The sequence below is a fragment of the Stenotrophomonas sp. 99219_Sma genome, from assembly GCF_056480785.1.
Genome location: NZ_CM151117.1, coordinates 3039895 through 3495162 on the forward strand (window position 1 = coordinate 3039895; position 455268 = coordinate 3495162).

Annotated in this window: 401 protein-coding genes, 10 tRNA genes, 4 pseudogenes and 2 riboswitches (1 of these 417 only partly in view); of the genes and pseudogenes, 186 read left to right on the forward strand and 229 right to left on the reverse strand. The window is 66.7% G+C overall.

The features are described 5' to 3' along the window. The first annotated feature begins 5 nt into the window (after window positions 1-5). The gene (locus tag ACZK13_RS13975; protein WP_478481832.1) at window positions 6-2174 is read left to right on the forward strand and encodes a M3 family metallopeptidase; all 2169 of its coding nucleotides are present in this window, start codon (window positions 6-8) and stop codon (window positions 2172-2174) included. A gap of 199 nt (window positions 2175-2373) precedes the next feature. Here the strand turns inward: ACZK13_RS13975 and ACZK13_RS13980 are convergent, their stop codons facing one another. From ACZK13_RS13980 to ACZK13_RS13995, 4 genes are all read right to left on the reverse strand, one after another. Then, complete coding sequence (locus ACZK13_RS13980) at window positions 2374-3135, reverse strand: hypothetical protein (protein ID WP_478481834.1); 762 nt, start codon at window positions 3133-3135, stop codon at window positions 2374-2376. A gap of 161 nt (window positions 3136-3296) precedes the next feature. After that, window positions 3297-4412: a cyclopropane fatty acyl phospholipid synthase gene (cfa, locus tag ACZK13_RS13985; protein WP_478481836.1), complete on the reverse strand. Its 1116-nt coding sequence runs from the start codon at window positions 4410-4412 to the stop codon at window positions 3297-3299. A gap of 19 nt (window positions 4413-4431) precedes the next feature. Continuing rightward, entirely contained in the window at window positions 4432-5313 is an 882-nt protein-coding gene (locus tag ACZK13_RS13990; RefSeq protein ID WP_329893509.1) for a DUF3298 and DUF4163 domain-containing protein, read from the reverse strand. A 37-nt stretch (window positions 5314-5350) separates the two neighbouring features. Beyond that, a complete protein-coding gene (locus tag ACZK13_RS13995) occupies window positions 5351-5653 on the reverse strand; it encodes a GNAT family N-acetyltransferase (RefSeq protein WP_006455911.1) in 303 nt (100 codons plus the stop codon). A 209-nt stretch (window positions 5654-5862) separates the two neighbouring features. On the opposite strand from ACZK13_RS13995, the gene ACZK13_RS14000 reads away from it, so the two are divergent. Next, complete coding sequence (locus tag ACZK13_RS14000) at window positions 5863-6024, forward strand: hypothetical protein (RefSeq protein ID WP_165929939.1); 162 nt, start codon at window positions 5863-5865, stop codon at window positions 6022-6024. A 43-nt stretch (window positions 6025-6067) separates the two neighbouring features. Here the strand turns inward: ACZK13_RS14000 and ACZK13_RS14005 are convergent, their stop codons facing one another. Both ACZK13_RS14005 and ACZK13_RS14010 read right to left on the reverse strand, forming a co-directional pair. Further along, complete coding sequence (locus ACZK13_RS14005; protein WP_032129656.1) at window positions 6068-6694, reverse strand: rhomboid family intramembrane serine protease; 627 nt, start codon at window positions 6692-6694, stop codon at window positions 6068-6070. Between the two features lie 7 nt (window positions 6695-6701). After that, the gene (locus tag ACZK13_RS14010; protein WP_032129657.1) at window positions 6702-8267 is read right to left on the reverse strand and encodes a POT-type proton-dependent oligopeptide transporter; all 1566 of its coding nucleotides are present in this window, start codon (window positions 8265-8267) and stop codon (window positions 6702-6704) included. 163 nt (window positions 8268-8430) lie between these two features. Here ACZK13_RS14010 and ACZK13_RS14015 point away from each other — a divergent pair, with 163 nt between their 5' ends. Then, complete coding sequence (locus ACZK13_RS14015) at window positions 8431-9267, forward strand: endonuclease/exonuclease/phosphatase family protein (RefSeq protein ID WP_253143581.1); 837 nt, start codon at window positions 8431-8433, stop codon at window positions 9265-9267. A gap of 132 nt (window positions 9268-9399) precedes the next feature. On the opposite strand, the gene ACZK13_RS14020 is transcribed toward ACZK13_RS14015, so the two are convergent. Further along, window positions 9400-10011, reverse strand: a complete 612-nt coding sequence (locus ACZK13_RS14020) for a superoxide dismutase (protein WP_005410310.1) — start codon at window positions 10009-10011, stop codon at window positions 9400-9402. 219 nt (window positions 10012-10230) lie between these two features. On the opposite strand from ACZK13_RS14020, the gene ACZK13_RS14025 reads away from it, so the two are divergent. Together ACZK13_RS14025 and ACZK13_RS14030 are read left to right on the forward strand one after the other, a co-directional pair. Then, window positions 10231-10689 carry a guanyl-specific ribonuclease gene (locus ACZK13_RS14025; RefSeq protein WP_049398780.1) on the forward strand — a complete coding sequence of 153 codons (459 nt, stop codon included), beginning with the start codon at window positions 10231-10233 and terminating at the stop codon, window positions 10687-10689. Then, window positions 10689-11102 (forward strand): barstar family protein, encoded by a 414-nt coding sequence (locus tag ACZK13_RS14030; RefSeq protein WP_032129660.1) that lies wholly within the window; start codon window positions 10689-10691, stop codon window positions 11100-11102. The genes ACZK13_RS14025 and ACZK13_RS14030 overlap by 1 nt, the downstream gene beginning before the upstream one ends. 625 nt (window positions 11103-11727) lie before the next feature. On the opposite strand, the gene ACZK13_RS14035 is transcribed toward ACZK13_RS14030, so the two are convergent. Beyond that, entirely contained in the window at window positions 11728-13494 is a 1767-nt protein-coding gene (locus ACZK13_RS14035) for a hypothetical protein (RefSeq protein ID WP_253143582.1), read from the reverse strand. A 10-nt stretch (window positions 13495-13504) separates the two neighbouring features. Then, window positions 13505-14104, reverse strand: a complete 600-nt coding sequence (locus ACZK13_RS14040) for an NfuA family Fe-S biogenesis protein (RefSeq protein WP_125895477.1) — start codon at window positions 14102-14104, stop codon at window positions 13505-13507. Between the two features lie 90 nt (window positions 14105-14194). Between ACZK13_RS14040 and ACZK13_RS14045 the strand changes: the two genes are divergently transcribed. The 3 genes from ACZK13_RS14045 to zupT all read left to right on the forward strand — a co-directional run bounded on the left by ACZK13_RS14045 (window position 14195) and on the right by zupT (window position 15866). After that, window positions 14195-14545, forward strand: a complete 351-nt coding sequence (locus ACZK13_RS14045) for a 4a-hydroxytetrahydrobiopterin dehydratase (RefSeq protein ID WP_100440645.1) — start codon at window positions 14195-14197, stop codon at window positions 14543-14545. Next, window positions 14542-14958 (forward strand): energy transducer TonB, encoded by a 417-nt coding sequence (locus ACZK13_RS14050; RefSeq protein ID WP_032129663.1) that lies wholly within the window; start codon window positions 14542-14544, stop codon window positions 14956-14958. The genes ACZK13_RS14045 and ACZK13_RS14050 overlap by 4 nt, the downstream gene beginning before the upstream one ends. A gap of 98 nt (window positions 14959-15056) precedes the next feature. Next, entirely contained in the window at window positions 15057-15866 is an 810-nt protein-coding gene (gene zupT / locus ACZK13_RS14055) for a zinc transporter ZupT (RefSeq protein ID WP_049399991.1), read from the forward strand. Between the two features lie 126 nt (window positions 15867-15992). Here the strand turns inward: zupT and ACZK13_RS14060 are convergent, their stop codons facing one another. Beyond that, entirely contained in the window at window positions 15993-16967 is a 975-nt protein-coding gene (locus tag ACZK13_RS14060) for an RluA family pseudouridine synthase (RefSeq protein WP_253143583.1), read from the reverse strand. Window positions 16968-17374: 407 nt separating this feature from the next. Between ACZK13_RS14060 and rne the strand changes: the two genes are divergently transcribed. Beyond that, window positions 17375-20656, forward strand: coding sequence for a ribonuclease E (rne, locus tag ACZK13_RS14065; protein WP_253143584.1), 3282 nt, complete (start codon window positions 17375-17377; stop codon window positions 20654-20656). Window positions 20657-21028: 372 nt separating this feature from the next. Here rne and ACZK13_RS14070 read toward each other — a convergent pair whose 3' ends face one another. The 10 genes from ACZK13_RS14070 to ACZK13_RS14115 form a co-directional block, all read right to left on the reverse strand. Next, on the reverse strand, window positions 21029-21916 hold the full coding sequence (locus ACZK13_RS14070; RefSeq protein WP_253143585.1) for an endonuclease/exonuclease/phosphatase family protein: 888 nt from the start codon (window positions 21914-21916) through the stop codon (window positions 21029-21031). A gap of 2 nt (window positions 21917-21918) precedes the next feature. Continuing rightward, window positions 21919-25086 (reverse strand): discoidin domain-containing protein, encoded by a 3168-nt coding sequence (locus ACZK13_RS14075; RefSeq protein ID WP_125894423.1) that lies wholly within the window; start codon window positions 25084-25086, stop codon window positions 21919-21921. Then, window positions 25083-25919, reverse strand: a complete 837-nt coding sequence (locus tag ACZK13_RS14080) for a carbohydrate ABC transporter permease (protein ID WP_006378064.1) — start codon at window positions 25917-25919, stop codon at window positions 25083-25085. The genes ACZK13_RS14075 and ACZK13_RS14080 overlap by 4 nt, the downstream gene beginning before the upstream one ends. After that, window positions 25916-26797, reverse strand: coding sequence for a carbohydrate ABC transporter permease (locus ACZK13_RS14085; RefSeq protein ID WP_032129770.1), 882 nt, complete (start codon window positions 26795-26797; stop codon window positions 25916-25918). The genes ACZK13_RS14080 and ACZK13_RS14085 overlap by 4 nt, the downstream gene beginning before the upstream one ends. Beyond that, entirely contained in the window at window positions 26794-28134 is a 1341-nt protein-coding gene (locus ACZK13_RS14090; RefSeq protein WP_032129771.1) for a sugar ABC transporter substrate-binding protein, read from the reverse strand. Before ACZK13_RS14090 ends, ACZK13_RS14085 begins: the two co-directional genes overlap by 4 nt. Window positions 28135-28138: 4 nt before the next feature. Further along, window positions 28139-29743 (reverse strand): glucoamylase family protein, encoded by a 1605-nt coding sequence (locus ACZK13_RS14095; protein ID WP_253143586.1) that lies wholly within the window; start codon window positions 29741-29743, stop codon window positions 28139-28141. Window positions 29744-29994: 251 nt separating this feature from the next. Next, entirely contained in the window at window positions 29995-33081 is a 3087-nt protein-coding gene (locus ACZK13_RS14100) for a TonB-dependent receptor (protein ID WP_049401101.1), read from the reverse strand. A gap of 76 nt (window positions 33082-33157) precedes the next feature. Continuing rightward, window positions 33158-34195: a LacI family DNA-binding transcriptional regulator gene (locus ACZK13_RS14105; RefSeq protein WP_032129774.1), complete on the reverse strand. Its 1038-nt coding sequence runs from the start codon at window positions 34193-34195 to the stop codon at window positions 33158-33160. Between the two features lie 149 nt (window positions 34196-34344). Then, window positions 34345-34620, reverse strand: a complete 276-nt coding sequence (locus tag ACZK13_RS14110; protein WP_434060509.1) for a BolA family protein — start codon at window positions 34618-34620, stop codon at window positions 34345-34347. Beyond that, entirely contained in the window at window positions 34617-34916 is a 300-nt protein-coding gene (locus tag ACZK13_RS14115; protein WP_032129789.1) for a YciI family protein, read from the reverse strand. The genes ACZK13_RS14110 and ACZK13_RS14115 overlap by 4 nt, the downstream gene beginning before the upstream one ends. A gap of 375 nt (window positions 34917-35291) precedes the next feature. On the opposite strand from ACZK13_RS14115, the gene ACZK13_RS14120 reads away from it, so the two are divergent. The 3 genes from ACZK13_RS14120 to ACZK13_RS14130 are packed head-to-tail and all read left to right on the forward strand — an operon-like array spanning window position 35292 to window position 38728. Then, window positions 35292-36197 (forward strand): segregation and condensation protein A, encoded by a 906-nt coding sequence (locus tag ACZK13_RS14120; protein WP_006456456.1) that lies wholly within the window; start codon window positions 35292-35294, stop codon window positions 36195-36197. Between the two features lie 13 nt (window positions 36198-36210). Then, window positions 36211-37086: an SMC-Scp complex subunit ScpB gene (gene scpB, locus ACZK13_RS14125; RefSeq protein WP_125894427.1), complete on the forward strand. Its 876-nt coding sequence runs from the start codon at window positions 36211-36213 to the stop codon at window positions 37084-37086. Then, window positions 37079-38728: a pseudouridine synthase gene (locus ACZK13_RS14130; RefSeq protein WP_253143587.1), complete on the forward strand. Its 1650-nt coding sequence runs from the start codon at window positions 37079-37081 to the stop codon at window positions 38726-38728. The genes scpB and ACZK13_RS14130 overlap by 8 nt, the downstream gene beginning before the upstream one ends. A gap of 116 nt (window positions 38729-38844) precedes the next feature. Here ACZK13_RS14130 and ACZK13_RS14135 read toward each other — a convergent pair whose 3' ends face one another. After that, entirely contained in the window at window positions 38845-39633 is a 789-nt protein-coding gene (locus tag ACZK13_RS14135) for an AraC family transcriptional regulator (RefSeq protein ID WP_253143588.1), read from the reverse strand. Window positions 39634-39723: 90 nt separating this feature from the next. Here ACZK13_RS14135 and ACZK13_RS14140 point away from each other — a divergent pair, with 90 nt between their 5' ends. Both ACZK13_RS14140 and ACZK13_RS14145 read left to right on the forward strand, forming a co-directional pair. After that, a complete protein-coding gene (locus ACZK13_RS14140) occupies window positions 39724-40851 on the forward strand; it encodes an MFS transporter (protein ID WP_478481840.1) in 1128 nt (375 codons plus the stop codon). Window positions 40852-40946: 95 nt separating this feature from the next. Then, complete coding sequence (locus ACZK13_RS14145; RefSeq protein WP_049401115.1) at window positions 40947-41240, forward strand: hypothetical protein; 294 nt, start codon at window positions 40947-40949, stop codon at window positions 41238-41240. Here the strand turns inward: ACZK13_RS14145 and ACZK13_RS14150 are convergent. The 3 genes from ACZK13_RS14150 to ACZK13_RS14160 all read right to left on the reverse strand — a co-directional run bounded on the left by ACZK13_RS14150 (window position 41227) and on the right by ACZK13_RS14160 (window position 43734). Further along, window positions 41227-41661, reverse strand: coding sequence for a hypothetical protein (locus tag ACZK13_RS14150; protein WP_253143590.1), 435 nt, complete (start codon window positions 41659-41661; stop codon window positions 41227-41229). The genes ACZK13_RS14145 and ACZK13_RS14150 overlap by 14 nt on opposite strands. A 103-nt stretch (window positions 41662-41764) precedes the next feature. After that, window positions 41765-42571: an amidohydrolase gene (locus tag ACZK13_RS14155; RefSeq protein WP_253143591.1), complete on the reverse strand. Its 807-nt coding sequence runs from the start codon at window positions 42569-42571 to the stop codon at window positions 41765-41767. A gap of 14 nt (window positions 42572-42585) precedes the next feature. Continuing rightward, a complete protein-coding gene (locus tag ACZK13_RS14160; protein WP_032129783.1) occupies window positions 42586-43734 on the reverse strand; it encodes a pyridoxal phosphate-dependent aminotransferase in 1149 nt (382 codons plus the stop codon). Here ACZK13_RS14160 and ccmA point away from each other — a divergent pair. From ccmA to ACZK13_RS14215, 11 genes are all read left to right on the forward strand, one after another. Then, on the forward strand, window positions 43724-44551 hold the full coding sequence (gene ccmA, locus ACZK13_RS14165; RefSeq protein ID WP_478482526.1) for a heme ABC exporter ATP-binding protein CcmA: 828 nt from the start codon (window positions 43724-43726) through the stop codon (window positions 44549-44551). The two genes, ACZK13_RS14160 and ccmA, sit on opposite strands and share 11 nt — an antisense overlap. Beyond that, a complete protein-coding gene (gene ccmB, locus ACZK13_RS14170; RefSeq protein WP_478481841.1) occupies window positions 44548-45243 on the forward strand; it encodes a heme exporter protein CcmB in 696 nt (231 codons plus the stop codon). Before ccmA ends, ccmB begins: the two co-directional genes overlap by 4 nt. Window positions 45244-45286: 43 nt before the next feature. Further along, window positions 45287-46057, forward strand: a complete 771-nt coding sequence (gene ccmC / locus ACZK13_RS14175; protein ID WP_006378253.1) for a heme ABC transporter permease CcmC — start codon at window positions 45287-45289, stop codon at window positions 46055-46057. Continuing rightward, window positions 46054-46242 (forward strand): heme exporter protein CcmD, encoded by a 189-nt coding sequence (locus ACZK13_RS14180; protein WP_032129786.1) that lies wholly within the window; start codon window positions 46054-46056, stop codon window positions 46240-46242. The genes ccmC and ACZK13_RS14180 overlap by 4 nt, the downstream gene beginning before the upstream one ends. Next, window positions 46239-46700 carry a cytochrome c maturation protein CcmE gene (gene ccmE / locus ACZK13_RS14185; protein ID WP_032129787.1) on the forward strand — a complete coding sequence of 154 codons (462 nt, stop codon included), beginning with the start codon at window positions 46239-46241 and terminating at the stop codon, window positions 46698-46700. Before ACZK13_RS14180 ends, ccmE begins: the two co-directional genes overlap by 4 nt. Next, window positions 46701-48620: a heme lyase CcmF/NrfE family subunit gene (locus ACZK13_RS14190; RefSeq protein WP_253143593.1), complete on the forward strand. Its 1920-nt coding sequence runs from the start codon at window positions 46701-46703 to the stop codon at window positions 48618-48620. A gap of 8 nt (window positions 48621-48628) precedes the next feature. Continuing rightward, entirely contained in the window at window positions 48629-49246 is a 618-nt protein-coding gene (locus ACZK13_RS14195; protein ID WP_125894442.1) for a DsbE family thiol:disulfide interchange protein, read from the forward strand. Window positions 49247-49250: 4 nt separating this feature from the next. Next, a complete protein-coding gene (locus ACZK13_RS14200) occupies window positions 49251-49700 on the forward strand; it encodes a cytochrome c-type biogenesis protein (RefSeq protein WP_253143594.1) in 450 nt (149 codons plus the stop codon). Next, complete coding sequence (locus ACZK13_RS14205) at window positions 49694-50683, forward strand: tetratricopeptide repeat protein (RefSeq protein WP_253143595.1); 990 nt, start codon at window positions 49694-49696, stop codon at window positions 50681-50683. The genes ACZK13_RS14200 and ACZK13_RS14205 overlap by 7 nt, the downstream gene beginning before the upstream one ends. Window positions 50684-50821: 138 nt before the next feature. Then, a complete protein-coding gene (gene metX / locus ACZK13_RS14210; protein WP_125894446.1) occupies window positions 50822-51934 on the forward strand; it encodes a homoserine O-acetyltransferase MetX in 1113 nt (370 codons plus the stop codon). Next, window positions 51935-52279: a DUF1294 domain-containing protein gene (locus ACZK13_RS14215; RefSeq protein WP_253143596.1), complete on the forward strand. Its 345-nt coding sequence runs from the start codon at window positions 51935-51937 to the stop codon at window positions 52277-52279. It begins immediately after the preceding gene. 91 nt (window positions 52280-52370) lie between these two features. On the opposite strand, the gene cydC is transcribed toward ACZK13_RS14215, so the two are convergent. Both cydC and cydD read right to left on the reverse strand, forming a co-directional pair. Then, complete coding sequence (gene cydC / locus ACZK13_RS14220) at window positions 52371-54044, reverse strand: thiol reductant ABC exporter subunit CydC (protein WP_253143597.1); 1674 nt, start codon at window positions 54042-54044, stop codon at window positions 52371-52373. Next, window positions 54041-55786, reverse strand: coding sequence for a thiol reductant ABC exporter subunit CydD (gene cydD / locus ACZK13_RS14225; protein WP_253143598.1), 1746 nt, complete (start codon window positions 55784-55786; stop codon window positions 54041-54043). Before cydD ends, cydC begins: the two co-directional genes overlap by 4 nt. Window positions 55787-56014: 228 nt before the next feature. Between cydD and ACZK13_RS14230 the strand changes: the two genes are divergently transcribed. From ACZK13_RS14230 to pgaD, 10 genes are all read left to right on the forward strand, one after another. Next, entirely contained in the window at window positions 56015-57598 is a 1584-nt protein-coding gene (locus ACZK13_RS14230) for a cytochrome ubiquinol oxidase subunit I (RefSeq protein ID WP_032129413.1), read from the forward strand. A 15-nt stretch (window positions 57599-57613) separates the two neighbouring features. Then, window positions 57614-58768 carry a cytochrome d ubiquinol oxidase subunit II gene (cydB, locus tag ACZK13_RS14235; RefSeq protein ID WP_125894452.1) on the forward strand — a complete coding sequence of 385 codons (1155 nt, stop codon included), beginning with the start codon at window positions 57614-57616 and terminating at the stop codon, window positions 58766-58768. Between the two features lie 54 nt (window positions 58769-58822). Continuing rightward, window positions 58823-58936, forward strand: coding sequence for a cytochrome bd-I oxidase subunit CydX (gene cydX / locus ACZK13_RS14240; RefSeq protein WP_032129411.1), 114 nt, complete (start codon window positions 58823-58825; stop codon window positions 58934-58936). Window positions 58937-58992: 56 nt separating this feature from the next. Further along, window positions 58993-59069, forward strand: a tRNA-Pro gene (locus tag ACZK13_RS14245). A 140-nt stretch (window positions 59070-59209) separates the two neighbouring features. After that, window positions 59210-59286, forward strand: a tRNA-Pro gene (locus ACZK13_RS14250). A gap of 223 nt (window positions 59287-59509) precedes the next feature. Further along, window positions 59510-60715 (forward strand): CynX/NimT family MFS transporter, encoded by a 1206-nt coding sequence (locus tag ACZK13_RS14255; protein WP_032129410.1) that lies wholly within the window; start codon window positions 59510-59512, stop codon window positions 60713-60715. Between the two features lie 343 nt (window positions 60716-61058). After that, complete coding sequence (gene pgaA, locus ACZK13_RS14260) at window positions 61059-63086, forward strand: poly-beta-1,6 N-acetyl-D-glucosamine export porin PgaA (RefSeq protein WP_125894456.1); 2028 nt, start codon at window positions 61059-61061, stop codon at window positions 63084-63086. 1 nt (window position 63087) lies between these two features. Further along, a complete protein-coding gene (gene pgaB, locus ACZK13_RS14265) occupies window positions 63088-64974 on the forward strand; it encodes a poly-beta-1,6-N-acetyl-D-glucosamine N-deacetylase PgaB (protein ID WP_032129408.1) in 1887 nt (628 codons plus the stop codon). A 1-nt stretch (window position 64975) separates the two neighbouring features. Beyond that, entirely contained in the window at window positions 64976-66232 is a 1257-nt protein-coding gene (pgaC, locus tag ACZK13_RS14270) for a poly-beta-1,6-N-acetyl-D-glucosamine synthase (protein ID WP_010486660.1), read from the forward strand. Next, window positions 66229-66699, forward strand: coding sequence for a poly-beta-1,6-N-acetyl-D-glucosamine biosynthesis protein PgaD (gene pgaD, locus ACZK13_RS14275; RefSeq protein WP_032129407.1), 471 nt, complete (start codon window positions 66229-66231; stop codon window positions 66697-66699). Before pgaC ends, pgaD begins: the two co-directional genes overlap by 4 nt. 107 nt (window positions 66700-66806) lie before the next feature. Here pgaD and ACZK13_RS14280 read toward each other — a convergent pair whose 3' ends face one another. The 11 genes from ACZK13_RS14280 to ACZK13_RS14330 all read right to left on the reverse strand — a co-directional run bounded on the left by ACZK13_RS14280 (window position 66807) and on the right by ACZK13_RS14330 (window position 78224). Further along, on the reverse strand, window positions 66807-68078 hold the full coding sequence (locus tag ACZK13_RS14280) for a glutamate-5-semialdehyde dehydrogenase (RefSeq protein WP_253143599.1): 1272 nt from the start codon (window positions 68076-68078) through the stop codon (window positions 66807-66809). Beyond that, on the reverse strand, window positions 68075-69232 hold the full coding sequence (gene proB / locus ACZK13_RS14285) for a glutamate 5-kinase (RefSeq protein ID WP_099480726.1): 1158 nt from the start codon (window positions 69230-69232) through the stop codon (window positions 68075-68077). Before proB ends, ACZK13_RS14280 begins: the two co-directional genes overlap by 4 nt. A gap of 11 nt (window positions 69233-69243) precedes the next feature. After that, on the reverse strand, window positions 69244-69507 hold the full coding sequence (locus ACZK13_RS14290; RefSeq protein ID WP_024958392.1) for a YciI family protein: 264 nt from the start codon (window positions 69505-69507) through the stop codon (window positions 69244-69246). Beyond that, window positions 69507-70802 (reverse strand): argininosuccinate lyase, encoded by a 1296-nt coding sequence (gene argH / locus ACZK13_RS14295; RefSeq protein ID WP_253143600.1) that lies wholly within the window; start codon window positions 70800-70802, stop codon window positions 69507-69509. The genes ACZK13_RS14290 and argH overlap by 1 nt, the downstream gene beginning before the upstream one ends. A gap of 20 nt (window positions 70803-70822) precedes the next feature. Next, window positions 70823-71776: an N-acetyl-gamma-glutamyl-phosphate reductase gene (gene argC, locus ACZK13_RS14300; RefSeq protein ID WP_253143601.1), complete on the reverse strand. Its 954-nt coding sequence runs from the start codon at window positions 71774-71776 to the stop codon at window positions 70823-70825. After that, window positions 71773-72375 (reverse strand): GNAT family N-acetyltransferase, encoded by a 603-nt coding sequence (locus ACZK13_RS14305; RefSeq protein ID WP_049401159.1) that lies wholly within the window; start codon window positions 72373-72375, stop codon window positions 71773-71775. The genes argC and ACZK13_RS14305 overlap by 4 nt, the downstream gene beginning before the upstream one ends. 3 nt (window positions 72376-72378) lie before the next feature. After that, complete coding sequence (locus ACZK13_RS14310) at window positions 72379-73707, reverse strand: acetylglutamate kinase (RefSeq protein WP_253143602.1); 1329 nt, start codon at window positions 73705-73707, stop codon at window positions 72379-72381. A 75-nt stretch (window positions 73708-73782) separates the two neighbouring features. After that, a complete protein-coding gene (locus ACZK13_RS14315) occupies window positions 73783-74871 on the reverse strand; it encodes an acetylornithine deacetylase (RefSeq protein ID WP_253143603.1) in 1089 nt (362 codons plus the stop codon). 137 nt (window positions 74872-75008) lie between these two features. After that, on the reverse strand, window positions 75009-76205 hold the full coding sequence (locus tag ACZK13_RS14320) for an argininosuccinate synthase (protein ID WP_125894472.1): 1197 nt from the start codon (window positions 76203-76205) through the stop codon (window positions 75009-75011). Window positions 76206-76324: 119 nt separating this feature from the next. After that, the gene (locus ACZK13_RS14325) at window positions 76325-77335 is read right to left on the reverse strand and encodes an N-acetylornithine carbamoyltransferase (RefSeq protein ID WP_032129398.1); all 1011 of its coding nucleotides are present in this window, start codon (window positions 77333-77335) and stop codon (window positions 76325-76327) included. Between the two features lie 319 nt (window positions 77336-77654). Then, complete coding sequence (locus ACZK13_RS14330; RefSeq protein WP_032129397.1) at window positions 77655-78224, reverse strand: glycine zipper 2TM domain-containing protein; 570 nt, start codon at window positions 78222-78224, stop codon at window positions 77655-77657. Between the two features lie 188 nt (window positions 78225-78412). Here ACZK13_RS14330 and cysS point away from each other — a divergent pair, with 188 nt between their 5' ends. Genes cysS through ACZK13_RS14345 form a run of 3 tightly spaced genes read left to right on the forward strand, consistent with a single transcriptional unit; the run spans window position 78413 to window position 81539 of the window. Next, the gene (gene cysS, locus ACZK13_RS14335) at window positions 78413-79789 is read left to right on the forward strand and encodes a cysteine--tRNA ligase (RefSeq protein WP_032129396.1); all 1377 of its coding nucleotides are present in this window, start codon (window positions 78413-78415) and stop codon (window positions 79787-79789) included. Window positions 79790-79842: 53 nt separating this feature from the next. Further along, complete coding sequence (locus tag ACZK13_RS14340) at window positions 79843-80295, forward strand: SufE family protein (RefSeq protein WP_253143604.1); 453 nt, start codon at window positions 79843-79845, stop codon at window positions 80293-80295. Continuing rightward, window positions 80292-81539, forward strand: a complete 1248-nt coding sequence (locus ACZK13_RS14345; protein WP_032129395.1) for an MFS transporter — start codon at window positions 80292-80294, stop codon at window positions 81537-81539. The genes ACZK13_RS14340 and ACZK13_RS14345 overlap by 4 nt, the downstream gene beginning before the upstream one ends. Before the next feature lie 508 nt (window positions 81540-82047). Here the strand turns inward: ACZK13_RS14345 and dksA are convergent. Then, window positions 82048-83277, reverse strand: a complete 1230-nt coding sequence (gene dksA, locus ACZK13_RS14350; RefSeq protein WP_478444865.1) for an RNA polymerase-binding protein DksA — start codon at window positions 83275-83277, stop codon at window positions 82048-82050. A 272-nt stretch (window positions 83278-83549) separates the two neighbouring features. On the opposite strand from dksA, the gene yidD reads away from it, so the two are divergent. The 4 genes from yidD (at window position 83550) to ACZK13_RS14370 (ending at window position 87633) form a co-directional block, all read left to right on the forward strand. Beyond that, entirely contained in the window at window positions 83550-83804 is a 255-nt protein-coding gene (gene yidD, locus ACZK13_RS14355; protein WP_014037867.1) for a membrane protein insertion efficiency factor YidD, read from the forward strand. 1 nt (window position 83805) lies between these two features. Further along, window positions 83806-85152, forward strand: a complete 1347-nt coding sequence (locus ACZK13_RS14360) for a dihydroorotase (protein ID WP_010486624.1) — start codon at window positions 83806-83808, stop codon at window positions 85150-85152. Continuing rightward, a complete protein-coding gene (locus ACZK13_RS14365; protein WP_180866268.1) occupies window positions 85152-86000 on the forward strand; it encodes a M23 family metallopeptidase in 849 nt (282 codons plus the stop codon). The genes ACZK13_RS14360 and ACZK13_RS14365 overlap by 1 nt, the downstream gene beginning before the upstream one ends. A 112-nt stretch (window positions 86001-86112) precedes the next feature. Beyond that, window positions 86113-87633 carry a hypothetical protein gene (locus ACZK13_RS14370; protein ID WP_253143605.1) on the forward strand — a complete coding sequence of 507 codons (1521 nt, stop codon included), beginning with the start codon at window positions 86113-86115 and terminating at the stop codon, window positions 87631-87633. Between the two features lie 99 nt (window positions 87634-87732). Here the strand turns inward: ACZK13_RS14370 and ACZK13_RS14375 are convergent, their stop codons facing one another. The 5 genes from ACZK13_RS14375 to efp form a co-directional block, all read right to left on the reverse strand. Beyond that, window positions 87733-88437: a squalene/phytoene synthase family protein gene (locus ACZK13_RS14375; protein WP_253143606.1), complete on the reverse strand. Its 705-nt coding sequence runs from the start codon at window positions 88435-88437 to the stop codon at window positions 87733-87735. Window positions 88438-88448: 11 nt separating this feature from the next. Beyond that, the gene (locus ACZK13_RS14380; RefSeq protein WP_125895510.1) at window positions 88449-89144 is read right to left on the reverse strand and encodes a phosphoglycolate phosphatase; all 696 of its coding nucleotides are present in this window, start codon (window positions 89142-89144) and stop codon (window positions 88449-88451) included. Beyond that, the gene (gene ubiG / locus ACZK13_RS14385; RefSeq protein WP_049401248.1) at window positions 89141-89857 is read right to left on the reverse strand and encodes a bifunctional 2-polyprenyl-6-hydroxyphenol methylase/3-demethylubiquinol 3-O-methyltransferase UbiG; all 717 of its coding nucleotides are present in this window, start codon (window positions 89855-89857) and stop codon (window positions 89141-89143) included. Before ubiG ends, ACZK13_RS14380 begins: the two co-directional genes overlap by 4 nt. 25 nt (window positions 89858-89882) lie before the next feature. Then, window positions 89883-91226 (reverse strand): TRZ/ATZ family hydrolase, encoded by a 1344-nt coding sequence (locus tag ACZK13_RS14390; protein WP_478481845.1) that lies wholly within the window; start codon window positions 91224-91226, stop codon window positions 89883-89885. Between the two features lie 200 nt (window positions 91227-91426). Further along, window positions 91427-91993, reverse strand: a complete 567-nt coding sequence (gene efp / locus ACZK13_RS14395) for an elongation factor P (protein ID WP_005410381.1) — start codon at window positions 91991-91993, stop codon at window positions 91427-91429. Between the two features lie 120 nt (window positions 91994-92113). On the opposite strand from efp, the gene epmB reads away from it, so the two are divergent. Then, on the forward strand, window positions 92114-93130 hold the full coding sequence (gene epmB, locus ACZK13_RS14400; RefSeq protein WP_172711787.1) for an EF-P beta-lysylation protein EpmB: 1017 nt from the start codon (window positions 92114-92116) through the stop codon (window positions 93128-93130). A gap of 65 nt (window positions 93131-93195) precedes the next feature. Here epmB and ACZK13_RS14405 read toward each other — a convergent pair whose 3' ends face one another. The 3 genes from ACZK13_RS14405 to ACZK13_RS14415 all read right to left on the reverse strand — a co-directional run bounded on the left by ACZK13_RS14405 (window position 93196) and on the right by ACZK13_RS14415 (window position 97068). Further along, window positions 93196-95322: a putative bifunctional diguanylate cyclase/phosphodiesterase gene (locus ACZK13_RS14405; RefSeq protein ID WP_478481847.1), complete on the reverse strand. Its 2127-nt coding sequence runs from the start codon at window positions 95320-95322 to the stop codon at window positions 93196-93198. Next, a complete protein-coding gene (locus ACZK13_RS14410) occupies window positions 95319-96221 on the reverse strand; it encodes a phosphate/phosphite/phosphonate ABC transporter substrate-binding protein (RefSeq protein ID WP_032952775.1) in 903 nt (300 codons plus the stop codon). The genes ACZK13_RS14405 and ACZK13_RS14410 overlap by 4 nt, the downstream gene beginning before the upstream one ends. Before the next feature lie 76 nt (window positions 96222-96297). Next, window positions 96298-97068: an RNA methyltransferase gene (locus ACZK13_RS14415; protein WP_049423915.1), complete on the reverse strand. Its 771-nt coding sequence runs from the start codon at window positions 97066-97068 to the stop codon at window positions 96298-96300. A gap of 120 nt (window positions 97069-97188) precedes the next feature. Between ACZK13_RS14415 and ACZK13_RS14420 the strand changes: the two genes are divergently transcribed. Next, the gene (locus ACZK13_RS14420) at window positions 97189-98016 is read left to right on the forward strand and encodes an inositol monophosphatase family protein (RefSeq protein ID WP_049401244.1); all 828 of its coding nucleotides are present in this window, start codon (window positions 97189-97191) and stop codon (window positions 98014-98016) included. Between the two features lie 690 nt (window positions 98017-98706). Here ACZK13_RS14420 and htpX read toward each other — a convergent pair. Next, a complete protein-coding gene (gene htpX / locus ACZK13_RS14425) occupies window positions 98707-99573 on the reverse strand; it encodes a protease HtpX (RefSeq protein ID WP_049457138.1) in 867 nt (288 codons plus the stop codon). Window positions 99574-99666: 93 nt separating this feature from the next. Between htpX and gluQRS the strand changes: the two genes are divergently transcribed. From gluQRS to phaR, 3 genes are all read left to right on the forward strand, one after another. Beyond that, window positions 99667-100587, forward strand: a complete 921-nt coding sequence (gluQRS, locus tag ACZK13_RS14430; protein ID WP_478481849.1) for a tRNA glutamyl-Q(34) synthetase GluQRS — start codon at window positions 99667-99669, stop codon at window positions 100585-100587. Window positions 100588-100604: 17 nt separating this feature from the next. Continuing rightward, window positions 100605-101345: an acetoacetyl-CoA reductase gene (gene phbB, locus ACZK13_RS14435; RefSeq protein WP_049423910.1), complete on the forward strand. Its 741-nt coding sequence runs from the start codon at window positions 100605-100607 to the stop codon at window positions 101343-101345. Window positions 101346-101528: 183 nt separating this feature from the next. Beyond that, window positions 101529-102068 carry a polyhydroxyalkanoate synthesis repressor PhaR gene (phaR, locus tag ACZK13_RS14440; protein ID WP_032130258.1) on the forward strand — a complete coding sequence of 180 codons (540 nt, stop codon included), beginning with the start codon at window positions 101529-101531 and terminating at the stop codon, window positions 102066-102068. Between the two features lie 74 nt (window positions 102069-102142). On the opposite strand, the gene ACZK13_RS14445 is transcribed toward phaR, so the two are convergent. From ACZK13_RS14445 to ACZK13_RS14470, 6 genes are all read right to left on the reverse strand, one after another. Beyond that, the gene (locus tag ACZK13_RS14445) at window positions 102143-103096 is read right to left on the reverse strand and encodes a TraB/GumN family protein (RefSeq protein ID WP_285301632.1); all 954 of its coding nucleotides are present in this window, start codon (window positions 103094-103096) and stop codon (window positions 102143-102145) included. Window position 103097: 1 nt separating this feature from the next. After that, window positions 103098-104030 carry a DUF1684 domain-containing protein gene (locus tag ACZK13_RS14450; protein ID WP_293797719.1) on the reverse strand — a complete coding sequence of 311 codons (933 nt, stop codon included), beginning with the start codon at window positions 104028-104030 and terminating at the stop codon, window positions 103098-103100. An 11-nt stretch (window positions 104031-104041) separates the two neighbouring features. Then, entirely contained in the window at window positions 104042-105949 is a 1908-nt protein-coding gene (mutL, locus tag ACZK13_RS14455) for a DNA mismatch repair endonuclease MutL (protein WP_478481851.1), read from the reverse strand. Between the two features lie 121 nt (window positions 105950-106070). Then, the gene (locus ACZK13_RS14460) at window positions 106071-107633 is read right to left on the reverse strand and encodes an N-acetylmuramoyl-L-alanine amidase (RefSeq protein WP_478481853.1); all 1563 of its coding nucleotides are present in this window, start codon (window positions 107631-107633) and stop codon (window positions 106071-106073) included. A gap of 82 nt (window positions 107634-107715) precedes the next feature. Further along, a complete protein-coding gene (gene tsaE, locus ACZK13_RS14465) occupies window positions 107716-108198 on the reverse strand; it encodes a tRNA (adenosine(37)-N6)-threonylcarbamoyltransferase complex ATPase subunit type 1 TsaE (protein ID WP_049401237.1) in 483 nt (160 codons plus the stop codon). Continuing rightward, window positions 108195-109679, reverse strand: coding sequence for an NAD(P)H-hydrate dehydratase (locus ACZK13_RS14470; protein WP_253143612.1), 1485 nt, complete (start codon window positions 109677-109679; stop codon window positions 108195-108197). Before ACZK13_RS14470 ends, tsaE begins: the two co-directional genes overlap by 4 nt. 23 nt (window positions 109680-109702) lie before the next feature. Here ACZK13_RS14470 and queG point away from each other — a divergent pair, with 23 nt between their 5' ends. Together queG and xseA are read left to right on the forward strand one after the other, a co-directional pair. Next, window positions 109703-110773, forward strand: a complete 1071-nt coding sequence (queG, locus tag ACZK13_RS14475) for a tRNA epoxyqueuosine(34) reductase QueG (RefSeq protein ID WP_253143613.1) — start codon at window positions 109703-109705, stop codon at window positions 110771-110773. A 45-nt stretch (window positions 110774-110818) separates the two neighbouring features. Next, window positions 110819-112150: an exodeoxyribonuclease VII large subunit gene (xseA, locus tag ACZK13_RS14480; protein ID WP_478481855.1), complete on the forward strand. Its 1332-nt coding sequence runs from the start codon at window positions 110819-110821 to the stop codon at window positions 112148-112150. 530 nt (window positions 112151-112680) lie between these two features. On the opposite strand, the gene ACZK13_RS14485 is transcribed toward xseA, so the two are convergent. Beyond that, window positions 112681-113577 (reverse strand): M48 family metallopeptidase, encoded by an 897-nt coding sequence (locus ACZK13_RS14485; RefSeq protein WP_106468687.1) that lies wholly within the window; start codon window positions 113575-113577, stop codon window positions 112681-112683. An 89-nt stretch (window positions 113578-113666) separates the two neighbouring features. Next, window positions 113667-115553, reverse strand: a complete 1887-nt coding sequence (locus tag ACZK13_RS14490) for an SUMF1/EgtB/PvdO family nonheme iron enzyme (protein ID WP_478481856.1) — start codon at window positions 115551-115553, stop codon at window positions 113667-113669. 84 nt (window positions 115554-115637) lie between these two features. Here ACZK13_RS14490 and rnd point away from each other — a divergent pair, with 84 nt between their 5' ends. Continuing rightward, the gene (gene rnd, locus ACZK13_RS14495; protein WP_032130292.1) at window positions 115638-116717 is read left to right on the forward strand and encodes a ribonuclease D; all 1080 of its coding nucleotides are present in this window, start codon (window positions 115638-115640) and stop codon (window positions 116715-116717) included. A 90-nt stretch (window positions 116718-116807) separates the two neighbouring features. Continuing rightward, a complete protein-coding gene (locus ACZK13_RS14500) occupies window positions 116808-117881 on the forward strand; it encodes a hypothetical protein (protein ID WP_032130293.1) in 1074 nt (357 codons plus the stop codon). Window positions 117882-117955: 74 nt separating this feature from the next. On the opposite strand, the gene ACZK13_RS14505 is transcribed toward ACZK13_RS14500, so the two are convergent. Continuing rightward, window positions 117956-120286 carry a TonB-dependent receptor gene (locus ACZK13_RS14505; RefSeq protein ID WP_032130294.1) on the reverse strand — a complete coding sequence of 777 codons (2331 nt, stop codon included), beginning with the start codon at window positions 120284-120286 and terminating at the stop codon, window positions 117956-117958. Between the two features lie 180 nt (window positions 120287-120466). Further along, a complete protein-coding gene (locus ACZK13_RS14510) occupies window positions 120467-121048 on the reverse strand; it encodes a TetR/AcrR family transcriptional regulator (protein ID WP_049461862.1) in 582 nt (193 codons plus the stop codon). A gap of 101 nt (window positions 121049-121149) precedes the next feature. Between ACZK13_RS14510 and ACZK13_RS14515 the strand changes: the two genes are divergently transcribed. The 4 genes from ACZK13_RS14515 (at window position 121150) to ACZK13_RS14530 (ending at window position 124213) form a co-directional block, all read left to right on the forward strand. Further along, entirely contained in the window at window positions 121150-122205 is a 1056-nt protein-coding gene (locus ACZK13_RS14515; RefSeq protein ID WP_125894296.1) for a sugar phosphate isomerase/epimerase family protein, read from the forward strand. A gap of 21 nt (window positions 122206-122226) precedes the next feature. Then, on the forward strand, window positions 122227-123120 hold the full coding sequence (locus ACZK13_RS14520; RefSeq protein ID WP_478444874.1) for an alpha/beta fold hydrolase: 894 nt from the start codon (window positions 122227-122229) through the stop codon (window positions 123118-123120). Continuing rightward, window positions 123110-124042: an alpha/beta hydrolase gene (locus ACZK13_RS14525; RefSeq protein ID WP_478444875.1), complete on the forward strand. Its 933-nt coding sequence runs from the start codon at window positions 123110-123112 to the stop codon at window positions 124040-124042. Before ACZK13_RS14520 ends, ACZK13_RS14525 begins: the two co-directional genes overlap by 11 nt. A gap of 95 nt (window positions 124043-124137) precedes the next feature. Continuing rightward, window positions 124138-124213 (forward strand) — tRNA-Ala (locus ACZK13_RS14530). A gap of 62 nt (window positions 124214-124275) precedes the next feature. Here the strand turns inward: ACZK13_RS14530 and ACZK13_RS14535 are convergent. Then, window positions 124276-124446 carry a hypothetical protein gene (locus ACZK13_RS14535; RefSeq protein WP_478481858.1) on the reverse strand — a complete coding sequence of 57 codons (171 nt, stop codon included), beginning with the start codon at window positions 124444-124446 and terminating at the stop codon, window positions 124276-124278. A 161-nt stretch (window positions 124447-124607) separates the two neighbouring features. On the opposite strand from ACZK13_RS14535, the gene ACZK13_RS14540 reads away from it, so the two are divergent. After that, window positions 124608-125093 (forward strand): hypothetical protein, encoded by a 486-nt coding sequence (locus ACZK13_RS14540; RefSeq protein ID WP_197585214.1) that lies wholly within the window; start codon window positions 124608-124610, stop codon window positions 125091-125093. A 6-nt stretch (window positions 125094-125099) separates the two neighbouring features. Here the strand turns inward: ACZK13_RS14540 and ACZK13_RS14545 are convergent, their stop codons facing one another. Continuing rightward, window positions 125100-125861, reverse strand: coding sequence for an SDR family oxidoreductase (locus ACZK13_RS14545; protein WP_032130300.1), 762 nt, complete (start codon window positions 125859-125861; stop codon window positions 125100-125102). Between the two features lie 132 nt (window positions 125862-125993). Here ACZK13_RS14545 and ACZK13_RS14550 point away from each other — a divergent pair, with 132 nt between their 5' ends. Then, on the forward strand, window positions 125994-126836 hold the full coding sequence (locus ACZK13_RS14550) for a bifunctional transcriptional activator/DNA repair enzyme AdaA (RefSeq protein ID WP_032130301.1): 843 nt from the start codon (window positions 125994-125996) through the stop codon (window positions 126834-126836). Window positions 126837-126981: 145 nt separating this feature from the next. On the opposite strand, the gene ACZK13_RS14555 is transcribed toward ACZK13_RS14550, so the two are convergent. Then, window positions 126982-128007 (reverse strand): NADP-dependent oxidoreductase, encoded by a 1026-nt coding sequence (locus tag ACZK13_RS14555; protein WP_197615933.1) that lies wholly within the window; start codon window positions 128005-128007, stop codon window positions 126982-126984. Between the two features lie 334 nt (window positions 128008-128341). Between ACZK13_RS14555 and ACZK13_RS14560 the strand changes: the two genes are divergently transcribed. From ACZK13_RS14560 to dxs, 7 genes are all read left to right on the forward strand, one after another. Next, window positions 128342-128417: transfer RNA gene (locus ACZK13_RS14560), tRNA-Phe, on the forward strand. 73 nt (window positions 128418-128490) lie between these two features. Further along, window positions 128491-128566: transfer RNA gene (locus tag ACZK13_RS14565), tRNA-Phe, on the forward strand. A 142-nt stretch (window positions 128567-128708) separates the two neighbouring features. Then, window positions 128709-129260, forward strand: a complete 552-nt coding sequence (locus ACZK13_RS14570; RefSeq protein WP_032130303.1) for a lipocalin family protein — start codon at window positions 128709-128711, stop codon at window positions 129258-129260. Between the two features lie 162 nt (window positions 129261-129422). Further along, on the forward strand, window positions 129423-129899 hold the full coding sequence (locus ACZK13_RS14575) for an LEA/WHy family protein (protein WP_032130304.1): 477 nt from the start codon (window positions 129423-129425) through the stop codon (window positions 129897-129899). A gap of 65 nt (window positions 129900-129964) precedes the next feature. Then, window positions 129965-131755 (forward strand): acyl-CoA dehydrogenase C-terminal domain-containing protein, encoded by a 1791-nt coding sequence (locus ACZK13_RS14580; protein ID WP_478481859.1) that lies wholly within the window; start codon window positions 129965-129967, stop codon window positions 131753-131755. Window positions 131756-132262: 507 nt separating this feature from the next. Further along, a complete protein-coding gene (locus ACZK13_RS14585) occupies window positions 132263-132928 on the forward strand; it encodes an HNH endonuclease (RefSeq protein WP_019336875.1) in 666 nt (221 codons plus the stop codon). Between the two features lie 105 nt (window positions 132929-133033). Then, window positions 133034-134941 carry a 1-deoxy-D-xylulose-5-phosphate synthase gene (gene dxs, locus ACZK13_RS14590; protein WP_253144729.1) on the forward strand — a complete coding sequence of 636 codons (1908 nt, stop codon included), beginning with the start codon at window positions 133034-133036 and terminating at the stop codon, window positions 134939-134941. A gap of 152 nt (window positions 134942-135093) precedes the next feature. Here the strand turns inward: dxs and ACZK13_RS14595 are convergent, their stop codons facing one another. The 3 genes from ACZK13_RS14595 to ACZK13_RS14605 all read right to left on the reverse strand — a co-directional run bounded on the left by ACZK13_RS14595 (window position 135094) and on the right by ACZK13_RS14605 (window position 136367). Then, window positions 135094-135297, reverse strand: coding sequence for a hypothetical protein (locus tag ACZK13_RS14595; protein ID WP_005417823.1), 204 nt, complete (start codon window positions 135295-135297; stop codon window positions 135094-135096). Between the two features lie 167 nt (window positions 135298-135464). Beyond that, window positions 135465-136028, reverse strand: coding sequence for a DUF3011 domain-containing protein (locus tag ACZK13_RS14600; protein WP_049401711.1), 564 nt, complete (start codon window positions 136026-136028; stop codon window positions 135465-135467). A 132-nt stretch (window positions 136029-136160) separates the two neighbouring features. After that, the gene (locus ACZK13_RS14605) at window positions 136161-136367 is read right to left on the reverse strand and encodes a hypothetical protein (RefSeq protein WP_049423877.1); all 207 of its coding nucleotides are present in this window, start codon (window positions 136365-136367) and stop codon (window positions 136161-136163) included. A 404-nt stretch (window positions 136368-136771) separates the two neighbouring features. Here ACZK13_RS14605 and ACZK13_RS14610 point away from each other — a divergent pair, with 404 nt between their 5' ends. From ACZK13_RS14610 to ACZK13_RS14625, 4 genes are all read left to right on the forward strand, one after another. Beyond that, window positions 136772-137056 (forward strand): hypothetical protein, encoded by a 285-nt coding sequence (locus ACZK13_RS14610; RefSeq protein ID WP_253144734.1) that lies wholly within the window; start codon window positions 136772-136774, stop codon window positions 137054-137056. A gap of 12 nt (window positions 137057-137068) precedes the next feature. After that, entirely contained in the window at window positions 137069-137302 is a 234-nt protein-coding gene (locus tag ACZK13_RS14615) for a DUF1653 domain-containing protein (protein WP_032128669.1), read from the forward strand. An 86-nt stretch (window positions 137303-137388) separates the two neighbouring features. Further along, window positions 137389-137961: a TetR/AcrR family transcriptional regulator gene (locus tag ACZK13_RS14620; RefSeq protein ID WP_049401207.1), complete on the forward strand. Its 573-nt coding sequence runs from the start codon at window positions 137389-137391 to the stop codon at window positions 137959-137961. A gap of 13 nt (window positions 137962-137974) precedes the next feature. Next, window positions 137975-138307, forward strand: a complete 333-nt coding sequence (locus ACZK13_RS14625) for an SMR family transporter (RefSeq protein WP_005410423.1) — start codon at window positions 137975-137977, stop codon at window positions 138305-138307. A gap of 22 nt (window positions 138308-138329) precedes the next feature. On the opposite strand, the gene ACZK13_RS14630 is transcribed toward ACZK13_RS14625, so the two are convergent. The 5 genes from ACZK13_RS14630 to ACZK13_RS14650 form a co-directional block, all read right to left on the reverse strand. Next, the gene (locus ACZK13_RS14630) at window positions 138330-138503 is read right to left on the reverse strand and encodes a DUF1328 domain-containing protein (protein ID WP_006380555.1); all 174 of its coding nucleotides are present in this window, start codon (window positions 138501-138503) and stop codon (window positions 138330-138332) included. 94 nt (window positions 138504-138597) lie between these two features. Then, the gene (locus tag ACZK13_RS14635; protein WP_032128667.1) at window positions 138598-139239 is read right to left on the reverse strand and encodes a LysE family translocator; all 642 of its coding nucleotides are present in this window, start codon (window positions 139237-139239) and stop codon (window positions 138598-138600) included. A gap of 98 nt (window positions 139240-139337) precedes the next feature. After that, window positions 139338-139946 (reverse strand): ATP-dependent Clp protease proteolytic subunit, encoded by a 609-nt coding sequence (locus ACZK13_RS14640; protein WP_032128666.1) that lies wholly within the window; start codon window positions 139944-139946, stop codon window positions 139338-139340. A gap of 37 nt (window positions 139947-139983) precedes the next feature. Beyond that, window positions 139984-140334, reverse strand: a complete 351-nt coding sequence (locus tag ACZK13_RS14645) for an SRPBCC family protein (protein WP_253144737.1) — start codon at window positions 140332-140334, stop codon at window positions 139984-139986. Continuing rightward, window positions 140334-140645: an ArsR/SmtB family transcription factor gene (locus tag ACZK13_RS14650; RefSeq protein WP_042358872.1), complete on the reverse strand. Its 312-nt coding sequence runs from the start codon at window positions 140643-140645 to the stop codon at window positions 140334-140336. Before ACZK13_RS14650 ends, ACZK13_RS14645 begins: the two co-directional genes overlap by 1 nt. A gap of 86 nt (window positions 140646-140731) precedes the next feature. Between ACZK13_RS14650 and ACZK13_RS14655 the strand changes: the two genes are divergently transcribed. Beyond that, window positions 140732-141424, forward strand: a complete 693-nt coding sequence (locus ACZK13_RS14655; RefSeq protein WP_134951707.1) for an aspartate/glutamate racemase family protein — start codon at window positions 140732-140734, stop codon at window positions 141422-141424. A 24-nt stretch (window positions 141425-141448) separates the two neighbouring features. Here the strand turns inward: ACZK13_RS14655 and ACZK13_RS14660 are convergent, their stop codons facing one another. Continuing rightward, complete coding sequence (locus ACZK13_RS14660) at window positions 141449-141844, reverse strand: hypothetical protein (protein ID WP_012511691.1); 396 nt, start codon at window positions 141842-141844, stop codon at window positions 141449-141451. A 240-nt stretch (window positions 141845-142084) separates the two neighbouring features. On the opposite strand from ACZK13_RS14660, the gene ACZK13_RS14665 reads away from it, so the two are divergent. Further along, on the forward strand, window positions 142085-142594 hold the full coding sequence (locus ACZK13_RS14665; protein WP_125894326.1) for a DUF3011 domain-containing protein: 510 nt from the start codon (window positions 142085-142087) through the stop codon (window positions 142592-142594). Between the two features lie 85 nt (window positions 142595-142679). Next, window positions 142680-143117, forward strand: coding sequence for a GNAT family N-acetyltransferase (locus ACZK13_RS14670; protein WP_125894328.1), 438 nt, complete (start codon window positions 142680-142682; stop codon window positions 143115-143117). On the opposite strand, the gene ACZK13_RS14675 is transcribed toward ACZK13_RS14670, so the two are convergent. The 11 genes from ACZK13_RS14675 to thrS form a co-directional block, all read right to left on the reverse strand. Next, window positions 143096-143437, reverse strand: coding sequence for a low molecular weight protein tyrosine phosphatase family protein (locus ACZK13_RS14675; protein ID WP_197615939.1), 342 nt, complete (start codon window positions 143435-143437; stop codon window positions 143096-143098). The two genes, ACZK13_RS14670 and ACZK13_RS14675, sit on opposite strands and share 22 nt — an antisense overlap. Then, entirely contained in the window at window positions 143434-143634 is a 201-nt protein-coding gene (locus tag ACZK13_RS14680) for a hypothetical protein (protein WP_014037933.1), read from the reverse strand. The genes ACZK13_RS14675 and ACZK13_RS14680 overlap by 4 nt, the downstream gene beginning before the upstream one ends. Before the next feature lie 117 nt (window positions 143635-143751). Further along, window positions 143752-143828: transfer RNA gene (locus tag ACZK13_RS14685), tRNA-Pro, on the reverse strand. A 68-nt stretch (window positions 143829-143896) separates the two neighbouring features. Further along, window positions 143897-144253 (reverse strand): MerR family transcriptional regulator, encoded by a 357-nt coding sequence (locus ACZK13_RS14690; protein ID WP_005410431.1) that lies wholly within the window; start codon window positions 144251-144253, stop codon window positions 143897-143899. Beyond that, complete coding sequence (locus ACZK13_RS14695) at window positions 144234-144533, reverse strand: integration host factor subunit alpha (RefSeq protein WP_005410432.1); 300 nt, start codon at window positions 144531-144533, stop codon at window positions 144234-144236. The genes ACZK13_RS14690 and ACZK13_RS14695 overlap by 20 nt, the downstream gene beginning before the upstream one ends. A gap of 27 nt (window positions 144534-144560) precedes the next feature. Beyond that, window positions 144561-146942, reverse strand: coding sequence for a phenylalanine--tRNA ligase subunit beta (gene pheT, locus ACZK13_RS14700; protein ID WP_478481861.1), 2382 nt, complete (start codon window positions 146940-146942; stop codon window positions 144561-144563). A 121-nt stretch (window positions 146943-147063) separates the two neighbouring features. Then, window positions 147064-148059 (reverse strand): phenylalanine--tRNA ligase subunit alpha, encoded by a 996-nt coding sequence (locus tag ACZK13_RS14705; protein WP_005417865.1) that lies wholly within the window; start codon window positions 148057-148059, stop codon window positions 147064-147066. A 193-nt stretch (window positions 148060-148252) separates the two neighbouring features. Beyond that, window positions 148253-148612: a 50S ribosomal protein L20 gene (gene rplT, locus ACZK13_RS14710; RefSeq protein ID WP_005410435.1), complete on the reverse strand. Its 360-nt coding sequence runs from the start codon at window positions 148610-148612 to the stop codon at window positions 148253-148255. 11 nt (window positions 148613-148623) lie between these two features. Beyond that, window positions 148624-148821, reverse strand: coding sequence for a 50S ribosomal protein L35 (rpmI, locus tag ACZK13_RS14715; RefSeq protein ID WP_005410436.1), 198 nt, complete (start codon window positions 148819-148821; stop codon window positions 148624-148626). A 269-nt stretch (window positions 148822-149090) separates the two neighbouring features. Next, a complete protein-coding gene (gene infC, locus ACZK13_RS14720; protein WP_005410437.1) occupies window positions 149091-149633 on the reverse strand; it encodes a translation initiation factor IF-3 in 543 nt (180 codons plus the stop codon). Between the two features lie 48 nt (window positions 149634-149681). Next, a complete protein-coding gene (thrS, locus tag ACZK13_RS14725) occupies window positions 149682-151583 on the reverse strand; it encodes a threonine--tRNA ligase (RefSeq protein ID WP_049401217.1) in 1902 nt (633 codons plus the stop codon). Window positions 151584-152012: 429 nt separating this feature from the next. On the opposite strand from thrS, the gene ACZK13_RS14730 reads away from it, so the two are divergent. From ACZK13_RS14730 to ACZK13_RS14740, 3 genes are read left to right on the forward strand one after another with little or no spacing between them, the layout of a single operon-like run. Then, window positions 152013-152309, forward strand: a complete 297-nt coding sequence (locus tag ACZK13_RS14730) for a hypothetical protein (protein WP_005410439.1) — start codon at window positions 152013-152015, stop codon at window positions 152307-152309. Then, window positions 152309-152572, forward strand: a complete 264-nt coding sequence (locus ACZK13_RS14735; RefSeq protein ID WP_197615948.1) for a hypothetical protein — start codon at window positions 152309-152311, stop codon at window positions 152570-152572. Before ACZK13_RS14730 ends, ACZK13_RS14735 begins: the two co-directional genes overlap by 1 nt. A 10-nt stretch (window positions 152573-152582) precedes the next feature. Next, a complete protein-coding gene (locus tag ACZK13_RS14740) occupies window positions 152583-154142 on the forward strand; it encodes a PepSY-associated TM helix domain-containing protein (RefSeq protein WP_478481863.1) in 1560 nt (519 codons plus the stop codon). 129 nt (window positions 154143-154271) lie between these two features. Here the strand turns inward: ACZK13_RS14740 and ACZK13_RS14745 are convergent, their stop codons facing one another. Together ACZK13_RS14745 and ACZK13_RS14750 are read right to left on the reverse strand one after the other, a co-directional pair. After that, window positions 154272-154664 carry a VOC family protein gene (locus ACZK13_RS14745; protein WP_049423851.1) on the reverse strand — a complete coding sequence of 131 codons (393 nt, stop codon included), beginning with the start codon at window positions 154662-154664 and terminating at the stop codon, window positions 154272-154274. A gap of 90 nt (window positions 154665-154754) precedes the next feature. Next, entirely contained in the window at window positions 154755-155945 is a 1191-nt protein-coding gene (locus ACZK13_RS14750; protein WP_478481865.1) for a glycoside hydrolase family 18 protein, read from the reverse strand. Window positions 155946-156167: 222 nt separating this feature from the next. Here ACZK13_RS14750 and ACZK13_RS14755 point away from each other — a divergent pair, with 222 nt between their 5' ends. Next, complete coding sequence (locus tag ACZK13_RS14755; protein ID WP_478481867.1) at window positions 156168-157154, forward strand: tetratricopeptide repeat protein; 987 nt, start codon at window positions 156168-156170, stop codon at window positions 157152-157154. Window positions 157155-157288: 134 nt separating this feature from the next. Here ACZK13_RS14755 and pnp read toward each other — a convergent pair whose 3' ends face one another. The 27 genes from pnp to ACZK13_RS14890 all read right to left on the reverse strand — a co-directional run bounded on the left by pnp (window position 157289) and on the right by ACZK13_RS14890 (window position 185163). Then, window positions 157289-159397 (reverse strand): polyribonucleotide nucleotidyltransferase, encoded by a 2109-nt coding sequence (gene pnp, locus ACZK13_RS14760; protein ID WP_032128652.1) that lies wholly within the window; start codon window positions 159395-159397, stop codon window positions 157289-157291. Window positions 159398-159548: 151 nt separating this feature from the next. Then, window positions 159549-159809 (reverse strand): 30S ribosomal protein S15, encoded by a 261-nt coding sequence (gene rpsO / locus ACZK13_RS14765; RefSeq protein WP_005410445.1) that lies wholly within the window; start codon window positions 159807-159809, stop codon window positions 159549-159551. Between the two features lie 173 nt (window positions 159810-159982). After that, window positions 159983-160891, reverse strand: coding sequence for a tRNA pseudouridine(55) synthase TruB (gene truB, locus ACZK13_RS14770; RefSeq protein WP_125894340.1), 909 nt, complete (start codon window positions 160889-160891; stop codon window positions 159983-159985). Between the two features lie 107 nt (window positions 160892-160998). Next, entirely contained in the window at window positions 160999-161382 is a 384-nt protein-coding gene (rbfA, locus tag ACZK13_RS14775) for a 30S ribosome-binding factor RbfA (RefSeq protein WP_005410447.1), read from the reverse strand. Window positions 161383-161540: 158 nt separating this feature from the next. Next, window positions 161541-164186, reverse strand: a complete 2646-nt coding sequence (gene infB, locus ACZK13_RS14780) for a translation initiation factor IF-2 (RefSeq protein ID WP_032128650.1) — start codon at window positions 164184-164186, stop codon at window positions 161541-161543. A gap of 92 nt (window positions 164187-164278) precedes the next feature. Then, the gene (nusA, locus tag ACZK13_RS14785) at window positions 164279-165790 is read right to left on the reverse strand and encodes a transcription termination factor NusA (RefSeq protein WP_005410449.1); all 1512 of its coding nucleotides are present in this window, start codon (window positions 165788-165790) and stop codon (window positions 164279-164281) included. A gap of 4 nt (window positions 165791-165794) precedes the next feature. Next, on the reverse strand, window positions 165795-166385 hold the full coding sequence (rimP, locus tag ACZK13_RS14790) for a ribosome maturation factor RimP (RefSeq protein WP_032128649.1): 591 nt from the start codon (window positions 166383-166385) through the stop codon (window positions 165795-165797). A 366-nt stretch (window positions 166386-166751) separates the two neighbouring features. Then, a tRNA-Met gene (locus ACZK13_RS14795) sits at window positions 166752-166828 on the reverse strand. A gap of 84 nt (window positions 166829-166912) precedes the next feature. Continuing rightward, window positions 166913-166989: transfer RNA gene (locus ACZK13_RS14800), tRNA-Met, on the reverse strand. A gap of 127 nt (window positions 166990-167116) precedes the next feature. Beyond that, window positions 167117-168577: an NADH-quinone oxidoreductase subunit NuoN gene (gene nuoN / locus ACZK13_RS14805; RefSeq protein WP_125894343.1), complete on the reverse strand. Its 1461-nt coding sequence runs from the start codon at window positions 168575-168577 to the stop codon at window positions 167117-167119. A gap of 15 nt (window positions 168578-168592) precedes the next feature. Continuing rightward, window positions 168593-170101: an NADH-quinone oxidoreductase subunit M gene (locus ACZK13_RS14810; protein WP_032128647.1), complete on the reverse strand. Its 1509-nt coding sequence runs from the start codon at window positions 170099-170101 to the stop codon at window positions 168593-168595. 23 nt (window positions 170102-170124) lie between these two features. Beyond that, window positions 170125-172302 (reverse strand): NADH-quinone oxidoreductase subunit L, encoded by a 2178-nt coding sequence (nuoL, locus tag ACZK13_RS14815; protein ID WP_285302339.1) that lies wholly within the window; start codon window positions 172300-172302, stop codon window positions 170125-170127. Between the two features lie 7 nt (window positions 172303-172309). Continuing rightward, window positions 172310-172615: an NADH-quinone oxidoreductase subunit NuoK gene (gene nuoK, locus ACZK13_RS14820; protein WP_005417921.1), complete on the reverse strand. Its 306-nt coding sequence runs from the start codon at window positions 172613-172615 to the stop codon at window positions 172310-172312. Beyond that, entirely contained in the window at window positions 172612-173268 is a 657-nt protein-coding gene (locus tag ACZK13_RS14825) for an NADH-quinone oxidoreductase subunit J (protein WP_478481869.1), read from the reverse strand. Before ACZK13_RS14825 ends, nuoK begins: the two co-directional genes overlap by 4 nt. A gap of 9 nt (window positions 173269-173277) precedes the next feature. Next, complete coding sequence (nuoI, locus tag ACZK13_RS14830) at window positions 173278-173766, reverse strand: NADH-quinone oxidoreductase subunit NuoI (protein WP_006381128.1); 489 nt, start codon at window positions 173764-173766, stop codon at window positions 173278-173280. 3 nt (window positions 173767-173769) lie between these two features. Continuing rightward, on the reverse strand, window positions 173770-174864 hold the full coding sequence (gene nuoH / locus ACZK13_RS14835) for an NADH-quinone oxidoreductase subunit NuoH (RefSeq protein WP_006381129.1): 1095 nt from the start codon (window positions 174862-174864) through the stop codon (window positions 173770-173772). Next, complete coding sequence (nuoG, locus tag ACZK13_RS14840) at window positions 174861-177095, reverse strand: NADH-quinone oxidoreductase subunit NuoG (protein WP_006381130.1); 2235 nt, start codon at window positions 177093-177095, stop codon at window positions 174861-174863. Before nuoG ends, nuoH begins: the two co-directional genes overlap by 4 nt. Then, window positions 177092-178432, reverse strand: a complete 1341-nt coding sequence (gene nuoF / locus ACZK13_RS14845) for an NADH-quinone oxidoreductase subunit NuoF (protein ID WP_006381131.1) — start codon at window positions 178430-178432, stop codon at window positions 177092-177094. The genes nuoG and nuoF overlap by 4 nt, the downstream gene beginning before the upstream one ends. A gap of 4 nt (window positions 178433-178436) precedes the next feature. Next, entirely contained in the window at window positions 178437-178964 is a 528-nt protein-coding gene (nuoE, locus tag ACZK13_RS14850) for an NADH-quinone oxidoreductase subunit NuoE (protein ID WP_006381132.1), read from the reverse strand. Window positions 178965-179061: 97 nt separating this feature from the next. Then, window positions 179062-180369 carry an NADH-quinone oxidoreductase subunit D gene (locus ACZK13_RS14855; protein ID WP_006458796.1) on the reverse strand — a complete coding sequence of 436 codons (1308 nt, stop codon included), beginning with the start codon at window positions 180367-180369 and terminating at the stop codon, window positions 179062-179064. Beyond that, on the reverse strand, window positions 180366-181115 hold the full coding sequence (locus tag ACZK13_RS14860) for an NADH-quinone oxidoreductase subunit C (RefSeq protein ID WP_005410462.1): 750 nt from the start codon (window positions 181113-181115) through the stop codon (window positions 180366-180368). Before ACZK13_RS14860 ends, ACZK13_RS14855 begins: the two co-directional genes overlap by 4 nt. A 33-nt stretch (window positions 181116-181148) precedes the next feature. Beyond that, window positions 181149-181703 carry a NuoB/complex I 20 kDa subunit family protein gene (locus tag ACZK13_RS14865; RefSeq protein WP_005410463.1) on the reverse strand — a complete coding sequence of 185 codons (555 nt, stop codon included), beginning with the start codon at window positions 181701-181703 and terminating at the stop codon, window positions 181149-181151. Next, window positions 181694-182050, reverse strand: coding sequence for an NADH-quinone oxidoreductase subunit A (locus ACZK13_RS14870; RefSeq protein ID WP_008265012.1), 357 nt, complete (start codon window positions 182048-182050; stop codon window positions 181694-181696). The genes ACZK13_RS14865 and ACZK13_RS14870 overlap by 10 nt, the downstream gene beginning before the upstream one ends. A 111-nt stretch (window positions 182051-182161) precedes the next feature. Beyond that, window positions 182162-182246, reverse strand: a tRNA-Leu gene (locus ACZK13_RS14875). A gap of 51 nt (window positions 182247-182297) precedes the next feature. Further along, window positions 182298-182735, reverse strand: a complete 438-nt coding sequence (gene secG, locus ACZK13_RS14880; RefSeq protein WP_010486424.1) for a preprotein translocase subunit SecG — start codon at window positions 182733-182735, stop codon at window positions 182298-182300. A 31-nt stretch (window positions 182736-182766) separates the two neighbouring features. Then, window positions 182767-183522, reverse strand: coding sequence for a triose-phosphate isomerase (tpiA, locus tag ACZK13_RS14885; RefSeq protein ID WP_032128643.1), 756 nt, complete (start codon window positions 183520-183522; stop codon window positions 182767-182769). A 705-nt stretch (window positions 183523-184227) separates the two neighbouring features. Further along, entirely contained in the window at window positions 184228-185163 is a 936-nt protein-coding gene (locus ACZK13_RS14890) for an isopenicillin N synthase family dioxygenase (RefSeq protein ID WP_032128257.1), read from the reverse strand. Between the two features lie 195 nt (window positions 185164-185358). Here ACZK13_RS14890 and ACZK13_RS14895 point away from each other — a divergent pair. The 3 genes and pseudogenes from ACZK13_RS14895 (at window position 185359) to ACZK13_RS14905 (ending at window position 189260) form a co-directional block, all read left to right on the forward strand. Then, a pseudogene (locus ACZK13_RS14895) lies at window positions 185359-187244 on the forward strand (DUF3413 domain-containing protein). Between the two features lie 20 nt (window positions 187245-187264). Further along, complete coding sequence (locus ACZK13_RS14900) at window positions 187265-188410, forward strand: glycosyltransferase family 4 protein (protein ID WP_032128255.1); 1146 nt, start codon at window positions 187265-187267, stop codon at window positions 188408-188410. Beyond that, a complete protein-coding gene (locus tag ACZK13_RS14905; RefSeq protein ID WP_125895660.1) occupies window positions 188403-189260 on the forward strand; it encodes a polysaccharide deacetylase family protein in 858 nt (285 codons plus the stop codon). Before ACZK13_RS14900 ends, ACZK13_RS14905 begins: the two co-directional genes overlap by 8 nt. Window positions 189261-189341: 81 nt before the next feature. Here the strand turns inward: ACZK13_RS14905 and glmM are convergent, their stop codons facing one another. From glmM to trpB, 5 genes are all read right to left on the reverse strand, one after another. Beyond that, window positions 189342-190703, reverse strand: a complete 1362-nt coding sequence (gene glmM / locus ACZK13_RS14910; RefSeq protein ID WP_010483073.1) for a phosphoglucosamine mutase — start codon at window positions 190701-190703, stop codon at window positions 189342-189344. After that, window positions 190703-191578 (reverse strand): acetyl-CoA carboxylase, carboxyltransferase subunit beta, encoded by an 876-nt coding sequence (gene accD, locus ACZK13_RS14915; RefSeq protein ID WP_005410473.1) that lies wholly within the window; start codon window positions 191576-191578, stop codon window positions 190703-190705. Before accD ends, glmM begins: the two co-directional genes overlap by 1 nt. A 261-nt stretch (window positions 191579-191839) precedes the next feature. Further along, on the reverse strand, window positions 191840-192649 hold the full coding sequence (gene trpA, locus ACZK13_RS14920) for a tryptophan synthase subunit alpha (RefSeq protein WP_253144868.1): 810 nt from the start codon (window positions 192647-192649) through the stop codon (window positions 191840-191842). A 1-nt stretch (window position 192650) separates the two neighbouring features. Next, a complete protein-coding gene (locus tag ACZK13_RS14925; protein ID WP_032128251.1) occupies window positions 192651-193328 on the reverse strand; it encodes a hypothetical protein in 678 nt (225 codons plus the stop codon). After that, window positions 193325-194542 carry a tryptophan synthase subunit beta gene (gene trpB / locus ACZK13_RS14930; protein WP_014647880.1) on the reverse strand — a complete coding sequence of 406 codons (1218 nt, stop codon included), beginning with the start codon at window positions 194540-194542 and terminating at the stop codon, window positions 193325-193327. The genes ACZK13_RS14925 and trpB overlap by 4 nt, the downstream gene beginning before the upstream one ends. Before the next feature lie 97 nt (window positions 194543-194639). Here trpB and ACZK13_RS14935 point away from each other — a divergent pair, with 97 nt between their 5' ends. Continuing rightward, window positions 194640-195527, forward strand: coding sequence for a LysR family transcriptional regulator (locus ACZK13_RS14935; RefSeq protein ID WP_032128249.1), 888 nt, complete (start codon window positions 194640-194642; stop codon window positions 195525-195527). Between the two features lie 48 nt (window positions 195528-195575). Here the strand turns inward: ACZK13_RS14935 and ACZK13_RS14940 are convergent, their stop codons facing one another. From ACZK13_RS14940 to prmB, 10 genes and pseudogenes are all read right to left on the reverse strand, one after another. After that, window positions 195576-197432 (reverse strand): C40 family peptidase, encoded by a 1857-nt coding sequence (locus tag ACZK13_RS14940; protein ID WP_197617185.1) that lies wholly within the window; start codon window positions 197430-197432, stop codon window positions 195576-195578. A 48-nt stretch (window positions 197433-197480) separates the two neighbouring features. Next, the gene (locus tag ACZK13_RS14945; RefSeq protein WP_180836626.1) at window positions 197481-198170 is read right to left on the reverse strand and encodes a hypothetical protein; all 690 of its coding nucleotides are present in this window, start codon (window positions 198168-198170) and stop codon (window positions 197481-197483) included. A gap of 253 nt (window positions 198171-198423) precedes the next feature. After that, a complete protein-coding gene (locus ACZK13_RS14950) occupies window positions 198424-199080 on the reverse strand; it encodes a phosphoribosylanthranilate isomerase (protein WP_019660598.1) in 657 nt (218 codons plus the stop codon). Beyond that, window positions 199077-199848, reverse strand: a pseudogene (gene truA / locus ACZK13_RS14955) (tRNA pseudouridine(38-40) synthase TruA). The gene ACZK13_RS14950 and the pseudogene truA overlap by 4 nt, the downstream one beginning before the upstream one ends. Window positions 199849-199880: 32 nt before the next feature. Next, on the reverse strand, window positions 199881-200243 hold the full coding sequence (locus ACZK13_RS14960) for a VOC family protein (RefSeq protein WP_032128247.1): 363 nt from the start codon (window positions 200241-200243) through the stop codon (window positions 199881-199883). Between the two features lie 26 nt (window positions 200244-200269). Further along, complete coding sequence (locus tag ACZK13_RS14965; protein WP_197617183.1) at window positions 200270-202324, reverse strand: FimV/HubP family polar landmark protein; 2055 nt, start codon at window positions 202322-202324, stop codon at window positions 200270-200272. Between the two features lie 148 nt (window positions 202325-202472). Next, complete coding sequence (locus ACZK13_RS14970) at window positions 202473-203501, reverse strand: aspartate-semialdehyde dehydrogenase (protein ID WP_012511725.1); 1029 nt, start codon at window positions 203499-203501, stop codon at window positions 202473-202475. A gap of 93 nt (window positions 203502-203594) precedes the next feature. Next, window positions 203595-204632: a 2-hydroxyacid dehydrogenase gene (locus tag ACZK13_RS14975; protein WP_125895652.1), complete on the reverse strand. Its 1038-nt coding sequence runs from the start codon at window positions 204630-204632 to the stop codon at window positions 203595-203597. After that, window positions 204625-205728 (reverse strand): chorismate synthase, encoded by a 1104-nt coding sequence (gene aroC / locus ACZK13_RS14980; RefSeq protein WP_010483045.1) that lies wholly within the window; start codon window positions 205726-205728, stop codon window positions 204625-204627. The genes ACZK13_RS14975 and aroC overlap by 8 nt, the downstream gene beginning before the upstream one ends. After that, a complete protein-coding gene (gene prmB, locus ACZK13_RS14985) occupies window positions 205725-206654 on the reverse strand; it encodes a 50S ribosomal protein L3 N(5)-glutamine methyltransferase (RefSeq protein WP_032128243.1) in 930 nt (309 codons plus the stop codon). The genes aroC and prmB overlap by 4 nt, the downstream gene beginning before the upstream one ends. A gap of 122 nt (window positions 206655-206776) precedes the next feature. Between prmB and ACZK13_RS14990 the strand changes: the two genes are divergently transcribed. Further along, entirely contained in the window at window positions 206777-207427 is a 651-nt protein-coding gene (locus ACZK13_RS14990) for an SCO family protein (protein WP_006381470.1), read from the forward strand. Further along, entirely contained in the window at window positions 207424-208266 is an 843-nt protein-coding gene (gene asd, locus ACZK13_RS14995) for an archaetidylserine decarboxylase (RefSeq protein WP_197615841.1), read from the forward strand. The genes ACZK13_RS14990 and asd overlap by 4 nt, the downstream gene beginning before the upstream one ends. Before the next feature lie 112 nt (window positions 208267-208378). Here the strand turns inward: asd and ACZK13_RS15000 are convergent, their stop codons facing one another. After that, the gene (locus ACZK13_RS15000) at window positions 208379-208726 is read right to left on the reverse strand and encodes a ribonuclease E inhibitor RraB (protein WP_032128242.1); all 348 of its coding nucleotides are present in this window, start codon (window positions 208724-208726) and stop codon (window positions 208379-208381) included. 24 nt (window positions 208727-208750) lie between these two features. Next, the gene (locus ACZK13_RS15005) at window positions 208751-210355 is read right to left on the reverse strand and encodes a transglycosylase SLT domain-containing protein (protein WP_071228772.1); all 1605 of its coding nucleotides are present in this window, start codon (window positions 210353-210355) and stop codon (window positions 208751-208753) included. Between the two features lie 122 nt (window positions 210356-210477). Here ACZK13_RS15005 and ACZK13_RS15010 point away from each other — a divergent pair, with 122 nt between their 5' ends. Then, window positions 210478-211983, forward strand: a complete 1506-nt coding sequence (locus ACZK13_RS15010; RefSeq protein WP_478481871.1) for a helicase HerA-like domain-containing protein — start codon at window positions 210478-210480, stop codon at window positions 211981-211983. 78 nt (window positions 211984-212061) lie between these two features. Then, window positions 212062-212568, forward strand: coding sequence for a transcription elongation factor GreB (gene greB / locus ACZK13_RS15015; protein WP_032128239.1), 507 nt, complete (start codon window positions 212062-212064; stop codon window positions 212566-212568). Window positions 212569-212726: 158 nt separating this feature from the next. Here the strand turns inward: greB and ACZK13_RS15020 are convergent, their stop codons facing one another. Together ACZK13_RS15020 and rimO are read right to left on the reverse strand one after the other, a co-directional pair. Beyond that, the gene (locus ACZK13_RS15020; protein ID WP_478481872.1) at window positions 212727-213563 is read right to left on the reverse strand and encodes a DUF3025 domain-containing protein; all 837 of its coding nucleotides are present in this window, start codon (window positions 213561-213563) and stop codon (window positions 212727-212729) included. Beyond that, entirely contained in the window at window positions 213560-214921 is a 1362-nt protein-coding gene (rimO, locus tag ACZK13_RS15025) for a 30S ribosomal protein S12 methylthiotransferase RimO (RefSeq protein ID WP_049398716.1), read from the reverse strand. The genes ACZK13_RS15020 and rimO overlap by 4 nt, the downstream gene beginning before the upstream one ends. A 203-nt stretch (window positions 214922-215124) precedes the next feature. Between rimO and ACZK13_RS15030 the strand changes: the two genes are divergently transcribed. Genes ACZK13_RS15030 through ACZK13_RS15040 form a run of 3 tightly spaced genes read left to right on the forward strand, consistent with a single transcriptional unit; the run spans window position 215125 to window position 216398 of the window. Next, complete coding sequence (locus ACZK13_RS15030) at window positions 215125-215796, forward strand: dienelactone hydrolase family protein (protein ID WP_125895846.1); 672 nt, start codon at window positions 215125-215127, stop codon at window positions 215794-215796. Further along, window positions 215793-216215, forward strand: a complete 423-nt coding sequence (locus ACZK13_RS15035) for an HIT domain-containing protein (protein WP_049398714.1) — start codon at window positions 215793-215795, stop codon at window positions 216213-216215. The genes ACZK13_RS15030 and ACZK13_RS15035 overlap by 4 nt, the downstream gene beginning before the upstream one ends. 15 nt (window positions 216216-216230) lie before the next feature. Next, window positions 216231-216398, forward strand: coding sequence for a LiaI-LiaF-like domain-containing protein (locus ACZK13_RS15040; protein WP_005418011.1), 168 nt, complete (start codon window positions 216231-216233; stop codon window positions 216396-216398). A 96-nt stretch (window positions 216399-216494) separates the two neighbouring features. On the opposite strand, the gene dcd is transcribed toward ACZK13_RS15040, so the two are convergent. Together dcd and apbC are read right to left on the reverse strand one after the other, a co-directional pair. Further along, window positions 216495-217067, reverse strand: a complete 573-nt coding sequence (gene dcd, locus ACZK13_RS15045; RefSeq protein WP_010483020.1) for a dCTP deaminase — start codon at window positions 217065-217067, stop codon at window positions 216495-216497. Window positions 217068-217144: 77 nt separating this feature from the next. After that, window positions 217145-217999, reverse strand: coding sequence for an iron-sulfur cluster carrier protein ApbC (gene apbC, locus ACZK13_RS15050; RefSeq protein WP_026347084.1), 855 nt, complete (start codon window positions 217997-217999; stop codon window positions 217145-217147). 214 nt (window positions 218000-218213) lie between these two features. Between apbC and ACZK13_RS15055 the strand changes: the two genes are divergently transcribed. From ACZK13_RS15055 to ACZK13_RS15090, 8 genes are all read left to right on the forward strand, one after another. After that, window positions 218214-221003 carry a TonB-dependent receptor plug domain-containing protein gene (locus tag ACZK13_RS15055; protein ID WP_049460707.1) on the forward strand — a complete coding sequence of 930 codons (2790 nt, stop codon included), beginning with the start codon at window positions 218214-218216 and terminating at the stop codon, window positions 221001-221003. Window positions 221004-221345: 342 nt separating this feature from the next. Continuing rightward, on the forward strand, window positions 221346-224153 hold the full coding sequence (locus tag ACZK13_RS15060; RefSeq protein WP_049460709.1) for a TonB-dependent receptor domain-containing protein: 2808 nt from the start codon (window positions 221346-221348) through the stop codon (window positions 224151-224153). Window positions 224154-224322: 169 nt separating this feature from the next. Beyond that, window positions 224323-226350 (forward strand): alpha/beta hydrolase family protein, encoded by a 2028-nt coding sequence (locus ACZK13_RS15065; RefSeq protein ID WP_049398711.1) that lies wholly within the window; start codon window positions 224323-224325, stop codon window positions 226348-226350. 186 nt (window positions 226351-226536) lie between these two features. Next, entirely contained in the window at window positions 226537-229389 is a 2853-nt protein-coding gene (locus ACZK13_RS15070) for a TonB-dependent receptor domain-containing protein (RefSeq protein ID WP_125893993.1), read from the forward strand. A gap of 190 nt (window positions 229390-229579) precedes the next feature. Beyond that, the gene (locus ACZK13_RS15075) at window positions 229580-231682 is read left to right on the forward strand and encodes a M13 family metallopeptidase (protein WP_049398732.1); all 2103 of its coding nucleotides are present in this window, start codon (window positions 229580-229582) and stop codon (window positions 231680-231682) included. Between the two features lie 308 nt (window positions 231683-231990). Beyond that, the gene (locus ACZK13_RS15080; RefSeq protein WP_049460715.1) at window positions 231991-233997 is read left to right on the forward strand and encodes a M13 family metallopeptidase; all 2007 of its coding nucleotides are present in this window, start codon (window positions 231991-231993) and stop codon (window positions 233995-233997) included. 126 nt (window positions 233998-234123) lie between these two features. Continuing rightward, window positions 234124-234618 carry a VOC family protein gene (locus ACZK13_RS15085; RefSeq protein WP_093999806.1) on the forward strand — a complete coding sequence of 165 codons (495 nt, stop codon included), beginning with the start codon at window positions 234124-234126 and terminating at the stop codon, window positions 234616-234618. 77 nt (window positions 234619-234695) lie between these two features. Further along, a complete protein-coding gene (locus ACZK13_RS15090; RefSeq protein ID WP_478481874.1) occupies window positions 234696-236279 on the forward strand; it encodes a phytoene desaturase family protein in 1584 nt (527 codons plus the stop codon). A gap of 140 nt (window positions 236280-236419) precedes the next feature. Here the strand turns inward: ACZK13_RS15090 and ACZK13_RS15095 are convergent, their stop codons facing one another. From ACZK13_RS15095 to ACZK13_RS15125, 7 genes are all read right to left on the reverse strand, one after another. Continuing rightward, entirely contained in the window at window positions 236420-237094 is a 675-nt protein-coding gene (locus ACZK13_RS15095) for a rhomboid family intramembrane serine protease (RefSeq protein WP_032128229.1), read from the reverse strand. 93 nt (window positions 237095-237187) lie between these two features. Continuing rightward, the gene (locus ACZK13_RS15100; protein ID WP_428993065.1) at window positions 237188-237616 is read right to left on the reverse strand and encodes an MGMT family protein; all 429 of its coding nucleotides are present in this window, start codon (window positions 237614-237616) and stop codon (window positions 237188-237190) included. Then, window positions 237523-238443, reverse strand: coding sequence for a DMT family transporter (locus ACZK13_RS15105; RefSeq protein ID WP_180836616.1), 921 nt, complete (start codon window positions 238441-238443; stop codon window positions 237523-237525). The genes ACZK13_RS15100 and ACZK13_RS15105 overlap by 94 nt, the downstream gene beginning before the upstream one ends. Before the next feature lie 188 nt (window positions 238444-238631). Beyond that, entirely contained in the window at window positions 238632-239990 is a 1359-nt protein-coding gene (gene gorA, locus ACZK13_RS15110; RefSeq protein WP_253144900.1) for a glutathione-disulfide reductase, read from the reverse strand. Beyond that, window positions 239987-241237 carry an NAD(P)/FAD-dependent oxidoreductase gene (locus ACZK13_RS15115; RefSeq protein ID WP_253144904.1) on the reverse strand — a complete coding sequence of 417 codons (1251 nt, stop codon included), beginning with the start codon at window positions 241235-241237 and terminating at the stop codon, window positions 239987-239989. Before ACZK13_RS15115 ends, gorA begins: the two co-directional genes overlap by 4 nt. Before the next feature lie 3 nt (window positions 241238-241240). After that, on the reverse strand, window positions 241241-242485 hold the full coding sequence (locus ACZK13_RS15120; protein WP_125893980.1) for a DUF418 domain-containing protein: 1245 nt from the start codon (window positions 242483-242485) through the stop codon (window positions 241241-241243). A gap of 99 nt (window positions 242486-242584) precedes the next feature. Next, window positions 242585-243067: an FKBP-type peptidyl-prolyl cis-trans isomerase gene (locus ACZK13_RS15125; protein ID WP_049398704.1), complete on the reverse strand. Its 483-nt coding sequence runs from the start codon at window positions 243065-243067 to the stop codon at window positions 242585-242587. A gap of 111 nt (window positions 243068-243178) precedes the next feature. Here ACZK13_RS15125 and ACZK13_RS15130 point away from each other — a divergent pair, with 111 nt between their 5' ends. Both ACZK13_RS15130 and ACZK13_RS15135 read left to right on the forward strand, forming a co-directional pair. After that, a complete protein-coding gene (locus ACZK13_RS15130; protein WP_110714359.1) occupies window positions 243179-243718 on the forward strand; it encodes a C40 family peptidase in 540 nt (179 codons plus the stop codon). A gap of 131 nt (window positions 243719-243849) precedes the next feature. Then, window positions 243850-244623, forward strand: a complete 774-nt coding sequence (locus ACZK13_RS15135; protein WP_005414115.1) for a C40 family peptidase — start codon at window positions 243850-243852, stop codon at window positions 244621-244623. A 261-nt stretch (window positions 244624-244884) separates the two neighbouring features. Here ACZK13_RS15135 and ACZK13_RS15140 read toward each other — a convergent pair whose 3' ends face one another. Next, a complete protein-coding gene (locus tag ACZK13_RS15140; RefSeq protein WP_006381938.1) occupies window positions 244885-246219 on the reverse strand; it encodes a dicarboxylate/amino acid:cation symporter in 1335 nt (444 codons plus the stop codon). A gap of 154 nt (window positions 246220-246373) precedes the next feature. On the opposite strand from ACZK13_RS15140, the gene ACZK13_RS15145 reads away from it, so the two are divergent. The 5 genes from ACZK13_RS15145 (at window position 246374) to ACZK13_RS15165 (ending at window position 251790) form a co-directional block, all read left to right on the forward strand. After that, window positions 246374-248080 carry an alkaline phosphatase gene (locus ACZK13_RS15145; RefSeq protein WP_197615832.1) on the forward strand — a complete coding sequence of 569 codons (1707 nt, stop codon included), beginning with the start codon at window positions 246374-246376 and terminating at the stop codon, window positions 248078-248080. Further along, complete coding sequence (locus ACZK13_RS15150) at window positions 248077-248622, forward strand: WG repeat-containing protein (protein WP_032128996.1); 546 nt, start codon at window positions 248077-248079, stop codon at window positions 248620-248622. The genes ACZK13_RS15145 and ACZK13_RS15150 overlap by 4 nt, the downstream gene beginning before the upstream one ends. A gap of 716 nt (window positions 248623-249338) precedes the next feature. Continuing rightward, window positions 249339-250625 carry a tRNA lysidine(34) synthetase TilS gene (tilS, locus tag ACZK13_RS15155; RefSeq protein ID WP_185749954.1) on the forward strand — a complete coding sequence of 429 codons (1287 nt, stop codon included), beginning with the start codon at window positions 249339-249341 and terminating at the stop codon, window positions 250623-250625. 36 nt (window positions 250626-250661) lie between these two features. After that, window positions 250662-250922 carry an exodeoxyribonuclease VII small subunit gene (locus ACZK13_RS15160; protein WP_005410522.1) on the forward strand — a complete coding sequence of 87 codons (261 nt, stop codon included), beginning with the start codon at window positions 250662-250664 and terminating at the stop codon, window positions 250920-250922. After that, window positions 250912-251790, forward strand: coding sequence for a polyprenyl synthetase family protein (locus tag ACZK13_RS15165; RefSeq protein ID WP_121504580.1), 879 nt, complete (start codon window positions 250912-250914; stop codon window positions 251788-251790). The genes ACZK13_RS15160 and ACZK13_RS15165 overlap by 11 nt, the downstream gene beginning before the upstream one ends. Before the next feature lie 85 nt (window positions 251791-251875). On the opposite strand, the gene ACZK13_RS15170 is transcribed toward ACZK13_RS15165, so the two are convergent. After that, window positions 251876-252247 carry a DUF4870 domain-containing protein gene (locus ACZK13_RS15170; RefSeq protein WP_010482972.1) on the reverse strand — a complete coding sequence of 124 codons (372 nt, stop codon included), beginning with the start codon at window positions 252245-252247 and terminating at the stop codon, window positions 251876-251878. An 87-nt stretch (window positions 252248-252334) separates the two neighbouring features. Then, window positions 252335-253702, reverse strand: a complete 1368-nt coding sequence (gene pmbA / locus ACZK13_RS15175) for a metalloprotease PmbA (RefSeq protein WP_125893976.1) — start codon at window positions 253700-253702, stop codon at window positions 252335-252337. Between the two features lie 68 nt (window positions 253703-253770). On the opposite strand from pmbA, the gene yjgA reads away from it, so the two are divergent. Then, a complete protein-coding gene (gene yjgA, locus ACZK13_RS15180; protein WP_049398682.1) occupies window positions 253771-254358 on the forward strand; it encodes a ribosome biogenesis factor YjgA in 588 nt (195 codons plus the stop codon). A gap of 41 nt (window positions 254359-254399) precedes the next feature. Here yjgA and tldD read toward each other — a convergent pair whose 3' ends face one another. Genes tldD through ACZK13_RS15200 form a run of 4 tightly spaced genes read right to left on the reverse strand, consistent with a single transcriptional unit; the run spans window position 254400 to window position 261879 of the window. Beyond that, window positions 254400-255845: a metalloprotease TldD gene (tldD, locus tag ACZK13_RS15185; protein ID WP_049398683.1), complete on the reverse strand. Its 1446-nt coding sequence runs from the start codon at window positions 255843-255845 to the stop codon at window positions 254400-254402. A 60-nt stretch (window positions 255846-255905) separates the two neighbouring features. Then, complete coding sequence (locus ACZK13_RS15190) at window positions 255906-259760, reverse strand: YhdP family protein (protein WP_125893974.1); 3855 nt, start codon at window positions 259758-259760, stop codon at window positions 255906-255908. A gap of 30 nt (window positions 259761-259790) precedes the next feature. After that, entirely contained in the window at window positions 259791-261278 is a 1488-nt protein-coding gene (rng, locus tag ACZK13_RS15195) for a ribonuclease G (RefSeq protein WP_010482960.1), read from the reverse strand. After that, window positions 261271-261879, reverse strand: a complete 609-nt coding sequence (locus ACZK13_RS15200) for a Maf family nucleotide pyrophosphatase (protein ID WP_032128990.1) — start codon at window positions 261877-261879, stop codon at window positions 261271-261273. The genes rng and ACZK13_RS15200 overlap by 8 nt, the downstream gene beginning before the upstream one ends. 131 nt (window positions 261880-262010) lie before the next feature. On the opposite strand from ACZK13_RS15200, the gene ACZK13_RS15205 reads away from it, so the two are divergent. The 4 genes from ACZK13_RS15205 (at window position 262011) to ACZK13_RS15220 (ending at window position 268204) form a co-directional block, all read left to right on the forward strand. Further along, entirely contained in the window at window positions 262011-262748 is a 738-nt protein-coding gene (locus tag ACZK13_RS15205) for an SIMPL domain-containing protein (RefSeq protein ID WP_006382138.1), read from the forward strand. A gap of 216 nt (window positions 262749-262964) precedes the next feature. After that, window positions 262965-263615, forward strand: a complete 651-nt coding sequence (locus ACZK13_RS15210; protein WP_253145410.1) for an energy transducer TonB — start codon at window positions 262965-262967, stop codon at window positions 263613-263615. A gap of 191 nt (window positions 263616-263806) precedes the next feature. Further along, window positions 263807-266644: a TonB-dependent receptor gene (locus ACZK13_RS15215; protein ID WP_019338628.1), complete on the forward strand. Its 2838-nt coding sequence runs from the start codon at window positions 263807-263809 to the stop codon at window positions 266642-266644. A gap of 138 nt (window positions 266645-266782) precedes the next feature. Then, window positions 266783-268204, forward strand: a complete 1422-nt coding sequence (locus ACZK13_RS15220; RefSeq protein WP_180836607.1) for a basic amino acid/polyamine antiporter — start codon at window positions 266783-266785, stop codon at window positions 268202-268204. Window positions 268205-268337: 133 nt separating this feature from the next. Here ACZK13_RS15220 and ACZK13_RS15225 read toward each other — a convergent pair. The 8 genes from ACZK13_RS15225 to ACZK13_RS15260 form a co-directional block, all read right to left on the reverse strand. Beyond that, window positions 268338-268414, reverse strand: a tRNA-Asn gene (locus ACZK13_RS15225). A gap of 22 nt (window positions 268415-268436) precedes the next feature. Further along, a complete protein-coding gene (rlmH, locus tag ACZK13_RS15230) occupies window positions 268437-268907 on the reverse strand; it encodes a 23S rRNA (pseudouridine(1915)-N(3))-methyltransferase RlmH (RefSeq protein ID WP_005418108.1) in 471 nt (156 codons plus the stop codon). 64 nt (window positions 268908-268971) lie between these two features. After that, window positions 268972-269382 (reverse strand): ribosome silencing factor, encoded by a 411-nt coding sequence (rsfS, locus tag ACZK13_RS15235; protein ID WP_005418109.1) that lies wholly within the window; start codon window positions 269380-269382, stop codon window positions 268972-268974. Window positions 269383-269440: 58 nt separating this feature from the next. Beyond that, the gene (nadD, locus tag ACZK13_RS15240) at window positions 269441-270106 is read right to left on the reverse strand and encodes a nicotinate-nucleotide adenylyltransferase (RefSeq protein ID WP_180836606.1); all 666 of its coding nucleotides are present in this window, start codon (window positions 270104-270106) and stop codon (window positions 269441-269443) included. A gap of 3 nt (window positions 270107-270109) precedes the next feature. Then, on the reverse strand, window positions 270110-271147 hold the full coding sequence (holA, locus tag ACZK13_RS15245) for a DNA polymerase III subunit delta (RefSeq protein ID WP_032128985.1): 1038 nt from the start codon (window positions 271145-271147) through the stop codon (window positions 270110-270112). A 9-nt stretch (window positions 271148-271156) separates the two neighbouring features. Next, on the reverse strand, window positions 271157-271741 hold the full coding sequence (locus ACZK13_RS15250) for an LPS-assembly lipoprotein LptE (protein WP_032128984.1): 585 nt from the start codon (window positions 271739-271741) through the stop codon (window positions 271157-271159). Between the two features lie 136 nt (window positions 271742-271877). Then, entirely contained in the window at window positions 271878-274520 is a 2643-nt protein-coding gene (gene leuS, locus ACZK13_RS15255; RefSeq protein ID WP_121504589.1) for a leucine--tRNA ligase, read from the reverse strand. A gap of 105 nt (window positions 274521-274625) precedes the next feature. Next, window positions 274626-275228, reverse strand: coding sequence for a DUF998 domain-containing protein (locus ACZK13_RS15260; protein WP_164080896.1), 603 nt, complete (start codon window positions 275226-275228; stop codon window positions 274626-274628). A 125-nt stretch (window positions 275229-275353) separates the two neighbouring features. Here ACZK13_RS15260 and trxA point away from each other — a divergent pair, with 125 nt between their 5' ends. The 4 genes from trxA to ACZK13_RS15280 all read left to right on the forward strand — a co-directional run bounded on the left by trxA (window position 275354) and on the right by ACZK13_RS15280 (window position 280169). After that, complete coding sequence (trxA, locus tag ACZK13_RS15265; RefSeq protein WP_164080895.1) at window positions 275354-276211, forward strand: thioredoxin; 858 nt, start codon at window positions 275354-275356, stop codon at window positions 276209-276211. 107 nt (window positions 276212-276318) lie between these two features. Continuing rightward, window positions 276319-278019: a FecR family protein gene (locus ACZK13_RS15270; RefSeq protein WP_263010154.1), complete on the forward strand. Its 1701-nt coding sequence runs from the start codon at window positions 276319-276321 to the stop codon at window positions 278017-278019. After that, on the forward strand, window positions 278016-279641 hold the full coding sequence (locus ACZK13_RS15275) for a CHASE2 domain-containing protein (RefSeq protein WP_253145406.1): 1626 nt from the start codon (window positions 278016-278018) through the stop codon (window positions 279639-279641). The genes ACZK13_RS15270 and ACZK13_RS15275 overlap by 4 nt, the downstream gene beginning before the upstream one ends. A gap of 75 nt (window positions 279642-279716) precedes the next feature. Further along, window positions 279717-280169: a DUF4442 domain-containing protein gene (locus ACZK13_RS15280; RefSeq protein WP_032128978.1), complete on the forward strand. Its 453-nt coding sequence runs from the start codon at window positions 279717-279719 to the stop codon at window positions 280167-280169. Between the two features lie 7 nt (window positions 280170-280176). Here ACZK13_RS15280 and ACZK13_RS15285 read toward each other — a convergent pair whose 3' ends face one another. Beyond that, window positions 280177-281493, reverse strand: coding sequence for a hypothetical protein (locus tag ACZK13_RS15285; protein WP_253145405.1), 1317 nt, complete (start codon window positions 281491-281493; stop codon window positions 280177-280179). A gap of 76 nt (window positions 281494-281569) precedes the next feature. On the opposite strand from ACZK13_RS15285, the gene ACZK13_RS15290 reads away from it, so the two are divergent. The 9 genes from ACZK13_RS15290 to rnfB all read left to right on the forward strand — a co-directional run bounded on the left by ACZK13_RS15290 (window position 281570) and on the right by rnfB (window position 290632). After that, window positions 281570-282265, forward strand: coding sequence for a DUF502 domain-containing protein (locus ACZK13_RS15290; RefSeq protein WP_005414135.1), 696 nt, complete (start codon window positions 281570-281572; stop codon window positions 282263-282265). Then, window positions 282262-283047, forward strand: a complete 786-nt coding sequence (locus tag ACZK13_RS15295) for a queuosine precursor transporter (RefSeq protein ID WP_049437362.1) — start codon at window positions 282262-282264, stop codon at window positions 283045-283047. The genes ACZK13_RS15290 and ACZK13_RS15295 overlap by 4 nt, the downstream gene beginning before the upstream one ends. Before the next feature lie 94 nt (window positions 283048-283141). Continuing rightward, a complete protein-coding gene (locus ACZK13_RS15300) occupies window positions 283142-285082 on the forward strand; it encodes a DUF885 domain-containing protein (RefSeq protein ID WP_071228705.1) in 1941 nt (646 codons plus the stop codon). Between the two features lie 16 nt (window positions 285083-285098). After that, complete coding sequence (locus ACZK13_RS15305) at window positions 285099-286169, forward strand: serine hydrolase domain-containing protein (protein WP_125893962.1); 1071 nt, start codon at window positions 285099-285101, stop codon at window positions 286167-286169. Continuing rightward, on the forward strand, window positions 286166-286570 hold the full coding sequence (gene gloA2 / locus ACZK13_RS15310) for an SMU1112c/YaeR family gloxylase I-like metalloprotein (protein WP_125893960.1): 405 nt from the start codon (window positions 286166-286168) through the stop codon (window positions 286568-286570). Before ACZK13_RS15305 ends, gloA2 begins: the two co-directional genes overlap by 4 nt. A 322-nt stretch (window positions 286571-286892) precedes the next feature. Beyond that, the gene (locus ACZK13_RS15315; RefSeq protein ID WP_032130402.1) at window positions 286893-287336 is read left to right on the forward strand and encodes a DUF2147 domain-containing protein; all 444 of its coding nucleotides are present in this window, start codon (window positions 286893-286895) and stop codon (window positions 287334-287336) included. 102 nt (window positions 287337-287438) lie between these two features. Further along, entirely contained in the window at window positions 287439-289526 is a 2088-nt protein-coding gene (gene metG / locus ACZK13_RS15320; RefSeq protein ID WP_478481877.1) for a methionine--tRNA ligase, read from the forward strand. 76 nt (window positions 289527-289602) lie between these two features. Next, entirely contained in the window at window positions 289603-290193 is a 591-nt protein-coding gene (locus ACZK13_RS15325; protein WP_253145394.1) for an HAD family hydrolase, read from the forward strand. Between the two features lie 25 nt (window positions 290194-290218). After that, the gene (gene rnfB / locus ACZK13_RS15330; protein WP_080291848.1) at window positions 290219-290632 is read left to right on the forward strand and encodes an Rnf electron transport complex subunit RnfB; all 414 of its coding nucleotides are present in this window, start codon (window positions 290219-290221) and stop codon (window positions 290630-290632) included. Between the two features lie 151 nt (window positions 290633-290783). Here the strand turns inward: rnfB and ACZK13_RS15335 are convergent, their stop codons facing one another. Then, the gene (locus tag ACZK13_RS15335; RefSeq protein WP_180836601.1) at window positions 290784-291131 is read right to left on the reverse strand and encodes a RidA family protein; all 348 of its coding nucleotides are present in this window, start codon (window positions 291129-291131) and stop codon (window positions 290784-290786) included. A gap of 192 nt (window positions 291132-291323) precedes the next feature. On the opposite strand from ACZK13_RS15335, the gene mprF reads away from it, so the two are divergent. Further along, a complete protein-coding gene (gene mprF, locus ACZK13_RS15340) occupies window positions 291324-293888 on the forward strand; it encodes a bifunctional lysylphosphatidylglycerol flippase/synthetase MprF (RefSeq protein WP_253145392.1) in 2565 nt (854 codons plus the stop codon). Between the two features lie 921 nt (window positions 293889-294809). Here the strand turns inward: mprF and ACZK13_RS15345 are convergent. The 4 genes from ACZK13_RS15345 to ACZK13_RS15360 form a co-directional block, all read right to left on the reverse strand. After that, window positions 294810-296156 carry a virulence factor family protein gene (locus tag ACZK13_RS15345; protein ID WP_275943022.1) on the reverse strand — a complete coding sequence of 449 codons (1347 nt, stop codon included), beginning with the start codon at window positions 296154-296156 and terminating at the stop codon, window positions 294810-294812. Between the two features lie 78 nt (window positions 296157-296234). After that, complete coding sequence (locus ACZK13_RS15350; protein ID WP_032130397.1) at window positions 296235-296852, reverse strand: DUF998 domain-containing protein; 618 nt, start codon at window positions 296850-296852, stop codon at window positions 296235-296237. Next, window positions 296849-297022, reverse strand: a complete 174-nt coding sequence (locus ACZK13_RS15355) for an oxidoreductase-like domain-containing protein (RefSeq protein WP_049398321.1) — start codon at window positions 297020-297022, stop codon at window positions 296849-296851. The genes ACZK13_RS15350 and ACZK13_RS15355 overlap by 4 nt, the downstream gene beginning before the upstream one ends. 50 nt (window positions 297023-297072) lie before the next feature. Further along, window positions 297073-297675 (reverse strand): HD domain-containing protein, encoded by a 603-nt coding sequence (locus tag ACZK13_RS15360; protein ID WP_180838495.1) that lies wholly within the window; start codon window positions 297673-297675, stop codon window positions 297073-297075. 228 nt (window positions 297676-297903) lie between these two features. On the opposite strand from ACZK13_RS15360, the gene ACZK13_RS15365 reads away from it, so the two are divergent. Continuing rightward, entirely contained in the window at window positions 297904-299058 is a 1155-nt protein-coding gene (locus ACZK13_RS15365; protein WP_032129363.1) for a tetratricopeptide repeat protein, read from the forward strand. Between the two features lie 6 nt (window positions 299059-299064). Here the strand turns inward: ACZK13_RS15365 and ACZK13_RS15370 are convergent, their stop codons facing one another. Next, complete coding sequence (locus ACZK13_RS15370; RefSeq protein WP_010482882.1) at window positions 299065-299400, reverse strand: zinc ribbon domain-containing protein YjdM; 336 nt, start codon at window positions 299398-299400, stop codon at window positions 299065-299067. Window positions 299401-299592: 192 nt separating this feature from the next. Between ACZK13_RS15370 and ACZK13_RS15375 the strand changes: the two genes are divergently transcribed. From ACZK13_RS15375 to ACZK13_RS15385, 3 genes are all read left to right on the forward strand, one after another. After that, complete coding sequence (locus tag ACZK13_RS15375) at window positions 299593-300954, forward strand: Hsp70 family protein (protein ID WP_032129362.1); 1362 nt, start codon at window positions 299593-299595, stop codon at window positions 300952-300954. Window positions 300955-301225: 271 nt separating this feature from the next. After that, complete coding sequence (locus ACZK13_RS15380; protein ID WP_005410565.1) at window positions 301226-301477, forward strand: YkgJ family cysteine cluster protein; 252 nt, start codon at window positions 301226-301228, stop codon at window positions 301475-301477. 11 nt (window positions 301478-301488) lie between these two features. Next, the gene (locus ACZK13_RS15385; protein WP_005410566.1) at window positions 301489-301671 is read left to right on the forward strand and encodes a hypothetical protein; all 183 of its coding nucleotides are present in this window, start codon (window positions 301489-301491) and stop codon (window positions 301669-301671) included. Between the two features lie 49 nt (window positions 301672-301720). On the opposite strand, the gene ACZK13_RS15390 is transcribed toward ACZK13_RS15385, so the two are convergent. Genes ACZK13_RS15390 through ACZK13_RS15400 form a run of 3 tightly spaced genes read right to left on the reverse strand, consistent with a single transcriptional unit; the run spans window position 301721 to window position 303721 of the window. Next, window positions 301721-302602 (reverse strand): DUF4097 family beta strand repeat-containing protein, encoded by an 882-nt coding sequence (locus ACZK13_RS15390; RefSeq protein ID WP_253146053.1) that lies wholly within the window; start codon window positions 302600-302602, stop codon window positions 301721-301723. Between the two features lie 10 nt (window positions 302603-302612). Continuing rightward, the gene (locus tag ACZK13_RS15395; RefSeq protein WP_049463331.1) at window positions 302613-303146 is read right to left on the reverse strand and encodes a hypothetical protein; all 534 of its coding nucleotides are present in this window, start codon (window positions 303144-303146) and stop codon (window positions 302613-302615) included. Further along, window positions 303143-303721, reverse strand: a complete 579-nt coding sequence (locus tag ACZK13_RS15400) for an RNA polymerase sigma factor (protein WP_032129359.1) — start codon at window positions 303719-303721, stop codon at window positions 303143-303145. Before ACZK13_RS15400 ends, ACZK13_RS15395 begins: the two co-directional genes overlap by 4 nt. A gap of 126 nt (window positions 303722-303847) precedes the next feature. On the opposite strand from ACZK13_RS15400, the gene ACZK13_RS15405 reads away from it, so the two are divergent. Both ACZK13_RS15405 and ACZK13_RS15410 read left to right on the forward strand, forming a co-directional pair. Further along, complete coding sequence (locus ACZK13_RS15405; RefSeq protein WP_049398314.1) at window positions 303848-304027, forward strand: hypothetical protein; 180 nt, start codon at window positions 303848-303850, stop codon at window positions 304025-304027. 35 nt (window positions 304028-304062) lie between these two features. After that, window positions 304063-304656: a mechanosensitive ion channel family protein gene (locus tag ACZK13_RS15410; protein WP_080291803.1), complete on the forward strand. Its 594-nt coding sequence runs from the start codon at window positions 304063-304065 to the stop codon at window positions 304654-304656. Between the two features lie 707 nt (window positions 304657-305363). Here the strand turns inward: ACZK13_RS15410 and ACZK13_RS15415 are convergent. Together ACZK13_RS15415 and ACZK13_RS15420 are read right to left on the reverse strand one after the other, a co-directional pair. After that, complete coding sequence (locus ACZK13_RS15415) at window positions 305364-305630, reverse strand: DksA/TraR family C4-type zinc finger protein (protein WP_032129365.1); 267 nt, start codon at window positions 305628-305630, stop codon at window positions 305364-305366. A 160-nt stretch (window positions 305631-305790) separates the two neighbouring features. Beyond that, entirely contained in the window at window positions 305791-306348 is a 558-nt protein-coding gene (locus ACZK13_RS15420; protein ID WP_253145025.1) for a DUF2058 domain-containing protein, read from the reverse strand. A 63-nt stretch (window positions 306349-306411) separates the two neighbouring features. Between ACZK13_RS15420 and ACZK13_RS15425 the strand changes: the two genes are divergently transcribed. The 3 genes from ACZK13_RS15425 (at window position 306412) to ACZK13_RS15435 (ending at window position 309317) form a co-directional block, all read left to right on the forward strand. After that, window positions 306412-306912, forward strand: a complete 501-nt coding sequence (locus ACZK13_RS15425; RefSeq protein ID WP_005414217.1) for a M48 metallopeptidase family protein — start codon at window positions 306412-306414, stop codon at window positions 306910-306912. A gap of 47 nt (window positions 306913-306959) precedes the next feature. Further along, window positions 306960-307658: an RNA pseudouridine synthase gene (locus ACZK13_RS15430; protein ID WP_032129355.1), complete on the forward strand. Its 699-nt coding sequence runs from the start codon at window positions 306960-306962 to the stop codon at window positions 307656-307658. 93 nt (window positions 307659-307751) lie between these two features. Next, a complete protein-coding gene (locus ACZK13_RS15435; protein WP_125895920.1) occupies window positions 307752-309317 on the forward strand; it encodes a phospholipase D family protein in 1566 nt (521 codons plus the stop codon). Between the two features lie 3 nt (window positions 309318-309320). On the opposite strand, the gene ACZK13_RS15440 is transcribed toward ACZK13_RS15435, so the two are convergent. Then, a complete protein-coding gene (locus ACZK13_RS15440) occupies window positions 309321-310397 on the reverse strand; it encodes an HDOD domain-containing protein (protein WP_032129353.1) in 1077 nt (358 codons plus the stop codon). A 278-nt stretch (window positions 310398-310675) separates the two neighbouring features. Here ACZK13_RS15440 and ACZK13_RS15445 point away from each other — a divergent pair, with 278 nt between their 5' ends. Beyond that, window positions 310676-311773 carry a Glu/Leu/Phe/Val dehydrogenase dimerization domain-containing protein gene (locus ACZK13_RS15445; protein WP_125895918.1) on the forward strand — a complete coding sequence of 366 codons (1098 nt, stop codon included), beginning with the start codon at window positions 310676-310678 and terminating at the stop codon, window positions 311771-311773. A 44-nt stretch (window positions 311774-311817) separates the two neighbouring features. Here the strand turns inward: ACZK13_RS15445 and ACZK13_RS15450 are convergent, their stop codons facing one another. Then, a complete protein-coding gene (locus tag ACZK13_RS15450; protein WP_253145023.1) occupies window positions 311818-314658 on the reverse strand; it encodes a S8 family serine peptidase in 2841 nt (946 codons plus the stop codon). 183 nt (window positions 314659-314841) lie between these two features. Here ACZK13_RS15450 and ACZK13_RS15455 point away from each other — a divergent pair, with 183 nt between their 5' ends. The 3 genes from ACZK13_RS15455 to ACZK13_RS15465 all read left to right on the forward strand — a co-directional run bounded on the left by ACZK13_RS15455 (window position 314842) and on the right by ACZK13_RS15465 (window position 317048). Further along, the gene (locus ACZK13_RS15455) at window positions 314842-316017 is read left to right on the forward strand and encodes a thiolase family protein (RefSeq protein WP_010482849.1); all 1176 of its coding nucleotides are present in this window, start codon (window positions 314842-314844) and stop codon (window positions 316015-316017) included. Window positions 316018-316141: 124 nt separating this feature from the next. Then, window positions 316142-316483: a hypothetical protein gene (locus ACZK13_RS15460; protein WP_004153024.1), complete on the forward strand. Its 342-nt coding sequence runs from the start codon at window positions 316142-316144 to the stop codon at window positions 316481-316483. Between the two features lie 154 nt (window positions 316484-316637). Beyond that, window positions 316638-317048: a hypothetical protein gene (locus ACZK13_RS15465; protein ID WP_014647982.1), complete on the forward strand. Its 411-nt coding sequence runs from the start codon at window positions 316638-316640 to the stop codon at window positions 317046-317048. A 308-nt stretch (window positions 317049-317356) separates the two neighbouring features. Here ACZK13_RS15465 and ACZK13_RS15470 read toward each other — a convergent pair whose 3' ends face one another. Beyond that, entirely contained in the window at window positions 317357-318994 is a 1638-nt protein-coding gene (locus ACZK13_RS15470; RefSeq protein ID WP_049398306.1) for an acyl-CoA dehydrogenase family protein, read from the reverse strand. A gap of 113 nt (window positions 318995-319107) precedes the next feature. Between ACZK13_RS15470 and ACZK13_RS15475 the strand changes: the two genes are divergently transcribed. The 4 genes from ACZK13_RS15475 to pdeM are packed head-to-tail and all read left to right on the forward strand — an operon-like array spanning window position 319108 to window position 324797. After that, window positions 319108-320106 carry a ligase-associated DNA damage response exonuclease gene (locus ACZK13_RS15475; RefSeq protein ID WP_253145021.1) on the forward strand — a complete coding sequence of 333 codons (999 nt, stop codon included), beginning with the start codon at window positions 319108-319110 and terminating at the stop codon, window positions 320104-320106. Further along, window positions 320103-321710 (forward strand): ATP-dependent DNA ligase, encoded by a 1608-nt coding sequence (locus ACZK13_RS15480; protein ID WP_253145020.1) that lies wholly within the window; start codon window positions 320103-320105, stop codon window positions 321708-321710. Before ACZK13_RS15475 ends, ACZK13_RS15480 begins: the two co-directional genes overlap by 4 nt. After that, window positions 321707-324166 (forward strand): ligase-associated DNA damage response DEXH box helicase, encoded by a 2460-nt coding sequence (locus tag ACZK13_RS15485; protein WP_253145018.1) that lies wholly within the window; start codon window positions 321707-321709, stop codon window positions 324164-324166. Before ACZK13_RS15480 ends, ACZK13_RS15485 begins: the two co-directional genes overlap by 4 nt. Next, the gene (gene pdeM, locus ACZK13_RS15490; protein ID WP_032129346.1) at window positions 324156-324797 is read left to right on the forward strand and encodes a ligase-associated DNA damage response endonuclease PdeM; all 642 of its coding nucleotides are present in this window, start codon (window positions 324156-324158) and stop codon (window positions 324795-324797) included. The genes ACZK13_RS15485 and pdeM overlap by 11 nt, the downstream gene beginning before the upstream one ends. A gap of 1 nt (window position 324798) precedes the next feature. Here pdeM and ACZK13_RS15495 read toward each other — a convergent pair whose 3' ends face one another. The 9 genes from ACZK13_RS15495 to rlmD all read right to left on the reverse strand — a co-directional run bounded on the left by ACZK13_RS15495 (window position 324799) and on the right by rlmD (window position 332132). After that, window positions 324799-325068, reverse strand: coding sequence for a hypothetical protein (locus ACZK13_RS15495; RefSeq protein WP_032129345.1), 270 nt, complete (start codon window positions 325066-325068; stop codon window positions 324799-324801). 180 nt (window positions 325069-325248) lie between these two features. After that, window positions 325249-326517 (reverse strand): FAD-dependent oxidoreductase, encoded by a 1269-nt coding sequence (locus tag ACZK13_RS15500; protein ID WP_125895833.1) that lies wholly within the window; start codon window positions 326515-326517, stop codon window positions 325249-325251. A gap of 102 nt (window positions 326518-326619) precedes the next feature. Then, window positions 326620-326826 carry a cold-shock protein gene (locus tag ACZK13_RS15505; RefSeq protein ID WP_005410590.1) on the reverse strand — a complete coding sequence of 69 codons (207 nt, stop codon included), beginning with the start codon at window positions 326824-326826 and terminating at the stop codon, window positions 326620-326622. Between the two features lie 88 nt (window positions 326827-326914). Then, on the reverse strand, window positions 326915-327661 hold the full coding sequence (locus ACZK13_RS15510; RefSeq protein ID WP_010482830.1) for an S-methyl-5'-thioinosine phosphorylase: 747 nt from the start codon (window positions 327659-327661) through the stop codon (window positions 326915-326917). An 82-nt stretch (window positions 327662-327743) separates the two neighbouring features. Beyond that, window positions 327744-328298, reverse strand: coding sequence for a hypoxanthine-guanine phosphoribosyltransferase (locus ACZK13_RS15515; RefSeq protein ID WP_005410592.1), 555 nt, complete (start codon window positions 328296-328298; stop codon window positions 327744-327746). Then, window positions 328298-329305, reverse strand: coding sequence for a beta-N-acetylhexosaminidase (gene nagZ, locus ACZK13_RS15520; RefSeq protein WP_032129343.1), 1008 nt, complete (start codon window positions 329303-329305; stop codon window positions 328298-328300). The genes ACZK13_RS15515 and nagZ overlap by 1 nt, the downstream gene beginning before the upstream one ends. A 163-nt stretch (window positions 329306-329468) precedes the next feature. After that, a complete protein-coding gene (locus tag ACZK13_RS15525) occupies window positions 329469-330164 on the reverse strand; it encodes a DsbA family oxidoreductase (protein ID WP_121504611.1) in 696 nt (231 codons plus the stop codon). 114 nt (window positions 330165-330278) lie between these two features. Further along, a complete protein-coding gene (locus ACZK13_RS15530; RefSeq protein ID WP_197616010.1) occupies window positions 330279-330764 on the reverse strand; it encodes a CYTH domain-containing protein in 486 nt (161 codons plus the stop codon). Between the two features lie 33 nt (window positions 330765-330797). Further along, the gene (rlmD, locus tag ACZK13_RS15535; protein ID WP_125895832.1) at window positions 330798-332132 is read right to left on the reverse strand and encodes a 23S rRNA (uracil(1939)-C(5))-methyltransferase RlmD; all 1335 of its coding nucleotides are present in this window, start codon (window positions 332130-332132) and stop codon (window positions 330798-330800) included. Window positions 332133-332259: 127 nt separating this feature from the next. On the opposite strand from rlmD, the gene ACZK13_RS15540 reads away from it, so the two are divergent. Next, window positions 332260-332988 carry a response regulator gene (locus ACZK13_RS15540; RefSeq protein ID WP_032129364.1) on the forward strand — a complete coding sequence of 243 codons (729 nt, stop codon included), beginning with the start codon at window positions 332260-332262 and terminating at the stop codon, window positions 332986-332988. A gap of 636 nt (window positions 332989-333624) precedes the next feature. Here ACZK13_RS15540 and recO read toward each other — a convergent pair. The 9 genes from recO to rpoE form a co-directional block, all read right to left on the reverse strand. Then, window positions 333625-334344 (reverse strand): DNA repair protein RecO, encoded by a 720-nt coding sequence (gene recO, locus ACZK13_RS15545; protein ID WP_032129846.1) that lies wholly within the window; start codon window positions 334342-334344, stop codon window positions 333625-333627. Between the two features lie 18 nt (window positions 334345-334362). Continuing rightward, window positions 334363-335259 carry a GTPase Era gene (gene era / locus ACZK13_RS15550; protein ID WP_006382863.1) on the reverse strand — a complete coding sequence of 299 codons (897 nt, stop codon included), beginning with the start codon at window positions 335257-335259 and terminating at the stop codon, window positions 334363-334365. Beyond that, complete coding sequence (gene rnc / locus ACZK13_RS15555; protein WP_012511808.1) at window positions 335256-335936, reverse strand: ribonuclease III; 681 nt, start codon at window positions 335934-335936, stop codon at window positions 335256-335258. The genes era and rnc overlap by 4 nt, the downstream gene beginning before the upstream one ends. Then, window positions 335926-336309, reverse strand: coding sequence for a DUF4845 domain-containing protein (locus ACZK13_RS15560; protein ID WP_010482821.1), 384 nt, complete (start codon window positions 336307-336309; stop codon window positions 335926-335928). The genes rnc and ACZK13_RS15560 overlap by 11 nt, the downstream gene beginning before the upstream one ends. 52 nt (window positions 336310-336361) lie before the next feature. Then, window positions 336362-337156 (reverse strand): signal peptidase I, encoded by a 795-nt coding sequence (lepB, locus tag ACZK13_RS15565; protein WP_032129848.1) that lies wholly within the window; start codon window positions 337154-337156, stop codon window positions 336362-336364. A 54-nt stretch (window positions 337157-337210) separates the two neighbouring features. Continuing rightward, a complete protein-coding gene (lepA, locus tag ACZK13_RS15570) occupies window positions 337211-339004 on the reverse strand; it encodes a translation elongation factor 4 (RefSeq protein ID WP_032129849.1) in 1794 nt (597 codons plus the stop codon). 179 nt (window positions 339005-339183) lie between these two features. Then, entirely contained in the window at window positions 339184-340719 is a 1536-nt protein-coding gene (locus ACZK13_RS15575; protein ID WP_032129850.1) for a DegQ family serine endoprotease, read from the reverse strand. 74 nt (window positions 340720-340793) lie between these two features. Next, complete coding sequence (locus ACZK13_RS15580) at window positions 340794-341684, reverse strand: sigma-E factor negative regulatory protein (RefSeq protein WP_125895916.1); 891 nt, start codon at window positions 341682-341684, stop codon at window positions 340794-340796. Then, window positions 341681-342301: an RNA polymerase sigma factor RpoE gene (gene rpoE, locus ACZK13_RS15585; protein WP_478481879.1), complete on the reverse strand. Its 621-nt coding sequence runs from the start codon at window positions 342299-342301 to the stop codon at window positions 341681-341683. The genes ACZK13_RS15580 and rpoE overlap by 4 nt, the downstream gene beginning before the upstream one ends. A gap of 235 nt (window positions 342302-342536) precedes the next feature. Here rpoE and ACZK13_RS15590 point away from each other — a divergent pair, with 235 nt between their 5' ends. The 4 genes from ACZK13_RS15590 to ACZK13_RS15605 all read left to right on the forward strand — a co-directional run bounded on the left by ACZK13_RS15590 (window position 342537) and on the right by ACZK13_RS15605 (window position 347754). Beyond that, the gene (locus ACZK13_RS15590; RefSeq protein ID WP_049401338.1) at window positions 342537-344600 is read left to right on the forward strand and encodes a 3-hydroxyacyl-CoA dehydrogenase NAD-binding domain-containing protein; all 2064 of its coding nucleotides are present in this window, start codon (window positions 342537-342539) and stop codon (window positions 344598-344600) included. Between the two features lie 794 nt (window positions 344601-345394). Further along, the gene (locus ACZK13_RS15595; RefSeq protein WP_478481881.1) at window positions 345395-346258 is read left to right on the forward strand and encodes a pirin family protein; all 864 of its coding nucleotides are present in this window, start codon (window positions 345395-345397) and stop codon (window positions 346256-346258) included. Window positions 346259-346379: 121 nt separating this feature from the next. After that, window positions 346380-347099, forward strand: a complete 720-nt coding sequence (gene aqpZ, locus ACZK13_RS15600) for an aquaporin Z (protein WP_032129854.1) — start codon at window positions 346380-346382, stop codon at window positions 347097-347099. A 196-nt stretch (window positions 347100-347295) separates the two neighbouring features. Then, a complete protein-coding gene (locus ACZK13_RS15605) occupies window positions 347296-347754 on the forward strand; it encodes a hypothetical protein (protein ID WP_032129855.1) in 459 nt (152 codons plus the stop codon). Between the two features lie 83 nt (window positions 347755-347837). Here ACZK13_RS15605 and ACZK13_RS15610 read toward each other — a convergent pair whose 3' ends face one another. Continuing rightward, on the reverse strand, window positions 347838-348689 hold the full coding sequence (locus tag ACZK13_RS15610) for a pirin family protein (RefSeq protein WP_125895857.1): 852 nt from the start codon (window positions 348687-348689) through the stop codon (window positions 347838-347840). Window positions 348690-348904: 215 nt separating this feature from the next. On the opposite strand from ACZK13_RS15610, the gene ACZK13_RS15615 reads away from it, so the two are divergent. Both ACZK13_RS15615 and ACZK13_RS15620 read left to right on the forward strand, forming a co-directional pair. After that, window positions 348905-350986: a carbon starvation CstA family protein gene (locus ACZK13_RS15615; protein ID WP_049401342.1), complete on the forward strand. Its 2082-nt coding sequence runs from the start codon at window positions 348905-348907 to the stop codon at window positions 350984-350986. Continuing rightward, window positions 350986-351210 (forward strand): YbdD/YjiX family protein, encoded by a 225-nt coding sequence (locus ACZK13_RS15620; RefSeq protein WP_005410613.1) that lies wholly within the window; start codon window positions 350986-350988, stop codon window positions 351208-351210. Before ACZK13_RS15615 ends, ACZK13_RS15620 begins: the two co-directional genes overlap by 1 nt. Window positions 351211-351414: 204 nt before the next feature. Here ACZK13_RS15620 and ACZK13_RS15625 read toward each other — a convergent pair whose 3' ends face one another. Beyond that, complete coding sequence (locus ACZK13_RS15625) at window positions 351415-352665, reverse strand: DUF819 family protein (protein ID WP_125895856.1); 1251 nt, start codon at window positions 352663-352665, stop codon at window positions 351415-351417. Window positions 352666-352798: 133 nt separating this feature from the next. On the opposite strand from ACZK13_RS15625, the gene ACZK13_RS15630 reads away from it, so the two are divergent. Continuing rightward, window positions 352799-353188: a VOC family protein gene (locus ACZK13_RS15630; RefSeq protein ID WP_032129859.1), complete on the forward strand. Its 390-nt coding sequence runs from the start codon at window positions 352799-352801 to the stop codon at window positions 353186-353188. Between the two features lie 215 nt (window positions 353189-353403). On the opposite strand, the gene ACZK13_RS15635 is transcribed toward ACZK13_RS15630, so the two are convergent. Beyond that, window positions 353404-354690 carry a sensor histidine kinase gene (locus tag ACZK13_RS15635; protein ID WP_049461542.1) on the reverse strand — a complete coding sequence of 429 codons (1287 nt, stop codon included), beginning with the start codon at window positions 354688-354690 and terminating at the stop codon, window positions 353404-353406. Next, window positions 354677-355390, reverse strand: coding sequence for a response regulator transcription factor (locus ACZK13_RS15640; RefSeq protein ID WP_032129861.1), 714 nt, complete (start codon window positions 355388-355390; stop codon window positions 354677-354679). The genes ACZK13_RS15635 and ACZK13_RS15640 overlap by 14 nt, the downstream gene beginning before the upstream one ends. A 130-nt stretch (window positions 355391-355520) precedes the next feature. On the opposite strand from ACZK13_RS15640, the gene ACZK13_RS15645 reads away from it, so the two are divergent. From ACZK13_RS15645 to ACZK13_RS15655, 3 genes are all read left to right on the forward strand, one after another. Further along, the gene (locus tag ACZK13_RS15645; protein ID WP_049461541.1) at window positions 355521-357224 is read left to right on the forward strand and encodes an ArnT family glycosyltransferase; all 1704 of its coding nucleotides are present in this window, start codon (window positions 355521-355523) and stop codon (window positions 357222-357224) included. Window positions 357225-357335: 111 nt separating this feature from the next. After that, complete coding sequence (locus ACZK13_RS15650; protein WP_071229549.1) at window positions 357336-358103, forward strand: phosphatase PAP2 family protein; 768 nt, start codon at window positions 357336-357338, stop codon at window positions 358101-358103. Continuing rightward, complete coding sequence (locus ACZK13_RS15655) at window positions 358100-359749, forward strand: phosphoethanolamine transferase (RefSeq protein WP_478481883.1); 1650 nt, start codon at window positions 358100-358102, stop codon at window positions 359747-359749. Before ACZK13_RS15650 ends, ACZK13_RS15655 begins: the two co-directional genes overlap by 4 nt. A 267-nt stretch (window positions 359750-360016) precedes the next feature. Here ACZK13_RS15655 and ACZK13_RS15660 read toward each other — a convergent pair whose 3' ends face one another. Further along, complete coding sequence (locus ACZK13_RS15660) at window positions 360017-360931, reverse strand: IS110 family RNA-guided transposase (protein WP_478481885.1); 915 nt, start codon at window positions 360929-360931, stop codon at window positions 360017-360019. A 690-nt stretch (window positions 360932-361621) separates the two neighbouring features. Here ACZK13_RS15660 and ACZK13_RS15665 point away from each other — a divergent pair. Beyond that, window positions 361622-363586, forward strand: coding sequence for a M2 family metallopeptidase (locus ACZK13_RS15665; RefSeq protein WP_478481886.1), 1965 nt, complete (start codon window positions 361622-361624; stop codon window positions 363584-363586). Between the two features lie 295 nt (window positions 363587-363881). Here the strand turns inward: ACZK13_RS15665 and ACZK13_RS15670 are convergent, their stop codons facing one another. The 3 genes from ACZK13_RS15670 to ACZK13_RS15680 all read right to left on the reverse strand — a co-directional run bounded on the left by ACZK13_RS15670 (window position 363882) and on the right by ACZK13_RS15680 (window position 366623). Continuing rightward, the gene (locus ACZK13_RS15670) at window positions 363882-364274 is read right to left on the reverse strand and encodes a hypothetical protein (RefSeq protein ID WP_008265644.1); all 393 of its coding nucleotides are present in this window, start codon (window positions 364272-364274) and stop codon (window positions 363882-363884) included. Window positions 364275-364357: 83 nt separating this feature from the next. Then, window positions 364358-365254, reverse strand: a complete 897-nt coding sequence (locus ACZK13_RS15675; RefSeq protein WP_253145124.1) for a siderophore-interacting protein — start codon at window positions 365252-365254, stop codon at window positions 364358-364360. Between the two features lie 142 nt (window positions 365255-365396). After that, entirely contained in the window at window positions 365397-366623 is a 1227-nt protein-coding gene (locus ACZK13_RS15680) for a multidrug effflux MFS transporter (protein ID WP_126928402.1), read from the reverse strand. Window positions 366624-366922: 299 nt separating this feature from the next. Continuing rightward, window positions 366923-367025: riboswitch (glycine riboswitch) on the forward strand. A 62-nt stretch (window positions 367026-367087) separates the two neighbouring features. Between ACZK13_RS15680 and gcvP the strand changes: the two genes are divergently transcribed. After that, the gene (gcvP, locus tag ACZK13_RS15685) at window positions 367088-369955 is read left to right on the forward strand and encodes an aminomethyl-transferring glycine dehydrogenase (RefSeq protein WP_253145126.1); all 2868 of its coding nucleotides are present in this window, start codon (window positions 367088-367090) and stop codon (window positions 369953-369955) included. A gap of 92 nt (window positions 369956-370047) precedes the next feature. Here the strand turns inward: gcvP and ACZK13_RS15690 are convergent, their stop codons facing one another. The 3 genes from ACZK13_RS15690 to ACZK13_RS15700 all read right to left on the reverse strand — a co-directional run bounded on the left by ACZK13_RS15690 (window position 370048) and on the right by ACZK13_RS15700 (window position 372733). Further along, window positions 370048-370458, reverse strand: coding sequence for a VOC family protein (locus ACZK13_RS15690; protein WP_478481890.1), 411 nt, complete (start codon window positions 370456-370458; stop codon window positions 370048-370050). Window positions 370459-370561: 103 nt separating this feature from the next. Continuing rightward, window positions 370562-371929 carry an amino acid permease gene (locus ACZK13_RS15695; protein ID WP_253145128.1) on the reverse strand — a complete coding sequence of 456 codons (1368 nt, stop codon included), beginning with the start codon at window positions 371927-371929 and terminating at the stop codon, window positions 370562-370564. 81 nt (window positions 371930-372010) lie between these two features. Further along, window positions 372011-372733 (reverse strand): AraC family transcriptional regulator, encoded by a 723-nt coding sequence (locus ACZK13_RS15700; protein ID WP_032127825.1) that lies wholly within the window; start codon window positions 372731-372733, stop codon window positions 372011-372013. A gap of 173 nt (window positions 372734-372906) precedes the next feature. On the opposite strand from ACZK13_RS15700, the pseudogene ACZK13_RS15705 reads away from it, so the two are divergent. Continuing rightward, window positions 372907-374940: pseudogene (locus ACZK13_RS15705) on the forward strand (catalase); the annotation flags it as partial. Between the two features lie 22 nt (window positions 374941-374962). Next, window positions 374963-375448, forward strand: coding sequence for a hypothetical protein (locus tag ACZK13_RS15710; RefSeq protein WP_253145132.1), 486 nt, complete (start codon window positions 374963-374965; stop codon window positions 375446-375448). A gap of 9 nt (window positions 375449-375457) precedes the next feature. On the opposite strand, the gene ACZK13_RS15715 is transcribed toward ACZK13_RS15710, so the two are convergent. Further along, entirely contained in the window at window positions 375458-376198 is a 741-nt protein-coding gene (locus ACZK13_RS15715; protein ID WP_317618065.1) for an alpha/beta fold hydrolase, read from the reverse strand. A 167-nt stretch (window positions 376199-376365) separates the two neighbouring features. On the opposite strand from ACZK13_RS15715, the gene ACZK13_RS15720 reads away from it, so the two are divergent. Both ACZK13_RS15720 and ACZK13_RS15725 read left to right on the forward strand, forming a co-directional pair. Continuing rightward, window positions 376366-376878: a hypothetical protein gene (locus tag ACZK13_RS15720; RefSeq protein ID WP_253145144.1), complete on the forward strand. Its 513-nt coding sequence runs from the start codon at window positions 376366-376368 to the stop codon at window positions 376876-376878. A gap of 14 nt (window positions 376879-376892) precedes the next feature. Then, on the forward strand, window positions 376893-377183 hold the full coding sequence (locus ACZK13_RS15725; RefSeq protein WP_253145146.1) for a hypothetical protein: 291 nt from the start codon (window positions 376893-376895) through the stop codon (window positions 377181-377183). 86 nt (window positions 377184-377269) lie between these two features. Here the strand turns inward: ACZK13_RS15725 and ACZK13_RS15730 are convergent, their stop codons facing one another. Next, window positions 377270-379396, reverse strand: coding sequence for a methyl-accepting chemotaxis protein (locus ACZK13_RS15730; RefSeq protein ID WP_253145148.1), 2127 nt, complete (start codon window positions 379394-379396; stop codon window positions 377270-377272). A 235-nt stretch (window positions 379397-379631) separates the two neighbouring features. On the opposite strand from ACZK13_RS15730, the gene ACZK13_RS15735 reads away from it, so the two are divergent. Further along, window positions 379632-380594, forward strand: a complete 963-nt coding sequence (locus ACZK13_RS15735; RefSeq protein WP_253145150.1) for a L,D-transpeptidase family protein — start codon at window positions 379632-379634, stop codon at window positions 380592-380594. A gap of 4 nt (window positions 380595-380598) precedes the next feature. Continuing rightward, window positions 380599-381279 (forward strand): M23 family metallopeptidase, encoded by a 681-nt coding sequence (locus tag ACZK13_RS15740; protein WP_125895318.1) that lies wholly within the window; start codon window positions 380599-380601, stop codon window positions 381277-381279. Here the strand turns inward: ACZK13_RS15740 and ACZK13_RS15745 are convergent. The 5 genes from ACZK13_RS15745 to hflK form a co-directional block, all read right to left on the reverse strand. Beyond that, window positions 381209-381871, reverse strand: coding sequence for a hypothetical protein (locus ACZK13_RS15745; protein ID WP_125895319.1), 663 nt, complete (start codon window positions 381869-381871; stop codon window positions 381209-381211). The two genes, ACZK13_RS15740 and ACZK13_RS15745, sit on opposite strands and share 71 nt — an antisense overlap. Before the next feature lie 117 nt (window positions 381872-381988). After that, window positions 381989-383281 (reverse strand): adenylosuccinate synthase, encoded by a 1293-nt coding sequence (locus ACZK13_RS15750; protein WP_014038120.1) that lies wholly within the window; start codon window positions 383279-383281, stop codon window positions 381989-381991. A gap of 541 nt (window positions 383282-383822) precedes the next feature. Further along, on the reverse strand, window positions 383823-384008 hold the full coding sequence (locus ACZK13_RS15755; RefSeq protein WP_005410640.1) for a DUF2065 domain-containing protein: 186 nt from the start codon (window positions 384006-384008) through the stop codon (window positions 383823-383825). Between the two features lie 67 nt (window positions 384009-384075). Then, complete coding sequence (gene hflC / locus ACZK13_RS15760) at window positions 384076-384939, reverse strand: protease modulator HflC (RefSeq protein WP_010482785.1); 864 nt, start codon at window positions 384937-384939, stop codon at window positions 384076-384078. After that, on the reverse strand, window positions 384936-386069 hold the full coding sequence (gene hflK / locus ACZK13_RS15765; protein ID WP_049401370.1) for an FtsH protease activity modulator HflK: 1134 nt from the start codon (window positions 386067-386069) through the stop codon (window positions 384936-384938). The genes hflC and hflK overlap by 4 nt, the downstream gene beginning before the upstream one ends. Window positions 386070-386222: 153 nt before the next feature. Between hflK and ACZK13_RS15770 the strand changes: the two genes are divergently transcribed. Both ACZK13_RS15770 and pilH read left to right on the forward strand, forming a co-directional pair. Further along, window positions 386223-387218 (forward strand): YhdH/YhfP family quinone oxidoreductase, encoded by a 996-nt coding sequence (locus tag ACZK13_RS15770; protein ID WP_478481894.1) that lies wholly within the window; start codon window positions 386223-386225, stop codon window positions 387216-387218. Between the two features lie 88 nt (window positions 387219-387306). Continuing rightward, window positions 387307-387678: a twitching motility response regulator PilH gene (gene pilH / locus ACZK13_RS15775; protein ID WP_005410644.1), complete on the forward strand. Its 372-nt coding sequence runs from the start codon at window positions 387307-387309 to the stop codon at window positions 387676-387678. An 88-nt stretch (window positions 387679-387766) separates the two neighbouring features. Here the strand turns inward: pilH and ACZK13_RS15780 are convergent, their stop codons facing one another. Then, window positions 387767-388660, reverse strand: coding sequence for a DnaJ C-terminal domain-containing protein (locus ACZK13_RS15780; RefSeq protein ID WP_180838652.1), 894 nt, complete (start codon window positions 388658-388660; stop codon window positions 387767-387769). Window positions 388661-388921: 261 nt separating this feature from the next. Between ACZK13_RS15780 and ACZK13_RS15785 the strand changes: the two genes are divergently transcribed. Together ACZK13_RS15785 and ACZK13_RS15790 are read left to right on the forward strand one after the other, a co-directional pair. Then, window positions 388922-389404, forward strand: a complete 483-nt coding sequence (locus ACZK13_RS15785; protein WP_032127816.1) for a peroxiredoxin — start codon at window positions 388922-388924, stop codon at window positions 389402-389404. A 29-nt stretch (window positions 389405-389433) separates the two neighbouring features. Further along, window positions 389434-390009: a ferritin-like domain-containing protein gene (locus ACZK13_RS15790; protein ID WP_049421227.1), complete on the forward strand. Its 576-nt coding sequence runs from the start codon at window positions 389434-389436 to the stop codon at window positions 390007-390009. A 129-nt stretch (window positions 390010-390138) separates the two neighbouring features. Here ACZK13_RS15790 and pbpC read toward each other — a convergent pair whose 3' ends face one another. From pbpC to prpB, 9 genes are all read right to left on the reverse strand, one after another. Next, entirely contained in the window at window positions 390139-392520 is a 2382-nt protein-coding gene (pbpC, locus tag ACZK13_RS15795; protein WP_478481896.1) for a penicillin-binding protein 1C, read from the reverse strand. A gap of 64 nt (window positions 392521-392584) precedes the next feature. After that, the gene (locus ACZK13_RS15800; protein ID WP_478481897.1) at window positions 392585-397492 is read right to left on the reverse strand and encodes an alpha-2-macroglobulin family protein; all 4908 of its coding nucleotides are present in this window, start codon (window positions 397490-397492) and stop codon (window positions 392585-392587) included. A gap of 227 nt (window positions 397493-397719) precedes the next feature. After that, window positions 397720-399180: a bifunctional 2-methylcitrate dehydratase/aconitate hydratase gene (locus ACZK13_RS15805; RefSeq protein ID WP_478481898.1), complete on the reverse strand. Its 1461-nt coding sequence runs from the start codon at window positions 399178-399180 to the stop codon at window positions 397720-397722. A 124-nt stretch (window positions 399181-399304) separates the two neighbouring features. Next, window positions 399305-400483 carry a 2-methylaconitate cis-trans isomerase PrpF gene (prpF, locus tag ACZK13_RS15810; protein ID WP_253145166.1) on the reverse strand — a complete coding sequence of 393 codons (1179 nt, stop codon included), beginning with the start codon at window positions 400481-400483 and terminating at the stop codon, window positions 399305-399307. 23 nt (window positions 400484-400506) lie between these two features. Continuing rightward, window positions 400507-400833: a type II toxin-antitoxin system RelE/ParE family toxin gene (locus ACZK13_RS15815; RefSeq protein WP_006384132.1), complete on the reverse strand. Its 327-nt coding sequence runs from the start codon at window positions 400831-400833 to the stop codon at window positions 400507-400509. After that, on the reverse strand, window positions 400820-401077 hold the full coding sequence (locus ACZK13_RS15820; RefSeq protein WP_006384133.1) for a type II toxin-antitoxin system ParD family antitoxin: 258 nt from the start codon (window positions 401075-401077) through the stop codon (window positions 400820-400822). Before ACZK13_RS15820 ends, ACZK13_RS15815 begins: the two co-directional genes overlap by 14 nt. 100 nt (window positions 401078-401177) lie before the next feature. Further along, complete coding sequence (gene acnD / locus ACZK13_RS15825) at window positions 401178-403796, reverse strand: Fe/S-dependent 2-methylisocitrate dehydratase AcnD (protein WP_478450925.1); 2619 nt, start codon at window positions 403794-403796, stop codon at window positions 401178-401180. A 97-nt stretch (window positions 403797-403893) separates the two neighbouring features. Continuing rightward, window positions 403894-405051, reverse strand: coding sequence for a bifunctional 2-methylcitrate synthase/citrate synthase (prpC, locus tag ACZK13_RS15830; protein WP_014038133.1), 1158 nt, complete (start codon window positions 405049-405051; stop codon window positions 403894-403896). 36 nt (window positions 405052-405087) lie between these two features. Next, a complete protein-coding gene (gene prpB, locus ACZK13_RS15835) occupies window positions 405088-405981 on the reverse strand; it encodes a methylisocitrate lyase (protein WP_049401429.1) in 894 nt (297 codons plus the stop codon). 153 nt (window positions 405982-406134) lie between these two features. On the opposite strand from prpB, the gene prpR reads away from it, so the two are divergent. After that, window positions 406135-407718: a propionate catabolism operon regulatory protein PrpR gene (gene prpR / locus ACZK13_RS15840; protein WP_346486825.1), complete on the forward strand. Its 1584-nt coding sequence runs from the start codon at window positions 406135-406137 to the stop codon at window positions 407716-407718. A gap of 136 nt (window positions 407719-407854) precedes the next feature. Here the strand turns inward: prpR and ACZK13_RS15845 are convergent, their stop codons facing one another. The 3 genes from ACZK13_RS15845 to pdxH form a co-directional block, all read right to left on the reverse strand. Beyond that, complete coding sequence (locus tag ACZK13_RS15845) at window positions 407855-408316, reverse strand: DoxX family protein (RefSeq protein ID WP_197616310.1); 462 nt, start codon at window positions 408314-408316, stop codon at window positions 407855-407857. Window positions 408317-408477: 161 nt separating this feature from the next. After that, window positions 408478-408837 (reverse strand): YqfO family protein, encoded by a 360-nt coding sequence (locus tag ACZK13_RS15850; protein WP_478481900.1) that lies wholly within the window; start codon window positions 408835-408837, stop codon window positions 408478-408480. 9 nt (window positions 408838-408846) lie between these two features. Then, a complete protein-coding gene (gene pdxH, locus ACZK13_RS15855) occupies window positions 408847-409446 on the reverse strand; it encodes a pyridoxamine 5'-phosphate oxidase (protein ID WP_032127805.1) in 600 nt (199 codons plus the stop codon). A gap of 40 nt (window positions 409447-409486) precedes the next feature. Between pdxH and ACZK13_RS15860 the strand changes: the two genes are divergently transcribed. Further along, window positions 409487-410314 (forward strand): kinase, encoded by an 828-nt coding sequence (locus ACZK13_RS15860; protein WP_253145175.1) that lies wholly within the window; start codon window positions 409487-409489, stop codon window positions 410312-410314. A gap of 6 nt (window positions 410315-410320) precedes the next feature. On the opposite strand, the gene ACZK13_RS15865 is transcribed toward ACZK13_RS15860, so the two are convergent. Beyond that, window positions 410321-410524, reverse strand: a complete 204-nt coding sequence (locus tag ACZK13_RS15865) for a dodecin family protein (protein WP_005410663.1) — start codon at window positions 410522-410524, stop codon at window positions 410321-410323. Between the two features lie 98 nt (window positions 410525-410622). Here ACZK13_RS15865 and ACZK13_RS15870 point away from each other — a divergent pair, with 98 nt between their 5' ends. The 6 genes and pseudogenes from ACZK13_RS15870 to ACZK13_RS15895 all read left to right on the forward strand — a co-directional run bounded on the left by ACZK13_RS15870 (window position 410623) and on the right by ACZK13_RS15895 (window position 416719). Next, on the forward strand, window positions 410623-411165 hold the full coding sequence (locus ACZK13_RS15870; protein WP_032127802.1) for a shikimate kinase: 543 nt from the start codon (window positions 410623-410625) through the stop codon (window positions 411163-411165). Next, a pseudogene (gene aroB / locus ACZK13_RS15875) lies at window positions 411162-412276 on the forward strand (3-dehydroquinate synthase). Before ACZK13_RS15870 ends, aroB begins: the two are co-directional and overlap by 4 nt. 67 nt (window positions 412277-412343) lie before the next feature. Beyond that, a complete protein-coding gene (locus tag ACZK13_RS15880) occupies window positions 412344-412583 on the forward strand; it encodes a WGR domain-containing protein (protein WP_032127800.1) in 240 nt (79 codons plus the stop codon). Window positions 412584-412609: 26 nt separating this feature from the next. Beyond that, window positions 412610-413692: a uroporphyrinogen decarboxylase gene (hemE, locus tag ACZK13_RS15885; protein ID WP_032127799.1), complete on the forward strand. Its 1083-nt coding sequence runs from the start codon at window positions 412610-412612 to the stop codon at window positions 413690-413692. A 92-nt stretch (window positions 413693-413784) separates the two neighbouring features. Continuing rightward, the gene (gene mdtD, locus ACZK13_RS15890; RefSeq protein ID WP_010482759.1) at window positions 413785-415194 is read left to right on the forward strand and encodes a multidrug transporter subunit MdtD; all 1410 of its coding nucleotides are present in this window, start codon (window positions 413785-413787) and stop codon (window positions 415192-415194) included. 173 nt (window positions 415195-415367) lie between these two features. Further along, window positions 415368-416719, forward strand: a protein-coding gene (locus tag ACZK13_RS15895) for an IS3-like element ISStma2 family transposase (RefSeq protein ID WP_478481902.1) whose coding sequence is annotated in 2 segments (ribosomal slippage) — window positions 415368-415815 and window positions 415815-416719 — 1353 coding nt in all. Because the reading frame shifts where the segments join, the coding sequence is not laid out codon by codon here. Window positions 416720-417216: 497 nt separating this feature from the next. Here the strand turns inward: ACZK13_RS15895 and ACZK13_RS15900 are convergent. Together ACZK13_RS15900 and ACZK13_RS15905 are read right to left on the reverse strand one after the other, a co-directional pair. Then, entirely contained in the window at window positions 417217-420744 is a 3528-nt protein-coding gene (locus ACZK13_RS15900) for a hybrid sensor histidine kinase/response regulator (protein WP_253145974.1), read from the reverse strand. A gap of 96 nt (window positions 420745-420840) precedes the next feature. Next, complete coding sequence (locus tag ACZK13_RS15905; RefSeq protein WP_197617342.1) at window positions 420841-424386, reverse strand: hybrid sensor histidine kinase/response regulator; 3546 nt, start codon at window positions 424384-424386, stop codon at window positions 420841-420843. Between the two features lie 166 nt (window positions 424387-424552). Between ACZK13_RS15905 and ACZK13_RS15910 the strand changes: the two genes are divergently transcribed. The 3 genes from ACZK13_RS15910 to ACZK13_RS15920 are packed head-to-tail and all read left to right on the forward strand — an operon-like array spanning window position 424553 to window position 426344. Beyond that, entirely contained in the window at window positions 424553-425185 is a 633-nt protein-coding gene (locus ACZK13_RS15910) for a YceI family protein (RefSeq protein ID WP_032127796.1), read from the forward strand. 10 nt (window positions 425186-425195) lie between these two features. Beyond that, window positions 425196-425768 (forward strand): cytochrome b, encoded by a 573-nt coding sequence (locus ACZK13_RS15915; RefSeq protein ID WP_005410672.1) that lies wholly within the window; start codon window positions 425196-425198, stop codon window positions 425766-425768. A 3-nt stretch (window positions 425769-425771) separates the two neighbouring features. After that, complete coding sequence (locus ACZK13_RS15920; protein ID WP_010482754.1) at window positions 425772-426344, forward strand: YceI family protein; 573 nt, start codon at window positions 425772-425774, stop codon at window positions 426342-426344. Window positions 426345-426443: 99 nt separating this feature from the next. Here the strand turns inward: ACZK13_RS15920 and ACZK13_RS15925 are convergent, their stop codons facing one another. Next, the gene (locus ACZK13_RS15925) at window positions 426444-426674 is read right to left on the reverse strand and encodes a glutaredoxin family protein (RefSeq protein ID WP_149909241.1); all 231 of its coding nucleotides are present in this window, start codon (window positions 426672-426674) and stop codon (window positions 426444-426446) included. 100 nt (window positions 426675-426774) lie between these two features. On the opposite strand from ACZK13_RS15925, the gene ACZK13_RS15930 reads away from it, so the two are divergent. Both ACZK13_RS15930 and ACZK13_RS15935 read left to right on the forward strand, forming a co-directional pair. After that, window positions 426775-428157 (forward strand): L-serine ammonia-lyase, encoded by a 1383-nt coding sequence (locus ACZK13_RS15930; protein ID WP_024956918.1) that lies wholly within the window; start codon window positions 426775-426777, stop codon window positions 428155-428157. 122 nt (window positions 428158-428279) lie between these two features. Further along, a complete protein-coding gene (locus tag ACZK13_RS15935) occupies window positions 428280-429275 on the forward strand; it encodes an alpha/beta fold hydrolase (protein ID WP_253145964.1) in 996 nt (331 codons plus the stop codon). Window positions 429276-429323: 48 nt separating this feature from the next. Here the strand turns inward: ACZK13_RS15935 and ACZK13_RS15940 are convergent, their stop codons facing one another. From ACZK13_RS15940 to metX (ACZK13_RS15950), 3 genes are read right to left on the reverse strand one after another with little or no spacing between them, the layout of a single operon-like run. Further along, entirely contained in the window at window positions 429324-430391 is a 1068-nt protein-coding gene (locus ACZK13_RS15940) for a homoserine dehydrogenase family protein (protein ID WP_049420952.1), read from the reverse strand. Then, window positions 430388-431623 carry an O-succinylhomoserine (thiol)-lyase gene (locus ACZK13_RS15945; protein WP_049401406.1) on the reverse strand — a complete coding sequence of 412 codons (1236 nt, stop codon included), beginning with the start codon at window positions 431621-431623 and terminating at the stop codon, window positions 430388-430390. The genes ACZK13_RS15940 and ACZK13_RS15945 overlap by 4 nt, the downstream gene beginning before the upstream one ends. Further along, window positions 431620-432651, reverse strand: coding sequence for a homoserine O-succinyltransferase MetX (gene metX, locus ACZK13_RS15950; RefSeq protein WP_049401407.1), 1032 nt, complete (start codon window positions 432649-432651; stop codon window positions 431620-431622). Before metX (ACZK13_RS15950) ends, ACZK13_RS15945 begins: the two co-directional genes overlap by 4 nt. A gap of 77 nt (window positions 432652-432728) precedes the next feature. After that, window positions 432729-432847, reverse strand: a riboswitch (SAM riboswitch). Between the two features lie 149 nt (window positions 432848-432996). Between metX (ACZK13_RS15950) and ACZK13_RS15955 the strand changes: the two genes are divergently transcribed. The 5 genes from ACZK13_RS15955 (at window position 432997) to ACZK13_RS15975 (ending at window position 439960) form a co-directional block, all read left to right on the forward strand. Further along, complete coding sequence (locus tag ACZK13_RS15955) at window positions 432997-433881, forward strand: M23 family metallopeptidase (RefSeq protein ID WP_253145962.1); 885 nt, start codon at window positions 432997-432999, stop codon at window positions 433879-433881. A gap of 66 nt (window positions 433882-433947) precedes the next feature. Then, window positions 433948-435552, forward strand: a complete 1605-nt coding sequence (locus tag ACZK13_RS15960) for a peptide chain release factor 3 (protein WP_014038155.1) — start codon at window positions 433948-433950, stop codon at window positions 435550-435552. 214 nt (window positions 435553-435766) lie between these two features. Continuing rightward, window positions 435767-436405 (forward strand): PAQR family membrane homeostasis protein TrhA, encoded by a 639-nt coding sequence (gene trhA, locus ACZK13_RS15965; RefSeq protein WP_005410682.1) that lies wholly within the window; start codon window positions 435767-435769, stop codon window positions 436403-436405. Between the two features lie 83 nt (window positions 436406-436488). Continuing rightward, a complete protein-coding gene (locus tag ACZK13_RS15970) occupies window positions 436489-438462 on the forward strand; it encodes an AsmA family protein (protein WP_478481905.1) in 1974 nt (657 codons plus the stop codon). A 583-nt stretch (window positions 438463-439045) separates the two neighbouring features. Next, a complete protein-coding gene (locus tag ACZK13_RS15975; RefSeq protein ID WP_478481906.1) occupies window positions 439046-439960 on the forward strand; it encodes an IS110 family RNA-guided transposase in 915 nt (304 codons plus the stop codon). A 233-nt stretch (window positions 439961-440193) separates the two neighbouring features. Here ACZK13_RS15975 and ACZK13_RS15980 read toward each other — a convergent pair whose 3' ends face one another. Genes ACZK13_RS15980 through mtgA form a run of 3 tightly spaced genes read right to left on the reverse strand, consistent with a single transcriptional unit; the run spans window position 440194 to window position 442411 of the window. Then, entirely contained in the window at window positions 440194-440625 is a 432-nt protein-coding gene (locus ACZK13_RS15980) for a CBS domain-containing protein (RefSeq protein WP_019336409.1), read from the reverse strand. Further along, the gene (locus ACZK13_RS15985) at window positions 440585-441604 is read right to left on the reverse strand and encodes a glycosyltransferase family 2 protein (RefSeq protein WP_032130071.1); all 1020 of its coding nucleotides are present in this window, start codon (window positions 441602-441604) and stop codon (window positions 440585-440587) included. The genes ACZK13_RS15980 and ACZK13_RS15985 overlap by 41 nt, the downstream gene beginning before the upstream one ends. Window positions 441605-441661: 57 nt before the next feature. Further along, window positions 441662-442411 (reverse strand): monofunctional biosynthetic peptidoglycan transglycosylase, encoded by a 750-nt coding sequence (gene mtgA / locus ACZK13_RS15990; protein WP_032130069.1) that lies wholly within the window; start codon window positions 442409-442411, stop codon window positions 441662-441664. 77 nt (window positions 442412-442488) lie between these two features. On the opposite strand from mtgA, the gene hslO reads away from it, so the two are divergent. The 3 genes from hslO (at window position 442489) to ACZK13_RS16005 (ending at window position 447482) form a co-directional block, all read left to right on the forward strand. Further along, window positions 442489-443382 carry an Hsp33 family molecular chaperone HslO gene (hslO, locus tag ACZK13_RS15995; protein ID WP_478481908.1) on the forward strand — a complete coding sequence of 298 codons (894 nt, stop codon included), beginning with the start codon at window positions 442489-442491 and terminating at the stop codon, window positions 443380-443382. A 116-nt stretch (window positions 443383-443498) separates the two neighbouring features. Next, window positions 443499-444347: an XOO1806 family protein gene (locus tag ACZK13_RS16000; RefSeq protein WP_049420960.1), complete on the forward strand. Its 849-nt coding sequence runs from the start codon at window positions 443499-443501 to the stop codon at window positions 444345-444347. A gap of 381 nt (window positions 444348-444728) precedes the next feature. After that, entirely contained in the window at window positions 444729-447482 is a 2754-nt protein-coding gene (locus ACZK13_RS16005) for a TonB-dependent receptor plug domain-containing protein (RefSeq protein ID WP_049401415.1), read from the forward strand. 135 nt (window positions 447483-447617) lie between these two features. Here the strand turns inward: ACZK13_RS16005 and ACZK13_RS16010 are convergent, their stop codons facing one another. Beyond that, on the reverse strand, window positions 447618-448220 hold the full coding sequence (locus ACZK13_RS16010; RefSeq protein WP_006464233.1) for a TetR/AcrR family transcriptional regulator: 603 nt from the start codon (window positions 448218-448220) through the stop codon (window positions 447618-447620). 141 nt (window positions 448221-448361) lie between these two features. Between ACZK13_RS16010 and ACZK13_RS16015 the strand changes: the two genes are divergently transcribed. The 4 genes from ACZK13_RS16015 to ACZK13_RS16030 all read left to right on the forward strand — a co-directional run bounded on the left by ACZK13_RS16015 (window position 448362) and on the right by ACZK13_RS16030 (window position 452722). Next, window positions 448362-449282: an alpha/beta fold hydrolase gene (locus ACZK13_RS16015; protein WP_478481909.1), complete on the forward strand. Its 921-nt coding sequence runs from the start codon at window positions 448362-448364 to the stop codon at window positions 449280-449282. Next, on the forward strand, window positions 449279-451756 hold the full coding sequence (locus ACZK13_RS16020) for an acyl-CoA dehydrogenase (RefSeq protein ID WP_032130064.1): 2478 nt from the start codon (window positions 449279-449281) through the stop codon (window positions 451754-451756). The genes ACZK13_RS16015 and ACZK13_RS16020 overlap by 4 nt, the downstream gene beginning before the upstream one ends. A 75-nt stretch (window positions 451757-451831) precedes the next feature. After that, the gene (locus ACZK13_RS16025; RefSeq protein ID WP_032130063.1) at window positions 451832-452311 is read left to right on the forward strand and encodes a hotdog fold domain-containing protein; all 480 of its coding nucleotides are present in this window, start codon (window positions 451832-451834) and stop codon (window positions 452309-452311) included. Between the two features lie 6 nt (window positions 452312-452317). After that, window positions 452318-452722 (forward strand): hypothetical protein, encoded by a 405-nt coding sequence (locus ACZK13_RS16030; protein ID WP_125895572.1) that lies wholly within the window; start codon window positions 452318-452320, stop codon window positions 452720-452722. A gap of 29 nt (window positions 452723-452751) precedes the next feature. On the opposite strand, the gene ACZK13_RS16035 is transcribed toward ACZK13_RS16030, so the two are convergent. Both ACZK13_RS16035 and ACZK13_RS16040 read right to left on the reverse strand, forming a co-directional pair. Beyond that, window positions 452752-453099 carry a DUF1304 domain-containing protein gene (locus ACZK13_RS16035; RefSeq protein WP_346486913.1) on the reverse strand — a complete coding sequence of 116 codons (348 nt, stop codon included), beginning with the start codon at window positions 453097-453099 and terminating at the stop codon, window positions 452752-452754. A 30-nt stretch (window positions 453100-453129) separates the two neighbouring features. Continuing rightward, a complete protein-coding gene (locus ACZK13_RS16040) occupies window positions 453130-454458 on the reverse strand; it encodes an NTP/NDP exchange transporter (RefSeq protein ID WP_293797914.1) in 1329 nt (442 codons plus the stop codon). Window positions 454459-454744: 286 nt separating this feature from the next. Here ACZK13_RS16040 and ACZK13_RS16045 point away from each other — a divergent pair, with 286 nt between their 5' ends. After that, window positions 454745-455268, forward strand: the 5' end (the start) of a protein-coding gene (locus ACZK13_RS16045; protein WP_032130059.1) for a serine hydrolase domain-containing protein. It continues 874 nt past the right edge of the window; 524 of the gene's 1398 nt are visible here — the first part of the coding sequence; its start codon is at window positions 454745-454747; the stop codon falls past the right edge of the window.

Consider the following 455268-nt stretch of genomic DNA (forward strand, 5'->3'; position numbering starts at 1 on the left):
CTACCTTGACCACTCGCCTTGCCCTTGCCGTGGCCATGTCCCTCGGCCTTGCCCTGCCCGCCTTCTCGGCCGGCGCCGCCACCCCGGCTGCCAGTACCAATGCCCAGCAGGCCAACCCGTTCTTCGCCGAAAGCCCGCTGCCGCTGCATTTCCCGCAGTTCGACAAGATCAAGGACAGCGACTTCGCCCCGGCCTTCGACGCCGGCATGGCGCAGCAGCTGAAGGAAGTGGAGGCGATCGCCAACAACAAGGCCAAGCCGACCTTCGACAACACCATCATCGCCCTGGAAAAGAGCGGTGACATCCTCGACCGTGCGACCACCGTGTTCTTCAGCCTGGTAGGCGCCGATACCAACGACACCCGCAAGAAGCTGCAGGCCGACTACTCGGCGAAGTTCGCCGCGCACAGCGATGCGATCGCGCTGAACGGCAAGCTGTTCGCCCGCATCCAGGCGCTGTACGACACCCGCAGCCAGCTGGGCCTGGACGCCGAAGGCGTGCGCCTGGTCGAGAAGTACTACGACAACTACGTGCGCGCCGGCGCCAAGCTGTCCGAGGCTGACAAGGCCACGCTGAAGGAGATGAACGCCGAGCTGGCCAACCTGGGCACCAAGTTCAGCCAGAACGTGCAGTCGGAAGTGAACGCTTCGGCGATCACCGTCGACGACGTCAAGGAGCTGGACGGCCTGTCCAAGGAGCAGATCGCTGCCGCCGCCGAAGCCGCCAAGGCCCGTGGCCTGGAAGGCAAGTACGTGATCACCCTGCTCAACACCACCGGCCAGCCGCCGCTGACCAACCTGGCCAACCGCGCCCTGCGCCAGAAGATCTACGAAGCCTCGACCACCCGCGGCAGCCGCGGCGGTGAGTTCGACAACACCGCGCTGGTCTCGCGCATCATGCAGCTGCGTGCCGACAAGGCCAAGCTGATGGGCTTCCCGAACTTCGCCGCCTACAACCTGACCAACCAGACCGCCAAGACCCCGGAAGCGGTCAACGCAATGCTCGGCAAGCTGGCTCCGGCCGCCGTGGCCAACGCCAAGCGCGAAGCCGCCGATCTGCAGGCGATGATCGACAAGGAACAGAAGGCCGCGCGCAAGCCGACCTTCCAGCTGGAACCGTGGGACTGGGCCTTCTACAGCGAGAAGGTGCGCCAGGCCAAGTACAACTTCGACGAGTCGCAGCTGAAGCCGTACTTCGAGATGAAGAACGTGCTGGAGAACGGCGTGTTCTACGCCGCCGGCCAGGAATTCGGCCTGACCTTCAAGCAGCGCACCGACCTGCCGGTCTACCACGATGACGTCACCGTCTACGACGTGTTCGACGCTGACGGCAGCCAGCTGGCGATCTTCATCTTCGACCCGTATGCACGCGCCTCCAAGCGCGGCGGTGCGTGGATGAACTCCTACGTCTCGCAGTCCAAGCTGACCGGCTTCAAGCCGGTGGTCGCCAACCACCTGAACATCCCGAAGCCGCCGGCCGGCCAGCCGACCCTGCTGACCTGGGACGAGGTGAACACCACCTTCCACGAGTTCGGCCACGCCCTGCACGGCATGTTCTCCAACGTGAAGTACCCGTACTTCTCGGGCACCTCGGTGCCGCGTGACTTCGTCGAGTTCCCCTCGCAGGTCAACGAAATGTGGTCGGACAACCCGGTCATCCTGGAGAACTACGCCAAGCACTACCAGAATGGTTCGGCGATGCCGCAGGCACTGCTGGACAAGGTGCTGGCAGCGGCCAAGTTCAACCAGGGCTTCGCCACCACCGAGTACCTGGGCGCGGCCATGCTTGATCAGCGCTGGCACCAGATCGGCGCCGACCAGGTGCCGGCCGCCAAGGACGTGATGGCCTTCGAGCGCGCCGCGCTGGAGAAGGACGGCATCTACTACGCGCCGGTTCCGCCGCGCTACAAGACCCCGTACTTCAGCCACATCATGGGCGGCTACTCGGCCGGCTACTACGCCTACATCTGGTCGGAAGTGCTCGACGCCAACACCCAGAAGTGGTTCAAGGACAACGGCGGCCTGAGCCGCAAGAACGGCGACCACTTCCGCGCCACCCTGCTGTCCAAGGGCGGCAGCGTGGATGCCATGCAGCTGTTCCGCGATTTCGCCGGCCACGAGCCGCAGATCGAACCGCTGCTGGAAAAGCGTGGCCTGACCGGCGCCGGCAACTGATCGCCCGCGCGGTAGCCTGAAACGAAAACCGCCCGGAAGACCGGGCGGTTTTTTGTTGGCGCCATCCACGCATGGCGTGGATCTACTGGAGTGCGTCATGTGTGGATCGATGATGCCGGGGTTCGTGGCGCGAATGGATCGTACCGACCAACGATCGGCACCCACCAGTAGATCCACGCCATGCGTGGATGCTCTCCGGTCACCGCCGAAACAGTCGCTCCCACCACCGCCCTTTCGGCGTACCGGGCGTGGCAGCGGCAGTCGATGCGATATCCGGGTGCGCTGCCACGAACTCCGCCAGCTGTGCCGCCGCGGCCTCCGCATACAGCATCGCGCCATCCGGCGCGCAGTTCAGCAGATTGCTCAAGCTGGTCGATGCATTGAGATCCATCGGGTTCGGCTCGACCACCTCGCTGGCCTCCAGCAGTCCACAGCCCTTGGCGATGGCATCATCGACAACACGCCAGAAAACGACCAGGCGTCCATCGGAGAACAGCTCCTCCAGGCGCGCAGCCAGTGCGCTGTCCACTGCATGATCAGCGCGTAACTGCTTCAGCCGGGCATGCGTGATGAACACGCCACCACCATAGTTTTCACGTAGATGGTTGCCGGCGGCAGCATCCGCCCACTGCAACGGCACCAGTTGCCGCCAGTCCGCGAAATAGCGGGCGACCACCGGATCGTCGATGAAAAACGAAAGGGCGCTCCCGCGGAGATAGTGATACTGCCGAAGGTGGCCGGCCACGATCGCCAGGTACAAAGCGTGCCCCTTCTCGAAAGGCATTTCTGCGCTGATCGAGCGAGCCTCCTCGATGCGCTCCTGCAGCTGCTCCATGTAGAACGGCTCGATCTGGAACCGCTGCTGCAGCTCGGCGACCAGCGCGCCATCCTCAAGCGCACGGAAATAAATGTCACGGATCTCGGATTCCGCAATCGGATGATAGGTGATGTCCCAACCCATGCTGCGATGCCTTCAGTGAAGCGGTGATGCCGCTGGTCGACAAGTTTAGCGCCCACGTCACCCCAGCCAGGCACAGCGCCGACAACGCTCGCGCATGACGTCAAGCGATGTCGCGTCTTCCACGATCCGCACCATCGGTCGCGCAGGGCAGAAGTGCAGCCTCAACGTGGCGCCACGTACCCACCCGGCACGCCTTCCGGCGACAGCACCAGCTGCCACAGCTGCGCGTGCCGGCAACGGAAGGTGGCCATCGACCCGGCCAGGTAGAAGCGCCACATGCGCCGGAAGTGCTCGTCGTAGCGCGCATCCAGCCGCGGCCACGCCGCTTCCACGTTGCGCCGCCAGGCCTGCAGGGTCAGGTCGTAATCGGTGCCGAAGTTGTGCCAGTCCTCCAGCACGAAGCAGCCCTCGAACGCCTTGGTGATCTGCACCGCCGATGGCAGCATCGAGTTGGGAAAGATGTAGCGCGCGATCCACGGGTCGGTACGATGCCGCGAGATGTTGGTGCCGATGCTGTGCAGCAGCAGCAGGCCGCGCGGTGACAGGCAACGCCTGGCCACCTCGAAGAAGCTGGCGTAGTTCTTGTCGCCGACGTGCTCGAACATGCCGATCGAGAAGATCGCATCGAACGGCTCGTGCAGTTCGCGGTAGTCCTGCAGGCGGATCTCGATCGGCAGGCCGGCGCACAGTTCGCGGGCGAACTCGGCCTGCTCCTGCGAAATGGTCACGCCGACGCCACTGACACCGTAGCGCTCGGCGGCGAACTTCAGGGCTTCGCCCCAGCCACAGCCGATGTCCAGCACACGCTGCCCCGGGCGCAGGCCCAGCTTGTGGCAGACCAGGTCAAGCTTGGCTTCCTGCGCGGCGTCGAGATCGCCGGCATTGCGCCAGTAGCCACAGCTATAGACCAGGCGCTGGCCCAGCATGGCCTGGTAGAGATCATTGCCGAGGTCGTAGTGGCGGCGGCCCACCTCGTAGCTGCCCTGTCCCACCTGCAGGTTGAACAGGCGCGCCTTCAGTGCATCGGCCACTTCGCGCCAACCGTGCACCCGTTCGTCCAGGTGCGCCTGCATCAGGTGGACAAGGAATTCATCCAGGACGTTGGCATCCCACCAACCGTCCATGTAGCTCTCGCCGAGGCCAAGCGAGCCGTGCGCCATGACCCGCGCGAAGAAGCGCGGGTCATGAACCTGGATATCCTGTGGCTGGGTACCGCCGATGCGGACCCCGGCTTCCTGCAGCAGGCCGGCGACCCGCTCCTGCAACCCTGTATCCACGCCACCTCCTCGACTGCGGTCAACCGCGTGCGAACAGCTCCACGTAGTCCTTGGCCACGTGCGGCAACAGCACCGCCGCCGGTACATCGGCGGTCTGGGTGCCGTCCGAGTATGGACCCACCTGGTACGGCGGGAAAACAAAGCGCAGCGCGGTGATCTGCCCCTTGTCGTCGGTCAGCGGCTGGAACTGGCTGAAATTGTCGGCCTGCGGGCCGGTGCCGTCGGCAATCATGCGCGATGCGTTGCGCAGCGATTCCTGCAGCTGGGCCGGATCCATGTCCTCACCGCTGAGGCGGGTGGCCACGCGTTCACGCAGCTGGTCGGCGACGAAATCGCTGATCGCCTTCCAGCCCTTGGCATCGGCCACCAGCTTTTCGGCGCTGAGCATCTGCTGATGCTGCGGCAGCCACACGAATCGGGCCACCAGCGGTTCGCCATGGGCGCCACCGGTGTAGCGGCTGCCATCGGCACTGACCACCACCAGCTGCGGGGTTTCCAGCAGCTTCTCGAAGCTCAGCGACAGCTCGTAGGGCATGCTCGGCTTGTCATTGCCCAGCCCGTCCAGCGCCTGTTGCAGGTCACTGCGCGCACTCGTCGCATAGCTCTGCAGCGCGCGGGCCAGGCCCGGGTAGCGGTCGATGCCGGCCGGGTAGCTGATACCCACCACTTCGCGTTCGTTGTTCTCGATCACGTCGCGCAGGTCCAGCGGCGCTTCCGTGACCGGCGTTTCGCCTGCGGCGGTGGCTTCGGCGGCGGGCGCCGCGTCGGTCGCCGGTGCCGGCTCGCTTTCACGCTGGCAACCGGCCAGCAACAGCACGCCCACCACGCCGGCCAGCACGCTGCCGTGCAATGGCCGGTTGTTTCCAATCTTCATCGGGATCCCCTGTTCATGTTTGTACATCATCGCCTGCCATGGCTGAAGCGTGGCCCGCTGGCATTCAGCCAACGAGCAGGTCGTGGTACTCCTCATGCCGCTGCAGGAAGGCCTCGGCGTAGGAACACGCCGGCACCACCTTGTACTTCTGCTCACGGGCAAAACGCAGCGCCACACGGGTCAGCTCACCGGCGATGCCTCGGCCGGCAATCGGCTCGGGCACCTCGGTATGCGTGATGACCATGCGCCTGCGTTTGATCTGGTAGTCCAGCACCGCCAGCTGTCCGCGCACACGGGCGGTGAAGCGATGGTTGGCCAGGTCGTGTTCGACCTCGTAGGCCAGACCGGGGGGCGTGACCGAAGCCATGGAACTGTCTCCTGCGGCGACTGCGTGGATGGTGCGCAGCCGGGCGCCATGATCGCGTGAAGCCTGAACAGGGGCAAGTCCGTTCCATTCACGTCAGTTTGCGACCCTCAAGCTGGAGCGCTGGCGGCCGCTATCGCCTGTGGAGGGGTACGGCCAGGCTGGCACGGCCCTTGCGACCGTTGATCATGCGCACCACCGCGGAGGCTCCGATGCACCCCAGCGATTCCCATTCAGATACCGACCGCGCCCTGCTGGAGGGCCTGCTGCAACTGGCCGTGGAGGGGCAGACCCAGGACCAGGATTTCCAGCGCATCGGCGAAGAAGTGTTCGCCCGCCTGCTGGATACCTACGGTCAGCAGCCCACGCTCTGAAACAGCGGGGGCGGATCGCTGCCGATCCGCCCCGCTCCCGTCTTCAACCGCCGCCGAGGCGGAAGGTCGGGTTGGAGAGTTCGCGCAGGAAGTGCGTGAAGATGCTCGGCTGCATGGCCAGCATGAAGATCACGCCGAACGCCGCGCCCGCCAGGTGCGCGCTGTGGTTGATGCGGTCACCGCCGCGCTTGTCCATCCAGATGCTGTAGCCGACGTAGAACGCGGCGTAGACGATGGCCGGCGCCGGGATGAAGAACACCAGGATGATCGACCACGGCTTGATCAGGATGAAGGCGAACAGCACCGCCGACACCGCACCGGACGCACCCAGGCTGAGATAGTTCGGGTTCTTCTGGTTCTTCAGGTAGCTGGGCAGGATCGAGACCAGCAGCGCACCGATGTAGAACGCCGGGTAGGTCAGGTAGCTGCCGGTCAGCTGCACCATCACGCTCTCGATGAATCCCCCGAAGAAGAACAGGGTGATCATGTTGAAGATCAGGTGCGACCAGTCGGCGTGGATGAAGCCATAGGTCACCAGCCGGTCGTACTGGCGGTGACGGTCGACGGCTGGCGGCCACAGGATCAGGCGGTCGGCCAGCTTGCGGTTGTTGAACGCCATCCACGACAGGATGGCGGTAATGGCGATCAACAGCAGATTGACGGGGGTCATGTCAGGCTCAGGCGCTACGGTAGTTGTCGACCATACGATAGCGTTTCGCGTACCAACCGAAGGCCAACGCCGCGACGAAGGCGAAACCGGCGAAGAAGAACATCAGGAACGCCGCTTCACTCAGGCCCGTACTGGCGATCTTGTGGGTCACCGCATCGTTGCGCACCGCCGCGTTGGACAGCAGCACCCACAGGTTGCCGATGGTGGTGGTCAGGTTCCAGAAGCTCATCACCACGCCCTTCATCGCCTGCGGCGCCTGGCTGTAGGCGAACTCCAGGCCGGTGGCCGAGACCAGCACCTCACCGAAGGTCAGCAGCGCATACGGCAGCATCTGCCAGAAGATCGACATGGCGTTGCCCCCGTCCATCACCACCTGGATGCCGCCGACCACGATCCAGGCCAGACCGCTGAAGGCGATGCCGGCGGTCATGCGGCGCAGCGCGGTCGGCTCGAAGCCGAAGCGGCGCAGGGCCGGGTACAGCACCAGGTTGTTGAACGGAATCAGGATCATCACCAGCAGCGGGTTCAGTGCCTGCATCTGCGAGGCGGTGAACCAGCTCGGCATCTGCATCTGCTGGCCCTGCAGGACCCAGGTCGAGGCCTTCTGGTCGAACAGCGAGAAGAACGGCGTGGTCAGCGCGAAGATCACCAGCACCCGCAGCACCGAGCGCACGCCTTCGACGGCTTCGGCCGGATGCTGGCCACGGGCGCGATCGAGCTGCAGCCAGGTGCCACCACCGATACCGGCCAGGATCGATACCAGCGCCAGGCACAGGCAGATCACGATGCCCAGCGAGCCAACCAGGCCGAACGAGGCCACTGCCAGCACCAGGCCGAGCACGGCGATCACCAGGCCCGGACGGCCCTGGCCGGCCACGCGCGTGGTCAGTGCGGTACGCACCACGTTGGCGAACGAATGCGGATCCTTCGGCGGCAGCGGCACCAGCACGTAGCGCTTGCGGCCCAGCCAGAACACGAAGGTGGCGATGAACATCAGGATGCCCGGGATGCCGAACGCCCACTGCGGGCCCCAGTTCTTCAGCACCAGCGGGATCAGCAGCGAGGCGAACAGCGAGCCGAAGTTGATGATCCAGTAGAAGGCGTCGAAGACGATCTTGGCCAGGTGCTTGTTGCTCTGGTCGAACTGGTCGCCCATGAACGAGGCCACCAGCGGCTTGATGCCACCGGCACCGAGCGCGATCAGGCCCAGGCCGAGGAAGAAGCCCTCGCGGCTGTTCTCGAACAGCGCCAGGCACAGGTGGCCGGCACAGTAGACCAGGCTGAACCAGAGAATGGTGTGGTACTTGCCGAAGAACCTGTCGGCCAGCCAGCCTCCGAGCAGCGGGAAGAAATACACGCCGATCATGAAGCTGTGCATGATGTCCTTGGCTTCACCGGCACGGCCTTCCGCAGTGATTTCCTGCAGCAGCAGCGAGGTGATCAGGAACTGCACCAGGATGTTGCGCATCCCGTAGAAACTGAACCGCTCGCAGGCCTCATTGCCGATGATGTACGGGATCTGGCGCGGCATCTTTCCCTGGCCGGCGATGGGGGCAACTGCGTCGTGGCTCATCCTGTAAGGCAATCCTGCAAAGCGAAAGGCGCAAGATTACCGGAAGCAGGGCTTGCGAAGCACGCTGCAGGGCTGCATGACAACGGTGCCAATCCATGGCAGGCAGCGACACTCCGTGCCGGAAGTCACGGCACCTGCACGACAAAAGCGTAAACTTATCGTTATGCGCCCCCTCGCCCCCGCCCGTCCCCTGCTCAGTTGCCTGGTGCTGCTGATGGCGTTGCAGGCACAGGCGCGGCCGCAGGCAACGGCCACCGCCGCCAGCGAGAGCGAGCCCCGGCAACTCACCGTGGCCGCGCTGGAACTGCCCAGCCGCGATGACGCGCAATGGAAGTTGCGCCGTGAGCAGGTCGCACAGTTGCTGACCGACCTGCAGCCGGACGTGATCTCGGTGCAGCAGGTGCTGCAGCAGCAGGGCCGCAATCCGGCCTGCTGGCTGGCCAGCCGGCTGCGCTACAGCTGCGACTTCGTTACCGCCGATCCGCCCAGCCAGCCGTTGCGGCATGGCAACGCGATGCTGACCCGGCTGCCGGTCAGCGAGGATGGCGTGACCCTGCTGCACCCACCCGGCACCTTCAGCGCCGCCGGCATGATGCGGCTGAAGCTGGGCGAGGCACTGGTCAACATCTATGTGGCACGGCTGCGCCCGGACCCGGACGAGGCCACCGCCCGCCAGCATCAGACCAGCGACCTGATGACCTGGATCGGCGCCACCGCCGAGGGCATGCCCAGCCTGATCGCCGGCGATTTCTCCGCCAACACAGTGGAACTGGTGCGCAGCACGCCCGGCTTCCAGCCGGCCCGGCGCAATCCCGGCGGCCGCGCCGAGGCGCCTGCGGCCAGTGGCGGTGGCAGCAGTGGCCATGGCCTGGATGTGCTGTTCCAGGTCAAGCACTTCGGCGGCATCCGCCAGCAGCCGATCCTGCTGCCAGCCGACGGCGACCTGCCCGGCCTGCGCCTGGGCGTGATGGCCACCCTGCGGCTGCAGGGCGCGGAATAGGTAGTGCCGGCCGCTGGCCGGCTCCTCGGGTACCACACGATTGCCGGCCAGCGGCCGGCACTACCGAATGACTCCTGCAACAGAAAAGGCCGGGGTCTCCCCCGGCCTTCTCAGTTCATCCCGTTACCGCGATCAGGCGATCGCTTCCTGGTAACGGCGCTCGACTTCGTTCCAGTCGATGACGTTGAAGAACGCGCCGATGTATTCCGGACGACGGTTCTGGTACTTCAGGTAGTACGCGTGTTCCCACACGTCCAGGCCGAGGATGGGGGTGTTGCCTTCCATCAGCGGGCTGTCCTGGTTGCCGGTGCTCTCGACCACGACCTTCTTGTCCGGGGTCACGCTCAGCCACGCCCAGCCGCTGCCGAAACGGGTCAGCGCCGCCTTGGTGAAGGCGTCCTTGAACTTGTCGAAGCCGCCCAGGTCCTTGTCGATGGCCTTGGCCACGTCGCCCACCGGGTTGCCGCCAGCATTCGGAGCCATCACGGTCCAGAACAGCGAGTGGTTGGCATGGCCGCCACCGTTGTTGCGCACCGGACCCTGCAGGTTCTCCGGCAGCGACTTGAGCTTCTTCACCAGTTCTTCGACCGGCAGGTCAGCGTACTCGGTGCCTTCCAGCGCCGCGTTGACGTTGTTGATGTAGGTCTGGTGATGCTTGGTGTGATGGATTTCCATCGTCGCCGCATCGATATGCGGTTCCAGCGCGTCGTAGGCGTAGGACAGCTTGGGCAGGGTATAGGCCATGATGCATCTCCTGATTGCGAGGGCACCCGACGGTGTCGGGCGTTGCGCGGTGAATGATGGGGACAGACCGCCAGATTACCAAGGGGGATGTAAAGGAAATTGCGTCCTGCCAGTGAGCATGACGGCAATTGTTACGCAGCAGTGACGCGACGGCGTCCTCATGCACCGTGCAGCGCACAGGCGCTACAGTGCCCGCACCACCCTCGCCCGCCCCTGCCCATGCGCAACCCCCGGCTGCTGATCACCGCCATCGCCCTGCTGCTGCTCGGCCTGGTCGCCAACCATTTCATGCAGCGCCCGCCGGCGCCGCAGTTCGCGCCGGACCTGCAGGGTGCGCCTGCCGCGCGCGCGCCGGCCACGGCCACGCCCGCAACCGGCAACGACAGCGGCCTGCCCGCATTCCTGCCCGCCGAAGCCCGGCAGACCATCGCCCTGATCCAGCGTGGCGGCCCGTTCCCGCACCGCCAGGACGGCAGCACCTTCGGCAACCGCGAGCAGCAGCTGCCGCAGCGCCCGCGCGGCTACTACCGCGAATACACCGTCGACACCCCCGGTGCGCGCACCCGTGGCGCTCGCCGCATCGTCACCGGCGGCGATCCGCCGGAGGCGTGGTACTACACCGACGACCACTACGAATCGTTCCGCAGCTTCACCGTACCGGCCCAGGGAGCGCAGTGATGAGCCACGATGATTTCGGCCTCGGCCTGCATGACATCAACAATGCCGGCGTTTACGCCATCGACAGCGACGACATCGGCGCACTGGCCGCGGCGATGCGCGATGCCGGGCTGAAGGTGATCCGCATCGACCTGGAAGGCGTGGCCGACAAGCGCACCCTGCTGGCCCGGCTGGCCGCGCAACTGGATTTCCCTGCCGGCTTCGGCGGCAACTGGGATGCGCTGTCGGACAACCTGCGCGACCTGCAGTGGCTGCCGGCCAACGGCTACGCACTGTTCCTGGCCGACGTGGACACGTTGCGCGCCTCCACGCAGAAGGACTTTGACACGTTGCTGGACGTGATGGACGAAGCCAGCCGCGACTGGGTTGGCCGCGACGTGCCGTTCTGGGTGTTCCTGTCGCAGAGCGCGTAAGCGCAATGCCGTGGTAGATGCCGACCTTGGTCGGCGCTTCTGTGCCAACCAAGGTTGGCACCTACCAAAGCGCGGGCCGGCCAGCAGGTTGGCGGAGACGTGCCGTTCTGGGTGTTTCTGTCGCAGAGCGCGTGAGGTCACCACCCAGGTAGAGGCCGACCTTGGTCGGCGCTTCTGTGCCAACTAAGGTTGGCACCTACCAAAGTGCGAGCCGGCCAGCAGGTTGGCGGAGACGTGCCGTTCTGGATGTTTCTGTCGCAGAGCGCGTGAGGTCACCACCCAGGTAGAGGCCGACCTTGGTCGGCGCACGTGCATCCGGTAGATGCCGACCTTGGTCGGCGCTTCTGTGCCAACCAAGGTTGGCACCTACCAAAGCGCGGGCCGGCCAGCAGGTTGGCGGAGACGTGCCGTTCTGGGTGTTTCTGTCGCAGAGCGCGTGAGGTCATCGCCCAGGTAGAGGCCGACCTTGGTCGGCGCTTCTGTGCCAACCAAGGTTGGCACCTACCAAAGCGCGCCAGCATGGCCGTCACATCCCGCGATGGGTCCATCGAAAAGTCCCCTTGTTGTTCAAGGGGGCGCGCCAACGGCGCCGGGATAAGGAAACATGCGTGGACAACGGGAGCCGTTAGCGGCTCCCGTTATCTTCCTGCAGCTCTTTCTTGAACGGGATGTCCGGCGGCGGTCGTGCCACCGCTGGCTGGTCCTGCATGTTCGGATTGGTCAGGCCACAGCCACCACCGGCCTGCAGGATCGAGATCACGCAGGAGATCTTCGTGCTGGTACCCGGCAATGGAATCTCCATCGCCTTGACGCCCTTGCGCACCCATTCGGCCAGCAGCGATTCCTGCGGCACCCAGTACTTGTCGAACGAAGTGGGCGTGTAGTCGTACGGCGGTCGCTTCAACCAGGTGCCCGATTGCGCGATGCGTTCCTTGCTCCAGCCGTCGTTGGCGCCACCTGGCGCACCGCGCTCGGCACGCCCCTCGCCTTCCTGGCCCGGCACGCGGACGCTGCCATCGGCATTGAACAGGCCACTGCCCTTGCCGCTGGTACTGGCCTGGCGGGCGCCCTTGTCGGCGCCGTCCTGGTTGCGGCTCGATGCCCCCCAGTCATCGCCCTTGGCGGGCGTGGCCCAGTTGCCCGGATTGGGGGCCGGGCGCGCTCCAGCCTGGGCCGGGGTCGTGCTGGATGCAGCAGGCCGCGCAGCGCTGCTGCTCGCCTGCGTCGCGCTGCCATTGGCTGCCGGCGCGGGCGTTGCCGCGGGTGCATTGCCACTGGAAGACGAAGGGGCTGCCGCCGGTGCCGAGGCTACTTCGCGCTCGCGCACCTGTACGTCACGACCCGCCGGCGCATGCACTGCCGGTTCACGACCGGCGACGGTCGCCATCCGCACCTGCGGATCGACCACCGCCTGCACTTCACGCTCGCGCACCTGTACGTCCCGCTGCGGCACGCGCACCTGCACATCGGCCGTGCGCAGTGGCTGCGACACCGCCGGTGCATCGACCGTACTGACTTCGCGCTCCTGCACCGGGATGTCACGCAGCTGCGGCGTCCGCACCGCGATCTGCGGCGCACGCATCACGGTTGGGGTTGGCGGCGCCTGCACCGGCTGCACGCTGCGCTCGCGCACCGTGGGTGTGGTGTCACGCGGCACGATGCTGACCTCGGTGCGCGGCACGCTGACCGGCGGCACCACGAAATCCGTGCTGGCCTGCGCCACTTCGGTGGCCTGCACCGGCGACGGTGGCGGGGCCGCAAGCGGGGCCGGCTCGGCTTCGGCCGGCGGCGACGGCACGCTGGCTGCCGGTGCTGGAGCCGGTGCAGGCGCAGGCGCCGACGCGGCCGCAGGTCGCGGCTCAGGTGCAGTCGCGGCCCCTGCTGCCTGGCCGGCGGCAACCTGGCCGGCCGGTGCAGCCGCAGCCGCCTCGGCACCCGGCTGATCGCCTCCGCCCTCCTGGGAGGCGCGGCCGACGAATTCCACCTGCACACGCTCGCCTTCGGCGCCCTCTGCTTCCGGTGCCGTGGTGCGGATCACCGCAACCCACAGCAGCAGCATGAAGAACAGCAGGTGCAGCAGCGCGCTGGCCAACGCCGAGGTCCAGCGCATCCAGCGCTGATCGCGCGGCGCAGCATCCCAGTCCTGCCAGAACAACCGGCGCAGCGCCTGCCACGGCGACAGCCGGGGTGATTGGCCCGGCGCTCCAGGCAGCGGGCGCGGCAGCAATACCGCAATCACTTCGCGGGCGTGGAACGGCCGCGGCAGCGGGCCCAGCGAGCGCAGCCACAGCGCCCAGCCATAGGGCAGGCGCGTGGACTTCTCGAGGACGGCGCGTGGCTGCTGGCGGGCCAGCAGCAGTTCGATGAGTTGCTCGGCCCGGGTCAGAGGCACGCGTCAGCGGTCAGGCGACGTTGCCGCGCGGGATATACGGCGCGTGGCCGCTGTCATGGTCGGTCGCGTCGCGCACGGCGGTCACGCCCGGCACACGGCCCATCAGGGTCTTCTCGATGCCCTGCTTGAGCGTCACGTCGGCCATGCCACAGCCCTGGCAGCCACCACCGAAGCGAAGCAGCACCACGCCGTCGGACGAGACTTCCTGCACGGCCACCTTGCCACCATGCGAGGCCAGCTGCGGATTGACTTCGTTTTCCACCACCCAGTGCACGCGCTCGACCAGCGAAGCGGCATCGCCGGGGGCCTCACCCTTGATGCGCGGCGCCTTGATGGTCAACTGCTGGGTACCGGCGGTGCCGGCGACGATGTCGATCTCGGCGCCATCGAGCCAGCCGACACTGCTCGCATCGACGTAGAGGGTGAAGCCATCGCAGTCCACCGCCCACTCGTCACCGAGCAGGTCGGTCGGTTCGGCGAATTCCAGCCTGGCATCGGCGCGCGGCGTACCAGGGTCGACGGCACTCAGGCGCACGCCCATGCCGGGCACGCCCTCGCGTTCGATCAACTTGCGGAAATGGGTCTGGGCAGTGTCGGAGATCTGGATCATCAGGCTATTCTAGCCAAGTAAGCGTCAGCCGCTCATTCGATTTATACACCGTCCGGCGCATTGTTCAGTCAACACGAGGTGGAGATTCCCATGGCCGACCTGATTCCACTGGCCCAGGCCCGTTGCGTGCCGCGCAAAGGCAGCGACCACAAGCTCGGCGAAGCCCGCCTGGCCGAACTGCTGCCGCAGATTCCCGGCTGGGAGCTGAGCGAGGGCGGGCAGGCCCTGTTGCGCACTTTCCGCTTCAAGGATTACTACGCCACCATGGCCTTCGTGAACGCGCTGGCCTGGATTGCCCACCGCGAGGACCACCATCCGGACCTGGGCGTGCACTACGACCGCGCGGTCGTGCGCTTCTCCACCCACGATGTGGGCGGCCTGAGCGAGAACGACTTCATCTGTGCGGCGAAGACTTCGGCCCTGACGGAGCAACTGCCATGAACGTACGTTTGCTGAGCCTGTCCCTGATCGCTGCGACCGGCCTGGCCGGCTGTGGCGCGTCCGAACCAGCGGCACCACCACCGCCGCCGCCCACCGAAGTGGCTGCGGTGAAGACACCGCCGCCGCAGTACCCGCTTGAGCTGGCCTGCATGGGTGTGGGCGGCACCAGCACCTTCAAGGTGACCATCGGCACCGATGGCAAGCCGAGCGAAGTGGCTCTGCTGACCGGCGCCGGCAACCCCCAGCTGGACGAGCTGGCCAGGACCGCCGTGCAGGGCTGGCAGTTCAATGCCGCCACCCGCAACGGCCAGCCGGTGCCGGCCACGATCCAGGTGCCGGTGAGCTTCAACCCGCCGCAGCCGAAGCCGGACCAGTGCTTCGCCATCGAAGAACGCCTGCGCCGCGGCGGCTGATCGCGCGCGCCCCGACGAGGCCAGCCGACGCCCGCCTCGCCCTCCCCGCCCCGGGTTCATCCGGGGCGGTTGTCTGTTGACCAGGACCGCGTCGGTACATGCTGCAGATTCCCCCCGAAAATGTCTGGATCGCACTGGCGGTCACCCTCGCGGCCGGCCTGGCCACCGCCATCGGCAGCCTGCTGGTGCTGTTCTCGCGCCGCCCCAACCCGCGCCTGCTGGCCTTCGGCCTGGCCTTCGCCGGCGGTGCGATGGTCTATGTGTCGCTGTCGGAGATCCTCAACAAGTCCATTGCCTCGTTCGCACTGGCCTATGGCGAGCGCACCGGCTTCACCTACGGCACTCTGGCCTTCCTGCTGGGCGTGATCGTGATCGTGCTGATCGACCACTTCATCCCCAACCCGCATGACAGCCTGGACAAGCAGGACCCGGCGTTCCGCGAGAACAGCCGCGAGTATCTGAAGCGCGTCGCCCTGCTGACCTCGATCGCGATCACCGCGCACAACTTCCCGGAAGGGTTGGCAACCTTCTTCGCGACGCTGGAAAGCCCGTCGGTGGGCATGCCACTGGCCTTCGCCATCGCCATCCACAACATCCCCGAGGGCATTGCGATTGCAGTGCCGGTGTACTTCGCCACCCAGAACAAGCTGTATGCATTCAGCGCCAGCCTGCTGTCAGGCTTGGCCGAACCGGTAGGCGCGGCGCTGGGCTACTGGCTGCTGTCCGGGTCGCTGTCGCACGCCACCTTCGGCTGGGTGTTCGGGCTGATCGCCGGCGTGATGGTGTTCCTGGCACTGGACGAGCTGCTGCCGGCGGCCAAGCGCTATGCCAAGGGCCACGAAACGGTGTACGGGCTGGTGGCGGGCATGGGCACGCTGGCGATCAGCCTGGTGCTGTTCAAGTGGTGAGGGGTTTGCGACCCGCCCTGTAGAGTCGAGCCATGCTCGACTGCTCTTCGGCCGGGGCGCGCGAAAAGCCAGTCGAGCATGGCTCGACTCTACAACGGGAGCGCCGGGCACGGCCCGGCGCCAGCTTCAGCGCAGCCGGTCCAGCGTCTCGACCAGCTCATCGGCCAGCGGCGCGTTCAGCACGTACGGGCTCTTGCCGTCGTCCAGCGCGAACTCCAGCGAGGCCGCGTGCAGGAACAGACGCTTCAGCCCGATCTGCTCACGAAGCCGCTTGTTGACCGCAGGATCGCCGTATTTGTCGTCTCCAGCCACCGGATGCCCCAGATGCTGGGCATGCACGCGGATCTGGTGGGTACGGCCGGTCTCGATGCGGACTTCGCAGTAGGAATGACCACCGCGACGCTCCAGCACACGGAAGTGGCTGATCGATTCCTTGCCGATCGCATTGACCTGCACATGGCGCTCGCCGCCCTGGCGCAGGCCCACGTGCAGCGGCGCATCGACCGTCATCACGCCGTCCGGCATGCGCCCGGCCAGCAGGGTCAGGTAGCGCTTGCGGATGCCGGCGCCGTGATCTTCACGCAGCAGCGCCTGCAGTTCGCTCAGCGCGGAGCGCTTCTTGGCCACGATCAGCAGGCCCGAGGTGTCTCGATCCAACCGGTGGACCAGCTCGAGGGTCTGGCCCGGGCGCAGGGCCCGCAGGGTCTCGATGGCACCGAAACTGATGCCGCTGCCGCCATGGCTGGCCACGCCAGTGGGCTTGTTCAGGGCCAGCAGGCGGGCATCCTCGAAGACGATGGCCTGCTCCAGGCGGCGCATGAACGCCTCCGGCGGACCGGCCTTGTCTCCCTCTTCGGTGAGACGGACCGGCGGCACACGCACCTCATCACCCGCCGCGAGCTTGCGTTCGGCCTTGGCGCGGCCACCATTCACCCGTACCTGGCCGCTGCGCACCAGCTTGTAGACCAGGCTGCGCGGGGCACCCTTCAGCTGGCCGAGCAGGAAGTTGTCCAGGCGCTGGCCGGCACGGTCGGCGGGAACGGTGATCATGCGCACGGAAGGCTTGTCGCCAGCGGGTTTGGTGGGGTCTTGGGCAGTCATCAGGCTGTTTATTCTGTTACACTCGGGGGGCGAGATAAGGGATTGATTTCGTTGGAAGTTACTCAGGGCCAGAAGCCCAGCTTCCGACGAATCCGGCACAGTGCGCGACCACCGCCCGCGGGGCGGCCATGTTAGCGGCTCACCGGCCTTCCCGGCCATCGCCGGATGCCTGACACGCAACCGTGCTGAACATGTCCCGCGTGGCGCTCCAGCCTGGCTGACAGCTGCCTGCGGCCTGTAACACCCCAAAACCCATAAGAGTGAAGCGCTCCCGCGGCCTGCCGTGGTGTCGTAGCGCTGGAAACCCAAGCCGCCCTCCCCGCGCTTGCGCGAATGGGCGGCGAACCGTGTCCAGAGGCGAAACCCCATGGCGTTCCGCGCGGTAGCCGCTTGCGAGGAACGCAACAATGAAGCGAATGCTGATCAACGCCACGCAGGCTGAAGAGCTGCGTGTTGCCATCGTGGATGGCCAGTCGTTGTATGACATCGACATCGAGCAGCCGTCGAAGGAACAGAAGAAGTCCAACATCTACAAGGGCCGGATCTTCCGCATCGAGCCCTCGCTGGAAGCGGCCTTCGTTGAATACGGTGGCGGCCGCCATGGCTTCCTGCCGCTGAAGGAAATCTCCCGCGATTACTTCCAGGCCGGTGTCGACCACAACAAGGCCGGCATCCGCGAACTGCTGAAGGAAGGCCAGGAGATCGTTGTCCAGGTCGACAAGGAAGAGCGTGGCAACAAGGGCGCCGCCCTGACCACGTTCATCTCGCTGGCCGGCCGCTACATGGTGCTGATGCCGAACTCGCCCAGCGCCGGCGGTGTCTCCCGTCGCATCGAGGGCGAAGACCGGGCCGCTCTGAAGGACGCCCTGGACAAGCTGAACATCCCCGACGACATGGGCGTGATCATCCGCACCGCCGGCGTCGGCCGCGATGCCGAAGAGCTGCAGTGGGATCTGGACTACCTGCTCAACGTCTGGCGCGCGATCGCCGAAGCGGCCCTGAGCAAGCCGGCCCCCTTCCTGATCTACCAGGAATCGCGCCTGATCGTGCGCGCCCTGCGTGACTACCTGCGCGCCGACATCGGCGAGATCCTGGTGGACACCGAGGAGATGTACGAGCACGCCCGCGAGTTCATGCAGCAGGTGATGCCGCAGACCCTGCGCAAGCTCAAGCATTACAAGGACGACATCCCGCTGTTCAACCGCTTCCAGATCGAGTCGCAGATCGAAGGTGCCTACGAGCGCAACGTGCGCCTGCCGTCGGGCGGCTCGATCGTGGTCGACCAGACCGAAGCGCTGACCGCCGTCGACGTGAACTCCTCGCGCGCCACCAAGGGCAGCGACATCGAGGACACCGCCTTCCAGACCAACCTGGAAGCGGCCGAGGAAGTGGCCCGCCAGCTGCGCCTGCGTGACCTGGGCGGCCTGGTGGTGATCGATTTCATCGACATGGCCTCCAACAAGCACCAGCGTGAGGTCGAGAACCGCCTGGCCAACGCGCTGAAGTACGACCGTGCGCGCGTGCAGGTCGGCCGCATCTCGCGCTTCGGCCTGTTGGAAATGAGCCGCCAGCGCCTGCGCCCGAGCCTGGGCGAATCGAGCCAGATCGTCTGCCCGCGTTGCGACGGCCACGGCCGCATGCGCAGCGTCGAGTCGCTGTCGCTGTCGATCATCCGCGTCGCCGAAGAGCATGCGATGAAGGAGAACACCGGGCAGGTGCTGGTGCAGGCCCCGGTGGAGATCGCCAACTACCTGTTGAACGAAAAGCGCAGCGCCCTGCGTGAGATCGAGCAGCGCCACGAGGCGCCGATCGTGATCGTCGCCGACGAGCAGCTGCACACCCCGCACTACACCGTCACCCGCCTGCGTGAGAACGAGCTGGGTGAAGAGAGCAACAAGCCCAGCTACCAGCGCGGCACCCCGCGCAAGCTGCCGGTGCACGCGCTGACCAAGGGTCAGCTGAACATCCCGCCGCCGGCGGTGACCCAGGTCAAGCACACCTCCCCCGCTCCGGTGCGCGAGGAAGTGGAGCCGGCCGCAGCGGCACCGGCCCCGGTCGTGGCAGCGCCGGTTGCAGCGGCCCCGAGCGGCGGCGTGATCGGTTGGCTCAAGCGCGTGTTCGGTGGCGAACCGGCGCCGGCACCGGCACCGGCGGCTCCGGTCGCCCGCCAGCAGCAGGACGGCGGCCGCAAGGACCGCAACAAGGATCGCAACAAGGACCGCAAGGACCGTCGCGACGACAACCGTGGCAACGGCGGCAACGGCAACGCGCAGCAGCAGAAGGACGGCGGCAACCGAAAGGAGCGCGGTGAGCAGCGCAGCAAGGACGGCCGCAACGGTAACAACGGCAATGCCCAGCAGCAGCCGCAGCAGGGCAAGCAGAAGGAGCCGCAGCAGAAGGACGGCCAGCAGCCGCAGCAGCAGAACAAGCCGCGCAACGAGCAGCAGGGCCAGAACCCGCAGCAGCCGAAGCTGAAGCAGCCGAAGCAGCCGCGCCCGCAGCAGGACGGTGACAAGCCGGCCGAGAAGCCGCAGCGCAACGCCGCCGAAGCACCGGCCGAAGCCGTGACCGCGGCTGCAGCCGTGGCCGCCACGGCGGTCGTCGCCAATGCGGTGACCGCGCAGGAAGCGACCGCGCCGGTTGCTCCGGTGGCCGCCGCTCCGGCGGAAGCCGCAGCACCGGTCGACACGACTGCCAACACCGCCAGCGAGGCCGAGGTGGTTGCGATTGCCGGTGAAGAGGCTGCAACCGACGCCAATGGCGAGCAGACCGGCGAAGGCGCGACCCGCCGTCGTCGCGGCCGTCGCGGTGGCCGTCGCCGTCGTCGCGGTGGCGCCGAGAATGCCGCCGGCAGCGACGCCTTGGGCGATGACCAGGATGATGGTGACGACGGTGATGACGCCGACGGCGCCGAGCCGAGCGTCGACAGCACTGCCGGCACTGCGCCGGTCGCTGCTGCGCAGCCGGCCCGTTCGCAGCCGGAGTTCGACTTCGATGACGAAGCCGAACCGGCCGCTGCCGATGCCGCGAAACCGGTCCGTGCTGCCGCCGCTATTGCCGCCGCACCGGTTGCCGTGGTGAGCAGCGCTGTGGTCGAAGCCGCCGCCCCGGTCGTGGCTGAAGTGCAGGCCCCGGTCGAAGCTGCTGCGAAGACCGAAGCGGTGTCCTCGCCGGTGCAGACCAGCATGCTCGATGCCATCGACGCCGCGACCCCGGCCCAGCCGGTAGCCGCTGCCGCGCCGGTGACCGAAGCAAAGCCGGTCGCGGTTGAAGCCGCCCCGGTGGTTGAAGCCGCTCCGGTGATCGAAGCGAAGCCGGCGGCGGTCGAGGCTGCGCCGGTGGTTGAAGCCAAGCCGGTGGCCGTTGAGGCCGCACCGGTGGTTGAAGCCAAGCCGGTGGCCGTTGAGGCCGCGCCGGTGGTTGAAGCCAAGCCGGTGGCCGTTGAGGCCACCCCGGTGGTTGAAGCCACGCCGGTCGTCGAGCCCGTCGTGGCCGCCGAACAGCCGGTCGCTCCGGTGGCGGTGGAAGCCGCGCCGATCGAGGCCGCTGCCCCGGTCGCCGAAGCGGTGGTGACGCCGTCGATCGACCCGGTCGCCGATGGCCATGCCGACGCTGCGGCCCAGGCAGCAGAAGCCAAGACCGATGAAGAAGACGAAGAGGCCGCCAAGCGCACGCCGCCGGCGAACTGATCGCTCCTTGATCGCGTGAAACGAAACGGCGGGGATCAATGATCCCCGCCGTTTTTGTGTGTGCGTTTGGCGCTGGCTTCGCTTTGGTAGAAGCCAACCTTGGTTGGCGCCGTTGATTGAGTGCACGTGGACACGCACGCGCCAACCGAGGTTGGCACCTACCAGGGCACACCCCGCACACGGTCACTGCTTTGGTGGAGGCCAACCAGCGCACAACCCGCGCACGGTCACTGCTTTGGTGGAGGCCAACCAGCGCACAACCCGCGCACGGTCACTGCTTTGGTAGAGGCCAACCTTGGTTGGCGCCGTTGATTCAGTGCACGCGGACACGTTCGTGCCAACCAAGGTTGGCACCTGCCGGAGCCTGCTCCGTCAGGGCTTCGGTGCGAACTGCAGGCGGGTCCACACGCCGTAGTGGTCCGAGGCCCAGCGTCCGCTGTCATCGGGCTGGTCGAACAGCAGCTTCGCCTCACGCGCGACCATCTCGTCCTGCTGGAAGAAGATGTGGTCGATCCGCGAAGGCGCCTGGTAATAGTGGCGGTTGAGCGTACTGACCCCGGACAGGTCGGTGTTGACGTGCACGCTGCCGTAGCTGTCGCCGTAGTGGCTGCGCAGCTCGCTCAGGTCGCCGGCATCCACCAGCGCATTGAAGTCGCCCGCGATCACCACCGGCGCACCGGCCGACGTCGTGGTGATGAAGCGCAGCAGGTCCTCGACCTGGGTGCGACGGATGCGCTGCCCACTCTCATCGCTGCGCTCGTTCAGATGCGTGGCGTAGACGTTCACCGGCGTGCCGTCGACGTCGACGCGCAGGTGAGCCACGGTGCGGTAGTCGTCCAACGGCAGCAGCAGATGATCCCCCTGGGCGAGGATCGGCCGCCGGGTCAGCAGTGCATTGCCGTAGCGCTTGGGTGCCCCGACCGGATCGGTGGACACGAACACGTACTTGTAGCCGAGTTGGCTGGCCAGCCATTGCGCCTGGTTTCGCACGTTGCGGCGCTGGATCACCTCCTGCAGGGCAACCGCATCCGGCTGCAGGCGCTTGAGCTCGGCCAGGATGGTGCGGCGCCGGCTCGGCCAGTCTTCGCGGTCATGATGCAGGTTGAAGGTGACCATGCTCATGCCCGCTGCGCTGGCAACATCGGGCGCCGCGTTCGCGGCAGCCGGCTCGGCCGCCATCACCGCGCCCGGCACTGCCAATGCAATTGCCAGCCCCAGGGCACGCACCGACGTGCGCACCCCTGCCCCCTGTTGCTTCATCGTTACTGCCCCTTGCGTTCGGCTCGGCGCACTGCGCTCGGTACGTCGATCTCAACCCGCGCCGGCAGCTGGTGCACGTGCAGTTCCTTGTTGACCCACTCGGCTGCTTCGCCGTTGATACTCGCCTCGCCCGGATCACCGGCGTATGGCCACGGCAACACCACGCCTCCCACCGGTGGCACCAGGCCCGGCTGCACCTCCAGCACCAGCTGCTTGTCGCTGCGCTGCAGGCGGTAGTTGAGCTGGCCCTGCGGCGTGCGCAGGCCTTGCACGGCGATGCCCTCGCCCTGCAACCACGCGGTCGGTACGCCGGCGGCCAGCACCAGTGACTCGTCCATGTCGCGGTTGTAGGCGAACATATCCAAGGCCGAGCGCACGAAGTCCGAGGCCACCCAGGCATGCGGCAGGTCACCGACGAAGAACGGCCTGCGCGGCGTGCGCGAAACCACTTCGGCCCACTGGTTCCAGGCCTGCGGTGCGCGGTCCTTGAAGAAGAACTCGGTGGCCTGCCAAGCGCGATCGCGCCAGCCCAGGCGCACGAACGCGGCCACGTTGCGCCACTCGTATGGGGTGTAGTCCTTCCACTCGCGCTTGCCGTCGCGACGGGCAACGAACTCGTTCCAGTAGCGTTCGAAGGTCGCCTCCAGCGCCTGCTGCGGCAACCTGCCCTGTTCGCCGCCCGGGGCCAGTGCGATGGTCGTCGACGTCGCGTCGAAGTCACCCAGCTCGGCCGAGCCCGGCAGGTAGTCGATGTTGTGCTGCTGCATCGCCGACAGCAGCGAGGCCTGCAGGTCATCACGGAACTGGTCACGCGATTCGGCGATCTGCATCGCCTCGACCTTGCCCAGCTGGGTCGCCAGCAGGGCCGCGTCCTTGTAGCCGCGCAGTGCCCAGAAGTTGTCCCAGTACGAGTGCATCGGCTTGGCCGAATAGCCTTCGTGGCTGATCGAGGCCGGCATCATGCCGTAGAAGGCCGGGTTGCGTGCCCGGTTCTCCTCGGTGCGCTCGCTGGCGCGCAGCTGCTCCATGTAGCCGTAGGCGCCCTGCACATGCGGCCACATCAGCTCGGTGAAAGTGCTGTCGCCGGTGTAGCGCCCGTACTCGGCGATGCTGTAGATCAACTCGCCATGGCTGTCGTTCTCCGGCACCGGGTCGCTGCCGCGGGCATCGACGCAGCACGGCACCTTGCCGTTCTCGAACTGGTAGGGGGCATACCAGTTGATGTAGTCACGCACGGCGTCGCTGCGGCCCATGCGCAGCAGGCCCTCGGAAATCATCGCGCCATCGCGGATCCAGCTGCGCGCATACGAACGCGTGCCCGGCTGCAGGCGTGGGCCGACGCGCGAGATCAGCATGTGCGCGACCGCGGTGCGCAGGGTGTCGACCAGCGCCTGGCCCGCAGCCGGCACCTGCAGCGAGACCACGCCCAGCTTCTTGCGCCACTGCTCGGCCACCTGCGCCTGCGCCTTGGCGACGTCCAGCGCCTGCGGTGCCCAGCCACCAGTCTGTGGCAGCACCACCGCCACTTCACGGCTCTGGCCGGGCTCCAGCTTGATCGTGTACATCAGCGCACCCGACGCCATGCCGGTGCTGTCCTTCACCGCTGTGGTCGCCGGGTACGTGCCGCTTTCCAGATGCATCGCATCAAGCTTGCCGTCGAACGTACTGGCAAAGCGCGCGTCCGGCACCTGCAGCGGGTAGATGCGCGGCTCACCGTTGACGCGCACCAGCTGCTCACCCACGTCCAGTGCATCGATGCGGCTGAAACCACCGACGGTGTTGAGGAACTGGGTGGGCGGGTTGACCTGCCACGGGCGGATCGCCAGCGCCAGGGTGTACTCGTGCGCGACCTTGTCCGGATTGCTCAGGCGGTAGCGGCCGATCAGCTGCGCGCGCTCCGGCGTACCCTGCACGAAGCTGGTCACTGCCAGGCCGACCTTCTCATGCACCCAGTCGACGTTGGCGATCGGCAGGTAGTGATCCTGCAGCGACTGGGTGATGGCCACCTTCGACCAGTCCAGCAGCTTGCCATCGAGGCGGATGAACGGCTCGATGCTGAAGCTGCCCTTGGCCGGCTCCAGTGCGCCATCCTCGCTGATCAATGCCTGTTCCTGGCCACCATCAAGGCCGAGCAGGGTCCAGTACGGCTGCTCGCCCACATAGGCACGAGGCAGCGAGCCGCGTGGCAGGTCGGCAGCGACCGAGGACAGGAATGCGTTCGGGGTGGAGGCAAAGGCCAGCGGCTTGAGCGCGATGTCGCGGATGCCGTAGCGCCAGTTCGGGCCGTCCTGCAGATCGAAGCGCACGTAGCGCGCATCGGTGTCCGGCAGCGCAAGCCAGTCGCGGCCACCGGCACCACTGGTGACTTCGCGCACGGTGCGCCAGTCGCGGCCATCCTCGGAGGTGCGCACGGTGTAGCGGCGGGCTTCCAGGTTCGGCAGCCAGTCGATCACCGCACCACCGATCTCGCGGCTCTTGTGCAGGTCCAGGCTGATGGTCTGCTGCTTGACGCCACCGCTGATCCAGAACGTATCGCTCTTGCCGTCGATCATGCGGTCCTGCAGCGCGGTGGCGGTATCGGCGATCACCGACGGCACCAGCGCCGAGTCATCCTGGACTGGCAGGCCCTGCAGGGTCAGCTTGTCGAAGCACACCGTGCCGCGGCCGCCGACCTTGCTGTAGATCGTGAACTCGACCGCAGCGCTGCGTGCCATCTCCTTCTCGGGAGACGGCCCCCACGCCTTGTCGATCTGGCGACGGCGATACTCGACCGGCGTCCACGCCTTGGGGAAACTGTAGCCGGGACGATTGACCCACCAGACGTTGTCGCCGCTGGCATCGATCAGCTTGAACTGCAGGTCGTTGCCCGGTGAATCACCGCGCAGCTGGAAACCGAAACGGTAATTGACCGGGTAGTCGATGTTCAGCGCGCGGCGGATGCCGACGTAACCGGAGACATCGTGGAAGTCATAGTCCAGGCACAGCGCGCGGCCACCACCGGCGCCGCTGACCGGCCGCAGCGAACCGCTGACCTGGTCGGACAGCACCAGCTTCCAGGCTGCGATGTCGTCGAAGTCGTCCAGCACCTTCGGTGCCGGCAGCGCCGGTGGTGCGGCGATCGCCAGGGAGGTCCACAACAGGCCCAGTCCAACGGCGATCGCTCGCTTCATCCTTTGACGCTCCCCAGCAACAGACCTTGGATGTAGTACCGCTGCAGCACCAGGAACAGCGCCAGCACCGGAACCACGGTGACCACCGCGCCGGCCATCATCATTTCCACGTCCATGATGTGCTCGCGCGAGAGGGTGGCCAGCGCCACCGGCAAAGTGTAGTGCTCCTGGTCGGTCAACACGATCAACGGCCACATGAAATCGTTCCATGCACCCATGAAGGTGAAGATCGCCAGGGTCACCAGCACCGGCTTGAGCATCGGCAGCACGATCTGGAAGAAGATCCGCAGCTCCCCTGCCCCGTCGATGCGGGCCGCTTCCAGCAGTTCGTCCGGAATGGAACGCGCGTACTGGCGCACCAGGAAGATGCCGAACACGCTGGCCAGCGCCGGCACGATCACGCCGCCGAAGCTGTTGACCAGACCGAGCTGCTTCATCAGCAGGAACAGCGGCAGCATCGCCACCTGGGCCGGAATCACCAGCGCCGCCATCAGCACCTGGAACAGGCGCTCGCGGCCGACGAAGTTGAGCTTGGCGAAGGCATAGCCGGCCATGGTGTTGAGCAGCAGCGAACCCAGGGTGATGCCGACCGACACCAGCAGGCTGTTGGCGAAGTTGCCGCCCATGCCGGTGCGCGCGAACAACTCATGGTAGTTGCGCGTGGTGATGCTGGACGGCAGCAGCGGCGGCGGGAAATGGGTCGCCTCGCCCTGTGGCATGAACGAAACCGAGAGCATCCACAGCAGCGGTGCCAGGCTGACCAGGGCCAGCACCAGCAACGCACCATTGATCAACCACGGGTACCAGCGCGACTGGCCGATTTCACGACTCATACCAACTGCCTCTTGCGGCCGAAACGCAGCATCACGGTGGTCACCGCCAGGATGATCAGGAACAGCAGGAACGCCACCGCGGAGGCGCGTCCCAGGTTCCACCACTTGAAGCCTTCCTCGAACATGAAATACAGCACGCTGACGGTGCTCTGCAGTGGGTCGCCGCGGGTCATCACGTAGGGTTCGGCGAACAGCTGGAAGTAGCCGGACACGGTGATCACGCCGACCACCAGCAGCACCGGGCCGAGCATCGGCAGGGTGATGTGCAGGAACTGCTTCCAGCGCGAGGCACCGTCGATGCGGGCGGCCTCGTACAGGTCATGCGGGATGGCCTGCAGGCCGGCCAGGAAGATCACCATGTTGTAGCCGAAGTTCTTCCACACTGCGAACAGCATGATGGTCGGCATCGCCCAGTTGGGATCACCCAGCCAGTCGATCGGGCTGATGCCCAGGTGGCCCAGGCCGTAGTTCACCAGGCCGTAGCTGGTATGGAACAGGTAGCGCCAGATCACCGCCACCGCCACCAGTGTGGTCACCACCGGCGCGAACAGCGCGGTGCGGAACAGCGCCTTGAAACGCGCGGCGGGCGCATTCAGCAGCATCGCTGCGCCCAGCGACACACCGATCGACAAGGGCACGCCGATCAACACGAAGTAGGTGGTGTTCCACAGCGACTTCCAGAACATCGGCGTCTGCAGCAGATCGATGTAGTTGCCGAGGCCGACGAAGCGCAGGTTGCTGCTGTCGGCCAAGGCATACAGGTCGAAATCGGTCACGCTCAGCGCCAGCGCCGAGGCGACCGGCAGGCCGAAGAACATGCCCAGCACGATCAGCGAGGGACCAGCGAAAACCCAGCCGGCAAGCGAGGTACGTTTCATTGCGCGCTCCCGGCGGCCACGGCACTGCTCGATTGCGGCGACGGCACGCGCTGCTGCAGACGTTGTTGTTCATGCATCCAGCGGCGCTTGGCCAACACCTTGTCCACGCGCTGGTCCAGCTCTTCCACGGCCTTGTCCTGCGCCAGGCCACCACGCACCACCTTCTCGGTGACGATGCGCATTTCCTGCACGATGCGCTCCCACTCAAGCACCTTCGGCGTCGGCTTGACCCGCTCCAGCTGGTCACGGAACGCAGCGGCCAGCGGATCGTTGGCCAGCGACGGCGCGTTCCAGGTACTGCGGCGCGGCGGCAGGTCGCCGATGATCGAATGGAAGCGCGCCTGGATTTCGGGTCGCGACAGGAACTCGATCAGCTTCCACGACGCCTCCTTCTGCTGCGACTTGCGGAAGATCACCAGGCTGGTACCACCGGCAATACCGGCGCCCGGGCCGTCCGGACCCGGCAGCGCGGCCGTACCCCACTGCCCTTCAAGTTCCTTCGGCTGCAGCTTCTTGAACTCGCGGATGTTCCAGGGGCCGGAAATGTAGAACACGTTGAAGCCACGGAAGAACTCATCCCAGACGTTGGAAATCTGCGTCTCGGACATCTTCGGCGCCCAGCCCTGCTCGAACATGTTGGCGTAGAAGGCCAGCGTGCGACGGAAGCCCGGGCTGGCGAAATTGCCGCGGGTGTCGTCGTCGCGCAGCAGCGGATCGGGCTGCTGCAGCGCCAGTGACAGCTGCTGCTCGAACTCGTTGATCGGCATCAGCACCGCATAGCGGTTCGGGCCCTGCATGCGCTTGATCGCCGCCATCTGCTCATCCCACTCCTGCCAGGTGCGCGGCGGGTGGTCGTAGCCGGCCTTGGCCAGCAGGTCCTTGCGGTAGTAGATCAGGCGGGTGTCGACGTACCACGGCACGCCTACCAGTTCGCCGTGGATCACATTGGTATCCCAGATGCCCTGGAAATAGTCCTTCGGGTCGACCACGGACGAACGCTGCACGAACGGCTGCAGCGGCGTCAGCGCGTCCAGTTCGGCGAACTCCGGCACCCAGGTGTTGCCCAGCTGGCACACGTCCGGCAGGCCGTCCGCGGCGAACGCGGTCAGCAGCTTCTCGTGCGCGGCGGTCCACGGAATGTTCTGCACATCCACCTTGATGCCCGGATTCTCGGCCTCGAATTCATGGATCAGCTCGCTGACCACCTCCGCCTCGCGTCCCATCGCCCAGAAGCGCACGGTGGTGGTGCCCGGTTCGGTACGGGCGCAGCCGGCCACGGCCAACACGGCCAGGGCAGGCAGCGCCCAGCGGCGCAGGCGGTCGATCCAGTTCGGCATCGGGTTACTTGCCCTGGCCTGTATTGCGGTTGGCATTGTTCTTCTGTTCCTGCGCGGCAGCCGCGCGTGATTCGGCGATACCCACCGCGCGTGCCGCCGCGGCCTTTTCGTCTTTCTGCAGTTCCAGCGGCTGGAACGAACCTTCCGGTGCCAGCCAGCCACCGCTGAACCCGGCCCGTTCCAGGCCCTTGCGGATGTACGGGTTCTTCTTCATCACTTCCCAGACGAAGTCATCGCGGTAGTTGGCGATCATGGTCAGGATCGGGCCCTGGTCGATGGCGATGTAATCGCTGGCGACCCAGCCGCGATCCGGCACCAGGCGGCCGGTCTTGATCGGGATGTCGTAGTTGAAGCTGGGGTTGAACGAATCCAGGAAACCGTAGCTGGAATAGATGTAGTCGCCGTAGCGCTTGTGCATTTCCAGCGTGGCCGGGATCACCTGCTCGGGCGCGAACACCACCGAGGCGATCGCGGCGGTGGGGGCAATGGTGCCGTCATCGAAGTTCTCGCGCAGGCCGGCGCCGCGCGAGGAGTAGTGGCGGAACTGGCGCTGCTCGCCGCGGTACTCCTGGGTGGTGTTCTGCGGGCCGTCGCTGGCGGTCAGGCCCCATACGTTCTCGCCATAGTCCTTCCACTGCATCGGGTTGGCGATGGCGTACTCGCGCTGGGCCAGCGCAGCCGAGCGGCTGTTGAGGAAGTAGGTGCTGCCGCGCTCGCGCATGTACGCGTCCTGGATATCGCGGAAGTCGATCCAGACATGGCTGTACTGGTGGCCGAACAGCGGGCCGAAGGACAGGTATTCCTGGCCCTGGTAGACGCCCCAGTCGTTGTCGTAGGTGCGCGTCCACACCGTCCACGCATCCGGGCTGACCGGGTGCGTCGGCGACCCCAGGGAGAGGATGTAGACCATCATCGCCTCGTTGTAGCCCATCCAGTCGTGGTCGATGAAGCCGCTCTCCGGGAACCAGCCCATCGAGATCAGCGGCGCACGCTGCTGCAGCCACGGCCAGTCGACCTTCTTGTACAACGTGTCGGCGATCTGGCGGATCTCCTTCTCGCGCGGATCGTCACCGTCGTAGTACGACTGCGCGAACAGCACGCCCATCATCAGCAGCGCGGTATCCACCGAGGACAGTTCAACCCAGCTGTCGTAGCGACGCCCTTCCTGCATGTCCAGGAAGTGGTAGTAGAAACCCTTGTAGCCGGCCTTGCCGGTGCGCTGCGGGCCCATCGGCACGTCGCGGAAGAACTTCAGCGTGGTCAGGGTGCGGTCGATCGCCTGGTTGCGGCTGACCCAGCCGTTCTCGATGCCGATCGGATAGGCGGTCAGCGCGAAGCCGACCGAGGCGATGCTGGCGAACGGCCGCGACGGATAGCGGTCCGGGGTCAGGCCGTTGATCTCGTTGGTGGTATCCCAGAAGAACTGGAAGGTACGGCGCTCGATGTCATCGAACAACGGCGGCAGCACCGGCTTCATCGGCCGCGGCGGTGCGTCGGCCTCGATCAAGATCACCGGCGGCCGCGGCTTGGCAGGTTCCTGCTGGGCCGGCTGGCAGGCGGCCACGGCCAGGCTCAACGCTGCGGCGGACAACAGATGGCGTGCCTGCATGGCGCGATTTCTCCGGTGGTCTGATCGATGGGAAAGCATACCGTCCAATGATCTGAAATCGTTTACAAGATGCGTTCTGAAAAAACCACGAAAAACGTGGTTTGACACCGCGATCATTGCCCATGCCGCTGCCGCCTGGCCGGCAGCGGCATGGGCAATGGACCGGCACGGGGCCGGCCATTGCCTTTTTTCTTCCTGCCGATGCCGCCGGCGGAGCGGCGGCATCGGGGTATTGCTTCAGGCGGATCCGCTTAGAAGCGGAAGCCCACTTCGGCCTTCACCTGACGCGGGGTACCGATCACATCGCCGGTCTCGTTGTAGCTCACCAGCAGCTTGCCATCGCTCTTCACGTAGTTCAGGTTCGAGAAGTTGTCGAAGTTGAGCACGTTGATGATGTCGATACGCGCATACAGCTCGGTATCGCCGGCCAGCTTGAAGGTCTTGGTCGCCTGCAGGTCCAGCGAGCGGTAGCCGAAGATCTTGCCACCGAGCAGGAAGCGGCCATTGCCACCCGGAGTACCCGCGGCCGGAGTCGGCAGGCAGTTGGCAGTGCCAGCCTGCGCGATGCAGGACCAGTCATTGCCCGGGGTAGGCGTGGCCAGGGTCAGCTTGCCACCAAAGGTGATGCCCCAGAAGCCGTCATACGAGCCGGTGACCACCAGGCGATGGCGCGGCGCGCCGTTGGACTTGATGGTCGGGTACTCACCGATGGTGCCGCGATCGAACGAGTAATGCTCGTTGATGTTTCGGTTGTGACGCGCGTTGGTCCAGGTATAGGCGATCGAGGTGCCCCAACCGCTTTCCTTGCTGTACGGCTTCTGCGCCGACAGCAGCACCTGGGTGGAACGGGTCTTGATGCCCTGCTGGCCGATGATCAGGCTGCCGAAGCCCGGAATGTTGCAGTTCCACGGCTGGCCGTAGGTCGGCTCCTTGGCACCACACAGCATCTGGTTATCGAAGAAGTTGCCGTTGTTGAAGCGGTTGCCCAGGGTGAAGGCGAACCCATCATAGGTCAGCGTGCGAGAAATCGTCGCGTCGGTCAGCCACTCACCGAACTGGTTGCTCATGCCCAGGCTGAACTGGTCGGCGTACGGCACCTTCATGTTGTTGTTCAGCAGATCGACTTCCATGCCTTCATTGCTGGTGGAACCCAGCAGTGCCTGCACGTTCTCGATGCCGTTCATCAGGTTCGGGTTCCAGTCAAAGCACGGAGTCTGGCCGTACATGCAGTTGCCGGTGGCCGGGTTGCGGAAGTAAACGGTCGGCTGCGGCAGTGCCAGCTTGGTGGTTTCCAGTGCCAGGTTGTCGAACAGGTCGCGGTCATAGGAACGGCCGGCGCCACCATGGAACACGTGCCGTTCGTCGGCATTGACGTCATACGAGAAGCCCAGGCGCGGCTGCCAGGCGTTCTTGAAGTTCTTGCGGTTGTGGCCGGTGCTGATGTAGTCGTTGACGTTCAGCCCGCTGAGCGCCAGCGTCTGCGCATAGGTCTGGGACACGCCCGCCGGCGCGTTCGGATCCTGCGAGAACAGCGCCTTCACTACCTCCGGCGGGGTCACGAAATCGGTGTAGACCGGGTTCTTTTCGTAGTCCCAGCGCAGGCCGATGTTCAGCTGCAGGTGATCGTTGACCTGCCAGTCATCCTGGATGAACAGGCCAATCTGCTTGACCTTGGCACGCACCTCGGACTGCACGCCGGTGACGCCGGTGCTGGCCTTGGTGAACTGCGCCTTATACGGCGTGCTCGAGGGGAACGCCGGGTTGTCGATGGTGTAGGAGAACTGAGGGTTGATCTGCGCCGCGTCGGAAGCGTACAGGTCGATCTGCTTGTACTTGGCGCCCATCTTGATGGTGTGGTCACCCGCCCACTGCAGGCCGTCCAGGGTCAGGTTGTCCTCGATCGCCCAGCCCTTCTGGCCCTTCACCTGCGAGGCGAAGGCATCAGCCGCGCCAACCTGGACGAGTGTCTTCTCCTGCGGGCGGTTGGCGTCCGAGTCGCCGAAATCCGGTGCGGTGTAGATGATGCCGTTGCCCATGGTCAACGGCAGCGGATTGTTGAAGGCCTCCTCGTGGGTCACCATCAACTCGTTGTAGAAACGCTCACCGCTGTGGTTCCAGCGCAGCGCATAACGGCGGTCGGTGTTGTCCACGACCTTGCCGTGTACCTTCGCGGTCTGGCCACTGAACTGCTGCTGGGTTTCGTCGCGGTCCTGGAAGGTCAGTTCGATGCGATCGTTGTCAGTCGGCTCGAAGTCGATCTTGGCGAAGATCAGGTCCTGCTGGAACGGCTGGCTGGCCGGGCCGAGACCTGCGAGACCATCGGCGGGCAGATTGGCGGCCGACGGAGTGACGGCACCGTCCGGCGCGATGGTCACCGGCAGATCGAAGCGCTTGGCTTCGTAGGTGACGAAGAAATGGGCCTTGTCCTTGATGATCGGGCCACCCAGCGCGAAGCCGTATTCCTTCTCGGCCGAGTCTTCCTTGCTCTTGCCCGGCTGGCGTTCGGCCGGGGTCATCGCACGCATGCTTTCGTTGGTATAACGGTAGAAGGTCTCACCCTTGAACTCGTTGGTACCCGACTTGGTCGCAGCCGTGATCGCGGCGCTGGACACCTGGCCGTACTCGGCCTTGTAGTTGCCGGTGATGACCTTGTACTCACCGATGGCCAGCTGCGGGAACGGGTTGCCCGCACTGCCGGACTGGCCGGAGATGCCGCCACCCTTCACGTAGCTCTTCTGGCCCACACCATCGATATAGACGTTGGTGCCGTCGGAGTTGGTGGCACCGCCACGCAGCGAGGTGTTGCCCTTGGCATCGCGGGTGAAGATCATGCCCGGCACCGCGTCGGCGAACTCCAGGAAGTTGCGCGAGACCTGCGGCGTGGTCTGGATCTGCTGCAGGCTGACGGTCTTGCCGACTTCGGACGTGCGCACTTCCTGCAGCAGGGTCGGTGCGACAACGTTGACGGTGTCCAGGTTGGTGGCCGCGGTCGAACCCGGGGTGCTGCTGGCGGCACCGGCGAAGTTCAGGGTAGCAGTCGAGGCCACAGTGACGGTGACCTTCTGCGACTGGCCGTTGGCGACCACGTCATAGGTGCCCGGGTCCAGGCCCATCAGCGAGTAGCTGCCATCGGCACGGACGGTGCCGCGACGGACGGTGCCTGTGGCCAGGTTGGTGGCGGTCACTTCGGCGCCGGCCTGGGCGCCGGAAACCTGGCCGCGCAGGCTGGCATTGGCCGACTGCGCCATGACGTTCGGAGCGGCGGCCAGCATCAGGCAGCTGACCAGTGCGGTGCTCAGCAGCCGGCGCGCCGGCGTGCGGAAGGTGGTGTGCATCATCAACTCAATCTCCGGGTGGCGGTAACCGCTCGCGCGGTCCCTGCGATCAATCAAAAAAGAAGGAACGCCTCTGGCTTCAATGGCCCGATGGCGGAGTGGTGGAATCGCGAACTATCAAGCGGGGAACCAGGGTCTGCTTGTCCCCTGTCCCGTCCGTGGAGGTGCCGTCCATCAACTGCAGCAGGCGCGTCATGGCCCGGTCGCCGAGCTCGGCGATGCTGACCTGCATGGTGGTCAGCGACGGGTGGACGAAACGCGCCAGTGGAATGTCATCGAAACCCGCCAGGGCGACATCGGTCGGAACACGGACACCGGCCTGCGTGAATGCATACAGGCATCCCAGGGCCATCATGTCGTTGGCGGCGAACACGGCATCAGGCAGCGCTCCGGCTGCCAGCAACTCCTGACCGGCGCGATGGCCGGAAGCTTCGTCGAAATCACCGGGCAGCTCGATGCCCTCGGCGCCACCGCCAAAAGCCGCCAGCGCGTCACGGAAGCCGCGCAGGCGCTCGCGCGCGTCGAAGTTGAGATCCGGGCCAGAAATGAAAGCGATGCGACGGTGGCCGGCGTCAAGCAGATGGCGGGTCATCGCCATCGCACCGGCATGGTCGTCGATGCTCAGCACCGGGTGGTCCTGCCCGGGCAGATAGGTGTTGATCAACACCGTCGGCAACGACTGCGGCAGGTTGTCGGTCAGGAAACCGGGGCTCTCGGCATAGGGCGAGAGCACCAGCAGGCCGTCGACGCGGCCGCGCATGGCGCGCAGGGCCGCGCCCTGCTGCTCCTGGTCACCGTGGTAGCTGGACACCAGCAGGTGCTGGCGACGGCTACGGGCGACATTGTCGATGCCACGCATCAGTTCGGAGAAGAATTCGCCGTACAGGTCAGGCAGTACCACGCCCACCGTATTGGTGCGGCGGCTGCTCAGGCTGCGGGCGGCGGCGTGCGGGGTGTAACGCAGCCGTGCGGCCACCTCCAGCACAAGCTGGCGGACCGGTTCGGCGACATTTTCATGCCCGTTGAGCGCGCGGGAAACCGTGGCCACGGAGACCCGGGCTTCGCGAGCGACGTCTTTGATTGTGATAGCTGCCTTGTTCACGAAGCCGCCCTCCACGGCTTGGACCTACCAGCATTGGCGCGGAATGTAAGCGTTTCCATCTGGGCTTGTAAACAGTCCGTTAGGCGAATGTCCCGAAATGGACATGGAAATCTGTCTGCAGCGAGCCCCCGCAGGGACCCGCCAGGACAGCGTGGGACAAGGGCTCAGCCCTGTTCTGACGGGGTCTGCGCGCGGATGGACAACGCGTGGATATCGGTCTCCATCATCGTCCCCAGCGCGGCGTACACCGCGCGATGCCGGGCCAGCGGGCCCAGTCCGGCGAAGCGTTCACTGACCACATGTACGTTGAAATGGCCGCGGCCATCGCGCGCACCGGCATGGCCGGCGTGGCGATGGCTGTCGTCCTCGATCTCGAGCACGCTCGGCGCCAGCGCATGCTGCAGCGCATCACGCATTCGCGAGATCCGTTCCGCGTTCACGGCAACACCTTCCGGAACGGTCGCACCTGCACGCGGGTGTAGACGCCGGCGGCCACGTACGGGTCGGCGTCGGCCCAGGCCTGGGCCTGCAGCAGCGACTCGAACTGCGCGATCACCACCGAGCCGCTGAAACCGGCCGGGCCGGGGTCTTCACTGTCCACCGCCGGGCAGGGGCCGGCCAGCAGCAGGCGTCCCTCGTCGCGCAGCGCGTGCAACCGCGCCAGGTGTTCCGGCCGCGCCTGCAGCCGCTGCGCCAGCACATCCTGGCCGTCATACCCTTCGATCACATACCACACCGGCATTTCCTCGCTTGCGTTGTCGGGTCCGCAGATTCTAGCCAATGCGGCCCCTGCCCCGGCCCGGCTGGACACTGGCGCAACAAAGGCTTACCCTAGACTCCATTGCACGTGGCTGGATGCAGCAGCCCGTCGGTTTTTGCGGCCAACGCAGCCCCCGACGACCGTCCCGCTGCTTCAAACCGGACCACCTGGCCGGGCCACGTAGACGACCTCCCCGTAGTTCCGTCGCTGCCGTTTCCTGCGGCGCGTCCTGCTGTTTGATATGTGTGGAATCGCGCCGATCCCGGCGTGTCTGGTGCCCTGGGGCTCCGTGGCGTTGGCCCGGCGAACCCGGTGCCGCGACTGGTCCGTTGCAATCCTGATGTCCATTAGATGACTTCCGAACTCGCGCTCGACGCGAACCCGCCAACCCGGCCGCCCGCCCCCCAGCAGCAGGAAATGCCGCTGGCCGTGGTGCATGGGCAACCGGTCCTGCAGATTCCGCAGGACCTGTACATTCCGCCGGACGCGCTGGAAGTCATCCTGGATGCCTTCGAAGGCCCGCTGGACCTGCTGCTGTACCTGATCCGCCGCCAGAACCTGGATGTCCTGGACATTCCCGTCGCCGAGATCACCCGGCAGTATGTGGAATACATCACCGTGATGCGCGAGCTGCGCTTCGAGCTGGCCGCCGAGTACCTGGTGATGGCCGCGATCCTGGCCGAGGTGAAGTCGCGCATGCTGCTGCCGCGCCCGGTCAGCGAGGAAGGCGATGAGGCCGACCCGCGCGCCGAGCTGGTGCGCCGGCTGCAGGAATACGAACGTTTCAAGCAGGCCGCCGAGGACATCGACGCCCTGCCCCGCCAGGACCGCGACACCAGCCTGGCCCATGCCTTCATGCCCGAACGCGCTACGGTGAAACTGCCGCCGCCGGTGGACCTGAAGGAGATGCTGCTGGCGCTGCACGACGTGCTCAAGCGCGCCGAGCTGTTCAGCGGCCACGCCATCAAGCGTGAGGCACTGAGCGTGCGGCAACGCATGGGCGAAGTGCTGGGACGCCTGGAAGATGGCAAGTTCTATCGTTTTGAAGGCTTGTTCACGGCCGAAGAAGGCAAGCTGGGCGTGCTGGTCACGTTCCTGGCGGTGCTGGAACTGGCCAAGGAACAGCTGCTGGACATCGTCCAGGAAGAACCGCTGGCGCCGATCTACGTGAAATCGCTGGCCGCCGGCAACACCAACGCCCCGCTGCAGTTCAGCAGCGAGTTCGACGACAACGACGCCGCCAATGCAGACGAGTGAGCGCTGACTGCCGATGGATCAATTGCTGATCAACCGCATTGTCGAAGGTGCGCTGCTGGCCTCCAGCCAGCCGCTCACCCTGGCCCAGCTGAAGGACCTGTTCCCGGAAGAGGAACCGGCACCGCCGGGCAGCATCGAACGCGCACTGGAACGCCTGCGCGAAGCCTGCGAAGGCCGCGGCGTGGAACTGGTCGAGGTCGCCTCCGGCTTCCGCTACCAGGTCACCGGCGAAGTGCATGGCTGGATCAGCCGGCTGTGGACCGAACGCAAGACCCGTTACACCCGCGCCACCCTGGAAACCCTGGCGCTGATCGCCTACCGGCAGCCGATCACCCGCGGCGAGATCGAGCAGGTGCGCGGCGTGGCGGTCAGCAGCAACATCATCCAGGCGCTGGAAGAACGCGAGTGGATCCGCGTGGTCGGCCACCGCGACGTACCCGGCAAGCCGGCGCTGTTCGGCACCACCAAGGGCTTTCTGGATTATTTCGGCCTGAAGCGATTGGATGAGCTGCCGCCACTGTCGGAACTGAAGGACCTGGGCGAGCTGGAACCCCAGCTGTCCCTGGACCGCGATGCACCGGCAACGGCAAGCGCCGACGGTCCTGACATCTCGGCCGGCGACGAAGGCGCTGCCGCGAACGATGATGCCGGCCTGGCCGGCAGTGACACCCCCGATTCCGCCGACGCAGCCCCTGCGCCGGCTTCCGATGAGCAAGCACCTTCGCCCCTCGATGATGGGCACCCCGATTCCGCGCCGGGCGAGCGCGCGGTGCCAGTGAACGAACGCGAAGACAACGCCGTCGCGATGACGACCGTGGCTGTTGACCAAGCCGATTCCGAACCAGAGGCCGACCCCGAAACCGTCGGCCGGAGCAAAACTGATGAGTGACACCCCTCGCAAGCTGTCGTTGAACAAGCTCTCGCTCAAGCGCGAAGCCACCTCCGAACAGTTCAAGTTGGAAGAACGCCTGCACAAGGTGCTGGCACAGGCCGGCCTTGGCTCGCGCCGCGCGCTGGAACAGCGCATTGCCGAAGGCCTGGTCAAGGTCAACGGTGAAGTCGCGCAGACCGGCATGTCGGTCAAGAGCGGCGACAAGATCGAACTGGATGGCCGTGGCTTCGTCGCCACCGCCCTGGCCGAGCCGTCGCGCGTGCTGGTCTACAACAAGCCGGAAGGCGAAGTGACCACCCGCGATGATCCGGAAGGCCGCCCGACCGTGTTCGAATCGCTGCCGCCGCTGAAGGGCGCGCGCTGGATCGCGATCGGCCGCCTCGACATCAACACCACCGGCCTGCTGCTGGCCACCACCGACGGTGAACTGGCCAACGCCATGATGCACCCGTCGTTCGAGGTCGAGCGCGAATACGTGGTGCGCGTGCGCGCGCCGGAAGGCGAGGAAAAGGTCTCCGACGCCATCGTCGACCGCCTCACCCGTGGCGTCGCGCTGGAAGACGGTCCGGCCAAGTTCGACGAGATCGAACGCATCGGCGGCACCGACTCGCACGACTGGTTCCGCGTCGTGGTGAAGGAAGGCCGCAACCGCGAAGTGCGTCGCCTGTGGGAGTCGCAGGGCTGCCAGGTCAGCCGCCTGAAGCGCACCCGCTACGGCAAGGTGAGCCTGCCGCGCGAACTGGCCCGTGGCCATTCAGTGGAACTGGGCACCGCGCAGGTTGAAGCCCTGCGCGCGCAGCTGAAGCTGGAAGAAGGCGCACCGTCGGCACTGACCCTGCAGCCGGTGATCGGCCAGCGCCGCGCCGCCAAGACCACCGTGCGCGTGCGCGAAGGTGGCCGCGGCAACGCCTACGTCAACGGCCACAACACCGCCGACGAAGGTCGCGAGCTGCGTCGCTTCGACAACGTGCGCGAAGACCGCGGCCGTGGTCGCGGCGGCAAGGGCGGCGGCTTCAAGGGCGGCCTGACGGTCAGCGGCGAAGCGGCGGCCAAGCAGTCGCAGAAGCCGTTCAAGCAGCGTGCCCAGAAGAACGATCGTTCGCTGCCGGAAGGCAACCCGGCCGCGTTCCGCACCTGGTACGTGCCGGATGGCGTGAGCACCGGCCCGAGCGGCCATCGCAATGCCGGTCCGGGCGCACGTGGCCCGGGTGCCCGTGGTCCGGGCGCAGGCGGCCAGGGCCGTCCGTACGGCAAGCCGAAGGGTCCGGGTGCTGGCGCCGGTGGCGGCCAGGGCCGTGGCGGCTTCGGCGGTGAAGGCCGTGGCGGCGCAGGCGGCCAAGGTCGTCCGGCCGGCGCGGGCAACCGCTCGCAGGGCCAGGGCAACAAGCACCCGTACGGCCATCCGGGCAATGCCCCGAGCTTCCCGTCCGACCACGCCACCCCGGGCTTCACCCCGTATGGCAGCCCGAAGCCGGCGCAGGGCGCCCGTCCGGGCGGTCGCGGTCCGGGCGGTGGCAACAACCGTGGCCCGGGCGGTAACCGTGGTCCCGGTGGTCCGGGTGGCAACCGAGGCCCGGGCGGCCCCGGCGGCAACCGCGGTCCGGGCGGCCCGCGCCGCAGCGGCCCGCGCGGCGGCTGATCAGCGATCCGACTGAAATGAAAAACCCCAGCTCCGGCCGGGGTTTTTCTTTAAAAAGGGGACGGAGGGGATTAAGTCGTTTTTGCCACGGCGTGTGTCGAAGGGGCGAAAGCGACTTAATCCCCTCCGTCCCCTTTTGCGTGGCGCTGGAACGCGGCGGGTGTGGTGCCGGTCATGCTGCGGAAGAAGGCGATGAACGGGCTCTCGGCGGAGAAGCCGGTGTCCTGCGCCACATGCGCGACGCGATGGCCGAGCAGCAGCAGCTCCATGGCCCGCATCAGGCGCCATTGCTGGCGCCAGGCCTGGTAGCTCATGCCGGTATCACGCTGCATCAACCGGCCGACGGTACGCGCGCTCAGGCCCGTGCGCGCAGCCAGCTCCCCCAGTTCGGGCGGCAACTGTTCGGCCAGCGGCAGGCAACGTGCGATCCGCGGATCACTCGGCAGAGGCAGGTCCATCGGCGCCACCGGTGCAGCGGCGATTTCCAGCACGCACAACGCCAGTTGATGGTGTGCGCGCGGCGACTGCCAGTCATGGTCGAACGGTGCCTGCGCGATCGGCTCCAGCAAGGCCTGCAGCAGCGGGCCCACGCCGATGATGGCCGGCTGGCGGGGCAGTTGGGCCGACAGGGTGGCATCGAAGTACAACGAACGGTAGTCGACCGCCTGGCGCATCTGCGCGCGATGGCGCAGCCCACCCGGAATCCACGCTGCGCGCGCGGGCGGCAGCAGGCTGATGCGATCACCGTAGGTCAGGCGCGTACAGCCCTGCCGGGTGTACAGCAGCTGCGCGCGCGCATGCTGGTGCCAACCCGAGTCGTGATCGGCCAATGAGGCCGCGATACCCAGCACCGGAGCGCCCCAGGCATCGGCGTCGAAGTGCGCATCCGGCTGCAACCAGGCCATGTCTGATTTCATGCATTCGATGACAGGATAGACAGAGTGCGCCATTGCGGACGCAACCACAATGCGCGGCCCTGTTTCTGGAGCGCCCGCATGTCGCGCCGCCTGTTGCTGCTCACCATTGCACTGCTGATGTTTCCGCAGTTGGCACAGACCCTGTACAGCCCGGCCCTGGCCGATCTGGCCGAACGCTTCGCCCTGCCGCCGAGTGCCGCCAGCCAGGCCATGAGCCTGTACCTGTTCGGCTTCGCTGCAGGCGTGCTGCTGTGGGGGCGCCTGGCCGATCGTATCGGTCGTCGCCCCGCCCTTCTCTGTGGCCTCGGCGTCTTCGCAGTGGCTGCACTGGGCGGGCTGATGGCTGGCAGCTTCGGCCAGGTGCTGCTGGCCCAGGCGTTGGCCGCAGTCGGCGCCGCCGCCGCTTCGGTGGTCACCCAGACCGTGCTGCGCGACCATCTGCAGGGGCCGGCATTGGCGCAGGCATTCTCCTGGATCGGCATGGCCCTCGCCCTGAGCCCGGCCATCGGTCTTGCACTGGGCACGCTGCTGGTCACCGCCAATGGCTATCTCGGCGTACAGTCCGGCCTGCTGCTGATAGCTGCCCTGCTGGCAGTCGCATGCCTGGCTGGCCTGCGCGAAAGCCGCCCTGCACAGATCCCGCACACGCTCATGCTGCCGCTGCTGCGGGAACTGCTGCGCGATCGCTGGATCTGGTCACACGCGTTGCTGGTGATGGCCTTCAACGTGGCGATGTACAGCTGGTATGCACTCGGCCCCTTCGTGTTTGCGCGCCTGCACTGGCCAGCCACCTGGTTCGGCGCCAGCGGCGCGGTGCTGGCATTGGGCTCGGCACTGGGCGCGTGGGGCAATGGCCGCCTGCTGCGTGCAGGCGTTGCCGCAACCACGCGCATCCGCATCGCCGCAGGCCTGGTTCTGACGGGAGGCCTGCTGGCCGCGCTGCTGCATGATCACCCTGCCCTGGTCGCGGCGATGGTGCCGGTGGTGACGGGCTTCGGCCTTGCCATTCCCAATGTGCTCGGCCAGGCCCTGCGCGGCTATCCGCATTGTCTCGGCAGCGCAGGCGCGCTCTTCGGCCTGCTCTACTACCTGTTGATCGGTGCGGCAATGGCGCTGGTCGGTGCAGTGCAGCTGCTGGCACCGACCCTCATCGTGTGTGGCCTGCTGGCCTTGTGGCTGCAGCGGCGGCGTCCCGCTGCAGCCTAGGAATTGCTGCAAAAGCAGCGCACTGTGCGCGGCTTCCGGGAACGGCTTTGATTCCCTGGCTATCGTGCGCGCTCTCCCACACCAGGCAGATGCCCATGATCACCATTACCGCCGAACAGGCCCGCGCCAACGCCGATGCCGCCAAGCGCCCGATCGAACTGTTCTACCGCGACCTCGACAACGCCATCCAGATCGGCTCGGAGAATGGCCGCCGCTATCTCGTGTTCGGCTTCAGCCAGGTGATGGCCAGCGAGCAGCTCGTCGAAGACGTGACCGCACAACTGCTCAAGAATGGTTTCGGTGTCGAACGGTTGTTGAGCGATTCCGAACAGCACTACATCCGCATCAGCTGGGGATCTGCCGAGCCGTCGCGCCTCAGCGCCGGCTGAGGGTGAACGCGGTGCCGTCCACGCCCAGGTCCCAGCCCTTGCCGGTACCGGACAGGGCCAGCGAGATGTCGCCCTTGGTCATCACCTGCGCGTTGCTGGACTTCACCGCACCGGCGTGCGCACCCACCGAGGCGTAAGTACCCAGTAGTTCGTTGACGCTGACCGCGCCGGTGAAGCTGCCACGCCCGTTGGTGATCTTCGACTTGCCCACGGTCAGGCCGCCGCCCTTCATCTGGATGCGCACCGGCATGCTGGCGCCGTTGCTGCAGGTGACCGTGCCATTGCCGGAGGCGGTCTTGTAGATCAGCGACCAGCCGGACAGGTTGTAGCGCAGCTGGCAATCGAGGTTGCCGGCGGCGTGCGCGGCCGGGGCCAGCGATGCGGCGGACAGGGCCAGCAGCAGGGCGAAGGGCGTGTTCATGGCAGGACTTCCAGTTCGGTCGGACTGGCGGCGAATCTAGCAGCGCGCGCGTGCACGTTGAATGCAGGCGCGCGTGCTGGTGCGGCGGCGTTCAGGCCATCGCTCAGGCCTGCTCGTCCAGGTGGAAGGCATCGGCATCAAGCATCGCCGGGAAGCGCGCACGGTGTGCGGCCAGCGCCTCGGCCGAGATGGTGGTGGTGACCACCTGTTCGCGCTCGCGGATTTCCACCTGTGGCTGGCCGAGGAAGTCGATCACCGCGCTGTCACCGGCGTAATGCAGCTGGTTGCCATCGACGCCGACACGGTTCACCGCGGCAACGAAGCACAGATTCTCGATCGCACGTGCACGCAGCAGTGTCTTCCACGCATAGGCACGTGCCGACGGCCAGTTGGCGACGAAGATCTGCAGGTCGAAATCCAGCTGCTGTGGACGTTCAACGTTGTAACGGTTGCGGCAGAACACCGGGAAACGCAGGTCGTAGCAGACCTGCGGATTGATCCGCCAGCCCTTCCATTCCACGCTCAGGCGCTCGCGACCGGCCGCATAGCGCTCGTGCTCGCCGCCATAGCGGAACAAGTGGCGCTTGTCGTAGTACTGCAGCTCGCCGTCGGGCGTGGCGAACAGCAGGCGGTTGTAGACGCCCTCGCCCTCGCGCAGCTGCACGCTGCCGATGACCGCCGCGTTCAAGGCCTTGGCCTGCTCGCGCACCCAGGCCACGGTCGGGCCGTCCATGCCTTCGGCCTGGGCGATGGCGTCGTTGGAGAAGCCACTGGTGAAGGTCTCCGGCAGGACCACCAGATCGGTGGTGCCGGCCAGCGGTGCCAGCAGCGCGCCGTAGTACTCACGGTTGCCCGCCGGGTCATGCCAGCGGGTGTCGCCCTGGACGAGGGAAATGCGCAGGTCCTGCATGTTCACGCCTCCGCTCAGAGCAGGCGCAGGCGTTCGATCGCCGCGTCCATCGTTGCTTCATTCTTGGCGAAGCACAGGCGCACCAGGCGCTGGCCGGCCGGCGGGTTCTCGTAGAACGGCGACAGCGGAATGGCAGTGACGCCCTTCTCGATGGTCAGCCACTTCACGAACTCATGGTCCGGCAGGTCGCTGATGGCCGAGTAGTCGACCAGCTGGAAGTAACCGCCCGGCACCGGCAGCGCCTTCAGCCGGGTGCTGGCCAGCTGTTCGCGGAAGCGATCGCGCTTGGCCTGGTAGAACGCACCCAGCTCCAGGTGGTGTTCGGGCTCATCGCGGATCATCGCGGCGAAGCCGTACTGCGCCGGGCCGAAGCTGGTGAAGGTGTTGTACTGGTGCACCTTGCGGAACTCGGCGGTCAGCGCCGGCGGGGCGATCGCATAGCCGATCTTCCAGCCAGTGCAGTGGTAGGTCTTGCCGAAACTGGAGATGACGAACGCGCGCTCGCGCAGTTCCGGGTAGCGCAGCGCCGACTCGTGGCGGCGACCGTCGTAGATGATGTGTTCGTACACCTCATCGGAGATCAGGTAGATCTGCGTGCCGCGCAGCAGCTCGGCCAGCGCCTGCATGTCCTGCGCCGACAGCATCGCACCGGACGGATTGTGCGGGGTGTTGACGATCAGCATGCGGGTACGCGGGGTGATCGCCGCACGCACGCGGTCCCAGTCGACCGCGAACGTCTGCGGATCCAGCGACACGTGCACGGCCTTGGCGCCAGCCAGATCGATCGCCGGTTCATAGCAGTCATACGCCGGGTCGAGCACGATCACTTCCTCGCCCGCACGCACCACGGCATGGATGGCGTTGAAGATGGCCTCGGTGCCGCCGCTGGTGACGGTGATTTCGCTGTCCGCGTCGACCTGCGCGCCGTAGCAGTCCAACGCCTTCTGCGCGATGGCCTGGCGCAGCGGCGCCACACCCGTCATCGGCGGGTACTGGTTCAGCCCGGCGGCCATCGCCCTGGCGGTTTCATCGATCAGGCGCTGCGGTGCGGAAAAGTCCGGGAACCCCTGACCGAGGTTGACTGCGCCGTGTTCGGCGGCGAGCTGGGACATCACGGTGAAGATCGTGGTACCGACCTTGGGCAGCTTGGTGGTGGGTTGCATCGGCCTGGGGATATGGGGAGACAGACCCCTGAGTTTACGCAATCCCTGCTTCGGTAGTGCCGGCCGCTGGCCGGCAACCCCAGGCAATCTGCGACGCTGGGTCGCACCTGCCGGCCAGCGGCCGGTACTACCCTGTGAATTCACCGCTACAATTGCCGCCGCACTCCGGCATGAAGACCTTTGCCCCTTGAACACCCCTGCATTGCTGGCCGCCAGCGGCCTGAGCTTTTCCCGCAATGACGAGCCGGTGTTCGGCCCGCTGGACTTCCATGTGGACGCCGGCGAAGCCCTGCTGGTTCAGGGCGGCAATGGCGCCGGCAAGACCACCCTGCTGCGCGTGCTGGCGGGCCTGGCCCGGCCTGGTGCCGGGCAGGTGCGGATCGATGGCAGGCCGGCCGGCAATGCCGAGCGCGCGCGTTACGTCGCCTACCTCAGCCACCTGCCCGCATTGAAGCCCGATCTGGACACGCTGGAGAACCTGCATTTCCTGTGCGGCCTGCACGGCCGTCGCGCACGGCAGATGCCGGGCAACGCGCTGGCCATCGTCGGCCTGGCCGGTTATGAGGACACTCTCGTTCGGCATCTGTCCGCCGGACAGAAGCGGCGGCTGGCACTGGCACGCATCTGGCTGTCACCGGCGCCGTTGTGGCTGCTCGACGAACCCTATGCCAACCTCGACCTGGAGGGCATCACCCTGGTCAACCGGATGATTTCCGCGCATCTGCGTGCCGGCGGCGCTGCACTGGTCACCACCCACGGCGCCTATGCTGCACCACCGGTGCGTACCCGCCAGCTCGACCTAGGCGGTACCGCATGATCGCGCCAGGCACCGAACCGGGCCTGTGGCAGACCGCAGCGGCCCTGCTCAAGCGCGACCTGCGCCTGCTCTGGCGCCGCCGCGGCGATGCGCTGCAGCCGCTGCTGTTCGCGGTACTGGTGGTGGTGCTGTTCGCGCTCGCCCAGGGCCGCGAACCGCAACTACTGGCCGTCACCGCCGGCGCGGTGCTGTGGCTGGCCGTGCTGCTGGCCGGCCAGCTGTCACTGGATTCACTGTTCCGCTCCGATGCCGAAGACGGCTCGCTGGAGCAATGGCTGCTGGCGCCGGTGCCGCTGGCCTGGCTGGTGCTGGTGCGCGTGCTGCTGCACTGGGCCACCACTGCGCTGCCGCTGATCGTGGTCAGCCCGTTGCTGGCCGAAATGCTGCATCTGCCGCATGACCAGCTGCCGATGTTGCTGGCATCGTTGCTGCTGGGAACACCGTTGCTGAGCCTGATCGGTGGCGTGGTCGCTGCACTGACCGTAGGCATCCGGCGCTCTGGTATTCTCGTGGCGTTGCTGTCGTTGCCGCTGTACGTGCCGGTGCTGGTGTTCGGTGCAGGCAGCCTGGCAGCGGCGGGACGCGGACAGGATCCGGTCGGTGCGCTGCTGATGCTGGGCGCCGGCCTGCTGGTCGCGCTGGTGCTGGCGCCGTTGGCCACCGCCGCTGCAATACGTATTTCTCTGAGTTGACCGAGCTGAGAGCCAATCCACCCCTGCTGGATAGCCGCCACGCATGAATCCGATTGTCCGCTGGTTCCACCAACTCGGTTCGCCCCCCACGTTCGACCGATTCGCTGCCCGCTGGTCGCGGGTGTTCTACCTCGCGGCGGTGCCGGTGCTGCTGGTCGGCATGTGGCAGGCGCTGCTGGTGGTGCCGCCGGAAGCCAAGCAGCTGGACAGCTTCCGCATCCTCTACATCCACGTGCCCAGCGCCTGGATGAGCCTGTTCGTGTTCGCGCTGATGGCGCTGTATGCCGCCATCGCGCTGATCTGGCGGATCAAGGTCTGCGAGATCCTGGCCATGGCCTGCGCACCGATGGGTGCCGGTTTCACCCTGATCACCCTGCTCACCGGCAGCATCTGGGGCAAGGGTACCTGGGGCACCTGGTGGGACTGGGACCCGCGCATGACCAGTGAGCTGGTGCTGCTGTTCCTGTACCTGGGCGTGATCGGCCTGTATCACGCCATCGAAGACCGCCGCAGCGCCGCACGCGCAGCCGGCCTGCTGGCCATCGTCGGCGTCAGCCTGCTGCCGGTGATCCGCTATTCGGTGGACTGGTGGGGCGGCCTGCACCAGCGCCAGTCGATCAACGTGTTCGGTGAATCGGCGATCAGCAGCGCGATGATCGCGCCGCTGTGGTGGATGGTGATCGGCACCAAGTTCTGGTTCGCCGGTTCGGTGCTGGCCAAGGCCCGTGCCGACAATCTCGACCGCGAGGCCGGCAAGGCCTGGGTCGGCGGCCGCGTCGATGCCGCACGTCCGGCCGGGGAGGCCCAGCCATGACCCACCTGCCCTATGTGATCGGCGCCTACGCCGTGTTCGTGCTGGTACTCGGCGCCGATGCCATCGGTTCGTGGCTGCGCCTGCGCGTGGCACGCCGGTTGGCGCTGGCACGCCAGCAGCGGCAGCAGACCCGCGCCGTCAAACAGGACGCTGCGGCGCCGCTGTCGACGGAGCTGGAACGATGACGCCGGTACAACGTCGCCGCCTGGTCTGGGTACTGCTGGCCCTGCTCGCCTCCGGGCTGGCCACCGCGCTGGTGGCGATGGCGCTGGAACGCAACATCGCCTACCTGTACACGCCTTCGGAAGTGCTGCGCGGCGATGTCGATGCGCAGTCGCGGTTCCGCCTGGGCGGCATGGTGGTGAAGGGCTCCTTCAACCGCCCGGTCGGTTCGCTGGAAGCACGTTTTGAAGTGACCGACGGCGATGCCCAGCTGGCGGTGACCACGTCGCGGATCCTGCCGGACATGTTCGCCGAAGGCACGGCGGTGGTTGCCAGCGGCCGCCTGCAGGACGATGTGTTCGTCGCCGACGAGGTGCTGGCCAAGCACGATGAGAAGTACGTGCCGAAGGAAGTGGCCGACAAGATGGGCGACGCACATCGCAAGCACGACGTGCCGGTGACGGCACCCGAGGTGCGCTGAGTGCTGCCCGAACTGGGTCAGATCCTGCTGCTGTGCGCGTTGCTGGCCTCGCTGCTGCAGGCCGGCCTGCCGCTGGTCGGCGCGCAGCGCAACAACAACGCGTGGATGGCGGTGGCACGACCTGCCGCGTTCGCGCAGCTGCTGCTGGTCGCCGGCGCGTTCGCCGTGCTGACCGCTGCGTTCGTGCAGCAGGACTTCTCGGTGCGCTACGTGGCCGAGAACTCCAATTCGCTGCTGCCGATGATCTACCGCTACTCGGCGGTGTGGGGCGCGCACGAGGGCTCACTGCTGATGTGGGCACTGGTGCTGGCGCTGTGGACCGGCGTGGTGGCGCTGTTCTCGCGGCACCTGCCGGCACCGGTGCAGGCGCGTGTACTGGCGGTGATGGGCATCGTCAGCGTCGGATTCCTCGCCTTCCTGATCTTCACCTCCAACCCGTTCCTGCGCCTGAATCCGGCCCCGCTGGAAGGCCGTGATCTCAACCCGCTGCTGCAGGACCCCGGGCTGATCATCCACCCACCGATGCTCTACATCGGGTATGTCGGCTTCGCGGTGCCGTTCGCATTCGCCGTGGCCGCGCTGCTGGAAGGTCGTGTCGACGCACGCTGGCTGCGCTGGACGCGGCCGTGGACCAACGTCGCCTGGGGCTTCCTGACCCTGGGCATCGCGCTGGGCAGCTGGTGGGCCTATTACGAGCTGGGCTGGGGCGGCTGGTGGTTCTGGGACCCGGTGGAAAATGCCAGCTTCATGCCGTGGCTGGTCGGTGCGGCACTGATCCATTCGCAGGCGGTCACTGAGAAGCGCGGCACCTTCGGCAGCTGGACCCTGCTGCTGGCGATCGCGGCCTTCGCGCTGTCGCTGCTCGGCACCTTCCTGGTGCGCTCCGGTGTGCTGACCAGCGTGCATTCGTTCGCTGCAGATCCGTCGCGCGGCCTGTTCATCCTGGTGTTCCTGTCGGTGCTGGTCGGCGGCAGCCTGCTGCTGTACGCGCTGCGTGCCAGCCAGCTCAGCGTGGACGCCGACGATCCGCGCCGTGGCTTCACCGCCACCTCGCGCGAGACCCTGCTGCTGGCCAACAACCTGCTGCTGGCCACCGCCTGCGCGATGGTGCTGCTCGGCACACTGTATCCGTTGCTGGCCGATGCACTGTCGCTGGGCAAGATCTCGGTCGGCCCGCCCTACTTCGGCAGCCTGTTCCTGCTGCTGATGGCACCGATGATCCTGCTGCTGCCGTTCGGCCCGCTGGTGAAGTGGCAACGCGACCAGCCCTCGCGCGCGTTCGCGCTGCTGGCACCCTGGCTGGGGCTGGCGGTGCTGCTGGGTGCGCTGGCCTGGTGGCAGGCGCCGCAGAACGGCTGGAAGGCCGGTCTCGGTGTCGCTGCCGCGGTCTGGGTCGGCTTCGGTACCGCACGTTTCGTCTGGCAGCGACTGCGCGGCAATGGCCGCTTCACCGCCGAAATGCTCGGCATGATCGTCGCCCATGCCGGCATCGCCGTGTTCCTGGCCGGTGCGCTGCTGGTGGAAGCCCTGAACGTACAGCGTGAAGTGGCGCTGGCACCGGGCCAGCAGGTGGTGGTCGGCCGCCACGAAGTACGCTTCGAGGGCGTGGACCATCGCGAAGGACCGAACTTCATCGCCGACCGCGGCCACCTGCGCGTGTTCCGCAACGGCCGCGAGCTGGCCCTGCTGCATCCGGAAAAGCGCCAGTACGCCAGCGGCGGCCAGGTGATGACCGAGGCCGGCATCGATGCACGCCTCGATGGTGATGTCTACGTGGCGTTGGGCGAGCCGCTGGGCAACAATGCATGGGCGGTCCGGGTGCACATCAAGCCGTTCGTGCGCTGGATCTGGCTGGGCGCGCTGTTGATGGCCCTAGGCGGATTCATCACCGCCGCCGACCGCCGCTTCCTTCGTCCGTAGGAGTTTCCATGTCCGAGTCCCCCGCCCCGCGCCCCTCCCGCCCGCTGCCGCCGGTAGCCATCGTGATCGGCGTGCTGTTCTTCTTCGGCCTGCTCGGGCTGATGATCTACGGGGTGATGAAATCGGGCGATCCGCAGCGCGACGTGCTGCCATCGGCGCTGATCGACAAGCCGGCGCCGGCGTTCGCGCTGCCGGTGCTGCACGACCCGGAAATGATCGTGCACAGCGACGAACTGCGCGGCGCGCCTTACCTGTTTAACGTGTGGGGCAGCTGGTGCGCGGCCTGCCGCGAGGAACACCCGGTGCTGACCCGTTTCGCCGAGAGCAAGCGCGTGCGCGTGATCGGCTACAACTGGAAGGATGAACCGACCGATGCCCTGCATTGGCTGGAACAGCTGGGCAACCCGTTCATGGTCGTGCTCAGCGACGTGGAAGGCCGCACCGCGATCGACTGGGGCGTGACCGCCGCACCGGAGACCTTCCTGGTCGATGGCAGCGGCGTCGTGCGCTGGAAGTACAGCGGTGCGATGACCCAGCGCGTGGTCGACGAGAAGCTGATCCCGGCACTGGAGAAGATCGAGAAGGCCCAGGGCAATGCCGGCAGCACGCTGCACACGGCGCCCTGAGCCCATGCGCTGGCTGCTGGCATTGCTGCTTCTGATGCTGCCGCTGGCCGTGCTGGCCCAGCAGCCGCTGCACGATCCACAGCCCCTGCAGTTCCGCGATGGCGCCGAAGAACGTCGCTTCCACGACCTGGCCTCGCAGCTGCGCTGCGTGCAGTGCCAGAACCAGTCGCTGGCCGATTCCAACGCGCAGATCGCCCAGGACCTGCGTCGCGAGGTGCTGCAGCTGATGCAGCAGGGCCACGACGACGCGCAGATCAAGCAGTTCCTGGTCGCCCGCTACGGTGAGTTCGTGCTCTATCAACCGCCTCTGCAGCCGGGCACTTGGCTGCTGTGGGGCGGTCCGCTGCTGGTGCTTGGCGCCGGCGCGCTGGTGGTACTGGGCATCGTCCGCCGCCGTGGCCGCACGGTTGCTGCCGCCCCCGCCAGCAAGACCGATGAAGGAGACGGATGGTGAGCCATTGGCTGCCGATGCTGGCTGGACTAGTGGCCGCACTGATGGCGGCGCTGGTGCTGTGGCCGCTGCGCCACCACGGTCGCCGCGGTTTCGTGGTGGGCGTGCTCGCGCTGGGCGTGGCCGGTGCCTGCCTGTATCTGCTGGTTGGTGATCCGCGTGCCGCACAGGTACAACCGACCCCGTCGGTAGCCACCCTGCGCGATGGCGTGCAGGCCCTGCAGGATGCACTGAAGCGAGACCCGCAGCGAGCCGATGGCTGGACGCTGCTGGGCCGGTCGCAGGCCGAACTGGGCAACGCCGCAGCCGCAGCGGATGCCTTCGCACGTGCTGCCGCTCTCGCCCCGGAAGACCCCGGCGTGCTGGTGGAAGCGGCGCAGGCACGTGCGCAGGCCGATGCCGGCAAGCAGTTCGATGACACCGCGATGGCCTGGTTGCAGCAGGCTCGTGCGCTGGCGCCCGATGCAGAGCGCGCCAGCTGGCTGCTGGGCATCGCCCTGCGCCAGCGCGGAAAGAATGCCGAGGCTGCCGACATCTGGAGCGGCCTGCTGCCACGGCTTGAGCCCGGCGCCGCGCAGGCGCTGCAGGCGCAGATCGCCATCGCCCGTGAGGCCGCCGGCCAGGCGCCCGATGCTGCCGCTGCGGCGCCACCGGCGCTGCTGCAGGTGCGCGTGCAACTGCCTGCGCTGAACAACGCCGAGTGGCCCGCCAGCACCCAGGTATTCGTGCTGGCCCGCGCCGTGGGTGGACCGCCGATGCCGGTGGCCGCACGCAAGCTGCCTCTGGCCGGTTTCCCGGCCACGGTCGGGCTGGGCGACGCAGACAGCCCGATGCCGACCGCACCGTTGTCCGCGCATCGCGAAGTGGAAGTGCTGGCACGCATCTCGCGCAGCGGCAGTGCCAACCGCAGCGAGGACGATCTGCAGAGCGTGCCGGTAAAGGTGAGCCTGCCGCATGAAGGCGTGGTGGAGCTGCGGTTCCCGTAGTGCCGGCCGCTGGCCGGCAACCACGCGGGCGCATCCAGATTCATGAGGTTGCCGGCCAGCGGCCGGCACTACCGGATGCATCGCCGATGGAAACCAGCGTGTCGCCAGCTCCACATGCGGCCCCGCTAGAATGGCTGCATGACCGAATTCATCCCGCCCGGCACCCGCTTCCACGCCCTGCCCTCGCCGTTCCCGTTCAAGCGCGGTGGCGCCCTGCATGGCGCACGCGTGGCCTACGAAACCTGGGGAACGCTGGCCGCCGACGCCAGCAACGCGATCCTGATCGTGACCGGCCTGTCGCCGGATGCACACGCCGCTGCCAATGACGCCAACCCCGCAGTGGGCTGGTGGGAAGGCATGGTCGGCCCCGGCAAGCCGATCGATACCGACCGCTGGTTCGTGGTATGCGTGAATTCGCTGGGCAGCTGCAAGGGCTCGACCGGTCCCGCCTCGCTCAACCCGGCCACGGGCCAACCGTATCGCCTCGACTTCCCCGAGCTGTCGATCGAAGACGGCGCACGCGCCGCCATCGAAGTCGTGCGTGCCCTGGGCATCGAACAGCTGGCCTGCGTGGTCGGCAATTCAATGGGCGGCATGACCGCACTCGCGGTACTGATGCTGCACCCGGGCATTGCGCGCAGCCACGTCAACATTTCCGGCAGTGCGCAGGCACTGCCGTTCTCGATCGCGATCCGTTCGCTGCAGCGCGAGGCGATCCGCCTTGATCCACGCTGGAATGGCGGCCACTACGACGATGCCGAGTATCCCGAGTCCGGCATGCGCATGGCGCGCAAGCTGGGCGTGATCACCTACCGTTCGGCACTGGAATGGGATGGGCGCTTCGGCCGCGTGCGGCTGGATTCGGACCAGGCCGACGACGATCCGTTCGGCCTCGAATTCCAGGTGGAAAGCTATCTGGAAGGCCATGCACGGCGCTTCGTGCGCTTCTTCGATCCGAACTGCTATCTGTACCTGAGCCGTTCGATGGACTGGTTCGACCTGGCTGAGTATGCCGACGGCGACGTGCTGGCCGGGCTGGCGAAGATCCGGGTGGAGAAGGCGCTGGCGATCGGCGCCAACACCGACATCCTGTTCCCGGTGCAGCAGCAGCAACAGGTCGCCGACGGCCTGCGCGCCGGCGGTGCCGATGCGCGCTTCATCGGTCTGGAGTCGCCGCAGGGCCATGACGCCTTCCTCGTCGATTTCGAGCGTTTCGGCCCGGCCGTGCGCGGCTTCCTCGACGCGCTGTAAGTGGCATGGCGGCGTAACCTCGCGCTGGCCGCATTCGGTGCGTTGATCGCACTGACGGTCAGCGGCGTGCTGCCGCTGTGGCTGGGCGGTTGGTGCCTGCTCTCCAGCGCAGTGTCGTTCGGCCTGTACGGCCACGACAAGCGCGCGGCGCAGCGAAAGCAGTGGCGGATTCCCGAGCGCACACTGCAGTTGCTGGCTTTTGCCGGCGGTTGGCCGGGCGCGCTGCTGGGCCAGGCGCTGTTCCGCCACAAGCATCGCAAAGCCGGATTCCAGTGGGTGTTCTGGCTGTGCGTGCTGGCCAACGTGGCCTCGATCGCGGTGATGCTGCGCGAGTTCTCGCGGTAACCCTTCGAATGGGTAGTGCCGGCCGCTGGCCGGCAATTCCGTATCCGTATCAAGCGCCATGAGGTTGCCGGCCAGCGGCCGGCACTACCATTCACGCTTCGCGCACCACTCCCCCATCACGCAACCGGTACTGCGCATCCACCACGCCGTCGGGCAGGTCGTCGTGGGTGATCATCAGCAGGCTGCGCCCGTCCAGCAACCCGGAGAGGTCCTGCAGCAACGCACGTGCGGTATCCACGTCCAGGCCTTCGGTCGGTTCGTCCAGCAGCAGGATCGGCGCATTGCGCAGCAGCGCGCGCGCCAGCGCCAGGCGTCGTGCCTGGCCGGCCGACATCGTCGCGCCGTTCTCGCCCACCCAGGTCTGCAGGCCACCGTTGCGCTCGGCCCACTCACCCAGGCGCACGCGACGCAGCACCGCCCACAACGCTGCGTCACTGGCATCGGGATCACCCAATCGCAGGTTCTCGGCCACGCTGCCGGCAAACACCGGCGCGTTCTGCGGCAGCCACGCCAGTTGCCGGTGCCAGTCGGCCTGGGCGAAATCACGCAGGTCGCGGCCCCCGTAGGTCAACCGTCCCTGTTGCGGATCCCATAGCCGCAGCAGCAGGCTCGACAGGGTGGTCTTGCCACTGCCGCTGTCGCCGCGAATCGCGATCCGCTCGCCCGGCGCCAGTGTCAGCTGCAGGCCGGACAACACCGGCCGCGCCGCACCGGGCCACTGGAAGTGCACGTCATCCCAATGCACGCGCGCGGCCTGCGGCACCGCCTGCGGCGCCTGCGGGTCCTCCACCGTCGGCGGTTGCTCGACGATGGCCTGCAGGCGATCGGCGGCGATGCGCCCGGACTGCAGCGACTGCCAGGCCAGGCCCATGCCGGCCCACAGTTCGATCAGTGCCACGGTGAGGAACACCAGACCCGCCGCCATTTCCGGCGCGATGCGCTGCTGTTCGGCCGCATGCAGGGCCAACGCCAGCATCGCCACCAGGCCCAGCCCGGCGACCAGGCCATGCAGGGTCGAGGCCGCGATCAGGCGCCAGCGCCGACGACGATCCCGCGAAGCCAGCTGTTTTGCCGCCACGCGCACCTTCAACTGCCACGCTGCATCGGCATGCAACGCGGCCAGATCACCCGCGCCCTCCAGTCCTTCGAAGGCTGCGGTACGCAGGGCAGCACGATGCGCGGCACGGTCGGCCTCCTCATCGTCGCGACCACGCACGCCCAGCCACGGCACACCGAAGGCGATCAGCAACGCCAGCACCGCCAGCAGTACCGCCGCAGACGGCAGGATCACCGCGGCCGAGGCGATCGCCACCAGTGACAGCGCACCCAGCGCCACCAGTGGCCCGATCGCACGCACCAGCAGGCCATCCACCTCATTGATGTCACCCAGCAGGCGTGCCAGCAGTTCGCCGGTGCGCGTGGCCCCCAGCCGCGCCGGTGCCAGTGGCAGCGCGCGGCGGAAGAACCACACGCGCAGATCGCGGGCGATGCGCAGCGTGGCATCGTGGCCGACCAGCTTCTCGAAGTAGCGTGACACGATGCGCGCCATGGTCAGGCCGCGGATGCCGGCCGACGGCGAAAAGAAGTTGAAGCCCTGCGCCAGCCCGGCCGCACCGGCCAGCGCAGCGGCGGTCAGGAAGCCACCGGACAGGCCCAGCAGGGCGGTGCCGGCCAGCATCGTGATCCACAGCAGCAGCACGGTCAGCAGCAGGCGCGGGCGATGGCGCAGGAACACCGCGCGCAGCGAATCAGGCGAACGGCTCATGCGCGCACCGCCTGTGCCGGCTCGACCAGGCGGCCTTCCGGCAACAGCAGGCAGCGGTCGGCCCAGGCGATCACCGCAGGGCTGTGGGTGGCGACCACCACGCTGCGGCCGCGTGCATAGGCGGCCAGGCTGCGCAGCAACGCCGCTTCGGTATCGGCATCGAGGAACGCGGTGGGTTCATCAAGCAGCAGCACCTGCGGGTCGCGCAGCAGCAGGCGGGCCAGGCCGATGCGGCGTGCTTCACCACCGGACAGGCCGAAACCACGCTCGCCGATCACGGTATCCAGCCCCTGCGGCAGGCGTTGCGCGAACTGCAGTACCTGCGAGGCCTCGGCGACCGCGCGCAGGCGCGCATCGCTGGCACCGGGATCAGCCAGCCGCAGGTTGTCGGCGATGCTGCCGTGGAACAGGTACGGCCGCTGGCTGGCGTACGCCACCTGCACGCCGGGCCGCAGCTGCAGCTTGCCGGCACGCGGCGGCAACCACCCCGCCAGCGCTTCCAGCAACGTGCTCTTGCCGGACCCGCTGGGACCGACCAGGGCCAGGCGCTGGCCCGGTTCCAGCAGCACGTCCAGATCCTGCAGCACATCATGCGGCGCACCCAGCGGGCGCAGCACCAGACCCTGCGCCTGCAGCGGCGGCAAGGCAGCCTCGGCCGGTTCCACCGCCAACGGTGCAACCTCGCTTTCGATCAAGCCCTGCTCCCCGGGCAGCGACTGCAGCAGGCGCTCTACTTCGGCGGCAGCGGCCAGCGCGTTGGCGCGGTCGTGGTAGTGCGCGGCCAGCCGCCGCAGCGGCGCGTAGAACTCCGGCGCCAGCAGCAGGCAGAACAGGCCGGCGCCCAGCGTCGGCACCGCTGCATGCAGCGACATCAGGCCCAGATAGCTCAGGCCGAGGTACAGCGCGACCATCGCCACGCTCACCGAGGCGAAGAATTCCAGCACCGTGGACGACAGGAAGGCGATCCGCAGCACCTTCATCGTGCGCACGCGCACGCCTTCAGCGGCGGCCGCGATGCCGTCCAGTTCGGCCTCGCCGCGGCCATACAGGCGCAGCAGGCCCAGACCCTTGATGCGGTCGGCGAAGTGGCCGCTCATCCGCGCAAGCTCGCCCAGCTGCGCACGGCCGGCGGCTTCAGCGCCCCAGCCCACCAGCATCATGAAGAACGGCACCAGCGGTGCGGTGAACAGCAGGATCAGCGCCACCACCCAATCCACCCAGGCCACAGCGGACAGGATCAGCAGCGGCACCACCACCACTTCGGTGCGCACCGGCAGGAAGCCGCTGTAATAGCTCTCGATCGCATCACCGTGATGCAGCATCAGTTCGCCCAGCTCGCCGGTGCGGCGCTGGCGCAGCCACAGCGGCCCATGCCCAAGCAAGCGCGCGAACACACGCTCGCGCAGCGCCAACCGCGCGGCATCGGCCACATCACCGGCAGCCGCCTGGGTGGCGCTGCCCAGCAGCGTGCGCAGCACCAGGATCACCGCCAGCCCAGCGAGCACCGGCAGGCCCGACGCCAGCGGTGCGCGTTCCACCAGCACCTGCTGCACCAGCCAGGCGATGGCAGCGGCCTGGCCGATCAGCAGCGCGCCGGACAGGCTGATGCACAGCGCCGCCAGCCGCTGGCGACCTCGAGCGGAGCGCGCAAGATCGGCCAGCCAGGCGGTGCGGGCACGCCGCTGGCGGGTCGTTTCGGCTTCCGGGGAAAGGCCGTCAGGGGTCGTTTCGGCAGCGCTCAAGGGGTCTTCACGGGTAACAGGGGAGACACGGCATTGTAGGCGCAGGCAACAGCCTCCCCCTGCGGCCGGCGGTCGCAGTCTTCATCGGGTTGGCATACGATCCTCCTGAATACCCATTCATACATTGATCTGGATCAAGGCTGTTTGAAGTAGTCGGTCACATCATTCACCCCGTAGACCACCCTTCCCGCCACCTGCAACGGCACTATCCAACGAGGTAGCCAGGCCATGATTGATCAGACAGTCGTAGAACTGTCGCGGCTGCAATTCGCTCTGACCGCGATGTACCACTTCCTATTCGTACCGCTCACGCTTGGCCTGTCCTTCATGGTGGCCATCATGGAGAGCGTGTACGTGATGACCCGCAAGCAGGTCTGGCGGCAGATGACCCTGTTCTGGGGCACCCTGTTCGGCATCAACTTCGCCATCGGCGTGGCCACCGGCCTGGTGATGGAGTTCCAGTTCGGCATGAACTGGTCGTACTACAGCCACTACGTGGGCGACATCTTCGGTGCGCCGCTGGCCATCGAAGGCCTGATGGCGTTCTTCCTGGAAGCGACCTTCATCGGCCTGTTCTTCTTCGGCTGGAAGCGCCTGAGCCCGGTCAAGCACCTCACTGTGACCTGGCTGATGGCGCTGGGCACCAACCTGTCGGCGGTGTGGATCCTGATCGCCAACGGCTGGATGCAGAACCCGACCGGTGCGGTGTTCAACCCGGAAACGATGCGCATGGAAGTGGTCGACTTCGCTGCGGTTCTGCTGAACCCGGTGGCCCAGGCCAAGTTCGTGCACACCGTCAGTGCCGGCTACGTGACCGGTGCGATCTTCGTGATGTCGATCAGCGCCCTGTACCTGCTGCGCAACAAGCATCGGGACATGGCCCGCCGTTCGTTCGCGGTGGCCGCAGCCTTCGGCCTGCTGTCCTCGCTGTCGGTGGTGGTGCTGGGTGACGAGAGTGGTTACGCCGCCAGCGAACACCAGAAGATGAAGCTGGCCGCGATCGAAGCAATGTGGGAAACCGAGCGTGCACCGGCCGACTTCACCGCCTTCGGCATTCCCAACCAGGACACCCACCAGAACGACTACGCGGTGAAGATCCCGTACCTGATGGGCCTGATCGCCACCCGTTCGCTGGACCAGCCGATCCCGGGCATCCTGGAACTGGTGGAGCGTGCCGAGCACCGCATCCGCGGCGGCCAGATCGCCTATGGCGCACTGGAACGCGTGAAGAAGAACCGGAACGACCTCGAAGCACGCGAGATGTTCGATCGCCACTGGCAGGATCTCGGCCACGGCCTGCTGCTGAAGCGCTACCGCGAAGACATCCTCAACGCGACGCCGGAGGAAATCTCCAAGGCCGCGATGGATACCGTCCCGCGCGTGGCCCCGCTGTTCTGGACCTTCCGCATCATGGCGGGCCTGGGCTTCTACCTGATCGCCTTCTTCGCACTGGCGTTCTACTTCTCGTGCCGCAACAACTTCCAGGACAAGCGCTGGTTCCTGAAGCTGGCCGTGTGGTCGCTGCCGGCACCGTGGATCGCGATCGAGTGCGGTTGGTTCGTCGCCGAGTACGGCCGCCAGCCGTGGGCGGTGGATGGTGTGCTGCCCACCTTCTACGCGGCATCGGGCCTGGCACTGCATGAAATCCTGACCACGCTGGCGGTGTTCACCAGCTTGTACACGGTGCTGCTGATCATCGAGATCAAGCTGATGCTGAAGGCGGTCCGCAAGGGTCCGGACGACATCCTGCCCTCGCTGCAGGCCGATATCCGCCCCGCTTCCCCCAATGCAGTCGCCCCCGGCCAGGCCTGAGGCAGGAGAATCCAGATGGAATTCATTGCACTTGATTACACCACGCTCCGCGTGATCTGGTGGCTGCTGCTCGGCATCCTGCTGATCGGCTGGGCCGTGATGGATGGTTTCGATCTTGGTGTCGGCACACTGCTGCCGTTCGTGGCCAAGACCGATGAAGAACGCCGGCTGGTGATCAACACCGTCGGCCCGGTGTGGGAAGGCAACCAGGTCTGGCTGGTGCTGGGTGGTGGCGCGATCTTCGCCGCATGGCCGCCGCTGTATGCGGTCAGCTTCTCCGGCTTCTACCTGGCGGTGTTTGCGATGCTGTTCGGGCTGATCCTGCGCCCGGTCGGCTTCAAGTACCGCAGCAAGCTGCCGTCCAAGCGCTGGCGCGACAACTGGGACCGCGTGCTGTTCATCGGCGGCCTGCTGCCGGGCCTGATTGCCGGCGTCGCCGTGGGCAACGTGCTGCTGGGTGTGCCGTTCCACTTCGATGACACCCTGCGCGTGACCTACACCGGTTCGTTCTTCGGCCTGCTCACCCCGTTCGCGCTCATCGCCGGCCTGATCAGCGTGGCCATGCTGGTTTCGCATGGTGCGGCCATGCTGGTGATCAAGACCGACGGCCCGGTGGCCGAACGTGCCGCACGTTATGGCAGCGTCGCCGCCATCGTCAGCTTTGTGCTGTTCGCCGTGGCCGGTGCCTGGGTGGCCTTCGGCCTGCCGGGTTACCAGATCACCTCGCAGGTGGTCACCGATGGCCCGACCAATCCGCTGCTGAAGACCGCCGAACTGGGCACGGTCGCCGGTGGCTGGCTGCGCAACTACAGCTCCATGCCGGCGACGCTGGTGTTCCCGGTGCTGGGCCTGCTGGGCGCACTGGCCAGCGCGGTACTGCTGCGCGCACGTCGTGGTGGCCTGGCCTTCATCGCCTCGGGCGCCTCGATCGCCGGCATCATCCTGACCGTCGGCTTTGCGATCTTCCCGTTCCTGCTGCCGTCCTCCAGCCAGCCCACCTCCAGCCTGACTGTCTGGGACAGCTCGTCCAGCCATCTGACGCTGTGGGTCATGCTGCTGGCCACGGCCATCTTCCTGCCGATCATCATCGCTTACACCACCTGGGTGTACCGCGTACTGAAGGGCAAGACGACGGTCGAGGAAATGGGCGACAACCCCAACGCTTACTGATTGCCGGTGTGCCGGCCCACGGTCGGCACATCCCTTGAACATAGGAGATTGACCATGTGGTATTTCGCCTGGATTCTCGGTGCCGGACTGGCCTCGGTCGTGGCCATCCTCAACGGGATGTGGTTCGAAGCGCGCGAAAGCGCCCGCACCGACAACGACGTGCATTGAAACTGTAAAAAAGGGTTGCCGACAGGGCCTTCACACGGTATCTTAGGCGGCTCCTTCGGGGTGTAGCTCAGTCTGGTAGAGCGCTACGTTCGGGACGTAGAGGTCGCAGGTTCGAATCCTGTCTCCCCGACCACTCAAGTGGTCGCATTGAAGCCTGGTGAAGTCGTCCAGGCTTTTTTGTTCCCTGAAGTGGCACTGCTTCGGCAGTGTGAAGAAAACAGCATTCACCCCTTGCCGCCATCGGGGTGAATCGCTAGAATAGGCGGCTCCCTTCGGGGTGTAGCTCAGTCTGGTAGAGCGCTACGTTCGGGACGTAGAGGTCGCAGGTTCGAATCCTGTCTCCCCGACCACTTCGGTGGTCACCAAGAAGCCTGGAAGACATCACTGTCCTCCGGGTTTTTTTGTATCAAGCGCCAGGCCGCCCGCGTGACGGGACCTTGCCGCGCAGCGCACGTACAATGGCCGCGCTGCCGGCCCTCCTGCAGCCCCCCCCCCCCACCTGCCGCTTCGGCGTAGACCGATGCCGGCGCTGCATGCCGTTGCTGCGGCGTGCGACACCTGCAAGGACCACCGATGAGTTCCTCCCCTTCCGATTCGCCGTCGCTGCTGCACGGTCGTGTCCTCGCGTTTGCCGCGATCCTGCTGGCAGCGGTCAACCTGCGCACTGCGGTCACCTCGATCACCCCGCTGCTGGACGTGCTCGGCCAGCAGTTCGGCTTCGGCACCACCATGACCGGCGTGCTGGGCATGCTGCCGACCGCCTCGTTCGCGCTGTTCGGCGTGGCCACGCCGGCATTGGCGCGGCGCCTGGGCCTGGAACGCACCACGCTGCTGGCGATGGTGATGGCGATGGCCGGCCTGCTGCTGCGTTCCAGCGCCGGCAACGTCGGCACGCTGCTGCTCGGTTCGGTGGTTGCACTGGCCGGCATGGGCATCGGCAACGTGGTGGTGCCGCCGCTGGTGAAGCGCTATTTCGCCAACAAGGTTGGCACCATGAGCACGCTGTACATCAGCGTGCTGCAGCTGGGCACGATGCTGCCGGCGCTGCTGGCAGTGCCGGTGGCGAATGCTGCGGGCTGGCGCGTATCGCTGGGCATGTGGGCGCTGCTGGCGCTGGCCGCCGCCCTGCCGTGGCTGCTGCTGGCCAGGCGCGCACCGAAGCCGCAGGCGGACGCCACCGATCCCACCGCACAGCCGCACGGCAAGGTCTGGCGCACGTCGCTGGGCTGGAGCATGACGCTCATGTTCGGCATGACCTCGCTGATGACCTATTCGATGTTCACCTGGCTGCCACGCATCGTGGTCGAGGCCGGTGGCACGCCCGCGTTCGGCGGCGTGATGGTCGCCGTGTTCTCGGCACTGGGCCTGCTGCCGTCGCTGGTCATTCCGTCGATGGCGGTGCGCCTGCAGAACCCGTTCCCGCTGGTGCTGATCGGTTTCTTCTCGTTCGTGATCGCCTTCACCGGCCTGCTTGTGGCCCCGATGAAAGCGCCGCTGCTGTGGGCCTGCCTGCTCGGCGTCGGTCCGTCCACCTTCCCGCTGGCGCTGACCTTGATCAACCTGCGCACCCGCACCCCCACCGGCTCGGCCGCGCTGTCCGGGTTCATGCAGGGCGTGGGCTACAGCTTCAGCTGCCTGGGGCCGTTCCTGGTCGGCTGGCTGCACACCGTCAGCGACGGCTGGACGATCCCATTCAGCTTCCTGTTCGGCTGCGCCACCCTGATGCTGTGCGCCTCCTGGGTGGCCTGCAAGCCGCGCAAGCTGGAAGACCTCTGGTAAGCCACGTGGGGCCTCGCAACCGGCCCCACCTACCGCTCGTCAGCCCGTCTGCGCATTTTGACGCCGGGCTGACAATTCCGGGCGGATAGTGCCCACGAATGCCCATCCTTGCCGCGTGCCGGCATCGGGCATGGGGGCGGCAGCGCCGCCCAGGCCACCACTCGGTGTGCGGGGGACTCTCGTTTCAGACAAGACATTGCAGGTCGCTGTCCTGGTTTCGCCCATCCCTGCTGGATGGGAGTTCGCGAGGGGAGTGACGCAGGCCACGGCCATCCCAAAATCTGGCATGTGATGTGCGTCACATTTTTCAGGTTGTCTGGTTCGGAAGCCAAGGGGGTCCCCAATGGTTGTCCACCGCCGGCTGGCGCTCTGCGTCGGCCTTGCCTGTACCGCCCTGGCCTGGGCCAGCAGCGCTGCCCCGCCTGACCGCGAGGCGGCCCTGGCCGAGATCGGCCGCTACCGCGACCAGGCCCGTTGGCTGGATGCGCTCGGCGCGATCGAGCGCGCCAGCCAGCAGCAGCCCAACGACGACCTGCTGTTCAAGCTGCGCGTCCTGACCCTGGGCGACATCGGCAATGCCTGGCGCGCCTGGGAGCTGTACCAGCAGCGCCCGCAACTGTTCGACGCTGCTCAGAAGCAACGCATCGAAGGCGACTACCTGGCCAAGCTGGTGGTCTGGAGCCTGGCCTACAGCAGCAGCGAAGACAGCCGGCTGGAAGAAGCCGAATCGACCCTGGCGCGCATGCAGCGCTATCTGGGCAGCGAAGGCACCCCACCTGTGCAGGCGCCATTGCGCATCCGCATGGACCGGCTGATCCTGCTCAACCGGCTGGGCCGCCATGCGCAGGTGCGAGAAGAAGCCCGCGCACTGCAGGCTGAAGGCCATGCCCTGCCCGACTATGTTCTGCCTGCGGTCGGCGATTCGCTGATGGGCACGCTGCATCCGGAAGAAGCCATTCCGGTGCTGCAGGCGGCCGTCGCAGGTGATCCGACGCGCGACGCCTCGCATTCGGAACTGGCTTACGCCTACCTGGAAAGCGAGCAGCAGGAAAAGGCCGTCGACCTGCTGCAGGCGTGGCGCGACAAGGAACCTGCCTGGCGCTGGAGCAACGGCAAGTCGCCGTATCCAAACTGGTCGCGCTACGAAGCCGACCTCAACCTGGCGATGGTGCGCGCCTACAGCGGTGACCTGCCCACCGCGCAGCGCGATCTGGAATCGATGGTCGACATCGCACCGGGCAACGGCGGCCTGCAGAGCGCGCTGGGCAGCGTGTACATGATGCGCGGCTGGCCACGCAGGGCGCTGCAACGGCAACAGATGGCGCATGCGCTGGACCCGCGCGACATCGAGCCACGGCTGGGCATGCAGGAAGCCTACGTCGCCCTGCAGCGCGATGACCTGGCGCGACCGCTGCACGACGATCTGGTCGCGCGCTACCCCACCCAGCCCGCCGTCGAACGCATGGACCAGGCCTGGCGCGCGCACCGCGGTTGGCAGCTGAAGGCATGGACCGACATCGGACGCAGTTCCGGCGGTGGTGGCACCTCGCCACTGGGCAACGACGACCGCCGCTATGGCATGGAAGTCCAGACACCCGTACTCGACGATCGCTGGCGGCTGTTCGCCTTCGCCGACCGGCGCTCGGTCGATTTCCAGGACCAGCGCATCGACCCGCTGTGGCTGGGCGCGGGCGTACGCTACCGATTCGGCCGTCTGGATGCGGAAGCTGCAGTGCTGCGCGCCAACGACCACATCGGTGATACCGGCCTGCGCGTCGGCGCGGGCTGGCAGTTCAACGACCACTGGTATGCCGGACTGACCGCCGCACGCAATGATCCGGATGCATCAATGCAGGCGCGCGTGGCCGGCATCACTGCCGACAGCGTCAGCGCGCAGGTCGACTACCGGCGCAGCGAACGCACGCACTGGATGTTCGGCGCCAGCCGCTTCCGCTACGACGATGGCAACCATCGCGAACTGTTCAGCACCAGCGTCGAGCAGCGGCTGCTGACACGCCCACGGTGGCTGATCGATGGCCTGGGCAGTGCATACACCAGTCGCGGCAGCCGCGATGATGCTCCCTACTTCAACCCGAAGCGTGATCGCATGGTCGAGATCGGCCTGCGCATCGACCAGCAGCTGTGGCGCCACTACGAACGCCACTTCCGCCACCGGCTGACCGTCTCGCTGGGCGATTACTGGCAGGACGGCTTCGGCAGTGCACTGGTGCCGTCGGTGTCATACATGCACGAGTGGCAGCTGGGCCAGGGCCGCGTGTTCGAGTATGGCGTGCGCTGGTCGCGGCCGGTCTACGACGGCCATCGCGAACGCCATATCGGCTTCGAAGCCGCACTGCGCTGGGGAGACTGACATGACCCGCATCCTGCGCCTGATCGTGCTCCTGCTGCTGTCGGCTGCGCCGCCGGCCTTCGCGCAGCAGGCCCTGCATCTCGATGCGATCGACAACGGCCTGCTGATCCTCAGCTACCACGACATCCGCGATCAGGTCGCAGCCAAGGGGGATGCCGATACCTATGCGGTGAGCACGCAGAACTTCGCCGCCCATCTGGACTGGCTGGGGGCACACGGTTACCACCCGGTGTCGCTGTCGCAGGTGATCGACGCCTCCCGGGGACGCGCCACGCTGCCACCGAAACCGGTACTGCTGACCTTCGATGACGGCCTGCGCAGCGTCTACGACAAGGCCTTCCCGTTGCTGCAGGCTTACCGCTATCCGGCGCTGGTGGCGGTGATCACCGACTACGTGGACATGGCACCTGGCCGCACCATCGACTATGGCTACCGGCCGTTCGGCCGCGACGACTTCATCACCTGGGCACAGCTGAAGCAGATGCACGACAGCGGCCTGATCGAAGTGGCCAGCCATACCGACGACCTGCACCACGGGGTGCTCGCCAACCCACAGGGGAACTCCACCCCGGCTGTCGTGACCCGCGTTTACAACCCCGCCACGCGCAGCTATGAGAGCGAGGCGCAGTACGCGCAACGCCTGCGCGCCGATCTCTCGCGTAGCGTGCAGCGCATCGAGCAGCATCTGGGCGTGCGCCCGCGCGCCATCGTATGGCCATACGCGGCCTACAACCAGTTGAGCAACGACATCGCCGAGCAGCTGGGCATGCCGGTGTCCTTCGATCTGGAGGGCCGCAGCACGCCGGTGGCCAGCGACCTGCATGGCCTGGCGCGCTTCCTGGTCAGCGACAACCCGACCGTGGAAGGGCTGGCCTACGAGCTGCGCCGCGACGTCGCGCTCGATGGCATCCGTGCCCTGCAGATCGACCTGGATGATGTCTACGACCCCGAGCCCGCACAGCAGGCGCGCAATCTGGATGCACTGATCGAGCGGGTCAAGCGCATCGCACCGACGCACGTCTACCTGCAGGCGTTCGCCGACCCGGACGGCAACAACACCGCCGATGCACTGTACTTCCCCAACCGCCACATGCCGATGCGCGCGGACCTGTTCAGTCGCGTCGCCTGGCAGCTGAAATCGCGTGCGGGGGTGAAGGTCTACGCATGGCTGCCGGTACTCGGCTTCGAGCTGCCCGACCCGGTGCAGCGCAAGGCGCTGGCGATCCGCAACGGCGATGCCGATGGCATGTACCGGCTGGACTTCACCAATCCCCAGGCGCGCCAGGTCATGCTCGACCTCTACGAGGATCTGGCGGTCAACTCCTACTTCGAGGGCCTGCTGTTCCATGACGATGGGTACCTGCGCGATACCGAGCTGCCCACGCTGGCGGCCGGCGATGGGGGCAGCGCACGCACGCAGGCGTTGATCGACTTCACCCTGGCGCTGCGCAACAGCGCGCAGCGCTGGCGGCCGAAGCTGGCCACGGTGCGCAACCTGTACGCGGAGCCGGTGCTGCGCCCGCAGAGCGAAGCCTGGTTCGCGCAGCGCCTGGACCTGTTCAACAAGGCCTACGACCAGACCGCACTGATGGCGATGCCGTGGATGGAAGGCAGCAAGCATCCGGAACGCTGGCTCGACCAGCTGCTGGCCGCGGTGCGTGCACATGACCCACAGCTGCAGCACACCCTGTTCGAACTGCAGACCGTCGATTGGCGCAGCGGGCAACCGATTCCTGCCGAGCGCCTGCGCGCGCAGATCCGCCAGCTGCAGGCGCAGGGCGTGCACCACTTCGCCTGGTACCCGGACGACTTCATCGCCGACCAGCCCTCCACCCGCGATGCCCGCGCGGCAATGTCCGCCGGCAACTTCCCGTACCCGGAGAAGTGACATGGACATGCATCCGTTGCTGCAGGTCCTGTTCCAGTTCGCCTTCTACTACCCGATGGTGATGGCATTCTTCTGGATGTCGGGCGGCCTGTATTACTACTTCCGGCGCGAACGCCATTCGCGCCCACGCAACGACCCGCCGCTGATGGTCGATCCACCGTTCGCGAGCCTGCTGATTCCCTGCCACAACGAGTCGGCAAACCTCGACGACACACTCGGCGCGGCGCTGGCCCAGCGCTACCCGGCCGACTATGAGGTGATCGCCATCGACGACGGCAGCAGCGACGACACGGGTGCGCGGCTGGACGCCCTGGCGGCAAAGCACCCACGGCTGCGCGTGCTGCACCTGGACCGCAACCTCGGCAAGGCCAATGCGCTGCGCATGGGGGCGCTCGCCGCACGCTCGGAATACCTGGTGTGCATCGACGGCGACGCGATGCTGGAAGAACACGCGCTGCACTGGATGATCTGGCACCTGGTGAGCGGCAACCGGGTCGGCGCGGTCACCGGCAACCCGCGCATCCGCAACCGCTCCACCCTGCTCGGACGCCTGCAGGTGGCCGAGTTCTCCTCGATCATCGGCATGATCAAGCGCGCGCAGCGGGTGTACGGGCGCATCTTCACCATCTCCGGCGTGATCGCCGGCTTCCGCCGCACCGCGCTGCACCAGGTCGGCTGGTGGTCCGATGACATGGTGACCGAAGACATCGACATCAGCTGGCGCCTGCAGCGCGCGCACTGGGACATCCGCTACGAACCCAACGCACTATGCTTCATCCTGATGCCGGAAACCCTGAAGGGGCTGTGGCGGCAGCGGCTGCGCTGGGCCCAGGGCGGCGTGGAGGTGATGCTGCGCCACGCCCGCTCGCTGCTGCACTGGAAGGAGCGGCGCATGTGGGGCGTACTGCTGGAGTACGTGCTCAGCGTGATCTGGGCTTACACCATGTTGTTCATCGTGGTGCTGTGGGCGCTGGGCAAGTTCATCGAACTGCCCCCGCAACTGCATATCGCCAGCCTGCTGCCGGAGTGGCATGGCGTGATCCTGGCCCTGGTCTGCCTGCTGCAGTTCGCCAGCAGCCTGATCATCGACCGTCGTTACGAAACACAGATTGGACGCAACTACTTCTGGGTCATCTGGTACCCGATGGCGTACTGGTTGATCAGCCTTTCCACCACCCTGGTGGCGTTGCCGAAAACCCTGCTGCGCCGTCGCAGCAAGCGCGCCACCTGGACCAGTCCCGATCGAGGGATCCGATGAACGCACAACGCCCGTCCAACCGCTTCGACTCGCGGATGATCCGCAAGCCGCATCGCCAACCACGCTTCCAGCGCACCGCCTGGGGCTTCGTCACCCTCGCGTTCTGGGGGTTCTACTTCTACCTGTGGGCGCCACTGGTCACCCTGGTGTCGTGGCTGGTCGGCGGCCAGCTGGCCTGGCAGCAGCTGTACGAACGGCAAAGCCAGTTCGACCCCTATGTGCTGGTGGCGTTGCCGCTGATGCTGCTGTGCGCCAGCGTACTGCTGATCGGCTGGGCCGAGTACAACCGCGCGCGCTTCCGCGGCCACGACCGGCGCCTGCCGCGGCCGCTGGCCAGCCTCAACGAAGTGGCCGCCGACCTGGGGGCCAGCACCGGCCTGGCCGAACGCCTGCTGGGCTGCAAGGCCGCCACGCTGCACATGGACGACCACGCGCGGCCGATCGGCATCCGCCGCGAGGTTGTGTAGCCCTGCTGCACGGTAGATGCCGACCTTGGTCGGCGTTCTCTCTGGTGGGTGCCGACCTTGGTCGGCACCGGGGTCTAACGCGAAGAGCATCCGCGCATCGCGTGGATCTACTTGCGCGTCTGCCCTTCACCGCGCACGACAAATCGTTCGACGGTGAGTGCTTCCAGGCCCATTGGGCCGTACGCATGCAGGCGCGTGGTGGAAATGCCGATCTCGCTGCCCAGGCCCAGCTGGCCACCGTCGGAGAAGCGAGACGAGGCATTGACCATCACTATCGCCGAGCGCAGCGCAGTGACGAAGCGCTCGGCATGGCCGGCGTCTTCGGTGGCGATCACTTCGGTATGGTCGGAGGTATAGGCACGGATGTGCGCGATGGCCGCCTCGAGGTCATCAACCACGCGCACGGCCAGCACCAGGTCGAGGAACTCGGCAGCGTAGTCGTCTTCGCTGGCGGCGGTGCTGCTCGGCAGCAGCGGCTGCGCGTTCGTGTCGGCGCGCAGCTCCACGCCACGCTCACCGAGCGCCTGCGCCACGCGCGGCAGGAAGGCTTCGGCCACATCACGATGCACCAGCAGGGTCTCCAGCGAGTTGCAGGCCGACGGACGGCTGCACTTGCCGTCCACCAGAAGGTCGATGGCTTTGCCGAGGTCGGCGCTGGCATCCACGAACAGGTGGCAGACACCCTTGTAGTGCTTGATCACCGGCACCCGCGCATGCTCGGCAACGAAGCGGATCAGGCCTTCGCCGCCGCGCGGAATCGCCAGATCGATCAGTTCATGCAGCTGCAGCAGCTCCAGCATTGCTTCGCGGCGCAGGTCGGTCAGCACGGTCACTGCCGCCGCCGGTACGCCATTGGCCTGCAGGGCGCCGGCCAGCGCCTGGGCGATGGCGGTGTTGGAGTGGACCGCTTCGGAACCACCGCGCAGGATCACGCCATTGCCGGCCTTCAGGCACAGCGCGGCCGCTTCGGCGGTCACGTTCGGGCGCGCCTCGTAGATCATCGCGATCACGCCCAGCGGCACGCGCACCTTCTGCACGCGGATGCCGTTTGGACGCACATCGTCGCGGGTGATCTGGCCGACGGGATCGGGCAGCGCGGCGACCTCACGCACGGCTTCGGCCATCGCGAACAGGCGTGCCGGGTCCAGCGCCAAGCGGTCGAGCATGGCACTGCCAATGCCTTTCTCGCGCGCAGCGGCAAGGTCGCGCGCATTACCGGCCAGGATCAGCCCGGCACTCACTTCCAGCGCTTGGGCCATTGCCAGCAGCAGCGTGCGGCGCGCCGCACTGTCGAGGCCGGCAACGATCTGGGCCGCGTCACGGCAGGCACGCGCCTGCGCTTCGATTTCGCTCATCGGGGAGTCCTTCAAACCGGTCATGGCAGCACCAGATCGTCGCGATGGACGACACTGCCACCGTAGTTGTAGCCCAGCACGGCCTCGATGTCGCGCGAATGGCGGCCAGCGATCCGGCGCACATCATCGGCCGCGTACTGGCTGACGCCGCGCGCCACGCAGACGCGGCCCTGTGGCGCGTTCCAGCACACCTGCACCATGTCGCCACGGCGGAACATGCCCTCCGCGCCGGTGATGCCGCCGGGCAGCAGCGAGGCGCCCTTCTCGCGCATCGCCTGCGCCGCGCCGGCATCGATCACGATCGCACCCTCGACCAGCGGCGCGTGCCGCAGCCAGTGCTTGCGGGCCGCCTCACGGCTGCGCGCGGCGTGGATACGGGTACCGAACAGGCGGTCCTGGGCCAGCGCGCGTACCACGTCACCGCTGCGGCCATTGAACAGATAGGTCTCGATGCCGAGACGACCCGCCTTCGCTGCCGCTTCCAGCTTGGTCCGCATGCCGCCGGTACCGGCGCGCGAGCCGGCGCCGCCGGCCATCGCCAGCACCTCGTCACTCAGTTCCGGCACGTCGTGCAGCGGCCGCGCGTCGGCCACGGTGCGCGGGTCGGCGCTGTACAGGCCATCGATATCGGTGGCGATGAACAGCGCATCGGCATCGACCAGCGCCGCCACCGTCGCCGCCAGGTTGTCGTTGTCGCCAAGCTTGAGCTCGTCCACCGACACGGTGTCGTTCTCGTTGACCACCGGCAATGCTCCCAGCCGCAGCAGTTCGTTGAGCGTGGCGCGGGCGTTGAGGTAGCGGCGGCGGTTGCGCAGGTCGTCATGGGTCAGCAGCACCTGCGCCACCGGGCGCTCGAAGAAGCGCTGCCAGAGCCCGATCAGCTGGGCCTGGCCGAGCGCAGCCAGCGCCTGCCGCGCCGCCATCGCCGCGCCAGGTTCATCGGCCCGCGGCAGGATCGCGCGCCCGGCAGCGACAGCGCCGGAAGACACGATCACCACTTCGCGCCCGGCCAGGACATTGGCCGAGACGAACTGGGCCAGGCCCAGCGCGTGGCGTGGTGACAGGCCGCCGCCATCGGCTGCCAGCAGGCTGCTGCCGACTTTCAGCACCGCACGCCGCCACGGCGGCAGCGCCTGTTGCGGAAACGGCGAAGCGGCGTTGGCGGCGTGCAGGGTCATCAGTCAGTCTCTCAGCGGGTGTTCCATTCGTGCACGGTCAGCTCGGAGGCCTGCATCGTCACCAGCGGATCGGTGGCGACGATGGCCTGCGCCTGCGCCAGGCTGTCCACGTTGCACAGCACATAGGCGCCACCACTGCCGTCGGCGAAACCACCAGTCAGCTGCAGCTTGCCCTGCGCCTGCAACGCATCGAGGAAATCGCGGTGCGGCTGCACCGCTGCATCGTTGAAGTCCGGCCGGCGCATCGCCATCACCAGGTAGACAGTGCCCGTCATCAGGACAGCGCCTGCCAGCGCGCGCGCAGTTCGTCCAGGCGCAGGTGGGCGGCCGAACCCGGCGATACGCGTGCGGCCAGGCTGCCTTCCGGGGTACGCCCCTGCCCTGCACTGTCGGCACCGGCCGCAGCGGCCTTGTAGGCCTCACGGAACGGCACGCCGGCCACGGCCGCTTCCACCGCCACGTCGGTGGCATACATGCCCGAATCGATGGCCGCACGCAGCTTGTCGTCACGCCATTCCAGGTTGGCCAGCAGCGCCGGCAGCAGCTCCAGCGCGGCCAGGCCACGGCCGAAGCCGTGGAAGATGGCACCCTTGGACGACTGCAGGTCGCGGTGGTAGCCCGAGGGCAGCGACAGCAGCTGCTCGATCTCGGTGCGCGCGGCGGCGACGCTGGCGTGGGTCGCACGCATCAGCTCGATCACGTCCGGGTTGCGCTTGTTGGGCATGATCGAACTGCCGGTGGTGTACTGCGCCGGCAGCGCGACGAAGCCGAACTCGGCGCTGGTGAACAGCGACAGGTCCCAGGCGATGCGGCGCAGGTCCAGCGTGGCACCACCGAGCGCTTCCAGCGCGGCCAGCTCGAACTTGCCGCGCGACAGCTGTGCGTAGATCGGCGAGATCTGCATGCGCGCGAAACCGAGCGCGGCCGTGGTGTGCTCGCGGTCCAGCGGCAGGTTCACGCCGTAGCCGGCAGCCGTGCCGAGCGGATTGGCATCGACCAGCGCATGGGTGTCACGCGCGCGGATGGCATTGTCGATGAAGGCCTCGGCCCAGCCCGCCCACCACATGCCGGCCGAGGACACTACGGCGCGCTGGATGTGGGTGTAGCCGGGAATCGGCAGGTCCTTCTCGGCCTGTGCGCGGTCCAGCGCGACCTTGGCCACTTCGGCACTTAGCTGTGCCACGCGCTGCAGCTTCTCCTTCAGCCACAGGCGGGTGGCGACCAGGATCTGGTCGTTGCGGCTGCGGCCGGTGTGGATCTTGCGGCCGGCATCGCCGAGGCGTTCGGTCAGGCGCGCTTCGATCGCCGAGTGACCATCTTCGTACTGCGTGTCCAGCACGAAGCGGCCTTCGCGGAAGTCCTGCGCCAGCACGTCGAGCTCGCGCAGCAGGCCGGCCAGTTCATCGGCGCTGAGGATGCCGATGTGCTGCAGGCCCTGTGCATGCGCGGCGCTGGCGGCGATGTCGTGCAGGAAGAATTCGCGATCGAGGATCACGTCATCGCCGGCGAGGAAGGCCTGGATCTGGGCGTCGACGGCGACGCCGGGCTTCTGCCAAAGAAGGTCTGCCATGGGGGCTCCGGAATACGTGTTCAGTGCGGGATCGACGTCAGTTCGTCGATGCCCAGCGCGAGGTTGAGGTTCTGCATGGCCTGGGTGGCCGCGCCCTTGAGCAGGTTGTCCAGGGTCGCCACCACCACCACCCGCTTGCCACCCGGGGCCAGCGTGAAGCCACCGACCTGGGCACCGTGGCGGCCGGCAATGCGGCTGACCCACGGCGCGTCATCCACTACCTCGATCAGCGGTTCGCCCGCATAGGCCTGCTGGAAGCGCTCGACGATCTGTTCGCGGGTCTGCACGCGGTTCAGCCACAGGTTGGCGGTGAGCGTGATGCCACGGAAATGCGGCGCGACATGCGGCATGAATTCAACCGCCACGCCCAGCTGGACCGACACTTCACGCTCGTGCACGTGGTTGGTCAGCGCATACGGCATCAGGTTGTCGGCGAGCAGTTCGACGTTGTTCTTGTCCGACGGCGTGGTGCCGGCGCCGGAATAGCCGGACACACCGAAGCACTGCGGCGGGCCGGCCAGCAGGTCCAGCAGCGGATGCACCGCCAGCTGCATCGCCGTGGCATAGCAGCCCGGGTTGCTGATGTGCTTCTGGCCGTTGTAGCGGCCTCGGGTCAGCTCCGGCAGGCCGTAGTACCAGCTGTTGTCGAAGCGGTAGTCGGCCGACAGGTCGACGATGACGGTGTCCGGCTTCGCCGCTTCCAGTGCGGCCACGAACGGTGCGGCCAGGCCGTTGGGCAGGGCCAGGATCACCGCGTCCACGCCCTTGGCGGCCACCGCGTCGGCGTCCAGATTCTCGTACTGCAGCTCGCCCTGGAACTCCGGATGGTGGTCGGACAGGCGCTGCCCCGCGCGTTCGCGCGAGGACACGAAAGCCAGCTTCAGCCGCGGGTGTGCGGCCACCAGCTTGATCAGCTCGGCGCCGGTATGGCCACGGGCGCCGACGATGCCCAGGGTGAAAGTCGAATCGTTCATGCGTGGCTGTCCAGGCGGTACTGCAGGTGGCGCTTCACGCCCTGCCATTCCGTATCGATGATGGAGAAGATGACGGTGTCGCGCGGCGTGCCGTCGGCGTGCCGCTTGTGGTTGCGCAGCACGCCGTCCTGCTTGGCACCGAGGCGGGCGATGGCGGTACGCGAGGTGAAGTTGAACCAGCTGGTTTCCAGCACCAGGCTGATGCAGCCCATGGTTTCGAAGGCGTGCTGCAGCAGCAACAGCTTGGTTTCGGTGTTGACGCCGGTACGCTGCACGCGCGGTGCATACCAGGTGTAGCCCAGGCTGAGCTTGGGCACGCCGGCATCCAGGTCGTAGAAGCGGGTGGTACCCACGATGTCACCCGCCGCATCGAGGATCACGAACGGCAGCACCTTGCCTTCCGCCTGCGCCTGCAGCGCGGCCTGCACATAGTGCTCGACCCGCTCCGGCGAAGGCACCTGGGTGTACCAGAGCTGGTCCAGGCCGCTGCCCTCCACGGCGGCGCGCAGGCCAGGCACATGCTCGGGCTGCAACGGCTGCAGTGTCACGTGCTGGCCGCGCAAGGTGGGAATCGTAGTCCAGTGATCGGAATGGTCCATCATTCAGTCCTTCAGGCTTGGGGCGCGCTGGGCGCAGTGGTCGACATAGGTGCTGATCCGGTCGATGCCATCGGCGCCGTACCAGAACACCTTCCAATGGCCCTGCTTGTAGCAGCCATCGGATTCAGCATAGTAGAAGTGATTGATCGGGTTGCCATTGCGCGAACGCCAGAACAGCTGCGGCGTTTCATCCCGCATCACGTTCCACACCGCACGGCCGAGGCCTTCGCCCTGTGCATCGTCGAGCACGGCGAACTTGTCCAGGTACACGCCCTCGGCTTCGTCGGTGAGGATGACCGCGGTGCGGTAGTTCTCGCTGACGTAGGCGCGCAGCAGCTTGGTCTTCTGGAAATAGTCCGGCACCAGGGTGCGGCCGAAGCTGGATTCAATCAGGCCCTTCAGGCGCGGCAAGTCCAGCTCGTCCCACGCGGTGGCGCGCAGCACCTTCTCGCCCTTGCGCACCAGCGTACCCGAGCCCTTGTGGGTGAACAGTTCCTTGGCCAGGTCGGCCGGACGCGTGATGGACACCGACGATTCCAGCGGCAGGCGGTCGAGCAGGTCCTTGATCTGTTCGATCTTCACCTTCATGCCGCCGTGGATCCACGGCTGCGCGATCAGGTGGTCGTACTCGGTGGACAGGTTGATCGAATCGATCACGCTGCCCTGCTCGTCCAGCAGGCCGCCGGTGCCGGTCAGGAAAATGATCTTGTACGGCTGCAGCTCCTGCACCAGCTCGTTGGCGGCGAAGTCGGCGTTGACGTTGAGGATCTGGCCACCCGCGGTTTCGCCCAGGCTGGTGATGACCGGGATCGAGCCGGCGCGCAGGCTGGCCTCGATCGGCGCCAGGTTGACCTTCTTCACCTCGCCGACCAGGCCGTAGGTGTCCACGTCCAGGTACTCCGCTTCGAACACGCCGCCGGTGATCGAAGTAGCACGCGCGCCGTTCTGCTGCAGCGCCTCCACCAGGCGCAGGTTGGACTGCTGGAACACCCGGCGCACGATCGCCAGCGCCTCCGGCGAGGTCACGCGCAGGCCGTTGACAGTCTGCTTCTCGATGCCGGCGGCCGACAGCTCGGCATCCAGCTGCGGGCCGGCGCCGTGCAGCACGATCGGGGTCAGGCCGACTTCCTGCAGGAACGACAGCGAAGAGGTCAGCGCGTCGAGATCGTCGCGCAGCACCGCGCCGCCGACCTTGACCACGGCAAAGCGCTTGGCGTCCAGCTGCGAGAAGCGCTTGAGGTACTGGCTGATCTCCTTCGCGCTGGCCATGCTGGAAAGCAGGCGCACGATGGTCTGGCGGGTCTGGCGGTGGGGCTGGAGGGCAGGAGACATTTCGGTTTCGTCACAGGCGGCGGTCGCCGCGTTGCAGTTCCACCCGGCCAGGGCCGGGCGGCGTTGTGGGGTCGATCAGGCGCCGGCGGCGATGATGCGGTGCACGGCGTCGGTGTAGCGCTGCAGCTGCTCCAGCGTCACGAACTCATCGGCGGTGTGGGCCTGGGCGATGTCACCCGGGCCGAACACCAGCGTGGTGTAGCCGCCGGCCGAGAACAGCGAGGCTTCGGTCCAGAAGTCCACCGCGTTGCCGATCGGCAGTTCCAGCGCATCGGCCACGTCGCGTGCCAGCAGACGGCGGTTCTCGGCCTCGGCGATGTCACCGGCCGGCAGGCTGGGGCCACGGAAGGTTTCGGTGAACAGTGCCGCTTCCGGTTCGGCAAAGCCGGCGAAGGTCGCCAGCAGGCCATCGATGTCCATCGACGGCAGCGGACGGAACCCGAACCGCACTTCGGCGGCCGGCGCGATCATGTTGGCCTTGATGCCACCTTCGACGCGACCGATGTTGAAGCGCAGGCCGGTCAGCCCGCCGAAGCGCGCCGAGGCCAGCGATTCCACATGGTCCAATGCGCAGTTGCCCCAGCGCATGGCCTGGTGCAGCGCGCTGGCGGCCGCATCCTGCTTGCCCGACGCGTGCCCGGCGCGGCCGGCGAACTGCATCAGCACCGAACTGATGCCACGGTGCGCCAGCACCGCTTCGCTCATGGTCGGCTCCGCCACCAGCACCGCTTCATATGGCAGGCCACGGGCCAGGAACGCGGCGATGCAGCGCGGATCGTTGGCTTCTTCGTCGCTGGAGAACAGGAACGCGGCATCGCCATCACTGGCGTTGGCCGCGGCCACCAGTGCAGCGGCGGCACCCTTGATGTCACACACGCCCAGGCCGATCACACGATCTTCCAGACGCCGCATCACGTGCGGGTCGGCACTCCAGTGCGGCGAATCCGGCACGGTATCCAGATGCACGTTGAACAGGTACTTCGGCGTACCACGCACGGCGTACAGGCTGACCGCACCGGCACCGTGGTCGATCACCTCGACGTTGAAGCCGGGCAGGTTCGCGCGCAGGTAATCGAAGATGCCACCGGTGGTGATCGCACGCGGCGGGTTGCGGGTGTCGAAGGACACCAGGGCCTGCAGGTGATCGAGCGTCTGTTCAAGCATGAATCAACAATCCTGTGGAATTCCGCCGGGCATGGCCCAGCGCTACCGGAGCGCATCTGGAGGAGAGCCCCCTTCTTGTTGAAGGGGGCGCGCCAACGGCGCAGGGTTAAGGTGAAATGCGCGGGCTCGTGCTCAAGTCAACCACGGTTGACTTGAGCAAAGAGCGTCGAGCTCATGCCGAACAGCTTGATGAAGCCCTCGGCCTCCTCCACGCCCCAGTCGGCCGACTGCGCGTAGGTGGCGCCCTTGGTGTTGAGCAGGTGCGGCGACTTCACCGCCACTGCATCGACGCGGCCGCCGCGGGTTTCCAGCACCACTTCGCCGTTGACCTTGGCCTGCGAGGACTTCAGGAAGGCCTCGATGTCGGTCTTCAGCGGGTCGTGGTAGAAGCCTTCGTAGACCAGCTCCACCCACTTGCGCGCCACGTCCGGCTTGAAGCGGTTCTGCTGCTTGGTCAGCACGGCATCTTCCAGCGCGCGGTGCGCGGCCAGCAGCGACACCAGGCCCGGGGCCTCGAACACGATGCGACCCTTCAGGCCGATCACGGTGTCGCCGGTGTAGACACCGCGGCCAACGCCGTACGGGGCGAACAGCTTGTTGAGCTGGGCCAGGATCTGGTCGCCCGGCAACGCCTTGCCGTTCAGTTCGACGGCTTCGCCCTCGACGAACTTCAGGGTCACGTTCAGCGCCTGCTCCGGCCACTCGCTGCGCGGTGCGCACCAGCCACGGGCGCCCTCGCCCGGCGCTTCCCAACGGTCGATCTCGCCGCCGGACATGGTCAGGCCCAGCAGGTTCTCGTTGATGGTGTAGGCCTGCTGCTTGGCGCGCACGCCGAAGCCGCGCTCTTCCAGGTACTTCTGCTCGTAGGCGCGGGTCTGGGTGTGTTCCTTCTGGATCTCGCGGATCGGCGCGATGATCTGGTAGTCACCCAGGGCCTTCACCGCCAGGTCGAAGCGGACCTGATCGTTGCCCATGCCAGTGCAGCCGTGGGCGATGATGTTGGTGCCCAGTTCGGCGGCACGCTTCAGCGCGGCATCGACGATCAGGTAGCGGTCCGAGACCAGCAGCGGGTACTGGCCCTGGTAGCCCTCACCGGCCCACACGAACGGCTTGACGAAGCCTTCCCAGATGGCCGGGCCACCGTTGACGGTGACGTGGCTGGTCACGCCCAGCTCGGCGGCGCGCTTCTCGATGAAATCACGCTCTTCATCATCCACGCCGCCGGTATCGGCGAACACGGTGTGCACGTTGTAGCCGCGCTCCTGCAGGTACGGCACGCAGAAGCTGGTATCCAGGCCGCCGGAGAAGGCGAGAACGACGTCTTTGTTGCTCATGGGGATCAGGTCCACTTGGGGGATGGGAATTCGGTAGAGCCGACCGCTGGTCGGCTGAAATGTTGGATGCGCCGCTGCGGGAGCAGCCGACCAACGGTCGGCTCTACCCCTTGCTTGATTCAGCGCCCGGCAACCGCGGCCATGATCGCCTTCTGCACGTGCAGGCGGTTTTCGGCTTCGTTGATGGCGATGCACTGCGGCGAATCCATCACCGCGTCGGTGGCCTTCACGTTGCGGCGCAGCGGCAGGCAGTGGCTGAACACACCGTTGTTGGTCAGCGCCATCTTCCGCTCGTCCACGATGAAGTGCTTGAACTGGTCGCGGATCGGCTTTTCCGGTTCCCAGTTGCCGAAGAACGGCAGCGCGCCCCAGCTCTTGGCGTAGACCACGTCGGCACCGGCGTAGGCGCTGTCGATGTCATGGCTGATCTTCAGCGAGCCGCCGCTCTCGGCCACGTTCTGCTCGGCCCAGCCCATGTAGCGGTCGTCGAGGATGTAGTCGGCGGTCGGGCACAGCAGGGTCACGTCCATGCCCATGCGGGTGGCGATGGTCAGCGCCGAATTGGCGACTGCGGTGTTCAGCGGCTTGGGGTGGTAGGTCCAGGTCAGCACGTACTTCTTGCCGCGCAGGTCCTGGGTGCCGAAGTGCTCCTGCAGGGCCATGATGTGGGCCAGCTCCTGGCACGGGTGGGTGATGGTCTCCATGTTGATGACCGGCACCGGCGAGTACTTGGCGAAGCTGTTGAGGACGATGTCCTGGCGGTCGTAGGCCCAGTCGATGAACTTGGGGAACGCACGCACGGCGATGATGTCGCAGTAACGGCCCAGCACCTTGGCCACTTCAGCGATGTGCTCTTCGGTATCGCCGTCCATCACCGTGCCGAGGTTGAACTCGATCGGCCACGCATCCTTGCCCGGCTGCAGCACCACCGCGTGGGCACCCAGCTGGAACGCACCCAGTTCAAAGCTGGTGCGGGTGCGCATGGACGGATTGAAGAACACCAGCGCGATCGACTTGCCCTTGAGCTGGTCGCCGAGCTTGTTGCGCTTGAACAGCGCGGCCTGGGTCAGCAGCGCGTCGAGCTCGCTGCGGCTCCAGTCCTGGGTGTTCAGGAAGTGCTTGGGGGACATCATCTTTCCTTGCGTGGCGGCGCCGGGTTCGACGCGGTGGAAGGGAAAACAGGAAGCAAAGGTGGAACGAAAAGGTTGCAGTTGCAGCTTTCATGACGCGGAAACGAAAAAACCCAGCCGGCGGGCTGGGGTTTTTTTCGGACGAACAGCAAAAAGCTCCGGTTACCCAGCGAGGATGTGGGGTTCCGGTCGACGCGCACGCGAGGTCATGCCCGACGCCTGTCGGGCTGCGCTGCTGTCGTGCTGGAAGTCGGTGAGCTTCATGGTCATCCATCTTTGCATGCGGCCGGGGCCGACGCAAGGGGCCGGGGTCGCAGAATCAGGGATTGCCGGCGGCGCCCTGCTCGGGGCCGACCCAGGGGGTGATCGACACCCGGATCTTGAGCCGGTTGCCGGGATCTTCCGGCAGCCGCGAGCGGTACTTGGTGCCCTTGTAGACGTAGTCCACGTCGTAGGCGATGGGCCGGCGGAATTCACGTCCCACCGGCACGATGCGACAGTCGCGGGTCAGCATCGGACCATTGTTGGCCGGTGCCGGCGCCGGGGCCGGTGACTCGGCGGCGGTGTCCTCGGAGACCTCTTCATCGCTGCGCTTGAACATCGAGCGTACCGAGTCCCAGAAGCGGCTGATCCGGCCCTTGTCCTCGACCGGCTCCTCACCAGTGACATTGACCGGCGCCAGGGTCCGGGTCGAGACCGGCTCGCAGTGTTCTTCGGTACGGGTCGCGCGCAGGGTCTGGAACACGGGTTCGACGTTCAGTACCTGCGCGTAGTCGAACTTCACGTTCTCCACGATCACCACCCGGTTGCGGGGCTCGGCCTCCTGCGCCTGCGCCACGGCGGCCAGCGCCGACAGGCAGGCCAGGGTCAGCAACGCGGTGGATTTCATTGGCGAAGGGAGCAAGGACACGGCAATAGTGTAGGCAGTGGCGAGCGCAAGGGGCTGAACATTACCCGTCCACGCTGCTCCTGCCCACCCCACCCTGGTTGGACCCGGCGTCCACCGGTGGCAGGCGGTGCCCCCAAAGGGGGCCGACACGTTCTAAAATCACAGGCTTGTCCCCCAGCCACAGCCCCATGACCCTGCGCCTGCACAACAACCTGACTCGCCAGCTCGAACCGTTCACCCCGCTCGACCCGGCCTGTCCGACCCTGTATGTGTGCGGCCCGACGGTCTACAACTACGTGCACATCGGCAACGCCCGTGGCCCAGTGGTTTTCGGAGTGCTGGCCGATCTGCTGCGGCGCCGTTTCGGTGGCCTGCGCTACGCGCGCAACATCACCGACGTGGACGACAAGATCAACAACGCCGCGCGTGAGCAGGGCGTGCCGATCAGCACCATCACCGACAGGTTCGCCGCCGCCTACCGTGAAGACATGGCCGCGCTGGGCGTGGTGCCGCCGGACATCGAGCCCGAAGTAACCGCGCACATTCCGCAGATCATCACCATGATCGAGCAGCTGATCGCCAACGGGCATGCCTACGCCGCCGAAGGCCACGTGCTGTTCGCGGTGGCCAGCTTCGAAGGCTATGGCAAGCTCTCGCGCCGCGACCCGGAAGAGATGCTGGCCGGCGCCCGCGTCGACGTGGCCCCGTACAAGCGCGACCCGGGCGATTTCGTGCTGTGGAAGCCGTCCAGCGACGACCTCCCTGGCTGGGAGTCTCCCTGGGGCCGTGGCCGCCCGGGCTGGCATATCGAATGCTCGGCGATGGCCGCCGCCCACCTGGGCGAGACCATCGACATCCATGCCGGCGGCGTCGACCTGCAGTTCCCGCACCACGAGAACGAGCTTGCGCAGAGCGAATGCGCCCACGGCGGCAAGATCTTCGCCCGCTTCTGGCTGCACAACGGCATGCTCAACTTCGGCGGCGCCAAGATGAGCAAGTCGCTGGGCAACATCGAACGCGTGCACGATCTGGTCCGCCAGCACCCGCCGGAAGCGCTGCGCCTGGCCCTGCTGTCGGCCCACTACCGGCAGCCGCTGGACTGGTCCGATGGCCTCATCGAGCAGTCGGTGCGCACCCTGGACCGCCTGTACGGCACGCTGCGCGAGCTGGCGTCGGTCGAGGCGGTCGTGGCGATCCCGGCCACGGTCGAGGCGACTCTTGATGACGACCTGAACACCCCGCAGGCACTGGCCGAAGTGGCCCGCATCGCCGCCGATGCACGCCGGGCCACCGACCCTGCCGAACAGGCGCGCCTGAAGGGCGAACTGCTCGGTGCCGGCCTGGCCCTGGGCCTGCTGCAGGCCGATCCAGCGCAGTGGTTCGGCACCGCGGCCAGCGATGATGGCGAAGATGCCCGCATCCAGGGCCTGATCGACGAGCGTGCCGCCGCCAAGCAGGCACGCGACTTCGCCCGTTCCGACGCCATCCGCGACCAGCTGGCCGCCGAAGGCATCGTGCTGGAAGACACCCCGCAGGGCGTGCGCTGGTCGCGCAAGCGCGGCTGACCCACCCTGCCCCGTGGCCGGTCCGCCGGCCACGCTCCACTGTAGAGACTGTTGTGACCGACTCTCCGTTCCCGCTTGAATCCACCGCCGCCGAGGCCCAGACCGCCATCGCCGAGGAATTCGGCTTCTTCGGCGACTGGTCCGAGCGCTACCAGTATCTGATCGACCTCGGCCGTAAGCTGCCCGCCTTCCCGGACGAATGGAAGACCGAAGAGCACCGCCTGCTCGGCTGCCAGTCGATGGTCTGGATCGTGCCGGAAGGCAATGCGCAGTCGCTGCGCTTCCACGCCATCAGTGATTCGGCCATCGTTTCCGGCCTGATCTTCCTGGCCCTGCGCGTGTACTCCGGGCGCTCGGCGCAGGAGATCCTGGCCACCGAACCGAGCTACATCCAGGACATCGGCCTGGCCCGCCACCTCTCGCCCACCCGCAGCAACGGCGTGGCGGCGATGCTGGCCTTCATCCGCGAGACCGCGCAGGCCCAGCTGCAGCGCGACCCGTCGTGAGCGAACCCGCCACGGCCGAAGACACCGCGCTGGGGCTGCTGTCCCGGCCCGGTTTCGCCAAGCTGCTGGCCTACCGCATCTTCGCGATGCTGTCCTACCAGGTGGTCGCGGTCACCGTCGGCTGGCACATCTACGAAGTCACCCGCAATCCGTTCTCGCTGGGCCTGGTTGGCCTGGCCGAGGTGCTGCCGTTCTTCTGCGTCGCACCGTTCGCCGGTTATCTGGTCGACCACCTGCCGCGCCGCCGGCTCGGCATGGTCGCCTGCTCCGGGTTGATCGCCACCGCGCTGGTGTTGACCGGCGTGGCCAAGGGCTGGCTGCCGTTCGAAGGCGTGTGGCCGATCTATGCGGCCATTGCGCTGACCGGCATGGTCCGCGCCTTCCTGTCGCCAATCTACAACGCACTGTTCGCCCGCGTGCTGGCCCGTGACCAGTTCGCACGTGGCGCTGGCCTCGGCGCCGTGGTGTTCCAGGCCGGCATGGTGGCCGGTCCGGCATTGGGCGGCGTGCTGGTCGGCTTCGGCGGCAAGGGCCTGTCCTACGCGGTGGCCACGGGCTTCGCGCTGGTGGCGATGGCCTGCCTGGCCACGCTGAAGGTGGAAGAACCGGTGCATACCGGCCCGGCCGCCCCGATCTTCAAGAGCATCGCTGAAGGCGCGCGCTTCGTGGTCGGCAACCGGATCATGGTCGGGGCGATGGCACTGGACATGTTCTCGGTGCTGCTGGGCGGCGTGGTGGCGATGCTGCCGGCGTTCCTGCACGAGATCCTGCACCACGGCCCGGAAGGCCTGGGCATCCTGCGCGCAATGCCGGCGCTGGGCTCGGTCTGCGTTGGCCTGTGGCTGGCGCGCCACCCGCTGCACCGCAATGCCGGCCGCGTGCTGCTGTTCGCGGTGGCCGGCTTCGGCCTGTGCGTGATCAGCTTCGGGCTGTCGCAGCACTTCTGGCTGTCCGCGCTGATCCTGCTGTTCTATGGGGCCTTCGACGGCGTCTCGGTGGTGATCCGCTCGACCATCCTGCAGCTGGCCACGCCGGAAGAGATGCGCGGACGGGTGTCGTCGATCAACGGCATCTTCATCAGTTCGTCCAACGAACTGGGCGCGTTCTATGCCGGCACGATGGCAAAGCTGCTCGGCCTGGTGCCAGCGGTGGTGCTGGGCGGGTTCGCGGTGCTGAGCGTGGCCGGGATCACGGCGTGGAAGAACCCGACGTTGCGGAAGCTGAATCTTCGCGACCTGCAATAGAGCGGATTTCCGCGCGCCCACGCGCCGGTAGCGCCGGGCCATGCCCGGCGGGCTCTTTCCGTGACCGCGGTGGGGTGTCACTTTTCTTTTCGCGCGAAAAGAAAAGTAACCAAAAGAAGCGCGCCGCCATCCGCGAGCCGGCGCTGCGCACCGGTGCCCTGTGCTCCTCGGTGAATCAGGGGACGGCGCCGAACTCGCTGCGCTCAAACAGCGGCGCCTCTTCGCCCCTGATTCCCCTGCGGTGCTCGGCTCGCTACAAGGCGGACCCAACAGCCGCGAGCGCACGCATGACCGCCCTTGGTGGAGCCAAGCCATGCTTGGCTGCTTTTGCTTTTGCTCTTCTTTGCCCGCGCCTTCGACCCGAGCCGGGCATGGGCTAGGCTTTACAGCGACCGCGCACACAGGCTCCCTCCTATACCCGGAAGGCGCCGTTCTAAACAGCCAATCACACCCAACAAAAAACCCGGCCGAGGCCGGGTTTTTCGCATGACCAGACAACGATCAGGAATCAGTCGCCCTGCTGCTTCTGCAGGTGCTCCCAGCGCTCCTGGGCGTCGATGGTGCGTTCGGCGGTCAGGCGCGCTTCCAGGCGCTCCAGGCCGATTTCTTCGCCGGTGTCGACGCAGTAACCATAGTCGCCCGCTTCCAGGCGCTTCAGGGTGCTGTCGATCTTGCCGATCAGCTTGCGGTAGCGGTCACGGGTACGCAGTTCCAGCGAGTTCTCGGTCTCGCGGGTCGCGCGCTCGGCTTCGTCGCCGATGTCACGCACTTCCTCGCGCAGGTTCTCGATTGTCTGCTTGGACTCTTCCACCAGGTCCGCGCGCCAGTTCTGCAGGCGCTGACGGAAGTATTCCTGCTGCAGCGGGCTCATGTATTCCTCTTCCGAGGACGGCTTGTAGCCAGCCGGCAGGATCGGGCGGCCGGTGGCCTCGTCGGTCTTGTACTCGACCACCTTGTACTTGCTGCGCGGGGCCGGTGCCGCCGAGCGGGCGGCGACGGCCACGGCAACCTTGCCGACAGGGCGCGACACGGTCTTCGGGGCGGAATCGGATTTCACGGCGGTTTTGGCAGGCGATTTCGAAACGGGCACGGGATTCTTGGATTGCGGGGCCTTCGAAGCAGCAGGAGCGGCGGCCGGGGCCGGCTTGGGGGCCGGTTGGGCTGCTGCCACTGCCACGGTCTTGGCCGGGACAGGCTTGGCCGGAGCCGGCTTGGGGGCAGGCTTCGGTGCGGACTTCACTACGGGGGCCGGGGTCGGCTTTGCGGCCGGCGCGGCAACATTCTTGGTGACTTTCTTTACAGCGGCAGGCGTGGCCACCGGTTTAGCCGCAGCAACCTTCTTCGCTGCAGGTTTGGCGACCGGCTTGGCCGCAGCCTTCTTCACCACCGCCTTCGGCGCCGGCTTGGCTGCTGCCTTCTTCGCCACCGCCTTGGCGGCGGCCTTCTTCACCGGCGCGGCCTTGCTGGCGGCTTTCTTCACCACCGGCGCCTTCTTGCTGGCAGCGGCAGGCTTGGCCTTGGCGGGCGCAGCAGCCTTCTTCGCCACCGGCTTGGTTGCCTTGACCGGCGTTTTCTTTGCGGTGGCCTTCCTGGCCGCCGGTTGCGAGGACGCTGCCTTGGTCGCCGGCTTGCTGGCCGGTTTCCTGGCAACGGGCTTTGCCGCCAACTTCTTCACAACAGGCTTGGCGGTTTTCTTGGCGGCCGTTGCGGCCTTCTTTGCAGTTTTTTTAGCAGCCACGAAACGCTCTTCCTTGGATTCCCCGGGGCCCGGGAAAGCGGGCCTTTATAGCCTACCCGACCCGCAGCAGCAACCTCGACCCCCTGCTCCATTCAGTCCTGGAGTCAAGGCGCCCTTGGAGGCAGTCCGACGAACACGGACCGCCTTGCGCGGTACGGAACCTGGCCAGCACCCGAAGGCGCTGGTACCGGTCGCAGGCCATCGGCGACATGCGACCAACGGCCCATCCTGCACAAATGCGGCCTTCATGCCAACTGGCATAAGATGACTGGGTGATCTCGCGCCTGCTCATTGCCCTGCTGCGCTTCTACAAGCGCTTCATCAGCCCCCTGCTGGGGCCACGCTGCCGTTTCGTGCCGAGCTGTTCTGAATACGCGATGGACGCCATCTCGCGGCACGGCCCGCTGCGCGGAAGCTGGCTGGCTGCGCGCCGGCTGGGCCGTTGCCACCCGTTCCATCCAGGCGGCTTCGACCCCGTGCCCGAGTCTCCCAACGCCCCCTCTTGCCGTTGCACAGGAAAACACTGACATGTCCTCCACCCTCATCACCAACGCCCGCATGGTCAACGAAGGCCGCACCTTCGACGGCGACCTGCGCATCGAGAACGGCCGCATCGCGCAGATCGGCAACGGGCTGGCGCCGCGCGACGGCGAGCAGGTGGTGGACGCAGCCGGACGCTGGTTGCTTCCGGGCATGATCGACGACCAGGTGCACTTCCGCGAACCGGGCCTGACCCACAAGGGGGACATCGCCAGCGAATCGGCGGCTGCGGTGGCCGGTGGCCTGACCAGCTTCATGGACATGCCCAACACCAATCCGCCGACGCTGGATTCGACCATCCTGGAAGCCAAATACGAGCTCGCGCGCGGCCGCGCCTGGGCCAACTACGGCTTCTACCACGGCGCCAGCAATGACAACCTGGATGCCATCCGTGCGCTGGACCCGAAGAAGGCCCCGGGCGTGAAGGTGTTCATGGGCGCCTCCACCGGCAACATGCTGGTGGACAATCCGGAAACACTGGACGCGATCTTCCGCGAATGCCCGACGCCGATCATCACGCACTGCGAAGACACGCCGATGATCGACGCCAACCTGAAGGCCTTCCAGGAGAAATACGGCGACGCGCTGACCCCGGACATGCATCCGGACATCCGCTCGCGCGAGGCCTGCATCAAGTCGACCCGCCTGGCGATGTCGCTGGCGCGCAAGCACGGCACCCGCCTGCATGTGCTGCACATCTCCACCGCCGATGAGCTGGCGCTGTTCGAGAAGGGCCCGCTGATCCGCGCCGACGGCAGCCGCAAGCAGATCACCGCCGAAACCTGCGTGCACTTCCTGCACTTCGCGCGTCCGGACTATGCGACCAAGGGCAACCTGATCAAGTGCAACCCGGCCATCAAGGAAGTGTCCGACCGCGAGGCGATCACCGCCGCGCTGGCCGATGACGTGCTGGACGTGCTGGCCACCGACCACGCGCCGCACACCTGGGAAGAGAAGCAGAAGCCCTACGCACAGGCGCCGTCGGGCCTGCCGCTGGTGCAGTACGCGCTGGTGGCCGCGCTGGAACGCGTGCACGAAGGCAAGCTGACCCGCGAGCAGGTGGTGCAGAAGTTCGCGCATGCGCCGGCACAGCTGTTCGACGTGGAAGAACGTGGCTTCCTGCGCGAGGGTTACTTCGCCGACCTGGTGCTGGTCGAGGACGTGCCGTTCACGGTCAAGCGCGAGGACGTGCTGTCCAAGTGCGGCTGGTCGCCGTTTGAAGGCACGACCTTCCGCTCGCGCGTGGCCTCCACCTGGGTCAATGGCCAACTGGTGTGGGACGGCAGCAAACTGGTGGGCGAGCCGGCCGGCCAGCGCATGACCTACGACCGCTGATGCGCTCCGCACTTCTGATCGGGGCGCTGCTGGTGGCCGCGCCCCTGTTCACCGCACCGTCGGCGCAGGCACAGGACGGCATCGGCAGCCTGATCGACAGCCGCGTGGTGTTCCCGGCCAGCGCATCGCAGGGCGCACTGGTGATCGGCAAGGTACCCGCCGGCAGCCGCGTGCAGTACGCCGGCCGCCAACTGCGGGTGAGCGGCTATGGCAGCGTGGTGTTCGGCATCGGCCGCGACGAGAAGGGTCCGCTGCGCGTGCAGGTGCAACGCCCTGATGGTGGCAGCGAGACCGCGACCATTGCGGTGACCCCGCGCGACTGGCCCACCGAGCGGGTCAACGGCGTGCCGCCGAAGACGGTCAACCCGCCGCCGGCGATTGCCGAGCGGATCAAGCGCGAACAGGCACAGGTGACCGCCGCGCGTGCCCGCGATGACGATCGCACCGACTTCACCCAGACCTTCATCTGGCCGGTGCAGGGCCGCATCAGCGGCCGCTTCGGCAACGCACGCGTGTACAACGGACAGCCCGGCGCAGGTCATTCCGGCATGGACATCGCGGTACCGACCGGCACGCCGGTGAAGGCGCCGGCGGCCGGCATCGTCACCTTCGCCGGCCCCGACCTGTACCTGACCGGCGGCACGCTGCTGCTCGACCACGGTTTCGGTGTCAGCTCCAACTTCCTGCACCTGTCGCGCATCGACGTAAAAGTTGGCGACCGTGTGGAACAGGGCCAGGTGATCGCTGCGGTCGGCGCCACCGGTCGTGCCACCGGCCCGCACCTGCACTGGGGCATGAACTGGTTCGATACCCGTATCGATCCGCTGCTGGTGCTGGAACGCAAATAACGGTCGTGCCGGCCGCTGGCCGGCAACCCCATGATCTTCGCGGCGAATCTGGATGCCGGCCGGCGGCCGGCGCTACCGTGATGTTTCGACGCATGGAAACAAGGAACGTTGCATGCCCGCTACGGGTGATATCCACGTCGTCCACAACGCACGCCTGGACGCCTACGTGGCCTACCAGCTCACCCACCAGAATACGGAGGACGGCAGCTTCGCCGTCCTTGCACTGGACTGGGTGGGCAGTGCCCTGCCGGATGCCGCCGCCGTTGCAGCCATGCAACCTGCCCGCTTCAGCCCGTTCCGTGCGGCGCCCGCGATCCTGCACCGCTGGGTAGGCAAGCGCGTCCCGCGCGATTTCCGGCAGGTGGGCTGGCGCGAGCCGCTGATCGCCGATCATCCGAGGGCTTACGGCAGCTGGCCGGATGGCGCCGAATGGGTCGGGCAACGCAAGTGGGATGCGCTGGATACCGATGCCGTGCGCGCCTTCCACGCCGCGATGTCCGCGCCGCAAGACCAGAGCGTGGTACTGGAAAGCGATGCCTTTCCGGTGCGTCGCTGTACCCGCCAACTGGACAGCGCGACCCTGAACCGTGCGCCGTCACTGGCTGTATTCGATGCCCTGCCGCTGCTCACGCAGCTGGAGATCAGCACACCGGTGCCGGGCCTGCTGCCGTGGCTGCGTACACGGCCGTTGATCCATACCTTGCAGATCAGTGGCCTGCAGGAGACCGACGTCGATGTGCGAGAAACCAGGCTCCTGCAGATGACGATCGATGTCACCGGCCTGCGCTCGCTCCACCTCAACCCGCAGCTGGATCGCCTGACGCTGATCGGCAGCATCGATCCCGCGCTGATCATCCACGCCGAGGACGAAGGCCGCTGGCTGACCCTCATCAGTACCGATCCGCTGCTGCCAGGCCTGGGCCTGGCGCAGCTCGGTGAGCTGCAGCTGCGGGAGGTACGCGAACTCGACGCCGCACGCATCGCCCAGCAGTTCCCGCAACTGCAATCACTCGCGATCAACGGCGCCCCCTGCCTGCTGCATCAGCTGCAGTGCCTCGGCGATCTGCAGCAGCTGCACACCCTCAGCGGCAGCGATCTCTTTCCGCCTGCTGGTTCGGTGTTTCCGGCACCGGAATGCTGGCCGCGCTTGTGCCGGCTGTGGCTGCACAGCTTACCGGCCGATCTTGGCACCGCCATCAGGAAGGCCTACAAGGGCGAGGTGGCAAAAGGCCTGGATCTGGATGTGGGCCAGCTGCGCAAGCCCGAATGGCTGGCCGCAAATCTCGACAACCCCTTCCGCGACTGGGAGGGAAGCACGCACATCAGCACTGCGCAGGCGAAGAAGGCAACCACGCTGTATCGCAAAGCCTATACGGATGCATTGAAGCTGGCCACCGATGACCGCGCTGCTGCAGAACTGACCGCAGCGCTGGCGCAGATCGGCCGCAACTACACCGAAGGCTTCAACGCACTGGACCGCCGCAGCGGCTTCATCGAAACCGAAGAGCGCGAGCAGATCTACATGGCGTGGATGGGCATCGTCGATGCCGTGGAAGCGGCGCGCGCACCGGGCACTACGCCGCTGCAGCGCGACGTACTGCGCGAAGCAATGAACGAGGTCAGGACGTTCTGAGGCGCCCTGGAAGGGTAGCGCCGGCCGCTGGCCGGCAACCCCATGAATCCTGCATCGCCCTGGCTGTCGGCCAGCGGCCGGCACTACCACGGCAATCGATCAGCCGCGCGCAGCCCACCACACACGCAGCAGGGTGCGTACCGGCGTGGCTTCGATCGGCTTGCCTGCCGCCTGCGCGGCAACGCGTGCACGCGCCAGGCTGGACCACACACGGCGTGGGCGCGGGCCGGGCACGCGCGTGCCCCAGCCCTTCAACAGATGCTGCGCCCAGCGCTGTGCGGCCGTGCTGGCATCACCATCCAGCAGGCTGCGCGGCACACCGGCTACGCCGGCATCCTGCAGGCGCTGGGCCAGGGTCTGCAGCTGCACCGCACGACCGGCGCCAGTGCGCGGCTTGTCCGCGAACAGGGCTGCCTCCACCGCAGCCACCGCTTCAGCGTAATGGGCCAGCGCACGCTCGGCACCGGCTGCATCCAGCGCGACGGTACGCGCTTCAACCAGATCGGGCAGCGCTTCGGCCAGCTGCGCCCACGGCGCACGCACCGGCTCCAGCAGGCGGCCCAGCGGATGGCGCGAACGATGCGCGGCCCAGCTGCGCAGCTCCTCGCCCCACCATGCCAGCTTGGCGTCGGCCGGCAACGGGTCGCCGCTGGTGTTGAGCATGTCGTCGAATTCCTGCAGCAGCGCGAACCACGCCACCGCAAGCTCGCGTTGCGATTCGGCCACGAACGGGGCGGCCACCGACCATTCCGGCCAACGGCTGCGCCACTTGTCGAGGAAACTGTCCAGCGCGGTACTGCTCACTACGTGATTCCTTACGGCTGGGCCGGGGCTGCCGGCCGGGTCGGCCAGAGACTGGCCAGTTGCAGAAGTGCGGCGTTCTCGACCAGCACGTCGGCCTGCCAGGCCAGCGGATCGTCGCTGTGCAGGCGATAGCCCCACAGCGCCGCCACCGACGGCATGGCCGCGGCACGCGCGGCGATGATGTCGCGCTCGTCGTCACCCACGTACACGCAGTCTTCGGCGGCAATGCCGATCGCCTGCGCGGCGTGCAGCAACGGCAGCGGATGCGGCTTGCGTTCGGCCAGGCTGTCACCACCCACCAGTACCGCACAGCGCTGCTGCCAGCCGTGCTGCGGCAGGATCAAGCGCGCCAGATATTCAGGCTTGTTGGTGACAATGCCCCACACCGTACCGGCATCGTCCAACGCGGCGAGCATGCCGGCCACGCCATCAAACAGCACTGCGTGCTGGCCGATCAATGCTTCGTAGCGCTGCAGGAATTCCGGGATCAGCGCGTCACGTGCGGCAACGTCCAGTTCCGGGAACGCAGCCGAGACCATCGCCCGCGAGCCCTTCGACACCACCGGGCGCAGCGCGGCCGGATCGATGGGTGCGCGTCCACGCTCGGCCAGCATCGCGTCGCAGGTGGCGACGAAGTCCGGCGCGCTGTCCAGCAGGGTGCCGTCCAGATCGAACAGCACCGCGCGCGGGAAGCGGGCCGCGGTCATGCCGGCTTGACCGCGTAGGCCAGGTAGTTGATGTCGGTACGGCTGCTCAGGCGGGCCTGGTTGCGCCACGGCTCGTAGGCCATGCCGCTGACATCCACCAGCTGCATGTCGGCCTCGCGCAGCCAGCGCGCCAGCTCGGCAGGCTTGATGAATTCCTGGTAGTGGTGCGTGCCCTTGGGCAGCAGCCGCGCCACGTACTCGGCGCCGACGATCGCCACCGCGAAGGCGGCGGCGGTGCGGTTGATGGTCGACAGGAACAGGTGGCCGCCCGGCTTCAGCAGGCGCTTGCAGGCCTCGATGATCGCGCCCGGGTCGGGCACGTGCTCGAGCATTTCCATGCAGGTGACCACATCGAAGCTGCCCGGCTGCTCGGCGGCCAGATCTTCGGCAGCCTGCACCCGGTAATCGACCTTGGCGCCGCTTTCCAGCGCATGCAGGCGCGCGACCTTGACCAGTTCCGGGGCCAGGTCGATGGCGGTGACGTCAGCACCGGCCTGGGCCAGCGCTTCACTCAACAGGCCGCCACCACAACCGATGTCGAGCACGCGCGCACCGCGCAGCGGCACGCGATCGGCCACGTACTGCAGGCGCACCGGGTTCAGCGCATGCAGCGGCTTCTGCGGGCCGTCAGCGTCCCACCAGCGGTTGGCCAGCGCGGCGAACTTGTCCAGCTCGGCCTGATCGAAATTGGAGGAAGCGTGGGGGGCAGTCATGAGGGAGTCCTTGCGGCGCCGGGGTTCAGGCGCGGATATGACGGATGCGATCGCGCCACTGGCGCGCGTTGGCGATGATGCCCGGCAGGTCCATGCCGACCAGCTCGCGCTGCACCAGCTTCGGCTTGCCGGCGATCCAGACGTCGCTGACCTGCTGGCGGCCGGTGGCGTACACCAGCTGCGACAGCACGTTGTGCAGCGGCTGGGTTTCCAGTGCGGACAGGTCAACGCAGACCAGGTCGGCCTGCTTGCCGACTTCGATCGAACCGATGCGCTCACCGAAGCCCAGCGCGCGGGCACCGCCCAGGGTGGACGCGCGCAGCGTGGTCGCCGCGTCCAGCGCGGTGGCGTCATCGGCCACGGCCTTGGCCAGGATCGCCGCAGTGCGGTTCTCGCTGAACATGTCCAGGTCGTTGTTGCTGGCGCAGCCGTCGGTGCCGATCGCCAGGTTCACGCCGGCGCGCTGCAGGGCGCAGGCCGGACAGAAACCGGAGGCGAGCTTCAGGTTCGATTCCGGGCAATGCACCACGCTGACGCCACGCTCGGCGCACAGGTGGATTTCCGCATCGGTCAGCTGGGTCATGTGCACCGCGATCAGGCGGTCGTTGACCAGGCCGAGGCGATCCAGCCGCGCCAGCGGGCGCTGGCCGTGCAGCTTGATCGAATCGTTGATCTCCTGCGCGGTCTCGTGGGTGTGCAGGTGCACCTGCATGTCGAGCTGGTCGGACAGCATCCGCACCCGCTCGAAGTTGGCATCGTTGACCGTATACGGCGCATGCGGCGCGAACGCGGTGCCGATCAGCGGATCGGTGCGCCACTGGTCATGCAGTTCACCGGCCTTGGCGAAGTACTCGTCGTCGGTCTTGGCCCAGGCGGTGGGGAAATCGATGATGACCGCGCCGACCAGCGCGCGGAAACCATGCTTCTTGTAGACGGCGGCCTGCACATCGCCGAAGAAGTAGTTCTCGTTGGCGCAGGTGGTGCCGCCGCGCAGCATCTCGGCGATGGCCAGGGTGGTGCCGTCGGCGACGAATTCGGGGCCGATCACCGCCGCTTCCACCGGCCAGATGTGCTGCTGCAGCCAGGTCATCAGCGGCAGGTCGTCGGCGACGCCGCGCAGCAGGGTCATCGGGTTGTGCGTGTGCGCATTGACCAGGCCCGGCATCAGCGCCGCCTCGGGGCGGCTGACCACCTGGGTGGCGCGGAACCGTGCGCGCGCCTCGGCACGCGGCAGGATGGCCACGATCTCGCTGCCACGCACGGCAACGGCATGGTCTTCCAGCACCACCGCATGCGGCTCGATCGGAACGACGTAACCGGCTTCGATGAGCAGGTCGCAGGCTTCGGGGAGGTGCGGGCTATCGCTCATGCGGGCTCACTGGCTGGGGGGCGGCGAGATACTTCTGGGGACACGCCCCTGAGTCAGGGGCTGCCGCGAAGCGGCGGGGTCTGGAGACCCGTGAAGCGGGGGCCCATGATCTGCCGAAGCAGATCATGGGAGCGCCAGCGCGAATGCGATGGCGCGTATCCGGCCAGCGGCCGGCACTACCGTAATCCGGCTGCGCCGGATTACTTGACGCGTGCGGAGTATTCGCCCGAACGGGTGTCGACGCGGATCACTTCGTCCTGGTTCACGAACAGCGGCACGCGGACCACGGCGCCGGTTTCCAGGGTGGCCGGCTTGCCGCCGCCGCCCGAGGTGTCGCCACGGACGCCCGGATCGGTTTCGGTGATCTTCAGCTCGACGAAGTTCGGCGGCTGCACGAAGATCGGCTCACCGTTCCACAGGGTGACCACGCAGGACTCCTCGCCCTTCAGCCACTTCTCGGCGCCGCCCATGCCGGCCTTGGTGGCCTGGACCTGCTCGAAGGATTCCGGGTCCATGAAGTGCCAGTACTCGCCGTCGCTGTACATGAAGTTCATGTCGGTATCGACGACGTCGGCTGCATCCAGCGAGTCGGTCGACTTCATGGTCACTTCCTGGGTACGGCCGTCCTTGATCAGGCGGTACTTCACGCGGGTGAAGGCCTGGCCCTTGCCCGGCTTGACGTATTCGGTGTCGATGATGACGGCCGGTTGGTTGTTGACCAGGATCTTCATCCCGTTCTTGACGTCGTTCATGCCGTAGCTGGCCATGCGTAAACTCCTGAGTGGCAAAAACGCCGCGGGTGCGGCGAGCCGTTAGAATGGAAAGCCCACCGGGTGCCGGTGGGCGACTGTTTTTCTGCCCCCATGATAACCGCAGGCCCCCTCTCCATGCAGCTTTCCGCCTTCCCCCGGCCCCAGTCGCCAGGCGCGCCCGCGCGCTGGCAGCAGCTCTGGCGCCAGGCACTGCGCGACCCGCAGGCGCTGCTGGCCCGGCTGCAGCTGGACCCGGCGGCACTGGGCGTCTCCGAAGCGGCCATGGCCCAGTTCGCGCTGCGCGTGCCGGAGGGGTTCGTGGCCCGCATGCGCAAGGGCGATCCGGCCGATCCGCTGCTGCGGCAGGTGCTGCCGATCGACGAGGAAATGCGCCCGGCGCCCGGGTTCAGCTTCGATGCGGTGGGTGATGGTGCGGCCAAGAAGGCCACCGGCGTGATCCAGAAGTACCGTGGCCGCGCCCTGCTGGTGGCGACGGGCAGCTGTGCGATCAACTGCCGCTACTGCTTCCGCCGCCACTTCGACTATGGCGCGGAGAACGCCGCCAAGGGTGGCTGGCAGGAAGCCGTAGCCGCCATCGCCGCCGACCCGGACATCGACGAGGTGATCCTGTCCGGCGGTGACCCGCTGTCGCTGGCCACGCACAAGCTGGTCGAGCTGACCGACGCCCTGCGCGCGATCCCGCATATCCGCCGCCTGCGCATCCATACCCGGCTGCCGATCGTGCTGCCCGAGCGCGTGGACGATGAACTGGTCTCCTGGCTGGGCAGCCTGCCGTGGCCGCTGGCGGTCGTGGTCCACGCCAACCATGCCAATGAATTCGATGCCAGCGTGGACGCGGCGATGGCCCGCCTGCGCGGCATCGGCGCCCAGCTGCTGAACCAGGCGGTATTGCTGCGCGGGGTCAACGACAGCGTGCAGGCCCTGCAGGACCTGAGCGAGCGCAGCTTCGCCGCCGGCGTGCTGCCCTACTACTTGCACCAGCTGGACCGGGTCGAAGGTGTGGCCCACTTCGAAGTGGACGACACCCGGGCCAAGGCATTGATTGCCGGGTTGACCGCGCGCCTGTCCGGCTATCTGGTCCCGAAGCTGGTACGCGAACTGCCCGGCGACCCGAGCAAGCGCCCGGTGTAATTCCGTAGCGGGGGTCATCCCTTTTCCTGCGGAAAAGGGATGACCCCCGGCACAACGTCAATCGGTCAAACGCCCGATTCGATCATCCGCACCACTTCGGTGGCGGTGACCGGGTGGCTCAGCCAGTAGCCCTGCCCCAGATCGCAGCCGCGCTGCGCCAGCAGTTCGAACTGCGCCTGCTGCTCGATGCCCTCGGCCACCACCGTGATGCCCAGCGCGTGGGCCATGGCGATGATCGCCGTGGTCAATGCGAGGTCGTCGGGATCACGCTGCATGTCGGCCACGAAGCTCTTGTCGATCTTCACGCCGTCCACCGGCACCTGGCGCAGATGACTGAGCCCGGAGAAGCCGGTCCCGAAATCATCCAGCCAGACCTTCACGCCGGTGCGGTGCAGCTTGTCCAGCAGCTGCGCGGCGACCATCTCGTCACCGATCACCGCGGTCTCGGTCAGCTCCAGATGCAGGCGCGACGCTGGCAGCCCGGACTCATGCAGGCATTGCGCGACCAGCGCCGGCAGTTCGCCGCCGCGCAGCTGCCGCGGTGACACGTTGACCGATACGAACAGGTCGTCGCCTGCCACGCCACGTGGCCATTGCGAGGCCTCCATGCAGGCCGCACGCAGTACTTTCGGGCCGATGATCTCGATCAGGCCGCTCTGCTCGGCCACCTCGATGAACACCGATGGCGGTATCGTGCCCAGGGTCGGATGCTGCCAGCGCAGCAGCACTTCGACGCCGACCATGCGGCGGTCGCGCATGCGGAAGATCGGCTGGTAGGCCAGGCGCAGTTCGCCTCGCTCCCAGGCGCCGCGCAGCTCCTGTTCCATATGCACGCGACGTTCGACCGCGTGGTCCATCGCCCGGCTGTAGTAGCGATAGCAGTTCTTGCCGGCCATCTTCGCCTGGTACATGGCGATGTCGCCGTTTTTCAACAGGGTGGTCGCATCGGCCGCATCGTCGGGGAACAGGGTCACGCCGATCGAGGTGCCCAGGAACAGCTCCCTGCCCTGCACCACCAGCGGCCTGCCCAGCTCGCGCACCAGCACTTCGGCCAGCAGCCGCGCGTTGGCGGCCACATCACCGTCGCCCACCAGGATCACGAACTCGTCACCGCCGAAGCGGGCCAGCAGGGCCTCGTCGCCGCCTGCCTCCGCAACGGCGCGGCCGATGCGCTGTGCGAACTGCAGCAACGCCTCGTCACCGGCCTCATGGCCAAGCGTGTCGTTGACCCGCTTGAAATCGTCGATGTCGGCGAACAGCAGGCCCAACCGGTGATTGGCGGCACGCGCCGCCATCAGCCGATGGTCCAGCGCTTCGCGGAATGCCAGCCGGTTGGTCAGCCCGGTCAGCGCGTCGGTATAGGCCATACGCCGCACTTCGCGGTCATGGCGTGCGATCGCATCGCGCATCCGGGCGAAACCGCGGACCAGTTCGCCGACCTCGTCGTCGCGGGTGTTCTCGGCCAGGGGTGTCTGGTAGTCACCGGCCTCGATGCGGCGGGCGGCGACGGCAAGATCACGGATCGGCGCGACCAGGGTGCGCTGCACGTACAGGATCACCACCACGCCGATCACCACCAGCAGGCCCAGCATCAGCAGCAGCCAGCCCAGGTGACGGCTGCCAACCTGCTGCAGGCGCTCGCCCAGGGTGGCGTTGGCCGCCTGCTCGCGCTGCTGCACCTCATCCAGCGCCATGCCGACCCGGACGCCGCCAATGCGCTGGTTGCCGATCATGATCGGCATGGCGTTGTCGAGCACCTTCGGCGATTCCTGCACGACCAGCATCTGCGCGGCCGCGGCCTTGGGTGCCAGTGGATCGGCCATCGGCTGACCGAATCCAGACACCTCGACCGAGCCATCGTGTACCAGCCGGCCGCGTTCATCGAACACCAGTACATAGCGCACCACGGGCTGGCGCGCGGTACTGCGCACCAGTACGCCCACCTGGTCCAGGTCACGGTAGTACAACGGGTTGGCCAGCGCGTCGGACAGCTCACGCGCCATCGCCTCGCCGCGGCTGCGCACGCTGCGGTCGAACAATTCATGGATGACGCCGCCGCTGAGGTTGCGCACCTCGCCCTGCATCGCGGCCTGCCGACCCAACAACACCGCAAGGATCGCGATCACCACGACCATCGCCCCGCCCATCGCGAGCAGGAACCGGGCCTGCATCCCCGAGCCAAGCCACTTCATTCCACTTCCATCCGCACGCGCGTCAATCCTTGTTTCAATTCATCCAACCGCTGCTGCGCATGCGCATCGACGCGGTGGAATCCGGAAGTGCCAAAAAACCGATGCAGCGCCCCCTGTGCCTGCGGGTCGCTGGCTGCCTGCAGCAGTACTTCCTGCAGGCGATCGCGCACGCGTGGATCAAGGTCGGCGCGGACCATCTCCACCGCACGCGGGTAGGGCTCGGTGCGCAGCAGCTCGCGGAAGTCGCGCCGGAACGCTGCCGGCATCCGCCGCTCGTCGTTCCAGTCCACGCTGCTCACCGCCCCCACGTCAACCACCCCCTTGTGCACGAACGTCGCGATGTTCAGCTCGCTGCGTGCAAATACGTAACCCACACTGTCCCGGCCCGGCATGTCCCATGCTCCGGCCAGGATCTGGGGCGACAGGCCCTCCTGCAGCAACGTCATCACCGGCACCAGATAGGCACTGGTGGACGCCGTGTTCTGCAGGGCCAGGCGATGGCCCCGCAGATCCTGCACGCGCTGGATCGGGCTGTCGCGGCGCACGAAGAACACCGTCTGGTAATCCCGCACGCCGTTGCGCTCGGTCAGCAGCAGTGGACGGGCGCCACTGCGCTGGCCCAGCGCCACCGCCGTACCGGAGGTTTCCGTGACCCAGTCGACCCTGCCCCGCCGCAGATAGCTGGCCATCTGCTGCGGGTCGCGTGCCATCAGGATCCTCCCCTCCTTGATGCCAACGTCGTGCATGCGCGCCACCACGTAGTCCAGCAATGGTTGCAGCTGCTCGTAATGGGCCTTGGGATCATCGCTGATCCGGCCCAACACCAGCACCGGGTCCGGTGCTGCACGCACCGTCCCGGCCAGCAGGACCATGGCCAGGCTCAGCAGTCCCCCCTGCATTGCCTTTCGCAGACCCGACACAGGCTTCATCCCCCCTGGGTATCCGGACAGACTACCCGAAAAAATGAGAACGTCGTCAGCTGTCCTTGCCGCCTGCCTGGGCCAGTCGCGCCATGCGCTGGGTGTCGGCGAGGATGCCGCGCAGCAGGCGCACTTCCTGCTCGCTCGGCTCACTGCGCAGGAACAGGCGGCGCAGCTTGCGCATCGCCGATTCCGGGGCGCGGCCCTTGTGGAAATCGATCTCGTCCAGCGTGTCGCCAAGCTGGGCGAAGAAGCTCTCCATCTGCTCGTGGCTGGCCGCCTGTTCGCGGAAGCCGGGCTCGGCATCGGTGGCCGGCTGCGCGCCCAGCAGCTGCATGCGCGTTTCATAGGCCAGCACCTGCACGGCGGCAGCCAGGTTGAGCGAGCTGAACTCAGGGTCGGACGGGATGTGCACCGCTGCATGGCAGAGCTGCAGTTCCTCGTTGGTCAGGCCGGTGCGCTCACGGCCGAACACCAGCGCCACCTCGGCGCCCTCGCCGGCCTTGGCCACCGCGCGGGCAGCGGCATCGGCGGGCAGGTATTCCTCCAGCTGGACGCGGCGGGCACGTGCAGTGCAGCCCAGCACCAAGCGGCAGTCGGCCACGGCTTCGGCCAGGGTGGCCACCACCGGGGCGTCACCGAGTACGTCTTCGGCACCGGCCGAGCGGCGGAAGGCCTCCTCGTCCAGTGGCTTTTCGGGGGCAACCAGCACCAGGCGGGCCAGGCCCATGGTCTTCAGGGCGCGGGCGGCGGCGCCCATGTTGCCGGGGTGCTGGGTACCGACCAGGACGAATCGGAGGCGGGTGGCGGCAGGAAACTGGGACATGAACAGGGAAAAGGTCGAGCTGGACGATGACCAATGGTAAACTGTGCGGCCGGCCACTGCGCCGGACCCGCTCTTTTCCCCCGCCAGTCCATCTCTTCTGCCTTTCCGGGAGCCCACGCCATGCAGAAACCCGCCGTAACCGTCATGGTCAAGGCCGCCCGCCTCGCCGGCAACGTCCTGTTGCGCAACATCAACAAGCTCGAGGCACTGAACGTGGTGCAGAAGGGCCGGATGGACTACGCCAGCGAAGTGGATGCGGACGCGGAAAAGGTCATCGTCAAGGAACTCAAGCGCGCCTACCCCGAATACGGTGTATTCGGCGAGGAAGGCGGCGTGCAGGGCGAGCGTCGCCACATGTGGGTCATCGACCCGCTGGACGGCACCAGCAACTACCTGCGCGGCGTGCCGCACTACTGCGTGTCGATCGCCCTGGTCGAGAATGGCGAGCCGACCGATGCGGTCATCTTCGACCCGCTGCGCAATGAACTGTTCACCGCCAGCCGTGGCGCCGGCGCCGTGCTGAACGACCGCCGCATCCGCGTGGCCGAACGCAAGGATCTGGAAGGCACGATGATCCACACCGGCTTCGCGCCGCGTGAGCGCAACCGCGCCAGCGCCCAGCTGAAGGCGGTCGACGCCCTGCTGGTACACGGCGAAGACATCCGCCGCACCGGCTCGGCGGCACTGGACCTGGCCTACGTGGCCTGCGGCCGCGCCGACGCCTACTTCGAAGCTGGCGTGAAGGCGTGGGACATCGCTGCCGGCCTGCTGCTGGTCCGCGAGGCCGGTGGCAAGGTCTGCGACTTCAAGGGCGCCACCTTGGGCCGCATGGACAACCGCGGTCCGGAGACCCACCAGATCGTGGCCGGCAACCTGAAGGTGGCCGAGTCGCTGCAGAAGGTACTGGTCAACACCGGTTACGCGGCGGAGTTCGACGCGAAGTTCTGATCTGCGCGTAGACGCGGTTCATGGAGACGGCACCTGCGAAGGTGCCGTTTTTGTTTGTGCGCCGACGCATTGGTAGCGCCGGGCGATGCCCGGGGATCATTTCCGCGACCGCGGAGGGGTGTTACTTTCTTTGTGCGCAAAGAAAGTAACCAAAGAAACGCTCCGCCAGGGCGCGAGCCGTCGCTACGCGCCGGTACCCTGCGCTTCTCGGCGAATCAGGGGACGGCGCCGAACTCGCTGCGCTCAAACACCGGCGCCTCTTCGCCCCTGATTCCCCTGCGATGCTCGGCTCGCTCAAGGCGGACTGGAAGGTCAAGATCAACAGCAACAGCATCCACGCGTGGCGTGGATCAACCGGGTGCGGCTGTGGCATTTGACCTTGGTTCCGCCTTGAGCGAGCCGAGCACCGCAGGTCCGGCGAGGGCGAAGAGGTGCGGGTGTCTGAGCGCAGCGAGTTCCCGCACCGTCCCTCGACGGACCGAGGAGCGCAGGGTACCGATGCGCAGCATCGGCTCGCGCCCTGGCGGCGTGTTTCTTTGGTTACTTTCTTTGCACGAGCAAAGAAAGTGACACCTCTCCGCAGGCGCGGAAACGATCCGCCGGGCACGACCCGGCATCCGCAATGCATCCCTCAAACAAAAACGCCCGGCGCGAGGCCAGGCGTTCCTGCACTGCCTTGGAAGCGGAGGCTTACGCCACCGTCGACGCCCGCAGCGCGGCGATGCGCTCTTCCAGCGGCGGGTGGCTCATGAACAGCTTCTTCGCGGTCGAACCGGCAATACCGAACGCCGCGATCTGCGTCGGCAGCGTGCTCTGGCCGTGGTTGAGCTGCAGGCGCTCCAGCGCGGCGATCATCTTCTGGCGGCCGGCCAGCGAGGCACCGCCTGCGTCGGCGCGGAACTCGCGATGGCGCGAGAACCACATCGAGATCATGGTGGCGAACAGGCCGAACACCATCTCCAGCACGAACACGATGATGTAGTAGGCGAAGCCGCGGCCGCCACCTTCGCGGTTGCCCGACAGTGCGCTGTCGATGATGCCGCCGACCACGCGGGCCAGCACGATCACGAAGGTGTTCAGCACACCCTGCAGCAGGGCCATGGTGATCATGTCACCGTTAGCGACGTGGGCGATCTCGTGGCCCAGCACCGCTTCGGCCTCGTCTTCGCTCATGTTGTGCAGCAGGCCGGTGGACACCGCGACCAGCGCGTTGTTGCGGTTGGCACCGGTGGCGAAGGCATTGATCTCCGGACCTTCATACACGGCCACTTCGGGCATGCCGATGCCGGCCGCCTTGGCCTGGCGCTCGACGGTAGCCAGCAGCCAGCGCTCGGTCTGGTTGCGCGGCTCGGTGATGACCACCGCACCGGTGGAGCGCTTGGCCATCCACTTGGACAGCAGCAGCGAGATGAAGGAGCCACCGAAACCGAAGATGCCGGCCATGATCAGCAGGCCGCTCATCTTGCTGGGGTCGGTTCCCAACAGCGACATCACGATGCTGGCCAGGATCAGCACGGCAAAGTTCGTGGCCAGGAAGAGGGCAATACGGGTGAACATGGGAAATTCCGGCTCGGAAGGGGTCGATATCGATCAATTTGCGGTGCGGTCAGCTTGAATTCAAGCGCCAACCTGACCGACGATTCAGCCAGCATGACCTCCCCCATTCCCTGCGGCCGTTTCGCCCCTTCGCCGACCGGCCTGCTCCACCCCGGATCCCTGCTCGCCGCCTTCGGCAGCTGGCTGCTCGCCCGCCATCACGGCGGCCTGTGGCGGCTGCGCGTCGAAGACGTCGACCCGCCGCGCACCGTGCCCGGTGCGGCGGAATCACAGCTGCAGGCGCTGGCCGCGTTCGGCCTGGTCCACGATGGCCCGGTACTCTGGCAGAGCACGCGCGGCGAGGCCTACCAGGCCGCGCTGGATGAACTGCTCGCCAGCGACCAGGCCTTTGTCTGCCACTGCAGCCGCAGCGACCTTGCCGCCGGCGGCGGCATCCATCATCGCTGCGTCGCCCGGCAACCACGACCGGACCCGGCCGTCCGCTTCCGCGTGCCGCCCGGCAGCCTTGTGCACTTCGACGATGGCCTGCGCGGCCCGCAGCAGCAGGACGTGCATGCCGAGGTCGGCGACTTCGTGCTGCGCCGCGCCGATGGCTGCTGGGCCTACCAGCTGGCGGTGGTGGTCGATGACGCCGCGCAGGGGGTGACCGAAGTGGTGCGCGGTGCCGACCTGCTCGACTCCACCGCGCGGCAGATCCTGCTGCAGCAGGCGCTGGGCCTGGCGGTACCGCGCTACTGGCACCTGCCGCTACTGCTCGATGCGCCGGGCCACAAGCTGTCCAAGTCGCTGGCGTCGCTGCCGGTGGACAGCGCACGCCCGCTGCCGGTGCTGCGCCAGCTCTGGCAGCTGCTCGGCCAAGCCCCTGAGGCGCTGGCGCAGGCACACGATCTGGACGCGCTGCTGGCCACCGCTCGACAGGCCTTCGACCCGGCGCGGTTGCCGCGTAGCGACATCCTGTTGCCGGCCGGCGCACTTTCCGCGCCGATGTTGCAGAATCACCCTTCCCCCACCTGATACCCGGACAGCACTCCATGACATCTCGCGTCGCACTGGTCACCGGCGGAACCGGCGGCATCGGTACCGCCATCTGCCAACGCCTGGCCGACCAGGGCCACCGGGTCGCCACCAACTACCGCGACGAGGCCAAGGCCCGCGCCTGGCAGCAGGCGATGACCGAACGCGGCTACAGCGTGTCGATCTTCCCGGGCGATGTCTCCGATCCGGACAGCGCCGAAGCGCTGGTGCGCGCGGTCGAGGCCGAACTGGGTCCGGTCGAGATCCTGGTCAACAACGCCGGCATCACCCGCGATACCACCTTCCACCGCATGCGCGCGGACCAGTGGCACGATGTGATCAACACCAATCTCAATTCGGTGTTCAACGTCACCCGTCCGGTCATCGAGGGCATGCGCCGCCGCGGCTGGGGCCGGGTCATCCAGATCAGCTCGATCAACGGCCTGAAGGGCCAGTACGGTCAGGCCAACTACGCGGCGGCCAAGGCCGGCATGCACGGCTTCACCATCTCGCTGGCCCGCGAGAACGCCGGTTTCGGCATCACCGTCAACACCATTTCGCCCGGCTACGTCGCTACCGACATGGTGATGGCGGTGCCGGAGGAGGTGCGTGCCAAGATCATCGCCGACATCCCCACCGGACGCCTGGGCAAGCCGGAGGAAATCGCCTACGGCGTCTCGTTCCTGGTCGCCGATGAAGCCTCGTGGATCACCGGTAGCAACCTGGACATCAACGGCGGCCACCATATGGGTTGGTAAGCCGCGCAGCGGGCCATCGCGGCGAACACCGCCGGCCCCTGCCAAGAGTCATGCTGCGCAGCACGCAAACCCTTGTTGCGCAACATGATCGCCGCCGAAAGCCAAGCCTGGCGGGGGCTGAGGCGGTTGCAACGGCTGCTGCACTGCGCCATGCTGCGCGTCTACTGTGACGAGTACCGCTTCATGGCTGCGACCCGCATCATCAAGAAGTATCCGAACCGCCGTCTCTACGACACCGAGATCTCCAGCTACATCACCATCGAGGACGTGCGCCAGCTGATCCTGGACGGTGAAGACTTCGAAGTCCGCGACGCCAAGAGCGGCGACGACCTCACGCGATCGGTCCTGCTGCAGATCATCGCCGACCAGGAACAGGACGGCGAACCGATGCTGTCCACCCAGCTGCTGAGCCAGCTGATCCGCTTCTACGGCGACTCCCTGCAGGGCTTCATGGGCAACTACCTGGAGCGCAGCATGCAGGTCTTCCTCGACCAGCAGCAGCAGTTCCGCCAGCAGATGGGCAACCTGCTGGGGCAGACCCCGTGGGCGATGATGAACCAGCTGACCGAGCGCAACCTGGAGCTGTGGCAGGAATTCCAGCGCAACATGGGCACGGGCTTCGGTGGCCCGCGTCCGGGCGGCACCGGAACGGGAACCGGCGCAGGTACCGGCAACAAGCCGAACGAACCGGGCACCGGCACCGGCGGCAAGACCCGCCGCTGAGCTGCTGCAACGGCTGATACGAAAACGGCGCGCCCCTGGCGCGCCGTTTTGTTTGGCATCGCGCCAACGATACGTCAGCGTTTCGCCTTGCACCCCGTGCATACGCGCTCGACCTTGTAACCCTTCGCCTTCAGCTTCTCGACCACGCCGTCGTTGCCCAGCAGGTGCAGCGTGCCCACCACCACCAGCGTACCGCCCTGCCCGGCCTGCAGGTACGGCAGCAGCTTCGGCACCCAGGCGTCATTGCGGCCGGTATTGATGCGCTGATACAGCTGCGGATACTGCTGGCGCATTTCCGCCGCCATCCGGGTCCACAGCACGCGCTCGTCACCGCGGCGCCAGGCGTCGTGCAGCTGGCGTGCCTGCTCGTCGGCCTTGCCGGCCTGGTCCAGCGCTTCGGCCAGCATCTGCCGCTGTTCCTGCAGCGTCATTCCGTCGAGCATGCCGATCTGGGTGTCGATGTCTTCCAGTCCCGCAGTCTTGCGCCCGGTCTTCTGCGCACGCTCCATGAAGTGACGGTCCAGGCCCAGTGCCGGGTCCAGGCCCAGCTTCTGCATCTGCCCGACCGAAATGCTCAGGCCGACAAACCACGGCTTCATCCCCTGCATCTGCGCCAGCGGCAGCTTGTTTTCGGTGGCGAACACCTGCAGCTTCTGCCAGGTCGCAGCATCCAGATCGCGCTTGAGCTCGCTGCCATCGGTGCGCACCGCCGCCTGCACCATGCGGCTGGCCAGCTGTGGCGACTGCATGTCTTCCGGCGACAGTTCGAACACGACCCGCTGCGAGGCCTCGAACGCCTGTTCAACATCGGGCGACAACGGGTAATCCTGCGGCTTCAGCAGGTGGAAGGAACCGAGCAGGTAGAGGCGCGAGTCACCCGGGCCGGTCACTTTCCACAGCAACGGCACCGGCGGCTTGGCCGCCGCTGCGCCAGTGGTATCGGCTTGCACGGTACGCGCTGCAACCAGCGGTGCCAGCGCACAGGCCGCCAACAGAACGGAGGCACGCAACAGGGATCTGATCGGCATATCAGCCTTCTCCTTCAGGCAGGTGGTACGCCTTCTCGCCCGCTTCCACACGCAGGTCCAACCGGTTTTCCGGCGGCGCCAACGGGCAGGTCGCGTAGGCGGTGAACGCACACGGTGGGTTGTAGGCATGGTTGAAATCGATGCGCACGGTGCCATCGGCAGCGGGGGCATCGGTATCCAGATAGCGACCGGCCGGATAGCTGCCACGGCCACTGGTGCGATCGGCAAAGATCAGGAACAGCGGCTGCCCCGGCGCACCGATCGCCTCCAGCCGCCAGCTGCGGCCATCGCGCTGGAACTCGACCGCGCCTGCATTGGGCATTTCGGTGGTCAGGCCGGTGATGTCGACGATGGGCAGGGTCTTGCCCGGCGGGTGCGCGATGAAGCGCGCCTGCACCTGCCAGTCCGGGCCGCCCGGCCAGTACTCCAGCCCACCGAAATCGCGACGTGCCGGCGCATCGGCGTGCTTGACCCGCAGCGCATCGCGCGGACCGCGGCGGATGATGCTGAGCTGGCCTTTGCCGCCATCGAAAGCCAGCAGCGTCGGCTGCGCATCCTTGTCGGTGTCGATGCGGATGCGGCCGCGCACCGGCTGGCCATCATGGCTGACATCCACGCCGGCTTCGGGCGTGAAGCACCATTGGCTGCCTTCACGGCGCAGCAGGCCCAGCTTGTCCGGCCCAACCGCCAGGCGGATGCCATTGGTCGCGCCGCTGCCGACGAAGTGGGATTTGTTCTGCAGCCAGTGCAGGCCGACCAGCGCGGTCCAGCCATCGGGCCGGGTCAGGTCCTGATAGCGTGCCACCCGCCACTGCTGCTGCTCGGCGGCATAGGACGGATCCTCCGCGGCCGAGGCTGGTGCCGGCGGCGTCGCCGGGCTGCAGGCGGCCAACACCAAAGCGGCCAGCAGGCCGCCCATTCCCCGATAACGCATCGATGCTCCCCTCAACGTCCGCGCAGGAACCAGCGGTCGATCTCCGCCAGCGAAAAACGGGCCCAGGTCGGCCGGCCGTGGTTGCACTGGCCGGACCGCTCGGTGATTTCCATGTCGCGCAGCAGCGCGTTCATTTCCGGCACGGTCAGGCGCCGGTTGGCGCGCACCGCGCCATGGCAGGCCATGGTCGACAGCAGTTCGTCGCGTGCACTGGCCACGCGCCGGCTCTGGCCGTGTTCGCGCAGGTCGGTCAGCACATCGCGCAGCAGGCCTTCCAGTTCGGCATGCGCCAGCAGCGCCGGAATGCTGCGCACGTGCAGCGCACCGGGACCGGCACGGGTCACTTCGAAGCCGAGTTCGGCCAGGGTTTCACTTTCATTCTCGGCGGTGTCGGCTTCGCGCTCGCCCACTGCGAGCGTGATCGGCACCAGCAGCGGCTGCGACTGCAGGCCGATGCCATCGTGCGCGTTCTTCAGCCGCTCGTAACCGATGCGTTCGTGTGCCGCATGCATGTCGACCACGATCAGGCCTTCGGCGTTCTCGGCCAGGATGTAGATGCCATGCAGCTGCGCGATCGCGTAGCCCAGCGGCGGCACGCCAGCGTCGGCACTGGTGACCGGCAGCCCGTTCTCGGTCGGCATCGGCGGCAGCGCAGCACCGCGTTCGGCGCCGGCCGGTGCGGCATACAGCGCGGCATAGGCCGCCGGTGCATCGGCCACCTGCAATCCCAGCGGTTGCTGCGGGCGCCAACCCGAGAATCCACCACCGCCACCACTCGAACCGGCACCCGGTGCGGCACCGCGTACCAGACCGAAACCGGAGGCACCTGCACTGGAGAGCATCGGTGCCGCGCCTGCATCCACCGGATGCGCGGAGCCGGCGCCGATGTCCTGCACCGACATGCCGGCGCGGGTATCGGCCAGCGCATCCTTCAGCGTGCGGTAGACAAAATCATGCACCAGCCGCGAGTCGCGGAAGCGCACCTCGTGCTTGGCCGGGTGCACGTTGACGTCGACGCGGGTCGGGTCAAGCTCCAGGAACAGCACGTAGGCCGGTTGGCGGCCGTGATACAGCACATCACCATAGGCCATCTTCACCGCATGGGCGACGCTGCGGTCGCGCACCGAGCGGCCGTTGACGTACAGGTACTGCTGGTCGGCGCTGGCGCGCGAATAATGCGGCTGCGCGATCCAGCCGTGCAGGCGCAGGCCGGCACCGCTGTGGTCGACGCGAACGGCCTGGTTGGCGAAATCCTCGCCCAGCGTTTCGGCCAATCGCGCATCGGAATACAGATCGCCCGGCTTGTAGCGACGCGAGGCCTTGCCGTTGTGCGAGACGCGCAGTTCGACATCCGGCCGCGCCAGCGCCAGCGAACGCAGCCATTCTTCGATATGGCCCAGCTCGGTGCGCTCGGCGCGCAGGAACTTGCGCCGCGCCGGTACGTTGTAGAACAGCTCGCGCACTTCCACCGTGGTGCCCGGCGCATGCGCGCGCGGCGTCACTTCGCCGATCTTGCCGCCTTCGATCTGCAGCGCCGAACCGTGTTCGTCATGTGCGCGACGCGAGGACAGGGTGAAGCGGCTGACCGAGGCGATCGACGGCAGCGCTTCACCCCGGAAACCGAGCGTGGCCACCGATTCAAGATCGTCCAGATCGGCGATCTTGCTGGTGGCGTGGCGCGATACCGCCAGCGGCAGCTGTTCCGGCGCGATGCCACTGCCGTTGTCGCGGATGCGGATCAGGCGGACACCGCCCTCCTCAAGATCGATATCAACGCGGCTGGCGCCGGCATCGATCGCGTTCTCGACCAGCTCCTTGACCACCGACGCGGGACGTTCGACCACTTCGCCAGCGGCGATCTGGTTGATGAGGATCTCCGGCAACGGCCGGATCGGGCGCGGATGGGTAGCAGACGTCATGCGGGGATGATAACGGAGCGGCCGAGGGTAGAGTCGAGCCATGCTCGACTGACGGGCTACCGGGAAGGCCCAGTCGAGCGCCGCTCGACTCTACAGAAAGCAGTAACCCGCCTTCGGCGGGTTACTTGCTACCGCCGGCCATGGTGCCGGCGGCGTCGATCTCGGCCTGGGCCCGGGCGGCATACAACGTGCCCGGCGGCGGCTGACGGCTGAAGAACGTGTGCACACCGTCCAGTACCGCACCGGCGATCTTGCGCTGGTAGGCCGGGTCGATCAGGCGGCGCTCTTCATCCGGATTGGAGATGAACGCGGTTTCCACCAGCATCGCCGGCATGTCCGAAGTACGCAGCACCGCGAAGTTGGCGCGCTCGATGTTCGGCTTGTGGTTGTTGCCGATCCGCTTCAGGCCGCCCAGCACATGGCCGGCCGCGTCCTCGGACGCCTTCATGTAGCCGCTCTGGGCCAGATCCAGCAGCACGTTGGCGAGCGTGCCTTCGGTCTGCTGCAGGCGCACGCCACCGACCAGGTCGGCCGCGTTTTCCTTGTCCGCCAGCCAGCGGGCGCGCTGCGAAGAGGCTCCCTTGGTCGACAGCACGTACACCGACGAGCCCGTGGCCGAACGGTTTTCCGCCGCGTCGGCATGGATCGAAATGAAGATGTCGGCCTTGTTCGCACGCGCCTTCTGCGCGCGCATCGGCAGCGGAATGAACACGTCGCTGTCGCGGGTCAGGTAGGCCTTCAGGCCCGGCGTCGCGTTGACCTGGCGGGCCAGCTCACGCGCTACGGCCAGGGTCACATCCTTCTCGCGCTTGCCGGTCGGGCCGATCGCACCGGGGTCCTGGCCGCCGTGGCCTGGATCGATGGCCACCACCAGGTGGCGCATGCCAGCCTGCATGCGGATGCGCGAGGCATCGCTGGGCATGGCCGGACGCGGTGGCACCACCGTGGTCGGAACCGGTGCAGGCGCTGTGGCCGGCGGCGTGGTTACCACGGCGGCGGTACGCTGGCCGGCAAGGATCGCAGCCGGCGATGCGGACGGCGTACTCCTGGCAGCCGTGCCCGCTGCCGCGACCTGGGCCGGTGCAGTGGACGGGGCCGGGGTCGGAGTAGCCGGTGTGGCAGCGGCGGCGCTGGCCTGCTGCTGTACCTGCGCGGTCAACAGCGCGGTGGCGCGCGCGGCGTCGTTGCGCGACTGCGCGCTCTCGGCCGGCGTCGGTGCGGGCGTGTTGACCGGTGCCTGCGGCTGCACCGCCGGCGTCGCTGGCGGGCGGCTGGCGGCCACGGCCGGGCCATCGCCCGGCCATTCGATCACCAGCTTGGATTCATTGCCTTCGCGCTGCATCTGTGGGCGGAACGGCGCCACCGATTCAGCAAGGTCGAAAACGACACGGAAGGTCCCCGGCACCGGCTGTCCGGTACGCACCGCCGTGACCACGCCCTGCGCGGCCGGCATTTTCAGGTTGCGTATGGCGCTGGAGTCCGGGAAATCGACCACCAGGCGGTTCGGTCCGGCCAGCGACAAGGTCTTGTAACCGCCACTGCCGACCAGCGAGATCTCGGCACGGGTGCCGGTGGCGCCGGTATTCAGCAGGACCTGACGGACTTCACCGGCCCACGCACTGACGCTCGCCAGACTCAGTCCGACGGCGGCACAGATGGCAATGAGACGGTTCCCCGGGCGCATGGCTCAGGATTCAATCACCGCGCTGAACGGAATGCAACACCTTTTTCCTTAATAATCCGTAACCTGCCGGTGTTTGTTCTCGTCAGCCGACAGAAATGGCCTGCAAGTCGCCCCCTTGGGGGAGCCGTTCCAGCCATTCATGTCCGACGTCGCTGGCTCCAGTGAGACGGACGCGACGCCCCTGCCCCTCGATCTCCAGCGCCACCACCAGGTCGGTCGGCGGCAGCGCGCCAGCGCCGCGTTCCGGCCATTCCACCAGCCACAACACCGCGCTGCCCTCGTCCAGCCCGAGAAAATCGAGCTCGCCGGCCTGGCCGATCCGGTACAGATCCAGATGCCAGGCCTCGCCACCGCTGGCCAGCGGATAGCGCTCGACCAGGGTGTAGGTCGGGCTGCGGATCGCCCCCTGCACGCCCAGTGCGCGCAGCAGTGCGCGGGCGGTGGTGGATTTGCCGGCGCCCAGGTCGCCGCGCAGTTCGACCAGCGCCTGCGGCGGTCGGGTGGCGGCCAGCCACTGCCCGAGCAGTTCAGTGGCAGCGCTGTCGGCAAGGAAGAAATCGATCATCGGGAAAGTTCCGGGTTGGCCAGTCGCCGCAGCGGCGACAGCAGATCAGTTGGAAGCAGGCCGCGCGCGCCGTCGGCGGCAGCGACGTCGCCGGCAAGCGCATGCAGCAGCGCACCAGCGGCGGCGGCATCGAAGGCGGCCAGGCCTTGCCCACGCAGGCTGGCGATGATGCCTGTCAGCAGGTCTCCCATGCCACCCACGGCCATGCCGGGATTGCCAGCCGCGATCAGTCGTGGCCGTTGCCCCGGCGCTGCGACGATGCTGCCGGCGCCCTTTAGCACCACCACGGCGTGGAAGCGCTCGGCCAGTGCCTGCGCGCAGGTGAAGCGATCGGCCTGGATGTCAGACGTGCTGCAACCCAGCAGGCGCGCGGCCTCGCCCGGGTGTGGCGTAAGGATGGCGTCGGGCAGCGCGCGCGGATCCTGCGCCAGCAGGTTCAGTGCATCGGCATCGACCACCAGTGGCCTGGCGCTGGCCAGCACCCGCGCAAACAGTGCGCGCGCCCATTCGTCCTGGCCCAGACCGGGGCCGATCGCCACCACCCTGGCCTTGTCCAGCAGTGCCGGCAGCGCGTCACCATCTTCCAGTGCATGGGTCATGGCCTCGGGCAGCCGCGCCAGCAACGGGCCAACGTGGTCGCGGCGGGTGCCCAGGCTCAGCAATCCAGCACCCGCGCGCAAGGCGGCTTCGGCCGCCATCGCGATGGCGCCGCCGCTGCCATGGTTGCCGCCGACGCACAGCACGTGCCCGGATTCGCCCTTGTGGGTATTGGTGCGGCGCGGCGGCAGCAGGGCTGGCAGGCGCACCTGCGTCCAGAGCTGCGCAGCGGGTGACACGCCCTGCCATGCGGCCGCGGGTAGCTGCAGCGGCGCCAGCGCCTTCCGCCCGCAATGGTCCAGCGCATCGCCGGTGTACAGCCCGCGATGCGGCACGATGAACTGCACGGTCAGCGCCGCCCTCACCGCCTCGCCCGGTACGGCGCCGCGGTCGGCATCCACGCCACTGGGGACGTCCAGCGCCAGAACCGGTGCCGCCTGCGCGTTGAGCGCGGCAATCAGCGTCCGCGCCACGCCCTCCGGCACGCGATCGAAGCCCAGCCCGAACAGGGCATCGACCCAGATATCGGCCTCGGGAAGCGCGCCGTCGAAATCGGTGAGGGTGCCGCCGTCGGATGTGAATTCCGATGCTGCACGCTGTGCCAGCGCGGTTGACGGTGGCTTCCCCGGCAAGGCGATCACCGTCACCTCACGTCCGGCCTGCAACGCATGGCGGGCCAGCACATGGCCGTCGCCGCCGTTGTTGCCCGCACCAACCACCACGCCGATCCGCTGCGCCTGCGGCCAATGCTGCAGCAGGCACTGCCAGGCGGCCTGGCCGGCCTGTGCCATCAGGCCCCAACCGCCCTCGGCGGCCAGCGCCGAGGCCTGCGCATCAAGCGCACGCGCGGCAGCGGAATCGAACAGATCGGCAAGGTTGGCCATGCGGGGATTTTATACTGGTGCACATGTCCACCGTCCCCGCCCCTGTCGATCCGGCCCAGGCCGTGCAGCGCATCCGCGAACTCGCCCGTGCGCATGGCTTCCAGCGCTGTGGCATCGCCGGCATCGAGCTGGGCGAGGATGAAGCGCACCTGGCCGACTGGCTGGGCCAGGGCCTGTACGGCACGATGGACTGGATGGCGCGCCACGGCACCCTGCGCGCGCGCCCGGCCGAACTGCTGCCCGGCACCGTGCGGGTGATCTCGGTGGGCATGGACTACAGCCACAAGGACGACACCGAAGCTTGGGCAACCCTGGCCGACCCGGGCCGCGCCTACGTGGCCCGTTACGCTTTGGGTCGCGACTACCACAAGCTGATGCGCAACCGCCTGCAGAAGCTGGCCACGCAGATCAACGATGAAGTGGCACCGCTGGGCTACCGCGTATTCGTCGATTCCGCCCCCGTGCTGGAACGCGCACTGGCGCGCAATGCCGGCCTGGGCTGGATCGGCAAGCACACCTGCCTGATCGACCGCCATGGCGGCTCCTGGTTCTTCATCGGCGAGATCTACATCGATATCCCGCTGCCGATCAATGCAGCGGCCACAGCACACTGCGGTACCTGCACGCGCTGCATCGATGTCTGCCCGACCCAGGCCATCACCGGCCCGCAGCGGCTGGACGCGCGGCGCTGTATCTCCTACCTGACCATCGAGCACGACGGCGCCATTCCCGAAGAGATGCGGCCGTTGATCGGCAACCGCATCTACGGCTGTGATGACTGCCAGCTGGTCTGCCCCTGGAACAAGTTCGCCAAGCGTACCGACGAAGCCGATTTCCGCGCGCGCAACAACCTCGATACCGCGCGGTTGGACCAGCTGTTCGCCTGGGATGAAGCCGAGTTCCTGCGCCGTACCGAAGGCAGCCCGATCCGGCGCAGTGGCCATGAACGCTGGCTGCGCAACATCGCCGTGGCACTGGGCAACGCACCGTCCTCTGCCGAAGCGCTCGCCGCATTGCATACCCGCATCGATGATCCCTCGCCGCTGGTGCGTGAACACGTGCAGTGGGCGCTGGGCCAGCACACGGTGCGCTGACGTGCGATCCTGAGCCCCCCGTTCCGCCCGCAGCACGCCGTTCCCATGCAGCCACGCAACAACGACATCCTCACCCCCAGCCAGCTCAACACCCTGGCCCGCGACCTGCTGGAAGGCAGCTTCCCGGCGATCTGGGTCGAGGCCGAACTGGGCAGCGTGGCGCGCCCTGCCTCCGGGCACCTGTATTTCACCCTGAAGGACGCACGTGCGCAGCTGCGCGCAGCAATGTTCCGGATGAAGGCGCAGTACCTGAAGTTCGTGCCGCGCGAAGGCATGCGCGTGCTGGTGCGCGGCAAGGTGACCCTGTACGACGCCCGTGGCGAGTACCAGATGGTGCTGGACCACATGGAAGAAGCCGGCGAAGGCGCGCTGCGCCGCGCCTTCGAGGAGCTGAAGGCACGCCTGGAGGCTGAGGGCCTGTTCGACCCGGCACGCAAGCGGCCGCTGCCGGCGCACGTGCAGCGCCTGGCAGTGATCACCTCGCCCACCGGTGCCGCCGTGCGCGACGTGCTGAGCGTGCTCGGCCGCCGCTTCCCGCTGCTGGAAGTGGACCTGCTGCCGACCCTGGTCCAGGGCAGCAGTGCCGCCGCGCAGATCACCCGCCTGCTGCAGGCCGCCGACGCCAGTGGCCGCTACGACGTGATCCTGCTGACCCGCGGCGGCGGCTCGCTGGAAGACCTGTGGGCCTTCAACGATGAAGCGCTGGCCCGAGCGATCGCCGCCTGCAACACGCCGGTGGTGTCGGCGGTGGGCCACGAGACCGACTTCAGCCTCAGCGACTTTGCCGCCGACCTGCGCGCACCGACGCCGTCGGTGGCGGCCGAGCTGCTGGTACCCGACCAGCGCGAACTGGCCCTGCGCCTGCGCCGCACGGCGGCGCGCATGGTGCAGCTGCAACGGCATGCGATGCAGCAGGCGATGCAACGCGCCGATCGTGCCCTGCTGCGCCTGAACGCACAGAGCCCGCAGGCGCGGCTGGACCTGCTGCGCCGCCGCCAGCTCGATCTGGGCCGGCGCCTGCATGCCGCGTTCAACCAGCAGCAGGAGCGCCGCGCCGCGCGCCTGCGCCATGCGGCGGCGGTGCTGCGCGGGCACCATCCGCAACGCCAGCTCGACGCGATGCAGCGCCGCCTGGCAGCCCTGCGCGGGCGCCCGCAGATTGCGATGCAGCGTCTTCTGGAACGCGATGCACTGCGCCTGCGCGGGCTGGCGCGTTCGCTGGAAGCCGTCAGCCCCCTGGCGACCGTGGCGCGTGGCTACAGCATCCTGACCCGCAGCGATGATGGTGCCCTGGTGCGGCACGTCGACCAGGTGCAGCCGGGTGACGCCCTGCAGGCCCGTATTGGCGACGGCGTGATCGACGTGCAGGTCAAGTAAAGGGGTGTTCGGCAGGGCTGCGCCCTGCACCTGCAGAAGCGTTCAAGCAACAGCAACAGCCAAAGCTGGTATTCCGTGGGATGGCGGGGCGGTGTGGCTGTGCAGGACACGCCGTAAACCCATCCATGGGGGCTCGATGGCGCCATCCATGGCGCCAACGGTCCTGCACAACCACACCGCCCCGCCTCTGACAGATTCCGGAGGCTGTTGGTAGTTGTCGACCTTGGTCGACACGGTAGATCCACGCATGCGTGGATGAATCTCCATCGGAATCGAATATTTCGAATTGAGATCGAAGAGCATCCACGCATGGCGTGGATCTACTGCAGGTCGCGAGAATCTGTCGAAGGCGGGGTGGGTCCGGTTGCGGGAGTGTCCGCGGCATGGATGCCGCGGCCAAGCCCCCATGGACGGGTTTACGGCGTCTCCCGCAACCGGACCCACCCCGCCATCCCACGGAATGCACGCTGTTGCTGTTGCTGTTGCTGTTGCTTCGGCAGGTGCAGGGCGCAGCCCTGCCGAACAACCCTCTACTTTGCCTGCTCGCAGAACTTCTGCCGGTACTCGAGCGCCTTCGGCATCAACGCCTGCAGGTTCTGGATGCGGGTACCCGGGTTGGGATGGGTCGAGGAGAATTCCGGCGGCGCCTGGCCACCGCTGGCCTGGCCCATGCGCTGCCACAGCGGCACCGCCTCGCGTGGATCGAAGCACGCTGCCGCGGCCAGCATCAGCCCCACTTCATCGGCCTGCGTCTCGTGGCTGCGCGCATACGGCAGCAGATACCCATAACCCATCGCCGACATCATCATCTGTTGCTGCTGTGCATCCATGCCGCTGGCGGCGCCGGCCATCTGCCCGATCTGGGTCAGCTTCTGCTGGGCCATGCGCTGTGCACCGTGGCGCAGCAGCGCATGGGCAATCTCATGGCCCATCACCACCGCCATCGCATCACGGGTCCGCGCCACCGGCACCAGCCCGGTGTAGACCGCCATCTTGCCGCCCGGCAGGCAGAACGCGTTGGCCTGCTCGGATGGGATCACATTCACTTCCCACTGGAAATCCCGCGCGAAATGCGCCGGCTGCACGCCGTGCTCCTGGGCCAGCGCGGTCTCCACCACATCGACCTTGGCAATCAACCGCTGGGCGATGTCGCGCACATCGCGCGCGATCGGCGCATTGGGATCCATCGGCCGTTCCTGCGACAGGATCTGCTGGTAGGCCTGCAGCCCCAAAGCGGTCTCCTGCCGCGCATCCAGGCTGCTGTCGATCATCACCTTCTCGCCGGTATACGGATCCACCGTGCGGTTGGAAAACCAGTAGAAGACCGCATAGCCAGCGGCCAGCAACAGCACCCACCAGCGGATGTTGCCGAACAGGCCGCGCCGTTGTGGGCCTTGCGGCGAGCGGGAGAAGGGATCATTGCGCATCGGGTCGGCTTCCAGCGGGCCCCGCCGGCCGGCGGGCACGGCGCAATCTTAGTGCGCCGATGCCAGCAACGGGTGAAGCCGGCCGCCGATCAGATGCCGCGTACCAGGCGGAAGCCGATGCGCGCGTTGGTGGTATCCGAGTCCTGGGATTGTCGCCAGGCGGCACGGGTCTGCTCCGGCGCATTGGCCCAGTTGCCGCCCCGGATCACCCGTGCGCGGCAGCCCGGGTTGAACCAGGCGGCGCCATCGGAGGGCGCGCGCCGGTAGCTGGCATGCCAGCAATCGGCCACCCATTCGCTGAGATTGCCGCCCATGTCGTGCAGGCCGAAGGCATTGGCCTGGAAACTCCCTACCGGTGCCGGCCCCCACCAGCCATCGCCATAGCCGATGAAGGCGTTGTGCCAATGCCGCCCGGACGGCGACACGTCCTTGCTGCCGGTGAAATTGCCGCTGCCCGGCGGCGGCGTGCCGGCATCGCCCCAGGGGTAGCGACCACTGCTGCCACCGCGCAGCGCGTACTCGAACTCTGCTTCACTGGGCAACCGGTAGCTGCGCCCGGTCTGCTCGGACAACCATGCCGCATAGTTTTCGGCATCGCGGATGCTGACGTGCATCACCGGCGAATTGGCCATCGCGCGGCCACCGTCGTAATCCGAGCGCCAGTCCACGCCGCTGCGGCGGATGAAGTTGCCGCTGCGTTCGTCATAGACCACCGAATGGCCGCGCCGCGTCGCCCGTGGGCGCGCATTGGTCGCCTTCACGTAGCGCTGGAAATCGCTGACCGTGACCTCGGTGATCGCCATCGCAAAGCCTCGATCAAAGCGCACATAGTGCGATGGTCGCTCGGCATCGCTCGAGCCCGGCTCGGCATCGCCGGCGCCCATCAGGAAACCGCCATGCGGCACCACCACCATCTGCGGCCCGCGTCCGCCATCGCGCATGGCGTCGCTGAACACCTGGCCCGGGCGGAAGCTGCCGTAGTGGGTAGCCAGGTCGATACGCTCACGCAGCTGGGCCACCACCGCGTCTCCCGGCAGGGCGATGCGCAGGGCCTCGGCCAGTTTCTCGCGCGCCGGCTTCAGGCCCTGCGGCGTGGACAGGTCGCGCAGGCCGTCATCGCGCAGCTGCAGCAATGCCGCCGCACGGATCTGCTCGATGCGCTCGAACGCGTCGGCGATGGTGGGCGACGAGTCGCGCACCTTGCTCGCTTCGGCCAGCCAGGTGCCGGCGCTGGCGAAATCACGCGTGCGTGCCGCGTCTTCGGCGCGGCGGATCAGTCCACTTTCGGCCGCGGCCAGTCCCTGCCGTGCGCGGCTGTTGTCCTCATCCAGTGCCAGTGCCTCACGGAAGTTGCCGATGGCCCCGTCCCCGTCCTCGCCGATCCGGTCCGAGCGCAGGTCCTCTTCGCCGGCGCGGTTGTAAGCCACCACACGCTGGGCAAGCTCCACCCGTCCCTGCAGCGCACGCACCTTCTCGTCCTTCGGCGCCAGCGTCAGCAGCACCAGCGCCTGGCGGCTGGCCTCGGCCAGCGCCTCGCGCTGCTTCAGCGGCCGCACCAGCAACGCATCCGCCTGCTGCTGCAGGCGCTGGCGGGCGCGCTGCAGGCCTTGGCGGGCCTGGCGGTCATCCGGATCCTCTTCCTGTACCGCCAGCCACAGCGGGATGGCGGCATCGGCATCCTCATAGAGCCGTCCTTCGGCGAACGCCTGCTCGGCGGCGCGGCGCAACTGGGCCAGGCTGCGGCCCTGGCGGTCCACCCGCGGCGGCGTCCACTGCTGTACATCCTCGGCGGCATCCTCACCGGCGATGGTCACGCTGCCCTGCCCGGCCTGCGGGCGCTCGTCGCTGTCTGCGTCCGCGGACGGGCGCGCCTGTTCCCCGGCACTCCGGTCCGTTGCCGTGGGGGGCGACGGCGTGCAGCCGGCCAGGGCCAAGGCCAGGGCGGTGCACAGCACGGGCGACAACGAAAAACGCAAGCAGAGCCTCCTTCGGCACGGACGCGCACCGACGTTAGGCTATTCTCCCCTGCCTGAGCAAACCCGAGTAGTAGGCCCTGACCCGTGGCAACCTGGATCACCACCCCCGCCGAGCTGGATGCGTACTTCCAGCAGCGCCCGACCCGCATCGGCCTGGATACCGAATTCATCCGTGAGCGCACCTTCTGGCCGCAGCTGGCCCTGGTGCAGATGGCGGTCGGGCAGGACATCCTGCTGATCGACCCGCTGATTCCCGGCATGACCGAGGCGCTGGCGCCGTGGCTGGCCGATGAATCCATCACCAAGGTGATGCACAGCGCCAGCGAAGACCTGGTCGCCTTCAAGTGGGCGTGCGGCGTGCTGCCACGGCCGCTGTTCGACACCCAGATCGGTGCTGCGCTGGCCGGCATCGGCGGCGGCATGGGCTACCAGAAGCTGGTGGCGGAAATCACCGGCGTCGCCCTGGCCAAGGGCGAAACCCGTTCGGACTGGATGCGCCGCCCGCTTTCGGAGTCGCAGCTGCAGTATGCCGCCGACGATGTCGAGCACCTGTTCGCACTGCATGACGCCATTGATGCCAAGCTGCAGGCACTCGGCCGCCAGCAGTGGCTGCACGACGATGGCGAGCGCCTGCTGGCCAGCGTCGCCAATGACGAAGACCGCTGGCCGCATCTGGCGATGCGCTCGGCGCAGTTCCTCGACGCGGCCGCACAGCACCGCCTGCTGCGCCTGCTGCGCTGGCGTGATGTGCAGGCACGCAACAGCGACCGCCCGCGAAGCTGGATCCTGGACAACGAACTGGCCGCCACCCTGGCGCGCACGCCACCGGCCGACGAGGCTGCGCTGGGCAAGCTGTTCGAGCAGTTCCCGAAGGCACCGCGCAAGCTGGCCGGCGCGGTCTGGCAGGCGCTGTCCACACCGCTGGCCGATGAGGCCGGGGCACCGCTGGCGCTACCCGCCAACGACAGCAACAAGCAGGCGGTGAAGAAGCTTCAAGACGCGGTGGCCGAGCGCAGCCGCGAGCTGGGCCTGCCGGATGGCGTGCTGGCCTCCCGCAAGCATCTGGAAAGCTATCTGGAACGCCGCCAATGGCCGGCAGCACTGGCCGGCTGGCGCCAGCAGGAACTGGAATCGCGGTTGCAGGCGCTGCTGCCGGCACGTTGATGGCACAAGGCGCCGGACCACGCCGGCGCCGTGCACCTCAGGCCTGCTGGGGCCGTGCTAGGGTTTGCCGGTACTGACAAGGAGACGTCGATGCAGACCCTCAAGATCGCGACCGCCTGCGCACTGCTGCTAACCCCGTTGGTCCTGGCATGCGCTGGGCAGGCCGCACCGCTTTCCTATGCACAGGAAAAGGAGAACACAGCCAAGCTGGTGGACATCATTGACGGTGCCACCCGCGATGGTCTGGTTGCCGTGCTGGTGCCGGCCCCGTATGTCGTGCACAACGGCGGGCCAGGCGTCGGCTCTCCGGTCCCCGGCTTTCATCTGGGCAACCGCTCGACCGACCTGCCCGGGTTCTCGACGCGGGTGTCCTTCCAGCACAAGGACATTCCCTCCCAGGGCTATGTGCAGCTGTTCAACACCAACGAACTGGAAACCGGCCCGCAGCGGACGGTGTTGATGGACGTGTTCGAGGTGCATCTGATTCCGCCGGGCACCTATCTGCTGAACGGTGCGGAGAACTACCGCCTGAACACCCGCGTGGCCAAGCTGAAGCCGCTGGGGACCATGGACGAAGTATCGAAGGACATCGGCGCCACCCGCCTTGCCGACGTCGACTACCGTTTCTATTCCTGGAAGAAGGTCTGGGTACCACCGGGCGTCCTGACCGATCAGCACTCCCAGCAGGTCTGCATCTCGGTGCACGTGGCTTCCGGCAACTGCGTGGCATGGGGCACCCAGAACTATGAAACCTCGCGCCCCACCGAAGGCTACTGGGATGACAGGATCGTCCCTGAAGACATCCCTGCCGTACGCATCCAGGCGGTCATCGCCAAGGCCCACGCGCCACTGGCCTTCACTGCCCACGAAGGGCAGATCCTGCTCAGCCCCTTCATTGTTGCCGCCGACGGCGATATCGATTTCAACGCGAACGACTGCGCACCGGTCGACAAGCTGACGGGCTGCGCCCTGCGCCGCTTCAGGGTGCACTACCAACCCGCGCCGTTGGACGCTGCACGCAAGCACATCGCAATCACCTCGCGCGGCCTCAACGGCAAGCAGCGCAAGGTACTGGAGCGGATGGAGGCGATGCAGCTGCAGGTGCTGGGCCCCAGTGCGCCGTCCGATGCAGCGCTGGGCAAGGGCGTCAGCGCCACGCCTTGAGCACGGATGATGCCTGGCCAGCAACGAAAAACGGCGCTCGATGAGCGCCGTTTCCGTTACACGACGGGGTGGGCTTACCAGTTCATGTTCAGCGAGACACCGACGGTGCGCGGCTCGTTGTAGACCGCGGCCATGTAGTTCTCGATCACACCCTTGAGGTTCTTCTCGTTGGTGATGTTGCGCGCGAACAGCGCCACTTCGTAGGCACCGTAGTTACCCGAGTAGCCGATCTTCAGGCCACCCTCGAAGTCACCCTTGGAGTTGAACTCCTTGCTGTCGTACAGCACGAAGCTGGTGTAACCCTGCTTGTTCCAGTCGGTGGAGACGAACATGGTGCCGGCGTCGCTGACCGGGAAGTCGTAGCGGGCCGCCAGGTTGACGTTGTACTTCGGCGCGTTCGGCAGCGGGTTGCCGTCGATCTGCGCGAAGGTGTTGGCACCGACCTTGATGGTCGGGTCGCCGACGGTGCAGACCACCTGGCCATTGAGGCCGCAGACCTGCGCGTACACGCGCTTGTCCTTGATCTCGCTGTGCAGCAGGCTCAGGCCGGCGCTCAGGGTCAGGTTCGGGATCGGACGCAGCTCCATGTCCGCTTCGAAACCGTAGGCCTTGGCCTTGTCGGCGTTGAACAGCACGCCGTTGCCGTCCGAATCGTTGCCGTTGAGCTGGATGTCGTTGACGGTGTAGGTGAACGCGGTGGCGTTCAGGCGCAGGCGGTTGTCCCACAGGCTGCTCTTCACGCCCGCTTCCCAGGACAGGATGGTCTCGGAATCAGCGGTGGTGAAGTCGGCATTGAACACCGCCGAACGGCCCTGGATGGTCGGGCCGCGGAAGCCGCGTGCGACCTTGGCGTAGACGCTCACGTCCGGCGTGATCTGATACATCGCGCTCAGATCCCAGCTCGGGGTGGTGTCGGACATCTTGACGTCGGTGCGGCCCTTGTAGGTGACCACGCCAGCGGCAGTGTCAGCCGTCTTCAGCAGGCGGGTGTGCTTCTCGTCCTTGGTCTGGCGCAGGCCGGCGGTGACGGTGAACTTGTCGGTGAAGGCGTAGCTGATCTGGCCGAAACCGGCCCACGAGGTGTTCTTGTTGCGCAGGCGCACCCAGTTGTTCGGGTTGCGGGCCGCGCCCTGCAGGAACCATGCGCGCTGGTAGAAGTCGGTGGTGTCGCTGCCGTTGAAGTAGAACGCACCGGCCTGCCACTGCAGGGCGCTGTCGTCATGGCTGGCCAGGCGGAACTCCTGGGTCCACTGGTCCAGGTCACGGATGCGGCCCATCGACTGGCCGTAGCCGTTCGGCACGCCGTTGACCGGGAAGTTCACCGCGGCACCGCCGTCGGTGTCGCCACGGCTGTAACCGGAGGTGGTTTCGTAGGCGGTGATCGAAGTGAAGTCGATCGCGCCGAAGTCATAACGCGCCTTCACCGAACCGCCATAGGTCTTGTACGCCTGCGGGTTGTTGCCGGCTTCGTCGTAGGCGACCTTGTCGCGCGGCACGTCGGTCTTGTTCGAGCCCTTGGTCAGCGCACCGCGCAGGAACAGGGTTGAGGTGCCTTCGTAATCACGGGCGTGGGCCGAGGCCAGGATCGAGAATTGGTCGCTCGGGGTCAGCAGCAGCTGGGCGCGCACGTTGCGGTCATCGAAGCCGCCCATGGCGTTCTTCTTCGGGCTGACCGTGCCGTCGGCGCTCGGGCCCTTGTAGGTGTTGTCGACGTAATCGTCGCGGTGCTGGTACAGGGCCGACACACGGAACGAGGCGATGTCGTTGATCGGGCCACCGAAGCCGCCGTCGATCGACACGCTGTTGTAGGACGCGTAGCTGGCGCTGACACGGCCGGTGTAGTCCTGGGTCGGCTTCAGGGTGTCGAACTTGATGATGCCGGCGGTGGTGTTGCGGCCGAACAGCGAGCCCTGCGGGCCGCGCAGCACTTCCACCTGGTCCACGTCATAGACCGGGTTGGACTTCAGCACCACGTGTTCCAGCACCACGTCGTCCTGGATGATCGACACCGGCTGCGAGGCACCGAGGTAGAAGTCGATGTTGCCCAGGCCACGGATGTAGAAGCGCGGGAAGATGCGGCCGGTGGTGGTTTCCGCATACAGGCTCGGCACGCGGCCGGACAGCGCCAGCAGGGTGTCGTCGCCGCCGGCGGTGAAGTCGCGCATGCGCTCGCCCTGCACCACGCCCACCGAGACCGGCACTTCCTGCAGGTTCTGCTCACGGTGTTCGGCGGTCACGGTGATCGTGTCCAGGCCGGTCGGGGTCGGCGCGCTGTCCTGTGCGGCGGCGCCGAAGCTGCCGACCAGGGCCAGGCCGGCACAGGCCAGGGCCAGCGGATGGCGGCGGAAGGAAACAAAGGAAGACGACATACCCGACAGGCGGCGGGAATCGGAATGGGAGGGCATGAAATGCTCTGAGGAGGCGTCCGTGCGGCCTGCGCGAGCCGGGCGGCAAAAAGGAGGATAACTGCGCAAGCCGCCATTATCCCCCAAATTGTTACGATTTCGTTGCGCAGCACCCAAACCCGGCGAAACAAGCGGTTTCGGCACAGTCACCGGGCATTCCGCACGCCCCGAAGGCTTGACTCAGGGCAGCGGGGTCAACGCCACATCGACCATCGCCAGCAGCCGCTCGCGGCTGATGCCGTCACGGGCCTGCACCGAAATGCCGTGCAGCACCGTGGCGAAGTGATCGCCCAGTGCCTGCACCGCCACATCGCCGGCCAGCTGCCCTTCGGCCTGCGCCTGCTGCAGCCGCGCAATGATCGCCGCCGTACGCTGGCGACGATGGCTGGCCAGCCAGTCCCGTACGCCCTCGCCATCGGGCGACACGCTGCTGGCCGAGGACACCACCAGGCAACCGTGTGGCCGCCCGCGCCGGGTGTAGGTCAACACGGCGTCACGCAGCATGGACCCGATCGCCTCGCGCAGCGTGGCCTGCTCCAGCGCGCGCGGCGCGAAGCCGCCCTCGCCTTCCTCGTACAGCGCAACGGCTTCGCGGAACAACTGCTCCTTGCTGCCGAACGCGGCATAGATGCGTGCAGAGGCGATGCCCAGTGCCTCGACCAGTGCCGACATCGACGTGCCCTCATAACCGTGCTGCCAGAACAGCAGCATCGCCTTGCGCAACGCCTGGTCCCTGTCGAATTCGCGCGGTCGCCCTGCCATCTGCCTGCCTGCTCCAGTGAGGCGCGCAGTGTAACGCGGGTGTTGACCACCGCGAGGGTCGCGCCTATTCTTTGTTGATCGACAAACAATTGGAGCAACACATGCAGACCCTCAAGGGCCCCAGCCTGCACCTGGCGCAGTTCGCCGGCGACCAGGCCCCGTTCAACAGCCTCGCCAGCATTGCCGCGTGGGCCGCCGGCCACGGCTTCAAGGCGCTGCAGATTCCCGCGTGGGATGCACGCCTGTTCGACCTGGCTACGGCTGCCGACAGCCAGGACTACTGCGACGACCTCCGCGGCACCCTGGCCGAGCACGGCCTGCAGGTCAGCGAACTGACCACCCACATCCTCGGCCAGCTGGTGGCCGTGCATCCGGCCTACGACGAGCTCTGCGATGGCTTCGCCCCCGAAGCACTGCGCGGCAACCCGAAGGCCCGCAGCGAATGGGCGCAGCAGCAGCTGCACCTGGCCGCCCGTGCCTCGCGACGGCTGGGCCTGCAGGACATGGGCACCTTCTCCGGCTCGTTCGCCTGGCCGTATCTGTTCCCGTTCCCGCAGCGCCCGCCGGGCCTGATCGACGCGGCGTTCGACGAACTGGCACGACGCTGGCGGCCGATCCTCGATGCCTGCGAGGACAACGGCGTCAACCTCTGCTACGAGATCCATCCCAGCGAAGACCTGCATGACGGCACCAGCTTCGAGCGCTTCTTCGAACGCGTCGACCAGCACCCGCGCTGCCGCATCCTGTTCGATCCCAGCCACTTCGTGCTGCAGCAGCTGGACTACCTGGAGTACCTGGACATCTACCACCCGCTGATCCGCATGTTCCACGTCAAGGATGCGGAGTTCCGCCCGAGCGGCCGCCAGGGCATCTATGGCGGGTATGCCGACTGGACCGAGCGCGCCGGCCGCTTCCGCTCGCTGGGCGACGGCCAGGTCGACTTCAAGTCGATCTTCTCCAAGCTGGCCCAGTACGACTACGCGGGCTGGGCGACGCTGGAATGGGAGTGCTGCCTGAAGGACCAGGAAGCCGGCGCGCGCGAAGGTGCCGCGTTCATCCGCGACCACATCATTCCGGTCACCGACAAGATCTTCGACGACTTCGCCGGTGCACCGATCAGCACCGCACAGATGCAGCAGATGCTCGGCATCGCCTGAACCCCAACGGAGCACTTCCCAATGACCACTTCCCTTTCCGCTGGCGCTGCCGGCGACGCTTCGCTGCGCCACCACTACCTGCGCGTCGATGGCCAGCGCGTGCATTGCGTGTCCGCTGGCCACGGTGAACCGGTGCTGCTGATTCCCGGCTGGCCGCAGACCTGGTACGCCTGGCGCCACGTGCTGCACGCCCTGGCCGAAGCCGGCTTCGAAGCGATTGCCGTGGATCCGCCGGGCATCGGCGAATCCGATCGCCCGACCCACGGCTACGACACCGGCAGCGCCGCCGCCGTACTGCACCGGACCATGCAGGCGCTGGGCCATGACCGTTACCAGGTAGTCGGCCATGACATCGGCATGTGGATCGCCTATGCACTGGCCAGCGACCAGCCGCAGGCGGTGCGCCAGCTGGCCGTCACCGAAGCGGTGATTCCCGGCCTGGCCCCGGAACCGGGCATCTTTGCTGCACCGGCCGACAACATCTTCCTCTGGCACTTCATGTTCAACCAGGTGGCCGACCTGCCCGAGGCGCTCATCACCGGTCGCGAGCGCGCCTACCTGGAATTCATGTTCGACCGCTGGTCGTACCGCCGTGATGCGGTGGCCGCCGATACCTACATTGCCGCCTACAGCCGCCCCGGCGCCCTGAGGGCGGGCTTCGCCTGGTACCGCGCGATTCCGGAAACGATCCGCCAGAACAAGCTGCGTGCGCAGCACCGTTTGCCGATGCCGGTGCTGGCGATCGGCGCCGAACACGCCACCGGCGATGCGCCGATGCTGACCCTGCAACCGCATGCCGATGATGTGCGCGGCAGCATCGTGCCGGGCTGCGGCCACTTCATCATGGAAGAAGCGCCGCAGGCGTTCCTTGCACAGCTGCTGCCGTTCCTGCAGGAGGCACGCCATGCTGCTTGAACCGGCGCTGCAGCAGTTCGTCGACGCCGTCGCCGCCCATGCGCTGCCGGAAGACCTGCGCGAACTGCGGGCGATCAGCGAGAGCGCGTTGCCACAGTTGCAGGGAGCACCACAGCCGGTTGCGCATGTGATCGAACACACGGTAATCGCGCGCGACGGGCATGCGCTGGAGCTGCGTTTCTACACGCCGGAAGGGCTTCCCGATGGACCGGTACCGGCTCTGCTGTTCGCCCACGGCGGCGGTTGGTTCCAATGCTCGCTGGCGGTCTATGACGGCCCCTGCCGCGCGCTGGCCAATGCCAGCGGTTGCGTGATTGTCGCCGTGGGTTACCGGCTGGCGCCGGAGCACCCGTTCCCGGTTCCACTGCATGACGTCGCCGACGCCTGGCGGTGGTTGCAGGACAACGCCGAGCGCCTCGGCCTGGACCCACGGCGGCTGGCAATCGGTGGCGACAGCGCCGGCGGCAACCTCGCCGCCGCCTGCTGCCTGCTGCTGCGCGAACGGGGCCTGCCGCAACCGTGCCACCAACTGCTGCTGTACCCGGCGCTGGATGCCGGCATGGGCAGCGGTTCCTACCGCGACTACGCCACGGGCTATTACCTCAGCGCCGAACTGATGCAGCGCTGCTGGCAGGCCTATCTGAGTGGGATGGATCTGGATCCACCGCCGGCACTGGCCTCGCCCGCCCACGCAACCGACCTGCAGGGGCTGGCGCCTGCCTCCGTACTCAGCTGCGAGCACGATCCGCTGCGCGACGAGGCCGAGCAGTACGCGCACCGCCTGCAGGCTGCGGGTGTCGACTGCATGCTGGAGCGGCTGCCGGGGATGATCCACGCCTGCATCCACCTGCAGGGCGTGGCCGCTTCCACCGGCATGGCGATACAGCGCGCGGGCGATCTGCTGCGCCAGGCGCTGGCCTGAACCGGCTGGGGGACGGCGGCAGATCCACGCCTGCCGCCGTTCCGGTCCGGCGCTTGGCAAGCCCGGCAGGCGGCGCTACACTGAAAGCCTGCCGTGGGGCCATAGCTCAGCTGGGAGAGCGCGTCGTTCGCAATGACGAGGTCAGGAGTTCGATCCTCCTTGGCTCCACCACTATTCAGAAGAACCCGTAGATCTCCGTGATCTGCGGGTTTTTTCTTTTCAGCCCCCCCGGCTCAGGCCGGCTCCTCGCCGCCGTCCTTGCGCTGCGGGCTGCGCGAGTGCGTATCGCGCACCTGTTGATCGCGCTGCCCCGGCCGCTGCTTGGCCACGTCGTCCTGCTTCCTGTCCTGGCGGCTTTCGTGGATGCCCTGCTTCGGGTCCTGATCCTTGCCTCGCTCGTTCATTGAAATCTCCCTCGCCGGCGGAACGCCAACGTTGCCCATCACGCTAGAGGTTGCCGGGTAAGCCACAGGTCAGTCCTGTGCCAACGTCATGTGCAGGCACTGGCTTGCCGCTGCGGCCCCCGTGCAGCCAGAATCCGACGCACCACGCCCACCGGTATGCCATGCCCTCTTCTGTCCAGCACGCAGCACACGCCGTGCCGATGCGCCTCGATGCGACCGACGGCAGCATCCAGCTCGGCAATCTGCCGGCCTTGATCTGCCCCACGCTCTCACTGGATGAAGCGCGCATCGCCTTTACCGCCTTGGTAAGTGGGGAGCGTGATGTCGGCACCGGCTATCACTGGCTCAGCCTGCACCGGCTCAGCCTGGGCGGTGCGCCCGCTGGCATCAGCCTGTGCTTCCACGGGCAACAGCTCGACATGGTGACGATGGGCGTCGATCTACCCGGTGCAACACTGGAAGACGGCTGGCCAACCCAGGCAGCGATCGATGCCGAAGTCGCGTTCATGCGCCGCACCTTGGCCACGGCATTGGGGCGAAAACTGGCCGGCGGCTGCGCCCGGTTCAACTGGGGCGAAGCCTGGGCCCGTTTCGATCCGAAAGGCTTCATGGCCAGCAGCGGCATTCGCTACTCACCACGCACGTGACCGCGCTCAGGTACGGGTGATCGACACCCCACCCTCCACGCGCATCGCGGTACCCGTAACGAAACTGCTCTCATCGCTGGCCAGGAACAGCGCCGCATTGGCGATCTCCTCCGGCTCGGCGAGGCGCTTGAGTGCGTGCAACGAGCGCACGAAGTCGCGGGCATCGCCGGTCGGTGCGGCCTGCCGGCCCATCTCCGTATCGGTGCCACCGGGCAGCAGTACGTTGCTGCGCACGCCGCGCGCACCGTATTCGGCAGCGATCACCTGGCTCAGGCCGATCAGCCCGGCCTTGCTTGACGCATAGGCCGCCATGCCCGGGAATCCCACGGTGTGGCCGACGAAGGTACCGACGAACACCAGCGAGCCGCCGCCGCGCGCCAGCAGTGCCGGCAGCTGCGCGCGTGCCGCATGGAAGGCGGCGTCGAGATTGGTGGCCATCACCTCGCGCCAGGCATCCACCGGAAACTCCGCCGCCGGCACGCCCGGGCCGAGCATGCCGGCATTGTTGAGCGCGATGTCCAGGCCGCCGAATGACTGCTGGGCCAGATCGACCAGCGCCTGCGCCGTGCCCGGGTTGGCCACGTCGGCGGCATGCACCACGGCTTCGCCACCGGCAGCGCGAATCTGCTCGGCCAGCGCCTGCAGCGGCTCCGGCCGCCGTGCGTTGAGCACCAGCTTTGCTCCTTCGGCGGCGAAGCGCAGCGCGCTGGCGCGGCCGATACCGGCGCTGGCACCGGTGATGAGAGCGATCTTGTTGTTCAGGCGCATGGTCGTGGTACCGGTTGTGAAGTGGCCGCCACGATGCCGTGCGTTCGGCCCGCCAACACTCCGTTTCCGGGCCTCACAGGTGAGTGCAGGAAACGGAGTTTCCGCAGCACCGGCACGTGCCAGAATCCGGCCATGGACAGTACCGCCACCACCGCCCTCGATGACCGCATCGAACGGGTCTGCCGCCACCTGCAGACCAGCCTCGACGAACCCTCGCTGCAGGAACTGGCCGATATCGCTGGCTGCAGCCCGACGCGCCTGCATCGCCTGTTCAAGCAGTCCACCGGGCTGACCCCCAAGCAGTACGCCGCCGCGCTGCGCGCCGACCGCCTGCGCACCGGGCTGGAACAACAGGAACGCATCACCGACGCCTTCCACGATGCTGGCTTCGGTTCCAGTGGACGCTTCTACGAGAACGCACCGAAGTTGCTGGGCATGACGCCCAAGCAATGGCGCGCAGGGGGGCGCGGCGAAGTCATCCACTTCGCGCTTGCCGAAAGCTCACTGGGCAGCGTGCTGGTGGCCAGCAGCGGGACCGGCGTGGTCGCGATCCTGCTCGGCGACGATCCGGAGACACTGCTGCAGTCGTTGCAGCAACGCTTCCGCCAAGCCGAACTGGTCGGCGCCGACCAGGGCTACGAGCAACTGGTGGCACAGGTCGTAGGCCTGGTCGAGGATCCTTCGCGAGGCGCCACGCTGCCGCTGGATATCCGTGGCACCGCGTTCCAGCAACGGGTGTGGCAGGCACTGCAGCAGATTCCGCGCGGGCAGACTGCCTCGTATGCGGATATCGCCGCGCGTATCGGCGCGCCGCGCTCAAGCCGTGCCGTCGCACGCGCATGCGCAAGCAATCCGTTGGCGGTGGCCGTGCCCTGCCACCGCGTGGTGCGCCGCGATGGCGACCTGTCCGGCTATGCCTGGGGCGTAGCGCGCAAGCGCGAACTGCTGCGCCGGGAAAAGGCCTCGACTGCCTGACGTGGGTGCCGACCTTGGTCGGCACACCCAGCTTCCCGTAGGTGCCGACCTTGGTCGGCACACCCAGCTTCCCGTAGGTGCCGACCTTGGTCGGCACACCCAGCTTCCCGTAGGTGCCTACCTTGGTCGGCACACCGCCAAGGCCTCAATCCAGCTTCACCACCAGCTTGCCGAAGTTGCGCCCCTGCAACAGCCCGAAGAACGCCTCCGGCGCATTCTCCAACCCTTCCACCACATCCTCGCGGTACTGGATGCGGCCGTCGCGCAGCCATTGCGGCATCTCGCGTTCGAACTCCGGCCACAGATGGTTGAAGTCGTGCACGATGAAACCACGCACGGTCAGGCGCTGGCGCAGGATCTGGCTGAACAGTGCGGGCAACCGGTCCGGGCCGGGCTGCTCGACGCCCCGCTCGTTGTAGGTGGCGATGGTGCCGCACACCGGAATGCGGGCGAAGTCGTTGAGCAGCGGCAGCACTGCATCCAGCACGTGTCCGCCCACGTTCTCGAAATACACGTCGATACCCCTGGGCACTGCCGCGCGCAGCGTCGCGGCGAAATCAGCGGCGCGATGATCCAGCGCCACGTCCACGCCCAGCGTCTGCAGATAGGCACGCTTGGCTTCGCCGCCGGCGATGGCGACCACGCGCGCGCCCTGCAGCTTCGCCAGCTGGGCCACGGTCGCGCCCACCGGCCCGGTCGCGGCAGCCACCACCAGCGTCTCGCCCGGCTTCAAACGGGCGATTTCATGCAGGCTGGAATAGGCGGTGAAGCCGGGCATGCCATACACGCCCAGCGCGGTACTCAGCGGCAGTCCGGCCGGGTCCAGGCGGCGCCCCAGTGCCTTGGCCGGCAGCACCGCGTGGGTCTGCCAGCCCCCCGGCGCCAGCACCAGCTCACCTGCGGCTACGCCCTCGGCGTTGGACTGCAGCACCTCGGCCACGGTCTGCCCTTCCATCACCGCGCCCACCGCCACCGGCGCGGCATACGAGGGGCCCTCGTCCATGCGTCCACGCATGTACGGGTCCAGCGACAGGTAGCGGTTGCGCAGCAGCACCTCGCCATCGGCCAATGACGGCAACGCAACCTGTTCCAGGCGGAAGTTGGCTGCACTTGGCGCCCCCTGCGGACGCGACGCAAGCACGATGCGGGAGGTGGTCGAGGGATCGGACATGGCCAGGTCTCTGCTGTTGCCAGCATCAGGAAAGGAGTGCCGACACTACGCCGCAGCCATCCCCGATGGCGGCCACGAAAACAGCGTTCCATCGCCCGGACCGGCGCAGGTCCGGCGCAGCCCTTGCCCTTGCAGCTTTGGCGATCGCGGCGATCTGCTGATTTCCACCGCAGACGATGATCGACTGGCCACGCCCCGCCCCAGAACGGAGGATCAAGCACTTGCGAGCGCGCAGACGGCAATGTGAAGAAATCTTGGCAAAACGCTTGCCGAAGGCAGCCGACCTCCGTAATATACGCGTCCTTGGCAGCGACCTCGCTGCAACGAAACATGTGGCCGAGTAGCTCAGTTGGTAGAGCAGGGGATTGAAAATCCCCGTGTCGGCGGTTCGATTCCGTCTTCGGCCACCACTTTCGAAGGCCTGCAGAAATGCGGGTCTTTTTTTTCCGGAAACCGGGTTTGATCACGGTTGCCACACAATTTGGCCGAGTAGCTCAGTTGGTAGAGCAGGGGATTGAAAATCCCCGTGTCGGCGGTTCGATTCCGTCTTCGGCCACCATCTTCAGAGACCTGCAGAAATGCAGGTCTTTTTTTTTGTTCGCGCTCCGCGCAAGCGGCGGCCACACCACCCGGTTGACGAAACATTTACACCGGCATGTGCGGTGGCACCTACGCTCCAGACTCCTGCCTGGAGCCTGCCGATGCCTCTGCGCCCCACCCTGCTTGCCTGCCTGCTGCTGGCCGCCTCCCCGGTGATCGCCGCCGAACCGGTGCGCGCAGTCGACACGCTGGACATCGACCGCTACGCAGGCCAGTGGCACGAGATCGCGCATCTTCCGGTGTCGTTCCAGAAGCAGTGCGTTGGCGAAATCACCGCCAACTACGGGCTGCGCCGCGATGGCCGCATCAGTGTCACCAATGCCTGCCGCAACGGCGACGGAGAACGCGTGGTTGCTGAAGGCGTGGCACGCCCGGTTGCCGGCCATCCCGGCCAGTTGCAGGTGCGCTTCGTGCCGGACTGGCTGAGCTGGGTGCCACTGGTCTGGGCGGACTACTGGGTCCTGGCACTGGACCCGGACTATCAGTGGGCGTTGGTCGGTGAACCGGACCGTAAGTACCTGTGGATCCTCTCGCGCCTGCCGGAAATGGATCGCGCCCGGTTCGAACAGTTGAAAGAGAAAGCCGAGACGATGGGCTACGACCTCGGCCCACTGCGCCTGATGGCTCCGATTCGCGATACGCCCGCCGACTGAACCGCGCCGCATCCGGCGCACCACGCGCGTGCCATCCGGCGCCGCGCACGCCCGGCCGCCATCTTCACGCGCTACCCTCTGCGACGGGTCGCCACAGGCGATCCAAACGACCATACGCCGTAGTATGCTTATCCAACGCACCCCTCCAGAGGACCTGCGCCCATGCTCCACCGCTTCCGTATCGCCTTGATCGTCCTGTGCACCCTCGCCCTTGTTGCCTGCAACAACGGCATCGTCAAGCGTGTTTCGGAACCGGCGGCCAGCCTGCAGCAGCTGACCGTGCGCGCCGACGGCAACTGGACCGTAGCCCTGCGCCTGCAGAACTACAGCTCCATGCCCATGACCTTCGATGACGTCGCGCTGGCGCTGACCGTCGGCGACAGCGACGCCGGCACCCTGCAGGCCAAGCCGGGCATTTCCATCGGCGGCACCTCGGCCGACGTCATCCAGGTCAATCTGGTGCCCAGCTCGGCCGCACGCCTGGTAGTGGCCGATGCGCTGGCCAGCAACCGCACCCTGGCCTATGGCCTGAAGGGAACGGTGGCAGCCACGCCGCAGGAAAAGAAGCAGCGCAGCTTCGACATCAGCAGCCGCAGCACCCTCAACCAGGCCCCGGGCCTGCCGGGCGTGCTGCGCTGACTCCCGCTTTCCGCCGCGGCGCCCGGCGCCGCTCCCCCTGTCCCTGATCAAATCGAGACGTACCGATGAGCAGCTACACCGCCCCGCTTTCCGACCTCCGTTTCGCCCTGCACGATGTGCTCAAGGTCGAACCCCTGTTCGCCCGCCTGGGCTTCACCGACGCCACCGCCGACGTGGTCGATGCCGTGCTGGAAGAAGCCGGCCGCTTCAGCGCCACCGTGCTGGCCCCGCTCAACAGCGTCGGCGACGAGATCGGCTGCGTGCTCGACCAGGCCACCGGTGAAGTGACCACCCCGCCCGGCTTCAAGCAGGCCTACGACCAGTTCGTCGATGGCGGCTGGACCGGCCTGACCGCCTCGCCGGAGCTGGGCGGCCAGGGCCTGCCGCACACCCTGGGCGTGCCGCTCAACGAGATGATCAACGCCGCCAACCTGGCCTGGGGCAACTTCCCGCTGCTCTCGCACGGCGCCATCGAAGCGCTGAAGCAGCACGGCGAGGCCTGGCAGCACGAGGCCTTCCTGAAGCCGCTGATCGAGGGCCGTTGGAACGGCACCATGTGCCTGACCGAGCCGCACTGCGGCACCGACCTGGGCCTGCTCAAGACCAAGGCCGAGCCGAATGCCGATGGCAGCTACTCGATCACCGGCACCAAGATCTTCATCACTGCCGGCGAGCACGACCTGACCGGCAACATCGTGCACCTGGTGCTGGCCAAGCTGCCCGACGCCCCTCCGGGTGCCAAGGGCATCTCGCTGTTCGTCACCCCGAAGTTCAAGGTCGACCGCGAAGGCAACGTCGGCGAGCGCAACGCACTGCGCTGCGGCTCGATCGAGCACAAGATGGGCATCAAGGGGTCGGTCACCTGCGTGATGAACTTCGATGGTGCGCAGGGCTACCTGGTCGGCCAGCCGCACAAGGGCCTGCAGGCCATGTTCACCATGATGAACACCGCGCGCCTGGGCGTCGGCCTGCAGGGCATCGGCCTGTCCGAGCGTGCTTACCAGAACGCACTGAAGTACAGCCGTGAGCGCCTGCAGTCGCGCGCCCTGAGCGGCGCCAAGTTCCCGGACAAGCCGGCCGACCCGATCCTGGTCCACCCGGATGTGCGCCGCATGCTGCTGACGATGAAGTCGCTGGTCGAGGGCAGCCGCCTGCTGGCCCTGCACGCCGCCACCCTGATCGACGTCGCCCACCACGCCGACGATGCCGCCGAGCGCGAGCGCGCCGACACCCTGGTGAGCTTCCTGACCCCGATCTCCAAGGCCTGCCAGACCGAATGGGGCATCGAGAACACCTACAACGCCCTGCAGTGCTTCGGTGGCCACGGCTACATCCGCGAACACGGCATGGAGCAGCTGGCCCGCGATGCACGCATCACCACGCTGTATGAAGGCACCACCGGCATCCAGGCGCTGGACCTGATCGGCCGCAAGACCGCGTCCAGCCAGGGCGCCGGCCTGAAGCTGATGCTGGCCGAGATCGAAGCCTTCGCCAAGGCCAACGAGGGCAACGAAGCGCTGGCCGAGTTCATCGGCCCGCTGCGCGCCAAGGCCGCCGAATGGGGCAAGCTGACCATGGATGTGCTGCAGCGTTCGGCTTCCAATCCGGACGAACTCGGCGCGGCCAGCTACGACTACCTGTTCTATTCGGGTTACGTGGTGCTGGCTTACTGGTGGGCCCGCAGCGTGGCCGCCGCCGATGCCAGCGCGCACGGCGCCGCTTTCGCTCAGGGCAAGCGCGAGACCGCACGGTTCTACTTCGCCCGCGTGCTGCCGCGCACCCTCGCCCACGCCGCCGCGATCCAGGCCGGCGCCGCCCCGCTGATGGCGATGGACGACGAGCGCTTCGGCGCCTGAGCCGGGCGGCGCCCGGCACCCGCGGTAGTGCCGGCCGCTGGCCGGCACCCGCAACAGCAACATCAACGGCAAGAGCTGGCTTCCTGCGGGGTGGCGAGGTGGGTCCAATTGCGGGGGACGCTGCAAGTACGTCCATGTAAGCTCGGTCGCCGCATCCATGCGGCTCACGCCCCCGCAACCGGACCCACCCCGCCCTCGACAGATTTCTGCTGCTGGTAGGTGTCGACCTTGGTCGACACCGTAGATCCACGCCATGCGTGGATGGAAACCACCGAAATCCATCTGGAGAAAAGCCCCCTTTTGTTAAAGGGGGCGCGCCGACAGGCGCGGGGATTAGGAAGAATGCGCGGGCAACCCAGCGCGCCAACGGCGGGCTGGGTTGCTAAAGGGGGCGCACCGACAGGTGCGGGGGATAGGAGGAATGTGTGGACCTGAATGTTGACGATTTGCGTATCGCCGACAGGCGATACACAAATCGTCAACATTCAGGTATAAGCTGTTCTCCCGATGGAGACAGACACTACACGCTTGGGTCTGATCGAAGCCGGAGCTCCGTTTTCTGCTCCGGGCGCCGAAGCATCGCCCAACGCCACGACGCTGCATCGCCCCGGTTCGGTCCGGCTGCTCTCGCTTGATGCCCACGGACGCGTACTGGACTGGATCACCTGGCAGGATGCGGCGTGCCTCTACGCCCGCGAAGCCGTGGCCTGGACACTCGGCGATCCCTGCCTGCACATCCACGGCGGCACCAACCGCTTCAGCGGCCTGCAGAGCGGCATGGACCTGCACCCGATCATCGCCGCCCGCGGCCACGCCCGCTCCCGCGCGATCGACCCCACGCCGAACCTGACCAACCCGGCCCTGTTCGCCCGCGACGCGCACCTGTGCATGTACTGCGGCCAGCAGTTCAACCGCCCCACGCTCACCCGCGACCACGTCATGCCGCTGTCCAAGGGTGGCCTGGACTGCTGGGAAAACGTGGTCACCGCCTGCTTCCACTGCAACTCGCGCAAGAGCGACCGCACCCCCCAGCAGGCCGGAATGCCGTTGCTGGCGGTGCCTTACCGGCCCAGCTGGATCGAGCATCTGATCCTGTCCAACCGCAACATCCTGGCCGACCAGATGGCCTTCCTGAAGGCGCAATTGCCCAAGCGGTCAAAACTGAGCACCTGAATCGCTGAAAATGCAACCCTCACCGTCCTGTCACGGGCGGCGGCGTTTGCTTGCCCCACCCCCGTTTGAGGGCGAAAATGGGCGTTCAGAACAAGTGCGAACATGATGATCGACTCTGCCCGCTATCCCCGCCTCGCGCGCATCCAGACACCGGATGACCTGCGCACGTTCGACGAATCCGAATTGACGGCGGTCGCCGACGAACTGCGCGCCTACCTCATCGAGTCGGTGGGCAAGAGCGGCGGCCACTTCGCCGCCGGCCTGGGCGTGATCGAACTCACCGTGGCCCTGCACTACCTGTACCAGACCCCGCAGGACCAGCTGGTCTGGGACGTCGGTCACCAGACCTACCCGCACAAGATCCTGACCGGTCGCCGCGACGAGATCCACACCGTCAAGCAGAAGGACGGCGTCGCGCCGTTCCCGAAGCGCGAAGAGAGCGAGTACGACACCTTCGGCGTCGGCCACTCCTCGACCTCGATCTCGGCCGCACTCGGCATGGCCATCGCCCGCCAGTCCGAAGGCGACAACCGCCAGGTCGTTGCAGTGATCGGTGATGGCGCAATGACCGCCGGCATGGCGTTCGAAGCGCTGATGCACGCCGGTGGCATGGAGCCCGAGCCGAACCTGCTGGTGATCCTCAACGACAACAACATGTCGATCTCCGAGGCGGTCGGCGGCCTGACCAAGATGCTCGGCCGTGCCACCGGCAGCCGCACGCTCAATGCGCTGCGCGAAGGCGGCAAGAAGATCCTCGGCGACAAGAAGAACAATCCGGCGCGCTTCGTGAAGCGCTGGGAAGAACACTGGAAGGGCATGTTCGTGCCGTCCACGATGTTCGAGGAAATGGGCTTCCACTACACCGGCCCGATCGACGGCCACGACATGCCCGCCCTGCTGTCCACGCTGAAGACGCTGCGCGCCTCCAAGGGCCCGAAGCTGCTGCACGTGATGACCACCAAGGGCAAGGGCTACGAGCCGGCCGAAGGCGACCAGATCGGTTACCACGCCGTCGGCCCGTTCGATCCGGACAAGGGCCTGGTGGCCAAGGCCGGTGCCAAGAAGCCGACCTACACCGATGTGTTCAGCGACTGGCTGTGCGATGCCGCCGCTGCCGAGCCACGCCTGTACGGCATCACCCCGGCGATGCGCGAAGGCTCCGGCCTGGTGCGCTTCAGCAAGGAATACCCGCAGCGCTATTTCGACGTGGCAATTGCCGAACAGCACGCGGTCACTCTCGCCGCCGGCATGGCCACCCAGGGCGGCAAGCCGGTGGTGGCGATCTACTCGACCTTCCTGCAGCGTGCGTACGACCAGCTGGTGCATGACGTGGCCATCCAGGACCTGGACGTGCTGTTCGCGATCGACCGCGCCGGCGTGGTCGGCCCGGACGGCGCCACCCATGCCGGCAACCTCGACCTGAGTTTCCTGCGCTGCGTGCCGAACATGGTGGTGATGGCACCGTCCAACGAAGCCGAGTGCCGGCAGATGCTCAGCACTGGCCTGCAGCATCCGGGCCCGGCTGCCGTGCGCTATCCGCGCGGCACCGGCACCGGCGTCGCCGCCGGCACCGACCTGTCGACCCTGCCGATCGGCAAGGGTGAGCTGCGCCTGCAGGGCAGCCGCGTGGCACTGCTGGCCTTTGGCAGCACCGTGGCGGCCGCCGAACAGGTCGGGCGCGAGCTGGGCCTGAGCGTGGTCAACATGCGCTTCATCAAGCCGCTGGACCGCGAGCTGGTGCTGGCCGTGGCCGCCCAGCACGAGGGCCTGGTGACGATCGAAGACAACGTGGTGGCCGGTGGCGCCGGTTCCGGCGTCGGCGAGCTGCTCAACGCCGAAGGCGTACTGCGCCCGATCCTGCATCTGGGCCTGCCAGACAGTTACCAGCACCACGCAAGCCGTGAGGACCTGCTGGCCGAAGCCGGTATCGATGCGGCGGGCATCCGCGCGGCGGTACTCAAGCGCTGGCCGCAGCTGGCTGCAGGCACCCCGCCGCTCAGCGCGGCGGGCTGAGGCCGGTCACCACCAGTAGATCCACGCATGGCGTGGATCTACTGCGGAACAGGGGTCGATCCACGCCATGCGTGGAGACAGATGCAAAGTAGATCCACGCCGTGCGTGGATGGCGGGCTCCGGAACGATGATCTGGCCGGAAACCCCAACCCTCAGCCGTAGCTGACCGCTTCCACGAACGCACCGCTGGCCTCCACCCGCACCGCAGCGCGCTGCCCGGTGTCGACGAAGTGGAGGCGTGCAAGGGTTTCAGCGAAATCGTAGGCCCGGGCACCATCGCGGAACTCGATCGGTTCCGGCCGGTCCGGGTGCAGCACGCGCCATTGGCGTTGCTCGCATTGCAGGCGGATCAACATGCAGCTCACTCCTTGAGGCAGCGTATCGACGGTGGCGGGACGGGCGTGCCGGTTACGGCAGACTTCATCGCGACGGATCAGGGGCACGCAGGGGTGCCCTGATCACAGAAGATACGACGTTCAAAATGTGAGCTGTATCAGATTATTCTGATTTTCGATGGGCGAGCTCAATTCACCTGGAACTGCGCCCGGCAGCCGTCGCTGACCCAGATGCCACGACGGTTCCAGCCCCAGGTCTGGCCCTCGATGCAGGCGCTGCGTGAATCCTGACGCACCAGGCGCACACCACGACGGATGCGGGCATCACAGTACTCCTGGCGGTGGCCGTTGGAATGGCAGGTGATCACCTCACCCCCGCCCCAGCCATTGCCACCGTTGCCCCAGCCGTTGCCATGGCCACCACCCCAGCCACCGCCACGGCGGTACTCGCCAACGAACTCGGCACGGCAGCCCTGGGTGACCCACACACCGTAGCGCGATTGCCCCCAGGTCTCGCCTTCCACGCACGGCGAACCGGACAACTGGCGGATCATCCGGGCACGGCCTTCCAGGCGGCATTCATTGCTGCGGTTCTTGATCGATTCGCAGCGGACGATGCCGCCGCCATCACGACCGCCATAGCGATCGTCGTCATAACCGTAGCCATAGCTCTGCGCCTGCGCGCCGCCTGCGGCCGCCAGCATCGGCAGCAGCGTGCAGGCCAGGGTTCGCCAGGTGAGTGCCTTGCCCATCGGAATCTCCGGATGAATACGATGGCGCAAGCATCCGGGATTCGTGGCGCGGCGCACAGGGGGGCGCACCACGGCGGTTTTTTCCCCATTCAAACAACTCAACCGTGGCTGACTGCGCCACGGCCGGTGGCGTCACTCCCCGATATGGAGCGCATCCACGGTGCTGCCGAGCGCCTCGACCCGGACCGTGCTGCGCTGGCCGGTGCGACGATGGTGCTCGAGGGCCAGCGCAGCGGCCGCGTCGAAGGCATCGGCACCGCGGGCGTAACGGGTGGCGTCACCCGCCTTCGGATGCAACACGGACCAGTGCCGGGCAGTGCATTGGACAGTAAAGACCATGAGAAGCTCCTGCGGAAGGAAAGAGGCGGTGACAGGCGGCAGAGCCACGTGCCAGTACACCCTCAGGCTATCGATCGCGTCGGAGATGGCCCATCAGATTTGTACGAAAATGCCTCAGGATTCGGTCGGGCGCTTCCCAACCCTCACATCCCTGAGGCTGTTTAGTGAAGGCGTTCCGTGACCCTTGTCACGGAGTTGACGGAGCTTCACACTACCGTCACCAACAGGGGCCCCTTCCACATGCGCACCTTCTTCTCGCAGCAGCGCTGGACGCTGCTGAAGTTCTATTTCGTCGCCAGCTATCTGGTGCTGATTGAAGAGCTGATCCGCGCCGCCATGCACTGAGCGCTTGCTGGAGGGCTATTTGCGACAGACACTGTCGCTTTAGGCACGGAGCCCGCCCGATGAAAGCGCTTCTTCTGATTCCAGCCCTGCTGGTGCTGACCGCGTGCGCCAACCAGCACGACGCCGCCGCACGTGCCGATGCGGCGACCACCTCGTCTGCGATACCGAAGGTGGGCGGCGATCGCGATGCCCACGGATGCATTGGTTCGGCCGGCTACCAGTGGTGCGAGCGCAGCCAGCGTTGCGAACGCCCGTGGGAACTGGCACAGGCACAGGGCCTGGCCAATACCGCCGAGGCCATCGATGCCTACTGCGCGAAGCCGGCCAGCCCGGCACGCAAGTGAGGCGCGCACCCCATGGCTGAGCTGAGCCCGCTACCCACCCTGGCCCCGGGTCGCTACCGCCACTTCAAGGGCGGCGAGTACGACGTGCTCGATATCGTCCGCAGCAGCGAGACGCTGGAGCCACTGGTGCTGTATCGCGCGCTCTATGGCGAAGGCGGCCTGTGGGTGCGCCCGTATGCCATGTTCGTCGAACAGGTACCGGGCGAACACGGACCGCAGCCGCGTTTCGCCCGCATCGACGCATGACGGTTCCGCTGCCGGCCCTGGCCGGCAGCGCGGTGACACCACGGGCCTGCGTTACAATCGTACCGTCCAGTCGGTTTCTTCCCGCCATGTCCGCATCCCCCTCCCGTTCGCGCCGCAAGGCGCCCGACAGCGTGCGCCAGTCACTGCTGCAGGCCACCATTGAAGTGATCGGCCGTAATGGCCTGGCCGCGCTGACCGTGCAGGACGTCGCACAGGCCGCCGGTGTCAGCAAGGGTGCGCTGTTCCATCATTTCAGCAGCAAGCAGGCACTGGTGGATGAAGCCATCGGAGCGCTCATCGGCGAATTCGAAGCGCGGGTGCGTGCCCTGCTGCAGGAAAACCCCGAAGGGCATGGCCGTTTCAGCCGCGCCTATGTGCAGGCCAATTTCGAGCATCTGCTGCAGCAGGAACAGGACAACGACATCGGCCTGACCCTGGGCAACCTGATGGAACCAGCCCTGCTCGCGCATTGGCGCACCTGGAAGCGTGCGATGCTGGCCGAGTTCGCCGGCGAAGCCAACGATCCCCGACTGTATGCGGCGCGCTGCGCTGCCGATGGCTACTGGGCCACGGCCTATGGGCGTCCGCTGGACGAGGAAGAACGCGCCAACGCATTGGCGATGGCCGAACAGGCCCTGAAACTATGCGACCCGCAGTGAGCAGGAGCGCTCAATGAATCCCTATCTCTACCTTGCCGCTGCCATCGTGCTGGAAGTAATTGCCACGTCGCTGCTGAAGGCATCCGACGGCATGAGCCGGCTGGCGCCGACACTGGGCGCGCTGGTCGGCTATGGACTGTGCTTCTACCTGCTGTCGATGACCATGAAGTCGATCCCGACCGGCATCGCCTACGCGATCTGGTCCGGCGTCGGCATCGTGCTGATCTCGCTGATCGGGCTGGTGGTGTTCAAGCAGCGCCTGGATGCACCGGCGTTGATCGGCATCGGCCTGATCTGTGCTGGCGTACTGGTGATCAATCTGTTCTCGCGCAGCAGCGCACACTGAGTACGCTGCTGCGCGATCAACGCTAGCTGACCTTCTTCGCTACGGTCATGCCGAGCAGGAACAGCACCACGGCGATGATGATGCCGGCCCAGAACAGGAACTTGGCGATGCCGACCGCGGCGCCGGCAATGCCGCCGAAGCCGAGCACGCCCGCAATGACGCCGATGATGGCGAAGATGATGGCCCACTTGATCATGTCAAACCTTTCCCCGTGGGGACTGCGTACTGGATGATCAGGCTAGGCCGTAGCCGATGCGGCAGTCGTGAACAGGCCGCGTGCGCGGCGTGAATCAGCGCGGGCGGAAACGCAGCAGGGCCACTGCAAAGGCCAGGAAAACGCTGCCCACCAGCCGCTCGAACCAGCGCCGCGCGAAGGGTTTGGCCAACCATCGGCGCAGGCCATGGCCACCGGCGGCATACATCACGTACCAGAACAGTTCGCAGCCGGCGAAGGTGGCAACCAGCACGCTGTACTGCAGCGCCTGGCCACGCGACGGGTCGACGAACTGCGGCAGGAACGCCGCAGCGAACAGCAGCAGCTTGGGATTGCTCAGGCCCACCAGAAGGCCACCACGGAACACCTTCCACGCGCCCAGCGATGCCGCAACCGGCAGCGCGGCATCGACCGTCACCGGTGGTGCCGGCCGGCAACTGTCACGCCATGCCTTCAGGCCCAGCCAGGCCAGATAGGCCACGCCCAGATAGCGCAGCACCTCAAACAGCATCGGCGAGGAATGCAGCAGCGCACTCAGGCCTGCTGCGGAGGCCGCCAGCACCAGCAGCATCGCCAGCAGGCAGCCAGCCATCGCCGGCACGCTACCGCGAAAGCCGAGCCCGACGCTGCGACCGAGGATATGCAGCATGTTCGGCCCCGGCGTACCACACAGAACGAACACCGTGGCGAGGAACCACCACCAGGTATGCAGCGCCATATCGGACATCCACTTCAGAAGATCCCACCAGCATAGAGTGCGCCGGCCTGGCGCGGCACACACAGCGCAGCATGGATGCGGTGGTTACAGAGGCAGGCTCAGGCCGCGAGCGCGTCGCGCCGTACCAGTACCTGGTCGATCAAGCCCCATTCGCATGCCTGCTCGGCACTCATGAAACGATCGCGGTCCAGGGTCTGCTCGACCTCCTCGACACTGCGTCCGCAATGCTGCGCATACAGCCGGGTGATGCGCTGCTTGGTGCGCTGCATTTCCTCGGCGTGGATGAAGATGTCCGACGCTTGGCCCTGCACCCCGCCCAGCGGCTGATGCACATGCAGGCTGGCATTGGCCAACGCCGCACGGTGACCGGGCTCGCCGGCCATCAGCAGGAACGAACCCATCGACCGCGCGGTGCCCATGCACAGCGTATGCACCGGGGCCGAGATGTATTGCATGGTGTCGTACATCGCCAGGCCGCTGGAGATCACCCCACCCGGCGAGTTGATGTACAGATGGATCGGCTTCTCCGGGTTTTCCGATTCCAGGAACAGCAGCTGCGCGCAGACCAGCGCCGACACAGTGTCATCGACTTCGCCGTTGAGAAAGATGATGCGCTCGCGCAGGAGCCGCGAGTAGATGTCATGGGAGCGCTCACCGCGCTCGCTGCGTTCCACCACCATCGGTATCAGCTGCATTCTGTCCCGCATGTGCCTGCTCCCTGTAGCGTTCGATCCAGGCGCCGGCTCAGGCCGCGCGCATCATGGTGCGATGATCGTCGTTGGCGGCCAACGGCAGCAGCGCGCGCAGGTCAGTGAGCCGATGCACGATGGTCAGCACCGTCCCCCCACCGTCATCCGCGCGCAGCCGGAAACACACCAGGCTGTGCAGATGCGGGGGCTGCGCATCGCGCAGGCGGAACCCCAGCTCCCGCCCCTCCTCGCACAGGCAAGGCTGCGGATCGGCAAGATCGGCCGCAGGCAACCAGCGCTCACGCAGCGCCGGATCGAACAGTGCGCGCCAGACCCGTTCCGGTGGCGCTGGCAGCCACTGCTCCATCACCAACGCGGGAGCCGCTTCGTTCAGAACATCGTCCATCAGTCCATCTCCTTCAGCAGATCCTGCAAGGCATCCATCCGCGCGGGCCAGTAGGCCCGGTAGCGCTGCAGCCAGTTGCCGATGTGCGCCAGCCCGCGCGGATCGACCTCGTAGTGGACGAAACGGCCTTGGCGCTGTTCGCTCACCAGCCCGGCATCGCGCAGCACCGCCAGGTGCTGGGACATCGCAGACTGGCTGATCGCCATGCCCTCGCGCAGCGCGCTGGCATGCTGCCCGCCCTCGGCCAGCTTTTCGAAGATGTGGCGGCGGGTGGGGTCGGCCAGCGCTTTGAAGAGGGCGTTCTCGATCATGACCAACACATTAGCAACCACTAATGTGCAGTGCAACTCCCGCATCGGCTGTGCTGCAATGACGGCTCCCCGGCATGGAGCTGTGCATGAAGACCCTTGGCCTGATCGGCGGCATGAGCTGGGAAAGCTCGGCGCAGTATTACCGGCTCATCAACGAGGACGTGCGGCAGCGCCTCGGTGGCGCACATTCGGCGCAGCTGCTGCTGTGGTCGGTGGATTTCGCCGGCATCAAGCAGCTGCAGCATGACGGCGACTGGAATACGCTGGGCGACCATATGGCCGACGCTGCACGGCGCCTGCAGGCCGGTGGCGCCGATCTGCTGTTGATCTGCACCAACACCATGCACAAGCTGGCCGACCGCATCGAGGCGGTCTGTCCACTGCCGCTGCTGCATATCGCCGACCCCACCGCCCAGGCCATCGTGCAGGCAGGCGCACGCAAGGTGGGCCTGCTCGGTACCGCCTTCACCATGGAACAGGACTTCTACCGCGGCCGGCTGCAGGATCGCTTCGGATTGGAGGTGCTGGTTCCCGAAGCCGATGATCGTCGCAGCGTGCACGACATCATCTACCAGGAACTGATCGCCGGTGTGGTCAGCGAGCACTCACGACAGGTCTACGCCGGCGTGATCGCGAGACTGGTGGCGCGCGGTGCCGAAGCCATCATCCTGGGCTGTACCGAGATCATGCTGCTGGTACGACCGGAAGACAGCGCAGTGCCGCTGTTCGATACCACTGCACTGCACGCACGGGCTGCGGTGGACGCGGCGCTGGCGTGAATCGATGCGCGCCGGAGCGCGGAATCAGTCCGCGCCCTGCACTTCCAGCGCGGTGATGAGCCACTCGACCACCGCCTGTGAATCGCACAGGAAGAAGATGGCATCGCCGGAGCGCGCCTCGGTAAGCAGGCGATAGACCGTGATCGCCACCGCCGACTGGTTGGCGATGAACACTTCCGGGCTGCGCGGCCCCTCGCTGTGGCCGGCAACCGCGTGCAGCGCCTTGCGTGCGGCCACGGTGGCAGCCGGGTCCGCGCTGCGGGTCAGTTCCGGCCCGCGCAGGCCCCAGGCAATGAACACATGCTTGCCCTTGAACGTGGTGTCCAGGACCCGCACCTCGGCGCCACCTGCGTCGGCCGAGCGATGAATGACGGTACTGCTGATCAACGCAACCCCCTGTGGTCGTCGTGGTCCGCGCATCCTCCTCCACGCGCCGGCCGCATGCCAGTGACAACAGCCACAGGCTGTGCCGACCGGCGTGGGAGACATGTAAGAGGGTGTAAACCGATGCGATCGGATGTGCAGCGATGATACGGGATGTAAGCCTCTGCATGGGCCCGCGCGTACTACTAAACCGCCACTGAGCCATCTTCGGAACGAAGCGTTCCGGCAGCCCCGGACTGGGCCATTCTTGCCGCCCCATCCCCACCGAGCCTGCACATGTCCCATCGCCTGCTGCTGACGATCACCGGCACCTCCCTTGCCCTGCTGCTGGCCGCCACCACCGTGGCCGCACAGGACTACGACACCGATCACATTCCGGCGCTGCGCTGCGAATCGCAGTTCAACAAGACCGCGCAATGCCCGATCGAAGGCCCGATGCGCCTGGCCAGGCAGCTGTCGGTGACCCGGTGCGTGGAGAACCAGAACTGGGGCCAGAGCCGCCGCACGTTGTGGGTGACCGACGGCTGCCGCGCCGAGTTCGTCGCCGACGGCTATGGGCGCGGACGCTGGCCGGGCCGCGGCAGGGACCGTGACGATGATGGCGAGCGCCTGGTCTGCGAGTCCTACGAAAAGAAGGACAAGGAATGCCGTATCCGTGTGCGCCACGAGGTGCGCCTGGTCAAGCAGAAGTCGGTGACGGCCTGCATCGAGGACCAGAACTGGGGCTGGGACCGACGCGGCGTGTGGGTCAGCGACGGCTGCCGGGCCGAGTTCCGCGTGTATTGACTGCCGAGCACGCGCTGGCTGCGGCGGGTGCGGCTGCGCCTGCGGCAGAGCCGATAGACTGGGCCCTCCTGTCAGGAGCCCGACCATGCCCGCTGCGACTGCGCTGCGCCTCCGCGACGCGACGCCCGCCGATGCCTCCGCGCTGATCGCACTCGACAGCGTGGCGGCAAGCGACCCTCGACGGGCGGAGCAGATTGGCGAGTGGTTGGCGCGGGGCAACGTGCATGTTGCCGAGCAGGAGCGCGGGATCGTCGGCTACATGACCCTCCATGAGCACTTCTTCGGCGAAGCCTTCATCGAAATGCTGATGGTCACGCGCGAGCGGCGCAGCCAGGGCGTCGGCGCCGCACTGCTGCGGCACGCGATCGCACAGCGTGGACAGCGCAAGCTGTTCACCTCGACCAATGCCTCCAACATCGCCATGCAGCGCCTGCTCGTTGCATCGGGCTTCATCGACAGCGGCATCGTGCATGGACTGGATGACGGCGACCCGGAGCTGATCTACCGCTTTGCCGGCAGCTGATCGAGATACGCGGTCACCTTGGTGTCCAGCAGATCCATCAGCACGGGATCCATGCAGCGATAGTCGTCGGGAACATCGAGGCAATGCAGGTGCTTGTGTTCCAGCAGGCGCGCGTATGCGGCCTGCAGTCGATGCTGATGCTTGGCCTCCATCACGAAGATGACATCGGCCCAGCGGATGTCCGCCGGGTCGATGGGGTGTCGTGCATGCGGGCTGGTGCCGGCCGACCGCGCAGTGAAGCCGGGCCGCCGTCGCCACATGGCTTCGGCGGTTGGGCTGCGCAGCTGGTTGCGGCTGCAGACGAACAGCAGGTTGATCATTCCTGTTCCTGCAGTTGGCGGGCGCTGAGCACTGGATAGGTGAAGCCCAGCTGGCGTGCGCGCGCAAGCTTGGCATCGCGCGTGTACAGCAGCTTCCAGTTCTTCTCGGGCTTGTAGCTGTAGGCGGTCGTGGCGCGGTCGCCACCACGGTTGCGCGCCTGGCTGCGACGCCAGGCACGGTTTCTTGCAGATTCCATGATGTGTTCTCGTGAGTACCGGGTTCAGCAGCCGCGGTAGTACGAGTGGCGCGCAGCATACACCGCGCGCACAAAAAAGCCCACGCATTGCTGCGCAGGCCTCTTGATTCATCACAGTGGTCGGGACGGCCGGATTCGAACCGACGACCCTCTGCCCCCCAGGCAGATGCGCTACCAGGCTGCGCTACGCCCCGACTGATGCTGCGATGTGCCCGCCAGTGCGGCGGGCCGTGAAGTATAGCGGATTACGATGGAAATGGGATCAGCGGCGCAACAACTGCAGCACTTCTTCCAGCTCCATGCGCACCTGCTTGATGATCTGGTTGCTCAGCGCCGATTCCTCGCGGGCATCGGGACCGTCCAGACGCAGGCGTGCACCACCGATGGTGTAGCCCTGTTCGTACAGCAGGCTGCGGATCTGCCGCACCATCAGCACGTCGTGGCGCTGGTAGTAGCGGCGGTTGCCTCGGCGCTTGGCCGGCTCAAGGCTGGGAAACTCGGTTTCCCAGTAGCGCAGGACGTGCGGCTTGACGTCGCACAGCTCGCTGACTTCACCGATGGTGAAGTAGCGCTTGGCCGGGATCGGCGGTAGTTCGCGGTTACTGCCCGGATCCAGCATAAGCTTCCACCCTCTCCTTGAGCTTCTGGCCCGGACGGAAGGTGACCACCGTGCGGGCGGAAATCGGAATTTCCTCGCCGGTCTTGGGGTTGCGACCCGGGCGCTGGTTCTTGCGCCGCAGATCGAAATTACCGAAGCCCGACAGCTTCACCTGACGTCCCTGTTCCAATGCTTCACGCAGCACATCGAAAAACGCGTCGACGAATTCCTTGGCTTCCCGCTTGTTCAGACCGACTTCGTCGAACAGCTTTTCCGCCATCTCCGCCTTGGTCAATGCCATTGCCTGCTACCCCCGAGTGCTGCCCGCTCAGCCGCGGATCCGGGCGTGATGTTCACGCTCGATGGCAGTGACCGCCTCGGCCACCACCGCATCCACGTCGCGGTCCGTCAGAGTGCGCGACTTGTCCTGCAAAATCAAGCCCATAGCGAGACTCTTGAATCCCGGCTCGACGCCCTGGCCGACGTAGCGGTCGAACAGGTTCAGGTCGCGCAGCAGCGGGCCAGCAGCCTGGCGGACGGTGGCCGCGAGATCGGCCCAGGCCACCTGTTCAGGCACCAGGAATGCCAGGTCGCGACGCACTGCCGGGAAGCGCGACAGTTCGCCGGCACGCGGCAGGCGGCGGGCGGTCAGCGGCTCCAGGTCCAGTTCGAAGGCATAGACGTCGGCTTCGATGTCCATTGCCTTGGCCAGACGCGGGTGGATCTGCCCGATCCAGCCGATCGCCACGCCATCGCGGAACACCTCGGCCGAACGGGCCGGGTGGCCGTAGGGGCGGGCCGACGGGCGGAACTCCAGTACCGCACCACTGGCAGCCGCCAGCGATTCCAGATCGCCCTTCAGGTCATGGAAATCGACCTTGCGGGCCGGCAGGCCCCACTGCAGTGCCTGTGCATCACCACAGACCGCAGCGGCCACGCGCGGGGTTTCCAGCGGCGCCGGCCGGCCGTCGCCGGCCTGCTGGGCGAACACGCGGCCCAGTTCGAACAGGCGCACGCGGCCGATCTGGCGGGCGGCGTTGCGGCCCAACGTGGCGACCAGGCCTGGCAGCAGCGACGGGCGCATCACCGCCAGTTCGGCCGACAGCGGGTTGGCCAGCGGCACCAGGTTGTCGCGCAGCTGCCACTGGCTCAGCAGCGCATCGTCGACGAAGGCGAAGTTGACGGTTTCCTGCTGATCACGGGCGACCAGCTGGCGACGCACGCTCAGCGCGTCCAGCTGGGTCTCGCTCGGCATCGCCACGCGCGAGGCGCCGCCCGGCAGCGTGGTCGGGATCTGCTCGTAACCGTGGATGCGGGCCAGCTCTTCGATCAGGTCTTCTTCGATGCCGATGTCGAAGCGGCGGCTCGGCGCCGTGACCTGCCAGCCGTCGGCGGTGGCAACCACGTCCATGCCCAGCGCGCGCAGGATGCGCTCGACTTCCGCATCTTCGATGGTGATGCCGAGCACGCGGGTGATGCGGGCGCGGCGCAGCACGATGGTTGCCGGCTGCGGCAGATCGGCCTCACGCACGGCCTCGGTGACCGGCGCCGGGGTACCGCCGGCCAGGTCCAGCACCAGGCGGGTGGCGTACTCGATGGCGGTACGCGGCAGTGCCGGGTCGACACCGCGCTCGAAGCGGTGGCCGGCATCGGTGTGCAGGCCCAGCTTGCGGCCACGGCCCATGATCGCGGCCGGCGCGAAATGCGCGGCCTCCAGGAACACGGCAGTGGTGGCGTCGGTGACACGGGTGTCGAAGCCGCCCATCAGGCCGGCCAGGCCGACCGCACGATCAGCGTCGGTGACCACCAGGAAGCTGTCGTCCAGCGCGGCATCGCGGCCATCCAACAGCTTCAGGCTCTCGCCGGCACGCGAACGACGCACGGCGATGCTGCCCTGCAGGGTGTCGAGGTCGTAGGCATGCATCGGCTGGCCGAGCTCGAGCATCACGTACTGGGTGATGTCGACCAGCAGCGAGACCGGGCGCACGCCACTGCGGCGCAGGCGCTCGGCCATCCACAGCGGGGTCCTGGCGGCGGCGTTGACACCTTCGATCACGCGGCCCAGGTAACGCGGTGCTTCGGCGCCGGCGTCGAGCTGGATGGCCAGCTCACGGCTGCCGATGGCGGGAATCGTCTCGGCGGTGAAATCCAGCACGTCGCTGCGGGTGGCGGCGGCGACGTCGTAGGCGATGCCGCGCAGGCTGAAGCAGTCGGCGCGGTTCGGGGTCAGCTTGATCTCGATGCTGGCGTCCGGCAGGCCCAGGTACTCGACCAGAGCCTGGCCGACCGGTGCGTCATCCGGCAGCTCCAGCAGGCCGGAGGCATCGTTGTCCAGGCCCAGCTCCCTGGCCGAGCACAGCATGCCGTTGGACTCGACACCGCGCAGCTTGGCCGGCTTGATCTTCAGCTCGCCAATCTGCGCGCCGACCATCGCCAGCGGCGCAACCAGGCCCGGACGTGCGTTCGGTGCGCCGCAGACGATCTGCAGCAGCTCGCCCTGCCCGGCATCAACCTTGCACACCTGCAGGCGGTCGGCTTCCGGATGGCGTACGGCGTCGATGATGCGTGCCACGACCACGTGCTCGAGGCCCTCGCCCAGCGCGGTCACTTCTTCCACTTCCAGGCCGATGGCGGTCAGCACCGCACTCAGTTCATCGCGCGAAGCGCGGGTCGGGACGTGGCTGCGCAGCCAGTTTTCGGAGAATTTCATGGTGTCACCCTGGTGGGAGGCGTGCCTCCCGTTGCGGTTTTTGTGGTCGCCCAGCGCATGCGCAAGGAGGCGTCCATCCAGAAAAGCAGCCGAGCATGGCTCGGCGCTACACGGTTGCGACTTACGCGAACTGCTTGAGGAAGCGCACGTCGTTCTCGAAGAACGCGCGCAGATCGTTGACGCCGTAACGCAGCATCGCGAAGCGCTCCACGCCCATGCCGAAGGCAAAGCCGGTGTAGCGCTCCGGATCGATGCCGACGTTTCGCAGCACGTTCGGATGGACCATGCCGCAGCCGAGCACTTCCAGCCAGCGGGTGCTGCCATCGGGCTGCTGCCAGGCGATGTCCACTTCCGCGCCCGGTTCAACGAACGGGAAGTAGCTGGGGCGGAAGCGCATCTCGAAGTCGCGCTCGAAGAAGGCGCGCACGAACTCGGCCAGCGTGCCCTTCAGGTCGGCGAAGGTCGAATGCTCGTCCACCAGCAGGCCTTCCACCTGGTGGAACATCGGCGAATGGGTCTGGTCGCTGTCGCTGCGGTACACCTTGCCGGCGGCGATCATGCGCAGCGGCGGCGCGTGGTCGCCCATGTAGCGCACCTGCACACCGGAGGTATGCGTGCGCAGCAGGCGGCCGTCACCGAAGTAGAAGGTGTCGTGCATGGCGCGCGCCGGGTGGTGCGGCGGGAAGTTCAGCGCCTCGAAGTTGTGCCAGTCATCCTCGATCTCCGGCCCTTCCGACAGCTCGTAGCCCAGCCTGCCGAAGATGCCGGTGATGCGCTCCAGGGTGCGGGTGATCGGATGCAGGCCGGCGCGGTCGCCATTGCGGCCCGGCAGGGTGATGTCGATGGCTTCGGCGGCCAGGCGCGCATCCAGTGCCGCGTCTTCCAGCAGCGCCTTGCGCTCGCCCAGCGCGCGGGTCAGCGCGTCGCGGGCCTGGTTGATCGCTTCACCGGCGGCCTTGCGCTCGTCGGCCGGCAGGGCGCCGAGCTGCTTGAGCTGCGAGGTGATGCTGCCACTCTTGCCAAGCAGGGCCACGCGCAGCTGTTCCAGCACGTCGGGGCTCTGTGCGGCGGCCACATCGGCCAGCGCCTGGGTGGTGAGGGATTGGATGTCGCTCATGGGGGGCCGGAACTCCAGTCGATCTGCCATCGCGATGCGCGAAGGGCCGACCCCTGTCGCCACCGCCGTCCCCGCGCTGCCGTCATGGCCTCACCGGGACCCAAAAAAGAATGGGGAAGGACTTGCGCCCTTCCCCATGCATTGCCTTGACCTGACACCGTTCCGAGTGAACGGTTACGGCATCGGGAAGGACTTATGCCGCCAGCGCGCCCTTGGCCTTTTCGGCCAGCGCGGCAAAGCCGGCTGCGTCGTGCACGGCGATGTCAGCCAGGACCTTGCGATCCAGGGTGATGCCGGCCTTCAGCAGACCGTTCATGAAGCGGCTGTAGCTCAGGCCGTTGATGCGGGCAGCCGCATTGATACGGGTGATCCACAGCGAACGGAAGTTGCGCTTCTTCTGCTTACGGCCGATGTAGGCGTACTGCTGTGCCTTGATGACCGCCTGCTTGGCGACGCGGAAGACCTTGCGACGGGCGTTGTAATAGCCCTTGGCGAGATCCAGAATCTTCTTGTGGCGGCGACGCGCCTGTACGCCACGCTTAACTCGTGCCATTTTTCAGTTCCTCAGAGGTAAGGGAGCATGCGGTCCAGACGGCCTGCGTCTTCTGCACGGACATGGCCCGTCTGACGCAGATTACGCTTACGCTTGGTCGCTTTCTTCGTGAGGATGTGGCTACGGTTGGCGTGGCCGCACTTGTACTTGCCCGAGGCGGTCTTGCGGAAACGCTTGGCCGCTGCCCGGTTGGTCTTGATCTTGGGCATTGCAATGTCCTTGATGGGATATGACCCTGGTTTCTGACTGATCTGGCGGCGGCCTGGGCCGCTCTTTCCGTCCTGCCATGATCGGCGTACGACCCGTCCTGGGTGGGTCGAGCCGGGCATGATACAGGCAAAACCGCCCTGCCACCAGCCCCTGCAACCCTTTCGCCGGCAATTCACCGGCTTCCTGCCAGCAAAGCAAAGGGACGCCCATGGCGTCCCTCTACCCTGAACCATTCAGCCAGGCGCCCCGGAAGGCGGCCCGTCAGGCCTCAGGTCTTCTTCTTCGGCGCGATCATCATGACCATCTGACGCCCTTCCAGGCGCGGACGGGATTCAATGACGATGTCCTCGCCCAGATCGGTCTCGATCCGGTTGGCCATTTCGCGGCCCAGTTCCTGGTGGCTCATTTCACGGCCACGGAAACGGATGTTGACCTTGATCTTGTCACCATCCTCGAGGAACCCGCGCATCTTGCGCAGCTTGATCTGGTAGTCGCCCTCGTCCGTGACCGGACGGAACTTCACTTCCTTGATCTCGACCTGCTTGGTCTTCTTCTTGGCCTCGCTGGCCTTCTTCTGCGCTTCGAACTTGAACTTGCCGAAGTCCATGATCTTGCAGACCGGCGGATCGGCCTGCGGCTGGATTTCGACCAGGTCCAGGCCTTCATCTTCGGCCATGGACAGCGCTTCGTCGCGCGACAACACGCCGATCATTTCTCCGTCACTGCCGATCACGCGGACGCGCGGCACACGAATTTCCTGATTCTTGCGGTTCTGTTTGTTGTCAGGGGTGCTGATATTACGTTCTCCCAAGGGTATCGAACCGGTCCGGGTGCCTGTGCCCCCGGACCGGACCTTTGCTTACGCGCCCTCGGCCTGGAGCCGCTCGATGAAGGCCTGCAGGCTCATGCTGCCCAGGTCTTCGCCAGAACGCGTACGCACCGCCACAGCCCCATTTTCCTTCTCGCGGTCACCAATGACCAGCAGGTAGGGCACGCGCTGCAACGTATGCTCGCGGATTTTATAGCCGATCTTCTCGTTACGCAAATCCGAGCTGACGCGGAAGCCTTGCTCCGCAAGGGTTTTGGTCACGCCCGAGACGTACTCGGCCTGAGCGTCGGTGATGTTGGCCACCACCACCTGGGTCGGCGCCAGCCAGGTCGGGAACTGGCCGGCATGGTGCTCGATCAGGATGCCCAGGAAGCGCTCCATCGAGCCCACGATGGCGCGATGCAGCATGACCGGGTGCTTCTTCTGGCTGTTCTCGTCCACGTACTCGGCGCCCAGACGGCCCGGCATCATGAAGTCGACCTGCATCGTGCCCAGCTGCCAGGTACGGCCGATCGCGTCCTTCAGGTGGTACTCGATCTTCGGGCCGTAGAAGGCGCCCTCGCCCGGCAGCTCCTGCCACTCCACCCCATTGCTGGACAGTGCCGAGCGCAGCGCGCCCTCGGCCTTGTCCCAGGTGGCGTCATCGCCCAGGCGCGATTCCGGACGCAGCGCGATCTTGACCTGGATCTCATCGAAGCCGAAGTGCTGGTAGACCGCCAGCGCCTGCTGGTGGAACGCGGTCACTTCCGCCTCGACCTGGTTTTCGGTGCAGAACACGTGGCCGTCGTCCTGGGTGAAACCACGCACGCGCAGGATGCCGTGCAGCGCGCCGGACGGCTCGTTGCGATGGCAGGCACCGAACTCACCATAGCGGATCGGCAGGTCGCGGTAGCTGTGCAGGCCCTGGTTGAACACCTGCACGTGGCCCGGGCAGTTCATCGGCTTGAGCGCGTAGGTGCGCTTCTCCGATTCGGTGAAGAACATCGCGTCCTGGTAGTTGTCCCAGTGGCCGGATTTCTGCCACAGGCTCACGTCCAGGATCTGCGGGCAGCGCACTTCGCCGTAGCCGGTCTTGCGGTACACCTTGCGCATGTACTGCTCGACCACCTGCCACAGCGCCCAGCCCTTCGGGTGCCAGAACACCAGGCCCGGCGCTTCTTCCTGCAGGTGGAACAGGTCCTGCTGCTTGCCGATGCGGCGGTGGTCGCGCATCTCGGCTTCTTCGATGCGCTTGATGTACGCCTCGAGCTGCTTCTTGTCGGCCCAGGCGGTGCCGTAGATGCGCTGCAGCTGCTCGTTCTGCGCGTCACCGCGCCAGTAGGCGCCGGAGATGCGGGTCAGCTTGAAAGCCTTCAGGAAGCGCGTGTTCGGCACGTGCGGGCCGCGGCACATGTCCACGTATTCCTGGTGGTAATACATGCCCATCGCCTGGATGTCGTCGGACATGTCCTCGATCAGGCGCAGCTTGTAGTCCTCGCCACGGGCCTTGAAGATCTCGATCACTTCGGCGCGCGGCGTCACCTTCTTGATGACGTCGTAGTCCTGGGCGATCAGTTCACCCATGCGCTTCTCGATCGCGGCCATGTCGTCCGGGGTGAACGGGCGCTCGGAGTAGATGTCGTAGTAGAAGCCCTCGGCGATCACCGGGCCGATCACCATCTTCACGTCCGGGTACAGCTGCTTGACGGCGTGGCCGACCAGGTGGGCGCAGGAGTGGCGGATGATCTCAACGCCCTCCTCGTCCTTGGCGGTGATGATGCGCAGGCTGGCATCGTGGTCGATGACGTCGCTGGCATCGACCAGCACGCCATCCACGGCACCGGCGATGGTGGCCTTGGCCAGGCCGGCGCCGATCGACTGGGCGACCTCCATGACGCTGACGGGATTTTCGAATTCGCGGCGGCTGCCGTCGGGAAGAGTAATGTTGATCATCGCAGTGGCTTCGTGCGGGGCCCGCTGGGCGGGCTGGAAAGCGTTCCCGGGGCGGCGCCCGGGCAATAAAAAAGCGCCGCGAGGGCGCCTGGAACACAGGGCCTTCGGGGGCAGGTCAACAGTGGGCGGTGGTAGTGCTCATGTCGCACGCTCGGCCGGCGCTGGGCGCGGGCCACCTTGTTCCAGTCAGGGTTCTACGCTGATCTTAAACCAGCGCAGGGGAAAGCCCAAGGCCTACCGTACGGTCCGCTGAATGGGTCTCGCTGGCGGCGTGAAATTGCAATGATTACCATGTCGGCGCAGGCCGCCCTGTGCCAGCCTGCCCGCTTTCCCCCAGGACCCCGTGATGCGCCACCCGCTCCGACCGGCTCCCGCCGGCCCCGCCCGTGCCCCGCGTTCGCCGGCCCGCTGCCACGCTGGCCGCCCGCGATGATCACCGTCGGCCTTTCCACGCTCGGCTTCTGCAGCCTGGGCATGCTGGCGGCGATGTTCTCGGCGCTGGCCTTCTATGCCGCCTCGCCACACTGCCGCTGGCCGCGCCTGCGCCGTGCCGGCCGCCTTGGCCGCCAGATCGGCCTGGTCGCCGCTGCCGCCGCGCTGTGGCTGTGGATGGCCGAGCTTGGTTTTGCCGCCGGCCTGGTGGCGATGCTGTGCACCTGGATGCTGGCCGCCATGCTGCTGCCGGCGCTGGCGGCCTGGCACCGCCCCGGCACGGAGTCGCCGTGATGTGGCCGCGCGCCTTCGCCGGCATCGTGGCCGGCTTCCTCCTGGCCGCCGCCGTCACCGGGCTGGTGACCTGGCTGCCGCCCGGCCCGTGGCAACGGGCGCTGGTGCCGACCCTCATCGCCTTCATCCCGCTGTGGATGCTGGCCGCCCTGTGGGCGTTCAGTTTCCGCAGCGCGCTGCGCGCCTGGCTGGTGCTGGCCGGCAGCGCCGCCGCCGGCTTTGCCGTGCTCGGGCTGCTGCGCCTGACCGGCGCGGTGCAATGAGACCTTTCCCATGAAGTTCAGTTCGCAGACGCTGCGCACGTTCACCACCCTGCACACCTGGGTCGGCCTGGTTGCCGGCTTCGGCCTGTTCGTGGCCTTCTACGCGGGTGCGCTGACCCTGTTCCACCACGACCTGCCGCTGTGGCAGACGCCCGGTGCAGCCACCGCACTCCCCGCCGGCCTGGACGACGCGCAGTACCTGCTGGAAGACGTGCTTGCCGCGCATCCGGAAGCGCGCCGCCACGTCGGCATGACTTTCCCCGGCACCGAACACCCGCAGCCACTGGCCTACTGGCAGGCCGATGACGGCAGCTGGCGCTACGCCTGGCCGGGACAGATCGCCGGCAGCACTACGCCGCCACAGACCGGGCTGGCCGAACTGGTCAACGAGCTGCATTACAGCCTCGGACTGCCGGTGGCCGGCATCTACGTGATGGGCATCGTCAGCCTGCTGTATGGCATGGCACTGCTCAGCGGCCTGGTGATCCATCTGCCGAAGCTGCTCGGCGACCTGTTCGCGCTGCGTCCGGGCCGCAACCTGAAGCAGCTGTGGCAGGACGCGCACAACGTGATCGGCGTGCTCAGCCTGCCTTTCCACCTGATGTTCGCGGTGACCGGTGCCCTGCTCTGCCTGGTGTTCGTGCAGATGGCCCTGCTCAACCCGTTGATCTACGACGGCAAGGCGCTGCAGGCGGTGCCGACGGCGATGGACACCGCGCCCGTGCGCGATGCCAGTGGCATTCCGGCACCGCCGGGCAGCCTGCGCGTGCTGCATGCGCGCGCGCTTGAAGTCGCCCGCGCACAGGGCGTGGCCAACTTCGAGCCGGCCTACCTGAAGCTGGCCAATGCCGGCGATGCCAATGCCACCATCGAGATCACCGGCGAATCCACCGGTACGCTCGGCCCGCTTGGCGCGGTGGCGCTGGACGTGGCCACCGGCGACGTTCTGGCCTCGCAGCTGCCGGGCCAGCGCGACGCCAACCACGCCACGCTCAGCGCCGCCTACGCGCTGCACTTCGGCGAATTCGGCAACGGCGTGGTGGTCTGGCTGTACTTCCTGCTCGGCCTTGGCGGTGCGTTCCTGTTCTATTCGGGCAACCTGCTGTGGATCGAGTCGCGGCGCAAACGTCGCCAGCCGCAGCAGCCGCGCGCCGGGGTGAACATGGCGCGGGCGACGGTCGGCGTGTGCATCGGCCTGTGCGTGGCGATCTCGGTCGCGTTCGTCACCGCGCTGGTGCTGGAGCGGCTGGCACCGTCCGCGGTCGACCACGGCATCCGCTGGGCCTGCTTCGGCAGCTGGGCGGCCTGTGCGCTGTGGGCCGCGCTGCGACGCCCGGCGCAGGCGGCACGCGAACTGCTGTGGGCGGCGGCGATCAGCACCGCGCTGGTGCCGATCCTGCATGGCGCGCTCAATGGTGACTGGCTGTGGCGTGCTGCTGCGCGTGGCCACTGGCCGCTGTTCTGGGTCGATGCCATCGCGCTGGCCATGGCCTTCGGCTTCGCCCGCCTGGCTGTGGCCAGCCAACGCCGCGCCCGCAACGGCGACCCCAACAGCGTCTGGGCCAACTGAGCCGTCGCCGGGCATGGCCCGGCGCTACCGACCGTTACGCGCAACGCCCCCTGTAGCGTCGAGCATGCTCGACAGCTGTTGATCTCGCGCCAAGCTCCGTCGAACAAGTTCGACGCTACCCAAGCAGGATCATGCCTCGCCGGGGTAACGACTCACTTCGATCAGGTTGCCATCCGGGTCGCGGAAGTACACCGATTCGATCGGCCCCAGCGCGCCGGTACGTGCGACCGGCCCCTCCTCCACTGCAACGGACTGCGCCTGCAGGTGAGCCAGCACATCGGTCGTCGCCGTGCGCGTGACCAGGCACAGATCGGCGCTGCCCGGCATGGGCCGCAGCGCATGCGGTTGCAGCGGGGCGCTGGCCGGATGCAGGTTGATCTTCTGCTGGCCGAACTGCAGTGCGGTACGGCCCGCGCCGAAGTGCACGACCTGCATGCCGAGCACGCGCTGGTAGAAATCACAGCTGCGGTCGATGTCGGCGACGGTGAGGACCAGATGGTCCAGGCGTTCGAGATGGATCATGCCCGCAGCGTAGCGCTGCGGACGTGGCGGTAGTGTGCGGTGTCGGGCCGATGACGTTGCGGCATTGCGCCGGACATCGCCTGATGCAGCTCAATCGCCGATGCGTGCCTTCTGCCAGGGACCCAGCATGGCGTTGAGCAGGCTCGCCTGTTCGTCGTCGCCGGTCAGCTCCCACATGAAGACGCCGGCCAGGCCCTGCTCACGGGCGAACTGCGCACGCAGGCCGATCGAGCGCGGGTCTTCATAGCTGATGAAAACCTTCTGCTCGGTGTTGTACAGCCACGGGCTCTGCGCCTGTGCTTGCCAGTGCTTCGTCCAGCCCGGCTGGTCGAGATAACGCGCCTTGATCACCCGCCAATCGCCGGCATCGGCCGGTGCGCTGTAGGCCTGATACAGACCGTCCGGTGCATCGCCGGTGAGCTTGAAGCCGCGCCCGTAGAACGGCACACCCAGCACCAGCTTGTGGGCTGGCACCCCGCGCTCGCGGTAGTACTGCACCGCGCCGGCGACGTTGTTCCAGCGCCGCAGTTCCGGCGCCAGCGGATCGGTCGGCACTTCATGCAGGGGCGCATTGAAGGTCGACACCGATGAGAAACCGGTGCCCATGTCGTAGCTCATCAGGTTGATGAAATCGAACACCTTCGCCAGCGCCGGCAGGTCATAGCTTGCGGCTGGATCGTAGGGGCCATCGGTCTGCAGGCGACCGGCGGCCAGTGCGGCGGTCAACAGCATCGGCTGCCCCGCCTTGCGGCCATGCGCATCAAGGGCCACGCGGAACGCCTGCGCGAGCCGGGTCAGATTGGCGCGGTCCTGCGGACGGTGTGCCAGCTCCTTCGGCCCGCCACTGACCGGGAACTCCCAGTCGATGTCCACGCCATCGAAACTGCCAGCATGACGATCGAAGAACAGCGCCATGCATGAGTCGACCAGGCGCTTGCGGCTGGCCTCGGTCAGCGCTGCATCGGAGAATCCACCTGCCCCCCAGCCACCGATCGAAATCAGCGTGCGCAGATGCGGGTGCGCCTTCTTCAGCTCGGCCAGCGCCGCGAAATTCTTCGGCGCTTCCGCGCCGATCGTGCAGCGCCCGTCCTCGATGGTGGAGAACGCGTAGAACAGGTGGGTGAGGCGCTCGGCCGGAATGCTCGACACCGGGTAGCGCTCGGCCGAACCACCGGGGTAGTAGGCACCGAAGATCGGCGGCTGCGCGGGCGCCGCATGCACGGCAATGGGCAAGGCACCGGCAATCAGCACGGCAAGGGCAGCCACGGTCTGGCGGAACATGGGATCTCCCGGTTCGAAGGCGCAGCCACGTTAGCAAACGGATGGGGCTGTGGGACGGTTGTCGTGGCATGTCGTCCAGTGGACAGGTGCATCCCGCCGGATGACGACAACGCGCCAGTCATGCAACGACCCTCATGCACTGCAGCAGGACACACGCCGACGCTGCGTTCGCGGGCTCGCGCATCGGCTAAGGTAGCCGCGGACCTTCAACCGCGCATGGACATGAGCACCGACCACGACAACCTCGACGACGGCGACCTGCTGGACGACGAAACCCTCGACGAATGCCAGGCCCTGGAGGCACGCGCCTACGACGCCTTCCACGAAGGCGACCTGCAGCAGGCGGTGGCGCTGTTCGGCGAGCTGATCGCACTCGCTCCGGAGGTGCCGTACCTGCATTACATGCGCGGATTGGCGCACAAGTATCTGCGCGACTGGGCTGCCTCACTGCAGGACAACCTGCAATCGGAGCAGCTGCGTGGGGAATTCGATGTCGCCACTGCCTGGAATGCCGGCATCGCCGCCACCGGCATGGCGGACTGGGCCGAAGCACGACGCCAGTGGACCCGCTGTGGCATCACCCTGCCCGAAGGCGAGGGCCCGATCGAGGGCCACTTCGGCGTGGCCTGCGTGCGCCTGGCGCCATGGTCCGACGCCGAGGTGGTGTACATGAGCCGCATTGATCCGGTGCGTGCACGCATCGACAACGTACCGCTGCCCGAAAGCGGCTTCCGCTTCGGCGACATCGTGCTGCACGACGGCGCATCAACCGGCCATCGCACCTACGGCGAGCGCCAGGTGCCGGTGTTCAATGCCATGCAGCGCCTGCAGGCATCGGACATGGCGACCTTCACCGTGTTCGTGCAGTGCGATTCGGCCGATGACATCGCTGCGCTGGAGGCAATCACCCTGCCCGGCATCGGCATGGTCGAGGACTGGACGGCTACCGTGCGCCGGCTGTGCCACCGCTGCAGCTACGGCACGCCGCACCAGCATGGTGACGAGGCGCCAGATGAAGACCAATGGAGACGCGAACGTGACCTCGGCGTGGCCGCACAGGGCCGGGCTGCGGTGGAAAAGCTCATGGCGGTGTGGGTCGCTGCAGCCCCCGGCCGGGTGCTGGAGGCCATCGAACAGCGCGAGCACCCGATGAGCGACCCGGAGCCAGGCCAGGTCTGGTGGCTGGGGGAGGACGAAGAAGACGCGTAAGTGCAAGGACCAACGGTCCTCATCCACAGGATTCCAGGCAAAGAAAAAGCGGGCCGAAGCCCGCTTTTTCATTTCAGCGATTCCAGGAGCGTGTCAACCAAGGTTGACACCTACCGTAATCGACCGGAGGTCGATTACTCGGCGCTGACGGCGTCGCCTTCTTCAACGGCCTTCATCGACAGGCGGATACGGCCCTGCTTGTCGACTTCCAGCACCTTGACCTTGACCACATCGCCTTCCTTCAGCACGTCGCCGACCTTCTCGACGCGATCGCTGGAGATCTGCGACACGTGGACCAGACCGTCCTTGCCCGGCAGGATCGTGACGAACGCACCGAAGTCCATGATCTTGGCGACCTTGCCTTCGTAGATGCGGCCCGGCTCGACGTCCGAGGTGATCTGCTCGATGCGGGCCTTGGCGGCCTGGGCAGCGATGGCATTGACCGAAGCGATGACGATGGTGCCGTCGTCCTGGATGTCGATCTGGGTGCCGGTTTCCTTGGTGATGGCCTGGATGGTCGAGCCACCCTTGCCGATCACTTCGCGGATCTTGTCCGGGTGGATCTTGATGGTCAGCAGGCGCGGCGCGTAGTCCGACAGCTCTTCACGCGGAGCGGTCAGGCCGTGGGCCATTTCGCCCAGGATGTGCAGACGGCCAGCCTTGGCCTGCTGCAGGGCCTGCTTCATGATCTCTTCGGTGATGCCTTCGATCTTGATGTCCATCTGCAGGGCGGAGATGCCCTCAGCGGTACCGGCCACCTTGAAGTCCATGTCGCCCAGGTGATCTTCGTCACCCAGGATGTCGGACAGGACGACGAAACGCTCGCCTTCCTTGACCAGGCCCATGGCGATACCGGCAACCGGCGCCTTCACCGGCACGCCGGCGTCCATCAGGGCCAGCGACGAACCGCAGACCGATGCCATCGACGAGGAACCGTTCGACTCGGTGATTTCCGAGACGACGCGGATGGTGTACGGGAAGGCTTCCAGCGACGGCATGACAGCCAGCACGCCGCGCTTGGCCAGGCGACCGTGGCCGATTTCGCGGCGCTTCGGGCCCATCATGCGGCCGCACTCACCCACCGAGAACGGAGGGAAGTTGTAGTGGAACAGGAAGTTTTCCTTGTACTCACCGGCGACGGCATCGATGACCTGGCCATCACGGGCGGTGCCCAGGGTGATGGTCACGATGGCCTGGGTTTCGCCGCGGGTGAACAGCGAGGAACCGTGGGTACGCGGCAGCACGCCGGTCTTCACGGCGATCGGGCGGACGGTGTCCAGCGCACGGCCGTCGATGCGGACCTTGGTGTCCAGCACCGAGTCACGCATGGTGCGGTATTCCAGCTCGCCGAATTCCTTCGACAGCTCGGCCGGGTTCCAGCCTTCGGCGGCCACGCGGCCAGCCAGGGTTTCGACCACGTCCTTCTTGATCGCCGAGATGGCGTCACGGCGCTGCAGTTTGTCACGCACCTGGAAGGCTTCGCCCAGGCGCGGGCCGATGGCTTCCTTCAGGGCGGAGATCAGCGCGTCGTTCTTGGCCGGGGCTTCCCAGGTCGACGGCTTGGTGCCGGCTTCGACGGTCAGCTCGTTGATCGCGTTGATGACCTTCTGCATTTCGCGGTGACCGAAGGTCACGGCGCCCAGCATCACTTCTTCGGACAGCAGCGCGGCTTCGGATTCGACCATCAGCACGGCGTTGGAGGTACCGGCGACAACCAGTTCCAGCTGCGAGTCGGCCAGTTCGCTGACGGTCGGATTCAGGATGTACTCGCCGTTCTTGTAACCGACCTTGGCAGCGCCGATCGGACCCATGAACGGGGTGCCGGCCAGGGCCAGGGCAGCCGAGGCGCCGATCAGGGCCGGGATGTCACCGTCCACGTCCGGGTTCAGCGACATGACCGTGGCGATGATCTGCACTTCGTTCTTGTAGTCTTCCGGGAACAGCGGACGGATCGGACGGTCGATCAGACGCGAGATCAGGGTTTCCTTCTCGGTCGCACGGCCTTCACGCTTGAAGAAACCACCCGGGATACGGCCGCCGGCGTAGAACTTTTCCTGATAATCGACGGTCAGCGGGAAGAAGTCCTGGCCTTCGCGCGCGCTCTTGGCGGCGACGGCGGTGACCAGCAGTACGGTGTCGTCCATCTTGACGATGACGGCACCGCTGGCCTGACGGGCGACTTCGCCGGTCTCGAGCGTGACGGTGTGCTTGCCGTACTGGAAGGTTTTGGTGATTTTTGCCACGGAGGGTGTCCTTGGGGATGCTGTCTGCGAATTTGGACCGTCGGCGACCCTTGCCGCCAGCGGGTGGCCGGATCGTTCCGGCCTGAATCGGGGATTGCGGTGCTACAAAACAAAACCGCGGCGCATCGCTGCGCCGCGGGGGATTCGTTGCTTAGCGACGCAGGCCAAGCTTCTCGATCAGGGCCTTGTAACGCTCGACGTCCTTCTTCTTCAGGTAGTCGAGCAGGCTGCGACGGCGGTTGACCATCTGCAGCAGGCCGCGGCGGCTGTGGTGGTCCTTCTTGTGGGTCTTGAAGTGGCCGGTCAGCAGTTCGATGCGGGCGGTCAGCAGTGCAACCTGGACTTCCGGGGAGCCGGTGTCAGCCGAGCTGCGCTTGTTGTCTTCAATGACCTTCTGGGTGTCGATCGACATTTCTTTTTTCTCTGTGATGCGTGGCCGGCAGGAACGCGCTTCGCGCACCGCCAGGCTCGCCGTGGACTACGAGGATGAAACCTGCGCGAAGCAGGTTGCCGGAAAACGGCCGCGAAATTGTAACGGTCGGGGGCTTCCGGGACAAGGACCGGGGCTGAACCGCCCGGCCCAGGTCAGAGGTTGAAACGACGCTGCGGAGCCAGCAAGCCACTGTCATCGACCTGGCCCAGGCCCTGGACAGCATCGTCCGGGCCAAACACGGCCACCAGGCCATGCGGCCAGGACAGGTCGCGCTGGCGCTGGCCGACGCAGAAACGGTGGGCCTGGTCGGCATCGAGGTCGACCCGCGGGTATTCAGCCAGGCCGGCCGCCAGCGGCAGCAGCAGCGCGTCCATCCCGGCCTCGTCACCGGCCTCGACCATCGCCCGCAGCTGGTCCAGGGTGACCATCGCCGGTTCATGGAACGGCTCGACCCAGAGCCGGCGCAACGCGCTGATGTGGGCACCGCAGCCCAGCGCCTCGCCCAGGTCGCGGGCCAGGCTGCGGATGTAGGTGCCGGAGCCGCAGGTCACGCGCAGCCGCAACCGCTCGGGCTGCTGCTCCATCACCTCGATGGCGTGCACCTGCACCTCGCGCACCGGCGCTTCGATGACGTCACCGCGGCGGGCCTTCACATACAGCGGCTCCCCACCCTGCTTCAGTGCCGAATAGATCGGAGCACGCTGGCGGATGCTGCCGGTCAGCGGCGCCAGCGCCGCCTGCAGGGCCTCGGCACTGATCGAAGGCACCGGGCGCTGCAGCAGCACCTGGCCTTCGGAATCGTCAGTGTCGGTGGTCTGGCCCAGCATGATCTCGGCGTCGTAGGCCTTGGCCGAGCCGAGCAGCAGACCGGCAATCTTGGTCGCCTCGCCGAAGCACAGCGGCAACAGGCCGGTGGCCAGCGGATCGAGGCTGCCGGTATGGCCACCCTTTTCGGCACGGAACAGGCGACGGGCCACCTGCAGGGCGGCGTTGGAGCTCATGCCGGTCGACTTGTCGAGCAGCAGGATGCCATCCAGGCGGCGGAACTGAATTCGGGTCATGACAGGATTTTGTAGAGTCGAGCCATGCTCGACTGCTGCAGCGCGGTCTGCATCAGACATCGCGCAGCCGGAATGCAACGACGCCGGGCATGCCCGGCGTCGCGCGGTTATTCTTCGTCGCTCTCGCGACGCTTCTCGGCGGCCAACGTATCAGGCAGGTCGCGCAGGATGTTGTCGATGTGCTCACCACGGTCGACCGAGTCGTCGTAGTGGAAATGCAGCTCCGGCACGTGGCGCAGCTTCATCGCTCGGGCCAGGTCCATGCGCAGGCGATAGCCCAGCTCCTTCAGGCCGGCCACGGCTTCAGCCGAACGTTCCGGCATCAGCGCAGTGACGAATACCTTGGCATGGGCCATGTCGCGGGTGATTTCCACGTCGGACACGCTCACCGAGGGCAACCCGTGCTCGCGCACGGCGTTGTGCACCAGGGTGCCGAGTTCACGGCGCAGCTGGGCGGAGACACGGTCGGTTCGATGGAAAGTCTTGGGCACGAGGAGCTCTTGGTTCAGTTGTCGCCCGGCCAACGGTCGGGCACTACTCTTGATTCAATGGTCGCCCGACCAACGGTCGGGCGCTACTACATGGTACCCGACCGTTGGTCGGGTTCTACATCATGGTAGGGCCCGACCGTTGGTCGGGCCACATCACATTACAGGGTGCGCGGCACTTCGATACGCTCGAAGCACTCGATCTGGTCACCCGGCTTGACGTCGTTGTAGGCCTTCACCGCGATACCGCATTCGGTACCGTTGCGGACTTCCTCGACGTTCTCCTTGAAGCGACGCAGCGATTCCAGCTCGCCCTCGAAGATCACCACGCTGTCGCGCAGCACGCGGATCGGCTTGTTGCGCTTGACCACGCCCTCGATGACCATCGAGCCGGCCACGGCGCCCAGCTTGGAGCTGCGGAAGACGTCGCGGACCTCGGCGATACCGATGATCTCTTCGCGGATCTCCACGCCCAGCAGACCGGAAGCCACCTGCTTCACCTGATCGATCACGTCATAGATGATCGAGAAGTAACGCAGATCGACGCCGTTGGATTCGATGATGCGACGGGCCGAAGCGTCCGCACGCACATTGAAGCCGATGACGGTGGCCTTCGAAGCGGCCGCCGAGTTGGCGTCCGATTCGGTGATGCCGCCCACGCCGGAGTGGATCACGTTGATGCGGATGTCTTCGTTGGACAGCGCGACCAGTGCCTGGCTCAGGGCCTGCACCGAACCCTGCACGTCGGCCTTGATGACCAGGTTGAGGACCTGCTGGCCCTCGCCCTTGCCCAGGGTCGCCATGATGTCTTCCATGCGGCTGCCGGCGGTGGCGACCAGGCGCGATTCACGGCGCTTGGTCTCACGCTGCTGGGCAACGTCCTTGGCCAGGCGCTCGTCCTCGACGACCACGAAGTCATCACCCGCTTCCGGCACGCCGGACAGGCCCAGGACCTGCACCGGGATGGACGGGCCGGCGAACTCCGGCTGCTTGCCGGTTTCGTCGAACAGCGCACGCACGCGGCCGTACTGGATGCCGCACACCAGGTAGTCGCCCTTCTTCAGGCGGCCCTGCTGCACCAGCACGGTGGCGACCGGGCCACGGCCCTTGTCCAGCGACGATTCGATCACCACGCCCGAAGCGCGGCCTTCGTCGACGGCCTTCAGTTCCAGCAGTTCGGCCTGGATCGAGATGGCGTCCAGCAGGTCGTCGATGCCCAGGCCGGTCTTGGCCGAGATCTCCACCATCTGGGTGTCACCACCGAAGTCTTCGGCCACGACCTGCTCGGACAGCAGTTCGTTCTTGACCCGCATCGGGTCGGCGTCGGACTTGTCGATCTTGTTGATCGCCACGATCAGCGGCACACCCGCCGAACGGGCGTGCTGGATCGCTTCCTTGGTCTGCGGCATGACGCCGTCATCGGCGGCCACGACCAGCACCACGATGTCGGTCAGCTTGGCGCCGCGCGCACGCATCGAGGTGAATGCCGCGTGGCCCGGGGTATCCAGGAAGCTGATCACGCCCTTCGGCGTATCCACGTGGTAGGCACCGATGTGCTGGGTGATGCCGCCGGCTTCGCCGGTGGCGACCTTGGTGCGGCGGATGTAATCCAGCAGCGAGGTCTTGCCGTGGTCGACGTGGCCCATGATGGTGACCACCGGCGGACGCTGGGTGGCTTCGCCCTGGTTTTCACCGGTCGAGGCCAGCAGTGCGTCTTCGGCGTCGTTGTCGTTGGCACGGATCGCCTTGTGGCCGAGTTCTTCGGTCACCAGCGCGGCGGTGTCATGGTCGATGGACTGGGTGATGGTGGCCATCACGCCCATCTTGAACAGCGCCTTGACCACCTCACCGCCCTTCAGCGCGAGCTTCTGCGCCAGGTCGGCCACGGTGATCGTGTCGCCGATCGCCACTTCACGCACCACCGGCGCGGTCGGACGCTCGAAGGCGTGCGGACCTGCATTGTTGCCACCGCGCGACATGTCGCGACGGCCACCGGCCTGGTTACGCCCGCCCGGACGACCACGGGTGTTGCTGTTGTTGCTGTTGCCACGACGCGCGCGGTCGGCAGCCGACAGGTGCATCTGGCCGGCGAAACGGTCGCCCGGGCCACGCTCGTTGCGCGGCGCACTGCGGTTGTTGCGGTCGTCGTTGCGCGGCGGCGGCGGAGCGCTGCGCGGCGCAGCCGGAGCGGCGGCCGGAGCACGCGGCGGGCGCGGCGCGGTTTCATCGATCGGAGCGCGCTTGGGCTTGCTGGCCGCCAGCGCCTCGGCAGCCTTGGCGGCGGCCGCAGCTTCCTCGGCGGCCTTCTTCTCGGCCTCTGCGCGTTCCTTGGCCGCAACCTCTTCCTCACGGGCACGGACGATGGCTTCGTCGCGCAGACGATCCTTCTCGGCCAGGGCCTGCTGTTCGGCAAGGTTGCGCGCACGCGACTCTTCCAGCTTGCGCAGGATGTCGGCGCGCTCTTCGTCCGGGGTCATGGCGCGAGCACCATCCTTGACGTAGGTACGCTTCTGGCGCACCTCGACATTCACGGTCGTCTTGCTGCGACCGGAACTGACCGTCACTTCCTGCTGTTTCCGGCGGTTGAGCGTGATCTTCTTTGCAGACTGATCAGTTTCTTCCGGGGCCTGCTCGGGCTTGCCGTGCGAACGACGAAGGAAGCCCAGGAGCTTCACCTTCTCGGTGCTGGTCACGACCTGGTCGGGACCGCTGAACTTCATGCCGGCACCGGCCAGCTGTTCCAGCAGTTTTTCGACCGGCGTGTTGACCAGTTCGGCAAGCTTGCGGATGGTGGTTTGCTGCGACATTCGGATCCTATGATCTTGTGGGCGCCCCCCCGCATCTGGAGGTGGCGCGGATTCTACGCCCTGAGCGGCTCAGGGCCCTGTTCATTGCCGGCTCATTCGCCGCGTTCCAGTCGGGCGATCTCCTCGGCACGTGCGGCCAGGATCAGCGCAGCGGCGCGCGCCTGATCCAGCCCTTCGATGCCGAAGTCCATGACCTCGTCGGCAGCCAGGTCGGACAGGTCCTCACTGGTACGCACGCCGTGGCCGGCCAGCGCATACGCGGTGGCTTCGTCCATGCCCTTCAGGGACAGCAGGTCCTGCGCCGGCTGGCCGTCTTCAAGGCCTTCCTCGACTGCCAGGGCCTCATTGAGCAGCGCATCGCGGGCACGAGCGCGCAGCTCTTCGACGATGTCTTCGTCGAAACCTTCCACGGCCAGCAGTTCGCCGACCGGGACATATGCGATTTCCTCGACGGTGCCGAAGCCTTCGCTGACCAGGATGCCGGCGATTTCCTCGTCCACTTCCAGCTTGTCCATGAACAGCTGGCGGGCCGAAGCCTGCTCGGCCTCCGACTTGGCGGTGACCTGGTCCTGGGTCATCACGTTGAGCTGCCAGCCGGTCAGGCGGCTGGCCAGGCGCACGTTCTGGCCGCCCTTGCCGATCGCCTGGGCCAGGCGGTCTTCAGCGACAGCCAGGTCCATCGAGTGCTTGTCTTCATCGACGATGATCGACTGCACTTCAGCCGGCGCCATCGCGTTGATGACGAAGTTGGCCGGGTTGTCGTTCCACAGCACGATGTCCACGCGCTCGCCATTGAGCTCGTTGGACACGGCCTGCACGCGCGAACCGCGCATGCCGATGCAGGCACCGATCGGATCGGTGCGCTGGTCGTGGGCGAGCACGGCGATCTTGGCGCGGTCGCCCGGATCGCGGGCGCAGGCCTTGATTTCCACCAGGCCCTGGCCGACTTCCGGCACTTCCAGCTTGAACAGCTCGATCATGAATTCCGGGGCGGCGCGGCTGATGAACAGCTGCGGGCCACGCGGTTCCGAACGGACTTCGGCCAGGTAGCCGCGCACGCGGTCACCGGCGCGCAGCACGTCGCGCGGAATGCCCTTGTCCTTCGGGATGAAGCCTTCGGCGTTGCCACCGAGGTCGACATAGATGTTGCCGCGCTCGGCGCGCTTGACCACGCCGGTGATCAGCTCACCCACGCGATCCTTCCATGCATCCACGACCTGCTGGCGCTCGGCTTCGCGCACGCGCTGGACGATGACCTGCTTGGCGGCCTGGGCAGCAATGCGGCCGAAGTCCGGGTTCTCGATCTGCTCTTCGATGTAGTCGCCGACGTCCACGCCTTCGGCTTCATCGACGGCGTCCATCAGGCGGATCTGGCGGTCCGGCGATTCCATGACCACGTCATCGGCCACCACTTCCCAGCGACGGAAGGTTTCGTAGCTGCCATCCTTGTGGTCGATGACCACGCGGGTCAGCACTTCCTCGTCGGGATAGCGCTTCTTCGCTGCCGAGGCCAGGGCGGCCTCGATGGCATCGAAGATCACTTCACGCGGCACGCCCTTCTCGTTGGCGACCGCGTCGACTACCAGCAACAGTTCCTTGCTCATTGGCTCACTCCGCGCGCGGCTTCTTTGCCGCCGGCTCGTTGGAAGAAGAATTCGTGTTCGGCTTCGGACGCTTCGGTGCCGGACCGGTCGGCTTGCTCGGGGCCAGCCCCAGCGCCACCCAGTCGGGCATGATCCGTGCCTTGTCGATGTTGTCGGCCGACACGACCACTTCGGCCTTGTCGACGATGAAGGTGATGGCACCTGCGGTCTCGTCGATGGCTTCGATGCGGCCCTGCAGGCGGCGACGGTTGTCCTGCGGCAGCTTCAGCGTGACCTTGGCCATTTCGCCGAGGTGACGGCCGAACTGCTCCAGGTTGAACAGCGGACGATCGACGCCCGGCGAAGACACTTCCAGCGTGTAGTTGCCGCTGATCGGGTCTTCGACGTCCATCTGTGCCGACACTTCGCGGCTGACCCGCTCGCAGTCGTCGACATTGATGATGCGCTCGGGCTGTTCAGCCAGCGGCACGTCGATGTAAAGGCGCAGGGTCGCACCGCCGGGGGCCGGCAGATACTCAACGCCCAGCAGCTCCAGGCCCAGCGACACAACGGTCGGGGCGAGCAGATTCGCGATGTCGGTTGCCTTGTCGCTCACAGCCTGCCTTGATCTCTTGGTTGGGTGCCGGCCTTGGCCGACATGGAAACATGACGCCCCGGAAACGACAAAGGGCCCGCTGGGCCCCTTTTCCGGAAAGACTCCGGTGACTGGATTCCGGTTGCAACCTGCAATGCCTGCCGGTTGCGGCCCTCCTTCCGGGTCCGGACTCCCGCTGGGAGGCCGCCTTCAGGGGTATTGCTAGGCCGCTGATGATAGCGACTGCACCGCGCTGGTGCAAGGTGCGGACCCGGGGTCAGATCCCTTTCCCACGGGAAAAGGGATCTGACCCCAATCACGCAAAAACGACGCAGACCCCAAAGAAAAACGCCCTCGAAGCAGGACTTCGAAGGCGATCTCTTTACTTGGTAGCGGGGGCAGGATTTGAACCTGCGACCTTCGGGTTATGAGCCCGACGAGCTGCCAGACTGCTCCACCCCGCATCAGAAGCGGAATTATGAGGCATAACTTCAAAACCTGCAAGCTTTTCCTCATTCATCGAACTGGTTGGCGCCGATTCGATGTGTTGGTAGCGGGGGCAGGATTTGAACCTGCGACCTTCGGGTTATGAGCCCGACGAGCTGCCAGACTGCTCCACCCCGCACCGGAAGTGTTTGAACTGCTGCCCTGCTCTTTCGAGGAGGGCTACCGCAACGATGTTCTGGCTGAACCGCTGCAGTGACAACTCAGGCTGCGCATATTACACGAATCGCGCAGCTTTGTGTCAACTTTTATGCAAGATGCGCAAATGCCTGCTGGCACCAGACCATGATCGGGTTCCATGCCAGGCCCAGCGCCAGCAGCGCCAGCGCGTTCACGCCCAGGACCAGGCCCAGCACGCGGTCGTTGCTGCGCGGCATGGCCTCGCCCACCGGCTCATCGAAGTACATGACCTTGATGACGCGCAGGTAGTAGAAGCAGCCGACCACGGCACACAGCACGCCGAGAATGGCCAGCCACAGCAGGCCACCGTTGACGGCCGCGCCCAGCACCGCCAGCTTGGTCCAGAAGCCCAGGAACGGCGGGATGCCAGCCAGCGACGCCATGATGCACAGCACCAGGCCGGCCATCCACGGGTTGCGGGCATTGAGGCCCTTGAAGTCTTCGATGTTCTCGGCTTCGAAGCCGGCACGCGACAGCGCGATGATCGCGCCGAAGGCGGCGGTCGACATGATGGCGTAGGCCAGTGCGTAGAACAGTGCTGCGGCATAGCCCTGCGAGCCGCCACCGGCAATGCCCATCAGCAGGAAGCCGATGTGCGAGACGGTGGAGAACGCCAGCATGCGCTTGAGGTTGCTCTGCGCGATGGCCATCAGGTTGCCGATGACCAGCGAGACTGCGGCCAGGCCGGCGATCAGCAGCTGCAGTTCGGTCGACAGCGGGCCCACGCCCATTTCCAGCAGGCGGTAGGCCATGCCGAACGCGGCCAGCTTCGGTGCCGAGCTGATGAACAGTGCGATCGGTGCCGGGGCACCCTGGTACACGTCCGGCAGCCACATGTGGAACGGCGCGGCACCCAGCTTGAAGGCGACGCCGGCGATCATGAACACAGCACCGGTGATCAGCAGCACGCGCTCTTCCGAGTGCGGGATCGCTTCACGGATGACGTCCAGGTGCAGGCTGCCGGTGGCGCCGTAGATCAGCGACATGCCGTACAGCAGCAGGCCCGAGGCCAGCGAGCCCAGCACGATGTACTTCATCGCCGCTTCCGAGGCCAGGCCGTTCTCACGGTTGCTGGCAACCAGCGCGTAGGAGCACAGCGCCAGCAGTTCCAGGCCCAGGTAGACCATCAGCAGGCTGCCGGCCGACACCAGGATCATCATGCCGGCGGTGCCGAACAGGATCAGCACCGGGATCTCGCCCTGGAACAGGTTGCGGTCACGCAGGTAGCGCCAGCCATAGACCAGGGTCAGGCCGCTGAGCAGAACGATCCCGGTCTTCATCACGTCCGCGGCGGTATCGCGCACGAACATGCCATGGAAGACCTCCCCCTGCCCGCCCACGCCGGTGGCCAGCATGAACAGCACCACGGCCAGCGCAGCGAGCGAGAACAGGTGGGTGACGAGCTTGTTCCGGTTGCTGACGAACAGGTCGAGGATCATCAGGGCGAAGGCGCTGCCGATCAGCACCAGCTCGGGAGCGAGCGGTGGCAGGTCAGCGGCGGTCAATGGCAGCAGCGGCGAGGTGGTCATCATCAAATCCTGGAATTACAGCAGCTTGCTGGATGCGATCTGCATCGCCAGCTTCGCGATCGAGGGCTCCATCAGGTCGGTCAGCGGCTTGGGGTAGATACCCAGGGCCAGCACGCCGATGGCGAACACGCCCAGCACCAGCCATTCGCGGCCGTTGATGTCCTTCAGTTCGGCGACATGGCTGTTGGCCACTTCGCCGAAGAAGATGCGCTTGTACAGCCAAAGGGTGTAGGCGGCGCCGATGATCAGGGTGGTGGCCGCGCCCAGCGCGATCCACGGATTACGCTGGAAGGCCGCGAGGATGACCATGAACTCGCCGACGAAACCGCTGGTGCCCGGCAGGCCTGCGTTGGCCATGAAGAACAGCATGGCAAAGGTGGCAAACCAGGGCATCACGTTGACCACGCCGCCGTAATCGGCGATGCGGCGGCTGTGCATGCGGTCGTACAGCACGCCGACGCTGGAGAACATCGCGCCGGACACGAAGCCGTGCGAGATCATCTGCACCATCGCGCCCTGCAGGCCCAGGCGGGCGGCATCGGCGTTGCCGGCTTCACGCACCAACCACAGGGCGATGAAGGTACCCAGGGTGACAAAGCCCATGTGCGCGATCGACGAATAGGCGATCAGCTTCTTCATGTCGTCCTGCACCAGCGCGACCAGGCCGACGTAGATCACCGCGATCAGCGACAGCGCGATCACCAGCCAGGCCCATTCCTGCGACGCGTCCGGGACGATCGGCAGGTTGAAGCGCAGGAAGCCGTAGCCACCGATCTTCAGGGCGATGGCGGCCAGGATCACCGAACCGGCGGTCGGCGCTTCCACGTGGGCATCCGGCAGCCAGGTGTGGACCGGGAACATCGGCACCTTGACCGCGAAGGCGATCAGGAAGGCGAAGAAGATCCAGGTCTGTTCCTTGGCCGACAGCGGCAGCGCGTACAGGTCGGCCAGCTGGAAGCTGCCGCCCTTCATGTACAGGTAGATCAGCGCCACCAGCATCAGCACCGAGCCGAGGAAGGTGTACAGGAAGAACTTCAGCGCGGCGTAGATGCGACGCGGGCCACCCCAGACACCGATGATCAGGAACATCGGGATCAGCATCGCCTCGAAGAACACGTAGAACAGCATCGCGTCCGTGGCCGAGAAGATACCGACCGTGACGCCTTCCAGGATCAGGAAGGCGGCCACGTACTGGTTGACGCGCTTGTCGATGGCGCTCCAGGCGCCGATCAGGGCAAGCACGCTGACCAGGGTGGTCAGCAGGATCAGCGCCACGGCGATGCCGTCCACGCCCAGGTTGTAGCCGATCTTGTACGCCGGGATCCAGGCATGGGTCTCGACGAACTGCAGACCGTCGATGCCCGCGTTGTAGCCGCTCAGCAGCGAGAGGCTCGCCACGAACGTCAGCACCGCTACGCCCAGCGACGCCCAGCGGGCGGTCTGCGCATCACGGATCGCAAGGATCAGGGCGCCACCGATGATCGGCAGCCAGATGAGGACACTGAGTAGAGGCCAGTTCGACACGTCTTCTTATTCCGTACAGGTCATCAACGCAGGTAATGCATCAGCACGCCCAGAAGGGCAATCAGGCCGATGATCATCGCGAAGGCGTAGTGATAGAGGAAACCGGATTGGGTACGACGCAGCACGCCGGCTGCGACGTCCACAACACGTGCCGAAAGATTGACCACGCCGTCGACGATGTTGCTGTCGATCCAGCGTGCGACCTTGCCCAGCTTGACGCTGCCACCGGCAAAGCCATCGATCCACAGCTTGTCGAAGCCGTACTTGTTTTCCAGCACCGACACCAGCGGAGCGAAGGTCTTGCGCGCCTTGCCCGACAGGTCCGGCTTCCACAGGTAGAACAGCGCAGCCAGCAGGAAGCCCGCCAGGGTCAGCCAGAACGGCGGCAGCATCATGCCGTGCAGCGCGAACGCCACCGGCCCGTGGAACTCTTCGCCCAGGAAGGCAACGGTGTTCTTGGCCGGATCGTAGAAATCGACGATGCCGGTGAAGAACGTGTTGACCTGGCCCTTGATTGCGTCGTGTGCATGGTGGCCGGCCCAGTCGGTGCCGTGCAGCATCGGACCGATGCTGAAGAAACCGATGGCGATCGACGGGATGGCCAGCAGGATCAGCGGCAGGGTCACCACCCACGGGGTTTCGTGCGGCTCATGCGGACCGTGGCCATGGCCGTGGTCGTCATGGTGCGCGTCCCCATGATGGGCATCAGCATGGTGCGCATCTGCGGCGTGGTGATCGTCATGGGCATGGCCGTGATCATCATGCGCGTCGCGGAAGCGCTCCTTGCCGTGGAAGGTCAGGAACAGCAGGCGGAAGCTGTAGAAGCTGGTCACCAGCACGCCACCCAGCACTGCCCAGTAGCCATAGGTGGCCACCCAGCTGTTCTGCATGTGGGCGTGGATCTCGGCCGCCTCGATGATGGTGTCCTTCGAGTAGAAGCCGGAGAAGAACGGCGTACCGACCAGGGCCAGGGTACCGATCCACATGGTGACGAAGGTGATCGGCATGTACTTGCGCAGGCCGCCCATCTTGCGCATGTCCTGCTCGTGGTGCATCGCGATGATGACCGAGCCGGCACCCAGGAACAGCAGCGCCTTGAAGAAGGCATGGGTCATCAGGTGGAACACGGCGGCCGAGTAGGCGGACACGCCCAAGGCCACGGTCATGTAGCCCAGCTGCGACAGCGTGGAGTACGCGACGACGCGCTTGATGTCGTTCTGCACGATGCCGATCAGGCCGGTGAAGAACGCGGTGGTGGCACCGATGAACAGGATGAAGTTCAGCGCGGTCTGCGACAGCTCGAACAGCGGCGACATGCGGGTGACCATGAAGATACCGGCGGTCACCATCGTCGCGGCGTGGATCAGTGCCGAGATCGGGGTCGGGCCTTCCATCGAGTCCGGCAGCCACACGTGCAGCGGGACCTGGGCCGACTTGCCCATGGCACCGATGAACAGGCAGATGCAGATGACGGTGGCGATCGACCAGATCACCGGCTCGTTCAGCAGCTGCATGCCGAACATGGTGCCGTCCCAGATCTGCAGCTGGGCGCGCGGGTCAGCCAGCATGCCGGCCTGCGAGAACACCTGCGAGTAGTCCAGGGTGCCGAACACCCACAGCACGCCGGCGATACCGAGCAGGAAGCCGAAGTCACCAACGCGATTGACCAGGAACGCCTTCATGTTGGCGAAGATCGCAGTCGGGCGCTTGAACCAGAAGCCGATCAGCAGGTACGACACCAGGCCCACCGCTTCCCAGCCGAAGAACAGCTGCAGGAAGTTGTTGCTCATCACCAGGGTGAGCATCGAGAAGGTGAACAGCGAGATGTAGCTGAAGAACCGCTGGTAGCCCGGATCGTCCTGCATGTAGCCGATCGTGTAGATGTGGACCAGCAGCGACACGAAGGTCACCACCACCATCATCATCGCGGTCAGCTTGTCGACCATGAAACCGACGTGGGCCGAGTACTGGCCGACTTCGAAGAACGTGTAGATGTTCTGGTTGAACGGCTGCGCACCGCCCCACAGCAACTGGTAGAGCGTGTACATCGACAGGCCGCAGGCAACCGCGACGCCGAGGATGGTGATGGTCTGCGCGCCGAAGCGCTTGACCTGGCGACCGAACAGGCCGGCGATGATGCTGCCGAACAGCGGTGCAAGCACCACTGCGATCAACAGACTCTTGGAGAGAGTGATTTCCATCTGTGGATCAGCCCTTCAACGAATCGACTTCGCCGACATTGATCGTGCGGCGGGTACGGAACAGGGTCACCAGGATCGCCAGGCCGATGGCGGCTTCCGCGGCGGCGACGGTCAGGATGAAGAACACGAACAGCTGGCCGGACGGATCGCCCAGCTGACGCGAGAAGCCGACGAAGTTGATGTTCACCGACAGCAGCATCAGTTCGATCGACATCAGCAGGACGATGACGTTCTTCCGGTTGAGGAAGATGCCGGCCAGGCTGATGGCGAACAGCACCGCGCCCAGCGCAAGGATGTGGCCAAGGGTAATCACGGCTGGGTCTCCTCGCCGGCGGCCGGCTTGCTGTTGCTGTGCACGACCGGCGCTTCGGCGCCCATCTTGACCATGCGCAGGCGCTGGCCGGCCTTGACCATGGTCTGCTCACCCGGGTTCTGGCTCTTCACGCCGGTACGGCGGCGCAAGGTCAGCATCACGGCGGCAACCACGGCCACGGTCAGGATGACGGCGGCGAACTCGAACGGCAGCAGGTACTCGGTGAACAGCGTACGCGCCAGCCAAGTGACGTTGGAGCTGTCGGCAGCGACCGCAGCGGCGTTGTCGGCCGGGAACGGGTTGACCGCCCTGCCCTTCACGCCGATCAGGATCAGCATCTGCACCAGCATCGCCACGGCAACAATGAGACCGACCGGCAGGTAGCGGACCCAGCCCTCACGCAGCTTGGTGGGGTCGATGTCGAGCATCATCACCACGAACAGGAGCAGCACCATCACCGCGCCGACGTAGACCAGCACCAGCGCCACGCCGAGGAACTCGGCGCCGACCAGCAGCCACACGCAGGCAATGGAGAAGAAGGTCAGCACCAGGCAGAGCACGGCGTGAACCGGGTTGCGCACGCTGATCACCGCACCGGCCGAAACCGTTGCCGCGATGGCGAACACCCAGAAAGCGATATTTACCCAATCCATCTCTCGACCTCAGCGGTAAGCGGCATCGGCGGCGCGACGCTCGGCGATCTCGGACTCGAGACGGTCGCCCAGGGCCAGCAGCTGCGGCTTGGTAACGATGTTTTCGCCACGATTCTCGAAGTGATACTCGAGGATGTGGGTTTCGACGATCGAGTCCACCGGGCAGCTTTCTTCGCAGAAGCCGCAGAAGATGCACTTGAACAGATCGATGTCATAGCGCGTGGTACGGCGGGTGCCGTCTTCGCGCTTGGCCGAGTCGATGGTGATGGCCAATGCAGGGCACACCGCTTCGCACAGCTTGCAGGCGATGCAGCGCTCTTCACCGTTGGGGTAACGGCGCAGGGCGTGCAGGCCACGGAAGCGCGGCGACTGCGGGAACTTCTCCATCGGGTACATCATCGTGTACTTGGGCTTGAAGCTGTACTTCAGCGTCAGCCAAAGGCCGCCAAGCAGTTCGAGCAGCAGCAGGCTCTTGAAGTAATGGGTAATCCTGTTCATCACTTAGACGCCCTTTTGAATCACGCCGAAGAACACCATGACGGCGGTAACCGCGATCCACAGAATGGCCAGCGGGATGAAGACCTTCCAGCCCAGGCGCATGATCTGGTCATAGCGGAAGCGCGGGAAGCTGGCACGGAACCAGATGTAGGCACTGGCGAAGAAGAACACCTTGACGAACAGCCACGGTGCACCGCCCTTCCAGATCCAGTCGACCAGCGGCGAGACGTCGCCGAAGTTGACCCAGCCCTGGATGGGGCTCAGCCAGCCGCCGAGGAAGAAGATCGAGATCAGGAAGCTGATCAGGATCATGTTGGCGTATTCGGCCAGGAAGAACAGCGCGAACGCACCGCCCGAGTACTCGACCATGTGGCCAGCGACGATTTCCGATTCACCTTCCACCACGTCGAACGGCGCGCGGTTGGTTTCGGCAACGCCCGACACCCAGTAGATGACGAACAGCGGGAACAGCGGCAGCAGGAACCAGTCGAAGAAACCGGAATTGCCGGCCTGCGCCATCACGATGTTGCTCAGGTTCAGGCTGCCCGACGCGATCATCACGCCGACCAGGGCGAAGCCCATGGCGATTTCGTAGCTGATCATCTGCGCCGAGGCGCGCATCGCACCCAGGAACGCATACTTCGAGTTGGATGCCCAACCGGCCAGGATGATGCCGTAGATGCCCAGCGAGGTCATCGCCAGCAGGTACAGCAGGCCGGCGTTGGCGTTGGACAGCACGATCTGCGAATCGAAGGGGACCACCGACCAGGCCGCGAAGGCCGGAGCCAGGGTGATCAGCGGGGCCAGCAGGTAGATCGCCTTGTTGGCGCTGCTCGGCTGGACCACTTCCTTGAACAGCAGCTTGAAGACGTCGGCGAAGGCCTGGAAGATGCCCATGCCCACGTACATCGGGCCGTGGCGGACGTGCATCCAGCCGATCAGCTTGCGTTCCCAGACCACGTAGAAGGCCACCGAGATGATCACCGGCACGGTGATCACCAGGATCTTCAGGATGATCCAGATCAGCGCGCCGATGTCACCAAGGCCAAGCAGCCACTGGTGCAGCGGATCGACCGCGTTCAACAGCAATTCGTTCATGCAGCCACCACCGTTACGCGAGCGGCACCCAGCGGCGCGGTCGCGCCGTGGCCCGATTCAATCCAGACCGAACCCGCAGCGACGCGGGCGTCGATCACCACCGGCAGGGTGGCCTTGCCGGCATCGGTGCCGACCTTGGCCATCTGCCCTTCCTGCAGCTGCAGGCGAGCGGCATCTTCAGCGTTCAGCACGATGCGCGGGGCGTTGTTGAGCGGATGCGACTGCAGCGCCGGGGCGCGACGGACCACCGCATCGGTGCGGTAGATCGCGGCGGTCGAAGCCACTTCCAGGCCTTCGCCGGCAACCACCGGCTGTGCCGAGGCGGCAACGGCGACCGACACCGGGGCCAGGCTGGCGCGCAGGCCGGCCAGGTCGGTGAAGTCGAAACCGGCTACCGCCAGCTCACCGCCCAGGGCGCGCAGCACGCGCCAGCCCTCACGGGCCTCGCCCGGCAGCTTGCCGCCGGCACGCGCCGACTGCTCGCGACCATCGAGGTTGGTCAGGGTGGCGTCGATTTCCGGCAGCGCACCGATCGGCAGGATCACGTCGGCAACGTCGCGGGTGGAGACGCAGGCGAACTGGCTGAAGGCCACCACCTTGGCGCCGACCAGCGCCTTGCGCGCGGCGGGGGCGTCGGCGAAGTCCAGACCCGGCTCCAGGCCGTACACCACGTAGGCCTGGCGCGGCTGCGCCAGCATTGCGGCGACGTCCTTGCCGGCCGGCAGCACGCCTGCGCGGGTCAGGCCAACGGCGTTGGCACCCTGCGGGATGCGGCACAGCTTGGCACCGGTGGCGGCGGCGAAGTCACGCGCGGCGGCGCGGATCGCGGCAGCCTGCGGGTGGTTTTCGGCGATGCCACCGACGATCAGCACGGTGTTGTTGCCGCCCTGCACCGCCGAACGCAGCTCGGCGTTGGCCAGCGCGTCGACGAACTTTGACGGCGCGACGATCTGCTTGCCGGCGATGCTGAAGGCGAAGTCGAAGTCCACCGGGTTGACGACGTGGATCTTCGCGCCGTTGGTGGTCTGCGCCTTGCGCAGGCGGGCGTGCAGCAGCGGCAGTTCGTGGCGGATGTTGCTGCCCAGAACGACGATGCGGTCGGCGCCTTCGATCTCGGCGAGCGGCAGGCCGAACACTTCGGCGGTTGCGGCGTCGGAGAAATCCCGGTTGTTGATGCGGTGGTCGATGTTGCTCGAGCCCAGGCCCTTGGCCAGGCGGGCCAGCAGCGCGCCTTCCTCGTTCGAGGTGGACGGGTGCACCAGCACGCCCAGGTTGTCGCCCTGGTTGGCCTTGAGGATCTCGGCGGCCGCAGCCAGGCCTTCGGCCCAGCTCACTTCCTTCCACTCGCCATTGACCTTGCGCAGCGGCTTGACCGCACGGTCTTCGCTGTACAGGCCCTGGTGCGAGTAGCGGTCACGGTCGGACAGCCAGCACTCGTTCACCGCTTCGTTGTCGCGCGGCACGGTGCGCAGCACTTCGCCGCGACGCACGTGCAGGAACAGGTTCGAACCCATCGCGTCGTGGTAACCCAGCGATTCGCGCGCGGTCAGTTCCCACGGGCGGGCGCGGAACTGGAACACCTTGTTGGTCAGCGCGCCGACCGGGCAGACGTCGACGACGTTGCCGGACAGCTCGGTGGTCAGCGGCTTGCCGTCGAAGGTACCGATCTGCAGGTTCTCACCGCGGTACATGCCACCCAGCTCGTAGGTACCGGCAACGTCGGCGGTGAAGCGGACGCAGCGGGTGCACTGGATGCAGCGGGTCATCTCGGTGGCGACCAGCGGGCCCATGTCCTCGTCCGGCACCACGCGCTTGCGCTCGTTGAAGCGGCTGACCGAACGGCCATAGCCCAGCGACACGTCCTGCAGCTCGCACTCGCCGCCCTGATCGCAGATCGGGCAGTCCAGCGGGTGGTTGATGAGCAGGAACTCCATCACCGAGCGCTGGAACTTCAGTGCCTTCTCGCTGCGGGTGGCGACCTTCATGCCATCCATCACCGGGGTGGCACAGGCCGGCGCCGGCTTCGGCGACTTTTCCACGTCCACCAGGCACATGCGGCAGTTGGCGGCGATCGGCAGCTTCTCGTGGTAGCAGAAGCGCGGAATCGAAATGCCGGCCTTGTCGGCCGCCTGGATGATCATCGAACCCTTGGGCACGACCAGCGACTTGCCATCGATTTCGATGGTCACGTGATCCGGTGGCACGTTCGGGTTTACGGGTTGCGCGCTCATGCGGCGGCTGCCTCCACCTTCTTGCCGTCAACCATCGAATGACCGTTGACAATGTAGTACTCGAATTCGTCCCAGAACTGGCGCAGGAAGCCCTGGATGGGCCATGCAGCCGCTTCACCGAACGCACAGATGGTGTGGCCTTCGATCTGGCCGGCCACCGCCTTCAGCTGGTGCAGGTCTTCCATCGTGGCCTTGCCGGCGACGATGCGCTCCAGCACGCGGTGCATCCAGCCGGTGCCTTCACGGCACGGGGTGCACTGGCCGCACGATTCCTTGTGGAAGAACTGGCTGATGCGGCAGGCGAACTTGACGCAGCAGACGCTGTCGTCGAGCACCACGATCGCACCCGAACCCAGGCCGGAGCCCAGCGCACGGATGGTGTCGTAGTCCATCGGCAGATCCTGCAGCTCGGCCGCGGTCAGTACCGGCATCGACACGCCGCCCGGGATCGCGCCCTTGAGGGTGCGGCCCGGACGCAGGCCACCGGCCATTTCCAGCAGGTCGTGGAACTTGGTGCCCAGCGGCACTTCGAAGTTGCCACCGTTCTGCACGCAGCCGGACACCGAGAAGCACTTCGGACCGCCGTTGGCGGTCAGGCTCAGGCCCTTGAACCACTCCGGACCGTTGCGGATGATCGCCGGCACCGAACCATAGGTTTCGGTGTTGTTGATCGTCGACGGCTTGCCGTACAGGCCGAAGTTGGCCGGGAACGGCGGCTTGTAGCGCGGCTGGCCCTTCTTGCCTTCCAGCGATTCCATCAGCGCGGTTTCTTCGCCGCAGATGTACGCGCCGGCGCCCAGCGCACCGTAGATATCGATGTCCACGCCCGAGCCCATCACGTTCTTGCCCAGCCAGCCATTTGCATAGGCGTCGGCCAGGGCCTGCTCGAAGTGCTCGAACGGCTCGTGGTGGAACTCACCGCGCAGGTAGTTGTAACCCACGGTCGAACCGGTGGCGTAGCAGGCGATCGCCATGCCTTCCACCACCGAATGCGGGTTGTAGCGCAGGATGTCGCGATCCTTGCAGGTGCCCGGCTCGGATTCGTCCGAGTTGCAGAGGATGTACTTCTGCATGTTGCCCTTGGGCATGAAGGACCACTTCAGGCCGGTCGGGAAGCCTGCGCCACCGCGGCCGCGCAGGCCCGAGGCCTTGACCATCTCGATGACCTGCTCCGGCGGGATCTTCTCTTCGAGGATCTTGCGCAGGGCGGCGTAGCCACCGGTCTTCAGGTAGCTTTCGTACGACCACGGGGTGTCGTAATGCAGGGTGGTGTAGACCACCTGGTGCGGCAGCGGCGCGGGGCCGACCGGACCCTTGGATTCGTGGTGATGTGCCATGCCCTTACTCCAGCCCGTCCAGCAGCTCGTCGACCTTTTCCAGGGTCAGACGCTCATGGTAGTGACCGTTGATGACCATCATCGGCGCGCCACCGCAGCCGGCCAGGCACTCTTCCTCGCGCTTGAGGTAGACGCGGCCGTCCGGGGTCGATTCACCGTGCTTGATGCCCAGCTTCTTCTCGCAATGGCGGACGATGTCCTCGGCGCCATTGAGCCAGCAGCTGATGTTGGTGCAGATGGCCACGTTGTTGCGGCCCACCTTCTCGGTCTCGAACATCGAGTAGAAGCTGGCGACCTCGTAGGCCCACACCGGCGGCAGGTCCAGGTACTTGGCCACGCCGGCGATCAGTTCGTCGGTCAGCCAGCCCTCGTTCTGCTCCTGGGCCGCATGCAGGCCCTGCAGCACGGCAGAGCGCTTGCGGTCCGGCGGGAACTTGGACAGCCAGTGATCGATGTGAGCGCGGGTCTTGTCGCTCAGCACCACCATCGGGTCGACGTCGCGCGCCGCCTCGAAATTACCTGTCGCCTTCATCGGCCGACCTCAGCGAAATGCATAACGTGAAATTCCAGAAACTGCGGCGCCGGCTTGCGCCGGCTGCCTGCAGCGGGCGTTGGCGTGGCGGACGGCATTACCGGTCAACCTCGCCGAACACCAGGTCGTAGGTACCGATCATCGCCACCACGTCGGCCAGCATGTGGCCGCGCACGATCGAATCGATCGAGGACAGGTGGGCGAAGCCCGGTGCGCGCAGGTGCACGCGGAACGGCTTGTTGGCGCCGTCGGAAACCAGGTAGCAGCCGAACTCGCCCTTGGGCGCTTCCACTGCAGCGTAGGTTTCACCGGCCGGCACGCAATAGCCTTCGCTGAACAGCTTGAAGTGGTGGATCAGCGCTTCCATGTCGTCCTTCATGTCCTCGCGCTTGGGCGGAGCGACCTTGAAGTTCTTGACCATGACCGGGCCGGGGTTGGCCTTCAGCCACGCCACGCACTGCTTGATGATGCGGTTGGACTCGCGCATTTCGGCAACACGGACCAGGTAGCGGTCGTAGCAGTCGCCTTCCTTGCCCAGCGGGATGTCGAAATCGACGGCATCGTACTTGGCATACGGACGCTTCTTGCGAAGGTCCCAGGCAATGCCCGAGCCACGCAGCATCACGCCGGTCATGCCCCACTGGTGGGCCAGTTCCGGAGTGACCACGCCGATGCCGACGGTACGCTGCTTCCAGATACGGTTGTCGGTCAGCAGGGTTTCGTATTCGTCGATGCGTTTGGGGAACTCGACGGTGAAGTTCTCCAGGAAGTCCAGCAGCGAGCCTTCGCGCGAAGCATTGAGCTGCTTCAGCGCCTTGCCCTTGTGCCAGCGCGATTCCTTGTACTTCGGCATGTGGTCCGGCAGGTCGCGGTAGACACCGCCCGGACGGTAGTACGCCGCGTGCATGCGCGCGCCGGAGACCGCTTCATAGCAGTCCATCAGCTCTTCGCGCTCGCGGAAGGCATACAGCATCACCGCCATCGCACCCAGGTCGAGCGCGTTGGAGCCCAGCCACATCAGGTGGTTGAGGATGCGGGTGATTTCGTCGTACATGGTGCGGATGTACTGCGCACGCTCCGGCGCTTCGATGCCCATCAGGGTCTCGATCGCGCGCACGTAGGCGTGCTCGTTGCACATCATCGACACGTAATCCAAGCGATCCATGTAGCCGATCGACTGGTTGAACGGCTTGGACTCGGCCAGCTTTTCGGTACCACGGTGCAGCAGACCCACGTGCGGGTCGGCGCGCATGATGGTTTCGCCGTCCATTTCCAGGATCAGGCGCAGCACACCGTGCGCGGCCGGATGCTGCGGGCCGAAGTTCATGGTGTAGTTGCGGATTTCCTGCCGGCTTTCGGCGGCGTTGCTGGCGAAGGCTTCGCCGGCCTGGTGTACGTGGCTCACTTCACTGCCTCCTGCGCGCGCTCACCTTCTGCGGTCTGCAGACGGGCGTCGTCGCGGATCACGCGCGGCACGCCGACACGCGGCTCCACCGAGGTGACCGGTTCGTAGATCACGCGCTTCTTTTCTTCGTCGTAGCGGACTTCGACATTGCCGATCAGCGGGAAGTCCTTGCGGAACGGATGGCCGACGAAACCGTAGTCGGTCAGGATCCGGCGCAGGTCCGGGTGGCCTTCGAAGATCACGCCGTACAGGTCGAACGCTTCGCGCTCGAACCAGTTCAGGCCCGGCCAGATGCCGGTCAGCGAGGACACCACCGGCAGCGCTTCGTCAGGGGCGAAGCAGCGCAGGTGCATCATCAGGTTGTGCTGGTACGAACGCAGCTGGGCGACCACGGCGAAACGCTGGGTCGGCATGTGCTGCGGGCGGGCACCGTCGGCGCCGTTTTCCTCGGTGGGGAACTCGCCCCACGCGAAACGGCCCTGGGCCTTGCCTTCGACGCCACGGCTGAAGCCCTGCGAGGACACGTCGGCGGTGTCCCATTCGTCGGAGCCATAACCGAGGTAGTCGACGCCGCAGAGATCCACGGCCTGCTCGAAACCAAACTCGTCACGCAGCGCCAGGGCGGTGGCGTGCCACTCGGCGGCAGGCACTTCCAGCGTCACTTCGCCGCGGGGTTCGACCACGATGACCTTCGCACCTGCGAAACGTGCGGAGAGTCGGTCGATGAAGGATGCTTGCTCTGCCATGGGGGCTTGGCGCGCTCTTGTCAGGTGAAGGGGTCAGCGGGCGATGGTCTGTGTACGCCAGATCTTCTTCTGCAGCTGCAGGATCCCGTACACCAGCGCCTCGGCGGTCGGCGGGCAGCCCGGGACGTAGACGTCCACCGGCACCACGCGATCACAGCCGCGCACCACAGAATAGGAGTAGTGGTAATAGCCGCCACCATTGGCGCAGCTACCCATCGAGATGACCCACTTCGGGTCCGGCATCTGGTCGTAGACCTTGCGCAGCGCCGGGGCCATCTTGTTGACCAGGGTACCGGCCACGATCATCACGTCGGACTGACGCGGCGACGGGCGGAACACCACGCCGTAGCGGTCAAGGTCCAGGCGCGCGGCGCCGGCATGCATCATCTCGACCGCGCAGCAGGCCAGACCGAAGGTCATCGGCCACATCGAGCCGGTGCGCGCCCAGTTCAGCAGTGCATCGACGCTGGTGGTGACGAAGCCCTTTTCCAGCAGCGGGTTGTCGCCTTCCGGCCGCAGGATGTCATCAACCCGGCCTTCCGGCGTGGGGTTGTTCATGAGGCCATCGAGAGTCTGAATCACTCCCATTCCAGCGCTCCCTTCTTCCAGACGTAAATGAAACCGAGGAACAGCATGCCGACGAACAGGCCCATGGTGATGAGCGAACGGGCACCCAGCTCCATGAAGACCTGGGTCCACGGCACGATGAAGATGATTTCCAGGTCGAAGACGATGAACTGGATCGCGATCAGGTAGTAGCGCACGTCGAACTTCATGCGCGCGTCTTCGAAGGCCTCGAAGCCGCACTCGTACGGCGACAGCTTTTCCAGATCGGGGCGGCGGGGACCGAGGAATCGACCAACCAGCATCAGCGTAATGCCGATACCGGTGGCAACGATCAGAAACAGCAGAGACGGCAAATATTCGGCCAGCACAGCGATTCTCTCTTGCCTCTGCCGCCGCGCCTGCAGGCGCTTTGGCATGGGGGAGTGGACGGGAATCTGCCTGGCGCCTTGCGCGCCAGACGAACCCGCTTTACTTACAAATGGTGCCCAAGAGGGGACTCGAACCCCTACGACTTGCGTCGCTACCACCTCAAGGTAGTGCGTCTACCAATTCCGCCACCTGGGCAAACGATCACATCAGACTATCTTCCCGATGCGCCGCGTATTGTAACCGGCTTCAGTCTTTCTGGGAGCCTTCCGAAGGCTTTTCTTCACCAGAAACCGAAGATTCCGCCTGAGCCGGCACATTCGCGGCCGGAACCGGGGCGGCCGGGACCGCATCGGCCTTCGGAACGGCCGGCAGTTCGCCCGCCGGAGCCGCCGGAGCGACTGCCGCCGGTGCGGACATCAGGCCCAGATCCTGGTCGGCCGCCGGGCGGCTGCCATGACCGGCATACCAGGCCATGAAGAGGCTGATGCCGAAGAACACGACAGCCAGCCACTTGGTCGACTTGGACAGGAAGTTCGAGGCGCCGCGCGCACCGAACACCGTACCCGAGGCACCGGCACCAAAGCCCGAACCCGCCGCCGCACCCGAGCCACGCTGCATCAGGATCAGCGCGATCATGGCCACAGCGACCAGCACGTAGACGACATTGAGGATCAACATCAGCATTGGAAACCGCCCTCGGACAAAACTTCTAGGATTAGTTCGCGGCCGCCGCCCGTGCGATGGCCAGGAAGTCCGCGGCCACCAGGGAGGCGCCGCCGACCAGCCCACCATCGACATCCGGCTGCGCGAACAGTTCCCCGGCATTGTCGGGCTTCACGCTACCGCCGTAAACAATGGGCAGTGAATCAGCGATTCTAGCATCGATACGCGCGACTTCGCCACGGATGAACGCGTGCACCTGCTGCGCCTGCTCCTTGGTAGCGGTACGGCCGGTACCGATGGCCCAGACCGGCTCGTAGGCGACCACGGCCTTGGCGAAACCGGCCGCGCCGACCAGCTCCAGCACCGGCGCCAGCTGGCCGGCGATGACCGCTTCGGTCTGCCCGGCCTCGCGCTGCTCCAGGGTCTCGCCCACGCACAGCACCGGCACCAGGCCGGCGTGCTGGGCGGCGGCGAACTTGCGTGCGACCAGCTCGCTGCTTTCGTGGTGGTACTGGCGGCGCTCGGAATGGCCGACCAGGCCATAGCGGGCGCCGACCTCGACCAGCATGGCGGCGCAGACCTCGCCGGTGTAGGCGCCCTTCTCGTTGCTGCTCACGTCCTGCGCGCCAAAGGCCAGGCCGGTCTCGCCAAAGTCCTCGACCAGCTCGCCCAGGTACGGCAGCGGCGGCAGGATCACCACGTCCACCCCCTCCAGCGGCAGCCCGGCGGCGACCTGCCCCAGCAGTTCATTGGCGAATTGACGGCTGCCATGCAGCTTCCAGTTTCCGGCGACGATCTTGCGGCGCATGAGCGGGTGGCTCCTGTGTGAAGTCAGCCGGTCATGATACCCGTTACGGCAAAAATCCGTTTCCGTGTAAGCGGTTACATGGATTTTCAGCCAACGGCGCAGCCCCTCGTGGCGGGCCGGCTGGGTTGGGTGGGTCGCGGTGAGCCCGGTTGGATTTGGGGCTTGGCCGCGGCATCCATGCCGCGGACACCCCCGCCATCCCCACCCGCCCGGCCTCTGACACATTGCGGCGGTTCCGCCCGCCACGGAAAGAAAAAAGAAGATCAAGAGCAAAAGCGGCATTCCAGGTACCCCTGCCCCGCTTCGATCCAACAGATCTCATCCACGCATGGCGTGGATCTACCGTGTCGACCAAGGTCGACACCTACCGGGAATCACGATTTACCCACCGTCACCGGGAAACTGTCGGGGGTGGGGCGGTGTGGGTTGGCAGGACCGTTGGCGCCATGGGCCCGAGGCATGCCTCGGGCGGGTTGGGCAGGACGCCCAACCCCGGTCTTGCCGTGTGCGCAGGACAGCGCACACGAGCAAGGCGCCATCGAGCCCCCAGGGACGGGTTTACGGCGTGTCCTGCCAACCCACACCGCCCCGCCCAACCAGCAGAAACCCAGAGCCGCATTGGCTTTGGCTTTGGCTTTGGCCTCTGCGGGTGCAGGGCGCAGCCCTGCAAAGAAAAAGGCCGCCTTTCGGCGGCCTCACTTCTCATTACTTCAGCTTGATCTCGCGCAGGCGTTCCTCGAGGAAGCCGTGGGCGGTGATCGCCTCCGGGTACCGGCTCGGGTTCTCCGGGGTGATGCAGGACGGCAGCACGTCGATCAGATAGTCCGGGTTCGGGTGCAGGAAGAACGGCACCGAGTACCGCGGCTGGCGCGCCAGCTCGCCCGGGGGGTTGACCACGCGGTGGATGGTCGACGGGTACACGTGGTTGGTCAGGCGCTGCAGCATGTCGCCGATGTTGACCACGATGGTGTCCGCGTCCGAGGTGAACGGCACCCACTCGCCCTCGTGCGACTGCACTTCCAGGCCCGCGGCGCTGGCGCCGACCAGCAGGGTGATGAAGTTGATGTCGCCATGCGCGCCGGCGCGCACGTTCGGGATGTCGTCGGTGGTGATCGGCGGGTAGTGGATCGGGCGCAGGATCGAGTTGCCGAAGTTGGTCTTGTCGGCGAAGAAGTCTTCCGGCAGGCCGATGTGCAGGGCCAGCGCCGACAGTACGCGCGAACCCAGGTTGTCCAGCGCCTGGTACAGGCCGTAACCGCGCTCGCGGAAGCCCTCGACCTCGGTCGGCCACAGGTTCGGCGCCATCACGTCGCGGTACTTGGAGTCGTCGGCGATCTCGCGACCGATGTGCCAGAACTCCTTCAGGTCGAAATGCTTGGAGCCCTTGGCGGTCTCCACGCCGAACGGGGTGTAGCCGCGGGCGCCGCCACTGCCGGCCACGTGGTACTTGCGCTTGACCTCCTCCGGCAGGGCGAAGAAGGCCTTGAAGGCATCGTAGGCCGCGTCGATGTCGGCCTGCGGGATGCCGTGGTTGCGGATGCCCGCGAATCCCCATTGGCGGTAGGCCGCGCCCAGCTCGGCCACGAAGGCCTCGCGGTCGCTGTCGAAACGGGTGATGTCGAGGGTGGGGATCTGGCTCACAGCGGTTCCTGGCTTGTCGTTGGGTCTGGAAGGGCCAGCGCATTCATGGCCCACCTGAACATTGTGACAGATCGCCCGGGGGACGCCACTCGATACGAAGAAACAAACCGATACAATGCGCAACCCGCGCGCGGATTAACGATTCCGTCACAACCGGGACTCCCGCCCCTGCTCCACCTGCCGCCTCCGTCCTTCATGCGCCCTGCTGCTCCTTCTGCCAACACCTCCCTGCCCTCAGGCCCGGCACGTCACTGGCGCCGATTGGCCTGGTGGTCGCTGTTCGTGGCCGGCAACGCGCTGCTGGCGATGGCGATCACGCTCGGCAACGTACCGCTGGCCGACAACCCCGGTGGCGCAATCGGCCTGGTTTACCTGTCCGTCGCTCTGCCGGGGCATCTGCTCGCCTTCGGTGCCCTCGCAGGCCTGCTGCCGCTGCTGCTGGGCCTGTGGCAGCGCAGCGCGCGCACGCTGAGCATCAGCGCCGTGCTGCTGCAGGGCCTGTGGCTGTGCCTGCTGCTGGTTGATGCGAAGGTTTTCACTCTGTATCGGTTCCACCTCAATGCCATGGTGGTGAACATGGTGTTCGGCGGCGCGCTGCAGGACCAGGTCGCGTTGTCCTGGAAAACCTGGCTGCAGGCCGGACTGCTGGTCGCCGCCATCTTCGCCGCCGAAGGCCTGCTGGCCTGGGCATGCTGGAAGCTGTTGCCCGCCCTGCCCCGCCGCCGCCGGGTCCTGCAGGCCTGGGCGGTGGTCGCTCTGCTGATGGGGGGGGCCAGGTCGCCACCGCCTACTACGATGCCCGCGGCGACCGCGACGTCATCGCGCAGTGGAACTACCTGCCCTGGGCGCAGCCGATCACCGCCAAGAGCTTCATGCGCAAACTGGGCGTTGTCAGCGAACAGCAGGCTGGCCTGCCTGACCCGCGCCATGCGCAGCTGCTGTATCCGCTGCAGCCCCTGCGCTGCCAGAACCCACATCGGCCGAATGTGCTGATGGTGGTGCTGGAGTCGCTGCGCCAGGACGCCATGACGCCGCAGCTGATGCCCAATACGACGGCACTGGCACAGGCTTCGCGCGTGTACGACCAGCATTTCAGCACCGGCAACGCCACCCGCTACGGCCTGTTCGGCCTGCTCTACGGCCTGCCCGGCGGCTACTGGCAGAGCATGCTGGACGAACAGCGCGGCTCGCAGCTGTTCCAGGTGCTGGGCCAGCAGGGCTACGACCTGCACCTGTACGGCAGCGCGCCGCTGTACAGCCCGGAGTTCGACCGCACCGCCTTCGCCGACGTACGCGACCAGCTGCACCAGGGCCCCTCCGCCCTGACACCCGACAAGCGTGACGCAGCCATCGTCACCGCGCTGCAGAGCGACATCCGCACCAGCCAGGCCGCGCAGCACCCGTGGTTCGGCTTCGTGTTCCTCGACTCCACCCACGCCGGCTACCACCTGCCCGCCAGCTACCCGCCGGTGGCCACGCCGATGGCCAAGGAGATCGACTTCCTGTCCTTCGGCCCGGACCACGACCCGACGCCGGAGCTCAACCGCTACCGCACCGCCGTGCACTACGCCGACAGCCTGATCGGCTCGCTGCTGGACGACCTTCGCGCACAAGGCCTGGCCGAGAACACCATCGTGCTGGTCACCGGTGACCATGCCGAAGAGTTCAACGACCTCAAGCTGAACTACTGGGGCCACAACGGCAACTTCTCCGACTACCAGCTGCAGGTGCCGTTCGTGCTGCACTGGCCAGGCCAGCCCAGCGGCCATGAGATGCGCACCAGTTCGCATGAGGACTGGGTGCCGACGTTGATGCGCCACGCACTGGGCTGCGAGAACGCCCTGAGCGACTTCAGTACTGGCCAGGACCTGCTGGCCGCGCCCACCACCAGCGAACGTGCGCTGGTGGTGGAGAGCTGGTCGCAGCGCGCGGTACGCCATGGCGATGCCATCTACGTGTTCGACAAGTTCGGCAACGCCACCGCGCTCGACCGGCACTACCGTCCGCTGCCGCAGCAGGCGCCGGACGCCGCCGCCATCCGCTCCGCATGGGAAGCGCTGACCCGCTTCCGCAACCGCTGAACTTCAAGGACCGATCCTGCATGAACCGTCCGCTGCGCATCCTGCATACCGAAGCCGCCAAGGGAATGGGCGGGCAGGAGATCTACATCTTCCGGCACATGCAGGTGATGCGCGCGCGTGGCCATGAAGTGTCGTTGCTGTGCCAGCCCGATGCGCGCCTGGCCACACTGGCACGCGACGACGGTTTCACCGTGCATACGCTGCGCATGGGAGGCCTGGCGCGCCTGCTGCGCGGCGTGTGGTCGGTATCGCGACTGGTGCGTCGCGAACGCTACGACGTGGTCAACACCACCAGCCGCCGCGATGCGCTGATCGCCGCCGCCGGTGCACGCCTGGGTGGCACGCCGCTGGTGGTGCGCTCGCGCCACCTGATGAGCCCGGTCAATTCGCTGCTGACCTATACCGGGCTTCCGCACCGGGTGTTGACCGTCAGCAGCTTCGTCAAGCAGCTGCTGGCCGACCGTGGCATTCCGGCCGAGCGCATCGGCATCGTGCCGCCTATCGCGGTTCCGCCGCGCTGGAGCGAGATCCGCAAGGCCGATCCCTGGCAGTGCCTGCAGGACGCGCGCGCGCAGGTGCGTGCCGAGCTCGGTTTCGGCGAACAGGACATCGTGGTCGGCTGCGTGGCGGTACTGCGCGAGCCCAAGGGCCATGCCGACCTGCTGCAGGCGATGATCCCGCTGTGCAAGGCCAACCCGGACCTGCACCTGGTGATCGTCGGTGATGGCCAGGCCGTGACGGAACGACTGCAGGCGATGTGCGCCGAGCACGGCCTGCAGCGCCAGGTGCACCTGCTCGGCTACCGCGATGGAGCCTGCCGGCTGATGGCCGGCTTCGACATCTTCGCGCTGGCCTCGCACAAGGAAGCGGCCGGCACCGTGTTCCTGGAAGCGGCTTATGTGGGCGTACCGATCGTAGCCACGCGGGTGGGTGGCGTGCCGGAGATGGTGGTCGATGGCAGCAATGCGATCCTCACCCGTTTGGGAGACAATGCCGCCCTGACAGGTGCCTTGCGCCTGCTGGTGGACGACCCGGAACGGCGGCGGCAGATGGGCCGCGCTGGCTGGGACTGGATGCACGGCGCACACCGCTTCACGCCGGACGGCCACGGTGAAGCCACCGAACACTACTACCACCAGTGGCTGAAGGAGCTGGGACATGGCTGATGCGCGAACCGTTCCGGTGCTGATGCACCACCATGTCAGCCCTTCGCCGGGCATGATCACCGTGTCGCCGGAAAACTTCGAAAGCCAGATCGCGTGGCTGGCAGGCAATGGCTGGACCTCACTGACGCTGGACCAGTACGCCGGCTTCCTGGCCGGCAAGCCGGTGCCGCGCAAGTCGATCGTCATCACCTTCGACGATGGCTACCTGGACAACTGGGTGTATGCCCATCCGATCCTGCAGAAGTACGGCATGCATGCCGTGGTGTTCGTGGTCACCGGCTGGATGGGCGAAGGCCCGGAACGTCCGCATGCCGGCATTGCCGGAGCGACGCTGCCGTCGACGCCGGACCATCGCGGCTGCGAAGCGGCGATCTACGAGCAGGACCGCAGTGACGACGTGATGATGCGCTGGAGCGAAGCACGTGCGGCCATCGCCGCCGGCACCTTCGAAGTGCATTGCCACACCCATACCCACACCCGCTGGCTGCGCCGTGACGATCTGGACCGTGCGCAGCGCCGCGCGGGCCTGAGCCGGGATCTGGCGATCTCGCGCGAAGTCCTGCAGGACAAGCTTGGCGAAGTGTCCGATACCTTGTGCTGGCCGTACGGTGATTTCGACCAGGATCACATCGAAGTGGCGCGCGAGCAGGGCTTCCGCTACCTGCACACTACCCACCCGTTCGGCCGCAACGTGATCGGTGGCGACCCGGAACGCATCTATCGTTTTGCGATCCGCAACCGCCCGGCCAACTGGCTGCGCAAGCGCATCCGCCTGAGTTACAACCCGCTGATCGCGCCGCTGTTCAATGGGTTCAAGGCACGCCAGAAGAAGATGGTGCCGGGGCCCTGAGCACGCCATCCTCCCGGGCCGCCGCAAAAGAAAACGCCCCGGAATTCCGGGGCGCTTTCTTTGTACGGATGTGCAGTCGCCTCAGCTGGCGGCTTCACGCACCGCAGCGGACAAGCGGTCCAGCGTCTGCTGCATCAGCGTAGCGTCATCGGCTTCCACGGTGACCCGAACCACCGGCTCGGTACCGGACGGCCGCAGGAACGCGCGGCCACGGCCGGCTACGGCCTGCTGCGCCACAGCCAGCGCGGACTGCACGCTTTCAGACTGCACCGTGGCCTTGGCCGAGACATTGCCCAGACGCACGTTGACGGTCTTCTGCGGCACCCGCACCAGGCCCTTCAGTGCCTGGCGCAGGGTCTGCCCACTGTTGCGCAGCGCGACCAGCACCTGCAGAGCGCTGACGATGCCATCACCGGTGGTGGCCCGGTCCAGGCACAGCAGATGGCCCGACGCTTCCCCACCGAGTACACCGCCGCCTTCGACCAATGCCTGGTGCACGTAGCGGTCACCAACGTTGCTGCGCACGAACGGGATCTGCAGATCGGCGAAAGCTTTCTCCACGCCGTAGTTGCTCATCAGCGTGCCGACCACCGGGCCGCGCAGGCGGCCTTCGTCCTTCCAGGCGCGGGCCAGGATGTACAGCAGGTCGTCACCGTCGACCGGGTTGCCCTGGTCGTCGGCCATCAGCACACGGTCGCCATCACCATCGAACGCGATGCCGAGATCGGCACGGGTCTCGCGGACTTTGGCCGCCAGGTTGTCGATATGGGTGGAACCCACACCGGCGTTGATGTTGACGCCGTTGGGCTCGGCACCGATGCCGATCACCTCGGCCCCCAGTTCGCGGAACAGCAGCGGTGCGATCTGGTAGGTGGCGCCGTGTGCGCAATCCAGCACCAGGCGCACGCCACGCAGGTCGAACGCGCGCGGCACGCTGGCCTTGCAGAACTCGATGTAGCGGCCGACCGCTTCACGCGCACGCGATGCCTTGCCCAGCTTCTCCGATTCGGCGGTGGTGAACGGAATGTCCAGCGCCGCTTCCAGGGCAAGTTCGGTGGCATCGTCGAGCTTCTCGCCCTGGGCCGAGAAGAACTTGATGCCGTTGTCGTAATGCGGGTTGTGCGAGGCGCTGATGACGATGCCGGCGTCCACGCCCAGCGTGCGGGTCAGGAACGCCACCGCCGGGGTCGGCATCGGCCCCAGCAGCTGTACGTCGGCGCCGGCGGCGACCAGGCCGGCTTCCAGTGCCGCTTCGAACATGTAACCGGAAATGCGGGTGTCCTTGCCGATCACCACGATCGGCCGGCGCCCGTCCTGGCCGCGCTGGGCGACCAGGACACGGCCCAGGGCATTGCCCAGGCGCAGCACGAAGTCGGCCGAGATCACGCCCTGGCCGACCCGCCCACGGATGCCATCAGTACCGAAGTACTTGCGGCCTCCCATCACGCCACCTCCGGCGCCGGCTGACGGCCCAGCATTGCCAGCAGATCGGACAGGCGGTCGCGCATTTCGCGGCGGTCGCAGATCTGGTCGATGGCACCGTGCTCCAACAGGAACTCCGAGCGCTGGAAGCCTTCCGGCAGCTTCTCGCGCACGGTCTGCTCGATCACGCGCGGGCCGGCGAAGCCGATCAGCGCCTGCGGTTCGGCGATGTTGATGTCGCCCAGCATCGCGAACGAGGCCGACACACCACCGGTGGTCGGGTGGGTCAGCACCGAGATGTACGGCAGGCCCGCTTCACGCAGCTTGCCCAGCGCGGCCGAGGTCTTGGCCATCTGCATCAGCGAGAACAGGCCTTCCTGCATGCGCGCACCGCCACTCTGCGAGAAGCACACGTACGGGGCGCCGATCTCGACCGCGGTTTCGGCGGCCAGCGCGAAACGCTCACCCACCACCGAGCCCATCGAGCCACCCATGAAGGCGAAGTCGAAGGACGAGGCCACCAGTGCACGGCCCTTGAGCAGACCGCGCATGGCGATCAGCGCGTCATATTCGCCGGTGTTCTTCTGCGCGATCTTGATGCGCTCGCTGTACTTCTTCTGGTCCTTGAACTTGAGCAGGTCAGTCGGGCCCAGGCGCGCACCGATCTCGGTGGTGCTGTCGGCGTCGAACAGGGCGGCCAGGCGCGCACGGGCGCGGATCGCCATGTGGTGGCCGCACTTCGGGCAGACCTCCAGGTTCTCTTCCAGTTCCGGACGGTACAACGCGCTGCCGCAGTTGCTGCACTTTTCCCACAGGCCCTCGGGGACACTGCGCTTCTTGCTGGGGGTGTTGTCGGTGCGGATGCCGGACGGCATCAACTTGCTGAGCCAACTCATGCGGGAGGACACTTCCGTTCAGGGCGGCCCAAGGGCCGCAAAGGCGGACAGTCTAGCTCCGCTTTCCCCGCCCGTGCACCCCCTTGCCAGCCACGGGGCCGCCGGAAAAAACCATGCTGGGACGTACGTTTAGGTGCGGGGAAGTGCCGGCCGCTGGCCGGCAACCCTTGTGTTTGGACCGATGGGTAGTGCCGGCCGCTGGCCGGCAGCCCCTGCGCGCAGGCCGGCATGGAGGATGCCGGCCAGCGGCCGGCCGTCCTTTTACGCGTCCAGCGCTTGCCGCAGCGGGGCCAGGAAGGCCCGGGCGCGCTGTGCGGCCTCTTCAGCCGAGCCCGCTTCGGCCAGCGCCGCCACCAGCGCGCTGCCGACCACCACGCCGTCGGCCTGGCGGGCCATCGCCGCAGCACTGTCGGCATCCTTGATGCCGAAGCCGGCCACCACCGGCACCGAAGCACGCGCGCGCAACGCCTGCAGGCGGGCACTGGCGGCATCGCTGTCCAGGCGCTCGGACGCGCCGGTGACACCGGCAAAGCTGACGTAGTAGAGGTAGCCACGGGCCAGCGCCAGCAGCTTGTCGGCGCGCGCCTCGCTGGTAGTCGGCGACGCCAGCAGGACCAGTGCCAGGCCCGCTGCATCGAAGGCCTGCTGCGCTTCGCCGGCTTCTTCCGGCGGCAGGTCGACCAGCAGAACGCCGTCCACACCGGCCTCCACGGCTGCCGTTGCGAAGGCCGCGTAGCCATGGATCTCCACCGGATTCAGGTAGCCCATCAGCACCACCGGCGTCTGAGCGTCACGCTCGCGGAACTGCGCAACGGCCTGCAGCACGTAGCGGCTGCCAGCACCACGCGCCAGCGCGCGCTCGGAGCTGCGCTGGATGGTCGGGCCATCGGCCATCGGGTCGGAGAACGGCACGCCCAGTTCGATCACGTCGGCGCCGGCATCGACCAGCGCGTGCATGACCGGCACGGTGGCCTCCAGCGAGGGATCACCGGCGGTGATGAAGGGAATCAGCGCCTTGCGCTGCTGCTCGCGCAGTCGCTGGAAACAGGCATCGAGTCGGGATACAGGCATCTCAGGCACATCCTTCAATCAGTTCAATCGCATCGCTGGTCCCCCAGTACATCTGGATGACCCTCCCTTCAAACAGTTCCACGCGGATGCCAAGGGCCGAGCCCGGGTCCTGCCAGGTGAGGTACTCGCCCTGGTCACCGTCGTAGGCATGCGGGCTGGATACCGGCGGCTTCGGGAACTGGGCCATGGCCTGGGCGCGGGTCATGCCGACACGCAGGCCGAACGGCCCGGGCTGCTGGGTCGGCGCCCCGCTCTCCGGATCCAGGCCGAGATCGAAACGGACCACGCGATCTTCATCGGTCATCATCGACACGCCGGGCGGCAGCCCCTTGCCGTCGTAGTACTCGCAACTGCCGCCGATGGCTTCGACCGCCCCTTGCGCGGTCCACGGCCCGAGTGCCTTCAGATCGGTCATATGCTGGCCGATCAGCACCTCGCCGGCATGGTCCAGCGCCACCGAGGCCACCGCGGGCGCGTCATCGCTGTCCTTATCTTCCACAGACGGCGGATCGTCGATCGGCGTACGCGCCATCGGGTCAAGATCATCGTTGGCGGCCTGCTGCACAGGCTGCGTGGTGGCCTTGGCGGCCGGTGCCAGCACCGGCGGCTCCGGCGGCTGGCACGCAGCCAAGCCCAGTGCCAGCAGCAGCACGCCACTGTTCCGCAGCCGCGCGCTCACAGCACCAGCCCTTCGCGCGCGGCAATGGTGTGCACGTCCTTGTCGCCACGGCCGGATAGATTGCAGAGGACGATCTGGTCACGCGGTCGCTCACGCGCCAGCTTGATCGCCTGTGCCAGCGCATGGCTGGACTCCAGCGCCGGCAGGATGCCTTCGGTGTGCGCCAGCAGGTGGAAGGCCTGCAGCGCTTCTTCATCGGTGATGCCGAGGTAGCGCGCGCGGCCGGTATCGGCCAGGAACGCGTGCTCCGGCCCGACACCCGGGTAGTCCAGGCCGGCTGACACCGAGTGGGTCTCGATGATCTGGCCGTCGTCGTCGCACAGCACATAGGTGCGGTTGCCGTGCAGCACGCCCGGCCGACCCGCCGCGATCGATGCAGCGTGGCGCCCGGTGCTGATGCCATCACCGGCAGCTTCGGCGCCGACGATCTCGACCTGGCGATCATTGAGGAAGGCATGGAACAGGCCGATGGCATTGCTGCCGCCGCCGACGCAGGCGGTGATCGCATCCGGCAGGCGGCCGTACTCGGCCAGCATCTGCTCGCGTGCTTCGCGGCCGACGATGGCGTTGAAATCGCGCACCATGCGCGGGTACGGATCCGGACCAGCCACGGTGCCGATGATGTAGAAGGTGTCCTGCACGTTGGTCACCCAATCGCGCATCGCTTCGTTGAGCGCGTCCTTCAGGGTGGCGGAGCCGGAGGTGACCGGCACCACCGTCGCACCGAGCAGCTTCATTCGGTAGACGTTGATCTTCTGCCGCTCGATGTCGGTGGCGCCCATGTACACCACGCATTCCAGGCCCAAGCGCGCGGCAACGGTGGCACTGGCCACGCCATGCTGCCCGGCACCGGTCTCGGCGATGATGCGCTTCTTGCCCATCCGCGCGGCCAGCAGCGCCTGGCCGATGGTGTTGTTGATCTTGTGCGCACCGGTGTGGTTCAGGTCCTCGCGCTTGAGCAGGATCTGCGCACCGCCGACATGATCGCTCAGGCGCTGGGCGTGATAGATCGGGCTCGGCCGGCCCACGTAATGGGCCAGGTCGCGGTCGTAAGCGGCCTGGAATGCCGGGTCCTGGCGGGCCTGGTCATAGGCCTGGGCCAGTTCCTGCAGCGGGCCGACCAGGGTTTCGGCAACGAAGCTGCCGCCGTAGCGGCCGAAGTGGCCCTGGGCATCCGGGAAGGCGTGGTAGTCGGCAATGGGGGAGGCAGACATGGAAGCGACCGCTGGTTCGAGACAGGTGGATACTCTAGCGCACGGGTCGTGACCGGAAAATGGATATTATCTGGCGCATATCGTCAGGAAATCTCACATGAGTCGTTCCCTGCTGCCTCCCCTCAATGCGCTGCGTGCGTTCGAGGCCACCGCCCGTCTGGGCGGGGTTGGGCGCGCCGCGCAGGACCTGCATGTCACCCACGGCGCGGTCAGCCGGCAACTGAAGCTGCTGGAGGATCATCTCGGCCTGGCGCTGTTCCAGCGTGCCGGCCGCGGGCTGCGTCTGACCGCTGCGGGCACGCGACTGCAGGCCGCGTGCAGCGAGGCGTTCAGCGGCATCGAAGATTGCGTGCGCGAGCTGCGCCGGCCGACGGCGGCCCCAGCACTGGTGCTGGGCTGCAGCGGCAGCGTACTGGCGCGCTGGATGATCCCGCGCCTGCCCGTGCTGCAGGCCGCCCTGCCCGGCGTGCGCCTGCAGTGGTCGGCGCTGGATGGCAGTTTCACCGAAGCACAGGCGGCGCTGGATGCCGTACTACTGCTGGCGCAGGGGCCGTGGCCACGGGGCTGGCAGGTGCGTGAGCTGGCGCCGGAACGGGTCGGCGTGGTGGTGGCACCCTCGCATCCGGCCGCGCAGCGCCTGCGGCAGGTACCGCCCTCGGCGCTGCTGCAGGAAACGCTGCTGCACACCAGCTCACGGCCGCAGGCGTGGCCGGCGTGGGCGCAGGCGCACGATCTGGACACCGCGAAGCTGCAGCTGGGCACCGCTTTCGAACATCTGTACTACCTGCTGGAAGCAGCCGTGGCCGGGCTGGGCCCGGCGATCGCACCGGAGCCACTGGTGGCCGAAGATCTGGCAGCAGGCCGGCTGGTCGCACCGTGGGGGTTTACCGCCACCGGCGGCTTCTGGGTGCTGGCGCGGCCGGATGGCCCGGCCGATGCACGGGTGGACGCCCTGGCCGACTGGGCAGCAGCGCAACTGCAATGAGACGAGGCCCCGGGCGGCGTTCACCGCCCGGAGCCGGCAACACAGGCCTCAGCGACCGCCCATCGCGACCCGCTGCTGCTCCTCATGCACCTGCTGCTGGTGCGAAGGATCTGCCAGCAGCTTGGCACTGGTCTGCTCCAGCGACGGCGGCGCCTGGGCCAGGTCGACCGCGGTGCGGAAGCCCGGCGTCGTGCCCATCACGAACGCCTTGCCATCCTGCACCGTGATGCTCTGCAGCTTGTCGGCCGCGTCGATTCCGTTCTGCTTTGCATGCAGGGTGATATTGGCGGCAGCCTCTTCGGAAAACACGCTGGGAAGCTTGCTGCGGACGGCGTTGTGCAGTGCGTGGTCCGGATGCGATGCATCGTTCAGCGACGGCCCCTTCGGTACAGCCGCTGCAGGTTCATGGCCCTGCACACGGCCCGCCGCCAGCGCGGCAGCGGTCTGGCGACCGACAATTCCATCGGCCACCAGCCCCTGCTGTTTCTGCAGCGCGACCACCGCTTCGCGGGTGTGATCACCAAAACGACCATCCTCTGACAACCGATGGCCCTGCGCATCACGCACACCGAGCTGGTTGAGAGTCTGCTGCAACGCCTGCACGTCGGCGCCACGCTGCCCCTGCTTCATCACCTCGCTGGCCGCCGTGTGTGATGCAGCCGGCTGCACGGTGGCGGTTGGCCGGGACAGCGCAGGTTCGCCATTGCCGTGCAGCGGCGCGCGCACCTGGAATTCCGGCTTCGGTGTCAGCGCACCAACGATGCGGGTGCTTCCGCCATCCCAGTACCCGCCCGGCCGGATGGTGACTTCGGCCGGCCCGGTGCTTCCCTGTGAACCGATGAACTGGATGTTTCCCTGCGCGTCGTAGCCTTTGAAAATGCCGACATGCTGGCCCTGCGACGAGGAGAACATCAGGATGTCGCCCTGCTTCAGCGTTCCGTTCGGTTTGCGTGCTTCGGCAGCCGAGGTCACATCGAAATGCTCGCGTGCGTAAGCCGTGGTGTTCGCACCATTGAACAGCGTCGACGTAGTGAACCCCGCAGCGTTCTCGCCACGCACGTCGTAACCCGCGTTCTTCAGGCCGCGCCATACGAACGCCGAGCAATCCACGCCGAAGCGTCCGTCACCATCGAGGTCACGCTCCAGCCGGCTGCTGTCGCGACCCGGGCGCGGATGGTCCGGGCGCCCGTATTCGTACTGGCGGCCTGAGGCCATGAAATGCTGATAGGCCTCGTTGTAGAGCGCGGCACTGCCGACTGCAGCCGCGGCCTGGCCCGCAGCAGGCGCCGCCGCTGAAGGCGTCTGTACCTGCGGTTGGGTCTGGGCCTGCACGGGCGCGGCCGCCGGAGTGCGCGTGGGTGGCTGCTGCGTGGCAACCTCACCCGGCTGCCAGCCCTCGAAACGGCGGATGCCGTCGGCCAGCACTTCACGCTCGCGCACGCTCATCTGGCCGACGGTCTTCGAGCGCAGGTCGACACCCTGGCGATCGCCTTCGGCATAGATGGTGGCCGCCTGCTCCTTGTGGTGGGTGGTGCCGCTGTAATCCTTGGTGGAGTAGCTCGGCAGCATTTCCTCCACGGTCTTGTCGCCGAACCGGCGTTCGAGCAGCTGGATCTTCGCCACCCGGCCGGCTTCATAGCTTTCGAAAACCGCGTTGCCCCATTGGTCAAGATCGACCACGCCCTTGTAGCGCCCCTGCGCCGATTCCAGCGCCTGCTCGCGGGTACGCGGATTGGTTACCGTCTTGTCCGCGCTGCCGGCGAATTCAAACTTGAGGTTGCCAGGATTGTTGTTGCGCCACGAGACGCTGCCGCCTGATCGTTCGACGACACTGCCATCGTCCATTTCCAGCGTGCGCGTGGTACCTACGCTGCTGACCAGCCGGGTGATTTTTGGATCCGACATGAGCTGTTCCTTTGCCAGTGGTTGATTGGACCGCTCCCCTGGCGGTGATTACATTCCGTTGGAAAACACGTCGAGCACGTCCGCACTGACCCAGCCCTGTGCGCAGTTCCCGGCGTAACGTCCCGGCGCCGTCGCATGGCAGGCCTCGCCCCCCGTGGTCGCCAGGCCAGTGATCGGCCTGTCGCCATAGGTGTCACACAACGTGTTGCCCTTGCACTTGCCGACCGTCGCAGCGGGAACCGCAACGACGTAATAGAACAGCGGATTCTGTCCGGTACGCCCGATGCCCTGCACGCAGACCAGCTGCCCCTTCGACAGCTTCGCGGTCACGCTGGCCTTGCTGCCGGTGGATGGCACCGCACTCAACGTCTCCACGCCCTTGGCATCGGCTACGCCCGCGAAGAAACCCTGGTCGCCACAGTCCGGCGACAGTTCGACATCGTAGAAATCACCGCTGTCCACATCGCCGGCCGTGCAGCCGCTACCCGTACTGGCGTTGCTGCATTTCACGCCACTGGCCTGGATCAGCGCCGCCAGGCCGTCGGCAGCCGGTGCTGCCGCCGGAACCGTGGCCGGTGCTGTGGCAGGTGCATCTGCCGGTGCGGCAGCGGCCGGTGCCGATGCGGTCGGGGCGGATGAGTCACCAGCCGCACACGCGCCCAAGGCAAGCAGCAGACCGGGCACGAGCGTCAGGCGGGCCAGGCGGATACGGGGGAAAGAGAGATGGGGCATATCCATTGCGTCCTCGTTCGAAAGGTAAGGCGTATCTCAGGGGCGCGGCCAGCGACACGCACACGGCATCGCACCCAGCCAAGACAGGCTGGGCGCATTGTGTCCGATCAGATGTTCGGGGGGTGTCGACTTTTTGGCGCTGGAACCTGAATTACCCGAAAGCGTGATACTCATCGCATTCAGGATTCGCCCGCCTTCACGGCACGGCGGAATGCACCGTCAACGATGACATTCCGGGTGACCCCTCAGGTGACGCGGATCACTCCAGAACGGTGCAATCCGCGCGACGCACTTCTTCGACGAAGGTGCGCATTTTGTAGCCGTCCTTGATGCCCGGCTCCAGCTCGATGCCGCTGGAGACGTCCACGCCCCACGGCAGCGTCGCCAGCACAGCATCGTAGACGTTCTCAGGGTTCAGGCCACCGGCCAGCAGGAACGGCCGGTGCAACCCGGTCGGAACGCGGCCCCAGTCGAACGCCACGCCAGTGCCGCCACCGCCACCCGGGGCGTGGCTGTCGAACAGGAAGCCGGCAGCGCTGGGGTAGCGCAGCTGCAGGGTGCGGGCGTTGACCTCTTCACGGCCGCCCATGGCGATCGCCTTCAGGTACGGCATGTTGAAGCTGCGGCAGAAGCTTTCGTCTTCCTCACCATGGAACTGCAGCAGGGTCGGACGTACCGTACGCAGCACCTCGCGCACTTCCTCCTTGCTGTTGTTGCGGAACAGCGCCACCACGTCGACCATCGGCGCGATCGCCTGGCGCATCGCGCGGGCCTCGGCCGGTGCAACCCGGCGGCTGCTCTCGCGGGCAAAGATGAAACCCACTGCGTCCACGCCCAGCTCACCGGCCAGGCGGACGTCGCCGGCACGGGTCATTCCACAGAACTTGATGCGCGTACGGTAGTAGGAACGGCTCATAGCGTGACCTCGGCGGGCAGATGCCAGTTGTCGGGGTACAGGGGCCCAAGGAACACCAGGCCCTGCGGCGGTGCGGTGGGACCAGCTACGGTGCGGTCGCGCCCGGCCAGCAGTTCGGCGATCCATTCCACCGGTTTTTCGCCGCTGCCCACCAGGATCAACGATCCGACGATATTGCGGACCATGTGATGAAGAAATGCATTGCCACGTACTGCGACTTCGATCACTTCGCCATGACGGCTGACCTGCAGCGACTGCAGTTCACGCCGCGCATGCAGCGCCTGGCACTGCACCGAACGGAACGCGCTGAAGTCATTCTCACCAAGCAATGCCTGGCCGGCGGCATGCATCAGGGTCTCGTCCAGCGCACGGCGCTCCCAGCTCAGGGTCTGCCGGTCCAGCGCCGGCCGTACCTCGCGGTTGAGCAGCCGATAGCGATAGCGGCGGCGCGCGCGCGGAGAAACGGGCGTGGAAATCATCGGCCACCGGCACGCACCAGCGCACCGCGATCGAGCGCGGCAGGCGGGTGGTGGTGCCGAGCATCCAGGCGCGCGGATCGCGCACCACGTCGGTATCGAAATGCACGACCTGGCACTGGCCATGCACGCCGGCATCGGTGCGGCCGGCGCAGATCACCTGCAGCGGCGCATCAGCCACCGATGACAGGGCCTGCTCGAGGCTGGCCTGCACGCTGGGACCACCCTCGCCCAGGTTCTGCCAGCCCCTGAAATCGCTGCCGTCGTACTCGACGCCAAGCGCATAACGCATGTGCTACCTCGATGTTGCGGATGGGGCGGCGCTCAGGCCGGATCGCGTTCGGACCAGACCGCCAGTTCGTTGCCACCGGGCTCGACGAACTGGAAGCGGCTGCCACCGGGGAAGGAAAACACCGCGCGCACGATCTCGCCGCCGGCGTCGCGCACGGCGGCCTCGACCGGTGCCAGTGCGTCGGCATACAGCACCAGCAGCGGTGCACCGCTGTCGCTGGCCCGCTGCGGCTGGCCACGGAAGAAGCCGCCCTGCAGGCGGCCATCGTCGAACGCCGTGTAGTCGCTGCCGTAGTCGACGAACGACCAGCCGAACACCTTCTCGAAGAAGGCACGGCTGGCAGCCGGGTCGCTGGACGCGAATTCAACGTAGTCGATGCGGCGTTCGCGGCTCATGGCAAGGTCCTTGTCGGCAGATTCGGTCACGGCAGGCGGGCCAGCAGTTCGCGGGCCTGGGCCTGGCTGTGCAGGTCACCGCCTTCGGCGACTTCCAGCAACAGGGTGCGCGCCGTCTGCGCGTCGCCCAGATCGAGGTAGGCAATGGCCAGTTCCAGGCGCTCCTGGCCGGCACGTGGCGACCAGCCGGCGTCGCCGGCAGGCGCGGCCGCGCTCGACGCGATGTCGTCGGAATGAGAGGCCTCGATGCTGCCATGGTCGATGCCGTCGATGGCTTCGGGATGAGCGGCATCCGCCGGCGCCTCGTTGTCATGCGCGTCGGCCGGCAGATCGAACACGCCGCGGAACTGCGGCTGCTGTTCGGCATGCAGTGCGTAGTCCGGCACCGCCACGTCGGCCGGCGCCTGCGGTACAACACGTTCGTCCTGCAGCGGCGCGGCGACGACAACCTCGTCGGCGGTGGTTGCGGAATCGTCCCAGCGCGGCAGATCGGTCACCGCTTCGGGCAAGGCCACCGCGTCCTCGTCGCGCAGCGTGTCGGCCTGCCAGTCGGCCCGTACCGCGTGCTCGGCGACGGGTTCGGCGACCACTACGTCGTGCACTTCGGTTTCGGTCGCCCAGTCGGGCATCGCCGGTTCCTGGCGGCCGTTGCCGGCAACAGCCGATGACCACGAGGACTGCTCGGCCAGCGTATCCAGCGCCGCACCCGCCGGCACCGCTGCGGCCAGGCCGGCGGCATCGTCTTCCTCACGCAGCGGCGGCAGCGGCGACGGCTTGCGACGACGCAGCAGCCAGGCGGCGCCCGCCGCCAGCAGCAGCACCGGCAGCCCCAGCCAGTACCACGGCGTTGCCGCATCGCGGGCATCCGGTGCCTGCGTCAGGCGCTGCTGCGCGGCGGCCAGGTCGTTGTCCTTCATCGCGATCAGCGACTGCTGCTGTTCCTTGAGCTTTTCAAGGTCGGCCACGCGCTGCTTCAGCTCGCCGATCTCGGCATCGCGGGTGGCGATGTCCTCACGCGCCTGGCGCAGTTGTTCGTTGCCCAGCATGTCACCCTCGCTGCCGGCAGCGGTGCCGGTGGTTGTGCCCGCGTGCGCGGCGTCGGACGCCAGCGCCGGAGCGATCTCAAGTCGTGCCCCATTGGCCGCAGCCGGGGAAGAAGCGTTCGTGGCTGCCGCCCTGGCAACCGGTGCGGCCATGCCCACCGGTTGCGGCACGGTACGTGCCTGCCGCCATTGCGCGGCATGCTCGCGCACGAGCGTCGCCGCTTCGGCAGCGTCGACCGCAGCAAGCGCATCACTGCCGGGCATGCGCAGCACCGCACCCTGCTTGAGCAGGTTGACGTTGCCGCGGATGAAGGCTTCGGGATTGGCACGCAGCAGGGCGATCATCGCGCGGTCGCGACTGACCTGGTTGCCACGTGCCACCGCACTGGCGATCTGCGACAGGGTCTGCCCGCGCTGCACGGTGATGCTGCCATCGGCCGCCGGTGCAGCAACTGGCGCGGAGGCCGCACGCGGGCGTGCCGGTGCTGGCGCCACCGCTGGTGGCGGCGTCGTGGGCGTCTCTGCTGCTGGCACCGAAGCCGGTGCAGGTTCGCGCACGATGGTATTGGAGAGCGTACCGGCCGGCGCGACGATTTCCGGCTCGGCCACGGCCAACGCACTGGGTGGCGCATCGACCAGTGCCGAGTACTCACGCACCAGGCGGCCCTGGCCCCAGTCGGCTTCGATCAGGAAGCTGAGCGACGGCGTCTCCACCGGCGCCTGCGAGGTGACGCGCACCACCGCCCTGCCCTGCGTGTCGCGGGTCAGTTCGAACTGCAGTTCACTGACCAGTCCGGTTGGCCGCTGCAGGCCGACACGTTCGAAGGTGACCGGTGAGGCCAGCGCCACGCGCAGGTTTTCCAGTTCGGACGGGTCCGCCGAGACCACCGGGATTTCGGCCAGCAGGGGCTGGCCCGGCTTGGACAGGACCCGGATGTCGCCCAACCCCAGGGCAAGCGCCGAACTGCTGGCCAGGGCGAGCAGTGCGGCGGACAGATAGGTGAGCGGGCGCTTTGCGCCCTTGGCCCGTTTATTCATGGGCAACACTATAAAGCGTGCGGACCGGGGTCCGCACCCACCGATGGGAGACCTTCGGTAGTGCCGGCCGCTGGCCGGCATACACGCACGCCCCCATCACGGCAATGCCGGCCAGCGGCCGGCACTACCGATGAGGCAACCGCTGTGATCAGCGCTGCTCGGCGGCGACCAGCTCGGCCAGCTGCACGGCATTCAACGCCGCGCCCTTGCGCACGTTGTCCGACACGATCCACAGGTTCAGGCCACGCGGGTGCGACAGGTCCTCGCGGATGCGGCCGACGTACACCGCGTCGGTACCCGACGCATGCGTGACCGGGGTCGGGTAGCCGCCAGCCTCGTGGCGATCCACCACTTCGATGCCCGGCGACTGCTCCAGCAGCGCGCGTGCTTCGGCCACGGTGACCTTATCACGGGTCTCGATCGCGACCGACTCGGAGTGGCCGTAGAACACCGGCACACGCACTGCAGTCGGGTTCACCAGGATGCTGTCGTCGCCGAGGATCTTGCGGGTTTCCCAGATCAGCTTCATCTCTTCCTTGGTGAAGCCGTTGTCCTGGAAGTCGTCGATGTGCGGGATCAGGTTGAAGGCGATCTGCACCGGGAAGCGCTGCGGATCGATTTCCTGGAAACTCAGCAGCTGGCCGGTCTGCTTGCCCAGCTCCTCGGTTGCCGAACGGCCACCGCCGGACACCGACTGGTAGGTGGAGACGTTGATGCGCTCGATGCCGTACTTGCGGTGCAGCGGTGCCAACGCCACCAGCATCTGCATGGTCGAGCAGTTCGGGTTGGCGATGATGCCGCGCGGACGGTTGGCGACCTGCTCCGGGTTGACCTCGGACACCACCAGCGGCACGTCATCGTCGTAACGGAAGGCCGAGGAGTTGTCGATCACCACCGCACCGGCGGCGGCGAACTTCGGTGCATATTCCTTGGACACGCTGCCGCCGGCCGAGAACAGCGCGATCTCGACGCCGCTCGGATCGAAGGTGGCCAGGTCCTGGACCTTGACCTTCTGGCCGTTGAACTCGATCTCGCCGCCGGCCGAACGCTCGGAGGCGAGGACGCTCAGGGTACCGACCGGGAAATCACGTTCGGCCAGGATCGACAACATGGTCTCGCCGACCGCACCGGTGGCACCGACGACGGCGACGTGGAAACTGCGCTGTGCATTGCTCATGGGGGAAACTCTCACGAAAACGGGGATGGGGAAAAAAACACGCACGACAGCTGGGTTCGGGGAACCTCCTCAAGCGGGGCGCGCGGAGGTTCCCTATCGTTTCCCGGTTTTTTTGCCCAGAGTCACGCGCGCGGCCATCGCCGCGTCAGCGTTGATCGCGCTCGGCATGCGCGATGGGCCGCCGTCCAGGCCGAGCCCGGCAACCAGATTATCCACGGCCAGCTGTACCATCGCCGTGCGCGTGGCCAGCGAGGCGCTGCCGATGTGCGGAGTGAGCACGACGTTGCGCAGCGCCAGCAGTTCGGGGCGTACCTTTGGCTCGCCTTCGTACACATCCAGACCCGCTGCAGCAAGGCGGCCGTTGGCCAGCGCATCGGCCAGCGCGATCTCATCGACCAGGCCACCGCGGGCGATGTTCACCAGCGTCGCCGACGGCTTCATCTTCGCCAGCGCGGCGGCATCGATCAGGTGGTGCGAGGCCGGGGTATACGGCAGCACCAGCAGCAGGTGATCGGACTGCGCCAGCAGCGTGTCCAGGTCAACGTAACGGGCCGCCACCTCCGCTTCGGTCGCGGCCGGAAGCTGCGAACGGTTGTGGTAAAGCACCTTCATGCCGAAACCATGCGCGCCGCGACGGGCGATGCCCTGGCCGATGCGGCCCATGCCGAGGATACCCAGCGTGCTGCCGTGGATGTCGGCACCGAGCATGGTCTGGAACGACCACTGCTGCCACTGGCCTTCGCGCAGCCAGCGCTCGGATTCAGTGATGCGGCGCGCGGTGGCCATCAACAGAGCGAAACCGAGATCGGCGGTGGTTTCAGTCAGGACGTCCGGGGTATTGCTGGCGAGGATGCCGGCCGCGCTGAGCGCGTCGACGTCCAGGTTGTTGTAGCCCACCCCGACATTGGCGATCACCTGCAGCTGCGCGGCGCCGGACACCTGGGCCGCACCGATGCGCTCGTTGAGGGTGATGATGGCGCCGTCGGCGCTGGCCAGCTGTTCGGCGATCTGGTCGGGCGACCACGCGGTGACGGTGTCGGTGCTGCGCAGCTGCACTCGATCGCGCAGCGGCGCGATGGCCGCGTCGATCAGCGGCTGGCTCACCCACACGGTCGGCCGCGTGTCAGCCATCGATCTGCCCGGGAATACGCGGGGTGATCGTGCCAACATCGCCGCACTGCGCGCGATGACGCAGCGCCTGGTCCATCAGCACCATCGCCACCATCGCCTCGGCGATCGGGGTGGCGCGGATACCGACGCAGGGATCGTGGCGACCGGTGGTGACGACCTCCACCACGTTGCCGGCCGTGTCCAGCGACGGGCCGGGCAGGCGCAGGCTGGAAGTCGGCTTGAGCACGATCGAGGCGACCACCGGCTGGCCGGTGGAAATGCCACCGAGGATGCCGCCGGCATGGTTGCTGGCGAAGCCCTGCGGGGTCAGCAGGTCGCGGTGTTCGGTGCCCTTCTGTGCGGCGCTGGCGAAACCGTCGCCGATCTCAACGCCCTTCACCGCGTTGATGCTCATCAGCGCGGCAGCCAGTTCGCCATCGAGCTTGCCGTAGATCGGCTCGCCCCAGCCTGGCGGCACGTTGTCGGCCACCACGTCCACGCGCGCACCGACCGAATCACCGGACTTGCGCAGCGCATCCATGTACGCCTCCAGCTCGGGCACCTGTGCGGCGTGCGGCCAGAAGAAGGGATTGTCTTCCACCGCCGACCAGTCGAAACCGGCCGGGGTGATGTCGCCCAGCTGCGACAGGTAGCCGCGCACGGTCACGCCGAAGCGCTCGGCCAGCCATTTCTTGGCGACTACGCCGGCGGCCACGCGCATGGTGGTCTCGCGCGCGGAAGAACGGCCGCCACCGCGCGGGTCGCGGATGCCGTACTTGTGCCAGTAGCTGTAGTCGGCATGGCCCGGGCGGAACTGCTGGCCGATGTTGGCGTAGTCCTTGCTGCGCTGGTCGGTGTTGCGGATCAGCAGGGCGATCGGCGTGCCGGTGGTCAGGCCCTCGTACACGCCGGACAGGATCTCGACCTCGTCCGCCTCGCGGCGCGCTGAGGTGTGGCGGCTCTTGCCGGTAGCGCGACGCTGCAGGTCGTGGGCGAATTCGGCCGCGTCCAGCGCCAGCCCCGGAGGGCAGCCATCGATCACGCAGCCGATGGCCGGCCCGTGCGACTCGCCGAACGTGGTGACGGTGAACAGCTTGCCGAACGAATTGGAACTCACGGGCGCTGCGCCGCCAGTTCGGTGATGCGCGCGCTGTGGGCGATCAGCTCGCGGCATTCGACCGCGAAGATGCCCATCTGGCCAACCTTGAATTCGATCCAGGCGAAGTCGACTTCCGGCAGCAGCTTGATCAGGTGCTGCTCGGACTCGCCCACTTCACAGATCAGCAGGCCGTCCTCGCTCAGGTGCAGCGGGGCATCGCGCAGGATCTTCAGCACCAGGTCCAGGCCGTCGTCACCGGCACGCAGGCCCATCTCCGGCTCGTAGGAGTATTCCTGCGGCAGGGCATCGGTCTCGTCGTTGGTGACGTACGGGGGGTTGGTGACGATCAGGTCGTAGTGGCGACCGGTCAGGCCGTTGAACAGGTCCGACTTGAGCAGGGTCACGTTGTGCGCCTGCAGGCGTTCCTTGTTTTCCTCGGCCAGCGACAGCGCGTCGTCGCTCAGGTCGACACCGTCCACTTCCCAGTTCGGGTAATAGTGGCCCATGGCGATGGCGATGCAGCCCGAACCGGTGCACAGGTCCAGCGCACGGCTGACATCGCGGCCGGCCAACCACGGCTCGAAGCCGCACTCGATCAGTTCAGCGATCGGCGAGCGCGGCACCAGGGCGCGCTTGTCGCTCTTGAAGCTCAGACCGGCGAACCAGGCCTCACCGGTCAGGTAGGCGGCCGGGATGCGTTCGTCGATGCGACGCTGGAACAGTTCCAGCACACGCACCTTCTCTTCCTGCAGCAGACGCGCCTGGCCGTAGGCCGGGCCCAGATCGTGCGGCAGGTGCAGGCTGTGCAGCACCAGCTGGGTGGCCTCATCCAGCGCGTTGTCGTAGCTGTGCCCGAAGGTCAGCCCGGCTTCGTTGAAACGGCTGGTGCCGTAGCGGATCAGATCGATGATCGTGTGGAGTTCGGCGGCCGTTTCAGCGGTCATGGCGGTACTGCGGGCAAAGTGGCCCTCGATTATAGGGGCTGGCGCCCGCGGCGGCATCCGTTGCGGCAGAAACGATCGAGCCGCAGCCGGTATGATGGAGCCCACTTCGCGCGGGGGCTCCCATGTTCAATCGCAACGCCGGCATCATCCTGCTGATCGCCCTGGCGGCGGGTCTCGGCCTGCTGGCCGCCCAGCAGGTGTTCGCGCCGAAGCCGCCGGCCAATGCCCCGGCCACCGAAGCGATCACGCTGTACCCGCAGCCGCGCGAACTGCCCGACTTCAATCTGGCCCAGTCCGACGGCACCCGCCTGATCCCGGGCGAACTGAAGGGTCACTGGACCCTGGTGTTCTTGGGCTTCACCTTCTGCCCGGACGTCTGCCCGACCACCCTGGCCGAGCTGGCCGGCGCGCAGAACCAGTGGGAGGCCCTGCCCGACAGCCTGCGCCCGCGCGTGCTGTTCATCTCGGTCGACCCGGACCGTGACAGCGCCACCCGCCTCGGCGAGTACGTGCACGGCTTCCACAAGGACACTCTGGCCGCCACCGCCGATGTGCCCTCGCTGGAGCGCTTCGCCACCTCGCTGGGCTTCGTGTTCCAGAAGGTGCCGGGCAAGCACTTCGACGAGAACCCCGAGGATTACACCGTCGAGCACTCGGCCAGCCTGGCCGTGCTCGACCCGCAGGGCCGCCTTGCCGGCCTGGTGCGGCCCCCGTTCAACGCGCCGGCCATTGCCCGCGACCTGCAGAAGCTGACCGAGAAAACCGCCCCATGAGCCTCACCACCGCCCTGACGTACGCCCTGCCCCACCGCCTGCTGTCCTCGATGGCGCGTTCGCTGGCGTACTCGGACGATCCGCGCGTGTCGCGCTGGCTGATCGACACGGTCACCCGCAAGTTCAACGTCAATCTGGACGAAGCGGCCAACCCGGACCCGCGCAGCTATGCCACCTTCAACCAGTTCTTCACCCGTGCGCTGAAGCCGGGCGCGCGCGTGGCCGATGCCGATCCGCGCAGCCTGGTGATGCCGGCCGATGGCCGCATCAGCCAGCTCGGCAGGATCGAAGCCGGCCGCATCTTCCAGGCCAAGGGCCAGTCGTTCACCGCCGCCGAACTGCTGGGCAGTGACGAGGATGCCAAGCCGTACAACGACGGCCTGTACGCCACCGTGTACCTGTCGCCGCGCGACTACCATCGCGTGCACATGCCGTGGACCGGCACCCTGCGCGAAACCGTGCACGTGCCGGGCCGCCTGTTCAGCGTCGGCCCGGCCGCCGTCAACGGCGTGCCGCGCCTGTTCGCGCGCAACGAACGCCTGGTCTGCCATTTCGACACCAGCTTCGGCCCGATGGTCAGCGTGATGGTCGGTGCGCTGCTGGTGTCCGGCGTGGAAACCGTGTGGAGCGGCGAAGAAATTCCGGCCTACGGTGACCGCATCACCCGCAAGGACTACCGCGGCCGGGGCATCCAGCTGGAGCGTTTCGCCGAGATGGCGCGCTTCAACTACGGCTCGACCGTGATCGTGCTGCTGCCGCCGGGCGTAGCCGAGTTCGCCCCGCAGCTGGGCGCCGAAAGCCCGGTGCAGCTGGGCCAGGCGCTGGCGAAGCTGCGCTGACAAAAAGGGGACGGAGGGGATTAAGTCGTTTATGCATAAACGACTTAATCCCCTCCGTCCCCTTTTTCCACAACGGAATGCCGGCCAGCGGCCGGCACTACCGGTACGCGCGTTACTGCAGGGCCGGAGCCGGGCCGACGTCCATGCCGTCATAGTCTTCCACGCCCTTTTCCGCGGCCAGGGCAGCGAATTCCTGGTTGCGGCGGTCCAGCGAGGCTTCGTCGTGGATCTCCACACGCTCCACGTGCAGCACGTGGAACGGCGCGTCGCCCTCTTCCGGCTCCTGCTCGAACAGTTCCACGAAGGTATAGCCCTGCGCCTGCAGGTGCTCTGCCAGTGCCTGCAACGGCTCAGCAGTGGAGTGCACGAAGAAGTACCCCCACAGCAACGGGCCGTTGATGTCCCAGTCGGTGTTTTCGCGGAGGTTGGCGAACAGGTTGCGGGTGTCTTCGAGATCCATGTGGGTTCCAGAGGTCGTGGGGGATTACTTGTCGCAGCCCTGCAGCTTCAGCGTCTGGCCGTGGCGCAGGCTGTAGGCCGGGGCCTTCAGGCCGTTGGCGCGGGCCAGGGTCGGCACGTCGCACTGGAACTTCGCGGCAATGGCGCCCAGGGTCTCACCCCGGCCCACCTTGTGGCTGCGCACCGGCTTCGGCCGTGCCGCCGGGCGCGGCGTGGCTACCGGAGCGACCGGTGTGGTCGGCACGCTGGTGGAGGCCGCGGCGTCGGCCACCGGCACCACGCCGCCCACGGCCACGCTGCCGGTGTAGCTGGCCGCGGTCGGGCGCTTGATCGCCGCGTTCAGATCGGCGGTGATCAGGGTGCGGGCCAGGTCGGCACGCGGGCCACTGACGCAGTTGCGCTGGTACAAGCCGGCAATGCGGGTGGTGGCGTTGATCAGCGTGCCGGCCGGAATCCAGCCATCGGCCTCATAGCGCGGGTTGAGATTGCGCAGCGCGCGCATGTAGCCATCACGGGTGCCGTGGCTGCCCAGGCAGATGGTCAGTTCGTAGATGGTGGTGGACTTGGCCAGGCGCAGCGTGGCCGGCTGCGCACTGATCTTCGGCAGCTCCACACCGTACTGCTGCGGGTGCAGGAAGATCCAGGCCGCGGCGATCACCATCGGCACGTAGTCCTTGGTTTCACCGGGGAACTGGTTGTAGACGCTGTCGGTCCAGAAGCTCTGGCCACCGCTCTGCTTGAACACGCGCGCGGCGCGGCCTTCGCCACCGTTGTAGGCGGCCACCGACATTTCCACGTTGTTGTTCAGTTCGCGCAGGCGCTCGTTGAGATAACTGGCGCTGGCCTCGGCGGCACTGCGTGCGTCAAAGCGCGTGTCGAAGCCGGTGCCGTCCGGGCCCAGGCCGAAGCGGCGGCCGGTGGCCGGCATGAACTGCATCAGCCCGGCGGCGCCGGCACGCGAGGAGGCATGCACACGGCCGTTGGACTCCTTGGCCATGATGCCGAACAGCAGCGCCTCCGGCAGACCACGCTTTTCCCACTCCGGCCACATCACCGCGCGCAGGTTCTGGTAGTTCTCGTAGCTGGTCAGCAGCGCCGGGCGCATGTCGGTCAACCAGCGGCGGATGCCGGCCTGCACGGCGGGGTTGTACTCGACCATGGTGTCGAAGGCATGTCGCTTGTCGTTGAGCAGCGCTGCAGCGCGCGCGGCCTCCGGCACGTCGGCGGTAAGCGGGCCGATATGGTCGGGGTCGGCTTCCAGGCGGTCACCACCCTCATCGGCCACGTCATCGCTGGCAGCGGCATCAGCATCATGCTTGAGCAGGCGCTTGTAGCTGGCCAGCAGGGTGCCCATCTGGCAGCCCTTCTGCTTCACGCAGTCGTTGAGGACATCTTCCATGTCCTCCAGCGCGGCGTCCGCCTCGTTGCTGCCCTTGGGGTCGGCATTGGCGACCAGCAGCAGCGCATCGCTGTAGCGCTTCTCGGCGGCGGTCATGCGCTGCTGCAGCGCATCCACCTTCACCTTGTCCCGGGCCGAAACCCGCTGCGCATGGGCGTCGGGCGCCAGGGAAACCAGGCCGGCCAGGGCCAGCAGCGGCCAACCGCGGGAAATCAGGACAGGAACGGGCATTGATGGCACTGTGTGCGAAACAGGCAGGCAGAGTAGCGGCGCCGCCAAGGTCCGGGCAAGCCGACCTTCGGCCCGTCACCGCCGGCGGTTAACATTGGGCTATTCACCACAAGGGCTGGACCATGGATCCGATTCTGCTCGGCAAAGGCATCACCGACGATATTGCCGTCACCCTGCTGCCGAAACTCGGCAACCGCCACGGCCTGGTGGCCGGCGCCACCGGTACCGGCAAGACCGTGACCTTGATGACCCTGGCCGAGGGCTTCTCGCGGCTGGGCGTGCCGGTGTTCCTGGCCGATGTGAAGGGCGATGTGTCCGGCCTGGCCGTGCCCGGCACCGGTGCCGAGAACCTGCTCAAGCGCGCCGCCGAGATCGGCGTGGCCGACTACGCGCCGGCCGCCAGCCCGACCATTTTCTGGGACCTGTACGGCAAGCTCGGCCACCCGGTGCGCACCACGGTCAGCGAAATGGGCCCGACCCTGCTGTCGCGCATCCTCGAGTTGAACGACACCCAGGCCGGCGTGCTCGACATCGTGTTCAAGCTGGCCGACGACCGTGGCCTGCTGCTGCTGGACATGGACGATCTGCGCGCCCTGCTCGGCCTGGTTGCCGAGGAACGCAAGGACATCTCCACCGAGTACGGTCTGGTCAGCGCGCAGTCCATCGCTGCGATCCAGCGCTCGGTGTTGCGCCTGGCACAGGATGGCGGCGAGAACTTCTTCGGCGAACCGGCCTTGGAACTGGCCGACATCATGCGGGTCAATCACGACGGCCGCGGCGTGATCGGCATCCTCGCCGCCGACCAGCTGGTGCTCAAGCCCAAGTTGTATTCCACCTTCCTGCTGTGGCTGCTGTCGGAGCTGTTCGAGCAGCTGCCGGAGGTGGGCGACCTGGACAAGCCGAAGCTGGTCTTCATCTTCGACGAGGCCCACCTGCTGTTCGACGACGCACCGGCCTCGCTGGTGCAGCGCATCGAGCAGGTGGTGCGCCTGATCCGCTCCAAGGGCGTGGGCGTGTATTTCTGCTCGCAGTTCCCCGACGACGTACCGGGCAACATCCTCGGCCAGCTCGGCAACCGCGTGCAGCACGCACTGCGTGCGTTCACACCGCGCGACCAGAAGGCGGTGAAGACCGCTGCCGAGACCTTCGTGCCGAATCCGAAGCTGGACGTGGCCAAGGTGCTCAGTCAGCTCGGTACCGGCGAAGCACTGGTCTCCACGCTGCAGGACAAGGGCGTGCCGATGCCGGTGCAGCAGACGATGATTGCACCGCCGCGCTGCCGGATGGGGCCGATCACCGAGGCCGAGCGCGCCCAGGTGCGTGCCGGCAGCCCGGTCGGCAGCCGCTACGACACCGCGATCAACCGCGAATCGGCCGCCGAGCTGCTGGCCCAGCGCGCGCAGAAGACGGTCGAGCAGGCGCAGGCGCCGGCGGCCCGCAGCCGCGAGCAGGACGAGGCGCAGGAAGGCGGTTTCGGCCAGGCGATCAAGGATGCGATCTTCGGCACCAAGCGCCGCCAGGGCATGATCGAGACCATGGCCAAGCAGACCACGCGTACCGTTGGCACCAAGCTGGGCAACCAGATCGTGCGCGGCCTGCTGGGCGGCATCTTCGGCGGCAAACGCTGACCTGCCCTCCCGGGGTCGGAGGCCTTTCCTGTGGAAAGGACCCGGCCCCATCGTTCCCCTGAAAAGAAGTTGCACCACATGTCGCGTTGGCGTCCCCCTGCAGAAAAGAGTACCGCCCTGATCACCGCCTCCGGCCACGCCCGGTTGAAGGCCGAACTGGATGAGCTGTGGCGTGTGCGCCGCCCGGAGGTGGTGAAGGCGCTGGCCGCCGCTGCCGCGGAAGGCGACCGCTCCGAGAACGCCGAGTACACCTACCGCAAGAAGCAGCTGGGTGAAATCGACCGCCGCGTGCGCTACCTGACCAAGCGGCTGGAATCGCTGCGCGTGGTCGACACCACGCCGACCGATCCGCAGGCGGTGTTCTTTGGTGCGTGGGTGGAACTGGAGAACGTGGACAGTGGCGACACCAGCCGCTATCGCATTGTCGGCCCGGATGAGACCGACGCAGGCCTGGGTTGGATCAGCATCGATTCGCCGCTGGCACGTGCACTGCTGAAGAAGCGGCTGGATGATGAATTCTCGGTGGAGCTGCCCGGCGGCCAGTTCACCTTTGCGGTAATCGGGGTGGAATACGAGCCGTTGTAGAGTCGACTGTCAGTCGACTACCGCGCGAAGCGCGGCACAAACCTCCGCAGCCGGACGGCAAACGCACCGCGATCCTCAATCGCGGATGATGACTCGCCGAAGCCATCTGTCAGGCGTTCACGGCCTCGGAACGAAGAGCAGTCGACTGACAGTCGACTCTACATAGCCCCGTGCAACGGCGGCGGATACTGGCGGCCGGCACGCAACGGGCGGAAGTACTCGGCATCTGCATAGAAGTCGGCGTCCTGTCTCTCGTGCCAGCCCGGAACTCCAGCCAACGGCAGCGGACGCAACTGCAGGGGATCGGTCACTGCCCTGCCTTCGGCGATGGCCGCGGTCACTGCGTCAACGCAGGTGTCATCGGCTTTGCCGTGCACCACCACGCACTTGCCCACCAGCCGGCGGCCCGGCAGCAGCGCCTGCTCCATCAGCGCGTGCCCGAATACCGCAGCGATGGCGATGTCGCCGCTCAGCCAGTGTCTCGATTCGAACAGCGCACACCAGTCGTGCACATCCCAGGCAGCCAGCAGCGTGTGATCGCGCACACGCACGATCACGCCGGTTTCGTCGAACTGGGTCAGTGCCGCCTGCGCGCGGTTGCGCTGACCCGGCGGCATCGCCTCGATATGCCGGCACTGCTGCGCATTGAGCGCCTGCTTGAGCTGCGGGTAGCGGGCCCACACCAGTGCGTTGAACAGGTCATGCCAGTTGTCGGCGCGGGTGGCGATGCGGCCCTGAGCGATGCGGGCTTCGTAGTGCAGGCCGTCGGCCAGCAGCCTGGCATCCTGCTCGACCAGCTGCTTGCCCGGTAGCGCGAGGCGTGCCTCGAGCGCTGCAATGGACGGCCACTCCGGGCCTTCCAACAGATCACGAACGTCGCGCAATCCGGCAAATACCGGGTGCGCGAACACCTGTGGATCGACCGCCGCACGCGGCGGCGGTACGAAGCGGCGGACGCCGCTGCCGTCACCGGCGGCGGTCGTCGCCGCAGTCACAGCATCTTGAGATCGAATGCCGGGCGGGTGGCGGCCGGCAGCGCGTCACCGTACAGGTCGTGCTCGTCGCTCTCGGTGATGTCCACGTCGACGAACTCACCCACGCGCAACGGCACCTGGTCGGCATTCTGGATGTGCACCAGGCCATCGATCTCCGGGGCATCGGCCTTGGAACGGGCCACCGCGATATCGCCTTCGATGGCGTCGACCAGGCACTGCTGCACGGTGCCAATCTTGGCCTCCAGGCGCGCAGCGGAAATCTGCGCCTGCTTTTCCATGAAGCGGGCCAGGCGCTCCTGCTTCACTTCCTCCGGAACCGCATCCGGCAGGTCGTTGGCGGTGGCACCCTCGACCGGCGAATAGGCGAACGCGCCGACGCGGTCCAACTGCGCTTCGTCGAGGAACGACAGCAGCTCTTCGAACTCGGCCTCGGTCTCGCCGGGGAAGCCGACGATGAAGGTGGAACGCACGGTGATGTCCGGCGCGATACGGCGCCAGTTCTGCACGCGCTCCAGGGTCTTCTCGACCGCGCCGGGGCGCTTCATCAGGCGCAGGATGCGCGGGCTGGCATGCTGGAACGGGATGTCCAGGTACGGCAGGATGCGGTTTTCGGCCATCAGCGGCACCACCTCGTCCACGTGCGGGTACGGGTAGACGTAGTGCATGCGCACCCACGCATCCAGCTCGGACAGGCCTTCGCACAGCGCCTTCAGACGGGTCTGGTAGGCCTTGTCGCGCCACATCTTCTCGGCGTACTTCACGTCCACGCCGTAGGCCGAGGTGTCCTGCGAAACCACCAGCAGCTCGCGCACGCCACCACGCACCAGGCGCTCGGCTTCACGCAGCACTTCATCCACCGGGCGCGAGACCAGCTTGCCGCGCATCGACGGAATGATGCAGAAGCTGCACTTGTGGTTGCAGCCCTCGGAAATCTTCAGGTAGGCATAGTGACGCGGGGTCAGCTTGATGCCGTAGTCGGGCACCAGGTCCACGAACGGATCGTGCTTGGGCGGCAGCGCTTCGTGCACCGCTTCCATCACGCTCTGGTAGTCCTGCGGGCCGGACACCGCTAGCACGTTGGGGTACGCCTCGCGGATCTGCTCCGGGCGCTTGCCCAGGCAGCCGGTGACGATGACCTTGCCGTTCTGGTTCATCGCCTCGCCGATCGCGTCCAGCGACTCGGTCACCGCCGAATCGATGAAGCCGCAGGTATTGACCACCACCACGTCGGCCGAATCGTAGGACGGCACGATGTCGTAGCCTTCCGAGCGGAGCTGGGTAAGGATGCGTTCGGAATCGACAAGGGCCTTCGGGCAGCCAAGGCTGACGAAGCCGACTTTGGGGTTCAGCTGGGACATGGAATCGCGGGACTCTGGGGGCCTGGGCCCCTGCCGTCGTGGCAGGGGTTCCTGGGGGCCGGGGCCTGAAAGGGCGCCAGTATACCGGGGTTGGCGGCCGCGCTCTGAATGGCCAGCCGCCCGATCACGCACAGCCGCTGACACCGCGCTAACCCACGCAGCGCCGACAATGCCGTTCTGTTCCCCGCAACGAGATGGAAACGATGGCCGAGTGGATCACCCTGGATACGCATCACGGCCCGGTACGGGCCTGGCACGCCCTGCCGGAAGGTACCCCGCGTGGCGGGCTGGTGGTGGTGCAGGAAATTTTCGGCGCCAACCCGCACATCCGCGGCGTGGCCGAGCGCTTCGCGGCCGAAGGCTATGCGGTGCTGGCGCCGTCCTTTTTCGACCTGATTGACGGCACAGAAGCCGATCCGGACGCCCTGCCCTATGACGCCGACGGCGTGAAGCAGGGCCTGGAACGGGTCAGCGCACTGGGCATGGAGAAGGCGCTGGAGGTGGTCCGTGCCGCAGCGACCCGGCTGGCCCCCTACGGCAAGGTCGGCACGGTGGGCTACTGCTGGGGCGGCACGGTGGCGATGCTGTCGGCCCTGCGTCTGGGCCTGCCCTCGGTCAGCTACTACGGTGCGCGCAACGTCCAGTTCCTGGATGAGACACCCAAGGCCCCGGTGATCTTCCACTTCGGTGCCCAGGACAAGAGCATCCCGCCGGAGGCCGTGCAGGCCCATCGCGAGAAGCTGCCGCAGATGGCCACCTTCGTCTATCCGGCCGACCACGCCTTCAACCGGGAGGTCGGACATGCGTATGATCCAGACAGCGCCACCCTGGCGCTGCAACGCACCCTGGACTTCTTCTCGGAGCATCTTGGATGAGCGAATTCGAACTCGATTCACGCCTGGCCACCGATAGCGTGCTGGTGGCGGAAGGACCGTTGTCGCAAGTGCGGCTGATGAACGACGAACGATTCCCCTGGCTGGTGCTGGTACCGCGCCTGGCCGGGGTGACCGAGTGGATCGAGCTGGACGGCGAGCAGCAGGACAAGCTGCGCACCGAGCTCAACCGCGCCTGCAAGGCCCTGAAGGGCGCCGACGGGGTGGAGAAGATCAATATCGGTGCGCTGGGCAACATCGTGCGCCAGCTGCATTTCCATGTGATCGGCCGCCATGACGGCGACCCCGCGTGGCCGGGCCCGGTCTGGGGCAGTGGCCCCGCGCACCGCTACGAGCCGGGTGCGCTGGACCAGCATGTCGCCTACTGGAAGGAACGGCTAGGATATCCAGCCCAGTCCTGAGCGTTTGCCGACCCGATGCGATTCAACCTCGTTGCCGCCGTCCTGCTGATCCTGATCGGCCTGTTCATGCTCGCCAGCAACCTCGGCTGGACGCACCTGAACCTGTCCAAGCTGCTGTTGACCTGGTGGCCGGTGGCACTGGTGGGCGTGGGCATCGCGATGCTGTTCGGTCGCGGGAAATAAGCTGGCGCCGGGCCATGCCCGGCGAGCGCAGCGTGTGGCCGCACCCATGAAAACGCCGGGCATGCCCGGCGTTTTCGTCATGCGATGGCGCGCCGCTCAGGTCCGCGGCAGGGTCACGCCGGTCTGGCCCTGGTACTTGCCACCACGATCGCGGTACGACGTCTCGCAGATGTCATCGGCGGCCGCCTGGAAGAACAGCATCTGCGCCACGCCTTCATTGGCGTAGATGCGTGCCGGCAGCGGCGTGGTGTTGCTGAATTCCAGGGTGACGTGGCCTTCCCACTCCGGCTCCAGCGGGGTCACGTTGACGATGATGCCGCAGCGCGCGTAGGTGCTCTTGCCCAGGCACACCACCAGGGTGTCGCGCGGGATGCGGAAGTACTCCACGGTGCGCGCCAACGCGAAGCTGTTGGGCGGGATGATGCATTCATCGCCGACGATATCCACGAAGCTGCCCGGATCGAAGTGCTTGGGATCGACGATGGTCGAGTTGATGTTGGTGAACACCTTGAACTCGCGCGAGCAGCGCACGTCGTAGCCGTAGCTGGAGGTGCCATAGCTGACGATGCGCTCGCCGTTGGCCTGCTTGACCTGCCCGGCCTCGAACGGCTCGATCATGCCGTGCTGCTCGGACATGCGGCGGATCCAACGGTCACTCTTGATGCTCATGCTTTGTCCTGGGGTACGAGGGGGCGCGAGGATTCTAGCAGGGGGCCGGGCGTTGCCGGCGGCCCCTGCCCTGGCACTTACAGCAGCGACGACAGGATCGGGATCGAGGCACGCGGACGCTTGCCAACCTCCTCGATCAGGCGCTGGGCGGCATGGCGGTAGGCCTGGGCCGGGACCGAATCCGGCTGGGCCACGGTGATCGGGGTACCGGAATCGCCCTGCTCGCGGATGCCGATCTGCAGCGGCAACGAACCCAGCAACGGCACGCCGTACTGCGCGGCCATGCGCTCGCCGCCGCCCTCGCCGAACAGGTGCTCGACATGCCCGCAGCTGCTGCAGGTATGCACCGCCATGTTCTCGACGATGCCGAGCACCGGCACCTCGACCTTCTCGAACATCTTCAGCGCCTTCTTCGCATCCAGCGTGGCGATGTCCTGCGGGGTGGTGACGATCACCGCGCCGGCCAGCGGGATCTTCTGGGTCAGGGTCAGCTGGATGTCACCGGTGCCCGGTGGCAGGTCGATCAGCAGGTAGTCCAGGTCATCCCACAGGGTGTCATTGAACAGCTGGGTCATCGCCGAGGTGGCCATCGGTCCACGCCAGATCATCGGCGTGTCTTCTTCGATCAGGTAGCCGATCGACATGGTGTCCACGCCGAACGCACGCAGCGGCTCGATGCTCTTGTTGTCGGGGCTTTCCGGGCGACCGGACAGGCCCAGCATGGCCGGCACGCTCGGCCCGTAGATGTCCGCATCAAGCACGCCCACGCGTGCGCCGAGCTGCTGCAGGGCCACGGCCAGATTGACCGCAGTAGTCGACTTGCCGACGCCGCCCTTGCCCGAACCAACCGCGATCACGTTGCGGATGCGGGCATGCGGCGTAAGTCCCTTCTGGACCTGGCTTGCATGGGGACGGCGGGGAGAACTGTTCACAACGAGCACCGGCGGGGTCAGGGGGAATAACCGAGCATCATACAAGCTGGACGTAACCTGACTGAAATTCAGGATTGCTACAGATTCGTGCACAGATTGTTAAGTTCATGTTACGTTCGACCCGCACTGTTTTGGGCTGCGGAGCTGGCATTTCCAGCCCGCGCGATGGCGCATGCGCAGTGCCGTTTTTGTTTTTGCTCTCCAATGGAACTACATGAACTACGTAAGCAACACCGCACGTCGCAACACGCTCGCCGTCGCCCTGATTTCCGCTCTGATGGCCGCCGCCCCGGCAATGGCCCAGGACAAGGCGACCAACCTGGACAAGATCACCGTCACCGGTTCGCTGATCCCGCAGACCCAGGTTGAAACCCAGACCCCGGTGATGTCCATCACCGCCCAAGACATCCAGACCCGCGGCTTCAGCAGTGTTGCTGAAGTGCTGCAGCAGTCGTCGCTGACCACCGGCGGCCTGCAGGGTGGCCAGACCTCGGGTTCGTTCACCCAGGGCGCCGAAGCTGCCGGCATGTTCGGCCTGAACCCGGGCTACACCAAGTACCTGATCAACGGCCGCCCGATGCTCTCGTATCCGGCGCTGTACAACGGCAGCGAAACCTTCAACAACATCAGCGGCATTCCGATCGACATCGTCGAGCGCATCGAAGTGCTGCCGGGCGGCCAGTCCTCGCTGTACGGCTCGGACGCGATCGCCGGTGTGGTCAACATCATCCTGAAGGAGCGCATGGACGGCGGCACCATGACCCTCCGTGGCGGCACCTACACCGAAGGCGGTGGCAGCAACATCCGCTTCAGCGCCGCCAAGGGCATCAACGCCTTCGACGACCGCTTCCATGCACTGTTCAACGTGCAGATCGAGAACGGCAGCCCGATCTGGGGCTACCAGCGCGACATCACCCGCCAGAACAACCCGGTCGGCTACACCGCCCAGGTCCCGTCGAACGACTTCGCCGTCATCACCAACGCTGACAACAAGCTGCTGATGATGGACCCGAGCCGTTGCGCGAACGTCGCTGGGCTGTATGACGGCACCACCGTGGTCGGCCAGCGCCCGTCGGGCGAGTCCTGCGGTTCGGTGTACAGCGCCGGCTACAAGACCCTGAAGAACGGCAAGAACAGCGGCCAGTTCTACTCGTCGATGACCTTCGACGTGAACGACAACTTCCAGCTGTTCGCCGATGTGCTGTACAGCAAGGAAAAGACCGAGTTCACCTCCGGCTCCAGCGCCCTGTGGTGGGGCACCAAGTCGAGCCTGGGCAGCTTCTACGACCAGGGCCTGGGCAAGGTCGTGAACCTGCAGCGCGCCTTCGCGCCGGAAGAAATCGGCCCGGGCCACTACAACAACATCATGAACTCCGACGAAAGCCGTGCCTACCAGGTCACCCTGGGCGGCAAGGGCATGGTCGGCGACTGGGACTACAGCGCCAGCTTCACCCGTGGTGAGTACCGCCTGGACCAGAACCGCTTCGTGCGCTGGAAGGACAAGATCGATGGCTTCTTCGGCGACAACGTGCTGGGCCCCAAGCTGGGCACCACCGCTGATGGCTTCGACATCTACAACCCGGACTACGCGGCCTTCTACTCGCCGATCACTCCGGACCAGTTCGCCAGCTTCACCGGCTACGGTACCCACCGCAGCAAGACCTGGCAGAACCTGGGCCGCGTGCAGGTGACCAACGGCTCGCTGTTCAGCCTGCCGGGCGGTGACGCCGGCCTGGCCGTTGTGCTGGAAGGTGGCAGCGAAGGTTGGGACTACTCGCCGGACCAGGCTTTCGTCAAAGGCAATGTGTGGGGCACCACCGCCGTCGCCGGCGCCGGCCACCGCAGCAACTATGCGGTCACCAGCGAGCTGCGCATGCCGCTGCACGATAAGCTGACCGTCAGCGCGTCGGGCCGCTATGACGCCTTCAAGATTGCCGACAAGACCGTCGACAAGGCCACCTACAGCATCGGTCTGGAATTCCGTCCGATCGAGAGCCTGCTGCTGCGCGGCAAGTACGGTACCGCCTTCCGCGCACCGACCCTGTCCGATGCCTTCCAGGGCATGAGCGGTTCGTACTCGTCCGGCCAGAACGACTACTACCGCTGCAGCCAGATGGGCTACGGCCTGCGTGACGAGGCCTGCTCGTTCTACAAGAACACCTCGGTGTACAGCGAAAAGTCCGGCAACCCGGACCTGAAGCCGATCACCGCCGACGTCTGGAGCGCAGGTGTGGTGTGGGCCCCGGTCAGCAACTTCTCGCTGTCGGCCGACTACTACAACTGGAAGATCAAGAACGAGGTCAAGACCCTCAGCAGCGACCAGCTGCTGCTGGCCGAGTACCAGTGCCACAACGGCCTGCCGAACAACACCTCGGCCAGCTGCGGTGACGTGACCAACTGGGTGTCCCGCGATGCCGGTGGCAACCTGACCCGCGTGTACACGCCGAAGCTCAACGTTGCCAGCCAGAACCTGGAAGCGGTGACCGTGGCGGCCAAGTACCAGCAGGATATCGGCCGCTTCGGCTCGCTGATGTTCTCCGGCAACTACACCAACATGCTGAAGCGTGAAGTGCAGCCGATGCCGGGTGCCGCCAAGCTGGATCTGCTGAGCGATCCGTACAACATGTGGTACTACGACAACTTCGCCAAGGTCCGCGGCGATCTGTCGGTGGCCTGGAACATCGCCAAGTTCACCACCACCGTGTACGCCAACTACGTCGGCAGCACCCCGAACTACCTGGCCTACACCGGCCGCAGCTACGGCTACGTCCACTCCTCCGGCGCCAAGGCCGGCAAGTGGGGTTCGTACACCACGTACAACCTGAGCATGAACTACCAGGCACAGGAAGATCTGGTCCTGTCGCTGATGGTCAACAACGTGTTCAACAAGCTGCCGGAAGGCCAGCGCTACAACTACCCGGGCAACGAATCGACCCCGTTCAATGACGGCTTCTACAGCGTCTACGGCCGCCAGATCTCGGCCCAGGTCAAGTACAACTTCTGATCCCGTCGTTTTCCGGACTTCGTGTCTGGACCAGGCCCCGCTTCGGCGGGGCCTTTTTTTTGGTTCCAGGAAGCCTTCGGTAAAGCATTGATGCAGAAGCAGCAAATGCACTACGAAAGAATGCCCTTCATATCGCCATCTTTTGAAACACGCCAAAACAATTGGCGTTAGTCATTGATATATCGCCATTTTTCAGGCAAAAGCCCGATTGACGAAATGACGATCGTGTGTTCCCTGCGTTAAGTGCGTGTTACGGTCCGGCTGAATGGAATGCAACTGAACAGATCGTTAAGCCGACACGGAAGCCGGTAGCCAAGACATCGCTCACTACGGGGATTTTCCATGTCTCGCCATCGTTCCACACTCTCGCGCCACCCACTGACGCTCGCCCTGCTCGGCACACTGCTCGCCTCCGGCACGGCCCTGGCGCAAAGCGGCAATGCACCGACCCAGCTTGACCGCGTGACGGTCACCGGTTCGCTGATTCCGCAGACCGAGATCGAGAACCACACGCCGGTCCTGACCGTGACCGCAGAGGACATCCAGACCCGCGGCTTCACCAGCGTTGCCGATGTCCTGCAGCAGTCCTCGCTGTCCACTGGCGGCCTGCAGGGTGGCCAGACCTCGGCCTCGTTCACCCAGGGCGCCGAAGCCGCCGGCATGTTCGGCCTCAGCCCGGGTTACACCAAGTACCTCATCAACGGCCGCCCGATGCTTTCATATCCGGCGCTATACAACGGCGGCGATACGTTCAACAACATCAGCGGCATTCCGATCGACATCGTCGAGCGCATCGAGATCCTGCCGGGCGGCCAGTCCTCACTGTATGGCTCCGATGCGATCGCTGGCGTGGTCAACATCATCCTCAAGGAACGCATGGATGGTGGCGTCCTCAACGTCCGTGGCGGCGCCTACAGCGAAGGCGGCGGCAACAGCTTCCGCTTCAGCGGCGCCCGCGGCTTCAATGGTGTCGATGACCGCTTCCACGCGCTGGTCAATGTGCAGTACGAAAAGACCAGCCCGATCTGGGGCTACCAACGCGATCTGACCAAGGTCAACAATCCCGACGGCTACAGCCCGCAGTACGTTTCCAACGATTTCCTGGTGCTGCTGCCGGCCAACAACAACCGTTACGCGATGATGGACCCGAACCTGTGCGCCAACGTCGCCGGGCAGTTCGATGGCACCACCGTGCTCGGCACCCGACCCACCGGCCAGGCATGCGGCTCGACCTATGGCACCGGCTACAAGACCATCAAGAACGGCAAGGAAAGCGCGCAGATCTACAGCTCTGCCACCTTCGACGTGAATGACAATTTCCAGCTGTTCGGCGATGCGCTGTACAGCCTGGAAGAGGTCAAGTACGCGACGGGTTCCGGCTACACCTGGTGGGGCACCTCTTCCGGTTGGGGCCGCTTCTACGACCAGGCCAGCGGCCAGTACATGAACCTGCAGCGCGTGTTCGCCCCGGAAGACATCGGCGGCGCCGGCTACCGCGACATCATGAACACCGACCGCAACAAGGCCTATCAGGTGACGCTGGGCGGCCGCGGCACGGCCGGCAACTGGGACTACAGCCTCAGCTTCACCCGCGGCGAGTACAAGCTGACCGAGCGCAATTTCGTGCGCTGGAATGACCCGATCAACGATTACTTCGAACAGCGCGTGCTCGGCCCGGTGCTGGGAACCACCAGCACCGGCTACGACATCTACAGCCCGAACTGGGAAGCCTTCTACGCGCCGCTGCCGGCCGGTGACTTCCAGACCTTCACCGGCTACAGCTACAGCCAGAGCCGCACCTGGCAGAACCTGGCCCGTGCACAGGTCACCAATGGATCACTGTTCAAGCTGCCCGGCGGCGACGCCGGCCTGGCCGTGGTCGTTGAAGGTGGAAGCGAAGGCTGGGACTACAGCCCCGATCCGGGCCTGATGGATGGCAGCGTCTGGGGCACCACGGCGGTCTCCGGTGCCGGCCACCGCAGCAACTATGCGGTGACCGGCGAACTGCGCCTGCCCCTGCATGACATGCTGACGGTGACCGGTTCCGGTCGCTACGACGCCTTCAAGATCGGCAGCAACACCGTCGACAAGTCCACCTACAGCATCGGCGTCGAGTTCCGTCCGATCGAAAGCCTGCTGTTCCGCGGCAAGTACGGTACGGCGTTCCGCGCTCCGACGCTGTCCGACGCGTTCCAGGGCCGTAGCGGCTACTACGCCAACGGCTCCACCGACTACTACCGCTGCGGCCAGTTGGGCTACGACCCGGCCAACACCACCGGTTGCCCGTATGACAGCGTCTCGGTATTCGGCACCCGCGCCGGCAATCCGGACCTGGAACCGATCACCGCCGACGTCTGGAATGCAGGAGTTGTGTGGGCACCGATCAACAACCTGTCGCTGTCGGTGGACTACTACAACTGGAAGATCAAGAACGAGGTCGATACGCTCAGCTCCGACCAGCTGCTGCTGGCCGAGTACTACTGCCGTGGCGGCCAGGCCAACAACACCTCGGCCAGCTGCCAGAACGTCAACGACTGGATCACCCGCGATGCGTCCGGCGTGCTGGACGAGATCTACACCCCGAAGATGAACGTCGCCCGCCAGAACCTGGAAGCGCTGACCGCCAGCTTCAAGTACGTGCACGACATGGGCCGCTTCGGTTCGCTTCAGTTCTCGGGCAACTACACCGACATGCTCAAGCGCGAACTGCAGCCGCAGCCGGGCGATGAGTTCCTGGACCTGCTGCGTGACCCGTACGCGATGTGGGTGTACGACTCGTACGCCAAGGTGCGCGCCGATGGTTCGGTCGGCTGGGCCAAGGACAAGTGGACCACCACCCTGTACGCCAACTACATTGGCAAGACGCCGAACTACATGGCGTACGTGGGCAATGGCTACGACTACGTCCACAGCTCCGGCTACAAGGCAGGCAAGTGGGGCTCCTACACCACTTACAACCTGAGCGTGAACTACCGTGCATTGGACAACCTGACCCTGTCGCTGATGGTCAACAACGTGTTCAACAAGATGCCGGACAACCAGCGCTTCAGCTTCGCCGGCACCAGCGGCCAGCCGTACAACAATTACCTGTACAACGCCTACGGGCGTGCCATCTATGTGCAGGCCAAGTACGAGTTTGGCGATCACTGATCCAGGCCCTTGCCGCACCAAAGACCCCGCCCCCGGCGGGGTTTTTTTTTGCTGGTCGTCCCTCCAGGGCGTGACGCGCGCCCGGGCATTCACGCCAAGTTGACTGGATTCACGTCTTCGTTCATCTTCAGGTCATATTGATGTGCCCGCCACAAGGACCCTGCCGACCATGGAACTGCGCTTGTCCCCCGCCCGCCTTGGCGCCGCCGCACTGGCGGCGCTGTGCATTGCCCCTGCCCTCGCAAGCCCTCTGCCAGCCGAGGATTTCGCCAAGATCCCCACCATCCAGTCGGTCACCATGAGCGCCGACGGCAAGCAGCTGGTCGCGATCGTCGCCGCGCCCGGCAGCGACAACAGCGATACCGCCCTGGCCAACTGGAACCTGGATAACCTCGGCGCCGGTCCGGTCGCCATCACGCCATCCGGTGACCGGATGAAGTTCATCGCGGCAAGCGCACTGAAGGCGGGACGCAACCTCGTCATCGGACGCCAGGAATGGACAGGCAAACTCGGCGGCTGCGGTGAAGGCAACAGTACGGGAGCCACCAAGACCTTCCTGACCAAGGCCTACCTCACCGACGCCACCCAGACCAAGTTCGACGAGGCGTTCGCCAACAACACCCGCACGCTCGGGGTCAGCCCCGAGACCCTTCGCTGCCTCGAACTTGCGGGTACCGCCTCGCTCGTCCATGGGCTGCCGCTGGATGCAGACAGGGTCATCATCAGCCAGCTCAATGAGGCCACGCTGCAGGCCAACTACTACCGCTTCAACCTGCGCACGGGCCAGACCGAACTGCTGTTCAAGGGCAGCTCCCGCACGTCACCCGGCCTGTTCCATCCCCGCACAGGGGAAGTCCTTACCCAGACCCAGGTCGAATCCGCCGGCTCCGACGATTTCGAACAACGCATTCTGATCAAGAACAGCGCCGGCCAGTTCGAAGTGCACGCCCCCCTGACCACCCGACTGAGCGAACGCTATACGGTGGAAGTCGTCGGCATAGACGATGACAGCGGCAAGCTGTACGTGCTGACCGACCAGTTCTCCGATCTGGTGCAGGCGCGACTGTACGATCCTGCCAAAAAGGAGTTCGACAAGGAGCCTCTGGCCGCCCATCCGTCCTTCTCGATCAGTTCACTGATCCTGGGCACGCGCAAGAGCAACTTCAACCAGGTCCTCGGCTTCTATATCGACGGTCCGCAGCGACAGGCCGTGTACGTGGATCCGCAGATGAAGGCCCTGCAGGAGGGCCTGCAGAAAGCCTATCCCGGCCTGAGCATCTACATCACCGGCTACAACGACGACCTTTCGCGCGTCCTGTTCACCACGGAAAGCAACCGCAACCCGAAGAGCTACTTCATCCTGGCCGATCGCAAGGATGTCGTGCCACTCGGCAATGAGCGCCCCTGGGTGGACAGCAAACAGATTGGCGAACAACGCTGGGTGACCTACACCGCACGCGATGGGCTGCAGATTCCAGCGATTCTGGATCTCCCGCCGGGCTGGAAGCAGGGCGACGGCCCGCTGCCGGCACTCGTTCATCCGCACGGCGGGCCGTGGGCGCGCGACTACACTGGCTGGGATGCATCAGGCTGGGTACCGTTCTTCACTTCGCGCGGCTACGCCGTGTTGCGCCCTCAGTACCGCGGCAGCGCCGGCCTTGGCCGCAAGCTCTGGCTGGCAGGTGACGCCGAGTGGGGCCAGAAGATGCAGGACGACAAGGATGACGGCGCCGCCTGGCTGGTCTCACAGGGCATCGCCGCCAAGGACCGGATCGCGATCTTCGGCTATTCCTACGGTGGTTTCGCGGCTGCCGCTGCAACGGTCCGAAGCCCATCGCCCTACCAGTGCGCCATCGCGGGTGCCCCGGTCACTGATCTTGGCCGACTGGGCACCTCCTGGAGCCAGAACCGCCTGCAACGCATTCTGCAGGGGCGCACGGTGAAGGGCATGGACCCGATGCAGAACACCGCGAAGGCCACGATTCCTCTGCTGACCTTCGTCGGCGACCGTGACGTACGCACGCCGTCCTTCCATGCGAGGAACTTCTACAACGGCGTACAGGGCAAGGTGCCGGCCCGGTTCGAACTGATCCCCGACATGCCGCACAGCATGCCCTGGTACCCCGTGCACTTCCGGACGACATTGACGCTCATGGCCGACTACCTGAGCAAGGATTGCGGCCCCGGCGGCCTCTGATCCCTCCCCGGGCACCCTCGCTTTCACCAAGCCCCTGCCGGCCAGGCAGGGGCTTTTTCATGCCCCAAATACTGAATTTCCCCATAACAACAGCAAGTTAAGAGATTTTAATATTCATGTTGCATTTACTTTACGCGACTCATACACTCCATTAACCGAAGCATAACAAGTGGGGATCAAAACGAAATGCGCAACGCCAACCGCCAATCAAAGCCAAGCCGCGTCCCGTTGACTCTTGCTGTGCTGGCCTGCCTGCAGGTCGCACCGGCTCTGGCCCAGGAATCCACCCAGCAGGAAGCAAAGGCGTCAAGCAGCTCAAGCGCTTCCACCCGCGCAACCGATCTTGACAAGGTTACGGTCACCGGCTCCCTGATCCGCCGTGCGGACTACGAGACCACTTCGCCGGTGTTCACGATCAACGCCGAAACCAATGCGAAGCAGGGCCAGGTCAACGTGGCCGAGTTCCTGCAGAAGTCGGCCATCGGTTCGGCCGAAACCCAGATCACCCACCAGTTCGGCGGCTTCGTCGTGGACGGCGGCACCGGCGTACAGACCGTGTCGCTTCGCGGCCTGGGCGCCAACCGCACCCTGGTGCTGCTCGATGGCCAGCGCCCCGGCCCGGCCGGTACCCGTGGCGCCGTCGGCGCCTTCGACCTGAACGTCATTCCCACCGCCATCCTGCAGCGTGCCGAGATCGTGAAGGACGGTTCGTCCTCGATCTATGGTTCCGACGCGGTGGCCGGTGTGGTCAACCTGATCACCAAGAAGAACATCGAGCGCCCGGAGCTGACCGTCACCGGTCGCGTGCCGACCGAGGGTGGCGGCGAAGTGTTCTCGGCGTCGCTGGCCAATGGCTGGAACTTCGAAAAGGGCAGCGTCGTGGCTGCCGTCGAGTGGTACAAGCACTATGAGCTGACCCGCGGCGACCGCGACTATCTGAAGTGCGGCAACGACCTGATCAAGGACGCGGACGGCAACCGCATCGATCGCGAAGATCGCTCGGTCAACGCCGGCACCCCGCTGGCCGGCTGCAACAACATGCTTCACAACGTGGTCGACATCGGCAGCACCCGCTATGTGCCGTCGGGTGATGGCACCACTGTCGGCCCGCTGCCGGGCTACCGCCCGCGCAAGACCCAGACCTATGCGCGTGGCCAGGCCTTCTACGATGAGCCGTTGAACTTCGCCCGTTGGGGCGAGGGCCAGATCATCAACCAGCAGGAACGCAAGACGGTCTACCTGGCAACCGATTTCGGCTTCGATTCGGTCAACTGGAAGACGCAGTTCCTGTTCAACCGCCGCGAAACCGAAACGTTCGCCTGGCGCCAGTTCTTCCCGTACGCATACCTGCCGGGCACCCGCATCGAAGCCAATCCGGTGATGCTGTTCAAGTCGCAACAGGATGTGACGGTCGACTACTTCTATGCCGCCACCAAGCTTGACGGCCTGTTCAAGGGCACCGACACCTGGGCATGGGAAGTCAATGCGAACTTCAGCCACTCCAAGGGCAAGTACGGTAACCTCGCCATCCAGGCCTCCAAGAGCGGCGACCTGGACTACACCGATGCTCCTCCGGCGGTGAACTACTTCGATCCGGAGTACCTCAGCGGCCGCAAGGTCGATGAACTGGTCGACAAGCTGGGCGTCTGGGACTGGGGCAAAACCATCTACAAGCAGGCCACCATCAACGCCGTCGTCAGCGGCGACCTGTTCGAGATGCCGGCGGGTGCGGTCGGTTTTGCGGGCGGCCTGGAATACCGCTACTACTCGATCAACGACCAGCCGGGCGAATTGTCGCGCGCCGGTGACATCTGGGGCTCGTCCTCGGCTGATGTGACCAAGGGCAACGACAAGGTCAAGGAAGCCTTCGTCGAGCTGGACGTTCCGCTGCTGAAGGGCCTGCCTGCGGTGGAGTCGCTGAGCCTGAACGCCTCCGGCCGTGTATTCAAGTACGACACGGTGTCCGGTTCGGACAACGTCTGGAAGGTCGGCCTGAACTGGCAGATCATCCCATCGGTGCGTCTGCGTGGCTCGATCGGCACTTCCTACCGTGCTCCGGGCCTGTATGAGCTGTACCTGGGCAACCAGACCGGCTTCTTCCAGCAGGCAAACGATCCGTGCGTCCGCTGGGGTGAAAGCTCCAACAGCGCCTATCAGACCAACTGCGCAGCCGCAGGTATTCCCGCCGATTATGCGGGCGGCGGCTCGAGCGGTACCTCGTACGCCACCGGCGGTGGCAGTGGCCTGATTCCCGAAACCTCGCGTGCGAAGACTGCGGGTATCGTGTTCACTCCGACCTTCGCCAACCTCAGCGTGGCCATCGACTACTTCGACTATGAAGTGAAGGATGAAATCGCCCAGCTCGGCAGCACCAACATCATGCGCGGCTGCTACGGCGGCACGGTGTACCCGAACAGCTACTGCGACCTGCTGAAGCGCAACCCGGCTACCGGCAACCAGCCGTATGCGGTGACCGAGATCCAGAACAAGTACATCAACATCAACAAGCAGCGCACCCGTGGTTACGACCTGACCGCCAACTTCGATCACGACTTCTCGTTCGGCAAGTTCTCGGCCGAGACCCAGGTCACCTACACGATCGAAGACACCCAGGAAGTGTTCTCCAGTGCGGCTGCAAGCGGCCTGGAATCCTCGGAACTGCTGGGCGACATCGGCCGTCCCAAAGTCGTGGGCAATCTGGCATTGAGCCTGACCCGTGGCGACTGGTCGTTCAACTGGCTGACCACCTATATCCACAAGACCGAAGACATCGACCTGAACCCGGTGTACACCTATCAGGGCCGTCCGAACTCCTACCGTGACATCGTTGCCGATTCGCGCACGTACCACACCGCTTCGGTCAGCTACGCGCAGGCCGACTGGGAAATCCTGGTGGGTGTCAGCAACATTTTCAACAAGACCCCGCCGTTGATCTCCACCGGCGTCAGCGATGCCCGCTACGGCAACATCCCGGCATTCGCAACCCAGTACGACCTGTACGGCCGCACCCCGTTCGTGCGTCTGAAGTACAAGTTCTGATCCACGCCTTATCGCAGTACCCCGACAGACCCGGCTTTTGCCGGGTCTGTCTTTTCCGGCCCACGAAGCGGCCCCCTTGCGCCCGGCCATGACCTTCGACACCCTTGCAGGGCAGGCCGGCGGCGTATTGTTCGGCCCACGGCCGTCCCCGCGGCCCTTCCCTGACTCACTCGGCCTGGAGGCCATCAAAGTGACCCGTACTCCCAAGATCGTGCTGCTGACCCTGGCCGTTTCGGCCGCGCTGGTCGGCTGCGGCAAGAACGAAACCCCGGCCAAGGATGCCACCGCCTCCACGCCGGCTGCGGCCGAAGCCACCAACTACACGCTGGACGAGAGCAAGCTGCCGGCCTACAACGCCTTCCAGCCCAGCGATCTGGATGCCAGCAAGGACGCCTGTGGCGCCTTCGGCGACTACGTCAACAGCAAGTGGCTGGCCGCCAATGAAATTCCGGGCGACCGCACCAGCTGGGGCGCGTTCACCATCCTCGACGAGCGTTCGGTAGCCGTGCAGCACCAGTTGGCTGAACAGGTCGCGCAGGTCAAGAACCCGAACCATATCGAGAAGATCGTCGGCGACCTGTGGGCCACCGGCATGGACGAAGCCAAGATCAATGCCCAGGGCATCGAGCCGCTGAAGGCCGACCTGACCGCGATCGACGGCCTGCAGGACAAGGCGGCCATCGCCGACTACCTGCGCAGCAGCGCGGCCAAGGGTGACAACGTCCTGTTCGGCTTCGGCGCCGAAGCCGACTTCAAGAACTCGGCCGTCAACCTGGCCTACGCCAGCCAGGGCGGCCTGGGCCTGCCGGACAGCACCTACTACACCGATGCCAAGAACGCCGACAAGCTGAAGGCCTACCAGGCACACGTCGCCAAGGTGCTGGAGCTGTCCGGCGTCGCCGCTGCCGACGCTGCCAAGCAGGCCGAGGACGTGGTCAAGTTCGAGACCCGCCTGGCCAAGGCCTCCAAGTCGCGCGTCGAGCTGTCGCGCAACGTCGAGCTGTACTACAACCCGGTCACCCTGGCTGACGCCGACAAGCTGACCCCGAACTTCAGCTGGACCGAGTTCTTCAAGTCGCAGGGCGTAGCCGCGCCGGAGAAGTTCTCGCTGGCCATGCCGGCCTTCCATGAGGAAGTGAGCAAGGCGCTGGGCGATACCGATCCGTCGGTGTGGCGCGCCTACCTGCGCTTCCACACCGTGGACAGCGCCTCGCCCTACCTGGCCGATGCCTTCGTTCAGGAGAACTACGAGTTCTACGGCAAGACCCTCAACGGCCAGAAGGAACAGAAGCCGCGCTGGAAGCGCGTGCTGGGCACCATCGAGAACGACGCCGGTGAAGCCTTCGGCCAGCTGTACGTGAAGGTTGCCTTCTCGCCGGAAGCCAAGGCGAAGATGGAAGAGCTGGTGAAGAACCTGGCCGCTTCGCTGAAGGAACGCATCCAGGGCCTGAGCTGGATGAGCGATGAAACCAAGGCCAAGGCCATCGCCAAGTGGGAAACCTTCACCCCGAAGATCGGTTACCCGGACAAGTGGCGTGACTGGGCGGGCCTGCAGACCCAGCGCGACAGCTACCTGGGCAATGTGCGCGCGGCCAGTGAGTTCAACTACAAGTTCAACCTGTCCAAGATCGGCAAGCCGGTGGACAAGACCGAGTGGGGCATGACCCCGCAGACGGTCAACGCCTACTACAACCCGCTGCAGAACGAGATCGTGTTCCCGGCCGCCATCCTGCAGCCTCCGTTCTTCGATCCGAAGGCCGACGACGCACTGAACTATGGCGGCATCGGTGCGGTGATCGGCCACGAAATGACCCACGGTTACGACGACCAGGGTGCACGCTTCGGGCCGACCGGCAACATGGAAGACTGGTGGACTGCCGCTGACAAGAAGAACTTCGAAGGCTTGACCGGCAAGCTGGTCAAGCAGTTCGACCAGTACAAGGTCGACGGCCAGGCCGTGAACGGTCACCTGACCTTGGGCGAGAACATCGCCGACCTGGGCGGCCTGGCTACCGCCTACGACGCCCTGCAGAAGGCCTCCGCCGGCAAGGAAGATGCAAAGGTCGATGGATTCACCCGCGACCAGCGCTTCTTCTTCAACTGGGCCACCGTGTGGCGCACCAAGTACACCCCGGAAAACGCCAAGGTCCGCCTGGCCACTGACCCGCACGCGCCGGCGCAGTTCCGAGCCATGGGTGCGCCGTCGAACCTGCCGACCTTTGCTGCGGCCTTCCAGTGCAAGGCCGGTTCGCCGATGGCCCGCGCCGGCGAGCAGCAGGTGGTGATCTGGTAAGCCCTGGCTGATGCCAAGGTAGACCTGCAGAGGCCCGGGAATTCCCGGGCCTTTGTTTTTTGCCGCGCCCGTCATCCACGCATGGCGTGGATCTGCTGCGCCTGTGCAGGCCCACGCCGTTGGTAGATGCCGACCTTGGTCGGCGTATGGCACGGCGGAGCCACCGTGATGCGTGCATGCGGTGTCGATGCCACACACCCGGTAGCGCCGGGCCATGCCCGGCGGATGCGCCGTGATGCGTGCATGCCGCGCCCATGCGCGGCTTGCTATAGTGCGCGCGCCCTCAATCCATCACGGATTCGTTCCACATGCCCAATTTCCGTCCGCTTGCCATCGCCCTGGGCATCAGCCTGGCGACTCTGGTCCCGACCCACGATGCCTTCGCCGCCAAGAAAAAGGCCGCGCGTGCCCCGGCTGTCAGTGCCCAGTGCAGCGACTTCTACGACGCCACCAATGCCGGCTGGCTGAAGGCCAACCCGGTGCCGCAGACCGGCGCCACCACCGCGCTGGGCCAGCTGGTCGACCGCAGCCGCCAGCAGCAGCGTGAACTGCTCGACGCAGCGATGAAGGCGCCGCAGGGCAACGTGCAGAAGCTGCTGGGTGACTTCTGGGCCAGTGGCCTGGACGAAGCGGCCGTGGAAGCAGACGGCTCCAACCCGATCGCCCCGCTGCTGACCCGCATCAACGCCATCAAGAAGGCCAAGGATGTGCCGGCCTCGATCGCCGCACTGCACCAGGTCGGCATCCCGGTGGCATTCAACTTCGGCCCCGACGTCGATCTGAAAGCGCTGGACCGTCACATCGGCTACTTCATGCAGGGCGGCATGGGCCTGCCGGATCCGGCGTTCTATACCCGTACCGACGCCGACACCGTGGCGCTGATGGGCCGCTACCGCAACTACGTCAAGCAGATCCTGGCGCTGACCGGCACCCCGGCGGCCAAGCTGGATGCCGAGTCGCAGGCGGTGATCGCGCTGGAAACCGAGCTGGCACGCAATGCGCAGTCGCTGGCCGGCATCAACAACCCGTTCAACAACTACGCGCCGATCTCCACCAAGGAGCTCAACAGCCGCTACCGCAACCTGCAGCTGGATGCCTTCCTGAAGGCACAGGGCGTGGATGACGACCTGGTCTCGCTGGCCGACCCGGGCCTGTTCAAGCAGCTCGACGGCATGGTCACCAAGCTCAAGCCGGACCAGTGGAAGGCCTACCTGCGCTGGCGCGTGGGCGACTCGATGGCGCCGTACCTGTCCAAGGCCTACCGCGACGCCGAGTTCGAATTCCGCGGCCGCGTGCTGCGTGGCGAAACCCTGCCGCCGCAGCGCTGGGAAGACGTGCTGGAGGCGATCAACGTAGCCGCTGGCCCGATGGTCGGTCGCGAATACGCTGCCCGTTACCTGTCCGCCGAAGATCGTCGCCAGGCGGCGTGGATCGTCGACAAGGTGCGCGAAGTGCAGATCGAAGCGGTCAAGAACAGCAGCTGGATGAGCACCGAAGCCAAGGCCGAAGCGCAGGCCAAGCTGGCTGCGCTGAAGATCGAGATCGGCACCCCGCTGCGCGACCTCGACTACAGCGTGCAGCCGATGGGCCGCGGTTCGTTCGGTGGCAACATGCTGATTGCTTCGACCTGGCGCCATCGCGAGGAAATGAAGCGCATCGGCAAGGGCAACGCCGACCGTCGCTGGGACGTGCTGCCGCAGCAGCCGTCGCTGGCCTACGATCTGGCCCAGAACCGCCTGATCGTCACCGCCGCGATCCTGCAGGGCCCGGTGTTCAACGCCAAGGCCGACGCTGCCGACAAGTTCGGCAGCTTCGGTGGCCTGGTCGGCCATGAGCTGACCCGCGCGATCGATGCCAAGGGCGCGCTGGTCGACGCCAAGGGCGAGCTGCGCAGCTGGTGGACCCCGGCCGACAAGACCGCCTGGACCCTGCTCGGTAACCGCGTAGCCGCGCAGTACAGCGCCTACGACTTCCCGGGCGTGAAGGGTGCCAAGGTCAACGGCACGCTCACCCAGGAAGAGAACCTGGCCGACATCGCCGGTCTGGAACTGGCCTGGGCGGCGTATGTCGCGCAGGAGCCGAAGGCCAAGCAGGCCCAGCAGCAGGGCTTCTTCCGCGCCTGGTCTGCGCTGTGGGCGCAGCAGCTGGCGCCGAACGAGGCCGTACGTCGCCTGACCGCCGACATCCGTGCACCGGGCCTGTGGCGCAGCAACGGCACGCTGGCCAACCTGCCGGCCTTCGGCGCCACCTTCAGCTGCAAGGCCGGCCAGCCGATGCAGCGCAGTGAAGCCGAGCAGATCAAGGTCTGGCGCTGATCCAGCTGCCACACGGGTAACGCAGAGGGCGCCTTCGGGCGCCCTCCTTTTTTGCAGGTGCAGCACGATCCCGGATTAACACCGCGCATGCTATCGCTGCGGCTTCGTCCAACGTGGAGCCCCGACATGGCACACAAGAACACGATCTGTGTCTGGTATGACAACGGCGCACTCGAGGCCGCCACCTTCTACGCCAGTATCCTGCCCGACAGCGCGGTGACCGCCGTGCATCACGCCCCCGGTGACTATCCGGACGGCAAGGAAGGCAACGTACTGACCGTCGAATTCACGGTCTGCGGCATCCCCTGCGTCGGCCTCAACGGCGGCACCGCGTTCAAGCACAGCGAAGCGTTCTCGTTCCAGATCCAGACCGAGGACCAGGCCGAGACCGACCGCCTGTGGAATGCGATCGTCGGCAACGGTGGCCAGGAGAGCCAATGCGGCTGGTGCAAGGACCGCTGGGGCATCTCCTGGCAGATCAGCCCGCGCATGCTGATCGAAGCGGTGACCAGCAAGGACAAGGCATTGGCCAAGCGCGCCTTCAACGCGATGATGCCGATGAAGAAGATCGACATCGCCACCATCGAAGCAGCGATCAAAAAAGGGGACGGAGGGGATTAAGTCGTTTTTTCCCCATTGCCGGTGCCCCCATGCGAATTGCGACTTAATCCCCTCCGTCCCCTTTTTCCGAGGTGCAGATGACCTGGGATGCGATCATCGTTGGTGGTGGCCACAACGGCCTGGTCTGCGCGGCCTATCTGGCGCGTGCCGGAAAGAAGGTGCTGGTGCTGGAACGTCGCGGCGTTCTTGGCGGCGCTGCGGTCACCGAGGAATTCCATCCCGGCTTCCGCAATTCAGTCGCCTCGTACACGGTCTCGCTGCTGCAGCCGAAGGTGATCGACGACCTGCAGCTGCATGCGCATGGGCTGCGCATCGTCGCGCGCCCGGCCAACAACTTCCTGCCATTGCCCGACGACCGCTATCTGTTGTCGGCACCTGGCCGCACTCAGGCCGAAGTGGCGAAGTTCTCCGAGCGGGATGCGCAGCGCTTGCCCGCGTACGAGGCACGCCTGGAAATCTTCGCCGACGTACTGCGCGCATGGGCTCTGCGCGCGCCGCCCGACCTGGGTGTAGCAGGCGGTTGGCGTGCGCTGCCCGCACTATGGCAGATGGGGAAACTCGGCCGCGAACTGGCGGCGCTGGATGCGCCACTGCGGCAGGAACTGCTGGACCTGTTCACGCTGTCGGCGGCGGAGTACCTGGACCGTTGGTTCGAGAGCGAGCCGATCAAGGCGCTGTTCGGCTTTGATGGCATCGTCGGCAACTACGCAAGCCCGTATACAGCGGGCAGTGCCTACGTACTGCTGCACCACGTATTCGGCCAGTGCAATGGCGTAAAGGGTGCGTGGGGCCACGCGATCGGCGGCATGGGCGCGATCAGCCAGGCCATCGCCAGCGCGGCGCGCGAGGCCGGGGCCGAACTGCGCGTGGATGCCGGTGTGCAACAGGTACTGACCGAACAAGGCCGCGTCGTGGGGGTGGAACTGGCCAACGGCGAAACCCTGCGTGCACGCGCGGTGGTGGCCAACGTCAATCCGAAGCTGCTGTACGAACAGCTGCTGGAGCCGACGCAGGTACCCGCTGCCACACGCGAACGCATGGCGAACTGGCGCTGCGGTTCCGGCACCTTCCGGATGAACGTGGCGCTGTCGCGGTTGCCGGACTTCCGTGCCCTGCCCGGCCCCGGCGATCACCTCAGCGCCGGCATCATCATGGCCCCCAGCCTGGACTACATGGACCGCGCCTGGCTGGATGCGCGCCGCGAAGGCTGGTCGCGCGAACCGATAGTAGAGATGCTGATTCCGAGCACGCTGGATGATTCACTGGCGCCGCGCGGGCAGCATGTGGCCAGCCTGTTCTGCCGGCACGTGGCGCCGGTACTGCCCGACGGGCGTAACTGGGATGATCACCGCGAGATTGTGGCGGACCTGATGATTGCCACCGTCGAACGGTATGCGCCCGGCTTTGCCGGCAGCGTGCTCGGTCGGCAGGTGCTGTCGCCGCTGGATCTGGAACGCACCTTCGGCCTGGTCGGCGGCGACATTTTCCACGGTGCGCTCAGTGCCAACCAGTTGTTCTCGGCACGGCCGATGGTCGGCCAAGCCGGCTATCGCGGTGCCCTGCCCGGCCTGTACCTGTGCGGTTCGGGCACCCATCCCGGCGGTGGCGTCACCGGTGCGCCCGGGCACAATGCCGCGCAGGTGGTGTTGCAGGATGGGTAGAGGTGTGCCGACCAACGGTCGGCACCTACCGCGTCAAATGATCCCATTCAAAGCGTGCCAACCAAGGTTGGCACCTACCCGCGTGGGACAAGGCGTGCCGACCAACGGTCGGCACCTACAGCGTCAAATGATCCTTCGGATCATTTGACGCTGCGCAGATGGTTCGGGCGCTTCGGTGGGCCGGGCGGGCGGCGCTTGTTGAACGGCGATTGCCCGCGCCAGTAGCGGATCAGCAACCAGCCGAACAGCATGCCGCCGAGGTGTGCGAAGTGGGCCACGCCCGGCTGCCAGCCGGTCATGCCCAGCACCAGCTCGCCCACGCCGAACAGGATCACGAAGGTACGCGCCTTCATTGGGATCGGCGGGAACAGCAGCATCACCCGCTGGTTGGGGAACAGCATCCCGTAGGCCAGCAGCAGGCCGAACACGCCACCGGAAGCGCCCAGCACCGTGGCCGGGTTTTCCAGCAGCGTACCCACCAGCAGCTGGCAGACACCGGCACCGGCCACGCACACCAGGTAATACAGCAGGAAGCGCTTCTCGCCCCAGGTCTGCTCCAGCGGCGCGCCGAACATGAAGACCGCCAGCATGTTGAAGAACAGATGGCCGAAGCTGCCGTGCAGGAAGCCGTAGGTCAGCAGCTGCCAAGGCTGGAAGTTGCCGCCCGGCGAGAATGCGTCGAAGCCCTGCTGCAGGGGTTGCAGCATGAACGGCTCGAAGGTCTGCATGCCGAGCAGGAACGGCTGCTGCAGCAGGAACAGGATCGCGTTGGCGATCAGCAGGGCCTTGGTGACGGTTGGCAGTCGCGGGAACATGGGAGCACCGGCATGGAACGGCCTCCATCATAGCCGCAGCACCGTGTCTTGTTGGCGACCGGCAGGCGCGGCCTGTTCAGTCGCCAGCGTTGCTCAGCCCGGACCCCACACAGCGGCATCCAGTGCTGCCGCCGGATCAGCCGCCGGCATCCGCACCCGGCCGTTCTCCACCCGCACGCCCTCGGCGCGCAACCGCTGTGACTGCTCGCGCCAGCCGGCCGACCCTTCCTCCATGGCAATGCGCCCATCCGAGCGCAACACGCGATGCCAGGGCAGGTCCGGGTCGTCGTTCTGGCCCAGGATGCGCGCGGTCAGGCGTGCACGCCCGGGCAGGCCCGCGCGCATCGCCACCTGCCCATAGCCCATCACCTGCCCCGCCGGGATCGCGCGGATCACCGCCAGGATGCGCGCACGCGCCTGCTCCGGCGTCAGCGCCGCAGGCGGGTTACCAGCAGAACGCCGATCAGCACCAGCACGGTGCCGGCGATCTGCGCCGGCCCCATCGGTTCGTCGAGCAGCCATAGGCTCATCACGATGGTGGAAACAGGGCCCAGCATACCGACCTGCGCGGCCAGCGACGAACCCACGCGCTGCACCGCCAGCATGATCGCCAGCACTGGCAGCACCGTGCACACGGTGGCATTGACCAGCGACAACCACTGCACCGGCGCCGGTGCCTGCCACAACAACGGCAGCGGATGGGTCACCGCAAAATGCAGCAGCACCAGCACGCTGGCCACGCAGCTGGCGTAAGCGGTCAGCCGCACCGCTCCGATACGCGCGACCACCTGCCCGCTGCCGAACAGGTACAGCGCATAGCTGAGCGCACTGCCCAGCACCAGCAGGCTGCCAACGATGATCTGCCCACCCTCGCGCTGCAGGTCATGGCCGAACGCCAGCAGCACGCCCAGATAACTCAGCACCAGCGCGCCGATCTGCCATCGGCCCGGCCGCTGGCGCGCCAGCAGCACGTTGATCAGCAGCACCAGGGTCGGGTTCAAGTACAGGATCAATCGTTCCAGGGTCACGCTGATGTACTGCAGGCCCTGGAAGTCGAGCAGGCTGGACAGGTAGTAGCCGGTGAAACCCAGCCACAGCACACGGGCTCGGTCGGCCCAGGACAGTGGTTCGGCCCGACGCGCGGCCCACAGCGCCATCAAAACGAACAGCGGCAGCGCCATCTGCATGCGCAGGGCAAGCAGCGTGGTGGCATCCACGCCGTGACGCAGGCCGAGCTTGACGATGATCGCCTTGCCGGAAGCAGCGATGGCGCCGATCGCTGCCAGGCCGATACCCCCCAGCGCAATGCGTGGGGAGGCGGTGGCGATACGGGAAGCGGGATTGGACATCAGGACGACGGCGGGCCGCTCGGAGCGGCCCGGGAAAGCGTGGGGGCGCCCATTGTCGCACGGGGGCGTCCGGTGCCCGCCTTGTAGAGGCTAGCCATGCTCGACTGTCTTTCCACCGCAGTCGAGCATGGCTCGACTCTACAAAGAGCGACGGCCGAGCATGGGCTCGGCTCTGCAGCAACCGCAGGTCAGCGCATCAGCACCACTTCCTCGGCCGAGGTCGGGTGGATCGCCACGGTGTCATCGAACTGGGCCTTGGTCGCGCCCATCTTCACCGCCACCGCGAAACCCTGCAGGATCTCGTCGGCCGCTTCGCCCAGCAGGTGGATACCTACCACGCGTTCTTCCGGGCCGGCGCAGACCATTTTGAACAGGCTGCGCTGGGTACCGTTGGCCAGCGCCTGCAGCATCGGTCGGAAACGGCTGTGGTAAACGCTCACCTGGTCGAAACGCGCGCGCGCTTCTTCCTCGCTCATGCCCACCGCACCCAGCGGCGGGTGCGAGAACACCACGCTGGCCACGTTCTCGTAATCCATCTTCGACTGCGGGCGGCCACCGAACAGGCGATCCATCAACCGTCGCGAAGCAGCCACCGCCACCGGGGTCAGGCCGACCTTGCCGGCGATGTCACCCACCGCGTGCACGCTCGGCACGCTGGTGGTCTGCCATTCGTCCACCTGCACCTGCTGGTGTTCGCCAATGCCGATGCCGAGCGCTTCCAGGCCCATATCACGACTGTTGCCGCGGCGGCCGGTGGCGAAGAACACCGCGTCGAACACGCTGTCGAGCGGGCCGTCATGGCCGAACGCACGTACGCGTTCGCCATCGCGCTGCAGTTCGCGCAGGCGATAGCCGAAATGGATGCGCACGCCCTGCTGCTTCAGGTTCTCGGCCAGCTGATCAGTCAGCTCGTAATCGAAGCGATCCAGCAGCCGCTGGCCACGCACCAGCAGGCTCACCTTGCTGCCCAGTGCCTGCAGCAGGCCGGCCAGCTCCACCGCGATGTAGCCACCGCCGATGATCGCCACCTCGGCCGGCGCCGCACGCAGGTCGAAGAAATCATCGGAGACCAGGCCCAGTTCCGCGCCGGGGATATCAGGACGCAGCGGGTGCGCGCCGGTGGCGATCAGGATGTGCTCGGCGCTGTAACGCACGCCATCACTGCAGGCCACGGTATGCGCATCGAGCAGATGGCCGCGCGCCGGAATGCGCACCACGCCGGTCTCATCCAGGCGTTTGTGGTAGCTGGTGTGGATGTTGCTGATGTAGGCCTGGCGATGGATCACCAGTTCCTTCCACGACAGCGCCGGGCGCGCCTGAACATCGAAGCCCATCGCACTGGCCAGGCCGATGCGCTCGTGCAGGTCGGCCGCCAGCCACATCGCCTTCTTCGGCACGCAGCCAACATTGACGCAGGTCCCGCCCAGCTCACCGGGCTCCAGCATGGCCACGCGCTTGCCGTGCTGCGCGGCGCGGATCGCGCCGGCCAGGCCGGCGGAGCCGCCGCCAAGGACGATCAGGTCGTAATCATAGGATGCAGTGCTCATCGGAATCGCTCGGGTCGGTAAGGGGCAGGATCGATCGCTGGCGTGCGGCCGCAGACGAGATCGGCGATCAGCTGGCCGGTGCCGGCGCTCATGCTGATGCCGAGCATGCCATGCCCCGCTGCAAGCCAGACGTGAGGATGCGCGGGCGCGCGGCCGATCAACGGCACGTCGTCCACGCTCATGGGGCGCCACCCGCACCACTGCTCCTGCAGCTGCGCACCGCGCGGCGCGCGCAGGTAGTGGTCGGCGGCCTCCTGCAGGGCCTGCAGGCGGCGCGTGCGCAGCTGCGGGTCGGCGCCGGCGAACTCCATGGTGCCGCCCAGGCGCAGCGCGTCGCGCCAGGCAATCACGAACACGGAATGGTCCTTCAGCACCACCGGGCGCTGCGGCACCTGCACCGGTCGCGACCAGGTCAGCGAATAGCCCTTGCCGGGCTGGATCGGCACGCGCAGATCCAGTTGCCGTGCCCAGCGCGGCGACCACGGTCCGGTGGCCAGCACCAGCTCGCGTGCGTGCAGCGTGCGTTCGCCGACGTGCACGCGCACACCCTGCGCGTCGGTGCTGAAATCCTGCATGTCCGCCTGCTCCTCGATCACCACGCCCTGTGCACGCAGCACGCGCGCCAGTTCGGCGGTGTAGCGGTCCGGACGCAGCTGCGCATCGCCGGGGAAGTGGATCGCGCCGGCAATGCGATCATGGAAAGCTGGATTGTCGCGCGCATAGTCGGCGCCGTCGATGCGCGCCGTGGCGATGCCCTGCGCGTTCAGTGCCTCACACTCGGCGGCGTGGTGATCGAAATTGCGGGCATCGCCAAACACGTAGTCCAGACCACGGGTATCGAATTCGCAGTCCAGCGCATGCACCTGCACCCACTCGGCCAGACGCAGCCGGGAATCATTCAGCAGCGCAGCGCGGGCGTGCGTGGCCTGCAGCCAGTCGCGGGCATTGCAGCGTGCGCTGAACTGCAGCAGCCAGCGCCACAATGCAGGGTCCAGTCGCGTACGCACGTACAACGGCGCACGCGGATCGAGCATCCAGCGCAGCGCGCGCAACGGTACGCCAGGCGCTGGCAGCGGCGGCGCGTGGCTGGGGGTGATGGTGCCGCAGTTGCCATGCGAGGTCGCGCCGCCGACACGCCCACGGTCGATCACGCGTACCTGCCGGCCCTGTGCGCGCAGCGCGAGCGCGACGGCCAGTCCAATGGCACCGGCGCCGACCACGATCACATCCTCGCGCGCGCCCTGCATCGATCAGCCCTGCCCGGCCCCGCGCCGCATCGGCGGCCACTGCCGGTAGGTCATCGCACGCCACAGCCATTCCATCGGCCCGAAACGGAAGCGGCGCAACCACGCGTGCGAAATGCCCACCTGCACAGCGAACAGCAGTAGTGCGAACAGCAGCTGCACGCTGCGCGGCATCACCTCGAACCATCCCAGTCCGTAGTGATAGAAAAGCAGCGTGCAGACCAGCGACTGCGCCAGGTAATGGGTCAGCGCCATGCGCCCCACCGGCGCCAGCCAGGCCAGCCGCGTGCGCCAGTGCACGATCCACGCCAGATAGCCCAGGCACATCGGCAGGCCGCCTATGGTCACCAGGCCCATCGCCGCCGTCACCGGAAGGTTGTAGGCGCCCGGTGCCAGGTAGGGTTTCCAGGCGACGCCGATCAACGTGACCAGCAGGCCCAGCGGCAACGCGATCCAGCGCAGCGACGCGTACAGCCGCGGGAAGCGCTCCGGCGCCGCCAGCGCGCCACTGCCGGCGAACCAGCTGCCGATCAGGAACATGCCCAGCACTTCCGGGCCGGTGATCAGCAGCGCCCCCATCGACGTACCGAACTCATTCAGGCGCTGCACATTGGCCTGCGCCCAGCTGCCCTGCCCGTACACCTGCCGCTGCAGCTCAGTGCTCCGCTGCGCCTCAGCAAGCATGCCCTGCACATCTTCGGCCGAAGCCATCGACACCATCGCGCCGACCAGCAGCATCATCGCCACACCGCCGAGGTAGACCATCAGCCCCATCCACGGCAGCCAGCTGCGTGGCGCCTCACGGCAGGCCAGCAGCGGCAACGAGATCAGTGCATACATCACCAGAATGTCGCCGGACCAGACCAGCAGTGCATGGCACAGACCGATCAGCAGCAAGCCAGCGCTGCGGCGCAGGTAGAACGGGGTGAAGTCGCGCCCGGCGGCCTCAGCGCGCTGCGCCATCACCGCGAAGCCGGCACCGAACAGCAACGAGAACAGGGTGAAGAACTTGCCCTGCACGAACACGTAGACAAAGGCATCGGCCCAGTAGTCGATGCCCTGCCAGTGCACGTCGATGCCGGTGAACGCCAGGTCCAGCGGCCCGCTGAAGGCCTCGATGTTCATCAGCAGGATGCCCAGCAGCGCAGCACCGCGCAGCACGTCAAGCACGGCGATGCGTTCGCCGGAAGCCACCGGCTGCAGGGAAGGAGAAGCGGCGTTCACAGGGCGTCCGTCGGGCAGGTCCGCCATTATGCCGCCGGCCTGCGCGCCATGGATGGCCGCGCCGTGTTCCACAAACGCAACGGCCCGCCGAAGCGGGCCGTTGCTGCCATCACGATCGCACTGCGATCAGTGCTGGTGACCGCCGTCGCCGTGGACGTGGCCGTGGTCGATTTCTTCCTTGCCGGCTTCGCGCACATCGACGATTTCCACGTCGAAGTGCAGGTCCTTGCCGGCCATCGGATGGTTCAGGTCGACGTCGACGACGCTCATGCCGACCTTCTGCACGGTCACCGCACGCGGGCCGAAGTTGGTCTGCAGCACGACCTGCTGGCCCGGAGCCAGCTTGGTGTTGCCGAAGTGCTTCTTCGGCACGCGCTGGGACAGGCCCTCACGACGCTCGCCGTAGGCATCGGCAGCGTTGACGTCGACGCTGAAGGTCGCGCCGGCTTCCTTGTCCATCATGGCGTTTTCCAGGCCCGGGATGATGTTGCCGTGGCCGATCAGGATCGCCAGCGGCTCGCCGCGGTCCTTGGACGATTCGATCGGCTCCTGGCCGACTTCGGAAACGGTGTAGTGGAAGCGGACAACGCGGTCTTTTTCGATCTTCATGCGCAACTCTGTCTGGATCTGCCGGAGGCAGGCGGGTTGGGGCGGGTTGTCGCCCGGCGGGGACGCCGCCATCATGACGGCCAATCCAAGGTGGCGCATTATCCGGAGATCATGCACATCACGCCAGTTTCGTCCGGCCCCCGCCGGTTCCTCGCCCCGGCCCTGCTGCTGGTCCTGCCCCTGCTGATGACCGCCTGCGGCGGCGGCAAGGCCACCCGTCCCGCGCCACCACCGCCAACCGCAAACTGGCCGAAGACCGTGCCGGACAATCCCGAGGCCGCCAACTCGGTGCTGATGCGCGCCATCAGCCTGGTCGGCACCCCCTATCGCTATGGCGGCAATACCCCCGACTCCGGCTTCGACTGCAGCGGCCTGGTCGCCTACGTCTACCGCGAGATGCTGGACCTGAAGCTGCCACGCACCTCGCGCGACCTGGCGGCGGTACAGGGCCCGAAGATCGACCCGCAGCGCCTGGCCACCGGCGACCTGGTGTTCTTCGGCAGCCGCGGCAGCGTCACCCATGTCGGCATTTATGTGGGTGAAGGGCGCTTCGTGCACGCGCCGAGCACCGGTGGCACGGTCCGGCTGGACTCGCTCAGCGGTCCGTACTGGAAGGACCACTACACCGGGGCGAAACGCGTCCTTCGCTAAGATGAACAGGCGATATGTTCAAAATTGTGACGCACATCACCATGCAACTAACGATTTTCTAACGGAATTTTTAACTTATTGCCGCTTTTACAGGGCATGATGCCCCATCGTTTTTTTCCTGTGACCGACGCGTGACGACTGACGACCTGAAAAGCGAAGGCCAGACTTCCGTATCTTCACGTAGTGCCCGCCCGCTGTTGCTTGGCCTGGCACTGTGCCTGACCAGCCTCCCGGCCTGGTCGCAGACTGCTCCGAACCGTTCCGATGTGACCCCGGCCCCGGTGGCCGAGAGCACCGCCCGACCGGCCGCCAAGGCCGAGGCTGCCGCTCCGCAGCGCAGCCGCGTCGATGCCGCCGCCAGCGCCACGCTGGCCGCCCTGCTGCCGCACCTGGCTGCCAACGACACCATTCCGCTGATGGACCGCTCGGCCGTGGTGGCCGGTGATCTCAGCCGCCTGCTCGCCAACTACGACACCAGCAGCGCCGCCAATGGCAGCGTTGTCGGTACCGCGGCCGACAACGGCAAGGTGCAGTCGCTGCTGCGCCGCGCGATGACCCTGCTGGGCACCCCGTACCGTTGGGGTGGCAGCAACCCGGACAGCGGTTTCGACTGCAGCGGCCTGGTCGGTTACGTGTTCCGCTCGGCCCTGGGTATCGAGCTGCCGCGCGTCTCCCGCGAAATGGCGCACGATGACAACGCCGAACTGATCAACGACCGCACCGCACTGGCTGCCGGTGACCTGGTGTTCTTCGGCCGCAAGGGCCGCGTCGACCACGTCGGCATCTATGTTGGCGATGGCCGCTTCCTGCACGCACCGAGCTCCGGCAAGGACGTCCGCGTGGACACCCTGCTCAGCGGCTACTGGGGCAACAAGTTCATGCAGGCCCGCCGGGTCGATCTCTGATCTGACCGGTTGGCGCTACCGCGCCGCCTCACAAGAGAAAGCCGCTGCCCTGCAGCGGCTTTTTTGTTTGCGCCCCCACTGGGTGCCGACCTTGGCCGGCACTGCGCCACCTGCCCCAGTGGGTGCCGACCGTTGGTCGGCACTGCGGCCATCCACGCATGGCGTGGATCTACCAGGGACCTACCCTGATCGGCACCGCGCCAGTCAGCTCCAAAACGAAAAGCCCGCCGGTCAGGGCGGGCCTTTCATCTCCACGCAACCTCAGGCGCGTGGCGGTGTCGGGTCCGGATCGTCCACGCCGACATTGCTGGACGGGTTGTCATACACCGCCTGGTCGAGCAGCCCGGTTTCCTTGGCCACGATCACCGGCACCAGCATCTGGCCCGTCACATTCGTCATCGTACGCATCATGTCCAGGATGCGGTCGATGGCATACAGGTAGCCGATGGTCTCCAGCGGCAGGTTGGCTGCGCTCAGCACCACCGTGGCCATGATCACCGCGGTACCCGGCACGCCGGCGGTACCGAAGCTGCCCAGCACCGAGGCAATCAGCACCACCACGTACTGCTCCGGGGTCAGCGGCACACCGCTGTACTGCGCGATGAACACCGCGCACAACGCCGGGTAGATCGCGCCGCAGCCATCCATCTTGATGCTGGCACCCAGCGGCACCGCGAACGAACCGTAGTCCTTGTTCACGCCCAGGTTGTGGGTGATCGAACGCAGCGCCACCGGCATCGCGGCGAAGCTGGACGAGCTGACGAAGGCGACCTGCATGCCCGGCGCCGCGCCACGGAAGAACTTCAACGGGTTCAGGCCGTGCGCCAGCAGCAGTGCGCTGTAGACCACCACGATGTGCAGTGCGCAGGCCACGTACAGCGCCAGCACGAAGTGGCCCAGCGGCAGCAGCTTCTCGAAACCGTAGCTGCCAACCAGGCCAGCAATCAGGCCGAAGGTGCCGATAGGGGTGACTTCCAGCACGAAGCGGGTCACCTGGATCATGATGTCGCTCATCTGCCCGACCAGCTTGCGCGCCTCGGTCACCTTCTCGCCCAGCTTGACGATGGCAAAGCCGACCAGGCCAGCGAAGAAGATCACTGGCAGGATCGAGCCGCGACCGGCAGCCAGCACGGTTTCACCGGCCGCATTGACCTTGGTGCCGATGCCGGACAGCGCGTAGAAGACATTGGCCGGCACCACGTCCAGCAGCACCTGCACCACGCTGGGCACTTCGCGCGGCACGTAGTTGCTGGCCATCGACAGCTGCAGGCCACCGGCGCCGGGCTGCAGCACGGTACCCACGCCAAGGCCGACGCACACCGCCAACGCGGCGGTGATCACGAACCACAGGAAGGTGCGGCCACTGAGCGCGGCGACCGACTTCTGGCCGTGCAGCGACGAGATTGCGTTGATGACCGCGAAGAACACCAGCGGCACGGCGATCATCTTGATCAGGGTGACGTACAGCTCGCCGAGCGGGCCGAACCACGTTTCCGCGGCCGGGCCGAGCGCCCAGCCGGCCAGCGCGCCGAGCACGAAGCCACCGACCACGCGCTGCCAGAATGGAATCCGCAGCCAGGCAGAGACCAGCTTCATAGGCAATCCAGAGGGGAAGGAAGGGATGCTGGCACGATAGCCCAAGGCGGCCCGCAGAACGACCGCCCGGCCGGCAAATCAGTGTGTCATCGGCGTGCCTTGCGAGGGCGGGCATAATGAACGTCCCGTTACAGTTTGTGAGATCCCAGCGTCCATGCGCCGTTCCGTCTCCCTGTTGGCCGCCTGCGCCACCACCCTGCTGCTGGGCGCCTGCGCCAGCACCACCCCCGCGTCCGCCCCGGCCGGCGTGAAGGTCGCCGTCAACCCCGTTGCCCATCCGGCCGGCGAGACCCCGCAGTGGTGGTACCGCAGCGGCGCCGCCCAGGCCGCCGCCAACGGCGCGATGTCCGGCAAGGCCAAGAACGTCATCCTGTTCCTCGGCGACGGCATGAGCCTGACCACGGTGGCCGCCTCGCGCATCTACGAAGGCCAGCAGAAGGGCGGCTCGGGTGAAGAGAACCTGCTGTCCTGGGAGCGCTTCCCGGCCACGGCATTCAGCAAGACCTACAACACCGATTCGCAGACGCCCGATTCGGCCGGCACCATGACCGCCATCACCACCGGCGTGAAGACCCACATGGGTGCGATCGGCGTCAGCGCCGGCAGCCGGACCGACTGTGCCGACAGCCTATCCAAGGGCCTGCTGACCTGGCTGCAGCTGGCCGACAGCGCCGGTCTGGCTACCGGCGTGGTGTCCACCGCGCGCCTGACCCATGCCACTCCGGCCGCCACCTACGCGCACTCGCCCGAGCGCAACTGGGAAAACGACACCGACCTGACCGAAGCCGCGAAGGCCGCCGGCTGCAAGGACATCGCCCAGCAGCTGTTGTCCACCTCGCGCTATGGCCGTGGCCCGCTGGTCGCCCTCGGCGGTGGCCGTGGTGAGTTCACCACCGTGGAAGAGCGCGATCCCGAGTACGACGACAAGGTCGGCCAGCGCCTGGACGGCCGCAGCCTGGTGCAGGAATGGCAGCAGGCGCATCCGCAGGGTGCCTACGTGTGGAACAGCAAGCAGCTGGCCGCCGCCGCGAATGCGCCGGCCATCCTTGGCCTGTTCGAGCCGGACCACATGCGCTACGAGTACGAGCGCCCGCAGGATCCGGGCGGTGAGCCGAGCCTGGCCGAACTGACGGCGGCAGCCATCAAGAACCTGGCCAAGCACCAGGAAGGCTACGTGCTGATGATCGAAGGCGCGCGCATCGACCACGCCAACCACAGCGGCAACGCCTACCGTGCGCTGACCGAGACCGTGGCCCTGTCCGACGCGGTGCGCGTGGCCAACGAACTGACCTCGGCCGACGATACCCTGATCATCGTCACCGCCGACCACTCGCACACCCTGAACTTCGTCGGCTACCCGGCACGCGGCAACCCGATCCTGGGCAAGGTGAAGGACAAGGGCGGCGAAGATGGCGCCGGCAAGCTGGACTACGCGCTGGACGGCACCGGCCAGCCCTACACCACGCTGAGCTACGCCAACGGCCCGGGCCACACCGGCAGCAGCAACCAGCAGCCGGCCGGTCCGAAGCGTTACCCGCACAACCCGAGCAGCTTCGAACCGGCCAACGGCCGCCCGAACCTGCGCGAGGTCGACACCGAGCATCCGGACTACATGCAGGAAGCACTGGTGCCGATGAAGTCCGAGTCGCACGGCGGCGAAGACGTCGGTATCTGGGCACGCGGCCCGGGCAGCAAGGCGATCCGCGGCACGCTGGAACAGAACGCGATCTACCACATGATCGTGCAGGCCACCCCGGCCCTGCGCGAGCGCCTGTGCCAGGCCGGCACCTGCGACGACAAGGGCGTGCCGGTACAGCTGCCGGCGCCGACCGCATTCGAGCGCAAGGCCGAGGCCAAGTGATCGTGAGGCAGGCCCACCCTGCCCCTGCCAGCGGCCGCTTCGCGCGGTCGCTGGTCCTGCTTGGCGTGCTGGTCAGTGCCAATGCAGCGGCACAGGCACCGGCGTGCAAGCTGCTGACCGACGAACACGGATTGTGGCCGCTGCCCAACTGCGAAGTGGTCGATCACCGGCCGAAGATCAGTGCCGACACCTTGAAGGACCTGAATTACGACGACCATGGCCTGGCCGTGGTGTACGCCGACCAAGGCTTCCACTACGTCAACCGCAAAGGCCGCAGCCTGCCGGTACTGACCTGGGACAACGGTCCGGAAACGCCGCAGGAAGGCCTGCTGCGCGCCCGCGTCGGCAACCGCGTGGCCTACTTCGATCTGAAGTTCCGCCAGGTGGTGCCCGGCACCTTCGATTTCGGTTGGCCGTTCCAGGATGGCGTGGCCGAAGTCTGCAATGGCTGCCGGCGCGGCACGCCGGATGCCGATGGCCACACGCCGATGGAAGGCGGAGAGCGGTTCCGCATCGACCGTTCGGGTCGTCGGGTAAAGTAGGTTTTTCGGCAGGGCTGCGCCCTGCACCCGCAGACGCAACGGCAACGGCCGAAGCAACAGCAACAGCGTGCATTCCGTGGGATGGCGGGGCACTGTGGGTTTGCGGGGACGGCGCAAGTACGTCCATGTAGCCTTGATCGCCGCATCCCTGCGGCTCACACCCCGCAAACCCACAGTGCCCCGCCTCTGACAGATCTCCGCGGCTGTTGGTAGGTGTCGACCTTGGTCGACACATCTGTCAGATATCGAATGAGTCATCCACGCATGGCGTGGATCTACTGTGTCGACCAAGGTCGACACCTACCAAAGCGGTGCACGACACCGTTCCGACAGATCGCGGCCAACTGTCGAAGGCGGGGTGGGTCCGGTTGCGGGGGCGTGAGCCGCATGGGCCCGAGGCATGCCTCGGGCGGGTTGGGCAGGACGCCCAACCCCGGTCTTGCCGTGTGCGCAGGACTGCGCACACGAGCAAGCGGCGACCGAGCTTACATGGGTGAGGGCGCTTTGCTTGCGAAGCACTGCTTCGCAAGCGCCCGAACGCACAGCCGCCAGCGGCTGGGCCGGGCCCCGGAGGGGGACTTGCAGCGGCCCCGCAACCGGCCCCACCCCGCCAACCCTCAGGAAACCCGCTTCTGCTGTTGCTTCGGCCGTTGCCGTTGCTTGCGCGTCTGCGGGTGCAGGGCGCAGCCCTGCCGACCAACCCTATACTTGCCGCCGTGAGTGAATTCCCTGCCCTCGTTCCGCTGGATGCGCCGCTGCTGGTGGGCTACAGCGGTGGTGTCGACTCCACCGTGCTGCTGCATTGGCTGTGGTGCTGCGCGCAAGCTTCCGGCACGGCGCTGCGCGCGGTGCACGTGCACCACGGGCTGCAGCCCGATGCAGATGACTGGGTGCTGCACTGCCAGCAGCAATGCGACGCCTGGGGCATCGAACTGGCCGTGCACCGCGTGCAGGTCGAGAACGGCACAGGCCTGGGCACCGAGGGTGCCGCGCGACTGGCACGACGCGCCGCGTTCGCGGCCGAACTGCGCGACGGCGAAACCCTGGCGCTGGCACAGCACCAGGACGACCAGGCCGAGACCTTCCTGTTGCGCGCCCTGCGCGCTTCCGGCGTCGATGGCCTGGCGGCGATGTCCACGCACAGCCGCCTTGGCGAAAAGCCTCTATGGCGACCGCTGCTGGCAGTGCCACGCAGTGCACTCCTCGACTATGCCCGCCAGCATGCACTGCACTGGATCGAAGACCCCAGCAACGCCGACGACCACGCCGATCGCAACTTCCTGCGCCTGCAGGTACTGCCACTGTTGCGCCAGCGCTGGCCGCATGCCGCTGCGGCGATGGCGGGCAGCGCAACCCACTGCGGGCAGACCCGCGAACTGCTTGACGAGGAAGACGCCGAGCTGATCGCACACCTGGAAGTCGCTCCACGCGTGCTGTCGCTGCAGCTGCTTCGCCAGGTCTCACCGGGCCGTGCCGCACGCGTGCTGCGTGCCTGGGTGGCCGGCCACGACGCGGCACCGCTGCCGGCCACCGTGCTGCAGCAGGCGCTGGACGAGCTGCTGCCGGCCGACAACGATCGCCAGGCGCGGGTGCGCTGGCACGATCACGCGATCCAACAGTGGCGCGACCACGCCTACCTGCTGCCGGCCCGGCTGCCTGCGCTTCCCCACGAGTGGCAGGCCGAATGGGATGGACGCGCACCGCTGCCATTGCCCGATGGTGGACAACTGCGCCTGCAGGGCACCCCGGCCTTCGAACGCCCGCTGCAGGTCCGTACACGCGTGGGCGGTGAGCGCATTCTGCTGCCCGGTCGCCAGCATTCGCACGCGTTGAAGGACTGCCTCCAACGCGAACACCTCGCCCCCTGGCGCCGCGCGCAGCTGCCGCTGATCTTTGATGGCCCGCAGTTGCTGGCCGCCGCCGACGTGGTCATCGCCGCACCGCTGCAGGCCTGGTTGCAGGCGCATGGCGCGCAGTTGCAGTGGCGCCCGGGCGGCTGGTGAATTGACCCCCGCGCGCGGCCCGTCCACACTTGCCGCATGGCCAAGAAGTCCCCCGAAAACGCCTCCCCGGTCGCCCAGTTCGAGCAGTCGCTCGAATCGCTGGAGCAGCTGGTGGAGCAGATGGAAACCGGCGAGCTGAGCCTGGAAGCTTCGCTCAGTGCTTACGAACGTGGCGTCGGTCTGTATCGCCAGTGCCAGCAGGCGCTGGAGCAGGCCGAGCTGCGCGTGCGCCTGCTCAGCGATCCGGCGCAGCCGGAAGCATCCGAGCCTTTCGATCCGCCCAGCCATGACGGCTGAGGTTCTGTTCGCGCGCTGGCGCGACCGTATCGAAAGCCAGCTCGACGCCGCGCTGCCCTCGCCTGCCGAAGCACCGCAGCGCCTGCACCAGGCCATGCGCTATTCGGTGCTGGGCGGTGGCAAACGCATGCGCCCACTGCTGGTCTACGCCAGTGGCCACCTGTTCGGTGCGCAGCCGGAAAGCCTGGATGCGGCCGCCATGTCCGTCGAACTCATCCACGCCTACTCGCTGGTGCATGACGACCTGCCGGCAATGGATGACGACGCGCTGCGTCGCGGCAAGCCGACCACCCACATCGCCTTCGATGAAGCCACCGCGATTCTGGCAGGCGACGCGCTGCAGACCCGTGCCTTCGGCCTGCTGGCCGATGCACCGCTGCCGGCCACGCTGCGCGTGGCCTGCCTGCAGACCCTGGCCCACGCGTCCGGCGCCGCTGGCATGTGCGGCGGCCAGGCGCTGGATATCGATGCCACCGGCCAGCAGCAGACGCTGGCGGCATTGACCCGCATGCATGCCCTGAAGACCGGCGCGCTGATCCGTGCGGCGGTGCGCATGGGCGCGCTGTGCGGCCAGGCCCACGAACCTCAGCTGGCCCAGCTGGACAGCTTCGCCGACGCACTCGGCCTGGCCTTCCAGGTACGCGATGACATCCTCGATGTCGAGGCCAGTTCCGAGCAGCTGGGCAAGACCGCCGGCAAGGACCAGGCGCAGGACAAGAGCACCTTCCCCGCCCTGCTCGGCATGGACGGTGCCAAGGCTCAGCTGCACGAACTGGCCGCACGCATGCAGTCGATCCTGGCCGGGTATGGCGAAGAGGCCGATGCACTGCGTGCACTGGCGACGCTGGCGGTCGAACGCGATCATTGATCGCTCGCCGGGCACCGCCCGTCGCTCCCCGCACATGAAAACGCCCGGCAATGCCGGGCGTTCTCAATTCCGCATGCCGCCGGTATTACTTGATCAGGCGCAGTGCGAACGGGTAGCGATAGGCTTCGCCGTTGTTGGCCTTGACCGCTGCGATGATGCTGAACACCAGGCTGATGATGCCCACGATCGGGGCCAGGAACACGCCGATGATCACGATGGTCAGGATCATGCTGATGACCATGGCGATGGTCACGGTGATCTGGAAGTTCAGGGCTTCCTTGGCCTGGTCGGTCACGAAGGCCTTGCCCGCGTCATCCTTGTTGATCAGCCAGATGATCAGCGCGCCGATGAAGCCGGTGAAGATGCCCAGCAGGTGGGCAGCCAGGGCCATGGTGCGCTGGTCGGCCGGTACGTCGGTGGTGGCCGGCGGCGGCGGGACGTTATCGAATTCGCTCACGACAAAACTCCTTTTCATTGGGTGGTCTTGACCCACCAGCACCAAGCTGGTTGCGTCAGGCGGGCATAGCTTACGCCATCGACGCCATCAATCATTACCGGCGATGGTCATCCGCCCCAGCAGGATCGAACCGGTCCGGATGTGCGAGCGCGGGTCGACGTCACTGCCGACCGCTTCGATGCTGCTGAACATCTCGCGCAGGTTGCCGGCGATGGTGATGCCATCCACCGGGTACTGGATCTCACCATTCTCGACGCGGAAGCCGCCGGCACCGCGCGAGTAGTCGCCGGTCACCCCGTTCACGCCCTGCCCCATCAATTCGGTCACCAGCAGGCCATCGCCCATCTGCCGGGCGATGTCCTGCAGGGAGCCCGCGTTGGCGGCCAGCTGCAGGTTGTGCACGCCACCGGCATTGGCGGTGGTCTGCAGGCCCAGCTTGCGTGCAGAGTAGCTGCCCAGCACGTAGCGCTGCAGCACGCCGTCACGGACCAGGGCCGAAGCACGCGTGGCCACGCCGTCACCGTCGAAGGCGGCCGAGCGCAGGCCACGGCGCAGGTGGGGCAGTTCCTCGATCTGCATCCAGTCCGGGAACAGCTGCTGGCGAACGCTGTCCAGCAGGAAGCTGGCCTGGCGGTACAGCGCACCGCCGGACACCGCCGACAGCAGGTGTCCAACCAGGCTGCGCGCTACTTCCGGGGCGAACAGCACCGGCATGCTGCCGGTGGCCATCGAGCGAGGCTGCAGGCGGGCGACGGTGCGCTCGGCAGCACGACGGCCGACCAGGCCCACGTCTTCCAGGTCCTCCCGGGCCAACGCGCTGGTGTACCAGCCATCGCGCTGCATGCCATCGCCCTGGCCGGCGATCAGCGCACAGCCCACCGAATGATGGGTGCCACGCTCACGGCCGAAAAAGCCATGCGAATTGGCGTACACCGACAGGCTTTGCATGCTCGAAACCGAGGCGCCGTCGGAATTACGGATCTGCGCATCGGCCTCACGGCCTGCGTTCTCGCAGGCCAGGGCCAGGTCCACCGCCTCGTCGGCCTGCAGCGCCCAGGGGTGCCAGGCATCCAGATCCGGGAAGTCGGAGGCCATCAGCGCGGCCTCGGCCAGGCCGGCAGCCGGGTCATCTTCGGTGTGCCGGGCGATTGCACAGGCCTGCTCGACCGTGGCGGCAAGGCTGGCCTCGTTCAGGTCGCCGGTGCTGGCGCTGCCCTTGCGTTGGCCGAAATAGACGGTGACGGCGATACCGCGGTCACGGGTGGACTGCACGGTCTCCACCTCGCCAAGGCGGACATTGACCTCCAGGCCACGATCCTCGCTGCAGCTGACCTCGGCCTGGCTGGCGCCCAGCGCACGGGCGCGGTCGAGCAGCTGCTGGGAGAGGTCGGCCAGCCGTTCCAGTCGGGCCAGGCTGTCGTCGCCGACAGCGACTTCAGGGGCGATCACGTTCAATGCTTTATCCTGTACGGGTTGGGCCCGGCATCACGCCGGGCGACTTTTTTTGAGATCAGGTAGGAACGATGCGCGGACGCGACGAAGAAACCGGTGAATTCCACGACAAGAGCCGCAGCCAGAACCGGCGCGACGCGCTCGACGTCCTGGCCCTGGGCGAGAAGCTGGTGTCGTTGACCCCGGCCCAGCTGGCACGCCTGCCGATCCCGGAAGACCTGCTGCCGCATATCGCCGAGTGCAAGCGCATCACCGCCCACATCGCCCACAAGCGCCAGCTGGCGTTCCTGGCCAAGCACATGCGCCGCGAAGAAGACGCCACGCTGGATGCGATCCGCGATGCGCTGGACGCCAACAGCGAAACCGGCCGCCGCGAAGTGGCGATGATGCACCGCGCGGAAGACTGGCGCGAGCGCCTGCTGGCCGAGGGTGACAAGGCGCTGGCTGCACTGCTGGACGACTACCCGCAGGCCGACCGCCAGCAGCTGCGCACGCTGGTGCGCAATGCCCAGGCCGAAAAGGCCAGGAACAAGCCGCCACGCGCCTACCGCGAAATCTTCCAGGTGCTGCGCGCCCTGATGCTGCCGGCCGCACTGGGCCTGAAGGCCAGCGCCGAAGACGCCGACCCCGTCGACAGCGACGAAGCCGACGAGGACTGAGTCCGCGCCGGCCTGGGCGGTGGCGCTGGCCATCGCCCGGCTCAGGCCTGGGTACCGCCGACCGTGATGCCCTCGATCAGCAGCGAGGGCTGGCCGACACCCACGGGCACGCTCTGCCCGTCCTTGCCACAGATGCCCACACCCTCGTCCAGGGCCAGATCGTTGCCGACCATGCGCACCTTCTGCATGGTTTCCGGACCGTTGCCGATCAGCGTCGCACCCTTCACCGGCGTGGTGATGCGGCCATCCTCGATCAGGTAGGCCTCAGTGGCCGAGAACACGTACTTGCCGCTGGTGATGTCGACCTGGCCGCCACCGAAGTTGACTGCGTACAGGCCCTTCTTCACCGAACGGATCATTTCCTGTGGGTCGTGCTGGCCGGCGCGCATGTAGGTGTTGGTCATGCGCGGCATGGTCAGGTGCGCGAACGATTCGCGGCGGCCGTTGCCGGTCGGCGCCATGCCCATCAGCCGTGCGTTGAGGCTGTCCTGCATGTAGCCGACCAGGATGCCGTCCTCGATCAGGGTGGTGCACTGGCTCGGGTGGCCTTCATCGTCGATGTTCAACGAACCACGGCGTCCGTCCAGCGTGCCGTCATCGACGATGGTCACGCCCGGGGCGGCAACGCGCTCGCCGATGCGGCCCGCGTAGACGCTGGTGCCCTTGCGGTTGAAGTCGCCTTCCAGGCCGTGGCCGACCGCTTCATGCAGCAGCACGCCGGGCCAGCCCGGACCAAGCACCACCGGCATCACCCCGGCCGGTGCCGGAACGGCGTCCAGGTTCACCAGCGCCTGGCGCAGCGCCTCGCGGGCAAAGGCCTCGGGGCGGCCGTCGGCGAACAGCTCCTCATACCCGTAGCGGCCACCACCGCCGGCATAGCCGGACTCGCGGCGGCCGTTGTGCTCGACGATCACCTGCACGTTCAGGCGCACCAGCGGGCGCACGTCAGCGCCCAGCACACCGTCGCTGCGGGCGATAAGTACCGTATCGACGCCGCCGGACAGGCTCACCATCACCTGCTTCACGCGCGGGTCGGCGGCGCGCAGGTAGCCATCCAGGCGCTTGAGCACCTCGACCTTGGCCTCGTTGCCGATGCCATCGATCGGGTCCAGCGCCGGGTACAGCGCACGCGCGTTGCCGCGCAGCAGCGACCGCCCGGACTGGGCGCCACCTTCACGCGAGATCGCACGCGCCGACTGCGCCGCCGTCAGCAGCGCATCGGCATGGATGTCGTCGGAGTAGGCGAAGCCGGTCTTCTCGCCGGAAATCGCCCGCACGCCCACGCCCTGCTCGATGGAATGGGCGCCGTCCTTGACGATGCCGTCTTCCACGCTCCAGCTCTCGCGGCGGGCATGCTGGAAATAAAGGTCGCCGAAGTCCACACCGGGGCCGAGCAGCTGGCCGAAGGTGCGCTCCAGGCCAGCGGTATCCAGGCCGCCGGGGCGCAGCAGGCGGTCTTGGGCAAGCGTCAGGGCGATATCAGTCATGGTTCTCGATCTGGGGATGCGGGGGCGCTCAGGCAAGCCCCGTGAACAGGAAAGCCGCGCTCAACGCGAGCGCGGCAGGCCGGTGACGGTCGGCGGAATGGCCGGCGCCGGTGCCGGTACGGGTGGCGGAGCCTTGTCGCGGCTGCGCTCGATCACTTCCACCTTCGGTTCCTTCCATGGACCGGTCACCTTGTAGGTCCGGGCGCCAATCTCGCCCAATGGCTTGGACAATACCGCATTGGTGGCCGCGCCCAGCGCCGCCCCCACCGGGCCACCGGCGACCGCACCCACCACGGTCAGCAGATTGCCTGCACGCGGGTTGACGTCGATGGTCTGGTCGAACTGCTGGTTACGCAGGTCGGCCTGGCCGCGGATGGTGATGTTGGCTGCCGGGCCTTCGATCAGCACCTTGTCGGTGCGCGCCATGCCCTGGCCGAACTGCATGCTGCCGTCGATCTGGTTGAACGCGAAGCCCTTGGAGAAGAAGTCGCGGAAGTCGAACATCAGGCGCCGCGGCAGCTGGGTGACACTGAGCAGGCCCAGCACCCGGCCAGCGCCCGGTTCCAGCTCCAGCAGCTGGCCGTTGCGCGCGTGCAGGTCCAGGCGGCCCTGCAGGTTGCCCAGCTGGAAGTCCGACGGCCCCCCACTCCACGTGGCCTGCAGCTGCGCCTGGCCGGAACCGCCACGCAGCTGGCCGCCGTAGTCGAGGTTCTGCATCAATCCGCCCAGGTCCTCGCTGCGCACCTGTGCGGTCAGCTCGGTGCGGGCACCACTGGTGCGGCCCAGCCAGCGACCGCTGATGTCGATCTCCTGGTCGGGCGCACGGAAGCGCAGCTCGTCCACGTTCAGGCCATTGGCCAGCGGCCGCGTACGCAGTACCGCCTGGCCCAGCACCACCTTGCCGAACTTCAGGTCGGCGATGTCCAGCGCGAACGGCGGCAGCTTGGCCGGGTCCATGTCGTTGGCGCCGGCCTGTACCCGTGCCGGTGCGGCCGATGCACCCGGAGCCGCCGGCAGGGATTGCCAGTGCACGCGGTCGAGCTGGCCACTGATGGTGCCGCCGTCTGCATTGGGGACGGTCAGGCGCCCGGCCAGCGACGGGCCGTCCAGGCGCACATCCAGTGCCTGCGCGCCCGGGCGCAGCTGCAACCGGGTCTGCTCGAACACGCCACCGATCAGCTTCAACTGGCCGACCTGCACGTCCACCGCACGCAGCGGCATGGCGTCGTCATCACTGCCACCCCGCGCCAGACTGATCCACTCCAGAGCGTCCAGGGTCGGGCTGCGGCCATTGACGGTCAATCCGCTCGGCGGCGGCTCGCGGTCGACATGGTCGCTGCCCAGCGTCACCTGCACACCGGTCTGGTTGTTGTGGCTGCGTGCGGCCAGCGCCAGGCGCTGGCCGAACGCAACGTCGATGCGGCCGGCCCCCATCGGCAGCTGTGCAGCCACGGTGGTCGCCAATGGCTCGGCAGCCGGTTTGTCCAGCGGCGCCGGCAGGTCCAGCCGGGTCCCGACCAGATCGGAGCTCAACCGCAGCTCGCTGGGCGGCGCAGGCGCCCCTGGAGCGACCTTGGGCAGGCTGACCGCGATGGTCCACGGCGAGGTTCCGGTGATGTAGGGCTTGAGCCAGGCCATCTCCGGCGCGCGGTCGATCAGCACGCCAGCATCCAGCGTGGCCGACAGCTGCGATTCGAAGGCCAGTCTGCTGTCGTGCACGTAGCCACCGGCACGCAGGCTCAGGCGACCGTCCTGGCCGAGGTGGCGCACCGACAGTGCCTCGGCATCGAAACCGCCATTGCTGTAGCGCGCCTGCCCCTGCATGTTGTCGAAGGCGAGCTGGAAGCGCTTGTCGACCAGCTTCACGCCGGCCAGATCGACCGTCCCCTGCAGGTGGCCGCCACCTTCATCGTGGTGCAGTGGCTGCAGCAGATCGAAGGTCACATGCGCCGGGCCGGCAGCAGTGAGGTTGTCCAGGGTGTCGCCATAATCCTTGTGCAGCGGGCTCTGCCGCAGCATCGCCAGCAGCTTGCCCGCCTCGCTCTGCGCATCGGCGCGCACATACAGCGGCTGCTGCCCGAAATCCGGAATGCCCGCCTCGAACTTCTGCACCGCCACACCGGCCAGATCGCCGCGCCCATGCATGTCGAAGCCGGGGCCGATGAAGGCGATATCGGCGTCGACCTGGCTCATCAACGGCCAATCGTGCTGGAAACGGATGTCACCGTTGGTGATATGGCCGGTGGCCTCGAAGCGGCCATCGTTATTGTCGAACGGCCAGTCGTCCAGGTCGCCACTGACCAGGCCGATGCCATTGCGCACCTGGCCGCCGGCCAGCGCCATGTCCAGCCAGTCGGTGGCGCCCTTGCTCATCTTGGAGTGGATCCAGAAGCGCTTGGCCGCGGTCATCGGCACGTCGTCCAGCTTGGCCGCCAGCTGCAGCCACGGCCGCGTACCGTCGCCCTGGAACCAGACACCACCGCGCACGTCGGCCGCATAGTCGGTGCCTTCCACGCGCATCGCCGCAGTACCGATACGCCAACCACCGCCCTCGTCGCGCCAGCCCACCACCTGTCCCGCCAGATGCAGGTCATGACGCACACCAAAGCCGGTCGGCCAATCGAACTGCAGCTGCCGTTGCGGCTGCAACTGCAGGCTGAAGCCATCCGCGTCGCCTTCGAAGCGCCCGCCCAGGCCGCGCAGGCCGGGCGAATTGCCCACGCTGGCGAAGCCCAGCGACTGCAGTTCGCCCTGCGCCCACAGCGGGCCATCGCGATCGCCCGCCAGCTGCAACTCGCGCACATCCAGCTGCGGCCTGGACAGGAACAGCCAGCGACGCAGGCCCGGTTCGAGACGATCGCTCAGGGCCAGCGCACGCAGCGCGGTGCCGGCCTGCACTTCGCCAGAACGGACCCGCAGCTGCTTGCCAAGCTGCAGCTGCAGGCCATCGAGCTGCTGCTCGCCCTCTTCGGTTTTCAGGCGCAGGCGCGGCACCTGCAACGCCCAGCCATCAGCCTGGCGCTGCCAGCGCAGGCGTGCCTGCAACCGCTGCAGCTGCAGCTGCGGAGCCGCCATCGAGGGCATCGGTGCGCCATCGATGCGGACATCACGCAGGTCCGAATCGGTGGTCACCGCCACCGGCGCGAAATCGCGCAGGGTCAGCCACAGGTTGAGTTCGCCCTTGCCTTCGCGCAGGCGCACACCGCCGGCCGCCAGCAGCGGCGACCAGGCATGGAAATCGACCGGATCGGCGCCCAGCCAGGTCTGGCCATTGCCGCGCACGCGGTCCACGTCCAGCACCGCCGTCAACGGCAGCGCTTCGGTCTGGGCCCAGGCACGCACGCCTACACGCAGGCGGTCGCCATTGACCCGCAGGCGCACGTCGATGCGTGGCAGCGTGGTGTCGATTCCCAGCCCCGGCGCATGCACGCCCAGGCGGCCTCCGATCACCTGCAGTTCGCCCAGCCGGCGCAGCGCATCCAGCGGGTCCCCGCCATTGGCGGCCTGCGGCAGGCCGCGTACCGACCAGCGACCGTCCTCGCCCTGCTGCAGGTCGAGCGCCAGGCCACGCAGGCGCAGCTCGGTCAGCGACCGGCCAGGCAACAGGCCGCTGTACATCGATACCAGCACTTCGGCCTCGCCGATCGCCAGGCCCTGGCCGGCGCCGATGCGCAGGCCCTTGAGCTGCAGCAGCGGGCCGCGCCGGGTCCAGGCGGTCTGCAGCTGGTCGAAACGCACCGGCTGGCCAGCGCGTTCACTCAGCCAGGCGGCAATCCTGTCGGGATGGCGCTCGGCCAGCGGCAGCAGCTGGCTGAGGGTGCCCACCAGCAGTGCAAGCCCGACCAGGCCCACCGCGCAGGCGGCAATGAAATGACGGCGGATCCTTCGCAGTCGCAGGCGCGGCGGCGCGCTCATCGGCCACCGCCGGCCTGCGGCCGGCGAGGATCAGAGCAGAACGACATCGAATTGCTCCTGCAGGTACTGCTCGTCCGCCTGGAAGCGGATGCTCTTGCCGAGGAATTCCTCCAGCTCGGCCACCGCCGCGGATTCCTCGTCGGTGATGCGCGCGACCACCTTGGTCGACGCGATCACCAGCAGGCGCGCGGCATCGAACTGGCGCACGGCACGGGTGATCTCGCGGAAGATCTCGTAGGTCACCGTCTCGGTGGTCTTGATGCTGCCGCGGCCGCTGCACTGCGGGCAGGTTTCCGACAGCTGGCGCTCCAGGCTTTCCACCGTGCGCTTGCGGGTCATCTCCACCAGGCCCAGTGGCGAGAAGTCGTACACCGTGGTCTTGGCATGGTCGCGGGCCAACGCCTTTTCCAGGGTGCGCAGCACCTGGCGGCGATGCTCGGCATCGTCCATGTCGATGAAATCGATGATGATGATGCCGCCCAGGTTGCGCAGCCGCAGCTGCCGTGCCACCGCCTGTGCCGCTTCCAGGTTGGTGCGGAACACCGTCTCTTCCAGGTTGCGCTGGCCGAGGAACGAACCGGTGTTGACGTCGATGGTGGTCATCGCCTCGGTCTGGTCGATCACCAGGTAGCCACCGGATTTCAGCGGCACCTGCTTGTCCAGCGCGCGGCCGATCTCGTCCTCCACCCCGAACATGTCGAAGATCGGGCGATCACCGCTGTACAGCTCGATCTTCTCGGCCAGCACCGGCATGTACTTGGCAACAAAGGCCTGCAACTGCGCGAAGGTCTCCTTGGAGTCCACCTTCACCTTGTCAACGTCCTTGCGGATCAGGTCGCGTACCGATCGCAGCGGCAGGCTCAGGTCTTCATAGATGTTGCTGCACGAGGCCGCTTCGCGGCCACGACGCTCGACCACGTTCCAAACGCGCGACAGGTAGGCGATGTCCTCGGCGATGGCCTCTGCCGGCTGGCCCTCGGCATTGGTACGCACGATGTAGCCGTAGCCCCCGTGCTGCGCCGACAGTTCGGTCACCAGCGCCTTCAGGCGGGCGCGCTCGGTTTCATCCTCGATGCGTGCGGAAACGCCCACGACCTTGGATTGCGGCAGCAGCACCATGTAGCGCGAGGGAATGCTGATCTGGGTGGTCAGGCGTGCGCCCTTGGTCCCGATCGGGTCCTTCACCACCTGCACCACGATGTCCTGGCCGTCGCGCAGCAGCTCGACGATCGGCACGCTGGATGGCGGCGGCAGCGTGGTGTTCTCGGTATCGGCACTGGCCACCGGCGCCGGCCGCACCACGTCGTTGGCATGCAGGAACGCGGCACGCTCCAGCCCGACTTCGACGAAGGCGGCCTGCATGCCGGGCATCACCCGCTGCACCTTGCCCTTGTAGATGTTGCCGACCACACCCCGGCGCCAACCGCGCTCGATGTGCAGTTCCTGCAGCATGCCGTTCTCGATCACCGCGACCCGGGTTTCGCGCGGGGTCACATTGACCAGGATTTCCTCAGACATCGGCAGCCTCCCTGGCGGCATCGGCAGTTGTGGCCGGCACGCCGCAGCGCGCCAGCAGACGATCGGTATGCAGCAATGGCAGCCCCATGACGCCGGAGTAGCTGCCGGAAAGATGTTCGATCCAGCGCTCGGCCCCGCCCTGGATGGCGTAGGCCCCGGCCTTGTCCAACGGCTCGCCGGTGGCCACGTAGGCGGCGATGTCGGCAGCGTCGATCGGGGCGAAGGTCACTTCGGAAATGACCAGTTCGCTGTCCAGCCCGTCCGCGCCGACCACCACCACGGCGGTCATCACCTGATGGGTGCGCCCGGCAAGGCGCGCCAGCATCGCCCGCGCATCGGCGGCGTCAGTGGGCTTTCCGAACACGTCACCATCCAGCACCACCTCGGTGTCCGAGCCGAGCACGCGCGCCTGCGGGTCATCGGCCAGCACCCGGGCCAGCCCGGCGCGCGCCTTGTCGGCGGCGACCCGGCAGACATACTGTTCGGCGCTTTCAGCGGGCGCGCGCTGCTCGACGACCTCCAGGTCCAGGGCCTGGAAGGGGCGTCCGAGTCGGGCCAGCAGCTGGTTGCGTCGGGGGGAGCGGGAAGCAAGATAGAGCATCGGCACAGCATAACCTGAGGCCGCCACCTGAATCGTCGGCAACCCGTCCCGGAACGTGCGCAACCCCGAACGGGCTCACAGCGCGTTCATCGCTACGACACCACCCTCAACGGCACAACAAGGAGTTCTCCATGCGCCTGACCGCCACCCCGCTGCTGCTCGCCCTGTCCCTCGCCCTTGGAACCTCGATGACCGCCCATGCTGCCCCGTCGTCGCCGTCGATCGCCGCCCCGGCCGAAGGCACCCTGCTGAACATCTCGGCCAATGCCGAGGCGACCCGCGTGCCGGACGTGGCCACCCTATCGGCCGGTGTGGTCACCCAGGCCGCCGATGGCAACAGCGCCATGCGCCAGAACGCCCAGCAGATGGACAAGGTACTGGCCGCGATCAAGGCCGCCGGCATCGCCGAGCGCGACGTGCAGACCAGTGGCGTCAGCCTCAATCCGCAGTACCGCTATGCCGACAACGAAGCACCGAAGATCACCGGCTACCAGGCCAGCAACACGGTCAGCCTGAAGGTGCGTGACATCGCCAAGCTGGGCAAGGTGCTGGATGCACTGGCTGCGCAGGGCGCCAACCAGATCAACGGCCCCAGCTTCGAGATCGACCAGCCGGAACCGGTCTACGACGAAGCCCGCCTGGCTGCACTGAAGAAGGCCCAGGCCCGCGCCCAGACCTATGCGAAGTCGCTGGGCCTGCAGGTGCGCCGCATCGTCAGCATTTCCGAGAACGCCGGCGGCGGCTACCGCCCGATGCCGATGATGCGGGCCATGTCGGCCGGCGCGGCGATGGACAAGGCCACCCCGGTCGCACCGGGTGAATCGACCGTCTCGGTCAACCTGGACGTGGTGTTCGAACTGGGTCGCTGATCCCGTTCGCCATTGCCGACAAAGGCGGATCCCGCAGGGGATCCGCCTTTTTCATGCCCGGAGCCGGCGTTGGCTGAAGGCCAGCCCAACGATCGCCCCCCTGCCTCTAGGCAGTGGCTGCCCTGTCGCGCTACTGATGGACTGCCAGCCGCGTGCGGCAACCCCGCCGCGGGCCCTGGTGCGTTGAGGACTTCGTCACTGGCATGGAGGTGGACCATGGTTCGTACGTATCCCGTTGCATCCCCGCACTTCGACCCCGCCCGCGTTGCCGCCTGGAGCGCGGCCATCGCCCTGCATCTGCTGGCCTTCCTGTTGCTGCTGATCCCGGCGACCTACCAAGCCGTGCAGGTCCCACGTGACAAGACTGCGGTCAGGCTGATCGAGAAGATCCCGCCACCGCCCACGCCGCCGGTTCCGATCCCGCCGAAAGAGATCGTCCAGGTGGTGCCGAAACCCCGGACGCAGCCGGTAGCACCGCCACTGCCTGCACCCACCGCGACCGTGGAGGAGACCCAGGGCATCGCACTGCCGGCCGCCGAACCGGCCCCGCCCCAGCTGGCACCGAGCATCGATACCTCCACGCCTCTGGCCGGCGCCCAGCTGCAGTACCGCAACGCCCCGCCGCCGGCCTACCCGCTGGCGGCACTGCGCAACCGCGAGCAGGGGACGGTGCTGTTGCGGGTAGAGGTGGACTCCCACGGGCAGCCGGCGGTGGTCAGCATCGAGCGCAGCAGTGGCTCGCGCAGCCTGGACCAGGCCGCACGCCAGCAGGTGCTCAGGCACTGGCGCTTCGAGCCGGCCCAGCGTGATGGCGTGGCCGTGCCGGCCATCGGCATGGTGCCGGTGCAGTTTTCGCTGCCGGACTGAGGTGATCGCCGGCCCGGCTGCTTGCCGGGCCGGCGCTTCCGTCCGGGCGGGTACGGACGGAACAGGATCAACTGTTATTGATTAAGCAAAAATTCACGACTTCGTCACCTGTCGGAAACCTAGATTGGTCCGTCCCGGAATCTTCCGGAGACAGCCCTCAACGCTACGGTTTTCCAGTTAGGAGAGAAGCTGTGAAACACCTGATCCAACGGCCCGCCAGCCGCCGCCGCACCACCCTGGCATCGTCCATCACCCATATCCTTACCGGCGGCACGCTGCTGCTGGTTGGCGCCGTGGCTTCCACCTCCGCTTTCGCGCAGGAAAAGGCCACCAACCTGGACCGCATCACGGTCACCGGTTCGAACATCCCGCGCACCAACACTGAAACACCGTCCCCGGTGCAGGTGGTGACCCGCCAGGAAATCGACCGTACGGGCAAGACCACGGTTGCCGAGTACCTGCAGACCATCACCGCCAATGGCGCCGGCTCGATTCCCAAATCGTTCGGCAACGGCTTCGCCGGTGGTGGCGCCGGCATTTCGCTGCGTGGCCTGGGCGCGGGTTCGACCCTTGTGCTGTTGAATGGCCGCCGCATGGCCACCTACGGCCTGGCCGATGACGGCCAGAAGGTCTTCACCGACCTGAGCACCATCCCGCTCGACGCCGTTGAACGTGTGGAAGTGCTGAAGGATGGCGCGTCGGCGATCTATGGTTCCGACGCCATCGCCGGCGTGGTCAACATCATCCTGCGCAGCGACTTCCAGGGCGCGATCCTTCGCGGCTCCTACGGCCTGTCCGGCGACAGCGATGGCGATACCAAGAAGGCGACCCTGACCGCCGGTACCGGCGACATGGCCACCGACGGCTGGAACGCTTTCTTCAGCCTTGACGTCGGCAAGAGCGACGCGATCAAGATCAGCGACCGCAAGAACCGCAAGTGGATCGGCACCGGCGACACCCGCCAGTGGGGCTATGGCAACAATGCCCAGTTCCTGGGCGGCGCCTTCCTCAGCGGCAAGACCCGCGGCGGCGTTGGTCCCAATGGCTCGGTGTACGACGACCGCAATGTCACCGACACGAATCCGGCCACCCTCGTACCGCTGCCGGGCTGCCAGGGCTTGACCACCATCGGTGGCCAGACCGACGCCTCTGTCGCCGCGCAGGGCTGCCTGTGGGATCCGGCACAGCTGTATCGCGATATCTCGCCGGAAGAGAAGTACGTCAACGTGTTCGGCCGCGCCAGCTTCGCGTTCGGTGAAGGTGGCGAAATCTACACCGAGATCGGCTACTCGAAGAAGGAAACCACCTTCAGCAACACGCCGTCCGCCGCGTCCGGCGGCTGGGGTTATCCCGGCGGCCCGGTCAACGGCAACAGCGGTCCGGGCGCCGTGGTGCTTGGTCCCAACCATCCTGACCGGCCTGCCGGCCTCGGTACTGGCCCGTTGCGCCTGCGCTATAGCGCTTGGGACGTCGGCCCCCGCGTGACCGACAACACCAACGAGTTCAATCGTTTCCTGGTCGGCGTCAAGGGCAACTGGGGTGATTGGAGCTACGACACCGCCTACCTGCACTCGGGCACCGACCTGGTCAACGAGCGCACCGGCTTCCTGCGCTACAGCGCCGTGAAATGTGCACTGGGTGACGCGAACTGTGCCGGTGGCGTATGGCGCATTGGCGACAATGCCAACCTGAACTCCCAGGCGCTGTATGACTACATCTCGCCGAAGATCAGCGCACGTGCCAAGTCCAGCCTGGATATGTTCGACTTCACCGTGTCGCGCAGCCTGATGGACCTGAAGGGTGGCCCGCTGGGCCTGGCGATCGGTACCGAGTGGCGCAAGACCAGCAACAGCCTGACCCCGCAGACCTACACCGACACGGGTGACATCATCGGCCTGGGCTACTCGGCCTACGACGGCACCCAGAACGTGTACGCCGGTTACGTCGAACTGTCGGCACCGGTGTTGGAGCAATTGGAACTGTCCGCTGCCCTGCGCTACGACAAGTATGAAAGTGGTGAAGGCAAGGCCACGCCGAAGCTGGGTGTGAAGTGGACGCCGGCCGACTGGATCGCCCTGCGCGCCAGCTACGCCGAAGGCTTCCGTGCACCGAACCCGGCCGAGAACGGCGACGGTGGCCTGGCCGCGTTCTCCACGGCCTCGGATCCGATCCGTTGCCCGGACGGTGAAAACCCTGCCCCGGGCGCTTCGCCGGACGACTGCGGCTCGCAGTCGGTTGCGATCATCACCCGTCCGAACAAGGACCTGAAGCCGGAAGAGTCGAAGAGCTACTCGGTGGGTATCGTGCTGCAGCCTACCCGCTCCACCTCGCTGACCGTCGATGCGTGGGAGATCAAGCGCACCAACGAGATCGCCCAGGGCGATACCGATGACGCGATCCGGGCTGGCAACGTCCTGCGCGACAACAACCTGCTCAACGGCGTCGCCGGTACCGGCAGCATCCTGGCCGTCAACACCGCCTACATCAACGCCAGTTCCTCGCGCGTTCGCGGTATCGACACCGACATCCGCCAGACCTTCGATATCGGCCCGGGCCAGCTGGAGATGGATCTGCAGTGGAGCCACCTGCTGAAGTTCGAGCGCACCAGCGGTACCAGCACCGATGACTTCCTGGGCACGCACGGCAACTGCGACGTGACCAACTGCATCGGCACGCCGAAGGACCGCATCAACTTCGGTACCACCTGGAAGCAGGGCCCGTGGAGTGTCAGCGGCGTGGCCAACTACATCTCCAGCATGGAAAACACCGACAAGCGCGGCGGCAAGTACCAGTTCTTCTATGCCGACGGCTCGCCGGTGAAGAAGATCTCTTCGTTCACCACCTTCGACCTTTCCGGCCGCTGGGCAATCACCGAAGCGTTCGAGCTGAATGCTTCGGTCGAGAACGTCTTCGACCGCATTGCTCCGCTGGATCCGCTGACCTATGGCGGCGTGAACTACAACCCGATGCACTTCAGTGGTGCCATCGGTCGCTACTTCACCGTCGGTGCCAAGTACACCTTCAAGTAATACAGGCAACACCTTTCAACGCAGCAACTTCGAAGGCCCGGGCAGCTGCCCGGGCCTTCGTCGTTCCGCCCCTTGCAGGCATGTTCACGGGCACATGGCTACCGTGTGCACGCGGCATCACCGCCGCAGGGGATCTGCATGGCCGCAACTTCGCAACGCCTGGGCCTGCCCGCGTTGACTGCACTGGTGGTCGGCTCGATGGTCGGCGCCGGCATCTTTTCATTGCCGCAGAACGTGGCGCGCAGCGCCGGGCCTGCCGCCGCGCTGATCGGCTGGGCCCTGAGCGGCGCGGGCATGCTGATGCTGGCCTTCGTATTCCAGGCCCTGGCCAACCGCCGGCCTGATCTCGATACCGGCATCTACGCATACGCACGCGAAGGCTTCGGCAACTACATCGGCTTCTCCGCTGCGTGGGGCTACTGGGTTGCCTCGGTGCTCGGCAACGCCAGCTTCTTCGTGCTGATCTTCAGTGGCCTGGGCCACTTCATGCCCGTGTTCGGCGAAGGCAATACCCCGGCCGCCGTGGCCGCATCGTCATTGCTGTTGTGGACCGTGCACCTGTTGGTGCTGCGTGGCCTGCGCACTGCCGCCATCGTCAACGGCCTGGTGACCGTGGCCAAGCTGCTGCCGATCGCCCTGTTCCTGGTCCTGGCCGCCGGCGCGTTCCGCATGGACGTGTTCCGCGCCGATTTCCTCGGCGCGCCTGCACTCGGCGACCTCGGCCAGCAGCTGCGCGGCATGATGCTGGTGACCGTGTGGGTGTTCATTGGCATCGAGGGCGCCAGCATCTACTCGCGGCGCGCCGCACGCCGTGCCGACGTGGGTCGCGCCACGGTGATCGGCTTCCTCGGCGTGTGGCTGCTGCTGGTGCTGGTCAGCCTGTTGTCGATGGGCGTGCTGTCGCAGGCGGAACTGGCCGGACTGCCCAATCCGTCGATGGCCTATGTGCTGCGTGCCATTGTCGGCGAATGGGGCGCGACGGTGATCATCATCGGTTCGATCATCTCCGTTCTCGGTGCATTGCTGGCCTGGGTGCTGCTGTGTGCCGAAGTGCTCTATGCCGCCGCAGGTGACGGCACCATGCCGGCCTTCCTGGGGCGTGAGAACGCGCGCGGGGTGCCGGCCAATGCACTCTGGTTGAGCAACGGGCTGATCCAGTTGTTCCTGCTGCTGGTGCTGGTCAATTCCGGCAGCTATACCGGGCTGGTGCTGCTGGCCGCGTCGATGAGCCTGGTGCCCTACTTCCTGTCCACGGCATTCGGCGTACAGCTGGCCTGGCGTGGGCAGGCCTATGCCGATGAACCAGGCGTGCGCTGGCGCGATTTCGTGGTCGCACTGCTGGCCAGCGCCTATGCGCTGTGGCTGGTGTATGCCGGCGGCCTGGACAACCTGCTGCTGTCGGTACTGCTGTACGTGCCCGGCGTGGTGTTGTTCGCATTGACCCGGCACCAACGCGGCGAACAGGTATTTACGCGTTGGGAAGGGGTACTGTTCGCTGCGATCCTGGTTGTGGCGGTTGCTACGCTGGTGGCGTTCTGGCGAGGCAATCTCGGGCTGTAGACCCGAGCCCAGGCTCGGCTGGGTTCATCCGCAGCAGCCGAGCATGGCTCGGCTCCACAACAGCAGTCGCGCAAGCTCGCCCCTACAAAGACGCAAAAAAAAACCTGCATCTCGCGATGCAGGTTTTTCAAGGTGGCGCCCGAAGTTGGACTCGAACCAACGACCCCCTGATTAACAGTCAAGTGCTCTAACCGGCTGAGCTATTCGGGCAGACGACTAGTATAACCACTCTTCACGCGCGATGGTAGGGGTGATTGGCAATCATTGCGGCAGCCCGATACAGCTGCTCGGCCACCACCAGGCGCACCAGCATGTGCGGCAGCGTCAGCGGGCCGATCGACCACTTCTCATCGGCCAGCGCGGACACCTCCGGCGAATGCCCTTCCGGGCCACCGATCAGGAACGCCAGGTCCCTTCCCTGCCCGCGCCAGTGTTCCAGGCGCTGTGCCAGCTGTTCGGAACTCAGCTGTCGCCCTGGCACATCCAGCGCCACTACATAGGCATTCTTCGGCAGCGCAGCGATGACCCGCTTGCCTTCATCTTCGGTGGCGCGACGCGGATCGCGCCCCTTGCCACGCAGGCCGGGCTCGATTTCCACCAGCTCGAACGGCAGCCAGTGCGACAGCCGCTTCTGGTACTCGGCGAAGCCCTGCGCCACCCAGCTGGGGGCGCGTTCACCGGTGGCGATCAGGCGGGCTTTCATCAACGGTCCTCCAAAACGTCGACGGCGCCATCGGCGCCGTCGAAGGGATGCATCAACGCGTGGCTCAGGCCACTTCGTCGTCGCTGGACGGCGGCTGGTCGCCGACGGTCCACAGGCGCTCGAGAGCGTAGAACTCACGCACGCGCGGCAGCATCACATGGACGATCACGTCGCCCAGGTCGACCAGCACCCACTCGGCTTCGCGCTCGCCTTCCACGCCCAGCGGCATCACGTCGATGTTCTTGGCGAAGCGCACGACTTCGTCGGCAATCGACTTGACGTGGCGGGTCGAGGTGCCCGAAACGACGATCATGTAGTCGGCAACGCTGGACCGGCCGCGCACGTCGATCTCGACCAGGTCCTTGGCCTTCAGGTCTTCGGTGGCTTGGCGGACGCTGGCCAGCAGTTCCGGCACGGACGGCGGCGGGCTGGGCAGATCGACCTTGATGGTCTGGGGCTGGGTCTGGTTGCTCAAAGTGGATCGACTCGATAAACGTGGGGGCGATTATACGGGGATGGCGCCGCTGCGCCATTCACGGCCTGCCCGGGCGGTACAGCCCGTGTGCAGCCACATAGTCCGCCACGCCGGGTGGCAGCAGGGCGCGCCAGGGGCCGCCGGCGGCGATCTGCGAGCGCACGGCGCTGGCCGATTCCTCGCGCAGCGGGTGGTGCAGGCGCAGGATGCGCCCGGCCGGGCTGGCGAACAGGGCCTGCTCGGTGTCGGCCCAACGCCCTTCCAGCGCCCGGCCCAGCTCGCCATCCACCGCGGCCTGCAACGGACTACCCGGGCGCTCCGCCACCACGAAATGAGCCAGCCCGAACAGCGCCTCCCATTCGTGCCAGCTGGACAGGCCAAGCAGGCTGTCGGCGCCGACCAGCCAGGCCAGCGGCCGGCTCGGCCCCAGCTCGCCGCGCAGCTCGCGCAGGGTGTCCACGGTGTAGGACGGCCGACCGGGGAAACGTGCCGCGCGATCCAGCTCGCGCCGGTCCAGCAGCAGGCCCGGTTCGTCGCCGATGGCCAGCGACAGCATGGTGCAGCGCTGCTCGGCCGTGGCGCCGGGCACGGCACGGTGCGGCGGATCGGCGGCCGGCAGCATGCGCACGGCAACCTGCAGTTCATCACGGGCAGCCCGCGCGATCGCCAGGTGCCCGAGGTGCACCGGATCGAAGGTGCCCCCGTAGTAGATCCGCAGGCTCATTGCTCAGGCCCGCGCCAGCAGGCGCACGGCACGCGGTTCGGCCACAGCCACCAGCAGGCGCTCCAGCGCCAGCCAGGCATCGCCGTCGGCGCGCCCCTTGGCGATACGGTCGACCAGTCCCGCTTCAGCCACGAAGCGCTCCCAGCGCTTGCTTTCCGGATGCCGCTGCAGCGCGCGCTTGTACGGCGCCTGCCGCGATTCCCAGATGCCGCGCGATTTCATTTCGGCGGCCAGGTTGCCACCCCGGGCCTGCACCCGGGCCAGGCCAGCACCGGCCAGCAGCTCGCGGATCACCATCGGCATCAACGCAGCCACCGCCTCACCCTCGCCTCGCAGGCCGGCCAGCATGCGCAGCACCGCCGGCGGTTGCCCGGAGAATGTCGCCTCCACCAGCCGGAACACGTCATAGCGGGCGGCGTCGGCCACCAGCGACTCCATGCGCTCCACATCCAGCGGCTGGCCATCGGCCAACAGCGCCAGCTTGTCGATTTCCTGGGCGGCAGCCAGCAGGTTGCCTTCCACCCGCTCGGCCAGACGCTGCACGGCGGCCGGGTCCGCGCGCAGGCCCTTGCCACGCAGGCGGCGCTCGATCCAGTCCGGCAGTTCATGCGGCTTGATCGCCCACGCCACCGACAGCACGCCGATGCGGTTGACCGCTTCGGCCCACTTGCCCTGGTGCGCCTTGCTCCATTCGTTGGCGGTGATCATCAACACCACGTCCGGCGCCGGATTGGCGCAGAACTGGCTGATCACCTCGGCACCGTCCTTGCCCGGCTTGCCGCTGGGCAGGCGCACCTCGACCAGGCGACGGGCGCTGAACAGGCTGGGGGCATTGAAACTGGCGTCGAGCTGGTTCCAGTCGAAATCACGCCCATCGGCGTCGAACACTTCACGTTCGCCAATGCCCGAGGCGCGCGCACGTGCGCGGATGGCGTCGGCCGCCTCCAGCACGCGCAGGGTTTCCGGGCCGGCAATCAGGTAGACCGGCGCCAGCGCGGTATCAGCGCCCTGGCTGGCCAGCTGCTCCGGACGCAGTTCCATGCGCGCGGCTCAGTGCTTGGCTGCGGGGACCGGCTCGGCCGGTACCGCGCCTTCGATCGGCTTGTCCTTCGGCGCCGACAGGCTGCCGCCCTTCTCGATCTCGGCACGCACCACGCTGTCGATGCGGCGGATGATCGAGGCGGACATTTCCCGGCGCAGTTCATTGGCCAGGATTTCACGTTCGGTGGTGGTACCGGTGGCGTCGGTCGGCGGCGACACGTAGTCGCGCGACAGCTCGATCACCTGCTGCGGCACCAGTTCGCTGCCGTCTTCGCGACGGAAGATGAAGATCACCGCGTAGCGCAGGCTGTATTCCTGCGCACGGCCCTGCGAGTCGATGGCGATCGGCAGGTCGCCCCAGCGCTCGGACAGTACCTGCAGCTGGGCGCTGGGCTCCTTGCTGTCCTCATCGGCCAACCTGGCGCCGGAGGCCAGCAGGCTGCGGTTGAGCAGCTTGACCAGTTCGCTGTACGGCGCAGTGGAAACCACCTTCACCGGTGCCGTGTCGGTCGGCAGCATCAGCTTGTTGCGCAGATGGAAACCGCAGCCGGCAAGGCCGAGGACAAGAACGAGGGCAAGCAGGATTCGGGTCATGGAGACAGTCTGGCGGAGCCGGGCGATCACGGCAACACACAGCGTGCCCGAAGCCGCGTGAATGCAGGGCCATCAAACGCCGGGCCCTGCACCGGAATGGTACCGGCCACCACGCGGGTGGCCGGTACGGGGTACATCAGGCGGCGACGATGTTCACGATCTTGCCCGGCACGATGATGATCTTGCGCACCGTCAGGCCTTCCATGAACTTGGCCGCGTTGGGCTCGGCCAGGGCCAGTGCCTCGACCTGCTCGCGCGCGGCGTCGGCCGCCACGTCGATGGTGCCACGCAGCTTGCCGTTGACCTGCACGGCCAGGGTCAGCGCGTCGCGCACCAGCGCACCGGCATCGGCCTGCGGGAACGGCTGGTCTTCCAGCAGGGTCTCGCCATGGCCCAGCACCTGCCACAGGGCATGGCTGGCGTGCGGGGTGATCGGGTTGAGCAGCAGCACGATGGCCTGCAGCGCTTCCTGGCGCACCGCGCGCCCCTGCGCACTGCCGTCCTCGAACTTGGCCAGCGCGTTCATCAGTTCCATCACCGCGGCAATGGCGGTGTTGAAGCTGTGGCGGCGGCCATAGTCGTCACCGACCTTGCCGATGGTCTCGTGGGTCTTGCGGCGCAGTGCCTTCTGGTTGGCATCCAGTGCTGCAACATCCAGCGCCGGAGCGGCGCCATCGGCAGCATGCTTCTGCACCTGGGCCCACAGGCGGCGCAGGAAGCGGGCCATGCCATCCACACCGGCTTCGTTCCACTCCAGCGACTGTTCCGGCGGCGCGGCGAACATCGAGAACAGGCGCACGGTGTCGGCGCCGTACTTGTCGACCATCGCCTGCGGGTCCACGCCGTTGTTCTTCGACTTGGACATCTTCTCGGTGCCACCGACCACCACCGGCTGGCCGTCGGCGATCAGGGTCGCGCCGGTGATGCGGCCGCGCTCGTCGCGCTGCACTTCCACATCGGCCGGGTTGATCCAGTCCTTCGAGCCATCCGGGTTCGGGCGGTAGTAGGTCTCGGCAATCACCATGCCCTGGCACAGCAGGTTGCGCGCCGGTTCGTTGCTGTCCACCATCCGCGCGTCGCGCAGCAGCTTGTGATAGAAGCGGAAATACATCAGGTGCAGGATCGCGTGCTCGATGCCACCGATGTACTGGTCGACCGGCAGCCAGTAGTTGCCGCGCTTGTCGACAGCATCACGGGCACCCGGCGAGGTGTAGCGGGCGTAGTACCAGCTCGACTCCATGAAAGTGTCGAAGGTGTCGGTCTCGCGCTCGGCCGCACCGCCACATTCCGGGCAGGTGGTCTTGCGCCATTCCGGATCGGTCTTGATCGGCGAACCGGTACCCGAGAATGCCACGTCCTCCGGCAGCACCACCGGCAGCTGTTCTTCCGGCACCGGCACCGCACCGCACTTGGCGCAGTAGATCACCGGAATCGGGCAGCCCCAGTAGCGCTGGCGGCTCACGCCCCAGTCGCGCAGGCGGTAGTTAACGCGGCGCTGGCCCTGGGCCTTGCGCTCGAATCGTTCGGCCAGGGCTTCGAAGGCACCCTGGAAATCCAGGCCATCGAACTCGGCCGAGTTGACCAGCTCGAAGGCACGGCTCTTGTCGCTGTACCAGTCCTGCCAGCGGCTGCCATCCCAGGTGCGCTCTTCTTCGGTGCGCGCATCCTTCAGCGCGATCACCTGCTTGATCGGCAGGCCGTACTTGTTGGCCACTTCGTTGTCGCGCTGGTCATGACCCGGCACAGCCATCACCGCGCCGGTGCCGTAGCCCATCAGCACGAAGTTGGCGACCCACACCGGCACCGGCTCGCCGGTGACCGGATGCAGCGCACGCAGGCCGGTGTCCATGCCGCGCTTTTCCTGGGTTTCCAGTTCCGCCTCGGACACGCCACCCTGCTTCAGGTCGGCCAGCATCGCGGCCAGTTCCGGGTTGTTCTTCGCCGCATGCAGCGCCAGCGGATGTTCGGCGGCGATCGACACGAAGGTCACGCCCATCACGGTATCCGGACGGGTGGTGAACACGCGCAGCGGATCCAGCACGCCGCCGTCAACGTCACGTACGTCGAACTGGATTTCCAGGCCCTCGGAGCGGCCGATCCAGTTGCGCTGCATGGTCTTGACCGAATCCGGCCAGCCGTCCAGCTCGTCCAGGCCGTCCAGCAGTTCCTGGGCGTAATCGGTGATGCGCAGGAACCACTGCGGGATCTCGCGCTTCTCGACCAGGGCGCCGGAGCGCCAGCCGCGGCCGTCAATCACCTGCTCGTTGGCCAGCACGGTCTGGTCGACCGGGTCCCAGTTCACCACCGCATTGCGGCGGTAGGCCAGGCCCTTGCGCATCAGGCGGGTGAACATGCGCTGCTCGTGGACGTAGTAGTCCGGGCGGCAGGTGGCGAACTCGCGCGACCAGTCAACGGCATAGCCCATGGCCTTGAACTGGCCACGCATGTGCTCGATGTTCTTGTAGGTCCAGGCCGCCGGTGCGGTCTTGTTCTTGATCGCGGCGTTTTCCGCCGGCAGGCCGAACGCGTCCCAGCCCATCGGCTGCAGCACGTTGTGGCCGGTCATGCGCTTGTAGCGGCTGATCACGTCGCCGATCGTGTAATTGCGCACGTGGCCCATGTGCAGCGCACCGGACGGGTACGGAAGCATCGACAGGCAGTAGTACTTCGGCTTGTCCGAAGTCTCGTCGACTTCGAAGGCACGGGTGGCGTCCCAGTACTGCTGGGCGGCGGATTCAACCTGCTGCGGGTCGTAGGCGTTGGTTTCAGCGCTGGTCATGGAACACGCGGATGCGGCGGCAAAGCGGTACAGCGTACCGCAGTGCGGCAAACGTCTCCAATCCCGCCCGCTGAAGGCCGGCTCCGCGAGCGCCCGAGGCTGGTCTCAGCGCGGCCGCGACAACGGCAGGGCCAGGGCCAGCCAGGCCGTCCAGCAGGCGAACGCAAGCCGTTGTGCCAGCGGTGCCGCCAACACGCCCTGCAGGGCAAACGCCGCCAGCGCGGCCAGTACGCCACAGGCGAGCGCCACTGCGCCCAGCGCGCGGCCATGCGCCTGGCGCAACTGCGACGTGCCCAGCAACAGGGTCCCGGCAACGAAACCCAGCACCCAGATCATCCAGGCGCTGGCATGCAGCTGGCTGGCCGGCCCGTGCAGGTCATCCACATCCAGCGGCAGCAGTCCCATCGCGGCGAACGCCAACCCGGCCAGCAGCAGCATCTGGCTGCCCACCCGGGGCGCCCAGCCGGCGGTTGCCGGCAGCCCACGGCGCAGGCACTCGGCCACAACCACCGCCAGCAGGCCCGGCAGCACCAAGCCCAGCAGATTGAAGGCCAGCGCATGCGGCACCCCCTGTGCACCCAGCAGCGCCACCGGGTGGCGAGCCTGTGCGTAGCCATCCAGGCCGGCGCCGAAACCGAGCACCGCCAGCACGAACAGCAGTGCGGCGACCAGACCGGACAGGCGCAGCAACGGGGACAGGGACGACATGCAGGCTCCGGAAAGGACGGCGACAGGAAGGCGGCATTGTCAGGCATTTACTACAACCCGGGTTGAGACCGGCATCGATCGTCACCATAGAATCAGTCTCCAGACGCCAAACGATGCTTTCCCCCATGACCGAGACGACCTACGTATTCGACGCCACCACTGCGACCTTCGAGGCCGAAGTCCTGCAGAAGTCGCTGCAGACGCCGGTGCTGGTCGACTTCTGGGCCACCTGGTGCGGGCCGTGCAAGACCCTCGGGCCGATGCTGGAAAAGCTGGCTGCCGAGTACAACGGCGCCTTCGAACTGGCCAAGGTCGACGTCGACAAGGAACAGCAGATCGCCGCCGCCTTCCAGATCCGCTCGGTGCCGACCGTGTTCCTGGTCAAGGGCGGCCAGCTGGTGGACGGCTTCCCGGGGGCCATCCCGGAAGGCCAGCTGCGTGAATTCCTGGCCCAGCACGGCATCGTGCCGGCCGACATCGGCGACGCCGTCGCCGAAGACGAAGCGCCGCTGGACCCGCAGGCGCAGGTGGACGTGCTGCGCGCGCAGATCGCCGCCGAGCCGGACAAGGACGAGCTGAAGCTCGACCTGGCGCTGGCCCTGCTGCAGATCGGTGGCGTGGATGAAGCCGGTCTGCTGATCGATGGCCTGCCCGCCAACCTGGCCACCGACGACCGTGCCGTGCGTGCACGCGCCCGGCTGTCCTTCGCCTCGGCCCTGAAGGACGCCCCGGCCGCCGAAGTGCTGGACGCGCGCATCGCCGCCGATGGCAAGGACCTCAAGGCACGCCACCTGCGTGGCGTACAGCTGCTGCTCGGTGGCCACGACGAAGCCGCGCTGGCCCAGTTCCTGGAAATGCTGCGGATCGACCGCACGTTCGAGGACGGACTGCCGCGCAAGGCCCTGATCGACGCCTTCAATGTGATCTCCGACGAGGACCTGGTCGGCCAGTACCGCCGCCGGATGGCCTCCCTGCTGTTCTGAACGGGAACCCACTTCGTTCAGAATCCCTGCACTGAACGCGGGCAATAATGCGCGGGATGGCGGCCGTACGGTCGCCACGATCCGTTCGGGGGGATGAGGTCGGGGCCATGGGGTCTTGCAGCTGCGCCCCCGCATTGCCGGGATTGCAAACTGTGACCTTCGTCCGCTCGCTGTCGTTCGCCATGCGCTTCCAGGGCGCGCTGCTCTGCGCTCTTCTCTTCCTGCCGGCCATGGCCGCCGCCCAGGACTGGAACTACCGGGTCCGTCCCGGCGATACCCTGTGGGATCTGGGAGGCCTGTACCTCAAGCCCTCGGTGCGCTGGCAGCAGCTGCAACAGCACAACCGCATCGACAACCCCTACCAGCTGCCACCGGGGCAGCTGCTGCGCTTCCCGATCAGCTGGCTGCGCATCGAACCGGCACCTGCCCGCGTGCTGTCGGTGCGCGGCAAGGTCGAACTGTCAGGCGCCGATGGCAGTGCCTCGCGCGCGATACTCGCCGGGGAACAACTTCGCATCGGTGACACCGTGCAGACCGAAGGCGACTCCAGCGTCACGCTTGAATTCGCTGACGCCTCGCGCCTGCAGCTGCGCGAGTACTCCCGGCTGCGCCTGGACCAGCTCAGCCGCTACGGCCACACCGGCATGGTCGATACCCGCCTGCGCCTGCAGCAGGGCCGCGCCAGCAATCGGGTGACACCTGCCCGTGGCCCGGCCTCGCGCTACATCATCGATGCACCTACGGCGACCAGCAGCGTGCGCGGCACCGTCTTCCGGGTCAGCGCCGGTGACACCGGCCAGGTGGCTGCCACCGAAGTACTACAGGGCAAGGTGCAGGTCGGCAACACCCACGGCAAGCGCCTGGTCCAGCCTGGACAGGCCAGCCGCAGCAGCAGCGCCGATGCCGCACCGGACGCTGTCTCCGCCCTTCTTCCAGCGCCGCAGCTGCGTAGCGACGAGGTGCGCCTGGCGCCCCTGCCGACCCTGCTTGCCTGGGACCCCGTCGACGGCGCCGCGCGCTACCGCGTGGAAGTGGTACAGGCAGCGACGCCGGAAATCCTGCTGTTTGCCGCCACCACCGCCGACACCCGGCTGGCGATCGGTGACCTGCCCCCCGGCCAGCTGCGCATCCTGTTGCGCGCGGTGGATGCACAGGGCGTGGAAGGCCTCGACGCCAGCGCCGATTTCGAACTCAGCGACCAGCCCCCGCCGCCGCTCACCGTGGCCCCCCTGCATGGGCAGACCGTCAACAGCGACCGCCCGCGCTTCCGTTGGAGCCAGGCGCCGGGCGCGCGCAGCAGCGTGCTGCAGATCGCTGCCGAGCCGAGCTTCGTGCAGCCACTGCAGGAACAGAGCACCCCAGGTACCGACCTGCGCCTGGCGCAGCCGCTGCCGCCCGGCGAGTACTTCTGGCGGGTGGCGTCGCGCGACGGCAACGGCCATCAGGGCCGCTACGGCCAAGCCCTGCCCCTGCAACTGAGCAATGACCCGGTCGACCCTGCCCTGCAGCCGCCTGAGGCCGCGCATGGCGAACTGACCCTGCGCTGGCAGGCCGGCAGCGAAGGCCAGCAGTACCGGGTGCAGGTGGACCGTCGTGGCGACTTCAGGGCGCCCCTGGTCGACCAGACCGTGAGCGAGCCGCAGGTCAGCTTCAAGCGGCCGTGGAGCGGCACCCTGCATGTGCGTGTGCAGTACATCGACGACGATGGTCATGCGGGTGAGTACTCACCGGCCCAGCAGATCAAGCTGCCCTGCCGCCTGTGCTACGGCGCCGGTGGTGGCGCCCTGCTGCTGTTGCTGTTGTTATGAGGCGCTCGCCGCTGCCGTGGCCGAAGCGGATCCTGCTGGCACTGCTGGCCGGGGTGCTGACGGTGATCGCCAGCCAGGGCCAGTGGCTGTGGCGACAGGACGAAGCGGCCTACGACGCCATGGTCGGCAACTGGGACTACCGCCCCGACCCCAGCGTGCTGATCGTGGCCATCGACGAGGGCAGCCTGCAGCGCATCGGCCAATGGCCCTGGCCCCGCTCGATCCATGCCCGCCTGCTCGACCGGCTGACCGATGCCGGTGCCGAGCGCGTCGCACTGGACCTGATGCTGTCCGAACCTGATCGTCGCGACAGCCGCCAGGACGATGAACTGGCCGCCGCGATACGCCGCAACGGCCGGGTGGTGCTGCCGGTACTCGCGGCACCGGCCGCCGGCGACCGCATGGCCGAGGAAATGCTGCCGATTCCGCAGATCGCGGCCAGTGCCGCAGCGATCGGCCACACCGATGTGGAGGTGGATGGCGATGGTGTCGCGCGCGGCGTGTACCTGCGTGCCGGCATCGGCCAGGCCCACTGGCCAGCACTGGGCCTGGCGCTGGCCGACCTGCCGGCGGGCGCGGTGCACGGCCTGCCCGACCCCGACCCGGAGATCGGTTCGCCCTATCAATGGCGGCGCAACGACTACGTGCGGGTGCGTTATGCCGGACCGCCCGAACGCCTGCCGCAGGTGTCCTATGCCGATGTGCTGGATGGTCACGTGGACATGGCGATGCTGCACGGCCGCCGCATCGTGGTGGGCATGACCGCCAGCGGCATCGCACCGCGGCTGCTGACCCCGACCACCCGCGAGTTCTGGATGAGCGGCAGTGAGTACCAGGCCAACATCGCTTCGATGCTGCTGCAGCACAAGCAGATCGACCTGCTGCCCCGCCTCGGGCAGCACGCCATCAGTGGCGTCCTGGTGGCACTGTGCGTGATCCTGCTCGGCCTGCGCCTGCCATGGCTCGCGGCGCTGTGCTCGCTGCCGCTTCCACCGCTGCTGAGCTGGTTGCTGTTGCGCGCCGGTGACCTGTGGTGGGCACCGGCCAGCGCCATGCTGGGCATCCTGCTGGTGCTGCTGGCCTGGGCGACCTGGCGCATCTCGGCCTGGCACCGCCTGGCCAACCGCGATGCGCTGACCGGTCTCGGCAATCGCCTGCGTTTCGAGCAGTCGCTGCAACAGGAATGCGATGCCGCGCGACGCAGTGGCAAGTCCTTGAGCCTCGCACTGATCGACGTTGACCATTTCAAGCGCCACAACGACCGCCACGGCCATCAGGTCGGCGACCGCGTGCTGCGCGATGTTGCACGCCTGATCGGTGCGCATGCGCGACGCCCACGCGACATGGCCGCGCGCTACGGTGGCGACGAGTTCGCACTGGTGCTGCCTGATACCCCGGCCGAAGGCGCGCGCCAGGTCATCGAGGACCTGATTGCCTGCGTGCGTGCACTGCCGGCGCCCGGTGACGGCAGCGAAGCAGGCGTCACCCTCACCATCGGCGTGTTCACCCGCGTACCCGACGGCACGCTGCAACCACACCATTTCGTCGAAGGCGCCGACACCGCGTTGTACCAGGCCAAGGCCAACGGCCGCGACGGGTATGTCATCGACGGCGAGGCGTGACCCTCGCCGCCCGGGGTGCAACATACGCATGCGAATGGTTAGACTGGGCGCCTCGCCCTGCGCCCCCGGACCCGCATGAACGCCCGCCTGTTCCGCTTCGGTATCAATCTCTGGCCGCCGTTCCTGTTCACCGGCATCCACGTCACCCGGGTCTCGCCGGACTACCGGCAGATCGACGTCGAACTGCGCATGCGGCCCTGGAACCGCAACTACGTCGGCACGCATTTCGGCGGCAGCCTGTTTGCGATGACCGATCCGTTCTGGATGCTTGGCCTGCTGCACATCCTCGGCCGCGACTACTACGTGTGGGACCGTGCCGGTGCCATCGATTTCCTCAAGCCCGGCAGAGGCACCGTACGTACGTCGTTCCGCATCGATGACGCACTGCTGGACGAACTGCGCGCCGAAGCCGCCGCTGGTGACAAAGTGCTGAGATGGTTCAGCAATGATGTCGTCGATGAAAGCGGCGAGGTGGTCGCCCAGGTGCGCAAGCAGGTCTACCTGCGGTTGAAGCCACACGCACGCTGAGCGCGCTTCAGTCGCGTCCCGCAGCAGTCGAAGCCGATTCCTTCTGCAACGGCACCGACAGCCACGGGTTCTCTTCAGCGCTGCGCGCTGGAGAGCGACGCGGCACCTGCAGGTGGCGGCCGTCGGCCGACAGCTGCGGCGCCCGCACCGGCGAGCGGAACTGCACCGGCAGCCGCTGCAGTGCGTCCACCGGATCATCCGTCTGCTGCCGCAGCCAACGCTGCGCCCCCAGCAGCCGCACCATCGCCGCGGCATCCTGTGGCCGTGACGAATAGGCAGGATAGATCGGCGCGGCGATATCGGTCAGCACGCAGCCCATAACGTTCGACAGGCAACCGAAGTCATGCTGCGGTGGCGCCGGCACTGGCAACGGGCGATCCGCTTCCAGCGCCGATGTGGCTGCCGCGCCACAGGCCCAGCCAAGATTGCCGGCCGCGCGGGCCAGGGTGCTGCTGCGATCCAGCACCAGCACGCCGCCGAACTCCCGCGCCGATGTCTCGATCGCCGCCCGGCTCATCGCGTACTCACCCTGCATGGCACGGCACAGGCTCTGTTCCTCGGCCCGCAGCGGCTGCATGGCCTGTTCGCACTCCGCCGGCAAGGGGTGGTCGGCCGGCAGTTCGACCAGCATGTCGGCCAGCAGCTGGGCATTGGCTTGCACCAGGCTGGCACCGATGATGCTCTCGACCAGATAGCTGCTGCCGGGCAACAGCCGCCGGCCCAGTTGCAAGCCACGGCAGGCACCTCGCAGGGCACCGTCGATATCGCCCTGCACGTACGCCAGCGCGCGTGCACTGGTGGCGTCCATCACCACGCCATAGCCCGGCAACGGAACCAGAACGCCCTCGCCCTTCGGCGGGAACGGCGACATGAAGTAGTCCGCTTCGGCCAGCTGATCCAGCCGCGCATGCAACTGCTGGTGGCCGCCGTGAGCCTCCACGAAGCGTTGCGGGTCCGCGCGGACCTGGGCGAGGCAGCCGCTGGCGGCCGGCCCGCAACTGGCACCGGGCCGCGAGCGCAGCTCGGCATGGTTGGCCACCAGGTGTGTCTGGCCGCCGCTGCTGCCCCGCAGGTCGGCCTCCCAACGGCGCACGTCCTCGGCCAACGCCTGCTCGCGCTGGCGGGCATCCAGATCGTCGAACGGCAGCGTCCACAACAGGGCATAACCGTTGTGGCCAGTCGCCGGCAGGCGTGCTTCCAGTCGCTGCTGCGCCTGCAGCCGCGATTCGGGCACCGGCCACATGCGCGAGGCGCACCACACCACGATGGCCAGCACCAGCAGGCCTGCCAGGGTCCAGCCCAGTCCGCGCAGAATCTTCAACACAGCTTCCCTTCCATGTGCCGTCGCCGCAGTCGATTCCCCAGCGTAATCGACAGGCAGTGGCCGCTACAATGCGCGCATGTCGCTAGAAGCCCCCGCCCTGGTCCCCCGCCCCTCCCTGCAGCGCCTGTTCCTGACCGGCCTGCTCACCCTGCTGCCGATCTGGCTGACCTGGGTCGTGGTCAAGTTCGTGTTCGTGCTGCTGTCGGGCATTTCCAGCCCCTTGGTGGTACCGCTGTCCGAGCAGATCGCGACAAGCTTCCCGCACTACCTCGGTTGGGTCCGCGCCGAATGGATCCAGGACACCATCGCCCTGCTGGCCACCCTGCTGGTGATCCTGGCGGTGGGCGTGGCCAGCCGCCGCGTGCTCGGCCAGCGCCTGCTGCGCTGGGTGGGCGCGGTCATCAAGCGCATTCCGCTGGCCAGCATCATCTACGACAGCGCCAAGAAGCTGCTGGACATGCTGCAGACCGAGCCGGGCAGCACCCAGCGCGTGGTGCTGATCGACTTCCCGCACCGCGACATGAAATCGGTCGGCCTGGTCACCCGCGTGATCAAGGAACACGGCACCGACCGTGAGCTGGCCGCGGTGTATGTGCCAACCACGCCGAACCCGACCTCGGGCTACCTGGAAATCGTGCCGGTGGAACTGCTGACGCCGACCGACTGGACCGTCGACCAGGCCATGAGCTTCATCATTTCCGGCGGTGCCGTGGCGCCGTCCAGCGTGCCGTTCACCCGTGCCGGCGAACGCACCGGCGAACGCACCGAATGACCCCGGCGCCGATCGAGCGCCCGCTGCAGGACCGCGCGGTCCTGCTGTTCATCGTGCTGGCCGCGTTCTTCTGCGGCAATGCGGTGCTGGCCGAGCTGATCGGGGTGAAGATCTTCGCGCTGGAAGACACCCTGGGCATCGCTCCGCTGAACTGGAACCTGTTCGGCCAGACCGGCTCGCTCAGCTTCACCGCCGGCACCCTGTTGTGGCCGGTCGTGTTCATCATGACCGACACCATCAACGAGTTCTTCGGCAAGCGCGGCGTGCGCTTCATCTCGTGGCTGGCGGTGGTGCTGATCGGCTACGGCTTCCTGTTCGCCTTCGCGGCCATTTCGCTGGCGCCGGCCAGCTGGTGGGTCACGTCGATGGATGGCCACGGCGTGCCCGACTACCAGGCGGCATTCGCAGCGGTGTTCGGCCAGGGCATGTGGACCATCGCCGGCTCGCTGGTGGCCTTCCTGCTCGGCCAGCTGATCGACGTGGCGGTGTTCCATCGCATCCGCCAGGCCACCGGAGAACGCCACGTGTGGCTGCGTGCGACCGGGTCCACCGCGATCTCGCAGGTGGTGGACAGCTTCGTGGTGATCTGGATCGCCTTCGTGCTCGGACCGCAGCACTGGCCGACCTCGCTGTTCCTGGCCGTCAGCAGCGTCAACTACATCTACAAGATGGGCTTTGCGATCGCCCTGATTCCGTTGCTGTACCTGATGCGGCGTGCCATCACCCGCTATCTGGGTGCCGAGCGAGCCGCATCGTTGCGCGCCGCCGCTGCGGCTGACTGAAGCCCCAGCAACAAAAAGCTGACTGCGCCTTCACGCTGGCCGTACGCGGCCGGATCGTGCAAGCTCCACGGTCTGTGTTCCACGGAAGCTCCTGATGCCGCATCCCACCCGCGCCCTGGCCGCCGCCATCGCCGCGTTGTTCCTGTTCAGCGCCGTGCCGTCGGCCGAAGCAGCGAAAAAGAAGGCCAGCCGCCCTGCCGCCGCGCAGACCCGCCAGGCCGCCAAGCCCAAGGCCCGGCCTGCCCGCGCTACCGCGCCGGCCCGTGGCAGTTCGGCGCGCCGCGCCACGCCGCGTCCGGTCGCACCGGCCCGCGCCGTACCCAAGCAGGTGCAGCTGGAGCGCCTGTATGACGAATACTGGGATGCCTCGATGCGGTTGAATCCGCTGCAGGCAACCTTCCAGGGCGAGGCCCGCTACAACGACCAGCTGCCCAACATCCTGTCCGCCGCGTGGCGCCAGCAATCGCACGACTTCACCACCGAGTGGCTGGGCAAGGTCGAGAAACTCGGCAGCGACGGCCTGCAGGGCCAGGACCTGCTCAGCTACGAGATCTTCGTGCGCGACGCGCGCGCTTCGCTGGCCGCCGAGCGCTACCCGAGCTGGATGATGCCGATCAGCCAGTACTACAACGTCGGCAGCATCATGGCGATCCTCGGTGCAGGTGCCGGCGCGCAGCCGTTCAACACAGTGCAGGACTACGACACCTGGTCGCGCCGTTCGCTCGGCATTCCCGAGCTGTTCGACCAGGCCATCGACAACATGCGCCAGGGCATGAAGGCCGGCGTGGTGCAGCCACGCGACCTGATGGAAAAAGTGCTGCCGCAGCTGGATGCAGTGATCAAGCCGACCGCCGAAGAGAGCATCTTCTGGTCGCCGATCCGCACCATGCCCAACACCATCGCGGCCGAGGACAAGGCCCGCATCAGCGCCGAATACAAGCGCATGATCGAACTGCGCATCATGCCGGCCTATCGCGCCCTGCGCGGTTTCATCGCCACCGAATACCTGCCCGCCTCGCGCACCAGCAGCGGCCTGGGCGCACTGCCCGATGGCCAGGCCTGGTACGCCAACCTGATCGTGCAGACCACGGCCAGCGACCAGACCGCCGCGCAGCTGCACGCGCTGGGCGAACAGCGCGTGCAGGAACTGCAGGCGCAGATCGCCACGGTGATGAAGGACGCCAAGCTGCGCGGCACGCCGGCCAAGCTGCTGCGCAGCATGCGCAACGACCGCCAGTTCCAGTACGGCGACGCCAATGCGTTGATCAACCGCTATCGCCAGGTGCAGCAGCAGGTCAACGCACGCCTGCCGCAGGTGCTCGATACCCTGCCCAAGTCCACGCTGGACGTGCGCGCGGTGGAACCGGAGCGTGCACTGACCGCCGCAGCAGCGGCCTACCAGCCGTCTGCGGCCGGGCAACCGGGCGTGCTGTACGTGAACACCCGCGACCTGCCCAGCCGCAAGCGCTGGAACGTGCCGGTGCAGTACCTGCATGAAGCGATCCCCGGCCACCACGTGCAACTGGGCCTGCAGCAGGAGCTGGCCAAGCTGCCGCGCTTCCGCCGCCTGGGTGGCGATCTCGCCTTCGTCGAAGGCTGGGGCCTGTATGCCGAAACACTGGGTGAGAACCTGGGCATCTACACCGATCCCTACGACCGCATCGGCTACCTGTATTCGCGCCTGCTGCGCGCTGCCCGCGTGGTGGCCGACACCGGCGTGAACGCCCAGGGCTGGAGCAAGCAGCAGGCCGTGGCCTACCTGCAGAAGACCGTGGACATGAGCAGCGATGACGCCAACGCCGAAGTCGAGCGGATCATGGCCCAGCCCGGCCAGGCGCTGTCCAACGTGGCCGGCCTGACCACCATTGTCGCCCTGCGCGACAAGGCCAAGGCACGCCAGGGTGCCGCCTTCGACCTGCGCCGCTTCCACGCCGAACTGCTGAAGGATGGCTCGATGCCGCTGGACGTGCTGGACCGCAAGATGGAGCGCTGGATGGCGCAGCCGGCCAGCGCCACACCCGCGCCTTCACCCTGACCCCTCCGGAGCCGCCATGCGCCCTGCCGTCGCCCTGTTCGCCGCCGTGCTGGGCCTGCTGCCGCTGGCCACCTCCGCCGCACCGGTGCTGACCCCACCGGATGCGGGCATCGACGGCCTGATGCAGGCCTACGATGGCCAGGTACCCGGCGCCGCCGTGCTGGTACTGCACGACGGGCAACCGGTATTCCGCCGCGGCTACGGCCTGGCGGTGCTGGAGGACGGCACCACGGTCACCGCGGCCAGCAACTTCCGGCTGGCCTCGGTCAGCAAGCAGTTCACCGCTGCGGCGGTGCTGCTGCTGGTGGAGGATGGCCGGCTTGGGCTCGACCAGCCGGCCCGGCAGTGGCTGCCCGAGTTGCCGCCGGCTGCAGCGGCCATCACGATCCGCCAGCTGCTCTCGCACACCAGCGGCCTGCTCGACTACGAAGACCTGATGGACCCGGCGGACACACGGCAGGTACACGATGCCGATGTGCTGGCCCTGCTGTCGCGCCAGGACCGGCTGAATTTCGCACCCGGCACGCAGTATCGCTACAGCAACAGCGGCTATGCACTGCTGGCAATGATCGTCGGCCGCGCCTCCGGACAGGATTTCGCGAGCTTTCTGCAGCAGCGCATCTTCCGCCCGCTGGGCATGGCGCATACCGTGGCCCACCAGGACGGCGAGGACACGGTCGCTGCACGCGCCTATGGCTACAGCTGGATCGATGGCCGTTGGCAACGCACCGACCAGAGCACCACCAGCGCCGTGCTCGGCGATGGCGGCATCTATTCCTCGCTGGACGACCTGGCCCGCTGGGATGCGGCGCTGTACGACGACCGCCTGCTGTCGAAAGCCTCGCGCCGCGCGATGTTCAGCCCGGCCACCGCAACACCCGAACCGGACGTGCCGCACTACGGCTTCGGCTGGCGCCTGAATGGCCCGGTGCAATGGCACAGCGGCGAGAGCATCGGCTTCCGCAACGTGATCGTGCGCCACCCGGAGAAGCACCTGACCGTGATCGTGCTGACCAACCGCAACGACCCCGAACTCTATCCGCTGGCGCTGAAGATCGCCCAGCGCTGGCTGGACACCCTGCAATGACCCGCGATGCCGACGCCCTGCTGGGCATCCACCACGCCGCACTGATCTGCAGCGACTACGCACGCTCGAAGGACTTCTACGTGCGCATCCTCGGCCTGCGCGTGCTGGCCGAGAACCACCGTGCCGCGCGCGATTCCTGGAAGCTGGACCTGGCCCTGCCCGACGGTGGCCAGCTGGAACTGTTCTCCTTCCCCTCGCCGCCGCCCCGTCCCAGCCGCCCGGAAGCCCAGGGCCTGCGCCACCTCGCGTTCCGCGTCGCCCGGCTGGAACCCTTCATCCAGCGCCTGGCCGCGCATGGCGTGGTATGCGAACCGATCCGCGTGGACGAATACACCGGCCGCCGCTTCACCTTCTTTACCGACCCCGACGACCTGCCGCTGGAGCTGTACGAAGTCGGTTGAGCGTTCTTCAATCGAGATTCATCCACGCATGGCGTGGATCTACCGTGTCGACCAAGGTCGACACCTACCAACAGCCGCAGAAATCTGTCGGAGGCGGGGCGGTTTTGCCGTTGCCGTTGCCGTTGCCGTTGCCGTTGCCGTTGCCGTTGCCGTTGCCGTTGCCGTTGCCGTTGCCGTTGCCGTTGAGGTTGCCGGCCAGCGGCCGGCACTACCGCGGGTGCAGGGCGCAGCCCTGCAAAGCCCCCCTTCCCCATACCCCGCCGAATGGGTATACAGTCGACCCATGCCGGCAGCGTGCCGGAATGAACCCTGGGAGGGGACCATGCGCAACACCTTCAAGACCCTGCTGCTGGCACTGCCGCTGTGCCTGGCCGCCCTGTCGGCACAGGCCGCCGACGGCGCCGCCGGCCGCTGGAAGACCATCGACGACAAGACCGGCAAGGTGAAGTCGATCGTCGAGATCAGCCAGGCCGCCAACGGCACGCTGACCGGCAAGGTGGTCGACATCCTGCACTCGGACAAGGGCCCGAACCCGGTCTGCGACGGCTGTGAAGGCGCCAACAAGAACAAGCCGGTGAAGGGCATGACCATTCTCTGGAACCTGAAGGCCGACGGCGCCAACAAGTGGTCCGGCGGCACCATTCTCGACCCGGCCAACGGCAAGACCTACAAGTCGAAGATGGAACTGCAGCCCGGCGGCACCAAGCTGGACGTGTCCGGTTGCATTGCCTTCATCTGCCGCGCGCAGACCTGGCAGCGCGAATAAGCCCCCAGGCCCGCGCCGTACCCCCGTGACCCGGCCCCGGCCGGGTCACCTCGTTGCAGGCATGCGATAATCTGCGGTTCCCCTCGGCTGCACCCCGCGACCATGACCCGTACCGCGCTCGTCACCACCGCCCTGCCCTACGCCAACGGCCCCCTGCACCTGGGCCATCTGGTCGGCTACATCCAGGCTGACATCTGGGTGCGCGCGCGGCGAATGAGCGGCGGCAAGGCCTGGTTCGTCTGCGCCGACGACACCCACGGCACGCCGATCATGCTCGCCGCGGAAAAGGCCGGGGTCACCCCGGAAGCCTTCATCGCCAACATCCAGGCCGGCCATGAGCGCGACTTCGCCGCCTTCGGCGTGGCCTTCGACCACTACGACTCGACCAACTCGGCGGCCAACAAGGCGCTGACCGAGCAGTTCTACCTGAAGCTGGAAGCGGCCGGCCACATCAGCCGTCGCTCGGTGGCGCAGTTCTACGACCCGGCCAAGGGCATGTTCCTGCCCGACCGCTACGTCAAGGGCATCTGCCCGAACTGCGGCAGCCCCGACCAGTACGGCGACAACTGCGAAGTCTGCGGCGCCACCTATGCGCCGACCGACCTGAAGGAGCCGCGTTCGGTCATCTCCGGTGCCACGCCGGAAATGCGCGATTCGGAGCACTTCTTCTTCGAGGTGGGCCACTTCGATGCGTTCCTGCGCGAATGGCTGGCCGGCGATGTCGCCCTGCCGGGCGTGAAGGCCAAGCTGGGTGAGTGGCTCAATGCCGAAGGTGGCCTGCGCGCGTGGGACATCTCGCGCGACGCACCGTACTTCGGTTTCCAGATTCCCGGCCAGCCGGGCAAGTACTTCTACGTCTGGCTGGATGCGCCGATCGGCTACCTGTCCAGCTTCCAGACCCTGTGCGGCAGGCTCGGCGAAGACTTCGAAGCGCATCTGCGCGCCGGCACCGCCACCGAGCTGCACCACTTCATCGGCAAGGACATCGTCAACTTCCACGGCCTGTTCTGGCCGGCGGTGCTGCATGGCACCGGCCACCGCGCGCCGACCCGCCTGCACGTCAACGGCTACCTGACCGTGGACGGTGCCAAGATGAGCAAATCGCGCGGCACCTTCGTGATGGCGCGTACGTTCCTCGATGCCGGCCTGGAACCGGAAGCGCTGCGTTATTACTTCGCGGCCAAGTCCGCCGGTGGCGTCGACGATCTCGACCTGAACCTGGGTGACTTCATCGCCCGCGTCAACGCCGACCTGGTCGGCAAGTTCGTCAACCTGGCCAGCCGCTGTGCCGGCTTCATCAGCAAGCGTTTCGACGGCCAGCTGGCCGCACAGCTGCCCGATGCGGCGCAGTACCAGCGCTTCGTCGACGGCTTGGCGCCGATCCGTGAAGCCTACGAGCGCAACGATCCGGCCGCGGCGATCCGCCTGACCATGACCCTGGCCGATGAAGCCAACCGCTACATCGACGACGTCAAGCCGTGGGTGATCGCCAAGCAGGAAGGCGCCGACGCGCAGCTGCAGGCGGTGTGCAGCCAGGGCCTGAACCTGTTCCGCGTGCTGGTCACCGCACTGAAGCCGGTGCTGCCGGCCACCGCCGCACAGGCCGAAGCCTTCCTGGCCGCACCGGTGAACGACTGGACCGAACTGGCGCAGCCGCTGCTGAGCCATCGCATCACCGATTACACCCCGCTGTTCACCCGTATCGACCCGAAGAAGATTGACGCCATGATCGACGCCTCCAAGGACACCCTGCAGCCGGCCGCCGCTGCCGCCCCCGCCGCCAAGACCGACGCCGCCAAGCCGGCCGCACCGGCACCGGCACCGGCCAAGGACGAAGCCAAGGGTGCCGATGCTCCGGCCTACATCGGCATCGACGATTTCGCCAAGCTCGACCTGCGCATCGGCAAGGTGCTGGTCTGCGAGTTCGTGGAAGGTTCTGACAAGCTGCTGCGCTTCGAACTGGACGCCGGCGAGCTGGGCAAGCGCCAGATCTTCTCCGGCATCCGCGCCAGCTACGGCGAGCCGGAGAAGCTGGTCGGCCGCAGTGTGGTGTTCATCGCCAACCTGGCCCCGCGCAAGATGCGCTTCGGCCTGAGCGAAGGCATGATCCTGTCGGCCGGTTTCGACGGCGGCGCGCTGGCGCTGTTGGACGCCGACAGCGGCGCGCAGCCGGGCATGCCGGTCCGCTGATGCCCGCAGCGGGCGTGGTTGCGGCCACGCCCGCCGGCAGCACCGGCCTCGGGGCAACGCGATGGGAGGCAACGGAATGGAACTGGCGCTGTTCGACTTCGACCACACCGTGACCACCTGCGATACCTATGGCCGTTTCCTGCGCCGCGTGGCCACCGCCGAACAGCTGGCACAGGCGTGGTGGAAGGTCGGCCCGTGGCTGGCCGCGTACAAGCTGAAGCTGATCTCGGCCGAGCGCATCCGCGCGCGCGTCACCCGTTTGACCTTCAGCGACCGCCACAGCGATGACATCGCCACGCTGGCCGCCGGCTTCTCGCGTGAGTTCCTGCCCGACGTGGTGCGCCCGGAAATGCTGGAGCAGATCCGCTGGCACAAGGAACAGCAGCACACGGTGGTGATCGTGTCCGGTTCGCTGGACCTGTACCTGAAGCCGTGGTGCGAACAGCTGGGCCTGCAGTTGATCTGCAACCGGCTGGAGAGCCAGGACGGCCGCCTCACAGGTCGCTATGCCGGTGGCGACTGTGGCCCGCGCAAGGTCGAGCACATCCGCCGCCAGTTCGATCTGTCACGCTACGTGCGCATCCATGCCTACGGTGACAGTTCCGAAGACAAGCCGATGCTGGCGCTGGCCCACGAGCGCTGGTTCCGTGGCAAACCCTTGAAGTAACCCCAACGCGCAGCCTTCGCCACGCATGAGCCTGATTCCTCCCCTGACCGAACGCCTCGACCGCCTGCTGCCGCAGACCCAATGCGGGCAATGCGGCTACGACGGCTGCCGCCCGTACGCGCAGGCCATGGCGCGCGGCGAGGCAGGCGTGGACCGCTGCCCGCCGGGCGGCGACGCTGGCGCGCGCGCACTGGCGCAGGTACTGGACGTACCCGCCATTCCGTTTGATCGTTCGCGCGGCGAGCACAAGGCGCCGCAGGTGGCATTGATCGTGGAAGCCGACTGCATCGGCTGCACCAAGTGCATCCAGGCCTGCCCGGTGGATGCCATCGTCGGTGGCGCCAAGTACATGCACACGGTCATTGCCGATCTGTGCACCGGTTGCGAGCTGTGCATTCCACCGTGCCCGGTGGACTGCATCGAGCTGGTGCCAACGTAGCCACCAGACCAACCGGCAGTGGAGCGGCGGGGTAGAGTCGACTGTTTGTCGACTGCTCTTCGTTCCGGCGGCGCAAAACCCCGCGCTGCGCGCGATAGTCGACTAACCGTCGACTCTACCCTCCGCTGGTGGGACCTGACCTTGCCTGCCGTTACGGTACCGCCGCCGTCACTACGATCTCGACCTTCCAGTCAGCGTGGGCCAGCTTGGCCTCGACCGTGGCACGCGCCGGGGTCGCACCCTCGACCACCCACTCATCCCACGCCTTGTTCATGCCGTCGAAGTCAGCCATGTCGGCCAGGAACACCTCGGCGCGCAGCACGTGCTGGCGGTCACTGGCGACCAACGCCAGCAGCTTGTCGATTTCTGCCAGCACCTGCCGGGTCTGGCCGGTGACGTCCTGGCTGGTGTCTTCCGGAATCTGGCCGGAGAGATAGGCGACCTTGTTGTATACGGTCATTTCGGACATGCGCGGTCCGACGTCGTAACGCTCCATCATGGGCGTGGCTCCTGCGGTTGATCAGGCCTGCATTGTCCTCCAAACCGGTCGACGGTGGGTGCACGGGCATCCTCCGCGACACGTCACTACCGGACTCCGACGGTCCCACTGGTCAAATGACGATGACAGGCGCACGATGCGCCACGCCCGCGTTGACACCGCCCTCGCCCCTCCTGCCGCACCCTTGCGCCGATGACCGCCCCCGTCGATTCCACCACTGCCTCTTCCACGCCAACCTGGAAGCGGGTTGCCACCATCGTCATCCCCCTGCTGATCCTCGCCCTGGCCCTGCACGGCCTGGCCAACGAGTTCGACGAGCACGGCTATCGCGCCATCCGCCAGGCGTTCCGGCAGCTCAGCGGCACGCAGATCGCGCTCACCGTGGTACTCGGCCTGGCCAGTTACGCCTGCCTGATCGGTTTCGATGCCATCGGCCTGCGTCGCAGCGGCATCCGCGTGCACCCCGCGCGCGTCGGCATCACTGCCTTCCTTGCGCACACGCTGGGCCAGACCGTGGGTTTTGCCGCGTTGACCGGCGGCGCGGTGCGCCTGCGTGGCTACCGCAGCGCCGGCCTGGACCTGGCGCAGATCGGCCAGGTGGTGCTGATGAGCACGCTCGGCTTCGTGTTCGGTGCATGGCTGCTGATCAGTGTGGCGCTGTGCATGGAACCGGCGGCGGCGGCCTTGGCCTTGCCGTTGAATCCCGATGCCGTGCGCGTGGTCGGCATCGTCGCCCTGATCGCCTATCTCGGCACCGTGCTGCTGGTCGGCCGCGAAGGACGGCAGTTCCGTGTGTTCGGTCATGCCTTGTGGCTGCCCGACCGCCGCACCATGATCGGTGTCACCGTCCTCAGCGTCATCGAGCTGGTGCTGGCCAGTGCCGCGTTCTACGTGCTGCTGCCGGACTCCACGCCCACCGGTCTACCAGGCTTCGTCGGGCTCTACCTGGTGGCAGTGCTGGCCGGCTTGGTCTCCACCGTGCCGGCGGGCCTGGGTGTGTTCGAGTGGAGCCTGCTGAAGCTGTTGCCGCAGGTGGCACCGGCAGCGGTGCTGGCGGCGGCGCTGATCTATCGCGTCACCTACTACGTGCTGCCGCTGGTGCTGGCCACCCTGCTCGCCCTCGCACCTGCCCTGCGTCAGCCGCTGCAGGCCAGCGCCGGGGCGACCCGTGCCGGCTGGAACGCGCTGCGCCCGTGGCTGCCGCAGATCATCGCGCTGGCGGTGTTCAGCATCGGCGCCGCGCTGGTCATCGACGGCACGCTGCCGACGCCTCGCCGTCACCTGGTCAATGCCTCGCTGCCGATCCTGGAGACATCCCATCTGATCGGCAGCCTCAGCGGCGTTGCACTGCTGCTGATCGGCCAGGGCCTGGCCCGGCGCAGCCATGCGGCGTGGATGCTGGCGATGGTGGTGTGCGTGGTCACCCCGTTGCCGTTGTGGCTGCGTGGTGGCCAATGGCTGATCGCAGTTTCCGCAGTGCTGGTGGCGATGGCACTGTGGGCCGCACGCCGCGAGTTCTACCGCCAGGGTGCCCTGCTGGACGAAGCCTGGTCGTGGCCGTGGCTGCGCAATCTCGGCCTGGTGCTGGTTGCGGTCACCTGGCTGCTGTTCTTCACCTACAGTCATGTCGAATACCAGAACGAGCTGTGGTGGCAGTTCGCGGTGTCGGGCAATGCACCGCGCGCACTGCGTGCGTTGCTGGTGGTCGCCATCGCGCTGGTGATGTTCGGCCTGGCGCGGCTGCTGCACAGCACGCGCAGTCCGCTGCCAGCCGCCGACGAGGCCACGCTGCAATCACTGGCGCCGGTACTGGCCGGTGCCACCGATACCCAGGCCTGCCTGGTACTGACCGCCGACAAGGCGGTGCTGCGCGATGACGCGAAACAGGGCTTCGTGATGATGCAGCGCTACGGCGGTTCGCTGATCGCGATGGGCGATCCGGTCGGCCCGCCTGACGTGGCGCGCGCGTTGATCTGGCGCTTCCGCGAGGAAGCCGACCGGCTGGGCCTGCGCCCGGTGTTCTACCAGGTGGGCGAGACCTACTGGCAGACCTACCTCGACCTGGGCCTGGGCCTGGTCAAGCTGGGCGAGGAAGCGATGGTGCCGCTGCATGACTTCGGCCTGGAAGGCCGCGAACGCGCCGATCTGCGCCAAGCCTGGAACCGGGGCAAGCGCGGTGGCCTGTCCTTCCGCGTGGCACCGGTGGAGGAAATTCCCAGCCTGCTGCCGCGCCTGCACGCAATTTCCAACGCATGGCTGGAAGACAAGGCCGGCGATGAGAAGGGCTTCTCGCTGGGCAGCTACGACCCGGACTACCTGGTGCGCTTCCCGGTGGCGCTGGTCGAGGCCGAGGGCCAGATCGTGGCGTTCGCCAACCTGTGGCAGGCACCGGCCGGCGCCGAGCTGTCGGTCGACCTGATGCGCCACGTCAACGAAGCACCGAAGGGCACGATGGACTTCCTCTTCATCGAACTGTTCCTGTGGGGCCGCGCGCAGGGCTATGCGCGTTTCTCGCTGGGCATGGCACCGTTGTCCGGGCTGGCACAGCATCGGCTGGCCGGTCGCTGGAACCGACTGGCCGGTCTGCTGGCGCGGCACGGCGAACGCTTCTACGGGTTCAGTGGCCTGCGCCGCTTCAAATCGAAGTTCGATCCGCAGTGGCGGCCGCGCTATCTCGCGGCGCCCGGCGGCATGCATCTGCCTGCCGCGCTGCTGGATGCCACGCGCCTGATCTCGCTGGATCCGCGGCGGAATTGAAGCCGCGATCCGCCGGGCATGACCCGGCGCTACCTGCCACCCGGTAGGTGTCGACCTTGGTGGACACGCTCATTCCACGGCACCTTCAGCCCCGGCGCCGACCAAGGTCGGCGTCTACCAACAGCCGTCGAGCGTGGCTCGACGCTACATGCGCCTGGTAGGTGTCGACCTTGGTCGACACGCTCATCCCGCGGCACTTCAGCCCCGGCGCCGACCAAGGTCGGCGTCTACCAACAGCCGTCGAGCGTGGCTCGACGCTACATGCGCCTGGTAGGTGTCGACCCTGGTCGACACGCTCATCCCGCGGCACTTCAGCCCCAGCGCCGACCAAGGTCGGCGACTACCAACAGCCGTCGGGCGTGGCTCGACGCTACATGCGCCTGGTAGGTGTCGACCCTGGTCGACACGCTCAGCCCGCGGCGCCTTCAGCCCCAGCGCCGACCAAGGTCGGCGTCTACCAACAGCCGTCGAGCGTGGCTCGATGCTACATGCGCCTGGTAGGTGTCGACCTTGGTCGACACGCTCATCCCGCGGTGCCTTCAGCCCCAGCGCCGACCAAGGTCGGCGTCTACCGACAGCCGTCGGGCATGGCTCGACGCTACATGCGCCTGGTAGGTGTCGACCTTGGTCGACACGCTCATCCCGCGGTGCCTTCAGCCCCAGCGCCGACCAAGGTCGGCGTCTACCAACAGCCGTCGGGCATGGCTCGACGCTACATGCGCCTGGTAGGTGTCGACCTTGGTCGACACGCTCATCCCGCGGCGCCTTCAGCCCCGGCGCCGACCAAGGTCGGCGTCTACCAACAGCCGTCGGGCATGGCCCGGCGCTACCTGCCACCCGGTAGGTGTCGACCTTGGTCGACACGCTCATCCCGCGGCGCCTTCAGCCCCAGCGCCGACCAAGATCGGCGTCTACCAAACGCTACACCCCGCCCTTCAGGATCACTTCGGCGAGGCGGTCGTAGTCGCCACCGAAATGGTGATCGCCCGGCAGCTTCACCTTCCTCACGCCGTCATTGGCCGGCAGGTCCGGGCACAGCGCGTCCTCATCCTTGTCGCCGTACACGCACAGCGTTTTTTCCGCCGGCAGCCTGGCCACTTCCGGTGCGATCGGCAGGCCGTCGCCGCCACCGCCCAACCAGTTGCTGACATGGAATTCGAAGTCGGCCTTCCTGCCCACCGACAGCAGCACGATGCGCTCCAGCGCCTCACGGGTGCCGACGTCGAGCTGGTTGATGGTGGCCGGCAGCACGTCGGCGCCCTGCGAGAAACCGATCAACATCACCTTGTCGCGGTGCCATTGCTGGCGGTAGTGGTCGATGATCTTCTGCAGGTCGCCCGCAAAGCCCTTCGGTGTGCGCTCGCTCCAGAAGTAGCGCAGCGAATCGATGCCGACGACCGCCACGCCATGCTCGTTGAGTGACGACGCCACGTTCTTGTCCAGGCCAGCCCAGCCACCGTCACCGGAGACGAACACCGCCAGCGTATCGCCGCTGCCGGTCGCCGGCATTTCCACCACGGGCAGGCCCTTCAGTGCAGCAGGCGGCGGTGCCAGGCTGACGCCGGCCTGCGCGCCGATCACCCGTGCCGCAGCCACCAGGCCCGGTGACGCATCACCGCGCGCGGTGCGCTTGAACTCGCGAGCCATCGCGACCTGCTGCACGAACGCGCTGGCCTGGCCGACCTTGCAGCCGCGGTCACCGGCCGCGCTCAACCACGGAAAATTCAGTTCAGCCGGCTGCAGCCTGTCGTGCTTCACACCATCGCCGCAGACCATGCGCTGGTGGTTGTGGTCCGGGCAGAAGCCGGTGGTCAGTACGCCGGCGAACACCTGGGTATCGGCCTGCGCTGCCAGCGAATAGGCCATCTCGGCACCTTCGCCATCACCGCCGACCAGCGGCAGGTGGTAGCCGGGCAGATGCAGCGAGGCCTGCAGCCAACGTGAGAAATTCTCGACGTCACCGGAACCGAACGAACAGGTCGGGTCCCCCTCGCGCTTGAGCACACCGCGCAGGTGCGCAATGTCCACTGCCGCGACCAGCGCGCCATCGGCACGCAGGGCCTCGATCGGCAGGCGGCTGGTGTCACCACCGGCCGTGGGTTCGTGGAACCAGATCACCACCCGTTGCGGCGTGCCGGATGGCATGTGCACCGGAATCTGCTCGAACCGCCCATGGCTGAACTGCTGCGGGGTCACGGCCGCCGTTGCCGGCAGCGCGGCCAGCGCCAGTACCACCCCCATTGCCCTGCCCAGCCCTGCACGCTTCATATCGCATCCCCGATGGAATGCGCACACGATACGCCGCCGCCGCGTGCACGGCACGTACCGGCGCAGGCCGTTGGGGATTCAGTGGGCCGCGGCCCGACGGCTGCGACGGTACAGCGCCATCGCCAGATACAGCAGCCAGCCAACGATCACCGCGATCACCACTTTCTGTCCCAGCCCACGCGGTGGTCCACCACGCCACAGCACATGCAGCCACAGCAGCACAAAGGCCAGCCATGCCCAGCCCCAGAGCAGGCCCGCAGCGGACTGCCAACCCGGTTCGCGGCGCAGATACCAGGCCTGCAGCAGCATGCCGACGCTGGCACACAGGAACGCCGTGTTGGCTGCCAGCCCATGGATGAACGGTGCCAGCAGCGGTGTTGCTTCAGGCAGCCAGCTGTCGCCGATGGCGACCGTCGCCAGGCCCAGCGCGGAAACCGTGAACAGCAATGGTGCGGCCGCACTGCGCCGCGGGCCGATGCTGCCTCGATACAGCGCAATGCCAAGCGCCGCAATGGCCAACGCCAGCAGGCAGTAGGCAGCGCGCAATGCCAGCCCCCACGGCCCGTGCAGGTACAGGCTCAAGGTCGCCCGCACCCAGTCCAGATCACTGCGCGCGACCTGAGTCCACAGCGCGGTGGCCACGAACAGCACCAGTGCCACCAGCGCCAGCACCGCCGCCGGGCGTGCACGACTCATGGTGCGGCCTCTGGATGCCGCGTCTTCCACTCGGCCAGCGCCTTGCGGTAGCGCTGCAGCTCATCGGAATACAGGTCCAGCACACACAGTGGGCAACCACTGCCGCAGCACTCGTTGGGGCCGGGTTCTTCCGGTGGCAGCGGGCGGGGATCGGGATCAGGGACGGACACGGTCGGAAACGGCAATCATTGGAAACAGGTCACCAGTGTACCGGGCCGGCTCAACCACCCAGCTGACGTCGCAGGTTGTCACGGGCGGCCGCGTCCAGGCGCTGGTGGAAGAACCCGCTGAGGAAGATCCGAGGAGCGCGCAGCAGGCCCTGCAGGAAGCGGCGACGGCCGGCACGGTACAGGAAGCCCGGCACCACCCCTTTGTATTCTTCGGCCACGCCACGGTCATAGGCAGCGAACACCGGCTCCGGCGCGGCCAGGATGGCCATGTCGCAGTCCAGGAACAGCGCCGCCTCGGCATCCACATCCTCTGGACCAAGCGCGCCGTGGCGGGCGGTCAGCAGGATCAATTGCTCCACGCGAGCGGCGTCGACAGTGGCAAGCTCTGGCGCCTGTGCGATCGCCTGCAGAGCCAGCTGCGCCGAACGCGCCTCGTTGTCCTTGCGCCCCGCCTGGTAGATCGCATCGTGATAGAGCACGGCCAGATAGATCTCGGCCGGCTGCTTCCAGCCGGGGCCATCGGCGACCTCCTGGCAGTGCTGCAGCACCGCGCGCACATGGCCGAAGTGGTGGTAGGCCCGTGGCGGCGTTGCATAGCTGTCCTGCAGCGCCTGCCACTGCGCCGGGGCAAGCGTCAGCGGTGAGAAGTCCATGACCGGATCATCCCGCCTGTGCCGGCGCCGGGCAAGCTGGCGGTTTTTTCACCACGCACTCACAACGCTTGCCGGGCGGGGCCCGGAGCCAGTTGTCCACAGCTTTGTCGAGCGCTGGTCCACACCGGTTGTGGATGAACGCGGCGCCGACCAACGGTCGCTGCAGCCGGACATCCATGGGCATACACTCGCCACAGGCGGGAGCGCCCGCCGCTGCCGGGAACCGTCATGTACCGTTCTGCCGCCCATTGCCTCACTCTTTCGCTGCTGGCCTTCTGTGCTCCTGCCTTCGGCGCAGGCCAGGCACCGCCCGCCGATGTGGTGACGACCCCGACCATCACCGTGTCGGCCGCACGTGTGCCGACCCCGGAAGAAGTGTTCGCCATTCCCGCGGACCTGCGCGCGATGCTCCAGAAGCAGGTGATCCAGCGCAGCTACTCCCGCGACCAGCGGCTGCAGGCGCTCGTGGAGATGATCTTCGACCAGCACGGGCTGGACCTGCAGTACGACGCCAATGCGACCTACACCGTCAGCGATATCTGGCAGCACCGCCGCGCCAACTGCCTGGCCTTCACCCTGCTGTTCGTGACGCTTGCGCGGGAGGCTGGCATCCAGGCCCGCGTGCAGGAAGTCGGGCAGGTGGTGTCCTGGTACCAGGACCAGGATGCGGGCGTGGTCTACAGCGTCGGCCACGTCAACGCCGGTGTCGACGTCGGTGGGCGCTTCGGTACCGTCGATCTGGACCGCAATGTGCTCTATGACCGCCGCGGGCCGGTTCCCGTCAGCCGTGCGCGGGCGTTGGCGCATTTCTACAACAACCGGGGTGCGGAGCGCCTCGCCGACGGTGATTTCGTCGGCGCGCGTGCATTCTTCGACGCGTCCCTGGCTCAGGACAGCGGGTTCGCTCCGGTGTGGAACAACCTCGGCGTGCTCGACCACCGCGAAGGCAACAACGAGGCGGCGCGGCAGGCGCTGGACCGATCGCTGCAGCTGGAAGGCCGCCAGGATGCCGCACTGACCAATGCCTCCGCGCTGTTCCGCAGCCTGGGCTTGACCGCGCAGGCACAGTCACTTGAGCGCCGGTTGAAGTCGGTGCAGCGCGAAGACCCGTTCGCGCAGTACATGTTCGGCGCCAAGGCCGAACGTGCCGGCCAGCTGGACCAGGCGATTCGCTATTACCGGCAGGCCGTTCGCCTGTATGACACCGCGCATCAGTTCCACTTCGGGCTGGCACGCGTCTATTTCCTGGCTGGCCAGCTCAAGCGCGCCGATCGCGAACTGCTGCGTGCACAGGAACTGGGGGGCGCGCCGGAGCAGGCGCGCTACCAGGCCAAGCTGGACAGCCTGGCCCGCTGGCGCGCGCAGCAGCAGGCCAAGCGCTGAAGGCGATCAGGCCTTCTTGAGGAAGCAGGTCTTCAGGACCAGGCCCTTGATCTTGTCCGAGTTGCCTTCGATGTGCTCGGCGTCATCCTCGACCAGGCGGATGTTGCGGATCACGGTGCCCTGCTTGAGCGGGATCGAGGAGCCCTTGACCTTCAGGTCCTTGATCACGGTGACGGTGTCGCCGGCCTGCAGGGTGTTGCCGTTGCTGTCACGCACGACCAGGGTGGAACCGGCGCTTTCCTCGGCGGTCCATTCGAAACCGCAGTCGGCGCAGATCCACAGCGCACCATCGGCGTAGGTGTTTTCCAGGGTGCACTGCGGGCAGGCGGGGGCAGAAGACATCAGCAAGTACCTCAAAGTGAATCAACAGCCGCCATTGTAACCGCCTGGCTCCCTGCCCTTTTCCGGCCAGCGTCCGGCGGCTCGCATGACCCGATCCGGAACCCCCACCCAGAACAGAAGGCCGCAGGAACTTGCAGTCGGCGACGAACTGCAGCAGAGTGCGCGGCCCCTGATCGCCCCCCGGAACTCCCCATGCGCCTCGGCATCGACTTCGGTACCAGCAACTCCGCCGCCGCCATCGTGCATGAGGGGAAACTGCTGCCGATCCGCTTCGGCGACGCCGAGCAGTTCCGCACCAGCGTGTACTTCCCTGGCGTGGTGCCCGACCCGGACGACTTCCAGCTCGACGCCGGCCAGGAACACGAGCTGCAGCAGATGATCGACAGCGCCGCGCGCGCGGCCCGCGCCGCCGGCCAGGAACGCACGCCGCAGGCGCTGCGCCGCGAAGCCCTGCGCGCACTGCGCCGGGAATGGATGGAAGCCCGCGCCGGCAAGGAGCGCAGCGCCAGCGACCTGCTGCAGAACGCGGTCTACGGCGACGACGCGCTGGAAGCCTATTTCGAGGAACACGAAGGCAACCTGGTGCAGAGCCCGAAGTCGATGCTGGGCTACAACCTGCACCCGCGCGCGAAGCAGACCATCACCGGCATCGCCGCGCACATCCTCGAGCACATCCGCCTGACCGCCAGCGCCCAGCTTGGCCAGCCGCTGCGTGCCGCCCTGCTCGGCCGCCCGGTGCAGTTCCGCAGCTCGATCGGCGCGGCCGGCAACGATCAGGCACTGGACATCCTGCGCGAAGCCGCCACCCAGGCCGGTTTCGACCAGATCGATTTCCTCGAGGAACCGGCCGCGGCGGCCATGCATTACCACGCCGAAAGCCGCGAGCGGCACCAGGCGGTGATCGTTGACATCGGCGGCGGTACCACCGATATCGCCCACGCCGAGGTTGGTGGCGATGCTGCGCCGCGCATCCACCGCGCCTGGGGTATCGCCCGTGGCGGTACCGACATCGATCTGGCGCTGAGCCTGTCCAGCTACATGCCGCTGTTCGGCCGCGGCATCACCCGCGTGCCCGCCCACCACTATGTGGAAGCCGCCACCGTGCAGGACATGACGCGCCAGCGCGACTTCCGCCAGCACAAATACGACCACGTCGACGAACCGTGGGGCGCGCGCCTGCAGGCCCTGCAGGACACCGGCAACACCGCCCGCCTGTACCGCGATGTCGAACGCGCCAAGATTGCCCTCAGTGCCGCCAGCGAACACCGCAGCACGCTGGACTACATCGCCCGCGACCTGCATGCCGACAGCAGCGCCGACGGCCTGGCCGCCGCCGCCCATGGCTACCTGGAGCAGATCCGCGAGCTGCTGGCCCAGGTCCGCAGCGACATCGGCGGCGACCCGGACGCGGTGTTCCTGACCGGTGGCATGTCCCGTGCCGGCTACCTGCGCCAGGCCGTAGCCGAGGCCTTCCCGGGGGCCCGCATGGTCCACGGCGAGCCCTCGCTGGGCGTGGTCCAGGGCCTTGCGCTGGCGGCAGCCAGCCAGGATTAACAAAACGTTACGCGGTCTAAGTTACTCTTGGTCAGCTAGAACCACGCTGCACCTTCCGCCGGCCACGCCGGTGTGTGTCCACAGTGCAGCCTGGCCCGCCCCGCGGGCCTAGCGGCCATGCCTTCCTGGCTCGTTCATGGTCCGCGCAGCACCTGAGCCGCCATCGAGACCCGCTTTGGGCACCCGCCAGGCCCCTGTGGCCTTACAACCTGACGCAGCACCTGCACCCATCGACTGCCGCCGTTGTGACGCGGTCTGTTGCCGGCTGCCCGTGCTGCTGCAGCCCGGCGACCACGTGCCCGGCCAGTTCCTGTCACGCGACACCCACGGCCGTGCCGTGATGGCGCGCAACGAGGAAGGCTGGTGCGCAGCGATCGATCCCTATCACCTGCGCTGCACGATCTATTCGCAGCGCCCGGCGATCTGCCGCCAGTTTTCGATGGGCGGCGATGACTGCCGCCGCGAGCGGCAGGACTACCTGCGCCAGGCCGATGCCTGGGCGCTTTCCTCCCCTTCCACCTGACAGGAGCAACCATGCCCCGCAAGGCAAAGACCCCCGCGAAGGCCAGCAACAGCATCCGCAGCGAACGCAAGGGCGCGGCCGCCAGCACTGTGGTCAGCAGCGATTCGATCGCTTCGGACCTGGCAGCGTTCCGCAAGGCCGGTGGCAAGATCGAAGTCCTCGGCACCACCTGGGCGCTGAAGAAAGCCAGCTGACCCAGTACCGACCGCGGCGGCGCTGCCGCCGCGGCCTGCCGGATCGCGTTCAGCGGTCCAGGCGTACCCGCACACTGCCCGAATGCGACTGGATGCGGATGTCACCATCACCGCCGCCCAGACGCGTATCGAGGTGGCTGCCCGGCCCATAGCGCGGCCGTTCCACCTGCCCGGCGTCACTGTTGATCGAACCACTGAAGCTGTTCACCGACAGCTGTGCCGACACCGTGCGCGGCAGGCTCAGCGTGACCGAGGCACTGACCGATTCGACGTTGATGCGGCCGCCGGGAGCCAACCCGGCCGCTGCCAGATCGATGCTGCCCGAGACGGTCTCCACCGCCAGCCGCTGCACGCGCCCGGCATCCACCTCGACCCGGCCGGACACCGTCTGCGCACCGATATCACCGGACACGCCGCCGCCGGCCTCGATCCGGCCACTGACCGTGTTCACGTCCAGCTTCGGCGTCTGCAGGCGTGCGCTGACGCTGCCACTGACCGTGTTGAGCTTGCTGTCGCCACTGCGGCCAGCCGCGCTCAGGCTGCCGCTGACCGTGTCGGCCTGCAGCCGTCGCACATCGATGCCACTGATGTCCTGGCTGGCGCTGACCGTGCTCAGCAGCAGCTCCACCGAGCGCGGCACGTTCAGTACCAGCGTCGCGCCACCATTGCTGCTGCGGCGCGGGTATTCGATCTCCCAGCGCACACGGTTGGCACTTTTCTCCTGACGCAGCTGCAGGCCGTCGCTGAGCGCGCCGGTGAGCTGCACGTCATTGCGGTCCCAGCCACGCACGGTCACCTTGCCGGCCACATTGCTCAGCTCGATGCGACCGCCCGCGGCCAGGGTGTGGCGCTCGTCGATGCGGGTGTCGGCCAGCGCCACGGCAGGGGCCAGCAGCAGCGCGACACAGCAGGAAATCAGGGTTCGGGTCATGGGGGTCTCCTCAGGTCGTCAAGCCGGACTCGGCGGCATAGGCCGCCTGCCGGGTCAGTTCCAGCCGCAGCGCGTAGGTGCGCTTGAGCTGGCCAAGCAGGTGCGGCGCACGCGGGTCCTGCGCCAAGGCGGCACGGATCTGCGCTGCGCTTTCATCCAGTTCGTGCAGCGCCGGCTGCCATTCCGGCGCCCGTCCATCGGGCAGCGAAGCGACGGCCTGCTGGTACTGCTCGGTCATCGCCGCCGCCTGCAGCTGCAGCGCTGAAGGTACCGGCACCTCCGGCTGCGCATGCCGCCACGGTGACACCGCGTAGAGCGCCAGGCTGGCCGCCAATGCCGCACCGACCGGCAGCCACCAGCGACGCCGCGAGCGCGCTGGCAGGGCCACCACGTTGTCGCCCGGCGCAGGTGCCGCCTGCGGTTCACGCGGCGGCAGCTGCGCCGACAGGCGTGCCCAGCCATCGGTGGGTACGCCGCGTTCGGTCGGCAGCGCGCGCAGCCGGGCCAGCAGATCGTGGTCGGAATCGTGGTCGTGTGTACTCATGTCATGTCTCCCAGCCGTGCGCGCAACAGGCCGCGCGCACGATGCAACTGTGCCTTGGAACTGCCGACGGCCATCTGCAGCTGTTCGGCGATTTCCTGGTGTTTCCAGCCTTCGATGTCGTGCAGTACCAGTACCGCACGTGCCCGTGGCGGCAGTGTCGACAGTGCCCGTTCGAGGTCGCGTTCGGTGCCGGCGCAACGATCGTGCACTGCCAGCTCCTGCAACCCTCCGTCCACTTCGTCGAGGCTGTCGTGATCCTGCCCGCCCGCACGTCCACGCAGCTCCATCAGTGCCGCGTTGACGCCCAGCCGGTGCAGCCAGGTCGACAGGCTGCTCTCGAAACGGAAGCCCGGCAGCGCCTTCCACGCCTGCAGGAACGCTTCCTGCAGCGCGTCCTCGGCGCGTGCCTGCTGGCCGCCACACAGCCGCCACAGCACAGCGAATACACGGGGCGCGTGGCGCCGGTACAGCAGTTCATAGGCAGCGGTATCTCCGGCGGCCGCCGCCCGCACCAGGGCGGGTTCATCGACGGCGTCGTTGGCGGCAGGCGGCGCGGGCATGGTGGTGTCGAGCATATCGCTTGGATGCGGCGACCCGGGAAAAGGTTTAGAGCCGATCGATGATCGATGGCATGCAACCTTTTGGGTGGCTGCTGCATCCATGAAAGGTCCTTCGCGAAATTGCCGTCCAGGAGTCCTGCCATGTCCAGCCCATCCTGCGCCGCCCTGCTGGTGATCACCGCCTGTGTCCTGCTGCAGGCGCTGGGCCTGTCACTGCAGCTGCGTCCCGACAATGGCCGCGCCTGCCTGCAGCAGCACCGCCAGGAACTGGTGTGCGTGGCCTGGAACCCGGCGGTCGAATCCCCCGCACGCGCCGGGTAACATCAGGGGCCGTTCCCGCCGCCTGTTTTCGCCCCATGATGTTGTCGCTGAAGGATCACCTGCCCGCCTGGACCCACCCGTGGTTGAACTACGCCGGCGTCGCCCTGCAGATCGTACTGGTGCTGCTGGTCGCATGGCTCCTGCGCGTGCTCGCCCGTCGCCTGATCCGCCGCTTTGCCGAGCACTACACGCTGCCGCCGGAAATGGTGATGGGCGCGCGCCGGATCACCAGTTTCGTGGTCTATTTCAGTGCCCTGCTGTACATCCTCAGCCTGCTCGGCGCGAAGCCGTCGGTGCTGTGGACCGCGTTCACCGGCTTTGCAGCCGTGGGCGCGGTGGCCTTCTTCGCGGCGTGGAGCGTGCTGTCCAACATCTTCTGCACGCTGCTGATCTTCACCACCCGCCCGTTCCGCCTGCACGACTACATCGAGGTGCTGGAAAACGGCGAGAAGCCGGGCCTGAAGGGCCGGGTGATCGACGTGAACCTGATCTACACCACGCTGCAGGAAACCGGCGACGGCCACGAGGGCACGGTGCTGCAGCTGCCGAACAACCTGTTCTTCCAGCGCACGGTGCGCCGCTGGCGCGACCCGGCACAGGCCCCCGGCGGCATCCAGGGCGACGGCTGAGGGGGGCGGCAGGGCTGCGCCCTGCACCCGCTATGAGCTGGAGCAACAGCACCAGCCGAAGCAACGGCAAAAGTTGGCTTCCTGCGGGATGGCTGGGTGGGTCCGGTTGAGGGAGACGCTGCAAGTCCCCCCTCCGGGGCCCGGCCCAGCCGCTGGCGGCTGTGCGTTCGGGCGCTTGCGAAGCAGTGCTTCGCAAGCAAAGCGCCCTCACCCATGTAAGCTCGGTCGCCGCTTGCTCGTGTGCGCGTTCCTGCGCACACGGCAAGACCGGGGTTGGGCGTCCTGCCCAACCCGCCCGAGGCATGCCTCGGGCCCATGCGGCTCACGCCCCCTCAACCGGACCCACACCGCCTTCGACAGATTTCCGCGAGCTGTCGGAACGACGCATTGCCCTGGTGGGTGTCGACCTGGGTCGACACGGTAGATCCACGCCATGCGTGGATGACTCATTCGATATCTGACAGATGTGTCGACCAAAGTCGACGCCTACCTACAGCCGCGGAAATCTGTCAGAGGCGGGACGGTGTGGGTAGGCAGGACCGTTGGCGCCATGGATGGCGCCATCGAGCCCCCATGGAAGGGTTTACGGCGTGTCCTGCCTACCCACACCGTCCCGCCTACCTGCGGAATGCCCGCTTTTGACGTTGAAGTTGCCTTGGCTTGAAGGCTTCGGCAGGTGCAGAGCTGCAAGCCCTGCCGAACAACCTTTACCTCAACTGGCTGTCCTTGCTGCCACGCCGGTTGTAGCCGGCATGCGCCTGCGCTTCGTCGTCATGCGCCTGCTGGCACGCCACGCACAGCCGTACCCCGGGCACGGCCTGGCGCCGCGCCAACGGGATCGGCGCGTCGCATTCCTCACAATGTTCCAGACCAGGCCCCTCGCGCAGCTGGCGCCGCGCGCGGGCGATCGCATCGTCGACGGTGGCGTCGATCTGGTCCTGGACCGCGCCGTCTCCCGCCCAACCGGTGGCCATGGCCATCCTCCGCAGGTGTGTCGCCTGATATGGGGACGATACACCGCGCAGTAAACGGTAGCGCCGAGCCATGACCGGCAGGCCTTCAGCAAGCTGAGCAGAAGGCAGACGGGCCGGAGCAGGCCATTTGCGGCTTAATCCCCTCCGTCCCCTTTTTGGCTTACCAGACCAGGTCGTCCGGCACCTGGAACTGGGCGTAGTAGGCGTCGTCTTCGGCGTTGCCGGTGGAGATCTCGGCGGTCGAGCCTGGCTGGCCGTGGTCGACGATGATCGCTTCCGGGGCACGTTCACGCACCTTTTCGGCGGCAGCGCGCGGCAGCAACGCGTAGCTCTCGCCGTGGGCGACGATGACCAGCACACCCACCGACAGCGCCTTGCGCAGCTTGGGGTCGATCAGCAGGGTGCGGATCGCCGCGCCGTCGCTGAATCGGTACTCGTCGTCGCCCTTGTGGGGCACGGCATGGGTGCTGATGATCTGCTTGGCCTGGGCCTTCTGTTCAGCCTGCCTGGCCTGGGCATTGCGCTCGGCGGCCAGTGCGCGGTCGCGCTCGACCTTCTCGGCGCGGGCCCGTTCAGCCTCGCGCTGGACCTCGGCCGAGGTCGATTCGGCCTTGCCCTGCCGGGCCTTGGCCTGCGCGCTCGCGGCAGCGCTGGCCTGCGACTTCTTGGCCAGGCCGGCCTTGAGCAATTGTTCCTGCAGCGCGTTGGGCTTTGCCATGGTCGATGCGTACCGCGTGTAATCTTGGATGTCCCCATTCTACCGACGCCCCGCCGCCCCTGCATGGCAGTCCTGAAGTACCTCACCGGCTATCCCGAACCCCTGGTCGCCCAGGTCAGTGAACTACTGGCGCAGGGCAAGCTCGGCCCCTGGCTGCAGCAGCGCTATCCCGATCCGCACGAGGTGCGCAGCGACCGCCAGCTGTACGACTACACGCAGGAGCTGAAGGACCGCTACCTGCGCAAGTCGGTGCCGCTCAACAAGGTCTGCTACGACAACACGCTGGAAGTGATCAAGCATGCGCTGGGCACCCATACCGCCATCTCCCGCGTGCACGGCGGTCGCCTCAAGGCCAGCCGCGAGATCCGCATCGCCACCGTGTTCCGCCAGGCACCAGCGGCGTTCCTGCGCATGATCGTGGTGCATGAACTGGCCCACCTGAAGGAAGCCGATCACAACAAGGCCTTCTACCAGCTGTGCCAGCACATGGAGCCGGAGTACCTGCAGCTGGAGTTCGATACCCGCCTGTACCTGACCGAGCTGGCCAACCGCGGCCAGCGCTGACCGGCCGCAGCGGCTACACTGCGCGCCCCCTGCCTGACCTTTCCGCCATGGAACCGATCCGTCTCGACAAACGCCTGTCCGCCCTGCTCGGCATCCCGCGCGGTGAAGCGCGGCGCTACATCGAAGGCGGCTGGGTCAGCGTCAATGGCGAGGTGGTAGAGCAGCCGCAGCGCCCGGTCGATGACAGCGCGGTGATCGTCGTGGCCGAGCAGGCCAGTGATGAAAAGGCTGAGCGGGTCAGCATGCTGCTGCACAAGCCGGCAGGCGTTGCCGCTGAAACCCTGTGCGCGCTGGTCAGCAGTGACAGCCGCAGCGAACTTGATGCCAGCGACATCCGTCCGCTTCAGCGTCACTTCCACGGCCTGCAGCTGGCCGCCTCGCTTCCGGCCAGCGACAGCGGCCTGGTGGTGGTCAGCCAGGACCCGGCCACGCTGGCCCATCTGCAGCGCAATCTGGGCCGCACCGAACAGGAATACCTGATCGAAGTGGCCGAAGGCGGTCCCGAGCGCGGCCCGTGGCTGATGGCGCGGCTGCAGCAGGAATCGGGCGGCGCCAAGGTCAGCTGGCAGAGCGAGCAGCGCCTGCGCTTCGCCGGCAAGGGCCTGACGGCCAAGGGCCTGCGCGTGGCGGTCACCGCTGCCGGCCTGCAGGTCGCGGCCGTGCGTCGGCTGCGGATTGGCCGCGTGGCACTGGGACCGCTGCCTGCGGGGCAGTGGCGTTATCTGGGCAGCGACGAGCGCTTCTGACCGCGAAATCCCTGCCATCCACGCATGGCGTGGATCTACTGCAGCGGGTCTATTGGCTTTCATCCACGCACGGCGTGGATCTACCATCGGGGCATGAGCCTGCCCAAGCCCCTGTGGCGACGCCTGCTGCGCGTCGCTGCGATCATCCTCGCCGCGCTGTTGCTGCTGGTCCTGTCCGGGCTGCTGCTGGCCGACCACCTCACCCCGCAGGCACAGGGCGCACCTTCGCATGTGCTGCCACTGCAGCCGGCGCAGACCCGCATCGACCAGCAGATCGTGCCGCTGCAGGACGCACACCCCGGGCAGTCCGGCGTGGCGTTCCTCAGTGATGGCATGGACGCCTTCGCCGCGCGCGCGATGATCACCGCGCAAGCAGGCCGCAGCCTGGACCTGCAGTACTACATCTGGCACGACGACCTGATCGGCCATCTGATGGCCAAGGCGCTGTACGACGCCGCCGAGCGCGGCGTGCGCGTGCGCATCCTGCTTGACGACATGAACGCCAAGGACAAGGACGCGCTGATGATGGCACTCGATGCGCATCCGAACATCGAGATCCGCCTGTACAACCCGTTCCGCAACCGCAGCGGCATCGCGCGCACGCTGGAGCTGGTGCAACGCGCTTTCAGCGTGAACCACCGCATGCACAACAAGAGCTGGATCGCCGACGGCCGCATCGCGATCGTCGGTGGCCGCAACATCGGCGAGGAATACTTCAGCGCGCGCGACGATGTGAACTTCCAGGACCTGGATCTGGTGGTGGCCGGCCCCGCCGTGCAGCAGGCCAACCAGATCTTCGACGACTACTGGAACAGCAGCACGGCGATCCCGATTTCCGCACTGGCCTCGTATACCGATGCACAGTTGCAGCAGCTGGTACGGCAGTCGGACCTGGATGCCATGCATGCCAAGGCACAGCCCTACCTGCAACGCGTGGCCGAGTCGCGCGCGCTGCAGCGGCCCAGCCCGGAACCGCTGCACTGGAGCGCGAACGTGCGCATCGCTTCCGATCCGCCGATGAAGCACCGCGATGACGATCGCCGCGGCTGGCTGGTCAGCCGTCTCAGCGACGAGTTGCGCAGCACGCGGCGCAGTGCGCTGTTGATCTCGCCCTACTTCGTGCCCGGCAACGAGGGGGTCGAGGCGCTGTCGGCGCTGGCCGCACGCGGCGCGCAGGTGGGCGTGGTGACCAACTCACTGGCCGCCAACGATGTGGCAGCGGTACACGGCGGCTACATGGGCTACCGGGTGCCGCTGCTGAGGGCCGGCGTGCAGCTGTACGAACTGAAGGCACACGGCCAGCTGGATGCCAGCCTGTTCGGCAGCAGCGGCGCCAGCCTGCACACCAAGGCATTCGTGGTCGATGACCGCCGCGGTTTCGTCGGTTCGTTCAACCTCGACCCGCGTTCGGCCTACCTCAATACCGAAATGGGCGTGCTGTTCGATGACCCGGCGCTCGGTGCACAGCTGCGCGACGAGTACCTGCGCCTGGCCGGTCCGCAGCACAGCTGGTGGCTGGCGCTGGGGCGCGATGATGACCTGCGCTGGCTGGAGCGGCAGCCACCGCCGCACTGGGTGGAGGCCGAACCCGGGGCCAGCCTGGGCAAGCGCTGGACCGCGCGGGTGATCAGCTGGCTGCCGGTGGAATCGCAGCTGTAGCGCTCAGGGCGCAGGACCCGCCTCTTCCTGTCCGGCGTCATCCCGTGTTTCCACGCTGCGCCCATGCAGGCGCCGCCAGATCCAGCGCAGGGCATGCGGCGGCGCCGAAGGCAACTGTTCAAGCAGGGCCAGCATGCGGCTCTGGCTGGCATGTCCGTGCCGGCACAGCAGGCTGGCCGCTGCGGCCGCGCTGGCCAGGCGCAGGCTGTCGGCCAGCGGGCCATCCGCCTCGGGCGCCAGCGCCTGGTGCACCGGCTCGGGCAGCTCCCAGGCCGCAGCCACGCGTTGCGCCAACGGCAGCGACCACTGTTGGAGCAGCTGCAGCGCCAGCGCCGGTTCCACCGTTTCATCTCGTGCCTGCGCTTCCTGCAGCAGCTGGCGCATCACCAGCGCGGCCCCCAGCCCCTGTACCAGGCCCAGCCACTGGGCGGCGAAGGCATCGCCGAAAGTGACCGTGCGCGCGTGGTCAGCGGCTGCGCGCGAGGCCAGCAGTGCGTGCTCCCAGATGATCGTGCTGAACTGCGGAAACACCTCGCACTGCACCTGCATCACCGGCTGCACCAGAACTGCGCTGATGATCTGTCGCACGCCTTCGGTACCGACCAGCGTCACCGCCCGCTGCAGGCTTTCCACCGGGCGCTCGTGCACCTTGTAGGCCGGGCTGTTGGCGATGCGCAGCAGGTTGCCGGTCAGCACCGGGTCCTGGCCGATGATCGCCGCCATCACCCGCGCCGACGCAGCATCGTCGTTGACCGTCTGGATCAGCTGCGGCAGCAGTTGCGGGCGGCGCGGCAGCTGACGGGCCGCCCAGTCCCGGTCCTGCAGCGCGCGCGCCACCGCCTCGCCCAACCCCGCGGCCTGCACCGCCGTGGATTCACCGGCCAGGCGCGGGTACAGGGCCAGTGCATGCAGGCCACGCTGCAGATGTGCAGCGATCTCGGCCGAGGGCAGAGCCTCGCCCTGCAGGCTGGCCGCAGCCGCCGCCACCGCCTGCCGCGACGCCGCCGCCAACCGGGACGGTGCCGTCCCGGTCGAACGCGCCAGCCAGCCACGCAGTGATCGCCACCAGGCCGGCGTCATCGCCGCCCGCCCTGTCGTTGTGGTGCCCTTGCCGTCACTGACCGCCCTGCCTCTTCACGCGAATCCGGCCACCCGCCGTCGTCGCAGCATCGGCCGAACTTTCATCTTCTTTAACCGGAAGGCCACCGATGTCGACGGCACCGGCCGGGGGAATGGACTAGAATGGCGCCGCGCGACCCGTCCCCCTGCACCGACGACGTCGCTTTTTTTGTTTTGGGACCCTACCGTTCACTGGCCGTTCGCTGCAGTTCGCCGCTGATCGCGCCATCGGAGACGCCATGCTATTCGAAACCCTCGCCACCACCGGCCACGAACAGGTGGTGTTCTGCCACAACCACGACGCCGGCCTGAAGGCGATCATCGCCATCCACAACACCACCCTCGGCCCGGCCCTGGGCGGCGTGCGCATGCGCCCCTATGCCAGCACCGAAGAGGCGCTGGCCGATGCGCTGCGGCTGAGCCGGACGATGACCTACAAGAATGCACTGGCCGGCCTCAACGTGGGTGGCGGCAAGGCGGTGATCATCGGCGACCCCAAAGTGGACAAGACCGAGGTGCTGTTCCGTGCCTTCGGCCGCTATGTCGATTCCCTGGGCGGGCGCTACATCACCGCCGAGGACGTCGGAACCGACGTCAACGACATGGAGAACATCTACCTGGAAAGCCAGTTCGTGACAGGCGTGCACCAGGTCCATGGTGGCTCCGGCGATCCCGCCCCGTTCACCGCCTACGGTGCGCTGCAGGCACTGATGGCGTCGATGCGCTTCAAGTTCGGCCATGAGGAAGTGGGCAAGACCAGCATCGCCGTGCAGGGCCTGGGCCACATCGGCATGGAACTGGTGAAGCTGCTGCGCGACCGCGGTGCCAAGCTGTACGTCACCGACCTGGACAGCGCGCTGGTTGATCGCGCGGTCAGCGATTTCGGCGCCGAAGCAGTCAAGCCGGATGAGATCCACGAGGTGAACGCCGACGTGTTCGCACCGTGCGCGCTGGAAGGTGCGATCAACGCCGACACGCTGCCGCGGATCAAGGCGAAGATCATCTGCGGCACCGCCAACAACCAGCTGTCGAGCCTGGAAATCGGCGACGAGCTGCATGCGCGCGGCATCCTGTATGCGCCGGACTATGCAGTCAACGCCGGTGGCGTGATGAACGTGTCGCTGGAGATCGACGGTTACAACCGCGAACGCGCAATGCGCCTGATCCGCAGCATCTACCACAACCTCACCCGCATCTTCGAACTGTCGCAGCGCGAGAACATCGCGCCGCAGCGTGCCGCCGACCGCATCGCCGAAAGCCGCATCCTGTCGATCGGCAAGCTGAAGATGCCGCTGGGCCGCAGCACCCCGCGCCTGGGCAACCTGCGCGGCGGTTGAACCCGCCGATGTCGCGCCGGGCATGACCCGGCGCGAGCCGTCCTTCAGAAGCCGGTGCTGTAGTGCAAGGCGGCCTGCCGCGCACCTTCGCCACCAACGCGCTGGTCGAAGCCCAGGCTCAGGCGGCCATTGCGGCCCCACCACGATTCCAGCGCCACGCCGATCAGCGCACTGCCGCGCGGCGCGTTCCAGCCCGCCAACGGCGCCCAGGCGTCGACGCCGACGAAGCTGGCCTGCCAGTCCGCATCCGCACCATCAAGCCGTTGCTGCCATTCGGCATGCCCACGCAGCGTCCAACGCCCCCAGCCGCGCTCGCCGCGGATACCGGCCAGCATCTGGCTGCGCTGCACGCGGTTGGCATCGCCCCGCAGGCCGAAACCAAAACCGCCGAGTTCATTGAAGGCGTCGGTCTCCACACGCGTGGTGCTGGCACCGACGTAGGGCGTCATCGATGCGCCCGCACGCCCCAGCCGGTACCCGCCCTCCACGCTGGCACTGCTGAAACGGCCGCCGTACCGCGCGGAGACGCCATAGGCACCCGCACCGAGCAGCAGCTGACGATCCAGCGCGCGGGTGAACTGTCCGCTCCCCACCTGGGCCAGCGCGTAGCCACGCCCCAGATTCCAGCCGGCATACAACTGTGCCTGCGCCTGGCGATCACGCCCACGATCACCGCCGAAACTGCTGCCACCAGTGCTGCGGGTCTCGCCAATCGCCACGCCCATCAGGCCGTTGCTGCCCAGTGGCAGATCCTGGCCGGCCATCCAGCCCCGGCTGTCGGCAGCGTTGCCGGCGAAGCTGCCCTGCCCCGCCTCACCCAGCGCGCTCTGCCAGCTCCCGCGCAGGCGCGGTGCGGCCTGTACACGATCAAAACGCTCGGCGATCGCACGCCGCGACATGTCGATACTGTCGAAGGTCGCTGCTTCGGCTCGCGCATGCGCTTGACCGGACAGGCTCTGCAGGCTGGCGGCCAGGCCCTGCGGGCCACCGCCGGTCCACTGCAGGGCACCGGCCGCTGCACCAAAGGCCGATCCCTGCAGGCCTGTGTTTTTGTCCAGCGCTGCGAATGCACCTTCCAGGCGCTGTGCTGCCGCCTGGGCGGACGCCCCCAGCCCGCTGGCCGCTGCGGTGACGCTGACCTGGGTCAGGTTCAACCACGCGTTGTTGCTGTCATAGCCGTAGCTGCTCTGCAGCAATGACAGCCCCTGCAGGCCACTGGAGGTAGCCGGCGTACTGAAGGTGCCGCTGAGTCCGCCTGCCGCATGGATCAGGTCCTGCCGGCTGCCGTTCTGTGGCACGTAGCCGGAAACGAAGCCATGCACGCGCACGCCACCGTCGATCGTGGCATTGCCGGTGACCTGCAGCGCATTGGCGCCCAGTGCGATCATCAACTGTGCGCCGGCCTGCTGGGTGTAGTTGCCCTCGATGGTGCCGGTGGTGTTGCCGGTGGTGAGGAATACGCTGCTGCCGTTGACCACATTGCCGATCACGCGGGGCGTGCCGCCATTGAACTGCAGGCCGGTCGAATCCGGATCGGACTGGCCGAGGATGGTCACGTTGGAACGGATCACGCCACCGTTCTGCAGCGACAGGATGCCGCGTTCGATGCGGGTGGCACCGGTGTAGCTGTTGTTGCCGGCCAGCACCAGGGTGCCCCCGCCCTGCTTGACCAGCCCGCCGCTGCCGACGATATCGTTGCGCCACGCCGAGCCGGTCGAGGCCAGATCCACGTTGGCGACCACATCACCCCAGTCGAAACGACCCGGACCGTTGATCGCACGACCGATGTCGAGCAGGCCGTAGCCGAACACCGGATCCACGCCCGGCGCACCGATGTCCTTGGCGGTACCCAGCAGGGTCTGCCGCACCAGATCGTTGCTGAAGTACGGGAAGCGCTCCCAGACCAGCGCCGCCGCACCGGAAATCAAGGGCGCCGCGAATGACGTGCCGTAGTTCCAGTAGTAGCTGCCACCGTTGGCATCGGGGTAGACCGCGCTGCCGGGCGCCGCCAGGCAGTAGCGGGCCGCCTGGCCACAGGCATTGGCATAGCTGGCCAGCGTACCGGGCGCATACGGATCCACGGCGGTGGCCACCAGCCAGCCGCGCTCCAGGTCGGCAGCCGGCAGCGTGCCGGCCACGCCCTGCTGGCTGGGCAGTGCGGCCAGGCTGCTCGGCTCGCTGCGGCCATCATTGCCCGCGGCGAACACCACCAGCCCGCCATGGTTGATCACGAAGGGGCGATATTCGGCGGCCACCTGCGCGGTGGTCGGCAGGTCGGTCCAGTAAAGGCCGCCCCACGAATTGTTCATCACCTTCACGTTGTAGCTGATCAGGTCCTGGTGGACCTGCGCCACGCCCAGCGGGCCGCTGAAGGAATTGCCCTTGCCGCTGCCGTCATCGACGGGCGGCTTGTCGGCAATGATCCGTGCCGACACGATCTGCGCCTTTGGCGCGATGCCACCCGGCCAGGAGCCCGTTGCCGCGCCGGCGGCGAGGCTGGCCACGGCGGTGCCGTGGCCGACCACATCATCGACACCCAGATTGTTCCTGGCCGGATCGATGTAGTTGAGGTTGGCCAGCACCCGGCCATTCAACGCCACCGCATTGCGCTGCACGCCGGAGTCGACGATGCCGATGCGCACGTTCTGGCCGGTCAGGCCGGCAGCCTGTGCGGCGCGCGCATTGGTGACTGACAGATGCGCGTCGAAGGCCGGCTCCTGCGGTTTGACCGGGGGCGGCGTCGTCGGTGGCGGGGTAGTCGGTGGCGGCGGTGGTGGCGGGGTATCGATGCGCACGTTGCCGCCCCCGCCACCTCCACCACAGGCCGTCAGCGCTACCGCCAGCGCGGTTCCCAGGGCAGACCTCACCATCATCGTGCGTTCCATCGATTCCTTCCCATGAACGTTGTCCTGCCTTAATCCCGGCAGGCGTGCGGCCGCGCCCAGCGGCGGCCCTCCCCGACCCTCTATACTTGGGTCGACCCCCACGCAGTCTGCCGGGAAACCGGGGCACATCCAACGGCCCCCGGTCTCCTTTCCGAACATTGCTTACGCATCAACGAGATTGCCATGTCCAACATCGTCATCGCCGCCGCCAAGCGCACCGCCATCGGCTCCTTCCTCGGCCAGTTCAACGGCGTGCCGACCCCGACCCTCGGCGCGGCCGCCATCGCTGCCGCCCTGGAACAGTCGGGCATCCCGGCCAGCGACGTTTCCGAAGTCCTCATGGGCTGCGTGCTGCCGGCCAACCTCGGCCAGGCGCCCGCCCGCCAGGCGGCGATCGCTGCCGGCATCCCGCTGTCGACCGGTGCCACCACGCTGAACAAGGTGTGCGGCTCGGGCATGAAGACCATCATGCTCGGTCATGACCTGATCAAGGCCGGTTCGGCCAGCATCGTTGTCGCCGGCGGCATGGAATCGATGTCCAACGCGCCGCACATGCTGCCGAACTCGCGCACCGGCAACCGCTTCGGCAACTTCCAGGCGGTCGATCACATGGCCCACGATGGCCTGGTCAACGCTTATGACGGCAAGGCGATGGGTGAATTCGCCGAATGCGCCGTGGACAAATACCAGTTCAGCCGCGAAGAGCAGGACGCCTACGCCATCGAATCGGTCAAGCGCGCGCAGGCGGCGCAGGCCAACGGTGCGTTCGCCGATGAAATCGTCGCGGTGAAGGTCGCTACCCGCAAGGGCGAAGTCGAGGTCACCACCGACGAGCAGCCGGGCCGCTCGGACATCGCCAAGATCCCGACCCTGCGCCCGGCCTTCAAGAAGGACGGCAGCGTCACTGCCGCCAGTTCCTCCAGCATCTCCGACGGCGCTGCTGCAGTGGTCCTGCTGACCGAGGAAGATGCAGCCGCTCGCGGCATCACCCCGCTGGCCCGCATCGTCGGCCACGCGACCCATTCGCAGGAACCGGAGTGGTTCACCACCGCCCCGATCGGCGCGCTGCACAAACTGCTGGACAAGACCGGCTGGTCGCTGGACCAGGTCGATCTGTTCGAGATCAATGAAGCCTTCGCCGTGGTGGCGATGGCGCCGATGCGCGAACTGGGCATTCCGCACGACAAGCTCAACGTGAATGGCGGCGCCTGCGCACTGGGCCATCCGATCGGTGCCTCCGGTGCACGCCTGGTGGTGACCTTGGTCAACGCCCTGCGCACGCGCGGTGGCAAGCGCGGCATTGCCACCCTGTGCATCGGCGGTGGCGAAGCAACGGCAATCGCCATCGAATTGATTTAAAAAGATTTAACGATGATTTCGCAAAAATGAATGCGGGATCGCTTGACACCCAATCTTGGCTTGTCATCATGTTGTCGGCGCGCAGCATGCGCGTTGCCTAATTCTAACGACGAGGATTTACACAATGAGCATCAACAAGCTGCTGGTCGCGATGTCCCTGGCTCTGGCCCTGGCCGCCTGCTCGAAGCAGGAAGCTGCCCAGGACGCCGCTGCTTCGGCCAACGAAGCCGCCACCGAAGCCCAGGCTGCTGCCGACCAGGCCGCCGCTGCTGGCGCCCAGACCGCCGACGCTGCCCAGCAGGCCGCTGACACCGCCGCCACCGCTGCTGACGCTTCGGTTGACGCTGCTGCCCAGGCTGGCGCTGCTGCCACCGACGCCGCTGCCGGCGCCGCTGCTGACGCTGCCAAGGCTGCTGAAGGCACCGCTGAGAAGGCCAAGGACGCTGCTGAAGAAGCCAAGAAGTAATAACTTCTTTCTTCACGCTGTTCTGGAAAAGCCGCTGGTTCGCCAGCGGCTTTTTCTTTTTCGAATGCGCGACTGAGCCGCTGCATCGCGACCCCGTCTTCACAACGGCATGAATAGGCTGGCGTCCCCATCCATTGCAGTACCGGAGACCGCCATGAAGATTCGTCCGATCACCACCACCCTGCTGGCCGCCTCCCTGCTGCTGGCCCTGGCCGCCTGCAAGGGCCCCGAAGCCGAACAGGCCAAGCAGGACGCACAGCAGGCTGCCGACAGCGCAGGCGCTGCCGCCCGTGACGCCGTGGACAAGGCCGCCGAAGCCACCCGCGACGCCGCCGACAAGACCGCTGCCGCGTCCGAGCAGGCCGCCGCCGATACCCAGCAGGCGCTGGACAAGGCTGCAGACGCCACCGCCAACGCCGCCGACAAGGCCAAGGACGCCGCAACCGATGCCGCCGCACACGCCAGCGACGCCACTGCGAACGCCGCACAGAAGGTCGCCGACAAGGCCCGCGATGTCGCCAATGACGCCAAGGCCAACGCCGCCAAGGAAGAAGCCAAGCACTAACGGTTCGTTCGCCGGGCATGGCCCGGCGCTACCGACCAGCCGAGCATCGGCTCGGCTGCACAGGAAAAGCCGCGGCACTGCCGCGGCTTTTCTGCTTTTCGCTCTCTGCTCTTTCTGTTGATTCCGTGCTGGACGCGTACGGAAAGTGTCCACGGACGCGCGGGTAGGTTGCGCAGGGGCGTAAGCGCCATGGATGGCGCGCCCGAGCTTACATGGACGTACTTGCAGCGCCCCCTGCGCGACCTACCCGCGCGGCCCACCCATCAGTATCAGCGCCCACCACGAGGGGCTCCGCCGTTGGCCGCCTCCTACGGCAGCGCGCGCGCCAGCATCGCCGTCAGCTCCACCCCCGCCGGCAGCGTCCCGAACGCCAGCCCGTGCTCCCCTTCCAGCCGGCTACGCACGAATGCCTCCGCCATCGGGCTGCGCGCACGCAGCAGCAGCGCCGCCTGCAGCAGCAGCGCAGTGCGCTCGCAGAACAGCCGCGCCTGCGCTTCCTCCGGTGGCGGTGCCGCTGCCCAACGCTGCAATGCCGCTGCATAGCGCCCATCACGGTCAGCCACCGATGCCAGCTCACCGCGCAGCGCCGCCATCGCCTCCGGTTCGCGCGCCAGCGCACGCAGCACATCCAGGCACTGGATGTTGCCGCTGCCCTCCCAGATCGAATTCAACGGTGCCTGCCGGTACAGGCGCGGCAGCATCGACTCCTCCACGTAGCCCGCACCGCCCAGGCATTCCTGCGCTTCATTGACGAAGGCGGGCGCGCGCTTGCACAGCCAGTACTTGCCCAGTGCCGTCCCCAACCGCGCCATCGCGGCTTCATTGGCATCCACACCGGCGCGATCCACCGCGCGCGCGATCCGCATCGCTAACACCGTGGCCGCTTCCGACTCCAGCGCCAGATCAGCCAGCACGTTGGTCATCAGCGGGTGCTCGACCAGCAGCTTGCCGAAGGTACGTCGATGACGTGCGTGGTGCAGCGCCTGCGCCAGCGCCATGCGCATCTCCGCCGCTGCACCCAGCATGCAGTCCAGGCGGGTCATCATCACCATGCCGATGATGGTGGCCACGCCGCGCCCCTCTTCTCCCACACGCCATGCCTGTGCGCCGCAGAACTCGACCTCACTGGAAGCGTTGGCCCAATCGCCGAGCTTGTCCTTCAACCGCATCAACCGGAACGCATTGCGGTCACCATCGGCCAGCCGGCGCGGCATCAGCAGGCAGGTCAGGCCTCCCGGCGCCTGCGCCAGCACCAGGAAGCCATCGCACATCGGTGCGGAAAAGAACCACTTGTGGCCGACCAGACGGTAACGCTCGCCATCGATCGGTTCGGCGCGCGTACTGTTGGCACGGACATCCGAGCCGCCCTGCTTCTCGGTCATGCCCATGCCCAGGGTGATGCCGGCCTTGTCCGCCACCGGCACGTCGCGCGGGTCATAGACCGGCGCAGCGGCCTTGCGCGCCCACTCGGCCAGATGCGGCTGCGAATGCAGTACCGCCACCGCTGCATGGGTCATGGTCAACGGGCAGCTGGTGCCCGCCTCGGCCTGGTGATGCAGGTAGCTCAACACCGCACGTGCCACGTGCGCGCCGGGCTGCGGCTCATGCCAGGACAATCCAGCGACACCGTGCGATTTTGCCGTGTCCATCAACTGGTGATAGGCCGGATGGAACTCCACGGTGTCGATGCGATGGCCCTGTGCATCATGCGTGCGCAGCCGAGGACGATCACGGTTGGCATCGAAGCCCAGCCGGTACAGTTCATCACCGGCGAGTGCACCATAGACACCCAGTCGCGGCGCGAAGCTCGCGGCGCCTTCGCGCTGTACGGCCTCCATCAGCGCCACGTCGTCGGTCCACAACTGTCGCCCTGCGAACGGCGGCGGCTGGTTCAACACCACATGGGTTTCATACGGTGCGTTGCTGCTGAAGCTGGGTCCACTCATCCGGTCCATCCTGGCGGCAAGAGGTCTGCGGCCCGATTGTGCCGCATCGCCTGCCAAGCCCGTGTTCAGGCCGGTTCTCACCCTCTGCACGAGACGCAGGCCACAGTGACCCCATGGCAGGCAACGACGATCTGGTGGTGCTGCGCCCGGAGGGGCTGTACTGCGCCGCCGGCGATTTCCATATCGACCCGTGGCGACCGGTAGCGCGCGCGGTCATCACCCATGGCCACGGCGACCATGCCCGCCCGGGCATGAGGGAGTACCACTGCAGCGAAGGCAGCCTGCCGATCCTGCGCTGGCGCCTGGGTGACGTGCCGGTGCAGGCGCATGCCGAGGGTGTGCCGTTCCGCCTCGGGCAGGTGCAGATATCGCTGCATCCGGCCGGCCACGTACTCGGTTCGTCACAGGTACGCATCGACGACGGGCAGCAGGTATGGGTAGCCTCCGGCGACTACAAGCGACAGCCTGATCCGACCTGCACACCGTTCGAAGTGGTGCCCTGCGATACCTTCATCACTGAAGCTACGTTCGCACTGCCGATCTACCGCTGGCCGGACACGCCGGCGGTGGCTGCAGAGATCCTGGCGTGGCGCCGCGAATGCGAACAACGTGGCGAAGCCGCGATCCTGCTGTGCTACGCATTGGGCAAGGCACAGCGGGTGCTGGCCGAGCTGCTGCCGCTGGACGATCGACCAGCCTGGCTGCACGGCGCCATCGCCAATGGCGTGGCGGTCTACCGGCAGGCCGGCGTACCGATGCTGGAGACGCTCGCCGTGGCCGAACAGGGCCGCCAGCCGGACGCGGCGGGCCAGTTGATCCTCGCCCCACCCTCGGCCGCGGGCACGCCCTGGATGCGCCGCTTCGGCCGCCACCAGCTGGGCTTCGCATCCGGCTGGATGCAGCTGCGCGGCAATCGGCGGCGCCGCAATGTCGATCGCGGTTTCGTCATTTCCGATCACGCCGATTGGCCAGCACTGCTGCAGACCATCGAACAGACGGGCGCGCAGCGGGTGATCGCTACCCATGGCAATACCGATGCGTTGATTCCGTTCCTGCGCGAGCGCGGCGTGGCTGCCGAAGCCTTCCGCACCGATTTCGGGAGCGAGGAATGAAGGCCTTCGCTGCGCTCTACCAGCGCCTGGACCGCAGCACGGCTACGCTGGACAAGCGTGCAGCCCTGGTCGACTACTTCCGCCAGGCGCGCGCGCACGATGCGGCATGGGCGATGTACCTGCTCAGCGGTGGCAAGGTGGGCGGCGCACGCCGGAAGATCGCCGCCAGCGGCGAACTGCGCGGCTGGATTGCCGAAGAATCCGGCTTGCCCCCCTGGTTGGTGGAAGACAGCTATGCGCAGGTGGGTGACCTGGCCGAAACGCTGACCCTGCTGCTGGATGATCCATCGCAGCCAGCCGCCGACCGCCCGTTGGCTGATTGGATCGAACAGCATCTGCTGGCCGTGGCCAACCAACCCGAGGCAGTACGCCGCGCTGCGGTTGTCGCCGGGTGGCGGCAGCTGTGCAGCAGCGAACGCCTGGTGTTCAACAAGCTGCTGACCGGCGCCCTGCGCGTTGGCGTTTCGCAGCGACTGGTACAGCAGGCACTGGCGGAATGGTCCGGCCTGGACATCGCACGCATCGCCCAGCGCATGCTCGGCGAGTGGGTCCCCTCGCCCGGGCTGCTGGCTCAACTGCTGTCACCGGACGAGCTGCCGTCCGACCGCCAGCAGCCCTACCCCTTCTTCCTCGCCTCCCCTCTGGAAGTCGATCCTGCCGAACGCCTCGGCGCGATCGACGACTGGCTGCTGGAATGGAAATGGGATGGCATACGCCTGCAGCTGCTGCGCCGGCGTGGCGAAGTCGCGCTGTGGTCCCGTGGCGAGGAACGACTGGATGGCCGCTTCCCCGAGATCGAGCACGCCGCGATGGCGTTGCCGGAGGGCTGCGTGCTGGACGGAGAGCTGCTGGCCTGGGACGAGACCGCCAACCTGCCGCGCGCATTCACCGCCCTGCAGACCCGCATCCAGCGTCGCAAGCCAGGAGCAGCGACTCTGCGCAACACGCCGGTACGCGTGCTCGCCTATGACCTGCTGGAGCACGATGGCGCGGATCTGCGTGAGCTGCCGTTGCAGGAACGGCGTACGCGGCTTGCCGCGGTCATCGGCGCATTGGACGATGTGCGGATCCAGCTGTCGCCCGACGTTGCCGCCGTCGACTGGGCGCAGGCGGCGGCGATGCGCGATGTGGCACGCGAACGTGGCGTGGAAGGGCTGATGCTGAAACGACGCGGCTCGCCCTACCTGGCTGGGCGACGTCGCGGTGACTGGTGGAAATGGAAGGTCGATCCGCTCACCATCGATGCGGTGCTCCTGTACGCACAGGCTGGCCATGGGCGGCGCAGCACGCTGTACACCGACTACACCTTCGGCGTCTGGGACGGCGACACGCTGGTGCCGGTGGCCAAGGCGTATTCGGGCTTGGACGACAAGGAGATCCTCGCGCTTGACCGCTGGATCCGCGCCAACACCCGCGAGCGTTTCGGGCCGGTGCGCAGCGTACGCGCCGAACAGGTGTTCGAGCTGGGTTTCGAAGCGGTCAACCGCAGCAGCCGGCACAAGTCGGGGATCGCCGTGCGCTTTCCGCGCATCCTGCGCTGGCGCCACGACAAGCCTGCCAGCGAGGCCGATCAGCTGGCCAGCCTGCAGGCGCTGGCACGATGACCCGCAGCCAGGCACTGCGCCGGCTGGAAGACTGGTTCGCGGCACGCGGCTGGCGCTCACTGCCCTTCCAGCGCGCGATGTGGCGCCACTACCTGGCCGGCGAATCCGGGTTGCTGCATACGCCCACGGGCAGCGGCAAGACGCTGGCGATGTTCGGCGGGCCGTTGTTGCAGGCGCTGATCGATCCACCGCCCTCGCCCCGCCGCGCCAGTGCGGTGCGCCCATTGCAGGTGCTGTGGGTAACGCCCTTGCGCGCGTTGGCCAGTGATACCGCACGCGCGCTCCAGGCGGTCGTCGACGGCTTGGGACTGGGATGGCGTGTCGGCCTGCGCAGCGGTGACGCCAGCAACCGCGAGCGGCGCCAGGCCCGCGAAGGCCGCATCGACGTACTGGTAACCACGCCCGAATCACTGGCGCTGCTGCTGAGCTATCCGGATACGTTGCCGCGCATGCGCCAGCTGCGCTGCGTGGTGGTGGACGAATGGCATGAGCTGCTGGGCAACAAGCGCGGTGTGCTGCTGCAGTTGAACCTGGCGGTGTTGCGCGAAGCTGCGCCTGCAGTGCAGCTGTGGGGGCTTTCGGCCACGCTGGGCAACCTGGATGAGGCGCGCGACGTGCTGCTGCCCGGACAGCCCGACGCGCCGATCGTGCAGGGCGTGCGCCCGCGCGCGATCAGCGTGCGCAGCCTGCTGCCGGAACCCGGCGAACGTTTTCCGTGGGCCGGGCATCTGGGCCTGGCGCAGCTGCCGCGGGTGCTGGACGCGTTGATGCGGGCACGCAGCAGCCTGTTGTTCACCAACACCCGTGCGCAGGCAGAACTGTGGCATCAGGCGCTGGCCGCGGTCTGGCCGGAAGCCCCGGACACGCTTGCGCTGCACCACGGCTCGCTGGATCCAGCGCTGCGCCAGCAGGTCGAGGATGGCCTGCGCGCGGGCGCGCTGCGCTGCGTGGTTGCCACCTCCAGCCTCGACCTCGGCGTGGACTTCCCCGAGGTTGAGCAGGTACTGCAGCTGGGCAGCCCGAAGGGCGTGGCCCGCCTGCGCCAACGCGCGGGACGTGCGCGTCACCGCCCGGGTGCCAGCGGTTCCATCCTGTGCGTGCCCAGCCATGCGCTGGAGCTGGCCGAATACGCCGCGGTGCGCCGTGCATTGGCCCAAGGCGTGGTCGAAGCGCGCAGGCCGCCGACGCTGTCGCTGGATGTGCTGGCCCAGCATGCGGTCAGCCGCGCGCTGGCCGGTGGCTTCGACAGCGATGCGCTGCTGGCGCAGGTACGGCGTACCCATGCCTTTGCGTCGCTCGGCGAAGACCAGTGGCAGGCCGTGCTGACGTTCATCGTGCAGGGTGGCCAGGCCCTGGCCCAGTACCCCGATTTCCACAAGGTCGTGCGTGATGCCGACGGCTACTACCGGATGCACGATCGCCGCCAGGTACTGCGCCATCGGCTGTCGATCGGCACCATCAGCAGCGATGGCAGCGTGCGCGTGCAGTTCCTGCGCGGTGGTGGCCTGGGTGCCGTGGAGGAACAGTTCGCCAGCCGCCTGCGTCGCGGCGACCGTTTCCAGTTCGCCGGGCGCCTGCTGGAACTGGTGCAGCTGCGCGACATGACCGCCTTCGTGCGGCTGGCACGAGGGCGCGGTGATGGTGTGGTGCCGCGCTGGCAGGGAGGCCAGTTGCCACTGTCGATGCCGCTCGGCCGCGAGCTGGAGTGGGTACTGTCCGGCGCCGACGACAGTGCCGAATCACGCTGGTTGTCCTCCTTGCTGGCACTGCAGCAGCAGTTGTCGGCGCTTCCCGGCCCAGAGCATCTGCTGGTGGAAGAGGTGCGGCGCCGCGACGGCCAGTTCCTGTTCGTCTACCCTTTTGCCGGCCGTCACGTGCACGAGGCGCTGGCCGCCTTGCTGGCACTGCGCTGTACCCGCCGGCAGCGCAACAGCATCGGCTACGCGGTGAAAGATCATGGCCTGGTGCTGGCACCGGCGCAGGCGATCGAACTGGATGCGGCGCAATGGCGAGCATTGTTCACCCCCGATCAGCTGCTGGACGATCTGCGTGCCGCGGTGAACCTGGGCGAGCTGGCGCGCCGCCAGTTCCGTGGCATCGCACGCGTAGCGGGCCTGCTGGTCCCCAGCCTGCCCGGCGGTATGCCGCGATCGCTGCGCCAGCTGCAGGCCTCGGCAGGCCTGCTCTACGACGTACTGCGCGAGCATGACCCCGGTCACCTGCTATTGGCATTGGCCGAACGCGAAGTGCTGCACGACAGCCTGGATCTGCCGGGACTACAGCAGGTCCTGGCAAGGATCGGCATGCAGGTCCTCTCCGTGCAGCACCCGACATCACTCACGCCACTGGGCTTCCCGTTATGGGCTGAACGCCAACGCGGGCAGTTCAGCAACGAGGACTGGCGCACCCGCGTGCAACGTGCGGCCCAGCAGCTGGAGCGCCGCCATGGCCGATGAACTGCCGCTGCTGCGCGCCGGCGAATCGCTGATTCTGCTTGGCGCGCGTGCGCTGTACTGGCCCGCGCGGCAGGCGCTGTTGATCGCCGACCTGCACCTGGGCAAGGCCGATGTATTCCGCCGCGCCGGCATCGCATTGCCCAGCGGCGGCACCGGCGAAGACCTGCAACGCCTGCAGGGGCTGCTGGACAGGCATGCCTGTCGCGAGCTGTGGATCCTGGGTGACATCCTGCATGGACCGGCGCATCGCGCTGCGTGGTACCAGCAATGGCTGGCATGGCGCGAACGCAATGCTTCGCTGGACGTGCATGTCCTGCGTGGCAATCACGACCGCCAGCTGCCGCATGCTCAGTTGCAGGTACAGATCCACGATGAAGTACGGCTGCAGCCGTTCCTGCTTCGCCATGAGCCGATGCCCGATGCAGAGCTGCATGTGATCGCCGGGCATCTGCATCCGCAGGTCGCCTTGCCGCCATTGCGACGGCGCTTCCCCGCGTTCTGGCTGCGTGAGCGGATGACGGTGCTGCCGGCCTTCTCCGCGTTCACTGCCGGCATCGTGCCCGTGCCCGCCCGCGGCGAGCAAAGGGTCGCCTGCGTGGAAAACGGCCTGGTGCAACTGCCGGTGGCTTGAATCAGGCCGGACGAATGCCCAGCTGCGGCATCAACTGGAAATCAGGCGTGTCACCCTCACGTCGTCGCGGCAACGCCTGGATCGCCGCCAGCATTTCCTGCGCGCAGGTGCGGATGCGCGCGTGGTGCTCCGCTGATGCATGACTGATCAGGCTGCCGACATGGAACTCGAACACGTCCTCCAGTACGTCGGGCTGGTCCTCGTGCAGCATCTGCAGCAATCCGCGCAGCTTGCAGATTTCCGATTCCAGCTCCTCGACCGCGAACAACATGGCGTCCTCCTCTTCAACAACAGGCGGCACGTCCGGGCCGCAACAGGCCGCAACGGCAGCGCCGCCCGGGCCACGCGCGATGTTGATCACGGAAAGGAAAACGGGCGACGCGCAATCGCGTGCAACCTACTTCTCGCATATCGGCGGTGAGGCAACCGTTAATTCAGGTGACGACGCGCTTCACGCATTGGCCGAAATCGCGTTGATACGAGGCATTTCCGCTGCAGTGGCCAGTGCGTCGACGAACGCCGGATCCAGTGCAAGTGCACCGAACCAGCCGTGCTGGGTGCCACTGAGCACGCGCAGCATGTGGCCACGGCCACCGGGCAGGCGCCCCATCGGGCCCAGCAGCACGTCACGCGCCTTCGCCCAGGCGTCGCGGTCGGACTGGAACAGCGGCGTCAGCCAACGACTCCAGCGCTGGTACACCGCAACGTGTGCCCTGCGTTGCGCCTGGTAGGCCTGCAGCGCGACCGTGCTGCCGCCATAGGTGCGCACCGCATCGCGCAGCGCCAGCGCGTCCAACAGCGCCATGTTCACGCCCTGCCCCAGCTGCGGGCTCATCGCATGCGCGGCATCACCGGCCAGCACCATGCGGCCGTGGTACCAGCGCGTCATCACCGCATCACGGTAGACCGCGCGCGCCAACTGGCCGGCATCACGCAGATGGGCGAAGCGCGCACTGGCCTGCGGCCACAGTGCATGCAGTTCATCCAGCCAGGGCGTCATGCCATCGGCCTGCCAGCGTTCGAAGTCAGCGCGTGGCAGGCTCCAGAAGAAACTCAGGCGCGGCGTGTCATCACCGGGGCGCGTGCCGACCGGCAGCAGTCCGATCATCTTGCGCGCGGCCACGTAACGCTGCCGCAGCTCCTGCACGTGCGGCCAGTCCTCGGCCGGCAGCAGGCACCACAGCGCCCCCCACGGATACACGCGGTCCAGCCCGGCACCGCCGGCGATCGTGCCGCGCAGCGTCGACGCGGCGCCATCGGCGACCACTACCAGGTCGAACGGGCCATGCGTGCGCCCGTCGCTGTCGCGCAGACGGCCGTGTTCGGCATCCACCTCGGTAATGGTGGTACCGGCATGCAGCTGGCCCTCGCCTGCGCGCGCCTCGTCCAACAGCGAGAACAAGGCCCCGCGCTGCATGCCCAGGCCGTGCAGGCGCGCATCCAGTCCCTCGTAGCGCATGTCCATCACCGCGCGCTCGCACGGCGTGTCGCCATACAGGCGGTGCACCGGCGCGGCATGTGCGCGCACGGAATCAAGCAGGCCCATCTGCCACAGTACCTGCAGGCCGCTGGGCTGCAGCAGGAAACCGGCACCCACCGGCCCCGGCGTGGGCACGCGTTCGAAGATCTCCACCTCGTGGCCGTCACGGGTGAGCAGGATGGACACTGCCTGTCCAGCGGTGCCGTAGCCGATCACGGCGATGCGCAGTCGTTCCGTCATGGCCGCATTGTGCCCGAGGCGGGTGGATCGCGAGCGGGTCGCGGGCAATCCGCGCAAAAAAAACCCCGCCGAAGCGGGGTTTTCAACGCACTGTCGAGTGGATCACTCGGCCGGCGTGATGTTCGAAGCCTGGGCACCCTTCGGGCCCTGGGTCACGTCATAGGTGACACGCTGGCCTTCCTGCAGGCTGCGGAAGCCCTTGGAGTTGATGGCGGAGAAGTGCGCGAACACGTCGGCGCTGCCATCCTCCGGCGAGATGAAGCCAAATCCCTTGGCGTCGTTGAACCACTTGACGGTACCGTTCGGCATGGTGATGCGAGACCTTATGCAATGAATGGGTGGTGTACGCTGAACCCGCGCACAAGCTGAGTATGCAAAGCTTGCTCGGGGAAGACAATCACCCCCGTGCCAATTCGCCCACCAGTTCCGGAAGTCCGTTGCCGGCCGCCTGCACGTTGGCCAGCACTTCGGCCATCGTGATCTCCTCACCATCACCACAGCCGGCAGCCCAGTTGGCGATGATCGCCAGGCAGGCGTAATCCAGCCCCAGCTCGCGTGCCAGGGCGGCTTCCGGCATGCCGGTCATGCCCACCAGATCGCAGCCGTCGCGGCGCATACGGGCGATTTCAGCGATGGTTTCCAGGCGCGGGCCCTGTGTTGCGCCGTAGCAGCCACCGTCATGGACCGTGACGCCGGTCACTTTGGCCGCCGCCAGGATCTTGCTGCGCAGCATTGGTGTGTACGGGTGGCCGAAATCAACGTGGACCACGTCGGTGCCTTCTTCCTCACAGATCGTGCTGATGCGGCCCCAGGTGTAGTCGATTATCTGGTCCGGGCAGGCCAGCACGCGCGGACCAAAGTGTTCGGTGATGCCTCCCACCGTGTTCAACGCCAGCACGCGCTGCGCGCCCAGCTGCTGCAGCGCGGCCAGGTTGGCGCGGTAGTTGATCTTGTGCGGCGGCAGCGAATGGCCTTCGCCATGCCGCGCCAGGAACGCCACGCGATGGCCGAGCAGCGTACCAACGCGCACCGGGCCCGACGGACGGCCGAAGCGGGTGTCGACCTCGTGGGTCTGCACGTCGTCAAGCTTGGCCAGGTTATAGACACCGGTACCGCCGATCACGGCCAGGGCGATCTGTTGCATTCGAAGCACTCCATGAAAAGACGAACGCCGGCACCCGAGGATGCCGGCGGCAGAAGAAGACGCGCCGCGGGCGGCTGCGCCGTTATTCCTTCATCGCGTAGATGGCCGGCACGCAGCGCAGGGTTTCGTTGACGTCCATGCCGAAGCCGAACACGTAACGGTCCGGCAGTTCGATGCCGGCGTAGTCGGCAGTCACGTCCGGCAGCGCGCGGTCGTGCTTCTTCACCGTCATCGCGGCGATGCGCACGTCGGTCGCGCCCTGTTCCAGGCACCAGGTACGCACACCCTGCAGGGTGTAACCCTCGTCGAGGATATCGTCGACCAGCAGCACGCGGCGACCGAACAGCGAGGTGGCCGGTTTGTGCTTCCAGACCAGGTCGCCGCCGGTGGTTTCACCGCGGTAACGGGTGGCGTGCAGGTAATCGAACTGCACGTCCTGGCCGCGCGCGCCCAGTTCCAGCGCCAGCTGGCCGGCGAACGGCAGCGCACCGTGCATGATGGACAGGAACAGCGGCACCTCGCCCTTGTAATCGCGCGCGATGGCGTCGGCGATACCAGCGATGGCCTTGTCGATGGTGGGGCGGTCGACCAGCAGGTCAGCCTGGGCCAGGGCCTGGGAAATGGTGAGGTTGGGCATCAGACGGTTCTTCCAAGGGTTTCAAGCAGACGGGATTGGGTGTCGCCATGGCGGGCATCGGCCAGCAGGCCGTCCCAGCCGAGCGCGCCGCGGCCCAGCAGGCCCAGCAGCGCAGCAGTATTGAGGGAGCGTCCCTGCACCGCGTGCAGGGCTTCATCGACCAGTTCCGGGTGGCAGACCAGCACCACGTCGCAGCCGGCATCCAGATGCGCGTGCACGCGCGCCGGCACGCCGCCCGCACTGTGCGAGGCGGCCATGCCGATGTCATCGGAGAACACCACGCCGCGGAACCCGAGCTCGCCGCGCAGGATGTCCTGGATCCAGCGCGGCGAATAGCCGGCCGGTTCCGGTGCCACCTGCGGATAGATCACGTGCGCCATCATCACCGCGTCGGCACCGGCGGCGATGCCGGCCTGGAACGGGACCAGGTCCTGGGCGCGCAGCTCGTCCAGCGCGCGCGGGTCGATCGCGGTATCCACGTGGGTATCTTCCAGCACGGTGCCGTGGCCGGGGAAATGCTTGAGCGTGGCGGCCATGCCGACCGCATGCATGCCGCGCACGTAGGCGGCGGTGAACGCGGCCACCACCTGCGGGTCTTCACTGAAGGCGCGGTTGCCGATGGCGCGGTTGCCACGGCCCAGATCGACCACCGGCGCGAAGCTCAGGTCCAGGCCGCTGGCGCGCACTTCGCTGGCCATCAGCCAGGCGTGCTGCTCGGCCAGGGCCAGCGCCTGCTGCGGGTCGGTGGCGTACATCGCCCCGATGTCCTGCAGCGGCGGCAACTCGCTGTAACCCTCACGGAAACGCTGCACGCGGCCGCCTTCCTGGTCCACGCAGATCAGCTGCGGGCGTGGCGCGGCAGCGCGGATCGCCGCGCTCAGATCGGTCACCTGCTGGCGCGAGGCGAAGTTGCGCTTGAACAGCACCACCCCGGCCACGGCATCGTGCTGCAGCCAGTCACGTTCCTGGGCGGTCAGTTCGGTGCCGGCAACGCCGATCAGCAGCATGGTCGATCTCCACAACGCGCGCCCGCATGGCGCAGTGCCGCATTGTCGCAGAACCGGCCGACAGGCGCAGTGGTCAGAAAAAGGGGACGGAGGGGATTAAGCCGCAATCGGCCCCCACGGGCTGGATACGTCTTAATTCCCTCCGTCCCCTTTTCGGATCCGGTCAGACCTTGCAGCCGTCCGGGCCGCAGGCCTCGTCGCCGTCAGCCGGGGCCGCAGGCGCGCCCTGCTCGGCGGCGATCTGGCGAAGGGCGTTGGCGAAGGCCTCGGGGGGCTGCGCCCCGGAAATGGCCCACTTCCCATCGATGACGAAGGTCGGCACCGAAGAAACGCCCAATGCATGAGCCTGCGCCAGCTTGGCTTCGACCTCGGCCAGGCCGCGGTCGGAGGCTAGCATCTGCGCGATTTCACCCGCGTCGAGGCCGCCTGCCGCGCCCGCCTTGATCAGCACCGAGGGGTCCGCCAGGTTCTGGCCGTGCTCGAAGTGGGCGCGGAACAGTGCTTCGCCCACCGCATCCTGCACGCCGTGCTCGCCTGCCAGCCACAACACCCGGTGCGCCGGCAGCGTGGTCACCCGCACCTGGCCCTGGCTGAAGTCCATCGGCAGGCCCTCGGCCCGCGCGGTGGTCTGGGTCTGGCCGAGGATCTGTTCGGTACGCTCAACGCCGCCGAACTTGCGCACATAGGCCTCGCGCAGCGGCACCGGGGTGGCGTCCGCATCCGGGTCGAGCTGGAACGGCTGCCAGTGGATATCGAGTTCAGGCGCGTTGGCGCCCAGCAACTGCACACCCTGCTGGAAACGATGCTTGCCGATCCAGCACCAGGGGCAGACCACGTCGGAGTAGATGTCGATTCTCATCCTTTCCACATGGGGGCCGGCACCCTCGATAAAAGGGGACGGAGGGGATTAAGTCGTTTCCCGCACAGATGGGGTAAAGACGACTTAATCCCCTCCGTCCCCTTTTGGGTGGTTTCACCACTCTGAATACGGGTGGCTGGCCAGGGCAACGTTGTAGTAGCGGGCATCATCGGTGACTTCGGCACCCACCCAGTCCGGCAGGTCGATGGTCTGGTCAGCGCTGTCCAGCTCAACCTCAGCCACGACCAGGCCGGCGTTGTCGCCGAGGAACTCGTCCACCTCCCAGGTCAGGCCGGCGTGTTCGACCAGATGGCGGCGCTTGTCGATCAGGCCGCCCACGCACAGCGCCAGCAGTGCGCGCGCATCGTCCACCGGGATCGGATAGTCGAACTCCTGGCGGGTGTGGCCGATGGTGCGCGACTTCAGGTTCAGCGCGGCGTGGTCGCCCTCGATGCGCACGCGCACCGAGGCGTTCTGGGTGCCGCGGTCGAGCGCGCCCATGTCGTTGATGTAGCCCTGCGCCATCGGGATCACCCGGCGCGCGGCGGCGCGCCAGCCATCACTGCTGACGAGGAATTTGCGTTCGATTTCGATGCCCATCGCGCCATTATGCGCGATGGGCATGACAGCCGATCAGCGCTTCTCGAATACCGCGATGCTTTCCACGTGTGCGGTGTGCGGGAACATGTCCATGGCACCGGCGCTGACCAGGGTGAAGCCCTGTTCGTTGACCAGATAGCCGGCATCGCGTGCCAGCGAACCCGGGTGGCAGCTGACGTAGACGATGCGCTTGAACTGCTTCAGCGGCAGCTGCTGCAGCACTTCGATCGCGCCCGAGCGCGGCGGATCCAAGAGCAGCTTGTCGAAGCCCTGGCGCATCCACGGCGTGCTGCGCTGGTCCTGGGTGAGGTCGGCGCTGAAGAACTGGGCGTTGGTCAGGCCGTTGCGCTCGGCATTCTCACGGGCCCGCGCGACGAGGCCAGCATCACCTTCAACACCGACCACTTCGCGCACGCGGCGCGCCAGCGGCAGGGTGAAGTTGCCCAGGCCGCAGAACAGGTCCAGCACACGCTCGTCCTCACCCGGCTCCAGCAGGTCCAGGGCGTGGGCGATCATCTTCTCATTGAGCTTGGCGTTGACCTGGATGAAGTCCAACGGACGGAACGCCAGCTCCACGTCCCACGGCGCCAGCCGGAACGACAGCGGCACGCCCTGCCCGTCCAGCGGCTGCACGGTATCCACGCCACCGGACTGCAGGTAGATCACGAAGCCATGCTGCTGGCCGAAGGCGGCCCAGGCCACGCGGTCGGCATCGCTGAGCGGCTGCAGGTGGCGCACGGTCAGGACCACGGCCTGGTCGCCAGCGATGAATTCGATCTGCGGGATGTCACGCTTGCCATCGAGCGATTCGATGAAGGTGGACAGCGCCTCGACCTTGGTGCCGATCTCGGGGATCACGGTCAGGCACTGGCTGAGGTCGGCGACGAATCGCGGATCCTGTTCACGGAAGCCGACCAGGGTCTTGTCCTTCTTTTCGACCCGGCGCACCGAGAAGCGACCCTTGCGCCGGTAGCCCCAGCTCTCACCGACCAGCGGCGCCAGCACGGTGCCCGGCTTCACGTGGCCGATGCGCTCCAGGTTGTCCATCAGCACGCGCTGCTTGGCGACAATCTGCTGGTCTTCGTCCAGGTGCTGCAGCACGCAGCCGGCGCAGGTGCCGAAGTGCGGGCACTTCGGGGTGACGCGCTGCGGCGAGGCCTGCAGCACTTCCACCGTACGCGCTTCGTCGAAATGGCGGCTGCGGGCGGTCTGTTCGGCCATGACCACCTCGCCCGGCAGGGCGCCGCTGACGAAGGTGACCTTGCCGCCCTCGCCTTCACGGCGGGCGACACCGCGACCATCATGGCTGAGGTCGAGGATCTCGGTCTGGAACGGGGTACGGTCGATGCGGGAGCGGGATCGGGCCACGTGGCAACAGGCTGCGGGCAAAAATGGGGGCGTATTGTCGCAGATCCTGACCGGCAGGGTCCGGACCCGCTTGCGCCCGCCGCCGCTGTGCTTGATGATTGCAACAGCTGACATGGAGGCAGCCCTGATGCAGATGACCCCGCGGGCCAGCCGGCCCCGCTTCCTGCTTGTCGAGGACGACATCATCAGCCGCGGTTTTTTCAAGGCGGCGTTGGAAACGTTACCGGCGGACGTGGACACCGCAGACTCATTGGCCAGTGCCCTGGCCAGCGCCGAGCCCGGCGCGCATGACCTGTGGCTGATCGACGTCAACCTGCCTGACGGCAACGGCGCGCAGCTGCTGCGCGAACTGCGCCGTTCACATCCCGACACCCCGGCGTTGGCGCATACCGCCGACGGTGATACCTCGATCCATGCGCGCCTGCGCGAGGCCGGTTTCAGCGACACGCTGGTCAAGCCGCTGGGCCGCGACCAGCTGCTGAAGGCGGTGCGCCGCGCCCTGGTCAACAGTCCGGCCGGGATCGTCATGGCCCAGGCGCCGGCCGCGGTCGAGCTGCAGGTACAGGACTGGGACGAGACTGCGGCACTGGCCGCGCTCAATGGCCAGCGCAACCACCTGATCGCGCTGCGCGAGCTGTTCCTGGCCGAGCTGCCAGGCGTACGCGATGCGGTCGAGCAGGCGGTGGACCAGCATGACGAGCGCCAGCTGCGCAGCCAGTTGCATCGGCTGCAGGCGAGCTGTGGCTTCGTGGGCGCGGCGCGGTTGGGCCGGGCGGTGCGCCAGTTGCATCATGCGCCGGAGTCCGGGCAGGCCCAGGCGGGGTTCCGCGACGCGGTGGCTGCCCTGCTGCATTAACGGTTGTTCGGCAGGGCTGCGCCCTGCACCTGCCGAAGCCTTCAAGCCAGGGCAACGTCAAAGGCCAAAGCAGCATTCCGTGAGATGGCGGGGCACTGTGGGTTTGCGGGGACGGCGCAAGTACGTCCATGTAGCCTTGGTCGCCGCATCCATGCGGCTCACACCCCGCAAACCCACAGTGCCCCGCCTTCGATAGTTGGCCGGTGGCCAGTAGATCCACGCCATGCGTGGATGAATCTCAATCGGAATCAAATATTTCGAATTGAAATCGAAACGCATCCACGCATGGCGTGGCTCTACTGTGTCGACCAAGGTCGACACCCACCAGAGCAGAGTGCCGTTCCGACAGCTCGCGAGAAACTGTCGAAGGCGGGGTGGGTCCGGTTGCGGGGGCGTGAGCCGCATGGGTGCGGCGACCGAGCTTACATGGGTGAGGGCGCTTTGCTTGCGAAGCATTGCTTCGCAAGCGCCCGAACGCACAGCCGCCAGCGGCTGGGCCGGGCCCCGGAGGGGGACTTGCAGCGGCCCCCGCAACCGGACCCACCCCGCCTACCCACGGATAGCCAGCTTCTGCCGTTGACGTTGACGTTGACGTTGATTCGGCAGGTGCATGGCTGCAAGCCCTGCCGCCCCCCCTCAACGCCTGGGAGCGAGCTGCTCGAGCATTTCCCAGGACTTCAGGCCGCGCGGCCCCAGGTGATGGGCCAGCACCCGCCGCATCGGCAGGCGCAGGCTGGCCAGGTCGGCGGCATCGGGCTCTTCATCGGCGGCCAGCGCCAGCAGCGCAGAACCCGTCGCGGCCGCCCGGCGTTCCCCACCGCGCTCGCTGAGCAGGCGCTGCGCGCCTTCCTGTGGGTCCAGTTCGTAGCGCGCGGCCGGGTCGATCGGCTGGCCGTCGCTGGCGCTGTCCAGATCGAAACCCAGGCCCAGCGCAGACAGCAGCTCGCGCTCAAACCGGCGCAGGGTCCAGGCCAGGCCGGCGCCCACGGCCAGCCGCGCGCGTGCCTCGCCGTAGGCCAGGTACAACTCCGGCAGCGGGTCCTGGCGCGGGGCCAGGCGCAGGGTCAATTCACTCAGATAGAAGCCGGCCAGCATCGCCTGGCCGACCAGGCGCGGGGCAGCATCCAGTGCCTCGGCACCCCGCAGCTGGGCCAATTCGCCCCGCTGCTGGGCACTGAAGCGGATCCACTGTAGCGGCTGCAGGGCCGCGCGCAGCACCTGTCCCTTGGCGGTGGATACGCCACGCGCGAGCAGGCCGATCCGGCCATGCTGCGCGCTCAGCACTTCGACCAGCAGGCTGGTCTCGCGATAGGCCCGTGCATGCAGCACGAAGCCGGTGTCGTCCTCGATCATCATCGAAGCGACTGCAACGGCTTACTCGTAACCGAAGGCCTTCAGTGCGGCCTCGTCGTCGGACCAGCCTTCACGCACGCGCACCCAGGTCTCCAGGAACACCTTAGCCCCGAACAGGCGCTCCATCTGCAGGCGGGACTTGGCCCCGATCTCCTTCAGGCGGGTACCACCCTTGCCGATCACGATCGCCTTCTGGCCCTCGCGCTCGACCCAGATCACCGCACCGATGCGCAGCAGGTTGCCATCTTCGGTGAAGCGCTCGATTTCCACGGTGGTGGCATACGGCAGCTCTTCGCCGAGCTGGCGCATCAGCTGTTCACGTACCAGTTCGCCGGCCAGGAAGCGCTGGCTGCGGTCGGTGATCTCGTCTTCGCCGAACATCGGCGGCGCTTCCGGCAGCAGCGCCAGTACGTCGCGTACCAGTGCTTCCAGGCCGTTGCGCTTCTGCGCCGAGATCGGATGCACCGACGAGAAATCGCGGCCGGCCGTGACTTCCTGCAGGAACGGCAACAGCGCGCCCTTGTCCTTCAGCCGGTCGATCTTGTTGACCACCAGCACCACCGGGATACCGGCGTCGCGCAGAACATTGAAGGCCAGGCTGTCTTCCTCGTCCCAGCGACCGGCTTCGATCACCAGCAGGCCGGCATCGACGCCTTCCAGCGAGCCGCGCGCGGCGCGGTTCATCACCCGGTTCATCGCCCGCTTCTGCACCTTGTGCAGGCCGGGGGTGTCGACCAGCACCAGCTGGCCTTCCGGATAGGTGGCGATGCCCAGCAGGCGATGGCGCGTGGTCTGCGGGCGGTTGGAAACGATGCTGACCTTGGCGCCGACCAGGGCATTGGTCAGGGTCGATTTGCCCACGTTCGGGCGGCCGATGACGGCCACGCTGCCGCAATGATGGGGAGTTTGTTCGCTCACTTGGAATCCAGTTGTTCTAGGACGGCCGCAGCCGCCTGTTGTTCGGCAAGCCGCCGCGAGGCGCCTTCGCCCTCGGTGCTGGCGGCCGGGTCGGCTACGATGCAGCGTACCCGGAAGTGCTTGGCATGGTCGTCACCGGATTCTGACACCAGTTCATACTGCGGCAACGCCTTCTGTCGGGCCTGCAGCCATTCCTGCAGGCGGGTCTTGGGGTCCTTCTCGGGCCGACCGGAAGCCGGCAGTGCCTCGATCGAAGCGCTGAACCAGGGCAGTACCACCGCCCGGCAGGCCTCGAAGCCGGCATCCAGGTAGATCGCGGCCACCACGGCTTCCACGGCGTCGGCCAGAATCGAGTCGCGACGATGACCGCCGGACTTCATTTCGCCCGGGCCCAGGGTCAGCCGTTCGCCGAGTTCCAGGGTGCGCCCGATCACCGCCAGCGCGCCTTCACGCACCAGCTCGGCACGGGCACGGGTCATCGCGCCTTCGTCGGCCTTGGGCCAGCGTCGGTACAACGCCTCGGCCGCCATCATGTTGACGATGCTGTCGCCGAGGAACTCCAGGCGCTCGTTGTGCGGCGCACCGGCACTGCGATGCGTCAGCGCCTGCTTGAGCAGGGCCGGGTCGCTGAAGGCATGACCGATCAGGTCGCCACGTTGGATGAATTTACTGGGCACCGCTTCGTGTCAGGTCCTGGGAAGAATCGAATTTGCCAACCACATCGAGGTTGCCGATCAGCTGACGGCGCACTTCGTAGTTGACCTTGAGGGTCCAGCCATTGTCGCGACGGTCGAACTTCACGTTGGCCGGCTTCACGTTGTCCGAATAGTTGATGTACAGGCGCTTGAAGAACAGATCCTGGATGCGCGCCGGCTCCATGCTGCCCACGCCCGGCTCGTTGGCCAGGCTCTTCATCGCCGAGCGCACCGCGTAGTACTCCTGGTACATCGGGAACAGCTTCATGCCGATGTAGAGGAAGAAGCCAACCACGATCAGGACCGTCAGGAACGAGGTCAGGGTCATGCCACGCTGCGTGTTCATCGTCTTCATTGCGTTCTCCCCAGATACGCGTTGGATGTGAAAATACTCAGTTGGTGCCCGCTCAGTTGATGCTCGAGCCGATCCGCGACGGCTCGAAGCCATCCTTGCAGAACCAGCCCTGGCAGTTCAGCCAGATCAGGAACGCCTTGCCACGCAGGTTCTCTTCCGGCAGCAGGCCCCAGAAACGGCCATCGTCGCTGTTGTCGCGGTTGTCGCCCATCACCAGGTACTTGCCGGCCGGCACGGTCCACTGGCCCTGGCCACGCGGATAGTCGGTCTCCAGCACCGTGTGGGTGCGGCCCGGCAGGTGCTCGACCAGCAGGTTGGCGCCCTCGCCCTGGCCCTTGTGGCCGGCGTAGATGCCCTTGTTGTCGTACTTCAGCGGCTCGCCGTTGAGGATCACGCCGTCGCCTTCGAAGACCACGGTGTCACCCGGCACGCCGATCACGCGCTTGATGAAGTTCTCGCCCTTGGCCGGATCGTTCTCGCCATGGCCGGGGAAGTGGAACACCACCACGTCACCACGCGAGGGCTCGCCCACCGGCACGAACTTGGTGTTGCTGATCGGCAGGCGCAGGCCGTAGGAGAACTTGTTGACCAGGATGAAATCGCCGATCAGCAGGTTCGGCATCATCGAGCTGGACGGGATCTTGTACGGCTCGGCAATGAAGCTGCGCACGATCAGCACGATCGCCAGCACCGGGAAGAACGCACGTGAGTAGTCCACCAGCACCGGCTCGGAATCGAGCAGACCCGCGCGCTGGGCGCGACGCTTGGCGAGGTACAGCTTGTCCGCGAGCAGGATCAGGCCCGAGGCCAGGGTCAGCACGACCAGGAGGATCTCAAACAGTTTCATTCAGGGTCCTTTGCAACGTCACCAGACGACCGGCCCCGCAGGGCCGGTGCGGGCTTACTTGTTGTCCATCTGCAGCACGGCCAGGAACGCTTCCTGCGGGATCTCCACGCGGCCGACCTGCTTCATGCGCTTCTTGCCTTCCTTCTGCTTTTCCAGAAGCTTCTTCTTGCGCGAAACGTCGCCACCATAGCACTTGGCCAGCACGTTCTTGCGCATGGCCTTGACCGTGGTACGGGCGATGATCTGCGAGCCGACGGCGGCCTGGATGGCCACGTCGAACATCTGGCGCGGGATCAGGTCCTTCATCTTTTCGCACAGCTCGCGGCCGCGACGGTCGGCATGGCTGCGGTGCACGATCAGCGACAGTGCATCGACCTTGTCACCGTTGATCAGTACGTCCACGCGCACGAACGGGCCTGCGTCGAAGCGCACGAAGTGGTAGTCCAGCGAGGCATAGCCACGGCTGACCGACTTCAGCTTGTCGAAGAAGTCCAGCACCACCTCGGCCATCGGCAGCTCGTAGCTGATCTGCACCTGGCTGCCCAGGTAGTTGATGCCGATCTGGCTGCCGCGCTTCTCTTCGCACAGCTTGATGATGTTGCCGATGTACTCCTCGGGGGTGAGCACGTTGGCACGGATGATCGGCTCGCGGATCTCCTCGACCTGGTTCACCGGCGGCAGCTTGGCCGGGTTGTCCATGTTGATGATCGAGCCATCGGTCTTCAGGACTTCATACACCACCGTCGGCGCGGTGCTGATCAGGTCCAGGTTGTATTCGCGCTCCAGGCGCTCCTGCACGATTTCCATGTGCAGCATGCCGAGGAAGCCGCAGCGGAAGCCGAAGCCCATCGCCTCGGAGCTTTCCGGCTCGAAACGCAGCGCGGCATCGTTCAGGCGCAGCTTGTCCAGCGCTTCGCGCAGGTCCGGGTAGTCCTCGGCATCGACCGGGAACAGACCGGCGAACACGCGCGGCTGCATTTCCTGGAAGCCCGGCAGCGGCTTCGGTGCCGGGTCGCCGGCCAGGGTCAGGGTGTCGCCGACCGGCGCACCGTGCACGTCCTTGATGCTGGCGGTGACCCAACCCACTTCACCTGCACGCAGCGCCGGCAGCACCTTGCGCTTCGGGGTGAACACGCCGACGTTGTCGACCTGGTGGTTGCGGCCGGTGGACATCACCTGCAGCTTGTCACCTGCCTTGATCTCGCCCTGCATCACGCGCACCAGCGAGACCACACCCAGGTAGTTGTCGAACCAGGAGTCGATGATCAGCGCCTGCAGCTTGTCGGTGTCGCGCGGCTTCGGCGGCGGGATGCGATGCACGATCGCTTCCAGCACGTCCTGCACGTTCAGGCCGGTCTTGGCACTGACCGGCACGGCGTCGGAGGCGTCGATGCCGATCACGGCCTCGATCTCGGCCTTGGCGCGCTCGATGTCGGCGGTGGGCAGGTCGATCTTGTTGATCACCGGCACCACTTCCAGGCCCTGCTCCACGGCGGTGTAGCAGTTGGCCACCGACTGCGCTTCCACGCCCTGGGCCGCATCGACCACCAGCAGCGCGCCTTCGCAGGCGGCCAGCGAGCGGCTGACTTCATAGGAGAAGTCGACGTGGCCGGGGGTGTCGATGAAGTTCAGATGGTAGGTCTGCCCGTCCTTGGCCAGGTACGGCAGCGACACTGACTGCGCCTTGATCGTGATGCCACGCTCGCGCTCGATCGGGTTGGAGTCGAGCACCTGCGCTTCCATCTCGCGGGCCTGCAGGCCACCACAGAGCTGGATGATGCGGTCGGCCAGCGTGGACTTGCCGTGGTCGACATGGGCGATGATGGAGAAGTTGCGGATGTTCCGCATCGAATCAGAAGACATAGGTGGCGGCGGCGCGCGGCGTCGTCAGGGTAACGGTCGATTATCGCATGCCCGGCGCCCGCCCGCGAAAACGGCCTCATCGGACCGGGCCCGGAATGGCCGAAGCCCCGCCAGGGCGGGGCTTCGGGGAAAAGGCGGGGCCGCCGAAGCGGCCCCGGCAGGCCTTACTGGCCGGCCTTGACCGCGACGAACGCGCTGTTGCCGCTGCCGGTGCGCACCAGCAGCATCACCACGTCGCCCTTCTTGTAGCTGGAAAGCGCACGGTTCAGCGCGTCCACGCTGCCGACCTGGGTGCTGGCCACCTGCAGGATCACCATGCCCGGAGACAGGCCCGCATCACGCGCGCCCTGGCCCTTGACCCCGGTGATGCGCACGCCTTCGCCCGATTCCAGGCCCAGCTGCTTGCGCTGCGGTGCGGTCAGGTCACTGACGTCCAGCCCCAGCAGGGCATTGGCGCCGGCCTGCGGAGCCGCATCGCTGTCGCCGGTGGCCGGGCCACGTGAACCGGCCTGCCCGTCTTCGGTCAGTGCGGTCAGGGTGGCGCTGAGGTCGCGCGGCTTGCCATCACGGATCACGCCCAGGGTGACCCGGCTGCCCGGTGCCATCGCGCCGATCAGCGGCGGCAGGTCGGACCAGCTGTTGACCGGCGCGCCGTTCACCGAACGGATCACATCGCCGATCTTCACCCCGGCCCGGGCTGCAGCCGAGTCCGGCACGATCTGGTTGACCAGGGCGCCGCGGCTGTCCGGCAGGCCCATCGCCTGCGCCTTCAGCCCGTCGATTTCCTGCACCACCGCGCCGAGCTGGCCACGGGTGACCTTGCCGGTCTTCTTGATCTGCTCGACCGCGCTCATCGCCAGGTCGATGGGGATCGCGAAGCTGATGCCCATGTAGCCGCCCGAGGCGGAGAAGATCTGCGAGTTGATGCCGACCACTTCGCCACGGGTGTTCAGCAGCGGGCCACCGGAGTTGCCCTGGTTGATCGCCACGTCGGTCTGGATGAAGGGCACGTAGCGCTGGTCCGGACCACCTGTGCTGCGGCCGAGGGCGCTGACCACGCCGGCAGTGACCGAGTGGTCGAGGCCGAACGGCGAACCGATCGCGACCACCCACTGACCCGGCTTGAGGGAGTTGGAGTCGCCAACCCGCACGGTCGGCAGGTTCTTGCCGTCGATTTTCAGCAGTGCCACGTCGTACTGCTGGTCGCTGCCCACCACTTTCGCGGTGAACTCACGGCGGTCACCCAGCTTGACCTTCACCTCGCTGGCATCGGCCACCACGTGGTAGTTGGTCAGCACATAGCCATCGGGCGAGATGATGAAGCCCGAGCCCATGCCGCGGCCCTTGATGCTGGGGCCACCGTCCGGACCGCCCGGGCCCTGCCCCGGCATCGGGAAATCCGGGCCGAAGAAGCGGCGGAAGAACTCCGGCATGTCATCGTCGCCGCCCATCGGGCCCCGCGAGGCCTGGCGGTTGTTGCGGACGATGGTGGTGTCGACGTTGACCACGCCAGGCCCGACCTGTTCGACCAGATTGGTGAAGTCAGGCAGGCCCGTGACCAGCGGCTGGGCCGGGGCCCGCGGCGCGGCGGCCGGCGCGGCCTGGGTCTGGGCGGCCGGAGCCGGGGCCTGCGCGCAGGCCACCAACGGCAGGGTCAGGGCCAGCAGGCCCATGGCCTGCGTGCGGAGTCGGGGAGTCATCGGACGGCAACCTCCGGATCGGATGGAAAGAGGAATACGGGCCCCGCCGACGGCGGGGCGTGAAAGCGCCCGGCTCAGTCGCGCGGGCGCGGCGGCACCGGCAGGTCGTCCTGCAGGCGCGGCTCGAACGGGTAGAACGCGGCGCCCCCGGCGTGGGCCGGGAAGCTCGCATTGAGCGCGCCACCGCCAGCGGGCGCCAGGCTGGAGCGCGGCCACGGTCGCGCCTGCAGGCCACCAACCTCACCGAACGGCATGTTGCGGCTGGCATTGTTGGCCGGCACGGTCGGGGTCAGCGGCGCCTGTGCAGCGGCCACAGCGCGTTGCGGCATGTCCTCGCGCTGGGCGGCACGCGCGGCCTGCTGGCTGCGGGTAGCGCTGGCGCGACGGGTGTCCTGGCGTCGGCTGGCCGCGGCCATGGCCACTGCCGGTACACCGGCCACGGCCATTGCGGCGGTATCCACCGAGGCTTCGGTTACCGGAGCCGGCGTCGTCGGCGCCGGAGCGGGCGCAAGTTCGGCCTGGCTGGCGATCACCTGCGGTGCCAGCGGCTCGCCCGGGGTGGCCTCTTTCAGCTTCTCGCCGCCCATGAACAGCGCCACCGCCGCCACCGAGGCGGCCAGTGCGGCGCCACCGCCCCAGGCCCGCCAACCGCTGCGGCGCACCTCGCGGCGCGGCTCGGCCTGCGGCGCCGGTTCGGCAGCGATGGCGGCGGCCACGGCCGCGCTGAAGCCGGCCGGCGCCAGCGCCGAGGCCTGCCCGCGCATCACGTCACCCAGCAGCTGCCAGCGTTCCTGGCAGCCGGCCAGCTCGGGGTCGTGCTCCATCCGGCGCAGCAGGAAGCGCGCTTCATCGGCGCCCAGCTCGCCATCGACCAGGGCCGACAGCTGTTCGCGATGGCGCTGGTCCAGGCGCTGCCCGGCGGGCGATTGGTGGTTCTGCGATTCGTTGAACGGATTACTGGTCATACGCGGCTCTTCTCACGGGTGGCGCTGCCGATGTCCAACAGCGGCCGGAGTTCGGTGTCGATCGCCTCGCGCGCCCGGAAGATCCGTGAACGCACGGTGCCGATCGGGCACCCCATTTTCTGCGCGATATCTTCGTAACTCAGGCCTTCCACCTCGCGCAGGGTGATCGCCAACCGGAGTTCTTCCGGCAGCGCATTGACGGCCTTCATCACCGTCTGTTCCAGTTCCTGGCGCATCAACTCGCGTTCGGGCGTATCGGTGTCGCGCAAGCGCGTCCCGCTGTCGAACTGTTCGGCGTCACCGATGTCGATGTCATCGGTCGGCGGCCGTCGATTGTGTGTAGCCAGGTAGTTTTTGGCGGTATTCACGGCGATTCGATGCAACCAGGTTGAGAACTGGGCATCGCCGCGGAAACTTCCGATCGCGCGGTACGCACGGATGAAAGTGTCCTGGGCGACGTCCTGACATTCGCTCCAGTCGGCGATGTAGCGACCGACCAGGGCCACCACGCGATGCTGGTACTTGCGCACCAGGACATCGAACGCGGCGCTCTCGCCGTGCTGCACGCGCCGGACCAGTTCCAGATCCAGCTCCTGAGGTGTATCAACATCGGCCATGAGGGGCCGCACTCCTGTCAGCCCAACCGACGTCGGGCAATGAGACTGCCAATCCCGGGAAAAGTTCAGTCGCCGATCACCTGGCGCCGCACCAGCTTTTAACCACCGTTCCGTTAGCGTCCCGGTCCACGGCCATGGATCCGGGGTCGCCACTCCCCTGCTATTGGGATTTGACGCGGGGGAAACAACCTCTGGATCATAGCCGCTTCTCCATACACAACCGGATGGAACGTCCATGCTCTCAGGCTTCGATGGTCTCCGCTTCAGCCACTGGCACCCCGAGATCCGCGACGACGGCGTGGTGGTTCTCTCCCTGGATCGTCAGGACAGCAGCGTCAACGCCATGTCGCAGGACGTGCTGCTGGAACTGGGCGACCTGCTCGAGCGCATTGCACTGGACCCGCCCAAGGGCGTGGTGATCCAGTCGCTGAAGAAGGCCGGCTTCATTGCCGGTGCCGACCTGAAGGAGTTCCAGGAGTTCGACCGCCGCGGCACCGTCAACGACGCCATCCGTCGCGGCCAGGCCACCTACCAGAAGCTGGCTGAGCTGCCCTGCCCGACCGTGGCAGCCATTCACGGCCACTGCCTGGGCGGCGGTACCGAGCTGGCGCTGGCCTGCCGCTACCGCGTGGCCTCCAATGACAGCAGCACCCGCATCGGCCTGCCGGAGACCCAGCTGGGCATCTTCCCGGGCTGGGGTGGCAGCGCGCGCCTGCCGCAGCTGGTCGGCGCACCGGCGGCGATGGACATGATGCTGACCGGCCGCACCCTGTCGGCCTCGGCCGCGCGCGGCATCGGCCTGGTCGACAAGGTGGTGGCACCGGCGGTGGTGCTCGACACCGCCGTCGCGCTGGCGCTGTCCGGCACCACCCGCCCGTTCAAGCAGCGCGCGACGGCCTGGGCCACCAACACCTGGCTGGCCCGCACCCTGCTGGCACCGCAGATGGTCAAGCAGGTCGCGCGCAAGGCCAAGAAGGACCAGTACCCGGCGCCCTACGCGCTGATCAGCACCTGGCAGCGCAGCGGCGGCAAGCCGATCCAGGCGCGCCTGGATGCCGAGCGGCGTGCCGTGGTGAAGCTGGCCAGCACGCCGACCGCGCGCAACCTGATCCGCATTTTCTTCCTGACCGAGCGCCTGAAGGGCCTCGGCGGTGGTGATTCCGGCATCCGCCACGTGCACGTGGTCGGCGCCGGCGTGATGGGCGGTGATATCGCCGCGTGGGCCGCCTACAAGGGCTTCGAGGTGACCCTGCAGGACCGCGAGCAGCGCTTCATCGACCCGGCCATGGAACGCGCGCAGGCGCTGTTCGCCAAGAAGGTGCGCGACGAGAGCAAGCGTCCCGCGGTGGCCGCGCGCCTGCGTGCCGACCTGGAAGGCAGCGGCGTGGCCGAGGCCGATCTGGTGATCGAGGCGATCATCGAGAACCCGGAAGCCAAGCGCGCGCTGTACCAGACGCTGGAACCGAAGATGAAGCTGGATGCGCTGCTGACCACCAACACCTCGTCGATTCCGCTGGTGGAGCTGCGCGACCACATCCAGCGCCCGGCACAGTTCGCTGGCCTGCACTACTTCAACCCGGTCGCGCAGATGCCGCTGGTGGAAATCATCCATCACGACGGCATGGCGCCTGAGACCGAACGTCGCCTGGCCGCGTTCTGCAAGGCACTGGGCAAGTTCCCGGTGCCGGTGGCCGGCAGCCCGGGCTTCCTGGTCAACCGCGTGCTGTTCCCGTACATGCTGGAAGCCGCCACTGCCTACGCCGAAGGCATCCCGGGCCCGGTGATCGACAGGGCGGCGGTGAAGTTCGGCATGCCGATGGGCCCGATCGAACTGATCGATACCGTGGGCCTGGACGTAGCCGCCGGTGTCGGCCGCGAACTGGCACCGTTCCTGGGCCTGCAGATTCCGGCCGCGCTGCAGACGGTGGAACCGGACAAGCGCGGCAAGAAGGATGGCCAGGGCATCTACACCTGGGAGAACGGCAAGCCGAAGAAGCCGGACGTGGCCAGCGATTACCAGGCCCCGGCCGATCTGGAGGACCGCCTGATCCTGCCGCTGTTGAACGAAGCGGTGGCCTGCCTGCACGAAGGCGTGGTGGCCGATGCGGACCTGCTGGATGCCGGCGTGATCTTCGGCACCGGCTTCGCACCGTTCCGCGGTGGTCCGATCCAGCACATCCGCGCGGTGGGTGCCGACGCGATCGTCGAGCGGTTGAAGGCGCTGCAGCAGCGCCATGGTGACCGTTTCGCACCGCGCCCGGGCTGGGACAACCCCGCCCTGCGCGAACCGGTGGTGTGAGTTGATCGGCCGGGCCTGCGGCCCGGCACCCGCTGGATCAACAGCCAGAGCCAGAGCCGGAGCAACAGCCGGCTCTGGCTTTTCTGTTTGTTGGGCGGGGCGGTGTGGGTGGGCAGGACACGCCGTAAACCCGTCCATGGGGGCTCGATGGCGCCTTGCTCGTGTGCGCTGTCCTGCGCACATGGCAAGACCGGGGTTGGGCGTCCTGCCCAACCCGCCCGAGGCATGCCTCGGGCCCATGGCGCCAACGGTCCTGCCCACCCACACCGCCCCACCCCTGACAGTTTCCCGGTGACGGTCGGTGAACCGCGAATCTGGTTGATGGCTACTGCGAACTGGTGGGTGGCTACCTTGGTTGCCACCAGGAGCGAAGCGACCGGCGTTTGATTTTGATTTTGATTTTGATTTTCTTTTTTCTTCTCCGTGGCTGGACGCACACGGAAACTGTCAGAGGCCGGGCGGGTGGGTGGCGCAGGGGCGTGAGCCGCATGGGCCCGAGGCATGCCTCGGGCGGGTTGGGCAGGATCCCCAACCCCGGTCTTGCCGTGTGCGCAGGACAGCGCACACGAGCATGCGGCGATCGAGCTTACATGGACGTACTTGCAGCGTCCCCTGCGCCACCCACCCGCCCGGCCAAGCGCAGCTTTTGATCTTGCTTCTGCCTTCAGCGACCAACCCACAGCCACGAGGGGCTGCGCCGTTGGCTGGAACAACCTGTTACCCATACGGGGCATGTCCCCGTCACCGCTGCATGCGATGCTGATCACCTGATCCCTGCCAGCGAGAACGCCCGCATGACCACCATCATCGCCCCGCGCGTGCACGACATCGGCGGCCTCGAAGTCCGCCGGGCCGTCCCGACCCTGCAGGCCCGCAGCATCGGCTCGTTCGTGTTCGTCGACCAGATGGGCCCGGCACTCATGCATCCCGGCACCGCCATCGACGTGCGCCCGCATCCGCATATCGGCCTGGCCACCGTCACCTATCTGTGGTCGGGCGCGATCGGCCACCGCGACACGCTGGGTTCGGACCAGGTGATCCGTCCCGGTGACGTCAACTGGATGACCGCCGGCCGCGGCATCGCCCATTCCGAGCGCACGCCGCAACCTGACCGCGATCACGACAACCCGATCCACGGCATGCAGACCTGGGTCGCGCTGCCGAAGTCGCACGAGGAAATCGAACCGGCGTTCTACCACCACGCCGCTGCCAGCCTGCCCGAGCAGCGCCGCAATGGCGCATGGCTGCGCGTCATTGCCGGCCGCGCCTACGGCGAAGAATCGCCGGTGAAGGTGTTCGCCGATACGCTCAACGTGGCGATCGACCTCGACCCGGATGCGGAAATCGATATCGACAACGGCCACCGCGAGCGCGCGCTGTACATCCTCGAAGGCGACGCGCAGCTGGATGGCGTGGACATCCCTGCCCAGCACCTGGTGATCCCCGAGGCTGGTGCGCGTGGCCGCCTGCGCGCAAAGACGCCGGTGAAGGCGATGTTGTTCGGTGGCGAGCCGCTGGATGGCCCGCGTCACCTGTGGTGGAACTTCGTGTCCAGCTCGAAGGAACGTATCGAACAGGCCAAGCACGACTGGGAGGCCGGCCGCTTCGGCACCATTCCGGGCGACGACAAGGAATTCATCCCGCTGCCGCAGTACTGAACATCGCGTGTTGCACACATCCGAAGGTGTATCCCTGCACCCGGCGTTGACACTACAGTCACCCGCTGATCATTGAAATGTGACATAAATCACACTTTCGACCGTCAAAGGAGTGCAACACATGAGCATGGGTAAACGCTTGTCCGCCGAGTTCCTCGGCACGTTCTGGCTGGTTCTGGGTGGCTGTGGCAGTGCCGTGCTGGCCGCCAAGTTCGGCGGTGACGGCAATCCGCTGGGTATCGGTTTCCTCGGCGTTGCGCTGGCCTTCGGCCTGACCGTGGTAACCGGCGCCTATGCGTTCGGCCATATCTCCGGCGCGCACTTCAATCCGGCGGTCAGTGTCGGCCTGTGGGCCGGCGGTCGTTTCCCGACCAAGGACCTGATCCCGTACATCATCGCCCAGGTCGCCGGCGGCCTGCTGGCCGGCTTCATCCTGCTGCAGATCGCATCGGGCGCCAGCGGCTTCGCCATTGATGGCAGCCAGGCCGGTGCATTCGCCAGCAACGGCTACGGCGCGCTGTCCCCCGGCGGCTACAGCGTGGCCGCGGCCTTCCTGTGCGAAGTGGTGCTGACCGCCGTGTTCCTGATCGTGATCATGGGCGCCACCCACGGCAAGGCACCGGCCGGGTTCGCCCCGCTGGCGATCGGCCTGTCACTGACCCTGATCCACCTGATCAGCATCCCGGTCACCAACACCTCGGTGAACCCGGCCCGTTCCACGGCGGTGGCCTTCTTCGCCGGCAGCGGCGCGGTCAGCCAGCTGTGGCTGTTCTGGGTTGCCCCGCTGCTGGGCGGCGCGATCGGCGGCATCATCTACAAGTGGATCGGCAACGACCGCTGAGGCCCGTGCGGACCATTGCGGCCGACCATCGGTCGCAATGGTTACGCGTGTAACCGCGATTTGTGCGATCGCTCACGTTCCGTTAAGGTTGAGTTGACCGTCCGTGCACATGCCGGCCGGGGCGGCATCCGGGGATGGGATGCCAAGGCTGCCGGTCCATCCGGCGGAGCCAACGACACACCACCTTGGGGGATGCATGAAGTTCGCGCCTGTAGTGTTGTCGAGCCTGCTGTTCGCGGTGGCCCAGGCCGCCGCGCAGGCTCCCACCGAATGTCCTTCATTGCCGGCCAGCAGCGGCCTGCAGTGGCAACAGCAGGCACAGGCCGATTTCCTGGTCTGCCGCGCCAGCACCGGCGATGGTCGCGAGGTACTGAGCCTGATGCTCAGTGCGCGCGATCCCAACCTTCCATTGAACCGCTCGCTGCGCCAGGAAAAGGGCAGCTTCGGCGGTGAATCGCTGTACTGGTACCAGCCAGATCTGGGTGGCCAGCAGCCGCCGGGCTATGCCGAGCGTCGCATCAGTGTGGTCAAGCTCGACAAAGGGCGTTACGCGCAGATTTCGCTGTATCCGGACAGCGCGCAGGAACTGGGCTCGCTGCAGCAGCTGGCGCAGGGCATGAGCCTGACTCCGTCGGCCGTGGCCGCGGGGCGCTGAAGGTGACGGGGATGACTGCCTGGCAGCATCCCCGCCGCATCCAATGCGCTGGACATCCGCCGGGCATGGCCCGGCGTCCCCCCTCAGAACTTGCCTTCCTGGAAATCGACGAAGGCCTGCATCAGTTCCTGCCGCGTGTTCATCACGAACGGGCCATGCCGCATCACCGGCTCGCGCAGCGGACGGCCGGCCACCAGGATCAACCGCGCACCTTCGCTGCCGGCCGAGAGGTGCAACTGCTCGCCACCGCCCAGCACCGCCAGTTCCTGGCGTGCAACGTCGCGCGCGGCGTCCTGCTCACCCACGGTCATCGCACCTTCGAACACGTAGGCGAACGCGTTGTGCCCCTCCGGCAGCGCATAGGTCCAGGCCCGGTCGGGCGACAGCGTGATGTCGAGGTAGAGCGGATCGGTGGCCGGCTGCACGATCGGGCCATCGGTGCCGTCCACGCTGCCGGCAATCACCTTCACCTCCACGCCCGGCTCCGGGTGCACCACGGGAATGCGCTCGGGTGCGAATTCCTGGTACTTCGGCTCGGTCATCTTCTCCTTCGCCGGCAGGTTCACCCACAGCTGGAACCCGCGCATCTGCCCGCTTTCCTGCTCGGGCATTTCCGAATGCACCAGGCCACGGCCAGCGGTCATCCACTGCACGCTGCCCGGGGTCAGCAGGCCTTCGTTGCCATGGTTGTCGCGATGCCGCATGCGCCCGTCGAGCATGTAGGTGACGGTCTCGAAACCACGGTGCGGGTGTTCCGGGAAGCCGGCGATGTAGTCCTCGGCGCGGTCGGTACCGAACTCATCAAGCAGCAGGAACGGATCCAGGTCGGGCAGCGTCGGGCCGCCGATGACGCGGGTCAGGCGCACGCCGGCACCGTCGGAGGTGGGCATGCCACGGATGGTGCGCAGTACGCGGACCGGTTCGGGAAAGCTCATGGCGACTCCTGTTGGATGGGTGCCACTGAAGATGGACGCCACACGGCCGTAGGCCAATGGATGGCTCCGCAACCGATTGTTCCATCCCTGATGTTCGCTGCACGTCAGCGCAGCCGCCGTACGACCAAAGTACTACCGCCGATTCGTCCTGTGCCAATTGACCCTGTCGTGGGCAAGCAGGACTCTTTGTCTGTCTTTCCGGGAGAGAGCACCTCATGAAAGGGTTTTCCAAACTGGGCTGGGCGGTACTCGCTCTGCTCGGCGCGTTCTGTCTGGGCACCGTGGCGCTGCGCCGCGGCGAACACATCAATGCCCTGTGGATCGTCGTCGCGGCGGTGTCGCTGTACCTCGTCGCCTATCGCTTCTACAGCCTGTTCATCGCCAACAAGGTGATGCAGCTGGATCCGACCCGGGCCACCCCGGCGGTGATCAACAACGATGGCCTGGACTACGTTCCGACCAACAAGCACGTGCTGTTCGGCCACCACTTCGCCGCCATTGCCGGCGCCGGCCCGCTGGTCGGCCCGGTCCTGGCCGCGCAGATGGGCTACCTGCCCGGCCTGCTGTGGCTGGTGGTGGGCGTGGTGTTGGCCGGTGCGGTGCAGGACTTCATGGTCCTGTTCCTGTCCAGCCGCCGCAATGGCCGCTCGCTGGGTGACCTGGTAAGAGAAGAGATGGGCCAGGTGCCCGGCACCATCGCGCTGTTCGGTGCGTTCCTGATCATGATCATCATCCTGGCAGTGCTGGCGATGGTGGTGGTCAAGGCGCTGGCCGAAAGCCCGTGGGGCATGTTCACGGTGATCGCGACGATGCCCATCGCGATCCTGATGGGCGTGTACATGCGCTACATCCGCCCCGGCAAGATCGGCGAGATCTCGGTGGTTGGCCTGATCCTGCTGCTCGCCGCGATCTGGTACGGCGGCAAGGTCGCCGCCGACCCGGTCTGGGGCCCGGCGTTCACCTTCACCGGCACCCAGATCACCTGGATGCTGATCGGCTACGGCTTCGTCGCCTCGGTGCTGCCGGTGTGGCTGCTGCTGGCCCCGCGTGATTACCTGTCGACCTTCCTCAAGATCGGCACCATCATCGCGCTGGCCATCGGCATCCTGGTGGTGATGCCGGAACTGAAGATGCCGGCGCTGACCCAGTTCGCCGCCAGCGGTGATGGCCCGGTGTGGAAGGGCGGCATGTTCCCGTTCCTGTTCATCACCATCGCCTGCGGTGCGGTCTCCGGCTTCCATGCGTTGATTTCCTCCGGCACCACGCCGAAGCTGCTGGCCAATGAAGCGCACATGCGTTACATCGGCTACGGCGGCATGCTGATGGAATCGTTCGTGGCGGTGATGGCGCTGGTGGCGGCCTCGATCATCGATCCGGGCATCTATTTCGCGATGAACAGCCCGGCGGCGGTGATCGGTGCCGATGCGGCCTCGGCCGCGCACTACATCACCAACACCTGGGGCTTCACCATCACCCCCGAGCAGCTGACCGCGACCGCGGCGGCCATTGGTGAACCCACCATCCTGCATCGTGCAGGTGGCGCGCCAACACTGGCGGTAGGCATCGCGCAGATCCTGCACGAAGCGATTCCCAGTGGCAGCGACGCGATGATGGCGTTCTGGTACCACTTCGCGATCCTGTTCGAAGCGCTGTTCATCCTCACCGCGGTGGACGCCGGTACCCGTGCGGGCCGCTTCATGCTGCAGGACCTGCTGGGCAACTTCGTGCCGGCCCTGAAGAAGACCGAATCGTGGACCGCCAACATCATCGGCACCGCCGGCTGCGTGGCGCTGTGGGGCTACCTGCTCTACACCGGCGTGGTCGATCCGTTCGGCGGCATTCAGACGCTGTGGCCGCTGTTCGGCATCTCGAACCAGATGCTGGCCGGCATCGCATTGATGCTGGGCACGGTGGTGCTGTTCAAGATGAAGCGTGACCGCTATGCATGGGTGACTGCGGTACCGGCGGTGTGGCTGCTGATCTGCACCACCTACGCCGGCTTCATCAAGATCTTCGACAGCAATCCGGCACAGGGCTTCCTGGCACAGGCACACAAGTTCCAGGCCGCGCTCGCCAGCGATACCATCACTGCACCGGCCAAGTCGGTGGCGCAGATGAAGCAGATCGTGGTCAACGCCTACGTCAACACCGGCCTGACCGCGCTGTTCCTGCTGGTGGTGGGCGCGGTGCTGGTGTATTCGATCAAGACCATCCTGGCGGCCCGCCGCAATCCGCAGCGCACTGACCGCGAGACCCCGTACGTGGCGCTGAAGCCGCATGAAATGGTGGATCTGTGATGAGTACCCAACTGGTTCCCGCCGGCCAGTACCAGGCGCACCGCCGCATCTGGCGGCGCCTGGTGCAGACCGCACGACTGTGCTGTGGCATTCCTGATTACGACAACTACGTCCGGCATATGCTGGAGAAGCATCCGGACCAGGAGCCGATGGACTACAAGACGTTCTTCCGCGAGCGCCAGGAAGCGCGTTATGGCGGACGCAACGGTGGCCGCTGCTGTTGAGGGTTCGGTTCAACAGCGCTCGAGTGACGTTGAGTAGATCCACGCCATGCGTGGATGAAACCTGGCAGATATCGAGTTGAGTCCGGGGTCAGATCCGTTTCCTCCGGGAAACAGATCTGACCCCTTCCTTGTTCATGGAGACCCATGAAATGCATCCACGCATGGCGTGGATCTACGGAAGCATGACGCCAGGGCGGTCCGAACTCAGCCGGTGGCCATCCACTTCAGGATCAGGCCGGTGACGTAGGCCAGGCCCGTGCCGGTGGCATAACCCACCGTACCCAGCAGCACGCCCACCGGCGCCAGCGTCGGATGGAACGCCGCCGCCACCACAGGGGCCGAAGCGGCTGCGCCGATGTTGCCCTGCGAACCAATGGCGAAGAAGAACAGCGGCGCGCGCAGCAGCTTGGCCACCACCCACAGCACCAGCACGTGCGTGGCCATCCAGATCGCGCCGAGCAGGAACAGCCACGGCCGATCCAGCAGCGACAGCAGGTTCATCTGCATGCCGATGCAGGCGATCAGGAAGTACAGGAACACCGTGCCCAGCCGCGACGCACCGGCCGCTTCCAGCCGGCGGGCACGGGTGAAGCTCAGGCCCAGGCCCATCGCCGTGGACAGCAGGATCACCCAGACGAACTGGCTGTCGAGGCTGAACTGGCTGGCCCAGCTGACATTGGCCTTGAACCAGCCCGCCAGCGGCGCGGCGATGGCATGGGCCAGGCCGACGCCGCCCAGTGCCACGCCAACGATCACCATCAGGTCGGTCATGCTGGGAATGCGCGCGTTCTGCGCCTCGTAGGCACTGATGCGCGCCTTCATCTCGTCGATGGCACGGGTGTCGGCACCATTGCGGGTGTCGATCTGCTGTGCGCGGTTGGCCAGGAACAGCAGGATCGCCATCCACAGGCTGGCACAGGCCACGTCAACCACCGCGAACTGGCCGAACGTGGTGGCATCGGTGCCGAACACCTCGCGCATGGCGACCATGTTGGCGCCGCCACCGATCCAGCTGCCGGCCAGCGCCGCCATGCCGGCCCAGGTATCACCGGCCACGGTTTCCGGATGGATCAGCTTCATCAGCTGGAATGAAACGATGGCGCCGAGCATGATGCCGGCGGTACCGGCACAGAACACGATCAGCAGTTTCGGGCCGAGCTTGATGACGCCTTTCAGGTCGATCGACAGGGTCAGCAGGACCAGCGCGGCCGGCAGCAGCACGTCACGCGCGACCGGGTTGTACAGCGAGGTATTGTGGCCATCGATGACACCGGCGGTGTTGTAGATGGCGGGGATGAAATAGCACAGCAGCAGGGCCGGCACCCAGGCGAAGATCTTCTTCAGCAGCGGGGTTGGACCACTGGCGGCCCAGAAGATCAGGGCCAGGGTGGCGGCAATCAGGCCCAGTCCAACGATGTCGTTGCTGATCAGGGCAGTAGCGGGTTCGGTCGGCATGGGATCCTCTGTCGATCGAAAGAGCGGAGAAAAAAAAGCGCCGCATAAGGCGGCGCAGATCGAGATTAACATTGTCTTCACGCCCGGTCATGCTGCAGTGCCGACACCCCCCATCCCGTCAGGGAGCCCACTCATGCAGCTTGGTGCCTTTTCGGTCAGCCTCTCGGTGAAGGATCTCGCGGCCTCCCGTGCCTTCTACGAAGCCCTGGGCTTCTCGGTCACCGGCGGCGATCCGGCACAGAACTGGCTGGTGATGCGCAGCAACGGCACGGTGATCGGGCTGTTCCAGGGCATGTTCGAGGGCAACCTGCTGACCTTCAACCCCGGCTGGGACCAGCACAAGCAGGAACTGCCCCACTTCCAGGATGTGCGTGAGCTGCAGGCAGAGCTGGACGCCAGGGGCATCGAACTGGCGGTCCGCACCGATCCTGATGGCCAGGGGACCGGCTACCTGCAGTTGGCCGATCCCGACGGCAACGTGATCCTGATCGACCAGCACGTGGCGCGACCGAACGGGCGTTGAGGGGGACAGCCATTGCCTGGGTGGGCGTCGACCTTGGTCGACGAACGGCATGCCAACCAAGGTTGGCATCTACCAGAGCACGGACAGCCACCGCCGGGGCATGCCAACCAGGGCTGGCACCTACCAGAACACGGACAGCCACCGCCTGGGTAGGCGTCGACCTTGGTCGACGAACGGCATGCCAACCAAGGTTGGCATTTACCAGGACGGCCGGATCAGCGCGGTCGCGAGGCACCGAAATCGAGCGTGACACGTGTGCCACGCGGCTCGCAGGGCTGCAACTGCAGGGTCCATCCCAGGTGCTCGCACAGCCGCGCGATCAGATCCAGTCCGATGCCGCCGCCACGATCGGCGCGTTCGCCACGGGCCATCCGCGCATGGATCGCCGCGATCTCTTCCGGGCTCATGCCATGTCCCGGGTCCTGCAGGGTCAGCACCGCCGACGAACTCAGGCGCAATTCGATGTGGCCACGGCCACTGTTCTCGATGGCGTTGCGCAGCAGGTTGCCGATCGCTGCCTGCACCACCGCCAGCGGCGCGACGATGTCCACCGGTGCGGCCTGGATGCCGATGCTCAGGTCCTTGTCGCCCAGCAGGTGGCGATGGTCGTCGACGATCTCCGGCAGCAGCTGATCCAGCGCGATGCGCTCGGCACGCGCCGCCAGTCGCGCCGGATCACGCGCCAGCACCAGCAGCAGTTCGATCAGCTGCTCCACGCTCTGCGCGGTGCGCAGTACCCGTTGCATCTGCTGGCGCGCACGCTCGGGCAGGCCCGGTTGCTCCAGCGCCAGTTCGGCGGCACCGGTCATCACCGCGATCGGCGTGCGCAGTTCATGGCTGGCGGTGCTGATGAAGACCCGCTCGCGTTCGACGAACTGCTCGTTGCGATCCAGGTAGTCGTTCAACGCATTGGCAATGGTGTGCAGCTCTGAGCTGCCGCGCGGGTCGACCTCGATGCGCTGCCCCTGCACGCCCGGCCTGAGCGCGGCGATGTGTTGTGCCAGCAGGCTCAGCGGACGCACCATCCGCTCCATGCCGAACGAAGCCATCAGCACGGTAACGAAGATCATGATCACCCCGGCCAGCATCACCCAGCGCGTGGCGAACTGTTCCAGGTCATGGAAGTCGGAGATGTCCAGTACCAGCGCGACCCGTCCCATCGACTGGGTTTCACGCACCATCACCGCCGTCTCGCGGCCCTTGACCATTACGCCGTCGTGCAGCCCTGGATGCAGGGTACGCAGGCTATCGGGAAGGTTGACCGCGTCGAAGCGGTACAGGCTCAGCGTGTCCGAATCCTGCCAGCGATAGTGCGGTTCGTGCTCGACATGCTCGACGATGCTGTCGAGCTCGGAGTTGAGCAGCGCGCGCCAGGCGGCATGCTCGGCGTGCTCGTGCACGTAGTTGCCGACGCTGAACACCGCGATCGACAGCAGCGCCAGATAGCCCAGCAACCACCACACCACGCGCCGGTACAACGGCCCCGGCTTACGCGCCCTCATCAGCATTCCTGCCGGCGTCGGCACCCTCCACTACCGCCAACCGGTAACCCACGCGCGGCAGGGTGTGGATCAGCTTCTCGGCAAACGGACCGTCAACGCTGCGACGCAACTCGTAGACATGCGAACGCAGCAGGTCGCCATCCGGCGGCTCGTCACCCCACAGGGCGAACTCCAGCTGCTGTCGCGTCACCGCACCCGGGCTGGCCCGCATCAGCACTTCCAGCAGTTTGCGGCAGGCCGGGTACAGGTGCAGCACCTGGCCCTCACGCTGGGCCTCCAGCGTCGCCAGATCCAGCACCAGATCGCCCACCTGCAGGCGCTTGCGCGGGTTGCGGCCCTGCGCACGCAGCAGCAGCGCTTCCAGCCGCACCTCCAGCTCGGGCAGGGCGAACGGCTTGGTCAGGTAGTCGTCGGCACCGGCGCGGAAACCGGCGATCTTGTCCGGCAGTTCATCGCGCGCGGTCAGCATGATCACCGGCACCTCCGACGCGTGCTCGGCACGCAGCCGGCGCAGCACTTCCGGTCCCTCCATGCGCGGCAGCATCCAGTCCAGGATCACCGCATCGTAGGGGTGGCTGCCGGCCAGGTGCAGGCCGGTGATGCCATCCGGGGCCACGTCCAGCACATGCCCGCGCGACTCGAAATAGTCGAACAGGTTGGCCACCAGCTGGCGGTTGTCCTCGATCACCAACAGACGCATGCACGAAACATCCACGGAAGTTCGTACCATGGTAGCGCCGCCCATGTCGGAATGCGGTCGTCCCGCCCCCTTCTGACGCTTTTCCCACCCCCGCCACCTCAGAATGGCCGTTTTGCTCCCGGAGCCTGCCGTGCCCGTAGCCCTGCCCCGCCGTTGGCGACTGCCCCTGTTGTGGCTGCTGATCATTGCTGCATTGGCAGCGGGCATCGGCCTTCGGCAGCCGCAGCCACCGGACGAGCCGCGCTTCGTGCTGGCCGCACGGACCATGGTCGAGAGCGGGCAATGGCTGCTGCCGCATCGTGGCAGCGAGCTGTATGCCGAGAAACCACCGGTGTTCATGTGGCTGCAGGCGGCCGCCTACGAGGTGGTCGGCAGCTGGCAATGGTCGTTCCTGCTGCCGTCATTGCTGGGCGCCCTGCTGAGTCTGTGGCTGGTGTCGGATCTGGCACGGCGGCTGTGGTCGCCGCGGCATTCCATCTATGCCCTCGCGGCGCTGTTCTGCACCCTGCAGTTCGGGCTGATGGCCAAGCGTGCGCAGATCGACATGGTGCTGGTGGGGATGACCACCGTCGCCCTGTGGGGCTTGATGCGGCACCTGTGCGAACGTCGCAACCTGCCCGCGTTGTGGCTGGCCGGTTTCGCCGCCGGTGTCGGCACGGTGACCAAGGGCGTGGGTTTCCTGCCGCTGCTGCTGGTGCTGCCCTGGTTCGGCTGGTGGCTGTACCAGCGCCGTCGCGGGCACCGTGTGGAGGGTCCGCACCCGGCAACGCTGCTGTGGTTGATCCCGGCGTTCCTGCTGGGCGTGGGCGTGTGGCTGGCGCCGCTGGGCTGGGCCCTGCTGCATACGCCCAGCGCCGAACTGCAGGCCTACGCGCACGAGCTGTTGTTCAAGCAGACCGGCACCCGCTACGCCAATGCCTGGCACCACCGGCAGCCGGCCTGGTACTACCTGCAGGTGATCCTGACCCTGTGGCTGCCGGGCAGCCTGCTGCTGCCGATGCTGTTCAAGCCCTGGTGGCGCCGCATCCGTCGTGGCGATCGCCGCCAGTGGCTGCTGCTGGGCTGGGCCGTACTGGTACTGGTGTTTTTCAGTGCCAGCCCGGGCAAGCGCGAGGTGTACCTGCTGCCGATGCTGCCGGCGATGGCACTGGCCGTGGCGCCGCTGCTGCCCGGCCTGCTGCGCCGCGTGTGCGTGCGCCGCTACCTGTTCGGCTACAGCGTGGTGCTGATGCTGGCCACCGGCGTACTCGGCGTGATGCTGATGACCGAGCACCCATGGGCGTTGGCGCAACTGCAACGCCGCGCCATGCCCGAGACGTTGCTGCCGGTGCTGGGCGATGGCCTGCTGACCTTCGCCATTGCCCTGGCCACGCTGATCGTGTGGCTGCGGGTACGCCGTGCCGCGACGCTGGTACTGCTGACCCACGGCATGCTGTGGATGCTCTACGGCCTGGTGCTGATGCCTGCACTGGACCCCTTCGCTTCGGCGTCGGCACTCATGCGCCGGGTGGGCGCGCGGATCGGACCCGACGCCGAACTGGCGCTGGTGGCCTGGCGCGAGCAGAACCTGTTGCAGGCAGACCGGCCGGTGCGCGAGTTCGGCTTCAAGCGGCCCTGGGCCGAGCAGTGGCACGACGCCGGCCCGTGGCTGGCCGAGGCACCGGGCAAGCGCTGGCTGCTGGTGCTGGACGATGCGATGAGCCCGTGCGTGGACCCGAGCAAGGTGATCGATATCGGTATTGCCAACAGGAATCGCTGGCAACTGCTTCCCGGTACCGCGTGGGACGCGGAATGCCACGCCGAACGGGCCGGCGCGACCGCCGAAGAAGACTGAACGCTGACACGTGCCGGACAAGCATTAACCCGGCACGAACGAGCGTCCGACCCTTCTCCGACATCCAGGTGACGAGCATGGCCGCGGATTCCCGACCCGCCCTTTCCCAGCATGCCCGTCCGTCCCCTTGATTCGGTAGCGCCGCTTGCGACATCGCCACTGGCGTCAAAATTCGCCGTAACTCACCTCTGGCTGCCTGTCGCAATCGGTCTGCCCGTGTTTACGCTGCTGATGGGTTTCGGCGGCGACCAATGGGTGGCCGATCACCTGTTCCGCCTTGAGGGTGGCCATTGGGCGCTACAGGACGCCTGGGTCACCCGCACGGTGGTGCACAAGGCCGGCAAGTGGCTGAGCACGGCTGCTGCGCTCGTGGCGATCCTGCTGTGCTTCCACCACTGGCGTAAGGGTCGCGATCGCACCCTGCGGTGGGCGCTGCTTTATGTCGTGATTGCCATGGCCCTGGGCACGGGTGTGATCTCTCTGCTGAAGTCGCTGGTGCCGATGGAATGCCCCTGGGACCTGCTGCGCTACGGCGGCCACCAGCCGTTCATCGGGCTTTTCACGGCGCGCCCCGCAGGCATGGCCGCGCAGGCCTGCTTCCCGGCCGGCCACGCCAGCGCAGGTTATGCATGGTTGTCCCTGTACTTTTTCGCCTTGCTGTGGCGCCCTTCATGGCGCTGGGCCGGGTTGTGGATCGGCCTTGGCACCGGCCTGGTATTCGGCGTCAGCCAGCAGCTGCGGGGCGCGCATTTCCTTTCGCATGACGTTGCTACTGCGTTGATCTGCTGGCTGCTTTCGCTGGGCCTGTATCTGATCGTCAAACGCGTCCTGGCCCGCCGTCAGCTGGACCGTCCCCACCGCCAGGAGGCAAACGCATGAGTGCATCGGTCCAACGCCCCACCCGCCTTCCCGCGTTGGCGAACCTTCGCCGCTGGCGGCCGCAGCTGTCCACCGAAGCACTGATCGCACTGACCAGCCTGTTCTTCGCGGTGGCAGGCAATGGCCTGTTCTGGCACAGCGCGATGGCCAGCCATCCGGGCAGCCTGCGCTACGCGCTGTCGCTGCTGCTGTTGCTGCTCGGTGCGCACGGCGTGCTGCTGGGCATCCTGGTCTGGCGCTGGAACGCCAAGGTGGTGATCAGCCTGCTGCTGCTGGTGACCGCATTCGCTGCGCATTACATGAGCCGCTACCACATCTACCTGGATGCGGACATGCTGCGCAACGTGCTGGCGACCGATCCCAAGGAAAGCCGCGAGCTGATGACCATATCGCTGGTGTGGCCGGTGCTGTTGCTGGCAGTGTTGCCGATGTCGGTGCTGTGGCGCGTGCAGCTGCGCCGCCGCAGCTGGGGCCGCAGCCTGCTCTGGCGCGTCGGCTTCCTGGTCGTGGCGGCAGTGACCGCGGTGGGCGGCGCATTGATCTCGTTCCAGGATGTCTCGGCACTGATGCGCAACCAGCGCGAAGTGCGTTACCTCGCCACCCCGGCCAATGTGCTGCTGGGCATGCCGCGTGCACTGCGTGGCGACAACCCGGTACAGCGCGCACCGAAGCTGCCGATCGGTACCGATGCCAAGGCCACCCCGCGTGCCCCTGCCAGCAAACCGCGCCTGCTGGTGATCGTCATGGGCGAGACCGTGCGCGCGCAGAACTGGGGCCTCAACGGTGGCCGCAACACCACCCCGGAACTGGCCCAGGCCAGTGTGGTCAATTTCCCGGACATGCATTCGTGCGGTACCAGCACCGAGGTTTCACTGCCGTGCCTGTTCTCGCCATGGGGCAGGCACGACTACGACGAGAAGAAGATCCGCGCGCACCAGTCGCTGCTGCACGTATTGAACCGTGCCGGCATCGCACCGCTGTGGCGTGACAACCAGTCTGGCTGCAAGGGCGTGTGCGAAGGCCTGGACTTCCAATCATTGTCCGATGCGACCACCCCGGGCCTGTGCGCTGACGGCCGCTGCATGGATGAAATCCTGCTGCAGGACCTGGCCACCCAGGTGCGTGCAAAGCCGGGCGACCGGGTGGTGGTGCTGCACCAGCTGGGCAACCACGGCCCGGCCTACTTCGAGCGCTACCCGCCCGCGTTCCGCCGCTTCACCCCCACCTGCGATACCCGCGACATCGGCCGCTGCTCGCGCGAAGAGATCACCAACAGTTACGACAACGCCGTGCTGTACACCGATCACTTCCTGACCAAGACCATCGGCACGCTGCAGGGCATGCAGGATTACGACACGGCGATGATCTACCTGTCCGACCACGGCGAGTCGCTGGGCGAGAAGGGCCTGTTCCTGCATGGCGTGCCCTACGCCATCGCCCCGGCCGAGCAGACCCGGGTACCGATGACGATGTGGTTCTCGCAGGGCTTCGCCAGCAGCCGCGGGCTGGACCTGCAGTGCGTGCGCAAGCGTTCAGCGGCCTACACCGACCACGACAACCTGTTCCCGTCGGTGCTGGGCCTGATGCAGGTGAAGACCTCGCTGTACGAGCGCGATCGCGACGTGTTCGCCAACTGCGAGGGTTGAGGGTTGTTCGGCAGGGCTTGCAGCCCTGCACCCGCGGTAGTGCCGGCCGCTGGCCGGCAGCCTCGACAGCAACAGCAACAGCAACAGCAACAGCAACAGCAGAAGCTGGCTATCCGTGGGTTGGCGGGGTGGGTCCGGTTGCGGGGGACGCCGTAAATACATCCCTGTAGCAACTGTGTTGCTGGAGAGTCTCAGGCCCTCCAGGTAAACGGGCACGGTAGTGCCGGCCGCTGGCCGGCAGCCTTTGGTCTTTCGCCCTGGCTCGCCTCAGGCGGGGACTAGCCCGCTTTCAGCGTCGCGCACACGGGCGTTGAGGATGACCAGCATCTTCCGCATCACTGCCACGATGGCCACCTTGCCTTCCTTGCCGCGGGCTCGTAGCGACTGGTAAAAATCGCGCAGCCGAGGTTCATGCCGCATGGCCGACATTGCCGCCATGTAGAGCACTTGCCGGATTTCGGCTCTTCCACCGTGGATGCTTCGTTTTCCTCTCATCGTGCCGCTGTCGTGGGACATCGGGGCTACCCCGACCAGGCTGGCGATGCGCTTGCCAGTGATCCTGCCAAGCTCTGGCAGATAGCTGGCTAGAACTGCCTGCAGCACAGGCCCTACGCCCTTCATCGACTTCAGCATCTTCAGTTGAGGCTGCTGACCAACCTGCTCGACGATCTGCTTGCCCAGACGCTCAACCAACGTTTGTAGGCGGGTGATGTTGCCCTGCAGTAGTCGGCGCAGTTCACGATCAAGCACCATTTCCTGCTGCTGCAGCGCGATGGTCAGGGCGTCCATCGCCTGCCGACGTGCCCGAACGAACTCCCGCATCTTCTGCTGCCAAGACTGCAGCGGCTGATAGGGAGGCAGCTTCACCAGGGCGGCCATCTGCGCCAACGCGTAGGCATCCAAACGGTCGGTTTTGGCAATCTGACCCAACCCCTGAGCCAGTTTCCGGGCGCGCAAGGCATTGGCACGGGCCACCGGATGACCGGCCTTGTGCAGGAAATCCAGCACCGGCTGCTCATAGCCACCCGTGGCTTCAAGCACGATCTGGCGGGTCGGACGCTTCTTCAGCCAAACATCCAGCTCAGAAAACCCGGAGCGGTTGTTGCTGACCTGCAGGGTTTCTCCGTCCGTCGTACCGATATCCAGCTGACGCTTGCTGACATCAATCCCGATCCCGTTCATCACCTGACTCCGTATAGTCTGGAAGGGTCGAGAGCTCCCCCGCTTGCCCAGTCTTATCGCTTCGAGTGGTCGCTCCAGCAACTGTTCGGGCGGATCAAGGGAGATTCCGGCGTGGGCGCCAAGCTACATGGCGATCGTCGCGATCCTGGTTACGGATCGTCGAGATCTAGGCTCGCACGGCGGCCCACGCCGGCTCTCGACGCCTACGCTGCCAGATTCCGATCAGATAAGGCTCGGTCGCGCCATCCATGGCGCTCACGCCCCCGCAACCGGATCCACCCCGCCTTCGACAGTTTTCCGCGATCTGATGGAACGGCCTTGGGGTCAGATCCGTTTTCCGGAGGAAACCGGATCTGACCCCAGATTCCTTTCGATATCTGACAGATGTGTCGACCAAGGTCGACACCTACCCACAGCACACGGAATCTGTCGGAGGTGGGGCGGTGTCGGAGTGCGGGGTGTCAGCCGCATGGATGCGGCTGCCAAGCCTACAGGGACGTACTTGCGGCGTCCCCGCACTCCGACACCGCCCCGCCAAACCACGGAATACCCGCTTCTGACGTTGACGTTGCTTGAAGGCTTCGGCAGGTGCAGGGCGCAGCCCTGCCGAACCCAACCGACTTCCGCCACTTGCGGTGGCGGCGACTGCCCACTAGCCTTCGGCCGTCGTTCACCACCCAAGGACCGCCCGTGAAACACCGTCATCTCCTGCTGGCCTCGGCAATCGCCGCCGCCACGCTGGCCCTGGCCGCCTGCAAGAAGGAAGCTGCCCCAGGCACCGATACCGCCAGCAGCAGCGCCCCGGCCGGCGAAACCGCCGACCAGTTCGTGGCCCGCATCAATGCCGAATTCAAGGCCGCCTACCCGGAGATGACCTCGGCGCAGTGGCTGTCCTCCACCTACATCAACAGTGATTCGGAACGCATCGCGGCCAAGGCCAACGAGCGCTCGCTGACCCAGCTCAACAGCTGGATCGAACAGGCCTCCACGTTCGACGGCAAGCCGATGAGCGAGGACAGCAAGCGCGCGATCCACCTGCTGAAGCTGATGTCCTCGATGCCGGCACCGCGTGACCCGGCCAAGCTGGCCGAGCTGACCCAGATCGCCACCCGCATGGAAGGCAGCTACGGTGCCGGCAAGTACTGCACCGATGCCAACGATCCCAACTCCTGCCGCCAGCTGGGCGAGCTGGAGCAGGTGCTCGCGCGCAGCCGCGACTACGACAAGCAGCTCGATGCCTGGCAGGGCTGGCACAGCACCACCAAGAGCATGCGCGGCGACTACCAGAAGTTCGTCGGCCTGGTGAACGAAGGCGCCAAGGGCATGGGCTTCACCGATGCCGGCCAGATGTGGCGCAGCGGCTATGACATGCCGCCGGAACAGATCGGCCCGGAAACCGATCGCCTGTGGGAACAGGTCAAGCCGATGTACGAGCAGCTGCACTGCTACGCACGCGGCAAGCTGGACAAGACCTACGGCAAGGACAAGGCCGAAGTAGGCAACGGCCTGATCGCCGCGCACCTGCTGGGCAACATGTGGCAGCAGGACTGGTCGAACCTGTGGGACCAGCTGGAACCGTACCCGGGTGCCGGCAGCCTGGACATCACCGCTGCGCTTGAAAAGCAGTACCAGACCAATCTGAGCGCGGCGCTGGCCAAGGCCGGCAAGGATGCCAACGTAGCGGCGCAGTACAAGGCACAGCGCGAGGCCGAACTGCGTACCGCCAGGCAGATGACCGAGCGCGCACAGGACTTCTACGTGTCGCTGGGCATGCCGTCGCTGCCGCAGTCGTATTGGGAAAAGACCCAGTTCATCAAGCCCGACGATCGCGACGTGGTCTGCCACGCCAGCGCCTGGGACATGAACATGGAAGGCGACGTGCGCACCAAGATGTGCATCAAGCCGAACGAAGAGAACTTCACCACCATCTACCACGAGCTGGGCCACATCTATTACGACCTGGCCTACAACCCGTTGCCGCCGCTGTTCCAGGGCGGTGCCAACGATGGTTTCCATGAAGCGATCGGCGACACCATCGTGCTGGCGATGACGCCCAAGTACCTCAGCTCGATCGGCCTGGTTGATGCGCCGACCGAGAGCCGCGAAGCGGTCATCAACAACCAGATGCGCATGGCGCTGTCGGGCGTGTCGTTCCTGCCGTTCGGGCTGATGATCGACCGCTGGCGCTGGGGCGTGTTCGATGGCTCGATCACCGCCGACAACTACAACAAGGCGTGGTGGGACCTGAAGGCCAAGTACCAGGGCGTGGCGCCGGCCAGCACCCGTGGCGAAGAGTTCTTCGATCCGGGCGCGAAGTACCACGTGCCGGGCAACACCCCGTACACCCGCTACTTCCTGGCGCGCATCCTGCAGTTCCAGTTCTACAAGGGCCTGTGCGACGCGTCCGGCTACAAGGGCCCGCTGCATGAGTGCACCTTCTACGGCAACAAGGAAGCCGGCCAGAAGTACTGGGCGATGCTGAGCAAGGGTGCCAGCCAGCCGTGGCAGGCCACACTGAAGGAACTGACCGGCACCGACAAGCTCGATGCCGGCCCGATGATCGAGTACTTCAGCCCGGTCAACGAATGGCTGAAGCAGCAGAACGAAGGCCAGATGTGCGGCTGGCAGGCCAACGCGGCCCCGGCGGCGAAATGAGAAAAGGGGCGGGTCCGCAAGGATCCGCCCCTTTCCGGTAGTGCCGGCCGCTGACCGGCGACTACGCGATGAAGACCCAACGGGCAGCCGGCCAGCGGCCGGCTCTACCGAAACAGCAATCAAACGAAGGCCAGATGTGCGGCTGGCAGGCCAACGCGGCCCCGGCGGCGAAATGAGAAAAGGGGCGGGTCCGCGAGGATCCGCCCCTTTCCGGTAGTGCCGGCCGCTGGCCGGCAACTGCACGGTGGACATCTGTCTGGCAGCCGGCCAGCGGCCGGCTCTACCGAAATGCCTGTCAGCTGTTCTTCTTCGCCGCCATCGCTGCAGCCAGCTCGGCCTTGAATTCCTCGAAGGTCTGGCCCTTCTCCTTCGCTTCGGCCTGTGCGGCATCGCGCAGCGCATCGGAGTACATCAGGCGCACCGGCGTGCCGTTGCGCTCGTGCAGTTCACCGGCCTGCATGATCAGCGCCAGCACCTGCGCAGCGCTCTCGCTGTGGCCAGCGATGCGGCCGTCCATGCCCAGCACCCATTCGCCGTCACGGCGCACGACACCGGCCAGCAGGGTGCGCTGCGCATCGCGCAGCTCGGCATGCGGTTCCACCGGCGATGCCTGCGCGGCGGCCTTGTTGGCGGCCTGCTTTTCCTGGCGACGGCGCTGGTCGCGGCGGGTCTTGGAGCTGGTGGACATGGTGCGGTACCGCTGCGAAGGGGGGCGCAAGGATAGCGCACCCCGCCCGCAGCGCTGCTTCACGCGTGCTCGATCCAGCATGGTCAGTCCAGCACCTTGCCGTGCCGCCAGTAGCCCATGAAGGTGATCGCGCGGCGGTCCAGCCCGCAATCGCGCACCAGGTGGCGGCGGATCGCCATCACCGCCCCCGCCTCGCCCGCCACCCAGGCGTACAGCGGCCCGGCCACGCAGGTGTCGGCCTGCTCCCAGAGGATCTGCGTATCGACGTCGATCTCCTCCAGCGCATCGCCAGCAGGCACGCTCGAGGTCGCTGACAGCCGTTCCTGGACCGCCTGCAGCAGCGGCTGGCCATAGGCGGCCTGCCCACGCGGCAACCACACCAGCTCGGCCGTGGCCGGCGCCTTCAGGGGAACCGCATCACCGGCCTGCGCCACTTCCAGCAGGGCCAGCGCGCGCGGCGGATCCACCATGGCAGCCAGTTCCTCGAGGATGCCGGCTACCGCAGGCAACGCGGTTTCATCGGCCACCAGCAGCACCTGGCCGACACCGACCGGTGGCTTCCACTCCCAGCCTTCGCTGCTCTCGGCGCAGTCGGCGTCCGGGGCCAGCAGCACCACGCGATCGCCCGGCCGTGCATGCATGGCCCAGCGCGAAGCGGGTCCGGTCACCCCGTGGATGACGAAATCGACGTCGACCTCGCCCTGCTCCGCACGCAACTGGCGGATGGTGTAGGTGCGCATCGGCGGGCGCTGATCGTCCGGCAGGGCCCGATAGCGTGGGTACCAGTCGTCACCGCTGGGGACCTGCGGCACCTCCTGGCCGGGCAAGGGGAAGAACACCTTGATGCGCTGATCCGGGCCTTCGGTTTTCATCCGCGCCACGTCGGCACCGGTGAACACCATGCGGTCCAGGGAAGGGGAAAGAACGCGGCGCTCCTTCAGCGCCACCTCGAACAGGCGGTAGGTCTGCTGCGCAGCCATGGGGGAACCTCATGCAACGACATCGGATTGGCTGGCTGTCGTGCATCCACGCACCGGCTGGCTGGAATGCCCAGCCTAGTCCGGTTGTCCGCGGCTGCAAGGATGTGCCGGCATCCCCGTCCGCCCTACCCCTGCGCGCTGCTCAATGGCCCGTGCAGGCTGCCTGCGCCGCGCGCTCGCGCTGGTGTTCCCAGTACCAGAACACGAAGCCGGCGCCGAAGAACGCGGCCTGGCCCAGGGCCAGGTGCAGCGGGCTGGCGCTGAGCAGCGGCGATACCACGCCGGCCACCACGGTGCTGATCATCAGCTGCACGAAGGCCTGCAGCGACGAGGCCAGGCCGCGCTGGTGCGGGTACATGTCCAGCACCGCCAGCGCCAGGATCGGGAAGATCAGCGCCATGCCCATGCCGCCCAGGAAGATCGGCAGCACTGCCCACGGCAGCACGAACTGCGGCGACAGCGCCACGTAGCCGACGTTCAGCAGCACCGACAACGCGCACAGGCCGAACCCAATGGACACCTGGCGGGTGGGCGTAGTGTGCCCAGCCATGCGCCCGGACAGGAACGAGCCGGTGGTCATGCCACCGATGGTGGGAATGAACAGCCACGCAAAGCCGCCCTCGCCCAGGTGCAGGTGCTGCATCACGAACACCGGCGCCGAGGAGATGTACAGGAAGATGCCACCGAAACCGATGCTGCCGGCCAGCGCCAGGCGCAGGAAGCGCGGATTGAAGCCGATGCGTACGTAGTCACGCATCAACGTGCGCGGCGACAACGGCACGCGTGCTTCGACCGGATGGGTCTCCGGCAGGTAGCGCGCAGTGGCCGCCAGCAGGACCAGCCCGAACACCACCAGGAACCAGAAGATCAGCGGCCAGCCGGCGCCACTGAGCAGGATCCAGCCACCGATGATCGGCGCGATGGCCGGGGCGATACCGAACAGCATCGACACCTGGCTCATCAGCCGCTGCGCGTCGTGGCCGTGGTACAGGTCGCGGATCACCGCGCGGCCGACGATCATGCCGACACCCGCCGACAGGCCCTGCAGCGCACGGAACGCCAGCAGCGTGGTCAGGTCGGTGGACAGCGCGCAGCCAACCGAAGCGCCGACGAACACCACCAGGCCACCGAGGATCACCCACTTGCGGCCCCAGGCATCGGACAGCGGGCCGTGCGCCAGGCTCATCAGGCCGTAGAACAGCAGGTACACGCTGATGGTCTGCTGCACCGCCACTTCGTCCACCGCCAAGCGCTGGGCCAGCTGCGGGAACGCCGGGAAGATGGTGTCGATCGAGAACGGACCGAACATGGCCAGACCGGCGAGCAGCAGGGCCATGCGGCGGGTGGAGGGAGCAACAGCGGCGGTCATGGGGAAGGCGTCCGGCAGGGCCATGCGCGGCACGCACGGCGGGCGCCGGTCCCCTTCTGCAGGGACGGCGCCAGATGAATTCGGGTATCCGCCCATCATAGGTGGGGATTGCGCCCGATGCCATGCAGCGGTGCACAAAACGCACGACATGGCCATCGGCCATTCAGGCGCGGCGGCCATGTCTGGAGGCGGCCGGCGGGCCCGCAACGGGCTATAATCAGCGGGCAACACGGTGGGAGAAGCGGAACACCGCTGCCGAAGGCGCAACGCCCGTAATCGCTCAGGCCCGATACCACCCGTAACAGAACTCTGGAGAGACCGGTTCGATCCGGCGCCGAAGGGGCACGAAGCTGCGGTCCGCCGCGCTTTTAAACTCTCAGGCAAAAGGACAGAGGGGCGCCCCGCAGACCGCCGACCGGCGGCTTGTGCCCGTGCGTGTGCCCTTTCCTGACGGATCCTTCGCCATGTCCCAGAACACCCCTTCCCTGCGTGAGCTCGAGCACCACAATGCGTTCGTCGAGCGCCACATCGGCCCCAACGACGCCGAGATCGCGCAGATGCTCGATGTCGTCGGCCACGCGTCGCTGGATGGCATGACCGATGCCATCGTACCGGCCAAGATCAAGTCGCCGGCGCCGCTGGCGCTGCCGGAGTCGATGACCGAAGTGCAGGCACTGGCGAAGATCCGTGCGATCGCCGACAAGAACACCGTGCTGCGCAGCTTCATCGGCCAGGGCTACTACGGTACCCACACGCCGAACGTGATCCTGCGCAACATCCTGGAAAACCCGGCCTGGTACACCGCCTACACCCCGTACCAAGCGGAAATCTCGCAGGGCCGCATGGAAGCGCTGATCAACTTCCAGACCCTGTGCGCCGACCTCACCGGCATGGAAATCGCCAACGCCTCGCTGCTGGACGAAGCCACTGCCGCCGCCGAAGCGATGACCCTGGCCAAGCGTTCGGCCAAGTCGAAGTCGGACACCTTCTTCGTGCACGACGCCGTGCACCCGCAGACGCTGGAACTGCTGCGCACCCGCGCCGAGCCCATGGGCATCGTGCTGCGCGTGGGCACCCCGGCCGAAGCGCTGGAAGCGGAAGCCTTCGGCCTGCTGCTGCAGTATCCGGATACCTTCGGCCAGGTCGGCGACTACAAGGCGCTGGTCGATGCCGTGCACGCACGCGGCGGCCTGGTGGCCGTGGCCACCGACCTGCTGGCCCTGACCCTGCTGGCCGCCCCGGGCGAATGGGGCGCGGACATCGTGGTCGGCAACAGCCAGCGTTTCGGCGTGCCGTTCGGCTTCGGTGGCCCGCACGCCGCCTTCATGGCGTGCCGTGACGCCTACAAGCGCTCGATGCCGGGCCGCCTGATCGGCGTCTCGATCGACGCGCAGGGCAACCCGGCCTACCGCCTGACCCTGCAGACCCGCGAGCAGCACATCCGCCGCGAGAAGGCCACCTCCAACATCTGTACTGCACAGGTGCTGCTGGCGGTGATGGCGTCGATGTACGCCGTCTACCACGGCCCGGAAGGCCTGACCCGCATTGCCCGCCGCACCCATCGCCTGGCCTCGATCCTGGCCGCAGCGCTGCGCAATGCAGGCGTGCAGGTCGGTGGCGACTTCTTCGACACCCTGCATGTCACCGGCGTGCACGCCGATGAGATCCACGCCAAGGCCCGCGCCGCCGGCTACAACCTGCGCGCGATCGACAGCGACTCGGTCGGCATCAGCCTGGACGAAACCACTACCCGCGCCGACATCGTCGCCGTGGCTGCCGTGTTCGGTGCCTCGCTGGACGTCGACGCACTGGATGCCAGCACTGCCGATGCGCTGCCGGCCGGCCTGCTGCGCCAGTCCGCGTTCCTGACCCACCCGGTGTTCAACACCCACCATAGCGAGCACGAGCTGCTGCGCTACCTGCGTTCGCTGGCCGACAAGGACCTGGCAATGGACCGCACGATGATCCCGCTGGGCTCGTGCACCATGAAGCTCAACGCCACCGCCGAGATGATTCCGGTGACCTGGCCGGAGTTCTCGCAGATCCACCCGCTGGTGCCGGCCGACCAGGCGCTGGGCTACAAGGAACTGATCGACACGCTGGAAGCGATGCTGGTGGAATGCACCGGTTACGACGCGGTCAGCCTGCAGCCGAACTCCGGCGCGCAGGGCGAGTACGCCGGCCTGCTGGCGATCCGCGCCTACCACCGCTCGCGCGGTGAGGAACATCGCGATATCTGCCTGATTCCGGACTCGGCGCACGGCACCAACCCGGCCTCGGCACAGATGTGCGGCATGAAGGTGGTGGTGACCAAAACCGATGCCAACGGCAACGTCGACGTCGAGGACATCCGCCTCAACGCCGAGAAGTACAGCGACCGCCTGGCCGCGATCATGATGACCTACCCGTCCACGCACGGCGTGTTCGAGGAAGAGGTGGTGGAGATCTGCGAGATCATCCACAAGCACGGCGGCCAGGTGTACACCGACGGTGCCAACATGAACGCCCTGGTCGGCGTGGCCAAGCCGGGCAAGTGGGGTTCGGATGTTTCGCACCTGAACCTGCACAAGACCTTCTGCATCCCGCACGGTGGTGGCGGCCCGGGCGTCGGCCCGTGCGCGGTCAAGGAGCACCTGGCGCCGTTCCTGCCAGGCAAGCTGGGTGACAACGGCCCGGTCGGCATGGTCAGCGCCGCCAGCTTCGGCAGCGCCTCGATCCTGCCGATCAGCTGGATGTACATCGCGATGATGGGCCGCGACGGCCTGCGCAAGGCCACCCAGGTCGCGCAGCTCAACGCCAACTACATCGCCAAGCGCCTGGCCCCGCACTTCAAGACCCTCTACACCGGCCGCAACGGCCTGGTGGCACACGAGTGCATCCTGGACGTACGCCCGCTGGAGAAGACCAGCGGCATCGGCGCCGAGGACGTGGCCAAGCGCCTGATCGACTTCGGCTTCCACGCCCCGACCCTGAGCTTCCCGGTGGCCGGCACGCTGATGGTCGAGCCGACCGAGAGCGAGTCGCTGCACGAGCTGGATCGCTTCATCGACGCGATGATCCAGATCCGCGAGGAGATCACCGCGATCGAAGACGGCCGCCTGGACCGCGAGGACAACCCGCTGAAGAACGCGCCGCATACCGCGACCGCCGTGACCGCCAGCGAATGGACCCACGCCTACCCGCGTGAACTGGCTGCGTTCCCGCTGGCCAGCCTGAAGCAGAGCAAGTACTGGCCGCCGGTGGCCCGTGTCGACAACGTGTACGGCGACAAGAACGTGATGTGCGCCTGCATCCCGGTCGATGCCTACAAGGACGATGAAGTCGAGGCGTGATTCCTCGCTGCATCGGTAAACAGAACGGCCCGCGCAAGCGGGCCGTTTTCATAAGCGCGTGTGGACCAAGGTCCACACCCACAAACATCCGATCACGGATCCGGCATCTGCCCCAGGCTCAACTGCCACGACACGCCGAAGCGGTCCTGCACCCAGCCGTAGCGGTTGCTGAAGTCATAGTCGCCTACCGGCATCAACCAATGGCCGCCCTCACCCAGCACGCGTGCGGCACGTTCGAACTGCTCGGCGCCGGAGCACTCCACGAACAGCGAGATCGACGGCGAGAATGTGAAATCGTGCACATCCAGGCTGTCAAAGCACAGGTAATGGGTGCCGCCGAGCAGGAAGATGGCCTGGCGCACCTGCCCGGGCACGCCGGCGCCGGCTCCCTCGGGGTGCCGTTGCAGGGCCAGCAGGTGGAAGTCGGCAAAGGCTTCGGCGTACAGGGCCAGGGCGGCCTCAGCCTGGCCGGTGAACATCAGGAAGGGGCGGCTGCGCAGCATGCGGTACTCCTGGTCGACGGGCCGCGGACGGCCCACACGATCAGGATGGCACGGCGGATGTGCAGCCCCCGTGGTAGTGCCGGCCGCTGGCCGGCAGCTTCAATCACGCCTCGCGCATGCGCCGTGCGATGGCGCTGCTGGTGGCGATCGTGGCGGTCAACGCCACCATCGACAGGAACTGCAGGCGGGTGTGCGACTCACTCAGCAGCAGGCCGAAGATCAGTGCCAGGATCGCCAGCGCACAGACGGTCAGCCACGGGAATCCGGCCATGCGGAACGGCAGGCGGGTGCCGAGGCGGTCGGCCCGGCGGCGCAGCACCAGCTGCGAAACCAGCGACAGCGTCCACACCAGCAGGCAGGTGGAACCGACGATGTTCAGCAGCACCGGCAGTACCCGGTCCGGGAACAGCAGTTCCATCACCGTGGCGGCAAAGCCGAACAGCACGCTGGCCAGCACGGCGATCACCGGCACCTGGCGCGGGTCGGTCCAGCCGAGCACGGCCGGGGCTTCGCGGCGCTGCGCCAGCGAATACATCATGCGCGAGGCACCGTAGAGGTTGGCATTGAGCGCCGACAGCAGCGCGATCACCGCGATCAGGGTGATGGCCGTACCCGCGCCCGGGATGCGGGCAATATCCAGCACCGCAGCGAACGGCGACTTCAGCGCCTCGCTGGTCCACGGCACCACGGCGATGATCACGCTCAGCGAGCCGATGTAGAACACCAGGATGCGCCAGGCCACGGTGCGGATGGCACGGGCAATGCTGCGCTCGGGATCTTCGGTTTCGGCCGCAGCGACGGCTACGATCTCGGTGCCGCCAAAGGCAAAAACGACAACCAGCAGCGCCGCGCCGATGCCGGCCAGCCCCTTCGGCGCGAAGCCGCCATGCTCGGTGAAGTTGCTCAAGCCCGGCGAGGTGACCTGCGGCAGCCAGCCCATCAGCAGCGCCACACCGATGGCGATGAAGGCCAGGATCGCCGCCACCTTGAGGATGGCGAACCAGAATTCGAACTCGCCGAAGTTCTTCACCCCGAGCAGATTGATCGCGGTGAAGAACAGCATGAAGGCCAGCGCCGCCATCGGTACCGGTATCGCCGGCCAGACCGTGGCAAGAAGCCCGGCCGCGCCTACCGCCTCGGCGGCGATCACGATCACCAGCTGCACCCACCACAGCCAGCCCACGGTGGCGCCGGCGGTGGCTCCCATGGCATCAGCGGCATAGACCGAGAACGCGCCACTGGTCGGCTTGGCCGCCGCCATCTCGCCCAGTGCGTTCATCACGATGATCACCAGCGCACCAGCGACCAGATACGACACCAGAACCGCCGGGCCGGCCGCCTGTACACCCACGCCCGAGCCGAGGAACAGGCCGGCGCCGATGGCGCTGCCCAGGCCCATCATGATCAGCTGGCGGGGCTTGAGCGAGTGCCCGAGGCGGGACGGCGAAGCGGTCGGAATCGAGTTGGGCATCGGCAGGGCTGGCGGCGGCTACAGGGGCGACACCTTACCCTGTCCCGTGCCCACGGGGATAGGCACAGCGCAGCAGGCGGCTCAGGCCAGCGCCGGCTCGCCGACGTTGCCACCAATACGGGCCCGGTAGGCGCGCGGCGAGAAACCGGTTTCAGCCTTGAACTTGCGGGTAAAGGCGCTCTGGTCGCTGAAACCGCAGGCCTGGCCGATGCAGGCGATGCTGTCGTCACCGTGCAGCAGGTGCATGGCCATCTGGATCCGCAGCCGGGTCAGCACCTGCTGCGGGGTCATCTGGAACACCTTGCGGAAGCTGCGCTCCAGCTTGGACAGCGAGAAGCCGGTGATGTCCAGCAGGGTCTGCATGCGCACGTTCTCGGCGTAGTGCGCATTGAGGTGGGCCAGGGCCAGCCGCAGCTGCTCGTATTGGGTGCCCAGGCTGTCCTTCTGGCCGAGGTCGCGGGATATGCCGATCAGGCCCTCGATGGCCCCATCGACCACCAGCGGGCGCTTGCAGGTCAGGCACCAGCCCGGTTCGCGGTTGGCGAACAGGTGCAGCTCCATCAGGTTCTCGATCACCTCACCGGACAGCACGCGGGCGTCCTGGTCGACGTAGTCCGCACTGAGGCCGGTCGGGTAGATTTCAGCAGCGGTACGCCCGATCACGTCCTTGCGCGCGCGCAGGCCCAGCCGCCGCAGCATGGTCTGGTTGACGTGGGTGTAACGCCCCTGAAGGTCCTTGATGAAGAACAGCACATCCGGGATGGCGTCGAACAGGGCTTCGATGTCGGCGGGCTCGACTCGCATGGGGCAAGCATACCCGAGCCTGCTTTTGCCTGTACGTTCACCTTTGCCGGACCTCGGTTTAACGGGCTCGGTTCCAGTGTCGTGGTTCTCTTTCAGATCCTCCGGAGCCAACGTCAATGGCCGCCAGCAAGCCGACCGGCAAGCGCGCAACCACCCACGCTGAAAACCAACACCGGGGCAACGGTGATGAACTGCACCAGCAGGCCGGGAGCAGCCATCCGGTGATGACCACCGATCAGGGCATCCCGGTGGCGGACAACCAGAACTCCCTGCGGCAGGGAGCTCGGGGGCCCACGCTGCTGGAGGACTTCATCCTGCGCGAGAAGATCACCCACTTCGATCACGAACGCATTCCCGAGCGCATCGTGCACGCACGTGGCAGCGCAGCACATGGCTACTTCGAACTGACCCGATCGCTGAAAGCGCATACCCGCGCGCGCGTCCTGACCGAGGTAGGCGTGAAGACACCCGTGTTCACCCGCTTCTCGACGGTAGCCGGTGGCGCAGGCTCGGTGGACACCCCGCGCGACGTGCGCGGCTTCGCGGTCAAGTTCTATACCAAGGAGGGCAACTGGGACCTGGTCGGCAACAACATCCCGGTGTTCTTCATCCAGGACGCCATGAAATTCCCGGACCTGGTGCACGCGGTGAAGATGGAACCGGACCGTGCCTTCCCGCAGGCGGCCACGGCCCACGACACCTTCTGGGATTTCATCTCGCTCATGCCCGAGTCGATGCACATGATCATGTGGGCAATGAGCGACCGTGCCATTCCGCGTTCGCTGCGCATGATCGAAGGCTTCGGCGTGCACAGCTTCCGCCTGCTGAACGAGGCAGGTGAGTCGACCTTCGTCAAGTTCCACTGGCGGCCGAAGCTGGGCATCCAGTCAACGGTCTGGGACGAAGCGCTGAAGCTGCAGTCGGCCGACAATGACTTCCATCGCCGTGACCTGTTCGAGGCCATCCAGCGCGGTGACTTCCCGGAATGGGAGCTGGCAGTGCAGCTGTTTACGGAAGAAGAGGCCGACGCATTCCCGTTCGATCATCTGGACCCGACCAAGATCATTCCCGAATCACTGGTGCCGTTGCAGGTCATCGGCCGCATGGTGCTGGACCGCTGGCCGGACAACTTCTTCGCCGAGACCGAGCAGGTGGCGTTCTGCCCGGCCAACGTGCCGCCCGGCATTGACTTCAGCAACGACCCGCTGCTGCAGGGGCGCCTGTTCTCCTATCTGGACACCCAGCTGCTGCGCCTGGGCGGCCCCAACTTCCACCAGATCCCGGTGAATGCTCCGAAGTGCCCGTTTGCCAATCATCAGCGCGACGGCCACATGCAGATGCAGGTTCCCAAGGGCCGGGTGGCCTACGATCCCAGCTCGCTGCAGGAAGACACACCGCGCGAGGCCTCAAGCGGATTCCGCAGTCACGCCAGCACGGACGATGGCCGCAAGGGCCGCATCCGCGCGGAGAGCTTTGCCGACCACTACAGCCAGGCCCGCATGTTCTTCCGTAGCCTTGAAAAGCCGGAACAGGCCCATCTGGCATCAGCGCTGGTGTTCGAGTTGTCCAAGGTGGAAACGCTGAAGGTGCGGGTGCGTACCCTCAGCCACCTGCGCAATATCGACGACTCACTGGCACAGCGCGTGGCTGACGGGTTGGCGTTGCCTGCACTCCCCGCCCCCGCGCCGACTGCCACCCCGGTGCGGGACATGCCCCCCGCTCCCGAGGTACGCGTGATCGGGCGCAACAAGCCTACCCTGCAGGGTCGCTGCATCGGCATCCTGTTCGATGAAGGCTCCGACGCTCGCATCATTGCCAGCCTGAGCAAAGCAGCCAGGAAAGCAGGTGCAGACGTGAAGCTGGTCGCCCCCAAAGTGGGTGGCGCCACGCTCAGCGACGGCGCCTTGCAGGCGGCGGATGGGCAGCTGGCGGGCACCCCCTCGGCCGTGTTCGATGCGGTGGCCGTAGTGCTCAGCCCGGAAGCCGCGAAGGCTTTGTCGAAAGAGAGTGCAGCCATCGAATTCGTCAGCCAGGCGTGGGCGCACCTGAAGGCCATTGCCAGCGATGCCGGCGGCCATGCGCTGCTGAAGGCAGCAAGGGTCGGCAACGATGCCGGCATCGTCGAAGCGGAAGATGCCAAGGCCTTCCTGGCGGTCGCCGCCACCCGCCAATGGGCGCGTGAACCCAAGCTGCGCCTGCTGGCCTGACTACAACGACAGGAGAACCGTCATGCCCCGTGGTGACAAATCCGCATATACCGACAAACAGAAGCGCCAGGCCGAGCACATCGAGGAAAGCGAGCGCGAGCGCGGTGCTGGCGAAGGCACGGCCGAGCGTATTGCCTGGGCTACCGTGAACAAGCAGGATGGCGGCGGCAAGCGTAGCGGCAGCGCACGCAAGGGTACGAAGAAGGCGACCCGCAAGACCGCTGCCAAGAAGGCGCCTGCCAGGAAGTCCGCTACAAAGAAGGCCACACCCAAGACGGCAGCGAAGAAGGCACCTGCGAAGAAGGCGGCGGCTAAGAAGGCACCGGCTCGCAAGACAGCCACAAAGAAGGCGACAAAGAAGACGACAAAGAAGACGGTGGCCAAGAAGGCCAGCACTCCCGCCTCGCGTAGTGCTGCCGCGAAGAAGGCAGCGAAGACCCGTGCGGCAAAGAAAACCGTGCGCAGGGTGGCAGCGAAGAAGGCAGCACGTACCCGCGCGCGCGGCTGAGCCCTTCGATCATGGCGACAGCGTCCTCATCCACGCGGCAACTTCGGCTGCAGCTGCGTCGGCGCGCGCCTGGAGTAGCAGATGCGGCCCTTCCAGCGAAACATGACGAGCATCCGGCAAAAGGGCCTGCAGCTCTGCCACGCTGGGCGGCCACAGCAGGCGGTCATGGCACGCGTGCAGGCACAGCGTCGGCACTTCGATTGCCGACAGCAATGCGCGTACGTCGACCCGCAGGGTCGCTGCGGCGCGTTGCCGCAACGTGATCGCCGGAACCTGGACCAACGCATCGCGCAGCATCGACATGTGCTCGCGGGTGCGCCACCGCCCCAGCAGCAGGCGCGCCAGCAACGCCACGGGAGGCAGAGGCCAAGCCGGCGACAGCAGGGCTGCGCTGGCTGCCGGCAATGGCACCGGCCGACGCGCAAAGGTCGAGGCAAGCACCAGTCCGCGCAGCCCGGTAGGGTGTCGCGTGGCCAGTTCAACTGCCAACGGGCCCGAGAAGGACTCGGCAAGCAGGATGAAGGAATGGCCGGGCAGCTGCGACCACAGCCGTTGGGCTAGCGTGGCGTGATCCTGCCCTCCCTGCGCAGGTAGCGTAATCGCCTGCGTCGTCAGCCCATGAGCCTGAAGTGCTGACAGAAACGGGGTGGACAGCCTGCCGGAGCCATCCAGGCCGGGCAGCATCAGCACGTGCTGCGGCGCAGCCGATGCTGAATCACAGCCCGGCTTTTCCTCGCTCCCGATTCCCATGTCACCTCCTTTGCTGACAAGCATCACCCACATCGGCAGGCAACGGAACCTCTGCTCCGGCTCTCCGGCTGCTTTGCCGGTCAAGGTTGAGCAATACTGTCCGCTCTGCCGCGGAACGCGGCTGCCAAGGAGAGCCGTTGATGCGATGGACCTACGCGCTGGCCATGATGGCCATGATGCTGCCACTGAACAGCTCCGCCAGCGATGGTTGGATAAACGGGGACGGCAAGGCGATGCCGGAGACCGATGCAATGAAATCCAGCGGTGGCTTTGCTGCATCGCTGCTGGTTACCTCCGATGCCGACTGGCAGGCCAAGTGGGAAACCCCACCGGAGACCACTCCCGGTTTTACCGAGGCCAACGAAGTCCACCTGGGCGGTGAATTGTTCCTGCTGACATTCCTGTCCAACCCGCAACTGGACGAGAACCGCGTACCCAAGGTGCACTGCGATCTGCGCATGCTACGTCCGGACGGCAGTACCAGTGTCGACGAACGCGATGTTCCCTGTTTCACCACTGCCCTGCCCGGCCCGCCAACCCTGTTGTACATGACCAACCTGCACCTGAAGTTCGTCGCCGAGGCCAGTGATCCGAAAGGCACATGGACTGCGCAGGTGGTGGTCAGGGATCTGCTGCGGAATGTGAGCCTGCCTCTGCAGGCTCGCTTCGACGTCCGTTGAACGGAAGCATGCGAATGAAGATGCGGCGATTACTGAGCTGGACCGGTCTTGCGCTTTGCGTGGTCTACCTGCTGTTGACCGCATGGCTGGTTCACGGCGCGCAGTCGGATGCGGACCCGAAGGGCACCTATATCCTGATGGCGCTCCCCATCACCCTACAGTCCGCCGCACTCGATGCCATCGGCGCAGCCAGCCTGCTGTACGGCAAACCCTGGTCGACCGCGTATGCAGTGCTGCTTCCGCCAACACTGCTGTTGCTGTACGCAGCCGGCTGGCTGATCGAACGCGCCGCGCGCGGGCGCTAGCCAGCGGCACGGACCGGTTGAGCGCATCGACGCCCTGCACGCGGGAGCGCATGCAGGGCGCCATCCAACATCCAGTCGCAGGTTGCTTACGCCGCCTGCGCAGGCATGATGGGCATGCGCGCGCCCTGCTCCACTTTGAACACCGCCACCGACGTGGTCAGCGCATGCGCCTGTTCCTCCAGCGCGCGGCTGGCGGCAGTGGCTTCTTCCACCAGCGCGGCGTTCTGCTGGGTCACCTGGTCCATCTGCACCACCACCTGGTTGACCTGCTCGATACCGGCGGCCTGCTCCTTGCTGGCCGCTGCGATGTCGCTCATCAGCTGGGTGGTTCGCGAGCTGGCCTGGGCCACGCGTGCGATCGCGGCTTCCGATTCAACGGTCACTGCCAGGCCGCTCTTCACCTTCGCAGCGGCGTCTTCGATCAGCTCCTTGATCTCCTTGGCGGCGACACCGGCACGCTGTGCGAGCGTCCGCACTTCGCTGGCGACCACGGCAAATCCACGCCCCTGCTCACCTGCACGCGCCGCTTCCACCGCAGCATTCAGCGCCAGGATGTTGGTCTGGAACGCGATGCCATCGATCACCGTCGAAATTTCCGAGATGCGTGCCGAGGACTGGTCGATCTCACCCATGACCGACGCCATCTGTGCCATCGCCTGCTCGGTCTCGCGTACGGCGGCACCCGCGGCATGCGCTTCACTGTCGGCCTGACGCGCCAGCTCGGCGTTCTGGCGCACGGTGGAGGTCAGTTCCTCCATCGATGCAGCAGCCTCTTCCAGATTGGCTGCCTGCTGCTCGGTGCGGCGCGACAGGTCGTTGTTGCCGGCGGCCAGTTCCTGCGCCGCGTTGTTGATGCTGTCGGCAGCCACCTGGATGCCACGCACGATGCCGGTCAGCTGTGCGGTGGTGGTGTTGGCGTCGTCACGCATGCGTGCGAACACGCCGTCGTACTCGCCATCCATGCGTGCGGTCAGGTCGCCGTGCGAGATCGCGCGCAGCACGTCGGAAACATCGGCGATACTGGCCTGTGAACTGGCCATCATGCCGTTGAGGTGCTCGACCATCGCCTTGAACTGGAACTGGAATTCAGCAGCATCGCCACGCATGCTGAAATCACCGGCGCGCGCGGCGCGGGCCAGTTCATCGATCTGCGCGTTGATTGCCATCAGGCTCTGCTTCACTGCCGCCAGGGTGCGGGTCAGCGTGCCCTTCTCGCCCGGGTAGTCCGGCAAGTCGCGGCTGAGGTCGCCAATGGCGTAGCGCTGCATCACCTCGGCCATCAGCAGCTCCACCTGCACGTGCGATTCGACCAGGCTGTTGGTGGCCTGCACCATGCGGCCGAAGTCACCGGGGAACGCCGTGACGTCCATGCGATAGCGGATCGCGCCCGCCTCATGCTGCTCAGCCATCTGCAGCTGTGCGCCGATCGCCGCCTGCACGCTCTGCCGCACGCTGGCCATCGCCTCGCCCAGCTGGGTCAGTTCGTCACGGCCGCCAAGGCGGAACTCCTGGTCCAATTGTCCCTTGGACAGGCGCTCGGCCAGGTTCACCGCGCGGGCCAGCGGACCGGTCAGGCTGCGGCCGATCATCACCGAGGCACCGATGCCCACCAGCAGCGCGACGCCGCCCAGCACCAGCAGCTGCAGCAGGCTGCGCTCACCCAGGCGGATCGCCTCGGCGGCTGCCTCACGGCTTTCCTTCTCTTCGAAGTCCACGCCATCGGACAGCGCTTTGTTCCAGCCATTGGCCGCTTCCTGCACCGGGCCCAGGGTCAGCGCCACGGCGCCCGGGTAGTCGCCATGCTCCATCAGTTCGCTGGTCTGCTTGTTGAGTGGACGCGCAATGGCACGCTTGGCGGCGATGGTTTCCGCGATGGCCTTGCCGTCGGCGTCGCTGGGCAGCGCCTGGTAGGCGGTCCAGCTGGCCTCGTAGCGCTTGACCAGGTCGGCAATGCGCTTCTCGTCGCTGCCACGGTCTTCGCCCTGGCGAATCAGCATTTCGCGGCGCACGACCATCATCTGGTTGTTGGCATCGAGCATCTGCGACAGCAGCCGCACCTTGGCCACGCTGACGTCGACCACCTGCTGCATCGCGCGCTTCTGCACGACACTGGCGGTGGCGCCGGTGGCCACCACGGCGGCAACCAGCAGCAGCAACAGGCCAAAGCCCAGCCCAAGACGCCAGGCAACCCTGACGTTCCTCAAGTAGTTCATGGGGGTATCCAAAACGGGGGGATGCGCCCTTATCGGCGGCCCGGCAGGCAATCTTGATCGCCGTCCGTCGACGGCGTCGGCCACCGTTCACCTTGGTGAGCCCCCTGCGCAGCAGCACCTGCGCGCTGGACACGGCTGCAATACCCATGGCTGCTCATGCGGGCATCAGATCCCTTTCACGGTGGCTCGGCGGCTGCTGCGGGCAAGGTGGTGGCGTGACCTGCTGGAGATCCCAATGCCCTTGCCCGTGTCCCGATCCACCCTGCTCGCTCTCTCGCTGCTGGCGTCGCCAGCCTTCGCGCAGGCGCCGCCGCCCCACTTGCCCGCACCCATTGCCGAAACGGCCGGACCGGACACCGCACCCCACTCCGCGCTGCACGCCCAGGTGCTGCTGGATCGCGCGAGCTTCTCCCCTGGCCAGATCGATGGCGAAGTGGGCAGCAACCAGCGACGCGCGGTGTCGGGTTTCCAGGCAGCGCATGGGCTGGACGTAACGGGTGAACTGGACGACGCCACCTGGAAGGCCCTGCAGGCCGATACCGTTGGGCCGCTGGCCAGCTACACGCTGACTGCTGAGGATGTCGCCGGTCCGTTCCAGGCCACTCCGAAAGGGCCCGCCGCCCAGGCCAAGCTCACATCGCTGGGCTACGGCAGTGTGGAAGAAGCCCTCGGCGAGCGCTTCCATGCCTCCCCTGAGCTGATGAAGGCGCTCAATCCCGACGTGGACCTGACCAAGGCTGGCAGCCGCATCCAGGTACCCAACATCGCACTGGCCGCATTGCCGAAGGCGGCGAAGATCGTGGTCGACAAATCCGACTCCACGCTGCAGCTGCTGGATGCGCAGGGCAAGGTGATCGCACAGGTCCCGGTGTCGTCGGGCAGCCAGCACGACCCGTTACCGATCGGCGAATGGAAGATCCTGGGCGTTTACCGCGACCCGCCGTTCCACTACAACCCGAAACTGTTCTGGGATGCCCGCAAGGGCGAAAAGAAGGCCACCCTGCCACCGGGTCCGAACAATCCGGTCGGGCGGGTCTGGATCGATCTGTCCAAGCCGCATTACGGCCTGCATGGCACGCCCGAACCCGGCCATGTGGGCAAGACCGAATCGCATGGCTGCGTGCGCATGACCAACTGGGATGCGCAGCGCGTGGCCGATGCCGTGGATACCTCGGTACCCGTGGTGATGCAGGAGTGAGCCGATGCGCCTTTCGCAACTGATCGTGCTGGGCGTTCTGCTGGGGCTGGGTGCAGGCTGGTGGCTGCACCGCGATGCGGGTGATCCGGTACCCGCCCCGCTGCCGCAAGCGCAATCGGCACTGGCAGCGGCGCCGGCGAAGGAATCTGTAGCGACACCCGCAACAGCCCCACCCGCCAACACCGCGCCGTCGGCCGCGCAGACTGCGGATGCACCATCCGGTCTGCTGCTGCCGGTGCAGGGTATCCATGCGTCCCAGCTGCGCGATACGTTCACCGATGCCCGCAGCGAAGGACGCGTACACGATGCGATCGACATCATGGCCGATACCGGTACGCCGGTCCTGGCGGTGGCCGATGGAACGGTGGAAAAACTGTTCGACAGCGAGCGCGGCGGCTTGACGATTTACCAGTTCGAGCCCAGCGGGCGCTGGTGCTACTACTACGCGCATCTGCAGCGCTACGCCGATGGCCTGGCGGAAAAACAGGTGATCAAACGCGGGGATGTGATCGGTTACGTGGGCAGCACAGGCAATGCCAGTGCCGACGCGCCGCACCTGCATTTCGAAGTACACATGCTCGGACCGGAAAAACAGTGGTGGAAGGGAGAGTCGATCAACCCCTATCCCCTGCTGAAGTCGGCGGCACTGACGCCCGGCGCTGCCAGCGCCTCAACACCAGAGTAAAGACAGCCAACGCAGCCCCTGGAATCAGCAGGAACAGCGCCGCCATCTTCCAGAAGAAGAACGGCCACAGCCAGATGTAATCCAGGTCGGTCAGCTTCAGCAGGTCCAGCGGTGGCTGCAGCTCGATGTCTGCCGCGTGCCCGGCCAGCGCCGGGTCCACCTCCAGCACGGTGACCCGTAGCCATGAGCGGCCGCGTGGCAATGCGTCGCCGCGGCCATAGCCAAAGTAGAACGCCGTAAGGCCGCTGGACTCAACCGAAGCCAGCGCGCGATTGATGCCCTGCCCGGCCACTCCCGAACGCTCCCCTGCGCGGAAGTCTCTCTGATCGGTCGGAGTTTCGATGTGCAGCAGCACCTCGGGGTCAGCCTCTGTACCGTCCGCGGCATAGCGCAGGCGCAACCGCAGTTGGTCATCGATAAGGCGGTAGACGGTGATCTGGGCGGTTGCGCCAGGACTCAGCACCAGCGGCACCGTCTGCGTGCGCGACGCCAGGGCATTGGCGGCCGCACCCAGCAGCAGTACCAGGCAGGCGATGCCCCACAGGCTCCACATCACCCACAGGGTGATCCGCACCACCGTTACGCCCTTCACGCTGACATCCGGGTCATCACGTCATTTCCCTGCTGGCCGTGCCGACACAGTAACGAAAAAGCCCCGCTTTCGCGGGGCTCTTACTGTCACCTACGCCGGGCAGCGCCCGGCGCTACCTCAGGCGAACGGATCCTGCAGGACCATGGTGTGGTCGCGGTCCGGGCCGGTGGAGACGATGCTGATCGGGCAACCGGCCAGCTCTTCCAGCGAACGCAGGTAGGCACGTGCGGCCGGCGGCAGGTCATCCCAGTTGGTGATGCCGTGGGTGTTCTCGCTCCAGCCCGGGAACTCCAGGTACACCGGGGTGCAGTCTTCCCAGCCCTGCGCGTCCAGCGGCGCGTACTCGGTGCGCTTGCCGTTGTATTCGTACGCGATGCAGACCTTGAGCTTTTCCATGCCATCCAGCACGTCCAGCTTGGTGATGCACAGGCCGCTGATGCCGTTGATGGCCACGGCGCGCTTCAGCGCGACGATGTCCATCCAGCCGCAGCGACGCGGACGGCCGGTCGAGGCACCGTACTCGGCGCCGCGGTCACGGATGCCCTGGCCTACTTCGTCGTCCAGTTCGGTCGGGAACGGGCCGCCGCCGACGCGGGTGGCGTAGGCCTTGGCGATGCCCAGCACGTAGTCGATCGAATCGGCGCCGACGCCGGAACCGGCCAGTGCACCACCCACGGTGGTGTTGGAGCTGGTGACGTACGGGTAGGTGCCGTGGTCGATGTCCAGCAGCGCACCCTGCGCGCCTTCGAACAGCACGCGCTTACCCTGCTTGCGCAGGTCGTGCAGGATGCCGGCCACGTCGGACTTCATCGGCTGCACGTATTCGCCGAAGGCCAGCGCTTCGTCGAAGGTCTTCTGGAAATCGACCGCATCGGTGTTCAGATACTTGGTCAGCACGAAGTTGTGGTAATCCAGCGCGGTGCGCAGCAGTTCTTCCAGCTGCTTCGGGTAATGCAGGTCGGCGATGCGGATGCCGCGACGCGCCACCTTGTCTTCGTAGGCCGGGCCGATGCCACGGCCGGTGGTGCCGATCGCCTTGCCGCCGGCAGCGCGCTCGCGCGCCTGGTCCAGGGCGATGTGGTACGGCATGATCAGCGGCGCGGCCGGAGAGATCTTCAGGCGCGAACGCACTTCCACGCCGGAGGCTTCCAGCTCGGCGATTTCCTTCTGCAGCGCGGCCGGCGAGATCACCACGCCGTTGCCGATCAGGCACAGCGCATCGTCACGCAGGATGCCCGACGGGATCAGGTGCAGGACGGTCTTCTTACCGTTGATGACCAGGGTGTGGCCGGCATTGTGGCCGCCCTGGAAGCGCACGACGGCGCCGATTTCCTCAGTGAGCAGATCGACGATCTTGCCCTTGCCTTCATCGCCCCACTGGGCACCCAACACTACGACAGACTGACCCATGACGGGCTCCTCATATGTTGCGGCCATCGGGGCCGCGGACGGTTGAACCGTGGCGGGGCTGGCCAGCACCTGGAGGGCGGCTCCAAACGGGGAGCAGCCGGCGATGGAAGGCCCAGACACGGAAAAAGCCGAACGGGGAGGCCCGTCCGGCTTTTGTGCATTATCCGGGTTTCCGGGGTCGGGTGCCACCTTTCCGACGGACGGCTTCACCGGCCGGTCAGCCGCCCCGCCCGGTCGTGCCGGCCGTTGGCCGGCAATGCCAACCAAGGTTGGCATCTGCCAGAGCCGGACCACGCATGTGCCGGTCGGTCAGGCGCCTCCCGGTAGTGCCGGCCGCTGGCCGGCAATGCCAACCAAGGTTGGCATCTACCAGAGCCGGGCCACGCATGTACCGGCCGGTCAGGCGCCTCCCGGTAGTGCCGGCCGCTGGCCGGCAATGCCAACCAAGGTTGGCATCTACCAGAGCCGGGCCACGCATGTGAACGCAGGCGGCCGCTGGCCGGCAATCCCAGGTTGCCGGCCAGCGGCTGGCACTACCCTTTCAATGCCGCGCCCACCACAGCAGGCTCAGGCCGGCCAGCAGCACCAGCCCGCCGAAGCTGCGCAGGGCTGGGCTGGGCAGGTCCAGCAGGCGCTCGGCCATGCGCTTCCAGGCGAACGGGGCGACGAACAGGAACAGGCCTTCCAGCACCGCCACCAGGCAGACGGCGGCGAACAGATCTTTCATGGGGGACTCCGGAAAAAGCACGGGGCCCGGCATCTGGCCGGGCCCCGTGGGGTACTGCCCTGCGACCTCAGCGGTCGTTCTTCAGGTACTGCAGGAACGGGTCGTTCTTGTCGAGCACGATCACGCCGTTGCCGTCGGTCATGGAGCCACGGTAGGCCTCCAGGCTGCGGTAGAACGCATAGAACGACGGGTCGGCCGAGCCGGCCTTGCCGTAGATGCGCGCCGCATCGGCGTCGCCTTCACCGCGCAGGCGCTGTGCATCACGCTCGGCCTCAGCGATCAGCACGGTGCTGTCACGGTCGGCCTGGGCGCGGATGGTCAGCGACTGCTCCTCGCCCTCCGCACGCAGCTTGGCCGCTTCCTGCTTGCGCTGGGCGCGCATGCGCTCGTACACGTCATTGATCACCTGGCTGTCGGTGGGCAGGTCCACCTGCTTGATGCGCAGGTCGATCATCTGCATGCCGAGGCCCGCCACCGCTTCGTTGATCCCCTTCAGCTGCTCGGCGATCAGCTCGCTGCGGTCGCCGGAGACCAGCTGCTGCAGGGTGCGCGAGTTGATCTGGTTGCGCAGCGAGTCGGTGATGATCGGTGCCAGGCGGGCGTTGGCGATGCGCGGATCGCCACCGGTGGCACGGAAGTAGTCACCCACGTTGGAGATGTAGCCGATGGCGAAGAAGTCGACGCTGACGTCCTTCTGCTCGGCGGTGAAGTAACGCGCCGGGGCGGTGTCGAGCACCTGGAAGCGGCGGTCGAAGACCTTCACCGTTTCCACCACCGGCACCTTGAAGTGCAGGCCCGGCTTGATGTCCGAACGCACCACCTTGCCCAGGTTCAGCACCATGGCAGTCTGGTCCTCACGGACCACGTACACCGAGCCAAGCAGGCCCAGCACCACCGCCACGATCACGGCAATCCAGATAGGACTCTTCATCGGCTGCCCTCCTCACGGCCGCTCGGTCGCCCGGTCGGGCGGCCCACCGGCCGGCCCGGATCACGGGAAGCTTCCGCCGCTGCACCCGGCAGCGACGGCATCACCACCTCCGGATTGGTCACTCCCGGCGGGGCCGAGGTGGTGGGACGGGTATCGCCGGTCATCGGCACGTAGATCAGCTGGCGGCCATCGCCACCGATCACCTTGCGGTTCTCGCTCAGCACCTGCTGCACGGTCTCCAGCCACAGGCGCTTGCGGGTCACTTCCGGGGCGTCCTTGTACTGGGCCTGCAACAGGCTGAAGCGCTGCGCGTCACCCTCGGCCTTGGACACCACGGCCTGCTTGTAGCCTTCGGCGGTGGTACGGGCACGCGAGGCCTGGCCTCGGGCTTCCGGCACGACCTTGGCGGCGTAGGCCTGGGCTTCGTTGATCAAGCGTTCCTTGACCTGCTGGGCACCGTTGACCTCGTCGAAGGCCGGCTTCACTTCCTCCGGCGGACGGGCGTCCTGCAGGGTCAGGCCGGTCACGGTCAGGCCGGTCTTGAACGCCTTCAGCAGCGCCTGCAGGCGCTCTTCAGCAGCCACGGCCAGCGGGCCACGGTTGTTCAGCACGGCGTTGAGGTCGGCACGGCCGACTTCCTCGCGCACCGCGCTCTGCGCCGACTGCTCCAGCACCTGGTTGGCATCGACCGTGCCGAACAGGTACTGCTGCGGGTCGTCGATGCGGTACTGGACGTTCAGCGAGACGTTGACGATGTTCTCGTCGCGGGTCAGCACCGGCACCTGGATCGAGAAGGTCTTGATCTCGGTGGCATTGACCTTGGTGACCGATTCGATCGGCCACGGCAGCTTGAAGTTCGGGCCGGGCTGCAGGATGCGCGAGAACTGGCCGAAGCGCAGCACCACGCCACGCTGCTGTTCGCCGATCAGCTGGAAGCTGGAGAACAGCACCAGCAACACCACGGCTGCCACCACCCAACGCATGATGCCACCGTCGAACAGGTCCTTCAGCGGCCCGGGCAGTCCGCCCCAGCCACCACCATTGCCACCGCCGCGCGACCCGAAGGGCCCGCGTCGATTGTCCTCGGGGCCTTGTCCGCCCTTGTTGCCGCCGGGTGTATTCCAGGCCATGCACGCTCCATCAAGATTTGGGCTGCGGCGCGGGCCCTTCCCGCACCACCAGCCGTGAAACCATCACCGATCATACAAGATGGGGCGGATCGGCAGGATCGAAAGGGGGGCAACGGGGTAAGGTGACGTTTTCCTCGAAGTCAGGCAACGCCGATGGCCCCCACCACCCCGTTTACCGCCTTCCGCATCGAAAATGACGATGCCGGTTACCGTGCCGGCCCCGCCCAGCTCACTGTCGACGACCTCAACCCCGGCCAGGTGCTGATCCGCGCCCACTGGTCTTCGGTCAACTACAAGGACGCGCTGGCGGGCACCGGCAAGGGCAGGATCCTGCGCCGCTTCCCGCTGGTCGGCGGGATCGATGTGGCCGGCACCGTGGTGGCATCCACCGACCCGGCCTGGCGTGAAGGTGATGCGGTACTGGCCACCGGCTGCGGCCTCAGCGAAACCCGCGACGGCGGCTACAGCCAGTATGTGCGGCTGGAGTCGCGTGCGGTGATTGCCCAGCCGGCCGGGCTCAGCCCGCGCGAGGCGATGGTGCTGGGCACCGCCGGCTTCACGGCGGCGCTGGCGCTGCTGCGCATGCAGGACAACCGGCAGGTGCCGGAACTCGGCCCGTTGGCGGTCACCGGCGCCAGCGGCGGTGTCGGCGCGCTGGCGCTGTCGATCTTCAGTCGTGCCGGCTACACCGTGCACGCAGTCAGCGGCAAACCGGACCAGGCCGAGTTCCTGCATGGTATCGGCGCCACTGAAGTACTACCGCGCGAGGCACTGTCCGACACTGGCCCACTGCAGTCCGCCCGCTTCGGCGGGGGCCTCGACAATGCCGGAGGCGACATGCTTGCCAGCCTGCTGGCGCAGACCGTGCCCTACGGCAGCGTGGTCAGTGCCGGCCTGGCAGCCAGCCCGACGCTGGATATGACGGTGATGCCGTTCATCCTGCGCGGCGTGTCACTGCTGGGCGTGTCCTCGGCCAATGCACCGCGCGGGCTGCGCGAAGAAGTGTGGTCGCGGCTGGGCAGTGACTGGAAGCCGCAGCAGCTGGACCGCATCTGCACCGCCGAAGTCGGCCTCGATGGCCTTCCTGCCGTGTTCGAACGGATGCTGGCGGGCGGTTCGCTGGGCCGCACCGTGGTGCGGATCGACTGAACGTCGCAGGCAGGCGACGGACGGCAGATGCGCCCCTCCCGCCAGTAATGGGCCCGCACTACACTGCGGGCATTACATGGGGAACAACATGGCACGCATTCTGATCGTCGACGACTCACCGTCGCAGCTGTTGGGGATACAGCGCATCGTCGAGAAGCTCGGGCACCAGATCCTGACCGCCACCGATGGCGCCGCCGGGGTCGAAACCGCCAAGGCCGAGCTGCCCGACCTGGTCCTGATGGACGTGGTGATGCCCAACCTCAATGGCTTCCAGGCCACCCGCACCCTCGCCCGCGACGAGGCGACCCGGCATATCCCGGTGATCCTGGTGACCACCAAGGACCAGGACACCGACCGCATGTGGGGCATGCGCCAGGGTGCCAAGGCCTACATCACCAAGCCGTTCTCGGAAGACGAACTGTCCGAGGTGCTGGAGCGGGTGTTCGCCGGGCAGGGCTGAGACACGCGCGGTAGTACCGGCCGCTGGCCGGCAACCACGCATCACCGTCCCGGGCAATGAAGTTGCCGGCCAGCGGCCGGCACTACCTTCAAATGGTCTCGCCGAAGGCCTTGGCCAGATTCCGGTAGGCCTTCTTCTGCGCCTCGTCGGTCGCGGCCGGGGCCACGATCTCGATTTCAACAATCTGGTCGCCATCCGGGCTGCCTGGCAGCCCACGGCCACGCAGGCGCAGCTTGCGACCGGCATCGGAATCGGCCGGAATCTTCAATTCCACCGCTCCACCCAGGGTCGGCACGCTGATGCTGGTACCCAGCGCGGCCTGCCACGGGGTCACCGGCAGCGTATAGAGGATGTTGCGGCCATCGACCTCGAACTGTGGGTGGGCGGCATATTCCACTTCCAGCAGCAGGTTGCCGCCATGGTTGCCCTGCCCCGCCAGGCGGATCACCTGGCCCGGGCGGATGCCCTTGGGCACGCGTACATCCAGCTGCTTGCCGTTGACCGTGATGCGCAGGCTGTCGCCACTGTAGGCCGCTTCCAGCGGCACCGACAGCTTGGCGCGGGTATCACGGTTGGGCGCATGGCCCTGGCTGCTGAAACCCGGCCCCGGACCAGCGCCACCACCGCCACGCTGGCGCGCGAACAGGCTCTCGAAGAAGTCGCTGAAGCCGCCATTGGGGCCGCCACCGCCGAATACTTCCTCGAAATTGAAACCGCCAGCACCACCATAGTTCGGCGGCACGTTGAACTCCTCGCCCGGGCGATAGCCCTGCGCGCGCAGCTGGTCGTAGGCCGCGCGCTTTTCCGGATCGCGCAGCGCCTCGTAGGCCTCGTTGACCGCCTTGAACTTGTCTTCGGCCCCGGCCTCCTTGCTGACGTCCGGGTGGTACTTGCGTGCCAGCCGGCGGTAGGCGGTCTTGATCTCCGCCTCGCCCGCGCTCGGTTCCACCCCCAGGGTGGCGTAGTAATCCTTGAATTCCATCCAGCTACCTCGATCTGCTTCGGCCGCGCCGGTGGCGCCGCCCCAGGTTCATTCTACGCGCCGGCGATGCTACGCCGCCCCTCGTGCGGCCCCGGTGAGGCCGACTGATCCTGCGCAATGCGGCTGCCATCCCCATGCCCCACGCTGTGGCTGGAAGCCCCTGCCACAAAGCCTGAAGATGGGGCCTGCACACGGGTTTTCCAATGTCTTGACGCCCCTGTCCCATCCGGCCCACTAGCCTGCCCCAGCAAGGAGTTCCCCATGACCATCCATGTCGGCGACCGCATTCCGGAAGTGACCCTCAAGCGCATCCGCGAGGGCATCGAAACGCTCGATACGCATTCGCTGTTCGACGCACGCAAGGTGGTGCTGTTCGCCGTGCCCGGCGCGTTCACCCCGACCTGCTCGGCGCGCCACCTGCCCGGCTACGTCGAGAAATTCCAGGCGTTCCGCCAGCGCGGCATCGATGTCTACTGCATGGCGGTCAACGACCCGTTCGTGATGAAGGCCTGGGCCGCCGACCAGAGCGTGCCCGACGGCCTGCTGATGCTGTCCGACGGCAATGCCGAACTGACCCGTGCGCTCGGCCTGGAGCTCGACGCCAGCGCCTCGGGCATGGGCATCCGCTCACGCCGTTTCGCCCTGTACGTGGTGGATGGCGTGGTGCGTGCGGCCTGGATCGAGCAGCCCGGCCAGTTCGAAGTGTCTTCGGCCGAATACGTGCTGGAGCACCTGCCAACCTGATCTTCCACCGCAAGAGGAAACGGCCAGCCATGTCCACCAAGCCAGCCAAAGCCGCAAAGCCTGCCGCAAAGGTGCCCGGTATCAGTGACCGCAAGACCCTGCGCGAACGCGCGCGGCGCAACATCGAAGACGGTGCGATCACCGACAGCTACAGCGCCGACCGCAAGGTCGTGATCAAGCTGCTCAACGATGCGTTGGCCACCGAGTACGTATGCGTGCTGCGCTACTACCGGCACTACTTCATGGCCAAGGGCATGCTGGCCGACGCGGTGAAAGCCGAATTCCTCGAACATGCACAGCAGGAACAGGCGCACGCCGGCAAGCTGGCCGAGCGCATCGTCCAGCTCGGCGGTGAGCCGGACTTCAACCCCGATACACTGACCGCACGCTCGCACGCCGAGTACAAGGAAGGCAGCGACCTGCGCGACATGGTCCGCGAGAATCTGGTGGCCGAACGCATCGCCATCGACAGCTACCGCGAGATGATCAACTTCATCGGCGACCGCGATACCACCACCAAGCGCATCCTTGAAGAGATACTGGCGCAGGAAGAGGAGCACGCCGACGAGTTCGCCGACCTGCTGGATGGGTGGATCGGGGAATAGCGGCCCCGCATACGCCTTGGTAGATGCCCACCTTGGTGGGCGCATTTATCGCGTGCCAACCAAGGTTGGCACCTACCAGAGCACGGCGGTGTCGTTGGCGTTGGACCGCGCGCCGACCAAGGCCGGCATCTAGCGGAGAACGTTGAACCGCACCTGCGTCCACGCGCCATCGGCCGCCAGCGCGGTCAAAGTGTGTGCGCCCGGATCGGCGAACTCGCGCTGCATCAACTGCGCGCCACGGGTCTGCGCGATCCAACGGCCATCCAGCAGCCAGTCCACCGCCTGCTCGCTGCCCAGCGCGCGCAGCTGCAGGCGCACGCCATGTTCGGCATTGGGTGCACGCGCCAGCGTGGCGCCATCATTGAGGCCATCGATGTGCAGGGCCACGCTGGCCTCACGCCCGTCGTCGCGGCAATCCGGCGACAACGCCGGCAACTGCGAGGCAGCGCGCGTGGCCTTGGGCAGCCACGGTGACAACAACGCCGGCCAGCGCGCGATCTCTCGCGCGACTTCCTCATGCGGCAAACGGCAATCAGCGGATACACGCAGACCGGTCCGCGCGTCGGCCAGGTAACGCTGGCGCCCCGGTTGCCAGCGCCGCGCCTCGCGCTCGGGGAAGGTCGGTGGTGCCGCGCCGTCCAGCAGATAGGCCGACATCCGCCGCTGGCACAGTGCCGTCGGCAGGCCTTCGGCGCGTTCGCCGGTGGGCCAGCAGATATCTTCCTGGCTGACACTTGCCGGCATCGGTGCAGCAGCCGAATCGCCGCGCTGGCGCGGCAGGCTGTCCACCACTTCGAACATCAGCGGCAGCGCGGTCACCGCGCCGTACTGGCCCGGTAGCGGTGTGCCGTCCGGCCGGCCCACCCACACGCCCACGGTGTAGTGGCGCGTGCTGCCGATTGCCCACGCATCGCGGTACCCGTAACTGGTGCCGGTCTTCCACGCCACACGCGGGCGGCCACCGACATCGAACGTACCGACGCTGTAGCCTGGGCGCGGGTTCGATTCCAGCATTTCGCGCACGATCCAGCTGGCGCCCGGCGAGGCCAGGCGCCGCTCGATCATCGGTTCGTCATCGGTGTAGCGCACGCGTCCGGCAATGCCGTTGCGGTTCAGCGCCGCGAACGCGCCGACCAGATCTTCCAGCCGCGCACCGGTACCGCCCAGAATCAGCGAGAGGTTGGGCGTGCTGCCCGGCGGGAAGCGCAGCTGGATGCCGGAGTGCGACAGGCGCGCGGCGAAGCGCGCGGCCCCGACCCGCTGCAGCAGGTCCACCGAGGGCACATTGAGTGACAGCCGCAATGCACTGGAGGCACCAATCGGCCCATTGAAGGCCATGTCGAAATTGCCGGGGCGGTAGCTGCCGAAACTCTGTGGCGCATCCACCAGCAGGCTTTCCGAATGGATCAGGCCATCGTCCAGCGCCATCGCATACAGGAACGGCTTGAGCGTGGAGCCCGGCGACCGCCAGGCCTGCACCATGTCGACGTGGCCGAGCCGCTGGCGGTCACCAAAGGACAACGTACCGACGTAGGCACGCGCCTGCAGGGTCTGGTTGTCGACCACCAGCAAGGCTGCCGAGGTGCGCTCCGGCAGCGTCGAGAAATAGCTGGCCACACGTTCTTCCAGCGTGCGCTGCAGGCCGATGTCGATGCTGCTCTGGATACGCGCCTGGCCCGGATGCGCCGAGTGCAGGCGCTGCGCCAGCAGTGCGGCGTGCAGCGGAGGCCGCAGCGAGCGCGCCACCACGTTCTCGATGCGCGCATCCTGGACCTCCTCCGGCGTCCACGCGCCCAGTTCGGCCATGCGTGACAGCACCTTGTCCCGCGCCTTCTGCGCGGCTTCCGGGTGGCGGTCCGGGCGCAGCCGGCTTGGTGCCTGTGGCAGTACCGCCAGCAACGCGGCCTCTGCATGTGACAGCTGCGCCGCCGGCTTGCCAAGATAGGCCCAGCTGGCCGCTTCCACGCCCTCGATGGTGCCACCGTAGGGCGCGCGCTCCAGATACAGGGCCAGGATCTGCCGCTTGCTCAGGTGAACTTCCAGCTGCACCGCGCGCAGCATCTGCTTGAGCTTTCCCCAGGGTGTGCGCGTATGCGGGTCGAGGATGCGCGCGACCTGCATGGTCAGGGTCGAGCCGCCGGAAACGATGCGACCACCGCGCAGCAGCTGGCCGCTGGCACGCAGGATGGCCAGTGGGTTGATACCCGGATGGCGCCAGAACCAGCGGTCTTCGTAGGTCAGCAGCGCCTGCAGGTACAGCGGCGAGACGCTGTCGATCGATGCCGGATAGCGCCACACGCCCTCGGCATCGGCGAACGCACGCAGCGGCGTACCGTCGGCAGCCACCACCAGGGTGCTGGTATCGCGCTGCTTCGGCAGCGGCGGCGGGAAGGCGAAATCCAGCACCAGCAGCAGCGCCAGCGTGGCGGCCGTGCCCCAGCGCAGCCACGGCCACAGCGGCCGCAACCGGCGGCGCAGGGCCGCCAGCCGGATCGACATCGTCTTCTTCATTGCAGCGTGCCGGATTGGAGCTTGCCAGCGGGACGGGCCGCGCCGTCGCGGCCCGTCCGCGCGGTCACGGCTGTACCACCGTGATCGTGGTCGGGTTGCTACGGCCGACGCCACGCAGCTGCGGCCGGTACATGTCCTCCACCAGCGGCGGCGGCACCGAGTAGGTACCCGGGGTCACCGCACGCACCAGATAGAACACGTTGGCCTTGCTGCCACGCGAGAGCTTCAGCGCAGCCACATAGCGGTCGTCGCGGAACTCTTCGTGCTTGGTGTCGGCAGCTTCGCCGCGGTCGCTGATGGTGATGCCATCAACCACTACGTCGGCCCACTGCTTGGCATCGCCCAGGTTGAAGTTCTCGATCTCCAGACCCGCCGGCAGCAGGTCGGTCAGCAGGGCATCGGGCATCGTGGTGTCGGCGGTGACGGTGACGCGCACGATCAGCGCTTCGCCTTCCTTCAGCGGGCGCGGCGACCACGGCTTGCCATCGGTGCCGAAGTAGCTGCGCTCAATGCCCAGCACGCTGTTGTCCGGTGCCGGCGCACTGCGCGGGATACCGGCCACGTCGATGCTGGCGAACATCGGCGGCTGCCCCTGCGGGGTGAAGCGCACGCCGCTGGCCAGCTCGCTGGCGCTGAAATTGCGGCCGAACAGCTTGCGCTCGCCGATGGCTTCGGTGTTGCCACCGATCACCAGCTCACCGGCCACCAGCGCCTTCTGATTGGCGGCCAGTGCCTTGCCAAGGCGGGCGATGGCCACCTGTTCCTGCGTGCTCAGCCACATCCAGCCGGCATTGCGGCGCGCATCCAGGCCACGGCCCAGATCCACCGCACGCGCATCCCAGGCCGGCTTGGCCAGCTTGTTTTCGTGGGTCAGCGCGATCATCAGCGCGTCATCACGGATCGCGCTGCCGTAGTCGCCGAAGTACGACGGACGTTCGCTGCTGGACTTGGCGAAGGCCGCGGCCAGTGCCGCCTGGCCACGCTTGGCATCGCCCTGCAGCGACAGCGCCACGCCCAGATGGACCAGCGACAGGCCGCCGACCGCCTTGCTGCGCTCGTTGTCATACAGCGTGCGCAGCGTCCCCAGCGGAGCGCGGTTGACCCGGGCCAGCACGTAGCCCGAATAGGCCTGATTGGCGAACTTCAGCTTCTCGCGGTCGTCCTGGCCGTAGAACTGGTTGCCGCCGGACAGCAGGTCCTCGCTGAGCCGGTTCAGTGCCTTCTGCAGCACGTTGTCCGGCACCGCGAAGCCGGCCTCCTTGGCATCGAGCAGGAACTCGGTGATGTAAGGCGTCAGCCACGGGTTCACGTAGCCGTCGTCACCCCACATCGAGAAGTTGCCATTGGCCACCTGCATCGACGCCAGGCGACCGAACGCACCTTCCATGCGCTCGCGACGGGTCTTGGCATCCAGCCCGTCGGCACCGAGCATCGACGACGTCGCCTGGTCCAGGATCAACGCAGCGTAGCCCTTGCTGGTGGTCTGCTCGGCACAGCCATACGGGTAGTTCAACGCGCCCTGCAGCGCACTGGCGAACGGGATCGGCGGCAGCGGGCTGACCAGCAGGCGGGCATTCACCGACTCGGACATCAGGCCATCGGTCAGGCTGTTGTCGAGGCTGACCGCCGCCAGCGGATCAAGCGTACGTACCTGCGAACGCAGCACCTGCGGCCACGCCGCACGCACCGGCAGCTCGTAGCGGCGATCGGCCTTGAAGCCGTTGCCGTCCACACGTACGCGCACCTTGGCCACGCTGTGGCCCTCACGCGCCGACAGCGGGAAACTCAGCGTTGTCTTGGCATCAGCATTCAACTGCACGCTGCGGCTGCCCTCGCCCAGGTTCAGCGGGCCTTCGCTTTCCACCTTCACGTTGAACTGGCCCGGCTTGCCGGTGAAGTTCTGCACGTCCAGGGTCACGGTGCTGCGGTCGCCCGGGGCGAGCACGCGCGGCATGCTGGCTTCGGCCAGGATCGGCGCGCGCACCACGGTCTCCACGTCGCGCTTGCCGTACTGGTCATCGCTGTAGACCAGCGCCGACACCCGCAGGGTGCCGTTGAAGTCCGGCACCTTCAGGCGGATGCGGGCGATGCCCTTGGCATCGAGCTGCACCGGGCCGGAGAACAGGTCCACGGTCTGCACGCGCGCAGTCGGGCGCTTGGCCTGCGGCAATGCCTGCAGCGCCATGTCGCCACCGAACTTCAGCTTGCCGGCACCGCCGTCAAAGCTCTCGATCACCCGGCTGTAGATGTCATAGGCATCAATGCCGAGGCGACGCTGGGCGAAGAAGTGCGCACCGGCATCGGGTACCGGGAAGCGGGTGATGTTGAGGATGCCCACGTCCACCGCCGAGACGGTGACGTGCGCCATCTTGCCAGCCAGCTGCGGCGCGCTGACCGTCACCGGCAGGTCCTGCTCCGGTCGCATCTGCTTGGGCGCTGCCAGGCCGACGGCCACGGTGCGGCCCTTGCGGTCCATCGGCACATGCACCACGCCCACGGCACGGGCCGGAGTGATCTTGCTCGGCGCACTGCCGCCACGGAACACCAGCGCGGTGATGTAGACGTCGTGCCGCTCCCAATCGGCGGTGACCGGAATCTTGAAGGTCGAACCCGGCTTGGCGTCGATGTCCTGCACGTACAGCATGCGGTCGGTCTCGACCATCAGGATGCCCTTGCCGGCATGCGGCGGGGTCACCGTCACCTCCAGCGTGTCACCGGCCTTGTACCCGGTCTTGTCCAGGCCCAGCTTGACCTTGTCCGGGCGCGCGTCCAGGCCGCGGTTGTCATCGCCCCAGCTCCAGCCGGCACGGAACGGGTAGCGGCTGGTCAGGCCGGTGGACGGATCGAACACGTCCACCCGGTACTCGCCCCACTCCACCGGGAAATCGAAGGCGACCGCGCTGCTGCCGGCGTCGACGGTGCGCGTTTCCTTGTTCTCGAAGCGGCGGGTGAAATCGTAGTCCCAGCGGTTGTCGTTGAAGGTCCAGTGGTAGTCGCGCAGCTCGCGTACCAGGGTGATCTTCAGGCCCTTGGCCGGCTGCGGCGCACCGACGGCATCCACACGCATCAGTTCGAAGCGCGCATTGCCGTTGGAATCAGCACCATCGTCGGGGTTGAACAGCGGCCGCACGCCGACCAGCGCGTTGGCCGGCCACATCACCCGCTTCAGGGTACGGGTGACCGTGCGGCCACCGGTTTCATACAGGCTGCCGGACAGCACCACGGCGATCGGTGCCTTGGCCTTGGCGGCCTCTTCCGGCAATGCCACATCCTCACGCAGCTGGCCGTTGCCCGGCAGCGTGGAGTCGATCACGTCCTTGGCTTCGCGCGGCAGCTGCAGGGTCGGGTCACCGAAGAAGTAGCCCGGCAGGCCTTCGACTGGCTGCTGTTCGGCGGCCACCGCCATGCGCGCAGTGAAACGGTTGCCGTCGGCCGGCGCACCGTACAGGTAGGCACCATTGGCCTGCAGGCGCAGGTCCTCGCCCGGCTTCAGCGTCTTCTGCGCGCTGTCCAGGTCCAGCTTCATGCGCTCGGGCAGGAACTCCTCGATGCGCAGGGTCATGCCCTGGATCGCTTCCTTGCTGGCCGGATCGGTGCGGAACTCGACCTGCCAGCGCCCGGTCGGCGCCTCGGCGGGGATCACCTGCTCGAAGTTGATGTAGCCCTGCTCGCCCGGCTGCAGGCGGGTCTCGCGGAAGGTCTTGCCGTCGGGCTGCTTCAGGCGCAGGAACACCGGCTGTGCCTTGACCGGCTTGCCATCGTTGTCGCGCAGCAGGGCGGACAGGCGCACGGTCTCGCCCGGGCGGTACAGGTCACGGCCGGACCAGGCGTAAACGTCGAACCAGGCATTGTCACGACCGGCGACGGCAAATTCGCTCAGGTCCAGCGCCGGCTGGTTGAACGGCAGGAAGCTGGTGTCCTTGCCCGTGCTGGCGACCAGCACGCGGGTGGCATCCAGCGTGTAGTTCAGCAGCGCATTGCCGTTGCCGTCAGTGCTGCCCTTCAGCACCACCTCGCCCTTGGCGTCGAGCACGCGCAGGTCGATGCCCTTCAGCGGCGCACCGTCCTTGAGGCCGGCGGTGTGCACGAACAGCTTGTCCTTGTAGGCGCGGGTATGCAGGCCGATGTCGCTGACCGAGAAGAACGCGGTATCGAACTCGCCTTCATAGTCGCCGGTGCGCTTGAGCAGGGCAAAGTACAGGCCCGGTTCCTGCAGTTCCTTGATGTCCTGGGTCGGCAGGTAGGTCAGCACCCGCTCGTTCTTCTTGCCGCCGAGGATGAAGCGGTTGACGTAGACCGGCTCGGCCAGCTTGTTGATCGGGCTGCGCTCGTAGTCACTGCTCAGCTCCCAGCTGCCGCGGCGGCCACCGCGCTGGTACTGGCTGAAGAAAGTCGGCAGGTCCTTCTCGCGCACGCGCAGGAATTCAACATCAACCTCGGGCACGTTCACCGAGACCACCGGCAGGCCACGGCTGTCCTTGGCCGGCAGCACGCTGCCCTGTGAGGCGAAACCGACCACCGGCTTCAGCTCGCCGCTGAACACCTTCTGCTTCAGTTCCTTGCCCAGGCGGCTGCCATCGGCGGCCAGCAGGTCCGGCGAGACCACCAGGCTGAACTCCTTGCCAGCCTCGACGAACGGGTAACGCAGGGTCAGGCCGTCATCGGACAGCGTCCAGCTGCTGTCGTCGGTGCCGACCTTCTCTTCGAAGCGCACCAGCTTGTCGAAATCCTGGGTGCCGACCAGCGGGCGCGAGAACTCCAGCGCCAGCGACAGGCCGTCATTCTTCTGGTCCGGGTAAGCGCGCAGCAGGGTGAATTCCTTCACCTGCTCGGCCTTGGTGGTGATCGCTTCACCGCTGGCCTTGGGCAGCTGCCCGCTGTCGTTGCGGCAGCCGGCCAGGCCCAGCAACAGGCCTCCTGCCAGTACCGCCGCCGCCCATCCCCACCGCTTCCGCCGTGCCGGACCGCTCATGTCGTCACTCCTTGATCGAGGCGGCCATTATAGGCAGGCCGCGTCAAGGTGTTGACGCGAATTCGGCAATTGCCCGGGCGGGTAGTGCCGGCCGCTGGCCGGCGGAACCGGTAGTCGCCAACCTTGGTTGGCGTCGGCTGTGCCAACCAAGGTTGGCACCTACCAAAGCAGGTGCAGCTACGTGCCCGGCAAGCAGGCGCAGCGCCAGATCCGCCGAAGCGCGTTCCCTACACCGGCAGGTACAGGTCCACGTAATCGGTCACCGGCATCGCCGCCAGCGCCACCGGGTCCAGCGAGGCGGCCAGGATGCGCTGCTGCTGGGCGGTCGGGAAGCGATGGGCCAGGTGCCGGCGGAACTTGTCCATCAGCAGCGGAATGCCTTCCTCGCGGCGCCGGGCATGGCCGAGCGGGTACTCCACCAGCACCTCCGGCAGTCCGCTGCCATCGTTGAAGCGCACGCTGAGGCCGTTGGCGATGCTGCGCTTGTCCGGGTCCAGGTAGTCGGCGCTGAGCTGCGGATCCTCGTGGCAAGCCATCTTTGCGCGCAATGCGTCGATGCGCGGATCGGCGGCGACGTCGTCCTCATAGTCCTCGGCCACCAGCCGCCCATGCAGCAGCGCGATGGCGATCATGTACTGCACGCAGTGGTCGCGGTCGGCCGGGTTATGCAGTGGACCCCGCTTGTCGATGATGCGGATGCAGGCGTCCTGGGTCCGGATCGCGATGTGTTCGATGTCCTCGGCGCGCCGCCCGGCCACGCGCAATTGCTGGTGCAGCGTAATCGCTGCCTCCACTGCGGTCTGGCCGTGGAACTCGGCCGGGTAGCTGATCTTGAACAGCACGTTCTCCATCACATAGCTGCCCAGCGGTCTCTCCAGCGTCAATGCCTGGCCATGCATGGACACTGCCTCGAAGCCCCAGGTCGGTGCACTGAGCACGCTCGGATAGCCCATTTCACCCGTTGCCGCGATCAGCGCCAGGCGCACGCCACGGCTGGTGGCATCGCCGGCGGCCCAGCTCTTGCGCGAGCCGGTGTTGGGCGCGTGCCGGTAGGTCCGCAGCGCCTGGCCATCGACCCAGGCCAGCGACACTGCATTGAGCATGCGTTCGCGATCAAGCCCGAGCAGCTGCGCTACCACGGCGGTGGTCGCCACCTTGACCAGCACCACATGGTCCAGCCCGACCCGGTTGAACGAATTCTTCAGCGCCAACACGCCCTGGATCTCATGCGCCTTGATCATCGCCAGCAGCACGTCCTGCACGGTCGGCGGCGGGCGGCGCAGGGCCTGCGCATTGCGTCCCAGCCAATCGCAGACGGCGAGGATGCCGCCCAGATTGTCCGACGGGTGGCCCCATTCGGCGGCCAGCCATGTGTCGTTGAAATCCAGCCAGCGCACCATCGCGCCCAGGTTGAAGGCGGCCTGCACCGGGTCCAGCACGTAGTGCGTGCCCGGTACGCGCGCGCCGTTGACCACGCTGATGCCCGGCACCAGAGGACCGAGCAGCTTGCTGCAGGCCGGGAAGGACAGCGCTTCCAAACCGCAGCCCAGCGTGTCGAGCAGGCAGTGGTGCGCGGTCTGGAACGCCAGGGGTGAGTCGATGCGCGCGTCGCGCACGTAGTCGACGATGTCCACCAGCAGCGCATCCCACGCTGCACGCTCGTTGGATGGGGTGGGGTTGTCAGGCATCGTCGATCTCCTCGTTACGGTGCACGGTTGCCCGTGCACCATGCCAACCAAGGTTGGCATCTACCAAAGCAATTGGTCACTGCGGCCCGGTAGTCGCCAACCTTGGTTGGCGTTTACCAACGCATCACTCGGCCGGCACCCGCACCTTGCCTTCCATCAGCACGCGGGCACTGCGGCTCATGATGGCCTTGCTTACTGTCCACTGGCCGTCAACGAGACCGGCCTGCGCACCCACGCGCAACGTGCCGGACGGATGGCCGAAGGTCACCGCTTCGCGCTCGCCGCCGCCTGCAGCACGGTTGACCAGCGTTCCGGGAATTGCCGCTGCAGTGCCGATGGCCACCGCGGCGGTACCCATCATCGCGTGGTGCAGCTTGCCCATCGACAGCGCGCGCGCATGCAGATCGATGCCCGCGGCAGAAATCGACTTGCCGCTGGACGATACGTAGTCCTGCGCCGGGGCAACGAAGGCCACCTTCGGTGTGTGCTGGCGGGTGGCCGCGTCTTCCAGTTTCGAAATCAGGCCCATGCGCAGTGCACCGTAGGCACGGATCTTCTCAAAGCGCTCCAGCGCCGCCTTGTCTTCATTGATCGCCGGCTGCAGCTCGGTACCGGCGTAACCCAGGTCGGCGGCGTTGAGGAAGATGGTCGGGATGCCGGCGGTGATCATCGTCACCTCGAAACTGCCCACGCCGGGGACATCGAGGGTGTCGACCAGGTTGCCGGTCGGGAACATCGCGCCCGCATCGCCGTCATCGGACGGATCGATGAATTCCAGCTGGATCTCGGCGGCCGGGAAGGTCACGCCATCCAGCTCGAAATCGCCGATCTCCTGTACTTCGCCATCGCGCATCGGCACGTGCGCGATGATGGTCTTGCCGATGTTGGCCTGCCAGATGCGCACGGTGCACAGGCCATCGCGCGGCACGCGGGCCGGATCGATCAGACCATTGGCAATCGCGAACGGACCCACCGCAGTGCTGAGGTTGCCGCAGTTGCCGCTCCAGTCGACGAAGGCGGTGTCGATCGATACCTGGCCATACAGGTAGTCCACGTCGTGGTCAGGCACCGAAGCGGTGGAAATGATCACGCACTTGCTGGTGCTGGAGGTGGCGCCGCCCATGCCGTCGGTCTGCTTGCCATACGGATCGGGCGAACCGATCACGCGCATCAGCAGCGCATCGCGTGCGGCGCCCGGCACCTGCGCGGCTTCGGGAAGATCCTGCAGGCGGAAGAACACGCCCTTGCTGGTGCCGCCGCGCATGTAGGTGGCGGGAATTCGGAGTTGCGGAAGAAAATTCATCGTCGGATCCAAGCGTTTGGATTTCAGGAAATGTCTTGCATCAGTGCGTCAAGGCCACGATCAACGCACCACACCCGCATGACGTCCACGCGGTCCGGCAGATCGAGGTAGTAGACGAGATAGCGTTCAAAGCCCGGAACCTGCATGAAGCGCAGGAGTGCCGGCAACTGTGCGGCGAGGTCGGCATGGCGGACGGAACCTGACGCAGGGAACATCGCAATACGTTGAAGCGTGGCCTCCAGCTCGGCGAGAAAGCGCTGACCCAGTGCCAGCCCTCCCTGTCGTGCGTACCACAGCGCGGCGTCGGCTGCGTCTGTCTCGGCCCGGGGCCTCCATTCAATCGCCTTCACGCTCCATCCTTTCGGTCAGCTCGCGACGCATCCGCTCGAATGTGGCCGCAGTCACCGGAACGGCAGGCCCAGAAGCCAGCCCCTCGGCAATCAGCTGCTTGAGCAGCTCTTCAGCCTTGCTGCGCTGGCGCTGGCGGATCAGGTCACGCACATAGTCCGACGTGCTGGAGTAGCCGCCTTCGCGCACTTCTTCGTCCACGAACTGCTTGAGCGGATCGGTCAGCGAAATGTTCATGGTGGCCATGAAACTCTCCTTTGGCAGTTTTTGCCAAGTCAGTGTGCGCCCTGCCCTGGTGTCGGACAAGCCCGCCCCCGGCCTCCGGGGGCAGGCATTCAGTCCGGCATCACGCCACCTTGGCGCCTTCCAGGAAGTCCTGGGCGAAGCGCTGCAGCACACCGCCGGCCTCGTAGATCGCCACTTCCTCGTCGCTGTCCAGGCGGCAGGTGACCGGCACGAGCACGTCCTGGCCGTCGCGGCGGTGGATGACCAGGGTCAGCTCGGCGCGCGGGGTGCGCTCGCCGATCACGTCGAAGGTCTCGGTGCCGTCGATGCCCAGGGTCAGGCGGGTGGTGCCCGGCTTGAACTCCAGCGGCAGCACGCCCATGCCGATCAGGTTGGTACGGTGAATCCGTTCGAAGCCTTCGGCCGCGATCGCCTCCACGCCGGCCAGGCGCACGCCCTTGGCGGCCCAGTCACGCGAGCTGCCCTGGCCGTAGTCGGCACCGGCGATGATGATCAGCGGCTGCTTGCGGTCCATGTAGGTTTCGATCGCTTCCCACATGCGCATGACCTTGCCTTCCGGCTCCACGCGCGCCAGCGAACCCTGCTTCACGCTGCCGTCGTCGTTGCGCACCATCTCGTTGAACAGCTTCGGGTTGGCGAAGGTGGCGCGCTGCGCGGTCAGGTGGTCACCGCGGTGGGTGGCGTAGGAATTGAAGTCCTCTTCCGGCAGGCCCATCTTCGCCAGGTACTCACCGGCGGCACTGGACGCCAGGATCGCGTTGGACGGCGACAGGTGGTCGGTGGTGATGTTGTCCGGCAGCACCGCCAGCGCGCGCATGCCAGACAGCGTGCGCTCACCGGCCAGCGCGCCCTCCCAGTACGGCGGACGACGGATGTAGGTGCTCTGCGGGCGCCAGTCGTACAGCGGGCTGACCGCCGCACCGTGCTCCACGCGCACGTTGAACATCGGGTTGTAGACCTTGCGGAACTGCTCGGGCTTCACCGCGGCCTTCACCACCGCATCGATCTCGGCATCGGTCGGCCAGATGTCCTTCAGGCGCACCTCGTTGCCATCGGCATCCACACCCAGTACGTCCTTCTCGATATCGAAGCGCACGGTACCAGCGATGGCATAGGCGATCACCAGCGGCGGCGAAGCCAGGAAGGCCTGCTTCGCATACGGGTGGATGCGGCCATCGAAGTTGCGGTTGCCCGACAACACGGCGGTGGAATACAGGTCGCGATCGATGATTTCCTGCTGGATCTTCGGGTCCAGCGCGCCACTCATGCCGTTGCAGGTGGTGCAGGCGAAGGCGACGATGCCGAAGCCGAGCTTTTCCAGGTCCGGCAGCAGGCCGGCCTCTTCCAGGTACAGCTGCACCGCCTTCGAACCCGGCGCCAGCGACGACTTCACCCACGGCTTGCGCAGCAGGCCACGCTCGTTGGCCTTGCGCGCCAGCAGTGCGGCGGCGATCACGTTGCGCGGATTGGACGTATTGGTGCAGCTGGTGATGGCGGCGATGATCACCGCGCCGTCGGGCATCAGCCCCTGCGCCTGCTCGGCCTTGCCCGCTTCCAGCTTGGCTTCGTCGGCGATGCCGCGCTCGGCCAGCTCGGCGGTGGCCACGCGCTTGTGCGGGTTGGACGGGCCGGCCATGTTGCGCACCACGCTGGACAGATCGAAGCGCAGCACGCGCTCGTACTGTGCGGTGGCCAGGTCATCGGCCCAGAGGCCGGTGGTACGAGCGTAGTTCTCCACCAGCGCCACCTGCGATTCCTCGCGGCCGGTCAGGCGAAGGTAATCGATGGTCTGCCCGTCGATGTAGAACATCGCGGCGGTCGCGCCGTACTCCGGGCACATGTTGGAAATGGTGGCGCGGTCACCGATGGTCAGTGCCGCGGCACCCTCGCCGAAGAATTCAAGCCACGCACCGACCACGCGTTCCTTGCGCAGGAACTCGGTCAGGGCCAGCACCACATCGGTGGCGGTGATGCCCGGCTGAGGGCGGCCACTCAGTTCGACACCGACGGTGTCGGGCAGGCGCATCCAGGACGCGCGGCCCAGCATCACGTTCTCCGCTTCCAGGCCGCCCACGCCGATCGCGATCACGCCCAGCGCGTCCACGTGCGGGGTGTGGCTGTCGGTGCCCACGCAGGTGTCCGGGAAGGCGACGCCGTCCTGCACGTAGACCACCGGCGACATCTTCTCCAGGTTGATCTGGTGCATGATGCCGTTGCCCGGCGGAATCACGTCCACGTTCTCGAACGCCAGCTTGGTCCAGTCGATGAAGTGGAAACGATCTTCGTTGCGGCGATCTTCGATGGCGCGGTTCTTCTCGAACGCCTGCGGATCGAAACCACCACATTCCACTGCCAGCGAGTGATCGACGATCAACTGCACCGGCACCACCGGATTCACCTTGGCCGGGTCACCGCCCTTGTCGGCGATCGCATCGCGCAGGCCGGCCAGGTCCACCAGCGCGGTCTGGCCGAGGATGTCGTGGCACACAACGCGCGCCGGGAACCACGGGAAATCGAGGTCGCGGCGGCGCTCGATCAGCTGCTTAAGCGAATCGCCGAGCGTGGCCGGATCGCAGCGGCGCACCAGGTTCTCGGCCAGCACGCGCGAGGTGTACGGCAGGGTGGCATAGGCGCCGGGCTGGATCGCATCGACAGCGGCACGCGCGTCGAAATAATCCAGCGTGCTGCCGGGGAGGTTCTTACGGTAATCGGTATTCATGGGCTGGCGGAGTGCTTGAGGCGGGCCGGGTGCCGGCGGTGCGGCGGCGAAAGCATCCGGCCGGCACGCGGCCGGCCGGATGGGTACAGCAGGTGGATCAGACGCGCTTGTCGATGGCGACGAAGTCGCGGTCTTCCGGACCGATGTAGTTGGCGCTCGGGCGGATGATCTTGCCGTCGATGCGCTGCTCGACGATGTGCGCGCTCCAGCCGGCGGTGCGGGCGATCACGAACAGAGGAGTGAACATTGCGGTCGGCACGCCCATCATGTGGTAGCTGACGGCACTGAACCAGTCCAGGTTCGGGAACATCTTCTTGATGTCCCACATCACCGATTCCAGGCGCTCGGCGATGTCGTACATCTTCATGCTGGACTGTTCTTCGGACAGCTCGCGGGCCACGTCCTTGATCACCTTGTTGCGCGGATCGGAGACGGTGTAGACCGGGTGGCCGAAACCGATCACCACTTCCTTGCGCTCGACGCGGGCCTTGATGTCTTCCTCGGCTTCATCCGGGTTGTCGTAGCGCTTCTGCACTTCGAACGCCACTTCGTTGGCGCCGCCATGCTTCGGGCCACGCAGCGCGCCGATGCCACCGCAGATCGCGCTGTACATGTCGCTGCCGGTACCGGCGATGACGCGGCAGGTGAAGGTCGAGGCATTGAACTCGTGTTCCGCGTACAGGATCAGCGAGGTGTGCATCGCCTTCACCCACGATTCCTGCGGCTTCTCGCCGTGCAGCAGGTGCAGGAAGTGGCCACCGATCGAGTCGTCGTCGGTTTCCACGTCGATGGCGCGGCCGTTGTGGCTCCAGTGGTACCAGTACAGCAGCATCGAACCGAGGCAGGCCATCAGCTTGTCGGCGATGTCACGCGCGCCCGGATGGTTGTGATCGTCCTTCTCCGGCGCCACGCAGCCGAGCACGGACACGCCGGTGCGCATCACGTCCATCGGGTGTGCCGACGGCGGCAGTTCTTCCAGCGCCGCCTTCACTGCTGCCGGAATGCCGCGCAGCGACTTCAGCTTGGCCTTGTACGAAACCAGCTCGGCGCGGGTCGGCAGCTTGCCGTGCACCAGCAGGTAGGCGATTTCCTCGAACTCGCTGGTGTTGGCCAGGTCCAGGATGTCGTAGCCACGGTAGTGCAGATCGTTGCCACTACGGCCCACGCTGCACAGCGCGGTGTTGCCGGCGGCGGTGCCGGACAGGGCGACGGACTTCTTCGGCTTGAAGGTCGGGGTTGCGGTCGTATCGTTCATGTTTCCCTCCGAAAACTTGATGGTGCAGGGTACTGCTTATTTCTTGGCGGCGAACAGTGCATCGAGCTGTTGCTCGAACGCGTGGTAGCCGATGCGGTCGTAGAGTTCTTCGCGGGTCTGCATGGTGTCCACCACGTTGCGCTGGTGGCCATCGCGGCGCACCGCCTGGTAGACGTTCTCGGCGGCCTTGTTGGCGGCACGGAACGCCGACAGCGGGAACAGCTGGATCGCGACGCCTGCCGAGGCCAGTTCATCGCGGCTGAACAGCGGGGTGGCGCCGAATTCGGTGATGTTGGCCAGCACCGGCACCTTCACCGCGTCGACGAAGCGGCGGTAGGTGTCCAGGTCGTAGGCAGCCTCGGCGAAGATGCCATCGGCACCGGCCTCGACACAGGCGATGGCGCGCTCGATAGCCTTGTCCACGCCGTCCACCTGGATGGCGTCGGTGCGCGCGATCAGGAAGAAGTCCGGATCGGTCTTGGCATCGGCGGCCGCCTTCACCCGGTCGACCATTTCACCCTGCGAGACGATCTCCTTGCCCGGGCGGTGACCGCAACGCTTGGCGCCGACCTGGTCCTCGATGTGGCAGGCGGCCGCGCCGGCCTTGATCAGCGACTTCACGGTGCGCGCGATGTTGAACGCGCTCGGGCCAAAGCCGGTGTCGATGTCGACCATCAGCGGCAGATCGCAGACATCGGTGATGCGGCGCACGTCCACCAGCACGTCTTCCAGGGTATTGATGCCCAGGTCCGGCAGGCCCAGCGAGCCCGCGGCAACGCCGCCGCCCGACAGGTAGATGGCACGGAAGCCGGCGCGCTTGGCCAGCAGGGCGTGGTTGGCGTTGATCGCGCCGATCACCTGCAGCGGCGACTCGGCAGCCAGCGCCTCACGGAAACGGGCACCGGCGGAGAAAGGGGCGGAAGCAGTCATGCGGCAATCCAGGTTGAAGAACGGATGGGTAGGCGCAAGCACCATGCCAAGCTGCAAGCCGTTGATTTCACGGACATGACCGTCACTCAACAGTGAAACATATGAAACACTGAAACAGATGTATCATGAAACACTTCGCCCGAACCCGCCGCCATGTACCTGCCCCGCTCGCCCCTGCGCCATGCCGATGCCGACCCCGGCCGCCCGGTGATCTGGACGGTCAGCGTCTCGCGGCTGACCGGCCTGCTCGGCGACGTCATTCCGGAGTTCGACCGCCGCGCGCGCATCGAGCAGATCAACCTCGGCTTCGAGGAAGCGGTGGAGGTGATCGGCCAGCGCCTGCGTCGCGAGCACTGCGATGTGGTGATCGCCGGTGGCTCCAACGCCGCCTGGCTGCGCGGCAGGCTGGAGCTGCCACTGGTGCCGATCCAGGCCAACGGCTTCGATCTGATGGAAGCACTGGCGCGCGCGCGACGCATCGCCAGCCGCATCGGCCTGGTCACCCACGCCAGCGACGTGCCGGTGTTCAGCAACTTCCAGCAGAGTTTCGGCCTGGATATCGAGCATCGCCGTTTCGTCACCCGCGAGGACGCACGCGACTGCATCGCCGATCTGCGCGCCAACGGCATCGAAGTGATCGTCGGCACCGGCATGGCCATCGACCACGCCGAACAGGCCGGCCTGCCCGGGGTGCTGCTGTATTCGGCCGACTCGGTGCGGCAGGCGTTCGAACATGCACTGGAACTGACCCAGACCCTGGCCCGCTCCAGCGGCAACCGAGCCGCCCCGCGCCGGCGCGCGGCAGCGCGTGCCGACACGCATGAACTGCTCGGCGACAGCGAAGCGATGGCCCAGGTGCGCGCACAGATCGCGCTCTATGCACCGCACGACAGCACCGTACTGGTGACCGGCGAAACCGGCACCGGCAAGGAACTGGTGGCGCGGCAGCTGCACGCCGCCAGTGGCCGTCGCGGACGCTTCGTGGCGCTGAACTGCGGCGCGATCAGCGAATCGCTGCTGGAAGCGGAGCTGTTCGGCTACAGCGATGGGGCCTTCACCGGCGCACGCCGTGGAGGCCGTGTCGGCCTGGTCGAAGCCGCAGACGGCGGGACGCTGTTCCTGGACGAAATCGGCGAACTGCCGCTACCGCTGCAGACCCGCCTACTGCGCGTACTGGAAGAACGCGAGGTACTGCGCGTGGGCGCCACCGAACCGACCCCGGTGGACCTGCGCGTGGTGGCCGCGACACTGCAATCACTGGAACAGCGCGCGGCAGCCGGCAGCTTCCGCCGCGACCTGTACTACCGCCTGGCCGCGTTGCGTATCGCCCTGCCCTCGCTGCGTGCGCGGCGCGCGGATATCCCCTTGCTGGCACAGCACTTCTTCCGCCAGCTGCGCGGCATCGATGCGCCACTGGATGAGCATGCACTGGCGGTACTGACCACCGCGGAGTGGCCCGGCAACGTGCGCGAACTGCGCAATCTCATTGATCGTCTGCGCATCCACTGGCAGCCGGGCGAAGGGCTGATCGATGCGGCGCGACTGCTGCGGCTGGCGCCCGAACTGGTGAACGAGGGCGTTGCAGCATTGCCGGTGGAAAGCAACGGCAAGCGCCCGCCGCGTGCGCAGTTGGAAACGCTGTTGCAGGAACACCGCAATGACCGCGAGGGGATGGCGCAGGCGCTGGGCGTATCACGCACCACGCTATGGCGCTGGCTGCGCGCGGAGGGGTTGTAACCACTCGTTGCCTGGTGGGTGCGAACCTTGGTTCGCACCGCTCTTCCGTCAAGCATCTCATCCACGCATGGCGTGGATTTACCGGAACACACCAAATGCTACAGACGCGCTCCGGCTGCGCGCGGACGACGAGCGCTCAGCGTGCCCAGCGCGCTTCGATGGCGAACCGTCCACTCCCCACTGCAGCAGTCCACAACAGCAGCACCCCCAGCGGCACTTCACTCAGATAGAAGAACCAGCTCAGCCAATCCGGCACGCTCAGTCCCGCAGGAATGCGCGCTATGCCATCGGTAAGCGCCGCCACCGCACAGATCGCCGCCAGCAGCAGGGCCGAGGGCCGGCTGAGCAGGCCCAGCACCAGCAGGCCGCCCGCAATCCATTCAATGCCGCCCAGCACCGGCGCACTGAACACCGGGAACGGAATCCCCGTATCGACCAGCGTATGCACCATGCGCTCGCGCCCCGCGTCGGTGAACACCTTGTTCCAGCCGGAGACGCAGAACATCACACCGGCGACGATGCGGGCAAGCAGCAGCAGGTAAGCCTCCACGCCACAACGCGGTGATGGCACGGCAAACAGGCAACGCCAGGAGGGCATGGCGACTCCGGAAATCGAGGGCATTCGTCGGAGTGTGCCGGTTGCTGACCTGCTCGCAGATGAAGCTGACCAGTCCGTTCGCGACAGCCTGCTCTTGTAGAGTCGAGCCATGCTCGACTGCCTTGCGCGCCAGAGCACCCGCAGTCGAGCATGGCTCGACTCTACAAAAAGCGTGCGTCAGTAAGCAGCAGCTCGATTTCCTCCACCTGCACCACCGGCACCTGCCACGGGTGATGCGGCACGATGCCCTGTTCGAAGATGCGCTGCAGCCGCTGCGGATTCCGAGGCAGGCAGAATTCCAGGCGCACGCTGTCGACCACTTCGGTGCGGCCCGCCTCACCCTGCTCGGGCGACGCACCCACGCGCGGGCGGAACTGCTCGAACCCCGGCGCGGACCACCACATCCCGTGCTCGTAGTCGCCGGCCGCCAGCGCGTCCACCGCGAGGATGCCCTGCTTCACTGCATCCAGTGCTGCCGACGGCACGAACACCACCACACGGTACAGCGGCAGGCGTTGCATCAGGTTGCCTTACGGATACAGCAGGCGCTTGCTCCAGCGCCCTTCGGCACCGGCTTCATAGCACCAGCGTTCGTGCAGGCGGAACTGCGCGCCGTACCAGAACTCGATGCGGTCGGGTACCACGCGCAGGCCGCTCCAGCCGTCCGGGCGCGGCACGTCCTTGCCTTCGAAGCGGGCTTCGATCTCGGCCACGCGCGCGTCGAATTCCTCGCGCGTCGCCAGCGTCTTCGACTGCTGCGAGGCCCAGGCGCCGATCTGGCTCATGCGCGGGCGGCTGGCGAAATAGGCGTCGGCTTCAGCATCGGCAACCTGCTCGACACGGCCTTCGATGCGCACCTGGATACCCGCCTCGCGCAGGCTGCGCCACAGGAACAACAGCGCGGCCTGCGGATTGGCCTGCAGCTCCTGGCCCTTGTGGCTGTCCAGGTGGGTATAGAAGACGAAGCCACGCTCGTCGAAGGCCTTCAGCAGCACGGTACGCGCCGAGGGACGGCCCTGCGTATCGGCGGTGGCCACGGTCATCGCATTCGGCTCGACCTCGCGGCTCTGCTTGGCCTCGTCGAACAGGCCGGCAAACGTGGACAGGGCTTCGGCGTACAGGTCGCTCATGATTGCGTTCTTCTCACACGGATTGGGCTATTGTGGCTGCATGGCCGCTGCTGCGTATATGCCCCAGGTGAAAGGATTCCCCGAAACATTGGCCGAACAGGCGCTGGATGATGCGCTGGGCAGCGGTGCAGCGGTTCCAGTATTGGCGATCAGCGGCCTGCAGGGGAGCGGCAAATCGACGCTGGCCGCGCAGGTGGTGGCGCGCGCCCAGGCACGCGGCCTGAACGCGGCCACGCTGTCGATCGATGACGTCTACCTCACCCGTGCGCAGCGCCAGCGACTGGCCCGCCAGGTGCATCCGCTGCTGATCACCCGCGGGCCGCCCGGCACCCACGACCTGCCGCTGGCCCACGGCGTGCTGGACGCGGTGGCCGCACGCCAGCCCTTCGCGATGCCACGATTCGACAAGCTGGCCGATGAACGCCTGCCCGAGGCTCAGTGGCCGCAGCTGCAGCAGCCATTGGACCTGCTGGTGTTCGAAGGCTGGTTCCTCTGCACACCGGCGCAGGATGACAACGCACTGGACAGCCCGCTGAACGCACTGGAGCGCGAGGCCGACGCCGATGGCCGTTGGCGCCGCTGGTGCAACCAGGCGCTGGCCCGCGACTACCCGGCGTTGTGGCAGCGCTGCGACCGCCTGTGGTTCCTGCAGCCGCCGGATTTCTCGGTGGTACCACGCTGGCGCTGGCAGCAGGAGCAGAACCTGCAGGCCGCGCAGCCGGGCCGGCACGGCATGAGCCGGCCTCAGCTGGAACGCTTCGTGCAGTACTACGAGCGGGTCAGCCGGCAGGCACTGCGCGCCCTGCCCGCCCTAGCCGACCACGTGGTGGTGCTGGACGGCCAGCGCCAGGTGCAGGACGTACGCTGAGCGCGCCTATTCCACCAGGAAGGTTACACGCAGGTTGACCCGCCATTCGGTGATTTCGCCGCTGCCATTGGTGACCACCTTGGTCTCGTTCACCCAGGCGCCCTGGATGCCCTTGACCGTCTCGGAAACCTTCTTCAGCCCGCTGCGCACGGCGTCTTCCACGCTTTTGGGCGAGGAGGCGGTGATTTCGATGACCTTGGCGACCGTCATGGCCTGTACTCCGGCTGGCGCGGGAGACCCCGCAGGAACGCCTACCCTGACGTGAAGAACGTAAAGGCAAGGGCACGGAGGTGTTAGCATCAGAGGGCATGAATCCTGCTCCGAACCTGATCCTGATCGGCCCGATGGGCGCCGGCAAAACCTGCATCGGCCGCCGCCTGGCCGAGCGCTTCACGCTGGACTTCGTCGATGTCGACCAGGCCATCGTCGATGCCGCCGGCGCCAGCATCCCGACCATCTTCGAGCACTCGGGTGAAACCGGCTTCCGCAGCCATGAGCGCGAAGCCTTGGCCCGTGTGCTGGAAGGCCGCGGCCAGCTGGTTTCCACCGGTGGAGGCGCCGTACTCGATCCGGATAACCGCGCCCTGATTGCCCAGCGCGGCTTCGTGGTCTACCTGCGGGTCAGCGTGGCCGCGCAGCTGGAACGCCTGGCCCGCGACAAAGGCAGGCCACTGCTGCAGCGCCCGGACCGCGAGCAGGTGCTGCACGATCTGGCTGCTCACCGCGACCCGCTGTACCGCGAACTGGCCGACCTCACCCTCGATACCGACCCGTACACCGCTGCCGACGCGACCGCCCACCTGGTGGTCAAGCTGGCCACGCAATGGCAGCGCCAGGACCTGACCGCATGACTTCCCCCGCCCTGCTGCAGGTCGCCGTTGGCGGCGACCGCGCCCTACTCCATCACCATCGGCGCTGGTGCCCAGACCGACGGCACCGCGTTGGCCTCGCATGTGCGCGGCCGCCACGTGCTGCTGCTCAGCGACAGCGAAGTGGCTCCGCGCTACCTGGCCGCCGTGAAGCAGACGCTGCTGGCCGCACGCCCCGACCTGATCGTCGGCGAGCACGTGCTGGCCGCCGGCGAAGCCTCCAAGACCCTGGCCGAATTCGGCCGCGCGATCGAAGCGCTGGCCGCGCTCGGCGCCACCCGGGATGCCTGCGTGTTCGCCCTCGGTGGCGGCGTGGTCGGTGATCTCGCCGGTTTTGCCGCGGCCTGCTGGATGCGCGGCGTGGACTGCGTGCAGCTTCCGACCACCCTGTTGGCGATGGTCGATTCGTCGGTGGGCGGCAAGACCGCGGTCGACATTCCGGCCGGCAAGAACCTGGTCGGCGCATTCCATCCGCCGCGCGCGGTCATTGCCGATACCCGCGTGCTGGCCACCCTGCCACCGCGCGAGCTGCGCGCCGGCCTGGCCGAAGTGGTGAAGTACGGCGCGCTGGGCGACGCGGTGTTCTTCGAATGGCTGCAGCAGCATGCCGATGCGCTGCTGGCCGGCGAAGACAACGTGCTTTCTGAAGCCATCGCGCGCAGTTGCCGGCACAAGGCCGCCATCGTCGAGCGCGATCCGTTCGAGAAAGGGGGAACGTGCCCTGCTCAACCTGGGACACACCTTCGGCCACGCCATCGAGACCGAACAGGGCTATTCCGCCCCGGGCCGCGATGCGCTGAACCACGGCGAAGCGGTGGCGGTGGGCATGGTGCTGGCGGCAACGCTGTCCACCGACCTGGGCCTGGCCGACGATGCCGACCGCGCGCGCCTGCAGGCGCTGCTGGAACGCCTCGGCCTGCCGGTGGCGATCCCCGCAGGACTGGATCCGCAGGCCCTGCTCGGCCGCATGCGGCTGGACAAGAAGAACGTGGCCGGCCGCCTGCGCCTGGTGCTGTGGCGTGGCATGGGCCGCGCCGAAGTGGTGCCGGACGTGGATGAGGCAGCGGTGCTGAAGGTGCTGTCGGCCCGGTAGTGCCGGCCAACGGCCGGTACGACCGCGTTGCGGCCGGGGTCACCCTGGCCCCGCTACAATCGGCACCATGCACGTCTACCTGCAACATCCCGACGCCGGTGCGCAGGCACCGCGCTTCCTGCGCCTGAGCCTGCAGCCGGATCTGTTCGGCGGCTGGGAACTGCTGCGCGAGAGCGGCCGCGTCGGCAGCCGCTCGCAGCTGCGGCGCGAGCTGTTCCTGCAGGCCGACGAAGCCCGCCATGCCTTCGAGAAGGCCCGCGATGCCGAACTGCATCGCGGTTTCCAGATCCTCTCGCACGGCGACTGACGCCGCTGCCAACTTTCGTCCAAGGAATGCCCATCGTGACCAGCCCTCTCCGCAACGATCGCCTGCTGCGCGCCCTGCGCCGCGAACCGGTGGACTGCACCCCCGTCTGGCTGATGCGCCAGGCCGGACGCTACCTGCCGGAATACCGCGCGACCCGAGCCAAGGCCGGCAGCTTCCTGGCCATGGCCAAGAATCCGGAGATTGCCTGCGAGGTTACCCTGCAGCCGCTGCGCCGCTTCCCGCTGGATGCGGCCATCCTGTTCTCGGACATCCTCACCATTCCCGATGCGATGGGCCTGGAGCTGTACTTCGTCGAAGGCGAAGGCCCGAAGTTCCGCCACCCGGTGCGTGATGAAGCGGCCATCGCCAGGCTGGCGGTGCCGGACATGGAACAGGACCTGGGCTACGTGATGGACGCGGTGCGCCTGATCCGCCGTGAGCTGGACGGCCAGGTGCCGCTGATCGGTTTCTCCGGCAGCCCGTGGACGCTGGCCTGCTACATGGTGGAAGGCGGCGGCAGCAAGGACTTCGCGCGGATCAAGGCGATGGCACTGAACCATCCGCAGGCCCTGCACCGCCTGCTGGAGGTCACCACCGAGGCGGTGATCGCCTATCTCGGCGCGCAGCGCGCGGCCGGTGCACAGGCACTGCAGGTGTTCGACACCTGGGGCGGCGTGCTGTCGCCGTCGATGTACCGCGAGTTCTCGCTGCGCTACCTGCAGCGCATCGCCGAGGGCCTGGAGCGCGGCGAAGGCAACGAGCGCACCCCGCTGATCCTGTTCGGCAAGGGCACCGGCCTGCACCTCGAAGCGCTGTCGCAGACCGGCGCCGATGCGCTGGGCCTGGACTGGACGCTGGACCTGGACGAGGCGATGCGCCGCACCGGCGGCCGCGTCGCCCTGCAGGGCAACCTCGACCCGACCACGCTGTACGCCTCGCCGGATGCGATCGCCGCCGCAGCAGCACGCGTGCTCGACACCTATGCCGCCGGCAACGGCGGCTCGCGCGAGGGCCATGTGTTCAACCTCGGCCACGGCATGTCGCCGGACATGGACCCGGCCCACGTGCAGGTGCTGGTCGACGCGGTGCACGCGCACAGCCAGCGCTGAGCATTGCGCATGCGGTTGCGGCGCGATGTTGATCGCGCCGTGACCCGCAGTGCGCGATCATGACGTCCCCCACGCTGCACCGGCCACACCCCATGTCCACATCGCCATCGACCTACAACCGCCAGCGCCCCCTGCTGTGGCTGGTTTCGTTGGCGATCTTCATGCAGATGCTGGACTCGACCATCGTCAACACGGCCTTGCCGGCGATGGCGGCCAGCCTGGGAGAAAGCCCGCTGCAGATGCAGTCGGTGGTGTTCAGCTACGCGCTGGCGGTGGCCACTTTCATCCCTGCCTCCGGCTGGATTGCCGACCGCTACGGCACGCGTCGTACCTTCCTGGTAGCGATCATCCTGTTCACCCTCGGCTCGCTGGCCTGCGCGCTGGCCCAGCACCTGCACCAGCTGGTTGGGGCACGTGTGCTGCAGGGTATCGGCGGTGCGATGCTGCTGCCGGTCGGCCGCCTGGCAGTGATGCGTTCGGTGCCACGCGAGGACTTCCTGCGCGCGATGAGCTTCATCGCCATCCCCGCGCTGGTCGGCCCGTTGATCGGCCCGACGTTGGGTGGCTGGCTGGTCGAGATCGCGTCGTGGCACTGGGTGTTCCTGATCAACCTGCCGATCGGCGTGATCGGTTTCATCGCCGCGATGAAGATCATGCCCGACCACTACGCCAGCCATCGCACCCGTTTCGACCTGCGCGGCTACATCATGCTGGCCTTTGCGATGGTGGTGCTGTCGCTGGCGCTGGACGGCATCTCCGGGCTCGGAACGCCACATGCGCTGGTGATGCTGATGACCGTGGCCGGCCTGGCCGCACTGGTCGGTTACTGGCTGCATGCCGCCAACTCCACCGCGCCGTTGTTCTCGCTGGCCCTGTTCCGCGTGCCCAGCTACCGCATCGGCATCCTTGGCAACCTGTTCTCGCGCATCGGCAGCAGCGCCATGCCGATGCTGATCCCGTTGCTGCTGCAGGTCGGCCTGGGCCTTGGCCCGATGAACGCCGGCCTGATGATGGTGCCGGTGGCGGCGGCCGGCATGGTGTCGAAGAAGCTGGCGGTGAAGCTGGTCGAGCGCTACGGCTACCGCCGCGTGTTGATGGTGAACACCGTGCTGGTGGGCCTGGCGATGGCCAGCTTCATCCTGATGACACCCGGCCAGCACCTGGCCTGGCGCCTGCTGCAGCTGGCGTTCTTCGGCGCGGTCAATTCACTGCAGTTCACCGTGATGAACACCGTGACGCTGCGGGATCTGGACCGCGAGTTCGCCAGTTCCGGCAACAGCCTGCTGTCGATGGTGATGATGCTCGCCGCCGGTTTCGGTGCCGCGGCGGCCGGCAGCCTGCTGGCCGCGTTCGGCAATCACCTGGACAGCAACAGCGCCACCGCGGCACTGCATGCGACGTTCCTGTGCGTGGGCGCGATCACCCTGACCTCGACGATGATCTTCTGGCAGCTGCCGGACACCAAGCCGGAGCCACGGCAGGTCGAGCACGTCGCGGAGTGAGGGGGTTCGGCAGGGTTGCACCCTGCACCCGCTAGAAGCCGCAGCAACAGCAAAAACCGGCTCTGTGAATGCTGTGCGCTGGGCGGTGCGGTGTGGGGCTTCAGGACACGCCGTAAACCCATCCGTGAAGTGACCCCCGGGAGTTGGACACCAGATCCAACCCCGAGGGATACATGAACAAATACGACGCGCGTTTCAAACTGCAGGTCGCCAAAGAGGCCTGCAAGACCTCCACATCGGTCAAAGCCATTGCCCGTCGCCACGGCCTGGAGTTCTCCACGGTCAGGCGCTGGGTGGCGACCTATCGGCTGCATGGTAGGCGGGGATTTCATCGCCAGGCCCGGTCCTATGACCTCCCGTTCAAGCTGGCTGTCCTGGAGAAAATGAGTCAGGACGGCATGTCCGGGCGCGAGGCCACCACCTACTTTCAAATTGGCGATGCCGGCGCGGTGGGGCGATGGCGGCGCCTGTATGCTCAAGGCGGTGCCCAAGCGTTGGCACCCCCTCCGCCGCCGCCCCGAAAGCCGATGAAAAAGACCCGTTCGTCCAAGCCACCTGAGGATATGAGCCGCGATGAGCTGCTCAAGGAAGTCGCCTATCTGCGTGCGGAGACCGACTACCTAAAAAAACTCGATGCCTTGATCCGGGAAGAGCAGGCGGCGCAGGACGCAAAGCGCAAGCCGTCCAAGGATTGAGGCAGGTTCATACGCTGTCGCTTCTGCTTGAAGCAGCTGAGCTGTCACGCAGTACGTTCTATTACCAGAACCATGTCCTGGCCCATCCGGATCAGGATGAGGCAGCCCTGTGCGAGCGCATCCGTGCAATCTACGATCAAAGCCAAGGGCGCTATGGCTATCGCACGGTGACGCTGGAATTAGCCAATCAGGGTCATCGGACCAATCACAAGCGGGTTCAGCGCCTGATGGGGGAGATGGGACTGAAATCGCGGGTGCGTGTGAAGCGCTACCAAGCCTTCAAGGGGGCGGCCAATGTTGTGGTTGGCAATGACCTCAATCGCCAGTTCCATGCAGAGCGGCCCAACCAGAAGTGGGTGACTGACGTGACCGAGTTCAAGGTGCAGGGTATGAAGCTGTACCTGTCGCCGATCATGGACCTCTACAACGGCGAAATCGTGGCTTATCAGATCAAGCGTCGGCCCGTATTTGATCTGGTGGGTCAAATGCTGGAGGAGGCCATCAAGAAGCTTTCCCCGGATGAGCGCCCCATGATCCACTCCGACCAGGGCTGGCAGTACCAGCATGAAAACTACCGGCACATGCTGGAAAAGCACTCGTTGAAACAAAGCATGTCCCGGCGCGGCAACTGCCTGGACAATGCGGCGATGGAAAGCTTCTTTGGAACGCTGAAGTCGGAATTCTTCTACCTGAACAGCTTTGACAGCCTCGAGAGTCTGGAGGCTGGGCTGGTGGAATACATCCAGTACTACAACGAAGAACGCATCAAACTGAAACTGAAAGGTCTGAGCCCGATAAAGTACCGGGAGCAGGCCCAATCGGCCGCCTGACCCCGTCCAAGCCTCGGGGGTCACTTCACCTTGGGGGCTCGATGGCGCCATCCATGGCGCCAACGGTCCTGCAGCCCCACACCGCCCCACCCCCGATAGTTTCCCGGTGACGGTAAGTAGATCCACGCCATGCGTGGATGAAACTTCATCGAAATCGAATATTTCGATATCGGAAAGATCTGAGCCGAGCATGGCTCGGCTCTACAGAAAGCAACTGTCGGCACCTCGCGAGAATCTGTCGAAGGCGGGGTGGGTCCGGTTGCGGGGGCGTGAGCCGCATGGGCCCGAGGCATGCCTCGGGCGAGTTGGGCAGGAGGCCCAACCCCGGTCTTGCCGTGTGCGCAGGACAGCGCACACGAGCAAGCGGCGACCGAGCTTACATGGACGTACTTGCAGCGTCCCCCGCAACCGGACCCACCCCGCCATCCCACGGATTGCACGCTTTTGACGTTGACGTTGCTTCTGCAGGTGCAGGGCTGCAAGCCCTGCAATAATCCCTACCTTCCCATCACCCGGGCAATCGCTTCCACCAGCAGTGCCCCGGTCACCGGCTTGCGCAGGAAGCCGCCGATGCCGGCCGCCTCCACCTGCTGCTGCAGGTCCGGGTCGGTACGCGCGGTCACCGCCAGCAGCGGCAGCATGTAGCCCTGGTTGCGCAGATGCTGGGCCAGCTCGAAGCCGCTCAGGCCCGGCAGGTCGAGATCCAGCAGGCCGACGTCGAAATCACCGGCACTGATCTCACGCAGTGCCGCCAGCGCATGGCCCGCATGTACCACCTCGTGCCCGCGCGCACTCAGCAGCCCGCGCACTACATCGGCCACAGTCGCGTCGTCCTCCACCAGCAGTACCCGCAATGGCGGCATGTTGGCCGCGTCCTCGCGGTGCGTTTCACCATCTGCTTCGGCATCGGCATCGACCACCATGGGCAACGGCAACGTCACGCCGAAGCAGGTGCCGCGACCGAGCTGGCTCTCCACCTGGATCCGCCCCTGCATCGCATGCGCCAGTTCGCGGCAGATCGCCAGGCCCAGGCCACTGCCGCCGTACTGCGCCGCGGTACGTGCACCATCGGCCTGCTCGAAGCGGCGGAACAGGCGTTGCTGTTGCTCCTGACTGATGCCGGGGCCGGTGTCGCGCACTTCGAAATGCAGCGATCGCAGCTCGGCGTCGCTGCGCGCGTGCAGGGTGATGGTGCCACGGCTGGTGAACTTGACCGCATTCGAAAGCAGGTTCAGCAGGATCTGCCGTACCCGCATCGCGTCGCCGGTGGCCTGCAGGCCGGGCGGCAACTGGTTGTCGAGGGTGAAGCGCAGGCCCTTCTGTGCAGCCAACGGGCCCATCAGCGCCGCCAGGTCCTGCAGCAGGCAGCTCAGCGCGAACGGCTTGGACTGCAACTCCAGACGGCCGGATTCGATCCGCGCCAGGTCCAGCGCATCGTTGACCAGATGCAGCAGGTGCTCGCCGGCGTGGCGGATTGATTGTGTATAGCCGCGCTGCTGCGGATCCAGCGGTGAGGACAGCAGCAGCTCGCTCATGCCGAGCACACCGGTCATCGGCGTGCGGATCTCATGACCAAGGTTGGCCAGGAAGCGGGTCTTGGCCGCCGACGCCTGCTCGGCCAGCTCCTGCTTGTGCAGCGCCAGCTGATAGGCGTGGCGACGCTGCAGGCGGCGACGGTACAGCCAGGCGAACCAGCTGGTCAGCAGCAGCGCGAACGAGGCCAGCACCAGCAGGCCGGACAGGCTGCGCCACCACGGTGGCTGCACGCGGAATTCCAGGCTCTGCACCCGTGACCAGACATGGTCGGCCGACCGCGCCTGCACTTCCAGCCGATAGCTGCCCGGTGCCAGCCGCGAGAACAGGCGCTCACCGGCCGGTCCCACTTCCACCCAGTCCGGGTCATAGCCGGCCAACCGGTAACGATAGGTATTGGACGCCGAATCGGCGAACGACAACAGGCGCGCGACGATGCGCAGATCGCGGTCGCCATCGGCGATCTGCAACGGCGTGTCGTGGGTGAGGTCCAGCACCTGCTCGTTGCGGCGCACCTCCACCCGCTCGATCACCAGCGGCGCACGCCGCATCGAGGGCCGCACCTGCTCCGGGTCGAACACCACCACACCGGCCGGCGTACCCGCCACCAGATGGCCGTCTCCCGACATCACCAGCGTATGCTCGCGGAATTCCTGGCTCGGCAGGCCGTCATGCACGCCATACAGGCGCACGCTCTGGCCATCGGCGCCGATGCGCACCAGGCCACGCGCGCTGGTTGCCCACGCCACCCCCTGTGCATCGACCACCAGCCCCGAAGCGGAGATCGCCGGGTAGCCCTGCTCGGCACCGATCACGGCCTGCCGCTCCAGCCGGCCCTGGCTCCAGCGGTAGCGCGACAGTCGGCCATCCTCGGACAGCCAGACCTGGCCATCGCTGCCCACGTGCAGTGCATGGATCGCGGTCGCCGGTGCGCCCGGTACCGGCTGGAAGCGCTCGCTTTCCGGCAGCCACTGCAGCAGGCCTCGGCTGCTGGCCAGCCAGATATGGTCCTGCGGCCCGCATTCCACATCGAGATTGAGCTGGCCCTGCTGCAATCCGCGCTGGCCATTTTCCAGCTGACGCCGCAGGCGCCCATCCAGATCGCGCTGCTGAAGACCCGACGGCAGCATCAGCCAGAGGCTGTCACCATCACAGGTCATCATCGATTCGATGACCCCTTCCATGGTCGCGTCGGCGGCGGCATCCCGGCCCCAGCGGCGCAGATCTCGCCGCTTCGGGTCGTAGCGCAGCAGCGCGTCGTTGGAGCCGATCCAGACCTGGCCGCGGCGATCCTCGCGCACCGAGGTCAGCCAGTGCATGCCGTTGACCCAGGTGCGGTGCTGTTCGATGCGGCCGGTCTTCGGATCGAAGCGGTCCAGCGCGCCGTGGCTGCCGACCGTCCAGATGCCGCCGTTGCTGGATGGGCTGGTACCCAGCACGAAGGCATTGCGCAGCGAGCGCGGGTCGTCCTCCAGCCGCGACAGCACCGAGAACTGCCACCAGCGCGGCAGCAGGTGCCACAGGCCGGCGTTGGTGCTGGCCAGCCAGATGCCCCCCTCGCGATCCTCGTAGGCGCCGGTCCAGTTCGGGCGTACCGGGCCACGCGCCACCGCGCTGTACAGCGGCACGGCCTGGTACTGGCCATCGACCGCGCGGCCAAGGCCGGTGCGGGTGTCCAGCCAGTGCCCGCCCTGCTCGTCGCGCAGCATCATGCCCAGCACCTGTTCGCCTTCGGGCAGCTTCCAGGACGGTGCCTCAAAACGACCATCGGGACGACGCACGATGGCACCGGCCATCGTGCTGATCCAGAGGCTGCCATCGGGCTCGGCCGTCAGGCCATTGATCAGCAGGCTGGGAACGATGCCGGCACCAACCCGTTCAAAGTCCGTGCCGGTCCAGCGCGCGACACCATGCTTGGTGCCGATCCACAGGCTGCCATCGGCCAGGGTTGCCAGATAAGGCACCGATGCGGCCGGCAGGCTGCGTGGGTTGTTCGCTTCGGGCAGGAAGCGCTGCAGCCGGTCCTGGTTGTCCAGGCGGTACAGACCACCTTCGTGGGTGCCGAACCAGACCGAACCATCCGGCGTGGTGGCCAGGCTCCAGACCGTGTTGGTGCCCATCAACGGCTGGCTGCTGCGGTCGTAGAAATGCAGCTGGCGGCGATCGGCCGACATCCGTACCAGGCCCGCGTTCTCGGTGCCGATCCAGAGCTGGTTGCGGGCATCGACCAGCACCGTCCAGATGCGGTTGTCGCGCAGGCCGTCTTCCGAGCGCCAGATCCGGTAGTTGCGCCCGTCGTAGCGGGCCAGACCGTCGTTGGTGGCGATCCAGAGGTAACCGTAACGATCCTCGGCCATGCGATTCACGGTATTGGACGGCAAGCCGTCGAACACCGTCACCTGGCGCGGGCTCGGTGGCACCGGCTGCGCCGCAGCGGGCGACAGGCAGCACAGGAGGACCAGCAGCAGCATCGCCGCCCGCAGATACACCACCGATTGCCTCCTCACGCTGCTTCTGATGATTCCCGCACTACGGGCGTCGGCATGGTAAACCGAAAGTCGCGCCGTTCACGCCCGGCACTGGCGCATTCAAAGGGCGGTTTGTCGTTTTGCGCGCGCCTGGGCAATGGCAGTCACCAGCATGTCACCGGTCACCGGCTTGCGCAGGAAGCCATCGAACCCGGCCGCCAGGACCTGGGTCTCGGCGTAGGCATCGGAGCGCGCGGTGACCGCCACCAGGGGGAGTTCATAGCCCATGGTACGCAGCTGGCGAGCGATGGCGGTGCCGTCCAGCGCGGGCAGATCGAGATCGAGCAGGCCCACGTCAAAACCATCGGTGGCAATCTCCGAAAGCGCGCCCAGGCCATGCAGCACGTGCACCACGTCGTGGCCACGGCCACGCAGCAGGCCGGCGATGACCTCGGCCACGGTCGCGTCATCTTCCACCAGCAGGATGCGCAGCGGCGGCAGCACCGGCAGCACCGGCGACTCGCCCGGCGCATTGGCGGCCTGCCGGATCCAGGGCAGCGGCAACCACACCCGGAATCGCGCGCCCTTGCCCGGCTGGCTGTCCACTTCGATGCGTCCGTTCATGGCCACGGCCAGCTCCTGGCAGATCGCCAGGCCCAAACCGCTGCCGCCATAGCGCGACGCGGTGCGCGGGCCGTCCGCCTGTTCGAAGCGATGGAACAGGCGGTCCTGCTGTTCGGCGTTGATGCCCGGGCCGGTGTCATGCACTTCGAAGCAGAGTCCGCCACCGTTCTCTTCCAGGCGCACGGCAAGGCCGACGTGCCCGCGCTCGGTGAACTTGATTGCATTGCCCAGCAGGTTGAGCAGGATCTGCCGCACGCGCATCTCGTCGCCGCTGACGCTGATCGGCCCCGGCGGATCGCCCCCACGCTGGAACCCCAGGTTGCGCTGCTTCGCCATCGGCTCCATCAACGCCTGCACCTGGTCGAGCAGGCCAGCCAGATCGAATGGTCGCAGGTCCAGCTCCAGCCGGCCGGCCTCGATGCGGGCCAGATCCAGCGCGTCATTGACCAGCCGCAGCAGGTGGCTGCCAGCCTGCTGGATCGAGCCTGCATAGCTGCGCTGCACCGCATCCAGCGGGGTGGCCAGCAGCAACTCGCTCATGCCGAGCACACCGGTCATCGGCGTGCGCACCTCATGGCCCAGCGTGGCCAGGAACCGGCTCTTGGCCTGAGAGGCCTGCTCTGCCAGTTGCTGCTTGTGCACGGTCAACTGCCATTGCTGGCGGCGGCGCAGGCGCGCACGGATCGACCACACCAGGATAAGCAGCAGCAGCGAGCCGATCAGCAGGTAGCCGAAGATCGCCATGCCGCTGCGCCACCAGGGTGGCAGCACCTTCACCTGCAACCGCTGTGAAGGCGTCCACGTGCCACTGGCCGTTGCCGCCTGGACTTCAATGACGTAGCTGCCGGTCGGCAGCCGCGACAGCGTGCGCTGGCCGTCACCGCCCTGCTCCACCCAGTTCTGGTCGTAGCCCTGCACCCGGAAGCGGTAACGGTTGCCCTGCGGATTGGCATAGGAAAGCAGTCGCGCATCGATCTGCAGATCACGATCATCCGGCCCCAGCAACAGCGTGCCGGTGGTCGGCAGCGGTTGCCAGCCACGGGCATCATCACGCCGCACGCGGACCTCGGCGATCACCAGCGACGACGGCGGCAGCACCGCATCGGCAGCATTCACATCGAACACGACCAGGCCGGTCTGGGCCACCGCGAGCACGCGACCATCGGCATTCACCGCCGGCGGCCTGCTGGTGAACTCGGCGTCGGGCAGGCCATCGCGTTCGTTGAACTGCTGCAGGCGGCGCGTTTTCGGGTCCCACCGCAGCAGGCCACGTGGCGTGGTCGCCCACAGGCGGCCGTCTTCGGCCAGCGCCAGTCCTCCCATGCTGACCGAGGGCACGCCAGCACTGCCATCGATGCGCTGGATCAGGCGCAGGCTCATGCCATCCCATTGGTAGCGTTCCAGCGCGCCCTGCCGGGCCAGCCACAGCTGCTGTGGATCCACCCACACCAGATCGTAGATCAGCCCGCGCGAAACGCCCGGCACCGCTTCGAAGCGCCCGGCCTGTTCACGCCAGATCCCCATGTCGCCCATCACCCAGGCCTTGCCCTGTGCATCAAAGCGGATCTGCTCAACCGGTGAATCGGCGGTCTTGCGGAGATCCTCCAGCGGGTAACTACGCAGCACGCGGCCATCGGCGCTGCGCTGCTGCAGGCCCAGGTTCATCACCGACAGCCAGACCGTGCCATCGGGGGCCTGCCGCATCAGATCGATGCGCTGGCGCAGATCGGCTCCCCCATCGATATGCCAATCGTGCAGCGCGCGGGTGGCCGGGTCGTACACGCTGATGCGGCCGGCACGCCCCAGCCACAGGCGCCCGTCCGGCCGCGGCAGCACCGACCACACCGCCCCGCTGCCGATCTCGCGATCGCTGGCCAACAACTTCAGTACTCCCTGCGCGTCCAGCTGGTACACGCCATGCGCTGAGCCGACGTAGTAATTCCGGCCATCACTGGCTGCACTCAGCAGGTACTGGCTGTCCAGCGGCTTGCCGTCAAGCTGGTTCCAGATCGAAAACCGGCGCCAGTCCGGCGGCAGGTAGGCCAGGCCCTGGGTCAGCAGCGCCACCCACAATCCGCCCTCATGGTCCTGCATCAGATCAAGCACACCGCTCTGGGCAGTGAGGAAGCCACTGCCGCGGTCGCCGTCGAGCCGCCGCAGCATGCTGGCATCTCCACGCAACAGGCCATCGGAGGTGCCCGCCCAGTAACCGCCCTGGCGATCGGCCAGCACCAGTGCCGAACGCAGGCGCGCACTGTCGGCCCAGCGCGGACGGCTGACCCGGTCCTGCGCGTCGATACGGTAGAGGCCGTCATTCTGGCTGCCGGCCCAGATCGAGCCATCGGGGTCGCGGCTCAGGCGCAGCACACTCAGCGCCCCCAGTTCGCGCGGCGCGACAGCCTCGAATCCAGTCCCGTTCCAGCGCGCAATGCCCGCCTCGGTGCCGATCCACAGTCGCCCCTGCGCATCGACCAGGCTGCTGTAGATGGTATTGCTGGGCAACCCGCCAGGACGGGCCGGATCATGCTCGAAGAAGCGCAGGCTGCCGTCTTCACCGAAACGGCAGACGCCATGGCCACTGGTGCCGATCCACAGTGCATCCTCGGCGTAGGCCAGCGTCCAGAACTGGCTCATGCAGGGGCCGTTGACCGCATCGAAGGTCTTGAAGCGTTCGCGGTCGGCATCCAGCCGTGCCACGCCCTTGCCATTGATGCCGACCCAGACGCGGTCCAGGGGATCGACCAGCAGGGTCTCGATCTCGTTGCCGGGCAGCGAGCCCGGCTGCTCCGGATCATGTTCCCAGACCCGCAGGTTGCCGCCGTCATAGCGCACCAGGCCACCATCGGTGGCCGCCCAGATATGGCCCTGGCGGTCCTCGGCCAGCGCCAGCACCATGCGCGAGGGCATGCCTTCAGCTGCACCGAAACGGCGCAGGCGCGGTGTTTCCGCCATGTCGAGGGCCGTGGCCGCCGTGGCGAACGCCATCAGCAGCAGCCCCATTCCCGCGATGCCTCGGCACCACAGGCGCCAACCGCTCGTCATCCTGAACCCCCCTGTCCTGTCCCGATTGTCACACAGGGCCGGGTTCATGGCTGCAACAGCCTGTTTCCACCGGTGGACCCACCACGAACTGTTGCAGCCATGCACGCAACGTTGGCGGGGGGCTGTGCGTATGATCGCAACGTCCCCCTTCCGGAGCCCGCCATCGATGCGTCCCTGCCTGGCCCTGCTGCCGATGCTGCTCGCCACCGCCCCCGCCTGGGCGGATGCAGATACCTATCGCCTCGATCCGGTGCATACGCGTGTGCTGTTCACCATCGACCACGCGGGTTACTCGCAGGCGATGGGGACGGTCTCCGGCAGTGAGGGCCGCCTGCAGTTCGATCCCGACAACTGGCGCGAGGCCACACTGGATGTCGAGGTCCCCGTGTCGCGATTGGACCTAGGTGATGCCAAATGGAACCAGGCCACGCTGGCCCGCAGCCTTCTGGATGGCGAGCGTTTCCCGAAGGCACATTTCGTCTCCAGCCGGGTCGAACCGATCGATGCCAAGCGTGCGCACGTGATCGGTACCCTGACCCTGCGCGGCGTCAGCCAGGAAGTCACCCTGGACGTGACCCTCAACGCCATCAAGCGCTACCCCCTTCCCCCGTTCCGACGCACCGCCGGTTTTTCCGCCAGCACCACGCTGAGCCGGCGCGCGTTCGGCATCACCGCCTGGCCGGGCGTCATCGGTGATGCAGTACAGCTGAGGATCGAGGCTGAAGCCACCCTCGACCGCAGCGACGCCCCGGGAACTCCCGCTCCCGTTCCGCACTCCGACCCCAAGACGGCCCGCTAGAGGACCTTTCATGACCGCCAAGAACACCCCCGCCGCCTGGGGGAGTGTCAGCCAGATCCTGCATTGGTTGATCGCACTGCTGATCCTCGCCCTGGGCGTGGTCGGCCTGACCATGGGCGAACTGCCCAAGACGCCCAAGTACTTCTGGGTCTACACCGCACACAAGTCGATCGGCATCACCGTACTGGCGCTGGTGCTGTTCCGCCTCGGCTGGCGCCTGTACGCCGGCGCCCCCAAGCCGGTGCCGGGCGTGCCCAGCTGGCAGGAGCGCATCGCAAGCGCCACCCACGTGCTGTTGTATGTGCTGATGTTCGCCATCCCACTGTCGGGCTGGCTGTACGACTCGGCCAGTGGCCTGCGCCCGTTCCGCTGGTTCGGCCTGGTTGATGTGCCCAAGCTGAGTGGCCCGGATCCGCAGGTCGTCGCGGTGTCCCACGCCATCCACGAATACGGCTTCTGGCTGTTGATCGCGGTGGTGCTGGCCCATGCCGGCGCTGCCTTCTACCACCACCTGTTCCAGCGCGATGCAACGCTGTCCCGCATGTTGCCGCGCGGCTGGCTCGCCTCCCCTCAGAAGGACTGACCGATGAACCTGAAACTGACCACTCCGGCCGCCGTGGCCGCCGCCCTGGCCGGCATGCTGGCCACCGCCCCGGCGCTCGCTGCGGACTACGCGCAGGCCCCCGGCGCCGGCTCGATCCTGGTGTTCGCCACCAAGTACGACGGCGAAGTGTTCACCGGCAGCTTCCCGGGCTTTGCCACCAAGCTCAGCTTCGACCCGGCCAACCCGGCCGCCGGTTCGCTGGACGTGGTGATTCCGCTGGCCGGTGCCAAGAGCGGCAACAGCGACCGCGACTCGACCCTGCAGACCGCCGACTTCTTCAACGTCGGCAAGTTCGCCACTGCGCGTTACACCGCCAAGGGCTTCCGTGCGGTGGGCAACGACCAGTTCGCCGCCGACGGCACGCTGGAGCTGCGCGGCGTCAGCAAGCCGGTCACCCTTACCTTCACCTGGAAGCCGGGCACCCAGCCGGTGTTGACCGGCAAGGCCACCGTCAAGCGCCTGGACTTCGGCGTCGGCAGCGGTGACTGGGCCGACACCAAGACCATCCCGGATGAAACCGCGATCAGCACGATCGTGAAGTTCGACGCGAAATGATCAACGGGCCGGGGCACCGCCCCGGCCATCATCTCCGGTGGTGCCGGCCGCTGGCCGGCAACCTCACCGATGCGGGCAGGTGCCGGCCAGCGGCCGGCACTACCGATCGACGGCCAGCCACGCCCGAACCGCAGCCGCGTCGAACGGCCAGTCCAGCTCACGGTCGCCGCGCTCGTCGCGCAGCACCGGCACCCGCGCGCCGTAGCGCGATTCCAGCGCTGGCTGGTCATCCAGGAACACCGATTCGAATTCCGGCGCCCGGGCCTTGGCCAGCTCGGCCAGCGCCATGTCGCACAGGTGGCAGTCGTCACGCTGGAACAGAGTCAACACCGGCAGGGTCCCCTTGGTGGAAATGCTGCGCCGCAGCCATTGAAGTGCGGCGTGAACCGCTAGAATAGCGGTCTCTTCCGGTACCCGCAGTACGGCAACCATGGCTGTCAGCACGTTCGACGTTTTCAAGATCGGCATTGGCCCGAGCTCCTCGCACACCGTCGGGCCGATGAAGGCCGCCGAGCGATTCATCCACCGCTGGCTGCTCGACCCGGGCCGCCTGCACGAGGTCGCGCGCATCCGCGCCGATGTCTATGGCTCGCTGGCGCTGACCGGCCGCGGCCATGGTACCGACAAGGCGATCCTGCTCGGCCTGGAAGGGCAGCGGCCGAACCTGATCGACCCGGACATCATTCCGGCGACGCTGGAGCGCATCCGCAGCAGCAAGCGCATCCAGCTGATGGGCCAGCACGAGATCGCCTTCGACGAAAAGCGCGACCTCGGCATGAACAAGCGCCAGAAGCTGCCGTACCACACCAACGGCATGCGCTTCACCGCGTACAACGCCGAGGACGAAGTAATTGCCACCCGCGATTACTACTCGGTCGGTGGCGGCTTCGTGGTCAACCAGGACGACGCGGCCGATGACCGCATCGTGCCCGACGAGACCCCGCTGCCCTACCCGTTCAAGAGCGGCGACGAGCTGCTGGCGCAGACCGCACGCAGCGGCCTGAGCATTGCCCAGTTGATGTTCGAGAACGAGAAGTGCTGGCGCAGCGAAGACGAGATCCGCGCCAACCTGCGCGAGATCTGGAGCGCGATGCAGTCGTGCGTCGCGCGTGGCATCCGCGAGGAAGGCGTGCTGCCGGGTGGCCTGAAGGTCGGCCGTCGTGCACCGGCGCTGTACCGCGAGCTGTCGTCGAAGCCGGAAGCGGCGATGCGCGATCCGCTGACCACGCTGGACTGGGTCAACCTGTACGCACTGGCGGTGAACGAAGAAAACGCCGCCGGTGGTCGCGTGGTGACCGCGCCGACCAACGGTGCAGCCGGCGTGCTGCCGGCGGTGCTGCACTACTTCGACCGTTTCTGCCCCGGCGCCAACGAGCAGCGTGTGTTCGACTTCCTGCTGACCTCGGCGGCGATCGGCATCCTGTACAAGGAAAACGCTTCGATTTCCGGTGCCGAAGTGGGCTGCCAGGGCGAAGTGGGCGTGGCCTGCTCGATGGCGGCCGGCGGCTTGGTCGCGGCGCTGGGCGGCAACCCGAGCCAGATCGAGAATGCTGCGGAAATCGGCATGGAACACAACCTGGGCCTGACCTGCGACCCGATCGGCGGCCTGGTGCAGATCCCGTGCATCGAGCGCAATGCGATGGGTGCGGTGAAGGCGATCAATGCCTCGCGCATGGCGATGCGCGGCGACGGCAAGCACAAGGTGTCGCTGGACAAGGTGATCAAGACCATGCGCGATACCGGCCGCGACATGCAGGACAAATACAAGGAAACCAGCCGCGGTGGCCTGGCGGTGAACGTCATCGAGTGCTGATGGCCGCAGCCAGGCATGGCCTGGCTCTACCCTGCAGCCGGGCATGAGCCCGGCTCAACATCGGACGACACCGTCACCGCGTTCCGGTTAGGCTCGGGGCTCCCCTACCCCGGATTGGCCCCATGCGCGTGATCGCTGCTGCCCTGCTTGCCTGCCTGCCGCTGTCCGCGCTTGCCGCGCCGACCTATGGTCCGCGGCTGGAAGGTTTCGACTACGGCTATCCGGTGAAGACTTTCGGGCTGGAATCGCAGCGGCAGCCACTGGAAATGGCCTATCTGGATGTCCTGCCCAAGCGCCGCGCCATCGGTGCGGTGGTACTGCTGCACGGCAAGAATTTCTGCGCAGCCACCTGGCAGCAGACCATCGCACCGCTGCTGAACGCCGGTTACCGGGTGATCGCCCCGGACCAGGTGGGCTTCTGCAAATCCAGCAAGCCCGAACGCTACCAGTATTCGTTCGCGCAGCTGGCCGCCAACACCCATGCCCTGCTGCAACAGCTGCAGCTGGGTGATGTACCGGTGCACCTGGTCGGTCATTCGATGGGCGGCATGCTGGCGGTGCGCTACGCGCTGATGTTCCCGCAGGACCTGCGCAGCCTGTCACTGGTCAATCCAATCGGGCTGGAAGACTGGAAGGCGCTGGGTGTTCCCTGGCGCAGCGTGGACACGTGGTACGCCGGCGAAATGAACATCAGCTATGACAGCATCCGCCGCTACCAGCTGGACGTGTACTACGACGGCAAATGGAAGCCGGCGTATGAACCGTGGGCGCGGATGCAGTCGGGCATGTATGAAGGCCCGGGCAAGCAGGTCGTTGCGTGGAGCCAGGCACTGGCATCGGACATGGTGTTCAACCAGCCGGTGGTCTACGAACTGAAGAATCTGCAGGTGCCGACCACGTTGTTCATCGGCCAGAAGGACCGCACCGCGATCGGCCGTGACCTGGCGCCGCCTGCGGTGAAGGCGACGCTGGGCAATTATCCGGTGCTGGGCAGAGCAGCGGCCGCGGCCATTCCGGGCGCGACGCTGGTCGAGTTCGCCGAACTGGGCCATTCGCCGCAGGTGCAGGACCCGAAGCAGTTCAATGCGGCATTGTTGAAGGCGTTGAGGTCGCGTTGAGATTGCGGGCCCGCCGGGCATGGCCCGGCGAGCGCAGCAGCACGGACATCAACCCACGATCCGCAGCACGTCATCCAGCAACGCGGCCGCAGTGACTTCCGCACCCGCGCCCGGCCCCTGGATCAGCAACGGCTGGCGGTGATAGCGATCGCTGTGGATGGCCACGCGGTTGTCGGTGCCCGCGCCCTGCGCCAAGGGGTGATCGGCCGGCAACTCGCGCAGGCCTACCTGCGCACCCTCGCCATCAACGCGGCCGACGAAACGCAGCACACGACCATTGTCGCGCGCCTGCTGCCAACGCGCCTGCAGCGGCGCATCCAGTTGCTCCAGTGCGGCCACCGCATCCTCCAGCGGCAGCGCTGCCAGCGCTTCAGGCACCAGTGAATCCACCTGCACCTGCGAAGCATCCAGCGCCAGCCCGCTGCTGCGCGCCAGGATCAGCAGCTTGCGGCGCACGTCCTCGCCGGACAGATCCAGACGCGGGTCCGGTTCGGTATAACCGGCCGCCAGCGCCTCGCGCACCGCCGCCGAGAACGGCGATTGGCCGTCATAGCGATGGAACAGCCACGCCAGCGAGCCGGACAGCACGCCCTCGATGGCGTGGATGTGGTCGCCACCGGCTACCAGCGCGCGCAGGCTGCTCAGCAACGGCAGGCCGGCACCGACGGTGGCGCTGTCGCCATAGCGTGCGCCACTGTCTGCGCAGCTCTCGGCGATGGCCGTGGCACGTGCCAGCTGCGCACCGCGGCCCAGCTTGTTGGCGGTGACCACGTGCACCCCACGCGCCAGCCACTGCACGTGACGTGCGGCCACATCTTCGCTGGCAGTGGCATCGACCACCACGTCACCCCGTTCCAGCCCTTCGGCGCTCGCCCATGGCGGTGAGCTGAGACCGTCACGCGGTGCGCGTCGTGCCAGCTCCAGCGGCAACGCCAGATCACGGTCGATCGCCAGTGCGGTGCGCGAATTGGCCAGCCACTGCACGCTGGGCAGTTCCAACCCGCGTGCCTGCAACGCCTGGTAGCGCTGCACGAAGGCAGAGCCCACCGTGCCGGTGCCGAGCAGCGCCAGGCGTCCCACGCCCAGCGCAGGAATGTCAGCGGCGAGCGCGCTCATGCATCCACCACCTGTTTGCGGCGCGCAGCCGCATCGATCACGGCTTCGGCGCGCTGCAGCGCTGCGCCGAGATCAGCCAGCAGGTCACGCTCGGCCTCGATGCCGACCGACAGGCGCAGCAGGCCTTCGCTGATGCCGGCGGCCGCGCGCGCTTCAGCGGTCATCGCCGCATGGGTCATGGTGGCCGGGTGCGCGATCAGGCTTTCGACGCCACCCAGCGATTCGGCCAGGGTGAAGCAGCGCAGGCCATCGACGAAGGCACGCACTGCGGCATGCGGATCATCGCCTTCGCAGTCGGCCAGTTCGAACGACAGCATCGCGCCGAAGCCGCTTTGCTGGCGCGCGGCGATGGCGTGGCCCGGGTGATCGGCCAGGCCCGGGTAGTACACCGTGCCGACCGCCGGATGCTGATCCAGCAATGCGACGATCGACGCGGTGTTTTCCTGGTGCACGCGCAGGCGCGCATCCAGCGTGCGCAGGCCGCGCAGGGTCAGGAACGCATCGAACGGCGAGCCGGTCAGGCCCAGCGCGTTGCCCCACCACACCAGCTGCTCGTGCAGCGCCGGATCGCGCGCGACCACCGCCCCACCGACCACATCGCTATGGCCATTGATGTACTTGGTGGTGGAATGCAGCACAAGGTCCGCGCCGAACGACAGCGGCTGCTGCAGTGCCGGCGACAGGAAGGTGTTGTCGACTACCACCAGTGCACCGGCCTTGTGCGCGGCCTCGATGACGAAGCGCAGGTCGGTGATGCGCAGCAGCGGGTTGGACGGGGTTTCCACCAGCACCAGCTTCGGCTGCGTGGCCAGCGCCTGCGCCAGTGCGCGCGGATCGGTCAGGTCGGCGGTGACCAGTTCGAAGTGGCCCTTTTTCGCCAGCGCATTGAACAGGCGCCAGCTGCCGCCGTATGCATCGTGCGGCACCACCAGGGTGTCGCCCGGCTGCAGCAATGCGTTCAACACCAGGTTGATCGCACCCATGCCGGTGGCGGTGATGACGCCGCCGGCGCCGCCCTCCAGTTCCGCCAGCGCCTCGCCGAGCAGGTCACGGGTCGGGTTGCCACTGCGCGTGTAGTCGTACTGGCGCTTGTTGCCGAAGCCTTCAAAACTGAAGTTCGACGAAAGCACGATCGGCGGCGTGACCGCACCATGCGCGGTGTCCCGATCGATGCCGGCACGGACGGCGGCAGTGGTGCGACTACAGGACGGCTCGTTTGCGTGCAGGCTCATGCGGACTCTCCAGAAGTGCGGAAGGCGGTGGCGAGGATCGCGTCGATGCGATCGGTTTCTTTGAGGAAGGCGTCGTGGCCGTAGGGCGAGCGCAGCACGCGCAGACTGCCGCGCGGGCCCAGCCCTTCGACCAGACCGACCAGGTCGGCCAGCGGCACCAGGCGGTCACCCTCCACCGCGACAACTACGGTGGGCGGCAGGATCGCGGTGGGGTCGACGCGGTGCAGGTCGATCGATTCGGACAGGCGCAGGTAAGCAGTCACCGGCGTGCGCGCGACGTACTGCGCACCGGCCGCATCGAGATAGTCTTCGGCGGCCACGCGCACGCGGCCATTGATCACTTCCGGCGCGGCATCGAAGCGCTCGCCGAACTCTTCCGGGGTGCGGTAGCTGAGCATGGCGAACTGCCGGGCCAACGCCAGACCGTGGTCTTCGCCGCACTGCAGCTGGCCCAACGCGACCGCGCGGCGCTGCAATGCGCGCCAGGCGGCGGCATACGGATGCGGGCGATGCGCGCCACTGGCCAGCACCAGCTGGCGCACGCGTGCACGGTGGCGGATCGCGAACTGCTGGCCGACCAGCGCCCCGTAGGAGTAGCCCACGAACGCCTTCAGCGTGCGGATGCCGAGATGGTCCAGCAGCAGCGCCAGTGCATCGGCCTGGTCGGCGGTATCGATCGGCACATCCAGTGCACCATCGGCGCCGATGAAGTCGAAGGCCAGTACACGCAGCTGCTGCGGATCCAGCGCGCGCCCGCTGCCGACCAGGTCTTCGGCCCAGCCCTTCTCGCTGAACTGTGCATTGGACGCCACGTGGCGATGGGCGGAAATGCCACCGGCCAGCACCACCACCGGCGCATTGGCCGGGCCGACCCACTCATAGCGCAGGCGCACCGGGCTGGGGCCGGCGTGACGCATCGACAGCACCGCGGCGAACTCACCGCGCTCGGCATGCACGCGGTCTTCGACCGGCACGCTGACGGGGACAAAGGGTTCGGGGCGAAGCGCGGTACTGGCGGCGAAGCTCATGGCGGGATCCGGTTGGGGAATCGGCCATCGAGCCTTCGCGGGGCCCGCGTTCGAGATGCACGTGGGGTGCATGGTTCGAACCATCTTTCGGTGGACGCCACGGTCCCCGCAGGATTTGGCACCTACGCGGACGCTTTCGCATCCGCGGGCTGCCCCGGCTTCAAAGGGCCTGTCCCTCTGCCGGTCTCGATGGTGGAGCCACGATGCCAGCCCTTTCCGGCACTGTCAATCCCTTCATGCGGATAAAGCGATGAATATTTTCAACGCGACTATGCGAAGGCGGTCGCGGTCGTCCTGTTCAGGATCGGCTACAGTCCCGGCGGTCCCTACCCTCTGGAACCACTGATGCTGCGCCTGCCCCTGACCTGCCTGCTGATGTCCCTGCTGGCGAGCACGACGGCCAGCGCCGGTGACTGGCGCCAGGGCTGGGGACTGGTTTCCCCCGCCACCCCAACCACCCACGCTGGCAGTGCCGAGGGCGCCGCCCCCATGGCCCGGCTGCGCCTGCAGCCGGTCGGCACGCAATGGCAGGCCCGGATCGACAATGGGCTGGCAGGACCGCTGCAGATCGAACTGCGCGCTGCACCCGGACGCCCGGTCGAAGGGCTGCCGCTGCAATCGCTGATCCAGGGCGACAGCAGCCTGGTGATCGGCCACCTGCCCGCCCCGCTCGATGGCCGCACGCTGGATCTGCGCCTGCAGTCGGTGCCGGGCAACCCGGCCGCACAGGCCGAAGATGTCGCCTATCGCCTGCCGTTCGATGCGGCCCGTCCGCGCGTGGACCAGGCGCCGCAGGGCCGGTTCAGCCACGATGACGAGGAGAACCGCGACGCGGTGGACTTCGCACTGCCGGAGGGCACGCTGGTGCTGGCCGCGCGCGAGGGCACGGTGATGCAGATCCAGGATGGCTTCCGTGGCAACGGCCAGGACCGCGAGCGCGATGGCGGCCGTGCCAACTTCATCCGCGTGCTGCACAGCGACGGCAGCATGGCGCTGTACGGCCACCTGCAGGCCGGCGGCATGCGCGTGCGTCGCGGCCAGGCGGTGGGGGCCGGGCAGCCGCTCGGCCTGTCCGGCAACAGCGGCTTCAGCAGCGCGCCGCACCTGCACTTCGTGGTGCAGGTCAACCGCGGCATGGGCCTGCGCTCGGTGCCGGCACGCATCTTCGCCGAGCAGGGCCAGCTGCAGTTCGCCCGCCAGGGCGAGGCCGAGGGCGGCATCGGGCGCTGAACGGCCCCGGCCGGTATAATCGGGCGCTTATCTCTTTGAAAAGCGCCCCGGGCGGGCGCCACTGCCATGTCCGAAGTCGCCAACGAAGCGTCGCGTCGCCGCACCTTCGCCATCATCTCCCACCCTGACGCCGGCAAGACCACGCTGACCGAAAAGCTGCTGCTGTTCGGAGGCGCGATCCAGATGGCCGGTTCGGTCAAGGGCCGTAAGGCCGCCCGCCACGCCACCTCCGACTGGATGGCGCTGGAAAAGGAGCGCGGCATCTCCGTCACCTCCTCGGTGATGCAGTTCCCGTACGAAGGCAAGATCGTCAACCTGCTCGACACCCCCGGCCACGCCGACTTCGGCGAGGACACCTACCGCGTTCTGACCGCGGTGGACTCGGCGCTGATGGTGATCGACGTGGCCAAGGGCGTGGAAGAGCGCACCATCAAGCTGATGGAAGTCTGCCGCCTGCGCGACACCCCGATCATGACCTTCATCAACAAGCTCGACCGCGAGGGCAAGGACCCGATCGAGCTGCTGGATGAAGTGGAAACCGTGCTGGGCATCCAGTGCGCACCGGTGACCTGGCCGATCGGCATGGGCCAGCGCCTGAAGGGCGTGGTCCACCTGCTGACCGGCGAAGTGCACCTGTACGAACCGGGCCGCAACTTCACCCGCCAGGACTCGACCATCTTCCCGTCCATCGATGCGCCCGGCCTGGCCGAGAAGATCGGTGCACAGATGCTGGCCGACCTGCGCGACGAACTGGAACTGGTGCAGGGCGCCAGCCATCCGTTCGACCTGGACGCCTACCGCGCGGGCAAGCAGACCCCGGTGTTCTTCGGCTCCGGCGTGAACAACTTCGGTGTGCAGCCGCTGCTGGACTTCTTCGTCGAACATGCCCCGTCGCCGCAGGCGCGTTCCACCACCGGCCGCGAGATCGCCCCGGAAGAGAACAAGCTGACCGGCTTCGTGTTCAAGATCCAGGCCAACATGGACCCGCAGCACCGTGACCGCGTGGCGTTCATGCGGGTCTGCTCGGGCCGCTTCAGCGCCGGCATGAAGACCTTCCACGTGCGCACCGGCAAGGAAATGAAGCTGGCCAACGCGCTGACCTTCATGGCCAGCGACCGCGAGATCGCCGCCGAGGCGTGGCCGGGCGATGTGATCGGCATCCACAACCACGGCACCATTTCCATCGGCGATACCTTCACCGAAGGCGAAGCAGTCACCTTCACCGGAATCCCCAACTTCGCCCCGGAACTGTTCCGCCGCGCACGCCTGCGCGATCCGCTCAAGCTCAAGCAGCTGCAGAAGGGCCTGGCCCAGCTGTCCGAAGAAGGTGCGACCCAGTTCTTCCGCCCGCTGACCAGCAACGACCTGATCCTGGGTGCGGTCGGCGTGCTGCAGTTCGACGTGGCCGCCTACCGCCTGAAGGACGAGTACGGCGTGGAAGCCACCTTCGAGCCGGTCAGCGTGACCACTGCGCGTTGGGTCCACTGCAGCAACGAGAAGAAGCTGGAAGAGTTCCGCGAGAAGAATGCGCTGAACCTGGCGCTGGATGCAGCCGGCCACCTGGTCTACCTGGCACCGACCCGGGTCAACCTGCAGCTGGCGCAGGAACGCTCGCCGGACGTGCGCTTCTCGGCCACCCGCGAAGCGGCGCATACGGTTTCGGTGGGCTGATGCCAGCGGGCCGGATCCCTTTCCGCAAGGAAAGGGCTCTGCCCCCGGCCGTCGCGGGTGGTTCATCCACGCATGGCGTGGATCTACCGCTCACGGATTCATCGGCGCAACGCAGGGATTCACCCACCATACGGTGACGGGCGTGCACACGGCGGCCATCGCGGCGATGATAGGGGGACGCGGGTCCCCCTCCCCGTGAACGATGCCCATGCCCATGTCCACGACGTCCATTGCTTCGATCCGTGAAGAAATCGCCAGCGCCCTGACCCATGGCCTGGGCGCGGTGTTCGCCCTGGCAGCCAGCGCGGTGCTGATCACCCTGGCTGCGATCTACGGCGACGGCTGGCAGCTGGCCAGCGCGATCGTATTCGGTATCGCGCTGTTGCTGCTGTACACCGCCTCCACCCTGTATCACGCCATCCAGCATCCGGTCGCCAAGGGCCGCTTGAAGGTGTTCGACCACTGCGCGATCTACGTGCTGATCGCGGGCACCTATACCCCGTTCACCCTGATCGGCCTGCGTGGCCCGTGGGGCTGGGGCCTGTTCACCGCGATCTGGGCGCTGGCGCTGGGCGGCGTGGTGTTCAAGCTGTTCTACACCGGCCGCTTCAAGGTGCTCTCAACAGTGATCTACATCGCCATGGGCTGGCTGGTGGTCGTGGCGATCAAGCCGATGTGGGCTTCGATCGACGGCGGCACCCTCACCTGGCTGTTCGCCGGTGGCCTGTCGTACACGCTGGGGACCTACTTCTACCACCGTGAATCGATCCCGTATTCGCATGCGATCTGGCACCTGTTCGTGATCGGTGGCAGCGTCTGCCACTTCGTCGCAGTCACCATGCAGGTGCTGTAAACCAGCGTTCGAACGCGGCGTGTGCACACCACGCACATGGACGCTTCGCGCCCTGTCCACGAAGAGGGGGCAACCATGGCGGCGTGAATGCTGCCGCCTCCCCTGCCGCAAAGCGCACGACCCGCTGGCGCCTCCGCCGCCCCGGCCCACGAGGCCGGCGCTGGCTCACGATCCTGATCTTCCTGCTGGCGGCACTCCTGCTGCTGATCGCGCTGTGGGACTGGAACTGGTTCAAGGGGCCGGTTGAGCGTGCGGTGCAGGCACGCACCGGCCGTGCGCTGCACATCGGGAACCTTGATGTCGACCTCGGCCGCACCAGTACGATCCGCGCCGATGCGATCACCTTCGCCAATGCCAGCTGGGCGAAGCAACCCGATATGGCCACCGCAGACCGCGTCGAGATCGACGTGCGGGTGTGGCCGCTGCTGCGCGGCAGCGTGCAGCTGCCCGAAGTACGCCTGACCCGGCCGGACGTGCTGCTGGAAACAGCGCCGCGCAAGGGCGACCCGGGCAATTGGAATTTCCTCGGTGGCAGCGCCGGTGGGGCCAGCCCGCAGCTCAAACGGTTGCGCATCGATGACGGTCGCCTGCAGTTCCTCGACGCGCTCGGCCGTACCGATATCCGCGTGGACGTGCGCAGCGGCCAGCCGAAACAGGCCGATGCGGCGCCACCGCTGGTGGTACAGGGAAAGGGACACTGGCAGGGCAATCCGTTCACCCTGCGTGGCGGCACGGAATCACCGCTGGAGCTGACCGACAGCGACCATCCGTTCCGCATCCATCTCGATGGCCGAGCAGGCGCCACCCACGCGGTAGCCAGTGGCACGCTGACCAATCCCTTCCAGCTACGCGTGTTCGATCTGCAGTTTGCGCTCAGTGGCCAGGACCTCGCCGACCTCTATCCGCTGCTCGGCATTGCCATTCCGCCGTCGCCGCCCTATGCGTTGAATGGCCGGCTCAAGCGCGACCACAACGTCTGGCACTACGACGCCTTCACCGGCAAGGTCGGCGACAGCGACCTCGTTGGCAATCTGCAGTTCGAAGTGGGCGGTGCGCGGCCGCGGCTGACCGCCACGCTGGAATCCAAGCGCCTGGACTTCGATGACCTTGCCGGCTTCGTCGGTGCCCCACCGAAAACCGGCGGCGGCGAAACCGCCAACGCCGAACAGAAGGCCGAGGCCGCACGGGTTGCCGCCCGCGCACGCGTGCTGCCCGACACGCCCTACAACCTCGGCAAGCTGCGCGCGATGGATGCCGACGTGCGCTGGAAGGCCCACCGCATCAACGCGCCATCGCTTCCGTTGGATGACATGGATGCACACCTGTTGCTGGATGACGGCGTACTGCGGCTGGACCCGCTGAACTTCGGCGTGGCCGGAGGCGATATCCGCAGCACGATCCGCATGGACGCGCGCCGTCCGCAGATCAGCACCGCCCTGAAGGCCAGCGTGCGCGGCGTGCAGCTCGGCCAGCTGTTTCCGGACGCGAAACTTGCCGAGCAGGCCAAGGGCGGCATCGGCGGCGAGGTGGACCTGAGCGGCCGCGGCAACTCGATCGCCGCGATGCTCGGCAGCAGCAGTGGCAAGGTCGGCCTGGCGATGGGCCGCGGCCATGTCGGCAACCTGGTGATGGAACTGGCAGGGCTGGACATCACCGAATCGCTGAAATTCCTGGTGACCGGCGACAAACAGATTCCCCTGCGCTGCGCCTTCGCCGACTTCGGCGTGCGCGACGGCCTGATGACCAGCCAGGCGCTGGCGGTGGACACTACCGATACGATCCTCATCGGCGAAGGCACGGTCAGCCTGCGCGACGAGACCCTGGACCTGCTGCTGAAACCGCGCCCGAAGGACAAGAGCATCCTGGTACTGCGCTCTCCACTGCACATCAGTGGCACGTTCAAGGACCCGTCCTTCCGCCCGGACTTCAAGGCGTTGGGGATTCGTGGCGCGGTGGCCCTGGTACTGGGCAGCATTGCCCCGCCGGCGGCGTTGCTGGCGACCATCGAACTGGGGCCGGGCAAGGATGCCGACTGCGGGGGGCAGTATGCGAAGTAGGGTTACAGCGTTGTTCGCGGCGCCTCGTTTTTCCGCGCGTAGAGCCGGAGCAAGGCGACAGGCAGGACACGCCGTAAATACGTCCCTGTAGGCTCGGTCGGCGCATCCATGCGCCTCACGGTCCTGCCTGCCGCCTTGCTCCGGCTCCGGACAGTTTCCAGCGCGCGCGGAACGAGAGCGGAAATTCAAAGTCAGAAGAGAAAAGCAAATTCAAAAGCTGTTGCCAACCAAGGTTGGCAGCTACCAAAAGCAGATCGTCTGCGGCGAATCTCACCGCGCTCGCGGCAATGTATCCAGAGGCAGAGGGCATGGGCGTGCAGGACCGTTGGCGCCATGGATGGCGCCATCGAGCCTTATCTGATCGGAATCTGGCAGCGTAGGCGTCGAGAGCCGGCGTGGGCCGCCGTGCGAGCCTGGATCTCGACGATCCGTAACCAGGATCGCGACGATCGCCATGTAGCTTGGCGCCCACGCCGGAATCTCCCTTGATCCGCCCGAACAGTTGCTGGAGCGACCACTCGAAGCGATAAGACTGGGCAAGCGGGGGAGCTCTCGACCCTTCCAGACTATACGGAGTCAGGTGATGAACGGGATCGGGATTGATGTCAGCAAGCGTCAGCTGGATATCGGTACGACGGACGGAGAAACCCTGCAGGTCAGCAACAACCGCTCCGGGTTTTCTGAGCTGGATGTTTGGCTGAAGAAGCGTCCGACCCGCCAGATCGTGCTTGAAGCCACGGGTGGCTATGAGCAGCCGGTCCTGGATTTCCTGCACAAGGCCGGTCATCCGGTGGCCCGTGCCAATGCCTCGCGCGCCCGGAAACTGGCTCAGGGGTTGGGTCAGATTGCCAAAACCGACCGTTTGGATGCCTACGCGTTGGCGCAGATGGCCGCCCTGGTGAAGCTGCCTCCCTATCAGCCGCTGCAGTCTTGGCAGCAGAAGATGCGGGAGTTCGTTCGGGCACGTCGGCAGGCGATGGACGCCCTGACCATCGCGCGGCAGCAGCAGGAAATGGTGCTTGATCGTGAACTGCGCCGACTACTGCAAGGCAACATCACCCGCCTACAAACGTTGGTTGAGCGTCTGGGCAAGCAGATCGTCGAGCAGGTTGGTCAGCAGCCTCAACTGAAGATGCTGAAGTCGATGAAGGGCGTAGGGCCTGTGCTGCAGGCAGTTCTAGCCAGCTATCTGCCAGAGCTTGGCAGGATCACTGGCAAGCGCATCGCCAGCCTGGTCGGGGTAGCCCCGATGTCCCACGACAGCGGCACGATGAGAGGAAAACGAAGCATCCACGGTGGAAGAGCCGAAATCCGGCAAGTGCTCTACATGGCGGCAATGTCGGCCATGCGGCATGAACCTCGGCTGCGCGATTTTTACCAGTCGCTACGAGCCCGCGGCAAGGAAGGCAAGGTGGCCATCGTGGCAGTGATGCGGAAGATGCTGGTCATCCTCAACGCCCGTGTGCGCGACGCTGAAAGCGGGCTAGTCCCCGCCTGAGGCGAGCCAGGGCGAAAGACCAAAGGCTGCCGGCCAGCGGCCGGCACTACCGTGCCCGTTTACCTGACGGGCCTGAGACTCTCCAGCAACACAGTTGCTACAGGGACGTACTTGCGGCGTGTCCTGCACGCCCATGCCCTCAGCCTCCCGGCGTACCAGGAAGGCGCTGCCCTCAGCTCTGGCTCTGGCTTCGAAAAGCGGGCCGGCGGGCCGCAGGCCCGCCAGCGAACACCTCACCCCGCCACGATGTACTGCTGCAGCTGATCCAGCTCGCGCCGCTGCGCATCGATCACCGACTTCACCAGGTCGCCGATGGAAATCACCCCCAGCACCTGTGCCCCCTCCACCACTGGCAGGTGGCGGATGCGGTAGTCGGTCACCAGCTGCAGGCAGTGCTCCACCTGCTCGCCCGGCGAAACCGTCACCACCTTCGCCGTCATGATCTCGGCCACCGCCGTATCCCGCGACGAACGATCACGCAGCACGATCTTGCGCGCGTAGTCGCGCTCCGAAAGGATCCCGACCAGCCGCGGACCGTCCATCACCAGCACCGCGCCAATGCCCTTTTCCGCCATCAACCGGATCGCATCGATCACCGCCGCATCCGGCGCGACCGCATGTACTTCAGGAGACTTGCCGTCCAACAGTTGCCGTACCGTGGTCATCTGCCTGCCCTCCGAGGGTGGGTTGCAGGGCCGAGTCTGCCACGGCGGATGCTAGCCAGGCGTCAACCAGGTACAACGGGCGCTGCTTGGATTCCTCGTACAGCCGTCCCAGGTACTCGCCGATCAGGCCCAGCGCGATCAACTGCACCCCGCCCAGGAACAGGATCACCGCCATCATCGTCGGCCAACCCGCCACGCGGTCACCGTACAGGGCCGCCTTGGCAATCACCCACACGCCGAATACAAAGGCCACCGCCGCCGTTGCCAGGCCCATGTAGGTCGCCGCCCGCAGGGGAACGGTCGAGAACCCGGTGATGCCCTCCAGCGCGAAGTTCCACAGCCGCCACAGGCTGAACTTGCTGGAGCCGGCCACCCGCGCGTGACGGTGGTAGGGCACAGCAATACGCTTGAATCCGACCCAGCTGAAAAGGCCCTTCATGAAGCGGTGGCGTTCACGCATCTCGCGCAGCGCACTCAGCGCGCGTGGCGACAACAGACGGAAATCACCGGTGTCGGCAGGGATCGGCGTGCGTGACAGGCGACCGATCACCCGATAGAACGCCGCCGCCGTGGCGCGCTTGATCCAGGCTTCGCCATCGCGGGCCATGCGCGTGCCATAGACGTTGTCATGGCCCTCGCGCCAGCGCGCAACGAACTGCGGCACCAGTTCCGGCGGGTCCTGGCCATCGGCATCCAGGATCATCGCCGCGCCGTCGCGCACCAGATCCAGGCCGGCAGTCAGCGCGGCCTCCTTGCCGAAATTGCGCGACAGCTTCAACGCCGATACGCGCGCGTCGTCCTGCGCCAATCCTGCGATCACCTGCCAGGTACCGTCGTGGCTGCCATCGTCCACATACAGGATGTGGCCATCGATGTCGGGCATTCCGTCCAGCACCGCACACAGGCGGGGATGCAGGCACGGCAGCGCCTGCTCCTCGTTGTAGGCGGCGATGACGACAGTAAGGCGTTCGCGGTTCATGCCCGGATTGTACGTTGCCTGCAGGTGCATGGCCTGCCGCCCCGAGGGCAGGTGCCCTCAGTCTTCCGACAGGTAAGCCGCGCCGCCCAGCTGCCGTGCCTGGCGCTGGATCCATGCCGCGCGCCGCTGCACGTACGGCCCTGGCTTTGCCGCGTTGTAGCGCCGCGGTGCCGGCAACACCGCCGCCAGCCGTGCACTCTCGGCCGGACTCAACCGGGACGCATCCTTGCCCCAGAACGTCTGCGCCGCCGCCTGCGCGCCATAGACGCCATCGCCGAACTCGGCGATGTTGGCGTACATCTCCAGGATCCGTTCCTTCGGCCACAGTGCTTCGATCAGCACCGTGTACCAGACTTCCAGGCCTTTGCGGATCCAGCTGCGGCCCTGCCAGAGGAACAGGTTCTTGGCGACCTGCTGGCTGATCGTGCTGGCCCCCCGCAGGCGTCCGCCCTTGGCGTTGTGGTCGCGGGCCTTCTCGATGGCCTGCAGGTCGAAGCCATTGTGGTCGGGGAAGCGCTGGTCCTCCGCGGCCACCAGCGAGATCGGCAGGCTCGCTGCCATCTGGTCCAGGTCGCGCCACTGGTAATGCAGGCGATAGGACCAGTCGGCCTCCCCCAATGCCTCGCCATAGCGCCACAGCATGACCGTGGATACCGGCGGGTCGATGAACCGCAGCACCAGTACCTGCAGGCAGCTGAAAGCGGCCAGCAGCAGCGGCAGCCAGAGCAGCCGTTTCCAGCGCCAGCGCCTGCGGCGCGGGACTTCCGCGATGGCCTCCACCTTGTGCTGCTCTCCCCCTGCCCCCATTACTGGTGCATCCTTCTTCTATCCGGTTGTCGGCGCATTATCCGGCAACCGCCCTCGTTTACGCGCGATGTGAGCCGATGACCGCCAACCCCGATTCCCTGATCCGCTTCCTGCTTCCCGACGCTGGCGTCCGTGGCGTCCACGTGCGCCTGCGGGCGACCTGGCAGGAGATCCTGTCCCACGCCGAGTACCCGGATACCGCCGCCGAACTGCTCGGCGAGGCCTGCGTGGCCTCGGCGCTGTTCACCGGCCACACCAAGATCGATGGCCGCCTCTCGATCCAGCTGCGCAGCAGCACCGCGCTGCGCACCCTGTTTGCCGAGTGCACCGCCGCCGGTACCCTGCGCGGCATCGCCCAGCTCAGCGACGGCGCCGATGCGCCGCGCGACCTGTCCAGCCTGGGTGATGACGCCCTGCTCGCGATCACCATCGAGAACCCGGGCCTGGACCCGCGCGAGCCGCAGCGCTACCAGAGCCTGGTCGCGCTGACCGCACCGGAGCTGGACGAGGCCTTCGAGGACTACTTCCGCCAGTCCGAACAGCTGCCGACCCGCCTGCTGCTGGCCGCCGACCGCAACGGCGCCGCCGGCCTGCTGCTGCAGAAGCTGCCGGGTGACGAGGGTGACGAAGACGGCTGGGCGCGTGCCAGCGCCCTGTTCGAGACCCTGGGCAAGGCCGAGCTGCTGGCGACCCCGGCGGAGCAGTTGCTGCACCGCCTGTTCCACGAAGAGAAGCCGGAACTGATGGGCGGCAAGCCGCTGTCCTTCGCCTGCTCCTGTTCCCGCGAGCGGGTCGCGTCGATGCTGCAGTCGCTGGGCGAGGACGAGGCCCGTGCCGCAGCCGCGGACACCGGCGCCGTCGAGGTCCGTTGCGAATTCTGCGGGCGGGAGTATCACTTTCCTTTGACGGAGTTCGGCATACTGTTCCACGGTGCCGAGGGGACTGTACCGGCGCCTGAACGGCTTCAGTAAACGGCTTGTCTTGCATCTGGGGGGATCAAGGCTTGTTAAGAATTCATAAACACCCTAGGATCAAGTTCCCGTCTCCGCGGGAACTTCCGTTGTCCGTCCCTGTCTGAACTGGTCCGATGCGTACCTTCCTGCGTCTACCGCTGGCCCTGCTGATCGCCCTTGGCGCGATCACGGGCGTGCACGCGCAGAGCAAGGACACCCGGACCGTGCTGCCGGTATGGAACAAGGGCAGCGGCAAGGTCGAGGCCCTGCTGTACCTGGAGCCCACCGGTGAACAGGCCGCCGGCGCCCGCTGGCACTTCGGCCGCAACTCGCTGGATGCGGCCTTCGGCCTGTCCTCCGGCGATTCGCTGGGCCTGCTCTGCAACAGCAGCAGCGGGACCAGCATGAGCGGCCTGGCCAGTCACTGCATGCTGGCCAGCCTGGGTGACGACGACGACCTCAACAGCCGCCGCTTCACCGGTACCGCCGCGCTGAACCGCGGCAGCAGCCGTCTCGGCATCACCGCCGGCACCGGTCGTGAAACACTTCCGGCGTGGCTGTCCGGCCCGAACAAGACACCCTCGCTGCGTGCCGAGCAGAACGATCTGACCGTATTCGCGCAGAAGAACATCGGCCGCGAGGGTTTTGTCTCGATCGCCGGTACCTACGCCAAGGCCCGCCTGGTACCGCTGGCCGATGCCGCACCGTCCATCGTCGACCGCTGGGACAGCAAGAGCCTGAGCATCGGCGCCGGCTACGGCAACTTCACCGGCAGCATCATCGGCCGCGTGATCGACGTGCCGGGCAAGCCCGGCAAGTGGGAGGGCCTGGGCATCGGCCTGACCTGGCGTACCCCGTGGTCTGGCCAGCTTACTGTTGGCGCCGAGAACGTGATCAGCCGCGGCAAGAATCCGTTCTCCCCGCGCAATGAAAGCAACGACGACGGCACTGTGCCGTATGTGCGTTACGAACAGGATCTCTGACCCCACCAGGTGTGGGTCCAACGATTGACTGTCCACGGGCGCCGAAAGGCGCCCGTGGCGCATGCGTGATCGCGATACAGACTGAACGCTACCCTACGCCGGAGAGACGCTGGCATGCATTTCGACATGCTGCGATACACAACAGTGAAAATTTTTTCATCACTTCCGCATAACAAACGAGACGCAGCTGAGCTTCCACACATACAAGCCTTTGATTTTTCGCATTAAATTTCATTTTTACTAAAATCACAGACTTGATTAACGTAGCTTTAATTCTTGGCGAGCGCCCGCTACTATCGACTCAGCCTCGCGATTTGGGAGCGCTTTTCGCTCCCCCGCCGGGCATTAACCCAGCCAAGATTTCTTGGAGAGAGAGAGCCAATGAATTTCCAGTCCAACAAGCTGCGCGATGCCGTTCTGGTCGCGCTCGTTGCCGGTGTGGCGTCCACTGCCACCGCCCAGGCCCAGGAAGCGACCAACCTTGACCGCATCTCGGTCACCGGTTCGCGCATCAAGAGCACCGACATCGAAACCTCGCAGCCGGTCCTGAGCCTGACCCGCGCCGACATCGACAAGCAGGGCGTGACTTCGGTCGCCGACATCCTGCAGCGCGTTGCCGCCAACGGTGCCGCCCTGAACCGTACCTACAACAACGGCGGTGACGGTTCTGCCGGCGTCAGCCTGCGCAACCTGGGTTCCGAGCGCACCCTGGTACTGGTCAACGGCCGCCGCTGGACCACCGGCCTGGATGGCAGCGTCGACCTGAACACCATCCCGACCGCGATGATCGAGCGCATCGACATCCTGAAGGACGGCGCATCGACCATCTACGGTTCGGACGCGATCGCCGGCGTGGTGAACATCATCACCAAGCAGAACTTCGATGGCGCGGAAGCCAACTTCTACAAGGGCCAGTACAGCGCCGGTGACGGCGACCGCGAAGCGGCCGACTTCACTCTGGGCACCACCACTGACCGCGCTTCGCTGGTGCTGGGCGTCTCCTACGTCAACGAAAAGGCCGTGATGGCCGGCGATCGCAAGATCTCCGCCGGTGGCCCGCCGTTCTTCAGCGGCCAGAGCAGCACCGGTATTCCGGGTTCGTATCTGCGTAACGACGAGCGTTACATCATCCTCAACGGCGTTGAAACGCCGTTCGATCCCAATGTTCACGGCTACAACACCGCGCCGGACAACTACCTGCTGACCCCCAACGAGCGCACCTCGCTGTTCGCGGTGGGTTCTTACAACGTTACCGACAACATCACCTTCCGCACCGAGGCGATGTACAACGAACGCAAGTCCGAACAGCTGCTGGCTGCCATGCCGGTCACCGGCCAGCGCCTCAGCGCGGGCAGCATGTACAATCCGTACGGCGTTGATCTGACTGGCGTCGCGCGCCGCTTCAACGAAACCGGTGGACGTTCGTTCAACCAGAACGTCAAGAACTGGCACTTCTACGGTGGTTTCGAGGGCTTCTTCGAATTCGCCGACCGCAATTTCGACTGGGATGTCGGCTACCGCTACGACAAGACCGACCAGAACGATCTGACCTACGGCCTGTTCAACAAGCAGCGTCTGGCCGAGGCATATGGTCCCTCGGCGATCCGCGATGGCAAGGCTGTGTGCCTCAACTCCGCTGGCGCAATCATTCCGGGCTGCGCCCCGATCAATCCGCTGGGTGGGATGGGTTCGATCTCGCAGGAGGCACTGGATTACACCTCGTTCACCGCGCATGACTCCGCCAGCCTGGTGTCCAAGGGTTATTACGCCAACATCTCCGGCGAAATCGTGCAGCTGCCGGCGGGTGCATTGGGCTTCGCAGCTGGTTACGAATATCGCAAGGAAACCGGTCAGTTCGATCCGGACGCCTTCATCGCCTCTGGCCTGAGCACCGGCAACGGAGCATCCCCAACCAAGGGTAGCTATGACCTGGACGAGTTCTTCCTGGAACTGTCGATCCCGGTGCTGGCTGACCTGCCGGGCGCCAAGCTGCTCGACTTCAGCGCGGCAACCCGCTACTCGAAGTACAGCAACTTCGGCAACACCACCAACAACAAGTTCGGTTTCCGCTGGAAGCCGATCGACGACCTGATGGTGCGTGGTAACTACTCGGAAGGCTTCCGCGCCCCGAGCATCAACAACCTGTATCGCGGTGATGCTGACTCGTTCGAGAGCTACATCGATCCGTGCTCCTCAACGTCTGGTCGCCGTACCGGCGCTATCGCGGCACAATGTGCGGCAGAGGGCGTGCCGATCGGCTTCGTTCAGCCGGGCGCTGGTAGTGGTGCGAAGCAGACTCCTGAGCCGTTCACCTGGCAGGCCAACCCGAACCTGAAGCCGGAAACCTCGACCAGCAAGACGCTGGGCCTGGTGTGGAGCCCGAGCTTCGTGCAGGGTCTGAACGTGACCCTGGACTGGTGGCAGATCAAGATCGAGGACGCCATCACCCGTCCGGCCATCCAGGACATCATGGATCGTTGCTATGGCGGCACCGCGCAGGAGCAGGCAGCCAACTGCGGCCTGATCACGCGTGACCCGAACTACGGCAGCACCAACCAGCGTTACACCATCACCAACGTCAACATGCCGCTGCAGAACCTGGCGTCGTACAAGGTGGAAGGTTGGGATCTGGGCATCCTGTACAAGTTGCCGGAAACTTCGATCGGCCAGTTCACCATCACTCTGGACGGCACCTACCTGTCCAAGTGGGATACCAAGTCGACTCAGGATGCTCCGATCGAGGGTCGCCAGGGACGCTATCTCGACCAGGATCCGTACTGGCGCATCCGTTCCAATCTGTATGTGGACTGGTCCTACGGGGACTTCGGGGTCAACTACGGCATTCGTTACAAGTCCGGCATGACCGAACCGTGCCCGTTTGATCCAGTCAAGGAACCGGAAACCTTCGCATACTGCTCTGATGGCGCGAAGGGAACGAACCACATTGGTGCCACGACGTACCACGACATCCAGTTCCGCTACAACACGCCGTGGAAGGGCACCATCATGGTCGGCCTGAACAACGCGTGGGACAAGAGCCCGCCGGTTTCGTACTACACCTCGTACAACATGTTCGACCCGCAGTACGACCTGCCGGGCCGCTACATGTACATGCAGTACAAGCAGAAGTTCTGATCGATCCACTGATCAGCTGATGCAGCAACGGCCCCGCAAGGGGCCGTTGTTTTTTGTGCCTCCGGCAATACATGGATGGCGCAAGAAAAAAGCCGCGGCAGTGCCGCGGCTTGCTCGTGACCAGTACGGCAATCTTCAACCGTTCGGAATCAGCGTCTCGATGAGATGCTCGACATAGGCCTCGAAATCCTCGCGCGCCTGCTTGGGCTGCTGCAGCTGCAGCGACAGCTGCAGGAAGCCGACATAGGCGGCGTAGGCCAGGCGTGCGCGGTGGCGCGCATCGGTCGAGCTGAGCCCTGCCTGGCGGAACGAGGCGATCAGATAGTCGAGGCGGCGCTGCGACACGCGGTCGATCACCGGACGCACCATCGGATGGTCCAATGCCTTCAGCAGCTCGCTGTAGATGATGTGCGGCTGCACTTCATGCGCCACCATCTGGAACAGCTGGCGCAGGCGCACGCGCGGGTCCGGTACGTCTTCCAGGCTGCCGAACACCTGTTCCTGTTCGAACAGTTCCCAGCGTTCCAGCGCGGCCTGCAGCAAGGCGTCACGCGAGGGGAAATGCCAATAGAAACTGCCCTTGGTCACGCCGAGGCGCCGCGCCAGCGGTTCCACCGCAACGGCGCCTACGCCTTGTTCAGCAATCAGGTCGAGGGCCGCCTGGGCCCAGTCTTCGGCACTCAGGCGGCTGTTGCGGCCGGCGCGCGGTTCGCCGGCGGAAGCGTCAGGTTGATTCATGGGCTGATTTAACCATACGCCGGGGTTCGTTGCAGTACGCCGTTGCGGGCGAAACCGTCAAAGGGCTCTCCTGCAGGGCTGCCGCACCGCACCATACGATGCAGTATTGACTTCCCTCACAAGCGATCCATACTAGCAAGTATGGTTACGTCCCCTACTCCCGCTGCGTTCCATGACCTGCACCTGGAGGCGGCCCATGATGGTGCCCGCCTCGCCGCCACTGCCAGCGACCACGGTCGTCGTGGCCGGGTGCTGTTCGCGCACGGTTTCGGCCAGACCCGTCACGCCTGGAATGCCACCGCGCGTGCCCTGTCTGCAGCCGGCCTGCAGACGCTGGCTTATGACGCACGTGGTCACGGCGATTCGGACTGGAATGCCGCCGACCTGCCCTATCACGGCGAACAGTTCGCCGATGACCTGATCGTGCTGGCTGGCGAACAGCCACGCCCGCCGGTGCTGGTTGCAGCCTCGATGGGGGGCCTGTTCGGTCTGCTGGCCGAGTCGCGCTGGCCGGGCCTGTTCTCGGCGATGGTGCTGGTCGACATCACCCCGCGCTGGGATACCGCCGGTGTCGAGCGCATCCTCGCCTTCATGACCGCCCATCCCGACGGATTCGCCTCGCTGAGCCAGGCCGCCGACGTGATCTCGGCCTACATGCCGCACCGTCCGCGCAAATCCGAGCAGTCGCTGCGCGCGCTGCTGCGCGAAGACGGTCACGGCCGCTGGCGCTGGCACTGGGATCCGCGCCTGGTGGCCGAACTGGCCCGCGACAGCGAACAGCACCAGGACGCACTGGCCGAAGCCGCGCGCCAGGTGAAGTGCCCGCTGCTGCTGGTCAGCGGCGGTCGCAGCGACCTGGTCACGCCGCAGACCGTGGCCGAATTCCTGGCGTTGGCGCCGCACGCGCGTCATGTACAGCTGCCGCAGGCCACGCACATGGTCGCCGGCGATGACAACGACGCCTTTACCGCTACTGTGTTGGACTATCTGGACGTGTTGCCCGCAGCAGACGCTGCGGCTTCGTCCGCCACAAACGAGCACGTCACCGGAGCACGCTCATGAGCATCGTTCTTCCCTTCCTCGCCCTGCTGCTGGCAGGCGCGTTCGTCGCCTACCACCGCATGCGGCTGGTTACCTGGACGCTGATCAGCGTGGCCCTGCTGGCCGCCTGCTGGTTCATTCCCTACGTCAACCAGACCGCCACGATCGTCGCAGCCGCTGTATTGGCCGTCATCGCCGTGCCGCTGCTGCTGCCGTTCATCCGCAAGCCGCTGCTGACCGGCCCGATGATGAAGGTGTTCCGCAAGGTGCTGCCGCCACTGTCGCAGACCGAGCGAATCGCGCTGGAAACCGGCTCGGTCGGTTTCGAGGGTGAACTGTTCACCGGTGATCCGGACTGGAACATCCTGCTCAACTATCCCAAGCCGCAGCTGACCGCCGAAGAACAGGCCTTCCTCGATGGCCCGGTGGAAGAGCTGTGCACCATGGTCAACGACTGGGAAATCACCCACGTCCACGCTGACCTGCCGCCGGAACTGTGGGCCTTCATCAAGAAGAACAAGTTCTTCGGCATGATCATCCCGAAGGAATACGGCGGCCTGGGCTTCTCTGCGCTGGCCCACCACAAGGTGATCCAGAAGCTGGCGTCGGTGTCTTCGGTGGTCAGCTCCACCGTCGGCGTGCCCAACTCGCTGGGCCCGGGTGAACTGCTGGTGCATTACGGCACCCAGGAACAGAAGGACCAGTACCTGCCGCGCCTGGCCGATGGCCGCGAAGTGCCGTGCTTCGGCCTGACCGGTCCGTTCGCCGGCTCCGACGCCACCTCGATTCCGGACTACGGCATCGTCTGCAAGGGCGAGTGGAACGGCGAGCAGGTGCTCGGCGTCAAGCTGACCTTCGACAAGCGCTACATCACCCTGGCCCCGGTTGCCTCGCTGATCGGCCTGGCCTTCCGCATGTACGACCCGGATGGCCTGATCGGCGATACCCGCGACATCGGCATCACCCTGGGCCTGCTGCCGCGCGACACCGCCGGTGTTGAAATCGGCCGCCGCCACTTCCCGCTGAACTCGACGTTCCAGAACGGTCCGATCCGCGGCAAGGACGTGTTCATCCCGCTGACCCAGCTGATCGGTGGCGCTGCCATGGCCGGCAAGGGCTGGAACATGCTCAACGAGTGCCTGGCCGTGGGCCGCTCGATCACCCTGCCGTCCACCGCCAGTGGTGGTGCCAAGGCCGGTGCCGCGGTGACCGGCGCCTATGCGCGCATCCGCAAGCAGTTCGGCCTGTCGGTCGGCCGCTTCGAAGGCGTGGAAGAAGCGCTGGCCCGCATCGGCGGCAAGGCCTACAAGATCAGTGCGCTGTCGCAGGCCACCGCCGCGGCGGTTGACCGTGGTGACGTGCCGTCGGTGCCGTCGGCGATCGCCAAGTACCACTGCACCAACATGAGCCGCGAAGTGATCTCGGACATGATGGACGTGATCGGCGGCAAGGGCATCATCCTGGGGCCGCGCAACTTCGCCGGCCGCAGCTGGCAGGCCGCGCCGATCGCGATCACCGTGGAAGGCGCCAACATCATGACCCGCAGCCTGCTGATCTTCGGCCAGGGTGCGATCCTCTGCCACCCCTGGGTGCTGAAGGAAATGAAGGCTGCGCAGGATCCGGATACCCGTGCCGGTCTGCAGGAGTTCGATCGCAGCCTGTTCGGCCACATCCGCTATGGCCTCTCCAATGCCGTGCGTTCGTTCTGGTTCGGCCTGACCGGTGCACGCTTCGGTGCTGCCCCGGGTGACGCCTACACCCGCCGCTACTTCCGCAAGCTGGACCGTTACTCGGCCAACCTGGCGCTGATGGCCGACATCTCGATGATGACCCTCGGCGGCAAGCTGAAGTTCAAGGAATCGCTGTCCGGCCGCCTGGGCGATGTGCTGAGCCACGTCTACATGACCAGCGCCATGCTCAAGCGCTACCACGACGAAGGCGCACCGCAGGCCGACCAGCCGCTGCTGGCCTGGGCCTTCCATGACAGCGTGCACAAGATCGAAGAATCGCTGTCGGCCGCGCTGCGCAACTTCCCGATCCGTCCGATCGGTTGGCTGATGTGGGCGTTGATCTTCCCGCTGGGCCGTCGTGCCGAGGCCCCCGGCGACCGCCTGAGCCGCCGTGTTGCCGCTCTGCTGATGGCGCCGAACGAAGCCCGCGACCGCCTGGCCAGCGGCGTGTTCCTGACCCCGTGCGAGAACAACCCGGGCGGCCGTATCAACAGCTACCTGAGCAAGGCGATCATGGCCGAGCCGGTGGAGCGCAAGTTCCTGAAGGCGCTGAAGAGCAAGGGCATCGAAGCGCTGGACTTCAAGAGCCAGCTGGACGAAGCCGTGGCCGAAGGCGTCATCACCCAGGACGAGCGCAGCCTGCTGGAAGAACTGCGTACGCTGACCCTGGACACCATCACCGTGGACGACTTCGACACCCACGAACTGCGCGCGGCCAGCTACTACGACCGCCAGCACAAGGACCCGCATTCGCAGGCGGCCTGATCGCCCGCGACACGCGTTGCCACGACGGCGGGCCTCGGCCCGCCGTCGCTTTATCCGCCGACCGGAACATCAACCATGTCCACGCCCCTGCTCTCGCTTTACCACCGCCTGCAGCGCTGGCCTGCCGGCAACTGGCTGTTCTCACGCGCGGTGTGCTTCAAGGCGCCCTACTTCGCCAGCATCGCGCCCACCATCACCGCACTGGAGCCAGGCCGCTGCGAAGGCGTGATCCGCCAGCACCGCCGCATCAACAACCACATCGGCACGGTACATGCGATCGCGATGTGCAACCTGGCCGAGCTGGTCGGCGGGGTGATGGTGGACGCCAGCCTGCCGCCAGACATGCGCTGGATCCCCAAGGGCATGGAAGTGAAATACCAGGCCAAGGCCTTGGGCACGTTGAAGGCCGTGGCGACGCCCATGTTGTCCATCGTCAGTGCTGCGGACGGCTACGACCTGCCCGTGAAGGTCAGCGTGACCGATGCGGCAGGGACCGAGGTGTTCCATGCGACCATCGCGATGTGGGTATCGCCGCGCCCTCCGCGCACAGGCTGATCAACCATGACGACCGCTGAACTGCTTGTGCGCCTGGCAGGCATTCACAGCCTGGGGTTTGCCGCCTTCCATCTAGCGTTCTGGCGGCTGTTCGGCTGGAAACGCGAGCTCGCCCAGCTCGGCACGGTCAACCGCGCGATCATGCAGATCCTCAATCTGCGCGTGATCTATGTGTTCCTGGGAATGGGGCTGATCGCGCTGATCTTTGCCCCGGACCTGGTCGGCACTCGTCTGGGGTTGGTCCTGCTGGGTTTCATGGCGGTGTTCTGGGTGGGCCGCGCGCTTGAACAATTCGTCTTCCTGCGCATCAACGACTGGCGCGTACACCTGCTGACGGGCCTGTTCGTGCTGGGTGCGGCGCTGCATGCCGTGCCAATGTGGCTGGGCATCATGCGCGCCATCAGCCGCTGAGCGGCGGCGCCTGCCAGCACGCGCCGACTTCAGAACGCTCGCGACGCCAGCGCCAGAATGGCCGGTACGGCCTGGATCATGAAAATGCGCCGGCTCACGCTGTACGCGCCATAGCACCCGGCCACCACCACGCAGGCCAGCGAGAACGTCACCAGCACCGGCTGACCGATCACCAGCCCCACCACGATGCCCGCCGCCAGGAAGCCGTTGTACAGGCCCTGGTTGGCCGCCAGCACGCGCGTGGTCTCTGCCTTCTCGGGCGTGTTGCGGAAGGTCTTCAGGCCCAGCGGGCGGGTCCACAGGAACATTTCCAGCACCAGGAAGTACAGGTGCAGCACCGCGACCAGCACGGTCAGCAGCAGCGCGATCAGCGACATCGTTTCTCTCCTCAAAAAGACTGGACGGGATCAGCGGTCGCGCGGCAGCTTCTTTTCTTCGCGCAGCACACCGAATGCGGCGGCGGTCATGCACGCGGCAACCACCACGCCGCCGATGAACACCACGTGTGAACCAAACAGCGACAAGCCCTTGTGCACCCAGGTGAAGCTCAGGTCGGCACCACGGTAGACCACCGTGTCGATGGCCGCACCGGCCTTGTAGCGCCATTGGCGGTCCACCCGGGTGTAGATGGTTTCGCGTGCCGGCTTGAAGAGCGAGAATTCACTGGCGCGGGTCAGCACCTGCACCACCGCCACCATCATCGGCAGCGGCGATGCGGCCAGCACCGAGAAGCCGATCAGGATGGCGAACGCGGGAATCAGCAGGGCCGGGGCTATGCCGTGGCGCGACAACAGCCAGCGAGTCAGACTCAACTGCAACAGAAGCGTCAGCGCGTTCACCGCCAGGTCGATGCGCGAGAAGAACGCGGTGCTGGCAGCCGGGTCGTTGAAGGCCGCGCGCACGATGCTGGCCTGCTGGTTGTACAACAGGGTGCCCACGCCCACGCCGAACACCACCAGCACGGCCAGCCAGCGCAGCAGCGGCTCGCGTGCGATCAGCTTCAGGCCGTCAAGCACGCTGCCGCCCATCGGCTTCTCGCCCGAGACCAGCTGCTGCTCGCGTTCGCGCAGCACCGCCCAGTGCCGTAGTCGCCAGATGCTCAACAAGCAGACAATCAGGAAACCCGCAGATACCAGCATCAGGTTGGCGATGCCCACACGCTGTGCCAGCGCGCTGGTAATGAGCGGGCCCAGGAACGCGCCGATGGTGCCAGCCGCGCCGATGTAGCCGTAATACGCCCGCGCCTGCGCGTTGGAGAACACGTCGGCCATGAAGCTCCAGAACACCGCCACCGCGAACAGGTTGAACACCATCACCCAGAGGAAGAAGGCCATGCCGCGCCCCGGCACGTTGCTGTCGAACAGCGCGTAGAAGCCCAGCAAGGTGACGATGAAGAACCCATACACCGCCGGCAGGAACACCCGCCGTGGGAAGCGGCTGACCAGCCAGCCGTACACCGGCTGCAGCACCAGCATGATCACGAACACGCAGGAGAACAGGAACTGCAGGACGAAATCCTTCAGCGCGATGCCATGACTGGCGAACCAGGCGATCAGCATCGGCGGAAACACGGTCTCCAGATCGGCCGAGGCAGCCATCGCCTCACGCACCGGGCGCAGCACGTAGTAGCCGCTGAGCAGGCAGAAGAAGTACAGGAACGACCACCACAGCGCCGGCGACTCACGCAGTGCCGCCGCCAGCCCACGCAACGGCCCCTTGCCCTTCACCGCGCTCACGCGGTGTCCCTCGCCAGAAGACGGCGGTTGGACAGCGGCATGGCAGGCTCCGGGGGCGGTGAAGCGCGTACGTTAGCCAATGCACTGCAACATCGCCAGCAGCAGCCACGCAGAAGGCCGCAACGCAGTGTCACGGCCCCGCCCGGACGATACGTTCTGACACATGCTTTCGGGGCGTCAAAATTCCAATTTTTTCAACGAGATGCGCATTCATCTTCGCTTTGTTTGTGCACAAGGGAAAAGCGGCGCTAGAATCGCCATCAGCAGTCGCGCACGGGTCTCCACGATGAAAAAGAACAGCCTGCGTCGTCCGATCCGTTCGGCGGCCACCGGTTTGCTGGGCATGTTGATGCCCGTTGCCTTGTCCACCACCGCGCAGACCCCGCCGCCATTGCCGCCGATGCCGGCCAACATCGAATCCGCCGCCACCGCCGTCGCCCATACCCAGCCCGCCGCTTACCGCACCGGCCTGGTGCCGCAGGTGCAGCTGCCGGCGGCCGGCTTCAACGTGGCCAACATCGAATCGATGGCGCAGCAACTCACCTATGGCGAGCGTGTGCCCGGCATGGCCGTGGCCATCGTGCAGGGTGGCCGCGTACTCAGCGCGCGTGGTTATGGCGTTACCGACGTCAACAACCCGCTGCCGGTCGACGCCCACACCGTGTTCCGCCTGGCATCGCTGTCCAAGGCCTTCGCCGGCACCATGGCCGGACTGCTGGTCAACGATGGCACGCTGCGCTGGGACAGCAAGGTCACCGACTACGTGCCGGGCTTCCGCCTGAACTCTCCGGAAGCGACCGATCGCCTGAC

What these genes read in the sequence shown, in the direction of transcription:
- ACZK13_RS13980 (WP_478481834.1), bottom strand. Translation starts at nt 3,135, where the DNA reads ATGGGTTGGGACATCACCTATCATCCGATTGCGGAATCCGAGATCCGT.
- ACZK13_RS13990 (WP_329893509.1), bottom strand. Translation starts at nt 5,313, where the DNA reads ATGTACAAACATGAACAGGGGATCCCGATGAAGATTGGAAACAACCGG.
- ACZK13_RS13995 (WP_006455911.1), bottom strand. Translation starts at nt 5,653, where the DNA reads ATGGCTTCGGTCACGCCCCCCGGTCTGGCCTACGAGGTCGAACACGAC.
- ACZK13_RS14000 (WP_165929939.1), top strand. Translation starts at nt 5,863, where the DNA reads ATGCACCCCAGCGATTCCCATTCAGATACCGACCGCGCCCTGCTGGAG.
- ACZK13_RS14005 (WP_032129656.1), bottom strand. Translation starts at nt 6,694, where the DNA reads ATGACCCCCGTCAATCTGCTGTTGATCGCCATTACCGCCATCCTGTCG.
- ACZK13_RS14010 (WP_032129657.1), bottom strand. Translation starts at nt 8,267, where the DNA reads ATGAGCCACGACGCAGTTGCCCCCATCGCCGGCCAGGGAAAGATGCCG.
- ACZK13_RS14015 (WP_253143581.1), top strand. Translation starts at nt 8,431, where the DNA reads ATGCGCCCCCTCGCCCCCGCCCGTCCCCTGCTCAGTTGCCTGGTGCTG.
- ACZK13_RS14020 (WP_005410310.1), bottom strand. Translation starts at nt 10,011, where the DNA reads ATGGCCTATACCCTGCCCAAGCTGTCCTACGCCTACGACGCGCTGGAA.
- ACZK13_RS14025 (WP_049398780.1), top strand. Translation starts at nt 10,231, where the DNA reads ATGCGCAACCCCCGGCTGCTGATCACCGCCATCGCCCTGCTGCTGCTC.
- ACZK13_RS14030 (WP_032129660.1), top strand. Translation starts at nt 10,689, where the DNA reads ATGAGCCACGATGATTTCGGCCTCGGCCTGCATGACATCAACAATGCC.
- ACZK13_RS14040 (WP_125895477.1), bottom strand. Translation starts at nt 14,104, where the DNA reads ATGATCCAGATCTCCGACACTGCCCAGACCCATTTCCGCAAGTTGATC.
- ACZK13_RS14045 (WP_100440645.1), top strand. Translation starts at nt 14,195, where the DNA reads ATGGCCGACCTGATTCCACTGGCCCAGGCCCGTTGCGTGCCGCGCAAA.
- ACZK13_RS14050 (WP_032129663.1), top strand. Translation starts at nt 14,542, where the DNA reads ATGAACGTACGTTTGCTGAGCCTGTCCCTGATCGCTGCGACCGGCCTG.
- zupT (WP_049399991.1), top strand. Translation starts at nt 15,057, where the DNA reads ATGCTGCAGATTCCCCCCGAAAATGTCTGGATCGCACTGGCGGTCACC.
- ACZK13_RS14060 (WP_253143583.1), bottom strand. Translation starts at nt 16,967, where the DNA reads ATGACTGCCCAAGACCCCACCAAACCCGCTGGCGACAAGCCTTCCGTG.
- rne (WP_253143584.1), top strand. Translation starts at nt 17,375, where the DNA reads ATGAAGCGAATGCTGATCAACGCCACGCAGGCTGAAGAGCTGCGTGTT.
- ACZK13_RS14070 (WP_253143585.1), bottom strand. Translation starts at nt 21,916, where the DNA reads ATGAAGCAACAGGGGGCAGGGGTGCGCACGTCGGTGCGTGCCCTGGGG.
- ACZK13_RS14075 (WP_125894423.1), bottom strand. Translation starts at nt 25,086, where the DNA reads ATGAAGCGAGCGATCGCCGTTGGACTGGGCCTGTTGTGGACCTCCCTG.
- ACZK13_RS14080 (WP_006378064.1), bottom strand. Translation starts at nt 25,919, where the DNA reads ATGAGTCGTGAAATCGGCCAGTCGCGCTGGTACCCGTGGTTGATCAAT.
- ACZK13_RS14085 (WP_032129770.1), bottom strand. Translation starts at nt 26,797, where the DNA reads ATGAAACGTACCTCGCTTGCCGGCTGGGTTTTCGCTGGTCCCTCGCTG.
- ACZK13_RS14090 (WP_032129771.1), bottom strand. Translation starts at nt 28,134, where the DNA reads ATGCCGAACTGGATCGACCGCCTGCGCCGCTGGGCGCTGCCTGCCCTG.
- ACZK13_RS14095 (WP_253143586.1), bottom strand. Translation starts at nt 29,743, where the DNA reads ATGCAGGCACGCCATCTGTTGTCCGCCGCAGCGTTGAGCCTGGCCGTG.
- ACZK13_RS14100 (WP_049401101.1), bottom strand. Translation starts at nt 33,081, where the DNA reads ATGATGCACACCACCTTCCGCACGCCGGCGCGCCGGCTGCTGAGCACC.
- ACZK13_RS14120 (WP_006456456.1), top strand. Translation starts at nt 35,292, where the DNA reads ATGACTTCCGAACTCGCGCTCGACGCGAACCCGCCAACCCGGCCGCCC.
- scpB (WP_125894427.1), top strand. Translation starts at nt 36,211, where the DNA reads ATGGATCAATTGCTGATCAACCGCATTGTCGAAGGTGCGCTGCTGGCC.
- ACZK13_RS14130 (WP_253143587.1), top strand. Translation starts at nt 37,079, where the DNA reads ATGAGTGACACCCCTCGCAAGCTGTCGTTGAACAAGCTCTCGCTCAAG.
- ACZK13_RS14135 (WP_253143588.1), bottom strand. Translation starts at nt 39,633, where the DNA reads ATGGCCTGGTTGCAGCCGGATGCGCACTTCGACGCCGATGCCTGGGGC.
- ACZK13_RS14140 (WP_478481840.1), top strand. Translation starts at nt 39,724, where the DNA reads ATGTCGCGCCGCCTGTTGCTGCTCACCATTGCACTGCTGATGTTTCCG.
- ACZK13_RS14145 (WP_049401115.1), top strand. Translation starts at nt 40,947, where the DNA reads ATGATCACCATTACCGCCGAACAGGCCCGCGCCAACGCCGATGCCGCC.
- ACZK13_RS14150 (WP_253143590.1), bottom strand. Translation starts at nt 41,661, where the DNA reads ATGAACACGCCCTTCGCCCTGCTGCTGGCCCTGTCCGCCGCATCGCTG.
- ACZK13_RS14155 (WP_253143591.1), bottom strand. Translation starts at nt 42,571, where the DNA reads ATGCAGGACCTGCGCATTTCCCTCGTCCAGGGCGACACCCGCTGGCAT.
- ACZK13_RS14160 (WP_032129783.1), bottom strand. Translation starts at nt 43,734, where the DNA reads ATGCAACCCACCACCAAGCTGCCCAAGGTCGGTACCACGATCTTCACC.
- ccmB (WP_478481841.1), top strand. Translation starts at nt 44,548, where the DNA reads ATGATCGCGCCAGGCACCGAACCGGGCCTGTGGCAGACCGCAGCGGCC.
- ccmC (WP_006378253.1), top strand. Translation starts at nt 45,287, where the DNA reads ATGAATCCGATTGTCCGCTGGTTCCACCAACTCGGTTCGCCCCCCACG.
- ACZK13_RS14180 (WP_032129786.1), top strand. Translation starts at nt 46,054, where the DNA reads ATGACCCACCTGCCCTATGTGATCGGCGCCTACGCCGTGTTCGTGCTG.
- ccmE (WP_032129787.1), top strand. Translation starts at nt 46,239, where the DNA reads ATGACGCCGGTACAACGTCGCCGCCTGGTCTGGGTACTGCTGGCCCTG.
- ACZK13_RS14195 (WP_125894442.1), top strand. Translation starts at nt 48,629, where the DNA reads ATGTCCGAGTCCCCCGCCCCGCGCCCCTCCCGCCCGCTGCCGCCGGTA.
- ACZK13_RS14200 (WP_253143594.1), top strand. Translation starts at nt 49,251, where the DNA reads ATGCGCTGGCTGCTGGCATTGCTGCTTCTGATGCTGCCGCTGGCCGTG.
- ACZK13_RS14205 (WP_253143595.1), top strand. Translation starts at nt 49,694, where the DNA reads ATGGTGAGCCATTGGCTGCCGATGCTGGCTGGACTAGTGGCCGCACTG.
- metX (WP_125894446.1), top strand. Translation starts at nt 50,822, where the DNA reads ATGACCGAATTCATCCCGCCCGGCACCCGCTTCCACGCCCTGCCCTCG.
- cydC (WP_253143597.1), bottom strand. Translation starts at nt 54,044, where the DNA reads ATGAGCCGTTCGCCTGATTCGCTGCGCGCGGTGTTCCTGCGCCATCGC.
- ACZK13_RS14230 (WP_032129413.1), top strand. Translation starts at nt 56,015, where the DNA reads ATGATTGATCAGACAGTCGTAGAACTGTCGCGGCTGCAATTCGCTCTG.
- cydB (WP_125894452.1), top strand. Translation starts at nt 57,614, where the DNA reads ATGGAATTCATTGCACTTGATTACACCACGCTCCGCGTGATCTGGTGG.
- cydX (WP_032129411.1), top strand. Translation starts at nt 58,823, where the DNA reads ATGTGGTATTTCGCCTGGATTCTCGGTGCCGGACTGGCCTCGGTCGTG.
- ACZK13_RS14255 (WP_032129410.1), top strand. Translation starts at nt 59,510, where the DNA reads ATGAGTTCCTCCCCTTCCGATTCGCCGTCGCTGCTGCACGGTCGTGTC.
- pgaA (WP_125894456.1), top strand. Translation starts at nt 61,059, where the DNA reads ATGGTTGTCCACCGCCGGCTGGCGCTCTGCGTCGGCCTTGCCTGTACC.
- pgaB (WP_032129408.1), top strand. Translation starts at nt 63,088, where the DNA reads ATGACCCGCATCCTGCGCCTGATCGTGCTCCTGCTGCTGTCGGCTGCG.
- pgaC (WP_010486660.1), top strand. Translation starts at nt 64,976, where the DNA reads ATGGACATGCATCCGTTGCTGCAGGTCCTGTTCCAGTTCGCCTTCTAC.
- pgaD (WP_032129407.1), top strand. Translation starts at nt 66,229, where the DNA reads ATGAACGCACAACGCCCGTCCAACCGCTTCGACTCGCGGATGATCCGC.
- ACZK13_RS14280 (WP_253143599.1), bottom strand. Translation starts at nt 68,078, where the DNA reads ATGACCGGTTTGAAGGACTCCCCGATGAGCGAAATCGAAGCGCAGGCG.
- proB (WP_099480726.1), bottom strand. Translation starts at nt 69,232, where the DNA reads ATGACCCTGCACGCCGCCAACGCCGCTTCGCCGTTTCCGCAACAGGCG.
- ACZK13_RS14290 (WP_024958392.1), bottom strand. Translation starts at nt 69,507, where the DNA reads ATGACGGGCACTGTCTACCTGGTGATGGCGATGCGCCGGCCGGACTTC.
- argH (WP_253143600.1), bottom strand. Translation starts at nt 70,802, where the DNA reads ATGGCAGACCTTCTTTGGCAGAAGCCCGGCGTCGCCGTCGACGCCCAG.
- argC (WP_253143601.1), bottom strand. Translation starts at nt 71,776, where the DNA reads ATGAACGATTCGACTTTCACCCTGGGCATCGTCGGCGCCCGTGGCCAT.
- ACZK13_RS14305 (WP_049401159.1), bottom strand. Translation starts at nt 72,375, where the DNA reads ATGGACCATTCCGATCACTGGACTACGATTCCCACCTTGCGCGGCCAG.
- ACZK13_RS14310 (WP_253143602.1), bottom strand. Translation starts at nt 73,707, where the DNA reads ATGTCTCCTGCCCTCCAGCCCCACCGCCAGACCCGCCAGACCATCGTG.
- ACZK13_RS14315 (WP_253143603.1), bottom strand. Translation starts at nt 74,871, where the DNA reads ATGCTTGAACAGACGCTCGATCACCTGCAGGCCCTGGTGTCCTTCGAC.
- ACZK13_RS14320 (WP_125894472.1), bottom strand. Translation starts at nt 76,205, where the DNA reads ATGAGCAACAAAGACGTCGTTCTCGCCTTCTCCGGCGGCCTGGATACC.
- ACZK13_RS14325 (WP_032129398.1), bottom strand. Translation starts at nt 77,335, where the DNA reads ATGTCCCCCAAGCACTTCCTGAACACCCAGGACTGGAGCCGCAGCGAG.
- ACZK13_RS14330 (WP_032129397.1), bottom strand. Translation starts at nt 78,224, where the DNA reads ATGAAATCCACCGCGTTGCTGACCCTGGCCTGCCTGTCGGCGCTGGCC.
- cysS (WP_032129396.1), top strand. Translation starts at nt 78,413, where the DNA reads ATGACCCTGCGCCTGCACAACAACCTGACTCGCCAGCTCGAACCGTTC.
- ACZK13_RS14360 (WP_010486624.1), top strand. Translation starts at nt 83,806, where the DNA reads ATGTCCTCCACCCTCATCACCAACGCCCGCATGGTCAACGAAGGCCGC.
- ACZK13_RS14365 (WP_180866268.1), top strand. Translation starts at nt 85,152, where the DNA reads ATGCGCTCCGCACTTCTGATCGGGGCGCTGCTGGTGGCCGCGCCCCTG.
- ACZK13_RS14370 (WP_253143605.1), top strand. Translation starts at nt 86,113, where the DNA reads ATGCCCGCTACGGGTGATATCCACGTCGTCCACAACGCACGCCTGGAC.
- ACZK13_RS14380 (WP_125895510.1), bottom strand. Translation starts at nt 89,144, where the DNA reads ATGACCGCGGCCCGCTTCCCGCGCGCGGTGCTGTTCGATCTGGACGGC.
- ubiG (WP_049401248.1), bottom strand. Translation starts at nt 89,857, where the DNA reads ATGACTGCCCCCCACGCTTCCTCCAATTTCGATCAGGCCGAGCTGGAC.
- ACZK13_RS14390 (WP_478481845.1), bottom strand. Translation starts at nt 91,226, where the DNA reads ATGAGCGATAGCCCGCACCTCCCCGAAGCCTGCGACCTGCTCATCGAA.
- efp (WP_005410381.1), bottom strand. Translation starts at nt 91,993, where the DNA reads ATGGCCAGCTACGGCATGAACGACGTCAAGAACGGGATGAAGATCCTG.
- epmB (WP_172711787.1), top strand. Translation starts at nt 92,114, where the DNA reads ATGCAGCTTTCCGCCTTCCCCCGGCCCCAGTCGCCAGGCGCGCCCGCG.
- ACZK13_RS14405 (WP_478481847.1), bottom strand. Translation starts at nt 95,322, where the DNA reads ATGAAGTGGCTTGGCTCGGGGATGCAGGCCCGGTTCCTGCTCGCGATG.
- ACZK13_RS14410 (WP_032952775.1), bottom strand. Translation starts at nt 96,221, where the DNA reads ATGCAGGGGGGACTGCTGAGCCTGGCCATGGTCCTGCTGGCCGGGACG.
- ACZK13_RS14415 (WP_049423915.1), bottom strand. Translation starts at nt 97,068, where the DNA reads ATGTCCCAGTTTCCTGCCGCCACCCGCCTCCGATTCGTCCTGGTCGGT.
- ACZK13_RS14420 (WP_049401244.1), top strand. Translation starts at nt 97,189, where the DNA reads ATGCAGAAACCCGCCGTAACCGTCATGGTCAAGGCCGCCCGCCTCGCC.
- htpX (WP_049457138.1), bottom strand. Translation starts at nt 99,573, where the DNA reads ATGTTCACCCGTATTGCCCTCTTCCTGGCCACGAACTTTGCCGTGCTG.
- gluQRS (WP_478481849.1), top strand. Translation starts at nt 99,667, where the DNA reads ATGACCTCCCCCATTCCCTGCGGCCGTTTCGCCCCTTCGCCGACCGGC.
- phbB (WP_049423910.1), top strand. Translation starts at nt 100,605, where the DNA reads ATGACATCTCGCGTCGCACTGGTCACCGGCGGAACCGGCGGCATCGGT.
- phaR (WP_032130258.1), top strand. Translation starts at nt 101,529, where the DNA reads ATGGCTGCGACCCGCATCATCAAGAAGTATCCGAACCGCCGTCTCTAC.
- ACZK13_RS14445 (WP_285301632.1), bottom strand. Translation starts at nt 103,096, where the DNA reads ATGCCGATCAGATCCCTGTTGCGTGCCTCCGTTCTGTTGGCGGCCTGT.
- ACZK13_RS14450 (WP_293797719.1), bottom strand. Translation starts at nt 104,030, where the DNA reads ATGCGTTATCGGGGAATGGGCGGCCTGCTGGCCGCTTTGGTGTTGGCC.
- mutL (WP_478481851.1), bottom strand. Translation starts at nt 105,949, where the DNA reads ATGACGTCTGCTACCCATCCGCGCCCGATCCGGCCGTTGCCGGAGATC.
- ACZK13_RS14460 (WP_478481853.1), bottom strand. Translation starts at nt 107,633, where the DNA reads ATGCGCCCGGGGAACCGTCTCATTGCCATCTGTGCCGCCGTCGGACTG.
- tsaE (WP_049401237.1), bottom strand. Translation starts at nt 108,198, where the DNA reads ATGATCGATTTCTTCCTTGCCGACAGCGCTGCCACTGAACTGCTCGGG.
- ACZK13_RS14470 (WP_253143612.1), bottom strand. Translation starts at nt 109,679, where the DNA reads ATGGCCAACCTTGCCGATCTGTTCGATTCCGCTGCCGCGCGTGCGCTT.
- queG (WP_253143613.1), top strand. Translation starts at nt 109,703, where the DNA reads ATGTCCACCGTCCCCGCCCCTGTCGATCCGGCCCAGGCCGTGCAGCGC.
- xseA (WP_478481855.1), top strand. Translation starts at nt 110,819, where the DNA reads ATGCAGCCACGCAACAACGACATCCTCACCCCCAGCCAGCTCAACACC.
- ACZK13_RS14485 (WP_106468687.1), bottom strand. Translation starts at nt 113,577, where the DNA reads ATGCGCAATGATCCCTTCTCCCGCTCGCCGCAAGGCCCACAACGGCGC.
- ACZK13_RS14500 (WP_032130293.1), top strand. Translation starts at nt 116,808, where the DNA reads ATGCAGACCCTCAAGATCGCGACCGCCTGCGCACTGCTGCTAACCCCG.
- ACZK13_RS14505 (WP_032130294.1), bottom strand. Translation starts at nt 120,286, where the DNA reads ATGCCCTCCCATTCCGATTCCCGCCGCCTGTCGGGTATGTCGTCTTCC.
- ACZK13_RS14510 (WP_049461862.1), bottom strand. Translation starts at nt 121,048, where the DNA reads ATGGCAGGGCGACCGCGCGAATTCGACAGGGACCAGGCGTTGCGCAAG.
- ACZK13_RS14515 (WP_125894296.1), top strand. Translation starts at nt 121,150, where the DNA reads ATGCAGACCCTCAAGGGCCCCAGCCTGCACCTGGCGCAGTTCGCCGGC.
- ACZK13_RS14520 (WP_478444874.1), top strand. Translation starts at nt 122,227, where the DNA reads ATGACCACTTCCCTTTCCGCTGGCGCTGCCGGCGACGCTTCGCTGCGC.
- ACZK13_RS14525 (WP_478444875.1), top strand. Translation starts at nt 123,110, where the DNA reads ATGCTGCTTGAACCGGCGCTGCAGCAGTTCGTCGACGCCGTCGCCGCC.
- ACZK13_RS14535 (WP_478481858.1), bottom strand. Translation starts at nt 124,446, where the DNA reads ATGAACGAGCGAGGCAAGGATCAGGACCCGAAGCAGGGCATCCACGAA.
- ACZK13_RS14540 (WP_197585214.1), top strand. Translation starts at nt 124,608, where the DNA reads ATGCCCTCTTCTGTCCAGCACGCAGCACACGCCGTGCCGATGCGCCTC.
- ACZK13_RS14545 (WP_032130300.1), bottom strand. Translation starts at nt 125,861, where the DNA reads ATGCGCCTGAACAACAAGATCGCTCTCATCACCGGTGCCAGCGCCGGT.
- ACZK13_RS14550 (WP_032130301.1), top strand. Translation starts at nt 125,994, where the DNA reads ATGGACAGTACCGCCACCACCGCCCTCGATGACCGCATCGAACGGGTC.
- ACZK13_RS14555 (WP_197615933.1), bottom strand. Translation starts at nt 128,007, where the DNA reads ATGTCCGATCCCTCGACCACCTCCCGCATCGTGCTTGCGTCGCGTCCG.
- ACZK13_RS14570 (WP_032130303.1), top strand. Translation starts at nt 128,709, where the DNA reads ATGCCTCTGCGCCCCACCCTGCTTGCCTGCCTGCTGCTGGCCGCCTCC.
- ACZK13_RS14575 (WP_032130304.1), top strand. Translation starts at nt 129,423, where the DNA reads ATGCTCCACCGCTTCCGTATCGCCTTGATCGTCCTGTGCACCCTCGCC.
- ACZK13_RS14580 (WP_478481859.1), top strand. Translation starts at nt 129,965, where the DNA reads ATGAGCAGCTACACCGCCCCGCTTTCCGACCTCCGTTTCGCCCTGCAC.
- ACZK13_RS14585 (WP_019336875.1), top strand. Translation starts at nt 132,263, where the DNA reads ATGGAGACAGACACTACACGCTTGGGTCTGATCGAAGCCGGAGCTCCG.
- dxs (WP_253144729.1), top strand. Translation starts at nt 133,034, where the DNA reads ATGATCGACTCTGCCCGCTATCCCCGCCTCGCGCGCATCCAGACACCG.
- ACZK13_RS14595 (WP_005417823.1), bottom strand. Translation starts at nt 135,297, where the DNA reads ATGTTGATCCGCCTGCAATGCGAGCAACGCCAATGGCGCGTGCTGCAC.
- ACZK13_RS14600 (WP_049401711.1), bottom strand. Translation starts at nt 136,028, where the DNA reads ATGGGCAAGGCACTCACCTGGCGAACCCTGGCCTGCACGCTGCTGCCG.
- ACZK13_RS14605 (WP_049423877.1), bottom strand. Translation starts at nt 136,367, where the DNA reads ATGGTCTTTACTGTCCAATGCACTGCCCGGCACTGGTCCGTGTTGCAT.
- ACZK13_RS14610 (WP_253144734.1), top strand. Translation starts at nt 136,772, where the DNA reads ATGAAAGCGCTTCTTCTGATTCCAGCCCTGCTGGTGCTGACCGCGTGC.
- ACZK13_RS14615 (WP_032128669.1), top strand. Translation starts at nt 137,069, where the DNA reads ATGGCTGAGCTGAGCCCGCTACCCACCCTGGCCCCGGGTCGCTACCGC.
- ACZK13_RS14620 (WP_049401207.1), top strand. Translation starts at nt 137,389, where the DNA reads ATGTCCGCATCCCCCTCCCGTTCGCGCCGCAAGGCGCCCGACAGCGTG.
- ACZK13_RS14625 (WP_005410423.1), top strand. Translation starts at nt 137,975, where the DNA reads ATGAATCCCTATCTCTACCTTGCCGCTGCCATCGTGCTGGAAGTAATT.
- ACZK13_RS14630 (WP_006380555.1), bottom strand. Translation starts at nt 138,503, where the DNA reads ATGATCAAGTGGGCCATCATCTTCGCCATCATCGGCGTCATTGCGGGC.
- ACZK13_RS14635 (WP_032128667.1), bottom strand. Translation starts at nt 139,239, where the DNA reads ATGGCGCTGCATACCTGGTGGTGGTTCCTCGCCACGGTGTTCGTTCTG.
- ACZK13_RS14640 (WP_032128666.1), bottom strand. Translation starts at nt 139,946, where the DNA reads ATGCGGGACAGAATGCAGCTGATACCGATGGTGGTGGAACGCAGCGAG.
- ACZK13_RS14645 (WP_253144737.1), bottom strand. Translation starts at nt 140,334, where the DNA reads ATGGACGATGTTCTGAACGAAGCGGCTCCCGCGTTGGTGATGGAGCAG.
- ACZK13_RS14650 (WP_042358872.1), bottom strand. Translation starts at nt 140,645, where the DNA reads ATGATCGAGAACGCCCTCTTCAAAGCGCTGGCCGACCCCACCCGCCGC.
- ACZK13_RS14655 (WP_134951707.1), top strand. Translation starts at nt 140,732, where the DNA reads ATGAAGACCCTTGGCCTGATCGGCGGCATGAGCTGGGAAAGCTCGGCG.
- ACZK13_RS14660 (WP_012511691.1), bottom strand. Translation starts at nt 141,844, where the DNA reads ATGCGCGGACCACGACGACCACAGGGGGTTGCGTTGATCAGCAGTACC.
- ACZK13_RS14665 (WP_125894326.1), top strand. Translation starts at nt 142,085, where the DNA reads ATGTCCCATCGCCTGCTGCTGACGATCACCGGCACCTCCCTTGCCCTG.
- ACZK13_RS14670 (WP_125894328.1), top strand. Translation starts at nt 142,680, where the DNA reads ATGCCCGCTGCGACTGCGCTGCGCCTCCGCGACGCGACGCCCGCCGAT.
- ACZK13_RS14675 (WP_197615939.1), bottom strand. Translation starts at nt 143,437, where the DNA reads ATGATCAACCTGCTGTTCGTCTGCAGCCGCAACCAGCTGCGCAGCCCA.
- ACZK13_RS14680 (WP_014037933.1), bottom strand. Translation starts at nt 143,634, where the DNA reads ATGGAATCTGCAAGAAACCGTGCCTGGCGTCGCAGCCAGGCGCGCAAC.
- ACZK13_RS14690 (WP_005410431.1), bottom strand. Translation starts at nt 144,253, where the DNA reads ATGCTGGATCCGGGCAGTAACCGCGAACTACCGCCGATCCCGGCCAAG.
- ACZK13_RS14695 (WP_005410432.1), bottom strand. Translation starts at nt 144,533, where the DNA reads ATGGCATTGACCAAGGCGGAGATGGCGGAAAAGCTGTTCGACGAAGTC.
- pheT (WP_478481861.1), bottom strand. Translation starts at nt 146,942, where the DNA reads ATGAAATTCTCCGAAAACTGGCTGCGCAGCCACGTCCCGACCCGCGCT.
- ACZK13_RS14705 (WP_005417865.1), bottom strand. Translation starts at nt 148,059, where the DNA reads ATGAGCGACATCCAATCCCTCACCACCCAGGCGCTGGCCGATGTGGCC.
- rplT (WP_005410435.1), bottom strand. Translation starts at nt 148,612, where the DNA reads ATGGCACGAGTTAAGCGTGGCGTACAGGCGCGTCGCCGCCACAAGAAG.
- rpmI (WP_005410436.1), bottom strand. Translation starts at nt 148,821, where the DNA reads ATGCCCAAGATCAAGACCAACCGGGCAGCGGCCAAGCGTTTCCGCAAG.
- thrS (WP_049401217.1), bottom strand. Translation starts at nt 151,583, where the DNA reads ATGATCAACATTACTCTTCCCGACGGCAGCCGCCGCGAATTCGAAAAT.
- ACZK13_RS14730 (WP_005410439.1), top strand. Translation starts at nt 152,013, where the DNA reads ATGATCACCGTCGGCCTTTCCACGCTCGGCTTCTGCAGCCTGGGCATG.
- ACZK13_RS14735 (WP_197615948.1), top strand. Translation starts at nt 152,309, where the DNA reads ATGTGGCCGCGCGCCTTCGCCGGCATCGTGGCCGGCTTCCTCCTGGCC.
- ACZK13_RS14740 (WP_478481863.1), top strand. Translation starts at nt 152,583, where the DNA reads ATGAAGTTCAGTTCGCAGACGCTGCGCACGTTCACCACCCTGCACACC.
- ACZK13_RS14745 (WP_049423851.1), bottom strand. Translation starts at nt 154,664, where the DNA reads ATGATCCATCTCGAACGCCTGGACCATCTGGTCCTCACCGTCGCCGAC.
- ACZK13_RS14750 (WP_478481865.1), bottom strand. Translation starts at nt 155,945, where the DNA reads ATGTTCCGCCAGACCGTGGCTGCCCTTGCCGTGCTGATTGCCGGTGCC.
- ACZK13_RS14755 (WP_478481867.1), top strand. Translation starts at nt 156,168, where the DNA reads ATGAGCACCGACCACGACAACCTCGACGACGGCGACCTGCTGGACGAC.
- rpsO (WP_005410445.1), bottom strand. Translation starts at nt 159,809, where the DNA reads ATGTCGATCGACACCCAGAAGGTCATTGAAGACAACAAGCGCAGCTCG.
- truB (WP_125894340.1), bottom strand. Translation starts at nt 160,891, where the DNA reads ATGACCCGAATTCAGTTCCGCCGCCTGGATGGCATCCTGCTGCTCGAC.
- infB (WP_032128650.1), bottom strand. Translation starts at nt 164,186, where the DNA reads ATGTCGCAGCAAACCACCATCCGCAAGCTTGCCGAACTGGTCAACACG.
- nusA (WP_005410449.1), bottom strand. Translation starts at nt 165,790, where the DNA reads ATGAGCAAGGAACTGTTGCTGGTAGTCGACGCGGTCGCCAACGAGAAG.
- nuoN (WP_125894343.1), bottom strand. Translation starts at nt 168,577, where the DNA reads ATGACCACCTCGCCGCTGCTGCCATTGACCGCCGCTGACCTGCCACCG.
- nuoL (WP_285302339.1), bottom strand. Translation starts at nt 172,302, where the DNA reads ATGGAAATCACTCTCTCCAAGAGTCTGTTGATCGCAGTGGTGCTTGCA.
- ACZK13_RS14825 (WP_478481869.1), bottom strand. Translation starts at nt 173,268, where the DNA reads ATGGATTGGGTAAATATCGCTTTCTGGGTGTTCGCCATCGCGGCAACG.
- nuoI (WP_006381128.1), bottom strand. Translation starts at nt 173,766, where the DNA reads ATGAACAGGATTACCCATTACTTCAAGAGCCTGCTGCTGCTCGAACTG.
- nuoH (WP_006381129.1), bottom strand. Translation starts at nt 174,864, where the DNA reads ATGAACGAATTGCTGTTGAACGCGGTCGATCCGCTGCACCAGTGGCTG.
- nuoG (WP_006381130.1), bottom strand. Translation starts at nt 177,095, where the DNA reads ATGAGCGCGCAACCCGTAAACCCGAACGTGCCACCGGATCACGTGACC.
- nuoF (WP_006381131.1), bottom strand. Translation starts at nt 178,432, where the DNA reads ATGGCACATCACCACGAATCCAAGGGTCCGGTCGGCCCCGCGCCGCTG.
- nuoE (WP_006381132.1), bottom strand. Translation starts at nt 178,964, where the DNA reads ATGAAGGCGACAGGTAATTTCGAGGCGGCGCGCGACGTCGACCCGATG.
- ACZK13_RS14860 (WP_005410462.1), bottom strand. Translation starts at nt 181,115, where the DNA reads ATGGCAGAGCAAGCATCCTTCATCGACCGACTCTCCGCACGTTTCGCA.
- ACZK13_RS14865 (WP_005410463.1), bottom strand. Translation starts at nt 181,703, where the DNA reads ATGGGAGTGATTCAGACTCTCGATGGCCTCATGAACAACCCCACGCCG.
- secG (WP_010486424.1), bottom strand. Translation starts at nt 182,735, where the DNA reads ATGCTGATGTTGATCCTCAATGTCGTCTACGTGCTGGTCGCTGTGGCC.
- tpiA (WP_032128643.1), bottom strand. Translation starts at nt 183,522, where the DNA reads ATGCGCCGCAAGATCGTCGCCGGAAACTGGAAGCTGCATGGCAGCCGT.
- ACZK13_RS14900 (WP_032128255.1), top strand. Translation starts at nt 187,265, where the DNA reads ATGAACCGTCCGCTGCGCATCCTGCATACCGAAGCCGCCAAGGGAATG.
- ACZK13_RS14905 (WP_125895660.1), top strand. Translation starts at nt 188,403, where the DNA reads ATGGCTGATGCGCGAACCGTTCCGGTGCTGATGCACCACCATGTCAGC.
- glmM (WP_010483073.1), bottom strand. Translation starts at nt 190,703, where the DNA reads ATGGGAGGCCGCAAGTACTTCGGTACTGATGGCATCCGTGGGCGGGTC.
- accD (WP_005410473.1), bottom strand. Translation starts at nt 191,578, where the DNA reads ATGAGTTGGCTCAGCAAGTTGATGCCGTCCGGCATCCGCACCGACAAC.
- trpA (WP_253144868.1), bottom strand. Translation starts at nt 192,649, where the DNA reads ATGCCTGTATCCCGACTCGATGCCTGTTTCCAGCGACTGCGCGAGCAG.
- trpB (WP_014647880.1), bottom strand. Translation starts at nt 194,542, where the DNA reads ATGTCTGCCTCCCCCATTGCCGACTACCACGCCTTCCCGGATGCCCAG.
- ACZK13_RS14935 (WP_032128249.1), top strand. Translation starts at nt 194,640, where the DNA reads ATGAGTCGTTCCCTGCTGCCTCCCCTCAATGCGCTGCGTGCGTTCGAG.
- ACZK13_RS14940 (WP_197617185.1), bottom strand. Translation starts at nt 197,432, where the DNA reads ATGTCGGATCCAAAAATCACCCGGCTGGTCAGCAGCGTAGGTACCACG.
- ACZK13_RS14945 (WP_180836626.1), bottom strand. Translation starts at nt 198,170, where the DNA reads ATGGATATGCCCCATCTCTCTTTCCCCCGTATCCGCCTGGCCCGCCTG.
- ACZK13_RS14950 (WP_019660598.1), bottom strand. Translation starts at nt 199,080, where the DNA reads ATGAGCCGTTCCTACTACCGTACGCGCATCAAGTTCTGTGGAATGACC.
- ACZK13_RS14960 (WP_032128247.1), bottom strand. Translation starts at nt 200,243, where the DNA reads ATGAGCCGCGAACGCCGCATCGACTACGTTGAATTCGCGTCCAGCGAC.
- ACZK13_RS14965 (WP_197617183.1), bottom strand. Translation starts at nt 202,324, where the DNA reads ATGAATAAACGGGCCAAGGGCGCAAAGCGCCCGCTCACCTATCTGTCC.
- ACZK13_RS14970 (WP_012511725.1), bottom strand. Translation starts at nt 203,501, where the DNA reads ATGAGCAATGCACAGCGCAGTTTCCACGTCGCCGTCGTCGGTGCCACC.
- ACZK13_RS14975 (WP_125895652.1), bottom strand. Translation starts at nt 204,632, where the DNA reads ATGGCTGACACGCGGCCGACCGTGTGGGTGAGCCAGCCGCTGATCGAC.
- prmB (WP_032128243.1), bottom strand. Translation starts at nt 206,654, where the DNA reads ATGACCGCTGAAACGGCCGCCGAACTCCACACGATCATCGATCTGATC.
- ACZK13_RS14990 (WP_006381470.1), top strand. Translation starts at nt 206,777, where the DNA reads ATGTTCAATCGCAACGCCGGCATCATCCTGCTGATCGCCCTGGCGGCG.
- asd (WP_197615841.1), top strand. Translation starts at nt 207,424, where the DNA reads ATGAGCCTCACCACCGCCCTGACGTACGCCCTGCCCCACCGCCTGCTG.
- ACZK13_RS15000 (WP_032128242.1), bottom strand. Translation starts at nt 208,726, where the DNA reads ATGGATCTCGAAGACACCCGCAACCTGTTCGCCAACCTCCGCGAAAAC.
- ACZK13_RS15005 (WP_071228772.1), bottom strand. Translation starts at nt 210,355, where the DNA reads ATGCCCGTTCCTGTCCTGATTTCCCGCGGTTGGCCGCTGCTGGCCCTG.
- ACZK13_RS15010 (WP_478481871.1), top strand. Translation starts at nt 210,478, where the DNA reads ATGGATCCGATTCTGCTCGGCAAAGGCATCACCGACGATATTGCCGTC.
- greB (WP_032128239.1), top strand. Translation starts at nt 212,062, where the DNA reads ATGTCGCGTTGGCGTCCCCCTGCAGAAAAGAGTACCGCCCTGATCACC.
- rimO (WP_049398716.1), bottom strand. Translation starts at nt 214,921, where the DNA reads ATGTCCCAGCTGAACCCCAAAGTCGGCTTCGTCAGCCTTGGCTGCCCG.
- ACZK13_RS15030 (WP_125895846.1), top strand. Translation starts at nt 215,125, where the DNA reads ATGGCCGAGTGGATCACCCTGGATACGCATCACGGCCCGGTACGGGCC.
- ACZK13_RS15035 (WP_049398714.1), top strand. Translation starts at nt 215,793, where the DNA reads ATGAGCGAATTCGAACTCGATTCACGCCTGGCCACCGATAGCGTGCTG.
- ACZK13_RS15040 (WP_005418011.1), top strand. Translation starts at nt 216,231, where the DNA reads ATGCGATTCAACCTCGTTGCCGCCGTCCTGCTGATCCTGATCGGCCTG.
- dcd (WP_010483020.1), bottom strand. Translation starts at nt 217,067, where the DNA reads ATGAGCATCAAGAGTGACCGTTGGATCCGCCGCATGTCCGAGCAGCAC.
- ACZK13_RS15055 (WP_049460707.1), top strand. Translation starts at nt 218,214, where the DNA reads ATGAACTACGTAAGCAACACCGCACGTCGCAACACGCTCGCCGTCGCC.
- ACZK13_RS15060 (WP_049460709.1), top strand. Translation starts at nt 221,346, where the DNA reads ATGTCTCGCCATCGTTCCACACTCTCGCGCCACCCACTGACGCTCGCC.
- ACZK13_RS15065 (WP_049398711.1), top strand. Translation starts at nt 224,323, where the DNA reads ATGGAACTGCGCTTGTCCCCCGCCCGCCTTGGCGCCGCCGCACTGGCG.
- ACZK13_RS15070 (WP_125893993.1), top strand. Translation starts at nt 226,537, where the DNA reads ATGCGCAACGCCAACCGCCAATCAAAGCCAAGCCGCGTCCCGTTGACT.
- ACZK13_RS15080 (WP_049460715.1), top strand. Translation starts at nt 231,991, where the DNA reads ATGCCCAATTTCCGTCCGCTTGCCATCGCCCTGGGCATCAGCCTGGCG.
- ACZK13_RS15085 (WP_093999806.1), top strand. Translation starts at nt 234,124, where the DNA reads ATGGCACACAAGAACACGATCTGTGTCTGGTATGACAACGGCGCACTC.
- ACZK13_RS15090 (WP_478481874.1), top strand. Translation starts at nt 234,696, where the DNA reads ATGACCTGGGATGCGATCATCGTTGGTGGTGGCCACAACGGCCTGGTC.
- ACZK13_RS15095 (WP_032128229.1), bottom strand. Translation starts at nt 237,094, where the DNA reads ATGTTCCCGCGACTGCCAACCGTCACCAAGGCCCTGCTGATCGCCAAC.
- ACZK13_RS15100 (WP_428993065.1), bottom strand. Translation starts at nt 237,616, where the DNA reads ATGGCTGCTCGACGAACCGATGGGGCCGGCGCAGATCGCCGGCACCGT.
- ACZK13_RS15105 (WP_180836616.1), bottom strand. Translation starts at nt 238,443, where the DNA reads ATGTCCAATCCCGCTTCCCGTATCGCCACCGCCTCCCCACGCATTGCG.
- gorA (WP_253144900.1), bottom strand. Translation starts at nt 239,990, where the DNA reads ATGAGCACTGCATCCTATGATTACGACCTGATCGTCCTTGGCGGCGGC.
- ACZK13_RS15115 (WP_253144904.1), bottom strand. Translation starts at nt 241,237, where the DNA reads ATGCAGGGCGCGCGCGAGGATGTGATCGTGGTCGGCGCCGGTGCCATT.
- ACZK13_RS15120 (WP_125893980.1), bottom strand. Translation starts at nt 242,485, where the DNA reads ATGGCGGACCTGCCCGACGGACGCCCTGTGAACGCCGCTTCTCCTTCC.
- ACZK13_RS15125 (WP_049398704.1), bottom strand. Translation starts at nt 243,067, where the DNA reads ATGAAGATCGAAAAAGACCGCGTTGTCCGCTTCCACTACACCGTTTCC.
- ACZK13_RS15130 (WP_110714359.1), top strand. Translation starts at nt 243,179, where the DNA reads ATGCACATCACGCCAGTTTCGTCCGGCCCCCGCCGGTTCCTCGCCCCG.
- ACZK13_RS15140 (WP_006381938.1), bottom strand. Translation starts at nt 246,219, where the DNA reads ATGAAGCTGGTCTCTGCCTGGCTGCGGATTCCATTCTGGCAGCGCGTG.
- ACZK13_RS15145 (WP_197615832.1), top strand. Translation starts at nt 246,374, where the DNA reads ATGCGCCGTTCCGTCTCCCTGTTGGCCGCCTGCGCCACCACCCTGCTG.
- ACZK13_RS15160 (WP_005410522.1), top strand. Translation starts at nt 250,662, where the DNA reads ATGGCCAAGAAGTCCCCCGAAAACGCCTCCCCGGTCGCCCAGTTCGAG.
- ACZK13_RS15165 (WP_121504580.1), top strand. Translation starts at nt 250,912, where the DNA reads ATGACGGCTGAGGTTCTGTTCGCGCGCTGGCGCGACCGTATCGAAAGC.
- yjgA (WP_049398682.1), top strand. Translation starts at nt 253,771, where the DNA reads ATGCGCGGACGCGACGAAGAAACCGGTGAATTCCACGACAAGAGCCGC.
- tldD (WP_049398683.1), bottom strand. Translation starts at nt 255,845, where the DNA reads ATGACTGATATCGCCCTGACGCTTGCCCAAGACCGCCTGCTGCGCCCC.
- ACZK13_RS15190 (WP_125893974.1), bottom strand. Translation starts at nt 259,760, where the DNA reads ATGAGCGCGCCGCCGCGCCTGCGACTGCGAAGGATCCGCCGTCATTTC.
- rng (WP_010482960.1), bottom strand. Translation starts at nt 261,278, where the DNA reads ATGTCTGAGGAAATCCTGGTCAATGTGACCCCGCGCGAAACCCGGGTC.
- ACZK13_RS15200 (WP_032128990.1), bottom strand. Translation starts at nt 261,879, where the DNA reads ATGCTCTATCTTGCTTCCCGCTCCCCCCGACGCAACCAGCTGCTGGCC.
- ACZK13_RS15205 (WP_006382138.1), top strand. Translation starts at nt 262,011, where the DNA reads ATGCGCCTGACCGCCACCCCGCTGCTGCTCGCCCTGTCCCTCGCCCTT.
- ACZK13_RS15210 (WP_253145410.1), top strand. Translation starts at nt 262,965, where the DNA reads ATGGTTCGTACGTATCCCGTTGCATCCCCGCACTTCGACCCCGCCCGC.
- ACZK13_RS15220 (WP_180836607.1), top strand. Translation starts at nt 266,783, where the DNA reads ATGGCCGCAACTTCGCAACGCCTGGGCCTGCCCGCGTTGACTGCACTG.
- rlmH (WP_005418108.1), bottom strand. Translation starts at nt 268,907, where the DNA reads ATGAAAGCCCGCCTGATCGCCACCGGTGAACGCGCCCCCAGCTGGGTG.
- nadD (WP_180836606.1), bottom strand. Translation starts at nt 270,106, where the DNA reads ATGAGCCTGCGGATCTACTACGGGGGCACCTTCGATCCGGTGCACCTC.
- holA (WP_032128985.1), bottom strand. Translation starts at nt 271,147, where the DNA reads ATGGAACTGCGTCCGGAGCAGCTGGCCAGCCAGGGCGCTGATACCGCG.
- ACZK13_RS15250 (WP_032128984.1), bottom strand. Translation starts at nt 271,741, where the DNA reads ATGACCCGAATCCTGCTTGCCCTCGTTCTTGTCCTCGGCCTTGCCGGC.
- leuS (WP_121504589.1), bottom strand. Translation starts at nt 274,520, where the DNA reads ATGACCAGCGCTGAAACCAACGCCTACGACCCGCAGCAGGTTGAATCC.
- ACZK13_RS15260 (WP_164080896.1), bottom strand. Translation starts at nt 275,228, where the DNA reads ATGTCGTCCCTGTCCCCGTTGCTGCGCCTGTCCGGTCTGGTCGCCGCA.
- trxA (WP_164080895.1), top strand. Translation starts at nt 275,354, where the DNA reads ATGACCGAGACGACCTACGTATTCGACGCCACCACTGCGACCTTCGAG.
- ACZK13_RS15270 (WP_263010154.1), top strand. Translation starts at nt 276,319, where the DNA reads ATGGGGTCTTGCAGCTGCGCCCCCGCATTGCCGGGATTGCAAACTGTG.
- ACZK13_RS15275 (WP_253145406.1), top strand. Translation starts at nt 278,016, where the DNA reads ATGAGGCGCTCGCCGCTGCCGTGGCCGAAGCGGATCCTGCTGGCACTG.
- ACZK13_RS15280 (WP_032128978.1), top strand. Translation starts at nt 279,717, where the DNA reads ATGAACGCCCGCCTGTTCCGCTTCGGTATCAATCTCTGGCCGCCGTTC.
- ACZK13_RS15290 (WP_005414135.1), top strand. Translation starts at nt 281,570, where the DNA reads ATGTCGCTAGAAGCCCCCGCCCTGGTCCCCCGCCCCTCCCTGCAGCGC.
- ACZK13_RS15295 (WP_049437362.1), top strand. Translation starts at nt 282,262, where the DNA reads ATGACCCCGGCGCCGATCGAGCGCCCGCTGCAGGACCGCGCGGTCCTG.
- ACZK13_RS15300 (WP_071228705.1), top strand. Translation starts at nt 283,142, where the DNA reads ATGCCGCATCCCACCCGCGCCCTGGCCGCCGCCATCGCCGCGTTGTTC.
- ACZK13_RS15305 (WP_125893962.1), top strand. Translation starts at nt 285,099, where the DNA reads ATGCGCCCTGCCGTCGCCCTGTTCGCCGCCGTGCTGGGCCTGCTGCCG.
- gloA2 (WP_125893960.1), top strand. Translation starts at nt 286,166, where the DNA reads ATGACCCGCGATGCCGACGCCCTGCTGGGCATCCACCACGCCGCACTG.
- ACZK13_RS15315 (WP_032130402.1), top strand. Translation starts at nt 286,893, where the DNA reads ATGCGCAACACCTTCAAGACCCTGCTGCTGGCACTGCCGCTGTGCCTG.
- metG (WP_478481877.1), top strand. Translation starts at nt 287,439, where the DNA reads ATGACCCGTACCGCGCTCGTCACCACCGCCCTGCCCTACGCCAACGGC.
- ACZK13_RS15325 (WP_253145394.1), top strand. Translation starts at nt 289,603, where the DNA reads ATGGAACTGGCGCTGTTCGACTTCGACCACACCGTGACCACCTGCGAT.
- rnfB (WP_080291848.1), top strand. Translation starts at nt 290,219, where the DNA reads ATGAGCCTGATTCCTCCCCTGACCGAACGCCTCGACCGCCTGCTGCCG.
- ACZK13_RS15335 (WP_180836601.1), bottom strand. Translation starts at nt 291,131, where the DNA reads ATGATGGAGCGTTACGACGTCGGACCGCGCATGTCCGAAATGACCGTA.
- mprF (WP_253145392.1), top strand. Translation starts at nt 291,324, where the DNA reads ATGACCGCCCCCGTCGATTCCACCACTGCCTCTTCCACGCCAACCTGG.
- ACZK13_RS15345 (WP_275943022.1), bottom strand. Translation starts at nt 296,156, where the DNA reads ATGAAGCGTGCAGGGCTGGGCAGGGCAATGGGGGTGGTACTGGCGCTG.
- ACZK13_RS15350 (WP_032130397.1), bottom strand. Translation starts at nt 296,852, where the DNA reads ATGAGTCGTGCACGCCCGGCGGCGGTGCTGGCGCTGGTGGCACTGGTG.
- ACZK13_RS15360 (WP_180838495.1), bottom strand. Translation starts at nt 297,675, where the DNA reads ATGGACTTCTCACCGCTGACGCTTGCCCCGGCGCAGTGGCAGGCGCTG.
- ACZK13_RS15365 (WP_032129363.1), top strand. Translation starts at nt 297,904, where the DNA reads ATGTACCGTTCTGCCGCCCATTGCCTCACTCTTTCGCTGCTGGCCTTC.
- ACZK13_RS15370 (WP_010482882.1), bottom strand. Translation starts at nt 299,400, where the DNA reads ATGTCTTCTGCCCCCGCCTGCCCGCAGTGCACCCTGGAAAACACCTAC.
- ACZK13_RS15375 (WP_032129362.1), top strand. Translation starts at nt 299,593, where the DNA reads ATGCGCCTCGGCATCGACTTCGGTACCAGCAACTCCGCCGCCGCCATC.
- ACZK13_RS15385 (WP_005410566.1), top strand. Translation starts at nt 301,489, where the DNA reads ATGCCCCGCAAGGCAAAGACCCCCGCGAAGGCCAGCAACAGCATCCGC.
- ACZK13_RS15390 (WP_253146053.1), bottom strand. Translation starts at nt 302,602, where the DNA reads ATGACCCGAACCCTGATTTCCTGCTGTGTCGCGCTGCTGCTGGCCCCT.
- ACZK13_RS15395 (WP_049463331.1), bottom strand. Translation starts at nt 303,146, where the DNA reads ATGAGTACACACGACCACGATTCCGACCACGATCTGCTGGCCCGGCTG.
- ACZK13_RS15400 (WP_032129359.1), bottom strand. Translation starts at nt 303,721, where the DNA reads ATGCTCGACACCACCATGCCCGCGCCGCCTGCCGCCAACGACGCCGTC.
- ACZK13_RS15405 (WP_049398314.1), top strand. Translation starts at nt 303,848, where the DNA reads ATGTCCAGCCCATCCTGCGCCGCCCTGCTGGTGATCACCGCCTGTGTC.
- ACZK13_RS15410 (WP_080291803.1), top strand. Translation starts at nt 304,063, where the DNA reads ATGATGTTGTCGCTGAAGGATCACCTGCCCGCCTGGACCCACCCGTGG.
- ACZK13_RS15415 (WP_032129365.1), bottom strand. Translation starts at nt 305,630, where the DNA reads ATGGCCACCGGTTGGGCGGGAGACGGCGCGGTCCAGGACCAGATCGAC.
- ACZK13_RS15420 (WP_253145025.1), bottom strand. Translation starts at nt 306,348, where the DNA reads ATGGCAAAGCCCAACGCGCTGCAGGAACAATTGCTCAAGGCCGGCCTG.
- ACZK13_RS15425 (WP_005414217.1), top strand. Translation starts at nt 306,412, where the DNA reads ATGGCAGTCCTGAAGTACCTCACCGGCTATCCCGAACCCCTGGTCGCC.
- ACZK13_RS15430 (WP_032129355.1), top strand. Translation starts at nt 306,960, where the DNA reads ATGGAACCGATCCGTCTCGACAAACGCCTGTCCGCCCTGCTCGGCATC.
- ACZK13_RS15435 (WP_125895920.1), top strand. Translation starts at nt 307,752, where the DNA reads ATGAGCCTGCCCAAGCCCCTGTGGCGACGCCTGCTGCGCGTCGCTGCG.
- ACZK13_RS15440 (WP_032129353.1), bottom strand. Translation starts at nt 310,397, where the DNA reads ATGACGCCGGCCTGGTGGCGATCACTGCGTGGCTGGCTGGCGCGTTCG.
- ACZK13_RS15445 (WP_125895918.1), top strand. Translation starts at nt 310,676, where the DNA reads ATGCTATTCGAAACCCTCGCCACCACCGGCCACGAACAGGTGGTGTTC.
- ACZK13_RS15450 (WP_253145023.1), bottom strand. Translation starts at nt 314,658, where the DNA reads ATGGAACGCACGATGATGGTGAGGTCTGCCCTGGGAACCGCGCTGGCG.
- ACZK13_RS15455 (WP_010482849.1), top strand. Translation starts at nt 314,842, where the DNA reads ATGTCCAACATCGTCATCGCCGCCGCCAAGCGCACCGCCATCGGCTCC.
- ACZK13_RS15460 (WP_004153024.1), top strand. Translation starts at nt 316,142, where the DNA reads ATGAGCATCAACAAGCTGCTGGTCGCGATGTCCCTGGCTCTGGCCCTG.
- ACZK13_RS15465 (WP_014647982.1), top strand. Translation starts at nt 316,638, where the DNA reads ATGAAGATTCGTCCGATCACCACCACCCTGCTGGCCGCCTCCCTGCTG.
- ACZK13_RS15470 (WP_049398306.1), bottom strand. Translation starts at nt 318,994, where the DNA reads ATGAGTGGACCCAGCTTCAGCAGCAACGCACCGTATGAAACCCATGTG.
- ACZK13_RS15475 (WP_253145021.1), top strand. Translation starts at nt 319,108, where the DNA reads ATGGCAGGCAACGACGATCTGGTGGTGCTGCGCCCGGAGGGGCTGTAC.
- ACZK13_RS15480 (WP_253145020.1), top strand. Translation starts at nt 320,103, where the DNA reads ATGAAGGCCTTCGCTGCGCTCTACCAGCGCCTGGACCGCAGCACGGCT.
- ACZK13_RS15485 (WP_253145018.1), top strand. Translation starts at nt 321,707, where the DNA reads ATGACCCGCAGCCAGGCACTGCGCCGGCTGGAAGACTGGTTCGCGGCA.
- pdeM (WP_032129346.1), top strand. Translation starts at nt 324,156, where the DNA reads ATGGCCGATGAACTGCCGCTGCTGCGCGCCGGCGAATCGCTGATTCTG.
- ACZK13_RS15495 (WP_032129345.1), bottom strand. Translation starts at nt 325,068, where the DNA reads ATGTTGTTCGCGGTCGAGGAGCTGGAATCGGAAATCTGCAAGCTGCGC.
- ACZK13_RS15500 (WP_125895833.1), bottom strand. Translation starts at nt 326,517, where the DNA reads ATGACGGAACGACTGCGCATCGCCGTGATCGGCTACGGCACCGCTGGA.
- ACZK13_RS15505 (WP_005410590.1), bottom strand. Translation starts at nt 326,826, where the DNA reads ATGCCGAACGGTACCGTCAAGTGGTTCAACGACGCCAAGGGATTTGGC.
- ACZK13_RS15510 (WP_010482830.1), bottom strand. Translation starts at nt 327,661, where the DNA reads ATGCAACAGATCGCCCTGGCCGTGATCGGCGGTACCGGTGTCTATAAC.
- ACZK13_RS15515 (WP_005410592.1), bottom strand. Translation starts at nt 328,298, where the DNA reads ATGCCCAACCTCACCATTTCCCAGGCCCTGGCCCAGGCTGACCTGCTG.
- nagZ (WP_032129343.1), bottom strand. Translation starts at nt 329,305, where the DNA reads ATGCTGCTGATCGGCGTTGCCGGCACCGAACTGACCGCCCAGGAACGT.
- ACZK13_RS15525 (WP_121504611.1), bottom strand. Translation starts at nt 330,164, where the DNA reads ATGAGAATCGACATCTACTCCGACGTGGTCTGCCCCTGGTGCTGGATC.
- ACZK13_RS15530 (WP_197616010.1), bottom strand. Translation starts at nt 330,764, where the DNA reads ATGGGCATCGAAATCGAACGCAAATTCCTCGTCAGCAGTGATGGCTGG.
- ACZK13_RS15540 (WP_032129364.1), top strand. Translation starts at nt 332,260, where the DNA reads ATGCAGATGACCCCGCGGGCCAGCCGGCCCCGCTTCCTGCTTGTCGAG.
- recO (WP_032129846.1), bottom strand. Translation starts at nt 334,344, where the DNA reads ATGATGATCGAGGACGACACCGGCTTCGTGCTGCATGCACGGGCCTAT.
- ACZK13_RS15560 (WP_010482821.1), bottom strand. Translation starts at nt 336,309, where the DNA reads ATGAAGACGATGAACACGCAGCGTGGCATGACCCTGACCTCGTTCCTG.
- lepB (WP_032129848.1), bottom strand. Translation starts at nt 337,156, where the DNA reads ATGAAACTGTTTGAGATCCTCCTGGTCGTGCTGACCCTGGCCTCGGGC.
- lepA (WP_032129849.1), bottom strand. Translation starts at nt 339,004, where the DNA reads ATGCGGAACATCCGCAACTTCTCCATCATCGCCCATGTCGACCACGGC.
- ACZK13_RS15575 (WP_032129850.1), bottom strand. Translation starts at nt 340,719, where the DNA reads ATGACTCCCCGACTCCGCACGCAGGCCATGGGCCTGCTGGCCCTGACC.
- ACZK13_RS15580 (WP_125895916.1), bottom strand. Translation starts at nt 341,684, where the DNA reads ATGACCAGTAATCCGTTCAACGAATCGCAGAACCACCAATCGCCCGCC.
- rpoE (WP_478481879.1), bottom strand. Translation starts at nt 342,301, where the DNA reads ATGGCCGATGTTGATACACCTCAGGAGCTGGATCTGGAACTGGTCCGG.
- ACZK13_RS15590 (WP_049401338.1), top strand. Translation starts at nt 342,537, where the DNA reads ATGCTCTCAGGCTTCGATGGTCTCCGCTTCAGCCACTGGCACCCCGAG.
- ACZK13_RS15595 (WP_478481881.1), top strand. Translation starts at nt 345,395, where the DNA reads ATGACCACCATCATCGCCCCGCGCGTGCACGACATCGGCGGCCTCGAA.
- aqpZ (WP_032129854.1), top strand. Translation starts at nt 346,380, where the DNA reads ATGAGCATGGGTAAACGCTTGTCCGCCGAGTTCCTCGGCACGTTCTGG.
- ACZK13_RS15605 (WP_032129855.1), top strand. Translation starts at nt 347,296, where the DNA reads ATGAAGTTCGCGCCTGTAGTGTTGTCGAGCCTGCTGTTCGCGGTGGCC.
- ACZK13_RS15610 (WP_125895857.1), bottom strand. Translation starts at nt 348,689, where the DNA reads ATGAGCTTTCCCGAACCGGTCCGCGTACTGCGCACCATCCGTGGCATG.
- ACZK13_RS15615 (WP_049401342.1), top strand. Translation starts at nt 348,905, where the DNA reads ATGAAAGGGTTTTCCAAACTGGGCTGGGCGGTACTCGCTCTGCTCGGC.
- ACZK13_RS15620 (WP_005410613.1), top strand. Translation starts at nt 350,986, where the DNA reads ATGAGTACCCAACTGGTTCCCGCCGGCCAGTACCAGGCGCACCGCCGC.
- ACZK13_RS15625 (WP_125895856.1), bottom strand. Translation starts at nt 352,665, where the DNA reads ATGCCGACCGAACCCGCTACTGCCCTGATCAGCAACGACATCGTTGGA.
- ACZK13_RS15630 (WP_032129859.1), top strand. Translation starts at nt 352,799, where the DNA reads ATGCAGCTTGGTGCCTTTTCGGTCAGCCTCTCGGTGAAGGATCTCGCG.
- ACZK13_RS15635 (WP_049461542.1), bottom strand. Translation starts at nt 354,690, where the DNA reads ATGAGGGCGCGTAAGCCGGGGCCGTTGTACCGGCGCGTGGTGTGGTGG.
- ACZK13_RS15640 (WP_032129861.1), bottom strand. Translation starts at nt 355,390, where the DNA reads ATGCGTCTGTTGGTGATCGAGGACAACCGCCAGCTGGTGGCCAACCTG.
- ACZK13_RS15650 (WP_071229549.1), top strand. Translation starts at nt 357,336, where the DNA reads ATGCCCGTCCGTCCCCTTGATTCGGTAGCGCCGCTTGCGACATCGCCA.
- ACZK13_RS15655 (WP_478481883.1), top strand. Translation starts at nt 358,100, where the DNA reads ATGAGTGCATCGGTCCAACGCCCCACCCGCCTTCCCGCGTTGGCGAAC.
- ACZK13_RS15660 (WP_478481885.1), bottom strand. Translation starts at nt 360,931, where the DNA reads ATGAACGGGATCGGGATTGATGTCAGCAAGCGTCAGCTGGATATCGGT.
- ACZK13_RS15670 (WP_008265644.1), bottom strand. Translation starts at nt 364,274, where the DNA reads ATGTCCACCAGCTCCAAGACCCGCCGCGACCAGCGCCGTCGCCAGGAA.
- ACZK13_RS15675 (WP_253145124.1), bottom strand. Translation starts at nt 365,254, where the DNA reads ATGGCTGCGCAGCAGACCTACCGCCTGTTCGAGGTGGCGCTGAAGGAG.
- ACZK13_RS15680 (WP_126928402.1), bottom strand. Translation starts at nt 366,623, where the DNA reads ATGACCGCCGCTGTTGCTCCCTCCACCCGCCGCATGGCCCTGCTGCTC.
- gcvP (WP_253145126.1), top strand. Translation starts at nt 367,088, where the DNA reads ATGTCCCAGAACACCCCTTCCCTGCGTGAGCTCGAGCACCACAATGCG.
- ACZK13_RS15690 (WP_478481890.1), bottom strand. Translation starts at nt 370,458, where the DNA reads ATGCTGCGCAGCCGCCCCTTCCTGATGTTCACCGGCCAGGCTGAGGCC.
- ACZK13_RS15695 (WP_253145128.1), bottom strand. Translation starts at nt 371,929, where the DNA reads ATGCCCAACTCGATTCCGACCGCTTCGCCGTCCCGCCTCGGGCACTCG.
- ACZK13_RS15700 (WP_032127825.1), bottom strand. Translation starts at nt 372,733, where the DNA reads ATGCGAGTCGAGCCCGCCGACATCGAAGCCCTGTTCGACGCCATCCCG.
- ACZK13_RS15710 (WP_253145132.1), top strand. Translation starts at nt 374,963, where the DNA reads ATGCCCCGTGGTGACAAATCCGCATATACCGACAAACAGAAGCGCCAG.
- ACZK13_RS15715 (WP_317618065.1), bottom strand. Translation starts at nt 376,198, where the DNA reads ATGGGAATCGGGAGCGAGGAAAAGCCGGGCTGTGATTCAGCATCGGCT.
- ACZK13_RS15720 (WP_253145144.1), top strand. Translation starts at nt 376,366, where the DNA reads ATGGCCATGATGCTGCCACTGAACAGCTCCGCCAGCGATGGTTGGATA.
- ACZK13_RS15725 (WP_253145146.1), top strand. Translation starts at nt 376,893, where the DNA reads ATGAAGATGCGGCGATTACTGAGCTGGACCGGTCTTGCGCTTTGCGTG.
- ACZK13_RS15730 (WP_253145148.1), bottom strand. Translation starts at nt 379,396, where the DNA reads ATGAACTACTTGAGGAACGTCAGGGTTGCCTGGCGTCTTGGGCTGGGC.
- ACZK13_RS15735 (WP_253145150.1), top strand. Translation starts at nt 379,632, where the DNA reads ATGCCCTTGCCCGTGTCCCGATCCACCCTGCTCGCTCTCTCGCTGCTG.
- ACZK13_RS15740 (WP_125895318.1), top strand. Translation starts at nt 380,599, where the DNA reads ATGCGCCTTTCGCAACTGATCGTGCTGGGCGTTCTGCTGGGGCTGGGT.
- ACZK13_RS15750 (WP_014038120.1), bottom strand. Translation starts at nt 383,281, where the DNA reads ATGGGTCAGTCTGTCGTAGTGTTGGGTGCCCAGTGGGGCGATGAAGGC.
- ACZK13_RS15755 (WP_005410640.1), bottom strand. Translation starts at nt 384,008, where the DNA reads ATGAAAGATCTGTTCGCCGCCGTCTGCCTGGTGGCGGTGCTGGAAGGC.
- hflC (WP_010482785.1), bottom strand. Translation starts at nt 384,939, where the DNA reads ATGAAGAGTCCTATCTGGATTGCCGTGATCGTGGCGGTGGTGCTGGGC.
- hflK (WP_049401370.1), bottom strand. Translation starts at nt 386,069, where the DNA reads ATGGCCTGGAATACACCCGGCGGCAACAAGGGCGGACAAGGCCCCGAG.
- ACZK13_RS15770 (WP_478481894.1), top strand. Translation starts at nt 386,223, where the DNA reads ATGGCCCCCACCACCCCGTTTACCGCCTTCCGCATCGAAAATGACGAT.
- pilH (WP_005410644.1), top strand. Translation starts at nt 387,307, where the DNA reads ATGGCACGCATTCTGATCGTCGACGACTCACCGTCGCAGCTGTTGGGG.
- ACZK13_RS15780 (WP_180838652.1), bottom strand. Translation starts at nt 388,660, where the DNA reads ATGGAATTCAAGGATTACTACGCCACCCTGGGGGTGGAACCGAGCGCG.
- ACZK13_RS15785 (WP_032127816.1), top strand. Translation starts at nt 388,922, where the DNA reads ATGACCATCCATGTCGGCGACCGCATTCCGGAAGTGACCCTCAAGCGC.
- ACZK13_RS15790 (WP_049421227.1), top strand. Translation starts at nt 389,434, where the DNA reads ATGTCCACCAAGCCAGCCAAAGCCGCAAAGCCTGCCGCAAAGGTGCCC.
- pbpC (WP_478481896.1), bottom strand. Translation starts at nt 392,520, where the DNA reads ATGAAGAAGACGATGTCGATCCGGCTGGCGGCCCTGCGCCGCCGGTTG.
- ACZK13_RS15800 (WP_478481897.1), bottom strand. Translation starts at nt 397,492, where the DNA reads ATGAGCGGTCCGGCACGGCGGAAGCGGTGGGGATGGGCGGCGGCGGTA.
- ACZK13_RS15805 (WP_478481898.1), bottom strand. Translation starts at nt 399,180, where the DNA reads ATGCCTGACAACCCCACCCCATCCAACGAGCGTGCAGCGTGGGATGCG.
- prpF (WP_253145166.1), bottom strand. Translation starts at nt 400,483, where the DNA reads ATGAATTTTCTTCCGCAACTCCGAATTCCCGCCACCTACATGCGCGGC.
- ACZK13_RS15820 (WP_006384133.1), bottom strand. Translation starts at nt 401,077, where the DNA reads ATGGCCACCATGAACATTTCGCTGACCGATCCGCTCAAGCAGTTCGTG.
- acnD (WP_478450925.1), bottom strand. Translation starts at nt 403,796, where the DNA reads ATGAATACCGATTACCGTAAGAACCTCCCCGGCAGCACGCTGGATTAT.
- prpC (WP_014038133.1), bottom strand. Translation starts at nt 405,051, where the DNA reads ATGAACGATACGACCGCAACCCCGACCTTCAAGCCGAAGAAGTCCGTC.
- prpB (WP_049401429.1), bottom strand. Translation starts at nt 405,981, where the DNA reads ATGACTGCTTCCGCCCCTTTCTCCGCCGGTGCCCGTTTCCGTGAGGCG.
- prpR (WP_346486825.1), top strand. Translation starts at nt 406,135, where the DNA reads ATGTACCTGCCCCGCTCGCCCCTGCGCCATGCCGATGCCGACCCCGGC.
- ACZK13_RS15845 (WP_197616310.1), bottom strand. Translation starts at nt 408,316, where the DNA reads ATGCCCTCCTGGCGTTGCCTGTTTGCCGTGCCATCACCGCGTTGTGGC.
- ACZK13_RS15850 (WP_478481900.1), bottom strand. Translation starts at nt 408,837, where the DNA reads ATGCAACGCCTGCCGCTGTACCGTGTGGTGGTGTTCGTGCCGTCGGCA.
- pdxH (WP_032127805.1), bottom strand. Translation starts at nt 409,446, where the DNA reads ATGAGCGACCTGTACGCCGAAGCCCTGTCCACGTTTGCCGGCCTGTTC.
- ACZK13_RS15860 (WP_253145175.1), top strand. Translation starts at nt 409,487, where the DNA reads ATGGCCGCTGCTGCGTATATGCCCCAGGTGAAAGGATTCCCCGAAACA.
- ACZK13_RS15865 (WP_005410663.1), bottom strand. Translation starts at nt 410,524, where the DNA reads ATGACGGTCGCCAAGGTCATCGAAATCACCGCCTCCTCGCCCAAAAGC.
- ACZK13_RS15870 (WP_032127802.1), top strand. Translation starts at nt 410,623, where the DNA reads ATGAATCCTGCTCCGAACCTGATCCTGATCGGCCCGATGGGCGCCGGC.
- ACZK13_RS15880 (WP_032127800.1), top strand. Translation starts at nt 412,344, where the DNA reads ATGCACGTCTACCTGCAACATCCCGACGCCGGTGCGCAGGCACCGCGC.
- hemE (WP_032127799.1), top strand. Translation starts at nt 412,610, where the DNA reads ATGCCCATCGTGACCAGCCCTCTCCGCAACGATCGCCTGCTGCGCGCC.
- mdtD (WP_010482759.1), top strand. Translation starts at nt 413,785, where the DNA reads ATGTCCACATCGCCATCGACCTACAACCGCCAGCGCCCCCTGCTGTGG.
- ACZK13_RS15905 (WP_197617342.1), bottom strand. Translation starts at nt 424,386, where the DNA reads ATGACGAGCGGTTGGCGCCTGTGGTGCCGAGGCATCGCGGGAATGGGG.
- ACZK13_RS15910 (WP_032127796.1), top strand. Translation starts at nt 424,553, where the DNA reads ATGCGTCCCTGCCTGGCCCTGCTGCCGATGCTGCTCGCCACCGCCCCC.
- ACZK13_RS15915 (WP_005410672.1), top strand. Translation starts at nt 425,196, where the DNA reads ATGACCGCCAAGAACACCCCCGCCGCCTGGGGGAGTGTCAGCCAGATC.
- ACZK13_RS15920 (WP_010482754.1), top strand. Translation starts at nt 425,772, where the DNA reads ATGAACCTGAAACTGACCACTCCGGCCGCCGTGGCCGCCGCCCTGGCC.
- ACZK13_RS15930 (WP_024956918.1), top strand. Translation starts at nt 426,775, where the DNA reads ATGGCTGTCAGCACGTTCGACGTTTTCAAGATCGGCATTGGCCCGAGC.
- ACZK13_RS15935 (WP_253145964.1), top strand. Translation starts at nt 428,280, where the DNA reads ATGCGCGTGATCGCTGCTGCCCTGCTTGCCTGCCTGCCGCTGTCCGCG.
- ACZK13_RS15940 (WP_049420952.1), bottom strand. Translation starts at nt 430,391, where the DNA reads ATGAGCGCGCTCGCCGCTGACATTCCTGCGCTGGGCGTGGGACGCCTG.
- ACZK13_RS15945 (WP_049401406.1), bottom strand. Translation starts at nt 431,623, where the DNA reads ATGAGCCTGCACGCAAACGAGCCGTCCTGTAGTCGCACCACTGCCGCC.
- metX (WP_049401407.1), bottom strand. Translation starts at nt 432,651, where the DNA reads ATGAGCTTCGCCGCCAGTACCGCGCTTCGCCCCGAACCCTTTGTCCCC.
- ACZK13_RS15955 (WP_253145962.1), top strand. Translation starts at nt 432,997, where the DNA reads ATGCTGCGCCTGCCCCTGACCTGCCTGCTGATGTCCCTGCTGGCGAGC.
- ACZK13_RS15960 (WP_014038155.1), top strand. Translation starts at nt 433,948, where the DNA reads ATGTCCGAAGTCGCCAACGAAGCGTCGCGTCGCCGCACCTTCGCCATC.
- trhA (WP_005410682.1), top strand. Translation starts at nt 435,767, where the DNA reads ATGTCCACGACGTCCATTGCTTCGATCCGTGAAGAAATCGCCAGCGCC.
- ACZK13_RS15975 (WP_478481906.1), top strand. Translation starts at nt 439,046, where the DNA reads ATGAACGGGATCGGGATTGATGTCAGCAAGCGTCAGCTGGATATCGGT.
- ACZK13_RS15980 (WP_019336409.1), bottom strand. Translation starts at nt 440,625, where the DNA reads ATGACCACGGTACGGCAACTGTTGGACGGCAAGTCTCCTGAAGTACAT.
- ACZK13_RS15985 (WP_032130071.1), bottom strand. Translation starts at nt 441,604, where the DNA reads ATGAACCGCGAACGCCTTACTGTCGTCATCGCCGCCTACAACGAGGAG.
- mtgA (WP_032130069.1), bottom strand. Translation starts at nt 442,411, where the DNA reads ATGGGGGCAGGGGGAGAGCAGCACAAGGTGGAGGCCATCGCGGAAGTC.
- hslO (WP_478481908.1), top strand. Translation starts at nt 442,489, where the DNA reads ATGACCGCCAACCCCGATTCCCTGATCCGCTTCCTGCTTCCCGACGCT.
- ACZK13_RS16000 (WP_049420960.1), top strand. Translation starts at nt 443,499, where the DNA reads ATGCGTACCTTCCTGCGTCTACCGCTGGCCCTGCTGATCGCCCTTGGC.
- ACZK13_RS16005 (WP_049401415.1), top strand. Translation starts at nt 444,729, where the DNA reads ATGAATTTCCAGTCCAACAAGCTGCGCGATGCCGTTCTGGTCGCGCTC.
- ACZK13_RS16010 (WP_006464233.1), bottom strand. Translation starts at nt 448,220, where the DNA reads ATGAATCAACCTGACGCTTCCGCCGGCGAACCGCGCGCCGGCCGCAAC.
- ACZK13_RS16015 (WP_478481909.1), top strand. Translation starts at nt 448,362, where the DNA reads ATGGTTACGTCCCCTACTCCCGCTGCGTTCCATGACCTGCACCTGGAG.
- ACZK13_RS16020 (WP_032130064.1), top strand. Translation starts at nt 449,279, where the DNA reads ATGAGCATCGTTCTTCCCTTCCTCGCCCTGCTGCTGGCAGGCGCGTTC.
- ACZK13_RS16025 (WP_032130063.1), top strand. Translation starts at nt 451,832, where the DNA reads ATGTCCACGCCCCTGCTCTCGCTTTACCACCGCCTGCAGCGCTGGCCT.
- ACZK13_RS16030 (WP_125895572.1), top strand. Translation starts at nt 452,318, where the DNA reads ATGACGACCGCTGAACTGCTTGTGCGCCTGGCAGGCATTCACAGCCTG.
- ACZK13_RS16035 (WP_346486913.1), bottom strand. Translation starts at nt 453,099, where the DNA reads ATGTCGCTGATCGCGCTGCTGCTGACCGTGCTGGTCGCGGTGCTGCAC.